Here is a 461,373-nt window from a genome sequence, read left to right as displayed (position 1 = left end):
TTTATGCGCTGATCTTTCTGGGATTAAGCGCTTACCAGATCAAGCTTTTGATTGCTTATCTCGATCGGTCGAATGAAAACATTGCTTCGTTCCTGGACTCCGTAAAGTTCGATGATCTCTCCTATTCATTTAAAACAGAAAGTGATGATCCTGCCGTGAAGCGATTGCACCAGGAATTGAACGGTGCTTTGATGAAACTTCGAAGCGCACGAAGTGAGAAGGATTCAGAATTTCTGTTCTTCAAAAACATTGTGATGCATGTGGGAATCGGGCTGATTGTTTTTAAAGAAGATGGTACGGTAGAGATTTTTAACAGTGCCGCACGTAAACTCCTAAAAACAAATCGCATTGATAACATCAGCGACCTGAAAGATGTAAGCGATACACTCGTAAATGTTTTTACAAAACTAAAAACCGGTGGACGCGAACTCGTGCGACAAAAGATCGGTGAAGAGATTGTACAATTATCGATCTATGCTATAGAACTCACCTTACGCGGAGAAAATGTAAAATTGATTTCAGTCCAAAACATACAGAGTGAATTGGAGGAAAAAGAAATGGAGGCATGGCAAAATCTTGTGCGTGTGCTTACACATGAGATCATGAACTCTGTTACGCCGATCTCTTCGCTCGCAGGTATAGTAGAAGAAGAGTTGAAGCCTCACATCCGGGAAGAGAACGGCATGCCATTAAGTAAAGACCAGCTGAGCGACATTCATCTTTCATTGCAAACTATAAGCAAGCGAAGCGAAGGCTTGATTCATTTCGTAAAGGAGTTCCGTAGCCTCACGGCTATACCGAAGCCACGCCCAATGCAAATTGAAGTGCGCCCGTTACTGGAAGAACTTACCATGCTTCATCGAAAAGATGTTACTGAAAAAAATATTCAGTTGGTGATATCTGTATATCCGGAAGACCTGACTATATCTGCGGATAAGAATATGATCGAGCAAGTGATCATCAACTTATTCAAGAATGCGATCCAGGCATTTGAAGATCAGGATACCAAGACGATTGAACTTCGCGCTTACCTGAATGACAAATCGCGGCCGGTTATTGCCGTACGTGACAACGGTACGGGTATTGATCCGGAGGCAGTGGAGAAAATATTCATTCCATTTTTCACCACTAAAAAAACAGGTTCCGGAATTGGTCTCAGCTTATCGCGACAGATCATGCGACAGCATCAGGGCACACTTAGCGTGAAGTCTACGGTAGGGAAAGGTACCGAGTTCTTCATGCGATTCTAAGCCCTTGTTAGTGTCACTTTCTTAGAAGCATTTTTTTGATTTCCAGTGGCTTACCTGAATATGAAAATGCGAATGTTAGAAGTATGATTTTTTTAATACATTTGCGAAACACAACTTCACGCTAATGCAAGACATTCCGCAGAAAGTCACTAAGATTCTAACAGAAAAACTCGGCATCGCAGCATCGGAAATTACACCTGAAGCTAACTTTGTAAAAGATCTTGGGATCGACTCGCTCGACTATGCAGAAATTGTGATGGAGTTTGAACAAACTTTTGATATCCGCATTCCGGATGATGACGCTGAAAAACTTCAAACCTACGGACAAGCTGTAAGCTATATACAGGATAAAGTAGATAAGAAGTAAGTCACCTCTTTTCAGATTCAAAATAACTACACAGTCGAGTTACATCTTTAGCCAACGCATGCGTGAAGGGCAGCTGTTGTGTTCTGTCTTTTATTTTCATCATGGTCCAGGCCGTTGGATTACCATCCCAGGTGATCACAAATTTTTCGGTGCCCCTTAACACCAAATCCATCTCATACAGTTCTTCTCCGGCTTTGTCATACATCCCGGTAAATTGAAGCAGGATATGATCTTTTTTCACTAACTCACCTTTTATGCACTCCATGCTATCGAGCCGCATGAGTAACTTTGTTTCTTTATTCCAGGCCTTGAACAATAACTTTCTCGGCAAGTAAAAATTCGTGTCCATAAAATTTGTAACGTTGAGCCGTGAACAGCGAAGGTAAGAAGGTATTATTTATAGTCAACAAGTATGCAGGCACCGGCTATCAGCCACAGGTGGAAGGCCGCATCGTTGACGCGTGTGTTAAAAACAATGTGGAGTGCACGGTTGAATTTACTCAGGCTCCCGGTCATGCTATAGAGTTGGCAGAGACTGCAAAGCAACAGGGCTTTGACTTTGTCGTTGCCGTGGGCGGCGATGGAACCATTAACGAAGTAGCACGTGGTGCTTTGAAAGCATCTATACCGATGGGTATAATTCCACGTGGCTCCGGCAATGGTCTTTCGCGACATCTTGGTATTCCGCTTACCGTGGGTCAGGCCGCATTGTCGTTGTTCGATAGCAGTATATTAAAAATGGATACATTCACGGTGAATGATAAGCTTTCGTTGAATGTTTCCGGCATTGGCTTCGATGGACATATCGCGAATCTGTTTGGAGGAAAAACGAAACGTGGATTGACCGGTTATGTAAAGCTTACGGTGGAAGAATTTTTTGCTTTCCAGGAATTTGACCTGGAGGTTTCCATTGATAACACAACGTTTGCCAGCCAGGCATTTATCATTGCTATAGCAAACTCATCTCAGTATGGTAACAACGCACGTATAGCTCCTGCTGCTTCTGTTTGCGATCAGCTTTTACATGTTACACTGGTTAAAAAAGTACCTGTATACCGGGTCGATTTCGTATATAGTATGTTTACCGGAGGCTTAGGTAAATCTTCATTCTGCGATATGCACGAAGCGAAATCAATAGTCATTAAAACTTCAAAGCCTATAGCATTTCATGTGGATGGTGAACCTTGCGGACACGACACTGAATTTAATATTTCGCTGATGCCTGCCGCTCTTCAGGTTTTAGTGCCGAACAAAACTCTTCAAAAAGGAACACTGTAAATACCGTTCGGTGGGTGACACCTCGCTTGCTATAGATTCGTTTAATTACTCTACGATTAAAACCTGTATCCCATGAAAAAAATTCTATCAATTATCCTGAGCCTGGCAATGGGCTTCACTGCATTTGCCCAAAGTATTTCCGTACCACCAAGCGGAGACAATCAAAAGTCAAGCGTAACACAATGGATAGGTCCGGTCTCCGTAACCATTAACTATAGCAGTCCCAACGTACATGGCCCTGGTGGCGAAGACCGCAAAGGACATATATGGGGAGAACTTGTTCATTATGGTTTCATCGATCAAGGCTATGGTTCTTCGAAGGCTGCACCATGGCGTGCGGGAGCCAATGAAAACACAACCATCACTTTTTCACATGATGTTAAGATTCAAGGTAAAGATTTAAAGGCGGGTACATATGGATTATTTCTGGATGTTGAGAAGGATGGTCCGTGGCATTGGATCTTCTCAACGAATTCTGCACGCTGGGGAAGTTACTATTACGATCCGAAAGAAGATGCGCTTCGTGTTGAGACATCTCCTGAAGATTCGGAGTATACCGAGTACCTGACCTATAGCTTTGCTGCCAGAGAGGCAAACAACACCGTTGCCTATTTACAGTGGGAGAATAAGCGTATACCTTTTAAAGTCGAAGTTGCCAATGTTAATCAGCTCTATGTAGATAAAATCCGTGGCGAATTGATGGGTAACCGCATGGGCTTTGATTACCAGCCGTGGATGGATGCAGCACAGTTCTGTGCGCAGAATAAGATCAACCTGGAAGAAGCTCTTACGTGGGCAGACAATGCCATCAGCGGGCAATTTATAGGACGTGAAGATTTCGCTTCGTTACAAACCAAGGCACTGGTCCTATATGCTTTATCGCGCGATGCAGAGGCGGATGCCGTTATGAATAAAGCGATCAAACATCCTACAGCGAATGTTCCGGAAGTACATCAATATGGAAGATCATTACTCGCTGCAGGAAAAACACAAAAAGCGATGGAGGTATTCAAGATCAACCGACAGCTTCATCCGAATGATACGTTCACTACGTATGTAGGACTCGCCCGTGGATACGCTGCTGTAGGAGATAAGAAAAGTGCAATTAAAAACTGGGAGACCGCGATTAAAAATATACCTGAAAATCAAAAAGGATTTTTACCGCAGTACGAAGCGGAAGTGAAGAAATTAAAAGGAGGAGCTTAGTGCTCCTTCTTTTTTCGCAAAAGTTTTATCGAGCTTGAGGCTAAACATAAACGTTGTGCCCTTCCCTTCTTCACTTCTCACACTAATAGTGCCTTCATTATGTTCGATGAATTCTTTAATAAGAAGTAATCCTATACCTACACCTTTTTCCTGGTTTGTGCCCAGCTTGGTAAAGTGCGTTTCAGCATTGAAAAGCTTTACTATATCTGCTGACCGAATCCCTACACCGGAGTCTGAAACTGAAATCTCCATTGTATCGTCCTGTATACGTTGAGAGATCGTAACCAGTCCACGTTGCGAATTAAACTTTATAGCATTCGACAACAGGTTTCGAAAAATCATACGAAGATGGTTCTTATCGACCAGTATATATTGACCGCTTTCCAACTCATTTATGATCGTAACATCTTTACTTCTCGCAGTCTCGTCATATAGCGCGATGATATCGTCCGCAATCTGTTTTACCGATACAGATTCTTTGTTGACCTGCAGTCCCTTCAATTGAGATTGTGCCCAGTATAGCAGGTTCTCGAGGTTCTCTTGCACAGAGTCAAGATTTTGTTTTAACGTATTGGAAGCATATTGAAATTCCTCTTGTGATATCCCCGCATCAACAACGAGATTCATCAAGCCTCTCAGACTCGCCAACGGGCCGCGTAAATCATGACTGATGATCGAGAACAATTTATCCTTCGTATCATTCATGTTGCTTAACTGCAATGCCTGCTTTGCGATCTCGCGATTCTTCTCCGCTAATTTATCGTGCGCCCGTTTTTTGATCTGGTTATTATATATCAATACGAGCACGATAAATAACACCAGCGTAAGACAACCGAACGAAAAGTAAATCCATACGCGTTGGTTGTTGATCTCTTTTTGTTTGAGCTCAGCATCTTTGGTGAGCAATTCAATTTGTGTTCCTTTTATTTCTGAATCAAAACGGGTTTGTTGCAGCGCGAGGTATTCGCTATTCTTCTGATTATATAATGAATCGTGAATCTCCTGGTACGCAGTCTGATACTCCAACGCTTTCTGGTGATTCTTCTTTTTCACAAATGCATTTGCGATAAGCTTGTAGGTACTTTCAAGCTCATCTTTATAGCCATACTTTTTAGCCAACGTTACATTCTCAAAAAAGAAATGCAGCGCTTTATCCGGTTCATTCCGCTCCAAGTATAGATTTCCAATCCTGCGAAGAACTGAAGATTCGTGATACGTTTTGCCATCGCTACGGGCAAGCTCCAGAGCCAGGCTGAATTTCAACATAGCACTGCTGAAATCTTTTTTATAGGCATCTATATCTCCGAGTACACGCAACACTGCACTCTTGGTATATTTATCTCCTACCTTGTTACTGAGTTCATACGCTCTCTTTGCATAGAATGTAGCAGAATCAAATTGATTATCGCGAAGATGTACGTACGCTATATTAGCCTGCAGGCGGGCAGCCGTTGCATGATCTCCTATTCTTTCATTGAGATCATAAGCACGTCTGAAATAATTATTCGCTTGTGTAAAAAGTTTTTGTTCAAAATATATAGCAGCAATGCTATTGATGCTACGCGCCATGATGGCTGTATCGTATTGCAGCTCACTGGTTTGAAGAGCGTCCACAGAAAGCTGAAATGCTTCCGAAAGATTTCCCAATCTATAGTATATCCAGCCGAGGTTTTCCTGAGCGGCTCCGAGACCGGCCTGATAGTTTATTTTTATCGCGAGTTCGTGTGCCTGTTGTGCATAGCGAAAAGCCTTTGTATTATTTCGCTCCCGCAGAATGGTCACCAATTGATTTAGAGCACGCACTCTGGCGCTGTCATCAGAAGTCGTCTTAATTATATTCTCCAGGCTATCAGCTTTCTGATATTGGCTTTGCGCCACCATCGGAAAAAGTAAGAAGAGAGTTAAGGTAACAGACCTTAAGCGCATAATGCAGTAAAGTATGTTGCAACTAAAGAATGTTAGGCGTCACTTTCCGGAAAAAAGCACGGAAAAACCTACATACGCCTTTTAGTCTATAAAATGTCAAAAAGATCAAAAAAAAACCGTTTCCATTCGGAAACGGCTTTTTATCATCCTATAGGATAGCACACGCTACTTTTTTGTAAAGGTTAGTCTGCAATCAAAGCCTCCAAAACAATCTGCGTTCGGATATCTGACATTGACCGTGAACTCGCTGTCATCCAGATCGTCATACAGCCCGGGACCAAAGTCTTCGATAGCCGAGGTCACAACATCCACGTTGCTTCCTCCTCCACATCCTAAACCAATGCTTTGCGTCTGAACAAACACTCTTCCGCAGGTCAGGTCAAACTTAAAACCTATCCCAGGAAAGACGTTATCAGGATCGATCGTCCACACACCCGTAAACGCGCGTTGCACAGGATTGCCCGCTACCGTAGAGAGCACAACTTCTCCTGCGAACAGATCGCAATCATCGGTAACAGTATATGTTCCGGTAAAAGGTGACGATACCGAGCACACCATTGGAAAATTCAGCTGCCCAGTATAGCTCGTTGTTCCACCGGAAGGGTAGAATGAATTTTCTGTGTTGATATAGGTCTTACCACCAAGCTCAAGTGTATCCGGATATACATTTCCATTCTCAAGCTCCACTACATTGTAGATGGTGAATACATCACCGCCTCCTAGTGTAGCAGGATCTATACCGGTAGCATTTGCGAACGATGAAAGCGGAATAGTAATCTTAGTCGTGCCATCATTTTTAATGGTAGCTCCATCGATCTCTGCCAGGTTAAAGCGCCAGGTCTTTGCATCGTTCAGAAACTGGTATAGCTCTACAATTACATTTACCTTCTTTATATTATCGGTTTCAGAGTACATGGTAAACGTAACGCTTGGATCTTCATCGGCGAGATTAAAAGATGTTGCACTGGGCACCATGCGGAAATTGAATCCCTCATCTGATTCATCCAATCCTAATTCTCCCTGTTCTTCGCAGGCAAAAAGAATTCCGAGGCTAAATAATAGTATTGAATATAGTGTCTTCTTCATGATCGTTTCTTTAAAGTTCATTCCATTACTTCATCCAGAATGGTTTGGCTTCATTGCTGGTTACTACTTTCTGAGCCGGTGCATTGCTATTCACAGCCAGGTTATTCGTTGGCCATGGAAACGCATACGGAAACTCTTTTGTACGAATCGTATAGTTAAGATTGTCAGTATTACCATCGTACAATTGAGGGAAGCCGGTTCTTCTATAGTCGGTATACATATCAACACCCCAGCCGAAACTCGCGATCCATTTTTGAGTAAGGATATGTTCCAGTTTACCATCATCATCAGCAGCGTCATAAGCAGCCAACACAGCGTTTACATAATTATCGCGCGCTGTTGTTGATATTACCGGAGCACCAACGTCAGTGGCAATCTCATTTACTTTGGCAAAGGCTGCGCGTATACCATCACGGAATGCTAACCGGGCATCACCTGTCGCGGCATTGGTAAGAAACAACTCTGCTTGTGTAAACTTTACTGCATAGTAATTCAACAGGCGTTGTGGTACTTGTGGATAGCCGTCAAAATTAGTTGCTCCCCCATCGCCATCATCATATTTACCACCCAGGGGGTACAGGCCGGCAACAGTTTGTGAACGTCCCTGACCATAACCTTCATTAGGATCTATATCTAACGAGAAAGCAAAAATAGAAACCATACCCGTACCTTGCAGTGCAGGTTGCTTGATCACAAACTCATCCGTGTTTGGATCTATATACCCGTAGCAATAGGTACAAGGATTTTCAGGTGAACTGGATGTGCTCACTTCTCCGATCTGATTGTAGAAGTAATATGGAATACGTGGATCTTTTACATCGATCTCTCCTCCGTAATCCGGATGGTTAAAGGTATTCAGGTTTGCCATCACTTCGTAGAAGTACGGGCTGATGTAATAGTTCGCTGTACCAGGCGACCATTCCTGTACATAGCCAGGGTTCCGGTTATCAGGCCCTACACTTGTGCCATACTCCATTTCGAAATCATCTGCTGCACTGCTGATGAAATTATCTTCTGCGATCAACGCGTCTACTTCAGCAGACACATCTTGTACGAGACGTACCTGGTTATATAGTTTAAGTTTTAACGAATTGATAAACTTAATCCAAAGTTCAGAATCACCTCCGTAGAAGAGATCTTCATCTCCCACTTCGAAAATGGATTCCTTCTCCAGGTTTGCCTTTGCTTCATCCAGCAGCGCAAAAAGTTGTGGATATATAGTTTCACCCTGATCATATTTAGGCAACAGATTTGCGGGTGCCTTGTGCGCTTCGGTAAAGGGTACATCTCCCCATACATCTACCATCAAGCTATAGGTATATGCTTTCATGGCTTGTGCCATACCTAGATATGGCCATGCTTCTTCCTCCGTTGCTTTCAGAATGATATTTTCATTATCCGCTAAAGCACGGGTATATAATACAAGCCAGGGCGATTGTACACCACTGTCTGTCCCTTGTAATCCATAGTCATTCTGATTACTGCGCTGCACAATCTGGTGCATATAGGAACTGGTGATCTGTGATAGTCCCCCGGTACTTGTTCCGAGTGAACCTGCCATATCCAGTTGAACTGATGGCAATAACAATTCAAGCGAAACGTCCAGCGGGTTACTGGGATCATCGTTTATATCCAGGAAATCTTTTTCGCAGCTCAACAAGGTGAGGCACGCGAAAGCAGCTATTATTTTATGAAATCTAAAACTCATAAGGTTGCTTTTTAATGATTAAAATGTTGCCCGGAGCGTTACAGCAAATCGTCTTGCGGAAGGCGTAGTGCTATATTCTATACCTTGTACATTTCGTGCACCGAACTGATTTGTTTCTGGGTCATAGTTCAGATCCTTTGGCATGTGTGGAGAGTAGTTCCAAAGGTTGCGTCCTGTAACACCGAGGCTTACAGCACCAAAGGGCGTGCGTTGCAAAAGTGATTTCGGAAATGCATACGTAATGGAAGCTTCGCGTAGCCTGTACGTTGTAGCATCAAATACAGACCATTCATCGGCAGCATTCACAGCAAACGTTTCACCGAAGAACAATGAGTTCACTTCGATCATCGTCTGGTTTGGAATTTTGTTGCCGGCATCATCGAGGTATGGTTGAAACGTTTCAGGGTCACCATATACACCTTTGAGGACGGCATTACCTTCACGATCCGCCTGGTATGCCAGCACACCACGACCTAATACCGAGTTGGCCGTTGTTGAAAAGAGATCTCCTCCCTCACGCAAATCCCATAGTGCAGATATAGTAAGTCCTCTGAATGAAATCGTGTTTGTTATACCGAGTATAAAATCAGGATTCGGATTACCAATTAACTCTGGATCAAGTTTGCGTATAAACTGTCCGTTGGATGGATCGATCAGTAAATTTCCTTCATCATCACGTACATCTACAGTACCCAGTAATTGTCCGTATTGCTCACCAGGTCGGTGAACAGATATAACAGAACCCGTGAAACCTGAGCCAAATTGTATTTCACTTACACCGTTACGAAGTTCTTTGATTGTATTCTTGTTTTTCGTGAATGATCCGAAGATCGTCCATGAAAGACCGTTGCTCAAACGTACTGGTGTTACTTCCAAACCTAACTCTATACCTTTGTTTGATACAGTACCGAAGTTTGTAAGCTGTGCTTGAAATCCTGTTTCTTCCGGAAGTGAAATCTGTGCAATCTGATCACTCGACTGCTTATCGTAGTATGTAAAGTTTATACCAGCACGATCATTCCAAAAGCGAAGATCAAAACCAGTTTCTATTTCTCTTGTTCTCTCCGGTTTAAGATTCGGATCAGAAAGCACTGCGCTCTGTCCTGCTGTAGGAATAGTAGCTCCACTAGCAGGTGTGAATGGACGACCCGCAGCATTGCCAGTAACATTATCATAATCATTTACAACATATACTGTACTGAGTAGATAAGGGCTGGTATCATTACCAACATTGGCCCAGCCTCCGCGAATCTTGATTGAGTTTATAAAATTAGATTCAAGTCCAAGTGCTTCATTTAAAATGATGGAAGCATTTGCCGCGGGATAGAAGAAGCTTCTGTTTTGTATCGGTAATGTTGATGACCAATCGTTACGACCAGTCAGTGTAAGGAAAGCCCAATCTTTATAGCCTACACTTACGTCACCGTAGAATCCATATAGTCTTCTGCGCGAATAACTTCCTCCATTCGGCGTTACATCGTTCGTGTTATCTATATCATCTATATTAAACACAACATACCCAACGCCATTTACAGATTGTGATTGACTGGTGCGTTGGTTTACGTTCCATCCAACGAGCGCACGAATATTTATATTCTCCCCTATATCTTTCGTGGCAGTAGCGATCAGATCGGAGTTGATTTCATCTGTCGTTACGTTTAACTCGGTAATGGTACCCAATGGACTACCCGCACCGTTGGGGCGCTGAAATTCCATTTGACGTTGTGAGAATGCATTCATACCAATTCGATATGAAACATTCAACCAATCTTTTATATCATAGGAAGCATTGAAGGAAGCAACAAAGCGATCTACCTTTCCGCGGATACCAGAATTTTTCACTGACCAATATGGATTGTTTACCTGGTCTCTTCCCACCATGAACTCGCTTCCATTATCTACCGGATTTTCATAGGGCTGACCTTGCACATCCCAGTTACGTCCGAAATATAGCGTACGACCAAAAGCAGAAGGATCACCTGACGTAGCACTTGGTGCACCGCTCAACACACCATTTTGCAGAGAGCGTGTATACGCCAGGTTGGCGCCAACGATCAATCCATTCGCTAATGTAGTTTTACCACCCAGACTAAAATTATGTCTTAAAAATTCTGTCTCTGGTACAAAGCCTTTTTGTTGTAACTGTGATAATGTTACAGATACCGCTGACTTTTCATTCCCACCAGAAATGGAAATAGAATTTTCGGCAATGCGACCTGTCTCAAAAAAATCTTTTACGTTATTCGGATAAGCTCTATAGGGAACCTTCTTTCCATCAAAATTACTCATCCCGTTTCTTCCCGAATACCAGTGTTGTATAGAATCAAGTGAAGCGTACGGGCGTGCTCCTATAAAAGGCGCACCCCATGACCCGTTTGCTTGTGCATATGAAAAATTAGAACCTGTTCCATATGTATTCTGATAATTAGGAAGGTTGGCAATTTTCTCAATGCCATACGTTCCGCTATAGGTAACTTCAAGTCCCTTCTTGGATGCAGATGCTGAGCCGGATTTTGTGGTGATAACAATTACACCATTGGCAGCGCGTGCACCATACAACGCAGCAGCTGTTGCTCCTTTCAAGATAGACATTGATTTGATGTCGTTAGGATCAAGATCAGAGATACGGCTTGAGAACGCTCCACCAGATGTAAGTCCACCGGTGTTCAGGTTCGTTCCTTCTGTTGTAACATAGTCGTTGTTATAGGGTATACCATCCACTACAAACAAGGGCTGATTGTTATTCAGCATGGAAGAGTTACCACGAATTGTAATACGTGTAGAACTCCCGGGTGCACCGCTGGATGATATAATATTTACACCGGGTACTTTACCCGTAAGCGCACGTAGCGGATCGGGTTCTGATACCTGTTGTACTTTATTACCACTTACTGTCTCAACAGAATAACCGAGTGCTTTTTTCTCACGCTCTATACCTACAGCGGTTACTACTACTTCACCAAGTTGTGTAATGTCCTGTGCCATCGGAACATCGATCGTAGTACGCTGTCCAATTTCAACTTCTTGTGAAATTAATCCGATGAATGAAAAAATCAATGTGCCTCCTGCAGCAGGTACGCTCAAGGTATATCCTCCGTTAGCGTCTGTTACAGTACCCGTAGCAGTACCTTTAACCACTACATTCACACCAGGCAGCGGTGATCCATCTTCCTGGGCTGTTACCTTTCCGGTAACAGTTCGCTCTTGTGCCCATGCGACAGTAATGTGCAACAGACAACAGAAGCATGCTAGTAAAATCTTCCTCATACAAGTTGGGTTTGTTATAAAAATTAACTCCACCCCAAAAAACACAAACGGTAGTCAGGGATGTTATACCAAAAATCTCAAAAGCAAATCCCAAAAAAATGACGGACGAATCGGTATATTCAGAAGGTATATATACCGTACGGTGGGTTATATAAAATAGTAAATCGTCTCACGACATATATAAACGCCGTGATTGCGAGTGATATATATACCGACAAAACGTAAAGCACGTGTATATAGAACATGTATAGCTGTTCAGACATAGATCGAATCACCGCACGCAGCAATCCGCGATCGTTGAGTTTGACAATACAGGCTCTCTGTATTCTAAGAAAAGATTATAAGGGGTTGTCCGAAAAAATCATAAAGCAGATTAAGTTCTCTTACTCTATAGGACAAAAAAAAGCCCCTCCGTCTGAGGGGCCAATCCTTCTGAAATTTTTTTCATTAACCTAAACTTATGAAGAAATTTCTACTTGTATGAGGAAGGATTCTGCCGTAAAGTTTAAATGTTGCACATTAAATTCTATCACCCAATACGGTTGATTTTATATTATGTTTCAATCACAACAAATAAAAAGTCCGATGTGCTAAAACACATCGGACTTTTAACGCGTCATGCCCCATTACTATCCCCCATTATGAAGGTGATGTTATGGCTATATCAATTTTTCAAGGTTAGCTTTTGCGATCGCTTCTGATTTACTATTGACTTGCAACTTCGAGTAAATATTCTTGATGTGCGTTTTTGCAGTCTCTTTGGAAATAAACAACTCCTCAGAAATCTGAGTATATGTTTTACCTTCTGATATGAGTTGAAGGATTTCAGTTTCGCGCTTCGTAAGCGGAGAATTTGGATTAACGTGAAAATTATCGATGACCATACGTGCTATACGGCTGCTCATAGGGGCGCCACCTTTTACAATTTCTTCCAATGCTGAAAGTAACTCCATATAGTTAGCACTCTTTGTTATATAGCCGGAAGCTCCGGCCTTGAGTGCCTCAAACACCAACTCGCTATCTTCATAAACGGTAACCATCACGATGTCGGTATGCGGACTCTTGTCTTTAATTATTTTCGATCCCTGAATACCATTCATTCCCGGCAACTCTATATCCATCAATACGATCTCCGGTTTGTCACGATTCAGATTATCAATGGCATCTTCACAGCTGCCATACGCATTTACTACCATGAACTTCTGCGAACTGTTCACGATGAGATTAAAGCTGTTGCGTATTTCCTGATCGTCCTCTACGATCATGACACGCTTCTTAAAGGGCAAGGCCATATTTGAGCGTTTTAGTTAGTTTGAAGTTTAAGGTAATTTTCGTTCCGTGATGTTTCACACTGGTTATACGTAAAACACCATGAACTCTATCGGCCCTTTCACGAATATTTTGAAGACCATTCGATTTTTCTATGTCACCGGTCAAAAAACCTATACCATCGTCTTCAAAACTCATTTCAAAACCATCGGGTTCACTGCGCTTTAACATCAACGCCACATTTTTAGCTTCCGAATATTTAAAGGCATTGGTCATCGCTTCTTTGAAAATCAGATTTGCCTCACGACTGAAACCATACGGAAGCTTGATTTTATCTTTCACTTCATTGAAAGCTCTGAACTGAATATTTTTCTCTTCAAAAAGTTTTTCACCAAAATCACGGATGTGTAAAAAGAGTTTGGACAGTTCATCATTCACAGGATCTATCGACCAGATAAAATCGCGCGTACCTGTATATAGATACTTGGCAGAATCTTCCACCTTGGTATATAGATCGCTGCTGCCATTACCCGTACCGTTGCCGTTCAGCTTCAGCAGGCTGATGTAGTTAATGATCCGTGTAAGCTGGTTTCCCATCTCATCATGAAAGTCACGGGCGATTTCTTTACGAAGCGTTTCCTGCTCCTTCACGCGAATGCGTTCCATCATTAACATCTTGTTAACTTTTTGCCGCACGCGCAGATATAGTATCAACGTGATTATACCGGCTATGAGAATAATCAAGCCGACTATAAACGCTGCGGTTTGGTAAAACGGTGTCTTTATGGAAAACGAATACGCAATCTTTTTATAACTCCAGCTTCCTTGTTTATCTGTACTCATTACATGAAATACATAGTTACCGGGTGGCAGGTTGCTATAGGTTACTTCGGACATCGAGGAAGGCTGCGACCATTTCTTATCAAAGTTCTCCATATAGTATTTAAACTTCACCGATTTAGGGTAACGCTTATCAACACGGTTAAAGTAAAATGTAATATGATTTTTATCGGGAGGAAGCTTCGGGTCTACCGGAATTTTAAAAAAGCCATTGACTGTGTCAGCATATAAGCGCGGATCGTATTCACCATAAAATACCTGGATATCCGTAAGGTGAAGATCAAACGATCGGCTGGGGTCATCACTCAGGTCATTAAACTCATACAAGCCATCTACCAATCCGAAGTATTTACTCTCGGGTGTGAGTTGAAAAGCATTCAGATTTGTTTCTACACCGGTAAGACCGTTGTCGTAGCCATAGTATAGATTCTCCTCCATCTCAAGTTTGCGATCGAGCTTTACGCGGTTAATACCTTTTTCGGTACCAATCCAGAGATTGTGCTTTTCATCTTCTGCAGCAAAGTATATAAAGTCAGATGCGAGTCCTTCCTGCGTAGTAATAAATTTTGAAGCACGACTCTTCGGATTATAAATTATTACACCGGCTCCACCTGTGCCCAATGTTAACAAGGAATCCTGGTAAGGAAGGATACTTATAATTGATGTATTCCGAAGCCCGCGTACCTGCACCAACTCTATCTTTCCATCGCGAATAGTCTGAACATTCAAATCGGTTGCCAGGAACAACGTTTTGTATCTTTTGGAGTAATGCAGATGCCAGATGCCATTGTTCAGTAGCCCATTCGTTGTATTATAATTATGAAACGACTTACCATCGTAACGTGAAAGTCCGTTCGCAGTACCCACCCACATCACCCCTTGCTCATCGAACTCAATAGCCGAAACCAGGTTTCCTGCCAAGCCCTTTTCACGGGTATACCAAACGAATACATTTCTCGCTTCATCATACCGTCCTAATCCATAGTTCGTACCAACCCAGATGGTGCCGTCAGGCCCTTCTTTTACTACACCTATATTATTACGATAGGATTCATGTGCATCCACGAAGGAAGTAATCTTCCCATCCTTAATTCTCCAAAGCCCTTTGTTTAAAGTACCAAGCCATTTGGCTCCTTTCCGATCGCTCAGGATGGCCATTACACCCCGAAGCTTTTCAGAGCTGCAACGATTAAAATCTTGTATGAAGTATTTATATAGTCCACGCCCGTCAGAAGCAAACCATACATTCCCTTCAGAGTCTTTCACTACCTGAAGAACACTAACATCCTTTAATATAGTGTCACGTTTAGTTTCATTGGCGTGAACCGTTTCCCGGAACAGATTTGCACCATCGCGCGTCCAGAAAACATTTTCCTTCTCATCGTATGAAAGAATCATGTGCTTGATAGGCAGGGATAACGGTTCGATCTTTTTTTCTTTATAGTTTACAATCGAATATCCTTCTGAAGTGCGAAGTGCTATATTCCCTTTATATATAAATGGAAAGTATATCTTACCAAACTTCTCATCCGGTTCAAATGAAAAAGTTTCTTTTAACGTCTTGATCCGAAATGACCCATCGTCCATAATAAAACATTGCACACCATCCGGTGTTTGCAACGATCGCCATATCTGCTTCTCTCCTTTTAATGCTGGTTTACCCCATGAGTATAGGGAGTCATGGTGTATTTTACCGGTCGCACCATCGCTGGATATAAAAAAGATAGAATCACCATGCTCGAATACTCTGCGGTACATAGCGTTTGGTGTCCTCCTATTTTGAAAGCGCTTAAACGTATGGCCATTAAACCGTGTAATACCATGCGCATGAAGGATCCATAAATTCTGATCGTGATCGAATAAAAGTGAGGATATATTATTGGAGAATAATCCGTCTTTGGTAGTATATACTTTGAACTCTTTCCCGTCAAACCGGGCCAACCCACCACCTTGTGTAGCAATCCAAAGATAGCCGTTATCATCTTCTACTACGGATGTTACCTGTGACTGAGGCAGACCATCCACTGCGGTATAATTTCGCGTTGTGTATAGGAAATTCTGAGCCACACCTGCTTCTGCGAAAAAGAGGAGAACAAGGCTCAAAAAAATATGCGGTCTCATACAAATATTCGTACAAAGAACGCCCATCTGAAATAAACTCCTGTCACGCATAGTTCGGTATTTAACTTTTTATCCGGCCGTTCACAAAATATTCTAACCGGCTGCAACCCTGCCATCCTAAATTAGGTCTTAGCAAGGTAACCCATGAAACCATGATCAAAAACTATTTTCTTATTGCCATTCGCAGTCTCCGCAAGCATTTGTCGTATTCTGCTATTAACATATTCGGACTGAGCCTGGGATTGGCCACTTGCATTTTGTTGGTAACATGGATTCGACATGAACTAAGCTACGATAAGTTCCATGAAAAGGCTGACCGCATTTACAGGGCTTCCCTGGAATATAGTTTCGGTGGTCATACTTCCAAAACTTCTGTTTCACCCACCGCTTTGCTTCCCGCTGCACAAAAGAATTTTGCCGAAGTTGAAAGTGGCGTGCGACTCTATAATCCATCTGCTTCCAATGGATTTGTCATCCGCCAGGATGATAAGCTTTTTCAGGAAAGAAAATTTTATTATGCCGACAGTACATTCTTCAAGGTATTTTCATTCTCTCTGGTAAAGGGTAATCCTGACAAAGCTTTAACAGAACCAAACTCTGTTGTATTAACGAGATCGATGGCCAAAAAATATTTCGACAGCGAAGATGTTATGGGCAAAACCATCGAGGTGGGTAACAAAGGAGACTATACCATCACGGGGCTGGTGGAGGATGCACCGTCCAACACATTATTACAATTCGACTTTATCGGTTCATTCTCATCACTTGCAGCATCCAAAGAAACAAGCTGGTGGAGTGCCAATTATGAAACCTATATGTTGCTGACACCAGGCGCTGATGTCTCTGCATTGACTCATAAAACAAATGAATTGGTAAAACAAGAAGTCGCCTCGGAGCTAACAAATCCCGGTGATTATGTAAAGTATAACTTTTACCCTGTAGGAGATGTATACCTGAAGTCAGGCATGGCCAGCGACATTCAATATGTATATATATTCGGCTCCATTGCTTTACTGGTGCTGATTATAGCTTGTATCAACTATATCAACCTGGCTACTGCACGTGCTGCAGATCGCGCAAAAGAAGTTGGTATTCGCAAGGTAGTGGGAGCGTTGCGTAATCAACTATTTATGCAATTCATTAGCGAATCCGCTATTCTGACTTTTATCGCATTAATCTTTTCTTTCCTACTGGCAAAAATAGCACTGCCTCTTTTCAATCAAGTTACAGGCAAACAATTTGACTCCGGTACATTTATCAATTTAGAATTTATACTCTCGTCAATTATAGCATCGGTCGTTATTGCCCTGCTGGCAGGCGCCTACCCTGCCTTTGCTATTACCGCATTTAAACCCGTAAGTATATTGAAAGGTAATTTTAAAACTTCGGGCAAAGGTATATGGTTACGCCAAAGTCTGGTAGTGGTCCAATTCAGTATATCCATTATACTAATCGTTGGGACGATCGTAGTGTTGCAGCAACTCTCATTTATACAGAATAAAAAACTAGGCTATAGCAAAGAGAATGTAGTGATCATGTTGCTGGATGCAAAAACAGCTGCGGTATATAACGAATTTAGAACAGAGATTCTTCGCAGTGGCATTGCTTCGCATGTAGCACGCGCTATAGAATCTCCTACAAAGATTGATGGTGGCTATTCGGTTATGTTGCCCGGTGCCGCGAATGAAATCGGCATGATCGTTACTGCCAATGCAGTTGATCCTGATTTTATACCGGCCCTGAATATAAAACTTGTAGCCGGTAGAAATTTCACGGAGAATGACTATATAAAAATGAGAACCGATACCATCACTTCATTTGTTTTGAATGAATCGGCTATACGTGATTTAGGACTAGCAGTTGAAACAGCAGTCGGCACAACGATCGATATGAATGGTCGTCATGGCGAAATTGTAGGCGTTTCGGAAGACTTTCACTTTGCTCCGCTCAAGCAAAAAATTGAACCGCTCGTTCTCTTTACAGAAGAATATCAGTTTAGTACCATCTTCATAAAACTGAAAGAAGGAAACACCACAGAGTTGCTTGCAAAATTAAAATCGATCTGCAATACGGTTACACCACACAGACCGTTCGACTATACTTTTCTGGATGAAGAGTATGCTGCCATGTATAAAAATGAAGAGCGCATGAGCCAGATCAGCACCACGTTTGCCACCTTAACAATTCTTATCGCATGCCTTGGGTTGTTTGGACTGGTATCATTTTCTGCTGCGCAGAAAACAAAAGAGATTGGCATCCGAAAAGTCTTGGGTGCTACTGCTTCAAGCATAGTGTTGCTCATCACAAAAGATTTTACGAGACTGGTTCTTATTTCCATCATGATCGCATTACCATTGGCGTACTGGATCATGTATCAATGGCTGAATGATTTTGCCTATAAAACTGAAATTGGTGTGTGGCCCTTGTTACTGGCAGCAGGTCTTTCAATTGTTATTGCCTTTGGAACCGCCAGCTTCCAGGCAATAAAAGCTGCGCTGATCAACCCTGTGGATACTTTGCGAAGCGAATAATGCTTGAAATCCATCATTGATAAGTCTATGGACCATAGTGTGATATCGCTATAGTTCATAGACTATATGCAGTGTCTCCGCGTTATTATTTTCAATGACTTGTGACTTTGCATAATCCTTCGGATTATAGTACTGTAGTTGCAGCGCATGACAGAAGCCGAGATACAACACGAGTACGCAATCCTGGAGCGGGCGAAGCGGAATCCCAACGCCTTCGGAGAGCTTTATGAAAAATACTTCGACCGCATTTTTAACTTTATATATCGCCAGACCGATGATGAAGAGTTAACGGATGATCTCTGTTCGCAAACCTTTCTCAGTGCTTTAAAAAATATAGGTCGTTATGAATTTAGGGGCGTACCCTTTTCGGCATGGCTATATAAGATTGCGAGCAACGAAGTAAATAAATATTACCGCAAAAAGAAGAATGACAAAGTATTCAGTATTGAAGAAATACGGGTACGGGAATTGTTCGAGCAGGAGAATGAAGGTTGGGACGAAGAGGTACTGGAAAAATTACTCGAGTATTTTAAGGAGTTGCCAACGGACATGCTACAGGTATTGGAATTGCGTTTTTTCGAAGACAAGGATTTTAAAGAGATCGCTTTTATCCTGGACATTACGGAAAGTGGAGCGAAGATGCGTACATACCGGGCATTAGACAGACTACGAAAAAATTTTAACCTACGGATCAAGTACGATGTCAAGGAATGAAATACGATTGAGGCGTACGATAAGTCCCGGGCAGATAGCACGGCACCGGAACTATAAAAAGCTCATGGCCCGACATTCGCGTTACATTAAAATGAAACGCTCTATCATTGCATTGGTATATGTACTTATACTGGTGTTGATGATCTTGCTATATATGCTGGTGAAGCGTGCCGAAACACAAAAGCAAATGAAGAACGGTAATGCCAGAACATTACTAGAAACAGGAAGTGATACAGTGGTAAATAATCCTGTTCCTATACTGAGGAGATTGCTCACAAAAATAAAAAAGTCATAGAGTAGCACTTGCTTCTCTATGACTTTTCTGACATTAAAATCTTCCGAACTTCAATGTCACGTTGTACGACAGGTCACTCAGATCACTATCCGACAATCCTTTTCCTTCACTTCCAAATGCTGCACGATAACTAACCCCCGGGCTGAAGCGCATCCATTTGAAGAGATTTACTTCTGCTTGAATACCAGGCTCTACTACCGTAAACCAATTTGTATCATGCGATTCATCATCCCAGTCATGATCAAAATCATCGTCCCAATCATCATCATCCCAATCATGACGATCATACTGAAGCGTGAAACCAGCTCCGGAGAAAAGGTGAAATGCAACGTGAAAAGTTTTATTCGATCCAAGTATATATTCCGATACCAAACCAAATTGTCCATATTGATACGTTAAATCCTGATCAGGCACAGCCCTGAACTCAACCGGTACCGGAATATCATTTGTAGAAGCAGCCCCACCGAATCCGATCATAAACTTTTGATTTATATATACTCCACCGTATACTCCCGCGAGGTTTGCATACTTGCCGCGAATGGTAGTAAACTGATTTGTAATAGCGCCATAGCCGCCTATCCGGCCATTACCGTTGCCTTTAAAAACGGTTTGTATATCCTGTGCATGCGTAAAACTTGCAAAGAACAACAACACCATTGTCATACTTGTAAGGTTCTTTTTCATAATCATTTTGCGTTTTAATGCTCTTATGACAATGCAGATAATCTTTACCCCCATGCCCCTTTAAAAATATTTTTTCAATGTTGATCCATTTAAAAATCCGTATTGACCGACATTCTCCATTGTAATCCGGTCATGTAGGGATTACCAACATCCTTCCCTATTCATAATCAAAAAGCTAACTTGAAGAAAACTTGAACACTTATGCAGAGAGCACTCTTTATCATCTTTACATTCTTTACTATACATGTCCATGCACAGAATTTAAAATCCGGTGGGGTGTTAAAACCGGAGCAGGCATTGATGGACATTCGTCATTATACCATTGCTCTGGATGTAGACCCCGAACAACAAAGCATCGATGGATATACCGAGATCAGTCTCATTACATCTCAGGCAACCAATGTATTATTATTTGACCTGGTACACTTACTTACGGTGAAAAAAGTATGGGTGAATAAAAAAGAGCAACCCTTCACACAAGCCGATGATTTAATTCGCATCACTCCTGCATCCGCTGTTGCTGCAGGAAAAGTGACGGTTAAAATTCAATATGGAGGGAAGCCTGGCATTGCTGAACGCGCTCCCTGGATCGGTGGCTTTCAATGGGCTAAAGATTCACTGGGCAATCCATGGGTTGCTATAACGTGCCAGAGTGAAGGCGCAAAAATATACTATCCTTGCAAAGACCATCCCAGCGATGAACCGAACGAAGGCGCGGATCTGATCATTACTGTTCCGAAAGGACTATATGTAGCCGGACCTGGTTTACTAAAAAAGGTTTTCACGAAGGGATCTAAAAGTACATACCATTGGAAAACGAGTTACACCATCAACAATTATAGTATAGTCTTTAATATAGGAAAGTATACGATAGCATCGCGGGAGTATACGACTATAAATGGAAACAAAGTACCGATGCAGTTCTATGTATTGGAAGAACACGCGCATCGTGCCAAGCATCTGCTGGATATTTTTGAACAGAGCGTTCGTGTACAGGAAAAATACTTCGGTGAATATCCATGGGTGAAGGAGAAGCTGGCGATCTGTGAAACACCGCATTTAGGAATGGAACACCAGACGCTGAACGCGTATGGAAATAAATTCAGGTATGCGAAAGTTGGCGGTAAAGATTTCGACTGGTTACTGCATCATGAACTGGGCCATGAGTGGTGGGGTAATAAGGTTACCGGTATTGACTGGGCCGATATGTGGATACAGGAAGGTATCTGCACGTTCGGAGATCATTTATATACCCGTGAACTGGAAGGTGAAGAAGCGTATAAAAAGCGTATGCAGCAAACTGCGCGCAGTACACAAAATCAAAAAGCGGTTGTACAAGGCAATAACCTCGACACCGATGTAGTATACCATGGAGACATCTATGGTAAAGGGGCATTCTTCATGCACACCATCCGGTATGTAATCGGTGACAGTATATTCTTTCCTACCTTAAAAAAACTGGCTACCGATCCGCAGTATACGTACAACAACCTGGTAAGCACAGCAAATGTAGAACAACTCTTCAGCAAAGCTTCCGGTCAAGATCTCAAACCATTATTCGACCTATATCTATATACAACGGATAAACTTGATGTGCTTGTCAAACAAACAGCCGACAATAAATACAAAATCCAGTTATTAAATTTTAATACATCCTTACCACTTGAAGTAAAAACAGATGCCGGCACAAAACGAATTACACTGAATAAAGAAGGAATAATTCTGAATAGTACTTCGGTACCTGTAATCGATTCGGATGGATATTATTTAAAACGCGTGATCTACGAATAAGCGATTTATATATGTAACCCGCTACAAACACACCTGGCTATGAGAGAAGACATCAACATCAATTCATCTGGAGCAGAGCAAAATACATTTGACGCGATCGTGATTGGTTCTGGAATTTCCGGAGGATGGGCAGCCAAGGAACTATGTGAGCATGGACTGAAAACATTGGTACTTGAACGTGGGCGAAATATAGTACATAACAAAGATTATCCTACAGCAACAAAAAACCCGTGGGAGTTTACACATCGCGGACGTGTAACGCAGGAGTATCGCCAGAACAATCCATTGATCAGTAAGGCTGCAGGCTTTGGAGAAGATACCGCACATTTTTTTATACAAGACAAAGATCATCCCTATATACAAGAGAAACCTTTCGATTGGATTCGCGGATACCAGGTAGGCGGTAAATCTATTATCTGGGGACGAGCTTGTCAGCGGTGGAGTCAACATGAATTTACGGCCCCTGCTAAATTCGGATATGGCATTGCGTGGCCTATCGGGTATACAGATATAGCACCCTGGTACTCACACGTTGAAAAATTTATTGGCGTATGCGGTAATTCGGATGGTATAGAAGCGATGCCTGATGGAGAGTTTCTTCCGCCTTTCGATTTGAATTGTGTTGAATCTCATGTTCAGCAAAAAATAAAGAAGCATTATCCCGATCGCTTTTTAGTGCAGGCGCGTTGGGCACACATTACTCAGCCACAGCCAATTCATCTTGAGCAAGGGCGCGGAAAATGCCAGGCGCGAAACCTGTGCATGCGAGGTTGTCCTTTCGGAGGATACTTTAGTTCTGTCTCGTCAACATTACCGTGGGCGCAGAACACAGGCAACTTAACGGTACAACCAGACGCTGTTGTGCATTCTATACTATATGACGAACGTAAAGGTAAGGCACATGGTGTGCGCGTGATTGATGCCCATACACACAAAGCCACCGAATACTTCGCGAAAATCATTTTCGTAAATGCTTCGGCTCTAAATACAAATCTTATTTTACTAAACTCGACTTCCAATCGTTTCCCTACCGGACTGGGCAACGACAATGGTCTTCTTGGTAAATATATAGCCTTTCATAACTATCGTGCATCGGTGAGTGCTGCCATCGATGGGTTTGATGATCAATATTACTATGGTCGCAACCCGACTGAACCCATCCTGGCAAACTATAGGAACCTTGGCAAGCAAGACACTGATTATATAGGAGGATTTACAACGTTTATGGGCGCATACCGCACCCGTGGTAAAATGGATGTAACGGAGGCCGCCTGTGGAGTAGATTTAAAAGAAGCCGTGGCATCGCCCGGTGACTGGCGAACCTATATGTATATGCAGGGCGAAACTATTCCCAAAGAAAAAAATCATGTACGGCTTAGTGAAACTGAAAAAGATCAGTGGGGCATTCCCCTACTGGTTACGTCCGTGGACTATGACGACAATGATGAGAAAATGATAAAAGATTTTCTCACTCAAAGTTCGGAGATGCTTGAAAAATCGGGATGTACAAAAATAGATCAGTACGACACGAAACAGGCACCCGGACTTGATATACACGAGATGGGCGGTTGCCGCATGGGACACGACCCGAAGACTTCGTTATTGAATAAGTGGAATCAGTTACACGCATGCTCAAATGTATTTGTAACGGATGGCGCGTGCATGACAAGTACAGGTAATCAAAGTCCATCTATACTCTATATGGCATTAACAGCGCGCGCAGTAAAGTATGCAGTAGAGGAACTGAAGAAGCGGAATCTATAGCATGTCGTGTTTGTACAATTAATCCGGGCATCACGGCTATACTTTAGGATCTTAAACACATTACAGCCATGATAGATCTTGAAACAGCACGAAAGCTCGCATTATCACTTCCTGAAACCGAGGAGCATGATCATTGGGGGCGTCCCTCCTTTCGTGTAAAGAAAAAAATATTTCTTACGCTATGGCCTGCCGAGAAACGCGCTGTTGTGAAGCTGGCGCTTGTGGATCAGTCTGTATTTTGTGATTACAACGCAAATGTATTTTATCCGGTTAAAGGCGCCTGGGGCAAACAAGGCTGGACCTGTATCGAACTATCAAAAGTAAGAAAGTCGATGTTTACCGATGCCCTGAATCTATCCTGGAAACAGAGCGCCCCGAAGAAATTGAAAGAAAGTATATTTCCGAATGAATAACGTATATCATATATACCCTATATCCGGTCGTGACACAAACTACGCTACACCGCTCCTCACTCGGTAGCTTGGCGTGATGATTACTTTGCCTATCTTCGTTTTCAACAACGAATCAAAGTATGTCAATCATCAAAAAAATAAAATCAACCATAGGTTTATTACAACAGCTTGACCTTGATAAAATCGGAAAGCTTTCTGAAAAGGTTGACCTTAATAAAATGGTCGGCCTCGTTAGCAGTATGAAAGGTGAAGACCTTCAGAAACTGATGAAGTTTATGGAAGGCGGAAAAAAGAAACATGAGTTTCCGGAAATAGATGGAGACTTTTACGATCTGCATCAATGGCTTTCACCGGAGGAGCGCGCTATACAATTAAAGGTGCGGGAGTTTATGCAAGTGCATATCAAACCCATTGCCAATGAGTATTGGCTGAAAGATGAATTTCCTCATCACATTATACCGGAGATGGCCAAGCTTAACATCTGCGGACTTACGTATCATGGCTACGGTTGTCCGGGTATGTCAAGTTTATTAGAAGGCTTTCTGGCGATGGAGATGGCACGGGTGGATTGTTCAACATCAACATTCTTTGGCGTACAGAGTGGGCTGGCCATGGGCTCTATATACTATTGCGGAAGCGAAGAACAAAAACAGCAATGGCTTCCGCGCATGCAGAAGATGGAATTGATTGGAGCGTTTGGATTAACAGAACCGGAAGTAGGATCGGCTGCCGCTGGAGGATTGACGTGTACGTGCGAGCGTGTAGGCGATACGTGGGTTTTGAATGGCCAGAAGAAATGGATCGGTAACGCGACCTTTGCAGATCTTGTAGTGATCTGGGCGCGAGATATAGCCGACAATTCTGTGAAAGGTTTTATAGTTGAAAAAGGTACGAAAGGATTTCAGGCAGACAAGATCAAAGGCAAGATGGCGCTTCGCATTGTACAGAACGCATTGATTACACTTACCAATTGTGAGGTACACGAAAGTAATCGCCTGCAACAGGCGAATTCATTTAAAGACACTGCACAGGTTCTTCGCATGACGCGGGCAGGTGTTGCGTGGCAAGCGGTAGGATGTGCCCGTGGTGCCTACGAAAGTGCATTGCGCTATACGAACGAACGCAAACAGTTTGGCCGCACCATCAGCAGCTTTCAAATGGTACAAGACCTTCTCGTTGAAATGTTAAGCAACCTGACGGCGATGCAAACTATGGTCTGCAGACTTTCACAATTGCAGGACGCTGGTAAACTTACCGATGAACAAGCTTCGCTCGCCAAAGTATTTTGCTCACTGCATACACGAGATATAGTGAGCCACGCACGCGAGCTATTTGGCGGCAATGGAATTCTGATTGAATATGACATCGCCCGCTTCGTGGCAGATGCAGAAGCTATATATTCGTATGAAGGCACCAAAGAGATCAACACGCTGATTGTCGGACGCGCAATCACCGGGCAGAGCGCTTTTGTATGATGAGTATATATTCGTTAAAGCAATGTTTTTAACCAACCCCTATATTTCTATGAATACAACTTTAATGTTAATGATGTGTTTCTTTGGCTTTGCAGCCTGGGCACAAACTTCTGATGAGAAAGATATAGCCACTACCGTTGAGTTCCTGCGCAAAGCGATGATCGATGGCGATCGAGCATCTCTCGAAAAGATCACGGCCCCTGAATTAAGTTATGGGCATTCCAATGGTAAGCTTGAAGACAAGAGTGCTTTTGTAGAAGCCTTCGTAAGTGGCAAATCAGATTTTGTAACCATTACGCTTACAGATCAAACGATCAGGATTATTGGCACAACCGCCCTTGTTCGCCATACGCTGACAGGAGAAACCAATGACAGCGGCAAGCCTGGTTCGGTAAAACTCGGTGTACTGCTGGTATGGCAAAAACAAAATGGCGAGTGGAAATTAATCGGCAGACAAGCCTATAAATTACCACAGTAAATCTTGTTACCGGCTATACCCTCATTCCCCATGACAACCAGAAGAAAATTTATACAACACGCAACTGCGCTGGCAACAGCTGCGGCTGTAACTCCTTCATTTTTACTCAGACCAAAGTATAAACTGGGTCTTCAACTCTATACACTTCGTGAACCCATGGCCAAAGATCTGCGTGGCACGCTGAAAAAGATAGCAGCGCTGGGTTATGAAGAAGTCGAAACATATGGCTTTAACTATGGAGGTAATAAATACTATTGGGGACTCGAACCTAAAGTTGCCAAACAGCTTTTGAATGATAGCAACCTGACGACTTCGACAGGGCATTATGATCTCAATAAATTTATGAATACTCCGGTAGAAGATCTGAACCGTTACGTTGACCAATGCATTGAAGGCGCACATGCTTTAAAGCAAGAGTATATAACATGGCCATGGCTCGATCCGGAGTCAAGAACTATCGAAAAATTCAAAATCCTTTCTGAGAAGCTAAACCTCATTGGTGAAACTATAAAGAAAGCTAATCTCCAGCTTGCGTATCACAATCATGATTTTGAATTTATTGATCAGCAAGGACAGATTGGATACAACATCATTTTACAGGAGACTGATCCTTCATTGGTAAAAATGCAAATGGATCTATACTGGGTTATGCATTCGTCTCCGTTAAAACCACATGACTGGTTTAAAAAACGTCCGGGACGATTCGTTATGTGGCATATTAAAGACATGGATAAAGTGAATAGGAACCTGCATACCGAAGTGGGTAACGGCACTATTGACTTCAAGACTATATTTGCAGATGATTCGCTCGCTGGCTTACAGCACATCTTCGTTGAACAAGGGAACAACCTGATGGCAGACCCTTTTCAAAGTGTAGCAAACAGCGCTGCGTATGTAAAGAAAGAGCTTTTAAAATAATTTGATATTCAGAAGGGTATAGAGGATGATCTATACCTTCTTCTGAGCATTTGTTTCTTTGATCAGTCTGACAGACATAAATCCAAGTACTCCGATCACGAGTATAATGGCAACCCAGATAACACGCTTGTCCTTAAAAAATGTAGGCGACTCTTCGGTCTTGGTTACTTCCAAAATGCGTTTTACATTCTGCACCTTCAATACTGCCGGCTGATATGAAATGCTATCCTTAAAAAAAGCGAGGTCATACGAAGGGGCCTGTAAAGCTTCATCACCAAATTGCATGGTATATGTATCGCCTTTCTTTAACCATGCCGCCAGGTAACGATTCAGCTGGTATACCTTTATATCTGCTATCGCCAAAGAAGGATTATCGCGGTTATCTACTACCAGCATCAGCTCTTCTGTTTTTAGCATTGGCAATTGAATAATAGAAGAATGTGCTGAACTCACCTCAAATGAAGTTACCAGATCATAAAAGTCCTTCTTTCCTTTTTTCGTAGTTCGTGTTTGGCGTTGGTATACTTCAACGTTTCGCAAAAAATACGGTGTACCGGTCATTGTAAGTTCAAGTTTATCCAATAACCGAAGCGTGTCATACCGAAGGTATATATAGCTTTTCTTCTCCTTCGCGCTATCCGCGCTTACTAAACTTCGTATGGGAACTTCCGTATAGGCACCACCGGATGTAAGCACATCGTAATATCCGGCCTTAAGTATATTTAAGGGAGCATTTGTAGAATCATTAATGCGCAGTTGATAATAGGCGTAGTTACTCAGTGGAAAGTTTACGACTTTCATATCGGCAGCTTCACTGCTGTTATCTATAGACTGCAAGTAAAACTGCTCTTTGATAACAAACCAGTTCTTCTGATCATCACTCCCCGAAAGTGTAGCTTCCTTCGTTACTTCTGCATTGCGAATCAAAAGATTTATATTGTTGATCGAAGTCTTATCGGGGTTTTGCAAAATCAATGTCGTACAGCAATTTGGCTGCTGCGTTTTCTCCACGATGGTATACGCTTTGAATTGTGCCTGCTGATAGGAAGGCTGCTCTTCCTGCAACACATACGGCACTTCCTTTTTATTTGCATCATACAAGCGAATATTACTAAACTGCTGATTTGAATATGGTGCTATCTCCGGGGAGAGTAATATCCTGTAAAAGCCATCAGCCTCTACGTTGGGTAGCGATGCTTCCGCACGAAATTGTTGCGCCTGCATGCTGAAGCTGCCCAGACACACTATACCAACAACTATACCTATATATCGTTTCATGCTTCTTCTTCTTTTTGTGTATTATCCAAGACAGGCTCGTCTACCAATAGTAGTTTCTTTAATCGCTGATACATAAACGACACTACGAGTAGCAAAACGCCAAGCGATATAAACGCTGCGATCTTTCCACCTTCTGAGATGCCGCGGATGTCCACGATGAATAGCTTCAATAAAGTCACCAATAAAAGCGACAATGAAATAATACGCAGATGTTTCTTTTTGGTCTTTAAGCCTATTGCAATGAGCAGGAACGATGCTATACCCCAAAGGATCGGGAACCCGATCTTATGGTTCTGAGTAATGATGTGGTACATGGAATCAGGATTTGAATATCCGATCAACAACACCGTGTGATCCAACTCTGCACTGGCAAGGAATATAAAGAACATAATGTAAAACCAGGAATAAGCATTATGTGTCTTCTCATTAAAATCCTTAAGCTGCCGTACGCGTCTTAACGTTATGATTGAAATTAAAAGCACAAGGGCTATATATACATAATGAAAAGCAAAACCCGTAATGCTTGCGAATCCCTGCAGGTAATTATTTCGGGCTGTCAAGGTTTCTCCATGATAGAAAAATAGAAATGATGCGATTGCCACCACACCCCATCCGGCAAAGAATTGGCGGAATTGATTTGGTAGAATCAGCTTCTTCTCTGCCAATAACAATCCTGTTATGAAAAGCATATTATAGCTTCCTATAACAATCAGGACGGCTGAAAAATCATCTATATACTTGGGAAGCTGATATTGCAATTCAAAAAACTGTGATGCATACAAGAGAATGATCCCTCCGATTGACAAAATCAGCCTATACGGCTGAACGTATTCCAAATATTCTGAGGTTTCAAACCTGAGGAAGTAAATCGTACCGGCAATAGAGGCCAATACAACCAGACCGGTGATATAGGCTTTGTTAACGATGACAGCGAGGTCACTCATACCACCAAAGTATAGCTGTTCCCAATCCATTAACAGACTAATTATCATCAGGGCCATTACCACCAGCGAAGCCAGCTTCATCAACCGGATACCCGACTTCTGTGATAGCCATAATAATAGCACAGCTTCCGCTGCCCAGAATAAAGTTATATAGTTTCCTTCAAGTTGAACCGGAGCTGCCAGACTTATAAACGTGAGCACTAAACCTATCAACAGGAAAACGAGGTTACGATCAACGCGCTCGTTTTTATAGAGTGTATAGGCAAAGATGAAATTAAATATACCCAGAGCAGCGGTAAACAAACCCTTGAAGTCTGATCCTGCATCACCATCCAGAATAATCATCCCTGCTGCGTAGTAACAAAATGTATTACTAAGAAGAAGCGTTATCTCAATCGACTTGAAGGCAGTCTTATTACGAATGTTGTTAATGATGTTCATCATAAAGAACACCAGATAAAACAACGTAGCAAAGATGATCGCACCTTGCATCATGGGAACGTTATTGCCTTCGTATTTGGCAGCAAGCCATGAACCAAACAATATAAGTGTAAATATATAGGCGATGATGTTAACGAGATTCCACTTCTTATAGTAAGCGAGTACCAGCATTCCTACATCCAGGATTAGTATATAGGTAAAAAGTACTATATAATTTCCTTCACCCGTGCTCACCATGAAAGGCGATGCAAAACCGCCCAATATAGCCAGTACAGCAAGCTCTATTCTGTTGTATGCAAGCGACAAGACAATAGCAAAACCGGTTATTACAACCATTAGCACAAAAGCTGCTGTCTGTGTGAATAAATTATATTCATGAAATGCAATACCTATTGTGAGATATAGTATGGCTATACCACCGCCTACCAGTACCGAACTGAAAGCAGCAAACGCTTTGCGCATATAGTGTGCTACGCCAATCAGAATTCCTCCACACGCTATACCAATGAATACACGACCAATCTCGTTAATCCAATCCTGATCAATTGCATACTTCACAAAGAAACCGATACCAAGCACCAGGATACCAATCCCTATTTTATTTGCCAGGTTCTCACCAATGAATTTTTCAAGATCGGGATTACGCTCAAAGAAGCCAGGCTTGCGTGGAGCGGGTGGTATATATGGTCTTTTCGTTTCCGCTTTTGCTGCCTCTACAACGGGATAGTCTATTATTTCAACCGGAGTTTGTATCACTTCAGGTTCCGCGATGGGGACTTCTTCAATCTGTACTTTCTCAATTACAATTTCCTTCTTCTCCTCAACCACCGGTATAATAACCGGTATGGCCTGTTCAATCGGTTTTTCCGGAGCGACAGACTTTTCTTCAGTCTTTATAACTGGAGTTTGCTCGATCGTTCTCGATTGTAATTTAACCAGGTCGCGCGCCAGGTGATCCATTTTTTGTTGAAGAACCTGTAACTGAGAAGAAAAACTATTCTTCACACTGATCAGCAAGATCAGCGTGATCAACAGGATCAAGAAAACTAAGAACAATAGGAATTCCATGTTCGACAGGGTAAGTAGGTTAGCGTGATAAGATTTAACGAATTCACAACAGTTTCGTAAGCTTCAATAGAGCAAGCTAAATATTCTTGACCATTGAAGTCAATTCAAAGATAACTAAAAAAGAAAAAGGCCATTTCAGATTACTGAAATGGCCTTTAAAGGAATGAATTATGCTTATTTCTTATGCTTTGTTACGAATGTAAGCACAGGGCGCTTGGAGTGGCTCACAACATCTTCAGCAATACTTCCTGCCAAAACGTGTGCAAAACCAGTACGGCCGTGTGTTGCCATTGCGATCAGGTCTGCATTAATGCTGTCGGCAAAGTACACGATACCTTCTTCTTCGCTGATATCATTGAATACGTTGATCGTATAATTCTTCAACTGAAGTTTCTTCGCGAAGCTTTCCATATACTTCTTCACTACAACATCGCGCTGAAAGTTAGAAGGAGTATTGATACGCACCAGGTGAATGGTAGAATCATAAACCTGTTGTGTCCTTCTTACGATGCGTGAGAATATTTCTTCATCCTTATCCATGGATGTTGCATATACAATATTCTTAAATTCTTTGCTGGCTGGTTTGTTGTGTACCGTTAACACTGGGCAATTTGAATGGCGTACAACTTTTTCGGTATTCGACCCGATGATCATTTGCTCCAGCGCTGAGCGGCCGGAAGTTCCCATTACAACAAGATCCACTTTATTCTCTACGATGATTGAGTTCATGCCATGAAACGGAGTTCCAATTCTAAGCTTCTGGCGCACCTTCAAACCATTGAATCTGGCATCAGTAGCAAATTTCTCCATTTGCTTCTTCGCCTTCTCGATCAGTTTTGCTGTAAATATCTTATCCTCCCAGTCACCACCGTAGCTTGCTTCTCCTTCAATGTTAATTGAGCCTTCAGTAGCTTCTTCAATTACGTGAAGTAAAGTGATCTCACCACCAGAACGTCTGGCAATGTCGGCAGCTACCTCCGCTGCAATGGTAGCAGGTTTGGAAAAGTCGGTCGGAACAAGAATTTTTTTCATAAGGATAGTTTACGTTAATCGTTTGCAATAAGGTAAAAGTAGCGATTTCGATTAAAATACAAAATGTATAATATCAGCATTCAGATGGGGGATAAGTCATATGATATGTTGTCGATATTATATATAGATACTATCCTATATCAACAGGCTATAAATAAAAAGGCCCTCCCTGAACGGGAAGGCCTTTATACGGTTAATGAATTTTCTTATTTCTTAGAAGCGAACAGTTTTAGTGTTACCTGCTTTGTCAGTTACTTCGAATGTCAGGGAACCTGTTACATTCTTCACTGTATAAAGCTGAGCAAAGTTACCTTCGATAGATTTGTTTTCACTGTGAACAAGATTGTTAGCAGCATCATAAATCTTAACGTTGATTTGCTCGTTTCCAGTTGATGATACAGATACCAAGAATTTGCCGTTTTCATTAGCTAATCTTGAGATGTGTACATTTTTAGGAGTTGCGCTTACTGGTTTATAGTTTACCTTCTCAGTTCTTTTACCAGTTGCATCGATCAACTCGATTGTATACTCACCAGCCTGAAGACCTGTGAAGTTCAATGGGCAGATAAAACCATCTGTACCAGTGAATGTTTCGGTAAATACTATTTCAGACTTAGTGTTATAAATATTCAATTTAATTTTTCCAGCGTTTTCAGCTTTGTAAATAACTTTGAATACTTCTGCACCTTTTACAGGTACTACAGCCAAACCTTTGTTGTTAGGCTCTTCCTTTCCAAGAGCCGCCACAGTTGCACTTACTACTACGAGTGCTGCAATGAAAAGTGATCTAGTTTTCATAATCGCTATTGTTTTGTTTTTGTTTACTGATACAAATGTAACGCGAGAGTATAACATAAGGCCGAGTGTTGTAAGGAAACATTTTATTTAACTATAAATAACGTTTGCGGAATTTTCAGAGGAGAATTCAATCAAAAAACATAATGAAGCTATACTGCAAACGCTATCAGAAGAATTTATTTTAATACAACGTTTGCGCTACAGGTCTTTATAGCGTCTTTTAAAGCAAAAGAAGGTATCCTATAGCCAGGATACCTTCTTCCATCTTATTCTAAAAGACGCTACGTTTCTAAAATGTTATTCGCTAATACGAGAGAACTTTGATATTTCCTTCTTTATCTGTGACCTGAAACGAAAAATTACCCTTGAGTTTATTCAAATTATATACTTTGGCAAAGTCGTGAGCGGTCTCCAGCAATTCCTGGTAAATCAATTGATTCTTCTCGCTATAAATCTTAATCGTAAGTACATCATATGCTTTATTTGGAACAGCGAGTATAAATTTATTATCAGAACCGGCTATACGCGTCAGGTGGGCAAGCTTTTCAATCGGCTTAATGCCATGCAATATAGTTTGTGTCTGTCGCTGCGTACCATCCCAAAGCTCAAGTATATATTCACCGTATTCCAACTGCTCAAAATTATAGGGCCGCATAAAGCCATCGGTTTTACGAATCGTCTCTGTATATACAAGCTGCTTTCTGGAGTTGAAAATAGAAACCTTTACATCCAATGACTTTACACCTTTATAGTATACATGAAAGCTTGTTCCTTTTTTCATGATGCCAACACCGCTGGCGGGTGATGGATTCTCAGGGTCGTGCGCGAATACTACGCTGCTCATAATTAACAGCGCTGCTAAAACTAACAAGTTCTTTTTCATAAGGGTCTTTATTTATATATACCCGTAAGACGACCTGCTATATCATTATGTTGCAGCGCAAACGTTAAATATTGTTAACGTTTGTAACCCAAAGGGTAACATTCAAGAAATGTAAAAATTGCGTCTCAAACGGAAATACCGTGAGAAGGATTCAAGAATATAAAATATAGATTGAAAAAGAATTTTAATTCAGATGGTAAACATCCTTGCTCTTCTCTTCACTGCTGAGTAAGTGTAACTGATAGCGGATTCGCGTTAACAGAAACTGGTCGATCTTTCCATCAGCCAACTGCAGGAATTTATAGCGGTCGTTTAGATCGAGACTCAGCTCGCAGGCCACCTGGTATATAGAGAAAGGAGTGGCGTGGTTATTAATATTACGACTCTTTAAGTATTCAAGAAACAACTCGTACAACGGCAGCGCTGGCATACGTGCGAGGTCAACGCTCTGAAACTTCACATCGCCTCCCGGGTACATCTTGGTTTTATAGGTACGTGCGAGCTTCTCCATAATGAATACATCTTCACACTTCACTATAATATCAGACTCGCCACCAGGATAGCGTTTAATAATACTTTCCACGCGCATAAGCGATCCGATACTGGCGAGATTCATCTCATGACTGAAATAGATCCCGAAGGTTATATCATCCGTTTCTGCGTCTTGTAAAAGTTGTTTATAGCGCGGTTCAAAAATATGGAGAGGTACCAGTTCGCCTGGTATTGGCAGGATCGCCAGTGGAAATATTGGAATGTGAACGGTCTCACCCATATCAGTAAAACAAATCTTTCAGCAATTAGTTAATATTCTATTAAATATTGTGGATTAACACCGAAACGCTCCTGGAGTTTTTTATAGCCTGGCAAAAAACTCAGATTTATTATAAAAGAGAATCCAGCAACCTTGGCACCAACACTTTCTATTAACTCCCCGGCAGCACTTGCTGTACCACCTGTAGCAAGTAAGTCATCTTGTACTAAAACCTGCCAGCCCGGTTGAATAGCATCTTCATGCATTTCGATACAGGCGGTGCCGTATTCGAGATCATACTCCCTTCTCCTTACTTTATAGGGAAGCTTGCCTGCTTTACGAATAGGTATAAATCTGCAGTTCAACTCGTGTGCGAGAATAGAGCCGAATATAAATCCGCGCGCTTCCACGGCAGCAATGGCATCGATCTTCTGCGATTGAAAATCATTCTTTAATTGACGTGCAATCTCATGCATCAATGATGGATCGGCTAACACTGGAGTGATGTCTTTGAAAACAATTCCAGGCTTAGGATAATCCTGAACATCCCGGATAGCGTGTTTGATCTTCTCAGAAAGCTGCATGTATTGTATTTTTAAAAGATCAAAAGTAAAACTCCCGCGCAACAGTCCAACTATAAAGTGGTGTAAGGCTAAGGTTTATTTCAAGCCATCGCTTTTTTAAAGGCTGCCGGTAAGAAGTCAATGACATCTGACGCAATAAGCGATATCATACCTTTCTCACGGGCAGCAAGATCTCCTGCGAGGCCGTGAAGATAAACACCGGTAACAGCAGCATCTACGGAAGAGTAACCTTGTGCGAGTAAACCAGTCAGAATTCCCGTAAGTACATCTCCTGTTCCGCCAGTAGCCATACCGGGATTACCCGTTGAATTAAAATATACCATGCCATCAGGCGATGCGATGGATGTATAGGCTCCTTTTAAAACGACAACAGATTTTAATTGTTTCGCAAGCGCCTTTTGTTTTTCGAGGCGATCGAAATCATCCGACCACTTTCCTACTAATCTTTCAAATTCCTTTGGATGGGGAGTAAGTATACTTCCCGGAGAAACAGTACGAAGTAATTCGCGATTGGCAGATAGTATATTTAATCCATCTGCATCAATAACCATTGGCTTTCTGAAATCTTCCAATAGTTTACCAAACGCTTTTATGGTAAGTGCATCCTGACCCAGACCAGGCCCTACCCCTACCGTTGTATATTTATCGAGCGAAGGAAGCGTTGTTAAAAAATGCTCGTGTGCATCAACATCCACCATCGCTTCAATAAGCGAAGTTTGCACGATACTATATCCACATTGAGGAATATGCAGCGTAAGCAAGCCCACGCCTGCATGGAGCAACGCCCTGCCTGACAACACCGCAGCCCCTATCTTTCCATAACTACCTGCAATCAGCAAAGCATGACCGTACGTGCCTTTGTGATCGAATTTAGAACGGGGCTTTAATATTCTGCGGATATACTTCGAGGTAAGGTAAAAATGAGAAGATGATATTTCTTTAATGAATGCTTTACTAAGCCCTATATCTACCAGGCACCACTCTCCTACAGAGGCATGATTAGCAGGTAAAAAAAAGGCGAGTTTTGGCAATTGAAAAGAGATCGTGAAGTCTGCCTTAAAAATTTCTCCCTGTGACAGTTTATCCGTCTGCAATCCTGAGGGTATATCTACTGCTATGCGGATCACATCCGCCTGATTCATTTGTTGAATGATGGCTGCCTGTATTCCTTCCGCAGGGCGCGAAAGACCTGAACCGAAAATAGCATCGATTACTATATCATATCTACTGAACAAATCACTGTCGGTTGACGCTATCTCTATTACTTCCACCTTGCCTTTGAGTCTTTCAAGATTTGTTTTAAAATCTTCTGTGTCCGTGCCCCCACGAATCAATAACACACTTACCGGATAGCCCCACATTTTCAACAGCCGTGCTATACCTAATCCATCGCCACCGTTATTTCCAGTACCACATACAATCGCGACCTTTTGCGTTTCGTCAAACCGCTCTGTGAACCAACCTACAAAAGCACGACAGGCGCGCTCCATGAGATCAATGGAAGATATAGGTTCATGTTGAATAGTGTAGGCATCCAGTGCGCGTATTTGTTGTGCTGAAAGTATCTTGATCATGTCTGAAACTCTTTTACTGTTGCTTGCTAAGCTTAAAAAATATTTGCAGAGTATTGATTACCGATCTACCTCTCCCATTACAACATCAATCGATCCTATAATTGCAATCAGGTCCGCCACAAGAATTCCCTTCGAGATCTCCGGTAGCACCGAAAGATTTACAAAGCTGCACGAACGACACTTGCACCGGAAAGGTATATCACTGCGTCCATCCGCGCGAAAGAAAAAACCGAGCTCTCCCTTTGGTATCTCACCACGTATATAGAAGTCTTGCGCTTTAGGTCTGATCTTCTTGGGCACAAGCGCCTGTGGATCAAAGTCACGTGTGCGTGTATGCTCTCCGGTAAGTTTATCCAGACATTGCTCTACAATCTTTAGCGACTCGTACAACTCCAGGTAGCGCACATAAGTTCTATCCCAGCAGTCGCCAACCTGTCCCATCTTGCCCTCTCCTATAGGTATATCAAAATCCAATTCAGGGTATACTGAATATCCATCGACTCTCCGCAGATCGAAACGTAACCCGGAGGCACGAAGTATAGGCCCGGTTACACCGGCATTCACGGCAAGGTCAAGCGGCAGTACTCCTACATTCGCAGTACGGTCAATAAAAATCTTATTCGAGATCAGAACCGTTTCAAGTTCTTTCAATTTAGGCTTTATATATTTTACAAATTCACGACAACGATCTTCAAAGCCAACCGGTACATCATAAAACAATCCACCGATCCATATATAGTTATAAAGCAGGCGCGCACCAGACGCCCATTCCAGTAATCGTAAAATATGCTCGCGATCCCGCATGAGCCAGAAGAAGGGCGAAAAGGCCCCTATATCCATTCCATAGGTACCGATCGCTATAAAATGTGAAGCGATACGATTCAACTCAGCCATCAATACACGGACATACTCTACACGCTTCGGTATCTGATTTTCGATTCCCAACATCCGTTCAACACCCATCGCATATATATGTTCATTGCTCATGGCAGCAACATAATCGAGGCGATCAACAAAAGGTATCACCTGATTGTATGGAAGATTTTCGGCATGCTTTTCAAAACAACGGTGCAGGTACCCGATGTGGGGAACAACCTCATTCACGATCTCACCATCCATCAATACCTCCAGGCGTAACACACCATGTGTAGACGGATGTTGTGGCCCGAGGTTGATAATCATCTCCTCCGACCGAAGGTTCTCCGGCTTTAATTTATTCGGCTCCGAGCGTGCTAAATTTCCTTCCCTATATTTATACTGTACCCGATCTGTTGGCATGGCTATATTTTTTAAAGTTTCAAAGTTGTAAGCTCAGCATTGAGCTATAACTATCAACTTCCATTTTCTATTTAATACTCGATTTTGATGTCACGATAGTATTCCTGGTGCTTGTAATCTTTTCGCAAGGGATATCCTTCCCAGTCGGCCGGCATTAATATTCTACGCAAGTCCGGATGATTTGTAAATACGATACCATACATATCAAACACTTCGCGCTCCATCCAGTCCGCAGATTTCCAGATGTGCGTTACTGAATCAATGACAGAATTCTCACGTGGCATAATAACTTTCACCATCAGGTGAAAATTATAGGGAATGGAGTATAAATTATAAACCACTTCCATCGTGCCGGCTTGTGGGCCATTATCTATACCAGTAATACAGGAAAGCATATCAAAGTATGTGGATGTATTCTGATGAAGCACCTGCAGCACTTCAGTCAGTTTTGTCTTATCCACTATAATTGCATGGGGAGTACTGGCGCGATCGATCTTAATCTGATCAGCCGTGACTATATCCGAAAGCAAGGAAACAATTTCATCAATCGTCATAGGAAAATTATTATACGAACCGATCCACGATCTGTTCAGTAATCAAAATTAAATTATTTGAATCGAATGTGAGTTACTTATAGTGATATAGTTTTCACACTGCTGTATGCACCGGCAAGCAATCTCATAATTATTTTTCCAGCAATAGCTTGTTGTATTATAAAACCCGCTTACCTTTGCACAGCATTTCACCTCCATTATGTTTTATTTAACGAGGGCGAAAATTATGTTGGTACTTAGATTACATATCCCCAAATAACAGCCACGGTAAGTATTTTACCGGATCGGGCCAGGCATTTTCAAGCCAAAATTTAATAACAAAAATTCAGGCATAGTTTGTCAGGAGTAGCGTGTGTTCGCTTTACACTTTGGTGTATCGTTCAACACAATTATACTTTATTGCGCTGCAGTAAAGGAATATACCTCTTGCCTATACTTTGCCCTATGTAAACTTTTATGGGCAAACATAAGATCAATATAAAAGACCTTCAGGTCATCAGCTTTTCAACGGACGTTGCAAGAAGTCTCGCCTTAAACATTATGAACAGGCACTTCAAGCATACACCGAATGAAGAGAAATTAAAATTAATAGCCGATGTACTCGAGCACCCGCAGCTGTATACACAGCACGCAACGCTCAGTATACTGGCACACAAACTTCTGAATATAACCAGCACTATAAATATAGGGCAAGCGTATGATTTGGAAGATGATGCCAAACATTTCGATGTATTTGGCAATAAGCATATCGAGGGAAATGCGATCCGGCAAATGGAAGTTGCCATGCGATTACCGATTGCAGTAAAAGGTGCTCTGATGCCTGACGCGCATCAGGGATATGGTCTGCCCATTGGTGGTGTATTAGCAACACACAACGCTGTGATTCCATATGGTGTAGGGATGGATATTGGTTGTCGCATGGCGCTCAGCATTCTGGATCTACCCGGGAGTTATACCGAGCATCGTGCGTATGAATTGAAGAAAGCTCTGCAAAAAGACACGCACTTCGGTAATGAAGGCGGACTGGAGCAATCGCAGGAGCACGACATTCTCGACCATCCGGATTTCCAGAAAACAGATCTACTGAAACGTCTGCATGGTAAAGCTGTGAGACAACTCGGCAGTTCGGGTTCAGGAAATCATTTCGTGGAGTTCGGTATAGTTGAACTTCATGAAGGCAATACACTTGATCTTCCTTCTAGCCGATATGCAGCTATACTCTCTCACTCCGGCTCGCGAAGCTTGGGTGCGAACATCGCTCAACATTATACAAATATAGCGATGGATCACTGCAAACTTCCGCGTGAAGCAAAACAGCTTGCATGGCTCACAATGGACAGCGCTGAAGGTGAAGAGTATTGGCTCTCGATGAATCTTGCGGGAGAATATGCGAAGGCATGTCACGAGCGCATTCATCACAACTTGGTCAGAACTCTGGAAGTAAAAGTTCTTAAGACGATTGACAACCATCACAACTTTGCGTGGAAGGAACACCTCGCGGATGGCAAAGAGTATATTGTCCACAGAAAGGGTGCCACACCGGCAGCGCAAGGTATATATGGTGTGATTCCCGGAAGCATGATCGCTCCCGGATTTATAGTTCGGGGTTTAGGAAACGAAGCTTCGCTAAATTCAGCAGCGCATGGCGCAGGCAGAAAGATGTCCCGACAAAAAGCAAAAGACTCTACTACGATGGGCAGCATGAAAAAATTGCTGCAATCAGAAAAAGTACTACTCCTGGGAGGCAGTCCTGAAGAAGCACCCGGTGCGTATAAAGACATCGAGGCAATTATGAACAGCCAGCATACGCTGGTAAACATTGAAGGTAAATTTCATCCGAAGATTGTTCGGATGGCGAAAGATTAAGGTTATGGAAACATTGTATAAACACATTGGATTACTAGAAAAGAAAAAACGAATCGAGGCGATCACGGTTCAATTGAAGGAACGCTTTATTGGATTGGACAATGTCATTGACGAGATCATGTCTTTAATGATGCCGTGGTATCTTTTTCCGGAAGCGCAGCTTAGACCTACCGTTATAAATTTATGGGGGCTAACCGGATCCGGCAAAACTGCATTGGTACAAGGCATTATAGAACTGCTTGAACATCGTAAACTATATACTCACATTGACATGGGTGAATTCGAGTCAGACTCTGCTGCGTGGATTAAAAATATATTCACAGACGATCTTGATTTCTTTCATCAAAAACCAGCGATCATTTGCCTGGATGAATTCCAGTTTGCCAGAACACTGGACACAAACCAGAGTGAACTTGGCAAGGACAAACTTCGTGTGGTATGGGATTTACTGGACTCTGGGAAGATCAATTACATTCCCAGGAATAGTACGTATTACTTGTTCCGTGCAGACTCGTGTATCAAAAAGTTGGATAAAGCCGCCAAGGCCGGGGTTGTGATCGAGCAGGGCGAAATTGTAGCCGGAGAAGAAATATTCGTAAAGCTTTTTGAAACATTTTACTTCGATCAGTATGATCGCTACAATGAGCCTTTAGATAAATCATATTTTTTATCAAAGGATTTCGTTGAAGGTATATATGGCTTGTTTGATTATGACGAGTTCTCCAAAGACTATATCCGTCAGCGTATAAAAACATCTTCCTTGGAAGAGTTGAGAATATTTATACTCGAAGGGATGAAAACACGCCCTGCCACGAAGGAGCTTGATATGTCGCAGTCACTCATCTTTGTCCTGGGAAACCTGGATGAAGCGTATCCAATGAGCCATAGTATGAATCCGGACATAAGTGCTGATGATTTTTATCAGGCTACTACACACATCAGCATTGCTACTATAAAAAGTGCTTTGCGAAAAAGATTCAGGAGCGAGCAGATTGCACGATTGGGGAACAATCACATCATCTATAAGTCGTTTAAGAATGCTCACTTTCGGGAATTGATAGAACGCGAGTTGGCACGGGTAGGAAAATTCGTTCATACAACGTTTGGATGGTGTGTTGATTTTGATTCTTCGGTGGTTGATATAGTATATGCTGAAGGAGTGTTTCCATCACAAGGTACACGTCCTGTATTTACCACTATAAAAAACCTGGTTGAATCCAGGATCAGTAAAATTGTAATGGAGATCGTTGACAAAAACCTGACTGCCGGCACTATTCATTGGTACTATGCCGAAGAATATTATTTATTTGAGATCTGCGATGTGAATGGCAAGTATATACATTCGTTTCTCGATGTGGTTAACCTAAAAATCGACAACCTGCGGAAGACCACCAGCAAGAGTACACAAGCTCATACCGGTATACATGAAGCAGGGCACGCAATTCTTGCCGCTCTCACGTTGCGCATCATCCCATCCGTTGTAGTCTCTAAAACTGCTTCCGATGATGGTGAAGGATTTTGCATGATCAACTTCCCGGACGGCCCTATGACAAAGGACACCATCCGGAAAGATATAATTCTGACCTTGGGTGGATATGCAGCGGAGAAGCTGATCTTCGGTGAGGAGCATACATCTTCCGGTGTACAGCATGATATTGAAAATGCTACCGAGCTTGCTAATCGGGCGGTGCGTAAATACGCGATGGGAAGTGATCCGATCTATATTACACAGCCATACTCAAACAATAACGACAGCTTTTATCATAGCGAAAAGTATTCGCAGGAGGCTATACGTGTCATCAAAGAGTGCCTGCAGGAAGCTGAGCGAATATTGCGTAAAGACAAACTCCTGTTGCTAAAGATGGGGTCCTACCTTACTACACATTCACGCATGGACGAAGGTATGATCGCGGACTTCATCAAACGCTATAGCACGGAAGAATGGGTGCGTACAGAAGGTTTCATCCAAAAAGACGAATACTATACCTTTGATAATACATTGGAGTTGCAGATCAAAGAACTGGAGCTACCTTCCACAAAGTATCTGGAGGTTGAAATGATATAGTCAATACAAGGCAAAGAAATCACAGCACGCTGGCGTTTCTTTGCCTTTTTTATTACATCTCATTAATCCGCTCGGGGTATATATTAATTTTAATAACTTTAACATTCAATTACCGAATCATGCAAGGAGAATATAGAACGGCAAAGGGCTGGAGGGTCTTCATATATATATCCGCTCCGATATTAATTACAGCTTTTATTGTCACGGGTATTATGCCCTTCACATTTGAAGGCTACGATGCAACCGTAACTATCGTATTAGTCGTATTCTCCTTGAGTATGATAGCCCTTTTTTCCTACGGGCTTATCGATACCATTAAAGGGAAATTTGTGATTAAACAAGATCACCTGTTGTCGGTCACTGTGTTCGGATCTAGAGCATTGAAGTTCGATGGAATCAGAGGATATAGAGTAGATCAGAACTATATTCACATTATCCCGATAGACGCGCACCAAAAGAAACTTAAGGTAAGTACCTATACAGAAAAATCACAACAAATAACAGACTGGCTTTCGACAAGATACCCGGAACTCGATACGCTGGAAGCACTAGAAGAAGAAAAAAATATACTGGATGACTTCTCTTTTGGAATATCGAAACAAGCCAGAGAATACAAATTAGGTGAAGCAAAGCGAATCGCAAAGATCACCAACGCAACAGGCTTTATCTTATTTCTGTGGATAACATTCTATCCTTTGCCCTATTCAGTCGCCATATCTCTGGGCATAGTTTATCCTATGCTTGTCATGGTGACCCTATATCTATACCGGGGACTCTTGAGAATGGATGAACGTAAAAATAGCGCATACCCTTCTGTTGTGTCCGGCTTCCTAATGGCAGGACTGGGTCTGTCGCTCCGAGCGTTGATGGATTTTAATATCCTGGAATACAAACAGCTTTGGATAACCGCCGGCATAGTCGCAGGATTGCTATTTATCCTGATTATTGCATTAACTAAATTACCAGAATTCAAAACCTGGGAGGATTACTTTGCGATACCTACCATCATCATCGTGGCAAGTTCATACAGCTTCGGAGCCTATACACTTGCAAACTGTACGTATGACGAATCAATACCTTTATACTATAACAGTGAAATTCTGGATAAAGAAATGACTTCAGGAAAAACCACTTCTTACTATTTCACCGTAGTCTCCTGGCATGGAACAAATGAAATCAAAAAGATAAAAGTTAGCGCAGATGAATATAGCAGCGCGAATGCAGGTGATCACATTACCATTTATGAAAAAGAAGGTCTTTTCAAGACACCATGGTATTTTGTGATGCTTCAGGAATAGATATACCATCCTATCCATAGAACCCCGAGAATCTCATTGTAACTTCTTTAAGAATTTTTCGTTTGCAACGCACAAGTGTCCTATATTTGTGCACTATAAAATTGTTTCACCCTTAACCAGAGGGACTTTAAAAATGCTCGTCTTGTAATACTATATTATCGCAAAAAGACTCCTTAATCACAAGGAGATGAAACAGTACTGCGATCACTCAAACTTAACCTGATATAATTGACTCTTGAGGATTCTGTCTTCAATGCTCCGCTATATACAGGATAATCACTTTCATTTTCTTTACTTTTAATTACAAGACGTATGAGTATTTCCAAAAAATATGGAAGAACCTATCATTATCCCTTTTCGCCTGGCACAACCAGCGATGACCGCATTCACCATGACTATTGGGTAGATGTAAGCAGAATAAAATCAATTGTCCATACAGAAAAACTGGATGGAGAAAACAATTGCCTGAGTCGCTATGGCGTTTTTGCAAGGTCGCACGCTGCTTCCACGGTATCACCGTGGACACAAGCGATTCGTGAGCGTTGGGAGTTGATAAAAAATGACCTTGGTGACATCGAAATATTTGGCGAGAACCTTTACGCGGTTCATTCGATCGAGTATAGGAAACTCGAACATCATTACTACGTGTTCGCTATTCGGGTTCAGGATGTGTGGCTTAGCTGGGAAGAAGTGAAATTCTATGCAACCTTGTTTGATTTTCCTACCGTGCCTGAATTAAAAATAGTGAAGCCGGATAGTGAAGCTGTTTTCCGTCATGATGTAGTCAGCTTTACGAAGCAAGTCAGTGTATTAGACTCGATCGATATACTCACAGAGAAATCATGTACTTGCGAAGGTATAGTCAGCCGAAATGCAGATGAATACCCCGTGGAAGATTTCAAACATCACGTCTTAAAGTATGTCCGTAAAGGACATGTAAAAACGGATGAACATTGGACACGCCATTGGCGAAGAGCAAAGCTGCAGTGGGAATATCCACAAGTATAATTTTTAACTATTTGATTTATGAATTGGTCATTATCTAAAAATAAAGAATGGAGTCATCTTGAACAGCAATTCGATTGGGTTGCTGCCATGCGTGACGTCCCTCAGGATTCGCTATACCATGCGGAGGGAAATGTATCTGTACATACCCAAATGGTTTTGCAAGCATTAACAACCGATACTGCTTTTCAAAAACTGACAGAAGAAGAACGGGAGTTACTCTGGACAGCCGCATTACTTCATGATGTAGAGAAACGATCAACCACGGTAACGGAAGTGAATGGCAGGATCTCATCGCATGGTCATGCACGCAAGGGAGAGCTTACCGCACGCAGAGTTTTATACGAACACGGTATACCTTTTAAAGAACGGGAATATATAGCGGCCTTGGTTCGCTATCACGGACTTCCGCTTTGGATAATGGAGAAAAGAAATTCAGTAAAATCATTACTGGAAGCATCACTCCGAACAGACATGAAATTACTTTCATTGTTAGCCCGGGCAGATGTACGCGGAAGAGTTTGTGCAGATCAACGGAAACTCCTTGATCGCGTTGATTTTTTTGATGCTTACTGTGAAGAACAATCATGCTGGCATGAACCGAGAGTCTTTGCTACTGATAATGCAAAGTTTACGTACTTCCATAAGGAAGATGCGCATCCAGACTATATACCGTTTGATGACTTGAGAAGTACCGTTGTTATGCTTTGCGGATTACCCGGCATGGGTAAAGATCTGTATATAAAAAAGCATTACAGCAATTTGCCGATGCTGAGCCTTGATGCTATACGCAGAGCGCATAAACTAAAACCAGACGATGCATCTGCAACAGGCTGGGCTGTTCAGCTGGCAAAGGAACAAGCACGCGAGTTTCTTCGTAAAGGTGAATCCTTTGTATGGAATGCCACGAACATAACGCGCCAGATGCGGACGCAATGGATCGATCTGTTTGTGGCTTATAAAGCTCGCATTAAGCTTATATACATTGAAGTGCCCTACCATGAGTGGCTGAAGCAAAACAACGATCGCGAGTATGCAGTGCCTCAATCTGCCATGTTCCGGTTACTTCAAAAGCTGGAAGTTCCTTCAATTTATGAAGCGCACGAAGTTGTATATCATGTATAGGTCAAGTAAAGAAAAAGGCTTCACGGAATACCGGAAGCCTTTTTCATATATAGTACACAACGACTTATTCGGAACTCAACCAGAACCAATGAATCCACGAATAGTGTATTTATAGAAGGGTAATGCATGAGGCTCGAACTCATAAACACAAAATCCACAATTTTGCCGCTGATCCAGTTTGCGTTACATCACCATAATGTCGGAGTGTCTGATGCTACCGAATCACTCCGAAGTTGTAGGGTAACCTGGATTCGAACCAGGGGCCTCCTGCTTCCAATGCAGGCGAGGATGACCAGACTCCTCCATTACCCTATATAGTATATCTAATAAAAAAGCCTCCGTGGTCGGGAGGCTTTTATGATTGTTAATGCTATAGCTTTGCATTACCTGTCATCAGACATATAGTCTGGGCCTTCCAATTTTATCGGGACGATGCGGGTGATACGGATTATATACTCTCATATGATACAGTGTTTTAACTATACGTTCTTCTTAGCATTTTGTTACCTATCAGGTAACATTATTTAAAACAAAATATTGTGGCGCGAAGGGCTTTAACCTCGATCTTTCCATAGCAGTGGTTTATCGCTACGAAACGCATTTATCAGCGACTATGCTATCACGCCACCGGCATCATATACCAGATATCAAAGATTTACTTCTCCATCCGATGTACCTGCCCTATGTGGAGATTCCTGGTAACGCTCCAGGTCCTTAGCTTTTTCAGAACTATGCTTCTACTCAGTTAGCTTAATCTCCGTTCAATCTGAACACTTACTATTTATACATAGCATTGATATACTATATAATTGTCCAGCCACACGGTAACGATCCGTGTTCTTCCCGTTAAAAGCGGGAAGCATCACCTTAATGCTTTGGCTGGATATACTTATCTCCAGCTTCCTTGTTTGATTCCATACGTTTAATAATTTATACCTATACTAATAATGTCGAGGTGGAAGGGATCGAACCCTCATGTACCAATTATGGTTTCGACACGATATAAGCGTGAGCCGATACACCTCGTTTTTCAAAAACTCACCCGGCTGGAATTGAACCAGCCACAAGAACTCCTTTTCGGATTTCTCCGCCTCCCAGGGACATGCGGGTGTTATTACGCAATCCGGCAGATCATTTACACGCGCGTGTAAACTCTTGCACTATATATAGCACAACTGCCGGATATTTGCGGATATAGATGGGCATGATCCACCGACCCAGGCGTTAACAGCGCCTTGCTCTACCAACTGAGCTATATATCCTCTGAAAAAGCAATAAAAAAACCCCGGGAGATTGTCCCGGGGTTCACTTTGATACTCTGATTATATATTTCTATATATAGTCAAATCCGCCCGGGGAAATCCAAAAATTCTTCTTCGGCATAAAGCGTATGCTATGCTGGTTTGAAGAATTTGAATAAAATATATTTATACCGGGTTTCATTTTGTTCTTGTCTAATTGTAATGCAAATATAGAATAACTTTTCATATGTTACCCAGTGGGTAACAATATTTTTTTACTTTTGCATCCCTCAACTATAACACGTTGAATTTTTCATGATCGTATCGATTCGTCATAGTACATTAAAAAGTCTCTTCGAGAAAGGAACAGCTCCTGGTATATCCGGAGAGTTGAAAGACTCTTTATTACTATGGCTTTCCGTGATCCACGCCGCAAATGATCCGCGCGATCTTTCAATCAACAATGTCAGTACCTTGGAAGAAGACACTGCAGGGTATCGCCTTGCAATACCAGGCATCGGAACATTTTCGTTTCGCTTTGTTGACGGAGAGATACGACAATTAAATTTTAAGAAGGAACCAAACTAAGTATCTATGTCACGCATGCACAGCCCCGCTCACCCCGGCCAGATCCTTGAAGAGCTATATATAAAGCCTCATCAACTGGCCATCACGGAAGTGGCGGGAGCGCTGGGTATTGCGCGGAAAAATCTCTATGCTATATTAAAAGGAGACTATGCTATATCTGTAGAAATGGCCTTTAAGCTCAGCAAAGCCTTCGACACCACTCCGGAATTCTGGCTACAGGCACAACTCCACTTTGATCTGGCAAAAGGATATAAAGAATCCGCAAGCATGAAAATAAAAAGCCTTATTCCGAAATCTACCAAAAACATTAAATAGAATTTATCTCCTGTTTCTCCGCCCATTGTAATCCGCCGGGCAACTCTGCAGTATTAAATTCAAGATGTATAACTCTCCGGTGCCTCTGACTAGTCGCCTTGGATGAAGAATGAAGCAGTAAGGGCTTCATGATCTGTATACCGCACGCTTCTACATCACATATATAAGGAATACTGTTCTGTGATATCAGGTTTATTTCATCATCCGAAAGTTTCTTGTTATGCGAACCCGGTATAACTTTTAACGCACCATTCGTTTCATCGGTATCATCCAGGTGTATCCGAATTGTAAATGTACTCTTGAGAATTTCTTCCGGAGGACAAACGCCATGCACGCCGAACTTTTTCGTCCAGCCTGTAAATCCATCCTGTTCAATCTTCGTACTCACATTTATAGTTAGATCCTGATGCCAGGTAACGTACCAATTGGAATCTGGTGTTTTATCAAAGTAAATAGCTTTGGTTAAGAATAAGTCGGGATTAATTTTGTCTATAATCTGCAGCAGGTTCGCATTGAAGATTATTCCTTTTAATTCAGGAATTTCCTGCAAAAGATTACGGATTGCATGCGTATCCTCAGGAAGATCTTTGATTTTAAAATAACTCGAAATTTGTCCTCTTAGAGTAGTAATTTCTTTTTTACTATATACATGACGCAAAATCATAAAGCCTTTATGCGTCAGCTTTCCGATGCTGCTTTGCAGAGAAGCATTGCTGAATTCGTATTGATATAGATCCAGTGCACGCGCAAATATATCTTTAATTCTTCGCTTCAATCTTTCAGGGGCAAGCACCTTTACACGTTCACCGAATCCCAGTATTTCTCTTTCCAATTCGAAATTTAGCTGAACACGTAACGAAATAATAACACCATCCTTTAACGTCTCTACAACTTCCTGCGAATGGTGCAAGGGTTTGGTAAGTATATAAGGAGCCGTTTCCAGATCAGCTTGCAACAAAACTTTTTCCACCGGTCCGTTCGGATTTACGGTCACGCCAACAACATCATGAAGAAAGTTGGGCAAATTAAAATCGTCCTTGGAAACATACCGAACATCGCATTCGCCAATGCTGACTATGCGATCAAGCGCTAAGGTAAGTATAGGTGTGTTCTTTTTCTTTACGCCTATCACAAACCAACGGTTCCTATACTCCTTTAAATAATAAGGATGAAAGTGAAATGTACTGGAAGCTCTCGCTTTAAATGATTGGTAACAAAGTTCCAGCGCACACTTCTTGATGATGGCTTGATATAGTGTGTCGATATACTCAAGTCCCCTCAGATTATCATTCTTTTCAAAATCGATAACCGGCTCCTGGTTTGTTTTGGCAGCATATATTTTATTTTCAAGGCGTTGCACCATACCGCTTAATTCCTGAAAGTGACTGAATCCTTTAAATTGACGAAGGATCTCTACCACTTCCGTGAGTTTACCCAAATCCTGATCCGTCAGTGGAATATTGGTTATCGAGTAATCCGGATCTTCGTAACGATAATATTTTTTCTCTTCTACAACTATAGGAGCATTATATCCCAGTTTATCGCTGCGCATCATCTGGATATCCATCTGTACCGTACGCTTGCTGACACCTTTATCTATACCTTCATATTCATATAGAGTATCCGAGCAAGCCTCCACAAGGTCTTCCAAAGTCCAGCGTCTGTACCTGTTCTTCAGGCAATTATCTATTGTTCTATAGCGGATAAGCGCGTTACGGTTGACAGGCATTGTAAAAATTTTCAGAAAAAACGGAAAAAAAATTCACTACGCAAAAAGGCTGCGTAGTAGCCCTGCTATTTTGAATCGTTAATTAAATGTAAGGGTTATGAGATTCAATGTGTTCCGCAAAGCAAAAAAGGCTGTAACAAACTACGAAGACGCAAAAGCATTTACGATGGATGTGCGCACAGATTTATATAGCGCGGTGGTTACAACGTCCCTTAGCGATAAGTTTTATGAGTCTGCTGATAATCGTGTGGATCGTATCCGCGCATTGATTGCTAAAAACGATCCGGCATTTGTAGCCCAGCTTGCTATCTATACCCGTTCTAAAATGTATATGCGTAGCATGCCGTTGGTATTGGCCGTAGAGCTTGCAAAGATTCCATCTACGAATGGAGTAGTCCGCAATGCAGTTAAAGGTGTAGTACAACGTGCCGATGAGATCATGGAGTTGCTGGCATACTATCAAGTGGCGAACCAACGCACGGGGACAAAAAAATTGAATAAGCTTTCGAAGCAGATTCAGCATGGACTTTCTGATGCATTCAATCGGTTCGATGAATACCAATTTGCTAAATACAATCGGGCAGCCGAAATAAAGTTGAAAGATGCGTTGTTTCTGGTTCACCCAAAAGCAGCGAACGAAATACAGCAAGGTATATTTGATAAGATTGCTAAAGATATACTCGAGATTCCATATACCTGGGAGACAACGTTATCGGCACTGGGACAAAAAAAATTCGCGAATGAGCTTGAAAAACAAAATGCTTTCAGGACTACGTGGGAACAATTGATCTTCAGTAAAAAGTTAGGCTATATGGCCTTGCTTCGTAACCTACGAAATATTCTGGAGGCCGGAGTTTCTGTTGAAGCTATAGATCATGTATGCGCAACTTTGTCCAATGGCCATGCCGTTGCTCAAGCGAAACAGTTACCATTCCGGTTCCTGGCTGCATACCGTGAAGTAAAAGTTCTGCAATCAGAGTTCGTTCCAAAAGTACTTGATGCCTTGGAGCTGGCTGTTGAACATAGCGCTATAAATATACGTGGATTTAAAAGCAATACTTCTGTAGTTATAGCGTGTGATGTATCCGGCTCTATGCAAAAGTCTATTTCTGCCAAAAGCAAAATAATGAACTATGATATAGGACTGATGTTGGGCATGCTGTTACAGTCACGTTGTGAACGCGTGCAAGCCGGTATATTTGGCGATACCTGGAAAATTATTCATGTATCCCGAAGAAATATACTCGCTAATGTTCAGGAGTTTTACGAACGTGAAGGTGAAGTGGGCTATGCTACCAATGGATACCTGGTATTGAAAGATTTGATAAACCGGGGTCAGGTGGTGGATAAGATCATGATGTTCACCGATTGCCAATTGTGGAACAGCAACGTCGTTGATCATGTACCGCAGCATAGCATTACTTCTTTATGGATGCAGTACAAAAAGCTTGCTCCAGCCGCACGGTTGTATTTGTTCGATCTGGCAGGCTATGGTAATACACCCATCGATATTCGTAATGATGATGTATACCTGATTGCAGGATGGTCTGATAAAATTTTCGATGTGTTAAAAGCATTGGAAGATGGCGAGAGTGCCCTCGCTGAAATTGAAAAAATAGAATTGTAAAAAGCTGCCCTCCCCTTCTGATGTGAAGGGGAGGTTAAAAAGAAATTAAACAAACGAGGATGTCGTAGAAGCGGGTTACTTCGCTCCGCATGATGGGGAGGAATCACACATCCGTCCAGTACGGAAAAGTTTTCCGGGTTCGAATCCCGGGCAGCACGCCCCTATACTTGCTTCGCCTTTACTCCTTGATTTTTAAGATATGAGAGATGCCGTAGAATGGAAATTCTTCGCGGTGACCATTGGTTCGAATCCAATATCTGATTCTATCAGATTGAATCCATACGAACATCGCTCTTTCATAAAAAAGGTGCCGTACATGAGAGTTACTTCGACTGTAAATCTAAAAGCCTCTCGTGGTCTTTTTGCCCTTTAAAATATCTTGATGAAAAACCAGTGCCGCTGATTGCGGCACTTCTATTTTTCCAGCTGAGGATGTGTTGTTCCTTCTCCCTAACAGGATATATAAGAACGCTAAAAAAATACTGACGATTCTGTTTACTTGAATCTCGGTTGATTTCTTTTGGATGTAATAATTTACACGCAAAATAATCCCGGTTCGAATAGAAATTTTTAACCTACGTGTTGATTTTACTGATTGAAGGTTTTGCGTTCTCCATATTGAAGCTTGTTATAGTGCTTCAATTTCTTTTTACCATTCGAAGTTCTGTACGCAGGTTTATCAGAATGACACGCTGAAAGAGCGATGGCCATAACAATTATTGCAGCAAGGATTTTTTTCATGAGTTATCACGTTTTTTCCAATACACAAAGGTATCAATCAATTGTGTTATTTAGTAATTGGCTTGACGCTTCCAGAAGATATTCCCGATTGCCCGCGTATTTTAACTTCGCTTTAGCTAAAAAGGACAAAGAACCTTTATTGCGACGCTGAATATTACAAGGTAAATAAACTTGAAAGTGACTATAAATACACTTTCCTACCTCCATACACGGGCACGATTTCACGATGCGTAGTCTTTAATGAATGCAGGAAGATCGAATCTCATATCCTGATAAGGGATTATGAAAAAATCAGATAAAAAATTTACTACGCAGAAAGATTGCGCACTCACTATTCACCTTTGTTTCAACAAATGAATAATCAAATGAACTTAACAGGAAACGACCTCAAAACTATAGGCTTTACGCAAGGTAAAGCCATTGGCTTTGCGTTAGACATCATCAAAAAAGAATACGCGGCATTAAAGCAGGAAGATCAATTGATTCTCTTAAGACAAGTATTAGAAAATCCTTCGGCTTTTATTGACGATGAAAAACTTTCACCCATCGTGAAAGAGTTGTTGAAACCAGCAGATGATACCATCGCCCTGGAAGAATCTGGGAAGTCGTATAAGATATATGGTGCAGAAGCCATCGAAGAAGGGGCATTAAACCAGATGGCTATAGCAATGCGTCTGCCCGTTACGGTTGCAGGTGCTTTAATGCCGGATGCACATCAAGGTTATGGCTTACCGATTGGTGGCGTGTTGGCCACCAAGAATGCCGTTATACCGTATGGCGTAGGCGTTGATATAGGATGCAGAATGTGCATGACGATATATGATTTACCTCCTGCTATACTTGAAGAAAAGAAAGATGAGTTCAAGAAAATGCTTGTGAATAATACCAAGTTTGGAACAGCAACTTTCAAGAAGCCTAAAGATCACGAAGTCCTTGAGCGTACAGAATTCAAAGAGCTCAGCATCGTACGCCAGATGAAAGACCGTGCGTGGCAACAGATCGGTTCATCCGGTGGAGGAAATCACTTTGTTGAATTTGGTATCGTTGAGATTTTAAGTCCGGTGAATGAATTCAATTTGCCGGTAGGGGAATATATAGCGTTACTCTCACATTCCGGGTCGCGCGGACTTGGTGCAAATATAGCGCGCCACTATACGCAAATCGCCATGGACAATTGTAAACTTCCGCAAGAAGCGAAACACCTCGCGTGGCTGGACCTGGATACTGAAGCCGGGCAAGAGTACTGGCTTGCCATGAACCTTGCCGGTGACTATGCATCCGCATGTCATCACCAGATTCATGAGCGTATGGCCATCGGGTTGCGTGAAACACCTTTAGCGATGATTGAGAATCACCACAACTTTGCGTGGAAGGAAAAAGATATACTTGGTAACGACATCATCGTTCACCGTAAGGGAGCAACGCCTGCGGGTGAAGGTGTGCTGGGTATAATTCCGGGTTCGATGGCTTCGCCTGGATTTATAGTACGTGGTAAAGGCCTGGCTGCTTCAATTAACTCAGCATCACATGGTGCAGGAAGATTGATGTCGCGAACAAAAGCAAAGCAGACAATTTTACCAGGTCATGTAAACAAAGTGCTAACACAAGCAGGTGTTGAATTAATCGGCTCCGGCCTTGACGAAGCACCGATGGCTTATAAAGATATCCACCAAGTAATGGAGCATCAAAAAGATCTTGTAGAGGTACTCGGATCCTTCATGCCTAAGATTGTACGAATGTGTGGTGACGAGAGATTTAAGGAGGTGGATTAAACCTATATTTATTCAGGCTTCAGGTTATTATACTTGAAGCCTGATTACATTTTCATAATTATATACTGAAGTGATTTCATGAAAAGTATTATTCTACAGAAACTTGATGAACTGAAGCGTATCCATCAAATAAAAATTCTTTTTGCCTGCGAATCTGGCAGCAGGGGTTGGGGCTTCGCCTCAACTGACAGCGACTACGATGTCCGTTTTATTTACGTTCACTTTCAAGATTTCTATTTAGGTATTGATGAGCAACGTGATGTCATTGAATTGCCCATCAATGATCTTTTGGATATCAATGGATGGGAACTTCGTAAAGCGCTTCGCCTTTTCAGAAAATCGAATGGACCACTTTACGAGTGGCTTCAATCCCCAATCATATATAGGGCTGATGATATATTTCTGTCATCGATCAGACTATTGTTTCCGGAGTACTTTTCTCCGAGAGCTTTGATGCATCATTATTTGAGTATGACGAAAACTGTTTTTGACACCGAACTCAGTGGCGCAGAGATTCGTCTTAAGAAATATTTTTACGCACTTCGTCCAATTTTGGCCTGCCGGTGGATTGCCGATAAAAAGGAGGTTCCTCCTATGGAATTTGGCACACTTCGAAAATATCTGGACGGAGACCTTACGAGTATAGTTGATGATCTTTTAAAACAAAAAGAGCAAGTAGACGAAAAATTTACAATTAAACCCATTGAGGAGCTTCACCAGTTTATCCGTGATCAGATTGCTTATTGCGAAAATCTTGTCCCTGACAAAGTGCCTCCTATAGGTAAATCCGATTCATTAAATAGACTCTTTAGAAATTATATACAATGACTCTTCAGCAATTACATAACGAACCATCGTCTCTTCTGTTGAAGTGTATCAGTGGCAGCCAGGCTTACGGACTAGCCTTACCGCATTCTGATACAGATATAAAGGGAGTCTTCATTTTGCCGATAAAAGAATTTTACGGGCTTCAATACACCGATCAGATCAACAACGAAACGAACGATGAAGTCTATCTTGAATTAAAAAAATTCATTGATCTGCTAACGAAGAACAACCCGAACATTCTTGAACTATTGAACACTCCACAGGATTGTATTCTCTTGAAACATCCTGCAATGGAGTATATTAATGCTGATATATTTCTATCGCGACTTTGCAATCAGAGCTTTGCGGGGTATGCTTATGCACAGATAAAAAAAGCACGTGGCTTAAACAAAAAGATACTCAACCCCATAGACAAACAGCGTAAATCTATACTAGACTTCTGCTATGTCATTCAAGGTCAGCGATCCATATCATTACAACAATGGCTTACACATAATCACTATTTGCAAGAAGATTGCGGCTTAGTGCGCATCGATCACATGCGCGATTTACATGCTATATATCATGCATCTCAATTCAAAGAATCTATCCTCTTACATGGAATCTATTCAGGTGAAGAAGCGCAGGATGTTTCCTTGAGTTCTTTCCCGAAGGATATAGCACCGGTTGCTGTCATGAGCTTCAATAAAGATGGTTACTCTATATATTGCCGCGAGTATAAGGAGTATTGGGATTGGGTTGAAAAACGAAATGAAGAACGCTATAGCAACACAATTAGCCATGGCAAAAATTATGATTCTAAAAATATGATGCACGTGTTCCGGCTATTGAACATGGCTGAAGAAATTGCACAGTATAAACAAGTAAACGTAAGACGGCAGGAACGTGATTGGTTACTACGTGTACGTGCAGGAGAATTTCTGTATGAAGATTTATTGAAGCAAGCTGAAGAAAAAATAGCACTGGTTGATAGCCTGTTTAAAACATCTGACTTACCCGATGCACCTGATCAAAAAATTGCAGAGGATCTCCTCGTCAAGATACGGGAAGTGTGTTATCGGTAATCGCCACGGGTTGGTTCTCCATCAACTTCTCAATAGCCGTAGGTGCCATTAAGCTCTCGTTTCGAATTTTCTCCTGGAGTTTTAAAAAACCTCCAATGAGAGCTTCGGGTCTCGGTGGGCAACCCGGTACATATACATCTACAGGAACGATGCGATCAACACCTTTTACTACATGATAACCATGCTGCCAGTATGGGCCTCCACAATTTGAACACGAGCCCATCGAGATCACATAGCGAGGCTCAGCCATTTGTTCATATAGTCGTTTGATACGATCGGCCATCTTGAATGTTACCGTTCCGGCAACGATCATTACATCAGCCTGCCGCGGTGATGACCGTGGCGCCATACCAAAGCGATCCATATCATATACAGTTGTGCCCGTGCTCATGAATTCAATAGCACAGCATGCTATACCAAACGTCATGGGAAACATGGAAGACAACCGCGCCCAGTTGAGCAGATCATCCAACCGTGTTACAATCACACCACCTTGTTCAAATCGCTGATCCAGTAATCCCTTCATCTTCAAAAATTATAGAGACGTTTGATTGTCGTTGTGTCTCGATTTATACTTTGTATTGATGGCATCGTATAATTCCTTTGGAACTACCGATTTTACTTCAGTAGGACGCGGATCAGGCTTTACCCAATCCAGGTGGCCATTTACCCAGGCATACGCCAATCCAAGTGCCAGTACGAAAATAAAGATTACCATCTCTATCAATGAAAACCATCCCCACGCACCGTTAGTTTCCGCGATCAGTTTCTCGTTGGCAAAAATTGTTGCCCATGGAAAAAGAAAAACGATCTCCACTTCGAACAACAAGAATATCAGTGCTACAATATAAAAACGGATGTTGAACTGCGTCCATGCAGCCGTAATAGGTTCTTCCCCACTCTCATAGGTTGCGAGCTTCTCAGGATTCGGGCGATTCGGACGAACCACTCTGGACAAAAGAAATGTGCCCAGTATAAATACAATACCGCCTATAATGAACAATAGTACTTCTCCGAAAGCTGAAAGATATTGTTGGTCCATAATTTATGAAACCAAATATATAACAAGAAGTTAATTCTTTCTGCTTTTGTTGAATAGAGTGATCAGGAGAATGCATCAGCAGTTCTCCTGATAGTTCTTCATTAATATCTGACGTTACTATTTCCAGGCAGCGATGATCACACCCATCACTGTAAGTGCTACAATGCTGTATCCGGCATTAATCAAAAACAGTGTGAATGATTTTCTTTCGAAGAGGTAATGTGTGCCCACAAAGGTTGCAACCCAGCCAAAGCCTGCCAGAAAACCCCACAAGGCGCCCATCTCAGGTTTATCTTCGGGTCCCATAAACATGGCAAGGTTAACCGCTGCAATCAATCCAAGTAAAAATGCCAGTCCAAAAATCTTTACCATGTTTGCATTCTTCATGCTCTCTTCTGTAAATCCGTTTTCACGCATCCATGCTTTACCAAAGACTGCAGGTGAATACCAGATGCCTCCGATTACAAAGGTTGAAACGGCTGCTGCGAGAATAGCCCAGTAATTAATGTCCATATTCTAATTATTTAGGTAGGTGGTTAGTTATATAAAGAAATATAGGGTGATGCGTTATAATAGATATATTACAATTACAGTCTTCCTTGATTCAATGTACTGCATTAATCGTTTTGTTTTATACTTACCCTTCAGAACATTGAACTACGCTCTGAAATTGTGAACTTTATACACGCAAAACCGAAATGAATTACTGAAGCGGCACTTCCATGACCTCAACCGGAAAAGATATACATCCTGATGAATCCGAATTACCGGAGGTGGAGTTGAACGATAAAACGATTCGGCTCATTGGCATCCCTTTCTTCGGAATTGTGATCCCTAACGTTACGGGAATCTTCGGAGATCTCACTTACCGTGATGGTAAATACTGGGCAGGCTATATCTTTTTCATTTTACTTGCTGCGATAATCTGGCAGGGAAATCGTTACCTGATGTTTCGGACACGCAAGCGGTTTACGTGGTTCGACAAGCCCATTGAAAAGCTCATACTGCTTTTCATGAATAACATTTTCTATACCACACCGCTTACCATTGCGTGGATTTGTATGTGGTATCGGTGGGCTGGTTTTGATTTTATACATTGGGATACCATCCTCATAGTTGCCCTTGTAAATGTTATCTGTGTATTGTTCGTGATACATGTATATGAAACGGTGTTCATGGTAAAGGAGCAACAAAGCGAACAGGTAAAAAACGCCGAGTTATCGCGCGCTAAAGCGGAAGCCGAGTTGGAAGCCTTGAAGAATCAAATCGATCCGCACTTCATGTTCAACTCGCTGAACAGCCTTTCGTATCTGATCAGTACAGATACATCGAAAGCAATATTATTCACGGAGAACCTGGCGGATGTATACCGGTATATATTAGCACAAAAAGAAAGAACACTGGTTCTCCTCGAAGATGAATTCAATTTTATGGAGAAATACGCAGCACTTTTAAAACTTCGTTTTGGACAAGCATTGGACATCCAAAAAAGCTTTAATGGCACAACGACTAAAGAATATCTTATCCCTCCTATATCAGCATTCGTAGCACTCGAGAATGCGGTAAAACACAATGAAATCTCTGAACGCGATCCTCTGCTGGTTTCACTTTCCATTACGAATGGTATATTAACGATCAGCAATAAGATTCAACCCAAGCGCAGCATTCAACATTCATCAAAAATTGGTCTTAAGAATCTGGATGAACGCTTCAAGATTATTACCGGGAAAGGTATATATACCAGGAATGAAAATGGAAAATTCAATGTCGCGCTCCCACTTATACCTTTATCAAACTAAATTTAGTACTGCAAGCATTTACCACCATGAACGTTATTATTATTGAAGATGAACTCCTCGCCAAGGCAAAACTGGAAGCCATGTTGATTTCATTGGATAAATCTATATCTATACTGGCGAAACTTAGCAGTGTAAAAGACTCCATTCAGTGGCTATCACAAAACCCCTCACCCGATCTTGCTTTTGTTGACATTCAGCTTTCCGATGATCACTCTTTCGAAATCTTCAGACGATATCCTGTAAAGTTTCCGGTAATTTTTACTACTGCGTATGATAAATATCTGCTGGAAAGTTTCGAATTCAATTCTATTGATTATTTACTGAAGCCTATTACTGAAGAAAAGTTAAAACGTTCGCTGGAGAAAATAGCAACGCTACGTACACACTTTCTCCATGAAAATATTTTGAAACTCATTCAACCTATACCTGCTCCCACTCGAAACAGAATTATAGCAAAGAAAGGAACTGAGTTTGTGGCATTGGATATCGGTGAAGTCGCGTACTTCTATACCGAGCATAAAATTGTATTTGCAAAAGACTTCAGCGGACGTCAATTGATCCTCGATAAAAACCTGGCAGAGTTGGAAGCTGATGTTGATCCTAAAAGCTTTTTCAGGCTCAATCGTAAATATATAGCCAATCTTAAATCGATCGAACGGTTTAAACCGGATAACGGGAAGATCAGAGTTTTTCTAAATCCCGAAATGAAGGAAGAAGTATATGTGAGCAAGGAGACTGCGCCTGAATTCAGACTTTGGATTGAAGGACGCTAGAAGAAAACGTTATTGTTAGTTGTTACATTCCGTTACGAATATCAAAGCCCACACGAAGTGATTTCAATATATACTTTGCAGCATCCACAATCAGCAACGCAAAAGCACACTACGAATAACGACTATATTAACTAACGCGTAGTTTCAACTTCTTACCGAGCTCTTCAACAGAAGCTTTGAAGTTTGGATCTGTTTTCATCATGTCTTCTACAGATTCCAGTGCGTGAATCACTGTACTGTGATCACGGCCTCCAAAATTTTCTCCGATCAACGCCAGGGTAAGTTGTGTATAGCGCTTGCAGAAATACATGGCTACCTGCCGGGGAATTACGATCTCGCGTTTTTTTACTTTGCCTTTCATGGCATCGAGATCGACTTTAAAATATTCTGAAACAGTCTTCTGAATAAAATCAACGCTAACGTCAGACTGAATTTCTTTAATTATATTCTTGAGAACTTCTTTTGCCAGCTCGAGGTCTATTTCTTTTTTCAACAACGTAGCGTGGAAGATCAGCGAGTTCAACACACCTTCCATATCGCGAAGGTTGGTATCAACACTATACGCTAGGTATTCAGACACTTCGGTTGGAATCTGAATGCCATCCGCCAGCATTTTACGATTGATGATGGCCAGCTTCGTTTCAAAATCAGGTTCCTGTAAATCTGCTGTCAATCCCCACTTGAAGCGTGACAGTAATCTTTCCTGGAAACCTTTCATATCACGTGGCGGACAATCACTGGTCATGATGATCTGCTTGCCCGACTGGTGTAATTGATTAAAGATATGGAAGAACATCTCCTGCGTCTTTTCACGACCGGCAAGAAACTGCACATCATCCAATATCAATAAGTCAACCTGGAGATAAAAGTTTTGAAACTCTTGTACTTTATGATTTTGCAGTGCGTTCAGGAACTGCGTTGTAAAATCATTCTGATCGATATACAACACTACCTTGCTGGGCATGTTGTTCTTGATATCATTACCAATAGCCTGCACGAGGTGAGTTTTACCAACACCCACACCTCCGTAAAGCATCAAAGGGTTAAACGAAGTAACGCCTGGCTTTTTAGCAACCGCCAAACCTGCAGAGCGCGCAAGGCGATTACAATCTCCTTCTACAAAGTTATCGAAGGTATAGGTTGTGTTTAACCGGGAGTTAACCGTTTGAGGGTTAAGTGCTTTATAGGTAAATGGAGAATAATCGTCAGAACCAAAAGCATTTCCATTAACAGCGCTTCTTCTGTTACCGGCTCCGTTTACCGGATAACTTACCGATACAGGTGGTGTTTGCTTATCACCGCTATCAACAACAACGGAATACTCCAGCCGTCCCGTTGGACCGAGTACCGTGTGAATTGCTTTTTTGAGCACGGGAACATAATTATCTTCCAGCCACTCGTAAAAAAACTGAGAAGGCACCTGAATAGTGAGCACATCGCCATCCACACGAAGAGGGGCGATTGGTTTGAACCACGTATTGAAGTTCTCTTCGCCTACATTCTCGCGAATTACTTCAAGACAATCGTTCCATACTGTACCACTTGTGACTTCCATTTAAGCTCTGAATTTGTTAGGATTTTCAGTTTCCTTTTAGAGAAAGGGAGACAAAGATGTAAAAAAAGAGCTTAAGAAAACAAGTCGCGTTCTCCTTGATTTTTCAGAAAAAAATGTGCTTCCAAAAATATTAAAATTAAAACGCAAGAGGTTGGTAAAAACTTAAGTAAAATTGGGTTGAATTGCTTTAAATATGGCTGAAAAAAAATTCCGTGATTTATTACAGGAAATTTTTCCTCAAACTAAAAATGAAGATTGGCAACGGGCAGCTTCACTCGAGAATGAAGGGAAAGACGTTAGCGCACTATCCTGGACAAATGCTAATGGTTTGATATTCAAGCCATATTATGATTCCAGCAATACACCCTCCACTGCTTTCAGTCTTTCTCCATCGTGTACCTTGTTTGCCGGGCCACGTTACTGGTTAAATTCTCCCAGCATCCGTGTAACCAATGTAGCGACAGCCAATACGTCGGCATTACAATATTTATCGCAGGGCGCAGATGGCGTTGTATTTGATCTCTCCGATCATTCAACTATTGATTTCAATGCGCTTTTACAAGGAATAGATTGGCCGTACTGTTCGGTTTCATATATACTGAACAGTGAGCAACTTGTTACACACCTTTCAGAGTATATATCGAAAAGAGGTTTCCTAACGGATTCACTGACCGGAAATATATTCTTGAAGAATCAACCAACAAACTATAAAGCTGTCTCAGCTTTATTTTCTTCTCAGAAAAAAATTCGCCCATTCGGAGTAATTCTTTCCACCGAGACGCCTGTTGAGGAAATCACGCGTGCTCTTCTGGAAGGTGTAAAAATTCTTGATACGCTAAAAGGTGAAGGTATACATAACTCCACTGCTGTCCATCAAATTGCTTTCTCTATACCTATAGGTAAAAATTTTCTACAGGAGATAGCCAAGCTAAAAACGCTTCGTTTCTTGTGGCATCGCGTCATACAAATATTATCTATTCGCGATTTCAGTGCTTCCGACCTGCACATTCACGCACGCTCCGAAGTATTTACCGAGGAACGTTTTCAGCCGCACGGCAACATGTTGAAAGGAACATCTGTTGCGATGAGTGCTGTGCTTGGAGGCTGTGACTCGCTTACAATTCATGCCGAAGATGAAAACAATTCCATGATGAGCAGGATCAGTCGCAACGTATCCACTATACTGCGCGAAGAATCGCACCTCGATAAAGTAAGTGATGCATTTGCCGGTGCCTATATATTGGAAGATATGGTACACGCTTTCGCGGAAGCAGCCTGGAAGAATTTTACTACACACAGTAAACATATACCCGATCAATCGCCCTTTGGAAAAGAACCCGAACCAACCAAGCGAACCAATGAAGGATGGATCAGTCCTGAAAAAATAGAAGTAAAACCATCCTATACTAAAGTTGATACAGAACACCTTACACATATAGGGTATACCGCCGGTATACCTCCTTACCTGCGCGGACCGTATGCTTCGATGTATACTATCAAACCGTGGACAATCCGTCAGTATGCAGGCTTCTCTACAGCAACGGAGTCGAACGCTTTTTACCGCAGAAATTTAGCAGCAGGTCAACGCGGTCTCTCGGTAGCTTTTGATCTTGCAACACATCGTGGTTATGATTCTGACCACGCCCGTGTAACAGGCGATGTTGGTAAAGCAGGAGTTGCTATCGATTCGGTATTGGACATGAAGATCTTATTCGACCAGATTCCGCTTGATAAAATGTCCGTATCGATGACGATGAATGGTGCCGTGTTACCAATCATGGCATTCTATATTGTTGCCGCAGAAGAACAAGGTGTAAAGCCACAACAGCTCAGTGGTACGATTCAAAATGATATTTTAAAAGAGTTCATGGTGAGGAATACCTATATATACCCTCCCGCACCTTCCATGAAAATTGTCGCGGATATATTTGAATATACTTCCAAGCACATGCCGAAGTTCAATTCCATCAGCATCAGCGGGTATCACATGCACGAAGCCGGGGCTCCTGCACATATAGAATTAGCCTATACCATTGCAGATGGATTAGAGTATATCCGTACCGGTTTAAAAGCAGGTATAGCGATCGATGACTTCGCACCACGTCTCTCCTTCTTCTGGGGAATTGGTATGAACTTCTTTATGGAGATTGCCAAGATGCGTGCCGGCAGATTGCTCTGGTCGTATGTAGTGAAGCAATTCAATCCTAAAAATCCAAAGTCAATGGCATTGCGAACACATTGCCAGACTTCAGGCTGGAGCTTGACAGAGCAAGATCCATATAACAATGTAACGCGTACCTATATAGAAGCATTGGCTGCTATAGTAGGCGGAACGCAGTCATTGCACACCAACTCTCTTGATGAGGCAATTGCATTACCAACAGACTTCTCTGCACGCATTGCACGCAACACACAACTCTTCATTGAAAAAGAAACCGATGTAACAAAAGTAGTAGACCCTGCAGGAGGATCATACTATATAGAGAGCCTGACAGCAGAACTTGCTGAAAAGGCCTGGGAGCTTATTGAAGAAGTTGAAGCGTTAGGTGGCATGACGAAAGCGATCGAGAGTGGTATACCGAAGATGCGCATCGAACAAGCCGCGGCTGCCAAGCAAGCGCGCATTGATTCAGGCCGGGATGTAATTGTTGGCGTCAATAAATTCCAGACCGATGAGAAAGCTATACTTGATATTTTAGAAGTAGATAATACAGCGGTGCGCAATGAACAAGTGGCTCGTCTGCAAACATTACGTGCAGAACGTAATGCAGAAGACGTAGAAGCTGCGTTACAAGCGCTGACACGCAGTGCCGAAAGTGGAACCGGAAATTTACTTGAACTTGCTGTAGACGCGGCTCGCAAGCGCGCAACGTTGGGAGAAATATCTTCAGCGTTAGAAAAAGTATTCGGAAGATATAAAGCTACCATCCGGTCTATCTCAGGAGTATATTCAGGAGAAATGAAAAGTCAGAAAGAATTTGAAGAAGCTCGTGCCCTCTCCGATCACTTTGCTGAACTGGACGGAAGACGGCCACGTATACTCGTGGCCAAGATGGGCCAGGATGGTCACGATCGTGGCGCGAAAGTAATTGCAACAAGCTTTGCCGATCTCGGCTTTGATGTTGATATAGGGCCTCTTTTTCAAACACCGGACGAAGTGGCCATGCAAGCCGCAGAAAATGATGTACATATAGTAGGTGCATCCAGCCTTGCCGGTGGACACAAGACACTTGTACCTGAACTTATAGAGGCTCTGAAGAAAATTGGCAGACCTGATATTATGGTTGTTGCAGGAGGAGTGATTCCCCAACAGGACTATGACTATCTATATAAATCCGGGGTGTCATTTATTTTCGGTCCCGGCACTGTAATTACAGAAGCTGCAAAAGAAATCCTCAAAAAGCTTATTGATCAATAATATATAGCAGGTTAGCAAAACATCTTGTTAACCGACTTTTTAGTTAAGAGTCTGTGAATAAAAAAGTCAACCTGTTTACTCTGCTCATATTCGTTACATCTTGTACTGAAAAAGTGACAAAGGATATTTTTGATCCAGACATAACAGATTTTGTATTTTATAAGCTACTAACCGTAGCTACAGTTGTTATTGGAGGAGTACTTTTCGTTGTGTTTAGAACAGGCTTGTTCGTTGTCAGCAAAATTTCCAACCAAAAAACTATAAATGACATCATTAAGAATCCACTAAAGGCAGAGGAATATTCACTATCACTTGATATGCCTTACAACAAAACCCCTAACTTAACTGCAGATGGATTTAACCTCGTATTAAACTATATCCGAAGCTTAACTACGTTGGGCAACTACAGAATAATACACACTTGCTTATTAGACAATAATCGCATTCTAATATTCACTGAACTCGCTTTTATCGACTATGATATAGGCATAACAGGGCAACCTGATGATATCCGTAAAAAAGCATATCACAATTTCCTAATAAGATATCATATCGAACAGAAAGAACTCATGGTATATTCCGATCTTTATTCTAATACAATCGAGAAATTTCAAAAAGAGGAATTCCTTAAAAATTTATTTAATTCCACCTATTAAATTAATGTACAGTAGCAACGTCATTTTATATACCTATATATTGCATCCATTCGCAGTAACCTTATCCGTTGTTAATTACATATTGAATATCACGCAAAGAAGGTAAAATAAAAAGGGTCTCGCTGATCCTTAAAGGGTTTTAACCTGTCATGAACAGCGCGACCTGTAAGCAAAAAGTGCTATTTCTTATCCTTCGTATCTTTTTTATCATCCTTCGTAAAATCGATGGACGTTGAATTCACACAATACCGTTGTCCTGTCAAGGTAGGACCATCGTCAAATAAATGTCCGAGGTGAGAACCACAGCGTGCACATACAATTTCAGTCCTAACCATACCGTGTGAGCGATCCACCACCTTCTTGATTTTTCCACCTTCAATTTCCTTGTCAAAACTTGGCCACCCACACTCCGAATCGAATTTCATATCGGATGTAAAAAGTTCGTTACCGCATGCCGCACACACATACATACCGTTGTCTTTGTGTAGATAGTATTTCCCGGTAAATGGACGATCCGTTCCTTTCTCACGAAGAACAGAATATTGCTCTGGCGTAAGCATGGCTTTCCATTCTTCTTCAGTGCGATTGATCACTTTGTTTGTATCCGCTGACATTTTGGCTTTCTCTTTTTTCTGCTTCTCCGAAGGCTGGCTATTTCCAGTACAGGAATAAAGCTGAAAGGCAACCAGGACGACTAAAATGACTTTATGCATAGTTCAATTTTTCTGTATATATACGCTAAACAGGAATCAAACGGATTTGGTTTAATTCGTTTTGTCCGCTCAGCGACATTCCTTATAACCGTACCGGTACTTTGCTAGTGAGATTCATGTTCGCAGGCTAGTCCTTTGTTTTCAAACTCGATGGTTACATGATGAATGTTTATCTTCTTCAATTCATCTTTTATTTTCGATTTCACCATCTCCAGCGCCTGTGGTTCCATGGGCTGTTTCAGTACAGCGTGGGTTGTAAGTATATTATACTGACCATCCATCGTCCAGATGTGAAGATCGTGTGTACTATCAATCTCCGTGAAGTTTTTAAAAGCGTCCTTTACTTTCTCTTCGGATACAGCATGCGGAACTCCCTGCAGTATAATTTGAAATGCTCCGCGCATGTTCCGGTATACATTTACCAGGATGATAATCGCGATCAAAACAGAGAGTAATGGATCTATAATAGGAGCATCGAAATATTTCATAACAATACTACCGATCAATACCGCTGCCCAGCCCAACACATCTTCGAGAAAATGAAGCGATATAACTTTTTCATTTATGGATTCGCCTTTTTTCAGGCGCAGCATCGCGGCACCATTTACAAGAATACCAAATACAGCAAAGATCATCATGCCGGTGGTGTCGGGTTGCTCGGGAGCAAACAACCTTCCGAAAGCTTCTTTCAGAATCAGTACCGAACCAACGATGAGTATAATGGAATTAATAAAAGCCCCTACAAGCGAAAATCGTTGATAGCCGTAGGTATATATAGCATCACGCTTTTGCTTTGACTTGCGCTCGAAATACCACGCTGTGCCTAGTGAAAGACTATCGCCCAGATCATGCAATGCATCGGAAAGAATGGCCACCGAGTTGGTGTAGAAGCCTCCGATTAATTCAAGTATAGCAAAACCTGTATTCAGCCAAAATGCGACCCGTATATTTCCACCGTGATGATGGTGATGACCGTGCCCGTGATGGTGATTATGATCGTGATCGTGATGATCGTGCATGTTTCTGATCTGTTTAAAAACGCTTCAATTTCTGCACAAAGGGCCTGCAACAGGAGTGCATAAACATTATTTTTTCAATGAAGCGATGCGTTTTTTTCTCCCATACTTATGTGAGCCTGAAAATCCAACTGATTTTAGTAGCTTAGATGTCCAATTGTATAAATGTCTGTAGTTATGAAGAAAACCGGGATCTTAGTGCTGGCGTTGATTTTAGCCATCACATTCAAGCCTGTATTCAGTCAAAATAAAAAATTCGATAAGTCTCTCCAGAAAATCGACTCCTACTTTGCCAGCGGAAGCCTTTCAAAAGCAAACAGTTCCCTGCAAAAGTTAAAAAAATCTGTTACCACGAAAATGGGCCAGCAGAACGCTTATATGCCTGGACTATACTTGCGCGAAGCGCGTATCAGTCTGGCCCTGGGTGTATTAGCGGGATTCGATAACGCACTCACCAACGCACTGACTAGCAGTCAGGCGATGTACGGCGATAACAGCACCAGTTATGCAAATACATTGATTGACGTTGCCGAGATTTATAACGACTACGGCAACTATCGCATCAGTCGTGAGTATCTGGCAAAAGCGAAAGATCTTCTTTCCAAAACAAACCAGATGACCGATGCACTGAACGGAAAAATTGCGCTGGCAGAAGCGGAAGCCATGATCGGACAAGGATTCTGTAACGATGCACTCAGCATCCTGGAAAGTGTTGACAAATATTTTATTTCACGTGCAATTGAAAAAGAGTCTATCTCCGATGGCACATCTATTAAGACGCAACGTGTGCCCATTGAAGAAATTCCACAACGCTACAATGATTACGCACGACTCCTGAACCTGCGCCTGAAAGCCTATACTAAAAAGGGAAGGATCTCTATTATTGGTGGTGATACTGAAACAGCAGACAATGCTTACTCTGCGGTTCGCTCGTGGCTGAAAGGTAAATCAAGATTCCTCGGAGAGACCAGTCTGGCAGAAGTAGAAGCACGCTATATTTTCGCTAAGGCCTTGGAGGAAAATGGTACACGTCACGAAAATGATCTTGATTTCGATAATATACTCAGCGACCTGAAGAAGAAGGTCAACCCTACTAATTCCATTGCGCATGATATATACCTGGATTACCTCGAAGTACTTTTAAAAAGAGATAACCGCGCACGGTATCTGAATACAAAACTGGAATACGAAAAGGTTCTTGATAAATCTTTTCCCAAGACCAGCATTCATCGTGAAAATGAACAGGCGGTTGAGTTCACTTCGAAAATGAGCCGTGACAAAACGAAGAACCTGGAAGCACAGGCCCTGGATGTATTAAAGAAATTACCAAAGAACTATATAACGTCTGCCCGTACAGTTGAATTCCTGTATGACGTATCACTTCGCGAAAAGCGTTATACCGCTGCTGAAAGCTACCTCAACCAGCTAACCGAAATCAAGAAAGAACTATATGGAGAAAATTCTCCGGAGTATCATCTCGCCAAAATATACCTAGCCGATTTTTACCTGGACTATACCAACAAAATTGATGAAGCCGGTAAAATATATAAGGAAAGTTACTTCGGCATCGTAGAGAAACAGATTGGTGAGCAGCACAAGAATTTACTCAACATCCTCAACCACATTGCAACCTGGTATGAACTTACCGATCAGTATGACCTCGCCCTGAAAACATTGAACGATGCCTCTGATAAAGCGATTCTGAAATATAGTAATGAAGATCCCGAGTACGGAAAAGAACTTGATCGCATTGCTGGCCTCGCCTTAAAAATTGGTAAATATGAAAAGGCGGAAGCCGATATCACCAAGGCTTTAAAAATTCTGGAAGAGTATCGCAAAGATGAAACCCGCACGGAAGATTATGTTCATGCTATAGATACACAGGCGAAGCTCTATGGTATAAAAGGGATGTTTGATGAAGCCGAGGCAAACCTCGATCGCTCCAGCCGACTTATCGCCAAAGCCAAAGGTGAAGTGGCGAGTGAATTGTCAACAGGCGAAGAACTTACAGCCCTCTTCATTCAACTCGGTGGTTTCTTTGAGGCTGATAATCTTCTTAAAATACAAATTCCGGAATACGAAAAACTATACGGCAAAAATTCATTGCGCCTCATTGAGCCGCTGGTGAACAAGGGAAGAATCCTTCTGGCGAAAGGAGACTATACCGAAGCCGAACGAACGGCTCAACGCGCCAACCAGATCGCAGTAAAGACGTATGGTGAGATGTCTACTAAAACCGCTCCTACTCAAAAATTACTCAGCGATATATACTATACGCTTGGTGATTATGATAAAGCACAGGATAATGTTGTGAAAGCCATCAACAGCCAGGAGAAACAGTTTGGCCGTAACCACATTGAAGTAGCAAAATCAATTTCACAGCTTGCGTTGATCAAATTTTACAAAGGCGATAATCGTAAAGAAGTGGAGAAACTGATGATCGAGTCGCGTGACATCATGGCGAGTAAGCTTGGCAAGGAAAACCCACAATACGCCGAAATTCTTAAAAATGTAGCAGTGCTCTATATCTCCGAGAAAAAGTTTGATATAGCCTTCAACTCCCTTACGGTAGCCGAAAATATCTGGCGAATGAAGACGGGAAAGAAGAACAACATCAACACCGCCAGCATCTATACCCTTACGGGTGATGTATACTATCAACAAAAGAACTATAAAAAGGCGGAAGAGTTCTATACCAAATCGAAAGATCTGTACGAACAGTTTTTCAGTTCCTCGCATCCGGAATATGTAAAAGTACTTTCGAAGCTCAGCAAGGTATACTATATGCAGAAGGATTATAAGCGTTCCAAGAAGCTTATCGAAGAAGCGTTAACGGACTATGAACTATTCATCAAGGATTTCTTCCCCGCTTTGAGTGAACGTGAAAAAGCCAAGTACTGGAACACGATCAAAGGCGATTTTGAATTCTACAACACACTTGCTTTCAGCAATCTTGAGGACTTCAGAGATTTGTCGGGGAAAGTATATAACTACCAGCTTCTCACCAAAGCGTTACTATTGAGTTCATCTATCAAAATCCGTGAACGGATTTTAAACAGTACCGATGAGCAATTGAAATCACAGTATAGCACGTGGCTTCAAAAGAAAGAACAACTTACACTCGCGTTATCGTTAAGTCCTGCGCAATTACTGGAAAATCAAATTGATCCATCTGCTTTACAGCAGGAAGTTGAGCGCCTTGAAAAAGATCTGAGTCAGAAGTCGGAACTATTCGGACAATCATTCGATAACAAGCGCATTTCATTCGAGGATGTGAAAAAAGTTTTGAAGCCGAACGATGTTGCTATCGAGATGGTACGTTATCGGTATTTCAATCATACGCTTACCGATTCTGTGATCTATGCAGCGCTATACATCAAGAAAGATTTTTCGAGACCGAAAGTGATCATGCTGAAGGATGGAAAGAAAATGGAGACTCGTTTCTTCAAATTCTACCGCAACGCCATCACCGGGAAAATACCGGACACATATTCATACAATGTATTCTGGGAACCTATCGTTAAAGAAATCGGGCAAGTGGCTACTGTATATCTTTCAGCAGACGGTGTTTACAACCAAATCAACCTGGAATCTATACCTACACCGGATGGAAGGTATATCATAGACAACTCGAACATTGTGTTGGTAAGCAACACAAAAGATCTATACCTGCGCAATATAAAAACACGCGCGTCTACATCTGAGAATACAGCGACTATGTTTGGTAACCCAACGTTTTACATGACGGCATCTTCGGATCAGAATATAGCTCCGCTGCCGGGTACAGAGAAGGAAGTAACGCAAGTACAATTCATGTTAAAACAAAAAGGCTGGCTCACGGCAGAGTATGTGGAAAAACTTGCTTCGGAAGAGAAGATTAAAGAGATGAGCAGTCCGAAGATTTTTCACATTGCCACACATGGTTTTTACCGCCCTACGATTCAAGCTTCCGCGGAACAACAAATAGAAGGTAACGAAGCGATGATGGCGCAGAATCCATTGATGCGTACTGGACTTTTATTAAAGGGCGCAGGCGACCTGATGGACAAGACAAGCTATAACTTTAACATGGAGAATGGTATACTTACTGCTTATGAAGCGATGAGCTTAAACCTGGACAAGACTGACCTTGTTGTGTTGAGCGCTTGTGAGACAGGACTTGGTGATCTGGAAGCGGGCGAAGGTGTTTATGGTTTACAACGTGCGTTCCTGGTAGCAGGTGCCAAAGTTTTAATTATGAGTATGTTTAAAGTTGATGATGAAGCTACACAGCAGCTCATGCTAAAATTTTATCAGAAGTGGCTTAATTCCGGAAACTTGCGCCAGAGTTTTATTGACGCTAAAAAAGAACTTCGCACCGATTATCCCGAACCGATCTATTGGGGAGCGTTTATGATGATCGGCTTGGATTGACCTATATATAATATCGCGAAACACTATAAAAAGAGCCCTGTGTATCTCATTTACAGGGCTCTTTCATTTTCTATAAACTCACAGATTACGACAGCTAATACAGTCGTTGAATATAGATATATAGTCTATTCTATGTTCTATCAGGAGAGGAATATATACTAATTCACTTCCTAAACCTTAAAAATGTTCCCATCGGGAGATCTTTACCTTGCTTTGACTTCAGAAAGAATTCTCCGTATTCAGCATCGGTAGTATCAAAATGTGTTTTGGCTACATTTAGTCCTACAATAGGCGACAAACCAACGGCATACATGCTTAGTATAAAGAAGAAGTTTTTCTTCTCAAGTAGTTTGCTGCTCATCTCAATGAGTTCATTCAACTGCTCCTGCAGTGTCCACTTCTCTCCTTCTGGTCCGCGACCATAGGGCGGTGGATCCATAATTATACCATTGTATGTATTACCTCGCTTTACTTCGCGCCTTACAAATTTGAATGCATCTTCATATACCCACCGGATATCATTCAAATTATTAAGCTGCATATTTTGGTTGGCCCAGTTTATACCCGGGCGACTTGCATCGCAGTGAATCACTTCTGCTCCTGCTGTGCGGGCTACCACGGAAGCAGCCCCCGTATAGGCAAATAAATTCAGCACACGAGGCTTGGCTATATTCCACCCGGTTATCGTATCATAAATAAAATTCCAGTTATTCCCTTGCTCCGGAAAAATACCAACGTGTCCAAAATTAGTAAGCGCAAGCCGAAGTGTGAGGTTGAGGTCATTGTATTTATACAGCACATTCCAACTCTCGGGCATACCTTGTGGTCGCGACCATCCACCTTTTACATCTTCTGAAAAACGGTAATTATCTTTTTGCTCACGTACAAATTTAGCATCAGCCAATTTTTTCCATTCCTGCTCGCCAAGTGACCTGCTCCAGATAGCCTGAGGCTCAGGGCGAATCAATGTATACTTACCGAAGCGCTCGAGTTTTTCAAAATCTCCTGAATCGATCAACTCGTAGTCTTTCCAGGAAGAAGGATGTAATAGTTTCATAAAGGGCATAAAACTAAGGCTTAATGCTTAAAGCTGAAAGTAGAAAGCTGCGCTTCATACGTAAAGCTTTAAGCCGTGAGGTTAAATGCTTTTTGCTTTAGCATTCCATTGCTAGTTTTGTTGCATGCACTTTCTGATTACCAGTACGCAAAACCCGAAGATCAAAAATCTGATTGCTCTTGAAAAACCACGTGAGCGAAGAAAGCAATGTCTCTTTATCATTGAAGGAAAAAAAGAAATCGGGCTGGCACTGGAGGCCGGGTATAAAATCGGGAATCTCTTTTTCTGCGAAGACATTATCAGTATGCAGGAAGTGAAGTCTTTCGCGCAAGCAGATCAGCTGCTTATACCGGTATCGAAAGAAGTATTTGAGAAAATTGCCGTGCGCGAAGGCACGGGTGGTCTTATCGCGGTAGCAGAACAAAAGACTCATCGGCTGGATCAACTCACACTAAAAAAAAATCCATTACTCCTCATTGTTGAAGCCGTGGAAAAACCCGGTAACCTCGGAGCTCTCTTACGAACTGCTGATGCAGCCGGTGTGGATGCTGTAATTATATGCGACCCGCAGACAGATTTTTATAATCCCAATGTGATTCGATCCAGCGTAGGCTGCGTCTTTACAACCCAACTTGCCTCGGCAACTTCGGACGAAACGATCGGGTGGCTCAAGAAGAATAATGTATCTATATACTGCACATACCTCCAGGCTTCCAAGCCCTATCACCTCACAGACTTTACAAAACCAAGTGCTATCGTGATGGGCACAGAAGCAACCGGTCTCTCCGATACCTGGGTACGAAATGCTGATGCCAATATTATCATCCCTATGCAGGGAAAAATCGACTCCATGAACGTGTCCACAGCTGCTGCTGTGGTCATTTTTGAGGCTAAAAGGCAACGCGGGTTCTCGTAAGTATTTTTGCGTGTTTATACTGATAGCTACCCAAAATGCAGTAAATTCGTAGTTGAGTCGATACCCATTGATGGAGAATTTACCGCTTCCTCATAATTACATTCATGATGAAAAATTTCTAAATGCCCTGGCAGGTGCTTATCGCTTGCAGGAAGCTATCATCAATGCAACGGATCTGGCTATCATCTCTACAAATCCCGAAGGTGTCATTACAAGCTTCAATCAGGCCGCTGAAAAATTATTGGGATTTGCTTCCGAAGAAATGATCGGTAAACAAACTCCCGTGTTGTTTCATGATCCCGATGAGATTGTACTGAGAGCCAAAAAATTATCGGAAGAACTCAACGAAAATATAATGCCGGGCTTTGAAGTTTTTGCTACAAAGGCCCGCATGCGAAAAACAACCGACTACCAGGAGTGGACCTATATTAACAAAAACGGCAACCGTTTTCCAGTGTTGCTTTCTATATCTTGTTTACGCGATGATAAAGATGTGCTTATCGGATATGCGGGTATCGCCACAGATATAACAGAGCAAAAAAAGATAGAAGCGAAAATCCGTTCATCTGAGATGCATTTACAAGCGCTTCTCAATTCAATTGACGATATCGTATTTGAAGTTAACCGTCATGGAATTTTCACAAACCTTTGGACCAGGCGTGATGATCTGCTGTTGATGGAGAGACGTGAAAATTATATAGGGCTCACATTGACAGAAGTCTTGCCTGAATCATTGGCGCTTCTATACCAGGAGACGATCGCAACGGTTTTTAAAACGAAGACTTCTCAATATATAGAGTATGCATTGCCATCATCAGAGCGGTGGAGTGCTGCAAAGATTTCGTTTATAGATCATGAGCAGGTAATTATACTCGTACGCGACATTACGCATCAGAAACAAACTGAATTTTTACTTCGCGAGAGTGAAAAAAAATTCAGGTTGGTGGCGGAGAATATGCCGGGTGCAATTTACCTGTGCCGTAATGACGAAAACTATCCGATGGTTTACCTGAATGAAAAGGTAAAGGATATCACAGGCTTTGCGGCTGAGGACTTTATAGCCGAAAAAGTTAGTTTCATAAATCTATACCATCCAGACGATGTACACTATATCTTCAAAACGATCAACGAATCGTTAGCAGATCAAAAAAGCTTCGAGCTCGAATACAGAATTATTCATCGTTCGGGAGAAGTCCGGTGGATCAAAGAAGTTGGAGCCGGAATTTTTGAAGATCAAAAACTGGTAATGATCGAAGGTGTTATTACCGATATTACAATTCAAAAGAAAGCAGAGATAGAACTTCAAAAAGTAGCAGAAGAAAATTACAGGCTGTTCAACAACGCTGTAAACTTGAGTGCTATAGCAACGTTCGATGGATATTTCAAGAAAGTAAATCCGGCATGGACACACCTGCTGGGATGGTCTGAGGAAGAATTAAAGTCAACGCCCTTTTCTGAATTCATTCATCCCGATGATCTGGCCAGTACAGAACACGCGGTAAAGTATATAACTACTGGCAATAATCTTTCAACGTTCGAAAATCGTTACCGATGCAAGGATGGTTCATACCGTTGGTTGCTCTGGGGATCGGGCAGTGATTCCAAGAATAAATTTATATATGCATCCGCGATTGATATTACTGAGCGTAAAAAATCCGAAGAGGAATTATTACTCTCAAAACAAAACCTGGAAACCATAGCGCTTCACTTGCAGGAACAAAATCGACAGTTGGATGAATTCGCGCACATCATCTCTCATAACCTGCGTTCTCCGGTAGGGAATATAAAAGCGCTTATAAATTTCGTAAACGAAAAAAGTACGATTGACGACTATAAGATCATTTTCGACAAAATAAAAAATGTCGCCAGCAATCTCGGTGAAACCATGAATGAACTCATGGAGACACTGAAGGTGAAGAATGACAGGGAAATAGAAAAAACAGAAATTCGTTTTAAAGATATACTCGACAAAATTATACAGTCGCTCGAAGGTGAGTTGATTCAATGCACGGCAGACATCACGTATGACTTCAACCATGCGCCAAGAATATATTATCCGAAAACATATCTTGAAAGTATACTTCAAAATTTGTTATCAAACGCAGTGAAGTACCGCGCTACAAACCGGCACCTGCGCCTCCATATATCCTCCGCTATCGTCAATGAAAAAACAGAACTACGCGTGAGCGACAATGGACTGGGCATTGACCTGGAAAGGTTCGGAGAAAAACTCTTTGGACTCCATAAAACATTTCATGATAATAAAGAAGCGCGTGGTGTTGGTCTGTTTTTAACAAAGACACAGGTTGAAGCGATGGGTGGTTCCATTACCGTTGAAAGTGAAGTTGATAAAGGAACTACATTTACGATCACTTTCTGAAGTAACCAGATCGTTTCCTTTTGCATGTTTATACGTTGATTTATTCAATCGATATTTACAGTATATTCGTTTTTTCACCACGTTATTATGAGTACCATTACACTTGAATCTCCGGCAGCGAACGATGCTTCTTCAGCATCAGTCGCCAAAAGCTCTGTCCCATTCTATCTATATGCTACGGTGCTTTCGTCCCTGAGCATTATTATAGGTTTAATCTGGGATATATCCTGGCACATGAGCATTGGCCGTGACGGCTTGTTCTCTGCGCCTCACCTCGCTATATATCTGGGCGGTGTTACAGCCGGTATATTTTCAGGATACCGCGTATTGAAAATCACATTCGCAGGATCGCCCTTTGAACGCGGCAAGGCTATAAAGTTCTGGGGTATATTTTATGGATCGCTGGGCAACCTGTTTTGCATCTGGGGCGCTATAGCAATGCTTACCTCCGCTCCTTTCGATGACTGGTGGCACAACACCTATGGACTGGATGTAACGATCCTATCGCCTCCTCACACGGTGCTCTTGCTCGGTATGATTACGATACAATTCGGAGCGATCATCAGCGTGCTTGCCTATCAGAATCTGAATACCGAACATGTCCAACAAGATAACATTACGCACAAAGGCTTTACGATACTCTTTGCATTATCGGGCGGTTTTGTACTCACGATGATCTTTACCATTGGGTCCGAATATCTTTCGCGCCACGATATGCATGGCGTACTTTTCTACAAGGTAGCATCTATACTCTTCCCGTTGTTCCTGGTGGCTTTCTCAGTTGCAGCCAAATCGAAATGGGGCGCTACACAATCGGCCGTGGTATATACTATATTGCTAATGGTGATGAACTGGATTCTCCCTTTGTTCCCTGCAACGCCACGGCTAGGGCCTGTTCTGAATCCGATCACTTCTTTTCAACCCTTCGAATTTCCACTTCTCATTTTAATACCAGCAATCGTAATCGACCTGATCACGCACCGAATGCAACACCTAAACCGGTGGCTTCGCGTGCTGCTCTATGGCGTTAGCTTCCTTGTTATTTTCGCTGCTGCGCAATGGCCATTCGCCAACGTTCTGATGGCATCGGAAGGCCACTGGTTCTTTGGCACATCGAAATGGTATTTCGGTACAGACCCTACCTGGGTATACCGTTATGCTTTTGGTGACTGGATGGTCTCTACAGGACTCGACCTTGTAAAAGGCTTAGCCATTGCGTTGCTCATTGCTATACTCTCTTCCCATATAGGTTTATCGTGGGGAAACTGGATGAAAAAAATTATGCGTTAACATCTATACCCGGTCATGAAAAAAATTCTCTTTGTTATACTATTAAGTTGTCTGCCCTCTCTTATCGATGCTCATATAGGCAGTCCGGGGGTAACCTTCGAAGGAAAAGCAGGTGCTTATCCGGTAATGATACTCATCACTCCTCCAGATGTAATTCCGGGCACGGCTACTATTGATATATATACCCAGACTACCGGTATACAATTTATTGGTGGTAAACCGGTCTATTGGTTTGCAGGAGATGAAGGCACTCCAACAGCAGATGAAATTCTTCCGGTAGAAGGTGAGCCTGGCCACTTTCGTGGGATCGTCTGGCTCATGAGTGCCGGTACATCTGGCATCGAAATAGAAATCAATGGCAATACGGGAAATGGAAAAGTGATCGTACCCGTAATGGCAGTGTCAACAGCTCAAAAAGAAATGCCCGCTTCACTGGGATGGCTCTTGCTGGGCTTATGTACACTATTGGTTATACTGATGATCACAATCATTGGCGCGAGTGTCAGTGATGGACTGGTTAAGCCTGCGGAAAGTATATCTCAAAAAGTTGTACGGAAGCGCTGGGTTGGTGTGGGTATAAGTACTGTTCTGTTGATCCTGATTCTATGGGGCGGAAAGAACTGGTGGGACAGCTGGTCTAACCGCTATAAACGATTTACCTATAAACCACTTCGGGCAACTTCGCTGATAAACTATACGCCACAAAAAACTACGCTTGAATTCAAGATTGACACCACGAAGCTTCCTACGCTATACTATACGCGCAGATTATCGTATGTTATGCCTGACCATGGTAAATTGATGCACATGTTCCTGGTGCGTGCCGGAAGTATGGATGTATTCGCGCATCTCCATCCACAGCGAAAAGACTCTGCTACCTATATAACGGAACTGCCTCCTCTTCCACAAGGGAAATACCTGGTATTTGCAGACATCACGCGTCTCACAGGCTTCTCAGAAACTATACCCGATACAATCGAGATCGAATCGCCATCACCAATGGTTTTGACTTCTCTTGATACCTCCGTCTTGAACCGCGATGATACTTACTTCAGCACGAATCCGGTTATGAAAGAATCGGATAATCCATCACTAACCGACAATATAGTTGTATGTGGAAAGCCCGGTATAAAAACAACTTTACCCGATGGGTCAACCGCGATCTGGGAACATCAGCCAAACACTTCATTTTCCGCAGGCAAACTATATGAGTTAACGTTTACCATTCAGGATGAGCACGGGAAACCCGCTATACTGGAGCCGTATTTAGGAATGCAAGGCCACGCGGTTGTTATGAAAGATGATGGCAGCACCTATATTCACTTGCATCCAGTAGGAAATTACTCCATGGCGTCTCAACAAACTATAGTAACACGTTTTGAAAAAGAGACAGGCCCGGTACAATGGGAAAAGATATCCAGACCGGAAGTATTTATGGATAGTATAGATCAGGTAATAGCAGCACTTGATGGTATGAGTGAAGAGGAAAGAAATAAAACGCTGATGGGAACAATGTATCATGCCGCGGAAGACACTACGCACATGGAGCATACCACAGTAAAATTTCCATACGCGTTTCCATCGGCCGGTAATTATCGTATTTGGATACAAATGAAACGCAACGGTAAAATATTGAATAGTGCCTTTGACGCGATTGTAGAATAAAAAATGCGCTACGATTTGAAAAATATATAGTAATTATCCTGCTATATATTACAAACCGTAGCGCATTACTCAATGCTATTCTTTATTCGTCTCGTAATGCTTTTACTGGATTTGCAGACGCTGCACGAAGAACGTGATACCCAACCGTGATGAGTGTGATAGCAAAGGCTAATAAAGCGGATGCCATAAATGTGAGCCACTCACCTGCCAGCTCTATCCGGTAAGCAAATTTCTGAAGCCAGCTGTTGGTAAAGTACCACGCCATTGGGAAAGCGATGATCATACCGATGCCGACAAGCAGGAAAAACTCCTTCGACACCAACACGACTAAACTATTTACACTGGCGCCTATAACTTTCCGTACACCAATTTCTTTATAACGTTGTTGCGTTGTAAAGGCAGCAAGTCCTAACAGCCCAAGACAAGCAATGGTAATTGTCAGCGCTGAGAAAGCAGTAAAGATCTGACTTCTCTTTTCGTCTGATTTATACTGTGAGTTAAAATCTTGATCCAGGAACTGATATTCAAACGGAAGACCAGGATTTACTTCGCGCCATATACTCTCAATGGAGGCCAATGATTCCTTCACATCGCCTTCTTTTGTTTTTACAAACAGGTAGCCATTGCGTGTGCTTAATAAAATCATCAGGGGTTCAATCGCATCATACAATGAATTCTGGTTATAGTCTTTCACAACGCCTACAACTCTTTTTTCAATATCGGTATTGTTGGGTCCATTGCCTTTGAAAACAAATTTCTTACCAATCGGATCTTTCCATGCCATGCGTCTTACCATCGCTTCGTTTACCAATACCGCATACGTTGTATCCGAAACTATATCTCTGGAAAAATCACGTCCCTGAACAATCGTCATGCCCAACGTTTTTACATAATCAAAATCAGCACCATATAGATCCACACCACGCTCGGAGAGCTTGCCCTCATTATCCTCTACCTGCAGTAATAACTTTCCTATACCTTGTCCGGGAGAAGAATTAGCAGTTCCGGCCCAAGCAACACCATTGGCTTGTCGCATACGTTCCGCCAACACGGGGGCTTTCCTTTCCTGCTCTTCACTTGAAAGTGCAACGCGCACTACACGTTCTTTACTAAAACCAAGATCTTTATTCCGCATATACTGTAACTGATCAAACACGACCAGTGTACTAATCAACATAAAAATCGAAATTGAGAACTGCACCACTACCAATGATTTCCGGAAGAAAGCGTTACCGCCTTTTGCTGAGAGCTTTCCTTTCAGAACATTAACCGGATTAAAACCTGATAAGTAAAAAGCCGGGTAGCTTCCACCGATCACACCTACAAAAATTACAATGCCCAGTAAAGTCAATATAACCGGAGCCTGCAACACATATCCAAACGGAAGTTGCTTATTGGACAGTTCATTGAAGGCCGGCAGCAAAGCATAGATCAGAATAAGACTCGTCACAAGGGCAATCAATGCGATTACCACGGACTCTGTAATAAACTGTGCGATCAACTGTGTTCGTTGGGAGCCCATTACTTTACGAATGCCTACTTCTTTTGCACGATTTGTAGAACGAGCCGTTGCGAGATTCATATAGTTGATCGATGCAATAACGAGCATGAGCACAGCGACTGCACCGAAGATATAGATATAGGATATATCCCCGCCTTCTTCGGCTTCATCCTGAATTTTCGAGTATAAATGAATATCCGTGATACGTTGAAGTTCGTATTTGATGGTGATGCTATACTGCGCAAATATTGGATCTACCTTTTCTTTAATAATCTTATTCAGACTGGCATACATCTTATCGAGATTATAACCTTCAGGGAGTTGTATATAGGTATATACTCCAAAATTTCCCCAGCTGGGGTTTTGCTGCGGTCGTGTACTCTTGGAAATCAGCGCATCGAAAATAAAATGAGAGTTTAAGGGAACATCTTCCAGTACGGCCGTCACCTTAAATGTTTCGCCCTGTTGGTTCTGAAATGACTGTCCCACGGCATTATCAGTCGCGAAATATTTTTGAGCAATTTTCTTCGTCAGTACAATAGAGAACGGCTCATCCAATGCTGTATTGGCATCGCCTGACAAAACCTTGTAACTGAACATATCAAAGGTTGTGGAGTCTGCTAGAAAAAAGCGCTCTTCATAAAATTCCTTATCACCATTTTTATAAAGATTTCGCCCTGTACCAAAAAAGCGAACAGCATTTTTTACTTCCGGATAATTATCGCGCAATTCATCTGCTAGCGGTATCTGTGCTACGGCCCACGTAAATGCGTTATCGGGTTCTTTGATATTGGATATAACCCTATAAATATTTGGAGCGTTGGTGTGGTAGCGATCATAACTCAACTCGTCCAGAATATACAGCAGTAAGAACATGCTGCAGGTTATACCGATGGTGAGGCCGAGGATATTAATGGCGCTATACGATTTATCCTTTCGGATATTACGCAGGGCAATGGTAAACAGGTTTTTCAGCATAGGCTTGAGATAAATATATACTACTCCGATGATATGTACTCCTGAAAAGTTCTAACGGAATACCAGGCCGAATGTTAGTATTGTTTGAATGTTGTCTTGTTACCACGCCTGAAATTTCCAGGCATGTAAACTACCATTCGCTCCACTCCGAAGCAATCCCTTTACCTTCGCCATATTTCTCAGGATTTAACCCAGCGGCTATCGCGATCTGATCGAAGAGTGCATAGAGATGTTTACTTTCGCTGGTCTCAATTAAACTACCATCATTTTCCTCGTTGAGAATATTCAGTAATTCGACCGCCTCTTCAAATAATCCTATCTTCTCTTCTTCCGGGGCTGTTTCTTCGAGGCTTATTAACTTCTCAATCAGATTATCCAGAATAATCTTTGCACGATCACAATTTTCATCGGTATATTGATCGAGTCCGCTGTTATAGGCTTCATACCATTCATCGAACGGATAATTTATTTTGGTGCCTTCGAGTTTCTCTGAGTACGTCATTTTTTCAAATTGCAAAAGGTAATAAAATCAAAATTTTCATTTGATCAAATCTCATAAACGTTATACTTCTTAAGAAAGTATAATATCACCTGGAGCGCTGCATCTAACAATGACATATCCTATAAAAACAAAAAAAGCCACTATGGATAAGCGGCTTAATGACAAATACACAGGGCATTCTAAACTGATGTATACAAATTGGTGACATTATCTTGAGCCTACCACCATTTGTAAATTCATTCAATCAACAGGCTCCCACAATTCGATTTTATTGCCTTCAGGATCCAGGATCCATCCAAACTTCCCATAGGGGAATTCTTGCATTTCACCTATAACTGTTACACCTTCTTCTTTTAAAACCCTTAAAAGCTCGGCTAGATTTTCAACACGATAGTTGAACATATAGGGTTTATCGCTTGGTGAAAAATAAGTAGTATCATTTTTAAATGGGCTCCAGATAGTTTGTGCCGGTTCTTTTGCCTCCGGCTTTTCAATGTCTGTCCACTTAAACACCTCTTGTATACCCAAATGTGCGGCATACCACTCTTTCATCTTCTTTGGATCTTCCGACTTAAAAAAGATTCCCCCAATTCCTGTTACTCTTTTCATATGTATAGTTTAAATGGTTAAGATGGATTAGCTGACAGAAACTTCTTATTGCGCAGCAGTGCTGCGCTTATAAGAGTAATGAGGAGACCTACTGGTAAAATTTCAACAAGCGTGACACCAAACCGTACGATTGGATTCTTATACTGTTCGTTAAATTTTTCCATTTCCGTTCGCATCTCTATAATTTCTGCTTCGCTCGCACCTTCTTCTTTCATTTTTGCCAGGTAGTGTTGGGTATACTTATCCATGAAGTCGGATGCCGCTATATTATAATAGACCTCCCACGAAAGTGCATAGACCACAGACGCAATCAGTGCTATCAATATGCCCACTTTAAATGCCTGTCCAAAACTTATAGAGCCTTTTAAATACTGATCCCGGTAGGACTTTATTCCGACAAACACCAACGACAGTGCCACCACCATTGAGGTGTACCCAACGACTGTACCGTTCTCATAATTTAAAATTCCTTTCTCTAACAAAGGCTGCGTAATGACTAGCATGGCTGAAACAATCACTCCAGCAATGAGTCCGTTGATAATAACTATTCTTTTCATAAGCGTTTAATTTTCATCAAATCAATACCTAAGCAGCGAAAAACCCTTCACCCGAAAGTATGATTTGCATCTATATCCTTTGTTTCACCTGAAAGTACCAGCTTTTTTAATTATCAGCGGCCTCAGATAGGATGATTACGGAAGCAACCTCAATTGCTTCGCGCGTTCTATAGCTTGCGTCCGTCTTTTAGCTTCCAGTTTTATAAAGAGATTGGAAGTATGAGTCTTAATCGTATTGAGCGACACAAAAAGTTTATCTGCAATCTCCTGGTTCGAGTGGCCTTTTGCCATCAGTTCTAACACCTCGTACTCGCGCTTACTGATTCCCTTTTGCTGCAGGATTTGTTCATCCAATTGAAAAATAGTATTGGGAGAAGATGCTGGCACTGATATGGTGATTACTTTTTTGCGTGTGAGTTTCAATCCCAGCCAGATGCCTACCGTTGTGAAGAGTATAGCGATTACCCCTAAATAAAACTCAAGCGACAAGTCGCGAACAATGTAACGGTACTCTAAAAACTTCAACAGAAATACCAGGATTGCCAACGCCAACCCATACCAGATGATAATCCTTTTCACGTTTGCTAAAATACTGAATTGCATGGATTGACAAATGTTGCTGGGAAGAAAATCGGATCGGTGCTTGGAAGGATACTTCACAATACCGCCATCGCTCACAACTATATATTACCACTATTCACAACCTGCAGGCTATCCTGCCCATCCATCCCGATCAAGGCTTCGATACTGAATCGCTTCGGCTAAATGCTCAACCTTGATTTCTTCGGAGGCAGCAAGATCAGCCACTGTGCGTGATACTTTTAGAATTCTGTCGTATGCACGTGCAGAAAGCCCGAGACGTTCCATCGCAGTTTTCAATAATGCTTTACCGGCTTCGTTCACAGCACATACTTCTTTTACCATGTTGGATGGCATCATCGCATTGCAGTATATATACTCCTGTTGCTTGAAACGGTTTGCCTGTATATTTCTTGCCTGCACTACGCGTTCACGTATCTCATCACTCGTTTCAGTTTTTCGGTTTGCTGTCATTTCGTCAAAACTTACAGGCACTACTTCTACATGCAAATCGATGCGATCTAACAACGGGCCGCTGATCTTACTTAAGTAACGGTGTACAATGCCGGGGCCACACACGCATTCTTTTTCGGGGTGATTGAAGTAGCCACACGGACAAGGGTTCATGCTCGCGACTAGCATAAAGTTGGCAGGGTAATCTATAGATACTTTCGCACGTGATATAGTCACTCTTCTCTCCTCCATCGGCTGGCGCATAACTTCAAGAACGGTACGTTTGAATTCAGGAAGTTCATCGAGAAATAAAACACCATTGTTGGAGAGTGATATCTCTCCCGGCTGCGGATTTCCTCCGCCACCAACCAATGCTACATCTGAAATTGTATGATGTGGACTTCGAAACGGACGCGCGGTTATCAGCGCAGCATCGCGACCAAGCTTACCGGCAACTGAATGTATCTTCGTTGTTTCAAGTGCTTCATTCAATGTCAACGGAGGAAGTATAGTAGGCAAACGCTTTGCTAACATTGTTTTACCCGCACCGGGTGGTCCGATCATGATCACGTTGTGCCCACCGGCAGCAGCAATCTCAAGAGCACGCTTAATATTTTCTTGTCCCTGTACATCTTTAAAATCAGTATCGTAATGATTGACCTTTGATGCAAACACTTCGCGTGTATCGACATATACCGGTTCGATGGAAATTTTACCTTCCAGAAAATCAACAGCTTCTTTTAATGTATTTACGGGAAGAATTTCCAGGTCATTTACAATGGCGGCTTCACGTGCATTGTCCGCTGGGAGTATAAATCCTTTGAATTTTTCTTTGCGTGCCTGAATGGCAATGGGTAATACACCTTTAATCGGACGAAGTTTTCCATCCAGCGCAAGCTCGCCCATAATTATATACTCACCGAGCTTTTCCGTTGTAATCTGCGCAGAAGCTTTGAGTATACATACTGCTATAGAGAGATCGTACGCAGAGCCTTCTTTCCGAATATCAGCCGGTGCAAGATTGACAACGGTTTTATTACGCGGCATAAAATACGATGCGCTTTTCAGAGCAGATTCTATACGATGCTGACTTTCTTTTATAGCATTATCCGGAAGTCCGCTCATAAAGAAACGTACTCCTTGTCCAACACTTACTTCAACCATAATGGTGCGTGCATCCACACCGTGTACTGCTCCGCCAAATGTTTTAGCAACCATGGCGAAGAGAATTAAGTAAGATTAGTGCTGAGAAGGTGTCTGCGGAGTTTGCCGTGCTGCTTCCTGAAGATCGAAAAGTTTTGCTTTGAGCATGTTGAGCTCGTGTGTGAGGGCTTCTTTTTCTTTTTTTGAATCGCGATTGATAATCCATGACCAAGTAACGTCTGCTAATAAAAGAATTAATCCAAACAACGTAATCCACTTAAACGAAGGGACCCAGCTTACCATGCTGAAAAGAAGGTTTGTGTTATTATCCAAGGCAACAGTGAAAATGAAGGCTCCTAAATGAAAGGCTGCAAATACAATGTAAAAGATAATTCTGTTCTTACTCATGTGAGTCACCGTTAAGTCGTAACGTACTGTTATACTGTTGTCCTACTAAAGGTAAATGATTTTTCTGAAATTCGTTATACGCGCTGTATATCTTTCAACTTTCTGTAAAGACCATCGCGCTGAATCAGTTCATCATGACGCCCGCGTTCCAGTATCTGACCGTTTTGAATGACGATGATCTCGTCTGCGTGTTGTATTGTACTGAGACGATGCGCTATGACTATAGACGTACGGTTCTGCATCAACTTATTCAAGGCATCCTGTACGAGACGTTCTGATTCAGAATCAAGTGCAGACGTGGCCTCATCTAAAATCAATATCGGAGGATTCTTTAATACTGCTCGCGCAATACTTAACCGCTGACGTTGCCCTCCCGATAACTTAGAGCCACGTTCACCAATCAATGTCTGATACCCATTCTCGGTTTGCATGATGAACTCATGTGCATTCGCAATTTTCGCTGCATTGATAACATCTTCCTCTAGCATGTTCTCCATACCAAAGGCAATGTTATTAAAGATAGTATCATTAAAGAGTATAGATTCCTGTGTCACTACGCCCATTTGTTTTCGCAGCGATTCAAGTTCATAATCTTTCAATGAAATTCCATCCAGCAATACCTCTCCTTCAGTAGGATCATAAAATCTCGGAACAAGATCGGCTAATGTAGATTTCCCTCCTCCCGAAGGTCCAACCAATGCTATTGTTTTTCCTTTCTCAATGGTGAGATTAACATTTTTAAGAACTCGTTCCGTATCATACGCGAAGCTGACATTTTTGAATTCGATCTTCGTAGTAAAAGTCTCAATGTGAATGGCATCCGGTTTATTCTGAATAGCAGATGGTGTATCAACCGTTGTGAATATACGTTGCGCTGAAACAATACCTTTCTGGAGTGAAGTTATTCCATTGGAGAAGTTCTTCGCAGGCTGTATCATCGAAGCATAAAAAGTAAGAAACAGAATAAACGCAGAAGGGGTTAGCTCATCACTGCCTGATAACACCCATTGCCCGCCATAGTAAAGTATAAATGCTACTACGACTACACCCAAAAACTCTGAGAGCGGTGAAGCAAGTTCGTTCTTCCGTGATATAGATAAGTTTACCTTACGGTGAAAAGAGGTTTCATCTTTAATTTTATTTAACAAGAAGTTGCGTGCGTTAAAGGCGTTGATAACGCGCATACCACTGAATGTTTCATCCAGTATATTAACAATACGTCCCATCGTCTCCTGACTCTGTACGGCTCTTTTCTTTAACTGCTTAATAATAGTAGAGATAACACCACCGGTCAATGGCAAAACAACCAGTGTAAAGAGTGTTAACTTAAAAGATATACTAAAGAGAACACCTATATAAATGATTAGCGTAATGGGTTCTTTAATTGCCTTAAAAGCATTTACAACGGTGTTCTCCATTTCACCAACATCGTTGGTGAATCTTGAGATAAGATCTCCTTTGCGTTGATCGTTGAAGAAACCAATATGAAGAAGTGATACTTTTTCGAAAATATGTACGCGTATATTTCGAACAACATCTGCCTTTACACGAGACGCTACCATGCGCTCCATATACCTGAAAAGGTTTGACAGGAAAACAAATCCCACAATAAAAAGACAGACGTACATCAATGTAGTTTGTGGACCTTGTTCCTTAATGACATCGGAGAAATAATACATGATCGCTTGCCTGCCGTAGTCAATGGAAAGGGAAAATTCCGGCAATTGCTTTACGGCAACATTTACCTTCTGAATAAATAATATATCCAGCATAGGTTGAAGCAATCCGAGATATACTGCGCTGAAGACGGAAGCCAGTGTAGAGTATATCAGAAATTTAGCAAGCTGCGAACGTATACCGGGTGCATATCGAAGAATGCGAAAGAATATTTTCATTTTTTAATTATAAGTAAGTATTGAAGTGTGCTTATACAAGCCTGCATCTGATATCATTATCCATTGCACACTTCATGTTTTTAAAATTCGTAAAGCCGTTGCGGAATATTCCATCGCAAAGCTACGGAAGTTATTGATGTGTTATTGTTGTAAAATTTAAGCACACTATCACTCTTTCTTACAACGACATTAAAATCAATAAATACATTGTGTTTGAAATGCCATGAGGCTGAAAAACTTCCGTAGACGATATCATTTTTAAAACCTTGACCGATTTTGTTACCAAAATTCTGTTCACGTTGTGTATTAGGTTTTAACAGATCACTCCCCCAATCGTACTTCGGTGACTGTGCTGTTGATGATCCCCAATCATAATCGGTAGAGTCACGGCCGACACTCATAACAAAAAGCTTGGCTGTGATATTTAAACGCGGTACTGGCTGATACCGAATCATACCAATCGCTTCGTTGAAATTCGCTCCCAGCGGGTGGGCTATGGGTTGCTGGTAATGAGTATAGTTAGCATACTGTGTGTTATGGGAATACGTAAACGGCCGGGCGAGATTTATCTCTCCTTGCAAATCCAGGTTAGGCACGCCAAAAGCATCTATATATTTACCACCTGCCTGCACGGCAAATTTGTTTGCCCACCAACCATTGCCTGCTTTAATATTATCCAGCACAAATTCGTCCAATACAAACTGACCATAGAACGATAATTTCTTAACAGCATTCCATTTGAAATCCATACCCAGAATAACATTATCACTACTTCCGTTTTGTTGTTCTATAGCGCGGAAGAAAATGATCGGATTCAGATATGCCCATTCAAATTTACCTGCACCTGTTGTATCATCCGGACTAAAAATTACGGACTCGAAGAGGCCTATATTTAGCTTCTTCCCTATATTAAGACTGAGGTGGTGGAACGTTACAAACTTATCAGGATAACCTTTATTCATCGAGCGACTACCTCCTAACGATGCATTTACATCGGCAGTCATTTCACTGATTGAATATGTATAGTTGAGTTTCCATACCTTTATGTTAGCCTTGAAGAATGAAGCGGGCGCAGCGTTATCGGAAAAGATAAGCGAGCGCATACCGTTACCAATAAAGAAGCGATCGTATCCCATCTGAAGACTTATACTCTTGGTAGCATCCACAGTTATATAGCCGCGCGCCTGAAGAAAGTCAACGCCTTTACCTGTTTTATATTCTTTCCAGAAACCTTCATGCGGTATCACGGGATTCAATGCCATCTGTTCCCATACATACGAAGGAAGTATCATTTGATTATCCGTGAGGTAAGTATAAAATCCAACCTTGCGATCAATCATACCACGCACTTCAACGCCACGTGTGTTAATGAAGAGACGATCATCTCTTCGCGAATCTTTCCCTAACCCAAGGTATAGCACCGGGTTTACATGCAAATCAAAATCGGGAGCATCCACATGAAAGAAATCTGATTTCTTCCGATAAAATCTCTTTAGAAAAGGACGCTTGCTATCACTGGTCTCGGCACGCGACCACTCCCAGCTATCATTTCTCAGATAATCATAATTGAATTTATCAGCCCTTGATTGAAATCCCTCTAAAGCATTTACAGTATCCACAAAGTCAATAATCGCTGAACGTTTATACGGTTTTACAGACGTAAAGAACTGAGGAAGTATTTTACCGGCCTTTACTTCGTACCGATCGATCCAGTAATAATAATCTTCATTCAGCGGAGCATAGGAACTCTGGGCCTGCGAGGAAATTGTGAAGACAGAAAATAAAAGCAGCAGTAAAATTATTCGCATAGGGCAATTATAATTGCGCAAGATAAATCTTCTGATTTGATAGCAACGGTTTGGGATTCATTAAAATGCTTTGGCTCTATTTAAAATGCATTTCTTTGCTGAAATTTTAAAGATCCGAGTTTCGTCCGAACCCGTATTCATGACGAAGAAAATGCATAAAATCGCATCCGTAAATCCATTCTGCCAGGCGATGAAACGAATTTTATAAGCACCGCTTGTAAATAAAAAAGCAGTGCTTATCTTTGCAGTCCTTTTAGAGGAATAACGCAAGAATTTATATGAAAAAAGGCATTCATCCAGAGTACAAAGACGTGGTTTTCTGGGATACATCCAGCGATCATAAGTTTCTTACCAGATCTACTCAGGCTCCTAAGGAGACCATTAAGTGGGAAGACGGTAAAGAATACCCCGTAATCAAAGTCGAAGTAAGCTCTGCTTCGCATCCTTTCTTCACTGGCAAAAAGCTGTTCATGGATACAGCCGGACGCGTGGAGAAATTCAAAAACAAGTATCAGAAGAAAGCATAATAACTTCTTCTTTTTAATGGAGAGAGAAGAAAAGCCCTTGGAGACAAGGGCTTTTTTTATTGTCCGATATTTTTAAAACCTAAAGGGGGTAGTCAATCTACTTCTCTTTTTTCTTGTTCAGCTTTTAAGTAAAGCCTTACCGATACATTTATAAAAAATATTCGAAAATGTGCCCGCGCACAGCGAAACGCACATTTTTCATTCATTGCAGCATAGGTTTCGAATCCTATTTTTGAGAGATGAATGTTATTTTGTTTGATGATCCTGTTATTCGCACAGCACTTTTTCCTTTCACGTACACCCGGCCAGTAGCGGATATCCGCGTAGGAATCTTAACAATCCGCGAGAAATGGGAACGGTGGCTAAACACCAAAGCCTCTTTCAAGACGGATGGATATCTGCAAAAGAAATTTCAGGTACACTCTACAAAAGATAATCTGCTGATCAACGGAGCAATTTGTCCCGATGAAAATTTAGCAGCCACGGTAAGGGCATTGCCGCCTCATTACTTTCTTACAAAAGATTCATTGTTGATTGCAGCATCACAACCAAAGGGTGAGATGAGTGCTTCCAATACCATTGAATATACTCATCCGCTCACGATCATCGACAAGTCGTGGAAGATCTTCAAAGAGAACGCAGCGCAGTTAAAAATCGATTTTAAATTGATTACGTCCGAAAGAAAATCCGCGGTCATTGACGATAAGCACACAATAGTATATGGCGCCCCTGAAGATATATTTATTGAAGAAGGAGTATATATACGATCGGCTATACTGAATGCTGAATCAGGACCGATATACCTGGGCAAGAACAGTATCGTTCAGGAGGGAGCAATCATCCGCGGATCATTTGCCTTATGTGAAGGTGCTCATATTAACATGGGCGCAAAAATTCGTGGCGATGTAACGGTTGGTCCGTACTCGAAGGTAGGCGGAGAAGTAAGCACTTCCGTGATTTTCGGTTACAGCAATAAGGCGCACGATGGTTTTCTGGGCTGCTCTGTTCTTGGAGAATGGTGCAACCTCGGGGCCGATACAAACACATCGAATCTCAAAAACAACTACGACCATGTAAAGCTTTGGGATCATTCCTCACAAAGCTTTCAGAATACGGGGCTACAATTTTGTGGATTGATGATGGGCGATCATAGCAAATGCAGCATCAACACCATGTTTAACACGGGAACGGTAGTGGACGTTGCTTCCAATGTTTTTGGGCATGGCTTCCCTCCTAACTATATACCATCGTTTGCATGGGGTGGAGCTTCGGGTTTTGAAACGTATAAACTTCAAAAGGCGATTGAAACCGCAGAACGTGTAATGGGAAGAAGAAATGTTATCTTTTCAGATATGGATAAAGAGATTCTCTCGCATATCTTTGAGACCTCCGCGCAAAGCCGCGAGTGGGAAAAGAATTAACATGAAGTTTGCTGACATTCCAGGATTATCTGACGTAAAAAAATTACTCATTGATGCTGTAAAAGCGAATCATACAGCGCACGCTCAACTTTTTGTAGGTGCCGAAGGTGCATTGAACTTACCGCTGGCATTGGCGTATGCTACCTATCTGCATTGTGAAAATAAAGGAGACGATTCTTGCGGAACGTGTGCTGCCTGTTCTAAAAATGCAAAGTTCATTCACCCCGATACGCACTTTGTATTTCCGCTTAGCAATGTTAAAAATGATAAAGATGAGGATCGCTTTAAAGCTGAGATTCTAAAAAACTGGCGAGCATTTTTATTGGAGCAACCGTATGGAACGCTGGACGACTGGACGAACTATTACGGTGGTGAAGATAAGCTAGCACTTATATCGCGGGAAGAAAGTCGTGAGATCATTAAAACGCTTTCGCTGAAGCCATTTGAAAGTCCACATAAAGTGATGATCATCTGGCAACCCGAGCTGATGCATTCCGCAGCAGCGAACGGTATACTAAAGATACTGGAAGAACCACCACCAAAGACATATTTTATACTGGTAACAAATGCTGCCGACAGACTTTTGTCTACGATTATTTCGCGTACGCAGATCGTAACGGTTCCGTTATTACATGACGAAGAAGTACAAGCACAACTCATCGAAAAGAATAAAGTTGATGCGCGCAAAGCAGAAAAAATAGCACAGCTTTCGGAAGGAAACCTCAACCAGGCGATTAAACTTATCGATAGCGAAGAAGACGATAACACCCAACGTTTTATAGAGTGGATGCGTGCATGCTTTAAGAAAAGTTACGGCACACTCGTAACGATGGCCGATGAATATCATTCACTGGATAAGCTCAACCAGCGAAACCTGATCAGCTATAGTATAAATATGATGCGCGAGTCGTTGTTGAATTTTTCAGGAGCGAAGGACATGAATCGCACACGTGGCGATGAATTGAAATTCGTACAGGATTTCAGTAAAGTATTAACGCTGGATAAAGTTGAAAAATCATTTAAGTTATTGAACGATGCCATTTATCACCTGGAACGGAATGGCAGCGCCAAGATGATTTTCCTTGATCTCTCGTTAAAATTATCGAAGACGCTTAACCCTTAAACAGTCTGCAATGCTGTATATATACATGTATAGCGAGCTGATTTCGAACGTATATTTTCACACTAACATCAACACCAATGCCTCATTCCAAACTCATTCGCATCGGTACCCGCGGAAGCAAGCTGGCTCTTTGGCAAGCAGAATATATTGCCAGTCTGATAAAACCTTCCGGGTATTCGACCGAGATCATACCGATTGATACACGTGGTGATAAAATCCTGGATGTATCGATCGCAAAGATTGGCAGCAAAGGTGTATTCACAGAAGAGATAGAAGCAAAATTGCTGGACGGTTCTATTGATATAGCTGTACACAGCGCAAAAGATCTTTCTTCAGATATTCCCGATGAACTGGAAATCATCGCGTTCACCGAGCGCGAACTTGTTAATGATGTCGTTGTCAGCACCAACAAAAACATCAACATTACCGCTGACACGTTGAAGATTGGTACTTCGTCTACCCGTAGGGTTGCGTTCCTGAAACATTTTTATCCCAACGTTGAGGCCGTCTCCATCCGCGGAAATCTTCAGACTCGCATCTCTAAAATGCAGGCCGGAGAATGTGATGCTTTGCTGCTTGCGTACGCGGGTGTTCATCGCATGGGATACGATGATATGATCGTGGATAAGATCGCCACCAGTTATTTTGTGCCGGCCGTTGGCCAGGGAACCATTGCTATAGAATGTCATAAGAAATTACCATTCGACAAGAAGGAAATTCTTTCACGTTGGGTAAATCACCCCGCTACAGAAGTATGTCTTCATGCAGAGCGTGCATTCCTGAAAACATTGCATGGTGGTTGCAGCATTCCTTCTTTTGGCTATGCTCATATAGAAGGTAATTCCATTTCATTGAAGGCCGGAATTATATCGCTGGATGGCCAGCGCGTGATCAAAGTAAAACGCACTTCCTCATTTGAAGAAGTAAAGGAACTGGGAGAAACCGTTGCCAATGAAGTATTGAACATTGGCGGTGAACAGATTTTGAAAGAAATCAGACAACAACTATAAGTATATAGATATACCGAATGAATAGCTATGAATAAGTCGATCTCTATTATCGCATTGATCTGCATTGTTATTTCCAGTTGTGCACAGGAAAAAGATTATGTCGTTACGATTAAAACCAAATATGGTGACATGGTAGCGATACTCTATGATGAGACACCCAAGCACAAGCAAAACTTCATCAAGCTTGCACAACAGCATTATTTTGATAGTCTTCTTTTTCACCGTATCATCGAAGGATTCATGATTCAAGGTGGTGATCCTGAATCAAAGAAAGCAGGATCACAACAAATGCTGGGTCGCGGTGGTCCGGGATATACTATAGATGCCGAGATCAACCCGAAATATTTCCATGAAAAGGGATCGCTATCCGCAGCACGCCTTGGCAATGAACAAAATCCAGCGAAAGCTTCCAGCGGAAGTCAGTTTTATATAGTACAAGGATCAAAATCCTCAGAAGATGAAATCAAGATTGATCCGGAAAAATACAATCAGGCCATGCAGCAGTTCTTTCAAAATCCAGCGAACCAGCCTGCTTATGATTCAATTGCAAAATTCTACCAGAGCGGTGATATGAAAGGTGCTCAAGCCTTCATCATGAAACTAAAACCACGGGTAGAAAAGCAAACTGGTATAAAAACAGAAAAAGAAGTATCGCCTGAAAAATTAAAGGCATACTCTACCGTTGGAGGAACACCTCAACTCGATGGTGAGTATACGGTTTTCGGAAAAGTAATTAAAGGGCTTGAGGTAATCGACACGATTGCTACGCGACAAAAAGATCAGTTTGATCGTCCTGTAGAAGATATACGCATGACGGTTACCGTTGAGGAAGTGTCAAAAAAGAAAATCACTAAACTGTACGGATATCAATATCCACTGAAACCAAAGACCAAAAAATAGTTTCTCTCGTCATAAACCCTTTCTATACTATATATGAAGATTCTTGTTACAGGCTCAAACGGACTGCTGGGCCAAAAGCTTACTGAACTTTTAGAGAACGATCCATCGGTTACACTCATTGCCACGGCACGGGGTAAATCTGTTCTTCCCATTACAAAAGGTGAATACCACAGCCTGGATATAACGGATGCCAACGCCGTTGACCAGGTGTTCGCATCAACAAAGCCAGACGTAGTGATCAACACGGCTGCAATGACACAGGTCGATCAATGTGAAACCGAGCGTGAGGCCTGCTGGACTGCCAATGTTACTTCCGTTGAGAATCTTGTGAACGCGTGCGCAAAGAACAATACGCATTTAGTGCATGTATCAACGGACTTCATATTTGATGGGACACGAGGCCCGCTTGATGAGAATGAAAAACCCAACCCGGTAAATTACTACGGAGAAAGTAAACTGGCAGCGGAAGAAGTAGTGCTGAAAAGTAAAATTGGATGGTCTATACTTCGCACCGTACTGGTATATGGTATTACGAATGACATGAGCCGGTCAAATATAGTGCTGTGGGTAAAAAATAGTCTGGAGCAAGGTAAAAAGATCCAGGTTGTAAACGACCAGTGGCGTACACCAACACTGGCAGAAGACCTGGCAGCAGGTTGTTTCCTCGCAGCCAGGAAGAAGGCCAAAGGAGTATATAATATATCTGGTAAAGATTTTCTTACACCGTATGATATCGCCATCGCTACCGCTGATTATTTCAAGCTTGACAAATCGCTGATCAGCCTTACGGATTCAACAAAATTTACGCAGCCGGCTAAACGTCCTCCGAGAACCGGGTTTATCATCGATAAAGCGAGAACTGATCTCGGCTACGAGCCACGTTCTTTTGCTGAGGGACTTGCTGTTTTAGAATCGCAGCTGTAAACAAATGAAAAAAGCCATGAACAACTCATGGCTTTTTTCATTTGAAGATCTTGTGGAGCTTACTGTGTTTGTTTCTTTTGATGCACAGCAAAGTAATATATAGGAATCCCGATCAGCGTGATGATTAATCCCGGCCATGTAAATGCTGGTTTATAGTAAATCAGCAATGAACAGAACGTAACACCCATAACGATATATATCAATGGCAATATAGGGTATCCAAACGCTTTGTAAGGTCTTGGCAAATCCGGGCGTTTCTTTCTGAGAATAAATATACCAACGATGGTAAGCATGTAGAACAACACTACTACAAACGACACCATATCCAGTAAGTCACCATATTTACCGCTCAAGCACCAGAGGCTCGCCAGTATACATTGCACCCATAATGATTGCTGCGGTACGGCAAATTTATTCAGTTGACCTGCCTGTTTAAAAAACAAACCATCTTTTGCCATCGTATAGTAAACACGCGCGCCTGCCAGGATCAATCCGTTGTTGCAACCAAACGTTGATACCATGATCATCAACGCAATGATAACTGTACCTATATTTCCGAAGATGGCATGAGACGCTGCAACGGCAACACGATCTTTTTCAGCGTATGCTATTTCATGTAGCGGAAGCACTGCAGTATACATGATGTTCGCAGTCACATAAATGATCGTTACAATCAACGTCCCCAGAAATAAACTCAGCCCTATATTGCGCTGCGGATTCTTGATCTCTCCGGCAATGAACGTCACGTTATTCCACGCATCGCTGCTAAAGATAGACCCCACCATCGCTGCTGCTATAGCTCCAACGGCGGCAATAGTAGTATAGGTTTCTATACTGCCATCCGTATTTAACTTATGAAGATCCCAGGCGTTCGTCCAGTTGGCTGTCCATACATCTCCCTTCATCATGATCAATCCAAAAGCAATAAGACCAAACAAGCTCAATAGTTTGGCTACTGTGAATGTGGTTTGAATTGCCTTTCCACCTTCTACCCCTTTGGTATTTATATAGGTAAGTAATATAATAATGACAATGGAAAGGATCTGGGCCGGTGAGATATGTGTGAACCCCAAATCAAGCAATACTATATCTTCGCTTACAGCAGGAATTAGATAGGCGGTAAACTTCGAAAAGGCCACACCTACCGCTGCAATGGTACCGGTTTGTATAACAGCAAAAAAACTCCAGCCGTACAAGAAAGCAACGAGTGGGTTATACGCTTCTTTCAGATACACATATTGGCCACCGGCTTTTGGAAACATACCACTGAGCTCGCCATAACTTACAGCAGCAGTAATGGTCATGAAGCCAGTGATCAACCATACAGCGATCAACCATCCTGAACCACCAACGTTTCGCAGGATGTCTGCTCCTACAATAAAAATCCCTGAACCGATCATGGAGCCCGCTACGATCATCGTGGCATCCCATAAGCCCAGCACCGGCTTAAACTTTGTTTCACTCATGTGTATCTTCCTCTAAATATTTTGGGAAGATAAGTATTTCAAACAAAAACGAAATACCTTTGGCGTAATCCTATAGCGTGAATTCATGACACAACTAATTGCAACTGTTTTAGGCCGACTTCGCATTGTAGCCTTTCTGGAAGGAATATCATTTCTCGTATTACTGGGCATTGCCATGCCGCTGAAATATATGGCCTCCAACCCGGAACCTGTACGCATTGTAGGCATGGCCCATGGTGTACTCTTTATTGCGTATATAGTGTTGCTTGTGCAAACCAAGTTCACCTATAACTGGACTTACTGGCGATCTTTCCTTGCCTTTATCGCATCGCTTGTTCCGTTCGGAACATTCTATGCTGACAAGAAGTTATTCAGAGAAGATTAGTGTAAAGACCAGGCAGGTCTAGTCTTTACGCTCACCCCAGGTTTCGCAGAAGTTTGTGCGGGTATTGTTATATAAATCGCGAACGGTATAGTTCAGGCTTAAATCCATTCCGTGCATGGTACCTACGCCTTCAATCTCATAGTCGTCAACCACCTGAAAGGGTATCGTTACCTTGTCTCCTGACATATAAGCGTGTACCTGGATGTCTGCTCCGTAGAAATTATCAAGATATAGCACATTTCCAGTCGTACCATATTTAGTAACGTGTAGAGTATAGTATGTATAGTCATTGAATGTTTCGCTGAACTCTTCCATGCTATAGTAACCTACTACTTTGTCGCGCTCATCATAGCGAGGTTCTATAATATTAACCTGACATGAGGCAAGGGCAACCAACAATGAAACCGCAACCAATAAACGTTTCATAACTTTAAGTTTTATACTGTTGATATTGCAAGTTTAAGGCCAACCTTAAGAACCGCGTCCTATTCATTCTAATCGAACGAATCACTGTATATAACTACGGTGCGGTGTTATTTTCACACCTTTAAAATCACGAGCCATTACGCTTATATTTGTGACTAGCTATGAATCACCTGCGTATTATTTTTATGGGCACACCCGAGTTTGCGGTGCCCAGTCTTGAAATTTTGATTGAGAATAGGGCTACCGTTGTAGCAGTCGTTACCGCACCCGACAAACCTCAAGGCAGAGGACAAAAAATTGTATACTCGCCTGTGAAGGAATGCGCGATGAAGTACAACATTCCCGTATTACAACCAACAAATTTAAAGTCGCCAGAGTTTTTAGAAGAGCTGAAAAGTTATCAGGCAAATCTTCAAATCGTAGTTGCCTTCAGAATGTTACCTGAGGTGGTATGGGCTATGCCTTCATTCGGAACTTTTAATTTGCACGCTTCGCTTCTTCCCCAATACCGTGGAGCGGCCCCTATAAATTGGGCGATTATCAATGGTGAAAAAGAAACAGGCGTAACAACGTTTTTTCTGAAACATGAGATTGATACCGGAAGTATAATTCACCAGGAGAAGGAACCTATTCACGATGACGATACCGTTGGTACATTGTATGAGCGGATGATGGCCAAAGGTGCAAGGCTCGTGTTAAAAACTGTACAGAGTATAGAAGCGAATGATTTCCCATCTATACCTCAACCTGCCGATGTAGAAATTAAACATGCTCCCAAAATATTTAAGGAAACGTGTCAGATCGATTGGCGAAAGACAAGTGAAGAGATCCGGAATTTTGTAAGAGGATTAAGTCCATACCCAAGCGCCTGGGGAGTGATTAACCAAAAAACGTTTAAGATCTTCAAAGTATCGCTCACGGATAAAAAGAATCACGAAAGTGCAGCCGGTACTATTGACACTGACAATAAAAATTATCTTTACATACGGACTTCGGATGGTTGGATTGCTATTGATGAACTTCAACCGGAAGGAAAAAGAAGAATGAACATTCAGGATTTTTTCAGAGGGAACAAACTATAAATTGACTTTCATTCGGACTATGAAAATATCACTCATTGCTGCACACGCTCAAAATAGAGTTATAGGAAAGAACAACGATTTGCCGTGGCATCTTCCAGATGATATGAAATTTTTCATGACCACTACACAAGGTCATTACTGCATCATGGGCCGAAAAAATTACGATTCTATTCCTGCGAAATTCAAACCTCTGCCCAAGCGAACCAACATTGTAGTAACACGCCAACAAGATTTCCAGGCACCTGGCTGCATTGTTGTAAATGCTATAGAAGATGGATTAGCGCTTGCGCGGAAGAATGAAGAGACAGAAGTTTTTATCATTGGAGGAGCCGAGATCTATAAAACTTCACTATCTTCAGCAGACCGGCTATACCTTACGGAAATACAAGCTGTCATTGATGGTGATGTATACTTCCCTGAATTCAAAAAAGAAGAATGGAAAGAGGTCTCCCGTCAACATCATCCTGCTGATCAGCGGCATATATATGCTTTTGATTTCGTGGTTTACGAAAGACGCTAACGAAAGATATACTTCCTGATATCAGGCTACTTCTTCGCCTGGCTTGGTTTTCCAACGCTCGTGCATCCACACCCACTGCTCGGGATGCTCGCGGATCTGCTGCTCTATAAATCCCGTAAGGATCTGTGTATTGTAGACCATGTCGGCTTCATCGTCTCCGGTAACGGTAATGGGTATTTCAGGAAGTATATACATGTGTTGCTTCCAGTCTTTACCAAGATATATATAGGTTGGTACTACTATAGCACCGGTCTTCATCGCCAGTACAGTCGCTCCCACAGGTGTTGCTGCAGGCTTGCCAAAGAAATTCACAAAACGACTTTTAACTTTTGTATCCTGATCGATCAGCAAGGCTACAGAGCCACCCGACTTAAGAATTTTGAGCATTCTGAATGTTTCCCGGCCACGTTCAATAGGAATCGCTCCATGCTTGTTCCTGTATTCCCACAACAAATTATTCAAGCGTTCATCCTTCAACGGTGTTCCGATAATATTCGGGTTCAATCCGCGTAGTGCCATCGTTGTTACCTGGAGGTCGAACGCTCCCAAATGACAGGTGAGAAAAATTATACCTTTTCCCTTCTGGCGGGCTGCTTCATAATTTTCAAATCCATATACTACCAAAAACTTTTGCAGATCTTCCCAGGTGTTTACAGAACCTGAGGCACGCAAAATATCGCCAGCGTTTTTGCCCAGGTATTCAAAAGTTTTACGCGATAGCCTTTTTATCTCTTCAGCACTCTTCTCTTTTTTAAAGGCCAACGTTAAATGTCGGTGTGTGAGCTTGCGGGTATGGGAAGCAAAAACATACGCCACTTTACCAAGGAAGCCACAAAACTTCAACCAGGCAACGCGTGGCATGCGGTTGGAAATAAAAATCAGGAACTGAACAAACCGGTAAACGATCGTATACCGTATCTTTCTGCGTATTTTCTTGGCTCCATGCATGTGGCGCGAAGATAAGCGTTAATAAGTTTATTTGTAAACTCCACAAAAAAGCATCATTCCAGGATATGAAAACCTTATACATAGTACGGCATGCGAAATCGAGTTGGGCTAACCCATCGCAGGATGATTTTGAGCGCCCGTTAAACGATCGTGGTAAGAATGATGCGCCTCGCATGGGCAAACGACTCAAGGAAAAAGAAGTACACCCAGACTTGATTGTAAGCAGTTCTGCCAAGCGTGCTTATTCTACCGCCAAGCGAATTGCCAAGGTATTGAACTATCCCAAAGATAAAATCAAGGCCTTAAAATCATTATACCATGCGGATGAAGAAAGTATGCTTGCTGTGATACAGGATATCAAAGACAAACATAACGTGGTGATGCTTTTTGGTCACAACCCCGGCCTTACCGAGTTTGTGAATTCATTTCAAAATATAGAGCTTGACATTGATAATATACCTACCTGTGGTGTCATCGCATTTCAGCTGAACATTGACTCCTGGAAGGATGCGTCCTGGGGAAAGGGCAAGATGTTGTTTTTCGATTATCCGAAAAATCAAAAAGACTAAGTATATATAGGGGCTAGTTTATCAGGGCTTTGGGCAAATCCCAGATGCGTTTCTTCAAGAATCCGATCTCTCCGAAACGATAACCTATCAACATTTTAAAAGTTGTATTGGAGCTGAGAAGTTGTGTGTCTTCAAATCTTGCAGAGCGTCCCTGTGCTATAAAACTAAATCCACCGAAGACACGGTCCCCGTTATACCCGAGTCCTATACGGGCAGCGGCATACGCGTTGAACTTTATATCATTTTTTTCTACACCATCTTCACGAAGCGACTCCAGCCAGTTATGTGCTGGGCCAACCGCGAGTGTACCATTGAGAAAAAATCCCTTATAGATCAAGCTATAGGTATAGCCGGGTGCTATACCGAGTGTTGTTACTTTGAAAGATTTTATTTGGGATGCTGTTCCGAACCTGCCGCTATAGTCTTCACCCAGAATGGCAGAATCGCCAGCGGCCTTAAAACTACTCAATGAACCAAAGATGAGGAATGAACCTGCACTTCGTAATTGCTGATCGATAAAATTATAGGTTGACCGGAACGAAAACTTTTTGTTGTTGAATGTATAGTTTACACTCACGCCATTGTTATGAGTCTCTATATCGCGGCGATGCGGGTAGGGTTGATTAGCCGCAATCTTTACAGAAGGATCATCCGCGTAAAAGCCATCATAGTTTTGAAAGTAAGCATCGATGCCCCACTTTCTTCCAATGATATTGAGTTGAAGATCGCTGGCATCCGATTCACCATAAATGCGCCTGTTGGTTTCGTCCTGAGGGAGCGCGAACGTTACTTCAATCGCCAGCTCGAACAAATACATGCCGAGGCCAAAGCTATAGGGCTTGTTGGAACGGTACGTCACGGAAGTTTTTGAATCTTTCTCGCGTTGTATCTCAAATCCAAGCCTGCGCTGCTTTAACACCGGCCACAGAAAAAAATGATTCGGAAATGTCTTTATATACTTCGACCGAACGGAATCATACCCCGGCTCATTTGCAGCGGTAACTGAAATTTCATCCTGCGCAAACGCAGGTATAGTCGATGCTATAGTAAAAAATAAAAGCGCGACCAACCCGTATTTCATCAGAGAATATATTCGCTCAGGTCCTTGTTCTTTATTAAGTCGGCCATTTTTTCGCGCACCATATCAGCCGTTATAATAATCCGTGCATTCGGTCCGATCTTGTCTGGTACATCGAATAAAAATTCATTCAGCAGTTTACTCATTACTGTGTGCAATCTGCGGGCCCCTATATTTTCAACATCTGCATTAATCGTAAAGGCTGTGTTGGCGATTTCATCGATAGCATCGTCTGCAAAAGATATCTCTACATTTTCAGCTTCGAATAATGCCTGGTATTGTTTGGTGAGTGCATTCTTCGGTGCTTTCAATATCTGAATGAAATCATCTTTTGTAAGATTGCTCAACTCAACACGAATCGGGAAACGTCCTTGTAATTCAGGTATCAGATCAGAAGGTTTTGAAATATGGAATGCTCCTGCTGCGATGAAAAGTACGTGATCTGTTTTTATAACACCATGCTTTGTATTCACGGTGCTTCCTTCCACGATCGGAAGAAGATCACGCTGTACACCTTCGCGACTCACATCAGGACCACTTCCGCCTTTGCGGGAACCAGAAGCAATCTTATCGATCTCATCGATGAATATAATGCCTGCATTCTCTGCACGATGTATAGCCTCCTCTTTCACTTCATCCATATCGATGAGCTTAGCGGCTTCTTCATCCAATAATATTCTACGTGCTTCGGCTACCGTTACTTTGCGTTTCTTGCTCTTCTTCGGCATCATTCCGTTCAGCATCTCCTGCAAATTCATCATGGATACTTCGTCCATCATGCCTGCTCCTACCATGCCTACATTTGAACCACCACCGCCTTTGATGTTGATGTCGATCTTACGATCTTCCATTTCACCATTGCGTATTTTTTCACGGAAGTGATTGCGTGTACGTTCATTCAGTTCTACATCACTGGTTGGAACCTCCGATTGATTTTCAGTTTGTGAAAATCCTGTTGAACGCGTAGAGCTCTGCTGACGCAACGGTGGTATCAGCGCATCGAGTATAACATCTTCTACTGCTTGTGCAGCTTTCTCTTTTACTTCTTCTTTCTTACGAGCTTTCACCATGTTTACAGATTGCTCTACAAGGTCACGCACCATGCTTTCTACATCGCGTCCTACATATCCTACCTCTGTAAATTTGGAAGCTTCTACTTTTACAAACGGAGCATCAGCAAGTTTTGCAAGTCTTCTGGCAATCTCTGTTTTACCTACACCCGTTGCTCCGATCATAAGTATATTGTTGGGAACAATCTCCGCCTGTATCTCTGCACGCGTACTCATCCTTCTCCAACGGTTACGCAAGGCAATCGCTACATTTCGTTTCGCCTCTTTCTGCCCGATAATATATTTATCAAGTTCTTCTACGATCTGCCTGGGTGTTAAATATTTTTCGTCCATCATAATTTTATCCTCTCCTCAACATTCGATTTATATTCGATGATAGTGTTAATCCATAGCCTGCTTTACCGGCTACATATCCACTTCTGCTAAAAACAAATTCAAATGATTTAATACGTGCCGAAAAACCTACGGATATTCCAGCTCCGCCTCCACCATTTTCAAGTTTCAATTCCTGATGCGCAAGGTAATTATAGCCCACCAGTATATTTACATTCCGATGAATCAATACCTCTGCACCAAAGTTAATGCGCCTCAGTACTTTATCCAATCCTCCGGGTTCGTCCTGCCCGCTGGCAGCATCATAATAGGTAACATTTTTTTTTGCCAGGTTATATGCTGTAAGTGAAAAACGTAAAGGCATGTGCTCGGGCTTAAAGGTCGCTCCCAACTGAACATCAAATGGAAGTTCGGAGTTACTGGTTTCGGAATATTCCGAAAAAACTATTCCCATATTTTTCACAACCAGTCCTATACGCAAATCTTGATTTGGATGAACAAATATTCCGCCAAGATCAATCATCGCTGCACTGGCGCGATAACCGGCAATATTGGAAAAGACCATCTTAACATTTGCCCCGAATCTGAAATTTCTTACCTGATGACTTTTACCAATGACCAGTGCCGTCTCGCCTGATTTATAGGTTCCGAGTTCTGCGCCTGAAGCATCGTACCCTTGCATGGTTCCATAACTCAAATGCTGAATACCAAATGCAAGCGTACCTACTTTGTTAAACCGGTGTGCATAGGACAAGGTTGACTGCCCTACATCTGCTACATAAAACTGATACGTTGCTGATGCAAAGCCTGCCAATGTATCGGACACCAATGCAGGATTCGAGTAGAAGAAATTTATATCGCGGTCGCTGAGCGATGTATTTATACCACCCAGTGCGGCAAGCCTGGCGTTGTTGGCGACATTTAGAAATTCAAAAGATTTTTGTCCACCCGTTTGAGCAAACGATGCTATGCATGAGAAAATGAATATTACCGGGAGTAATTGCTTCAACACGAAAAGCGTTTAATCTGCAATATCGTAAAACATGCCGGCATTTTTAAACCCTTCACTTTACTTGGTAAACTTCATCGGGTATTCGGCTGTGATCTCGCCTTCTGAAATTTTTCGCAGCTTGTCTTTCAGTAAAGACTTTTGCCGGGGTGTAAGGTAATCGAGGTATAGGATGCCTTCGATGTGATCGTACTCGTGTTGGATCATTCGTGCTGTAATACCACTGAATGTTTTACGCTGCGGCTGAAACTGCCGGTCTACATATTCTATCGTGATGCTCCACGGCCGTTCAACATCGCGTGCTATTGCCGGTATACTTAAACAACCTTCTTCATCTATCCAGGTATCTTCCGAATATTCAGCTATGCGGGCGTTGATAAATGTTTCATGTATACCGGTGTCTCCATCGTAGAAGTATTCACGATCTTCTTCAGCCATGGATTCGTATGTAAGCTTGCTGTCGACCAGAAACACCCGCACCGGAACGTTAACCTGTGGAGCTGCGAGTCCACAGCCATCGGCACCATATAGTGTCTCCCACATGTTTGTAATCAGCGCTTCAAGTTCAGGATCGTGTTGTTCGACCTCTATACATTTCTGCCGCAGCACATCATGACCGTATGAAACAATCGAAAGTATCACGTTACGCGTTCACAGCTTTTTGATCAGAGAAAACAAATTTCATAGGATCTTTCACCTTCTCTTTCATCAACGCGACTTTCAACACTTCATCTACTGTACTCACATAATGAAATGTCAAGCCTTTGATATAGTGCTTTTCAATTTCATCAATGTCACGTTTATTCTTAGCGCTCAGTATAAGCTCCTTTATACCACTGCGCTTGGCAGCAAGTATTTTTTCTTTTATACCACCTACCGGCAATACTTTACCACGCAACGTAATCTCACCGGTCATCGCCAGCTTTGCTTTTACTTTACGTTGAGTATAAATAGACGCCAGGGATGTAAACATCGTGATGCCTGCGGAGGGTCCATCTTTTGGAACTGCACCTGCCGGTACATGTATATGCAGATCGTACTGCTGGAACAATCGGTGGTCGATCTCCATAGACTCTGCATTTGATTTCAGGTATGATAGCGCAGCCATCGCTGACTCTTTCATAACATCTCCCAATTGTCCGGAGATGGTAAGTATACCTTTACCTCTGCTCAGGCTTGATTCAACGAACAGGATTTCTCCTCCTACCTGTGTCCACGCCAACCCGGTTACTACACCTGCTATATCATTTCCCTGGTATAGCTCTTCATCGAAGATCTCTGCGCCCAGTACTTTACGAACTGTTTCTTCCGTAATTACTTTATCAAACTCCTCCTCCATCGCCACGGACTTGGCAATGTTTCGCACGAGCGTTCCGATTTTGCGTTCAAGACTTCGAACACCGGATTCGCGTGTATACGAGTTCACCGTTTTGATCACAGCGTCTTTGGAGAATTTCACATCTGAGTTTTTCAGACCATGCTCCTTCAACTGTTTTGGAATAAGATGCTTGATCGCTATCTCTACCTTTTCTTCCAATGTATAGCCTGTTACTTCAATGATCTCCATACGATCGCGCAACGCTGGATGTATAGTATCAAGCGAGTTGGCGGTAGCAATGAAGAGCACCTTGGACAGATCGTAATCTACTTCCAGATAGTTATCACCAAATGTATTGTTCTGCTCAGGATCCAATACTTCCAGCAATGCAGAAGAAGGATCGCCACGGAAATCAGATTTCACTTTATCAATCTCATCGAGTATAAATACAGGATTGGACGATTGTGATTTTTTTATATTCTGCAAGATCTTACCTGGCATAGCGCCCACATACGTCTTACGGTGTCCGCGAATCTCAGCTTCATCGTGCACACCGCCTAAAGACATACGAACATACTTGCGCTGCAATGCTTTTGCTATAGAACGACCGAGTGATGTTTTACCAACACCGGGAGGTCCGTACAGGCAAAGTATAGGACCTTTCATGTCCTTCTTCAATTTCAGTACAGCAAGATATTCCAGGATACGTGTCTTTACTTTCTCAAGACCAAAGTGATCCTGATCGAGTATTTTCTTGGCGCGCTTCAAATCGAAATCATCGGTAGTATAATCTTCCCAGGGAAGATCAAGCATGAACTCCACATAGTTCATCGCTACCGGATATTCGGCTGCCATCGGGTTGATGCGCAGAAGTTTATCCAGCTCTTTATTAAAATGTTCTGCAGCTTGCTTCGACCACTTTTTAGTTTCAGCACGCTTGCGGAATTTTTCTACTTCTTTATCAGGACCATCATATCCTAATTCATCCTGCAATACTTTTATCTGCTGGCGTAAAAAGTAATCACGCTGCTGTTGATCTATATCTGTATGTACTTTCTTCTGGATCTCATGTTTGATCTCCAGCATCTGTATATCTTTCAACATATACTGAAGCAACAATGTACCGCGCTCCGTAATGTTTTGAGTCTCGAGTATTTTCTGTTTGTCACTCACCTCAGCGTTGAGGTTGGAAGAAAGAAAATGTACCAGGAACGACATGCTGGAAATATTATCCAGTGCTACCTGTGCTTCTTGTGGTAATTCAGGATTGAGCTTTAATATTTTAGATGCAGCATCTTTCAAAGATTGCACGAGTGCTTTCGCTTCCTTACCATTTACATTCAACACAGGCTCAGGTTGTAATTCAATCTTTGCTGTGAGGAACGGTTCTTCCTGTACGAAATCTTTTATAGTAAAGCGATTCTTCCCCTGTATAATAATGGTAGTGTTACCATCGGGAAGCACCAGCATCTTGATGATCTTGGCTACTGTACCGGTTCTATATAGTTCTTCAATGGTAGGCTCTTCAGCTTGTGAATTCTTCTGAGCCACTACACCTATAATTCTATTTCCCTGGTAAGCTTTTTTAACAAGCTTGATGGACTTTTGTCTGCCTACAGTTATAGGTATAACAACGCCTGGAAATAGCACCGTGTTTTTGATAGGAAGAATAGAAAGTTCTTCCGGCAAATCTTCGGGCTTGAGGTCTGTGTCTTGTTCGGGATTTATCAGTTGAATAAGATCGTCTGAATCTTCCTGAACGAGTTGTATCGGTAATGCTTTGAACATGCTTCGTTTATAAAAATGCCAAACTGACACGCACTTCGTATCAGCGATGGTTGTATATCAGGTTCGCCTAAAGGACAATAGTAATGCCAAGAGAGTTGTAAAAGAAGTAAATTTGTATCAACTTTAACGGTTGGCGTGAATTTTTTACCAAACAAAGGTTCTGTGAAAACCTACTTTTTGATCTTTATTACAGCCTTTTGGCTGTTGCTTCACGTTCCGCTCCTGGCCCAAAAGCCCAAACAGAAATTCAAAAAGGGCGGAATCGTGGAATTGAATGATAGCCTGACAAGCTACAGTCAATCTGACATCTTTGACTTTCCAAACCTCAATAAGGTACTTTACTATAAAGATGCAGCGAAGTTGGGAAGAATAAAAGCACTTGCTGCTACTGGTGACTACGAACAACAGTATAGCGAGTTAAAAGTGTATGTAAAAAATTTCGGTGTTGATAATTTTTCACATGACATTCAATTGCTCTGGGATTTCGCGAAACTCTCTGAAAAACTTGGACCTCCCGGTGAAGCTGTGCTGCTATATAAGCTGGTGTTGAAACATTACAAGCAGAGTATAGATGAGCAGCAAGTAAAGCGTGAATTCGATACGCTTACAAAAAATCAAAAAGATCTATATGTTCCGTTGAAACAATATTATGAGCTCGTTGCATTTCGAAAAGAAATCGATACGCTTCGTCCTCCGCAAGGTGTGTTGCTGAACATGGGCTATGGTGTAAATTCAGAGAAAGAAGATTACGGTCCAACCATCGGTAACGTTGATAATGTTTTACTGTTTACATCGAAACGGAATTCTAAAATTGATCCGCTTAACAAGACCTACAATGAAGATCTGTTTTATACTATAAAGCAGGAACAGGATACTGTATGGGGATTTGCAGAAGACTTTAAAACCATCAACACACGTTACAACGAAGGTTCAGCCAGTCTGAGTAAAGATGGAAAGCATCTTTACTTTGCACGTTGCAACTCTCCTGACTCGTATGGCAATTGTGATATCTTTGTATCGGATTTGCGCAGCGACAGCACCTGGGGAACACCTCGTAACTTAGGGGCCAACATCAATACAACATCGTGGGACTCACAACCTTCACTTTCACATTCCGGTGATACACTATATTTCTCCTCTGATCGCATCGGTGGCTTTGGATACTCTGATATATACTTTTCCGTAAAGGACCCGAAGGGCAATTGGCGCAAAGCGCAAAATATAGGGCCGATTATTAACACGCGTGCCTTTGAAGTGAGTCCGTTTTATCATCATAAATTCAAGGTGCTATATTTCAGTTCAAACGGACAACCGCTCAACTTTGGAGATTTTGATATCTATAAATCCTATAGCCAGGGCAATACATGGGGCGAACCAAAGAACATCGGACCGTTGGTTAACAGCGTGGGAAGTGAATACTACTTTACGATCGATTCACAATCCAATCGTCTTTACTATGCACACTCCGCAGAAGACGACCTGAAGAACCTCGATCTATATTCCTTTCCGGTTCCTATGGAAGCTCAACCTGAAGCGATTGTAAACCTGAAAGGAAAGCTCATCAACTCCGAAACGAAGAAACCATTCAGAGGTATAGTATCTGTTATCGACCTTGATAAAGGTGTTGAAGTTGCTCCCAAGTTTTTAAGAGAAGATGGCTCGTTCGATTTTAGATTGATCAACAAACGAAATTACCTGCTTATTATACAGGGTGATGATTTCTTCCGCATCGAACAGATCTTCTATATGGAAGGAGACCGCGAGATGAACCTGGAGACAGAGCCGATCGAAAGCAAGATGGCATTCAAGTCACTGGAATTTGAAAACGGTAAAGCGGATATTCTTACCACGATGCATGATGACTTGAACAAGATTGCAAACTTTCTGATCGATCATCCCCAGTTAGCATTAAGTATATCTGGTCATACCGATTCGCAAGGAAATGAAATGTCGAACCTGAAGCTTTCACAGGCACGCGCCGATGCAATCAAGGCATATCTTATATATCAGTATAAAATAGATACCAAACGAATTGAAGCCCATGGCTTCGGAAGTTCAAAACCGATTGTAGAAGAGAAGACCGATGAAGATCGTGGTTTAAACCGAAGAGTAGAGTTCGAGATCAGGAAGTTTGAATAACGAAACAATAATTCGCACCATCAGCATTACAAACTGATTCAACGCTCACATTCATCCCAAGATATACAGTATAATAGAAAAGGTCGCTTCGTGAAGCGACCTTTTCTATTGGCATCGATTAAGATGTATACCTATATCTTCTTAGAAGAGCTTGATAATATCATTTGCAAAGATGAATACCATCAGTGCTAACAGAAATACCATCCCTACTTTTTGAGCAGCTTCAAGGAATTTATCAGAAGGTTTTCTGCGTGATATTATTTCGTATGACAGGAACATTACGTGTCCTCCATCCAATGCCGGAATCGGGAGTAAATTCATAAACGCAAGTACCAATGAAAGTACACCGGTGAGTGACCAGAAGCGTTGCCAGTTCCACTCTGCACCATATGCCTGCATAATCCCGATAGGACCTGATAAAGATTCTTTGGGAGAAAGAACTCCGGTGATCACTTTACCAAAAGCTCTTACTTGCGTTTTCAGCGTTTGAAATGCGCGGTCTGTTCCCAATGGTATAGATTCAATAAATCCATACTCAATGTTTACTTCAGCGCTCTTCAGGTAACTTTCAGGCTCCATAGGAATGAAACCAATGGCTGCTCTTCCCTTGAAGTTTTCTTTAAAGGAAAGTAATGTTCCTGCACGCATTACTTTGAATGTAATGGTATCACGTTTAACAGCTTCATATTTGATATACTCATATACCTGGTCCATATAGGTAAAGTGTATACCATTTATCTCTGTAATAACATCTCCTTTTTGCAAGCCTACTTTACCTGCTATAGAGTCTTTTGCTACTTCGCCAATTACGGGAGGAATGCGATAGCCTATAAAATTACGGGCACTATCCTTTTTATTGAATTTCTGAATGAAGTCTGCAGGTATACTAATATCCACTAACTGACCATCACGCTCAACGGTATAGTATGCGTTATCCGTCAGCAGGGTTTGTGGTCTCATGATATCATCGAAATACTTAAATTCCTTTCCGTTGATCTTCACGATCTTATCACCGGTTTTCAGACCGAGGCGTTTACCAATCGGCCGTGCTTCGATACCACCAAGTTTGTTGATCTCGCTGTTTAAAAGATACGTATCACCAAATGCAAATGTGATACCTATAAAAATGATAATCCCAACAATGACGTTTACAAATATACCACCGAGCATTACGATGAGGCGTTGCCATGCTGGCTTAGAACGAAACTCCCAGGGTTGAGGAGGCATTTTCATCGCTTCGCTATCAAGCGATTCATCGATCATACCAGAGATCTTCACGTAGCCTCCCAATGGTATTGCACTAATTGCATATTCAGTATCACCTTTTCTAAAAGACCAAAGTTTCGGAGGGAAGCCAATTGAAAATTGCTCAACCCGCATTCCGAAATATTTTGCCGCTAACAAGTGCCCCATTTCGTGCACCGCCACCAAGAAAGACAAGCTCAACAGAAGCTGAGCTAACATAATCATCCAATCCATTCGTTATCCGTTAATTGTTATCATTTACGTAATAATCACGTGTGCGTGTGTTATGATAAAACCTTGTGTTAAATGGACTTTATCATTTCTTGTGCTCTTGCCCGTGTCTCTTTGTCAGTGTTCACGTAATCTTCGTATGAAGGGTTTAGCACATAATCGATTTTCATGAGGCATCGTTCAACAATATCCGATATTTCAAGGAAGCCTACGGAGTCCTTCAAAAACCCGGCCACTGCCACTTCGTTCGCTGCATTCAGCACACATGGCATGTTCCCTCCTTTTCCCAACGCTTCAAATGCCAGTGCAAGATTACGAAAAGTTTCTGTATCAGGCTTTTCAAACGTCAAAGACGGATAGTTCATGAAATCAAAACGCGGAAAATCAGATTTTAATCTCTCCGGAAAACTCATTGCAAATTGGATGGGCAACTTCATATCGGGCAATCCTAACTGAGCTTTCAATGAGCCATCTTCAAATTGGACAAGGGAATGTATGATGGATTGCGGATGGACCACAACCTCAACTTGTTCTGTTTTCAATCCGAATAACCATTTCGCTTCGATCACTTCCAATCCTTTGTTCATGAGCGTTGCCGAATCGATGGTAACTTTTGCACCCATTGTCCAATTGGGATGTTTCAATGCCTGCGCTTTCGTTACTTGGATTAATTCTTCTTTCCGTTTTCCCCGGAAGGGCCCGCCACTGGCTGTCAGAATAATCTTCTCGATTTTATTATGAAACTCCCCCACTATACATTGAAATATGGCAGAGTGTTCAGAATCTACGGGGTATATATTTACGCCTTTTTCGCGTGCAAGCCTGGTGATCAGATCACCTGCTACAACCAGCGTTTCTTTATTTGCAAGCGCTATAGTCTTGCCTGCTTCAATTGCTTTTATAGTGGGACGAAGACCTGAATAACCCACCAATGCTGTGAGGACAAGATCGATGGTATCCATTTGCACAACATCGGCTAATGCTTTTTCTCCGGCATATACTTTAATATCCTCATTCGCCAAAGCTTCTTTAACCTGCAGGTAGTGTTCATCATTGGCGATAACAACAACGTTCGGTTTGAATTTACGGGCTTGTTCAATCAGCAACGCTGCATTATTCTGCGCTGTTAACACTTCTACTTCGAACGCATCGGGGTGTGCTGAAATAACTTCTAATGCCTGCGTACCGATAGAACCCGTGGAACCAAGTATAGCAATGTTCTTTTTGTTACCCAATGTAATTGGCGATTAGTGAATATGATTTGTTATGATCCGGATCAAGCTGAATTCTTCGTTAAAATACCTTGAATGATGATACGTAGTTGAAGAACAAACTCAAGTCGCAATACATCATTTTTTGCATCTGCACGTTTGGGTAAAAATAAGAAATTAGTTTGGTATACCCCCTCCTTCGTTACTGGGAATTAAACTCCTGCAATACATCCGCAATCTTTCGATCATTTGATAATCGTGGTACTTTGTTCTGTCCTCCAAGTTTGCCTTGCGATTTCATATAGTCTATGAAAGCATTACGTTTCAGACTTTTAATGATAAGCGTTTGAAGAATATTTCCCGAAATTAAGTCGTCATAATAAACATTGAGTTGACGCATTTGTTTATCAAGCTCCAATGAAAAAGCCTGCAGGTCGTGTGGAGTTTTCGCGAATTCAATGAGCCACTGATGGTGTGGCATTCCTTCCTTCGGGGCAACGTTTGGAGCCACCGTAAATTCAATCAGTTCAACCTCCGGAAATTTTTCCATCGTAAACTTCATAGCCTTCTCTACTTCTTCTCCAATCACGTGTTCTCCAAAGGCGGAAATGAAATGCTTGATTCTGCCGGAGACAATTATTTTATAGGGATCTTTCGAAATAAACTTTACAGTATCACCAATTGAATATCCCCATAGCCCTGCATTGCTGTTGATGATGAGTGCATAATTTTTTCCCAACTCTACTTCTTCTATACTAAGCCTGCGTGGGTTATCATTAAAGTATTCATCGGCAGGAATAAACTCGTAGAAGATACCGCTGTTGAGTAGCAATAATAAACCTGGCTCAGTCTGTGAATTCTGATACGCTATAAATCCTTCCGATGCCGGGTATGTCTCAATCGAATCTACTTTTTTACCAATAGAATCGAACAACTTTGCGCGGTACGGCTCGAAGTTCACGCCACCATATACAAACAACGAAAAGTTGGGAAATATATCTTTCACCTTTTTGCCGGTGCGTGCCTGTAAACGATCAAAATACATTTGCGCCCACGGAGGTATACCCGAGATCAACGTCATGTTTGCTTTTAACGTCTCATCAACGATGCGCTCAAGTTTCTCTTCCCAGTCGTCAATGCAGTTGGTTTTATAGCTTGGCTTCTGATTGGTGCGCAAGTATGCGGGCACCTGGTGATTGGCGATACCAGAAAGCCTGCCAACTTTTATACCGGCCTTCTCTTCCAGTTCAGGACTCCCCGAAAGAAAGATGAGACCGCCATCTAAAAAAGATGCATTACCAGTTTCATGTACATAGCTCAACACAGCATTACGCGAACTATTAAAATGATAGGATACAGATTCCTTTGTGATGGGAATATATTTCGTGCCCGATGTAGTGCCGGAAGTTTTTGCCAGGTATAGTGGTTTGTCTTTCCACAAAACATCTGCTTCACCTTTCACTACCCGATCAAAATACGGCTTTAATAATTCATAATCGCGAACAGGAACACGCTTCTTAAAATCCTCGTACGTGCGGATCGATGCAAAATCATGATCCTTACCAAACGCTGTAGATTTACTCTGCGCTATCAGGTCGAGCAATGTCTGCAGTTGGTACTTCCCCGGTTGGAGAGACCATTGTCTGGTTTGAGAGTCAATATATGCGGCAAAAGGTTTTGCCAAAAAAGAGCGGATTCCCATAGTCCACAAAACTAATAAAATCAGTCAATCGTGAATCGGATAGCTTCTGACAAAGCGCACGTTTTCCGATTCTTTACATGCACAAAATGTCAGCGTAACCTGAAAATTTAACCTTGCGATAAAAGATGGAAGTATTAAAAAACTAAACTTCTTTTATTCTTTTGAAGTTATTCAAGTCAATTTTCAACTTTTCAGTAGATCTTTTCGTCTATCTGGAATGATTAATGCTTTTCAAAATGCTTATGAAGAATACAATTAAGATAATCGTTCTTGCCTTTTTGGCGGGCTTTGGTGGCTCGTATACTTTTTATCGTTTGGTTGTGAAGCCTGAAATTGCTGACAGTCAAAATGAAACGCAGTTTACAACGGTGCATTACGACTCCACAGTTCCTAACGCTTCACCCAACAACGCTGTAACACAAGGCACCTCTTCAACACTGGCTGCCGTTGATTTCAGTGACGCTGCCGCGAAGGCTACGCAAAGTGTTGTATATATCAACAGCATCTCGCAAGGAGTGTCCTATTCGTATTGGGACTGGTTCTTTGGTGAAGGCGGTGGTGGCAGTGGCCGCACACAAGTGAGTAGTGGTTCCGGTGTGATCTTTACAACGGATGGTTATATTGTCACGAACAATCACGTGGTGGAAACCGCTGAACGCATCGAGGTAAATTACAACAAGCAGGTATATCCTGCCGAACTCGTTGGTACAGATCCTTCTACTGATCTGGCCGTTATAAAAATCAAAGCAACAAATCTTCCGGCTATAACTTTGGGAAGTTCCAAGAATGTACAGGTTGGTGAATGGGTGATTGCCGTGGGAAATCCATATTCACTTTCATCGACTGTTACAGCAGGGATTGTAAGTGCTAAAGGAAGACGCATTGGTATACTGGAAGATAAATTTCCCATTGAATCATTTATTCAAACTGATGCTGCTATCAACCCGGGTAACTCGGGTGGTGCGTTGGTAAATAAAGCGGGTGAACTGGTAGGTATAAACTCTGCTATTCTTTCGAGAACAGGTTCCTATACCGGGTATGCATTTGCTATACCGACCGACATTGCTAAAAAAGTTTTCAATGACCTTGTGAAATATGGCTTGTCTCAAAAAGCTTTCTTTGGAGGAAGCGTTGTTGAGTATGATTACGAACACGCCAAGAAGTATGATCTGCCTACAGACGTTAAAAATTACAATGGTGTTCTTCTTGAACAACTGGATCGGGATGGCCCAGCGTTTCAGGCTGGTCTTAAACTCGGTGATGTTATCACGAAGATCAATGATGTTTCTGTCAATACACAAAGTGAGTTTGAAGAAGAGCTAAGCTATCATAATCCAGGTGATAAAATTACATTCACGTATTCACGTGATGGTAAAGCAAATACAGTGTCGTTAACACTGATCAACCAGAATGGTACTACCGAGATTATCAAACGTAAAATTCTGACGGACTCGAATCTCGGTGCGCAAATGGAAGGAACGCGCTACGGTGTAAAAGTATTCAAGATTAAAGACAGCAGTGTACTGAAGCAGATCGGTTTACCCGAAAACTTTACGATCGTAGCGATTAACCGCCAGCGTGTAAAAGACCCTGAAGAGATCAGTGAATTCTTCGCGAAGTTTAAAGGTCGGGGGTATATCTATGGTGTGAACAGCTCCAAGCAACAAGTGGAGATTCCATTTGTGATCCGGTAACGTTCATACTGCGTTTACAAGCCTTACAAAGTATATATACTAAAAGTGCCTGGTAATTTACCAGGCACTTTTATTTTTAGGATGTATATCTGGATGCATATAGACTTACTCTAAAGGTCTCTTCTTGATCATCCCACCCTTGATATCATTTACGCTATTCTCCACAACAAATGCATCCGGATCTATTTTAGCAATTTCCATTTTCAATTTCTGAAGTTCAAGACGCGTTATCACGGAGAAGATCACGTCCTGATCTTTCGTGCGATGTCCTGTTTTGCCATAACCGCTCTTGCCTTTCAGAATCGTTACACCTCTGCCCATCTTTTCAGTGATGGCATCCTTTATCTCTACGCTTTTTTCTGACACGATCATCACACTGGTATATTCTTCAATGCCGTGCACGACAAAGTCTACAGTCTTTGAAGCAATGAGGTAAGTAAGTATAGCATATAGAGCTGTCTCCATGTTTATCAACCATGCAGCTACAGAAAATATAGCGATGTTGAAAATAAGAATAATATCACCAACGGTTAATGGCGTATTCCGGCTTACGTAAATGGCGAGCACTTCTGTTCCATCAATTACACTGCCCCCTCTTATCGATAAACCTATACCGCACCCGAGAAAGAAACCACCAAAAACTGCGATCAATAACTTATCATCTGTGATAGACCGGAATTCAAAAAAAGAAAGACAAAGTGCGAGCGCTGTAATCGCGATGAGTGTTTTCAACGCAAACAACTTCGAGATCTGCTTATACCCTACTATAATAAAAGGTATGTTAATAATCACCACCAGATAAGCAAGGTCTATATCTGTGAGTACATTGGTAAGAAGAGAAATCCCCATTACGCCACCATCCAGAAAGTCATTTGGCAACAGAAATCCTTTTAGTCCGAAAGCAGCAGAGAGAACACCAAGCGAAATAAAGACCGTATCCTTGATGCCACGAATAATGGTAATTTTCTTTACCCTGATTTTTTTTAATTCGATGAGTCGTTGCTGCGATGACATTCCATCAAGTTATAAAAAAGAAGCCGTCCCTAAAAGTAGGAACGGCTTCCATAAAGTGATTTTATTTTACTGAAGTATTAATTTTTACTCACACCCGGTTCACGTTTCAGGAACTCATCATATAGTTCTGTCTGACGGCTTACCATCGGAATTTTCCATCCGTCAATAAATACCTGTTTGATCGTTGTCTTTGTCTCAAACGGATCGCCATCACTTATGAAGAGTGTAGCATCTTTACCAACTTCAATCGAACCAACACGATCTGCTACTCCGAAAATTTCCGCTGGTGCAATGGTAACAGCCTTTAAAGCTTCTTCGCGACCTAAGCCATATGCAGCAGCAAACGCAGCATGGTATGGAAGATTACGAACATTGCCGCGAGCCTCTTGTGTACAGATAGCAACCTTTACACCTGCCTTACGCAAGAGCCCTGGATTAGCATATGCTTTATCGTACCGATCATAATCGCGTGAAGGTAAATCCTGAACCGGACCAACGATCACCGGTATATTTGCCTTTGCTACCTCACTGGCTACACGCCAGCCTTCCAGTACACCTACCAGTATAGCTTTTTTTACTTTCTTATCCTTCACCCACTGTAATGCGTTCAGTATATCTTTAGCAGCGTTCGCCTGTATAAGCAATGCGCGCTCCCCACGGATCACCGGAAGCAAAGCTTGCATCTCCGGATAATAGGTAACACCTTTTGACTTTGATGCTGAATCAATCTTGTGGTATTCAATTGCACGGTCCCACGCTTCATTCAGCTTGCTCAGTTTTTTATCGTAATCCTTTTTCAGATCTTCATCCGATCTGCGATCAAAGAATCCTCTTCTGCCAACATCTGGAAATGATAGCACCACCCCTTCAAAACCTGCAAACATTTGATCCGGAGTATATCCGTGAAGATCGATTAACGCAGCGGTACCGGAGACGAGACTTCCCTGAGGAGATGCCAGCACAGTTGTTACACCACTGATGCGTGTTACGGGAATCAATGCAGAGTTCGGATTTACTGCCGTGATTGCGCGTACCTGTGGAATGATATCTCCCACTTCTTCGAAATCACGCGTACGCGGATCAGATGCTACTTCACTCAAACCAAGTTGTGTAAAGCTATCGATCATGCCCGGGTAAATCCATTGACCTTTGCAATCTATAACCTGCGCTCCGGCCGGAATCGCTACCGATGTACCAACAGCCGTAATTTTTCCATTGCTGATTACCACCGTACCGTTTTGAATAACACCTTTCGTTATGGTTTCAATGCTGGCGTTCGTCAGCGCGAAAGTTCCATATATAGCTTTCGGAGATTGTGCATACAATGATTCTGCGACTGCACAAGCAAGAATCACGAGTATACTTACTTTGAAATATAGTTTTCGTTTCATGGCTGCTGTGCTTAGTTAATGTTGAATATAGTTTCAAAATCAGACTCCGCTCCTTCCATGCAATGCTCGTGTTCATGGTTGCGGTCGGTAAAAGCTGTTAGCTCGATCTCTTGTTTTGGATCGACATAGAGGCGAACATCATCCGGATCTTTTTCGCGATCAAAACGTACGATACCATCTACGATCGTAACCACCGGTATAGTATAGCTGGACAATGGATGACTTTTAAAGATCGCTATATCTGCTTCCTTTCCAACTTCGATTGAACCTACTCGGCTATCAATACCCAATTGTTTTGCCGGGTTGATGGTGATCAATGCGAGTGCTTCTTCATCGGTTAATGCTCCATACTTTTGAGTTTTGGCAGCCTCGTGGTATAAATGGCGCATCAACTCTCCATCATCTGAATTGATTGATGTGGTTACACCGTTCTTGGTAAGTATAGCGGCGTTGTATGCTGTGGAGTAATATACTTCAAATTTATAGGACCACCAGTCGGAGAACACCGAAGCCATGGCTCCCTGCGCTGCCAACTCAGGCGCTACTTTGAAACCTTCGTTCACGTGTTGAAAAACAATCTTCTTAATTCCAAAATCCTTGCAAACTTTCAGCATCATATATATCTCGTCTGCACGATAGCTGTGGCAATGGATTATGATGTTACCTTTCAGAATCTCGCCCAAGGTCTCAAGCCGGTAGCTATATTCCGGTGGTGCACCCCGAAATCCTTTCTGTGATTTTGATTTGGTATAGGCATCCCAACTTGCTGTATATTCTTTCGCCTTCGAGAAGGCTTCACGCATTACAAACTCAACGCCCATACGCGTGCGCGGAACAATGTTGTTACCTCCACCATGTACCCGTGTTGGATTTTCCCCCAAAGCAAATTTGATAGTACGTGGTGCACCTTCCATACGCAATGCTTCCGGATCTTTTACACCGTAGCGCAATTTCAGGGTTTCACATTGTCCACCAATTGCATTGGCAGAACCATGCATAGCATGTATAGTGGTTACACCACCAGCCAGCGCGCGGTATAGGGAAATTTCCGATGGATTGATTACATCGCCTACAAACACTTCTGCCGTAACGGGACTGGTTGCTTCGTTAATATCATCTATACCCTGATGCGAGTGCGCATCGATAATACCAGGCATTACGAATAATCCGGAGGCATCTACTACTTTATACCCTGCCGGTGTTGCTATATTTTTACCCAACTGCGTGATCTTGCCATCTTTTACCAGCACATCTGTATTTTGCAGTGTACCTTTTGTTATCGTGAGAACCGTTGCGTTCTTGATCAGTATATTTCCGCGTTCTTGTGCCAGCGTAACATTTACAGCCAGCACCATGATTAATAGTATCTTCTTCATACTTGCTGTATCTTAAAGTTTAGGCTGAGTTTTTTTCTTTCCCTCCACCGGAAGGCTTTCATTCTGACCAAAAGTAGCGTTGCCTTTGAAGGTTGTTCCTTCCACTACAGCATCTACTGTAATTTTTATCGTGTTGTTACTCTCGGTCATGGTAAACGTAAACTTCAGCTTGTTACCAACCAGTGTGATTTCATCAAAGTTGATAGCCTGCGGAAAACGACTGCCCGAAATCTTACCGGTATATTTATCGCCTTCTTTCTTAATCGTGATAACGGATTCGCTTTTTCCCTGTGGTGTATCCGCGGTAATGTCCCACTCTCCATCTATAGAAACCTTGGCGTCCGTCTTCGCTTCCGGAGTTTCAGATTTATAGAGTATACCTTCTACAAATACATACTTCACTTTCGATTTCTCGTCGAAGTACGGTTTCCTACTGATCACAAGGTTTGCAATTTTACCAGCATCGATAGAACCCAGCCGATCGCTTAGTCCCAGAAGTTGAGCCGGTGTTGTTGTCAATGCTGCCAATGCCTGATCTTCTGTTAATCCCGCTTTTATAATTCTTCTGATATTCCCTTGTATATCTTTTGTCTTTGCAGACAAGGTTGAAAAACCAAACGGTATACCTGCCTGCTGAAACGTAAGTGCCTGCCCTATATACTTTGCTATAAATTCAGCTTTACGTTTATCAAGGCTTTGTTTCTCTTCATCCGTCATGCTTTTAGGAGCATCTTTTTTATCGTCCTTCTTCTCTTCTTTTTTCTCCTCCGGTAAATCCAGACTCAGAAAAACTTTTGCTCCCGATGTTTTCAGTTTGCCGGCAGCATCCCATCCTTCTTTCACCTCTGCCACTACCAATGAGAATCCAAGGTCTTTTTGAAGATTCAGAATACGATGTATATCCCATACTTTTTCAGCTTTGAATAAAACGGGGACACGTTTATCAATTACCGGATAGAACGGCTCAAGTAAACGATTTGTAGCAGGGCGCTCAAGACCTGAACGATTCGCTGCATATACTGCACTATAATTCTTTTCGAGTGATGCCTGTCTATAGAGCTCACGCCACTTTGCAATTACGGCCATCGTGGTAGCCGGGTACATTCGTTCTGCAGGTGTCAACTCAGAATAGAAAGCTGATTGCGATATCAATACCATATCATCGGCAGATTTACCGGAGAGCTGAACGATCGCGCCACTTCCAGGAAGCATGCCGCCATAAGGGACTACGTGTGCTGTAGTAAAGCCTATAGCACGAAGTTCTTCAATTGACTTTTCAGATGTGCTCAGAAAATTACGAACATCGACTTGAGGAGTTATACCAGCCCGGTCGGGAGGAGGATTGCCAGGATCTTTAACGCGATCTCTATTCTCTTCATGCGGCTTGGTAACACCAACACGCGAGAGTCCATCGATAAATCCGGCATATACATACATGCTATCAGACTTGATGACAATCGCTTCCGCAGGTATAGGTATATCTTTGCCTACGGCTTTAATCAATCCGTCTTTGATCACAACAACACCCTTATCGACTTTTCTGCCGGGGCCTTGGATAATTGTAATATCAGTAAGTGCATAGGTTCGCGTAACGGGTCTAAGATCACGTTCCTCCTGTGCATGAAGCAGCCAGGGCGCGAATAGCAAACTTAACAGCAGATATACTCTGCCCGAAGAGTAGCAATTCTTCATTTAGTTCAGATTTTGGTACGTAGCAAGAAAAGACGTTTTCGTCTCAAGATCAAACCGCTCAAGGAAAAATGGATTGTGCGCAGCAACAGCTTAAAGTCAGATGCTTTAAAGTAGAAAATTTAGCATGAAGGAATTTTTATCTGAAGAGTCCGAAGATGGAGCAATCGTTAACGTTAAAATAGAAGTTTACTTTACCCTACACGTTTTGCTTTATAGCCTTCCTTCTGGAGGATCAGTACTACTTTGTCGCGGGCATCGCCCTGGATGAGAATTTCACCGTCCTTCGAAGAACCACCTACACCACATTTGGTCTTAATTACTTTGGTGAGTGATTCAAGATCAGCTGCACTTCCAACAAAACCTGTAACCAGTGTAACCTGTTTACCAGCCCGGCCGCTTTTGTCTAACTGTACTTTGAGATTTTGCTGTTGAGCAGGAAGTGTCTGCGCTTCTTCATTTTGCTGATAGGCATATTCATATTCGGAAGAGGTTGAATACACAATGCCATCGCGTTTTTTCCAATCGTTCTTTTTACTCATAGCTCACAAAATTAAATATAAATTTATGATCAACAGTATACCCGAGACTATACAGGCGTTAAAATGGTATTCCACATCTTTGCGCCTCAAAATTCCGGTTAAGGCTACCACAAATAAAATTCCCGGAAAGAGTGCGATCCCTCCATATACATATCCGAGCGACCTTGAGTAATCACCGTTCACGATAGACATCACAGTTCTATATATCAATGTTTCTTTATACTCCAGCACATTTCCTACTTCTATGGAGCCGCCATCAAGACCATATAGCTTTATCTTCTTACCTGATTCCATAATTAATACCGTATGACTATAACCGCCCCGTCTTCCCGTCACGTTGTAGCCCTTAACAATCTTTTCCTGTTTTGTTTGATAGGGCAAAATATAGTCTAGTGCAAAAAGAATAGTAACCACCAACCCAGCCCAGCAAAGCCACTTTACATAGGGCAGATAATTTTGCATGAGTTCGCGCATGCGCTGCCGCTCACTTTTCTGATATACCGGTGGACGTTTTCTTCTATAGGCAGGGTCGCGATGACGTGGCGGTGGCGGTGTAGATGGTTGCTCGTAACCTACCTCAACAAAAGGATTTTGTCTTCGTAAATCGTATTGTATCTTTTTCTGTGGATCGCTCAATACATCATACGCTTCATTGATCTCTTTGAAGAGTACTTCTGCTTGCGGATCCGGATTCTTATCAGGATGATACCGTACTGCCAGCATACGATACGCCCGCTTGATATCTGCGGCATGCGCAGAATATTGTACACCCAATATTTGGTAATAATCTTTCATCGGTCCTTTACTCTAAAAACAAATTTCAATCCCGACCAAATGTCGTCTACTGCACAAACCTTAACATCTACGAGTCCTTCTTTTAAACCATACTCACGAATTATATTTTCATCCAGATCAGTAACAACTTTCGAAGATTTTTTAGGCCATGATATCCAAAGCATCCCATCCTTCTTCAAATGTTTTTTACTTCGTGTAAATTCCCTTTCGAACACCTTTCGTTCTTTTACAAAAAGATGAATGAAGTCGAGTTCGCCTGTGAGGTTATCTTTAAACGTAACATTCTCCGGAAGAGGGCCCAGCCATTCTATATATGCATCGGGTGGGTGGCCCACAAAAATACTACAACAGGCTTTGATGCCGAGTTTCTTTATGAGTGGTGTTCCTGAGTAGCCTGCCATATATACTTAAGGAAAATATAAGTATATCATTGATCAAAAAAAACACAAACAAAAAAGCCACCGGTAAGGTGGCCTTTACAAGTGACTGATCGATATTAGTTATTACCGAGTTTTTCCATTTCCTTATCAAACGTTTCTTTGAACTTCTCGTAATCATAGTCGATTTTAAGACGTTCATCTTTTGAAAGACGTTCGTTGTATGTTGCTACCAATTCATCAGCAGAAAGTTCTATAGCGATATACGTTTTATAGTTACCATCTTCGGTCTTCATCAGTTTTTCGCAGATGGTTTTAAGACCTGTTAATTTCTGATCTACGATCTCGCGGTTCAATTGTTCGAAACGTTCTTCAACCTGTTCCTTGTTGTTCATCTCACGTGAGTTCGTATAGTTGTCCGTAACAGCCTTTACCGTAGTCTGAATGCTGGCGGCCAGTTCAGCACGTGCGTTGGCAAGTGCCTTCTTTTTAGAAGTAACCTGGTCCATGCTTTCGCCTATGGAGTTGGCGCGGAAAAATTTATTGGTTGTAAAGAAATCAGAACCGGAACAAGGAACAACAACTTCTTTCTCACCGGAGGGAGCTTTTTTGTCTTTACCACCTTTACAGCTAACCATAAATGCTCCACCTAGAGCGATCAGCATAAGGACAGAATAAGTAATTTTTTTCATATCAATTGAAATTTAGTGACAAGTTATAGTACGCAAATCAAATACCAAATTGTAAATGAGCCTTAATAATTAAGTGCCCTATTGAAGAACCGTATTCAACAACTCGTTCATTCTTTCTTTTTCGAGGGTTTCCATGGATTTGTTATAGGCATCGATGCTCGATTTATCATAATCGAGGCCGTAGCCTTTGACCCTGTCGAGTGTTCCGGCATAGATCTCCTTCCCTTCTTTCACCGCAGTTACTTTAATAATACTGGTCAGGTAGGTAATATAAATGCTTCCGGAAACCGATCCTTTTTCTGAATCTGCTTTTACATCAAACCAGAGATCGGCCAACCGCTTGTCTTCTGTAAATTCAAAGCCGTTGTTGGCAAGCAGGTTTCTGAGTTTATTGCTGATCTGGAAGTTCGATTTATTCTGTCCGAAACTTTTTTCATCCGCAGTCATGAAAACAACCGGACGCTGCACTTTTAACGTTACCTGCGCACGCGGCACATTGAGTGTAGCCGCAATGAGTTTATAGATAGGCGATCCGCTTGTTCCACTCAGGGCATCTATATCTACCTTTATACCTACAGTTTGCTCAAGTTCCTTTGAACTGATTTTGTTCATCAGGATTTTAATTTGTCCCTTCTCATCTGTTTTATAGTTCGGGTATACATCGCCTGCGCCTTTTTCAAAGGCTGCATATAGGGGAAGATTTATAGCGGGCTTATTTAAATCTTTATAGGAAGCTTTCGCGATAACGGTTTGTGTACTCTGATTGATCCTGCGATTCAATTCTATCGTGGAAGGATCAACGCGCAGGTTTATTTTATCCAATACACTTTGTATCGATGCATATATTTCATTGACGAGCAAAACTTCTTTGCCATCGATCGTTACGCGGATGGCTTCACCTAAATATTTTTCAATGCTGCGAAACGCCTGAAAGTAGTAGCTAACGGATTGAAGCCGTTCTCTATCTTTCTCGGCTTGTCGTGCTTTTTGAAGATAATCGGTAGCAAGCAACGTAGCATTTCTTTTCTGTTCTTCTTTTATCTGGCGATAGCGCGCGATCGAAAGGCGATAGTATACCCAATAATTCGTGGCATCTTCCCAGGCATCTACCAGTTCAAATTCTTCAATCTCATCGGCCGTGGTGGTCTTGATGATCTGCTCGTATTGTTCGGTAAATTTTTTATCAGCTTCAAACTGGCTTAACACGGAAGTACTGGAAACATTGACTTTGATATCTGAAACAAGATCGTCCAGCGCACTTTTTTTGGCAGCCTGGATATAATTGTTTGTGCCATCTTTTTTACTCTGACCGATGCCCGTATAGTAGCCTTCCTGAGCAGAGGCAGTTCGAAGCCAGGCAGGCTTCAAGGACTCAGGGTCAGGTGGCTGAACCTTTGGGCTGCAGGCAGATACAAAGAGGAGTAGCGTAAAAAGTCGTTTCACAAAATAACCTTAAGCAGTTGAGCGTTTGAGCTATTGCCACATCCGTGCCAATTTCTCGTCCGGACAAATCTACACGGGAAAGGGCACCTAAATGTTGAGCGAACGCTATTTTTTTTAATTTTATATAAATCTTAAAGATGATATGAAAAAGGTGATCGGCGGAATTCTGTTGACTGCGAGCTTGATGGCTTGCCAGGACAATGAAAGCAGTACTGGTGATAAAGATTTTACTGGCAACGAAACTGTTTACGCACTCGCCGCAGGGTCAGAGTATGATATAGATGGCACGGTGACATTAAAAGAAAAGACAGACGGAAGCACACTTGTGTTGGTTGCTCTTTCGGGGACGGAAGGCACTATCGAGCATCCGGTACATATTCACCTTGGAAATATTTCAGCACCGGGTGCAGATGTATATGCATCGCTTAACCCGGTTATTGGAAATGTAGGCACAAGCGAAACCGTTTTGACCAAAGTCGCTGATGAATCCACTATCACCTATAAACAACTGACTGCGCTGGATGCGTGTATGAAGATACATCTGGCTGCATCAGGAGAAAGTAAAGATATAATTCTGGCAGGTGCTAATATAGGTGTAAATGCTTCGAAGGATGCTTCAGGAAGACTAAGTTTCGGAGTATGCAAAAGTGAATAATTAATTCAAGGTATATAATGTAAAAAGCCGCGCTGATTTTCAGTGCGGCTTTTTTGTTTATAGCTTTTATAAGAAATATAGATCAGGCATTAATTACATCGTGCAACTGATCGTTTTTATTCCGAAGATCAATCCCTCCTTCCAGAAAAGATTTAAGACTGGCGAGATAGAATGTCCAGCCCTGCATACAGCCCAGATGAAAGTCTACTTTTCCTTTTTCAGTAAGCGGTATATCAGACTGCGTTAATTCGCAAAGTGTTTCGCCTTTTTCAGTCTTGATATGAATGGTTACAATACATCCACCGGAAAACGTAAACCGGAACAAATCTTTTCCATTTGCTTCGAGTACTTCCCTGCACTCAACGGATTCATCTCCATATCCAAACCAAAGCCATTTATAGGTATCGCCAGCTTCTACATTACTTCTCCGATCGCGCAAAGTCTTATCAGGTTTTGTAAACTCTGCCAACCGCAGAAACCAACTCTCCAAACCTTGCTGGGTGGTCCAGCTATTGTAAATTGATTGAACATCGGCTTTAATGCTTACACGTTTTGTGAATTTACTCCAATCATATTCCATAAATAACTCTAGTTTATAGCTAATGTATCCCGTTCGCTTCTAAAGATACTATATATCTTCATTTTACCCAGATTGTATTAATCTCTTAGAACGTTCATTGACCCGATTATATCCTATGGCTAAACTTCCTCGAGCACATGAAGCGCCTTCGCTAATTTTTGTTGCAGTTCGAAAGGCACCGGAACAAAATCAGAAAAGCGTTGTATAAAACTTGCGCGTCCTTGAGAAAGCGAACGCAAGGTGGTGGAGTATTTATCGAGTTCAGCTAAAGGCACTTTTGCTTTGATCACCTGGTGATTTCCGCGATTATCCATTCCCATAATAAATGCTCTGCGTGTTTGCAGATCGCCCATCACTTCGCCCATTACTTCTTCGGGTATCATGATGTCCACATCATATATAGGTTCGAGCAGTTGGGGCTCTGCTTTCATAAATGCATCTTTAAAAGCCATCATGCCTGCGATCTTAAAAGATATATCATTTGAGTCTACCGGATGCATTTTGCCATCGAACACCATCACGCATACATCTCGCACGTACGAGCCAGTGATCGGTCCTTCTTCCATCTTCTGCATTACACCTTTCAGAATAGAAGGTATAAACCGCGTATCAATCACTCCTCCTACAATACAATTATAGAATACGAGTTTACCACCCCACTCAAGGTCTATTACTTCTTTGCCTCGCACAGTATATTCAGTGGGCTCGGGCATTCCTTCTATATAGGGCTCTATCTTCAAATGTACTTCGCCAAACTGGCCCGCACCACCGGATTGTTTTTTATGACGGTAGCTGGCCGTTGCACTTTTACGAATCGTCTCACGATAGGATATACGCGGACTTTCAAAATTAATATGCAGCTTATATACATTTTCTAAAAACCATTTACATACTGCTAGGTGCAATTCTCCCTGTGCGTATATAATCAGTTGCCGAAGTTCCTTTGCGTATTCAACTTGAATAGTAGGATCCTCCTGATGAATTTTTTGTAATACTTCACCGATCTTCTCATCGTCATTTTTACTGAGGGCAATAACAGCCGTACGAATACGTGGCTCCGGAAATTCAATGGGCTCTATCGTTACATCAAAACCTTTTGCATGCAGTGTCTGATTGCTGAAGGTATCTTTCAATTTTAAGGTGGCTCCTATATCTCCGGCTATAAATTTATCGACTGGTGTCCTGATCTTTCCATCCATAATAAAAAGTTGATGAATGCGTTCTGTTGCACCGGTTTGACTATTGATAAGTTCGGATGTTGTGGTCACTTCTCCGGATATAACTTTGAAGAAAGTGAGTTTACCGAGATTAGGTTCTATATGTGATTTAAATACAAACAACGCGGTGGGCTTTGAAGGATCAAAAGGTATTTCTTTTCCTTCTATTGTTACTTCCGGTTTTGCTTCGCGCGGTGAAGGTGCTACATTATCCATGAAGCCCATCATCCTTCCGCTGCCCATGTTGCGTTTAGCCGACATAACAAATACAGGAAATATATCATGATGAATCATGCCGAGCTTCAAGCCTTCACGCATTTCATCTTCATCGAGTGTACCTTTCTCAAAATATTTCTCCATCAGCTTCTCATCGTTCTCTGCTGCTTTCTCCACCAATGCATTATGCAGCGCTATAGCTTTTTCTTTTTCTGAATCCGGTATAGGTAACTTCTGCGGCTTTCCTCCTTCCGGAGGAAATTTATACATGACCATCCTCAGTAAATCAATGATAGCATTGAAGCTCTCGCCTTGATTTACGGGATATTGCATTTGTGTTACTGCATTGCCAAACCGATCGCGTAAGCTGGCCAGTGTTGCATCAAAATCTGCTTTGGGATGATCCGTCTGGTTAACAGCAAAGATGGTTGGTTTCTGAAAGCGATCTATATAGTTCCAGATTAGTTCTGTACCTACCTCCACTCCATGTTGCGCATTTACTACCAGTACACACGTATCGGCTACTCGCACAGAAGATACGATCTCTCCTATGAAATCATCGAACCCGGGTGTATCGATAATATTGATTTTATAGTCATGCCACTCGGTATGAAGTGTGGTGGCAAATACAGAGTTACCTCGCTCTTGTTCAATTTCATGATAATCAGAAACTGTGTTTCTGCCTTCAATAGAACCCCTCCGGTGTACAATACCAGCTTCGTAGATCATGTCTTCGGCCAGCATGGTTTTGCCGGCCTTGGGCGCCCCCAACAGAACTATGTTCTTGAGGTGCTTCTCGTCATAAACTTTTATCATGGCTGTATGATTTTAGGTGGAAGATCGCGCAGGAATATTGATGCGTTTGTGTACGCGTTGTGAATGCAACTCCCATGAAGTCTTTCATAGGCGGGCGATTTAACTTGAAACAAAAGGAAGGAACGTGAAATGAAGTTACTGTAAAAAGCGGAATGATGAAAGTGGTTGAACTTTTAATCCGGCACAAGTCACAGGGTTATCTGTGAACGCTGCTGATAACAGTTAACCGATCATCGGCAACAGATAACGATAAAGTTGTAACAGATACAGTATAACACTTACCTTGTAGCGCTTAAATAACAAACAACTTCATGAAAAAAGTACTCCTCGCACTTGCATTGATAGCCCTCGTCATGCAAAGTCACGCACAGTCATTTGAAGGGATCATCAAATGGACCATTACAATGAACATTACTGATCCCAAGACAAAAGCTCAAATGGAAGAGGCTCAGAAAAAATTAAGTGATCCGGCTAATCAGGCAAAGATCAAAGAGATGGAAGCCAAGATGGAAGATCCTCAATTCAAAGCCTTGATGGAATCCAATCCGCAAATGAAAACACAGATGGAAACGATGATGAAGATGATGAAGGGTGGCGACCTTTCTTCACTGGTGCCAAAAGGGTCTACAGCAAAAGTTAAAAACGGAAATACACTTTTCTCCATGGATGGCGGCTTTATGTCTAATTACGAAGTGTTGTCGCTCAAGGATAAAAACGAATCGTACCAGCTTGACCGGAAGAGTAAAACATACACTGTTTTTCGTCACAATGAAGATCAGGTTAAAGAAGATGCCGAAAAGGATGTGAAAGTTACCAAGACGTCTGAGACAAAAAAGATACTGGGATATACTTGCACAAAGTATATTGTAGACTATACAATCGAAGGCCAGAAAACTCAACAAATCCTTTGGGCTACTACCGATATACCAGGCTTGGACATGAAGAAGCTTGCACATCAGCAGGTTAGCAAATCCCAGAAGATATACTATGATAAAATTGATGGTATACCCTTACGAATAGAAATGTTCATGCAGCAAGGCAATATGATTATGGAAACTACCGAAATCAAAAAACAATCCCTGGCTGCTTCAGATTTTGTTGTGCCTTCAGACTTTAAGGAAGTAGCACTTCCGTATGGTGGAAAACAGTAAGAAAACATTGCACAAGTATATAGATCGGGGTTGCTGCAATTTCCAATACACTGTAATAAAAAAGGCCAGCAGAATCTGCTGGCCTTTCACTTTTTAAATTCGAATTTTAATATCCCAACACCTTTAACATACTTTCACTGGTCTGCTGACCTGCGAAAAGTTTTGTTGTGATCTCACCGTCTTCATTACGATCGATGAGCACATGTTGTGGTGCAGGCACCAGGCAATGTTGAATACCTCCGTATCCTCCAAGAGATTCCTGGTAAGCACCCGTATGGAAGAAGCCTATATATAGTGGCTCTTCATCGTTGATCATTGGCAAGAAAACTTCTCCGGTGTGAGCTTCGGAGTTATAGTAATCCATACTATCACAGGTCAATCCGCCCATATTTACTTTATGGTATGGATCATCCCATTTATTAATGGCCAGTAAAACGTACTTCTGATTTAAGCCCCATGCGTCCGGAAGGTGTGTAATGAATGATCCATCGATCATATACCACAGCTCTTTATCGTTCTGCAGTTTCTGGTCAATCACATTATATAACACTGCGCCACTCTCTCCTACTGTATAGCTTCCAAACTCCGTAAAGATATTCGGAACCGGAACGTTATTCTTATCACAGATCCATTTGATATTTTCTACGATCTGTTCGATCATATACTTGTAATCGTAATGAAATGTAAGCGATGTCTTGATCGGGAATCCACCACCAATATCTATTGAATCAAGTGTTGGGCAGATTTTTTTAAGGTCGCAATATTTAAAAACAAAACGACTCAGTTCACTCCAGTAATAAGCAGTGTCTTTGATACCAGTGTTAATGAAAAAATGCAACATCTTCAATGAAGCCTTGCTGCTCTTTTCAATGTTCTCACGATAGAAAGGAATGATGTCGCTATAGCGGATGCCTAACCTGGAAGTATAGAATTCAAATTTAGGTTCTTCATCTGCGGCTACCCGTATTCCTACACGGTATGGATTCTTAACGTTCTTCTCGTATTCTTCGAACTCTCCCATCTCATCGAGTATCGGAATACAGTTGTGAAAACCATCGTTCAGAAGTTCGGAGATATACTTTGTATACAGCGGCATTTTAAAGCCGTTGCAAAGAATGTATGTATCTTTTGAGACTTTACCTTTATCGTAAAGGGAACGCACGATGGGTATATCAAACGCGGAAGATGTCTCCACGTGTACGTCTTCATTTTTCAACGCCTCTTCCAACACAAAAGAGAAATGCGATGACTTGGTACAATAGCAATATGTATACTTACCGTTGTACTTGAATTTTTCCAGTGCGTTGTTAAATATTGCCTGTACCGATCGGATGTTCTCGCTTATGCGTGGAAGATAGGTCAGCTTGAGGGGTGTACCATATTGCTTGATGATGTCCATAAGAGGCACATCATTGAATAACAATTCGTGGTCGCGGACCTTAAATTCTTTCTGAGGAAACTCAAAGGTTTGTTCAATCAGCTCGCGGTAGCTCTTCATTTATACCGTTATCGGGTTAATAGTTAAAATCGTCTTGATACGTAAAACGCATGGTCGTTAAACAAATGTGCTCAAGCCCCTTGTGATCATTTTATTGTTATCACATACAAACTGGCATACACGATTGACAGGTAACGGTTAACGATTATCGTCTTCCAACAAAGGGTGCAATATTGGGATAATTTTGCCATCTTTGCAATAACTCAGACAGAACGTATGGTTAATCATTTTCCTTGTTCGTTTTTCGCGATCGCGCTTCCTAAGGCGCCCGGGTTGCCCGACTTCTAAAGGCGCTCAGGAGGGTATTTTTTTATCATTTTCTGATTAACTAATAAATTCACAAAACCATAATACTATTGCCGTGAAAGAGCTAAAAATCATTGAAGTGAAGTCCGAAATCGGTGCCGGAACACGTGGTGCCAGCCTGGGGGTAGAAGCAATGAAGATTGCCAGCTTAGACCTTAACTCCGATTTTTTTAAACAATACGAGTCCATTGAAGTTGAAAATGTAAACGAATTATTATTCGATGGCGCCAAGCATTCCTATGCTAAATTTATTGATGGCGTGATGATCATGGAAGAGCGCGTTTGCCTCGAAGTATATGAAACCATTTTTGATGAATTTTTTCCACTCCTGATATCCGGAGATCATAGTACTTCCTACGGAACGATCTCGGGTATAAAAAAGGCGCATCCAAAGGCAAGACTTGGTGTGATCTGGATCGATGCACATGCGGATATTCATACTCCCTTTACAACGCCTTCCGGCAACATGCACGGCATGGCGCTGGCAATGGCCTGTGGCCTTGATAACTTTGAATGCAAAGTAAACGATCCGCGTGGTGAGACACTGGAATACTGGGAGCAACTTAAAAATGTTGGTATGCCCGGCCCCAAGATCTATCCTGAAGATATAGTATATATAGCTGTGCGCGATCTTGAAAAGCCTGAGAACTATCTTCTCAACAAGTACAACATCAACTTTATTGAAACAGAAGATGTGAAGAAGTTTGGTCCTGCTGTTATTGCTAAAAAGGCATTAGAGATGCTTGACCATTGCGATATGATTTATGTTTCGTTTGATGTGGACAGTATCGATAGCCGGGTCTCTACCGGAACAGGAACACCCGTACCAAACGGCTTGACCGTTGAAGAAGCGAAAATTCTAAACTCAGAACTTGGTAAAGATCCAAAGGTATGTGCATGGGAAATCGCTGAAGTGAACCCTACTCTTGATACCGAAAACAGAATGGCTGAAAGTGCTTTCGAGATATTGGAAGCAACCGCTAAATCAATTGTTAACAGACCTGTGCTGGCTGAATAGAATTTGATTAATATATATTAACTGTGGCAGCACAGAGGTTATTATTCATGTAGTCATTCTCGTTTCAATTTAAAGTGGCATGAAATTACTTTTGAAAAAAATATACAATTTCATACCATTTAAATTGACACTTTTTTCGGCATTAAGATTACTCTGGAAACCTCCCGCATCGATATATCAACACTTACATTTCACTGGTGTCTTTAATGTAGTTGTCGAAGAGGCGAAGAGTTTCAAGATAAAGCATTACGGATACCAAATAGAAAATGAAATCTTTTGGGAAGGCCTTACAAGTGGATGGGAAAAGGAATCTATTAATCTCTGGATAAAACTCTGCAAGGATGCCGAAGTAATATTTGACCTCGGAGCAAATACAGGTGTATATTCATTAATCGCAAAAACTCTGAACCCTAATTCTAAAGTGTATGCCTTTGAACCGGTTGAAAGAGTTTTTAAAAAGTTTCAAGAGAACATTTCGTTAAATCAATTTGATATAGTGTCCGTTGAGAAAGCTGTTTCCAATTCGAATGGAACTGCAACCATATATGACACTGCGAGCGAGCACATCTATTCTGTCACTGTGAACAAAAATCTTGCATCAAGCGACACGCACGTTATTGAAACAAAGATCAATACTGTCACTTTGAATTCATTCTTTAAAGAGAATAACATAACAAAAGCGGACCTATTTAAAATAGACGTAGAAACACACGAACCTGAAGTGCTGGAAGGATTTTCTGATTATCTCTTCCAATGCAGACCTACTATATTAATTGAAATACTAACGGATGAGGTTGGAGAAAAAATAGATACTATATTCAAAGGATCGGGTTACCTATACTTTAATATCAACGAGAATGGTGGCATTCGTCAAGTCGATAAAATCACAAAAAGCGATTACTACAACTACCTGTTATGTAGCCAGGCTATAGCATCAAAATTAGGACTTCTGCAGTAAGGTAAATCAATTACTTCTTCGGCTCCAGCAACGCAATATACTCTTCGATTGTTGTCATGATGTTGCTTCGAATAATCGGGTCCGTCAGGAATTTTGGAATCCCGATAGGCCTTGAAAGAATTCTGTACGTAACCTTAACTCTATTCTGACTGATCTGCTCAAGCTTCCAGCTTCCGGATAACTGCATTCGCGTAACACCTTTCCGTACGGGCGCCAAAACATCATCTACTTTAGATTGAAAGTTCAACATTAAAACCCCAGGGCTGGGAGCAGACAAGGTATATACGAGCAAATGATCCTGATCACTTACGGGCCAGGGGATATCATGATAGGAATATTCAAACCAGAATGTTGTATCGGGCTGCTTATATACCTCGAATTCACTCACATGACTCTGCCACTGCATGATCCGCTTCTCATCCTGAATCAAACGAAGACCGGCATAGATCGTATTGTTGAAAAAGAATTCGCCTTTAACTTCCCGCGCTTTCACCGGAGGGTTGGCGTTGGGGAGATTAATCCACCTTTCATAAATAGAAATCGTTCCGTCTTTCTTTACCAGTTCAAACTCCTCTTTTTCGGTCTGAGCATGAACGTGAAAGCCAGTCAAACTAAAAAATAACCAAACACAAATTCTCATAGATACATCATTACTGCAGTAAAGTCGGCCCAAAATACAATCACTCTACATTCTTTCATAACGATAAGTTTATGGCGACCCGCATAAAAAAATAAGCGAACTTCTATGATTTTCTTAATTTCGCCTCTGAATTCGAATAAACACAGTCATGAGCCAAAACAGACCGATTTCCTCTTTCATTGAAAAGCATTACCTGCACTTTAACGCTGCTGCATTAGTAGATGCTGCGAAAGGTTATAAGAAGCACCTTGCCGATGGAAAAAAAATGATGGTAACACTAGCCGGTGCGATGAGTACAGGCGAGTTGGGTATCAGTTTTTCTGAAATGATCCGCCAGGACAAAGTGCATATCATTTCATGTACTGGCGCCAACCTCGAAGAAGATATCATGAATCTGGTAGCGCACTCGCACTACAGAAGGATTCCGAACTATCGTGATCTTACTCCTGAACAGGAATGGGATCTGTTACAAAATCATTTGAACCGTGTAACCGATACTTGTATTCCAGAAGAAGAAGCGTTCAGAAGATTACAGAAACATCTTTACAAAGTATGGAAAGATGCTGAAGATAGCGGTGAGCGTTTATTTCCACATGAGTTCATGTTCCGTTTATTGAACAGTGGAGATCTGAAACAATATTATGAGATCGATCCTAAAAATTCGTGGATGATCGCTGCCGCGGAAAAGAATTTACCGATGGTGGTACCGGGATGGGAAGACTCTACGATGGGAAATATATTTGCTTCTTACTGCGTAACAGGAGAATTGAAAGCCTCCACCATGAAGTCGGGTATAGAGTATATGGTTTGGTTAGCCGACTGGTATACAAAACAATCCGGCAATGAAGGTATAGGCTTCTTTCAAATTGGTGGCGGTATAGCAGGTGACTTCCCTATTTGCGTTGTGCCGATGTTACACCAGGATCTCGAACGTGATAACGTTCCGTTCTGGAGTTACTTCTGCCAGATCAGCGACTCAACAACGAGCTATGGTTCATACTCAGGCGCTGTTCCAAATGAAAAAATTACCTGGGGAAAACTCAGCATTGATACACCGAAATATATCATCGAATCAGATGCTACCATTGTAGCTCCGCTGGTCTTCGCATATATATTGGAGTGGTAATAAATTAAAGTCAATAGAAAGTATATATAGTAGCAAGACATAAGACTGAACGTCTGACGTCTTGCTACTTTTGTCTTACGTCTGTCCATTATGAATCTCGATCACTTACTTCGTTCCGAAATCCAGAAAGCAGTTACATCTGTTTTTAGCCAATCGGTAGACACTTTACAATTACAACCTACCAACGCAGAGTTTGAAGGCTCCCACACGCTGGTATGTTTTCCGCTGACTAAAATTTCACGTAAAGGTCCTGAAGAAACCGCCAAGCTGGTAGGCGAATACCTGGTTACAAATTCAGGTATCGTTAGTAAGTATAATGTCGTGAAAGGATTTCTGAATCTGTCATTAAACGATAGCATCTGGATTGAAGTGCTCCATACTATAGTTTCCAATCCTGATTATGGTCAGTTGCCCGCAAACGGACAAGAGGTCATGATCGAGTACTCTTCGCCGAACACCAACAAGCCTCTTCACTTAGGACATCTACGAAATAACTTTCTGGGCTATAGCGTAAGTGAAATCTATAAAGCGAGTGGCTATACTGTACACAAAGTTCAGATCATTAACGATCGTGGTATACATATCTGCAAATCGATGGCTGCCTGGAAACTGTTTGGAAACGGAGAGACACCACAGACCAGTGGTCTAAAAGGCGACCACTTGGTGGGTAAATACTATGTGATTTTCGATAAAACCTATAAAGCACAAATCAGCGATCTGATAGCAAGCGGACTAAGTGAAGAGGAAGCGGGCAAGCAAGCACCCATCATGCAACTGGCATCAGAGATGCTGCGCCAATGGGAACAAAAAGATCCGGCTACTATAGAGCTCTGGAAGACGATGAACGGTTGGGTATATACCGGCTTCGATGCTACGTATAAACGAATGGGTGTTGATTTTGAAAAACTATACTACGAATCGGACACGTATCTGCTCGGTAAAGAAATAGTATTGCAAGGTGTAGAGAAGGGTATATTCTTTAAAAAAGATGACGGCTCTATCTGGGTTGACCTTACTTCCGATGGACTGGATCAAAAAGTATTGCTGCGCTCGGATGGCACTTCGGTATATATGACGCAGGATATAGGCACCGCTATACTTCGCTTTAAAGACTTCCCTAAAATTTCAGGACAAGTATATACTGTGGGAAATGAACAAGAGTATCACTTCAAAGTGCTATTCCTGATTTTGAATAAACTGGGCTACGACTGGGCAAAACATTGCTTCCATTTATCCTATGGCATGGTTGATCTTCCTACCGGGAAAATGAAATCACGCGAAGGTACAGTGGTCGATGCCGATGAATTGATGGAAGATATGCACCAGGAGGCTGAGCGTCAAACACGTGAGCATGGAAAACTGGAAGGTGTAAGTGACGAAGACGCACACATGTTGTTCGAGATGATCGGGCTTGGTGCACTGAAATTCTTCTTACTGAAAGTCGATCCCAAGAAAAGAATGTTGTTTGATCCCAGTGAATCTATACAACTGCAAGGATTCACCGGACCATTCATTCAATATACACATGCCCGTATCAAAGCTATACTGCGAAAGGCAGAGAGTTTAGATATACATGTTAGTGCGAGCGATCTGAAAGCAGTAACATCGCTGGAACCTGCAGAGCGCGATGGTTTATACCTGATCAGTTCTTTTGAAAATAAAATAAAGGAAGCAGCAAAGGATTATTCTCCTGCTGTTATCGCGAACTATGCATTTGAATTGGCAAAAGCTTATAATCAATTCTATCAAAGTATACCAATCTTCAATGAAGAGAATCCAGCTAAACTGAGATTCAGAGTAGCATTCTCCTATGCGGTAGCGAACATTATAAAACGCTCTATGAAGTTACTGGGCATTGAGGTACCTGAGCGGATGTAGATGAGAAATTAAGATTGGAGGATTTAAGTATTCTGTAACACTAAAATCCTCCAATCATTTATCGCATCAGTTTTCAAATTCAAATCTTCTGATTCAATCTTCTCCCCGTTGTTAAAGGTAACTTAGCCAGGTATAGCTATGTGTGCTTTTATATCGATTATACCATTTACATACCGGGTATAATACTACTACAACGCTTATCCATACAAAATATACCCAACCGAGGGAATAGCCAAAGCCGATCGGAATTCCTCCAAAACTCGAACCGAAATGAAAATCTACTTCCGATAAGGATTTATCGGCGATGATCATATAGCAGATCAACGATATGGCGTGGATCAGGTAGAAATGCAAAATGTAATAGAAGAGCGGAACGCGTCCAAATACGAGGGCAGGTTTTAAAACCTTGAGCTCTTTATTTTCCATCCACGACAAAATAATCAATATCGGACCAAGCGTCATCAAAGTATAGATCAGAGATACCGGGTACTTGGTAACGTTTATAAAACTCATTACTGTAAACAGCGCATTCTTTTGAACGCTCCAGGGTGCAGGGTCTCCATACAGGTTTATATATCTCAACACGAAGAATAATACAAGCGAAGATATACCAGCCACCAGCAGACGTTGTTTTCTTGCTTGCGGATCGAAATCTTTGGTATACCATTTCCCGACAGCATATCCTACTAACATAATTCCCAGCCAGGGTATCAAAGGATAAAATGCAAACAGCAGATGTTTTTCGTCTAACGCTAATGTACCGGTCTGATTGAGTATAGCCCACGCTGCGTATCCTGTATCGCCAGGCTCCAATTGAAATTTATCAAATATATTATGACCAAATACCAGGATAAGCCCAAGTATACCCACTATAATTTCGGGCAGGTAAATTAACATTGCCAGCACAATCATCGAGGCTCCGAGAACCCAGATCACCTGCATGATTATAAAATCATAATACAAATTGAAAAGGATTCCGAAACGCATCACTGTAAATTCCAGGAAGATGAGCCATAGCCCACGCGTTAGCAGGAAGTTGAATAGCTCTGATTTTGTTTTGCGTTGAAGGCTGATGCGTGCTGCTACCCCTGAAAGAAATACAAATGCAGGAGCGCAAAAATGTGTGATCAAACGCGTAAAGAATAATATAGGATTTGTTTTATCTAAATCAGTAGGTTGAAAGACATTGGCGTCAGCATGAAAAAAATCGCGTGTATGGTCGAGCGCCATGATGATCATGATCATACCTCTCATCAGATCAATGGAAGATATCCGGGGCTTCTCGGTCAAAACACCGTTCACAGTAGTGGTGGTCATAAGTAATCGGTTTAAGAATGATTCTTATACGATAACTCAAGATACAAGTTCGTTTTATCTTATTTTCACCTGGAACAAATAAGTTTACAACTACAACCATGAAGGGTATATCTATAAAACAAAAAAGCCACCTCGTAAAAGGTAGCTCTCCTGGCTGAATTGAACATCCATTTTATCTTACGCCACTTTCGTCAACTCGATGTTCATATGAAGCTTAACATCCTCTCCTACTACCATACCACCTGCTTCTGTTAATGCATTCCATGTCAAACCAAAGTCTTTGCGGTTTACTTTACCATTCAGTTCGAAACCTGCTTTCACATTTCCCCAAGGATCTTTAGCAACACCACCGAAGTCAACATCAAGTGATACTGCTTTGCTTACACCACGGATTGTCAATTCACCATTCAGTTTGTAATCGCTTCCGATTTTATCCAACACGCCACTGAAAGAAATTGTAGCATGCTGTGCTGCTGAAAAGAAATCATCACTCTTCAAGTGTCCGTCACGATCAGCTTGATTTGTATCAATGCTATCTACATCAATGCTAAGCGTTACCGCGGCATTGTTAAAGTCATCGCTTTCGCTAACCACTTCACCTGAAAATTTCTTGAACGATCCTGTTACTGTTGAAATCACTAGGTGCTTTACTTTAAATTGTACTTCGCTATGGGTTGTATCAATGGCCCATTTTGTCTGTGTCGCTGTTGCCATAATATTATTTGTTTTCTGTTTTTGTAAATGATGTTACAAATGTATACCCGGCAACCACTACAAGAGGTTGAACTAGGTTAAGAAAGAATGGGAAGTATATTGAACTAGGTTAAGATTAACCGATATGCATATGTTCTCTGCGATCTGATGCTGTTGTTACGATCAACCGCTAACCTTTCTCCATGAGGCGTCTTCGTACTTTACTGAGAAACTCGGGCGTGATGCCGAGATAGGAAGCGATGTATTTTAGTGGAACATATTGCTCAAGTGAAGGATATTTTTCACGGAATGAAATATAGCGTTCATCGGCTGCAGCAGAGTGACCTTGAATGATGCGATGCAAGTGTGTCACTAATGCATTCTGATATAGTATACGGAAATAGCGTTCCAGGCGTGGATATTTTGCGAGCAATTCTTCCTGACTATGTTTCGATAACAACAGTACTTCCGAATCTGCCAGTGCGCGTGTGCTATAGATGGATGGAATACCTTTTGTTATACTATGCAAATCTCCTGTCCACCACCGGGCAGTTGCAAATTGTGCTACATGATCAACGGCATCCTTATCCGTAAAGTACGTCATCAGGCAACCGGATTGCACATATATATAATACCGCGTCACCTCCCCGCCACGCTCTACAAAATCGCCCTGACGCACGGTGAGAGGAAGGCAAATCGAACTGATGAATTGTTTCTCCTCCTCAGTCAGCTGAACGGTTTCGTTGATGTGTGCAATAAACGATGATGCTGTATTCATAGAAAGTAAAAATACATTCGATAACTGTAAATCAGGTTTAAAATATAAAACATTCAGGCATTTTGTTTCGTGTAAGGATGAGTGCTTTTTAAAAGCTCAAATTGATGAGGCGTATTTCTAATAATTTCTGAAGGTCTGAGGAGAATGAGAATTTCAAAGATTTGGCCACGTAAGCCGTTTCTAATAATCGCATCTATAGTTGCTTCATCAATCTTTTTCGCTGAGGTTTCTGCTCAGGAAAAAATCGATAGTCTGAAAGCACTATTAAAAAATGACCGGCAGGATACCACACGTGTAAATCTACTGATCGATCTCGCCCGGGAATTGTATCGCTCCGGGAATTTCCTCACATCGCTGCAAACAGCAAGAGAAGCTCGCGCACTCGGCAACCAACCTCAACTTTCAAAAAGGTATTGGCAATGCCTGGCTGGTATCCGGCTACGCTTATATCCGGAAAAGTGAATATGACAGCGCTTTGTACGAATTCGCGCAGGCGAAAAAAATATTTGAAAGTATCTCCTACACCATTGGACTGGCGCGTACACATAATTTTATCGGACAAGCGTATGAACTTAAATCTGACTATGATGAAGCACTTCGAAACTATACAACATCGCTCGCGCTTTTTAAAACTACAAGTGAACAGGAAGGCCTCGCTTCCATCCTGAACAGTATCGGTATAAATTACTATTACCGCGGCAGTTATGAAATAGCATTGGACTATTATTTTCAATCGCTTAAGATCAGTGAAGCTATTCATAACAACAGGCTGATTGGATCAACCCTGAACAACATGGGTGTAGTATATCAAGGACTGGAGCAGCCTAAAGAGGCACTACATTATTATCAGCGATATCTTGAACACATGCAACGCTCCGGAAGCAAAGCTACCATTGCATTTGCCATGACAAACGTAGGCGGTATACTTACCGTGTTGAAACGTTACCACGAAGCGCGCGAATATCTGGAGAAGGCATTGAAGGTGCAGGAAGAAATCAACGAACGGAGAGGGCTTGTTTTGTCTTTATGTTTTCTGGGAGATATATACGTTGCGGAAAAAAAGACGGTGCAGGCAGAGAAAAATTACAAGCGTGCTCTACAGATCGCTACGGAAATTGAAGACCAGGAGATTGCGTTAAATGCCATCGGGAATTTAAGCCTGCTATATATAGGGGAACATAGATTTTCGGAAGCCGACCTTTACCTCGCTCGCTTAAAACAATCAGCAGAAACACTGGGTACTAAAATGTGGCTTGAAAAAAATTACCTGATCCAGTCACGGCTTGATTCTGCACGTGGAAACTATAAAGATGCATACCTCTCCTATAAGCGTTACGCTTTTTTAAAAGACAGTCTCTTCGATCAGCGTAAAAGTCAACAGGTAACGGTTGTGCGTGGACTATACGAAGCTGAAAAAAAAGATAAAGAGATTCAGTTGTTGAATGATGCCAGAAAAATGCAAGCACTGAAGCATACAAATGATCAGAAACTTTTTCTCTTCGCCATCAGCATTTTTATACTTACGGTTGGCGGCATGCTCTATTGGCTTCGACACAAAATGAAAACGGAAAGTCTTTTACTGCAACAGAAAGAGGAGATCTCGAAAGCCAATGAAGAAATGCAGGCATTGCTTGAAAAGATTGAGCAACAGAACCAGGTGCTTGCAGCCAAGAATGAGAGCCTGGAAGATCTACATCTTGAAAAAGATGGAATGATCGGAATTGTTGCGCATGATCTTCGCAGTCCGCTAAATAAAGTAGTAGGTCTGGCAAGCATCATTGAATTAACGGGACCGCTGAATGCAGAACAGAAAGATATACTTTGCAGAATACGCAACGTGTGTGATGACGGCAATGCGTTGATCCGCGATCTCATGGAGATCAATAAGATCGAAGATCCCAGCCAGGAAATTCACGTTGAGAAAGTCGATGTTAAAAATTTTATCGAAGAGGCCATCACCAACTATACTGTACCCTTAAGACAAAAACAACTGGCATTAACGTGCATGTATCAACTTCAGCCAGATGAGTATATTTCAATAGACCCGGTATATCTATCCAGAATATTGGACAACCTCCTGACCAATGCTATTAAATTCTCACCACCGGGAAAGCATATTTCGATCCATGTAAATTCAGCAAACGAGTTTTGTATAATCACCATTCAGGATCAGGGACCCGGCTTCCATCCAAATGACTTGCCCCACTTGTTCAAGAAGTTTAAAAAACTTTCAGCACAGCCTACTGCGGGGGAGAGTTCTACAGGGTTAGGGCTTTCGATTGTAAAGGCTTTGGTGATGAAAGCCGGAGGCAATATTGAAGTAGAAAGTGAATGGGGAAAAGGTGCCCGCTTCAAACTCAAATTTCCAATTGTCACCGCGGACACAGTTGCGTAATTTTGTGCATGGATTTGCAGCGTTTCAAAAATCTTTCACAGCAGCGCGGAAATGATAACAAGAAGTTTCTTCAGGGCATGAAGAAAAAGGATCCGCGTAAAGTGGATGATGCGTTTCATGAAACGCATGAAGAAGTTTTTGAAGAGATCGATTGCCTCACCTGTGCCAACTGCTGCAAGACAACAAGTCCTATTTTTTATCAGAACGACATCGAGCGTGTAGCGAAATCACTGCGTATGAAACCCGGTGACTTCATTGAAAAGTATTTGCGCATTGATGAAGATCGTGACTATGTTTTAAAATCATCTCCTTGTCCTTTTCTGGATTCCGAGAATTACTGCATGGTATATGAAGACCGCCCGAAAGCATGCCGCGAATATCCGCATACCGATCGCAAGAAAATGGTACAGATCATGGAGCTTACGTATAAGAATACCCAGGTTTGTCCTGCCGTTTTAGAAATAGTTGAGCGTCTTAAGAAAGTTTTCTGATCTTTTTTCGTTTTAGCATCTGATGTCTTTTAGATACTTTCGATGCGCAAATCAAACACCATCATGAAACGGATTTTTTTATTCCTGTTAAGTTTATCGGTATTTACTATATCTCATGCCCAGTTGCGTCTCCCTTCCCTGTTTGACGATCACATGGTATTGCAGCAACAATCGCCTGCACCCATTTGGGGATGGGCACATCCATCGCAGGACATTGTAATCAATGTAAGCTGGGATACCACTACAATTAAAACCAAAGCTGATAACACCACCTATTGGAGCACAACTATATTTACTCCGCCCGCAGGAGGCCCATATACTATTACTATCAAAGCGGGAGGAGAAGTAAGAACATTACAGGATGTTTTGATTGGAGAAGTGTGGCTTTGCTCCGGCCAATCGAATATGGAGTGGAGTATGGAATCATCAGGCGATGGTAAAGAAATGATCAGCCAGGTTAACGATCCTAAGATCCGTCTCTTTCACGTTAGTAAATCAGCGGCTTCTTTTCCGCAGGTGCATGGTGAAGGTAAATGGAAAGCGTGTAATCCCGAGGGAGTAAAATATTTCAGTGCTGTGGGATATTTCTTTGGCAAGAAACTTAATCAGAATCTAAATGTACCGATCGGTTTAATTAACGTAAGCTGGGGAGGAACGCCTGCCGAAACGTGGGTTCCCGAAGGACGTATACTTGCAGACCCTGCCTTGAAAGCGTCTGCCGAAAAACAAATCGATGATCGTCCGTGGTGTCCGTCACGACCTGGTGTGGTATATAATTCCATGATCAATCCCATCGTTCCGTTTCGTATTGCCGGTACGTTGTGGTACCAAGGTGAGAGCAACACAGGAGCACCTGAAACATACAAGCATCTTATGGAAACAATGGTGACCGAGTGGAGAAGAGTATTCCTGACTGAATTTCCTTTCTACTTTGTACAGATTGCTCCCTATAGCGGTTACGGTGATGAGAGTGGTGTATTGCTCCGTGAACAGCAGGTAGAGATGTTACAAATTCCCAAGAGTGGTATCGTTGTCATCTCAGATCTTGTAGACAATGTAAAAGATATACATCCTAAGTATAAAAAGCCTGTAGGCGAACGATTGGCTAATCTTGCACTGGCGCAAACCTATGGCCAGAAAAATATAGGATATCAGAGCCCGGTATATAAGTCTTTCAAGATCGAAAAAGGCAGAATCAGAATATCATTTGATTATGCAACGAATGGCTTGATGTCTAAAGGTGGTGAGCCTACTGAATTTCAGATTGCCGGTGCCGACAATAAATTCTATCCTGCCAAAGCTAAGATCGATGGTAATACTGTAGTCGTATCTGCGAAAGAAGTAAAGACCCCGGTAGCGGTTCGTTTTGCATGGAGCAATGCCGCGATGCCAAATTTGTTTAGCAAAGAAGGTCTTCCTGTGCCCAGTTTCCATACGGATAAATAACTGCGAAGCTATACGCTTCGCGTATACTATATATACACTTTGAAACAAGAAATGCCAGTGGAGATTCTCCACTGGCATTTTATATTGATCTGAATTCTCAGTTTTAATTATGCTACCTGCGCTGCAAGTTTCTGAGCCAGTACAGATTTAGGTACGGCACCAACTTGTTTGTCAACGATCTGACCACCTTTAAATACGAGCAATGTTGGGATGCTTCGAACACCGAAACGTGCTGTAACAGCCGGATTTTCGTCAACATTAAGTTTGCCGATAACAGCTTTGCCATCGTAATCGCCTGCCAGTTCTTCTACTACCGGGCCGATCATTTTACAAGGACCACACCATTCTGCCCAGAAATCAACCAGTACAGGTTTATCAGAGTTGATGATCTGATCAAAGTTGGCATCAGTGAGTTCAATTGCTTTTCCCATTTCGTTTATAAAGTTTAAATTTTTAAGTTCTTTTTTAATATATGGTTAATAGCCAAACACAAAGGTAATCTTATTAGTTCAAGGTTCAAGATTCTAAAGTTGACACTAAAAATTCACATTTCTATCAGACCTAAAAATCCTTACTCTTTACTTTAGAACACAACCTCCACGTCTAATTCACCAGCCTTCTTCATTTTTTTAACCATGTCGTTGATCGGGTTCACCCGGAATCTTCTTGACATTACATCCAGGTATATGTTCTCCTGTTCATCACGAATCTTCAAGTACAAAGGCGTATTACCTGAAAACTCCTGGCATACATCTTCTATCTTACCGATCAGATCTTTCGTGATCTCCTTTGCATTTACTTTTAACTGAACACCTTTGCTGCGCTTGATACCGATCTCGTTCAACAAGTCAATGTTTCTTATTTTAAACTCAACATTTTGTTGTCCCCACGAATTCTTTACAACAGAGCCTTCTATAAATAAGAACCAGCCTGTGTTCATAAAGTTTTTAAACTTCAGGTAATCTTCACCGAAGAGCATAAACGCATGGTTGCCGTTGTAATCCTCCACCGTAAATTTACCGAAAGGCTTACCGGTCTTCGTAGTCCGGTGTTCAACACTTGATACTATACCACCAAGTTTTACTTCTCGACCCAGCAGCGGTTCGAGCTCCGTGAGTTGGTTACAAGATACGGTACAGAATTTCTCTATCTCGAATTTAAAATTGTCCAACGGGTGGCCTGATATATAGATACCGACCACTTCTTTTTCAAGATTCAACTTTTCAATTTCACTGAACGGCTCAACAAAATCTACTTTCGGTTTCGGCATTACAGTACCCGAACTTCCACCGAATAAACTTGCCTGCGCACTTTGTTCTTCCTGTTGTGTTTTCGTTGCAAACTTCATTGCTTTTTCCAGCAAGTTGATCTCGCCATCTTTAGCAAATACATATTGCCTGCGGTGAATTCCCTGGAAGCAATCGAACGCTCCCGACAATGCGAGGCATTCAAATGTTTTCTTATTGACCGAGCGTTGATTGACGCGCTTGGCAAATTCAAATATATCTTCAAACGGTCCACGTGCTTCACGTTCGTGTATGATTGCTTCTACGGCAGATTCACCTGCACCTTTTATAGCACCAAGACCAAAACGAATTTCACCATCTTTATTTACCTCGAAGAATACACCCGATTCATTTACGTGTGGCCCGAGTACACGAATGCCTAAACTTCTACATTCTTCTATGTGGAATGTCACACTCTCTAAATTGTTCTGTGAGTGTGTTAATACTGCGGCCATATACTCTGCCGGATAATTTGCTTTCAGGTACGCTGTATGATAAGCAACCAGCGAATAACAGGTTGAGTGAGATTTGTTGAATGCATATTGTGCGAAAGCTTCCCAGTCGGTCCAGATCTTTTCACATATCTCTTTACCATGACCGCGTTGAGCACACCCCTGGATGAATTTATCTTTCATCTTATCGAGTACCGCTTTCTGCTTTTTACCCATCGCCTTCCGCAGTACATCGGCATCACCTTTACTAAAGCCGGCAAGTTTCTGCGAGAGCAACATCACCTGCTCCTGGTATACGGTGATACCGTATGTCTCCTTCAGGTATTCCTCCATCTCCGGTAAATCGTACTTGATCGGTTCACGACCATGTTTACGATTGACGAAGGCAGGTATATATTCCATTGGCCCCGGACGATACAAGGCGTTCATTGCAATGAGATCTTCAAATTTATCGGGCTTTAGCTGACGCAGATATTTCTGCATCCCCACACTTTCAAACTGGAACGTTCCCGCTGTTTCACCCCGCTGAAAAAGTTGATAGGTCTTTACATCATCCAGTGGAATGGTATCGACATCGATCACTATACCTTTACTCTTCTTTACATTTTTGATAGCCGAGTTGATCACCGATAATGTAGTCAGCCCCAGGAAGTCCATCTTCAAAAGACCTGCACTTTCCACCACGCTGTTATCGAACTGCGTCACCAACATATCGGAATCTTTCGCTACCGACATTGGCACGAACTTCGTCAGGTCATCGGGAGTAATAATTACGCCACAAGCATGTGTACCTGTACTTCGAACTGAACCCTCCAATACTACAGCTTGCCGCAGTACATCTGCACGCAAGTCTGTTCCTTTCTTTATATCGGCGAGTTCTTTTACTTCTTCAAACGCAGAGTCGAGTGATGTTCCCGGCTTTTCAGGAATCATCTTCGCCAGCAAATTTGAATCTGCCAATGGCAACTCCATCACACGCGCACAATCGCGTATGGAAGATTTAGCAGCCATCGTACCGTACGTGATGATCTGCGCTACCTGGCTCTTGCCATATTTATCAATCACATATTTTAATACGCGATCACGACCTTCATCGTCAAAGTCAATATCAATATCGGGAAGTGATACACGATCCGGATTCAGAAAACGCTCGAACAGTAGATCGTATTTGATCGGATCAACGTTGGTGATACCAATACAATATGCTACCGCAGATCCCGCTGCAGAACCACGACCAGGGCCAACGGATACACCCATCTCACGTGCCTTCGAAGTGAAGTCTTGCACGATCAGGAAATATCCAGGGTAACCTGTCTTCTGAATAGTCTCCAATTCGAAATCAAGACGCTCCTGTATCTCTGTGGTGATCTCGGTATATTTTTTCCGAGCGCCCTCATACGTGAGATGCTTCAGGTATTCATCTTCAGTGTTGAACTCTTTGGGTATATCAAATTTCGGAAGCAGTACATTCCGATCGAGTTTATAGCTTTCAATCTTATCAAGAATCTCGCTGATGGTTTCAATCGCGTCAGGCAGATCCCTGAAGATCGACTTCATTTCATCCTGCGATTTGAAATAGTATTCTGTATTGGACAATCCATACCGGTGACCACGTCCATAACCAATAGGCGTAGATTTGAATTCGCCTTCTTTTATACACAACAAAACATCGTGCGCGTTGGCTTCTTCTTTATCCAGGTAGTATGATTCGTTTGCTGCGAAATACTTTACGCTATATTTCTCTGCAAAGCGTAACAGCACTTCGCTCACGTGATCTTCTTCCGGTATACCGTGTCGGTTTAGTTCTATATAAAAATCCTCACCGAACAGATTATGCCACCATTTAAAAGCTTCCTCAGCCTGCTTCTCTCCTACGTTCAGTATAAGATGTGGTATTTCACTGGAAAGATTTCCAGTAACTGCTATAAGATCTTGTTTATACTCTTCGATCAGCGCTTTATCAATCCGTGGATATATACCATATAGCCCTTCTATAAAACCCAATGAACTTAACTTGGCCAGGTTATGGTATCCATTTTTATTTTTGGCAATCAGCAGCTGGTTATAGCGCTTATCAGGATTGTCCTTTGTAAACTTTAACTTCTTGCGTTCTTCCGCTATATAAAATTCACAACCGAGAATCGGCTTTAATTCATGGCTCAACGCTTCACGCACAAACTTGAACGCTCCGTACATGTTGCCCATGTCTGTAAGAGCAACCGCTGGCATGTTCAACGCTTTGGCTTTTGCCACCATGGATTTAATATCCGGTGTTGCCTGCAGTACCGAGTATTGTGAGTGAGCATGTAAATGAACGAAAGGCTTATCGATTAGAACAGCCTTGTCATCACCCAGAGTATAAGTAGAATCTTTTCTCTTTTCCTTCTTTGCAAAGTTAGCCGCATCGAGGTTCGGCTCTTCATATACTATATCTTCAACTGATGTACCATCGAAAGGCTTTACTACTTTTTGTTTGATCAACCCGAAGTAACATCGCGCAGTAGCCGCCACATCGTATGCTGCATCGTGCGCATCACCAAAACCTTTTCCGAAAAGTTTTTCATGAAGCTCAACCAGGCGCGGCATCTTTAGTCTTCCTCCTATACCTCCGGTCATCTGACAGAACTCGGTGGAAGATATACCTGTATCGACTCTATCGAGGTTTGTAAATTGCTCTGGTGCGAGGCTCTTACGAATAAATTCAGCACCTATAATGTTGATATCAAATTCTATATTATGTCCTACCAACAAAGACGTCTTCGATAAATCCTGAATGAACGTACTCAGTACGGCAAATAAATCCTGGCCTTCCTCCATAGCTCGTTTGGTGGAGATTCCGTGGATCTGTTCAGCCTTATAGGGAATATTAAATCCGTCAGGCTTTACTATATAATTATGATTTGAAATGAGTTTGCCTTTGCCATCATGCAGCTGCCAGGCGATCTGAACCAGCCGGGGCCAGTTGTCGAGGTCAGTGATAGGCGCGGTCTTATTATGCGGAATACCTGTGGTCTCCGTATCGAATATCAAATACATCAGCGGATCTGAGTTAGTGGTCGTTCAATCACAAAATTACTTTTTATGAAGTACTTTTTCGCTCCTAAAAGTTTCTTCCGTGAAGAATATTCTACTTAAAAAATCCTGTATTGGGAAATCGATTTCTTGAATTTAACCCTATCTAAAAAGCTTATTCCTCTAAATAAAGGCTTAACGACTTGTTTATCAACAACCTAATTTTCGGGCCTGATTGTTGGCTATTTGGTGCGAATATTTATCGAATCCCTATGGATAGCTTATGGAAGCTTATAAGACGGTTTGTGCGCAAAGAATGGTTTCTGCTGTTGGCAGTAGTCGTTATCGCGTTAATAATTCTAATGTTCGAACTGCTTCTCTAGATCAACACATCTCTCTAAAATTTCTATTTAGAATTTCTATAAAGTATAGTTAGTCTTGGTGAAATAGGCTTTGCAGAGTATTTTTCGCAAAAATTCTGAAAAGTCAATTATGAATTGGTTCACCAAGCTTCTGACCAGCACACTGGGCAGAAAACTATTCATGGCCTTAACAGGTCTGTTTCTTATTCTTTTTCTTGTCATTCACTTAATTGGAAATCTTCAATTATTAAAGGAAGATGAGGGGCACGCTTTTAACGTCTACGCGAAGTTCATGACTTCGAACCCGTTGATTAAAACGGTTTCCTATGTAAACTACGCCTGCATTATCCTTCACGTTATCTGGGCATTACTCCTTACGCGAAAGAACTACGCAGCGCGTGGTGTAGAAAGATATGCAGTTAGTAAAAACTCTTCACCCTGGACTTCCCGTAACATGGGTATACTGGGTACGTTGATCCTGATCTTCCTGGTGATACACTTGCAAGGCTTCTGGTATCAAATGCATTGGGGGGGTATACCAACCAAAAATTACGATGGCGAAGATGTGAAAGATCTGTTTGCCACAGTTGATTTCGCTTATACACAACCGTTGTGGGTTATTATCTATGTGGTTAGCATGGTGGCGCTGGCCTTTCACTTATGGCATGGCTTCGCGAGTGCATTTCAAACACTTGGCGTAAACCATCTGAAGTATAATCCTGTTATTAGCTTTGTCGGAAAAGCATTCGCGATCATTGTTCCCGCACTCTTCGCACTCATTCCGATCTGGATGTATCTTCATTAATCAAGTATCACGAATTAAATTAAGCGCAAACAGCGTATGAAATTAGATTCCAAAATTCCGGAAGGTCCTTTAGCTGAGAAGTGGACGAAACACAAGTTCAATCTGAAGCTTGTAAATCCTTCTAATAAAAGAAAGTATGATGTGATTGTAGTAGGTACCGGTCTTGCCGGAGCATCTGCTGCTGCATCGCTGGCCGAACTTGGCTATAATGTGAAAGCATTCTGTTTCCAGGATAGCCCTCGCAGAGCGCATAGTATAGCTGCACAAGGTGGTATAAATGCCGCCAAGAATTATCAGAATGACGGTGATAGTGTTTACCGTCTTTTTTACGATACTATAAAAGGTGGTGACTACCGCGCACGCGAAGGTAATGTTCACCGTCTTGCAGAAGTCAGTGTAAACATCATTGACCAATGCGTAGCACAAGGTGTACCGTTCGCACGTGAATATGGCGGACTTCTTGCAAACCGTTCTTTCGGTGGTGCACAGGTATCGCGTACATTCTATGCACGCGGGCAAACCGGACAACAACTTTTGCTGGGTGCTTACTCTGCTCTTAACCGCCAGATCTCGAACGGTAAAGTAAAGATGTATACCCGCACCGAGATGCTGGATGTAGTACTGGTTGACGGACAAGCAAAAGGTATTGTTGTACGCGATCTCGTTACCGGAAAAATTGAAGCGCATAGTGCACACGCTGTATTGTTGTGTACCGGTGGCTATGGTAACGTGTTTTATCTTTCAACAAATGCTAAAGGTTCCAACGTAACGGCTGCATGGAGAGCACACAAGAAAGGTGCTTTGTTTGGCAACCCTTGCTATACACAAATTCACCCTACATGTATTCCTGTATCCGGTGACCATCAGTCTAAACTTACGTTGATGTCTGAGTCATTGCGTAACGATGGTAGAGTGTGGGTGCCTAAAGTTGCCAAGCCAGGACTTAAGGCTAAAGATGCAGCGAGCATTCCGGAAGCAGACAGAGATTATTTCCTCGAACGTAAATATCCCTCTTTTGGTAACCTTGTACCACGCGATGTGGCATCACGCAATGCAAAGTATATGTGTGATGAAGGAAGAGGTGTAGGCCCTACAGGACTTGCTGTATTCCTTGACTTCGCGGATGCTATCAAGCGTGACGGAAGAAAAACAATTGAAGCGAAGTATGGTAACCTGTTCGATATGTACAAGCAGATCACAGGCGATAATCCTTACGAAGTACCGATGATGATATACCCTGCGGTTCACTATACTATGGGTGGCCTTTGGGTTGACTATAATTTGATGACCTCTGTTCCTGGTCTATATGCATTGGGCGAAGCAAACTTCTCGGATCATGGTGCGAACCGTCTTGGCGCGAGTGCCTTGATGCAAGGTCTTGCCGATGGATACTTCGTGATTCCATATACTATAGGTGATTACCTCGCAGGTACATCATCTGCAAAAATCAGTACCGATCGTCCTGAATTTAAAGAAGCCATTGATAAAGCTACCAGTACCATCAACAAACTGCTGAGTATAAAAGGCAAGAAAACAGTTGATCACCTGCATCGTGATCTTGGTCATATCATGTGGGAGTATTGCGGCATGTCGCGCAATGCAGAAGGTTTGAAAATAGCGAAAGGAAAAATCCAGGCTTTGAAAGCAGAGTTCTGGGAAAATGTAAATGTACTGGGAGGTTCAGATGAATTAAACCAGGAGTTAGAAAAAGCTCTTCGTGTAGCAGATTTTATCGAGCTTGGTGAATTGATGGTAGACGATGCTTTGAACCGTGGTGAATCATGTGGTGGCCACTTCCGTGAAGAATCACAAACTCCGGATGGAGAAGCACAACGCAAAGACGATGAATTTGCTTATGTATCAGCATGGGAGTATAAAGGAGAAGGCCAACCTGAAGTACTGCATAAAGAAGAGTTGAAGTTCGAAAATGTTAAACTGACTCAACGGAGTTACAAGTAATATGAAGATTACGCTCAAAATCTGGAGACAAAAAAATAACGCTACAAAGGGCTCCTTTAAAACATATCAGTTAGATCATGTTTCTCCTGACATGTCGTTTCTGGAAATGCTTGATGTATTGAATGGCGATCTCATCAGCAAAGGAGAAGAATCAGTAGCATTCGATCATGATTGTCGTGAAGGTATATGTGGCGCTTGCAGCCTATATATCAACGGACGACCACATGGTCCTCAACAAACTACAACGTGTCAGCTACACATGCGCTCGTTCCAGGATGGCGATAGCATTGTGATTGAACCTTGGAGAGCGAAAGCTTTTCCAGTGATCCGCGATCTCGTAGTAGATCGTGCAGCGTTTGATCGCATACAACAATCCGGAGGTTATGTATCGGTTAACACCGGTGGTGTACCCGATGGTAACGAAATACCAATTCCTAAAAAAGTAGCAGATGAAGCTATGGATGCCGCGGCTTGTATTGGTTGTGGTGCGTGTGTTGCAGCCTGCAAAAATGCTTCAGCCATGTTATTCGTGAGTGCTAAAGTTTCTCAACTAGCCTTGTTGCCACAAGGTAAACCTGAGCGTAAAGAGCGTGTAGAAAGAATGGTAGCTCAAATGGACTCCGAAGGCTTTGGAGCATGTACCAATACAGGTGCTTGCGAAGCTGAATGTCCGAAAGGCATCAGCCTCACAAACATTGCGCGAATGAACCGTGAGTATTTCGCTGCTTCCCTGAGCTCTTATGAAATTGTATCAAAAGGCGGAGGAGATTAAACCGCAATAATTGAATTGGATAAATAAAAAACCCTGACTTGAACGTCAGGGTTTTTTATTTCTTAAAAATTGAGTGTTTGCGCTTACACTAATTCGAAAATCGATTGTTTAGATTTTTAGTTTTTATAGATTTGCCAGTAACCAAAGGAAAACCGTGAGTAATGCTATCGTCATAATTCCTACCTATAAGGAACGGGAGAACATTCGTTCGATCATCGATACGGTTTTCAGTCTGCCAAAAGAATTTCACATCCTGATCGTTGACGATAATTCTCCGGATGGAACAGCTCAGATCGTTGAAGAGTTACAAGAAGACTATAATACTCCGGGAAATAAAAAACTTCATCTCTTAAAACGGCCCGGTAAACTTGGCTTGGGTACTGCCTATATCACCGGGTTTAAGTTTGCTTTAGAGAAGGGTTACGATTACATCCTGGAGATGGACGCAGACTTTTCACACGATCCGAAAGATCTGGTACACCTATATCTTTCATGTGCAGAATTTGGAAGTGATGTTTCAATAGGCTCGCGCTATGCTACAGGTGTAAATGTAGTAAACTGGCCTATGGGCCGCGTGCTTCTCTCCTACTTTGCCAGCAGCTACGTTCGCCTCATCACCAGTATACCGGTGCATGATACAACAGCAGGCTTTGTATGCTATAGCCGAAAAGTATTAGAAACCATAGCGCTGGATCAGATCAAGTTTGTAGGCTATGCTTTCCAGATTGAAATGAAATTTATAGCCTGGAAATTTGGCTTTACCTTAAAAGAGGTGCCTATCATTTTTACAGATCGAACACGCGGCGAATCCAAAATGTCGCCCGGTATATTTAAAGAAGCTTTCTTTGGAGTTTTGCAGATGACCATCCAAAGCTGGTTTAAGAAATATATACCTGCCCAGTCATAAAAAATGGTTGATCCATTTCCGAATCAACCACTTTGTCAAACTCTTTTGCTGAAGTTATTCTTCTAAACCCACAAAAGTGATTGGGCCTACGTGCGACTTCACCAACTCCAAATCCGGCTCAGTGATTTCGGCTTCATAGCCATCTTCTTTTAACATGTTGAGAATGTCTTCCGCAGCTTCACGTTGTTTGTAGATGTGATAATCTTCTCTTGCAAAAACAGGATAACGACCGAGTTTCTGCTCACGATCAACAAAGTTAAAACCACATAAAAACAACTTGCTGTTTGCGTGTTGAATGCGATACAGTGGCATTTGCGGATACTTCTGCAACCACTCTACAACTTCTTCACGTGTACCTTGTACAATTTCCGTCAGCTTAAAAATTCGCATCACTTCACCTTGGTTGGGCTTATCCAACATACGCAGGTCGAAGTTGTGAACATAAGCAGACAGGCCAACACATCCGCACAATACCATGAGCGGATTTTGGGCATCGCCGTGCAACCGCACATCGAGGTTTTTAGCATTAAAAAATGCCTGAAGCCTGCGGTTTCGTTTCTGGATTGTTGAAGTCAGGTCAGGCCTGACAGGATTTTTGAATTTTAATTGCATGACATTAAAACATTTCTGTATAAGGTGGGCTCCTTACTTTAACAAAAGTAGAAAATTATTTGAAGTTTAAACGATTATTAACATTGATTAACATTAGTCAAAACGAATAGCCTTTATAGGACTAACACGCGTAATAACCATGGTTGGTACTAATAACACCACTGTAACGACTAAAAACGTGGTGAGGTTTAACAGCCCTACGATTTCCCAATGCCAGCTAATGGGCACAACGCTCATGTAATAATCGTGTGGATTCAATTTAATAAATTTGAACTGATATTGCAGATAACAAAGCCCAAGACCAATCGCATTGCCAAGCATTAGTCCTTTCAGAATCAGGCTTATACCCTGGTATACGAAAATTGAACGGATCAGTTTATCACCTCCACCCAACGCTTTTAACATTCCGATCATCTGTGTTCGCTCCATCACCAGGATTAACACGATGGAAATCATATTCACGCAAACCACGGTAAGTATAATGCCAAGCAGAATGTTTACCTGTCTGCTTAAAAGATTCAGCCACTCAAATACTTGTTGATAGCGATCGCTTACACGCTCAATGTTTAAATCAAAATCCATGGCCTGACCAATAGCCATCCCTGCATCATCGATACGGTCAACGTCTTTCGTGAAAATTTCCAGACCTCCTGCCAGGCTATCAGACCAATCATTCAGTCGTTGAATCAAACGTATATCTCCTATAATTACTTTGCTATCAAAATACTCGGAGAGATTCGTTTCATAGATACCGGTAACTTTCAACTTCCTGAACCGTGGCGGGTTCTGAAAAAAATGTACGATGATATTATCTCCAGTCTTGATGTTGAGCTTGTCGGAAATAATCTTGCTGATCACAACCTGATTCGCATAACCCGAATCCTGAAACTGTATAAACTTACCTTCCAGTAAATTTTCCTCGAAAGATTTAACATCAAAGCTTTTACCAACACCTTTCATCACAACTCCCAACACTTCAGTATCCGTTTTTACAAGACCGGCTTTGTGTGAGAACTCCTGCACATGACGCACATTCGGATATTTATCAGGATGCTTATATACATCAATGCCATACTTCATCGGCTGCTCGTCCGTTGAGTTATTCATTGTGAACCGTGTCACAACGAGGTGGCCACTGAAACTATAGATCTTGTTCTTTACAGTCTCCTGAAAACCTTTCATGATCAGGAATGAAACAATAGCAGCACCCAACCCAATACCAATACTGAAGATAGCAATCTTGTGGATGGTAGATGAGAAGCCTTGTTTTTGTTCGCGGCTTATTCTTTTGGATATGAAATACGAAAGGTTCAAGTTCTTCTTACTAACTTTTCAGCGCAATGATTCGATGCAAAATAGGATTTGAAAAGCCCATAATCAAATGCACTTTATGAATCCCTGATTCGATCATGCAACAACTCGTATGAAAGTAAAAATAGTATTCCTCTTCTTGTTGATCGGCTTTGCATGCCGCAGTCCAAAGACTATCACTACTCCACCAGCGCAAGAGCCTGTTACGCAACAGCCACCACCGGAGACTAAGGCAGCACCAAAACTTGTTTTAGGTGCCGAACAACTTGATATACTACTCAGCAAACTTCAGCGTAGCCGTGTTGCGCTTGTGGTAAATCAAACTTCCATCGTGGGTAAAACACATCTGGCAGATACTTTGAAAAGTCTGGGTGTAAACCTGGTAAAGATCTTTGGTCCTGAGCACGGTTTTCGCGGAGCGGCTGCGGATGGTGAATACGTGAAGGATGCTGCTGACAGTAAAACCGGCTTACGTGTAGTTTCACTCTATGGAAAGAACTATAAACCTACACCGGAACAACTCAGTGATGTAGATATAGTCGTATTCGACATCCAGGATGTAGGCACGAGGTTCTATACCTATATCAGCACCATGCATTATATGATGGAAGCCTGTGCGGAACAAAAGAAGAAAATGATCATCCTCGATCGCCCGAATCCTAACGCATATATAGATGGTCCAATCAATTTATATCCGCTCAAATCATTGGTAGCAATGCACGCCATACCGATCACGCATGGACTAACCGTTGGTGAGTTGGCAAAAATGATTAACGGCGAAGGATGGCTTGCAAACCATATCCAATGCGAAATAGAAATTATACCCTTAAAAAACTGGAAGCACACGGATGATTATTCACTACCCGTAAGGCCGTCTCCGAATCTTCCGAACGACCAGGCGATCAGACTATATCCTTCTATATGCTTATTTGAAGGAACGGTAATCAGTGTTGGCCGCGGAACGCAGATACCGTTTCAGATATTAGGGAATCCTGAACTCAAGGGCATGCCGTTTCAATTTACACCAGTCAGTATACCAGGCATGTCAACAACACCGCCTCTTGAAAATAAACTTTGCTATGGACTTGATCTCCGGAATGCACCGATTGTAAAAAGAATCGACCTGAGTTATGTGATCAAGCTATACAAAGCATATCCTGATAAGGAGAAATTCTTTGTACCATACTTTGATACGTTGGCAGGCACAACTGTGCTGAAGCAACAAATTAAAGACGGTCTCACAGAAGACCAGATTCGCGAGACGTGGAAACCTGGACTGGAGGAGTATAAAAAGAAAAGAGAGAAATATCTTCTCTATCCTTAATGACCACAACATAAACTATATATACCGATCTGGAATCCGTGCTATGACCAAGGCTGAAAAAGTAAAGGATATTCTTTCTATACTCGACCATCATTTTCCTGACCCTGAGGTTCCGCTTTATCACAAAGATGCCTATACGTTATTAATCTCGGTGCTGTTATCAGCACAGTGTACGGATGAGCGTGTGAACAAAACAACACCGACACTTTTCAAGCGGGCTGATAATCCTTTTGATATGATCAAGATGTCACAGGAAGAAATCCAGGATATCATAAGACCTTGTGGTCTTTCTCCTATGAAATCGAAAGGTATATATGGCCTTTCAAAAATCCTGATCGATAAGTATAACGGCGAAGTGCCCAATACTTTCGAAGCACTGGAAGAGTTGCCGGCCGTAGGACACAAAACAGCATCGGTGGTTATGACACAGTGGTTTGGATTACCCGCATTTCCTGTAGACACACACATTCATCGCCTGGCGTATCGGTGGGCATTAACGAATGGAAAAAGTGTAGAGCAAACCGAGCATGATCTTAAGCGTTTGATTCCTGAAGAGAAATGGAACAAAGCACATTTGCAATTTATATACTTCGGAAGAAAATTCTGTCCGGCTCGCGGACATATCTGGACGGACTGCCCTATATGTTCAAAGTATATGCGCAAAGAACTTAGAGACTAATTAGCTATAGACGTCAGCTATATAGAAAAATACATTCCCGGCATTCGGGCTAATTACAACAAGAGATAATTACACCAAAACTCAAAAGAACAAGGCGTTACCCGAAAAGAATGACTATGTATAGCCTATACTTAGCCTAGTATACCACATTACCCGGTAGCCATAAATCATGTAAGTTCTCTCTTCTTTCTTATCAAAGTAAAGGAAACTTAATTCATATCATTGCGCACGTATATGCATAGTATACTATACAAGTTCACCTGACCGAATTGAAACCAACCTTATGAAAAAATTTACTTTATCAATCCTGATGCTAGTGGCTATTACAGCAAGCTCCTACGCACAGGACAAACGTGTAGCATTAGTTACCTTCTTTGGTGACAAGAAAATTGGTGGCACTGGTATGTCCACGTTAGGCGAATCATTAATGAAAGACCCTGCTTTTAATCTTCAGCCTCTCGTTGAAAAGGCATATGCACGTTTTGTAAACGAGTTTGCCAAAGATTTCCCCTTTAAACTTATTGATGCCAAAGAGATCAGCAGTAACACCGAGTATCAGAACTACAAGTCTGTAATGCTCATGGACACTGCGAGTGGTTTTAATAAATCGATGGGCATTCAGTATGCTGTTATACCCGGAATGATTTGGGCGTACGGTGACAAGCAAGGCTTGTTAAGCGAAGAGAAACAAGACCCTTGCAATCTTGCCAAGATTTTTCCTGATGCCGATGCGATTTTGTTTGTTACGATGGACTATGAATTTGAGTCACGCGCCATGGGTATGATGGCCGGAGCCGTTGCATATCTGAACATGTTCCTTTATGATAAGAAGTGTGATAAAGTATTCCGGATCCGCGAAAGAGGTGTATCGAAAGGAAAAGTACCTGCTGCCCTTGGTGTTCCCATTATGAACGTTAAAAAGATACAACCACTCTGCGAAGATGCAACTGAAGCATTATTCGAAGAGCTTAAGGGTAAGCTTGGTAAGATCGTTAAGAAATCTGCGAAATTCTAAGAGCTAAATATAGTTAATAAAGAAAACCGCACTGGGATAACTACCCGGTGCGGTTTTTCTTTTAATCAAGAAAGAGATTTTTTATACATCGTAAAAAACAGGAACGGAAGAAATCCAAAGCTGAATACAGCGGCACCTGATAGCAGCAAGATGTCTGCTCCTTGCAGATGAAATAATTTAAATACAACGGACAAACCTGTAGCTAATGCACTAACTATACCCAAGACGATCCTTAGTTTATCGGACCATCCGGCCTGTATATTTACTTTAAAATAACTCGTTACCACCAATGGCAGAAATATGAGTGCAAAGGTGAGGAAACCATACGTTACCAATTGGTCGCCTCCTGGCATATGTAAAATTTTAAACGTTAGCCCTATACTCATACTGCTGGTAGAAACAAGACCGATTCCATACATAACTTTTTTCATGGTGATTATTTTAGAGTTTAATAAAACGAGTGTCTCCTGTTCAAGTTCCGCGAGTCCTTCCGGAGCCAGTTGCTGAATAGCTTCTGTGAGCGCAGCATCAAGTGTAACTTTCTCTTCCATTTTCTTCTCTACTTCACAACACAAATGATCAAGCACATCATCCTGTAAAGAGGTAATCTCTATGCCACTACGCCTGATGCGATTACGTATATACTCAACCTGTTCGTCTGACAGTTTCATGCTGTTTTAATTTGAGGAAACACAATCTTGTTGAGTGTGATCATGAAATCTTTCAGCTCTTCCAGGTAAGCAATCTTTTCCTTCTGCCCTTTTTTAGTCAGGTAATAATATTTGCGAATGCGCTTCCCTATATATTCCTCTTTAAAAGAGAGTAGTCCATCAGCAGTCATTTTCTGAAGGGCCGGATAGAGCGAGCCATCTTTCAAATGAATTTTTCCACCGGTCAGTTCTTTCACATGCAGTGAAATTTCATACCCGTACATCTTTTCATTTTCAGCCAGCAATTTTAAAATAATGGCTGTAAGCGTGCCTTTTAGCAGTTCTTTCGAATACATAGATTAAATATACATAGAATTATGATGTATCAAAACAAGATGCTAATTAAAAATCAACGGTTGTACTTGCCTCTAGCGAACTATTGATTGGGCAAAAAAATATTAGAAGCATACAGATTGAATGAATAACTCAGTAATTCAGGCTAGACATAGCTTGATATAAGTATAAAAAACAAATGCCGGACGTGGTTAACGTCCGGCATTGCCTTGCGCGGGGTTTGCTAAATTAAATACAGGCAAACAAAAAATTCGCGCTACTACACTTTAAAAAATTGGCACCCGGAACCGGCAAAAAATATTTACAACCAACAACCACTACGAATGGAGTAAATGACCTGTCATTACCGGAGTGCCATATCTTACATCAGATATATACTTTGGCAGTATATACCTTCCTTAATCTACATTATCATGTAAAAATTTATTATTACCGAGAATGTTATTATCATCATTCAGATTATACTTTGAAATGAAGGGCTCTGATGAATGTGGAACATCCTGCATCTTTACACCTCTGCGCAAGTATGCCGGCAATGCCCATTTCTCATTGAACTCTTCTTTCGTCATCTCTGATTTACGAGCCTGCTTTATTTTCTCCTGACGCTCTCTTGCCTGTTGTTGAAGGCGTTGCTTCGTTGTACGCAACTCCATCATGCCATCATCATTGATGACCTGATCGCCATACTGAACAGAATTTACATCAAAGTCATCGTCTTTGAAAAGCGCATCGTCCTCATCTTCATTTATGCGTGAAGACGGCTGCTCGATTTTGTTGAACGGACCACTGAACGTTACTTCGCGTTCCTGTGGCTTGTCTTCACCTTTATCTTGCTTGGGCTCAGGTCTTGTTTTCAATTCCAGGTCTTTCTTCTCATTGATAGAAGTATCAGCGCCATTGAAAAGCCATCCTTGTGAACGATCGAGGTCATGTACTTTCTTTACATCATCCTGTTTCTTCACAGCGATTTTAGATTCGCTTTGAAATCCGGTAGCAATAACCGTTACACGAATTCTGTCACCCAGGTCAGGATCAACACCGTGACCAAAGATCATCTCTGCTTCTTCACCGGCTTGCTCCTGTATATATTCTGTGATCTCTGACAGTTCATCCATCTGCAGTTCTGCTTCCACACCAGAGATGATGGAAAGAAGAATTTTCTTGGCGCCCATAATGTTACGGCTGTCAAGCAACGGAGAGGATAGAGCACCTTCAGCAGCTTTCTTCGCGCGGCTGTCTCCGCGTGTTTCAACAGAGCCCATTACGGCAGCACCTGCATTGAGCATAACCGTGCGCACATCCTGGAAGTCTACGTTTACGTAGCCTGCAAGCGTGATAATCTCTGCTATACCTTTGGCTGCAGTGGTTAATATATTATCGGCTTGCGCGAAAGCCTGATTGATGGAAAGATTTCCATAGATCTCGCGCAGCTTATCATTCAAAATTACAAGTACTGTATCGCAGTTCTGACGAAGAGCTTCTATACCCAACTCAGCTTGCGTGGTTTTCTTTTTACCTTCGAATCCGAAAGGAGCTGTAACGATACCGACTGTAAGGATGTCCATATCCTTAGCGATCTTGGCAATCACCGGAGCAGCACCTGTACCCGTTCCTCCGCCCATACCGGCCGTTACAAAAACCATTTTAGTACCGTTCAGCATCTCGCGTATCTGTTCTTTACTTTCGAGTGCTGCATTCTTACCAACTTCCGGATTCGCGCCACAACCTAAACCTTCTGTAAGGTTTGTGCCGATCTGAAGTTTACTAGGGACAGGGCTTCCATTCAGCGCCTGGTTATCCGTGTTACACACAATAAACTCAACATCTTTGATGCCTTGCTTATACATGTGATTTACAGCATTGCTTCCGCCACCGCCTACACCTATCACTTTAATGATCGATCGGGTAAGGCTATGTTTCGGAACTTCAAATTTGTAGGATCCTGTTTCGAACATGATTATAAACTTTTAGTGGTTGTTTCTTTTTTTACATTAGGATCAGCATTCAAAAATATATACTATATCTATATATTCAACGCTAAATTTCCGATCCTCCTCTAATATTCGTTCTTTCCGTCTAAGTCATCGATCAACAAACTTTTTGTCTTATTCAAAATGTCGTTGAAAAAACTTTTCGATGATACGGGCTTCTTCGGTTTCACAGCAGCTGCATTTTTTACTGCTATTACTTCACGCGCTTCCTTATAACGATCTTCACGTTCGTCAAGGGATCTGAATCCTGCGAGTACCAACCCTACTGCCGTAGCATACATAGGGCTTTTCATCGCTTCAATTTTACTCTTGCCAAGATGTTCGTTAGGATAACCGATCCGGGTATCCATACCTGTCATATACTCTACCAATTGCTTGAGGTTTGCTAATTGCGCTCCTCCACCGGTGATCACGATTCCGCCAGCCAATCTATTCTCAAAACCTGAACTTATAATTTCTGCATGTGCCATTTCAATAATCTCTTCCATGCGTGCTTCGATAATGTTGGAAAGATTCTTTACAGAGATTTCTTTCGCTGCACGATTACGGATGCCGGGAATTGAAACGATTTCATTTGGACTTGCCTCTTCTGCTATAGCTTTACCGAAACGGGTTTTCAGTTGCTCTGCCTGCTGAGGCAACACCATCAACCCTTGCTTGATATCATTCGTGATAATGTTACCACCGAATGGAATCACAGCTGTATGCCGAATAATGTTATCATAAAATATAGCGATGTCTGTTGTACCACCACCAATGTCGATGAGGCAAACTCCCGCTTCTTTTTCTTCATCGTTTAACACGGCCAGGCTAGACGCCAATGGCTCCAGGATAAGGTCATCGATTTCAAGCCCTGTTCTGCGAACACATTTATTAATGTTGTTGATCGCGTTGGTCTGCGCGGTGATGATGTGAAAATCAGCTTCCAACCGAACGCCCGACATACCTACTGGTTCTTTGATTCCTTCTTCGTAATCAACCATATAGTCTTGTGGCATCACGTGGATGATCTGGCTTCCCGGAGGAACAACCATGCGATACATATCCTGCGTGAGACGTTCTACATCTGCTATTGTAATTTCATCTTCCTTAGACGTACGTGTTATACCACCATGTTGAATGAAGCTGCGGATGTGCTGACCGGCTATACCAACGTTTACCACACCTATATCTATACCCGCCTGGTCACCTGCATCTTTAATTGCTTTCTCAATCGCATATACAGTCTTATCGATATTAAAAACAATGCCTTTCACCACGCCTTCAGACTCAGCTTTACCCATACCGAGAACCTCCAGCTTTCCGAACTCATTCTTACGACCGACAATAGCACAGATCTTTGTTGTGCCGATGTCGAGCCCTACTACTATTTTTTCGTTTCCCATGGTTGTAAACTTTTTTTATAGTGGTTGTTTGTATTCTTGTTTTATGCTCACATATAGTGTTACCTATATATGATTTTCGTTTCCTATTCCGCTACAATCTGTCCTTCGTATTCCAGATTTACACGCTTATATTTATTCCAGCCCATTCTCGGAAGAATTTCTTTATAGAAGATCTTCAACTTACTGAACTTCACCTCCAGGTTATCCGGCTTACCGAACTCAATGCGTTCATCGCCTACCTGTGAAAACATCGTGATCCTTGCTTTACTATCGATGTCCAGTTGTGCGATCTGTGCACTCCAGAATTCATCGTCACGAATAGCTTTGATCAACTCCATCAGCTGCGCTCCCTCTTCCGTTTCGTCTACGGTCTTCTGCTTCAGCAGTTGTCGTATATAGCCTCCGCTGATTAAAACAACACGCGATGTAAACTTATCTGACACCGGCATCACTCTTCCATCTTCTGCTATATATCCATCCGGGCCATCGTTGCGTACAATGCGCGCGATCGGCCTGCGCAGTTCTACGCTCACTACCACATTTCCCTTCAGGTCACTATATAACTGAGCATCCCGTATAAACGGCTCTGCTTTCACCCGCTTCTCTATATCCTTCAGATTTACCGAAGTCATCTCGGCACCTTTCAGGTTTTGCTGATTAAGCTGCATCAGATCCATCACATCAGCTTCGTCCAGGAAATGATTTTCATGAACGTTGTCTATTTTGACAGATATATCTTTAATGGAGACCTCACCTCTTCTGCGCTCTGTAAAAGCAATGATCGCCAGTATAACGAGTATAGCAGCACCAATCTTTATTTCACGCTTCAGGTTAAACTTAAACTTCATACTTCCTCAACACCAATTCTTTTATAGGCTCTATAAATGTATCTATATCACCCGCTCCTACTGTTACTATTATATCGAGGTCGCTTTGTTCAAGCTTCGCCATCAAATCACTTTTATTGCATCGTACTTTCACGGGACTTGTTACATCCTTGAAGAGCATATCCGAATCTACACCGGGAATCGGAAGTTCGCGAGCTGGGTATATATCCATCAGGAAGAGTTCGTCTGCGAGGCTTAAGCTTTTTGAAAAGCCCTCTGCAAAATCACGCGTCCGCGAAAATAAATGCGGCTGGAATATAACCGTAAGCTTGCGCCTTGGGTACATGGACTTCATGGACTTCAGGAACGCTTCAATCTCTGTAGGGTGATGCGCGTAGTCATCTACATATACTACCTTCTTACCCTTTACAACAAATTCAAATCTGCGCTTCACACCGGTGAAAGACTCCAACGCTTTTTTGATAGTAGCACTGTTCACACCACACAGGTGTGCAGCTACTGAAGCAGCAATAGCGTTTTCAATGTTATGAAAACCGGGGACACCAAGCCTGATCGACTCAACCTTGCCAAATCCATGGAGGTCGAACTCAAAAAATCCACTCTTAGCGGTAATGCTGCTGGCAAAAAATTGCCCCCGGCTCATGCTATATATATTTTTAGTGACGTGATCTACATCGTCTGCAAGTAATTCTGCTATAGACTCGTGTATGATCAGTGAACCACCTTTATTAATCTGCTTTATATAATCTTTGAACGAGGTGATCAAACTTTCGTGATCACCATATATATCCAGGTGATCTGCATCAGCGGATGTAATCACCGCGATCTCCGGAAACAACCGCAGGAACGAACGATCAAATTCATCGGCCTCTACCACAACCAGCGTCTCTGCATTTACTTCACCCTGCATCACGAGATTGGAATTATAGTTGGTTGTTATACCTCCGAGGAAGCCCACCATGTTTTTTCCAGCAGTCTTCAGTATGTGCGCTACCATAGATGACGTAGTCGTCTTACCATGTGTACCGGCAACGCCAATCGTTTTATACCCTTTCGTGATCAGTCCTAATACTTCTGAGCGTTTGAGAATCGTATAGTCATTCGCTTTCAGGTAAGCATGTTCCTGGTGATCTTTCGGTATAGCCGGAGTAAACACTACCAGTGTTTTATCTTTATGCTGTATTACTTCCGATGGAATGAGATCTACGTTATCATCGTAGTGGATCTTCATACCTTCCTGCTCCAGGGCTACGGTAAGCTTGGTGGAAGTACGGTCGTATCCGGATACTTTCAATCCTTTCTTCATGAACCAACGCGCGAGCGCGCTCATGCCGATGCCTCCTATACCAAGAAAATAAACGTTATCGTATTGTTCTATCTTCACTTACTTCGCTTCGATTAATTTTTCAATTTCATTCACTATATCTTCGGTAGCATGTGGCTTTGCCAGTGTTGCTATATTTAACCGAAGCTTTTCCGCACGGCTTTCGTCAAACAAAAGTTTCAGTGCTTCTTCAACCAGTCGTGTATTGGCCTCCTTGTCAGGGATCAGTAACGCTGCATCTTTTGCCACTAATGCCATCGCATTTTTTGTTTGATGGTCTTCGGCTACATTTGGAGAGGGCACCAGTATACATGCTTTTTTCGCGATGCATAATTCTGAAACAGCCAGCGCTCCGGAGCGTGATATCACAACATCAGCGGCAGCGTACGCCAAGTCCATCTCTTTGACAAAGTCCTGAACGCGGATCTTACGCAAATCAAACTCGCCAAGTTTCTCCTTATATATATCAAAGTATCCTTTACCGGTTTGCCATATCACCTGAATTCTGGCATCAGCGATCTTCTCTATTCCTGAAAAGATACTTTCGTTAATGGTTCTTGCACCCAGACTTCCGCCAATGATGAGCAACGTTTTAACATTACCATCGAAACCGAAGTGACTCAGTCCTTTCTCACGCTTCGTCTCTGCACTCAGTATATCTTTACGAACAGGGTTCCCGGTAAAAACAATTTTCGCTTTTGGAAAATATTTGTCCATCCCCTCGTATGCTACACATACTTTACTCACTTTATCTGCTACCTGCTTGTTTGCAAGACCGGCAAATGAATTCTGCTCCTGGATAACAGAAGGTATATTAAAACGTGTCGCTGCAATCATGATCGGCCCGCTCGCATATCCTCCCGTGCCTACTACTGCGTGCGGCTTAAATTTCTTCACTATACTTCTCGCGCGCAGAAAACTGGTGATCAACTTGACTGGGAACAACAGGTTTGACAACGTCAGCTTCCGTTGTAAGCCGCTGATCCATAGACCTACTATTTTATAGCCTGCCTCCGGAACACGCGTCATCTCCATTTTTCCTTGTGCACCCACAAACAGAATCTCTGCATCCGGATGACGTTCACGGAATGTATTCGCAATCGCCACCGCCGGGAAGATATGCCCTCCTGTTCCGCCTCCGCTAATAATCAGTCGATATGGTTGTGATTTTTTCAATTATATATCTATACCTCTATATACACTTATGCTGCTTTTGCCGTTGCTACGTTCTTTGCTTCTTTTGGCTCTTTCTCTTTTACTTCATCAGTTTGTTGCTGCCAGTTCTGATCTAACTCGCCACGGCTTACACTCAACACTATTCCAATAGACAATCCGGTAAACACCATGGATGTACCCCCCATGGAAATCAACGGTAACGGCTGACCGGTTATAGGTCCGAGTCCCACCACAACGCCCATATTTACCATGGCCTGACAGACGAGATCGAAACATAGCCCCGCAGAAAGTAATCCTCCGAAAGCGCGTTCACTATTATAGGATGCCTTCATCCCTCGATGGAGCAGCAGTAGATATAGGGCGAGCACTATAATTCCGCCCATCATTCCATATTCTTCAATCACAATAGCGTACACAAAATCTGAATACGGATGTGGAAGTATATTTCGTTGATCGCTGTTACCAGGTCCTTTGCCTACAATCCCTCCCGTTGCTACAGCAATGCGTGCATGCTTTGCCTGGAAAGGAAGTTCTGTCCCATTGATAAAGTTTGTAATCCTGTTTTTCGCAGTCTCACCGCGACTACCAAACTTAATAGCGAGTGCTCCGAAGAGAAGTCCTACAAAGATCAGCATCGCCAGATACTTGGTGGGTACACGACCAATGAACATGATGAGCATACACGTGATCAACAACAACACTGCAGTTGACAAGTTGGTAAGTGCAATCAATCCACAGATCACTCCACACCAGAACAGTATAGGAATGAGTGATTCTTTAATATCATCTATATTCTGTTGACGCTTGGACAACATACTTGCCAGGTTTACGATCAATGCCAAGCTGGCAAAATCGGAAGGTTGAAATGAACCTACGATCGGAACCTGGATCCAGCGTGCTGCATCATTTAAAGTAACACCGTTTGTAAACGTATATATCAACAACGGAATGCTGATCCACAATGCAAACTTCGAAATCTTAGAGTAGTAGCGATAATCAATTTTATGAGCAAACCACATGGCAGCCAAGCCGGCAAGTACAGTGAACGTATGTTTTATCAAAATATACTCCGGGCTCCGTGCGTGTTTGTATGCAAGCGTACCAATAGAGCTATATACTACCAGCACACTGATCATTGACAATGCAAAGACTACTGCCCAGATAACTTTATCACCCTGCAGATTTTTGTCGGCCCACTCTTTTACTTTAACCATACTATGCCTCCACTTCTTTCTTTAAGTCTAGTACTGCTTTTCTAAACTGATCTCCACGGTCTTCGTAATTTTTAAAGAGATCGAAACTTGCACATGCCGGGGAGAGAAGAACTACATCGCCTGCCTGCGCCACCTCAAGTGCTATATGTACCAACTCGGTAACACTTTGCGTTTCTTTTATCGTTGGAACTACATCACCAAAAGCTTTCTTCAGTTTATCGTTCTCTTTACCGAGGCAGATAAGCGCGCGAGCCTTCTTACGAACTTCTTCTTTTATGATGTTATAGTCATTTCCTTTATCTACACCACCTGCAATCCACACCAACGGTTTGCTATAGCTTCCCAATGCATATACCACTGAATCTACATTGGTAGCCTTTGAATCATTTACAAACTCAACACCTTTAATGGTCGCTATAGATTCAAGGCGATGAGGCGCATTCTTGAAAGTTTTGAGTCCTTCGAGAATTGCATCCAGCTTTACACCGGCCAGGTATACTGCGGACACTGCTGCCATTGTGTTAATCAGGTTGTGTGGCCCTTTCAACGTGGTTTGTGATTGAGACAGTGCGAAATTTTCCGCGAGGCTGAACTGCATTTTCTCGCCATCAAAGTATGCCTTTGTCTTCGCATCGTTTTTCAACGAAACCTTGATCTGTGAAGGCAAAATAGTCCGCTTCTCAATCTCTGATTGTATAGTTGCATCGTCAGCATAGTATATAAAATGCAGCTTTGCATCCATGCTTTGAATCAACCGAAACTTGGAATCTATATACTTCTGCATCGTATACTCATAGCGATCAAGGTGATCGGGAGTAATATTCAACAGTATACCGATCTCAGGCTTGAATGTTTTCGTACCATCCAATTGAAAGCTGCTTACTTCAAGTACATACCAGTCAAACCTGGTTTCTGCAACTTGCCTGGCAAGACTAAACCCAACGTTACCGGCTAAGGCAACGCTATAGCCTGCACTCTTCAGTAAATGATATACCAGCAGCGTTGTTGTTGTCTTCCCGTTTGTTCCAGTGATGGCGATAATCTTGCCATCGATATAGCGGGAAGCAAATTCGATCTCATCGATAACCGGGATGTTTGCAGCCTTGATCTTTTTAATGATCTCTGCTTTATCCGGTATGCCGGGACTTTTTACAACAAGCTGCGCATTGAGTATAGCTGCTTCCGTATGTGTACTTTCTTCAAATGAAATTCCGTTCGTCTGAAGATCTGTTTTATATTTCTCCTTGATGGGTCCCTGGTCCGAAACAAAAACGTCATAGCCCTTCTGCTTCGCGAGCAATGCTGCTCCCGTTCCGCTTTCGCCTCCACCCAATATGACTATCCGCTCGCTCATCGATCTATCTCAATTTCAATGTTGCCAAGGTTACAATCGCTAATAATATACCTGCAATCCAGAAGCGTGTTACAATTTTCGCTTCGTGAATATTTTTCTTTTGGTAATGGTGATGTAAAGGAGACATTAAAAATATTCTTCTTCCTTCACCGTATTTCTTCTTCGTATACTTGAAATAGGACACCTGTAAAATCACAGAAAGATTTTCAATCAGGAAAATTCCACAGAGTATAGGAATTAATAATTCTTTTCTCACGGCTAATGCCAGCACAGCGATAACGCCTCCCAATGTTAAACTTCCAGTATCGCCCATGAACACTTGTGCCGGGTATGCATTATACCAAAGGAAGCCAAGGCATGCGCCTACAAACGCTGTACAGAAAATTACAAGTTCTGCCAAGTTGGGTATATACATGATGTTTAAGTAACTACTGAAATCTATACGACCAGACAAGTATGCAAGGATCGCCAGCGTAAGCCCTATAATTCCGGATGTTCCCGCCGCAAGTCCATCTATACCATCCGTTATGTTTGCTCCGTTCGATACGGCCGTGATAATAACGATCACCACAAGCACATATATAATCCAGGTATATTTCTCCGGAACAAATGGTAAGATCTTACCATAATCCAGTTCGTTATTCTTCAGGAAAGGAACGGTCGTCTTTGTTGACTTTACATCTTTGAACTCAATCTTGGAATCAGGGTCTTGCTGATAATCCTGAACCTCAATGCTTGCCAAGGATGCCGGACTTACTTCACGTACCACAACGTACTCATTGAAATATAGCGTAAGGCCCACAATCAATCCCAAACCCACTTGTCCTACAATTTTAAAACGTCCCGCAAGTCCTTCTTTGTTCTTACGGAACACCTTGATATAGTCATCCAGAAATCCGATAATACCCAGCCAGCACGTTGCAATCACCAACAGCACTACATATACATTATCCAGCCTTGCCAACAGCACCGTTGGAATAAGAATGGCTGCGATGATGATCAATCCACCCATTGTAGGTGTGCCCTTTTTCTGTATCTGTCCTTCGAGACCAAGGTCGCGTATGTCTTCGCCTACTTGTTTTTTACGCAAATAATTGATCAGATTCTTCCCGAATGTAATGGTGATCAGGAGAGAAAGGAATGCTGCCATTCCTGCGCGGAATGATATATACTGGAATACACCGGCTCCCGGTATATCCATCGAATTCAAATAATCAAACAAATAGTACAGCATCTCTAATCAACTAAGTTTATATGTACTGATGTATCATTCATACTATAGCGGGTATCAATTGCTAAAAAGTTTAAGCATTCGTTCCACTACTTTTCTATCATCAAAAGGATGTTTAACGCCTTTGATTTCCTGATAGTCTTCATGACCCTTTCCCGCGATCAACACGATGTCATGTTCCTTTGCCATCATGCATGCAGTTTTAATTGCTTCCTCGCGGTCGGCCATCACCAGTGTCTTACGCGTCTCCGAAGGTGTTACGCCAGTCTGCATCTCGCGAATGATCTCCATCGGATCTTCATCACGCGGATTATCTGAAGTCAACACTACTTTATCACTTAAGCGACACGCGATAGACGCCATCAAGGGCCGCTTGGTTTTATCACGATTGCCACCACAACCTACAACGGTTATCACTTGCTCGTTGCCCGTACGGAATTGTGCGATGGTCTCCAATACATTTTTCAAAGCATCCGGTGTATGCGCATAGTCAACGATGGCTATTACTTTCGAGCCGGGCATCACAAGTTCAAATCTTCCCGGAGCACCTGGCAGTGATGAAAGTTTCGTCAATACATCATCAGCATCTTCGCCTAACAATACAGCAGCTCCATATACTCCTAATAAATTGTAAGCATTGAAATCACCGATCATCTTAAACCAAACATTCTTCCCTCCGATTTCGATTTCAAGTCCTTCAATAGAATTCGTGATGATCTTTCCTTTGAAATCAACCATCTTCTTCAACCCGAAAGTATATTTAGTGCCTTTCGTATTCTGAAGCATCACCATGCCGCGCTTGTCATCTGCATTCACCAATGCAAAAGCATCACCAGGCAGATCATCAAAGAATTTCTTCTTTGCCTTTATATAGTTCTCAAATGTTTTATGATAGTCGAGATGATCGTGTGTAATGTTTGTGAAAATTGCTCCTACAAACTTTAACCCTGCTATACGTTCCTGATCTACGGCATGCGAGCTTACTTCCATGAACACATGCGTACATCCTTGTTCAACCATCTTGTTTAACAGATCATTCAGTTGAATAGGATCCGGTGTAGTATGTGTTGATGGAATTACAGTGCTGCCGATTCTGTTTTCCACTGTAGAAATTAATCCAACAGCATAGCCAAGCTTTGTAAAGAGCTGGTATAGCAACGTTGCAGTAGTAGTCTTACCATTGGTACCGGTAACACCGGTCAACTTTAATTTACCGGATGGATTGGTATAAAAATTAGATGCGATTTGTCCAAGCGCCTGTGCGCTATCCTTTACGGTGACATACGTTACCGCTTCATCAATCATGCCGGGTAATTTTTCACACACAACGGAGGCGGCACCCGCCCGCACTGCTGTATCTATATAATCATGCCCGTCAGAAAGTGTACCTCTTACTGCCACAAATAGAGAACCTGGCTTTACTTTACGCGAGTCAAAGCATATACCCGCAACCTCCGCACTCATGTTGCCATAACTGGAAGTAAGGGAAACTTTATATAGTATATCTTTTAGTTCAGCCACGTCTGCTTTATCCTCTAAAAACTTATCAACATTTTTATTAACAATTCCACATTTATACTCTAATTCAATCGAATATAGATTCTCTCACCGCTGCGTGCGTATGCCCCAGCCGTTATAGACTGTTCCTGCACTCTTCCTTTACCTTCGTAAAAAACATTCAATCCGGATTTTTCCAACAGGTAAATAGCATCCCGAAAAGTCATACCTTTAACATCCGGTACAACACCTTTCCCCTCCGTATTTTTTTTCCAGTTAACACCATTACCCGCACGTGTAGAACGTACCCATTCGTGCTCAGTAAGCGAGTGATTGGATATACCCAACTCATTGCAAAGCATGGTTAACTCCTGCTGATTTCCTGCCCGTATTACCGGAAGTACATCTGTCTTCGTGAACTTTTTAATGTCCATAGGATTGTGCAGGTTAATATCACGTGCATATATATTATCAGCAATTTCCTTAAACACGGGCGCTGCCACACTACTTCCATACTGATACCAGCCGCGCGGATTTTTAATCAATACGATCGCACTATATTTAGGAGCATGAGCCGGAAAGTATCCTACAAAAGATGTGATATACTTTTTGGTATACCGTCCTTTGTCCAATATCTGTGCTGTTCCTGTTTTACCTGCAATTCTATAGTGTGTACCTTTTATATTCTTAGCCGTTCCGTTTTCTACTACACCCTCCAGCAAAAGTCTTAACTGATCCAATGTCTCACCAGAACATATACTATTATTGAGTACTTCTACTTCAAATTTCTTCTCCTCTTCATCTGCGTGCTTTATCGCGCGCACAATAACAGGCTTAATCATTTTACCATCGTTTGCCACAGCGTTATAGAGTGCCAGCGTATGCAATGGAGTTATTTCAAAACCGTACCCGTATGCCATCCAGGGTAAACTGATACCGCTCCATCCTTTTTGCCCGGGGCGTTTTATTTTAGGAATCGGTTCACCAGCGATTTGTATACCCAATGGTTTGGACAGATGAAGGTGATCAACATAGTCTACAAATTTCTGCGGACGCAATCCGAAATGTTTATCAACCAACTTCGCCATCGCCACGTTGGAAGAACGCTCGAATGCTTCCTTGATCGTTACCGTTCCAAGCCCTTCATCTTCATGATCACGAACTGTCTTGTTATAAAATGTATACTCACCATTCCCTACATTTATACTATCACTCAATTCAATGTTCGTATCCTCCAACAATGCCATCATGGTAACAAGCTTGAATGTAGATCCAGGCTCAAACAATCCTGCTGCTGCATAATTGAATTTCTCATAGAAGCCACCATGGCCATCGCTGCTCAGGTTAGATATAGCTTTGATCTCACCAGTCTTTACTTCCATTACGGCTACCAGCCCATCGCCTGCATCGTGTTGCACCATTGCTTTGTGTAAAGCAGTTTCAGCAACATCCTGTAGGTTGATATCGAGTGTTGTTTGCAGATCAAGACCATCTACTGCTTTTACATTGTTAGCATCATAAACAGGTTTCCAGATTCCACCAGAGATTTTCTGATAGTATGCATATCCATCCTGTCCTCCGAGATCTTTATTGAAGCTGAATTCCAGCCCGGCACCTTTATCATTCTCATTGATAAAACCAATGGTTCTGCGACTGAGGTTGGAGAAAGGATGATAACGCACATCTACCTTCTCAAATATAGCACCACCCCGAAGTCTTCCTTCACGGAAGATCGGCCATTGCATCATGGTCTTTTTATCCTGGTAATCAATACGCTTTCTATTGAGGATGATGTATTGCTTGTGCGACTTGCGTGCATCGATCAGCATTTGCTTGTAATCGCGCTTCGATTTGTCTTTAAAAAATCTGGAGAGATTGTATGCAAGTGAATCAACACCTTTATTAAATACTTCTTCTTTTGGAAGAGAAGCATCGAAGGCAATTTTATAGAATGGTAATGATGTAGCCAGAAGACTTCCGTTATCGGAGTATATATTTCCGCGTGTGGCCTTTACGCGCTTATAGTCGAATGAAATACGCTCGCCCATCTTCGCCCACTTCTCCCCCTGTACAAACTGAATATGTCCTGTCTTCACTACCACTGCGATAGCAAACAGGACAACGAACAGAAATGCAATCCGCGCTCTTAATAATATGGACTTCTTAATATTCACCCTCTTCTACAACTATTTTATATGGTGGTTTAAAACTTTCTTTTAACCCAAACTCTTTTACTTTCTTTGCTACTTCTGATTGTTTGCTGGCAAACATCAGGTCTGATTTCAACGTGGTATAGTCTGCACGCAAGTCTTCAACTTCTGCTTGTATAGCACTGATGTCGCGCACTGTCTTTTCAGAATAATGCGTGTTGCTGATGTATAGTATACCGAGCATCAACGCAAAAAGTATCTTCGGCAGATACTGAACCGGAAATCCTTCTTCGAAATAACTTTCAAGTTTCAAACGCTTTTCAATCGCCGAAAACATGCCGCTGCCAGTAGGAGTACTCGCACGTGTGGTTGCTTCCGGTTTGTCAGGTTTGATCTTGAATTTGTTTTCCATTCCGTATCCGTTATTCCCGTTTGTCAGTTAATTGTTACCAGTTATAACTTTTCTGCTACTCTAAGTTTCGCGCTACGCGCGCGCTTGTTTTCGCCGATTTCCTTCTCTGACGCTTCAATCGGCTTGCGATTGATTGCCTGAAAAGGCTTGATCTCATTACCATAAAAGTCTTTGTCTACTTCACCAAAGACTTTTCCTTTGTTGATGTAGTTCTTTACCATTCTGTCTTCGAGTGAGTGATACGACATCACCACAAGACGGCCACCGGTTTCGATCACTTCGCCACATTGGTGCAAAAAATTTTCGAGTGCCTTCATCTCAGCATTCACTTCGATGCGTAACGCCTGAAACACCTGGGCGAAATATTTATTCTCCTTTCCGCGCGGAGCAATACTTTGCAGTGCTGCTTTTAAATCTTCCGTGCGGACGAAGGGTTGGCTGACGCGTTGTTGTGTAATTAGTCTGGCAGCGGTCCTTGCATTCTTCAACTCACCGTACATGCCGAAGAGTTTATGCAACTGATCTTCCGGATATTCATTCAGCACCCTGGCTGCTGTCAGCGATATAGTTTGATCCATTCGCATGTCCAGCGGCCCATCAAAGCGTGTTGAAAAACCGCGCTCTGCAGAATCTATCTGGTGAGATGAAATTCCAAGATCAGCAAGTATACCATTGACCTTTACCACTCCATTCAACTTCAAATACTTTTTCATGTGCATGAAGTTGGCCTGACAAAATGTAAAAGAACTACTTGTTATTTTTTCAGCTTCGCGCTTCGCATCCTCATCCTGATCAAAAGCGATCAACCGACCATCTTTGATATACTTGAGAATCTCTGCGCTATGCCCGCCACCTCCAAAGGTTACGTCTATATATATACCATTCGGCGCTATTGCTAAATTTTCAATGCACTCTGCCAGCATCACGGGCCTGTGATAATCACTGGCTGCTGGCTGCTGGTTGTTGGATTCAGGCATCTAAATTTATTTTATTAATAAGCCACTGATCATTCGCTGTTCTCGCAACACCTCTATCAATGTCTTTGAATAACTATATATATACTTACAACTGTCAGCGGCCTGAGCCAGTGACTTTAATTTTGATTGCACAACTTTAGGTTAAATGACAGCTTGCAGTAAACTACCGCGTCATCAGGCACCTAAATATTTCTGCGCCAACTCCGACAACTCACTTGGATCTTGAATCAGGTGCTTCTCGTATAAAGTCGGGTTCCACACTTCTACTTTGTTTCCCATCCCTACCAGGATTACATCCTTGTCGATTTGGGCGTGTGCGAGATATTTCTTGGGAATCAGAATTCGGCCGTTGTTATCCATTTCGACCTCTGTTGTTCCTGCGAAAAAACTGCGCTGCAGTGGTACCGCTTCTTTATTAAACTCATTCAACCCCGAAATTTTCGAGAAGACCTTGTTGAACTCCACCATCGGGTAGATTATGAGGCATGGATCGAGCGACTTACGGATCATAAGCACATTGCCTTCAGTTTCAGGCAATTGGGCTTTGATCCGCGCAGGCAGCACCAGGCGGCCCTTCGCATCAAGTTTACTCTCATATTCACTGGTGAAGAAAGTCATAGACTGTAGTGGTTGCCTTTTTCTCCTAAGCAAACATAGGTAATTTTCAACCACTTTCAACCACTTTCCCCCACTTTTTTCCATTTTAGTCGAAAAAAGCACATTTATAACCCCCGAAAAGCCATTTTCCGCAGTCGATGGAAAATTATCACTCGATACAAATGTTGGAATCCAGTGTTTATTGAAGGATTTGAAAACGAGGTGGGAGATTGTGGGATATTTGCTACAACACCGTGAATGTGCTGAGGACCTGAAAATAAAAAAGCCACGTGAAAGAATTCACGTGGCCCACCTAATCTAACCCCTCTTTTCTCTACCTAAACCTGTAGTTTCTCTTAGCGATTATTTTTCTCGTATTGCATTCTAGCGACACCTTTCGATATCGTCCACGAAGGATAACCGGTCATCGTAACATCTCCTGTTCTCTGTGGAGAACGTCTGGCGATTACCTGTTGAATTCCTTTCGATACATTCGAGGCAAGATCTCCCGTAGTGATTTTAGCCGGAACGAATTTGATATCTTTATACTGCATCCGCTGAACATCTTTTGAGATTGTCCAGTAAGGATAACTGTCGCTTTTACTTTGATCTTGTGCATTGCCATGCAATGCTATAATCGTTAACAATACAATTACCAATCCTAATTTTTTCATAACCGTTTGCATTTTGTTCTTATGCAATTGTACGGACGAGGAGACCCAATCGGTATTAGGATTAACTTACAAAGGAATTAGAATGTTGTTAGGAATTAGAATGATGTTAGAATGTATATTTATCGAAGTATAATTTTTGCGTCCATGGATAAAAAACGTTTATATGCTTACTTATGAAATTATTAATCGTTGAAGACGAAACAAAAGTCGCGGAAGTATTAAAGCGTGGACTAACCGAGGCAGGCTATGAAGCCGATGTAGCATTTGATGGGCAGATCGGTTTGCGGCTCGCCAAAACCGGAAGCTATGACCTGGTGCTGCTCGATATAAATCTGCCTTTATTAAACGGGCTGGAACTCTGCAAACAACTTCGCGAGACGGATGAGGTCACACCCGTGCTGATGCTCACAGCACTGGGTATGAGCGATGATATAGTGGCAGGCCTCGATGCAGGTGCTGACGATTACCTGCCCAAACCATTCCGCTTCAATGAACTATATGCGAGGATCAAGGCGCTTACCAGGAGGAAAAAGATATATACTGCTGCAGCACACAATGGTCAATCCGTTCATGAAGATAAATTTACTTTAGCCGATCTTGAAATTGATTTTGATGCACGTGAAGTAAAACGTTCCGGTAAAGTTATACAGCTTACGGCCAAAGAATATGCATTGCTTGAATACCTCGCAAGAAACGCAGGCAAGGTTCGGTCGCGGTTAGAGATTGCCGAATCGGTGTGGGGGTTGAACTTTGAAACCGGCACCAATTTTATAGATGTATATATTAACTACGTTCGTAATAAAGTAGACAAACCTTTTAATCCTAAATTAATACATACCGTAACGGGATTTGGCTATATATTAAAACTTCCGGAAGCGTGAAAATCCGGCAACGACTCGCCCTGCGCTTCATGTTTGTAAGTGCCCTGATTACAGGCACTATTCTCATTATCATATATTTTTTTACGAGGGGCTTTGTACATGCCGATTTCATTGACCGGCTTACACAGCAGTCCAGTCTCGAGGTATTGCATTATGCTTCACCACAGGTTCGCGATGTTATGCCTTCCGGAACTTTTAATCTCGTAAACCCTTCAATCTCTATTTTTTCTGAAAGCGGTACATTACTGCACCGGCAAGGCGACTTTCATATACCCGACACATGGGTAACGTTTTTAAAGACAAATGATTTGTTCAATGCTGAACGAGGTGAGTATTCCACCGTGGGAAGAAAGCATGTTATCAATGGAAATTTATACCTCATCTTTGTATCGGATAAAGATCTTCCGGGTGAACGTGAATTAAATTTCCTATTGCGAGCGATTATAGCAGGATGGATTATAAGCTTAGTTCTCTCCTACCTCACCGGACTATATTTCTCAGGCAATGCACTTCAGCCCATGAAGCATGTTGTGAACGAAGTGAATCAAATCACACAAGATAATCTCGGCTATCGCCTGAAGATGGACAAAGATGCTGCTTCCGTTGACGAGATCGATGAATTGATCCTTACATTCAATGCACTGCTTACGCGAATTGAACGAGCATTTATCACACAAAAACGTTTTGTACAAAACGCATCACATGAATTAAAAACTCCACTCACCGCGATCATGGCAGAAGTTGAACTTGCACTGGCACGCGATCGGTCGATGGAAGAGTACAGACGTACTTTACACGTAGTCCTACAGGAGACAGAGCGTCTGGCGAGTACAACGCAGGAGCTACTGCTGCTGGCAAGACTGGAAGAACGCGCGCACAAAACAGAATTGGATTCGGTGGATGTCATTGAAGTTCTGGATCGCACACTGGCTTCTTTCAGCTTACACCATCCGGAACGTGAAGTAGTAAAGGAAGGGAAGACTTCGGCAGTATATATCCAGGGGAATGCACAGCTTTTACAAACCGCTTTCCTGAATATACTCGACAATGCCTATAAATATTCCAACGACAAAATAAAGATTACACTCACCAGCAAACCAAAAGAAATCGCCATAACGATTCGTGATTTCGGTATAGGAATCCCCAGTAGTGAACTGAACCAGGTTCGCTCTCCGCTTTACCGAGGCTCGAATGCAAGTACCATTCCCGGTGCAGGCCTTGGCCTCTCACTTGTCGATAGAATCATCTCCGTTAACAACGGGCAATTTGAAATCTATAGCGAAGAAGGTAAAGGCACTGCCTGTGTTATTAAACTTCCGGTGATATAGTATACTTCACTTCCAGTATATAACTACTCTGTCCGCAAGGTATCTGCAGGATTTGAAACTGCCGAGCGAATGGAGCGATAGCTTACTGTAAGCAATGAGATTATCAAGGTAGATGCAAGGCCCAACGCAAACATCCACCAACGGATCGGTGTTCGGTATGCAAACCCCGATAGCCATTCATGCATACAATACCACGCCAATGGTGCTGCTACAGCAAAAGCGATCACAATCAGTTTGATAAATTCTTTCGAGAATAACATTACTATGCTGCCGATAGATGCTCCCAGTACCTTGCGTATACCAACTTCTTTCAACTTCTGATTCGCCATAAACGAGATCAATCCATATAGTCCTAAGCATCCAATGAAAATTGAAATGCCTGCAAAGATTTTAAACAAGGTGAAAGTACGTTCATCCTGTCGGTAAAGTCCAGCTAATTTTTCATCGAGGAATTCATACTCAAAATAATACTCGGGAAATACTTCAGACCATTGCTTTTCAATAAATCCAATGGCCTCTTTAAAATCAGATGCATTCACTTTTATACCCAGATCATAATAGAAGTATGGAAAATTCACAAATACAACGGGCTTTATTGTATTATGAAGTGAAGAGGCATGAAAATCTTCTACAACACCCACCACTTCTGCATCAATTCTACTGACACCAGTTGTTATATTCTTCCCAAGGATATCTTCCGGAGTGTTAAATCCCAAACGCTTCATAGCAGATTCATTGATGATATATACATGCTTTTGTTCTTCTTCAGGCAATGTCATGTCTGCAAGTTTTTCATCTGTCTCATTAAACCATCTGCCTGCCTTCAATTTTATGCCATAGGTATCCAGGTAATGCCAGTCAACCGGTTTCACACCAATGTCATACATTTCTGCCGGGCCTTTTTCAGAGAGAAAATAATTTGTACCGAAATTATTATCCGATGTGGGAGCTCCCAATGAGAACGAAAAATTTTCAATCGAACGATTACTTTCCAACCTGGTACGAAGCGATTCCATCAAATCCTTTTTGATATCCGGAACAGGAACGTTGATCACCGCTTCCTTATCAAATCCCAATGGCTTATTCTTAAAGTAGCGCATCTGCGCAGCGATTACCAATGTGCCTATAATGAGTACCTGTGCGATCATAAACTGAAACACCACCAATACTTTTCGAACGCCAGCACCAGAGCTTCCTTGTGCAGATATTTTATTTTTCAATACAACAGCAGGGTTATAACCAGACAAAATCATAGCGGGATAAAACCCGGAAAGAAATGTTACGAATACAATCAGTCCCAACAAGAATAATAACAGCAACGGATTTGACAACAGGTTAAGATCAAGTTGTCGTTCAAGAAAATCGTTTATCCAAGGCAATAACCATTCGGTGATGCAGAGGGAAATCAACACCGCTATAATGGTTAGCAAAAATGTTTCACCCAGAAAATATACCGTAAGTTGTCCGCGTTTGGCACCCAGGGTTTTTCGTATCCCGATCTCCTTGGATTTGCGTATAGCCAGTGCGGTAGCCAGGTTAATAAAATTTATACACGCTATAAACAGTATAAATGCTCCGAGTATACTCATAATCAGCAGATCGCTATAGGAAGCATTTGATACAGTTCCCGGATTCTCGGTATAGTTTTCATCGAAATGTATATTGCTGAGTGGCTGAAGCCCATACATCTTTCGTTCAGAATCCTCCTTCGAATGATACTTGGCAACGAATGGGCCAAAGCGTCTGTCCAGTTCACCTTCAGATATATTTTCCGGAAGTACAAGGTAAGCAAATCCAGCAGCCGTCATTTCCCACCCATCAATATTCATTCCTCCTAAAAAATCCTTGGAGAAAGATGGCATCGAAACGATCATTGAAAAATTCATATGCGATGTGGCCGGAGGATCTTGTATAACACCAACAACCTCAACGTCCAACATGTTATTAATCTTCATGGTGAGATGTTCGCGTCCTTTCAGAATTTTATCGGCCAATGATTTGGTCAGGAATACTTTTCCAGGTTGACCAAGCTCCTGCTTCGGGTTACCAGACAGTACTTTAAAATCGAAGACGTCAAAGAAGAGCGAATCGGTGAAAACTATGTTTTCAACTTTCACTTTCTCATCACCGATCTTCAGCAGCATTTCGTCCTGGTAATGCAGCTGTGTGATGAAGGGTATATCTGAAAAATCATTTCGAAATGCTTTTACAAATGGATACGGTGTGGTTGCATTCATGCTTTCCCCTGAAGAATTTTTGGCATCCTGTACAACCCTATAGATGCGATTATAGCGTGAATGAAACCTATCAAAACTCAGATCATACGTAACCAAAAGAAAAATGATGATGCAGGCCGTGATGCCAATCGTAAGGCCGAGTATATTAATAAGCGTGTAGTTCTTATTTCGTAGAAAGTTTCTGAACGTAAGTACCAGGTAGTTTTTGATCATGAGTTTACCAATTTATACAGAGCTGGTATCCAAAGAAAGTGCCAACCATCTATATACCTGATTTTCAATCAATAACATTAAAATTCATAGCCATCCATATTTTTAACGTGTATCACTTTCGATACACCAGCATGTTTGCATCTGATACAATTCATACTTTTACAAAAACACTAATTCCGTCCGTAATGCTCTCTGCCAAGGTACTGATAATTGATGACGACCGCGATATACTCGAAACAGCGCGCATGTTTTTAAAACAGGAGTTCGCGCTGATACACATTGAAGATACCCCCGAAAAAATTCCTGCGTTGCTCAAGGCCACCGAATATGATGTTATACTCCTGGACATGAATTTTAAAAAAGGCGTGAATGATGGTGAAGAGGGTTTTTATTGGTTGAACCAGATTTTGAAGATTGATTCCAACGCAGTGGTTATATTGATCACGGCATATGGCGAAGTAGATATAGCCGTAAAGGCAATTAAAAATGGCGCTACTGATTTTGTGCTGAAGCCGTGGAAAAATCAAAAACTGATGGCTACGATTCTGGCAGCACTGCAACTGCGTAAATCGAAAAAGGAAGTTGAGAAGCTAAAGGAAACACAAGAGAAACTGAGCGATGATCTGAACAATCGTTACACGGATTTCATTGGTGAATCGCCTGCTATAGCACGTGTGCATGAATTGATAGACCGGGTCGCGACTGCAGATGCCGATGTATTGATACTGGGAGAAAACGGAACCGGAAAGGAACTTGTAGCGCGTGCTATACATCACAAGTCGTTGCGTAAAAATAATGTATTCATCAATGTTGACTTGGGAGCGATTAGCGAAACGTTATTTGAAAGCGAGCTCTTTGGACATGTGAAGGGCGCCTTCACGGATGCTAAACAAGATAAGGCGGGCCGCTTCGAGCTTGCCTCCGGAGGAACGTTGTTCCTGGATGAAATCGGCAATCTTTCGCTGCCCTTGCAATCAAAATTACTTACGGTATTACAACATCGCAGCGTACAACGGGTGGGCTCGGCGAAACCCATACCGGTAGACTTTCGTCTGGTCTGCGCTACCAACATGCCGCTACACGAAATGGTGTTCGAAAAAAAATTCCGTCAGGATCTTCTTTATCGTATCAACACAGTAGAGATCCGCGTTCCTTCGCTGCGCGAACGCATTGAAGATATACCCTTGCTTGCAGAACATTTCCTGTCGCGCTATAGCCAGAAGTATAAACGTCCGGGAATGAAACTTGATAAAGCCGTGATAACGAAATTAAAAAAGTATCATTGGCCAGGTAACATCCGCGAGCTGCAACATGCTATAGAACGTGCTGTTATTTTAAATGAAGGGAAAATAATTGAATCCGCGGAGTTATTGATCAGCGGTGTTATCCATACTCCACGAAAAGAAGTTCAGCCACAAACGCTGGATGAGATGGAGAAGCAATTCATCGTACAATCTTTACAGGATAACCAGGGAAATGTAAGCAATACCGCACGAGCGCTTGGTTTAACCCGAACGGCTTTATACCGCAGAATGAAACGCCATGGAATATAGTATATTATATACTGCAAGAATATGATTTTGAAACGCTTCAATCTTTTGGTAACGATTAGGATTGTACTGTTGGTCGCCAACACGTTGCTATTCTCATGGGTTGTGCAACAGCGTGAAATGTTTTTCAACCAGATCACGCTGGCCATTATATTCATTTTGCAGATCGCAGAGCTAATCCGGTTTGTCAATCACACAAACCGCGAACTGTCGCGCTTTTTTCTTGCTATCAAGCATGCTGATTTTACCATTACCTTTCAACAGGCTCACTTGGGAAAATCGTTTCGAGAACTCGAGGGGAACATGCAATCTATACTGCAAGCTTACAAACAGGTAAAGATCGAGAAGGAAGCGCAATATCAGTTTCTGCAAATGCTGGTAAAACAATTGCCGATCGGTATAATATCACTGGCAGAGGAAGAGATCGTATTGATGAATGCCACTGCAGAACGATTGCTCCGCATTGAAGGATTCAAAAACTGGAACCTGTTGAAATTAAGAAACCCGGTTCTTACAGATGAATTGGACTCGCTGGGAGATCATGGCAGAAAACTAATCGAAATCAGAATTGGTCACGACACTTCGCATTTGGCCGTTGAGGTCAGTACATCCTATATACTAAACAAGTCCTATAGATTTATCACCATCCAGGATATACAAACGGAGATAGAACAAAAAGAAATTGAAGCCTGGCATAAACTCATTCGCATTCTCACGCATGAGATCATGAACTCCGTTACACCGGTATCATCACTCACGGAAACCATGCAGAGTATGCTTACCGACCGGAACGGGCAGTTGAAAGGTATAGATGATATCACCGCGGAAACCCTGGGCGACATTCGCTTCTCATTGGACACCATTCAGAAACGAAGCGAGGGATTACTGGACTTTGTTGAGAAATATAGGGCGCTCACGCGGGTACCTAAACCCAATATAAATCCTGTACATATAAAACCATTTTTAAAAACAGTGGTAAACCTGATGGAACCCGAAGTGTTGCGACAGAACATTTCGCTCCAGTGGCAAATCGATGATGAAAATTTACAAGTCAATCTTGACCGGAATCTGATTGAGCAGGTAATCATCAACCTGATCACCAACAGTATATATGCATTGCAAACTGTAACGGAAAAGAAAATCATTCTGCATGCGTATAGAGCGGATCATCAGGTTATCATGGAAGTTACTGACAATGGTATAGGTATACGTGATAAAGAAATGCAGGATATCTTCATTCCGTTCTTCTCCACCAAAAAAGAAGGCTCCGGCATTGGTTTGAGTCTTTCGAAGCAGATTATGAGCTTGCACAAAGGCAGTATAAAAGTGACTTCGATTCCTCACACAAAAACATCTTTCCTTTTGATCTTCAGGGATAAATAGCTCCAACCTTTTACTCATGTGTAGTGTCTAATCCATACAAACCCAATTAATCACTATATGAAACTTCACTATTTAATAATAGCACTGTTTGCTCTTTCTTTCAGTGCATGTTCGGATGACGATAAAGAATGTGACTGCGGGAACCCTTCCGATTCATATCTACCACTCAGAATCGGAAACTACTGGGAATTTGAATCTCTGCCCGAGCCCAGTAAAATGTATATGCGTACGGAAGTAACTCGCACGGCAGACCTTGATGGACGCACTTATTATGAGCTGATTTCAACGTCACAAGTAGAGGACGAAAATACTAACTATCGGGATACTACATACTATAGAGTTGATAGCAGAGGATATGTATATACCCGGAAAAAGAATGTAGCCACGGAAATTAATATCATGAGACTTTTCGGAAACAACGGAGATCAGTGGACATCCGAAACATCGTATGATGAAGAGGCTGTAATTACACTTTCCCTCGTTGACGATTTGGCTATCGGTGAAAAAAATATTGATGATTGCAAGGCTTATTCTTTTGATATCGAGCAGTGGGCAGATGAAGAATATACCATTTACCTGGCGCCCGGAATTGGCTTTGTTAAAAATTTCAGCGGATGGGGCCTTGGCAGCCAATTGACCAAAGCTTCCGTTAACGGAAAAGTATATACATTCTAACAAACACTAGCAACTATATATCTGTGACGGAGTAACTTTTCTGTCACAGATATATTTTTATTCAATACCTCTCAGACTTAGCGGTCATTTATTCTTTTTGTAACGGCAGGCTGTCGGGTCGGACTTTACATAGTAATCTTTATAGTTAAGCGCTTTGGGATCCATACATCCCTTTAGTGGAAGCAATTCCACTTTTCTGAAATCTATAGGTTGTCCTTCACTTTGCAAGGCTATATATCCTTCGCTTAGCAGTTTCCCTTCCTTCCAGACAGCAGGATCGTAATTGTTTACAACGCCAGCAGCAACCTGTGGCTTGGTATATTGCATCACCGTGTCGCCATTGATAATATGCTTTACCAGCGAATCACCTAACACAATAAGTTCAGCACGTACCCATTGATCGCCATCATATGTTTTGGATGTAGAATTGATACAGTGCCGTTCATCAAGCTTACCGTCATACACCACGATTGTCCCCGGTGAACACATGTTGCCCGTTGTACGTGGCTTGCCATCCCCTAAGCCCCCCAGAAATTGCATCTCTATAGATATAGGCCAATCCTGTTCCTTTGGCATGGTGCGTGGGTCCTGCGAGTGAAACATTACTCCGCTGTTACGCAATGTATAATCAGGAGCACCTTTTTGGAGATCACCAACAAAACGATACTCTACTATGAGGTGATAATAAGAATAAGGTTGCTTATAGTATAGATGCCCGAACTGATCATTGAAGTCACCATATTGGTCGTAGCGTACTTGTATAGCACCATCTTTCACGCGGAACGTATTGCCAAAATTTACATTTACATCATGATGATGAATCTTAACAATCCAATCGCGGGTATCGCGATCATTAAAGAGTTTTATCCATTCCTTTTTGGACGATTGCTTTCCGGATGATGAATTAGATTTAGATTTAGATTGTGCCCCGACTTCTATGGTGATGAAGACGAGTAAAAGCAGTGATAATGTATACTGGAGTTTGGTCATATGTAAAAATTATGCACAGGCAATATAAACATACTATTGCTGATAATTATAAACAAAAATGAGGCAGTGATTCCACAAATACTACAAAAAATCGCATGACACAAGGCAAAAACGCATGGCACAGCAATTTATACATAGTTGGCAAGGGTAGAGTAGGTTAGGTTTACAGGCCCGGATGATGCTAGTCATACCGGGCCTGTTTTTATTTACAGCGGCTCAAATTCTCCAACACTATACTGGTCGTAGTTCTATCTTTACTATCAATTAATCTCAAGACAATTACTTATTAATCAAACAGCCCCTTTGGCTTTTTCACTTTCCATTGTTCAGATTCAGGGAGTATACTCTGGAATGTTTTAGCGTTCACCACCGCATGACCTTCAGCCGTATTGTTAAAATAAATATATACATCTCTTACATTCTGAAATGCGTCTACGGTTTTATAAATGTGATTCAGTGATGCTTCATCATAGGGTGAGTAGTATAATTTAGGAATACCATGGAATCGGTAGTATACCACGGGAGAGGTATAGTACACATCTTCAGGCAGCCCCGGATAACTGATACCACAGAAGCATACCTGGTGATGTTTCAACGCCTGCAATACATCGTTTCTCCACCAGCTTGCATGGCGAAACTCCAATACATTCGTAAAGGCACTGTTTAATGTAGTCAATATTAATTCAAGATTCGTCTCACTGTATTGAAACGCAGGGTGCATCTGAAATAATAAACTGCCAAGTTTATTTCCCAGACCCTCTCCTACAGTTTCGTAAAAGCGTTGTGTTTCTTCTGCTGCGTTTTTAAATCTCTTATAGTGCGTAATGAGGCGAGGGGCTTTCACTGCAAACCGGAAATCAGCAGGACTCCTGCTATACCACCCTTTCAAATCACTAACAATGGGAAAGCGATAGAAGGTAACATTCAACTCAACCGTGTTGAACGATTCACAGTAATACTCAAACCACTTTCGCTGCGGTATATTTTTAGGATAAAAAATCCCCTTCCATTCTTTGTACGAAAACCCAGAGCAACCGATCCAGTACTTCATACCTCATCCCTAAATTTAAAGACTCCCTAATCTATTCGTTAGGGTTTGAACTTTAAAATTCTATAGGGCTCTGTTGGGCTTTCTATATTCAATTGTGATACACTTACATATAGCGAACCATCAGCAGCGACCGCAAAAGAATCCGGCCACTTAAAATCTTTTCCTCTGGCTACGATGCGTGTTGTAGTACCATCGTAAACACGAATTGCATTTTCTTCGATCGAAGCAAGGTATAGATTGCCTTCCTTATCGAAGATCATTCCATCGGATGGAGGAAATTTACCAAGGTTCTCAACCTCTACATCCAACTTACCCGAATAAAAATCAGGGTATATCAATAAGGAAGTTTCAACCCGGTATAAACTATTTCCGGTAAGAGGGCGCCAGTATAGATATAGTCCATCGGGGCTTAATGCTAATCCATCTGCATGTACCACCGGATATTCACCATCAGCAGTACGATATTCTTCGCCATCAATTTTCAGAACAAGGTCTTCAGATTTCGTGCTGCTATTGTTACCGAGTAATCGCCATGATTTGCCGGAGTCAAGGTCTACCACAATTATAGCGCCTTCGTTAGAATCCGTTATATACCCGATCTCACGCTGTGCATCTATACGTATATCATTGAGATAACTATTTGGCTTTACAACAGAATCACCAAATACAATAACATTGGCGATTCGATCAGTCTTCAAATCAATTTGTACAAGCTTCGCTCCGCCCTTTACAACACCGCTATACCGATCGTCACGTTTAGGATTAGCAGCATCGAGAACCCACAGATAATCATTCGCATCAACGAACACAGATTGCACACAAATGAAATGCTCTTCAGGATTCATACCGGGTGTCCATGTATTCCAATTTGCATCCGGATAAGGTAATGCCTTTGTTGGATTGGTAATGTCAACGACCGAGGTAGAATGGTCTAAAGACCAGTTGGGATAATTGGCGAATAATCTCATCTGTTCTGTACGCAATTGCTGCGAAACCGCTACACCCGTCCATTGCCTGGGAGAGTTTGCAACCACTGTAACTTGCGATTCACCAACCGTAGTTGTCTCATCGCCTGTACCTTTCACACTTACTTCGCTGCAGGCCGCTATAAGCAGCACTATTAGGCAGGATAAAACTCGTACTAACCATCGATCGGTATTCATAACTCATAGACATTATTTTATACTATTCTTAAAAGAAAAAACAATGCCTGTAACTTTTTCCGTTTTTTTTACATCCCGAAAACGTTGACATAATTATTGCGACAACCTTTCCTCTACCTTATTAGTTAATACTTTTATAAGTTTACGCAACGTCTAATATATCATGACAAATAAGAGTAATTCCCAGAATACAGATTGTGATGTAGTATTGATTGGTGCCGGAATTATGAGCGCCACGCTTGGTGTTTTATTAAAAGAACTGGAGCCAAACCTCACCATAGAAATTTACGAACGATTGGATGTTGCTGCAGCCGAGAGTTCAGATGCATGGAATAATGCAGGTACAGGTCACTCCGCTTTCTGTGAACTAAATTACACACCAGAACGCGAAGACGGATCTATTGATATATCGAAAGCTATAAAGATTGCTGAGTCGTTTGAGATCTCGAAACAATTCTGGTCATACCTGATCCAGAAGAATCATATACAATTACCCGAGACATTTATCACTCCTATACCACACATGAGTTTTGTGTGGGGCGAGGATAATGTTAACTACTTAAGAAAGCGTTACGAAGCGCTGTTGACCAATCCTTTATTTAAGGGAATGCTTTACACGGAAGATCCAAAGCATCTTGAGCAATGGATACCATTGATCATGCAAGGACGTGATCAACAACAAAAAGTTGCTGCCACGCGAATGGATCAGGGGACGGATGTAAACTTCGGAGCACTTACCCGCAGTATGTTTAGCATGTTGCAGGAGATGGATGGTGTTACCATGCATTTCAATCATGAAGTAAAAGATCTTAAAAAAGAAGACAACGGTTCATGGCGCATTAAAGTAAAGAATCGCTCTACCGGTGATAAAAGAAAGATCCGTGCAAAATTTGTATTTATAGGTGCTGGTGGTGGATCACTCCGATTGTTGGAGAAATCAGATATACCGGAAGGACGCGGCTTCGGAGGTTTCCCGGTAAGTGGCCAGTGGCTGAAATGCACAAACCAGGAAGTTATTGAACAGCACCAGGCGAAAGTATATGGTAAAGCCTCTGTAGGTTCTCCTCCCATGTCAGTGCCGCATCTTGACACACGTGTAATCAATGGTCAGCGCGCATTACTCTTCGGGCCGTATGCTGGTTTCTCAACCAAGTTTTTGAAAGAAGGATCTTATTTCGATCTCATCAAAACTATACAGCACGATAATATTATACCGATGCTTGCAGCAGGTATAGATAATATTCCACTTACAAAATACCTTATCAACCAGGTACGTCAAACTCCCGAAGATCGCCTTGAAGCATTGAAGGAATTTTATCCCGAGGCGAAAATGGAAGATTGGGAATTGGAAGTTGCAGGACAACGCGTACAGGTGATCAAGAAAGATAAAGAGCACGTTGGCGTTCTTGAGTTTGGAACGGAAGTGGTAAGTGCTGCTGATGGAAGTATCGCTGCATTATTGGGTGCATCTCCCGGAGCGTCTACCGCAGTGTCTATCATGCTCACATTATTGCAACGCTGCTTTGGTGATAAGATTAATAGTGAGCAGTGGAAAGCAAAGATTACACAGATGATTCCGTCTTACGGGCTTACGATGGCCGACAATCCTGAGCTCCTCCAGGAAACAAGAGCTCTAACAAACGAAGTTTTAGGGTTGAACACTATTCACGCATAAAAGATATAGGTTGATTACGCTTGCCATGCAGGTGTAATCAACCTATATCTATACTTCTCATAGCCCTTTCAACACAGCGCTATTTTTTCTTCTTTTCCCAATTCTCTTGCATATCCTGGTAAGCATCCTTGCTAACCGTTGATTTTTTCTTTGGTCGCGATACACCTTTTTTCTTGCGTGCATTAATATTATTCGCCAGTGATTTTTTTACGCCCAGCTTATTCTTCTTTGTTGTTGCCATAACCCGATTCTTTTTCTTAGCGGGTCAATATTATTGTTCCTGACTACTCTGTTTAATCTTCCTGCAGTATTTATACAGCGATCCATCCGCATGGTTAAACACACACACTGATTGATATATATTCTGTAGACGTTGTTACCAACCTGAAAGTACAACTGCCCCAAAAGCAATGATGACGGGCACGATTATTTCGTCCCTTACGGGATATATATAAATTCCTCCAATCCATACCCTTATGACAATTCTTGCAAACAACATTGCTATCGATTACCTGAAAGCTGGCGATGGCGACATCACACTTTTATTCGTACATGGCTCTTTTATAAATAAAGATTACTGGCGTGAACAACTTGAATATTTCAAAACGAATTATTCCGTAATCGCTGTTGACCTGGCAGGACATGGTAAATCCGGAACCGACAGAGACCACTGGACGATAGAAGAATTTGGTAAAGATGTAGCCGGAGTCATCGATGCATTAAAGCTTGAGAACGTTATTCTGATCGGCCATTCGATGGGCTCTGATATAATTCTGGAAACAGCTGCTATACGGAGAAATGCAGTGATTGGTATCGTGGTCATCGATGCTTTGAAAAATGCAGGCACTGAAATCCCTGAGCTGCTACAACAGGCCGATGCTATACTTGAAAACCTGAACACGAATTTCGCAGATACGGTGGAAGGATATGCGCGGCAGGGTTTATACTCTCCGGATACAGATCCCAAAATTATACATACCGTTGTTCATGATTATAGAAGTGCATATCAACCGATGGCTGTCGGCACCATTGCCGATCTCTTCCGATATGCACCCCGCGAACGTGCGCTATTACAAAGCCTGGATTTAAAAGTATATCTTATAAATGTAGACTATATACCAACCAATGAAGAGTTGCTGAGTAAATATGCTCGGTCTGGATATGAGCTACACATTATCCACGGCACAAGCCATTTCCCTATGCTGGAAGAATCACAGGTACTGAATGAAGCATTGGAAAAAGCAATCGACAAAATCAGCCAGGAATTAATTCTGGAGCAAGCCGCCCGAAATCAATAGTACAAATTTTACGACATTATTCTTTTAAGTGACGATTGGCTTTTCGCATAACCATCCGGAGATTTAATTGTTTCTAAATAAGAATGTATGTTTGGGTGAAGAACTATGAAAGTACTTTTGGTTGAAGATGAGCCCGGTGTTGTCTCTTTCATCCGTAGAGGATTGATTGAAGCAGGTCATGAAGTTTCCGTTGCCATGGACGGTGTTACGGCTTGGCAAATGATACAGATGAATATTCCGGATATCATTATCCTGGACATTATGTTGCCTTCCATGAATGGTATCGAACTGTGCCGCAAAATCAGAAGTCAACAAATTCAAGCACCCATCATTATGCTCACAGCGCTGGGCACATCGGAAAATATAGTTACCGGACTGGACTCGGGCGCGGACGACTATATGATAAAGCCTTTTAAATTCTCAGAGCTTCTGGCAAGGATAAGTGCCGTTACACGAAGAGTTTCCGGACATTCCACGCAAGGTGATATTATCACCATCGATGATTTACTGATCGATACACGCGGCAAAATTGTTAAGCGTGGTGAAGAGCGGATCAACCTTACTGCAAAAGAATATAACTTATTGGAATTTCTCGCACGCAATAAAGGCCGCGTCTTTTCACGTGCTGAAATACTGGAACGCGTATGGGATATAAATTTCGATATGAATACCAATGTTGTTGATGTATATATCAATTACCTGCGCAGAAAAGTAGACAAGCAGCGCGACAAAAAACTCATTCAGACCGTGGTGGGTATTGGCTATGTGTTACGCGATGAATATGCATAAAGTACAACATCCCCTTTCTAATCCACTCATCGTAGTACGCACGGTTGCATCATGACCATCCGCACAAAAATAGCATTGGTATTCACACTGATGACAGCCACGGTTCTGCTGCTCCTGAGTATATTTGTTTATCTGCTTTCGCTTCAGCATGCTCATGGCAATTTTTTTACGCGATTAAAAGTAAGAGCATCCCTTGCCGCAGAAACTCGTTTTGGAGTAGACGAAATACACAGCGTTGTAAAAGGAATCCGCGAACGTCACCTGCAAAGACTTCCCCAGGAGCATGAATATTTTTTTCCGAATGATTCGTTGTTGTCGCAGCATATACAGGATTCTATTCCGGAGATACCTCCTTCCTTTATACAAGAGGTAAAGCAAAATGATTTCGCAGAATATAACCGCGGCTTCCTTCACTTTTCAGGTATAGTATATACTTCTCAAAAAGGTAAAAACGTTGTAATAGCTTCCGCCTATGACGAGAATGCTGAAAATCATATTACCTTCCTGCGCAATCTTTTAATGATTGGTTTTTTGTCGAGCTGTTTACTGGTGTTTGCCTTGGGAAGAATATTTTCCACACGAATCATGCACCCTATATCTGCCGTCATCTCCAAAGTACACGACATTACAACGACCAACCTGAGTGAGCGCGTGCAAGGTGGTAACGGCAACGATGAACTTTCAGAAATAGCGAATACATTTAATTCCATGCTCGACCGGCTTGAGACAACCTTCGAGCTTCAGCGTAACTTCATCAGCAATGCATCGCATGAGTTGCGCACACCGCTTACATCCATTCTCGGTGAGGCCGAAATCATTCTGCAAACAAAACGCACCACAGAAGACTATATTAAGTCCATTACCACGATGCAGCAAGAGGCTCACAAACTTGAAGAAGTCACTTCAAGTCTGCTAAGACTTTCGCAGATCAGTTATGAAGGAAAGAAACAAAAAATAGAGCCGTTGCAGATGGATGAACTGCTCATGAGTATAAAGATAGACTTCGATAAAAGAATGCCCGACAACCATGTTAAAATTATGGTGCAGCAGTCGGAAGAAAATCCGAATGTATATACACTCATGTGTTCCGATGTATGGATGGAACTTGCCCTAACGAACATCATTCAAAACAGTATAAAGTACTCTGACAATAAAGAAGTGCTCGTGACTTTGTCGTATACCGATACCGAGTTCTTCATAAATATATCCGACTATGGGATAGGCATTCCCGAGCAAGATCAGAAACATATCTTTGAGCCGTTCTTCCGTGCAAGCAATACCTTTAATTATACAGGATATGGAATCGGGCTACCGCTCGCAGCGCGTATCATCCGATTGCATAGCGGCAAACTGAAAATATACTCCCGCACCAATGAAGGAACCAAAGTCTTCATTCAATTTCCTCAGTACAAGAGATTAAAATCTGATTAAAGAAATTCTTATCACCTTTTAATTCCAGCTTAAAAGCCCGCTAATAGCCGTGCCGTTCTTTTACATCAGAGAACAAAACAAGCACGACTATGAAAAATATATTCATCCTTACACAGTTTGAAGCTGATACCCTGCAGGCAATGAAACTTGCAGCCTATATGAGCGAAAATAAAGGCAACATAATTTTAGTGACTTGTTCGGAAATTTCGGACTCAATCACAGAGCTATTGTTCCTGTCGGCCAAGGATCACATCGACTTAAACAAGCGACAGGATGTGTTAGACAAGTGGTCGGTGTATAAAGCAGAAACGAATATAGCCACCACCCTGCGTGAGCATCATCAGTTTGGTATATCACGGCCCGTCATTCAAAAATTACTGGAGAGCTTTCAGGTCGATGTTGTCATTGCGCCACTTTCCATTCAGCAAAGCAAGCAGTATATACATAAGTTATTTCTGAAGCTGTTACACAACAGTAACTGTCCGCTGCTGTTGTTGCCGGAGAAGGATCAGACCAGTGAGATTATACAGCGGGCGCTGTTTCTTGACGCGAATGGCAAATCCCTTGCTCCATCACTTCAACAGCTGCCGTTTCATGTCATTCACCAATCGATGATTAAAGAGTATGAAAATCAATCACTGAATGTTCTGGTTGATCAATTGCGTGTCGACCTCATTGTGCAACCCAAACGGAGTAATGAAGTGGCGGAGAAAAACGCAGACGTCACAAACCTGGGGCTGCCCGTGCTTACCATCTAAGTAGCATATAACCATAGTTCCATTCAGTTACCTTCACTATATACTATATATTTATGTTACTTAAGAAGCATATACCGTGGACCTATATTCTGGGGAAGATCAAATATGAGATTGCAGCCGTTGCGATCTATGCTATAGCGTTCGGGTTATGGCACGAAGATCTAAACCTGCATCGCATTACAATTCCACTTAGCATTCCCGCCATCATTGGTACAATCATCTCGTTGCTGCTTGCGTTCCGCTCCAACCAGGCGTATGACCGTTGGTGGGAAGCACGCATCATCTGGGGATCGATCGTTAATGATTCCAGAACGTTGATCCGTCAAATGCAGTCGTTCATTAATGACCCTGAGTTTTCGGTAACAGTCAGCAAATTCACAGACAACTTTACCAAACGGCAAATCTTCTGGAATTATAGTTTGGGACAAATGTTGCGGAATCAAAATCCGCTGACGCGTGCTGAAGAATATCTTTCTCAGGAAGATCTTGCGTTTGTAAAGAATCATGTGCACATACCTAACGCGTTGCTGTTGCTGCATGCACGTGACCTCAAGTATCTTTTGGAAGAAGGACTACTGAATCCATTTCAACAGGTTGAACTTGATAAAACCCTTACACGCTTGTGTGATGCGATGGGAAAATGTGAGCGTATAAAAAATACTGTTTTCCCAACAACGTATAGTCTATATATAAACTTTGCACTATACCTGTTCATTCTGCTGGTGCCGTTCGGGCTTACCGAACATCATGGCAGTATCCTGGTTTCACTGGTAATCCTGATCTCGGCCGCATTTTTATTCATCGAAAAAATGGCCATTCACTTACAGGATCCATTTGAAAATAAAGCTACTGATACACCCATGACATCGCTTGCCCGCACTATAGAAAGAGACCTTCGTGAAATGATTCGTGATTACGAATACGCACATGCAAACAGCAAACCCAAAGTGCTGGATGGTCATTTTTATGTTCTCTGAAATCAGATGCTGTTAAAACGTATAGAGGTTACTGGTATAGTTCCAGTAACCTTCTGCGTTGATAGCTAACCGTCTCTTTCATCTTTGCCAGTTTACCTTTCACGTGGCTCAATCTTAATCGTGTTCGGTAAAGTTGTTCATTCTTTCGTTTCAGTTTTTCCTGAAGTATAGCAACCACTTGCAGCAGATGTTCTTTATCAAGTTCCGACAGGTTTTCCATTTTCATTTCCGGTTTGGATTAAAATGAAATTGTTTTGTCCATGAAATTTATGCTCATGCTATACCGGTTCAATAAGTCTGAGCCTAATATACCCGCTAATCTGATCTGCTCATCGCGTTGAAGTATAGAGGCAAACTCCCGCATATCTTTACTCCGGAAGCCATGGTATTTAATGGCGGTACTACCGATCTCGAGTATACATGTGTTTACGTGTCCTATATTGGATGTGCCGTTAAAACTCATCACCTCGGTCATGGCCTGTACATCGTAGTTCACCACCGAAAAACCAAAATGGGCTGCCTCCGATTCATTGAGTATAGATACAGAGGCGCCTGTGTCAATAATAAAAAAAGCGTTTTTGCCATTGAGCTTCGCTTTCACTACCGGTATCCTGCCCACCGTATAAAAATTAACCGATTGAACAGGGGACTCTGTTTTCATCAAAGGAACAGGCGCGCATGAACATACTATCAACACGAGTATACCAATAGGCATGCACGTATGGTATAGATTCTGTAGAGGTATAGCTTTGTAAATCATATACCAAAGGAGATCACTTTATAAATACGATGCTGGTTTATTAGATTACCAGCAGGCGCAGACGATACTTGTCTTGAGTAATCATATCTATAGCTTTTGTCATACGGTACCTGCTATTAGTAAGGTACAGACGTTGTTTGTCTAAAAAGCCTCATCCATTCCTGAAAAAATAACGTATTTCAATGTATGCCCTTCCATGATGAACCTTGGGAAAAGAGAAATCCGATCGAGGTTTCCGTAAGCCCGGCCTTGTTACTGCAAAGCCGTATTACTGCGCACGCCATCTTTTGGCTCTGCCTGATTGTATATGAAGGACTCATCGCAGGCATGGTCGATGATCTGTATCTTCAACGTGTCACTACTTCCTTCATCGAGCTTCCGGTGAAGATGGCTGCAACGTACTTCACGCTATATATACTTATTGATATGCTTTTAGTACATAAGAAATATAGCCTCTTCCTGTCTTTGCTTTTTCTTTCCATGATTTTCTTTGGAATTCTGGCACGTATCGTGGCTTATTACACGATATACCCGATGTACTATCCCATGGCTACAAACGTTCCCCTATTCTTTCTGCCTAAAATACTCATCACTATCTTTAGTATATATTCACTGGTAGCCATTGTTGCTTCATTTCACCTGATCAAGCATTGGTATAATCACCAGCAGGCCTCACAACGTCTTCATCAAACTGCACAGCAATTGGAAAAAGAAAAACTGGCAGCAGAACTCAAGCTCTTGAAATCGCAGATCAACCCGCACTTTCTTTTTAACACACTAAACAATTTATATGCATTAACCTTGCAGCATTCACATAAAGCACCTGAGATGGTTTACAAGCTCTCGCAGCTTATGAACTATATGCTATACGACAGCAACCAGATGGAGGTGTCACTTCAAAAAGAAATACAATACATCCAGAACTATATAGACCTTGAGAAGGTGCGGTATGATACGCGGCTTGATGTTTCACTAAATGTATACGATGTGCCCGATACCATTCACATTGCTCCCTTGCTGATCTTGCCATTCGTTGAAAACAGTTTCAAACATGGTGTAAGCAATCAACTTTCAGGTGGATGGATCCGTATTGATATACTGATACAAGAGAATACACTTGTATTGAAAGTCGAAAATAGTAAAAACATTTTTCCGCCAGAAGATAAGCCTGTATCTGGAATAGGTTTGAAGAATGTACGCAAACGTCTTGATCTCATTTATGCCGATTGCCATTCGCTCCAGTTGCTGGATGAGGATGAGACATACCTGGTGATCCTGAAGATAACTATTCCGGGAATCTGTATGCGAAAGAGACCCTATATAACGGACCAATATATACCAGCATGATTAAATGTTTGATCGTTGATGATGAGCCCCTCGCCCGGCAATTGCTGGAGTCGTATGTATCAAAAATAAATGGACTTAGCCTTGTCAAGAGCTGCGGGAACGCCATTGAAGCTTTTACCATATTGCAGCAAAAGCATATAGACTTGATATTTCTGGATATCCAAATGCCTCAGATCACGGGCATTGACTTACTCAGATCGCTTAAAGATCGGCCGCGTGTAGTGCTCACCACTGCCTATCGCGATTATGCATTTGATGCGTATGACCTGGATGTAGTCGATTACCTGTTGAAGCCTGTTTCTTTTGAGCGTTTTTTGCGCGGCATCAGCAAAGTATACCAACTGAAACATCCTCTGGATGAATGCATACAGGATGCCTCACCACTCGTTAAATCATTTGAAGATGCCTATATATATTTTCGTGAAGACCGCGAAATGATCAAAGTATATCTGAATGAAATCCTATACATTGAAAGTCTCCGCGATTACGTGCGCGTAAAAACAACACAAAAACAAATCATTACCTACCAAAAAATAAGTTACCTCGAACAAAAGTTACCGGAAGGAAGGTTTGTCCGCATCCATCGGTCTTTCATTATTCCTGTTGATAAAGTCTCATCGTTTACATCTACCACAGCCCGGGTCGGAACCATGGATATTCCCATTGGTCGAAACTTTAAAAATGAAGCCATGAAGATTTTAACTAAAAACAACGTGCTTCTTTAAAATTCCAACCTCATAATTGCGTTCATTAATACGATTGCATTGCTAATCGCTGAAAATCAGGCTCGTATTGCTTTCATAGTGACCGACAACATCGTATCTTATCTAAACAGACGTGCAGGATTTAAAATATTGATGATTTGTCTTTACTAATTATATTAGTTTTAATAGCATTGTATCGCTAATCTAGTTAGACACAAAAACCCCCTCAACCTTTATTTTTTAGACTATGCAAAACTCCGTTAATGTAACCTCCTCCACCGAGTGGACTGAAGAAAACATCGTTGATCTGGTTCGTAAAATTCGAAATGACCTTATTAAGGATTTTTTGGATGAACGTTTCCTGAAAGACTATATATCGAATAAATATGCCGTGAAAGAACTGTCGGCTGTAAAGATTGAATTCATTAAACGTGAGCTGAAAGATTTTCTGATTGCACCGGTGAATAAACCGCATTACAAATCAATTGTAGATCAGATCAAAGAAACAAACTCAGCATCACTCTCAGAAGGAAAGGAAGAACTCTTTTATAATGAGGTCGACCTGATCCTGAAAAAGTATATTTACTAAGACTGATCTTCTAAGTATAAGTCTCCCTAAGTATAAATTATAATTAAACCCAGTGAGAACCAGGTGATCATTTCGATTAGCCACTCGACTTTACTTATTTTCTTACTCGATTCCATACTCGTAAAAGTTTGATCTGCTTAGGATCCTAACATTTATATGCCAGTTCCCCGGGATTAAAAACAGCCATTATTTTACGATATCTTTAGAAAATATGAGGCGTGATTTGGACAACCTCACCAAATCACGCCTTGATTTGACGTAAAGCCTGCTCACTTGCTTTCAGGATTTTATCAATCTCAACATTATTTATAGCGTTGGATATAAACATGGCTTCATACTGGGATGGCGCCAGGTAAATTCCCTGCGACAACATCGATTGGAAGTATATAGCAAACTTTTGGGTATCGGATGTTTTTGCCGTATCGAAATCAATAACGTTGGCATCAGTGAAGAACAGTGTAAACATGGAGCCTACCTGGTTAATTGTAAACTTCTGCCCCGCTTTTGCTATTTGATCCCGTAAACCTTCAACCAGCTTCGTTGTGGTTTGGTTGATTTGATTATATACTGCTGGATTTGATTTGAGGTATTTCAGCATGGCCAATCCTGCAGCCATCGCCAATGGATTTCCGGAAAGCGTACCCGCCTGGTATATAGGACCTAATGGAGAAACATAGTCCATAATTTCTTTCTTACCACCATACGCACCTACCGGCAATCCTCCGCCTATAATTTTGCCCAGCGTAGTCATGTCGGCTTTCACATTATATAGTTCTTGCGCACCACCCAACGCCAGTCGGAAACCCGTCATCACCTCATCAAAGATCAATACGATGCTATGTTTATCACATAGCGTACGCAGTCCTTGCAAATATCCAGGCTGGGGCACAACACACCCCATGTTACCCACCACCGGTTCAAGAATGATCGCGGCTATCTCGTTCTTATTTTCATCGATGATCTTTTCAACAGCAGATATACTATTGAACGGAGCGATCAGTGTATCCTTGGCTGTACCTTTTGTAACGCCAGGGCTATCGGGAGTTCCGAATGTCATGGCTCCACTTCCGGCTGCAATCAAAAAAGAGTCTCCATGACCATGATAACATCCTTCCATCTTTATGATCTTGTCACGACCGGTATATCCGCGTGCTACACGAATAGCAGACATAGTCGCTTCCGTGCCAGAGTTTACCATTCTGACTTTTTCAACCGAAGGCACAATGGAACAAATCAACTCGGCCATTTCAACTTCACGTGCAGTTGGCGCACCAAACGAAGGTGAATTCACCAACGCTATTTTCACAGCCTCCTCTACTACAGGATGAGCATGACCTAAAATCATCGGCCCCCAGGAATTGATCAGGTCTATATATTCCTGATCGTCTTCATCGTACAAGTAAGCACCTTTCGCACGCTTCATAAAAAGAGGGTTCCCTCCTACTGCACGAAACGCACGCACAGGAGAATTTACGCCTCCAGGAATATATTCTTTTGCTTTTTCAAAAAGTGATTTGCTCTTATCGTTAGACATAAGATCTGATGTTAGATATATCTAATATATACTTTGGAATTACAGACGTAAATCCTATCGCTTATCTACCAAAACCGCTCCGCCATTTTTGAAGCGAATGAATGGTATCAATTGATTGTCGCGGCTGAATTGATAGTTAAATCCTTGTGTGAGGTAGCCGTTGATGGCTTTCTCTTTATTCATACCATCCTGAAAGTATGCACCGTTTTTCTTTAACTGATTTCCGGTAAAGAGCATAAACTCATATCCCATCTTTGAATATAGCGAAGGTGTACGTCCGTGAACCTTGATGAATTTACGAATAAAGGCAGCAAGATGAGGATTGTTCGGGAGCGATATATTCGGCGCTATAAAGGCAACCGGAAGTGCACTATATTTATCAAGTTCCAATGCGGTTTGCTCAAGCCAGTCTTCAGAACCCAATACCGTTACTGTATCTCCGCGCGTATCCACGGCACCCAATACTTTGGTATATATCAACGCATCATCCGAGGCTACAAATACGCCTCCGAGGCTATCTTTACGAAGCGTGAATTGCTTGGCATATTTATACTCATCGTACTCGGTAGCGGTAGCCAGTGTACTTACGATTTTAGGAAGAGTCTCTTTTGTGATTCGATGCGAGCCCAATACTTTCAAACCTTTTTCACGGGCCTTGTCAACGAATGTAGCCGCGAGTAATGAATCTCTGCGCGAAGTACCATAGAATACAATACAGTTTTTCTTGCGCGCATGCGAAGCCATAAACTCACCCGACTTCTTGCCCATCGTTTCAATGGAGGGCTGGTATAGGAAAGCATACGGATTTGTTCCGATTACATCGCTGTTGTTGGAGAAGGGATTGAATACATTGATCTTGTTCTCAAGTGAAAAATCCTGGATGGGCTTATTCTCTTCGGGGAAGAAAGGACCAACGAGTAAATCAGAATTCTTTAATTCGTCAGTCTTTAACAGTGTCTTGATTTTCTCTACACTTCGGTCTGTATCATAGGCACGCAGGCTGATCTTGATATTCTGTTTTGCCAATGTATCGGCAGCGAGTTTCATGCCTTCATAAAAATCGAGCACGATCTGATTGCGCTTACGGCCCGGAGTCGGGTCCAACGTATTTACCATGAATGGCAATAGTACCGATACCGCATAGGTATCTTTATATATAGTCTTGGGAGTTTCAGGAAAATAATCGGAACGCTTCAGGTTATATTGCGTGATCATCGACTCCAGCATGGTACGACTATCTTTATTAGCCATGTCTTTTGCAAGTGCACCGACAAGCGCCTTACCTATAATTTCATCTTTGGGATATTCTTCACGCATCATCTTCAGCGTTTCAATATCGGTGATGGGCATGAGCGCTTTTGTTTTCAAGGCGTTGATCTCTTTCTCCATCTTTTTATCCTTGATGGAAGAAAGGATCTTAAGTCCCTGGAAATAATCTTTACCGTCCAGGTATATCTTACCCAACCAGAAGTTTACTTCATCCATTTTATCCCAGTTAGGATGCAGCGATTTCAATTGGTTGAACATGTCTTTCGCTACAGCCATATACCCTTGATTGTGCGCAGCGAGAGCATAGTAAAAAGAAGCGTATTCAGAATACTGATTGTTTGCCGCGTATGGAATCAACGGCTTGAAACCTTCCATCGCGAGGTTGTATTTCCCTTCACGGAAAAGTTGCTTCGCATTGAAGAATTGCTGATTATAATTAACCTGCGCAAATACAGTAACCGGGATTAAAAACGCCAGACAAACAATTAGCTTTTTATGAATCATGCTTTTTTTCTTCTTTTAAAGTATAGTACAGGAATAAACATCGATACAGGTATATATTTCAACTGAATGAGACACTAACCTGGATACAAAACTTATTCCCACTCAATGGTAGCCGGTGGCTTCGAGCTGATGTCGTATACTACACGGTTAACACCTTTAACTTTATTGATGATATCGCTGGATACATTCGCCAGGAACTCATACGGTAAATGTGCCCAGTCGGCAGTCATCCCATCGGTACTGGTTACAGCACGAAGACTCACCACGCGTTCATAGGTTCTTTCATCTCCCATTACTCCTACCGATTGTACCGGCAGCAACATGGCTCCGGCTTGCCATACTTTATCGTATAGCCCATGTTCTCTTAATCCGCCTATAAAAATGCTATCAACTTCCTGTAGTATTCTCACTTTATCAGCAGTGATATCGCCGAGTATACGAATGCCAAGACCCGGGCCCGGAAATGGATGACGCCCTAGAATTGCAGGATCTATACCTAATGTTTTTCCTACAACACGTACTTCGTCTTTGAAAAGCGTATTCAACGGCTCCACCACTTTCAGTTTCATCTTTGCAGGCAGACCGCCTACATTATGATGCGACTTAATGGTAACAGAAGGACCTTTCACGGAAACCGATTCAATGATATCGGGATATATAGTTCCTTGTCCGAGCCACTTCACGTCCTGAATGAGGTGAGACTCTTCATCGAATACATCAATAAATGTTTTACCAATCGCTTTGCGTTTGTCTTCCGGATCGGTAAGATCTTTTAATGCTGTATAGAATTTATCTTTTGCATCAACACCTTTAATGTTAAGGCCCATATGCTTGTAAGAATCCAGTACTTGCGCAAATTCATCTTTCCGGAGTAGTCCGTTATCAACAAAAATGCAATGGAGATTTTTTCCGATTGCTTTATGAACAAGTATAGCAGCCACGGTGGAGTCAACACCACCGGAAAGTGCCATCACGACTTTATCATTGCCTAATTTTTTTGTCAGATCAGCAACAGTCGCTTCTACAAATTGATCGGGGGTCCAATCCTGAGCACACTTACAGATGTGTACTACAAAATTACGGAGCAGTTCCTTGCCTTGTATAGTATGTGTTACCTCCGGGTGAAACTGGATCCCGTAGACTTGTGTGCCTTTTACTTTATAGGCCGCTACCTTCACAGAAGGTGTAGCCGCTATAATTTCAAATGTATCTGGTACGGAAGCAATCGTGTCGGCATGGGACATCCATACCTGGCCATCAATAGCGATCTCTTTCAGTAATTCGTTGTGATGATCTACCGTAGTCAGTTTTGCGCGACCATATTCGCGGGCGTGAGATGGCAATACTTGCCCTCCGCTTTTATGCGCGATGAGCTGCGCACCGTAACAAACCCCGAGTACCGGCAGGTTTCCGAACTGTTTAATATCAACATCCGGTGAACCCTGATCGCGGACGGAGCATGGGCTTCCCGAAAGGATAATGCCTTTAATGTCAGGCGTGATGGTTGGAATTTTGTTAAAAGGGTGGATTTCGCAGTAAACATTGAGCTCGCGAACTCTGCGGGCGATTAATTGTGTGTACTGAGAACCGAAATCTAAAATCAGTATCTGTTGCGACATGGTGCAAAGATAACCCGAGATTTTTTCGGTGGAAGAAGGAAATCGAATAAAGCGTGAAAAGCTGTCTACTTTTACGTTATCCGGTTGCCGACTGTAGTAACAAGCTTCAGCCTGTCAGTTGTTTTTAGCATCTATACAGGCTGAAGCCGGTTGAAATCCTGAAATGAATCAATACCGATTCATCACGATCAGACCGATTTGGAAACCAATCGATGAGAAACGGTCGTAGTTGTAGCTCTCGCTTTTATTTGTTGAGTAATCGTAATGGACAGCAGCCATGGCACCGAGCCCGCGGTTTCTTGTAAACTTCACCAGGATGCCAGCTTCCGGTCTCGCCAGAAAGCCCCACTTCCGTTCACTATTCGAATATATATTATAGTACTGAACGTATTCATTGTTGTTTGCACCAACACCAAGGCCAGCATATGGAAATACCCGTTCGCCTTCGCCCAGCGGAAAGTAATATTGAGCACTTACAGTTACACCATATTGGTAAATATAGTTGAAGTAGTCGGTGGTGATTGCTCCGCCTTTACCCTCAAAAGTTTCCGTTGGCTTATGTGTATTGAAGCTTGTCCAATTCGCGTCAATGCCTAATGAAAGACGACTGCCCTCGGTGATGAACGCCCTATACCCTATACGTCCACCCCGTGCACTGGTACCATCAACCCACTCGGTGTTAGTAAGCGGTTTGTTTACATCCAGCGCGAGATAGAAGTAATTGTTCTGTGCCTGCAATGCCTGCACTGTGAAAAGCGAAATTATAATCAGCAGGTATTTCATGGCTGTGACAAGTTTAAGTAAGATGATTGCTTGAATGCCTGGTTAACGGCATCAACAGATTGATCCAGTTGATTCACAGCATTAAACAAGTCGCCCATATAGGCATTCCAGATTACTTTATACTTCTTGTTCGCTGCTGCGTTTTTGAGGTCAACGAACTCCACCACGAGTGAGCCGGTGTTATAGGCATACGTCTGTACATAAGGATAGTAATAGTACCCACCATAACCATAGTATCCGGAATACGAATAGTTTGGATAAATAACCTGTTGAAAAAGATTCAAATCTTTTACAGCATATACATTTACCCCTATATCCGGACTTTCATTAAAGCCTACCCGATTATACCCCAGGGCTTCCATATTGTCTTCCACGGTTTGCAATACTTTGCGTGGCAATTCATACTGAGGCGATGTACGGATCGAGTCATTAGCATCGGTGTTGGACACAAAACCGATGGTATCGGTAGGTAATGAATAAGTAAGATACGAACTGAAGTTGGCGGTGGTGTCATAATTTGTAGTGACAACCATCTGATCCAGCAAGTCATACTGCTCTGGTTCCGGATGACACGACCAGAGTGCCATCACGATCAATACACTTCCCAATAAATGTCTCATGAGCGTTTGGTTTTTGAAAATAAAACACGACTGGAATGATCTAAATTATCATTCCCTCAGGGATTAGACACCGGAAGAATACAATTGGTTTAAACAGGATCAGCTCAAAATTTGGCCGATGCCAAACAGCAGCACAAACACCAATGTAGAGAGCGCCATTTGTTTGAGGTATGGATCAAGCTCGTGAGACGGTTTACGACTTACGGCCAAACCATTTTTGATAAAAAGCGGAGCACTTGCCAGGAAAAGAAATTGCCAGAATGATGTATAGGTAAGCACGCAATATAGCACAGCACAAAGCAAGCCCATGATGAGCAGGAACCAATGGTATATAATTGCTTTCTCTTTACCAATGCGAACCGGGATTGAGAATTTTCCTGCTTTGAAATCAGATTCTATATCACGGATGTTGTTAACATTCAGCACTGCAATAGAAAACAGACCACAACTTAATGCGGGCAACAACTGGTATACGGTGAGTTGTTTTGTAAACAGGTAATACGAACCCATCACCCCTACCAGCCCGAAGAATATCAAAACCGAAAAATCTCCTAGACCTATATATCCGTAAGGTTTCCTGCCCACCGTATAGGCAATGGCCGCTATGATGCTCAGTACACCCAGACCGAAAAAGAAAAAGATGGCACTCCAGTTAACACCAAATGAAACGAGGAGAAGAGATATACCGCTGATCAAACAAAGTATAACAAATATAATGACGGCCGTACGCATTTGCTGCGCAGAGATAGCACCACTTTGCACAGCACGCGAAGGCCCCTTACGCTCCACGCTGTCAGCACCATGAATAGAGTCGCCATAATCATTGGCAAGGTTGGAGAGCACTTGCAGGAAAATGGTTGTGGATACACAGAGAAGAAAAATATTCCATTGAAATGCACCGGCAGCAGAAGCGAGAAAACCTCCCATAGCAATACAGGAGAGTGCCAACGGCAATGTGCGTAACCGGAATGCTTGGAGCCAGACTTTTGTATTCATGCAGACACAAAAGTATACTTTCGGCTTTTCAGTGACCTATAATTAAGGCAACTATTTTTCCGGAAACGCCTATAATTATTGGATGATCTTGCTAACGATCTGATCATCCAGCGGTTTTACTTTCGATCCGAAAAACCCTACTACATTTCCGTTTTCATCGATCACGTATTTGCAGAAGTTCCAGGAGGGAGCATGACCAGATTTCGCTTCAAGCCACTGGTATAGCGGATGTTGATCGTTGCCCTTCACAGAGATCTTTTCAAACATCTGGAATGCTACGCCATAATTCTTTTGACAAAAAGAAGCAATCTCTTCGTTGCTACCCGGCTCCTGCCATAAAAAATTATTCGCAGGAAAACCCAACACCACTACTTTATTACCATACTGTTCATGCAGTTTTTCAAGATCAGCGTACTGCGGGGTATATCCACACTTGGAAGCAGTATTTACGATCAGCAATTTCTTGCCTCTATATTGATTGAAGTCTATATCCTGCCCGTCAAGCGATTTCATTTTGAAATCATAGATCGAACCACTGGCTTGCTTCGGCTTGCCACCGGATATAAGTTTTGAAGAAAGAAACGCCACTAATCCCATCGTACCTGCGATTATAAGAGTTGCCTTAATTAATCTCATCTACTATAGCTTTATCCAACGGATTTACCTTTGATGAAAAGAACTTCACCGTACCATCAGCCTTTACAAGATACTTACAGAAATTCCAGGAAGGCTCACTTCCGGTCTTTTCCTGTAGCCACTTGTATAATGCATGCTGGTCACTGCCTTTCACAGAGATCTTTTCAAACATCTGAAATTTTACCCCGTAATTCTTTTGACAGAACGATGCTATATCTTTATTCGAGCCTGGTTCCTGTGATCCAAAATTATTAGCAGGGAAACCAAGTATAGTTACTTTATCGCCATACTGCTCGTGAAGTTTTTCAAGGTCAGCGTACTGAGGAGTGTATCCGCATTGAGACGCTACATTGACGATCAACAGATTCTTACCTTTATACTTTGAGAAATCGATCGTTTCGCCATCAATTGAATTCAACTTTAGATCATAGATAGAAGTGATGGATGAAATGGTCATAAGCAAGGATAGTATGAGAGCTTTCATAGTTGTTCTTTATTGAGAAACAAACTTATGGCTTTTTTGTTCAAAACGTCAATTATAAAGATACATATATACTTGCTGAAGCCGACCCCAACCGTGTCAGTACTGACACCTCTTTAAATAGCATAGCCGAAGATTTAGTATACGAACTTGATTTTTACCAGATAAAACCGGCAACACCCGTTCGTGTATCCAAATCTTCGGCTGCGGAAGTTAATGGCGCTCTATTGATACGCTGTGTTCTGTCCAAGATTTAAATTCAATTCACGCTCCGTCTGCGGTATCGGGAACAGGTAACGCCCCTCGTCCGGCACGGTCATCATCTCGGTAAGCGCCAACCCGGTGCGGGCATAGTCATACCAGGCTTCGCCCTCAAACATCAGCTCGAGTCTCTTTTCACGTTGCACAACCGTTATAAAACCTTGGAGATCAAATGTACCTTCATCCGGTGTCTCCAGTCCTGCACGATCTCGTATAGCTTTATAGTACTGATACGGTTCTCCTGCCGGCGAATTGCTAACGCGTGCTTGTGCCTCTGCGTAGATGAGGTATATTTCGGAGAGACGTATCACGGGTACATTTTGCGTAGCCGGATTGTAGTTACGGTATTTACCTATATAATAACGGCCATTCTGAAAGTTTAATGTGAAGTCTCTGCGCGTATCACCATCTTCAAAGAATTTATATACTGTATCTTTCGCGAAGAACAACGCAGATCCCGTAGGATTACTTACGGTCGCCAACGGATTGGTTGCCTGTGCATCGAATTGCAATTCAAATATAGCTTCCTGACTATTCTCCGTTAGCCATATAGAGGCATAATCGCTGGTGAGCGTATCGCCTTTACTGATCACCTCTTTTGCAAAGGTAGCAGCTTGCGGATAATCGCCCTGGTATAGATATACTTTAGAAAGCAACGCTTTCGCTGCATACTGTGTGGCCCTGCCTTTGGTCTGGTCCAATGAACTATACGACGCTGGTAAACTTACGGCATCGTTCAGGTCTGCTATAATCTGAGCATATACCTGGCTTGCAGCCGTACGCGACACTTGCAAATCGCTGAGCGATGTAGAAGAAGCTGTAGGAGTTGTAATGAGCGGAACGTCTCCCCAGCTTCTTACGAGATTAAAGTATACCAATGCACGAATAAATTTAGCTTCACGAACGAATTGCGACTTCTTCTCTTCAGATATAGCACCGGTCATTTGCGGAACACTGGCGATAACATTGTTGGCAGCATTGATAGAAGAATACGAAGCTGTCCAGATGTTGAGCACCCATGGATTATCGATACGGATATCGTTCTGTTCGAAGTTTACAAACTCCGGGTAATTATATACATTTTGTACATGACCCGCGGCAAACTCAGGAATAATGATCATCGACTGACCGTAGTACGTGGATGATTCCAATGATCTATAGATCGCACGAACGGCTGACTCGGCACTGGCTTCATCAGTGAAGTATTCTTCTGCTGCAATCTGATCGATCGGTGTTTTATCGAGGAAGTCATCGCAGGCAAAAACGGATGCTCCGGCTACCAGTATGACTATATAGTGAATGATTGTTTTCATGTTATATACGCTCTATGATTCTTAAAAAGTTAGATTTATACCCCCGGTAAAGATGCGTGGCTGCGGATAACTTCCATAGTCAAATCCATATACCAGTCCCGTGTTAGCTCCTCCGGGAGAGGAACTTACTTCAGGATCATATCCACGATAGTTGGTGAATACATGTGCATTCTGGACAGTAGCATATATGCGCAGGCTTTTCAATTTCAGCTTCTCCAATACCGATGTTGGTAAAGTATAGCCGAGTGTGATGTTACGAATGCGGAAGAATGAACCGTCCTCTACAAAGCGATCCGACACAGTAGCATTGTCCAGATCTGCAGGCGTTGGTCGCGGTACGTCCGTTACATCGCCTGGATTTCTCCAGCGCCTGTTCCAATCAGCGGAACCGTTATTACTATCACCGCTTCCTGAAAGAATCGTGAAGAGATTATAGTTGAATATATCATTACCATAAGAGTATTGTCCCATGATGCTGAGATCAAAACCTTTGTATGAAAATGTATTCGTGATGCCTCCGAAGAAATCAGGATTCGGGTCACCAATGATTCTTTTATCAGAAGCAAAATCAGGAGCCCCAACTGATCCATCCGCTTTCGCAAAATCGATCATACCGGTTTGCGGATTTACACCTACCATCTTCCATCCGTAAAAAGATCCGATCGGTAAGCCTTCACGCGCAACGTTCAGGTTACCCAACCCACCATATATATCTCCTTCAGGAAGGGATACAACTTTATTACGATTGAAAGTCATGTTCAAAGATGTAGTCCAACGGAAATTCTCACCCACAAAATTTCGGGTTGTCAGTTCGAATTCAAATCCTTTATTCTGGATCTCCCCTATATTCTTGAATGCGCTCTGGAAACCTGATGAACGTGGAGTTTGTACACTAATCAGAAGATCGCTTGTATTCTTTATATAGTAGTCTGCAAGAATAGAAATCCGGTCATCGAAGAAACCAAGATCAAGGCCTACGTCAAACTGCTCCGTAGTTTCCCAGCCGAGGTTCGGATCTCCCAGGGATGACGGATAGAAACCCGGTGTATTCAGATAGTTACTGCCGGCAGAGTATAAAGTATAGCTGGCATAATTCGGAATATTCTGATTACCCGTTACACCCCAACTCGCACGCAGCTTCACATTGCTTACCGATTTAACATCTTTAAGAAAAGACTCCTGCGAGATACGCCACGCAGCAGCAAACGATGGGAATGTACCATAGCGGTTGTTCGAGCCAAAGCGTGATGAACCATCGACACGTAAATTTGCAGTTAATAAATATCGGTTCTTGAAACCATAATTTACACGTGCAAAGTATGAGGCAATCGCCCACTCCTGTACCGTTGCATTGGCTCCCGAGAGCGTTCCTCCTGCAGAGATGACTGGAATATCGTTGCTCGCAAAGTTACTTCTGCGCGCTTCCACGAAAGTATATTTAGATTCCTGGAAAGATATACCACCCAATAAATTCAATGAATGCTCTCCAAAGGTCTTATCGTATGTTAATGTATTTTCATTAATCCAGAGCTGATCTCTTGTACTGCGTGTTGCTCCTATACCTCCCTGACTTACAAATGATTTTATTCCTTTGGGCGGCATAAAGAAGTTCTCATCGATATAGCTCATATCTATACCCCACGTAGTTTTGAAGATGAGTCCTTTCGTGATCTCGTAATCAGCAGAAATATTACCCAGGATACGGAACGTCTCAGCTCTGTTTACGGGCAGTGTTAACATCGCCACCGGATTCTCACGTGCGCTGTTCACCGGATCATATGCAAACGTTCCATCGGCATTATATACCGGAACGTTCGGGGGTGTTACGATACCATTTTTAGTAGAACCTTCTTTGGAGTTCTCTTCCTGTACGCGGTTATTCAAAGCACGCGTCAGGTTTATATTGGTAGAAAGCCTGAGGCGTTCACTTTGTTTATAGTCGAGATTCACACGGCCACTGATGCGGCTGAAATCAGAATTTAAAATTATACCTTCCTGATCGTAATATCCGATGGATGTATAGTACTGCGTTTTATCAGAACCTCCTGATGCTGCAAGTTCATAGTTTTGCATCGGGGCTGTGCGAAAGATTTCATCTTGCCAATCGGTGTTAACATCTGTACGCAAAACACTTTCCGGTACTGTCGTTCCTTTATACTTATAAAAATCCTGCATGTACGATATATACTCGGTGGTATTCATCAGGTCGTACTTTCTTTCCTTAGGCATTTCAGAAACGCCCGCATAAGCATTCACGCTGATATTGGTTTCATTGGGGCGACCACGTTTTGTAGTGATCAGCACTACGCCATTCGCAGCGCGTGCACCATATATAGCTGAAGATGCTGCATCTTTCAGGATCTCAACAGATTCAATATCACTTGGATTTATAGAGGCCAGTATATTTATACCTTGTGTACCTCCTCCGAAGTTAAAATCACTTGCGCCAACAAAATTGGTATTGCTGTTTACGGGTATACCATCGACTACATATAATGGATCGGAACTGGCGTTGATAGATGTTGTGCCGCGTACACGAATATTCACACCTCCACCCGGGCTACCGGAACGTTGCGTTACCTGCACGCCACCCGCTTTACCTTGAATGGCCTGCGTTACACTTGGCAGCGGATCTTTATCAAGCATTTCAGATCCTATAGTAGAAACTGAACTGGTAAGTGTAGCACGATCGATCGTTCCATACCCGATCACAACCACTTCTTTTAATACCTGCCCACCCTCTTCGCTCAACGTGACGTCCAGAGCGCGCTTGTTGTTTACAGGAATTTCTTTTGTCTTAAGACCTACAAATGAGAAGACCAGGATATCACTCGGTGAACTAACTCCTATAGTATATTTCCCTTGCGCGTCTGTAACTGTCCCGATAGTTGTATTCTTTACCAGGACACTTACACCCGGCAACGCTGTGCTGTCATCTCCGATAACGGTACCACTCACCTTGAACTTATCAACGCCTGTGGTATCGGATGCTACGGATGTACTATCGGTGGCAACTGCAGTTGAATCCTGCGCAACGGAGGTGCTATCGGTTGGTGCAGTTTCCTGTGCCGCCGCGGTATCCTGTCGCAACAAAATATTGACGGCTTCGCGTCCGTTTACAGAGGCTATTACCCCGACATATCCTTCGCGTGAAAAAACAAGTGTATCCGTGGAAGATGCAAGCGCCAGTTGATAGCGACCCGTTGAATCGGTTACTGTGCTTCTCTCCGTATTTTGAATCAGAACTTTTACTCCCGGAAGAGGAAGTGTATCGTTTGCAGAGGCAACAAGACCTTTTACCTGAAGACTATCCGATGGAAGATTTTGAGCCTTTCCATGCACCATGATAATCAGACATAGGACACTAACGTAAAGAATTTTATTCATACTCCTACTTTGCTTTTATGATTTTACGCGTTGCATCATAAAGCATAGTACCACGTTGCAAAAAAATTAACCTATTTGTATTGGTATATATTAAAAAATCCTTTAAAACAATTACTGTCAACTGTTTTTTCGTGTTCTAACTTTTTTAAAACTGGTTTTAAAAGTGCTAAATATAGTGAGGCATTCTTCTACACAAGTGTGGTCTATTTGCAACGTTTGGGCCAGACAACAATCTACAATGAAGCATATATAGGACACTCGCGCACAAAGTGAGTACGTGATTGATCAAAGAATAATTGTACCTTTATAGCCTACTCATTAACCTGTTAAACACCTTGGTCCCACTTGCGTTCCCTGTTAAAAGAATACTTGTCATCCTGATCGCCACACTGGCCTTGTCACTCCAGGGATGTACACCTGAGAATCAAAAACCTTTACAGCACGTTCATCAATACTTTGAGAGCATCCGAAACAATGAAGCTTTGCTTACGGCTTTCTTTTCGGAAATGCCGAAAGGTGGCGACCTCCATAATCATTTCTCCGGCTCGGTATATGCCGAAACATATTGGAATTATCTGCTGCGAAAAAATCCATGGTTTGATACCGTGTCGCTTGTGTTTGAATACGACAGTATTAAGCGGATCAATAAAAAAGGAGATTACAAACGTTTTATATCGTTGCCAGAGTTGATACGCAAGAACAAACTTCCGGATATGAAGCAGCGTATACTCCAGGTGTGGTCTGTAAAAGATTACGTTGATTCAGAGATCCCTTCGCATAAACATTTTTTTGATTCGTTTGGGAAACTACCGTCCGGTGGATGGAATGAGACAGGCATTGGCTTACAAGAGTTGCAAAACCGGGCACTGCGCGAAAATGTACAATACCTGGAGCTTATGATCAAAGGTGTCCCATCGGATATAATGCCCGAGAATGCCGATCGCTATACTTCACTTCTTAAATTAAAGGAATATACAGATACGGTGGCGCTTCGTCCGGTACTGGACTCCCTTACTCAAGCATTCAGGAAAAAGCAGCTTTCAAAAGACGTTGTGAATTTTAACAGTATACTTCTGTCTGTTCACAACAAGTTTGTACCCGATAACAACGCAGTCACTATACGCTACCAGACGTATGTGAACCGGAGAGCCGAGCCTGTAAAATTCTTCAGAGACCTGCTGCTCGCATTTGAGTCCGCACAAACCAGTCCGCTGGTGGGTGGCATAAACATCTTATCACCGGAGCACGGCGATGTGTCCATGCGTGATTACAAGTTACACATGTATATGTTCCGGTACTGCAGCCAACTTTTTCCAGAGGTAAAATATTCCATGCATGCCGGTGAGCTTACGCTTGGGCTTGTTAAACCCGAAGACCTGACCTTTCACATCCATGATGCTATCTATATAGCGGGGGCTAATCGTATTGGCCACGGTGTAGATATGGCATACGAAACTGATGCCCTGACGTTACTCCAGTATATGCATGATAAAAAAATAGCTATCGAGATCAACCTCTTTAGCAATGAATTTATTTTGAAAGTAAAAGACGACAAGCATCCCATCACGCTCTATAAAAATGGGAATGTACCGATTGTTATTTCAACGGATGACGCGGGCATTTTACGAAGCAACCTGGTTCACCAATATGTATTGCTGGCGAAGCGGTATCCACAAATTTCGTATGCCGATATCCGGACTTTTATCCTAAACAGTATAGAGTATAGCTTTATTAAAGACCAGGCGTTAAAAGATGCCCTATATACCTCTGTCAAAACAAAGTTAGAATCGTTCGAAGAAAAGATCATAAAAAACACCAGGCTTCATTCCACGAAAGTGTAATACAAAAACGATCATGAATAACAGCTCCGCTATACAAGACCTGCTCAACGCTCTGCTCCTGCTTCCGGAGTATGCGTTGTGGCTTCTCTTCCTGATGGAGAATATTGTTATTACAGCCTCTGTTCTGGTAATTGGATCAGCCTTGCAAAGGAAGTACGCCAAAGTTCCGGTGAAACCCTATACCTATACTTCACGTGAGTGGCTGCTGTGTGCAGTTACTAATATATTGAATACAATAATAACCTATGCCGGGTTCTGGCTTTGGAAAAACGGATTCATTATAATTGAGATGAACGCGTCTCTATATATAATATCAGATTTCATCATTCTTTTCCTCGCCATGGATCTGCTGATGTATATATTTCATTACATGATTCACAAAACGTTTTTATACAAAGCGATGCATGGCTTGCATCACCAGGCGGTGGATCCAAAGCCAATCGATCTTTTTATACTGCACCCAATAGAAACGATCTGCTTCGGAAGTCTGTGGCTTATATTACTACTGGTATATCCTTTTAGTATCCATGCGATCATTCTATACCTCACGATAAATGTACTCTTTGGAATGCTTGGGCATCTTGGACTTGAGCCGCTACCAGACAGATTCCGTAGCAATGCTTTCCTGAAACATCTCGGCACCTCCACGTTTCATCACCAACATCATCGGGATGTACAGTATAACTTCGGATTTTATACTACACTGTGGGATCGTCTTTTCGGGACGCTGCAGCGTTCCGATTAAATATATACTTATTATCCCTGGTACGGCCCCTTCGTTTCACCCCACCCCCATGCAGGCATAGGTTCATCGGCCTTCACCGGGTTCTCTGCTATATTTGAATTGATAACGGCAATGCGACTGCCCCACTCAAGATATCCGACGAAGGAAGATCGAAACTCAGGATCATCGGGCAACCCGACTTCATCGGCTGTTTCCAGTAACAATGCGATCCATCGCTTTCGTTGTACATCACTAAGATTTTTACTTATATGATGTCCTACCATTGTCGCGTGACTTCCGCTATCATTTTTACTATATAGCTCAGGACCACCAAAAACTTCTGAAACAAAGTGCGCTACATGTGTTGCATGCTTTGGCGACATATTCTTGAAGACTTGTGATAGCATTTCATCGTCCGCTACCTTCCGATAAAACGTTGTGAATAATTTCTCGAATGCTTCGCGGCCACCGGCCCATTCAAAAAGTGTTGGAACAGGTTTGTTCAGCTTTTCTTCCATGTTGTCGTTGTGCTTTGGTAATGCTTCATTTCTTCGATGGCATTGTAAAATGGTCTTACCAAATTAAAAAAAGATTTGAACTCCTGACTATTCCTGAATTTCTGAAGATGATCATCCATGGACGTCCAATGAATCCTTACAATATAATGTTGTGGTTCTTCAACACCATGAATGATTTCGTAGCCGGAACAATATGGAGATGCTTTTAAAAACTCTCCTGCTTTTGCATAGGCTGTTTCAAAATTCGCTTTCTGGTCAGCAGAAATTTTATACCGGATAATTTCGATTGATTCATCTTTCGTCATGCCATTACTGTTTTGTGAAAATGAGTTCCAACTGATCATTGTCAACGCGAGGATGCATAATATTTTCATAGCTTTGTTTTTAGCAAATGTGTCGCGTACGATTTCAGAAGTCAATACCTTACCAATAAGTAAGCCCATTTATGATACAACTTCATGAGAGAACATATACCTGTCCGGTAGACGTAACGTTGGGTCTGGTAGGCGGAAAATGGAAAATCCTTATTCTTTCACACCTTCATCAATTCCATCGTAAAGGGTTTAGCGAGATCCGGAATAATTTACCAGGAGTCTCTGAAAAAATGTTGATGCAACAACTGAAAGAACTCCAGCGCGACAACCTGATCGACAAAGAAGTGCTTTCTCAAAAACCATATAGGGTAGAATATTTCCTTACAGATCAAGGCAAAACATTATCGCCTATGTTTGATTTCATGAGTACCTGGGGAATCGATTATCTCAAAAAAAATAATATAGATTATCTGAAGGATCAGAGCCTGTATAAATAATTATAACATCTATACCTTAAAACCGCCAGGTGATCTCCGGGACCACCACAAAACTTCTGGTTAGCCCATCCGGACGTACATCACGAACAATGAATGGTATACCCGCAGAAAGACCCATCGATAGCTGCTCCGTTATTTTCCATGTTGCCATGCCGGTAACATTTAACGTTACACCCGCTGAACCTTGAATGGCAATCGGGTTATCACTTACACCGGCATCTATATAGGTATCTTCTCCAAGGTGATATATACCCAGGGCACCACCCGTAACCGACAATCGCTTTGTTACCGGAAGTCGATAAGAGACACGTAACAAAACATCGCCTTTGCGATCAAAATGTCTTGAAGGCGGATACTGGTGAGCATCAGCACTGTTCCAGGAGGCAGGCAGAAAATTATTTTGGTTAGTGCCTGATATAGGCTGTTGCCAACCGGCAGCAAATTGCCAGGTGTCATTGGTTATTGAGCCCCCTGCAATCACGTCAATTGTACCTAAACTACTTTGATATTGCATCGGCAAAGATTTACCTTCAGCATTCAGGTTTCCTGTATTCAAAGGCAGTTTCATTCCCAGTGAAAATGAAGTCCGCCAACTGGATTTTGCCGTGAGTATATATGTACCGGATAGAAAAACATCGCCGAACCCGGTGGCCTCTCCTAAATTTCCTGAAGCATAATTTGCAGTAAGCTTTGCTTGCGCGGACCACTTTGCAGAAAACTGATGGTCGTATTGTATAGCGGGTGTAAATACAAAAACATTTTCATCTCCGGTGCCAACCGGAAGAAATATACTCAGCCGCTGCTGCTGCAGGGTCGTATCTGCGGATTGCTGTTTCAGATTACCAATAGAACAAAACCCTGCATCGCTACATCCTTGTGCAAGACTAGTCTGCATCGACATTACAGATATACTGAAACAGAAAGCATACTTTAAAACGAACCGCATGGGCCTATACCTCTGTTTTGTTTTTTGTATTATTTCTTTTTGCTCATCGAAACCCAATTTTCATTGGACTTCTTAATCAAGGCTTCTTCATCTTTTAGCCAAGGTTCGAGGGAGTTAAATTTATTCCCGCTAAGGGCATGCGAAGAATTATAGAATAAGTATAGTTTACCATTCGTAATCTTGAATGTTTCAGGATTGATGTTTACTTTCTTCTTTTGTGCACCAACGGCCAACGCACAATATCCATCATACTGCGGCAAATACCGGGTGGGTTGTTTTATAAAGGCTTCCTGATTTTCAATGGTAGAGAAATAATAAATCACTGCGTTATGTGTAGTCTTTATCTTCGGATCACCAGGCGTTGCTTTACCCGACACGAAGTATGCGACTACATCATAACCTCCAATGGCGACCTTATCTTTACCGATAGGGTTCACCTGGCTATATGCAGAAGAACCCGAAAACAGGGATAAAAAAGCAATCGCTACCGTGACGGAAATGAGTTTCATATAAAAGAATTAAGAGTACGTTCGGTTGTAATGTAGTCGAAATATCATCAATCGTGTACCGTGCAGTTGTCATTTACCCGACATACAAATGGATAATCATTAAGTATAACATGAAATTTGAATCGTGTTTGTACCTACTTTTCCACGTTTTCGCCTTTACCTGGTACTACTCAGATTACATATAAATCGGTAGCGCTTCCTGTATCAGTATAACACCCGAAGAAAGGGAAGCAGGCACAAAAGTTTTAGCAATACTATATTCACAAATAGAATATACAAGCTTTCAGGTGTAAATTATAGCACATCAATCTCGGTTAATTCTTATAGTATGAGTAACGCACCAAAAAAAATTGTAGTAGTTGGCGGAGGGTTTGCCGGCCTTAATTTCATTAAACGCCTGGCGAATGATATGCGGTTTCAGATCACGCTGGTTGATAACAATAATTATCATTTTTTTCCACCATTGCTATACCAGGTCGGAATGGCTTTCATTGAACCGTCCAACATCAGCTATCCATTCCGCAGAATGTTTCAGCAAAAGAAAAATCTCCGCTTTCATTTGGGATGTCTTGTACGAATTAATACTGCCGAGAATACCATTGAGACGGAACGCGATATACTACCATACGATTATCTTGTGTTGGCGTTAGGTACGGAAACGAATTACTTCGGTATGGAGAACGTGAAGAAAAATTCGTGGACACTCAAAACGATCAACGATGCCACCAATCTGCGAAACCATTTACTGCTGAACATGGAGAAAGCAGTAAAGACTGTTGATCTGGCAGAACGCAAAAAACTTCTCAACGTAGTCATTGCCGGTGGCGGACCTACCGGTGTAGAGGTGGCGGGTATGCTGGCGGAAATGGCACACAAGATCGGCCCGAAAGAATACCCTGAAATAACAGGAGGAAGTTTTCCTATATACCTGATTGAAGCTGGTAAAGTATTGCTCGGACCGATGAGTATCAAGGCACAGGAAGAAGCAACAGCTGTCTTGAAAAAATTAGGGATCATTGTGAAACTCAATACTGCTGTTAAAGATTATGTTGACGGAAAAGTGATGCTAAGCAATGGAGAGGTTCTGGAGACAAACGCTTTGATATGGACCAGTGGTGTTATAGGCCGGGAAGTAAGAGGACTTCCTGCTGAAATATTTGGCAGAGGCCGGAGAATCATGGTTGATGAATATTGTAAAGTAAAGGGCACACAAAATATATTTGCTGTTGGCGATATAGCCCTTCACACACTCGACAAAAAATTTCCGGCTGGTCATCCACAACTCGCACAGGTAGCGATACAACAGGGAAAACTGCTGGCGGAAAATTTCGTCAGGCTATATGAAAACAATTCACCGAAAGCCTTCCTGTATAAAGATCGCGGTAGCATGGCCATCATTTCGAAATACAAAGCGGTAGCGGACCTGCCAAATGCATTTGTGAAAGGATTTTTTGCCTGGGTGGTGTGGCTATTTATACACTTGATCCCTATTGCCGGATTCAGAAATAAAGTAAAGCTTGCCTTTAGCTGGACGTGGTCGTTCATCACAGATGACCCAACCCTGCGACTCATTATCCGTCCCAGACCTGAAGAATTCACAGACCGCGAAAACAAAAAAGATAAAAATATTTACCAGGAGAATCTGGTGGAACGGTAGGCACATATGTACATCAAACTAATTATATACATCACAGATTGTGGCTGAGTTTCTATTTGTATTTTACTTGCTACAATAATATTACATCTTGTGCATCATCTATAGTATAGGAAGATACCTCTGTATATATATTTGTATTTCTTCTTGCTTACTTAATCACAATGGAATGAGTCCTAAAAATATCAGGGTAATGATAACAGGTGTTACGGGCATGGTGGGCGAAGGAGTCCTTCATAACTGTTTACATCATCCCGATGTAACACACGTGTTGGTGATTACCAGGAAGCCGTCCGGAGTGTTACACCCCAAATTAAAAGAAATTATTCACAACGATTTCTACGACCTCTCCCCGATCCGGCATGACCTGGCAGGGTATAACGCCTGCTTCTTTTGCCTTGGTGTTTCTTCGGTGGGAATGAAAGAAGCAGATTATTTTAAATTGACGTATACACTTACCATGCACGTAGCCTCCACGCTGAATGCATTAAATCCTGACATGACGTTCTGCTATATCTCCGGAGCGGGCACTGACAGCAGCGAGAAAGGGCGAAGCATGTGGGCACGTGTAAAAGGAAAAACAGAAAACGACCTGATGAAACTTCCTTTCAGGAAAGTATATGCATTTCGTCCCGGTTTCATCAAGCCAATGAAAGGTCTGACAAGAACACACGCCTTGTATAAATATATAAACTGGATGTTCCCGATAGGTCGCGCCCTATATCCTGCCGGATTTTGCACACTGGAGGAGCTTGCCCAGGCGATGATCAACATTTCAAAACAGGATTATACCAAAAAGGTAATTGAAGGCAAAGACATTATAAAACTGGCAGCGGTTGGATAGTGGTGCTATATATTTAGTTCGGTCCGAATTCCGCGAGAGGTCGCTAACCAAGTTATAAAAATCACGTTTAGATAGCATAAACGTAACCCATCATGCAAAACATAAAGATAGCCTCAGCACAATTCGAAAACAGGAGTGATGACAAAGTATATAACCTGTCGGTGATTGACCGCCTTTCACACCAGGCGGCTTTACAGGGCGCACAAATGATTGCCTTTCATGAATGCTCTATTACCGGCTATACCTTTGCAAGACATCTCTCTAAAGAACAAATGCTTGACCTGGCCGAATATATACCCGAGGGAAAAAGTGTAGCTGCATTAACGGATCTCTCCCGAAAAAACAACATCACTATTCTTGCCGGCTTGTTTGAAAAAGACAGCAATGACAATTTATACAAAGCCTATGTCTGTGTGAATCAAAATGGTTTGGTAGCAAAATTCAGGAAGCTGCATCCGTTTATCAATCCACATTTAACACCAGGCGATCAATATTGTGTTTTCGAATTATATGGATGGAAGTTCGGCATCCTCATTTGCTATGATAACAACATCATTGAAAACGTGAGGGCAACGACCTTGCTAGGCGCCAATGTGATTTTTATGCCTCATGTTACCATGTGTACACCTTCTACCAGACCAGGCGCAGGCTTCGTTGACCCTGCTCTTTGGAAAAACCGTGAAGCCGATCCTACTTCTTTACGACTTGAGTTCGACAGCATGAAAGGAAGAGGCTGGCTCATGAAATGGTTGCCTGCGAGAGCGTACGACAATGCGATCTATGCTATATTTTCTAATCCCATTGGCATGGATGACGACCAACTAAAAAATGGTTGCTCGATGATCATCGATCCTTTCGGAGATATACTGGCAGAGTGTCGCACCCTCGGTGATGATTTTGTTATTGCAACGCTCACGCCTGAAAAGCTCACGCAAGCTGGCGGACAACGGTATATCAAAGCAAGGCGTCCGGATCTTTACAAAGATATTCTCGGACAAGATCATCACTCCGAGCAAAAAGTGGTTTGGCTCGAAATGAAATAAAGAACGTTCTCTCACACGACTTGACAGTAAAACAGAGAATTATCAGGAGGATGTGTCTGAACATTTTTTCGGTATCAAGCTTTGCTTATTTTTGCAGCACTTGATATCCATGGCTCCGTATTTCAATGGATAGAATTTCAGATTCCGATTCTGAAGATGCAGGTTCGATTCCTGCCGGGGCCACAAAAATAAACTGATTATCAACTAGTTAGTATTTTGTTGTGGCAATGTTGTGGCAATTTTATGATTATCTCCTTACCTTGGGATTGATAATCAGTTGCCTTTATGTACCAGTACACGCAAGTCCAATTTGTAAAACGGAAAGACTATTATGATGTAATAGTCTATTATTCTCGTAATGGAGAGAAGTTTAGGCCCTCCACGGGTGTCAAAGTTCTCCACAAGCACCTCACGGCAAAGGGTTCTATTTCATCCGCACATCCTGATCTGGAGAATGATCTTAAAAGAATTAAAGAGGTTCAGGATAAAGTGGAACAGCTTGTTTCAAATTATAAGAATAAGTATGAAGAGAAGCCACCAGTTTCCTGGCTTGAAAAAGAATTCGATAAGCCTATTCAGGATACGCGGAAAGACCTGCAAAATATACTTGGATACTGGCAGCTATACATAGAGGATAAAAAGCTTGTGGTTCGAAATGAGAAGACCATTGGACGAATCAATAATGTAAAGCATACCCTTACCAAGTTTCAGGAAAAGAAAAACCATGCACTTACCTTTGACGTGCTTGATCAAAAATTCTTCAATGATCTTGTTGACTACATGATTAGTGAACATGAACATTCTCGCGGTAAGCAACAAAGTAACGAAGAGTCTGGAATCATACCCATAATAGGCCTGAACAACGACACTACCATTAAAAGACTAAAGGATTTTACCGAATATTTAAAGTACTGTGTTTTGGAACAAGACGTAAGTATAAATCTTGAAAAAGTTAAAAAGTATATCAAGCTGGCCAAACATAAACTGGAAGTAAGGCCCATGAGTAAAAGCCAGAAATGGGAGCTCACATTTACCATTGATGAAATTCAGTTTGCAGTAAATCTGGATTATCATCAACCTGAGTATTGGCAGGCGTTAAGCGCGAATCAAAAAAAGTACCTTGATATATTTATCTTCATGTGCTTGCAAGGCACAGCCCCTATTGATACGAAAGATATTAAGAGAAGTGACATAAAGAACGGAAAGATAGTTAAGGAGAGAAGTAAATCAGGTAATGAGTTTAAAGTAGAATTAGACCCAATTTCTGAGAAAATACTTGAACGTTATGATTACGAACTGAATTTTACCGAGCAAGCGGCCAACGATGAATTGAAGAAAATATTTGTTACTGTTTTAGAGTACTATAGGAAGTATTACGAAGAAACTAATGATGACATCTATGAAATAATCTGTACTCAAAAAATAAAGAAAGGTGATCAGGAATTTTTTAAGATTCAGCACAAAGGACTGTTTGTCGAGCTAATGACCGGACGAAGATCATTCCTTACTAACCTGGGAGAGAAAGCAGATCAGCTTGGATTAAAGGCAGCGATGGATAAAGCCGGTCACACCGTTGTCTCCACTACATTGGGCTATATACACGATAGACAACAAGTAAAAAAGTCAAAGGACAGTTTGTTTGGCATTCATAAGTTAGAAAAGAGTAAAGGTTAATTATAGATGGATTGATTTTTTTTACAAAGCCAGATAGAAATATACTTTGAGTATTCCATTCAAATGGATGGGAAAATATATTCTATATTTTCCCAAAAATATCCAAGCCAATACCTAATGCGATGCCCCAATAAGCTTTCTTGTTGTAATTCCATTGTTTGACATTGTCGGTTAATCCAAAATCAATGCCATAAAATACACCGGCCTGTATACCACGTATGTTTGTTGTTATTCCTGGAGCGATGAAGAAAGCCAAGCCATCTTCTTCATTTTTTATAGGTTCCTCCGAAAGGCTTGTGGAAGTCTCATTTAATGTCACTTTCGAAAAACCTGCGCCTATTCCAAATGACAATCCCTTTACATTTTTCTTTGCTTCAATTCTTCGATTGCGGAATGTCTCCCAGTTGAAATTATAGGAGAATGAAACCCCGGCTTTAAGATCAGTAGTTACCTTACTGTCAATGGTGTCGTTTAATGATTTTCTTATAGCGAATGGAATCGTAATGGCAGACCACTTCCAGTAGGTTCGCCATAGCCGGACATAACTATTTGGTTGGATTTTAATATAGCATGTAGCGTTTAGCGCTGTATTATCGCAATCTGAGAAAGTCCAAGGATCTAAATATAGCTTGTCAGGAGCGTCATTGGTGTGTTTAACTTCACCAGCTTTCCATCTGTTGCCGGGTATACGCACAACTACTTCCTCATTGACCAATATAATTGAGTCTTTAATCAATTGTCGTTGTACGGTGATGTTTCCTATGGTTTCAGTTATCGTACTTCCCCTTTTAACTGTCACTCTTTTTGTTTGTCGTGTATAGTAGACGGTATCCTGATTTTTACGGTATGATCTTATGTGGTATACATTTGTTCCAATCTCTTGCTGTGCCATTGCCGGTAATGCTATGAGTAGCAGGAACACTGTTGAGAGGACATGTTTTCTTGTTATTGTGTTCATATAATTTTTGGTTAGGATAAAATACTATAACAACTCATCACATAGTGAGTATAAAACAACAATATCCTAACCTGGCTAACTGGTTTACTTTTCAGTAACTGAATGGGCAATGTGAATATAGGGAATATTTTAAATAATGAACAACGGTAAAGTCTATTTATTTATCAAACCTGAAACAGTGGAAAATGAGAAATGCTGGGGATTGCCACTTTCTGATAAGTAGTAGTAATTTTTATCCACACGAGCCGACCAGTCATAATTATTAGTTTTCATATTTTAAAATTGAATTTCTTCCTTTTGTTCTTTAATTGAAATTCTCGAACAGCTTCCTTACTGATTCGTTTGATTCCGCCAATAGCTGTTGTTTGAAGTCCATCTAAAACCCAATTTGAAATTGTTCGAACACTTACCCGGTATATATTTGCAATCTCTTGTTTAGTATAGTATATACTGTTTTCTATTGCCGGACTGCCAATTAGAAAGTTCTGTTTAACAAATAGAGACAATGAAAGTATATGATTTTGCAATGAACCAATGAGTCCATCCAACTCTTGTAATGCAATCTTTGAATCAGCCTTCCTTGTTAGGAAGTTCTTTATGTATTGTTCGAATACGGGTAGACTTAACCATTTGGTTGATTGAAGTAATTCTTCGATTCTATTCAGCTCTTTCTGTTCCATCGTGTATCTTTTTACTTTCAAGTTTTTCTTTTGGTATTGAACAGCACCGGCCCCAGATTCTCGGTGATCTTTTCGAGTGAACGACCACAAACATATCCACCCACACCAAGCTCCATCAAATCCCAGATATGTGCGTCTAAAACTGGTGGCGTGATATTAAAGAACGGAACCAACACGTAGTTTGAAAAGATTATAAACATGCACATGCACATAAGCATTGGACGCCAGTTCCGTTGTAACCAGCTTTCCCCTTTTGTTTCGCTTTGTACAATCGCAGATTTACTTTCGAGTAGTTTACCTTCGTAGTCAATACAAGCTCCTTCCATTTTCATCAGAAGCTCTTTATACTTTAATTGTAGCTCCAGTTTTTCATCGGACTTATCGATTCGATCAATCGCATTGCCGATAGAGTCTACTGTTTCCTTTACACCGGCACCGAGAATTTTTGACAAAAATCCTCCCAAGCCCGGCCCTTTGCCTGCTGCATTTGTTTCCATAGATATATAGTTTGTTAAGAGTGTTTCTTTCTGTTTAGTAATGACTTTCACCCGTAGTCATTGAATCGTTAATTAGTGGATATGCCTTTGGTTCAATGCTCGGTTGTTGAGGCTCGCTCCATTGCATACCAAACTGCTCAAAGAAATTTAGTACACTCTTAGGTGCATATCGGTTCTTGGTTACAGTGACTGTACCTTTGTTTACTTCGCCAACAACTTCCGCTAAATGTTCCCAATCTTTACCACCCCTGAAATCACCTGCCTTCGTGCTTTGAAGAATGAAGATGAAAGCTTTATTGGGATGCTCTTTTCGGATAGCCTGGTATTCACCAATCTTTAGTTTAAGATCATTGACTGAATCCAGAATAATAAAGTCGTACATGGACAAATCCGGATCATTCAGATTCTCAGCAAAGTGCAACCTTGACGGACGAGGGTTCAAAAACTCGTTTACCTTCTGTGTCATGGTGGGTGAAGCAAATTCTTCAGAAGACACATATAGTACATTTCCGAAAGTCTCAGCCAGATATTGTGCGAACTTCAATAGCAGTATAGTCTTTCCGTTGTGGGGCCCACCGTGTAACATCATGGTAAAGTTCTTGCCGAGGTTACCAAACAAGGATAGCCAGAAGGAAGTGAAGCGTAACAAGTCAAGTTTGCGCGTTGCCATTTCCTCAGCAGTGAGTACTCCGCTGAGTCCCCGGTTATGCGAGCAGGTTCCTTTACCGCGAGAATCTGAAAAAGTTTTCTTTTTGCATTCCTGTAGTATTCCTTTCTTTTTAAGTTTTAGTGCCTGAGGTCGTTTCATGCGGTATATACTTCCAAGTTCTTTTTTACAGGTACACGATTTTACTATTCCTGCCAGCCCGTTGAGTTCCGATTTGGTGATAGTGAACGTTTCATTATTCTTGCTCTTTCGCAACGTGCTATATATAGCTTTGACTTTATCCGCATAGGGGTCATCGTCTATGATTTTACTATCGAGTGCTTTCTCAATTTGACGAACGAATCTTTCGCGTAAGCTATCGTCCATAGGTTTACCCTGCATACCTATATATCGTTTGATGATATTTAGAGAGGGATAAACTGTTTCTCCGCCTGCAATGGCTACAAATTTGATCAGTTCATCTTCGCTAATCTTCATGCCCGTGTCTCCTTTCATTTTCTTATATATGGTAATTAGTCTTTCCTGTATAAGTTCGATTTGCGCTGCAAAGGGAGACGTTTTACGGATGATCTTTTGAACAATAGATCGCTGCAAAGATTTAATCAAAGAAAGGATACTCTGCGGTGATTTTACTTTGTTATGTAGACCTACAAACCGTTTAATGAATTTAACTTCCTCGCTTATGCGTGCTACATTTTTTGCATATGGTTTCTCCTTTTGCACTTTGCGTTCTTTCTTCTTAGCTTTTTTTTCTTTGTGCGCCTTTGGTTTGGCAGGTCCTTTACTCGCAGGCTTCGGCATTAGTGTTCCTATAAAATCCTCTACTTTCCGAAAGTATAAATCAATAATCCTTTGTATCGTTTCGCTGCCCCTATAGTTGTCCCAAGACGTTCCGTTGCCGGTAACTCTCTCCACATATTCATGTCCCTTTAATAATGTTTCTGGCAACGTATTAATGCCAATGCTTTCTATTTTTGAAAAGTAATTATTCGCGTTTATCATTATGCTGCAAAGTTTAATAGTTCTAATTCAAGCTCTAATGCCAACGCTTCAAGCTCCAGTGTATCTATAGTTATAGATTTATTCTTCGGTTGAATAGCAGTTCCAGGTTTTTGCTGTGCCTGTACCATACGTTTTGGTATATCATTTCTGATGAGTTCATATTGTGTCGGTTTAAGTGAAAGGCTATCGTTTAATTTCTCTTGCAGGACTTCAACGAACCGATCAATTCTATCTACTTCCAGTAAGGCTGTCATTTTATCCGACACTTTCTCAAAGTTGTTTTTATTGACAAGCATGAGTATATCTGAATCGAGATATACATTACCACCTTTGGAACGGGCAGCCGCAACCATAATCTTGAAATGTCCACTTGTTCTCAGGATGGATACACCATTGCTTGTAGTGATGGCTGCACCAGTTATCAAAGAGCGAATGACCTTAATCGCCCTGAACAACGGAACAATGGTCTCTTGCTTTTTACCTTCCTCTGTTTTCCAATATTCCGGCAGAAGTATACCTTTTTTTGTTTCGCCATTGCTAGTGGTATAGTTGACAAGCTTCCCTCTATATTCACTGAATGCCTGAAGCACATTTCCCGTAACAATGTGACGGATTTTTCTATTCACCGTACTTTCCTTTATAGCGCCTTCCCACATGTCAAGCAGATCCGTGTAGTCAGGTTGTGCTATAGTACTACTCGCTCCAATGATTCCATGAATGACTTGGCTGTTGCTGGCAGGTACGACCATATACTTATTGCCATTAGCCAGTGCAAACCGCATGCGTAATGAGCTTGGCGCATAAGGATTCAGTCTTTTTTTGTCGATCATAAAACCAAGAAATATACCGGGTACAGTTCCTGCACCATTGTCAAAAGTGTTTACCGGGTAATTCAGTAATCGCCCAACAAAAAAGGATTTCATGATCCTCTCAATCAAAAACCCACGATTGGTATATAGTTTCTTAATTCTATCCTGTGAATCTATCCGAGCTTTTTCCACTTCTTTTGCCCGGCTGGCAACGGCCTGATCATAGGCATCCTGTCCGTCCTTCTGTAGTATTTTTTGAAGCTTCTTCTCGTTGGGTATTTCTGCATTGAGCTTATCATACTGTGAGACATTATCAAGTAGCTCCCGGTTAATCTCTACTTCTTGAAATGCTTTGTGTTCAGCAATCATTTCCTGCTGTAGCGTTTTCGCATCGTTACCCTGAAGTGAATCCGTTAAAAGTTTATCAATTTCTGTTTTTGTGAATGGTTTCTTTAATACGTTGGCCATGACTGTTTCCAATATACTATCATCACCAAATGCACTATAGCCACCTTTGCCCACGATCACAGGACGTAATGATATAGTCTCAGCCTGTAGGTCCATCGCTTCTACTTCCAGATCATACTCTCCCGATTGTTTCAGGTAGTCCACATGCTCACTATATCTTTCAGATATTTCGATATAGAATTTTTGCTGCATCTCCGTGGATAATACTGCTACGCGTCCTGATACTTTATGGGCAGCATCTTCCTTATCACCAGATTCAAGCGGATAGTTAAGAAGCCCGTTGATTTCAGGATTTTCATTCAGGTATTCTTCTACTACCTTGTCACCATATTTATTCAAGAAATCCGGTACGTCCAGAATTTTGGTCGAGGACTTCTGATTGGAGGTCGTGTTAGCATCCAGTGATTTTAATTTTTTCTGGAGCATCATCATCAAGCGCTTTTCTGCCGGTATAGCAGAGTTCACGTAATCATATATAGGTTTATGCAACTGTCCCGTGCGATTGATTCTACCGCGTTTCTGTACCTCTGTGCTTATGTCAAGTTCAGGCTGTAATACAATCATCACCCGTTGCTTTACTTTTTCCTTAGTTACTTTGGGTGTAACAATGGCATGTGCTGAAGCACCGGTTGAGCCGGACTGATTGATAAGCAATACATCTACTTCGTTGTTATTAAACTTTCGAAAAGCATCGTTGGTATTTTCTCGTTTGCGTGAAAGTACTAGCCCTGTGAAGCTTTTTTTCTGTGAGGGTATATATGGCTTTAGATCACTCTCAGCCACAGTCACGAACATGTCTTCTTCTTCAAGTTCTACCTCGTACTCGAAATCATAACTTCTTGAGTTATCCCGTCCCGGTATGACACTTCCTATCTTTGAAATGAATTTAATGAAGCCAACTTTTCCGGTTGAGGTTTGAATTACTTTATCCCCGTGGGTGTAATTAGATTTTCCTCCGGCTATACCGAGGCTATCATTTTCATGCGCTGCGCTGAATTGAATTTTGTATTTTCTGCCCGTGACTTCCGCAACGGTATATCCTGCGGTTTGAATTTTCTCAATGATAATATCAATGGGAGATATAGATATACCGGTTGAAGCCTCCCGGATGCGTTCACTGATCCGTTGATACTCTTGCTGCGCTTCCGCTGAAAATGTGGTAATATCAAAAGTCTCAAATACTCTTCGTCCATCTACGTCTGTTACAGTATAGCGAAGTACACCTTCCAATCCTTTTTGCAACACGATGGAAAAATCAGCCAGGATAACATCGCCATCCGATACAGGTGTACCATTCTCATTTTCCATCTGCTCAATAAAGCTTCCCATCGTAGAGGCAAAAGCAATGACAGGTTTCTTGCCTTCCTTGAGTCTTGCTATTGCCCTTTCGGCTACTGATTCTGCCTTGATCGAGAATAACATTTGATTGATAACGTTGAAGACCTTGGAGAAATACGGAAGGTTATCTACTCCGGCCTGTGAAGTTCCTTCACGAACCTCTACCTGCTTTCCCTCGGCTACGGCAAGGTCATCCATTTCTTCAACCTGCTTATCGACATAATTAGTTTGGAAGCTGATAATGTCGCGAACAATCTCGGTGATGTTATCGGCAATGGCTTTATGTTCCGCCTCCTTTTCATCAAGCGTTATATAGTTTACTTCTACTCCTTCAAAAGACCTTTCTCTGCGGATCATCTGGCCTTCGGCTACAAGCTGGCTAGCCAGTACCTCCTGTAAGGCTACGCCACCTATAGTTATAGCCTCAATTAATCCTTCACGACTAAGACTGGCATCACGTATAGAAGTCTTCATCGCATATAGCGGCATGTTGTCCGGACGTTTTGCAAAGGTTGCCGAGAGAAATACTACACCGCGGGTATGTTCAATAGCCGATTGCATAAAAGTGCCGGTGTTACCAGAGCCGGACGAATTGTGCGCTTCATCCATAATGATAATATTCTCCCTTGCTATAGCTTTTAAAAAATTCGGTTTGACAGGTTTACTGTCTGGAGAATTGAACTGTGAATAGGTAGCAACAACAAAATCATAGTTTGCCGGCACACGTTCACGCATAAAGATCTGGTTCTGTTCTGCGGGCGCTAATGCTTGATATACTACATTTCCTTCTTCATCCTTTATATCTGTTTTGCCTTCACGTCCATTGACAATGAACGGTACAAGATGTGCTGATCCGATCGCTGAAAGGTCGCGGTATATATCTGAAAACAGGTTTGCTTTCTCGGTTATGAAAATTGGTTGTACACCTTGCTCAACACCATATCGGACGATGGACGCAGCGATGCGACCTTTTCCGATACCGGTTTGATCACCTATAATCATGCCTTGCCCGCGTTCTTCGATGTTATAGATCGCCATTGCTACAGCATCGATCTGTTCTGCGGATAAAGCTTTGCAAAGCTCTGTCTTGGTCTTATAGTTTAACCTTTCGCGAACGTATTCATCCATATCGCCACCGACAGCTTCTTTTATTCTTTTCAGCGCAGCATGCGTTTCATAGCCCATTGAATCCGGCACAACCGTATCGAGTACAAAACAACTTTCAGAAGCAGGTGTATACGGCATGCCTAGTTCTGAGCCATTAACATCTGTATACCCCACTACCCAATCTATATAGGCGCGTGCAGTTTCAATGGTATTCGTCTCCGGTATAAATCGCCTGCTTCCGCTTGTTGAACTGGTATTCACATGAGCAACTGCAAAAAGAGAATGGTGCCGCGGATTATGAACATAGATAAGCGAGTCTCTTTCCTTTACCCTGCGAACAATATTATATCCTTTATACTCTTGAATGATCCAATACTGCTGACCGAGTATAACGATAACCTTGTGGTTAGCGGTGCTTCCTAAGTCATCGCCTGTTAATAGCGCTTCTAGTTCGCGCGCTTCTGCTTCTAAATCATTCATGCGAATTAATTTTCTTGGTTCTACCTGCTCTATTACTCGCTCATAGAGCGCTTCAAAAGAATCGACAACTTTATCACGCTCTTTATCAGCAATAGGAGCGGCTCCCGTGGGAATTGCCTTACGTCCATTAATAAGTATAAGACGAGTATTAAAAGATGTCCCTTGCCTTGAGTATAGCTCGCGTCCGTTGATGTTGAGTAAATCAGACACATGGTAGCGGCTATAGATATAGTTAAAGAAGAAACGCCACTCGCCCTTCTGAAATCTTCCCTTTTTGTCGTAACGGTTATGCCCTCCTATAATGATGGCAGCCTTACCATTATCTTTCATGGTATCAAGGGCACGTAACGCCATCAGGTGATCCAGTGTCTTTATCCGGAATCCTTCATAGTTTACTTCTGCGTGAATACCAAACGGAGGATTGGTAATTACCGAATCAAATTTCTTTTCAAATCCCTTAAAGGGTAATGTGGCGTCTTGATTTAAAACTTCACTATATCCCTGATCTAGCAAATTTGATCTTCGTATAGGATCAATTTCGTTTACAGTTACCCTTGACGGGTGTGCAGCGACCGTTAATAATCCGTTTCCGGCAGAAGGTTCAAAGACAGATATAGCTTCATTCGCATTTACAAATATGCCTGCAAGAAAAGATATAGGTGCCGGTGTACTATATTGTTGTAGCAGCACACTCTGGCTGGTTCGATGGGATAGCGTTACTTGACTCTCGTATAGTTTTACAATGCTCCAGTATTTTTCTTCAACAGATTCTTGAGATTGCGCTATACTTCGAGCTTTCAGTACTATGGCCAGTTCGGTATACTCCTTTACATGCGTCTTATCGTCGATGCCGTAAGAGGCCGCTATCTTTTCAATAGAGGTTTTTGTATCCCGGACACCTGTACGAAGATTCTCCCATACATGGCGAATAAATTTGCCCTTATCGTTTTCTGCTGTTAGCATAGTTTTATGAAATGCCTATATCAACTATATATGTCGATAAGGTTCATTAAATAGTTAGAGCGTTGAAATCATTTCCTTTCCTTACGATTCGGTTATTACTGTCTTTTTTACGAACTGGAACAGGTTCAGGATAAATTACTTCAACATTGGCAGGAGGACAGTATTCTTCAAAAATGATCAAGAGTTGTTTTACAGTATAGGTGTGACCTATCTTTTTACCGATTTTTTGTTGAAAGGGTTTAAGGTGTGTTCTAAGGATTTTCTCTGTTAGCTCGTAAAGTGCTGCCAGTGTTTTAAAAGTACAAGGTTGAATAATCCAGTTTTTCATATTTAGATGTTTAGTGTTTTTTCTTTTTTCGAAAGGTATAGCATTGCTATAGCGCAAGTACCGAGATATGGCCACAAAGTATAAAAGTTGACCACAAAAGATTTTTCGAACCACAAAGTCGTTATTTGGTCACAAAGTCATGATCTGGCCACAAAGTCATGAATTGGCCACATTTTTATTGCAGCGATGCATATATATATATACCTTAAAGTATAAATATATTTGTATGCTATATGTTCGAAATAATTATAGGTTAATCTGAGCCTATAGATAGTAGTGCTTGGGGTATATAACGCGAAAATGGGTTGGCGGCCCGATGTTATCAAATAATAGAAGTATCTGTTGTACCCGCCAGAAATAGCCGAAGCGCTTTCCGATAATAGATTCGTAGTGTTTAATTTGTCTTGCCATAGCCTTGCGGTCTAAGCCGTACAAAGCTGCCAGTTCCTTTGTTGTTGCTGCTTTCAGCGTCCAGGTTTTCATGTAGTTTACATTTAAGTCAGATTTCAGGAGAGGGTGTGAAATGACCAAATGGGACTCAGAAAAATGTGGGAGAAATACTTTTTCGTGAGTATAGAAACGGGGTTGTTGTAATTGTTATGTAAATATAGGGTATATATATACCCAACCGCTGGCCTTGTTAATACCAATACTTACATTGGAATGGTAAGATAGTGCTGTGATCGGTAATTGATCTTTTTTAGAACCATAGCCCACAATACTTGATGCATAAGAAGGATTATTAAGAAATTTTATGAATAGTGTAAGAAGCCCGAAATGGAGTCACATTAAGTGTTTTACTGGTGTCCTAATCAGATGTTCTGCATGCAGAAGGTGGTAGTTTTATACTACGCAGGTAGTATAAAACTACCATGTCCGTAGTATAAATGTACCATGTCGATGACTTGGACACCAAAGCATCTTTTTAGCATGTTACCTTGAGTTAATATTTGCAGTTTTTTTGGATAGGCATTACACCTACGGGGAAAACTTACATTTATACACGGCAATTTAGAGGGGGAAGCCATAAACAAAGCCTTAAAAAAAGTAGATGCAGGGTTAAAAAAAGATGCCGGACAGTAGAAGCAAGATAAAAATCGAAGTTTGAAGTTCCCGGCAGGTAGAAAAAGAGACGTGTTGTACATAATAAACATTTATTTCGCGTAGAATAACCTACAGTTCCATTTCTAATTAAAATTGATAGCCAGGAGGTTTGCAGCAACATTCATTTTTTTGCATAGATTTGAGTTATCTGAATGGCAAAATCAGGCATCACTAAACAAGTAAACTGATTTTCTATGCCAATGCCACGAGACATTAAATACGTCTTCCGTATTTCTGCTCTTCATTATCTACATCGCTATTTGAGGATGGTTTTCACACAAGATGAAATTGAAGCTATGCACAAGACAATGTGGGCGGAGTATAAAAAGAATCCCAAAGCTACTTCTCAAGAAAATTTCATGCTGGAATGGGGGGAAACAGTATGGCAGCCCGAAATGAATCGGAGGCTAAATCGTCCAGCAGATCATCCTACTTTTGAAAAGTTGCTTCGTGTTGCATTCAAGGATGAACTTGAAAGGGCAAGTCATACAAAAAGACATATCTAATTCTTAAATAACAAATATGGTGGTACCACTTAACACAACCTTAGAGCAGAGGTGCCTTACCTTTCGTCATTTTTTTCAGTTTTAATGACGAGCCGAGGAGAATAATGGCTAAGTTGATGAAAGCATTATTGCTTTAAGTGGGAGATTAATTATGACGATAATGTCTATGTATATATCATGCGATGCATGATATATACATAGACAAAACAGTTGCAGTTACACATTTGCACCTTTTTCTGCATTGAGTACAAATCAAATCATTGAACTAAATACATTCGAATGAATCAAAAAGACAGAAGCAAACCGGAGAGCTTAATCAAATTTATTGAGAACGCCACTGCGGAGAACTTTATAAAAGAGTATGCTGCTATGATTAACCTTAAAAAGCGTTATGAGACTAATATTCAGCTTGTCTTTGAGATTGAAGAAAAAGCATCAACAGAAGAACTTAAGTCTCATGCAAGGCGATTAGCACACGTCTATTTCGTGTCCATTTTAGAAATGTTTTTAAAAGAACTAATCTATGCAATTTACCACTGGAACATTAAAGGAAGAGACGAACTGTTAGAAAAGCAATCCTATAATTTGGCCGAAGCGTTTGAAGTATTTAAGGAAAGAGAACTGGTATCCAAAGAGATTACCAAGGAATACCTTATAGCGCATTTTAATTCCTTTCAAAGCTTACAACAAATCGAGTTTGTCTTTGATAGACTCACGGGCAAAAAATTCTTTAATGCAATATCCAATTATTCAAAAAACACAAACAGTGGAAATAAAGACGTTGATATAAGTCGCACCTTGATTGATTTCTTCGCGGTAAGAAATAAAATTGTTCATGAGTGCAACATCGAGCCATATTCAATTGATAAAATGAAGACCAATGCAAAATTCATTTATAATCTACTTATAGACATTAGCAATTACTGCGAGAGCACAGATCACAACTATAAAGGGTAAACAAGAATTGAAAATGACTTATAGTTCCGATTTGATATTTTCGCTGTACTTCATTTTTAAGACGCCCCTTAAGAAAAATAGATAATGAGACTATTCAACTTTTTGTTTGGAGAAACTAAAAAGGAATCTAAAGTCCATATTGACGATAAAGGATACTTTCGCTTTAAGAATAGCAACAGGCTAGTTCATCGTTGGGTTGCTGAAAAGACACTAGGCAGAAAATTACGGGCAGCGGAAGTTGTACACCATATTAATCGAAATAAGCGCGACAATTCGCCAGAAAATCTTCAGGTATTTTCAAACCAAGAGGAGCATGATGCTCAACATAAAAAAGACGCCAAAAATTACGGTTGGCTTTATAGCTTAACGGGTAAGCGCAAGCGTTGGACACTGTATTATATTTTCTTTGGATGGAGAGAATAAAGCAAATTCGCTGACGAAATTCTCCTAGCAAACTTTATTGACATTGGATAAACTAGAATCGGTATTATATACATCCGTCTTTAAGAAGATATGTCCTGTCTGAATACGCTGTTATGTTTAACCGGTGTGATATAATCACCGTAGCCATTCGTTTCTTGAGTCCCAGCAGCAAATCTATTATGAACTTCTCAGTCTTGCTGTCCATTGAAGCCATGCCTTCATCAATGAGAAGCAGTTTAGGAATTTGCACGAGTGCTCTCGCAAAAGCGAGGATTTGTTTCTGTCCACCAGAAAGATTTATACCATCTTCACCAATAAGTGTTGAATACCCCTGTGGTAACGAGCGAAAGAACTTATCGAAGCCATACTCTACGCAGAATTGAATAGCCGATGAAGCTTTATCCGGATCGGTACTTAATGCTATATTATACAAAAGAGTACCGTTAAATATTTTTACTTCCTGTGGTACTACGGCAGTATGACTACGCCATGTCGGAATCGGGATTTGATTAAGTAAAATCCCACTTACAGTGATTGTTCCTCTTTCTGGCTTATAGAATCTTTGAAGGATTTGCAAGATGGTGCTTTTGCCACCACCACTCTCACCGGTGATTGTAATAATTTCACCTTGCCGAACATGAAAGGATATATCTTTTAATAGCTGTTCTCTCCCGGTGAATCGAAATGCAATGTTTCTGGCTTCAATGGAGAGGCTAAGAGCGTTTAGAGGATGATCTTCATCGCGTGGTTTGTTTTCGTCAAACTCTTTTTGATTGGAGGTTATATCATTCATTCGATCCAGTGCGGCAAGCGCCTCCTGTATCTGTATGTTGCCAAGTAAAATCCGAGTCACCAGTGGACTTATGTTGACGGCCACAGCAAGAGTCGCTACCAGCTCTCCGGTCTTTAGCTCGTTATTCAAAACCAGCCATGCGGCTGTTCCAAGCATGCATGTGATAAACAAAACTCCCAGAGAGTCGGCAATGAATATGTAGCGGTTATGAGTTTGGCCAAGTCTAAATATAGAATCTTGAAGTAAAGTATATATCCGTTTGTTGAGATTTGAAAACCATCCTTCGCCTGAAGTGTTTTTAATCGTTGTAATACCCTGAATGCTGTCAATATAGTTTGCTTCTGCCTGACCGTAGTTCGACATAACTGCTCTTTGAGATGCTGCTATCGTATTATTGAAATGAAGGAGCACTATGCTATATATGGGAAGAAACAATAGTATAACAACTGCGAAAACAACTGAATAGCTTGATAAAAGTATAATGGATGCAAATAAGATCAATACAGAAATGGTGATGCTTCCCGTGATCGCTTGAAGTGTTGATTGAATTTTGCTTGTATCGTTCATTCTCGATATAAGCTCTCCGGTCTTTGCTGAATCAAAAAATATTTTCGGTAGCCTTATGAGTGAGCTATAGAAATGATCAATGATACGGATACTAAAATCTTTACTTTGTTTAACTACAAACAGACCACGCAGATAGTTAAGACTGGTTTTACAAAACAGTAATACGATCAGAAGCACTAAACTGATAACTATTTTTTGCATGTTATGCGCTGGCAGAAAATCATCGATAAGTCGCTGAGAAAATATAGCAGAAGATAAATCAAGTGTAGCAGTGATAACACCGATAGCTAGTGTTATATACAGAAGCGGTAAATCTTGTTTAATCAGTGATTGTAGAAGTTGAAGTTTACCAGTCACTTCCTGTTTTTTATTGAAACATTCCGTTGGTTGAAGTGTCAACAGGGTCTTTTCCTTCCATACATTTTCAAGCTCGTCTTTCGAGTAGGTAGTAATTCCGGTTGCAGGATCGCCAATAACAATATGCTCCTCTTTAAATCCATAGTATATGAGATAGTGTGGCTGATTTTCTTTTGTCAGTACACTTAGTATAGCAGGATGCTGGAGGGATTTCAAATCATCAACGCTGCCTGCCTCAAGACCTTCGGCATCAAAACCAAGCGTTGTTGCCGCCTGATATAGACCAAGCATCGTAGTCCCCGTGTGGAGTGTCCCGCTTTCCAATCTGATTTTGCTAGGACTCGCTTCACCACCATGAAATTTTATAATAGAGCACAAGCAGGCAACGCCACAATCATTTTGCCCTTGTTGGCGTAAAAACGTACTCTTGATATGTTTGAGGTTCATTGAAAGATCAGAGCATTATAAGTTTTCAAGAATCAATTCCGCTTTAGCTTCGCCCTTGAGATGACTTGTCAATTGGAGATTTTTATAGATATATATTTCGGGATACGCCACCGTTCCAAAATGTTTGTACAGGTCATCCGATGAAACGTGATAACATTTGAAATGACCGAGGTTGTCTAGTTTAAAATCGCTGGCAAAGGCGTTAATTACTTCCAGGGGTTCTGTCGAAATCAAAGCGACCGCAGTTTCTTTGAAAAGAACATGATGTTCACTTATATCTTTTATTTCAGCTTGACAGTGTTCACAGGTGGAATTAAAAAGTATAAGTACTGTAGTGCCATTGCATAAAGCTGTTGAACTGGTTTGACTACCGTCACTTTCAATTAAGGGAAAGTCTTCAAGGCTTTGTCTAAGACTTTCAACCTCTGATTCGTGGCTGATCTTTTGTATCAGGATAGAAAGCAAGAATACAATGATACCAGATAGTGACAGTAGAGCGAATTTCTTTAATGTAGTTCTTGTCATGAATAGCTGATGAGTAAAAACAACGTGAATAAAATCCAGATCAGTAAAGCGACACCATACGTTTGAAAAACAAGCGTTGCAGAATCACTATACTTCATTTCAAGATCATTGGAAATTCCTTTTGCCAGTATCAGGATATAGGCCAGTTGAATAATGTTAACGAAGCCTAATGGGTATTTAATCCAAAATGCAAGGAAGCCGTGAGGAAAAATGGAGGCTGCGGTATAGGAAGGAAACTCTAAAACGTTATCCAGTGAGTAATTCTGATCGAAGAAGGTGAACCAGAATAAACGTGCTGCGGGAATAAGGAGAAACACAAATTCGCTTTTCAAAGCAACCTCAAAGAGCGTACTGAATTTAACAGTGAGATTGCGAAAAAAAAAGCCTATATAAATACAAGCAGCCATCAAGAATAATTTGAGAGCGTAAACTACAGGCCCGAAAGAGTATATAATCCATTCGAATTTCTTCTGGCTATTGAGTAGTTCATGTATCCTTTCTTCTGAGAGTGTGTCGATGAGAGCATAATAGTAAACGTCTTCTGTTAGAATTAATCTATTGATGCCAAAGGATAATAAAAAATTTAAGAAAACGAGTATGCCAAAGAGTACTAACGAGTTCATTGAATAGTGATAGCTAAGGTTTAGTGGATGCAATGGTTTTTTTTGGCAAAAACCCTTGTGGTGCAAAGGCTTTTCCCTCGTCAAAGAAATTTAGGTATAGGAGTTTGGGTGTTTTCAATCCTTCGTAGCTGACTTCATATATTTCTAACACGCCAACGTTTTGGTAGGCAGCATCACTATTTGCTGTTTTAAAAAAGCAACAACTTTTTACCCGTTCATACAAAACCTGCTCTCCTTGTGGCCCTGTTAGTGAGTTAAGGTATTTTTCCGGATAGGTTACAGATACATATTGATTTCTAACTCCCAATGTAATGGGCGCTTCGGGAGTATAGCCATATTTCGAACTTTTAGAAACTCCTTCCAGAACCAGAATAGAATCTATTTCTGGAATAGACTCAAGCGTGTTCTTTTGTTTCGTTGTCCAATGTAGTTTTTCACTTTTGCAGCTTGCGATGACAACTATTAAAATTATCAGTATTGAACTATTGACCTTTCTTATAGGAAAATCCGTGTGGTGCCAGTAACTCTTTTGTTTCGTCATATAGATTAATATATAGGGTAACAGATTGCGTTTGTGCATGCACAGTATAGGACACGCTATATTTTTCAAGCATTCCATACTTGCCATTAAACTCATGCATCGGATAATTAAGAATTAAATTCTTTGTTTTGAAAGGGCAACATGGTTTTAAGCGTTTGTATGAAATGCTTTCTCCATTTGGCCCTGTTAGCGCATTGAGATATTTTTCGACACTTTTCGCAGCTTCATTTATATCCTGCAATCCCAACATTACTGGCTTTTGCTCAGTTGTGCCGAAAGCAAAATCGCTTGATATACCTGATAGCTGAAGCGTAGAATCGTTCAGCAAAGCATATTGTGAAACTGAATTCCTTTGCTTGGAATAGCTGATCATTTTCTTTTGACAATGTGAAAAGATCAAAAGCGTTATAGCGCAAAGCAAAAACCTAGTTGCTGTTCTTCCTGAATTGCTCATCAAGTGTGTTCCCCCTTTCAATGTCTTTTTTTATAGAAGGTTCCAGTGGACGCTGTACGACTATATTATAGTTCTTCCAGAATGCTTCGTTGTATTTCCATTCCTTGCTGTATAGATCAATATTTCCTTTTTGTCTTTCTTTCCTCTGGAAAGCCTTTGCTTTACTCTTTTCAGTTATTATTTCATTGGTAACAAACAAAGACTCATTGAAGAAGTGACCTTCCACTTTTCCTTTTTTCTTGGCTTTGTCAAACTTGTCTTCGTTTAGCTCAAACCGAAAAGATTTTCGATGGAGCAGGCTTAGATACATTTTACCCTGATAGTCTTTATACTTTATCAGCGTTTGGTGCATGAAGGTTTGACCGGGCAAGGCGAAGGGGTGACCTGGTTCAAGGTTTAATTCAAATTTCATTTCCAGAATCGCAAAATCCTTTTTTCGGATATATATATGCCCGGTTGATCCCTGATAGTCTGATTCGCTTGTTGGTCTAATACCTATACAAAGGATTTCTTGTGAATCTTCCAGTCCTACACTATCGAGCGTAAAAATGACTTCCTTAAAGAACTCTTCGTTCAAGGGAGCATTTGATATAAAGAAATACTTCTCTGTATTATTCCGTATATAATCATTGGAGAATAAAGACTCATGCTGACCGTTTAGCCCGTTAACGGGTTGTATATAATTCATGATTGTCATTTTCCAATCCATGTCGCGAAAGTCATCGCTCTTTCTGATCTCACGCACTTTAAATTGCATTTCACCAGATGAATAACCTTTATCAAATACGTCTACGGCAGCCTCTACCAGTCGGTCGTATGTATAGTCTGATCTAATTACTTCGCGGTAAAACCCTTGCAGAATAGATTTGTTACCATCTAGGTTGTTTTTTAATTTATCAATACTTTTTCTAACGATAGATAATGCGGTATCAGAAGTGATCTCAACCACATCAAGTAGATATACTTTGCTATGCAGAAGCACTTTCAGTGAATCGCTAATGTCATTTAACTTATAGACAGGTATAACAGTATTCGCAAAGCCAATGCTAGAGAATTTTAATGAGTCGTCCTGAGCAGATATAAATTGTATTTGAAACTCTCCTGATGCATTTGAGTAACTTCCTATTGAAGGATCAGAAGTGAGACTAATATTTACAAAAGGAATCGCCAAGCCATCCTCATTTAGGGTTTTGCCTGTTAGATTGATTAAATTCCTTGTTTGACTAATTGACTCGTTTTTTGAGAGCAGGAATAAAAACGTAGCTAGTATAAATATCCTCATAGAAGTGCATTCTGAATTTATATGGTTACAGCCTTAATAAATAAGGACTGTAACCATTAAGGATAACTATTAGCAGTATTTCATGTATAAATTGCCATATCCGATCATACCTGTAATGAGCATCTTCTCAAGTAAGTTGGAACAAGTCTTATCGTCCATTTTACCTACCCCACCTTCAATTTTAGCCATTTTTTCAAGTGATAACTTTTTCATAAGAATTTAATGATTTAAGAATTTTGATTACAATAACTCAGCACTGGCCAGTAGCCTTGTAATAAAAGTATGGTGCTTGATGTAAGAAACCAAGAATATAATTTGAAATATATATACTTTTTTTGTATCTGTTCCGCATTCTGGAACAGTATATATTAGGTAAGGATGCTATATACGTAGAGTCTTGTCAGTATAAATACGGATATAGCCGGAACAGCAACATATATATTTATATCTAACGGAGTGACTACAGGATAATTTTAAATGTAAGGTCGATTAGGCTTTTTGCTGTTTTTTACTTTTTAAGAAGTTCAAACCTAATTATTCGGGTCGGAATCCAATACGAGTAGTACTTTTTTACTATTTCTCCTGTCTGTAGTATAGAAAGTCAACTTGGCGAATTTTATTTCAGCATTCCTATTATACTTGAATCGGATTTCAAAAGAAGACCCCCCAACTAATTGCTGTATGCTAACCTATTTCCGATTGTGTGATTGCCTATGAGTAGATTTTACCGTGTTAGCATATTTTCTGTCTTCTGTTTTACATTTGTTTCTTCTGCGTTTGCTCAAAATCTGGAGGAGATCGGTAAGGCTAACCCCATTAAGATAACGGGTGGTGTTTCGCTCAACCAAATTTTCTATACAGCTAAAGGCATTGATAACAGACGCGATCCCTATACATACTTTGCATCCGGCAACGTAAACTTCTCTTTATATGGATGGAGCGTTCCGTTAAGTTTTAGCCTGTCTAATCAAAATACATCCTTTCAGCAACCTTTCAATCAATATAGTTTACATCCAACCTATAAGTGGATAACTGCACATGCGGGGTATATCAGTATGTCATATTCACCCTATACAGTGAATGGTCATATATTTTTAGGTGGCGCTGTAGATTTAGCCCCGGAAGGGAATTGGAAATTTAGCGCACTATATGGTAGGTTTCTGAAAGCCGTACAACCGGAATCCGATACAGCCGGTATAATAACAAATACACCTGCCTTCAAACGGATGGGCTATGGACTGAAAAGCAGCTATAGCAAAAACGGAAACTTTGTTGATCTGATTATATTTCATGCAAGAGATGAAGTCGGCTCTATAGCCCCTCTTCCGGATAGTCTCGGTATTCTTCCAGAGGAAAACCTCGTGGTCAGTCTGGGCGCAGGTAAAACCTTCTTCGAACATTTTGTATTGAAAGGTGAGCTTGCTTCCAGCGCATTGTCACGGGATATACGCGCAGAAGAAGGAGAGCACACGCATCCATTGGCGAATATGAGCTTTTTATATACTCCTCGTTTATCATCATCGTATTACAAAGCTTTCAAGACTTCGCTAACCTATCAACAGGATGCGTATAGTTTTGGCGTTGGTTATGAGCGCATAGATCCTCAGTACCGAACGCTTGGTGCGTATTACTTTAATAATGATTTGGAGAGCATTACTGCCAATGGAGCTGCCGCTTTATGGCAGGGGAAAATGAATGTAGCGGTAAGTGCCGGCACACAACGCGACAACCTCGATAAGAGCAAAGTAAGTACCATGCGTAGAATGGTGGGTTCGTTAAACGTTAATTATATACCCAACCAGAAACTGAACCTATCTGCATCATACTCGAATTTTCAAACCTATACCAATATCAGGTCTCAGTTTGTCAACATCAATCAGCTTACACCTTACGATAACCTGGATACACTCAACTATACTCAAATCTCGCAGAACATCACAGCCACCGCTACTTATGCTCTGAGTAATTCAAAGGAACGCAGACAAAGTATAAGCCTGAATGCTAATGTGCAAGATGCAGCAGACAAGCAAGGCGAAGTAACACAAAATTCAGGAAGTCAATTTTATAATCTCAATGCTGGCTATATGTATAATATGGTTCCGCAGAATCTTACGGTGTCGGTAGCTTTTAATGGTAACCTGAATGAAAGCCCTTCAATTTCAACAAAAACATTGGGGCCGACTGCATCGGTAAGCAAATCTTTCTTTGATCGTAAGCTCCGTGCAACGCTGTCATCATCCTATAATAATACCTATACAAACTCACAACGTGTGAGTACTATTTTGAACGGAAGAATAAACGGAAGTTATACAATACAAAAGAAACACAATTTGAATTTAAGTCTGGTAGCGGTGAATCGTGAAAGTAAAAGCGAAAGTTCTGCAAATTCTTTTACAGAATTTACCGGGACACTCGGATATAGTTATGCCTTTGGAATGAAATGAGAATGACACTGAAATTAGTTATTAAAATATCGGCCCTTATATTGTTCGTGGTAACCTGCGCCTTTAACGTGTATGCGCAGAGCTATCCCGTACAAGTTACCGTATCGTTGAAGCCTCCTTATAGTGCATTTCTCACGGATTACTCCGAACCAGGATCACAAAAGTTTACGGCCTCGTTTTTACTCAGGGATTTAAACGTTACTGACTACAAAGGAAAACTTCGACTTACTATTGAAGGTGTAGGTATAACAATCCGCACGAAAGCGAATTACGTTCCACTCAGTCCCATTACACTATATGGAGGTGAATCGCTTACATTGTTTGGTGAAGATTTAGAAGAATACTTCAATCCTAACAATCTTGACTTTGCCGGTATATCTCGAAGCCAATATGAAAAAGGCGCTAAACTTCCTGAAGGTGTATATCGCTTTACGCTGGAAATGCTCGACTATAATCGTAGTACGCTTGTAAGTAATAAAGGTACGGCTGTAGCATGGGTAATTCTAAATGATCCTCCTTTACTTAACCTTCCTCGTAACGACACCAAGGCTAAAATCATTGATCCGACAAATATTGCCTTTACGTGGACTCCGCGCCATACCGGATCACCTAACTCTGCTTTTACTACAGAATATATTTTCAAGTTGGTAGAGATTTGGCCAGCTACACGAAATCCCTATGATGCCTTTCTTAGTCAGCAGCCGCTATATGAGATCACTACTTCATCAACACAAATTATATATGGCCCTGCCGAACCTGCTCTAATACCGGGACGAAAATACGCATGGCAGGTACAGGCTAAGGATATAGAGGATAGAGACCTTTTTAAGAATCAGGGAAAAAGCGAGGTATATGTATTCCAGTTTGGTGATGAATTAGGAACGCCAGAGAACTTTCGTCAGGATGGTGGTAATTCTTCAGTGATTAACCTTCGTTGGGAACCAGCACAAAATGGAGCGGCACCGCAGCAATATAGAGTTCGTTATAAAAAGAAGAATGACAAAGACAGAGGTGTTTGGTATGAAAGCGTAACGGATCAGCTTTGGATAGCTATACCTTCTTTGCAATCTGATACTGAATATGAAATGCAGATTCGGGCGGAAGCAAAGCCTCAATATAGCGAGTATTCTACCTTGCAAACTATACGTACGGATGAAGAAACTACTGATTCGTATTCGTGTGGAACAGATGGAGTTATTCAACCTTCAACCAATACCAATCCTTTATTTGCATTAGCTCCAGGTGAGGTAATCACATGCCGCAATTTCAAGCTACTCATCATTGACGTAAAAGGCTCCGGTGGAAACTATACAGGCACAGGTTGGCTCAAAGTACCTTGGTTCAACGGTGCAGGTATACTCTCGAATTTCTCCGGACAAGTAAATACTGATCGTGAATTGGTCGTGGGTGGATTTGAATCGGTATACAATCAGGGAAGCCCCGCTGCAAAAGCTATAGATGAAGCTCATAAGATTGGTGAAGAACCAAGGAAGACACCCAACACAAAAGACAATACTACAGCGAAACCAGATTATACGGTACCAGGCACTATAAAAAGTATATCTGTAAATGATGATGGCAAGATCGTAGTAGTTGATACAGAAGGAAACGAATCAACGTACAATCAGAAGAAGGAAGAGAAGACTGGTAAAGTAAAAGCTACTGTTATAGCTGATTCGGCTGGCAACAGCTATACCGTTGGGGAAGATGGGAAAGTGACAAAGAATGCAGGAAGTACAACCCAATCAGGAAGTAATAATCCAGTTGTGTCACTTTCTGTTAAAGATAAAATTGTTGTCTCAATACTTGGGCAGTTCAAAGAGGAAATGGCCGCTTGGCTGAGAAACAATGGTAAGGGTGGAGATATAGATGAAGATGTTTTACTCGCATCGGAACTACCGGTCTGTTTCAAAAGAGATGCGGGCCAGATTCGTTATATAATGGATGAGATTATTCCTTATTACGAGGAACATCCACCAGAATTGGTAGAGAAAATTGAAACAGAAAAAACAAACAAAGAATTATTTGACAAAATCTCCAAGCGCTTCAACAATGTAAATGACGTAGACTGGAGTAAGCTACCATCGGATGAACAAGAAGATTCACGCAATGTCACAGGCATTGCGTTAGTAGATAGAATTGCGCCGTTGGTTGAGTTTTACGAACAAGCAGCCCCGCTACTTGATCAGGATGGATATAAAGAAGCTATTGCAAAACTCAAGGCCATCTATAATTTTTTTAAAACCTGTAATAACGAAGGTTGGGAAAGTTACGAAGGTGAAGGTATAATTCCTTATTGCTTTTGGAGAGATCAAAATGTTCCTTCCTCTGAGTACTATAGCAACGCGGACTTACCATTTTTGTCAGGTCTAGTTGATGGTGGTTATCGTGAGGCAGAGGGCTTGTATCATTTACCTCAATTAATTAGAGATATAAGCAAGATTCCTTCTAAGGTTCTTTATGCCTATACCGCTGCATATATACAATGTAGTCCTGGAAATTTGGTAGCAAATGCTGAACAACTTGATTACGTACTAAGGCAGTTGGCCGAAAATGAAAAGGGTACAGGAATACTAGACGGCCTTGTTAACCGAGCTGACAACTGGTGGAATGACTACGAAGGACAAAAAGAAGAGTTACTGGAGTATTTCACCAAATGTGAAAATGCAAAGGAATTAAGGGACGAGATTGAACAACTCTATGCAATAGCCACCAACTGGGAAGAGATAAAAAAACTCTCTGGACAGGTATTACAACATCTGAATGATTATTGGAATACACTCGAAACAACAAATAATGTTGGACGATATGAACGCGGCAGGCTTGTTGTTCCAGTCGTAAGCACAGTCATGACTTTGGGGCCGGTAGTGGTATCGAAGATTGATAAAATAAAAAACTTACTCAAAACCCTTCGCACGACATCTGAAGACAATTGGCATAAAATAGCACAAGGAATAGGCAAAGCTTTAGGTAAATCAGTCACTAAAACACTTTCCTATTCGAAACTGAGTGTAAATCTAACTTCCTTCCCTGTGAAGGCAATGAACGATGACTATATAGATGTGATCGTTCACTTTAGCAATGGCAAATTCAAAACAATTATAGAACAAGGTGGTTCATTCGTTGAAAAATCAATTGAAGTTGAACAACTGGCAAATACACTTAATCAAATTCCAGGTGACAAATCTATACGTCTACTTTCTTGTAACGATATAGCTACAGCACAAGAGTTGTCGAAACAAATTCCAACTAAAACTTTATATGCGAGTGATGGTTGGGTAGACCTATTTGATGATGGAATAGTGAAGTCAGAGTACAAGTTTAAAAAACTGTTGAATGGTGATGAGGTTGCCGAGGTCAGTATGGACGGTGTCTCCAAGAGCACTAAAAAGATTAGGTTGGGTAATGCTGTTGCTTCAGAAGTCAAAATTCCTGCCGACCTTGTAAATAAATTATCTCAAGAAGGCGCTAATAAATTAACAGCATGGGTAAGTAAAAATAAAATAAAGTATAAAGGGTTAATTAATAATGAAGCGGCGACTAGTATTATCAATGATTTGAATAGTAAGTTAAATAATCATACTATTCTAGAAGTAATAGAAGATACGCAGGGCCGATTACTTGTAAGAACAGAGACAAAAATTTATGGATTGCATGATAATGTTAAAAAACAGTATGATATATATGAATACTCTAGACCATATCGCAAGTCTGATTATCCTTTGAGTGCAAATAGGCTCACACCTGATTTCTCAACAACAAATAGCATGTTCCCCATCTCAGGGAATCAAAGAAATATTGTTAGAATTAAAATGACGGGTAGAAGATCGGGAGCCAGTGGTGACTTTATAGAAGCGAGCAAAAAAGCAGGCATGGGGAGCATTGAGAAACCTATAGATGTAAACGGTGTGCAATACACTTGGCACCATTTAGATGATTTTGATCCATTAACGGGAGAGTGTACAATGCAGTTAGTACGAACAGCAGACCATATTAAATCTCTACCTCACACTGGTTCTGTAAATCAATATGAAAAATACAACGATGTGACATACAAATAATAATATGAAACTACTACAGATTAATGAAAAAGGGCCAGATGTTACTGGCGAGGAGTTTGACAAATTTGAGAAAATAGTAGAGGCCAAATTACCTGAAGACTTTAAACTTTTTTTGGAAAAGCAAAACCCGAAAAGAACGATTGAAAGATCAATTGTTAAAGGTGACAATCAGTATACTGTCTTCAATTGGCTGCCACTGTCTGAAAGTGACGAACTTTCATTGGCAAGTACATTTGAATGGACTAAAGACTTACTTGAAGGAAAATATCTAGCTTTTGCCCTTGATGCAGGTGATTGGCTATTTGTAATATCTATAAATCAAAATGACTATGGTCAAATATTCTTTTGTAGACCTGATCAAGAGTTAAGCGAGATCATTAAGCTGGCGGATTCGTTTGAGGAGTTTATTATTGCGTTGCAGCCCTATGACGAAAATAAATAATATATTCTCGTGAGTTGGTATTGTGAATAGTATATATATGAAATTTCTGACACTACTTGTTTTGTTACAGCCATGCGTGATTTTTTACTCCTATGGACAAGAAGTCAATTTAAAAGTAAGACAGGCAACCGATGAAGTGTGTCTGTGTATGGAAAAGACGAGGACTAAGGATGAAGAGCGTGAGTGTTTAAAGAAATTCTCGTCTTCAATAATAGACGTCTCACTTTCAAACGAAGATACCCTATATATTAAGGGAGTATTTAAAAACAAGTGTGGTATTGGAAAAGATAGTAAGTGCTCATTTTTAAATGAGTCAGATTTGGCTGGCTATAAGCTAAAGAAAGCTTCGGTATCAATATATACTATTGAGTGGCAAGCTGGAGATAGTACTAATGGCAATGTTGTGAGCCTTATGGAATCAAGATCGGATTTTAAGACGAAACAAGAAGCATTGGATAACATTAAGAAAATTTGGGGAAGTGCTGATAGCAACGGTGATGTAGTGTTTTCAAAGAAGGATGGCGTGTTCACTGACATTCGGGTGTATTATACGGAATGGATTGATAACGCGGCTCTATACCAAATCTTAGTTCAAAAGAATAATACTTTAGAAACTGTAACACTTACGATGAAGCAAGACGATAGAAGTATAGTAATGAAAATTTTGGACAAGGTGCTTTCAAAAATGAAGACGGATTGTAAGTAAATTATACGTCTTCATTAAACGATACAATAGAGTTGCAATATATGGAGGAAAGAATATCGGTTAGGCGTCTTCAAGGTTAAGGTTAGTAAAAATTAGCAAGCAATAATAAAACCCTATTTAATAAAAGGAAATTTTACAAGTATAGTTCATGTTTTACAGAAAGGTTTTAGTGTTGGTTGTATTAGTGCTGAGTGCTATATATACCATTGGTAGTCCGTTGCCGCCAGCGGATACCTCACAGGTTAAGAGTATATTAAAGTCGTTAGAGTTAAAAGCGCTTGCTTCAAACATGCGTTCTTTTAATCAGCTCACTGTACCGCAGGGTAATACCACTGACCCAATAATAATTCCTACTCAAGTATTTGAAGATTCTACTGAATACCATCGTGCTAAGGCGTTGGAGTATCAGGAGGAAGTAACTCGAAAGCAATCTTTCATTACTACGCTTACGGATGTAGCCGGTCTTGAGCTTCCCGTTGCTTTACCTAGTGGCAACGGTGATCTGAACTATAACATCATAATAAGCCGTATGCGCGTTGATCCGCGCGGTGCCTATATAGAAGCGTATGTAGTACTCGAACTTCCACAGACAGGTGATAAGATAGCGTTCAGAGGCACCGATATACATATATCCAACGAAGGTGGGCTCGTTGGTGATGGCCGCCTCGAACTCATCGGTAGTTATCATTTAAGGCTGAACGAGAAGACACTTCTTACTTTACTTGGCAAAGGAAATACGTATGTAGAGTTCGGTTGTGATGGTTTTAAAAGCATGAGTATAGAAGCGCAGGTAGAGTTCTCGCGTGATCTATTTGTGCCGGAAGATGCGGATGGAAAAGTCAAACCTGCACCTGAACGTGTAGCAACGAAATTTCTGGTGAGTGCCAGAAACTGGAATGACTTATTGATAGGTGTAAACTTCCCTTCGTTTCAGGTAACGAGTCTTCCGGGCGTAGGCTTCAATGTAACCAATGCATTTCTTGACTTCAGTGATCTGGCTAATCCTCCCGGCATCATGTTTCCGAAAGGCTATACCTCTGCGTTTACAGCTACCGGAAACGAAAAATTATGGCAAGGATTCTATTTGAAAAATACAGAAATACGACTACCGAAATCATTCAAGGAAAATGGCAATGACAGGCGTTTAACATTCGGTGCAGAAGACTTGATCATTGACGAACAGGGATTGACCGGTGAAGTCTTCGTTGGAAATTTACTGACTGCCGGAGATATGAGCGGCTGGTCATATACTATAGATAAGCTGGGATTGGAGTTTGTCACCAACCAGGTTAAAGGCTTTGAGCTTGTCGGTAGGCTTTCTGTCCCGGTTATCAAATCGAAAGAAGGAAAGACAACACAGTTTGGATATATAGCACAGCGTGGAAGTGATGGTAATTATCTGTTTTCGGTAACCGTTGATTCCGAACTAAAATTCCCGTTGCTTTTTGCTGATCTGAATCTATATAAAGGTTCATCGGTGATTGTAAGAGAGGGCACTGATGAAAAAGGGAATAGTAAATTTTATCCTACCGTTATACTCAATGGACATCTCGGTATAAAGACGGTAAGTAGCGGGCCGAAGGCGAGTTTCACTGGAATAGGATTTCAGGGTTTGCGTATCAGTACAGAGGCACCCCACTTCGATATACAGGCGGTAAGTTTTGGTAAAGAAGGTGCACAGCAGTCAGCCTCTAAATATCCGCTTGTCATCAACAACATTTCACTTCGTAAAGATGGCTCGAACAAAATCGGTATAGGCTTCGATGTAACCATCAACATCGGAGGTAGTTCTTCCGATGAAGGTTTTGGTGGAACAGCCGGACTTGTTGTATGGGGTAAACGCGAAATCATAGAAGTTAAAAATGCGGAAGGCGCTGTTACCGGTACAGACGAAAGCAACTGGAAATTTGATAAAGTCGAAATCACCGGTATCGGTGTGCGTTTCGAAAAGGCAGGTGTAATCAAAATAGCCGGAGAGATACGGTTCTTTGAAGATGACCCTATATATGGCGATGGCTTCAAAGGTTCAATCTCCGGTAAAATTTCGATGATCACATTGAAAGTTGAAGCCTTGTTTGGGAAGACTCCCGAATTCCGTTACTGGTATGCCGATGGGTTAGTAGAATTTACAAATGGTATACCGCTGTTCCCCGGTTTCTCTGCCTATGGTTTTGGTGGTGGCTTCTATTCAAAAATGAAGCAGAGCACAGATGGCAACGGTAGCCCTATTGGCAGAAACGCGTCTGGTATAGTATATGTGCCGGATGAGAATACAATAGGTATAAAAGCACTGGTGAAGTTTGGTGCCACACCGAGTCGGGCACCTTACAACGGGGACGTTGGACTGGAAGTCGCACTCAATCGGCACGGTGGTATAAATTCCATTACGTTCACAGGAAATATAGTGATCATGTCGCCTGCCTTGCCGGGAGGTCTTGAAAAGATAAAAGAGCAGGCTATGGCTGTAGCCGGAGATAGTAAAGCTGCCAGTAAATTGCTTGCGCTCATCCAGGGACAAGTATCGGCTAATGTAAAAATCCTCTTTGACAATGTGAATGATGTACTCCATGCAAATATGGAGATGTATATAAATGTAGTAGGCGGTGTTATCAAAGGTATAGGGCCAAACAACCGAGCCGGTTGGGCCGTAATGCACTTCGCGAAAGATGAATGGTATGTATTGGTAGGTACACCAAACGACCCTGTAGGTATAGAACTTCTGTGGATGCTCAAAATGAAGAGCTACTTCATGGTAGGTAAAAACCTTCCGGGCAGTCCGCCACCACCGCGTCAGGTATCGGAGATATTGGGTATAGATGCTTCCGATCTTGACTATATGCGTGATCTGAACGCAGCCGAATCAGGTTTCGGTTTTGCATTCGGAATGGATTTCAGTTTTGATACCGGCAATCTTAAATTCCTGATGTTCTACGGAAGATTCGCTGCCGGTATAGGTACGGACTTCATGATCAAGAAGTATGCGAAGGAATATCATTGTGTTGGCTCCGATGAAACAATCGGTATCAATGGCTGGTTTGCCAACGGTCAGGCGTATGCCTATATCCAAGGGAAGATCGGTATAAAAGTAAAACTACGTTTCTATAAAGGTAACTATGATATACTGAGTATAGGCGCTGCCGCTATACTTCAAACCAAAGGCCCGAATCCTTTCTGGATGCGTGGTATAGTAGGAGGTCATTATAAAATATTAGGTGGTCTTGTTAAAGGTAATTGCAAGTTTGAATTTGAAATCGGTAAACAATGTACCGTTGTTGGTAACAGCAATCCGCTGGAAGATGTAGACATGATTGCGGGTGTAACACCGGCAAAAGATGAAAAAGGTGTGGATGTATTCAATGCACCACAGGCAGCTTTTAATATACCCATTGGTGAAGTATTTGAAATTACCGATCTGGAAAACCGCAAGCGTAGTTTCCGAGGCAAGCTGGTTGAGTTCTCGGTAAAAGATGGTACTAATGTTATTCAGGGTACAACACGGTGGAATGAAGACAATGACGTTGTTGTGCTTGATCCGGGAGATGTATTGCCTGGGAAAAAAGAGTTGAAGGTAATCGTAAAGATCACGTTTGAAGAAAAGGTTAATGGTGTATGGAAGACGGTACAGTTTGAAGGTAAAGATGTTGAGGAGAACGTAGAGACAACCTTCACAACAGGTGAAGCACCAGACTATATCCCGTCCTCGAATGTCAGTATATCGTATCCGCTGAAGGGACAATATAATTTCTATCCCAAAGAATATAATCAGGGTTTTATCCAATTGAAGAAAGGACAACCGGAACTGTTTACACCGGGTGCAGAGTGGTCGCAGAAACTTCACTTCACGGATGGTGATGCGCAAAGCTATGTAGAGACAGATGTGAGCTATAACGTTGCTGAAAAGAAAGTATACTTTACGATACCGGGAGGAATACAAACCGGCAAACTATACCACATGGAGATCCTGAACATTCCTTTGCAAAATCAGGTACTCGATGCCAACGTAACAAAAGTTGAAACCGAGCTTGCCGGAAGTGATGGACAATCAACGGTTACCACCAATAACATAGAGGGTAATCTGACACTGCGCGATGCCAAGACAATCTATACACTGACGTTGCGTACGAGTCAGTATAATACATTCAGTGAGAAAATGGCCGGTATAAAGCAGGCTCAAACCATGCGTGAGCAACTTCCTGAAGCAGGCGTCTTCCAATTGATTGCTCACCTGAATACACCGGAATGGCTGGACGAATACGAAGCAAACGGAGGAGATGGATTTGCAAATCTTGTACAGGGAGAAGCCATACTGGAGAATACAAATTGGTATAATAAGTATGTATACCCACTGGTATACGAAGGTTATCCGTTACGCGGCAATATGACGATTACCAACCGTGATGCGTCATTACTCGGTGTTCCACCAGTTCGCTCGGTATATATCGAACAGGCATCCTATTATCCTGTCCTGACAGAAAAGACCACAGAAGTTACAAACATCACTACAACGGGAGATTTGAAGTACGATGTAATGCGTCCGATGGTGGGTGATTATAGAGATATACAGCATCAGGTTGCCAACTATGTAGTGGATCACCCTGAGCGTGTAACGACACGATTCGGGACGCTTTTGACAAGTGGCTTTCCCTTTATCAAGTATGGTAAATATAGCGTCAGATTTAAATATGTTATACCCGGTGTGAACAAGGTTAGCAGTACGTTCGATATGGAGATGTTTAACGCTATACCGGACTAGACCAGTGAAGAGAAGAAGTATCATGAAGAAGATAGTATTTATAGCGATAGCAGGGCTGGCAGTTGTTTCGGGGCATGCTCAAAATGTAGTGAAGAAGTCTGCTGAAACCATTCAGGTGATTGCACGACCTTCTGCTGATTCAGTTGCTTTACGATGGGCACCTATTGGAACAGAGCAATGGTCGAAGGCCAACCGGAACGGATATACCATCGAACGATTTACACTGGTGCGTAATGGTAAAGTGGTTCAACCGGTAGAGCGTAAGCAGGTAGTAACTTCCATGAAGCCTTTACCGGAAGAACAATGGGAAAAGTTTATTGGTAACAAGTATGGTCTTGTAGCGGCACAGGCGCTCTATGGAGAAACCTTTGAAATGAATATCGATCCGGGTGATGTAATGCAGATTGTAAACAAAGCCAAGGAGAATGAGCAACGCTATTCCATCGCGATGTTTTGTGCCGACATGTCGCCTGCCGTGGCAAGGGCACTCGCTTTATATTGGAACGATAAACAAGTTGAGAAGAACGTAAAGTATTTATACCGCATCAGTGTATATGCAGGCACCGACACATTGAAGGGAAGCGTTTTTGTGAATACGGCTGATAAATATACCCTGCCTTCGGTCAGCGGTGTCACTGCTGAAAGTAAAAGCAATGTGGTAACACTACGCTGGAAGCACGCCGACTATGAGAGCTTTTATACAACGTATTCCCTTGAACGCTCTGAAGATGGGAAGTCTTTTATTCAAGTGACAGATATACCGGGTGTAACACTGAGCAAGCAAGGACAGGAGAGTAAATATCAATATGCAGTCGATACCGTTGCTTCGCTTGATAAAACTTATAGCTACCGTGTGCGTGGTATTACACCGTTTGGAGAGTATGGGCCTGTATCAAATATAGTTCAGATCAAAGGGAATAAAACTACAACCTCCAGTGTATTCATTACTTCGGCACTTAGCCTGGATAACAAAAGTATTGATGTGCAATGGGAGTTTCCTGTAGCCGAGAATGATGCATTAAAAGGATTTGAAGTAACCCGCGCACCGAAGGCTTCCGGTCCATACAAGACCATTCATAAAAGTATACTTCCGACTGCTGCAAGAGCATTCAAAGACACAAACCCGCAGCAATCCAATTACTATAAAATAAAAGCGAAGACGCAGGACGGAACTGAAATCAATTCCATGCCTTATCTGGCGATGCTTGTTGATAGTATACCACCTGCTATACCAGTGGGCATGCAAGGTAAGGTAGATGAATTTGGCAACGTACGTATTAGCTGGAAGCGCAACCTGGATGCTGATATACTTGGTTATCGCGTTTACAGAGCTTATTACCAAAGTGAGGAATTTGCGCTCATGACAGGTGAGGTATTAAAAGACACTACGTTTACTGATCGGGTAGAACTGAAAAGCCTGAATGAAAAGATTCACTATCAGATCATGGCCATTGACAGAAATCAGAATCACTCTGCACTGTCAGCAATACTAAGCCTTGCACTTCCTGATAAAGTACCACCGGTGTCACCGGTATGGTTGCCTATAAAGTCAACAAAGGAAGGTGTTGTACTTACATGGGAGCCAAGTGGTAGTCAGGATGTAGTGAGGTATGAAGTATACCGGAAAGGCGATCAGGGACAATGGATACGACTTGTAACAAAGCCAAGTACAAATGATTCGACCTATACCTATACCGATCAGAGTTTAAGTAACAACACTACTCAATACTATACAGTTGTAGCCGTAGATGAAGCTAACCTAGAATCACCTCCAACACCGGCTGTGTCAGGTTTTAAACTGCCCGGTCTAAAACCTGAGGTCACCATAAATCCTGCGGTAGTAGATCGTGAGGGTAGAAAGATTACGTTGACATGGTCGTATGATGACAGCAATGCTATATCATACAGGGTATATAGAAAAATCAATGATGGAGACGTAATGCTATACCGAACAGCAAAGGAAAAACAATTCGTTGATGTGGGAATGAACGCAGGCACTAAATACATCTATAGCATTATGGTCGTGTTTAAGGATGGTAGTCATTCGAAATTGAGTAAGGAAGTTGAAATAGTTTTTTAGAGCATTGAAAGTTTAACTATGAAGATGAAATTTTACTTGACAATATTACTTTGTGTATTAGGGTTTTACTCGTTTTCGCAAACCACGTCCTATTACATACTCATGAACTATCTTCCTAACACCGGGAACGCAAGTTGTGGAAATCTTTATAATAAACACACGCGCATGCGGGCTACCATCAGTTCATCAGACGGCAGTAACCCTGTTGCTTTTACGGCTGATGTTTTGGCTAACACAAAGGTGAATCTGCCAACTTCTTTGAATGGGTATAAAATAACAGGTAATATAGAAACGGAAACTGGCGGGGTGTGGACATCCTGTACTTCGTTTACTTACTCAGGAACGGCATCATTGGGTTCAAATAATTCATTGCCGTTGTGGGGAAGTTTTATCTATTGTTGGTCGCCCGTAGAAAAGCAATCATTCGCTATATCGGGCGGTGATTATGGTGATTACCTTACCATTTCGAAAATTAAATATACCAATCCACCATCTACATGGCTGGTTAGTATGAATAGTATTGATTGGGTAACCCTCACTATGCCTGCTCCTAAAAATGGATATATACCTGAAACCGGCTCTGTGGGACCTTACTATTTAATAGACAGAGACATGCTTAGAAATGTACTAGGCTCAACCTTTTATGGCAAGCCGATTTACTTTCGTTCAAAATATTCAAATGACTGTTTTAGTAATAATACATCTGATCCTACAACAAGTCCTTTCGTTTTTGCATTGAAGCCAACGGTTACATTGACTTCTTATGAGGATGCCAGGTGTAAAGGAGAATCCTCAGGCACAGCCACACTAAATATACAGCATCCCGATGTTGATCGTTTTATTATTACCTGTAAAAATCTGGATAACTCTGCTTACGATTTTCAGATACCGGCAGCATCTCGGGGTGATAATGTTGTTTCAGGACTGCGAGCTGGCAGCTGGCAATTTATTGTTGAAAATAATAACTCTGTTAACGCAAGTGACTATGGAGCCGCTTATGAAACCTTCAACCATACAGTACGCGAACCTGCATTACCGCTTAGGGCCTCAACGGTTTCCAAGAAATATGGAAGCTTTGATGTAAGCTGTAATGGAGGCTCTAATGGGGAGATTACAGCATCGGCCATAGGTGGAAACGGTACGTATACCTACACGTGGTCACATGATGCAGCGTTGACATCAGCCACAGCTTCAGGACTAAAAGCCGGAACCTATACGGTTACCGCAACGGACTATAAAGGCTGTGTCAACAGCACTTCGATTACACTGCTTGAACCAACCAAACTCACAGCATCGCTAACGTCTACCGGAGGCAAAGGAGCATACCAAGTGAGTTGCTGGGATAAAAGCGATGGAGCATTGCTCGCTTCTGGTAGTGGTGGAGCTTCAGGCTATACCTATACATGGTCAACAGGAGCTACAGGCAATACTATATCCGGACTATCGGTTAACAGCTATACTGTTACCGTAAAAGATGCAAATACTTGTACGGCCCAATCATCGGTAACACTAACCGCTCCACCCAAGATTGATTTTTCAATCAATGAACTGGCATCGCTTACCTGTCCAAATGATCATACGGCTATATTGGAAGCAAAACCTGTAGCATCAACAATTATTGGCACAGCGCATTACGACTGGTCTACAGGTGAAACAATTTCTACTATAGAGGATAAAGGAGCAGGAACGTATTCGGTTAAAGTCTCCGATGATCAGGGATGTAGTACCACGAAATCTAAAACACTTGTTGATCCGCCTGCTAATACAGTTTCTATATCGCCTCTATCAAACTATAACGGAAGCTATATTAAATGTAATGGTGATAGCAATGGTTCGCTGGCCGCTATTGTGAAAGATGAAAACAACAATACGATTACGGCACAGAATTATTCATGGACAGTGGGCTCCACAACGGTTGGTGATGGAGCAACTCTTTCTTCGGTAAGTGATTTGAATGAAGGGCAGTATAAAGTTGTTATCACCTATCGTAATCAATGTAAGGCAGAAGCAACATACTTTCTTTCTGACCCGGAACCGGTTACTGTAGCGGTGTCCACTGCAAGTAATTACAACGGACAGCCTATCAGTTGCTATAACATGACGGATGGAAAACTTCATGCTATTGCTTCCGGAGGGACAGGAACACTGACATTCTCATGGAACACAGGCGCAACCGGTTCCTTGCTTACGAATATAGGAGCAGGTTTCTATACTGTTACGATAAAGGATGTTAATGGCTGTATAGGCACACAAACACAGCAGCTTCAGAATCCAGAACCCGTGCAGGCGGTAATAACTGATGTGTCAGATTATTCGGGCTACGGCATCTCTTGTTACGGATCAAGTGACGGGTATATATTAGCAGAAGGAACCGGAGGCACGGGTGTATATACTTATAGCTGGTCTAACGGAAACACATCTATGTCTATTAATAAACTGGTGGCCGATGTTTACACCGTTACGGTTTCTGATAATAATGCCTGTAAGCAATCGATTAGTCAGACGATCACTTCGCCACCTACTCTTTCATTATCAGTTGCCAATCAGAAAAATGTTTCGTGCTTTGACGGAAACGATGGTGCGATAGAATTAAAATCATCAGGGGGCGTTGGCAACTATACCTATTCGAATGATAGCAAAACAACATGGCAAGCAGGAAATACTTTTAACAGTCTGAAACAAGGAAGTTATACGATCTATTTGCAGGACGCGAATGGCTGCGAAAAAAATATAGCTGCAACACTTACGCAGCCAACCAAGATCAGTATTTCATTCACCAATATACAACCGGCATTTTGTAGCAATCCTACTGGTACGGCAACGGCTGTGGTAACGGGAGGTACTACAGGATACACCTATAGCTGGCAAGACTCAAAGTCTAGTGAGGTGGATACGGATGCAATTTTGTCAAATGTAAAGAGTGGGATTTATACACTAGTTGTTCAGGATAAGAATGCCTGTCCGATGACCAATAGTGTCGCCATAACCAGTAATGATGGTGCTAAGTCAACGTATACCGCTACTGCTGCCAAGTGTTTTGATTCATTTGATGGTAGTGCATCAATTGTAATAACAGAAGGCGATGGACCTTTTGTTACTGAATGGCCGGATGGCCAAAGTTCTTTGCAAGGTATAAATCTTGGCAAAGGAACGTATAATGTACTCATCACGGATAGCCATAACTGCACCGTAGTGCAGGCAGTAGATATACCGGCTCCCGATGCGCTTCAACTGGCAGTGAAAAGTGCGACAATCCCAACCTGCAATGGAGTATGTGATGGACAACTGACATTGGAAGCAACGGGTGGCGTTGGAGGATATATATACGAATGGAACAACAAAGCAGGTGAAGCACAGCCACAGCTTTGTGCGGCAGTTTATCCGGTGGTATTGAAAGATGCCAATGGATGTATACTGACGCAAGATGTAGAATTGAAACATCCCGACCCTATACAAATAACAGTGGTCAGTGCAACATTGCCAACTTGTAAGGATGGATGTGATGGTTCGTTGGAAGTAACTGCCAATGGCGGTAATGGTGGCTATAATTATATATGGTCGGTTGGCGGTAACTCAGCCATCAAAACGAATCTGTGCCCCGGTGTTTATACTGTTTCCGTAGAGGATGCGAAAGGCTGCAAAGGAGAAAATACTGTTACCCTGAATAATACTCCTGAATTGCTGCTCAACCTCGGTGGTGGCGTTACGCTTTGTGTTGGACAAAGATATACTCTTGATGCAGGTGCCGGATGGAATAGCATTGCCTGGGGAAGCAGCGCAGGATTGTCTAGTGTGGATCAGAAGGTAACGGTAAACGAAGCAGGGCGATACTGGGTAGAAGTACTAAGCGATAAAGGATGTGTAGCACAAGATACATTCCTGCTTGAAACATCGTATGATCTACTGAAAGCTGCCTTCCTGATGCAAAGTCAGGCTGCCGTTGGCGATACCGTTGTAATGATTGATGTATCGTGGCCACTGCCGGAAACTATAGAATGGAATTATCCGCTCGAAATGACCAAGCTATTGGATAATGGAGATGTAGTATATGGACAGTATAAAAACACAGGTGTTTATGAAGTAACACTTGGCTCGCATCTCGGAGAATGCTACGACCAAATCAGTAAGACCATTACCATTATTGAAGGTGAGGAAGATACTGAAGGTGGAAGACTTGGCTATGAAGAATCTGTAAAGCAGTTTACACTATATCCCAATCCAAATAATGGCTCTTTTCATGTTGGCGTAGAATTGATTCGTGAAATGCCGATTACCGTTAGTGTGTGGCATTCGCCTACAGGTATACTGATCAAACAAGTTCAGAAGAGTGGTGATAAGCAATATGAGATATACTTTGATTTAAAGCCTTTAACTTCTGGGACTTATGTACTTCGGTTGGATTATGAAAATGGAAAGAAGTATATACGGTTTGTAGTGAATTAGTATATGAAGAAGATAGCCTATACACCTGAATTACTGGCTCAACTGGCCGTGATAAAAAAGACGGCAACTCAACTATCGCGACTGGAGGAAGATAAACCTAACGAACAACTGATTGCTGAGATTGACGTGGTAAAAGATATACTAGATATGACCAAACAGCTAGTCCAGAACCATTTTGTTAAATAAATAGCTATAATATAAATATAGCACTTGCTGCATGGTTTTGATTAACTTAGGCTTACCTGTAATTTCTGTTCGAACACTATGCCCCTAACTTTAAATTGGAAAAAATGATCAATTTATATATCGATACTTGCTGTTTTGTTGACCTACTGACGGAGAAGAGAGCCGTTCGGTTGATCGACAATCTGCAATTTTGGGTTTCCAATGAACGCATCAAATTGTTTACACACGAGGTTATACTAAAAGAATGGGAGGTGCATAAAGAAAAGCAGCGACAAAATTTTAAGATTTCGCAACATACAAGGTATAAGCAAGCTCGGGAGGTTATGCGTGAGGTAAACTTTTATGTGCCCGAGGATTTACAACCAACAACTGATTCTATTGATAGGGTGATCAATAGAATCGATAGTTTACTTATGAGCGCTCACATTTTTAAAACCGCTGATTCGATAAAGATAAAGTGTGCTGATCGTTCAGTTGAGAGAAAGGCACCATTCCACAACAAGGTTTACAGTACAAAAGATGCATACATTATATTCTCTGCTATTGAGCATTTTGTAACTATAAATGAGTCATTTACTTTCGTATCAGCAAATACAAGTGACTTTGGCGACCCTGATAATATTGATCGCAAAATTCATCCTCAAATTATAGCGGATTATCCTGGAATTGGTCTTGATTACTATTCAAACTTAGGGCAAGCAACAACTTATTTTCTGACGAAGATTGATATTTCATTTGTATCTGAAGAAGTATCTGATTCTAGTAATCAAACTGATAGACAGCGAATTCTTATTGATAGAGAGAAGCCAATAATTGACCAGTTATTAGAATACTTGAATTTCATGCATCAGGATATTGAGTTTGTACCACCGCGCATCTTGATGGAGCATTACCCATTTATAGGCAATAATGGAATTGTATACTACTCGGTTTTCAATTTAAAGACTAGCAACAAACTTTTGGTTGATGAACTGTCCAAAGTTAAGTTTTCAGAAGATGGCAGGTTGCTTGAAAACTTACAAGAGGAGTTTCCCGATATAGAGGAAGCTGATAAGAAGGTGAAGGAGATTTTTAAATATTTGACACGTGATCTAATATTTTACCTTTCCTATACAAGTGGTACTAAGAAAGTTCCCGTTCGATATTTTGACGAAAATGAGTGTCATTGTCCTATTTGCGAATTTCGAGGTCTAAATTTTGTTAAAGCATTTGCACAACTTAATGTAGAACCTAAAAATATAGGCGAATCTACAACCCTTGCGTATGCTCATTATCGAATAGGGAATTATTTTTTAGCGGCTAATATATCAGAGCTTGCCCTCAATGTAGCGCGTGAAAAGAATTTAGCAACAACTGATTTTATCCTTAACTACAATCTTTCCAAATTAAGTATATTCCTTGCTAACAACTATTTAAGGAACAAAGAAATACAATCTCTTGCAGAGAGATTATCAAAGACTGATCTCTTGTTTATTTCTCGTAAATGCGATAGACCAAATAACAAAGAGTTATTGGATTATATTCGAGGCATTACCTTCTATACAGAAGCAAAGGAGAAGATTTTTGAACTTCATTATAAGATTCTTGAACAATACTATGAGAGTCTACGGGGTGCTTGGAGTTCGAACTCTTATGTATGGACGTTGAAAAGTCACTACGTAGAGATATTAAGTTTCATCAATGACAATCGGATTATATACGATCGCTTTAATGAATTTTATCTTCTTTCAGATCGAGTATTCGAAGCAATGTTAGCATCGCACGCCATTAGTGATGAGAGTGGAAGTAAGTTAGATGCATTTGATGAATGGACCATGCACCAAATGATACTTTATGGTAGTGCAGACAAACTCAATAAGTATTTTTCTCGATATAGAATAAAAGAAATACGTTATGACAGAGGGAAACATCGCATCACCTTCTTAGGTTTATTGGATAATCTACTTACCGACCAATCGAGCCTTCGAGAGTCTTTCTCGAAACATTGTGAGAAAGACAATAGGGCATTTTGGGATTATTATGAAAGGATATTTTGCAACGCAATTGTTTTATTCTCGAAGGTTGCTCTGGATAACGATTTAAAAAACGAAATATGTGCAAGGATCGTAAAGTTTCTTGCTGATGAGGACTTCATTCATGAAATAAATACGAGATATATACCTATACTCTTAAATCGAGTTGGGAAATGCATTAAAACAGATACGTTGATCAGTTTCTTTTGGGTAACCTTGAGAAAACAAAAGTATACAAATGAATCATGCATAGAGCAGATTTGTGAGTTGTTGAATTCAAGAAATGAAAAGTTAAAGCTATCGACAAGTGAGTTTAATGAAGTAGTTGGCTCTTTAGTTAAGCGAGATGCTCAACAAAATGTAATATCTGTTGTGGAGAAGTCTTTGCTAGTCGTTTATACTTCGATCGAAAGTGAGTTTTTTAAAGAAGCCATTAGAGAAATTGTACAGGTATATTTAAGTAAGAAGTTTAATTTTAGGCTGTTTTACTTTGCCTCAATCTTTGATGTAATCAAATTTGAATCCATTGATTTCAATGTAATTTTAAAAAGTGCTATTCCGCATGATGGTCGAAAGGAAATTAAATACATCTTCGGCAGACGTGGTGATAGATACGAAGATATTAATGATTTGATAAATCTATGTTTTAAAAATAAGGTAGATACCTCATCTTCTACCTATGAACCGATAAGGAATCTAGGTGAATACTACAGGTGGTTACTTAACATGGATAGTTTTGATTACTCGAAATTTGAGCCAGAATGGATTGGTGAGTACCAAACTAAATTTTATTTTAAACAAATTGCCAATTCTGTAAGGACAAAGGAATTTCTTGAATCCTTTTTATCTAATAATTCTAACGAGGAAATTGAAAAGCTTTACTATTCTATTTTTATAAGAAGGAAGTGGGAAAAATAAATTGTTGGAGTTTCACAGTTCGCATTGCAGAAGATTAAGTCCTAAAAATTTTCCTTTTAAATTGGACTTAATTGGGTACAGATAACTCTTGCATTGTTAATGAGCTATATTTAATCTGAGGCAGTTAAATTCCCGGACGTATGTGCTTCGGTTGATTATGAGAATGGGAAGAAGTATATACGGTTTGTGGGCTATTGAGGTATGTGGTGCTCCAAAGGGGGAATTCTCGATAGTGAGTTTTTACTTTGCGCTTTTCAAGGCTACTTATTTGTTAGTCGATTGTGTATCACTTCGTCTATGTTTCTTGCTTCTCAAATCACTTACCTTCCAAAGTTCATAATGTAACTGATAAAGAATCTTGAATGCTAAACTTCCATTTTTCATTATCTCAGTCCACGGAGTGCCAAACTTCCATTTGATATGAAACCACCCCAAATTCATGTCATAATTTCTTTGGTGCGATTCGAGATCCAAATTGTTGATCTCATGTAAAAAATAGTTTCTTAGAAGTCTGAATAAATTGCTTTTCTTATTATTAAAATACTGTGTTTCTTTAGAACCCATGACGGCATTCTCTACAAAACTAAAGTCTCCATAATTCGAAAGTTCTAATACTGAGCGCCAGAATCCGTCATTCATATTTTTAAAATTTTCCGGATATGAAATATAGGATTGCAAGTATATAACTTCTCTGTCAATGCCGAATTCAAATGTGTGATTGGTCTTTTTGGATTCAAGGATTAAGGTTTGTCCATAAGCATTCATATAAAATTTTGAGTTATCCCAAGTATCTTTGAATTTATTATATTCAAAAAATGGTCTTGCTAAACTCATTAGTAAATTATTTGTCCCATAGATTATTTTAATACCCTCGTCCTCCGAAAAGTCGCCTGGATTAAATGTAAGCCTTAGGTAGGATTGAAACAGTGAGTCTAATTCGTTCCTACTTGTCGAATGTTTTTTTACTAGCTCTTCTATGTCCATAATATAGTTGCGACATTGGTATTGTATGACATTCGCATTTTGTTAGCAACAGTTTGTTGGTCCCTATGTCATTTTCACTCTTTATATTTGATAAACCCAATGTTCTGTTCTTTTAACGTGTTTTGATATTTATCGTCAGGACATAACACGTAATAACTTCCAGGTAAATACTCTTTATAGTGCCTAATTTGTCTAATCAACTCTCCCAAAGAGGCTATCTCAGTTTTCGCTTCAACATAGACTACGCTTTGCTGATGTTGAAAATCGATTTCTATTTTTCCCTTAATATCACTTAACCATTTGTCCCCGTGTCGCTCATCTGCAAAGCCCCCAGCATAAGGGTGATGAATTTGAAAATGTATGGCCATGTCGAGGAAGCCTACCGTATACTTTGAACTGTTGCTGTTGGGGTTGTTTGAATGGGTTGTTACAGGTAACTCCCAAACCTTTGAAATTATCGAAACCTTTGGTCGTGGCGGCAAGGACTCAAATGATGTCCAAGATTCGAGGTAGTTAACTTTACTCTTTTCTCTCTCCAGGTCTTCAAGAATTTGAATTTCCTTTTCTTTTGTTAAAGCGTCAAATGGCGATTTTGAATCTTTTGCGTTTTCTATTCTTTTCTCTAATGACTTAATGATCTCTCGTCGGTCTTCGATTACCTTGTCTTTCTTAGTAATCGCATATTTTAAGAGGTCATTATAGTCTACATCAGTCAGATGTTTAAAAAATATATCATTAAAAATACTCTCAGCATTTTTATCCAGCCATAACATCATGTCATCATGCTTTGGTTTTTTTAAGTCCTCATCTTGAAAACCCAATTTCTGTTGTAGTGTATTTGGTTTCTTAGTTTTCATCTGCCCAAAATGTTTTTAGTATCGTAGAAGATTAATTAATTTATTCTTTAAAGTAATTATTCGCTCCAATGTCTTTATCAATCGCAGTTTGTTTTCATTATGCCGTTGTACTTCTTTACGAATACTTTTTCTCCAGCCCAATAGCATTAAAAGGATTGCTATAGGAAATATAAACGTTGCTATAATTATTGCTGCAAGCGCCATAGACTTAAAGTAAATAAAAAGTAACAACCAATCAATAAGAAAGCATGAATGTCACCGAATAGTCTAAAAAGCTTTTCATCATACTTCATAAAAGTCCATGTACAAAGAAATACAGTACTTCCGAGAAATAACAGTAGAACTGTTGCCACCAGGAATGTATAGTCGTCCGTCTTTACTTCAGAAAAGACGGATTCGTAGAAATAATAAAGCCCCATACCAAAGTAAAATATACCTTCATAAAAGGATGTTATTGTGCTGGACGGCCCTTTAGAAATTGAACATTCCATTATTAAAATTGTGATACCTAACCAGCCTAGCCACGAAAGTATTGGCTTTACCGTTCTATTTGCAATGATCTTTCTAAAAAAATCTGTTAAGAACACGATCTGGAAAAGACTGAGTATTGTGTATACCCACCAATTAGATATACTGTTAATTCGAAGTATATATGCTAGTATTTCGGCAACTAACCATATTGCGAGAAGATAAATAATGTGCTTACAAGCTACAGGTAAACGCTTATATAGTATCAAACCAGCAATAAGCGGTAGCACCACTGAAAAGGATGCCACCGCCACAAGATCAACTATCATTGATCTTTTCCGCAATAAGGCGGGCAAGGTTGGCCCTTGTTCGCGGCTGTTTCGTAAAGAATTACAGATGTTTCACTGAGGCCAACAGCCATAACAGTATTCGTGTCATCATCATACTCTCCCATATATATAGCTACTTTATCAGTGGCAGGGTTGTCGAGGATATGCTTAAAAATTTCTTTGTCAAAAATCACAGCTTGTGTTTTACCTGGATTTTTGTCGTCAAATTTCTTGCGCATTTTTTGAAATTCCTGCTTTGAAATTGAATTACCTGGTTTGTCCTTTTCCATTATGTTCGTTTTAAAGTTTGAATGAATAATTCGAGTTTAGTATATATCTCTTCGCGATTGTAAAATTCATATATGCCTAAAGCATCTATGGAATCTTCTGATCGATTAATCAATAGAGCTTGCTCAGTGAAATCGATGGCCATCATTAAATCAGGATTGGAGACACTACTTACATCACGAAGCATTCTTTTAATAAGAGAATGACTCAGTGGATACAAGTGAATAAGCCTTGAGTCCTTTGCATTGGCTTTATTAAACTGTTCTTGAAGGAATTTGAAAAAGAGATCAACATCCGAAGGACGACTGTCCAGAAAACGAGCCTTGATTGCTTCAAGGCGATCAATGTAATTACCCATAAAACGACTTTACCAATGACACTTTCAGTCAACTTGATTGATACAACTAATTAACAATTTGCTTATTTCAGTTTAGATAACATGGGCTCCTAAATAAACTGAAATATGTTCAACCAATATAATGCTTTATTTTTAGTTTGATTCTTCAGCTTTTGATTTTATTTCCGCTTTCAGGCGTGCAATTTCAGCTCGTAACTCTAAGATCAATTCACTTTTTGTTTGTACCAATTCTTCCAGTTTATCGACTAGCTTCTGAAGTTCAATTGGTCTGGCCTTATCTACATCATTCTTAGGTATAACGGGCATGGTATTCTCTTCCACGATCTTAGGGCCGTATCCTAAAAGAATAAAAACCGGGTTGCCATGAAACTCAAAAAATACCTTTGAAAGAAGCTCAATTGTAATGTCGCGCTTGCCTTTACGTATCTGACTTAATGACTGGGGTAGATAATCAAGACGATGGCAAAACTCTTTCATGTTCTCCACGCGGCCAAGTTCAATGAGTTCGTCCATGACCTCTATGAATCGTCTTGAAACTATATTTTGTTGAAAAGGCTTCGCCACTTGTTATTTAATTATTTGCGCATTATAATTGCTTACTTGTAAGCAAAATAGTTAGCGTGTTCCATTGTATGGAACACTAAATGTATGAAAAGTTTAGAGACAATAACAAACGAGGCTTCTCCTAAGGACTACTATGTTGTTGCCCAGATTGCTGATTGTTCTCCTAAAAATGTGAAGATGGTAATTCAGGGCAAGCGGGGAGACAACTTTAACATCCAATTAATTTTTTCCGGTCTGCTGGATGCAAAGGCAGAACTAGAGAGAAAGTACCGAAAAAGTAAGAAACAGAAGATAGATTGAGGGGGAGCCCACGGATGCGCGGGAGGTATAGCTGCTGAGCTTGCTTCCCGTTGCATCTATGAATCATTGAGTAAAGTTATTATGAATAGAACATATATATCGATATGTGATTATAAGAATGATCAACATCTTATTAATGTACTTGAACTATATTCTATCCAGCCCACTATAATTCGGCTACAGGTTTTAAAAACAATACTTGTTTTTTCTGATGATGAGTTTACCGGTAATGATATTCTGACCGAGCTTCAGAAGGTATATCCTGAATTTCAAAACCATACACTTTTTTCAGCTTTAATAGCTTTTAGTCGCAAAGGACTTATTGCAAAGAGACCTGAGCGAAAGAACAAACCGGGAAGGCCGAGTCTAGTGTTTTCAGTGCCGCTACTTGTTTTGAGTCTATTTGGAAAATAACAAGGTATTAAGGAATTAAAACGTTTCGTTGTAATGGATATGAAAGTTGTTTGGAATGAATGGTATGCTACGTTGACAGCAATGCAGTTTTCCACCTGTATGGTTTTGTTTGTATATGCCCATACTCACGGAAATAAAAGCACACAGGCGAAAAAACTTATCATGCTATATCTGGCCTTGCAATGGTCAATGTGGCTGCTTATCAATCTTAGTTTTATACATGTAATAGAGATTGACAAGACAATTTGGGAGAGTATTGAATCATTAACGAGGTTGGTATTCCTAATAGTGTTTTACTATATGGAAGCACCAAAGGCTAGATGTATACCTACTTTAATTATATTGTTTCCGCTTCTTGTGTTATTGTCCTTTTTTATCATCTGGAATGCCAACGACTTTAGTATAAATTTCGCCCTACGGGTATTATCTGGCGGTATTGGGTTGGCATTGAGTTTAATATTTATAAAACACTTGCATCGGGAATTAGCTGTAATTAGCCTAAAGGGTTATTACTTATTCTGGATTAATACTGCTTTTTTTCTTCGTAGCGGAGGAATAATTTGGTTTGCCCTGCTTGTGGGTTTATTTACACCTACCAGAACCATTGATGCCACATTTTTGGATATTTTTTTTAGTGTTCTGGGTGTAGGAGAATATTTAGTTTTATTATTGGGCATCGTAAAACTTAAATCAAAAAGGCGCTATACATAGTCATGAGCAACATTGTCATTGACGAGGTTTATTACCTCGATAGAAAAATTCCTGTTAAAGTTCTGAAAGCTTTAAATCGTTCGCGAACCGTTTTTAAGGTAGAAACACCACAAGGTTCGATTGAAACCGTTGAAGCTGATCGTTTACATATTGAACCCAACCTGCTTGATTTAGTTCTACAAAAGAATTAATATTTTATAACAGCCAGTAAACGCATGCATAATAAACGTATTTGTACTTTTGCCATGCTTACAACAGGTAGGCAGGTTAGAAGGCCGATAAGTCCAGACGGGATTTATCGGCCTTTGTTATTTATTTCAATAGAGTGACTGTCCTACTCGCTATCTGCTACCGAATTTATATAGTATTTCCCCTCATGCTTCGGATACGCTGGGTCCGATCCATGCCAAAAATCCATTCTTACATTATTGAAAATCTCCATTACCACTTCTGAATGCTCTGCATGTGTTTTAAGCATATTTATAACTCTCATTGTATAGTCGAAAAAATCTTCTGGTGTAGCATCTGTTATAGCCTGTTCTACATTGTCTATATCTGGCAATATATCTCTGTACTTATCAAATGTATCGGCTAGCTTTTTAAATATAGTGTTAAAGACATAGTCAGGGGATAATTGGCTTTGATGATCCATAACAGTGAAGTTTGTACAAAGATACGATGTTCCACGGTGAACATGTGACCATATTATACCTTTGTGGCCATATCATTCCTTTGTGGCCAAATAAATACTTTGTGGTCTAAAAAATCTATTGTGGTCAACTTTCATCCATTGTGACCATATCTCGGTACTCGCGCTTGGGAGCTCTCGTATGTTTACATCATGAACACAACGACAACAAATTATCATGCAGGAAGTAATTGGATTGCATTTCTGTTTGGCGCAGTCTTCAATGTGTTGCCGCACATTGATCTCACCTTTCTTATAGACTATATATTACAAGCTATAGTCGGAGGTTTAATCTGCTTGGGCTTCAAAATACTTGGCGATATACTCAGTCCACTCTGGCTAAAGCAAAAACAGAAGGTGCGCAATTTTACACGCGCTCGCAAAATCCGAATATCCAAACGCAGAAGTCATGATAAAGGGTAGACATATAGTATATGGTGCTGGCGCACTGGCCACACTATACGGAGTGAGTTACTTTCTAAAGCTCAGCCGATTCTCACAGGAATTAGAAACCGTGACAAAAGCATCGATTCATAAAGTAACGCTGCAAGGTATAGAGTTACAAGTTGACGTAACACTGAAGAATCCAAGCGGAGGAAGCGTACGAGTAAAACAACCTTTTGTGAAGATGATATATAACGACAATACACTGGCATCATCACAAATGCAAAATGTAGATATAGAAGTTCCAAAATTCAGTGAAGTAATCATGGAGCCTATAAAGATAAATATAGGATTTATGACACTGGCCACGAAAGTGCCGGCACTGCTAAAGGAGTATAGGGATAAAGGGCAGATAAGCTTGCTCGTAAAAACGATCACGACTATCAACGATAAACTGCCCTATACAAAAACGGACAACATCACATTGGGTAGCGGCAAGAAGGCTTGAATGTAAGAGGGGAATGATTAGAGGGGACAAAGGTAAAGAGGAATGGAGTCGAACGAGAGAAGAAGGATAAAGAGTGGACGGGAGTTCGACCACCTCTTTCCCAAGCCAACGGGTAAAGATCATCGGGTAAAGAAAAGTGCGGATGTAAAAGATACGCTAAATCTCATTCGGCAGACTGTACCTATGACACTGTGGCAAACCGAAAGTATAGCGAAAGAGCTAAAGGGAAAAACCCTTCGCGACACGTGCGAAAATATATGGCATTTTGTATATGATCATATACGGTATAAAAGAGATAAAGATGGAGTTGAACAGATACGCAGCCCAAGGCGAACATGGTATGAACGCGACACGGGTGTTGACTGCGACTGCTATAGCGAGTTTATCAGTTCTATACTTCTCAATCTTGGTATACCACATTCGTTCCGAATCACCAAGTACCCGAAAGAACCTCCCGAGGCACCAACGTGGCAGCATATATACCCGATTGTTGCGGCCACCGGAAACTTGAGAGGAACACTATCGGGACGCGATGACTATATCGTGATGGACTGTGTGAAAGACGCCTTTGATGATGAACAACCATTTTTAGAATGTAAAGACTACGATATGAGATTGGACTATTTGGACGGCATTGATGATAACGACAATGCTACAGAGCAAGAGGATTATTCAGAGGTCGAAATGGAACTCATGGGGCCTGGTTACCGGGAGCCGGAGACCGTTGATCTGGCAGATATAGCCTCGGTATATGATGGCGAAGAAATGGGTAACATTTTTAAGAAGATTGGCAAAGCTGTAAAGAAAGTAGCCGATGTACACAAGAAGATCATTACCAAGAGTATAAACGTTCAGAAAAACATTGTAAAAAAAGTAGCTGAAGGACATAAGAAAGTTTTAAAAGCGGTAGCCAAGAAAGGCGTACACTTTATAAACCGGTTTACCAATCCGGGTACCATACTTCTTCGGAACGGATTTCTGCTGGGCGTGAAGCTAAATATATTCAACATCGGAGGACGAGTGCGATACGCCTATCTGACGGATGCTCAGGCAATGGAACGTGGTATCAATATGGACACACTCGCTAAGGTTCGTAAAATCAAGGACAAAGCAGAAAAGATATACTACGATGCGGGTGGCAATAAAAGCAACTTCAAGAAGGCAGTTTTAAAGGGCAAGGGTAACAAGAAGCACAACCCTGTACCACTCAATGGTCTTGGAGGATTTGATGATACTATATATGCGGATGAGCAGGAGTATCGCATTCTTCACGGGGACGGTAATAATTTAAACGGCCTTGGTGAAATAGCAACCGGTGCTGCTATAGTAGCCGCGCTCGGTGTACTGAAGGCAGTTGCCGGTGCCTTTAAAAGCGTAAAGGGAATGTTTAAGAAAGGCGGATCGGAAGAAGCAAGTTTCCAAAGTGAAACCGACAACGCTGCAAGTGTAGATGAAGCGAAATCTCAAGGAACTATAGCGGAAAGTGAAGATGAAGTAAGAACGGATGATGATGGAGGTGAAGTATCACCCTCGGCGGATGACAACTTCTCCTGGATAACCGATGCTGCCTCTACGGTATCAAAGGCCGCTACAGCAGTTACTCCTTTAATACAAGCCGCGCGATCAGGCGCACAAACACAAGATCAAAATGAAACAACTAATCAAGGAGAAGATACTGCCAGCTATTATACGCCTGCTGGAACAGCAGTACCAGATTTATATACCGCCCCCGGAGGGAATTCAACTGGCATTGAAAAGACAACTCAAAATCTTCCGGCTGTTAAGCCAACGAACGAAAAAGGTATTGTACAGAAGACTACTGCCTGGATTAAAGACAACCCTGGCAAATCAGTAGCGATCGGAGCTGCTATAGCAGGAAGTGGCTATTTGCTCGTGCGTTCACTGGGGGAAAAGAAATATACTTCCAGTCAAGGTATGAGTGGTATACCACATCAACGTAAAAAGTCCAAGCACAAAAAGAAGCGGAGCGCTAAAAAGCGAAGCAAGATCAAAGCACACACAACAGCACAGAAAATAAAATTCACAAAACTCTTATGACAATGAGAAGGAAAAAGCAAAAGCGCAAAAGTAGAAGGAGCAGAAAGCAGGGAGGTTTGCAAGGTATAACGCAAAGCGTTAGTGGCAGCAAACTGTGGGGCACTACAAAGGAAGGAGTATTTCAGATAGTTGCAGCATTTGGAGGCGTCATATTGGGAGCGGCAGTCGGTAAACATTCGCTCTTGCTCGGTATACCTGTGACGGTGGCCGGTCGCTATATCAATAACGATTATATAGCAGCAGCCGGTCTGGGCATGACGGTGAGCAATGGATTTCAGAATGCTACGAAACCTCTATCTGGCGCCGATGGTGTTGATGGCTTTGACATGAAGCAAATCGCACAAGATGCCAAGGATAGAGTTGGTAAATTCTTCGACAACTTCAAGGAGAAGCTATATATACCGGCTACTGATGCAAGTAGTGGCGAAGCAACCAATGGTTTGGGCGAGGGTGATAACGTAAGGTACTTCGTTAATCCCATGAATGCGAAGGAACTCGATCTCTCTGAATTGGACAGGATTGAACAACAGGTCATCGCCATGAATAAGGGCACAAGCGGACTCGATGATATAGACCGCGAGTTTTAAGAATGATAATCACGCACTAATAAAGAAGCACACACATACATTTTTTAACAATAACAATTTTAAACAAAAGAATATGCTAGGAGCATTAGGACAACTCATGGAGAGTGAGTACACGAATCCCGCAGAGTTGCTGGGATTGAATGGAGAAATGGATGAGGCGTTAATGGGATATCTGAATGCCCTCAATCCGGTGGCACGCGCACGTGCTGTGAGTAAACTTACCAAACGTCATATACCTTCACAGGGGTCACGTGCAGAGTTTGAGAAATTCTTTGTTGAGTTGCCCAAGCACATCAAGGAACAATTAGGAGAAGGTAAACTTCGTCTGGCCGATCACCTGATATATAGTATCAAGCCGGTAAAGGGCGCCAAGACAATCAAGATGTTTGAAAGTCAGGATGTGAAGGAAGTAGGCTTACGTAACATCAGCAATGCGAAGCTTCCCAAGAACATGGCCCTACTGGTATCCGGTATAATCCTGATGCAAGGCAAAGCAGCCTCACAGGATTCAGAGGCAATCAAAGTAACAAGCTTTGATACTATAGATAGTGTTCCAGCTTTTGCCAACGGAGAGTTTAAACTCAAAGCCAACAAGAAACAACTGGTGAGTGATACTTCGAACCGCAGTTTTATCACTGATGGATTCTCACAAGTACCGAAAGGGTTTTACAAGCTTGCCAACCCACGCCTCATTCAGGATGATATTGATATTGAGTTTGAGATTGAACTTGGTACAGTATCTGGAGTCGATCCGAATGCGGTGATCTATATAGGGCTTGTTGGAACGGCAACTATACCTTAGCCGATATGCGGTTCGTACAGAGAATGTTCTCATTCCTGGTGGAGACTGAGGGACAATTGGTGAGCAAGAAGTTTGATCTGGACAAGAACGTAAAGATTGTGCATGGCATTTTATTTAGTTCAAACAGAAAGAGCTTGTTGTTTCACCGCGGTTCCCAACGTGTCGAGATCAGTGGTGAAGAAGTAATCGCCGAAAATTTTGAAAGCTGTCTTTTCATGAGTGGTCTAGCCGTAGCTCCCAACGAAAAGTTCAAAACATTTGGTGAGCAGGAAGGTAAGCAGGCAGACAACGGAATACCAGCCGGTAATGGAGAGGTAAAGATTCAGTATAAAGATACTGCTAACCCGGATGCCGAGTTTGCTCCCTACCAGGTGAATATGTATCTGCAATGTGAAATGAAATAAAATAAGGTTATGATCGTAACACAAATAAAGCGCAAAACAGTCGTGACAATGGTCAGTATCCAGAAGCAGGAAAGATTCAGACCTATAGACATCCGTATACCATCGAACGCTGTGAGTATTACTGGAGTGCTCGTTACATGTTCAGCAAATTGGAGTAACTGCGGAACGGTGACCTTACAAGCGGGTGATGGCACGGATATATTTCATAAAGCATATATAGGCGGGTACACTACAGATATATCAGACGATGCCATCATGGGGCTAAAAGATTTATCTTTTCATAAACCCTGGATCACTGGTAGAGTCCCAGAACTTCAACAAACAGATATAGCCGGAGATAATGTATTTATCCGTGCATGGTTTAAGGGTGCCGATTTTCAAGCACCCTTTACCATCCGCATATACTTGCAGTATGAAGGCGCTGAAGAGTTTGTAGGGATAGAGCCAACACGCCCTCGTAATGAAGAGAATGAGCCGAAATCATTCATTCTATGACGGAAAGTTATATACTTCATTATGCACCGCTGCGCGTAAAAGAGCTCGGATATACCCGGCACATGCTGCGCTATCGCGACCTGGTGATTGATGGAGAGAATATAGTAAATATACCGGCATACAATGAGTTGTTCTTCATCGTGGATGATCCGCCCGGACTCATAGTTGAATCCGACTATGGTATGTACGATTCCACAGATGATCCTCTGCCTGATAACGTGCATGAACATCGCGGAGAAATCACCATACATAATCCGGGTACGGGCAAACGGAAGATAAAATTCATACAGGTAATTATCGTGAGCTAAAGAGAATTGAAAGAAGTATGGCATTGATAGCAAAAGAGAAATACGATCAGCGAAAGGTTGATCGGCTGGGTGAGCATATCCGAACCTACTTTGAGAAAGGTAAACCAATCGAGTTTGAAATCGTGGTTGATAGTTTCAAGGTAGTACGAAGAACAAGTGACATAGACATGTTCAATATGTATGAAAGCTACGTGGATGGTCACACAAAGTGTATAGAGTTCATTCTCTTTGCCGGTAGCAGCAATAACAACGACAAGCACATTTTCATGCTTAGTGACGATGGAAAATCTTCACTCGATGGAATTGATATAGAGCAACAGATTCAATCGGGAGTTGATAAGCGACTACGTGAAAAGGAGTTTGAAGATCTTCGCGAAGAGAATAAAGAACTTCATGACGAAGTAAAGGAACTTGAAAGGGAAATTGAGAAGCTTGAAAAAGAAAAGCAAGCGCTGGAAGCCAGCAGGTCTCCGCTAAGTGGTGTTATAGGCGAGATCGGTTCAAGCGTTGTCGAAAACTTGATCAAGCGTAATCCGCAGATTGTGTCCCGTATACCGGGAGCAGAGGCGCTCGCAGGATTACTCGATACAAAGCCCGTTGTCACAGAAGATATAGAGCATACGGAAGTCAGCTTTAAACCAAAAGATCAAAGTCAGGCTCAAGATCATTCAGCGATACAGTTAAGTGAAGAACAGCACAATGCGCTTCTGTTTGTGGAAGGGATCAAATCACAATTTAACAAAGACGAGTATGACAAGGTCAGTCTGATTGTTCAATTACTTGCCACAGACAAATCTCGATTGGATGTGATAATAGAATTGCTAAAACATTAAGAAAATAAATTATGAAATATTCATTTGAGATAAGTATAGATGCACAAAGTCAGGAAGAAGCAATTACAAAATTACAGGCAGCTTCAACACTCATGCAAAAACTCAAGGTGACCGAGATTGCTAAACTGGCTGAAGTTGTGAAGAACGAACCTGCGAAGACTGCACTGGCTAAGAAAGCATTAGGTCTGTAAACTTTCAAAATATATAGTATATGGAAACTTCAGACGCAGAAAAAATCCAGAACCTCAAGACGGTAGTGATATACTCCACACTTGGTGTAGGGACGGCTACAGGTTTATTCTTGCTGGGGCGTCACTTCTATAAAAAGTCACAGGCCAACCGTTCCGAGAAACATAGTCTGGAGGAAGGTGATCCGGCTACATACGCCAAACAGTTGAAAATGGCATTTGATAATGACAACTATCTGAGTTGGGGAACTGATGAGGAAGCCATAACAAAAGTCTTTCAGGAACTTCCTTCGAAGAGAATGTTTGAGCGGGTACAGAAAGAATACTTTCGAATGTATAGCAGGAGTCTGAATGCAGACCTGGAGGAGGAACTGAGCAGTGAAGAGTATAACAATCTTATTCGCTTACTAAACGCAAAGAAGTAAAATCATGAAGAGGAGAAAGGGATTGAGGGGAACGGATCGTAACAAAAGCAGTAAAGCTCGAAAAAGTATACGTCCGGGTAAGATCTTTATATATGCGCTGGCATTGGCTGCGCTTGGCGGTGGTGGTTATTTACTCTATAGTCGTGCAAGGAAGAAGAAGTCAATAAGCAATTTTTCGAGTGATGCTACCGATTTAATCAGCTATGAAACTCCGGTTACGGATACAACGACTTCTGCAGCCTCTTCAACAAAAGCGAAGGCTTCCACACGGTCAAAGAGTAATGATGACTTCCCTTTGAAGAAAGGTAGTCGCGGTACGCGCGTCACAGTGCTTCAGCAGGCGCTGATAAAAAATGGTGCTGCGATCAAAGCCGATGGAAAGTTCGGGCCAGCAACACTGGCGGCATTGAAGGCTGCCGGCTATAGCGATAGTATAGATGAGTCATCCTTTGCAAACATTACTGGTCAAGCCCCCTCCTCACTATTAATTGTATTCAATCCAGGCGAGCTCGCAAGGAAGCTTTTCAATGCTGCCAACCTGGGTAAAGATCAAGAAGTGGTTTCGATGCTTCAGCAAATCAAAACAGTAAGCGAATATTCAACAGTGAATGAATACTATAAGAAACTCAGTATTGTATCGAAGACCATAGTTACACACTTACTGGACTATGCTTTCAAATTGGATGCGGCAGCGCAAATGCTCATCAAAAAAGAGTTCACACGTATTGGTCTTAAAGTAAATGATTCGGGTGTATGGAGTCTGCAAGGGATACAGCTATATAAAGATCTCATGACGATTCGACAGACCATTGTGATTGATGCAATGAACAACCGTATACCCGTGAGCAGGAATACTATTCTGGGAGATGAAGTAAAAATCGAAAATGGTATGACCTGGTTCCGGTCAGTAGACCGAAGTATACTACGGGTTCCTACACAGGATGTGAAATATAGCACGTCCTAAAAATCACTAACAATCGAAAAATAAAGAGGATTGCAAAACAAGGTTTTGCATAACGGGCGAAGTATGTCCTCGCGCGAAGGAAAAAGTCAACACAATTAATCAATTAACAACATGGCAAGTTTTGAAGGGTTTGCAAGCAAGGTCTTGCATTTGGAAGGTGGGTTTGTTAATCATCCGGCAGATAAAGGAGGGCCAACTAAATATGGTGTCATTCTTTCAACATGGAAACAGTATGGATATGACAAAGATAAGGATGGCGATATAGATGCTGACGACATTAAGCTACTAAGTGAAGGTGACGCAAAATTTATAGCAAAGAAAGTATTCTGGGATTTCTTTCAAGCTGATTTTATACTCAATCAGTCTGTAGCGGAATTCATTGTGGATTGGGGGTATAATTCCGGAAGGGTACTCGTGGCAAAGAAACTTCAAAAGCTATTAGATGTAACTGTTGATGGTCTTATAGGCATTCAAAGCTTAAAGACGATCAATGTTATACCGCAGCAGAATTTATTTGAAGCGTTGAAAACAACGCGAAGAAATTTTATAGATGCAATCGTCAAAGAGAGACCAGACCAATCAGTTTTCTATAAAGGTTGGATCAATCGCATAAATTCTTTTCGGTTTGCTGACTAAGCGTACGCTTGCTCCGGGTTTAATGTATGCTTCATAGGACATACTATAAATCCGGAGATTCTGTACGAAGTCATAGACTTTGGTAGTGTCGATGATGAACAAGAAGAAATCAGAAAATTCTTCAATGTCCTGCGAGATGATAGCAAGATGCCAAGTGACATCGGGATGCCGCAGCAAATCTTTAGTATAGATTTTAAAAATAGAAGTCATCAGAGTAGTGGTTTTAGGTAACTCAATATACAATGCTTTCGCGAATAATATCAATCCTGAGAAGTCGGGAATATGAAATTTACGTTAAGCCGTATCAGCTAAATATAGTTGGCTTGCGGAGTAAGAACACCAATGCGAATAGCTTCGATGATGAAATACATGTGTTCTATAAAACCGAAAACGGAAAATGGAATTATCATACTTATAACACAACCACCGACCCTGGTACATTCTGGCTTAACAATCCCTCTTACGAAAAAGGCACTGCTATATTGGCAGAAGGTCAGTATAAAAACGCCTATGCTATAGGATTACACAGAGGGCTTTATAAAGCACTCAAACAAGTGAAAGCTGTAACCGTTGTTCGCGATTACGACCGTGATGCATTACTTGATTTTAACAATGGAACTGAAGAAAGCGGAATCTTTGGTATCAATATACACCGGGCTGAAAGCTCTGGATCGACTAAGTATATTAATAAATATTCAGCCGGTTGTCAGGTATTCCAGAATGCATCTGATTTTGATGAGTTCATGCAGCTATGTGAACAACATAGATTACGCTATGCAAATTCCTTTACTTATACATTGATAGATTTCAGGGCTGTGAGGCGCATTACATGGAAACGTGTTATAACGGCTTCTACTGCCATCGCTGCAATAGCCCTTGGATGGATCACTAAAAATATACTCTACAATGAGCGCGCCTAAGCCACCTTTTCATTCTACCACAGAAGAACTGCTATATAATATACTTCTAAAGTTACCAGACGTGACATACCTGACTGCAAATGATGTTAACTCTATCGCCAAGCTGAATGCTTTGATTCTGGATGGAGATATACCTTCAGAGCAGTCCACTACGAGTGCTGTCGAATCGATCAGAGGAAATGTACCAGAGGCGGGCAACACACTTGCAAAGTTATATAGCATCATTCAGGGATTAGGAAATCTTAAAAGTGAAGACATTGATACGCTGGCTGAGTTAAACGCAATCCTGAAGGATGCTGACCTTGCGACTTTTGCCGACCTTGAAGAGACACTGGTTGGTATAAATGATGGCGTACCGTTAGAAGGAAGTACACTTCGAAAGCTATATGAGCTTATCAATACCAAACAGAACAAGTTTGGATCAACGTTTCCGGGTACATACTTTGTATCACCCACCGGTAATAACCAAACCGGTGTAAAAGGTGATTTCTCAAAGCCCTTTACACCTGCGGGTGCGTTGGGTTTAGCGGTTGCCGGAGAAACGATAACATTCCTGCCGGGAAGCTATGTCATCAATTCAAGTATAGCCCGTAATGGTGTCACATATACAACGCTGGGTGGCAAGGCAACCATTACTGTAAACCAATTGAATGCAGTGGTATATAATTTTGATGCTCTGCCGGAGTCTCCACAGAATGTTACTATAGCGGGGGACTTTGATTATATCATTCAGAATGGAGGCACCGTGTTTAATTTCAAGGCAGGCAATACGCTTCGTAGCTATGTTGTGCGGTGGGCGAATGCCTTTCAATCCGATGGCGTCTTCATGAAAATGCCAACGGTGTTTTCAACCGGTATATTTGAAGGTAACATTGATATTGATACAACTTCAAGCAAGGTGGCGATTGAATGTCGCACCACGGCAGCAACGTCAGGAGCCGGAGTGATGAACCTGCGGATCACTAATAAATCACTGACCACCTACGCTATCAAACCATGGTTCATAGGATTCTTGTTTAATATATCTTATACAGCAACCAACTATGGTTTATTTTCTCAGCCGCTTAATGCAGGATCGGATAACAATGTATTTGTATTGAATATAAAACAGACAGATGTATGTGTAACATACCTGAGTTCCGGAGAGTATAGCGGGTCAATGACTGGTGGGCAAATCAATTTATTCTCAGGGAGCATAAATATGAATGCCCGGCTTACCAATTGTATTCTATATGCCTCACCACAGACATCATCGCATGTCACAGCACTAGCCAATAACGTGGTTATAATAAATGATCAAGTAACAGTTTTGGAACTTCACGGCACCTGGAGAAGCTGTGGCTATAGTCGAACGACTTCCAGTCTCTGTATTTTAGCAGGACAGTTTTATAATTTACAATTCAATACCTCCGTAGGTATACTCAAGATCAGCGGGTATGTAAGGCTTGTAGACACAACCACAGTTACTGTAAATGCCAATGAATATCTTGAAGTCAGCGGCAAGCTTGTTGGTAAAGCGTTGCAAGTTATTCAGCTAAGCCAAGGTTCGCCAGTGGTCATCTCTGGCTACATTAAGCAACTAGAACAGTTTGCACCGGCTATTAAGTCTGCTGGTGGTGGATATACTCATTTACTCATCTTGAAAGGAGCCATTATAGAATCGGGCTCTTCGTCACCTGATGGCATTAGGGTTGATGCTCCCGATGGTATACAACTAAAGCTTTATGGCAAGAGTTATAGCAATAAGCCTATGAGTGGCACAGGTGTAGTAACTTATCTGGTAGGAGCTTCGGATGATCTTGTAGTGGATACGGATATTAGCGTGATTGATTCATAATAAAGCTTATGTAAATAGACGCTGTAGCAATAGCAATTCCACCGGTGCCAGTTTTACCTTCCTTCTGCTCAATCTTTAGTTGTCAGTTTTGTCTGTATCATAGGACTGCAATTTTATCACGGGCACTCCTCTTAATAATTATTTTTAGCTTGCTAACGTTCTCTGCCGGTAAGGTTGTAATCGCTAGTAAAAGCCATTCGTTAGATTGCTGGATAGCTCGTGTTTGAATCATCAATGGCCTGATTACTGTAGCAATCAATTCAGTTTTCGACAAACTGTCCTGCACCCAAAGGGTCAGCTTAACCTGATTGTCTGAAAATTCATAGTTCCCCTTAACCATAAAGAGAGGGAGGTAAGATATAACTTTAGGTCAGTAAATGATGATACGAAAAACATAAAAATCTCACGTCCTGTTTCTTCACTCGCCTGGGACAAAACTTTCCTTTTATTTTTTCCGGTTTTTTAGTTTCCTTTTGATTTTTTTTACCGATGAATGCTGATACTCGAAAATGCCGGTATTGCCAGTTCGCGTATAGCGGAGGAGCGAAAGAGCATGTTTTTCCGAAAGGGCTAGGCGGTCCGAATATATTCATGGACAACGTGTGCGAGAACTGTAACCGAAAATTCTCGCACTATGAGCGCGAGTTGATGCGCGATTCGCCTGTGGCGTTTATGCGGAGTGTAGAGGGCATTGAAGGGTATAAGCGTTCGCACGTTCCAGCAGGAGCATTTTTAGCTCCAATCCTGTTGACATTTGATGACCAAAGCAAAATTGTTTACGAGGTCGGTCAGCGATACCCGTTGGAGAATTTCATCAGGCCACAGATGATATTGATTAAGGGAGGTTTTTACATCGAGGGAGACAAGCGTGAAGGTCTTGAAATGCTCGGCAAGAAATTCGCACAGTGGAAAAGAGATGTTAGAATCATCGCTCTAAAAATCAGGAAGAACGACACAGTATCACTTCAATGGATCGAATTTGTCGACAACGGTTCTAACTATGAAACCGTTGTACAATCCTCAAACACGAAGAGTAAAGACATTATCAAAATTGATATATTGACCGATACGCATGACTTATTCCGTTATCTCTCACCACGACTATTTCTCAACGATCTCGGCGAGCTTTGGGTCAGGGCAAGAGATTTGGACGATGCAGTTTCATTCCTGATCAAACTCATGAATTATACAAGAGTTCGTGTGGCTCTGAGCAGCTACCCGAAGACATTCACTAATCCCTTGATCTATGTCGGACAAAATTTCAACAATCTCCAGTTTTCTCAATGCCTGGTGAAAATTGGGATCAATTGTTTGATGTACTACTACCCTGCATTTAAAGATGATGAATCAATGAACGAATGCATCTCGTTCGTAATGACAGGAAACGGTAAGATCGAACTAAAGGGTGAAGAGAAGGACAATATCAAGGATTTTGGGGAAGGAACGCACAGCCTGTTTTTCCAACAGACAAGTTATGGAATGAATGTAAGGATCGCTTTTTTCAACGGTACAGGTGGAGCGTTCACTTTCGATGTAGTTGGTCTAAAAATCTTGATGCCCGGTGAATTCAATCGGCTCGTGGTAGATTATAAGTCACACACAATGGAGTTTCAGGATCGAATTAAATTCCTGTCATCATTTGACCAAAAAAAATAGACTAACTGCTCTGTTCTAAACATAACTATCAACTGTAAATCAATCTACCATGAAAACTGATGTTATCTGCGATACAAATATTTGGTACTATTTGGGTGATGGAACAATTGACCCAAACAGTCTGAAAGATTACTCGTTAATCGCCACGTTCTATAATTTCGAGGAGTTGATAACCACACCAAACAATCTAACAAATTTTCAACAAGTTCGTCGCGCTGCAAAGGCGATTGTGAACTACTCAAGCAAACAATATTTAGAGAATGCTTTTTTATATCTCGCAAACCAGATTACACCCAATTATGAGGACACTAAGTACGGTTACAATCTAGGCATTAGAAATTGGGCAGAAATAAGGCGAATGGCCGCACTTGACGATTCTTTCCAACTTACCCCAGAATTAAAAGCAGAGTATGAAAAGAATGCAATCAATAGAGGTAAACAGGGGCAACAAGTCGCGCAGATTGAGAACGATTTTGTAACAAATGTAAAAGCCCATTCAAAGAAGGTGTGGAAGACTAATTCCAGCAAATACTTTAAAGAGAGGTTTAAAGGCATTCTTCTGGAATTGAATGATTACCTAAAAATGTTTAGTGATGGTCGTATTGAAATGCAAGGCAAGCACATTAAACAGGTTGAACTTTTTCTTACTGCCTTTTTGCAATTTTCAAAAAATACAGAAGTAGCAAAATGGGTCGTCAAACCAAATGATGCCTATGATTTGTATAATTTGATCTATGTAAAGCCAGGTAGCAAATATTTCACAAGAGAAAATCGTTGGAAGAATTTAATAGCGGAAGCAGGTCTTGATCATTATTTACTTCATGCCTGATGACTTAGGTGATCACTATATCGCTTGCTTGTACGAAGCATTTCAACCTGCAAGAATGGTTTACCTCGACACGAACTATTGGATTAGATTAAGAGACGCTGAAATTCAATTTGAGTTAGCTACTTATTAGTAGCTTTTGTCGATCCTCGTTTCTTTTTGGAAAGCTTCTTCTTCTTGGAACGCTTCGTCGAAAACTTTAATTGAATCGCACCATCAATGAATTGGAACAATGCGTCGAACTGCTGGATAACGTAAGGAAGGAATGTGAGCTCCAGCACCAGTTCACCATCGCGCACGGTGATGTGACTTTTTAAAATTGCCATAAACTTTTCTTCACTTTTCCGTGCCGTTTCATCCGCTGAAAGCTGACCATCACTATGAATGATCATGTTTCTGAGCTTGTTGATCTGGTAAATCTTATTCCACCTGTTGTCGCTCTTGTCAATTTTTAGACCGACGATCAACTGCATGTATGAAAAGGACCTATGGATTCCATTTCCTGCAATGTCTTCCAGACGTGCAGGATGTGAAATCTCATCTTTCAATTTGTTAGCAAGTTTGTCCAGTTCATGTTCCAGAAACGCATACAAAGTAAGAAAAGCGGACTTTCGCTGAAGGTTTGGAAAGTGAGAGGTAAATAGCTTGTCCAAGTCCCAACCCATATCGTCCAGACCTTCATAATGCGTAACGCTCTGCCCAATTTTTTCCTCTTCGCTAAATACTATAAAGTCTTCTTTCTTATTGTTCTTGAAATGTTCAGTGCTGGCGTCTATTTGCTGCTCCGTTCTCTTGACAAAAAATGTCAAAAGTTGTAGTGTGTGAATCGAATCGAGTTTGTACCAATGCCATGGCGCGCTTAATCTCATAGATCAAGAGAGTTTAACTTTTTAATAAGGCCAAAGTTCCTTTGTCTGAAAATCCTCGACGAATTGGACAAGGGACTTACATCGCGGATTTAAAAAGAACAAGTTTAAGGGTGTCGGATAGTAGGTTATAAATGTCGATTTCAAATCGTGCAAATTGCAAGGTATTTGAATGTGGTGCTCGGCTTCAAAATAACTTTTTATAAAAGATAAATTATTATTTATCCATGCTATTTTCTTTTCGAAAATAGGCACGTAAGCATCGTCCCCTTCAAGAAACGCGCTTTTAACCTGACGAATCCCTCTTGCGTCAAATCCGGTCTCAAAAAATTTGAACTCAAAAATAGCGAGGCACTTTGTTGCAGCATGGTATCCGAGGTAGTCGATTTCACCACATTCAAACTTGATGTCTGGAAATTTGTTGAATGTTTTGTCCTTGATTGAACGACCGCTGAACCCAAGTTTTTCAAGTTGCGCGATTACGGAACGTTCAAACCATTTACCTGCATTGCGCGCGATTTCACTAATCGCATCAGTTAAAGGCTTGTGTTTCCACCCATGAGGTGTCTTGTTAAATGCAAGTTCACTATCCAGAAGAGTGAGGTAGTCCTCCACTTTTTTATGTGACCACATAATAACTGTTCTTCCCTTGCTTTGGAATTCCAGAAAAGGTCTTTTATTGATTCGATTGTATTGCCGCGAATTCCATACCTGTCTCGGGATCGACTTGTCTAAAATCAGGTTGTTTATTACGGCATTCACCGACTCAAAGGGAAAACCGTAGTAGGCGGCGAGGTTAGTGAGTAGATGATCCTTTAAGCACATGGGCGCCTTCTTATGGCTTTCAATTTTTTCCATGTTTGCCGGAGCAGCAGTAACCAAAGCCTGAAATTCAGTGTAGGTAATTCCAAATACCTTACAGAAAGGCTCATTCAAAACTTTGGCATGATACTGATGATCGAATGGATCAAAAGATTTCTCCAAATACTGCTCACGTAACGTAACCTCTTTGCGATTCTGTCGATGATAGTCGGCCATCAAATCGTGATTTAGGTCATCGACGACATGCTCAAAATACGGATCTTCCCCAACTGCATTTATCTTGATTGATGTGGCATTAGGAGCAACCATAAAAGTATGGTTGCTGACATTGGCATATTCGACACATTTTTCGGCACACAATAGAACGTTTTCAAAATCCGGAATTTGCGTTTGCCACAAACCGGATACTTTGTCCGTTTCACCAATCTCTGCAAGCTTCTCGCAAATCAGATCAAGAGATTGTTGGATTTTAGGCCCCGTTTCCTGCCAGTAGTTTGAATCATCATCGGCAAGCTCACCCAGTTTAAAGGCGCGTGAGGCTTTTCCTGCTTCTTCATTCTGGAACAGGATTTCACCAACCCATCTGCTGGTAGCGATATTAGGAAGGAGCCGATTCAACCCTTCTTCATAAAATTCAAATATGAATTTTAGTATCTCATTGCAAATCGTTGTACCAGCGTAGAAGCCAGGGGCATACTTCTGCCTCAAATGGTCTTCCATTTTCTTTTGCATATCTACGCGTGTTTGCGGAGCAGGCCGTACAATGCGAGCTTGACCAACCACTATGTATGTCAACGAATGTTTGAAGAAAATTTCCATTTACAGCAATTATCTACAGAGTGCCTCCATTCGAAAGGTAGAGCAGTATTGTTCTGGTACGCCAAGCCTCATTAAACGTTCTTTAAATATCTGTTGATCTTCCGGTCTATGGTAGGAAACTGCCCATTCAATACTTTTGCTCGGAATTGACTCAAATATTTTTCTAAAGTATTGCATATCCACTTCCGAAAGAGAATGGCCTAAAATCATTACTCGATCAATTTGGCCTAAATCGAGAAAGAAAGACCTATTATCGTCGATCACTTGGGATGTCTTCTTAAAAGACTTGGTGAAGTAACTTAATAGCGCACTTTTGCCACTTTCGTATGAGTAGTCATATTGATCCGATATTTGTTCTCGCCATTCATGGAGTTGCTCATCAGTTAAACCTTTGGGAGGTTCTGGCTCTGCTACGTGGTGTTGAAAATTGTTGGGATCAATGCCGTGACCGAGGATCAACGTTGCGTCGGAATTTACTGCCTTGTTGTGAATGTACAGAATGGATTTTTCGGGAATGCCGTAGTACCGCTCCAATGTGTTCGTGTAGTTGAAGCTGAAGTATAACCCGTCTTTATTTAGCTTGAATTTTCGATCATCAATGACATCGGGAAACTCCACTGCAAGAATGAATTTTTTGAACTCTATAAAAAGATTCTTAGTAAGATCATTTACAATCTCCTCCATTATTATTTGATAACTATGCCAATCACTATCTCTGAAATCATCGCTTGCTATGTTGGGCAGATAGTCGGTATTGTCCTCCAAAACAGTATCAAAATCCAGATCGGCTAATGCTTTTTCGAATTCTGACCACAGGGGGTCATAATGGCTTTGCTGATCATCTTTGTCAAGATTGGGCAAACCATAGTATTCGACCAGATAGTTGTAGATGGTCGAGTATCCATCCTGAAGGAAGAAAGCGAATGACTGGTAACTGGTACTCAGGCCATGATACCGATCAAATCCATTTCCAATTACATACAAGGTTTTCATAAGGGGGCAAGATGCCAAAAATGTGACTAATCCAGGTTAGGGACAAGTTACTGACGATTTCCGATAAAAAGAGTAATGCGCTTCGATCAAGCCGAAATGTCGGTTTCTTTCTCGTGCATTGGTAACTTCGAGCCGAACCCTGGATAAAAATATGAAAATGCCACCCCGAATAACGACCGTTACCCGCCAGCAAATCGCTGATGAAATGAATATCGGAAAACTCTGGTATCACGGTAATCTCGATGAACCCGATTTTCTTACCCGGTTATTTGACCTTAAAGGACTTCGCTCAAACGATCCGCGATATGACAATGCATACGAAGACATACGGAAGCACATGGTACTTAATGCCGACTGGCCAAATGATTGGATTTATACCGACCCAAGAATCAACCTGTTGTACTGCGGCGATGAACTCTACTTAAAATTTCTTTCCCTGACTATTAATCCAGCAATACGCACCAATTCAGGCGATGTAGCTAAGCTGCTCGAAATTTACAATCGACATTTGCACCAACATGGTTACGAGATCATTCAAACGAGCGAGATTTCTGGAAGACCTATTTTTACTGGCAGACAAAAGCTTATTGGTCAGGCCAGCCTTGCATTAAAGACGGTGGAGATTAGGAAGTATCTTAATACCGATTACGTCAGTGCAAAGATCAGTACGATGACTGAAGCGGTTTATAAGGATACAGATTTAGCAATAGGCACTGCTAAGGAATTGCTTGAAACGACGTGTAAGTCGATTTTAAAACAAAAGGGAGTTGCCATAAACAAAGATTGGACATTGCCACAACTACTTAACAATACGACATCTGCGTTGGACTTTAAACCGAAGGAAGCGGACAATCCTAATACGGCGGAGAAGGCGATTAGGCAGATACTCGGTGGAATATCAACTATTGTTCATGGTGTCGCGGAGTTAAGAAACGGCTATGGAACAGGTCATGGAAAGGATGCGAATTTTAAAGGACTGGAAGTGAAATATGCAAAACTGTGCGTGAGCGTTGTATCTGAGATTGTAATTCTCTTCTTGGCAACGCAGGGCGAAACAACCGAACTTGTCGAAACTGTAGCTGATGACCTTCCATTTTAGCATTTAACAAACTTAATCAGGAACGATATGTCGAAACAAGGCAATTATAAAAGCAGATTTATCAGGTGGCAAGGTGTCTTGCGCGAACATTTAACATTCACAAATAACATGATATTGGTGACTGGTATTGGGATAATCGCTTCGCTTGTGGCCCTATTGGACTCTAAAGACTTTATTCCGACTTCATGTCAAAAAATATTCTTTACAGGAGGGATGTTGTTCGATTTTATATCTGTGACTTTTGGAATGGCTGTCGCAGCAAGTCGGTTACAAGACTTTCGTGAAACACTTAGGAAAATTAAAAGTAAGGGATTGGAACAATCCAGGAACACGGACTTTTATGGTAATCGAACCTGGTGGCTCTTTTATCTACAATTTGGCTTTTTCGCGGGTGGTGCTATTCTGTTAACAATAGCGTTTGGTATGATTTATCAGACAAAATTATTTTAAGGGACAAGAGAAACATAAATCTGCAAATCTCATTAGCTCACTGAGCAGTTTGCAATCCACTTTGTGCGTAACAAAAGGTAGCTTTGAGGAGCGCGGAAAAGTCGATCGAGTTTTTAAAAAAAATCAAGGAATGTTATTGCCATTATCTCTGGGGTCTTATAACCCAATATAAAGAATGAGCATCTAGGTATGGGTGATTTTGAGGATATTCCTTAACCAGTACCCATCTCACCCTATCCCTGAAAGTCTTTGCGATTTTTACCTGGTCGTCAAGCCAAGTGCAGGTAGTAGAATCGACTTGGTCGATAATAGCACCATTCCAATTGACTCCATCCAGTGAGGCATTGAAAAATTTAGAATCAAATAGTATTGCATTACTAAAATCAGAACCTTGAAGTTGAGCTTCACTGAAGTCAGCTTGATTAAGTTGTGTGTACAGAAATTTAGAGTTAACCGAGCCGGAAAAACTCCCCCCAATTATTGAAGCCCTTGTAAAGTCCGATTCATCAATGTTCGTATTTACAAAAGATGCTTGCCACAAATAAGCGGCTCTGAAATCGCTGCTTCTTAAATTCAATCCGTCAAACACAGCGTTTCTTAAATTAGCACCGCTTAAATAAGCTGATGAGAAATCTGGCCCCAAGTCAGCCAGCTCGTTAAAATTGGCAATATTGGAATTGCTTAAGGCAATCAGTAATTGCCCTCTTTCAGGGCTGAGAGGTTTGTGTATTAATAATGGCTCTGAGCCATCATCAATGTCAAAAAATAATCCTTGAAACCAATTCATAAAATTCCTGGATTTTACATTTTTAGTTTTAATTGAATCCCATTGATAGTTCGAATAAAATCCATTGGTAGAAAATGCATCTTCGTTAGGCATAACGATAAATTGATATGGTCGAAAGGAGCGACTGAGCGCTACTATTCTACCTAGTATGGATTTAGGGACACGAACTTTTCCGTCTTTCTCGGGTTTGATATCGTCTATTTTATTGCTTATGCTGCTCAACTCGGTGACTAAAATTGCTCGTCGTGAGGCTTCAGCTAGCTGATTTTGTAGATCGATTTTTTTGTTCTGCTTATTTAATAAATTGTTAGCTTGTAGAGCGAGTAATAGCCCTAGTATGGCAATAACACTGACCCCTGCCGATGCAACAGTTTGCGGAGAAAAGAGTCTCCAAAGTAGCGCGGAATAAGTTGCCTTCCTTCTAGGGTCATCATCATTGTATTTGGATCGTTTGAAAAAGAAATTATATAGAATGGGCACAAGCCTATGATCTTGAGCCATCATGTCAGCTTCGATTTGCTTCAGCTTATTGTCTAATTCAGTGATTCGTTTTTCTTGCTCATTTGGAACGACTTCCTGCTCATCAGAGATAATTTCAGGCATAATGTGTATGGTTAAGGAAAGGTCTTGCTTAAGGCAGTTGGTTATAAGCAAAAAGCCCATCACATATCCTATTTGGACAGGTGATGGGCTCATCATGTACAAGTTATAAAACCCAGACCTTCTAAGCAATCGAAAGACGAGAAATTTGCGACCACGTGTTGACAAGATTATACACTTTAAAACCGAAGGAGATGTCAGGTTTTGTTGTTGATTGTTGTAATGATCTGATTTACAGTATGTAAAAGCTGTGATGAGTTCGACAATCTGTCCGTAAGGTCTACTAGGCGGGATTGTATCTGATTCCTGATGCTATCTCTTTTTTATTCCTTTACAACTAACTGGCTTCCAGTATGATAATTTGATAACTTTTAGTGAACAGTGGGTTCGAACCTCTGAAATTTTATAAATTAGTTTTTTCTGAGAAGATCGAACCCGCGACTTTTTGAATGAATTAGGATAAAAATTCTAGTGGCAATTCTAGTGGCAAAATGGTGGCAATAGCATGTTAAATTCAATTTTGTGGCATTTTTGTGGCAAAATTGAGAGGAAATGACAGGAAAGCTTTCTTCGTCATTATAGGTGAGAAAGAGAGAGTTAAGGAATGCGCAAGAAATACCCGGAAAGAGTTTGCAACCCTGCCGGGGCTACGAGTAAAAAAGCCTTCAAATTATTGAAATTCGAAGGCTTTTTTTGTTGGACCTAACGGGATGATCGAAACCGTTCTTTAATTTTTATTCAATATTCATTTTACATAAAGTTGTCGCATGCAGCAAAACCCAACTCAATATTTAATGATATAGTCGTTTCTGATTTTACCAAGTCAACGGTTAACTATCAGGGACTGAAATTTTGTGCCCGGAGTCATTAACGGTCGAATGACATAAATCAACGCTTAATAAATTTCAAGATATTAGTCTCGTTTTTATGGATAATTTTCACAAAATAAATACCTGACTGGAAGTTGCTTATATCAAGAGGGATTTTCTCTGTTGCTGTAGTGGTAATGATGAAAAGATCCCTGCCAAACATATCATGGACTGAAATAGTAACTGTTGAATTGGTGAATTCAGCCAAATTGATTACAACGACTCTATCCGCTGGATTTGGATAGATGACTGATATGTCCAATGTACTCTCTTCAATTCCTGTAACAGCCGAAATTTCAAGATTTTTTGTGACACTAGCTTCGTAATATATTGAGGTGGACTGCGCTGTTGCAGTAATATTGGTGTTACCTCCGGACTTGATTCGTATCATGTTGCCATTTATCAAATCAACCACAGAATAATTGTCGATTGAGTAAGTTATCGGTATTCCAGAATCAGATCTTGCATCTAGAGCAAAATCTGGATCTCCATATTGCTTAGATGGCAAATCGAATATTATACTTTGCTGAAGCTTTTTAACTTCTAAGTTTTGGATAACAGGTGTAGCAACATCAAAAATATCATCCCCTCCCTGTTTCGCTGTAATCTGGACAGTGCCTGCCTTTTTTATAGTTGCTCTGTCGCCACTGATTGAAATTACTGACTCATCTGATGTGAAATAGGCAAGAGGTAACCCCGAGGAAGAAGAACCCACAAGATCAAAAGGAGGATCAGTCACCAATTTTTGGGATGCCAAGGTAAAGCTGATGTCTTGAGGGACTTTTATTATTGTAAGACTTCGAGATACAGGCAGAGCAGGATTAAAACTATCATTACCAACTTGCTTTGCTGTGATTTGAACGACACCTGGATTTTTGGGTGTAAGGACATCTCCAGAAATAGATGCGATAGAATTGTCAGAAACCTCATACGTTACGGGCAATGTAGAAGAAGCTACTGCCCCTAACTTGAAAGGTGCAGCAAGAAGAGTTTTTGGAGTTTGGATTGAAAATTCTATAGTTTGATCCTTTTTTAAAGGAAGCAAAAAATCTGCCTGGTAAATGGATTGGCTGGCAAAGGAGGGACCGTTGGCGCCAATAAATATTTTTTTGTTTTTGGAAATATAAAGCTTATTAATTAGCCTAGCATCGCCTATTTGCCCTAGGTTTTCCCAACAACCACCACCATTTACTGTACGGAATAATAACCCAGGTTGCCAACAGGTAGCAAAACCATTTTGGTCATCAATGAAAGTTATTTGAGACGGTACCAAACCAGCTACCCTGTCATCCAAGGCTATATTTAGTTGGGAATCTAACTTCCAGGACTTGCCTCCATCCATCGTTTTCCAAATGTATGCTCCGCCTCCCGCATATCCCGTAGTATCATCAACAAATGAAATGTCAACTTTGTCGGTATTGGATTCTAAAGCCGAAATCGTATCGGGATAAACTGCATTTTGCCAGGTTATCCCATTATCACTATACAAAAAAATTACATTATAATTGTTGTATCCGGTGGCGACACATCGGCCTGATGGAAAGCATTTGATTTTAAGTATCTGTCCTCGCTGGCTATACACCTCTGTCCATGTTTTGCCCCCATCTACTGTCCGTAAAATCGTACCAGATTCTCCAGTGAAAGAAAAAGATGCGATATATCCAACATCAGCGTTTAAAAATTCAATATCATGAACGCCTCTGACATCGAGTTGTCCAGCAGTTTTGCCGCCATCTGTCGTCTTATATAGGTCAACTGATCCAAAATAACCCACGTCCTCAGAAAGGAACTCCACATCTCCATAGCTTCCGGTGCTAAATGTTGTCATGTGAAAAGTTTTTGACCAATTCATTCCGCCATCTGTTGTTTTGTAAAGGTCCTGCTGTCCCAACGCATAGCCTATATTTTCATCTGCCATTTGAATCCCTGCGATCCATCCGGGGGTATCTATATTCATTTTCTTAAAATCAAAGCGAGTCACCGGGGGACTTCGAAATATCACAAGGGTGTCTCTTGAAACACATGATCCATAAGAGGCTGAAAACACATACTCTATTGTATTTAAATTTGTTGCTACTGGAGTTAGGATATTTGGATTGCTAAGCCCCGTGCTGGGTGTCCAGTTAAAATTGCTGCCCCAGACACCCCCCGTGGCAACAAGTCGAATGGGTTCATTGGAGCACGCATGAACATCGCTTCCGGCATTTGCTTTGACTTCTATGATACCAACATCAATTGTTTTAGTAAGTGTGTCTGACGCCAGCCCGTTACTGCATACCAGTGATAAAGTTGAAGAAGTACTAGTTGTAAATCTTGCAGAATCCAGTGCCTTCGTGCTTACGAGTTGATCTTTTATTAGCCATTGATAACTATAGTTGTCGCGCGTATTGGTCGCTGTAAAAATCAAAGATGAAGCATTACAATACTGTTTTTGTATAAGATCAAAACTGACAATTGGAACGGACACACCGCCAAAGTTATCCGTTTTGAATGCATCCCCGTAACTGCTTAGAGCCAAACCTTTGCCATCTGGATTGATCGCGATGGTGTTTATGGTCGTTCCTTGGGTTTCTTTAAAAATCTCCCAGCTGACTCCTCCATCCGTTGAAATATAGACTCCGTTATCTGTTCCGAGATAGATGTTTTGCGGGCTCAAAACAAACATCGCATTAATCTGGCTGTAGGGAAATGTAAAGTGAGTCCACGTATCACCACCATTTGAAGATTTACTAATCTTGGTACCGGATGCTGCGATAAGATTTTTATCATCGATAACCTTAAGATCAACAAGCTGACTGCCATTCAACTTTGTTCCCGTTATTGACTGCCCATCAAAGCCTTGAATAAAATTTTGGGAAACTATGTATCCTTGATTGACAGCCGTCATCTTTATCCCGGTGTTGTTGTTTTCTGCAATGGGATTGACGTTTGTCCAAGTATTACCTCCATCGGTCGTTTTAATCACGATCTTGTTTCTACCAACAGCATAGCCATTCAGCTTGTCAATAAATTCCACATCATTTATCTCACGCAACGGGGTACCATTATTGTTTACATAGGTTATTGTCCATGTCTCCCCTCCGTTAAAGGTTTTCATTGTAATAGCTGAATTCCCGCCAATGTCACCAACTCCAACTCCCTCCTTCGAGTTAAAAAAGTTTATATCATTCAGAGTTACGTACCCTTCAAGATTATGCTTAATCCAAGTATTTCCTGCGTCAAATGTTCCATATAAGCCATTAGCACCTGAAACGTAGAATGTATCTGCCGCCACATGGATAGATTTATAAATGACAGTCTCATCAAAAAGCTGAAATTTTTCCCATTGTGCTACCGCAATTTGAGGTAACGATATGATTAACGATAAAAGGATACATAATCTGTAAGTTTTTTGAATTTGCTGTTTACTTTTCACGGGGCTCTAAATAATTTCTTGTATCTAATCCAAGTGGGCATCAGCCAACTTTGTCTGCTTACTTGTCTGGCATAATGGCGAGCGAATTATCCATCCACGAAGCCGAGCCAACCCAATTGTTTGCCAACAATTGGCTAAACGACATACGCATATATTCCTTTTGTCACTACACGTTTCCAGGCGTTCGTTGCCAACTTGGTTTGCGTTCAATATCCGTGAAATCTCAGGCATCTCAAAATTGAATGTTTAACATTTCAACCGGACTCTTGATGTGTCTTTTTAGAATTCGTGTTGATCTTGCGCGTAAAGTTCTGTGGTCAAGTCTGAATACGAAGCAAGTCATGGGATCGATGTTTTTACATCGTAACAATCTGATTAACAGTATGTAATGATTTTAAAGAGTTCGACAATCTGTCCGTAAGGACTACATACGTAAAAATTTTAAGCCCTCAAGTTATTGAAATTCGAAGGCTTTTTTTTGGGCCTAACGGGATTATCGAACCTCTGCTTCAGGCAGACGCGGCTATTCGCGATCTTAGGGCACACAATACTAAGGCGGTACACGCTTCCTAGCACGAAAAAGTATCTCCAGAACTTAATGAACGCTGTATTCGAGGCCAGTGGTGTGAGAGGCACATTCTACGAGAATTACTAAGACTAAGAGGGTCCATTGACTTTTCATTCTGCGATTCATTTAGCGCATGAGCTACAACGTTGGTGCATATGACGTTGCCGGATCTAGGAGGCCTTAGCACTGTAGGAATGCTAAGGCCTAGTCGCCCAATCTGTCCCACGTTGTTAAGAAACAAAACTACGAACTACACAGAACCCCCCGGCAATGGCATATGCACTTTGTTAGCGGCTGGCCTATTCAAACTCCTCTTTGTCTTTTAAAATTCGCTTATTATACAAATCGTCCCAGTTGTCAAAAAATTGAGTTGTCGGCCATTGGTCGTCAGAAAGTCGTTTAAGGACCCATGTCAGATGGACAACTGCAAATTTCTCGTTGTCAACAAGGAATAATACATCATCGTTGTCTTGTCTTCTCGCCAAAGTCTTTGTTGTCCTGCCGTAAAGAATATGAGTTTTGCTGATCTCGCTTTCTAGCTGGACGGTCAAACCAATGTCTGTCCAATACCATGGTGGCGGTAACTCTATTGACTTATCCACGTCCTTCATTTTGAATAGGCTTGCCGCTAACGCTTGTGTATATGCAGTTTAAATTTTTAAAATAATTAATCAAATTCATATACACTTTGTTGGCAGTAGTTGCACCTTCCAGAATGTCTATCATAGTCCACTGTCCAATTTTGATAACCAGTCACTATACTTTGATTTGTATTGCTCTCTAGCTTGTTTGTCCTTAAGTATCAAATCAACCCCTCCATCATACGGAACTATTACGGTGTCATTGTCAACCGACATGAAAAATACTCTCACCGAATCTTGAGCAATGTCGCGAAGGATATTGTTAAACTTGCTTGGTGACCAAACTGAGTTGCAGAACATAGGTCTAAAAACTTGTCCATTGTCATACTCGTCAGGCCACAATTTATATAAGTCGATATTGTCAAGTTTATTGAATGAAAGTCCTTTGATCGAATCAACATCGTCAATTGGATGAAGTTCAGTATGTCCTTCAAAATGAAAATCACCAGTGACAAGAAATATCTTTGCCCCATCACCAAGGATGTCAGTGATAATGGCGTTTTGTCGACTTAAAACTATTGTCCATTCGTCTTCATTGTTGGGATACCGCTTTGAGTCGGGCAAACTATGAATTCGAAACCATCTGTCCGGGTAGTCATGGCGAAATGTGTATGAAATCGGTACTGAGTCCGGATACCTTTTTGTCCAAATGTTATTGAAATCCTCTTTTGTCATTGGTGCAATTACCGCCAACAATTGGCTATACGACATACGCATATATTTTGGGATTATATACGTATCCCTTTTATCACTACACGTTTTCAGGCGTTCGTTGCCAACTTGGTTGCGCTCAATATCCGTGAAATCTCAGGCATCTCAAAATTGAATGTTTAACTTTTCGGCCGGCCTCTTGATGTCTTTTAGAATTCGTGTGGAGACCTGCTCGTAAAGTTCCATTGTCTTGGGAGAGCTATGTCCCAGCAGAGTCTGAATATACCGCAAGTCAATATCATTTCGAGTAGGTAGATGGCAAAACGAATGCCTCAATGTGTGGGGAGGTGCCTGCTTTGAAATCTTTGCTTGTGCAAGGTTGCGCTACAAAATATTCTGAACGCTTTTTGCCGCTATATTGGCCGCCGGCTTGATCTACTTTCTGAGCTTTTTATCGAACCAAAAGAACTTAGAATTTGATTGAATTTTCAAGAATAAGGTTAGATACTGGTATCCTTAGGTCTACTCACAGGGAAAGATCAATGAACCATGTTGATCTTTCATTTTTTTTATCTCCCAATTCTATTGAAAATGAATCGGTTAGCTTCACAGCTTCATTGACTTTCTTGGCCCGATAATGCTCAATTTTCCGATCAAACGCTGCCGGCATGGCTTATAGCTCTTGCGCTCATTTCTTGTCCTCTGTCAACTCAATCTTTCTACCGTCCAAGTCCTCAATAATTGCAACATATCCCCATTCGGTCATGGTGGGGGTCCTTAATTATTTTACCTCCAGCGCTTTTCAATTTTAGAATTAAGTCGTTTAAGTTGTCCACCGTAAAGCCTAACCTTAATGTGTCGTCAGATTTCTCTTTGTCTTTCGGTAAAGGGTAAATTTCAAAGACAATGTTGTCTAATGTTGCAGTGTAATGTAGCGGACCTGTTCCATGTCTATGATTTTCAAATACCACACCTATTTTTTCCGTAGAAGTCTGCTAGGTCTTTAATACAACTAAATTTATTCTCATTCTGTCCTAAAATGAATGCACGCTAACATTTGGCTATTGGGCGTTGTGGCAAACCAAAATAATGAAATTAGATATCAACCGTGCTGCCATGAATTATAGCTTGTGTTGTGCGCAGTTTGTTTATCTGATCATTATGTTTCCGAAGTTCTTTCCGTTAGTCATTTGTCGATCGGTATTTGGTCTATACCGTGTCCGTTCGTCATTGATTAAATCAAGAATCTCTTGCCTGGAATCAGCCGTTATTGTATCAACTTTTGTTTCAATCTTTAGATAATCAATTCTCAAATCATATGGTTTGATTTTTGAACCAAACATCATTGTCGTAAAAGTTGAAAGCAGTACGAATGAACTGTCTGTTGGCAGGCTTATAACTAAGCTGTCACCAAGTTGTCCAGTTGGGTAATTGTGAATATTGTTCTTGTCAAATTCTTCAATTTTGGGTTTCACTATTACTGTTGCATTGCCACCCGAAACGTTCGTCAATGTCAATACTTTAAGACCTTCGCAGCCTGTTAGTAAAATCAAAATCAGTATAAAATATAATCGCATTGTCGTCTTGAAGAAATTGCGGATACACGTTGTTATAGGTCGTGCGCGGTTCGGTCTACTTTTAATCTTATACATGTCCAAGTGGTAGCTGAATCACCAAGTATTAATTCGTCTTGCGAAATACTTTCTATCTCGTGTTCCCATCTATCAATCTTTGGTCGTTGTCCACAGGATGTGAACAGAATCACCATCAAAATACAAATAACTAGTCGGTGTTTTGCAATCCAAAGCATATCTATAGTCAAATTTATGGCAATAACGCTCGGCTATAAACGTATGCGTTTAAATAGCTATATCCCCGTCCCACGTTGCTACCGAAATTGAACAGCACACACTTTACTAGCCTACAATACAGTATATGTTTTATGGCCGTTACTGTGGGATTACTTTTTTTATTCGGTCAACCATTTCGTATCCAATGTAATCCTTTAGTATTGGAAACTTTGGTCGTCTGTAATACTCATTCCAATAACTAATCATTCGACTCTCCGTCTGCTGCCAATACTTAGGATTCTCCCTTGCAAATCTTTGATAGTTGTGAATGTTTTTGTCGTTGATATGTTTGTCCAATACCACCAAGATTTCCAATACATACTCGCCGAGAAGCTGCAGAGTAAAGGGTATTATCCAATTGTCATTCTTGTCAAGAAGTTTTCTCAGCCGATTTTCTCTCAACTGCCCATCATGATGTCTTAAGTAAATGCAGTTTAATATTGTTTTTTGGGTGTCATTCAGTTTTGTTTCGTCTTCTTTATTAGGTTCATTGAAATATAATCTGTAAGGAATATTTAAAATCTCATTGTCAAGTTAAACTGTTAAAAAGGTCGGATGAATCAAATTGTCAGCTCTATAGATTTGTCCGTTAGAAAGCTTAACGTCATTTGCACCAAAGGGTAAAATATCTAAAACTTTCTTCACGTCAAGCTATTAAAGTCTGAGGAAAACAGTTTTGAAGTCTGTCCCTGTATTCTGTAAAGTTTTCTTTTTTAGTCGCCTTAATCATTATCCAAAGTGACTTATAGGTTGTATTAGCGGCAGTTAAAGTACCACTCTGGAAATCCATAGTATTCGAAGCAATTTTCTTCTTCTTTTCTCATTGTCCAGTAAATGGGGATTTTCCCTGGCTTAAACATAAGAACTCCATCGTCTTGTCGGTAATAACTTAAATCAATTATGTATTTTTTGCCATTATCCTTGATTGTAACATATTTCTCATTTTTGATTGTGTCTATAATTGTAACTTCGTTTTGAATCAACACAGGTTTGATGCCTTCAGTGTAATAACCATACAAGTCATAAAGGCGATATATCTCACTCCGATCTCCCCAGTGTTTCATTTTAAATACCTTCATTAAGGTATCGTAATTCTCTCTCTCATATTTGTGAACCAGTCCAACTCGGTCTAGCAATACTATAGCAACGGGAAAATCGATGGTGATATTTGTTTGAATGTCTTGCTCTGTCGACTCGACTAAGAAGGGGTCAATTGAACAAAAGGAGCATGTATCAGGAGAAATACTTTTTTCGAAAGAGTCAGATTCCGCATTTGAAATGTCTTTTTCTGTTTGCTTAGGTGAACAACCTAAGCAAGAAATGAAAATGATTGTTATAAATATTTTTGACATGGGTGCGTTCGACTATTGTCCAAAGTTGAATCGCCTACAACGCATTTATATAAAACGTGCCGGCACACCAAAATAATAAATTACCATCAACCGCGCTGGCTTGTTTTATATATACTTTGTTGTGTGTAGTGAATTTAACCCACTCATTCTTCAATGAAATAAGTCATATACTCAGTCCCATTTATTTTCATGAACGACTCAAGACAATCCTGAGATAAACAACATGATCGTGACAACTCTCTTCATAAAACTCATTACGCACAACGTTCATGTATAAGAAGTGGTGCTAAGCAAAACTAAGAAAAATATCCCTTCTTATCAGCGCCATACAGCATATGATTTTATAGACATTGTTAGCGGCTGGCTTTCTTCAGCCTCTCGTTTAGTATGTGCTTTATTTTTCCTGTCCCAATCGTTGTTGGTCCTTCCATAAATTTAAACTCCATTCCTTCAGTCAACTTATTTTCAAAATACTCAACAGCAATAATCTTTATCTCCGCGTCAACAGTGTCCCCTGGAAAAACTAATTTCCTGTCAATGAATGTTTGCTGTCCGGAGGTCTGCATTTCGTCGAAGTCAAACTTAACCTGAGGTCTGTAGCCAGACACAGCAGCAGTCTTTCGTCCCCCTTGCTCCTTGGTTCTGTATGTTAATGTTGCAATGAAGTCAGCTTGTTTCGTTTCCATTTTTCTCAAAATGCAATAGCCTTCTTGTTTAGTACCTATTTCTCAGTCTTACAAGTCCACAAAACTACATGTTCATCCTCGGCTTATATATTTTTTGATATATAAAGACTATAAAAAATACCAAGAGCCAAAAGTAAAATGAACCAAAAACGAAATACATCAAAGTAAACATCAATGGCCTTACAAAAAATAACGCCCAATCAGAAAGACTTGAAATATACTTGGTAAACACCCAGTCGTCAATAACAATATAGATATGAAAACCAATAAAGTATATTATTGAAGCATACTTATAATACTTTAGCACAGTTTTCAGTGATGACTTCATTTGGATCTTATACACTTAACATTTGCCTCGAAGATGAATCCATGCAACTAGTGTTCACTATCAAGATGCATGAAATTTCACATATCTCAAAATTGAATATTTAACTTTTCGACCGGACTCTTAACATCCTGGTGCAGAACCTATGACCGAGCAATTTATAGTAACTCTCAAAAAACGCAGAATTAACGTCCTATTTAACCAGGCGGGTACAGGGTATATTTAATGGTATATACTCTGATTATGAAGAGATGAGTTTTGATCTCGCCTTTATTGAGACTCTTCATCATCTACATGAGTGACAGCCAGAATAGCTCCGAACGGATCCTTCAACATTGCATATATATAGTTGCCATCGGCATCAAAAGCTTCCTTGACTATTGCTCCACCCAATTCTTTACACTTCTCAACACTTTCTTTTATGTCTCGCACATTGATGTAAACAATCCATTGTGGCGGAATGCCTGCATTTACTCCTTTCGCCTCACAAACCCCACCGGCCCAATTACCACCTGAATCTTTCATAACATAATCAGCATAGCCATGATTGTCTCCCATTTTTAATTCTTTGGGAGACCATCCAATTACCTGAGCATAAAAATCCTTCAGATGGCTTGCATTAGATACTGTCAGATCTGCTGACACGATCGAACCTATATAGTACTTTCTTTTTACTTGCTTGTCCATAGTCAGTATTCAACCTTGTAGTGTATAGCAATCTCACCCATAGTAAACCGCGTTGAAGCCAGACATTTCAATTTTATTGCTTTTTCTATACCCTTAAAAAGTGGAATGCCATTTCCCAAAACAACAGGATATAGAATGATCCAACATTCGTCAATCAAATTCAGCTTCATTAATGCCTGGCAAATGGATGGACTGCCGAACAGCAATATATCTTTACCCGTTTTATTCTTAATCCGAGTAATGCCGTCCTCTATATTCTTCGATAAGATTACAGTGTTATCATTTTTCTTTTCACTTAACGTGTTTGACAGCACGATCTTTTCAGCGCTATTATACCAGTGCGAATACTTTACTACACTTGCAGAGACGTCTGGGCTCTGATGTGCTGTCGGCCAATAACTGTCCAGCATTTCATACGACACTCGGCCAGCTAAAACTGCGTCTGCCTTATCCGTGAGATTGCAAATAAAATCAAGGTTCTCCGGACTCTGAACCAACTCATCAAAGTCACCATTTTCTCCTGCTACAAATTGGTCGAGCGAAGTGTGGACAACTGATATCAGTTTTCTCATGTTAAGATTTAATATAGTTTATTGACATATATAAAGAAACGCTTGCCTGGCAATTTAAAATTGCCAGGCAAGCGCATCTCATTAAATTGTTTTAAACTCCGTTCAGGATTATTTTAAACTGAAAAAGAATTTTCTCAACTCACCAGCAAATGACTCTGGCACTTCCAGTGCAGCGAAGTGACCTCCGTCTTTCATCTTGGTATAGCTTACAACATTCACAAATCGTTCAGCCCATTCTTTTGGAAATTGTGCCTCCCTCGGAAAGACGGAAACACCAGCAGGTACATTCGTTTTCTTTAAAGGTGCTGATCCACTCCATTGGGCCACAGCATCCTCTTTATACATTCTCATAGATGTTGCTATAGTTTGTGTGAACCAGTAGATCATAATATTTGTCAACATCTCGTCCCTTCCTCCAAAAGCACTCTCCAGAATTTCAGGGTTGGCACCAGCTGCACCGAAGCTCAATATCCATGCGGCCAAACCCACGGGAGATTCATTTAACCCATACGCCAGTGACTGTGGCTTTGTAGCTTGCACCATTGCGTAGGCACCTTCGCTATACCACCATTGCTGCACAAATTGAGCGAACTGTTTTTCATCTTCACTCATTGTGCTTGGATCTTCCTGCCCCATTGGATAACCTAAATCTGTAAAGTGAACTCCAGCCACGGCATCAGGATATTTTGATGCCAAAGCTTTGGTTACACCCATGCCGACATCACCACCAGCCGCGTAAAATTTTTGATAACCTAGATTTTCGGTCATCAACTTTTTCCATAGGTCAGCAACTGTTTCGGTTGTCACCGATTTTTTCTCTGAAAATCCGAATCCAGGAATAGAAGGTATAATCAAATCAAAACTCTGGTCACCTGTTGTAAGGAGCGGAATAATTTTATGAAAACGATAATAGCTATCGGGCCATCCGTGCGTAAGTATGAGTGGCTTACTGTTCTTGCTGCTCCCTTTTATATACTGGAAATGAATTTTGATACCATCTACCTCGGCAATGTATTGAGGGTACTTATTAAGTGCCACCTCTTGTTTTCTCCAGTCGTAGGATGTTGTCCAATAGTTGACCAGTTTCTTCATATATACTTCGCTTGTGCCATAGGACCATTCAGATCCCGGTGCTTCACCCGGCCAGCGAGTGTTTTTCAAACGAGCCGTCAGATCAGTTAGATCGGACTGAGAGATACTAACTTTAAATTCTGTCACGTTTTTCATAGTGTTAGTCTTAATGGATTGAGAATAGGAAAAGTCTATACTTGCAATAATCAAGAGCAAGATCATTGTAGTGAATTTCATTTGTCTTTAGTTTTTTGAATGTCAGTAAAATCGCCGACACTTTTTTGAGTGCCTTGAATTCAAAAAACAGCAATTACCTAAAAGAAGTATAGAATAATTCCGACATCCTCACTCCGCCAGGAGTGATCCACTTTCTTTGATAAGCTCATCTTTACTATACAACGACATTGGCGTTAGACCAGAAAGTTGTTTAAACTCTCTGTTAAAGTGTGACTGATCTGCATACCCTAATTCATAGGCCAGACTGGAAAGTGATTGATAATCGCCATGTTGAATTTTGTTAAGAGCCCTTTCAAAACGTACGACTCTTCTATAATAGGAAGGTGTAAATCCAATGGAATGCAAAAATTTTCGTTCAAACTGGCGTTCACTTATTCCATAGTCTTTGAGTTGACGACCATAGTTAGCGCAGGGAGACAGATGTAAAAAATTTATGACTCGGCAATCTATAGCCTTTACTACATTAAGTCTTTTCAGCAAGTATTTATCCAAGAGCGAAATGCGTGCTCGTGTCTGCCGCGCATCTACGATTTTTTCAACCAGTTCCCGCGGAAAAAAATGTTGTAAATCTAATACTGCATCGATCGTCTCATGACCGTCAATTCCAAATAACGCTTTTATACTGTGTGGAAAAAACGACACCGCTATATGCGAGTATATTGACTCCATTTGAAAGAGCGCAGGTTTTGATGTGATGCCTTTTAAACTTGCGGAATATATCGAATCATACTGAGGGCAATGAAGCGCATTCTTCCCGTTCAAACATTGAATTACAATGCGCGGAAACCGGTCGGCCATCACTTGCAGATTTAACATTGACCCACTGCATGATTGAATATCCAACGACCAATAATACCTCACATAGGGTCTTAAGGCTGGGTGCGGCTGATATAGTTGTTGGGATGTCATGCTCTAATTACTATATAACTAGCTTTATTCTCCGAGATTAGGACTCCCCTATAGTGTCTCTGATATAGAAATTTTGACCGCGAAAATTTCATTCAATTCGGGGAAGTTTACTAGCTGAGTCTAACGAAGCTTGCTTAAAATTGTTTTTGGTATAGGTACCGCATAGCACTTTGCATCATATAACTGCATTTCATTAATTTCCGCCATGGTAAAAGACCGTGAACGACTGAATGCCGAATGGGAAAAATTCAGACATCTCTTTAAACGTGAGGAAATGCCCGCCAAAACAATTCTATTGGAAGAAGGCCAGACTTCAGAAAGAATGTTTTATATAGAAAAAGGTTGTGTAAGGCTATCGTTCAACAAGGATGGAAAGGATATAACTTTTCAGTTTTTCTTTGAAGGGGAAGGTGTCTCGTCTGCCGAGAGTTTTCGGAACGATGAGCCGAGTTTATTTTCAATTGAGACGCTTGAACCCTGTATACTTCATACATTAAATAAAAAAGATTATTTTAATATTATAGAAAGCTCACCGCTTATAAAGCAGGAACTGGAGCAACAGATCTTTCAAAGATTGATGTATTATCAAAAGCTGTTTCTTTCAAGAATTAAAAACAGTCCCGAGGAAAGGTATAACGAGTTACTAAAGCAAAGTCCTCATATACTGCAACGCGTACCTCAACACTATATAGCATCCTTTTTAGGAATTACTTCCGTGTCGTTAAGCAGAATAAGAAACAGAAGATAGTATTTATTAACAATTGTTATCGCTCCACGGAGGCATCTCAAGCCAACTTTGTCTTAAACAAAACCCAAAAGCGATGAAACAATTTAAAATTCAAATTTCTGAGAATGAAATCAACGATCTGAAAGAAAGACTTACAAAAACACGTTGGCCCAATGAAATGATTAACGAAGGATGGAAGAAAGGTGCACCGATAGATTATTTAAAAAAGCTGGCAAATTACTGGCTGACTAAATTTGATTGGAAAAAACAGGAAGCGCTGATCAACAAGTATCCTCAGTTCATCACTGAAATTGATGGCCAGAACATTCACTTCCTTCATATAAAATCCAGCAACGCTAATGCTACGCCACTCATGTTGATTCACGGATGGCCGGGCTCCTTTGCAGACTTCATCAACGTAATTGAACCACTTACTAATCCAGGCAAGGAGAATGCCGTCAGCTTTCATTTAGTTATACCTTCTATACCAGGCTTTGGTTTTTCAACTCCCGTGAAAGAGAAGGGATGGAATATGTTTCGCATTGCAGCAGCCTTCAGCACGTTAATGGAACAATTAGGCTATACGAAGTTCGCGGTTCATGGTGGTGATATGGGTGCAGGTATAACCAGCATCATGTCAGCGGTGGCAGCACATAAACTTATCGGAACGCATGTGAACACTGACTTCTACTCGGTAGCAGGCCTGGGTATGTTTCCATCGGATACTTCGTTTTTATCAGAGGAAGAAAAACCAAGACTGGAGCGCATGAAAGAGTATAAAAAGAATGGCACTGCATATCTTGAAATACAATCAACACGACCGCAGACAGTAGCCTATGCGTTGTCTGATAGTCCGGTGGCACAACTGGGTTGGATGATTGAAAAGTATAAAGAGTGGACTGACGAAGAAAAAGAATTACCGGAAGACGCAATCCCTATAGATCAGATTCTCACAAATGTATCCCTATATTGGTTCAATAAGATTGGCGCCTCGAGTGCTGAGATACTATATGAAAACATGAGCATGGCTTTTAACTGGGGAGCTGACAATGGTGGCACGCAAGGTGCCAACCAATGGACACCGCCAAAAGTGCCGGCCGCCATGACCGTGTTTGCCAAGAATGCAGATAAATCACTCTTTAAAAAACTGATGTCTTTTACAGGTGAACCTGATCACTATATCTTTCATGACAAAGGTGGTCATTTCCCTGCGATGGAAGTTCCGGATTTGTTCGTGAACGACCTCAGAGAAGTTTTTACTCAACACACAGCGTAGTATGAAGGTAAAAGAATTGATAGAGTTACGATTGGCAAATCAAGGATTAACATCTGCGGAGTTTAACACTTGCGCAGATGTTGTCTCTCATTTCGGTGCCATGCAGTCGCAGGATTACCTGATGGCAAAATGGGCCGTTGGCATGCGTATGCAAAATCCTTCCGATTCAGATATAGAGATGAGTATAAATGCAGGCGAAATCATCCGAACGCATATACTCAGACCTACATGGCATTTTGTTCATGCCAAAGATATCCGCTGGATGATGGAATTATCTGCGCCAAACGTGAAGAAGGCAACGCAGTATATTGACAAGCAAGTCGGCCTTACGGATAGCGTCTTTAAAAAAGCATGGAAGATAATAGAGGCTGAATTGGATAACAATGATAACCTTTCAAAAGAAGATTTAACGGATCGGCTTGCCAAAAAGAAAATCAAGATAAAAGGTTTACTGGCAACGCAGATATTAATACGAGCCGAGTTGGAAATGCGCATATGCAATGGTGAAAGAAAGGAAAATAAAGTTACCTATACGCTCTTCGATAGAAGGGTTCCATCTTCAGAGAATATATCTCGGAAGGATGCGCTCGTAAAACTCGCATCTGTATATTTCAAGTCGAGGGGTCCTGCTACCGCAAAAGATTTTGCGTGGTGGAGTGGTTTGAACATGGCAGATGCGACATTCGGAATATCAGGATTAGGTTCTGACCTCAAGAGCACATCCGTGGACGGACTAAATTATTTATATTTCGAAAACACACAGCATCAAAAGAAGAAAGTAACAGCGCTACTCCCCTCTTATGACGAATATATGGTTGGCTATACTGAAGGCAGAGATATAGCATTCCCCGCTGACACCGACAAATCGTTTTTAGGCAATGGTATATTCAAGCCACTAGTGCTATTCAACAACGCTATAGCAGGCATCTGGAAAAAAGTAAAAAAGGAGCCCTTTGTCGAAATTCAATTTATAGACGATAACAAAAAGTATAGCGGCTTAAACTCAAAAATAGAATCACTAACATCATTCTTACAGAAATAAGAAAGTATCTTTTATGAAGTGGCTATAATAGCCACCAGTTCATTCACCAAATCAGAAGCCTCCACGGTTGAATCGTTCGATGCTATAATAATGATCGTGTCCGATTCCGGAAAATGAAATGCTACTGCTGAAAAAATCTCGTTGCCTCCATCGTGCCAATATACCTTGCCTAATGGGCTATCATCAACAACCCATCCATAGCTATAGTAGCTTGACGCTGAACCTTCGCGCACGTAGGGAGTCAGGTACTTTGTTAATGCATTATTATCAAACACCTTCTTCTCGTTTAGTGCTATTATCCAGGTATACATTTCCTCCACGGTAGTAAGTATACCTCCGTTGGCACGAAGGTGCCATGCAGGACCGTCTTCCAGCCACGGCTTCTCCGTTGGCTTGCCGTCAAAGTCGCCATTCATATAGCCTACCGCTACTCGATCCTGAAAAGAATTATCCTTAAGCAAATTATACCCCGTTGCCTTCATACCTGCGGGATTGAACAAATTCGTTTTCAAAAATGATTCGTACGATTGTCCACTTACGTCTTCAATGATGATACCCAACAAGCTATAGCCTGCATTTGAGTATTCATAACTTTTACCCGGCTCAAACTGCAATTCAGATTCAAACGCCAGCTCCAGAAATTCATCTTTACCTACCAGATCATAATCATCTCCCAGTCCATCCTCAAAACCTGCGGAGTGTGTTAGTAATTGATGTATCGTGATATCCGTCTTGTCTTCGGGAACGTCCTCGAAAAAATCTGCGAGTGTTTGCTCTACCGTTAATAGTCCTAATGTTTCTGCTTTCACAATGGCAGCACCGGTAAATTGTTTTGTAAGCGAGCCGAAATCAAATATAGTTTCGGTCGTATTGACTATCTGTTTCTGTTTATCAGAAAATGCATACCCGTTACGAATCAACATATCTCCTTTGTGAGCGATCAGTACACTTCCTGAAAAACCCTGTTGTTCATAATGCTGCATTCTGTCTTCGAGCTTCTCGCGAAGGGAGGGCGACTCATCGTCCTTGCAGCTTATTATACCTATGGCAAAAAAGAGTATCAATATTTTATTTATCCTGATCATAGCAGCATGTTTTTGTTATACTAATGTTTGATTGTGTAAAGCGAAAAGCTATAGCCCGAAAACGTACCGAGGCCGTTCGTGATGTTTGTTGCTATCTGCACGGGTTCCGTAAGACTACCGTCCTCTTCCAATTCCCGCTGAAAATCAGATGTGCGTAAATATTCGTAGTACTCCTGCGGTATAGACTTCAACACAAATTTTATATTCTGATCCTTATTGAGATTGATCAGCGTAGGGATTATGAAAAATTTGAGTGTGACAGATTCTCCATCGAAACCTTCATCACTGAAGTATATATACTTTAATCCATCAATTTCACCAGGACCATTACCGATCTCAACATCGGTGTTGCCGCTGGTGTTCACTTTCAGTTCTTCAACCAATACTTCATTCAGATTTCCTGTCAGATCATCCGCTGTACATCCGCTGCTACAGTTCTGCACCAGCACTTCGAGTGAATAGAAATTAGTTGCTTCGCGCGGATCATCAAGAACGATCTCAGCAGGATATCCATACTGACCCGAGTTGATATACTTAATCTCACTTGACATTTGTGCACGCGCTATACTCACAGGTTCCGGGATGTGACTGGTAGCTGAAAAAATCTGCTCACCCTGTGTTGTCTCAAAACTATAGTTATTCTCCACCGAGGGAACAACGTTGCTCACGTATACACCTTGCGCATTGGCAGTAACTTCCTCCACGAACTCACCGTTCTCCAGCAATCTTATTTTCAGGTCTTTATTTCGTTGAATCGTTTCAGTTTGTAGTATCGGTATAGTATTGAATACATCGATCTTCAATGGACTTCCCGGTGTGAAGAAAGAGTATACTACCAAGCCTGACCCGTTATCCGGAAGCCGAGGATCAACGGTAGTTTCGCATGAAAGCAAAATGATCGAAAGTATAAATACCACGTTACGCATGTCTCTAGAATTTAAATTGATAACTGATGTGTGGGATCACTGGAAAAATAGCGAGTTGTCTGAATTTTTTATTGAGACGGTCCTCATCATCCAGCTCTATATACATAGGGTTGAGTCGGTTATAGGTATTATATACTCCGAATACCCATTTCCTTTCTCCCCACCGTTTTGCCTTCTTAAAGCTGATGCTCAGGTCGAGCCGGTGATAATCTTTCATTCGCGATGAATTTCTGCCCGGATAATGCTTCACAAAATCTTCATAGCCCGGCTCATTCGAATTCCAGGTAGCTTTCGGGTACGTGGAGGTTGGCAGTGTTACCGCATTGCCTGTATTATATACCCATACTGCACCAAAGTCTATTCGATCATTTATAGCCAAATTATATACTATGGAAACATTGTGTCTTCTATCGTAGCGGTAAGGGAAAGACTTTCCAAAATTCAGGTTATCAAATTCCCGGGTTGACTTTGACCAGGTATAGGCAATCCACCCGGTAGAGCGGCCGGACTTTTTCTGAATAAAAAGCTCGGCTCCATAACTTTTACCCGAACCGAACTCAACCTTGTTTTCCCATTCACTATCAATATCAAGAAAGCCCGCGCCATCTTTATACTCAATCAGGTTGTCCATCCATTTGTAGTAGCCTTCAACCGAAATTTCAAAATGCTTATATACTGATGACACTCCTAACGCTACCTGGTCAGACAATTGTGGTTTAACCCGTTCGGTCGAAGGCACCCACAAATCTGTTGGCAACCCGATGCCGGAGTTCACGAGCAGATGTATATATTGTGCCATGCGGGCGTAAGATGCCTTTACCGAAAGCGCGTGGCCAAGCCGTTGATTGATGGTAAAACGCGGCTGCCACGATGTATAGGTTTTTGACCCTGCTCGTGCTGCAGAGTAATGAACTCCTATATTTGCCCGCGTTGTACGCGAGAGTGTCACTTCATCTTCTGCATATATATACATTTCGCCAAGGTTGATTTCCGGAGAGCCGAAGGTGGTATCCGCTTGGATATGTGATCGAAAATTTGAGACACCTGGACGCAACGTATGGTAAACGACATTCGCACCGAACTTGATGAGGTGATCATTGTTCAGAAAATAATCGAAGTCCATTTTTAAACCCACATCGCTGATATTGGAGTGATATTGATTATTTCTGGAGATATCAGGAGTATCATCCGAATATTGGTAATGTACTTTCCTGTCCAGTTCGAATTGATAGCGTGTATAGGTAGCCGTAAGGTTGCTGAAAAGCTGATCGGTATACTTATGATTCCACCGGAAGGCAGACGTTACGTTTCCCCACTTGATTTCCGCATACTCATCTTCTTTCATGTCTACCTCATCGATACTGTAGTCATCATATAGTCTGTCTTTACCCGAATAGAAGCTTAGGTATATACGGTCGCGTGGTGATAGTATGTGATTTACTTTTGCATTCAAATCCCAGAAGCTCGCGCCCATAATCCGCTCACTGTCGGCCAGCTTCGCGAAGGGTACGGTAAGCGCATCTATATACGTGCGTCTTGCAGACAACATGAACGATGTTTTGCCTTTTTTAATCGGACCGTTTACCGTGACGCGCGAAGCAACCAACCCGATGGCACCTTCGCCTTCAATCTCATGAAGATTGCCTTCTTTCATTTGAATATCTACGATAGACGATAGTCTGCCACCGTAGCGCGCAGGGAAACCACCTTTGATTAACTCAACACTATTGATAGCATCGGCGTTGAAGACAGAGAAAAATCCGAAGAGATGATTGGCGTTATATACCGGTACACCATCCAACAGAATCAGGTTTTGGTCAGGCCCGCCTCCGCGCACCTGGAAACCCGCTGTACCTTCTGAAGCAGCCTGCACACCCGGCAACAGTTGCAGTGTTTTGAGTATATCTGTCTCGCCCATAAACACCGGTATTTTTTTAATCTTGTCGGGTGAAAGTCTTATCGTACTGATTTCAGGCAATTCGCGTATATCATTACCAGATATAAGTACCTCTTCCAGTACGCTCTCTTCTTTCGGAAGCGCAATCAATAATTCACCTCCGGCATTTTTTATACTCAGCTTGTTATAGGTATATCCTACAAAGCTTACAGCAATCGAATCACCGGATGTATCCAGGCTAAAGAACCCAAATGTATTGGCAGCAACGCCTTTGCCGCTGGCAAGGTCAATCACATTCGCGCCCACCAGACTTTCTCCTGACTCTGCATCGCGAACAAAACCGGTTATCTTTTTTGTTGCCTTATTGCGCTTTCTGAAAATCAGCAGATTGCCTTTGCGTACCACTTCAATTCCATAGGGAGCAAGCCATTGTTGCAAGTGCTTCGGATCATTGAGATTTACTCCTTCATTCACTGTAAGGGTAACATTGGCGAGTTTCTCCGGATACGCAAACTTGAATTGGGTATGCGTTTCGAGGTAAGTGACGAGATCGCGAAAGCGTTCTATTTTTACATTACTCTGCGAATAAACAACTGACGTCACCAACAGCATACAAACAAAAACCAAACCGCTAGCAACCTTTACCATAGATATATACTTTATGGGAGTCGTTTTTCCATTCAACACCAAGTGTTTCTTTAATGATAACCAGTATATCATCGATTGTTTCGTATTCAATTTTTGCAGAGAGTGTACACGATGCTACCGATGGAGAAACCTCTACCGTTTTGTTGAAGAGCTTCGAGAGTATAGCAGCCACTTTCTGAAGCGATTTATCTTTCAAGACTAATGTACCCGAATACCAGGCGAAGTCATTGGCATCCCATTCCTCCACAGACAACTTACCGGCTGAAGAAATTATACCTTTCTCTCCCGCTTTTAAATTCAGAAACTGATTGCCCGCATGCAGACGTACTATACCGGAGCACACGGTAACTTCAGCAAACTTCTTTTTATAGTTTATATTGAACGATGTACCCACCACCATCACTTCATACTCTCCTATGGTGATCACAAACGGTTTTGATTTATCCTTTTGTACGTTGAAGAATGCTTCGCCTTGCAACGATACATGCCTGCTTTCTTTACCAAAATCATCGGCCAGTTCCAGCGTGCTTTTATAGTTCAGTGTTACCGATGAGCCATCAGACAAACCTATGTTTAGTTTTTCATGATCACTCGTTTTATAGCCACTATTCATAGTGCTCCATACCACTATACCTATAATAACCAGCACCGATGCAGCTGCTGCCCAATAGAAATTATGTGCGATACTTTTTTTACGCGTATCGCCTTCCACCGTCAGGAGTATTTCTTTCCAGGATGTTTCTTTCTCTTCCTCGGAAATGAAATTTTTCAGAGGTATTTCCATTTCATGTATTTTTCTTTCGAAGTCTATATCTTCCTTATCTGCAGCCATAACTGTTATAAATTTTTATTCACCGATTCTAAAAACAATACTTTATGAGGAGCGAGTTTTTCCTTGAGCTTTTGCAAGCCTGTACTGATATGCTTCTCTACAGTCTTCACCGATACATTCAGCGTTTCCGCGATCTCTTCGTATGTAAGACCGTCCTGTTTGCTGAGCACAAACACCTCACGACATTTATCGGGCAAACCAAGAATAGCAGACTCCAACAAATACTTCGGAAAATGCGAATCGTGTATAGGATCACTTTCATGAACCGGTGAATCCGGCACCACACTCACAAATTTTTTATTGTCGCGTAACCAGGTAATCGATTTGTTCTTTATTGCATGAAATGCGAATGCTTCAAATGAATTGATATGACGAAGCTTCTGATCCTTCCACATATCGGCAAAGAAATTCTGAACAATGTCTTTCGACTGCTCCTTGTCTTTGGTAATGGTATATGCATATTTTACCAGCGGGATAAAATGGCATTCGAACAATCTTCTGAAATCGGCTATACTTTCCATAAGGTCAAACACAAGACTCTTTAACATGGCGCCCCCCTACCTTTTTTGAAAAATATTTTTACTCACGCACAACACCTCCAAAGAGCAAACCAGGGCCTTCTAAGATATTAAAAGAGGAACAAGATCAAAGAGGAAACTACTGCTGATTTATCCAAATTATATATCTTCATATCCATGACAGCTGACGATAACATTGAAGACCAACTTGATAATATTGAAGATCTCATTCGTTTCCTGGAAAAGGAGAAGGACCGTTTAAAGAAATGTGTTGAGACAGCCGCTGAGCAATGGGAATTTTCGGAAGCGAAGGCCTTTGCAAAGGCACATGGTCATATTGTTGGCAGATTACACACACTTAAGAATTTAAGAGATCCCGGGTTCGATGAACGTGCACACTACTATCGAAAGTTGGTTTTTCTCGAAGAACAATTAAAGAAATATACCAATGCGCCACAACTCGTCGGACATCTTACAGAAGAGATAAAAAAAACAAATGAGGCACTCGATAAACTCGAGGGCTCAAAATATACTCTCCTTGATACGCAGTATATAGATGATGCAATTTTTCTACTGCTGGGTGGCTCGATTGAAAGTTTCAAATTGCACCTTAATAAAAGTGAATCTCTAATTTTGGATTTCACGTGCAAAAACAATCTGCTTCAAATCGGATTGTCCTATAAAAAAGGTTCGCTTTTTCCCTCTATGAAGAAGAGGCTTCGCAGAATTGGATTTTCGAAAGTTGATGAATTAAGAAGATTTGTCCGAAGTGTTGACGTCAGTAATTTAAAGGATGCCCAAAAGATTAAACAACTTCTCGCTGTAGTGGTATTTGATGTATTTGGTCGGAGCTGGTTCGACAATCCCGCGGAGTTAGAAATTAATCACAAGCCAGATACTCCTCCCAATACAGACTTTAAATAATATCAATCATAAGGAGTCGTCAACACTACTCACCTTTTTTCTCACTTTTTAACTTAAGTGAAAATCTGTTATTCCATTTCTGTGAAGCTTTGCTCAAAAAAAATAAAAATGGGATTATCAAATTTAGGCATATTTCATACCGTAATCGGTATTGTTGCCATTGGTGCAGCGTTGGTGTCGTATGTAAAGTATGGAAAAATCAATTTTGCCGGTAAGAGCGGACTCACCTATCTCTACGGAACCATTGTCGCATCCCTCACAGCTTTAGGCTTAAGCAGAACGGGAGGTTTTAATCCGGGTCATGTGTTCTCATTGCTCATCTTTGCATTGGTGCTGGCAGGCTATTTTCTTCACGCTAAAAGAAAAGGAAACACACGAGCACGATACTTTGAGATCTTCTGGTTGTCGTTCAGCTTTTTTCTTTCCCTGGTGCCTACGGTAAATGAAACGTTTACGCGCGTGCCAATAGGGAGTCCGTTGGCGAAAGGACCAACCGATCCGATAATTGCCGTTACTTTGCTTTCTTTGTTTATATTGTTCGTGGCCGGCGTGGTTTATCAAATTGTACAACAAAGAAAAATAAACCGGTCTACGCAAACAGTATAAAGGCAAGAGCCGGTTTGATATATATTATAAACCTATAGCAGACACAGCATGGACACAAAAGATAAAGCTTTAGTCCAATACCTGAAACAATTCGCATCCCTCACCGACGATGACATTGGCAAGAGCCTTCCATTCTGGCGAGCGCAAAAAATAAAGAAAGGCGATTTCTTTAATATGCAGAGCATGGTTTGCAGCGATCTCGGCCTCGTGGTAAAAGGTATATTTCGTATCTACTACCGCGATGACGAGAAGCAGGAAGAAAAGAATCTTTTCTTTTTTTCCGAGAATCAGTTCGTGGTGTCGTTCAGAAGCTTTATCACACGCAATCCATGCTGGTACTTTATAGAAGCCCTGGAGGATTCCGAAATTATATCGATATCGTATGACAATCTGAATGCGCTATATGAAGCGCATTCAGGCTGGAGTAAATTTGGACGATTGCTGGCAGAACAATTTTTCTCCTATGCCCAAACACGCACCGAGCAATTCGTTTTCTTCTCGCATGAAGAACGGTATATCAAACTACTGGAGGAACATCCTAACATTATCGCGCGGATTCCTGCGTATCATATCTCCTCCTATCTCGGCATTACCAATCCGTCACTCAGCCGAATAAGAAAACGTATCGGAAAGTGAGTGAATATATATTGATTGCACCTCGATGGTTTGTACGGAATTTTAGCAATTGGTGTCTCTACAAATTATATACACCTTGTAGAGACACCAATATATTTCACAAGAAACAGATCTTTCCTTTATTTCCTCATAGCCATTTACTCACTTCTCAAAGATTTTACAGGATTCATCACCGCAGATTTAATTGCCTGGTAACTAATGGTGAACACCGCTACAGATAATGCAATAAATCCTGCCAGAACAAAAATCCACGGGCTAATCTCCATCCGGTAAGCAAAACCTTCGAGCCATCGATGCATCGCGTACCACGACAGCGGTGTGGCAATGAAGATCGAAATGATCACGAGTAGAATGAAGTCCTTTGAGAGAAGACCAACTATATTTCGGACGTCAGCACCCAATACTTTTCGAATCCCTATTTCCTTGGTGCGTTGCTCGGCGGTATAGGTTGCCAAACCTAATAATCCGAGACACGCGATAAAGATCGCCAAGCCTGAGAATGTTGTAAACAATCTTTTGAACATCACGTCAGATTGATATTGTTTATTGAAGTCATCGTCAAGGAAGCTATATAAGAATGGACGATGGGGCGCAATTTCTTTCCACACCTCGCCCACAGCTTTGATCGTCTCCTGGATATTATCGGTCTTAACTTTCAATGACATATATCGACATGCATAGGGCACCAACGGCATCGTTAAAGGTTCGATATTTCTATGCAGGGAAGCAAAATTGAAATCTTTAACAACGCCAATAACAACTCCGGATCGCCCCCATTGCGCAAACTTTTTACCGACTGCTTCCGCTGGATTGCTATAGCCATACTGTCTTGCTGCGGCTTCATTGATAATTATAGCCTGACTGGAATCCGTTGGATGTTCACGCGAATAATTTCTTCCGGCTATCAATTTTAAATTGAAGTGGCTGACAAAATCCATCCCCACCTGGAAGATTGGCTGTCCCATCATTTCCATATCTCCCTTAGGGGTTTCCAATTCAGTGCCTGCATGTGGGTAATAACTGCCGGGTACACTTCTGGAAAAACCTACCGACAATACGGAAGGATTATTTTCAAGTATATCTTTCAATACTTCTGATTTTTTATTCACTTCCTCATCATAATTATAGTCTAGCACCAGCATCTGTTCCTTGTCAAATCCAAGATCTTTGTCAAGCACGTGATTCATCTGAAAATACACGATGATCGTTCCGGCAATCAATGCAATAGAAAGTGTGAATTGAAAAACAACAAGCGCCCTGCGCAGATTTATACCTCCGGCACTCGACCGTACCATACCCTTCATAATCATGATCGGATTAAAACCAGACAGCACTAATGCTGGATAAGAACCGGCTGCAAGTCCAACAACGAGCATCAAAGCCACAAACAATGATATAGTTTGCCACGTGATGAAACGCTCAATGTTTAATTCTTTTCCTGTGAGCGCGCTCATATTGGGTAGTGCGATCATAACAAGAATGGCTGCAATCAATCCGGAGAGCAGCACAATCATAACTGATTCGCCTAAAAATTGAGAGACGAGACTGCTGCGGTATGCTCCAACTGATTTTCTGATACCGACTTCTTTACCACGTTCCATCGACCTCGCAGTAGACAGATTCATAAAATTGATCATAGCAATGACCAGTATAAATAAGCCGATAACGGAGAACACATAAATATTAGGCAGGCTACCAGTTTCTCCGGGCTGTCGTTCAGCCTTTGTTCGCAGGTATACATCCTTTAAAGGTTCTATCTCAATAAAATATCGTGAGTCCGGCCATGCTTTATGTCTCGACAGAAAATCCGGGATTTTTTTCTTGAATGCTGCTTCATCAAATTGTTCACCGACAAGAAAGTAAGTATAGAAATCAACGTATCCCCACTCTCCGAAGATTTCCGGAAGAGAATTCCTGAAAGTACTGAGTGAAAGCAGTGCATTGAAACGAAAGTGAGAATTCGATGGTATATCTGCGACAATGCCTGTTACCGTATAGTCTCCACGATTAGATCTTCCTGGTGACTCGCTACCTTTTAAAACTTTTCCAATCGGATCTTCGTCACCAAAATATTTTTTAGCAGTGCTTTCTGTTAGCACAATGTTATACGGTGCTGCGAGTGCCGTCTTCGGGTTTCCCTTTAGCAATTTCCAACTGAATACATCGAAGGCTGCTGAATCCATAAAGAACACACCATCCTCCTGGTATACTTTCTCTCCGTACGTAAGCAAAATATCTGACCTGCCTGAAAATTGAACCACCTTTTCGATTTCCGGGAAATCACTTTTCAATGCAGGACCAATGGGTGCATTGCCCCATACCCAGAATGGACCTGAACCAGCTTCCGTAGGTTTACCGGGTACAGACTCACCATGAATGACACGGAAGATGCGTTCTCTTTTTGTATGATAGTTGTCATACGACAACTCATCCTGAACAAACATAAAGATCAAGATGCAGCAGGCAATGCCCAGTCCAAGTCCAAAAATATTGATGAAAGAATACGCTTTCTTTTTGACGAGATTCCTCCAGGCGATTTTAAAATAATTCTTATACATGGCGAATTGGTTGAAGGTGGGAATGGTCTTAAAATGTTTTATTAATGTAGGCCTTAGTAGCTTCAACATGTCCCAGGTATATATGCGCCTGGCTTTAGCAAGTGATAATTGCTCGACATTGGTAAGAAAAATTTCTTCCATGTCTCCTTCGATCTCCTCGAGGTATTCTTCTTTCACAAAGAACCTCAACAGCCTGAGTGGCCAGTCCGGTGGGCGGGCGTCCATCTGATGACTCATATCACCTTCAATTGAGGAGTAAGTTTTGGAATTGCATCCCAAAGTCCTGCTCTTATTTCTTTCATTTCTGCCAACACTTTGTGAGCGTAGGAAGTAGTGGTATATATTCGTTTTCGCTTACCACCACGTTTCAATGTAGTCTCTCCAAATTCAGAAGTGAGAAATCCTTTTTCTTCCATTCGCTTCAGAGCCGACTGGATCGAGCCGACACTTAATTTTTCCTTGATTCGCAATTCCAACTCACGTTTAATCTCTACACCATAGGCATCTGCTTGCAAAGCCGCTACTGTTAGCAAGACAAGCTCTTCGAACTCACCTAGTTTTGTCTTCTTCATTTGATATTAGTCTGAATTGCAGTAAATATAAAAAAGATATTCGTCTGAATTGCAGTTTATATCGATTTAATAAAAATTTGGCGTTTTTTAGTGCACAGACTATGCACCATTACTTTCTTAAACTAAAAGCATTCTCATTCAAGTAACCGAACCGACTCCTTGCGTAAAGCTTTTCAGCGTTCGCTGTCAAGAGGATGCATGTGCCTGGCTATTAATCTCCAGGAACCGAATTGCTTTTGCCATTGATGAGTATACCCTATCGTGTGTAACGAAGCCAGATTTGATCCATTGATTGGTGTTAGAACCTCTTGTCCTGTTGCGTAGACAGAGCCGTCACTTGCCATCCATATCATCTTAATTTCTCGAGAAACGTGTGCAATAGACCTATAAAATTCAGGTTGAATGATGGCAGTTGTCCAAATTCGCTGTAATGCAATTGTATCCATTTTGTAAAATGCCTTGCACTCGACACTTTCGATTAGAGCAATTTCCTTTTGAAATTCCAAATGCTCAGGATTAGCTGCAAAGGAAATATTTATAATTTGCCCGAACAATGTATTCGTAATGGCAAGGAAAGCAAATACAACGATAATTTTCCTCATAGAAGTTTATATAGTAACTCCAACTACATATAGTTATTATGCATTCTTAAATTTATTTATCATTCTACATTAACATCCGGCTGTTGTCTCACGAACAAAAACTCAATTGAAAATAAGAATCACAACTCGTGATCACTTCAGTAACTTCTCGTGAGGGATAATCTTCCCAATACCATATCAAAAAAAAAATGCAGGGATCACCCTGCATCTTTACACTGTTGTTACTCTTGCTCAGCGTTATATTCTCATTGAGAATCTTCGCTTGATTCCTGTGTGCTCTCTTCCGCACTTGCATTATCGGAGCTATCTTTTGAGCCTGCTGATGGCTTCACTTTCTTAACAGACTTGTCGACAATTTTTTCAAGTGCACCAATCGCTTCCTGAACAGGCTTTAACTTAACCATCAACTCTGCCTCTTCTTCTTTTAACTTTCGTAGTGCATCAATAACTGGGTTCTCTTTCGCAATGCTTTCCTTAGCCATAAAAATTCGTTTTGTTTTATTGTAAATGTTCCCTGTTCCAAAAGCATGAAAGGCTTTGCTTACTTCCTGGAAACCGGGCCGCTAAAATACAATCAAAATTGTTACGAGATTTCCATAATCTCCATCTGCACTATTCAAAAAGTTAGAGTAATACTTGATTTACAGCCGATATTTATTTGGCGATAAAAGCCTTAGCCCTTTGTCCCCCATCTAAAAAATATTTTTTTCTCTATTCCTGCAACCTTCCCGAAAAACCCGAGTATTTGTTACTAGATCGTAGAACATATGGCTATCTAATTGCATATTTGTTCTACAATTTAGTATCAAATGATAGAAACAAGACTTGGCGAATTTGAAGAAGTGATTCTGCTATTGGTTGGAATCCTGGGTGATGACGCTTACGCATTTAAAATGGCGGATGAGTTCGAATCACAGACGGGCCGACCTGTATCCATCGGAGCTGTGCATTCTACGCTCGATAGGCTGGAAGGAAAAGGCTTTCTGACATCAAAGATGGGCAACGCTACCGCTGAGCGCGGAGGAAGAAGAAAGCGAATCTTTACCATAACAGCACTGGGCAAACGTGTACTCAAAGAATCCATGGACTTCAAAGTATCGCTTTGGAAACAATACCCGGCTTTTGCCGGAAAATTCAATTACGGCTTTTAGCTGATAACAATTTGAAACAACCTGAACTCATACCGCCTCGCCTTGCCAACCGACTGTTGCAGTGCTTTCTGCGCGATGATTTGTGCGAGGAAGTGACTGGTGACCTGGAAGAAAAATTCTATGCAACGGCAAAGAGTATATCTCCGTTCAGGGCCCGGCTTAACTACTGGTACCAGGTACTGCACTATATACGCCCTTTTGCTATACGCAAACCATCCAGAACAAACTCAAACCATTACGATATGTTCAGAAATTATTTCAAAGTAAGTTTCCGAAACCTCATGTCTAACAAGGGGTATTCTATTATAAATATAGGTGGCCTCGCAGTAGGTATGGTAGTGGCTATGCTCATTGGGCTATGGATCTATGACGAACTTTCTTACGATCGATACCATGAGAACTACGACCAGGTTGTACAGATTATGCAGCATCAAACTTTTAACGGTGTAAAGGGAACACAGATTGCTATACCAATACCACTGGAAACAGCGATTCGCGAAGAGTATGGAAGCGATTTTAAATATATAGCTATAGGAAGATGGACCGATGAGCATGTGCTAAGCCGTGGTGATGTAAAGATCTCGAAGGAGGGCAACTTTTTCCAGGGTGACTTCCCTGAAATATTATCGCTGAAAATGCTGCAGGGAACACGCAGCGCATTCAAAGATCCGAGTGCTGTACTCCTATCAAAATCGACAGCAGACGCACTCTTCGGTAACGATGATGCACTGAATCAAAACATTATACTCGACAGCGATCAGGATGTTAAAGTCGTTGGTATATATGAAGATCTTCCCGCCAATACAACGCACACCGATCTGAAGTTTATCGCCAACTGGGAACTTGTCAAAGCTCATAGTCCATGGATCACTCATGCTGCCACACAGTGGGGCAATAATTCTTTTCAGCTCTTTGCACAGCTAGCACCTGGAGCAGACTTGCAAGTAGTTGCAGAAAAGATCAAGAAAACAAAGTATAATCACGCAGAAGATGAGCGACCGTTTAGTCCGGAGATTTTTCTGCAGCCCATGCGCAACTGGCATCTTCACTCCGAATGGAAAGAAGGTAAATTAAGCGGTGGTCGTATTCAACTGGTATGGCTCTTTGGCATCATCGGTATATTTGTATTGCTATTGGCATGTATAAACTTCATGAATCTGAGCACAGCGCGCTCGGAAAAACGTGCCAAGGAAGTAGGCATCCGCATGACCATCGGGTCTATGCGACAACAATTGATCAGTCAGTTTCTGAGTGAATCATTTCTGGTGGTATTCTTATCCTTTATAGTAGCTGCTATTATCGTAGCAGTAGCCCTACCGTGGTTTAATACGCTGGCCGATAAAAAGATTACTATAGATTGGCTAAACCCTATATTCTGGATGGTGAGTTTCGCTTTTATAGTTGTCACAAGTCTACTGGCAGGCTCATATCCAGCGCTATATTTGTCATCATTCCAGCCGGTAAAGGTACTGAAAGGGACTTTCAAGACAGGAAGGCTTGCCTCTCTGCCACGCAAGGTGTTGGTAGTGATTCAATTTACGGTATCCATCACGCTCATCATCGGGACAATTATAGTATATAAGCAGATTCAGTTCACGAAGAACAGACCGGTGGGGTATAATCGTGAAGGATTGGTGATGATCCAGATGAAGACCCCGGAGTTTGCCGGGAAGTTCGATGTACTGCGGAACGAACTGAAAAACACAGGAGCAATAGAAGAAATATCGCAATCCTCTAGTCCGATGACGGCAATCTGGTCTAACAACGGAGGCTTTGACTGGAAGGGTAAAGATCCGGATTTTCAAACCGATTTTGGTACTATATATATAACGCATGAGTATGGCAAAACCATCGGGTGGAAAATAAAAGAGGGAAGAGATATGTCACGGGAGTTTTCAACCGATTCATCTGCCATCATACTCAATGAAGCTGCAGTAAAATTCATGAATGTAAAAAATCCTGTAGGCATGGAGATTTCCTGGGATGATCAAAAGTTTACAGTTATAGGCGTTGTTGAAGACATGATTGTACAATCACCTTACAATCCTGTAAAGCAATCCGTATATATGTTGCAGTACAACAACGTTGAATGGATAAACCTGCGTCTGAACCCGGAGAAAAGTGCAGCGGAATGTATGGCGTTGATCGAACCGGTTTTCAAACGAAATATACCTTCAGCACCTTTTGACTATAAATTTGTCGATAAAGCCTATGGCTCGAAATTCGCTGCCGAGGAGCGCATTGGTAAATTGACCACTGTATTTTCAGTACTCGCTATCATCATTAGCTGCCTGGGTATATTTGGTCTCGCTTCTTTTGTTGCTGAGCAGCGCACGAAGGAAATTGGCGTACGAAAAGTATTGGGCGCATCGGTGCTGAGTTTATGGAGAATGTTATCGAAAGATTTTATTGTGCTCGTAATCATCTCCTGCTTGCTCGCCATTCCCATTGCTTGCTATTTCCTACTTCAATGGCTGGACAGCTATAAATATCATACAGAAATCTCGTGGTGGATACCAGCAGTGGCCGGTATAGGAGCACTTGCCATTACACTGGCAACCGTAAGTTACCAGGCTATACGCGCAGCACTGATGAGTCCTTCAAAAAGCTTGAAGTCAGAGTAAAAATTTAAAGTCTTGTAAAGCACCACTGTTTAAAACAGTGGTGTTTTTTTTATCTACTAACACCAGCCGTTGGAATGCGCGCTCCATTCTTTTCTTGCATATATCATTGATTATAGATTACTGACTATTAAATTACTAGTCAAAATGGGATGTAAGAATTTGACCTGCGAAAAACATGAGCCTGAACAATAATAATGAAACGAAGAGTAAAAATTTAGCATCATCCATATTCTTCAGGTTTATTTTTCTTTACCTGATACTATACATTCTCCCGTTTCCATTCAGTTTAATTCCCTTCTCAGAATATATAACAACTCCTCTGCATAACGTTTTTGTTAAGCTTCTGGATGCTGCCGGTCCGCTGCTTTTGAAGCAATATTACAACCCGCTACACGGCCCTACAGGAAGCGGAGACACTTCATTAAAATATACGGAGGCTTTCATGCTCGTTATTTTTGCTGGTATAGGGTCAATCATATGGACGCTCATCCTAAAAAAAGAAGAGTACTATGCTAAACTGTCAGCTATACTCGAAGTATTGGTTCGATACTACCTTGCTGCGACTTTGTTCGGCTATGGATTCAGTAAAGTAATCCCGCTGCAGTTCTCATTACCAAATGCACAACGGATGAATACAACATACGGTGAGTCGTCCCTTATGGGACTTGCCTGGACATTCATGGGTTCTTCCCCCGGATATACAATCCTTTCCGGATGTATAGAGGTGGCTGCCGGTATATTTCTCTTATTTCACCGCACAAGATTGTTGGGAGCTATTGTTTCGGTAGTTGTATTTATAAACGTTTTTGCGCTAAATATATTCTACAATATACCTGTAAAGCTATTTTCGCTCCACCTGTTACTGGTGTCCGTATTGATACTGGCGATGAACGCGAAGAGACTTCTGGGTTTCTTCTTCCTCAATAGCACTATCGCTGCAGAGGAACCTCAAATCCATTTTAAAAATACAGGCAGATCTAAAATTATTTACTATACCCTGAACGTGCTTTTGATATGCATCTTGATTCTTCCACCGCTCGTGGGTTCAATTGGACAACAACAAAATAGACAAGCGCAAAATTTATCGCGATCCGGAACAATCATGGGTGAATATACGATTTCACATTTTTCGCTCAATGGAGATACTGTATCATCTACAGATACAAATACAAGACGTTGGAAGTCATTAAAAATTAGTGGAAATATACTTAACGTTACTCATATGGATGGGTTTATAATTCCCTGGTATTGCTCTGTTTTAAATGGCTCACATAAGATCAGGCTTTCCTCAAAGGACCTGACCACTACAGGTGAGTTCGACTTCAAGACCGAAGGCAAGACATTACACCTGTCAGGGTATATGAATCAGGACACCTTGAATATAGTGGCACACAAAACTTCCGACAACCCATACTTATTGTTAGAGGACAGATTTCAGTGGATAAGTGAAGAACCTTTCTATCGTTAAATCGTTGGTCATTATTCCAGAAATGCAATCCGACAAAATTTACACGAAAGCGGTTATCATTAACGCACCTGTCGCAAAGGTATGGTATACCTTAACGGATCCATCGTGCATGAAAAAATGGATGCATGACGATACTATACATATACTAACCGATTGGAAGGTTGGAAGTCCGATGGTTATAGAAGGAATTTTACATGGACTACATTTCGAGAATAAAGGAACAGTTCTAGAGTTTAACACGGAGAGGAGTCTGCAATATAGTCATCTGAGCTCACTATCGGAGCTTCCGGATGAACTCCAAAATTATTCGGTAGTTGCGTTTGATTTAATCCCAACCGATCACCAAACTACCTTGACGTTAACGTTGAGTAATTTTCCAACCGAAACCATATACAAACACCTGGAGCTATATTGGAATGCTACCTTGCAGGTATTGAAGGAACTGGCAGAGAAGCACTAAAATCCCTGAAAGAAATTCCCAGTCGATCTTACCAAACCTGTCGTCAATCTACATGTGCATTTGGTATACATGGGCTTGTAGGCTGTCAATATCATTGACCTAAATTCTAGACAATACGTACTTTGATTTAGAACCTTCAATGTATCCATGGAAAATAAAAAAAGGCAATCCATAAACCGAAGAGACTTTCTTAAAACAACCACACTTGCCGGCGGTGGACTCATCCTTTCTTTTTCCATGGTTTGGGGGGCAAGAAAAATATCATCACGACCAAATCAACCTGCTTCATTGCATGCATTTCTCCGCATCGGAGAAGATGATAGTATATATATAATTCTGTCAAAAGTAGAAATGGGACAGGGTATCTGGACAACATTGCCCATGCTGATCGCCGAAGAACTGGATTGCGACTGGCGTAAAATTAAAGTACAACACCGTCCTTCCGGAAAAGGGAGTGACTTTGCTGAATCTATATATGTACAGTCTACAGGAGGATCGGATTCAACACGTTCGGAATTTGATCGCTATCGACTGGTGGGTGCAACGGCACGTGCCATGCTTGTGCAAGCGGCTTCCCGTAAGTTTGGTGTACTTCCTGAAATCTGCAGAACAGAAAAGGGCTTTGTTATCGCAGGTAACAGGCGCGCAAGTTATGGAGAATTGGCAATTGCAGCTTCCGCACTCGCTATACCTTCTGTTAAACTTCGCGAACCTAAAGAATGGAAGTATATAGGCAAATCACAAAAGCGACTGGATAGTCCTGAAAAAATTAACGGGCAAGCTATATATGGAATCGACATTCAGTTTCCTGGGTTGCTCACAGCGGTAGTCGCTCATGCACCCGTATTTGGCGGAAAGGTTATATCGTTTGACTCCACCCGGGCAAAAGCAATAAAAGGCGTTCGCGATGTTATGCAGATCCCTACCGGTATAGCGGTTCTTGCCGACAATTTTTGGCTTGCCAAGCTTGGCCGCGAGGCCTTGCAAGTCGAATGGAACCTTGATAAAAATAAAGGAGTGGACAGCAATACTCAGATAGAAGAATATAGGGAGCTATCCAAAACACAGGGTATACCTGTACAGCAAAAAGGAGATATAGTAGATGCTGCATCAACGTCCGACATAATCGAGGCGGAATATATATTTCCATACCTGGCGCACGCACCGATGGAGCCGTTAAATTGTACCGTAAAAATTCAGGGCGACTCGTGTGAGGTGTGGACGGGCACTCAATCACCACTCCCCCATCAAGCGGAAGTAGCGCGATTCCTGGGATTGAATCCGGAGCAGGTAATTTTCAATACACCTTTTCTCGGAGGAAGTTTTGGCAGACGCGGCTCGTTTGATGCCGACTGGATAATGGAAGCCGTGCACATCGCCAAAGCAAGTGGTCGCTTTATTAAATTGGTTTGGTCCCGGGAGGATGATATACAGGGGGGATATTACCGCCCGGTATATTTGCACCGGGTATATATAGGGATCGGAAGTAATCATATTCCGTTAGCCTGGCAGCACTGTATTGTCGGGCAATCACTTTTCAAGAACACTCCGCTGGAGAAAGACATCGCTCCGAACGAAATCGATTATAGTTCGGTAGATGGCGTGAATGGTTCACCATACTTTGATAGTATACCCAATCTTTCCATTGAACTACACACCACTACCTGTAACGTGCCCGTTTTACCATTGCGCTCCGTTGGAAATACGCATACTGGTTTCGTGATGGAGACGTTAATCGATGAACTCGCTGCAAAAGTAGGAAAAGACCCTGTTGAATACAGACATATACTATTAAAAAATCATCCGCGACACCTGGCAGCCCTTAACCTCGCCGCTGAAAAATCAGGATGGAACAATCCTTTGCCTGCAGGTATATATCGGGGTATAGCCGTACACGCAGCCATGGGCAGTTATGTATCGCAAGTTGTTGAACTAAACATAAAGGATGGAAAAATACATCTCCGCCGTATCGTGTGTGCCATTGACTGTGGCTTGGCAGTGAACCCGGATGGCGTACGCGCGCAAATGGAAAGCGGTATAGTATATGGACTCACGGCTGCGCTCTACGGAGAAATAACGCTGGAGAAAGGACGCGTGAAGCAACGCAATTTTAATGATTATCGCATGCTTCGTACCCATGAAACACCTTCGATAGAAGTCTATATTGTACCCAGTACAGAACGCATGGGCGGAGCTGGCGAACCGGGTGTACCTCCTATAGCTCCCGCACTTGCCAACGCATTGTATGCAGCTACCGGCAAACGCATTCGCAGGTTACCGATCAGAGCAGAGGATTGGAGTAAATAAACTTGTACCTATTCACTATTACCAAATGCAGCGATTGCATTTACTTTTTCCAAAGCCGGTCGTTTACTACCCGATCAATAACTTCATCGTGATAGCTGCGGCTAATCGGTATACGAAATGACTGCATGACGATTTCATTATTTTCAATGGACTCTATTTTAGGAATGGACACTATATATGATTTGTGTACGCGGATAAATTGCTGACCGTCCAACTTCTCCTCAATACTTTTCAGATACAACAACGTCATGTATTTACCTTTGGTGGTATAGATGGTGATGTAATTCTGCATCGCCTGTATATAGAGAATATCATTAAAGTAAATCCGTTCGTATTTATAGTCACATTTGATAAAAAAATAATCTGCAGTTAAAACGATTTTATCCGAAATCTCGGACACGGCAGGTCTGGAGAGAAGCTGATGATAATCTTTAGCTTTGGTAACGGCTTTAAAAAAGCGACTGAACGTAATTGGTTTAACCAGATAATCCAACACATCGAGTTGAAATCCTTCCAGCGCATAACTCGGATAAGCTGTGGTAATGATAACCATGGGTGGGTTTTGAACCATCTTTAGAAACTCTATACCGCTGATGATGGGCATTTGTATATCCAGGAAGATTAAATCTATAGCTTGCTCATCCAGCAATCGCGTCAGATCAACAGGATTACTGCCTGTTCCCGCAAGGGTCAAAAAATCAACTTCCTGTATATAGTTTGTAATGCACTCGCGGGCCAGCGGTTCGTCATCAATCGCTACACATTTTAACATCATGTTATATACTTTAAAAACGAAATTAATTCTCTCTACCGGACTGGCATTGGTACTGGCTCCGAAGCCTTTTGTTTGTGGAGATCCAGCCGGAGCGTTACCTCAAACTGTTCACTATCTTTTTGTATTTGCAATTCATGCCCTTCCGGATAAATCAAATCGAGTCTTCGCTTTACATTTTTAAGTCCTATACCACTATACGCCATAAGCTCAGAAGAATTATTGATCACTGAAATGCTATTCGTGATAGTAAAGTATAATTGCTGTTTATCAAAACGAAGATTCATCCGGATCCAGTTCGTCTGGTCTTTCCGTTGTGATACATGCTTAAAAGCATTCTCGATAAACGGCATCAGTACAAAGGGCGCAATACTCAGATCACCAGAATACGGCTGCTCGAATTGAATCGTTAACTTAAAGTTACCATCATCTTGTCGCAGCTTCTCCAACTCAATAAAATTCTCCAGGTAAGTCAACTCTTGCTCCAACGGAATTTGCTGTTCGTTACATTCATATAGCTGGTAACGCAGTAAGTCAGAAAATTTAGCGAGCGACTCAGAAGCCATCACCGGGTTCTTATGAATTAAAACAAAAATTGAATTTATAGTATTGAAAAGAAAATGAGGATTGAACTGAGACTTCAGAAATTTCAATTCAGTCTCCAACTTTTCTTTCTCCAATGATTGTTCTCTTCTCCGGGCCTTGATCCAGTTCTTGGTTAACTTCACACTCATCCCCAACGTCATACTGGCAACTGTAGAAGGGAACGTGTTCATCTGAAAAAAGAAAGCGTAATTCTCAGGATCAACGTTATATAGTTCTTTCAACGTATAACCAGACAACCAGGCGCTCACATAATATCCAGGAACAATAAGTATAGCCGTGCAAAGCATCGTTAGTACCAGTAAACCTATATACTGAACATAACGCCCTTTCTCAAGAAATCGAGGTATAAGAAAATACAAATTGAAGTATACACCTATTGCCTGAAAGACTACATAAAAGAAAAATTTTACAGAGTATGGAGAGTATAAAATGTTATTGGCTGTTTGCGAGAAACTGCCGATGGTGAGCGTCCACCACATGACATGGTAGGTAAACCAAAAGGGTAAGTGATAAAGCTTATACTTCCAAAACCAGTTATACCTTGATTGCTTGATAACCGGGAAAACGCTTACGTCATTGAGCTTTCGGAAATCGCCCATCAGAGACTTCACCATACCTTAAGGTATGAAAAAATCCAGTGCGAGTTACCATCCTGAATATGACCGGCAACAAATAATTGATCAACGCAGTGTTAAGATTGCTGAATGCACAACGGCTCTTGCCGGAATGTCGCTCCAGCTATATAGTATGAATATGGCCCATCGGGTCGCAAACGAAGAATCAGGAATTCAAAAAAAATAAGATATATTGATTCGTAAAACCTGACACGAAATGAGTAAGCATTCAAAGATCACGAAATTAACCAGCATGAACGATGGTGATTATGGTATATGGAGAAGAAGAGAATTTATCTCTACTGTCACAAAGGCGATCAGCGCCTCAGCACTCTTCATGGCACCTGTTACAGGATTCACCCGCCCTATAGATCAGCCCTCACCTCCACTCACGGTGCAACAGGTAATTGACTTGATCCTAAAAGAAATACCACGCTTGCCAATTTCAGGAACGGTGGACACATTAAAATCCGGAATTCCAGATCAACTGGTAACGGGTATAGTAACAACAAGTTTTGCAACGATACCCGTCATTGAAAAAGCAATCGCGCTGAACGCTAACTTCATCATTGCACATGAGCCCACGTTCTACAATCACCGTGACGATACCGACTGGCTGGAGAAAGACGAAGTATATCAGTATAAATATAGCCTGCTAAAAAAACACAACATTGCCGTTTGGCGCTTTCATGATTATTGGCATTCTCATCGTCCGGATGGCGTGCAAATGGGTGTACTCACAACCTTGGGTTGGGAAAAATATGCAGACCCGGAAGAACTTCACGTGATCAACCTTCCACCTACATCACTTCAACAAATTGTAACGCATGTAAAATCAAAACTCGGTATACACACCGTGCGCGTAATGGGCAACCCTGCACAGGAATGCAAGCGCATTTTATTATTACCAGGAGCACCGGGTGGACGAAGGCAAATTGATGCACTGCAACAAGTGAAACCGGATGTATTGATTGGTGGAGAACTGAGTGAATGGGAAACCAGTGAGTATATGCGCGACTTGCAATCTATAGGTATAAAGCGATCTCTTATTGTTTTGGGGCATGCTGTGAGCGAAGAGCCCGGTATGCAGTGGCTGGTGCCCTGGCTGCAACCAAAAGTTCCGGGCCTCACCATTACACATGTGCCGGCCCGAAACCCTTTTACGTTTATGTAAAAGTATATCTATACTATAGCCATCTGAAAATCTAAATGGCTATATACTTTATTAAGCTTCTTCCTGTTGAAGTTCGAGTTGGTTGATCGCAATCAGGTTGACATCAAACTTTTGCACGATCATGCGCATGATGGGGTCATTCTTGATTTTCTTTATAATGCGATCTGTCTGATCTTCATTATAGCCCATCACCATCTGGTCTACCAGGTGAAGATGTTTTACTGCATAGAAGAATCCTGCTATAACATACGGCCCAAAGGGTGTTTGCGGTATATCGAATGAACTTCCGGTGATATTAAAAACTGTATTGGGCAAGTAATCTCCGGTATGTTGAATGTTTTTATGACGCATATAGTAGTTCGCTGCCAACAACCGTGACGACATACGCGGATCGCTCATACAAAGCAACCCTGCAAGCGGTTTTTGTTTTGCCGACTGATTGATCAGCATCTCTTTTGCACTCCTGTCATTTTGAGTATGCTTGCGTATTTCGGTTTGCACGGTATCCCAGTACGGAACAGACGGATCACCGTCATCCACGCGGATCAGTGAATGTATAGCGTAGTCCATGATACCACAAGTAATCTGTATACGAAGCATTTTCAATTCCGGGTCGACCGCTATAGCTTTCTCCAACACCGTACGCTGATGACGCGGATGTGTGCGAAGTAAATCTATACTCTTGATCCAGTCGCCTGCGAGATAGCCATCGTATGCATAATATTCCTGTAGCAGGTATTTAATCTTTGTGTCGTTGTCAACTACCACAGCACGACCTTTGATGGTGATCACCGGTTTTTCTTCCACAATCATCTGCTCAATCTCGATGCCCACACCGGAAGCACCCAGCATACCGCAGTTCAACGGAGAACCTTCCACTATCTTAAGGTCATGAACGTGACTGATATAGTGATCATTGGAATCTTCGGTAAGGTGACCATGCGTCTGTATATGTATATAATAGCTGATCGGCAACAACGGGTCTGATGCTCGCTGCGCCTGCTCGATCGTCCGTTTGATATCCATTACTATATCGGGCGTTACAAAGGAGCCTGCTGCACGGATAACGTGCAGCTCCACCTCGATGCTCATATCGCGGAATTCCGCTGTAACCTTATCAATCGCATCCAATTGTACCTGGCTCAGGTCACGTGCGTCTGCACAACCAATAAGAATATGTACTTGCTTTTCTGTCATGAAATATAAATGAATTAATTATTGCTTATAAATTATCAATCATCAAAATGTATTACCGTATAACGCTGTCAGATCATTTATGTTTGATCTCAATCAGGTCGGTCATGACCCTGAAAGCTTCTGCTAAATAAATATCTTTTCTGAGATTTCTAATCCAGGTGGCGTTAAACTTATTGCTATAGTCATCGACCACCATCCGTTGCTGATCTAAAGAACTGTTGATAACCTCATAATTTCCGGCCCGCTGGTCCAGCAATTTTTCCAATGCCGCATAGCGTGCTTCATGATCTTTATTTTCCTTACTGAAGAACTCCCAAGACAACAGTAAAGGCTGATTCTTCTTTTTCAATTCATCTGTAAGCCATTGAAGACTTTTTACAACGTGTTGAAATGATTCTGTACTCCGGATGCGTGTCTCACTGTTTCGTTTTATAGTGCGCAACGGCAATGCCGACAAAGGTCTATAGCTTGCTTTGCGGGGAAGAGAATCGTTGGGTAATGCGAATGGCAAATCGGATTCACGGATCATCAGCGCATCGAGCATATCCGGAAGCAAAACATCTGGACGTATACCTTTACCCTGCACCGCTTTTCCGGTAACGCGGTATATCTTATCGGTAGTGATGCTGGCATATCCTTGTCCCTGGAGTGTTTGCAATGACGGTGCTCCCTGAGCAGAATCCAATGGAAAGAAATTCTGTGCAGTCGCTTTTCCAAACGTGCGGCTCCCAACAATCACAGCACGATTATAGTCCTGTAAAACAGCTGCGAGAAATTCTGAAGCTGATGCACTCTGGCCGTTCACCATCAGTATCAGCGGCCCATCGTAAATCGTTCCGCGAGTCATATCTTTTAGTATAATCGCATTCGGATCTTTGCCCTTCAAAAATCCCAGTGGGCCTTCATCAATAAAAATTCCAGCCATCGCTGCAGCCTCTTGTAAGGAACCTCCTCCGTTATAGCGTACATCTATAATAAGCCCATCTATGTTTTCCTTTTTCAGTTTGATAATTTCCTTCGCTACATCTTCCGCACAGTGTGTGCCCTCGCTGTCATCGCCCCATTGTGTATAAAAATCAGGAAGCGATATATAGCCTATAGTATACTTGTCTTTGAGTAAATAGCTTCTGGCATAATTCTCTTCCAGCGAGATTTTTTCTTTTCGAAGCGTAACGGAAGTCGTGAGGCCGCTGGGCTTGCGCACCGTAAATTTCATTGACTGATGATTGTTATCGGCCAGTATTTCATTTGCTTCTTCCAATGATATACCCGTTACATCGATAGGCTCCTGCCCTTCCCATGTAAGATTGATCAGTACATCTGAAGTTTGGAGTTCACCCGACTTCCACGCAGAGCCACCCGGAGCCAATGCCGTTATGAACACATCGCCACGTTCGTTCTCATCGAGGGTTACACCAAAATAATATCCTTCCGTGCTAAGTGATGACAAAAAATTCTCCATGCCCGTGATCGGCATATAGGTTGTATGCGGATCGAATACAGATGCTATACATTGAAAGTACGCAGCCGTTATATAGGCGTCAAAACCGGAAGGATGATTCAGTACTCTTTTAATGGAACGGAGTTCGTACGATTTTACACGAAGGCGTACTTCGGGTTCATAGCGGGCAAAGAGATCTGCGTCACTTTCGTTATAGCCTTTTTGTCGATCGGTGAGCCTGTCTAGTATCTGATACTTCAGCCAGCGCTTCCATCGCACAATGCGTTCGGGTTCATCGTATGCCCAGTGCGTTGTGTCATACTCAAGGTATTCATTCGTGGTACTAACCAATGGTGCATTCGTTTGTTTTATCACAATCTCCTCCGTATTCAACAAACATTTCTGATACAGTGGTATAATTTCATTTAGAAAATTCCAGCCATCACCATTCAGCTCATCATCTAAAAGTGTTTTATACTTTACCAGTGATTTTAAATCGGCCTCGCTGAAAATTAGTTTATCCGGATCAATCGTTTCAAGAAAGACCTTGAACACATCAGCGGAGAATTTATCATTGATGGCGCGTGGTTGCAAATGTTGCTCTTGCAATATGCGGGTGAGTAACCGTGCTTCTTTTCCAGGATCAGGCGATCGCTGGGCATATATATCTGTCAGCGAACAAAGCGTAAAAAACAAGAATGAAAACCAGCGCATGATTTCAGAAAGATCAAGAAATAATGACTCCTATCAAATACCATATTTAGCGTCTAAAAAAATACTCTGCCCAATTATTAGTTCAAATGAAGATTTTTAAGTTATTTCAGCGGGATTGTAACCTGGGTTGATGAAGACATGCTTGATTTTTTAATAAAAACGAATACTCCGGAGGGCAGAGCGGAAGCATCACGAGTCATTGCCTTCCGTTACTACCTGCTCGCTGTCATTTTGTTTTTCGTATTCAGTATATGCTTTGAATTAATATTTGACTTCAGAAGTATATCCCTTCCTTACCTGGTCGTTCTTGCAGTAGCCCCTGCGTTGCTTCTCGCATTATCAATCAAAAAGGTGAGCCACAAACTCCTCGTGGTGATCAACGTTTTATTTTTACTGCTTGTCAATCAGGCACAGATCCTTTCCGATCCTACATTCTTTCATACCTGGGTTTTCTGGATCGGTCTTATTCCGTTATTACTCACCATGTTTACACGGTCATTCGAAACAATGTCGCTTACTTTTATTGTAATAGCGTTCATGGTGGCGAATGGAATCTACGTAAACACACATATAGGTTCCTATGATGTAACGATCTCTCCTGCTCAGTTTACAGCGGGCGGTGTACTCTTCACACTCATCACGGCAACGGTAGCCATACTGTTCAGCTATACACAGCATGCTATTAACAAACGACTGGTAAATCAGAACCTCACGCTTCAGTTGATGACGGTCGAGATCGAGGAACAAAACAAAATGCTGAAAGATCAGAATGAAGAGATCACCTCCATCAACAACCGGCTTGAAGAAGCTAATTTTCTATTGGAGGAACGTGTTGCAAAGCGAACACAGGAACTTGAAAATCATAATCAGCGACTTGCCGAATATGCTTTCATCAACTCTCATTTGCTACGGGGTCCCCTGTGTAGTATATTAGGATTGATCAATCTGTTGAATAAAACTTCGTTATCAGAAAATGAAAAAGAAATTCTCCGGCATCTGAAAGAATCCAGTCACAACCTCGATGACGTTGTCAGCAAGATCAGCAAAGCACTTACCGATGGCCCGGAGCTTGACCGTGAATTGATCCGGAAGCTGAAAGACTAACTATATTTTGATGGACCGCCACCACAAAGAAATTCTCAAAGCCATTCAGGTAAACGCTGGCCAGGGAACCGAGCATACGTTTCTGGATAGTTACCTTGGCAATGCACATCCCCGCTATGCCATCAGCGCTCCAGTGTTACGAACCATTGCCAAAGAATGGATGCGCAGCCATCGCGACTTACCCGTGGATGCATTTGCTAAACTTCTCACGAGTCTGATTGGAGGTAAATCTTCTACCGAGAAATGGATGGCCGGTATGTTACTCGATTACTCCACACAAGACCAACGAACCTTTGATCCTAAACTATTCGACCAGTGGCTCGATCATTTAATTGGCTGGGCAGAAGTTGATGCCGTTTGCACGGGAACCTATACCTCTACAGAGATCTCTCGTAACTGGAAAAAATGGGCCTCGTTACTTTCCAAATTTTCAAAGAGTAAAAACATTCAGAAGCGCAGGGCATCACTCGTATTACTTTGCTCTCCATTGAGCAAGCATGCCGATGAAAGACTAGCCGCTATAGCAATCGAGAATATAGATCGGTTAAAAGCTGAAAAAGAAATACTGATCACCAAAGCTATATCGTGGCTTCTGAGAAGCATGGTGAAGCATCATCGAAAATTAGTAGAAGACTATATCTACGAGTATAAAAATACACTTCCACGTATAGCAGTACGCGAAACACAAGTGAAGCTAAGTACCGGAAGAAAAACAAAAGCAAAAGATTAAGTCAGTCATGAACCACGACTGACTTAATCTAAAGTCTATTTCGTAAACTCTATAACATCTGCGGTCAGAATCACTTTATTGATTACCACAGCAGGAATAAAACCGGGATATATACTGGTTTTATAGTCTACAGAGATATTAGCAAGCACTTGTGTAGGAGTAAGATTAGCTTTTGCAATAAGATCTTTTTTCGCTTCTGCTACTAAAGCCTCTTTCTTCAACCCACCGAAGCCAAGCACCAACTTGGTTTGCGCACTGCCGGTTGCAGTACTCACTACACGAAAGTTAGCTTGATTCAACGAAACATTACTGGTAAGTGTACCCACATGAGCAGCACAACTGGAGAGCAACACCATGGCCGCTACTACCATCAACTGGTTAATTTTCATATACTTTGTTTTATGGTTTGTTAAGACTCTGTTTTAACATTCATTGTATTCAACAAGACCACCTGCAAAGTGTTTTGATTTCTTCGTTTATTTTTTTCCAGCGATAAGAAATAAGAAAAAAGAACATGGTTAAGTCAGCCTCAAAAAAATGCATGAGATACCTCTCCCGCTACGCCGCAGGTTCCTGCAGATATAGACTGCTGGGTGTATAACCTTAATTGCCTATACATTGTTTAAAACAAAAAACCCTTTGAAAAAGGGTTTCTAAGGTCAATGATTGAAGAAGCGCAAACAGAGAGCACTATTTATCGGACCTTGCCTCAAGGCCCCAGTTTGTAAAACCAGTTTTATCAGTGTAGTGCTGTTGTAAAAGGAGAACAACATTTTCGATAATGCTTTTCACATCGCGTTCTTCCCTTCCTAATGTATTATGCTTGCCTAAAAGAAAATCGCGTTCAGCAAATGCTTCACGCATCAAGCGCTCGTATTTAAGACCTTGGTCATGTCGTGATTTAGCAGAGCTGATCCGGTAGTTGAGATCTGCAATGAGCTGTGGTTTCACCGGGCTCTGCGGTCCTTCCTGCGAATGTTGTTGTATTATTTTTTCAGCGAGGTAGATCAATGCTTCAGCTTGTTCCGGAATAGTAAAAGATTCATGTGCTTGTGCTGTGGAGTATTGTTCGTTACCATCCATAAACAATCATATTAGTAGTTGTCATTTGCATCAACCTCTGCAGATTCGATGTATACTTTTAAAGTACGGGTATCTGTAAATATATCAAGCAGCCTTCTCCGGTAATCAATCGTTCTGCCTGGTCTTACCGATTCGTTGATCACAAGCTTTGTAGTTTTTACATTTCCACCCGGCTGTGAATACGTAACACTAAGCACTATATTTTTAAAGGCTGCCAGCGATGCCGAGTTCGTAATCTTCCCCTCTATAACAGATTGATTGATCTGATTTTTTCGCCAGCTATAGCTCGTTGTAAGATGAAGAGCACTGTTGCGCTTTTCATTTTCGTATTGTGGATTATTCAATTTACGCCACGCTGCAAATTGCATGTTGTGGCTTTTTGATTTTGTAATTGTTTTTTGTTGATGACGGAAGGTTGCCTGTTCACGTGGTGTCAACATGATAGATTCATCTGCTTTAACATTACGTGCTGCGAAATGTACTTTACCTTCTGCAACGGTAAGGGTAGTGGTGCTGTCTTCCGCTTTTATGTTAAAGGAAGTACCCAACACTACGGTGGAAGTAGCGTTGGTGGTCACTTCAAAAGGATGGGCAGTATCCGGACGCACCTGGAAATACCCCTCACCTTCAAGTACTATACTTCGCTTCCCTGTAAAATTTCCAGAGTATAGAATGCGGCTGTTTGTATTCAGCCACACCCGGCTGCTGTCCGGTAAATATAGTGTCATCACTTCATTGCCGGATGCAATCACATTTTCATCTCCTTGCTTAACTGATATATAGGCGTAAACGGCTATCGCGGTGAATGCTATACTGGCAGCAATCTTCCATGCCATTGATCCTGTAAAAAGAGATACAACTTTATTCTTCTCTTGACGCTCCGCCTCTATGTGTGACTGTAGCTTTACCAACTCTTCTTCCGTTGCCGGATCGTTCAATTGAAGTTTTAATCCGGAACTCTCCCATACCTTGCGCGCTTCCTCCAAAAGGAAGCGGTTACTATCCGAACTTTGGAGCCAGGATTCGAAAGCCTTTTTATCCGCTTCCGAAAGATCACCTGACAAGTACGCAGATATTCTTTCCCAATGTTGGTTGTCGATAGTCATAGAGAGGGTCTATTTTTTATATTATACCTTCACCTCTTTGCACGTGCTGTTGGTTTTAGGCGTATGCTTAACATACGTGGCACATGTATAGGATGAGCAGGCAGATAATGTAACAAGTACAAAAAGGATCAAGCCAATGACAGTTCTCATACGTACAGGGATTAAAGTGTTATAAATTTCATTCTTATACCCCTATAGCACATAACCCCGGGTCTTACCCCCAAAAGATTTAAAAAAAAATTAACGCATCATCAAAGCATAGAGCCCCATGCCAATGGCCGCCAGCAACGCCAGGAATTCCGGTGAAAGAAACGGTTTCAGTTCATTTCTGAGCTTTTCCAATGCAATGCCCATTTGGTTTTCCACGGTCTTGATCGATAGTCCCAGTGTATCAGCAATTTCCTGATACTTAAGTCCTTCATGGCGACTCAGTATATAGATCGCCTTGCATTTTGGTGGAAGCTTATCGATCGCCTGCCGGGCACGAATCTCAAGCTCCTTATATTCTACACGTTCGGTTCCCGGAAAAGTCTGTAGTATACCAAGCCCACTATAATCCTCTAAGGGTAATACGCGTTTATGCGAGCGTACATAGTTATAGGCGGTATGGGCGGTTGCCTTGAATAAGTAATGCTTGATCTGATCCCCAAAGGTGAGTTTTTCCCGATTGCCCCATAATTTTATAAAAACTTCTTGCACAATATCTTTGGCAGCGTCCTTGTCGACTACAATATTATAGGCAAGATCGCACAAGCTTTTATGATGCAGCCGAAACAAGTGTCCAAAATCATCCTGAGGAAGTTTCTCCATGGAAGTGAATAATCTTTAAAGCTCAACAAAGTAAACATAGGAAAATTCCGCGTAGCTAGGCTGCAACGCACTGTCCAATGAAAATATTTTTCAATTGCATTTGGGGGTGAAGCGGGAAATGTGTGCTTTACTAGAAATCACCGGGAGCACAAAGATGAAACAAGTGCTGAAGCATGCTCTGCTGGTTTTAACATTAAACATTTAATCAAGTACTGAACCATGAAAGAACAAATCCGCAGAATGTCCTGGATTTTTATGCTGTTGCTCGTTTTATCAAGCGCATGCAAAACCGTTATAGTCAACAATAATAAAAAAGTCCCGCCCGGCCAAATGAAAAAAGCCACCGGAAGTAAGTCAGCAAAACCATACGCTCCCGGACAACAGAAAAAAGGAAAGCACTAGGCTTGGAGATTCGTACCAATGATGTAGTACCATCGGTTGGTATATATATTGGAAGAAGTACATCCAAAGGTATTTTCACTTTTTGGATGTACTTCTTTTTATTCATGCCGTAACGAATCTACCGGGTTGGTAAGTGCCGCTTTCATGATCTGTACACTCACTGCCAGGAACGCGAGAAAAGTTACAACACAAACCGGCAAAATAAACAGCCACCAGCTTATCGCTGCCTTGTAAGCAAAATTCTCCAGCCAGAGGTTGAGTATATAATACGAAAGCGGTAGTCCTATAGCGCTGGCGATCATCAAGAGCTTGATATAGTCTTTCGAGAAAAGCATAATAATATTCTCTACCGATGCACCCAGAACTTTACGCACGCCAATTTCTTTGATGCGTACCGTGATCGTATAAGAGACTAATCCAAACAAACCAAGACAAGATATAGCAATGGAGAAGAATGCGAATACAGTGAAGATCTTGCTGAACTGTGCATCTGCTTTATACTGATTGTTCACATGCGAATCCAAGAACGAATATGCAAATGGGTTTTCAGGATATACCGTCTTCCATTGTTGTTCCAAATCCTGAATGATCTGATCCAAAGCCAATGCATTAGCCGGTGAAAGGCGTACCGATATATATAGTGCTCCGGAAGTAGAGTTGCGTAGAAGCATCGGTTCAAAATTTGTCTTCAATGACTTGTGATGATAGTTCTCGATCACACCTACTACTTCGCGTATTCTTCCCTGGTAATTTACTTTCTTGCCTACAATATCATCCGGATTGCTATATCCGAAATGTTCGGCAGCCTTCCGGTTGATCAGCATCAAACTATCCTTCCGGGAAACAGCCGTTGCAAAAGGTATATTTCTTCCCGCGATCAGCTTCATATCAAACACCTTTATAAAGTCTTCATCTATTCTGAAAGACAAAAACGAAAGCCTCTGCTCCTGTTTATCCTGCAACCGAATGGAGCCATGCGAATCTAAATCATTGGAGAGCTTACCGGGAAGCGCAGAAGAAATCGTTACATGTTCAACCCCTGGATATTTAAGTGCCTGTTGTTTAAAAAACTGATAGCGGTTAAAAAATATAGAGTCATTTGTAACGGTACTCGGTGCATTGATGATTAACGTTTTGTCGGTATTGAATCCCAAGTCTTTGGTTCGTAGAAAATGCATTTGATTCATGATGATCACAGTGCCGGTGATCAGTCCCACCGACATGACAAACTGAAATACCACCAGACTTTGTCTCAACCCGGATTTACCACGGGCTATACTTCCCGAAGAGGATTTAAGAATGTGCAATGGTCTGAACGATGAAAGGATAATCGCTGGATATAGCCCGGACATGACACTTCCTATTATATAAAGAACTGCCAGTATCTTTACAAACCCCATATCTCTGATAATGGAAAACTCAAGCGGTTTTTCAAGTAACGCGCTTACGAATGGGAGGCTGATCTGCACGATACCAATGGCGAGTATAAAAGCGATCAGGTTAATATAGAACGACTCAAAAAGAAATTGAACCATTACTTCGTTGCGACTCGCACCACTCACCTTGCGCATGCTCACCTCTTTGCCGCGTCCCTCGCCTCGTGCCGTAGACAGATTTATATAGTTGACCCAAGCAATGACTAAAATGATAATAGCAATTGCCGTTAAAAACTTTACAGCTTGTGCGCTTCCGTTAGGTTCCAGTTCAAATGAATGATTGGAATATAGATGTATACTTTCAAGTGGCTGTATCAACATCTTTTTATTGGTCTCTTTGCCCATGTATTTCGTTACAAAGCCAGGCATCTTCGCTTGCAATGCGTCCGGATTTGTATTGGGTCTGAGGCAGATATAGGTATAGAAGTCATTCCAGCCCCAGTTTTTCTCAAAGTCATTATGGCGCGCATACTCGGCCAATGAAATAAGAATGTTCCCTTGAAAGTGAGAGTTACCCGGAATGTTTTCCATAATACCGGTAACCTTCATAACATTACCATTATTGACCCGGATCATTTCATTTAGTGGACTGCGTTTCCACTGATCCATTTTTCCAAAGTAGCGTTCTGCACTTGTGCGTGAGAGTATAATAGAAGCTGGTTCTGCTAAAGCTGTTTTCGGATCACCTTCCAGGAGTTTAAAATCGAAGACGCTAAAAAAGGAAGAGTCTGCATAATATACTTTCTGTTCTTCGAATGCCTTTTCGTTATACTGCAGCACTACACGACCATATTCCGGAGATATACAGGTAGCACCTGTTACTTCCGGAAAATCATTTTTCAATGCTTCCGCTGCGGGCGCATAATTGGCTACATCCGTACTTGGCGCTTGCCCCGGATCATGAAACTCAATGATAACCCTATATATATCTTTACTTTTGGAATGGAAGCGATCATAGCTATTTTCATACTTGACATACTCCAGAATGATGATACACATTGCTAACCCTGCTGACAAACCCAGGATATTGATGATGGAATAGGTCTTGTTCCGAATCAGGCTTCGATAAATGACTTTGAAGTAATTACGAATCATACAGCTCGAATTTCCTTGCAACATACAAATTACCAACCAAGGTTGATGTTGCGTCTACAGCCTCCATTCCATGATTTTCAACAGCTCTGGAGAGAACAGATGTTCATCAGCGAATAAACATGTCCGATAAAGAACGACTATGCCACAACCAAGATTCCTAAGATTTTTCTGTGATTGATGTTAAAACGTCTTCCGCGATAGTTATAACCTATAGTCTGTGATTACACATCTCAGCTTCCCTCTCACCGAAAGTATATAGGCGTTAAAACAAACGCTGAAGTTTATTCTTGTATTCGGGATTTTCGTCAATTATAAAATCAACACACACTACATCTTCTCAACGCCCCAAGCCTCTGAAAATCAATTGCAAGATTAGCATTGAAGTAGTGTGGACGTACAATGAAAAAATCATGTAGAGTTGAAGGCGTATCACATGCAACGTTTTTAAAAACACATCCGCTTACATTTAATAACGTTTGCATTGAAATAAAATTTCACCACACAAGCGTTTAACCAATAATTTTCCTAAACCCAAATATATACTGTATGAAACGATAAACTATACCGCAATGGAATTGAGTGTTACTACAGTAAATGTATATACTTCATTCCGCTCCTTGTTCATGTTGGCACGCTGATCTTATTCATATATAGTAATCGAAGACTATAGCGATTACTGTCACCATAAATCATTTATCTGATATGAAAAATGTATACACAAGAATCGTCTGCGTTATCGCAGTTGTTTTATTGAGTTCAGTGGCGGCTCTGTCGCAATTCAAAGTAGTGGGATATTTTCCGTCATGGGCGGGTAACGTAAGTGACATTCAGTTCAGCAAACTCACCCACATCAACTATGCGTTCGTACTTCCTACAGCAACGGGTGGGCTGCAGGCCGTTGAAAATCCTTCAAAGCTTCAAAGTCTGGTTTCAAGTAGCCATGCAAATGGCGTAAAAGTTCTCATCGCTGTAGGCGGCTGGAACGATGGCAATGATAGCGGCTTTGAAAGCCTTGCGGCCAATCCAACGTATCGTACAAACTTTGTAAACAACCTGATCAACTTTGTTAATCAGTATAGTTTGGATGGCGTAGATATAGATTGGGAATATCCGGATGGCGGTGCTTCTTCCAATAATTACTCTTCGCTCATGCAGCAGTTAAGCACAGCCCTTCATAACAATGGTAAATTACTTACGGCTGCAGTGGTGGCAACGGGTGGTTCCAGCATTCAAAGCAATGTATTTGGCTATGTAGATTTTCTAAACCTGATGGCGTACGATGGTGGCGGCTCCAATCACTCCACGTACGACTATGCTGTACAATCCTTAAACTATTGGAAAGGACGAGGTCTTCCTTCAGCCAAAGCTATACTGGGTGTACCGTTCTATGGAAGGTCGTCCAGCGAGTATGTTGCATACAACACGCTACTAAGCCGAGGTGCCAGCGCCAATGCTGATTCGTTTCAGGGCATTGGTTACAACGGTATCCCTACCATAAAAGGTAAAACCAACCTGGCATTCGATCAGGGAGGCGGCATCATGATCTGGGAACTTTCGCAGGATGTTACCAACAGCAATTCTTTGTTGACAGCCATTGATCAGGTTGTTGATCAGCGTAACGGTGGTAATCCTCCTGGCAACACTGCTCCCATCGGCCAGACTATAACCTTGCGTGGCTTTAACAATTTATTTGTGAGCAGCGAAAATGGCACAGCACCCATGTGGTGTAATCGCACCACAGCACAAGCATGGGAACAATTTACAGTAGTGGATGCCGGTGGCGGCAAAGTTGCGTTGCGCAGCATGAGTAAGTATATATCTTCCGAAAATGGAGCAGCCCCTATAACCTGCAACCGTACTACAATTGGTGATTGGGAAAAATTCGATTGGGTGTTGACGGCTGATGGCAAGGTTGGTTTTCGGGGTAACAACGGACTTTTCATTTCTTCCGAGAATGGCGCGAATGCGATGACCTGTACGCGCACCAGTCTGGGCGGATGGGAAGCATTCAGTTTTGTATCGGTAAGTGGAGCACGCATCGCAGCCCCGGAAACTAAAGATATACCGGAAGAGCTTGCTCCAGGAAAAGACGGCATCGCGCTATATCCCAATCCATCCACAGCAGTGATCAACATTGAAGTCGCCAAGCCATCGCAGGTGGTGATCCGTGATTTCAACAGCGGACGCATTGTATATACCGGATCTATAGTCACTGCTATACAGGTAAACAATTTACCACCTGGACTATATACCGCCACGATCACTGACCACGACCAATCGCGCGTAAAGAAGATCGTGATCAAACCTTAATCAACCATCAACCAAATGTCATTTTAAATTCCATCAATATGAAAATTTCAACGTTAGTCTTCGTTGCTGCAGGTGTACTCATGTGTATACATAGCAGCGCGCAAACCTGGCAGCTAGAATGGTCTGATGAATTTACCAACAGTATAAGTCCTGCCTGGGGATTCGACATTGGCAATGGTACCAATGGTTGGGGAAACAACGAGCTTGAATACTACCGGAGAGAAAATGCCACGATTGAAAACGGTCAACTGGTGATTACTGCAAAACAGGAAAGCTTTGGAGGCTATAATTATACTTCATCGAAATTAACTACCGGCTCTACCGGCTATAACTGGAAATATGGTCGCATTGAAGCACGCATTCAGTTGCCCGCTTTTCAAGGTTCATGGCCTGCCTTCTGGATGCTGGGAACAAATATAGGAACGGTAGGATGGCCGGCTTGTGGTGAGATCGACATCATGGAACAAGTGAACACCAACAACACCACACATGGCACTATACATTGGGATAACAACGGCTATACATCGTATGGTGGTTCGGTTAATACTGCTGTTACAGGCTACCATGTATATGCTATAGAGTGGGATGCCAGCGCCATCAAATGGTTTGTAGACGGTGTGCAATTTCATGAAGCGAATATTCTGAACGGCATAAATGGCACTGCAGAATTTCACAATAATTTTTTCCTGATCCTGAATCTGGCGGTAGGTGGAAACTGGCCAGGCTTTACTGTGAACAATAGTGCGTTGCCTGCTAAGATGTATGTGGACTACGTACGAGTATATAAGCGCTCAACAACATCTACAACGGCACCGATCGGTAGTACGATATGGCTTCGGGGGAATAACAATAGTTATGTGAGTTCGGAAAACGGAACGGTTCCGATGATGTGCAACCGGACGTCCGTGCAAGGCTGGGAACAATTTACGGTGGTAGATGCCGGTGGTGGAAAGATCGCATTGCGCAGCATGAACAAATATGTTTCTTCCGAAAACGGAACAGCATCGATCACGTGCAACCGAACTACTATTGGCGATTGGGAAAAATTTGATTGGATACCTACAGCCGATGGAAAGGTTGGCTTACGCGGAAACAATGGCCGGTATATATCTTCGGAGAACGGTGTTAACCCGATGACCTGCACGCGTACAGCTATATCCGGATGGGAAGCCTTTAGTTTTGGTACCGGTGCAGGCGCACGAATGGAAGCCGCTTCAAGTGAAGAAATACAAGAGGCGATTGAAAACGAGAATGCACTCACTGTATTTCCAAATCCTTCCACGGGTACATTTACAATAAAAGTATCACAGCCATCTACGGTAAGCATTACCAGTGCATCCGGATTACAGATCCTTCGGTCGGAAGTACAGGATATACTCCCGGTTGCAAAAATACCCTCTGGCATTTATATCATCAGAATGAGCAATTCCAAACGGGTTATTACCAAAAAAGTAGTAGTAGAATAAGTTGCAGAATTTGTACTATACCAGGAGGCATGCTCGTGTCTCCTGGTATATATCCACGTTAGGTTTCATCAAGACGGCTAAAGGCCTGAAGTCAAAGTGGTTAACGCATCGTAATATTCCTCAACGCTCCCAGGCGCATCTGGAAAATATAGCATAGGCTCGATTAACTCGAGTTCCATCAAGATAAATTTACCGTTGATCATAACGCCATCTACACGTGCATGCAGGCACCCCGTTGCAAACCTGTCTACAAAAGACTTCGCTTTTTCTATTTCGTCTGCCGATGGATTTTGCAGATGTATTGTTCCACCAAAACCAAGCTGCACTCTAAACTCTCCCACCTGTGGTTTCTTCAGTACGCAATGACTGAAGTTACCTCCGAAGAAAAGATATGAAAGTTCACCTTCGTGAATCTGTTCAACAAACGGCTGTACAATAAATGATTCTTCACGCGTAAGCACATTGATACTATTGGTCTGCTCGGCTATATTATCCTCTGTTACGATGAAGGTATGTTTTGAGCCCGCACTGACGCACGGCTTCACGATCAACTGCTTTGTTTTGAAAGTGGCGAACAAACCACTCAGATTGTGTTGTTTTCCTGACTCAAGGAATATAGAAGGGATCACATCGAATCCCTCATCCTCCATTTGTTGGAGATAATGTTTATCGCTGTTCCAGCGAATGATTTCGTATGGATTCAGAATCCGGATACCAAGATCATGTATACCGGAAAGCCATTGCATGAAACGTCCGTAGTGATAATGATAATCCCAAGGCGATTTTATGATCACCAGATTAAAATCCTTCCAATTGATCTTATCATCGGCCCAGTATACACGCTGAACATCCCAATGCTTTGCCTGCAGAAAGTCAAGCAGCATTTTATCTTCCTGTAACCCGTAACCAATCTGTTTCTCTGCACGCTCGCAGATACATGCTACTTTAAATTGACTCATCCTGTTTCTATAATTCTACTTTCCTCAAAGTAATTTTAAAATAGGATTTCAAAACAGAATCACTTTTTAAAAGTTTGATGGTATCAATTTCCTATACCATCATCGGAAGTATTCCCGGCAGACTATAATTTCAAAATCTGCTCGGCATGTTGTTTCGTATCAACCTTATCGATGATGCTGGTGATCACACCTTTTTCATCAATCAAAAAGGTAGTACGCGCAGTGCCAAAGTATTTTTGTCCATCGCGTTCCTTCTCCACCCATACACCATACTTTTGATTAATCGATTTATCGGTGTCTGCCACGAGTGGAAACGGCAAACTATATTTCGTTTGAAATTCTTTATGCGAATTTACATCGTCTGTGCTTACCCCTATCGTTGTGTAACCCGACTTCAGTAACGAATCATGATTATCGCGCAGGTTGCAAGCTTCTTGCGTGCAGCCAGGTGTCTGATCTTTCGGATAAAAATATAGAATTACTTTCTTGCCCTTATAATCGTGCAAGGATATGGTTTTTCCATCCTGGTCTTTGGCTGTAAAATCGGGAGCCTTGTCACCAATTTTAAGAGCAGATTGCGCTTGTGTACTCATAGTAAAAAGAAGACTTAAAAGTGATAGAAGAAGAAAACGTGTTTTCATATTAGAGGGATTAATTGAGAGCGTACGAAGTTAATCAAAATAAAGATGATTTTCCGTTACAGCATTCATGAAGGATTTGTGAATTTATCAATAGCTATAGTCTTGAGGCGCTACATCAGATTCAGAGTTTTAGGCAAGATATATTAACGTGTTAGAACAACGTAATCCTGAAGTATAGCTTGCAAAAATCTCCGTTCGTCAGGGTATATATTTTCCACAGCCAGTACTTGCTTGATTCTTTCTGCCAGCAGGTGTATAGCTTCCTCGTGCGCATCGTTATCAAATTTGCGATGGCGATCAAGTGTTTTCTTGATTACCAGTACATCTTCCTCCTGTAACTGTTTAGCTTGTGGATATTCAGGTTTGTAGGAATCTTTAGAGTGGATCGCCAGAAGATCATTGAGTCTGAGATCCATCTTTGCCGCGAGTTTAACAACAGCAGTGTTGGCAACGATATCGCCAATGCGTTGTGCTTTAGGTGACGACACCACGAGTATAGAAGCAATGCCGCCAAGTGAAAAGTAAATATCGATCATCCGGAAAACCCAACGCGCAGCATAATCTGAAAATGTAGCCTGTCCACCAGCGGTTTTAATTACCTGTATCCGCATGGCCATCTTCCCTAAACTCTGTCCTTTATTCCATACCTCAAACGCGAGCGAATAGAAGAGAAAAACACACGACACAAAAAACATATATACACCGGCAGCAGTATCGGTGAGTCCTAAAATACCCATGCCAATGGTTGACAAAATGGTGATAGCAACGGCAATACAAATCAAGTCGAGAAAAAAAGCGAGGCCTCTGTCTCTTAAATCCGCCAACTCGTATTCCAACACTACATTCTGTGTAGTTTTAATTTCTATGTTCTTCATTTTGTGATCTTAAAACAATATTTTCACCCATTCATGAAAGAAACTCGTTTCATCGCTCAAAATAAGGAAAAGTGGCTCGAATCCGAAACGCTTCTCACCAGTCCTGTTAAAGATCCTGAAAAACTTAGCAATCTCTTTACACAAGTTGTTGACGACCTTTCTTTTTCACGAACGTATTATAAAAATCGATCTGTACGGGTCTACCTCAATAAAATTGCACGCGAATACTTTTCCATCATTTACAATCTGCGCAAGGAAAAGAAAAATCACTTTAAATTATTCTGGCTGGATGAGCTCCCTCAAATTATACTCTACTGCAAAAAACAGCTTCTCATCTCCTTTATAGTCTTTGTACTGGCTTCGTGCATCGGTGTATTTTCCTCGTATAAAGATCCCCAATTCGCGACCACTATTCTCGGTGAAAGTTATGTAGCCATGACCAAGGAGAATATCGAGAAAGGTGATCCGATGGCAGTATATAAAAAAGGACACCAGGTAGATATGTTTCTTGGCATTACGCTAAACAATCTGATGGTTGCCTTTCGAACCTATGTATTCGGTATATTTCTGGCTATAGGTTCATTAGCAATTCTGCTCTACAACGGTATCATGGTAGGATGCTTCCAGTTCTTTTTCATCGAGCGTGGCCTGCTCGCAGAGTCAGCACTCACTATATGGCTGCATGGCACATTGGAAATCTCGTCCATTATACTGGCGGGCGGTGCAGGATTAACGCTGGGCAGTGGATTAGTTTTTCCGGGTACATACTCACGACTGCAATCCTTCCAGATCTCTGCCATGCGTTCACTCAAACTCATGTTGGGTATATCTCCTATTTTTGTATTGGCGGCCATCATCGAAAGCTTTCTCACGCGCTATACAGAAGTGCCCGATGCCGTACGACTCATTCTTATACTCCTATCAGCGCTTCTTATCATTGGCTATTTTGTAATATATCCATGGCGTAAATCAAAAAGAGGCTTTGAAATTCCATTAATAGAGGTTCGCCTCCCTCCTACTCTGCGCGAAGCTATATATTACGATCGCATTAAAAATAACGCTGAAATCTTAAAAGACGCTTTTCTCTTTTATACGCGGAATGCCAACAAGCTTTTGTCTTGGATTCTTGTGATTACGCTGGCCATGACAACAGCCGATTTCGTCCTGGAAGGTCAGATCACTTTCGGCCTATATATAGATCAATGGTGGCAAAACATAGTAGCAGACATGTTCTACGCTCTGAAAACTCCGTCATCTATTTTTATTTTGATCAATACCCTCGGCACTTCACTCATTCTCTATAGAATTTTAATGATTGCTGATGCCGAATCAAAAAAGGCAAAACCAAAATTGGTTTGGACGACCCTGATCAAGACGATCTTGATCACGAGCTTGATTTATACCGCGATTTACCTGGGCGAGTGGGGAATCCTTTTCCTTTTCCTGAGCTATGGAATGTTCCTGCTATATACCTTCAGTCAACTTACAGAACAGAGCAACCTGCTCGATGCGTTTGCTCAAACGTGGACTTTAATCCGGACAAATTTTGGTCAGGTAATGGGTCTGCAGTTGATCCTGATGCTCATGTCATTTTCTTTTCTGCTCGTTCTTTCAGCACCGCTGATCTATATGTATACCACCATTCTCCAATGGAACTTTGCGGAGACCGATGTCTGGTCAAGAGGTATCGTACATTTCATTGAGTTGTTCATCAAAACATTTGCATTCAATCTGATTATACCCATCCTGGCAGCAAGCGTAGTGTATCTATACTTCTCATTAAAAGAAACGGATAGTGCTGAATCACTCAAAAAAGCAATCGCCATGGTAGGAAGCAAATTCTCAAAAACCAGCAAGCGATGAAGTATATAATTCCGCTATTGGTCATACTGCTGTTTTCTCTTCCAGCGCTGCATGCGCAGGATACTGACTCGGTAACCTATTCTGATCAGCAAACCGATGCCGAATACGCGCAAGAGGAAGCTGGCGAACAAAGTTATGATGAAGAAGAAACAACCGAGCATACTTTCGTAGCCCCCGATGAACTGACGCAGACAAAAAACTACAGTAAAGAAAAACTGGATGTAAAGAAGTTCGATCAGAAAAAATGGAAAGAAGTAGTTGGTTCCACCGATTACGATGAAAAACCAAAAAAGAAGAAAAAAGAAAAAACAGAAGAAGAGTCTGAAGACTCTCCGGAACAAGATTCAAGTGACTCCTCCATTACACCATGGGGCGGTGAAATACTGAAGATCGTTGCTTATGCTGCCATTATTGCATTCGTGATCTTTATAATATACTTCGTCACTAAAAATGCTTCTATCGGAAAGTCTAACAGAAAAATAATACAAGAAGAAGATACGGTAACCACGGTTGAAAATATTCAGGACCTCGATGTTCAGTCATTGTTACAGAAGACTATAGCAGAAGGTAATTTACGATTGGCGGTACGGCTATATTTTCTGGGACTTCTTAAAAAATTAAACGAAGGCGGAATTATCCGATGGAAAAAAGATAAGACCAACCGGGAGTATCTCACCGAACTCTATATCAAGCAATACTATTTTGAAGAAGTAAAAAGACTTACTCTTGCCTACGAACAAGTCTGGTATGGAGAACATAGACTGTCGTCCGAATTATATCAAAAACTCTTTGCCGAATTCGAAACGCTGGATCAAAAATTAAATTCACCGAAAGCATCGTGAAGAAAAGTCAGACCACTACCATTTTACTTTTTTCGGTGCTCGGTGTAATCCTGCTCCTCTATTTCTTTTTCAGCGGCAGCGAAGAAAAAAAATACCAATGGTACGAAAGCTATAAAGCAAACAGCAATCAACCGTACGGTACCAGCTTCATCAAACAATTATTGCAGAGCTATAGGCCTGGCAAAAGTTTTATATACAACGACAAGAAGCCGTTGCACGAAGTACTCGACAGCCTTGGCAACAAACAGACCGACTATGTCTTTATAGGGCAAAGCCTTCACCTGAACAAAGAAGATGCTGAGGCACTTCTTAAATTCATTGAAAATGGGAATGATGCTTTTATAGCGTGCATTGAGATTCCTGAAAATATAGCCGGTATATATTTCAATGAATGCGAGCGCGACATCACGCTTGAGCAGCGCGAAGCAGGTTCCGTTACGTTGAACTTTTATAATGAAAATATCCATACGGAATATGGCTATAATTATTCCTATCGTTTTGGTGGCAAAGATCACAACTACTACTGGAATGCCTTCAGCGAATTCCTCTTCTGTGATTCGGCTAAATCGATAGTGCCACTTGGCTACCAGGATCCGGATCACGTTAACTTCCTGAAATTTCAACACGGCAAGGGTACTATATATTTACACAGCAACCCGTTGGTATTCACGAACTATTTTATATCCAAACCCATAAAAGCAGACTATGCATCCAGTGTATTCGCGCACCTGCATGGAAAATATATACTGTGGGATGAGTACAGTAAAGTGGAGTTTACCGGAAACAACAATCCGGAGATTAGTCCGCTATACTATATACTGGAACAACCGGCTTTAAAATATGCCTGGTGGATGATGCTGGGATGCGTGATACTCTATGTATTCTTCGGTGCCAAGCGAACACAACGTGTGATTCCGGTACTCGAAGCAAAAACAAACACATCGCTTGAATTCGTAAAGTTGATCTCCGCGCTTCATTATCAAAATGAAAACCACCTGGATATAGCGCGCAAAAAAATGAAGTACTTCCAGTATTTTATCCGTGCTAAATATAGCATCCATACACAGATGCCTGTGGCAGAACAGATTAAACGGCTCGCAGAAAAATCAAAAGTTGATGCCCACGATATACAGATCATCTTTGATCAATACAACGTTATCGAACGCAATTCGCAGTATAACACAGCCGTAGATAAACTGGTAAACTTGTATAACGCAATCGAAAAATTTTATAAACACTGTAAATAATTTACAGATACACTATGGAAGAAAACATTGAATTTGAAAGCACGTTGCAACCTGAGATCGACCAGCTGAACGAACGGGTTATGCGCATCAAGCAAGAGATTGGTAAAGCTGTTGTCGGGCAGGAAACCACCATCGATTTATTGCTGGCTGGTATATTTACCGGTGGTCATATTTTGTTGGAAGGTGTACCTGGCATTGCCAAAACACTCACCGCTAAACTTGTCGCAAAGTCTTTGTCGGTAAGCTTCTCGCGCATTCAGTTCACACCTGACCTGATGCCTACGGATGTGACGGGTACTTCTGTTTTCAACATGAAGACTTCCGAATTTAATTTTAACAAAGGTCCGGTATTCGCGAATCTGGTATTGATCGATGAGATTAACCGTGCTCCGGCTAAAACACAGTCTTCACTTTTCGAAGTGATGGAAGAAAAACAAATTACCATTGATGGCACTACGTATCCAATGGATTTTCCTTTCCTGGTGATAGCAACACAAAATCCGATTGAGCAGGAAGGAACATACCGGCTGCCCGAAGCACAACTTGATCGTTTTTTATTCCGCATCAAATTAAAATATCCTACGCTGGAACAGGAAGTAGATATACTTAAAAAATTCAAAGATGATTTTAGTCAGAAGGTATTGGACACGATTCAATCGGTTATATCAAAACAGGAATTAAAGCATTGCCAGGAATTGATTGAAAAGATTCACATCAAAGATGAAATTATACTCTATATAGCGAGACTTATTGACAATACGCGAAACAATGGCGACCTGATGCTGGGCGCATCACCCCGTGCGTCTTTATCGATTATGCGTGCTGCAAAAGCTATAGCCGCCATGAACGGTCGTGACTTCGTTACTCCGGATGATGTGAAGTTTGTGGCGTACCCGGTATTGAATCACCGTATCATCCTGACTGCTGAACGCGAGATGGAAGGCATTGAAGCTGAAGATATCATTAAAGAAATAACCGAACGAGTAGAAGTACCACGCTAATGAGTTTTATCAGAAACCTGTTTCTTACCAATCGCTTCTTTTACATCGCTGCCGCCCTCACCGGTGCTATGATGCTTGCCTATGCATTTCCTTTTTTGTTTGCCGTTGTAAAAACAGGCTGTATACTCTTTGCTGTTCTGTGCATCATCGACACCATACTCTTGTATAACAAAAGCGTGGTGGTTTCAGTTGAGCGGGATATACCTTCGGTATTATCGCTGGGTGACAACAATACCATAACACTGTCGCTGCTAAATAAGTCACGCATCAAACTTATCATCGAACTCATTGATGAACTCCCGGAGCAATTTCAGATCAGGAACTTCATGCTGCAGCACACGTTGTTTCCGGATCAGCCTTATCAAAAAACATATTCATTAAGACCCGTTACCCGGGGAGAGTATATCTTTGGAAAGGTGCATCTATACCTGACTACAAACCTGGGATTGGTGAAGAGACGGATCAGCTCCGCACTGGAAGCAAGCGTACCGGTATATCCATCGATCATCCAGATGAAGAAGTACGAATTGAAAACGTTCGCCCGAACGGCTACCGAGTATGGTGTAAAGAAGGTAAGACGCATCGGACACAGCTATGAGTTCGAGCACATCCGACAGTATATACGCGGTGATGATTACCGAAGTATCAACTGGAAGGCTACGGGCCGCAGAGCGCACCTGATGATCAACCAGTATGAAGATGAGAAATCGCAGCAGGTATACTGCATCATCGACAAGAGTCGCGTTATGCACATGCCCTTTCACGGGTTAAGCCTGTTTGACTATGCCGTGAATGCTTCTCTGGTTATTTCTAATATTGTATTAGGAAAACAGGACAAGGCTGGACTGATTACCTTCGCAGAAACTCCCAAAGCCCTTGTAAAAGCAGAACGAAGTAAAACACAACTTAGAAAAATTCTCGACACGCTATATAAAGAAAAGGAAGGCGCTGTAGAAGCGAACTACGAAAGTATGTATATGACGGTTCGGAATTTCGTAAATGGAAGGAGCTTATTATTCTTATATACAAACTTTGAAAGTACATATGCTTTACAACGCGTATTACCACAATTACGAAAGCTGAATGACCAGCATTTACTGGTGGTGATATTTTTTGAGAACACTGAAATTACCACGCGCACGTCTGAAGGTGTAGAAACGCTGGAAGATATCTATACGCAGGTAACGGCAGAACAATATATACTTACAAAGGCACAGCTTGTTCAACAACTGAAGCAACACGGCATCATGAGTATATTAACAAAACCGGAAAATCTGACGGTAACAACTATTAATAAATACCTTGAATTGAAATCGAGAGGAATGATCTGATCGTACAGTTACTAAGCCGCCAGTCAGATCATTCACTATGTATAGCCTATGCGTAATAAACGTATGTATTGGCGAGCTTGTCATGGATACCCTGTTTATTACTATCCCAGCCAACCATCATAAAACCAATGCAAAAGAAAAGTTGTGACACAAATTTACCGAAAGATCTGCCTAGCGCATTGGCAAACGATAATTTTTCCCCTTGCGATTTACCAACTTTTATACGAACAGCTTGCTTTCCAAAAGTAGCTTGCTTACCAGAGCTTTCCAGTATACTAAAATAAAGTATAATGATAGCCCAAAATACAATTACAAAAAGCACACCTTCTCCGGCATCGCCTAACACCAATACAGATACAATTGAAATGACAAACATCAGAATAACAAGATCAATCAGCAAGGCACAGGTACGTATCCAAAAACCAGCAAATTTTAAGTGTCGCTCTGCATCAGCGGGTGCATCGAGTATTTGATCTATCGGCTCCATAAGTTGTTTTGATTAGGTGCTACAAGGTAAAAATAATTCAACACTGTATAGCACAACAATCTATATTCGGGCTCGGATTAGCACCTGTTAAACTTAGCTTCATGACCTTCAAACCACTGATGTTTGCCGGCACGGCATCAAACGTTGGTAAAAGTATACTTACCACTGCTTTCTGTCGCATCTTTAAACAAGATGGATTTAATCCTGCTCCCTTCAAGGCGCAAAATATGTCATTGAACAGCTATGCTACTCCGGAGGGGCTTGAAATAGGAAGAGCACAGGCAACACAAGCTGAAGCAGCCGGTATACCTTGCCATACCGATATGAATCCGGTATTGCTCAAGCCCACCGGAAATTTATCATCTCAAGTGATTTTGCATGGTAAGCCTATCGGGAATCAATCGGCTTATGACTATTTTAAAAAAGAAGGCAAGGATGCACTCTTCGAAGAAGTAAAGAAATCTTTTTCACGACTTGCTTCACAATATAACCCTGTTGTAATGGAAGGCGCAGGAAGTATAACGGAATTAAATCTGAAAGATAAAGATATAGTCAACATGCGGATGGCACTCCATGCAAACGCAGCCGTTATACTAGTCGCTGATATAGATCGGGGTGGAATCTTTGCCAGCCTGTATGGCTCGGTTAAACTACTCCCTGAACATGAGCGCAAATTGATCAAAGGAATTATCGTTAATAAATTCAGAGGTGACACACGACTTTTCGATAGTGGCATAAAAATATTGGAAGAGATTACGGAAGTACCCGTTCTTGGAGTCGTTCCTTATTTCGATACTATTGATATTGATGATGAAGACTCCGTGGGTCTCGAGGTAAAAAACAGCAGGCCTGCCGTTGGCAAACTTAACGTTTGTGTGATCCGCCTTCCCCGGATTTCCAACTTTACCGATTTCAATGTTATTGAAAATCAGAAAGGAGTAAATTTATTTTACTCGATGGAACCCGATTTCGTAAAGCAAGCCGACATCATTATTATTCCAGGAAGTAAAAATACAATTCAGGATCTGCAAGCTATATATGACCATGGTCTTGATGAAGTGATCTATACCGCTCACCGAGGTAAGAAAACAATAATCGGTATATGTGGCGGGTATCAAATGTTGGGTGCGGAAATACACGACCCGTTGCAAATCGAATCTGAGCAACAGTATAGCAAGGGATTGGGGCTTTTGCCTGTTATAACGACATTGGCACAAACCAAGCAAACCTTTCAAAAACAGTTTTATTATAGGGAAAACATGACGGAGCCTTGCAAGGGTTACGAAATCCACATGGGTGTTACGCACGCTATACAGGAAGAAAACCCGGTAAGTGTAATGGAAGATGGAACTATGGACGGCTACTATTTAAACGATCATTGCTGGGGAAGCTATATTCATGGTATATTTGATAATCCATCGGTACTGAAATCGTTGTTCAAAAATTACAATATTGAAATCCCATCTATACCACCACAGGCCTATAAAGAAAAGCAATACGATCTATTGGCAGACTGGGTTCGAAAAGCCGTGGATGTAAACCGAATCTATACTATTATACAAGCACAATGATTTACGGACACGGAGACGATCTATATAAGTTTCAGGATAAGATCATTGCCAACTTCAGTTCGAACGTCTGGTATAAAGGGCCAGACCCACAGGTGTTGGATGCTATACAACGGTCAATTCCATTCGTAAAAAATTACCCGGAACCCAACGGTGATAGTCTCTGTAAAAAACTGGCATCTATATACTCGCTGAATGCGAACAATTTTATTATCACGAATGGTGCAGCCGAAGCTTTCTATATGATCGCACAAGCGTTTCGCCAAACCACTGCGACTATTTTTACGCCTACCTTTTCGGAATACGAAGACGCAGCGAACGTCAACGATATTCAATGCTCTTTCATTCCTTTCGAGGATCTGAAAAACGATCTGAAGATCCGTACGAAGATTGCTTTTATATGCAATCCCAATAATCCAACAGGACAACAATTTGAAAGCGGCTTCTTGCTAGATTTAATGAAGACAAATACGGATACTCTCTTTATCGTGGACGAAGCCTACGCTGACTTCACGGTCAGCCGACAGAGTATTCTTCCCTATATTTATAGCATCCCAAATTTTTTGATTGTACATTCCTTCACGAAAACGTTTGGCATTCCAGGGCTACGAATCGGTTTTATAGCCGGACAACCTGAGCAAGTTGAAGCTATAGCACGTTTCAAAATTCCCTGGGCGGTGAATGCAATCGCATTACATACAATGGAATTTGTAGCAGATAACTATAAACAGTTAAAGCCATCTATGGCACCCTTGTTAACCGAATGCCTGTGGTTTCGAGAAGAGATCAACAAAATTGGAGGCTTTGAAGCGATGCAATCTTCAACCACCTATTTTCTAACAAAGATGGCGAACGGAAGTGCATCAGCACTAAAGGAATATCTCATTAACTATAACGGGTGCCTGATTCGCGATGCTTCCAACTTTCGTGGACTCAATCATCAGTACTTCCGACTTGCCACGCTCGACAGAGAGAAGAATATACTTTTATTAAACGGCCTTCGCGCATGGAAAGCATATACCGGTTCGTAGCTCCTTTAATCATTGGCTATATATTAGATTTGTTATTGGGTGATCCTGAAAAGATGCCTCACCCGGTAAGACTATTCGGTAATCTGATCAACGCAGGCGAAAAAAAATTAAATACAAGGAATTATCGTTTCCTAAAGGGACTCTTTTTATCCATTGCACTGATCGGCTCTACTTACCTGACATTTTTTCTCGCAGAAAAATTCATCTTCTCCTTGAATGACTATATACACATCGCATGCACATCATTGTTTGTATACTTTGGTATCGCAAATCGCTGTCTCATAGACGAAGGAAGGAATGTATTTAAAAAATTAAAGGTCGATCTGCCAACAGCCAGAACACAGCTCTCGCGGATTGTAGGGCGTGAAACAAAAAACCTGAGCGACCAACAAATCAAGACTGCTGTTTTCGAAACCATGTCGGAAAATCTTTCGGATGGTGTTATCGCACCACTCTTCTATTATGCCATTGGTGGTGTACCCGCGATGATGGCCTATAAAATGATCAACACGCTTGACTCGATGATCGCATATCGCAGTCCACGATATGAGCAGTTCGGAAAATTTGCAGCACGCCTGGATGATGTGGCGAATTATATACCGGCCCGATTAACAGCGTTATTCATAAGTCTGGTGACACTTAGCAAGCGTGCTATATACTTTACGTTTGTATATGGTCGTCTACATAAAAGCCCGAATGCCGGCTACCCTGAAGCAGCGCTCGCTGGCGCATTGGATTGTCGCTTTGGCGGCAACAATTATTATCACGGAATATTAGTGGAAAAACCTTATATCGGAACAAACCCCAGGAATATTGAAGACCGGGAGATCAACACTGTAATCTATATAAATCATGCCGTTACATTCCTGAGTGCTGCAATAATAGTCTTATTGAACTTTGTATTGATGTAGACCCACATCACTTTTAGCACCTATATCTGAAAAATCTCTTCGATAAAAGAGATTTTATCGCCCCAATAAAAATGCATATACGATGCAATAACGTTTTTGTAGCGATATACCTTCATCTTCACAGGTTCATCTTTTGCATTGCGTATATCACCGATGGCGGCTATAGGGAATTTAGTTCTAAGTGCTGAATAGTGAAATTCATGCCCACAATATATCTCATTATTAAGGGCAAATTTCCGATACCCTAAAGTTAATACCCGTTCAGCCATTGACGTCTGCAAATCAAGAACCCCACTCATATCATAAGGTTTGCCGGAGGAATCGATAATGGCGTTGCCGAGATACATTATTCCACCGCACTCCGCCAATACCTTCCCACCATTATCGCAATAGACTGCCAGTGATTGTTTCATGGATATATTTGCCGATAGCCGATCCAGAAATAATTCAGGATAACCGCCAGCCAGGTATAGTATATCAGCTTCCGGTATAGATGAATCTTCCAGCGGGCTAAAAAACACCACATCATACCTCCGATTCAATACTTCAATATTCTCATGATAGGTAAATGTAAATGCCGCGTCATGCGCGATGGCGATTTTGAGCCGCGACCTCTCCGTATGTACAGGTGCACTCTGCCTAGACGAACCTCTATCCGTTACGAGGCATGTCTCAGTTATAGTATCCAGTGAAACAGTCTTGCTTATGTGCGCTGCGATTTTCTGAATGATAGCATCACCATTACTTTCAAGTGTGAGACCAAGGTGCCGTGAGGGAATTTTTATTTCGTCACTACCGGGTACAAATCCAAAACACGGAACACCAACATCCGCAGCAGAATCTTTCAAAAAATTATAATGCGAAATGGTGTTGACGTGATTAAAAATAACACCAGCGATCTTAATTCTCGGATCAAAATTTTTAAACCCGTATAGTATAGGAGCCACGGAATATGCACTTGCTTTCGTCGGAAGTACTAATATGACCGGAACATCCAGGAGTATAGCAATTTCCGCACTGCTTCCCTGCATTCTGTCCGATCCATCAAACAATCCCATCACACCCTCTATGATGGATACATCTGCTGTATCGCTATAGCGTTGGTATAAATCCTTTACATGATCAGGGCTCATCATGAATGTATCCAGGTTGATTGCAGGACGTTGAGCCGCTTGCGACAGGAATTTAGTATCGATATAATCCGGACCACATTTAAAAACCTGCACGGTCATTCCTTTCTCCTTAAACAATTTTATAAGGCCCAGCGTTACCGTTGTCTTACCGGAATTACTGGACGGCGCAGAAACTAAAAAATGATATTTCATGTAAAGCAAAGATAGAGCGAACGGTGGTATACACTCTAAAAGAAATCGATAAAGTTTATTATTAAATGTTTATATATAGTATCGGCATGTTACCTTGCGCTATATTTTATAGTGAAGGCATTAGGCAATTTAAAGTATGTAATTACCGGTGGACCGGGAAGCGGCAAAACGAGCATCATTGATACGTTGTCAAAAATGGGCTATAAAACTTTTGACGAAGTCTCACGAAAATTAATCAGACAGCAATCGCTTCTGAAAGATGGTGCATTTCCCTGGAAGAACATGAAAAACTTTGCCGACCTCGCGTTGCTTGATATGGAAAAACAATTCCTGCAAGCTCAGCATGAAAGCAGTCTGACTTTTTTTGATCGTGGTATACCAGACATTTCAGGCTACCTGCGTTTTACCGGTATACCAGTAAGCGCAACAATCTCTGACGCATCCAACCTATACCGCTATGCCTCCCATGTTTTCATTTGCCCACCCTGGCCGGAGATCTATACAAATGATCCGGAACGCCCTCAAACACCTCAGAACGCTATTGATCTATACCATTGCATTTATACTGCTTACAAATCGCTTAGCTATATTCTTACCGAAGTTCCGAAAGGTACGCTTGCTGAACGTGTTGAATTCATTCTAAATACAACGAAAGCACACCATCCTGCTTTAATCCATTGAATCACGAATCATCTTATGAAACGACATATAAAATTCATTGCATCGAACAACGTAAAAGCATTTTATATCCTTGCAATCCTGTTAACAAGTATCAGCTGTAATAAACCACAAGACGAGACCGATAAATCCCACTCTGAAATCAATATTCGTTACGCAGAAAGGTTTGTTGTAGAAACCAATGGCAACGAAATTGCAGCAACGGTAAAATTAGAAGCAGGCCAGGAGCAGCAGTATATATTTCATAAGAAAGATAGTATACAGGAAAAATCCAGTATAACCGCATCCAATATAGAAGTACCTCTTGAAAAGGTGGTCTGTCTCGCTTCCCCTCACATTTGCCTTATTAATAGTCTGCAAGAAACCGACAAGATCATTGGACTTGAAGATTACAAGAGTGTATATAATCCAGCTATACTTGATAAAGTAAGGTCCGGGCAAATTCATGAGGTTGGTAATTATGATCAACTCAACCTGGAGTTACTGGTAAATATTCATCCTGATGCAATCTTTGAATCCGTTAGTAGTATGTCGGGCAGGAATGCCGGACAACTGGAGAATCTTGCATTAAGAACCATCGCTATACCTGCACATTTTGAAACCCATCCTTTGGGTCGCCTTGAGTGGATCAAGTTTTTTGCATTGTTCTTTGATAAACGGCAATATGCTGATTCACTCTTTACGGCTATTGAATCTTCTTATCTGCATACATCACAGTTGACGCGATCTGCCGCGCATAAGCCTACCGTTGTAGCCGGATATTTCAGCAAGGGAGTGTGGGTAGCGCCAGGCGGAAAAAGCTACTTTGCACAACTTCTGAAAGATGCCGGGGCAGACTATATCTGGAAAGATGATTCTACCTCCGGCAACATCAAACTCAACTATGAACAGTTGCTCAGCAAGGGACTCGAGGCTGATTACTTCATAAACATTCAAATGATTTTCAAAGAACGCGAGCAGGTACTAAACGAAATGCCTGAGATCAGGTCTTTCAAAAGTATCCGCAATAATAATTTCTATATGAATAACGCCATGGTAAATGCTTTTGGTAAAAACAATTACTGGGAGCAAGGATTTGTAGAACCACAGGTTATCTTAAAGGATCTCGGAAGAATTTTTCATCCGGAACTTTTTCCGGATCATACACCAGTATACTTTAAATAAGATATCTCCGTTTGGCTCAAGCAAATCTATCTGATAAATTCATCTGCATTTAGTTAAAGAGACTCCTGATTATACCTGCTCCTCTTTTCGTTTACGCTTATACAAGAATAATTGCCAGCGTTCTTCTTCAATTCCTTTGGAGGCCATTTCTGCCCGTGAAAGTGTAAAGAACAAATCTGACAAGCGATTAATATAGGATGCTATATATTCTTCCACGCAAGCGGGATCTTCTTTGCTTAACGTTACCAGTCTACGCTCGGCACGCCTGATTTGCGTTCGCACAACATGACACAACGCAGAGATTTCATTCCCACCCGGTAGTAAAAAATAATCGGATGGCTCAGTCATCTCGCCCTCAAGTTGATCGATCCACGCTTCACAAAACGAAGCGCCATCAACAGGCTTCGGATTTGTATTTACTTTACTTGAATCCGATGGACGTGCAAGGTGTGACATCATGTCCATCAGGTCTTTCTGAATCTTGTGCAGATTCGCTTGCCAGTCATGTGATGGCTCGAGTTTGGAGCGCAACAATCCTAACGTTGAATTAGCTTCATCTATAGCACCGTTGCATTCAATACGTGCACTGTCTTTACTCTCTCGTTTTCCACCGAATACTCCGGTTTGTCCGTGATCGCCTTTTCGTGTGTAGATTTTCATTGTGTTATTAATCGTTATGGATAATCGTAAATCTTATTGATAGTCAAGTATACTTTCAGGTGAAAACAAATTCCAGGGAGTTATATATAGTAATAATCCCAATGGTGATCGAAAAGACACCTACTAGTAAATTAATGATCTTCAGAACAGATGCGCTTTCTGATGCAAACTTATTCAGCGAGAACGTAAAAAAGTATCCATAGGCTGACATAGAGAAAATGACTCCTATACTTTGCAAAATAATGATCCATACTGCTGTGGAAGAATCTTTTGCTGCGAGGGTTAGTGCAACCGTGCAAGCGCCTCCGGTACCTGCAAGGCCATGAATCATTCCCACCCAGAACGATCGGCTGAACCTGGGAGCTATAGGCTTGGGAGCTATCGTTGCGTGCCTGAAGTTTCTGTGGATTGCTACTATTCCGAGCCAGATCATTAAGGGGCCGATTAACCATTCAACTTTACTGGCAACTTCAAGGGATATAGTAGATTTCAACAAAAGAACAAGTACTGCAAAGAGTATCAGACTAAGCGAATGTCCAAGTGCCCAGTGCGATGATCGCCAGATCAGCTTCCACCGCTGGAGTGCACTTTTATTTTGTTCACTCGCCAAAACTGAAACAGCGGCCATGTGATCAGGCTCAAAAGAATGCTGCACACCTAATAACAACGAATCAATAAGCAGGTAGTTAATCATCTATACTATATTTATTATCACGTCTCATTACTCTTCCATTAACCTTATTTTATTATTCAGTTTATCACTTCGCTCTAGCTTTAATTACTCTTCCATGATAATGTATATATCACGGAGCTTGCGAACGGTATTCTCGGATGGAGTTTGCCACATACCACGTTGTATAGCTTCGAGCAAGCGCTCACTCATGTCGCGCAATGCCAGGGGATTTGCCTTCTCAATGAAAGCGCGGGTATCTTCATTAAACAGATATGCTTGAGCGATCTCTTCATACATAAAATCCTCTACGAGGTCGGTAGTGGCATCGTACGCAAACATATAGTCGAGCGTAGCAGCCATTTCGAAAGCTCCTTTATAGCCATGACGCTTCACACCTTCAATCCATTTTGGATTTATAACGCGTGACCTGAATACTTTCAACAACTCTTGTTTCAGTGATTTTATCTTTGGGTTATCCGGACGGGCATGATCGCCAAAGTATATAGCCGGCTGTTCGCCACGTTCTTGCTGCACAGCGTTGGCTAGTCCACCCTGAAACTGGTAATAATCATCAGAGTCCAGTATATCATGCTCACGATTGTCCTGGTTCTGTACAACGGCCTGTATATGCGCCAATTGATTTCTGAATGTATGTGTAGCTGAAACACCGCGTGCCTGTTTACCATACGCATAACTGCTCCAGGCTATATATGCTTCAGCCAGATCCCCTTTACTATCCCACGCCTGCTCATCAATTAGCGCCTGCAACCCGGCACCATAAGCACCGGGCTTCGATCCGAATACACGAAACGATGCCATCTGTTGCGCCTGTTCAGAGGTATATCCCTGTGCTAACCATTGCTCGCGATCTTTTCTGATTCGCTTTCGAATAAAATTCTCTTCGTCTGTTTCGTCCAGTGAAGCTATCTTTTCTACCACGGCATTGTATAATGAAATTATATCCGGAAATGCATCTCTGAAAAATCCGGAGATACGAAGCATAACATCAATGCGAGGTCTGCCCAATTGAAAAAGAGGAATCACCTGAAAATCAGTGACACGCCTGTTTACATTCTGCCAGACAGGTCTTACGCCCATCAGCGCCATAGCTTGCGCTATATCATCACCCCCCGTTCGCATAGTAGAAGTTCCCCATACCGATAATGCTATACTTTCGGGATACTCACCATGTTCCTGCATATACCGTTGCACCAATGCCGCTACGCTTTTCGCTCCCACCTGGTATGCTGCTTCCGTTGGAATCGTGCGCACGTCAATAGAATAAAAGTTTTTCCCGGTAGGAAGAATGTCCAGACGACCGCGGGTTGGAGCGCCTGATCCGCCAGCAGGTATATATTTACCGGATAGCCCGTTTAGCAAATGATCAATTTCATACGTAGTAGCCTGTAGCTTTTTAAGTGTATCACTCAAAATATAGTCAATCACAGCAAATGTCTGCGGAAACTGCGACACGATGGTATCATCTTGTATACTATTATTATTGTATAACTCAAGGCTGAGCGACAATAATTCCTTGGCCTTTACTTCCAGTGCCTCTACTACATCGCCATTCGTGCGACACGCGATATTAAAGATTGATTGATTAAACGGAGTGGCGTATTCAACTTGCAACGGATCGATTCCTATACCTATATCTCTGGCCAAAGCCTGGGTAATTCCAATACGATTAGCCGAAGGAAGACGGTGTAGCGCGATGATCAAGTCCAGTAGTTGATTACCTTCCGGGACCCTTCCGAAAATATGAAGGCCATCCCGAATTTGCGCTTCTTTGATTTCACATAAATACCCATCAAGCTTTACCAGTAACTCGTCCAGGTTATCAGAATCAATTTCAAGATCTTTTTTTAACTGGTGTTCGTTCACAAGTTTTTCAATATTACTCCGAAGTATAGCAGCGCGCTTTACATCGGCATGAACCGCTTCGTAATATTCATCAATTAAATTCTCAAGCTGCATGAGCACACCGTAGGTTTCAGCACGTGTCATGGGTGGAATAAGATGATCGATAATCACTGTCTGTGTACGCCTCTTGGCCTGCGAACCTTCACCCGGGTCATTTATAATGAATGGATAAAACTGAGGTATAGCTCCGAATACAGCAGCCGGAAAACAACTGGTGTCGCTAAGCGCCAGGCTTTTCCCGGGAAGCCATTCAAGGTTTCCGTGTTTCCCGATGTGTACAATTGCATCCGATTTGAATATACATTGTGTCCACCAGTAAAAAGCAAAGTAATAATACGGTGGCGGCAGATCGGGTGAATGATATGCGTTATGAACATCGATATGATATCCGCGCGAAGGTTGTATACTAACAAATACATTTCCAGAATATATACCCGGTATAGCAAAGCCCTCGCCATCGAAATATGGATCATCTGTTACATCGCCCCACTGACTCGCAATCTTTATCCGCAATTCTTCTGATAGCTGGTTATAGAACTGGTTAAAAGAATCAAGCGAAAGCGAAACCTGGTAAGGTCTCGTATAGCGTGAACCGAGTTCATTGGTAATGCGCGAACCGATCACCTGCATAAGCTCTTCCGCATCCTGAGGGAATGCATCACCGATACTGTACCCTTCGCCATATAACGCCTTTACAATTTCAATGGTACTTTGTGGAGTATCCAACCCCACACCATTAGCAAGCCGACTGTCTTTGTTGGGATAGTTTGGTAGAATGAGCGCTATTTTCTTTTCCGCGTTTTTCTTTTGCTGCAGTGTAATCCAATTACTCGCAAACCGGGCGACAAACTTGCAGCCCGGTATATAAGCATTATAATATACCGTACTTGAGTCCGTTAAGACATCCTTATCGTTTGCTTTTTTAAAAGATATAGGCTTGGTAATGATTCTGCCATCCAGTTCAGGCAATGCTACATTCATCGCGATATCGGTTGGTGAGAGACCAAAGCTTCCCTCCTTCCATGCCTGATAAGTTGATGCTGCATGAATCGCCTGGATCACCGGTACATTTATCCTTGCATAGATAAAGTCTGAGGAATCCACTTCCTGAAATTGCTTGATTGAAAAGCCTGTCGTCTTGATGATTACACCAAGTCTGTTTTTCTTCAATGCATCCAACACTGAAAACAATTCATTCACCTGGTATATTTCACGCAAGCTGGTAACAAAGACTATAACAGACGCTATATTTCGTTCTTTCAATTCATATACAAGCTGAAGAACTGGCCCGAGGTTATTGGAAAGATAATGGGCACGGTACACGATGATGACAGCCTCAGCTTCTTTCGCAGTTTCGTGCTCTGTATTAATTATACCATCAGCAGGATGGAATATAAAAATCTCCGGGGCAGACAACGGTTCGTCTACTGCAAAATTTAAATTAAAGAACTTATTAAACAATAGTTTCAATACGGAACTACTATTTTTCACATCTATCACTAGAAAATATTTCCAAAGCTGATGAAAGAACGTTGTATCAATGGAGGAACATTGTATAAGTTCAGGATCCATAGAATCATGTCCCGGAAGGAAAATAACAGGAACCTTGTGATCTCTATTTATAGTTATAATCTGCTCTACAAGATATCCGAAGTAACTTTTTCCACCAAGGATACGCACCACGATCAGCTTTGCTTTTGCCAATACTTCCTCGCTATAGGTATCAATCGTAAGCTCCTGCCTGAAATTCGCGAGGTTGGATAATCGTATAGATGGAATTGCGGAATTCTGTATGTATATCTTTTTATAGGCTTCGGAAAATGCCGCGAGTTCGGTATCGCTGGCAGACAGGAATATAATATCACCCGGACTTTGATCCACATATACCACCCCGTCCTGATTCGGACTCCATCCTCCGGGAATAGCAGATATGAGGTGCATTGTTTCAGGTTAAAGTTATACGCTTATAAATTCTACAGAGCGGTTACGGATTGATTTAGAAATCGCTCCACCGTTGCATTTACAGCATCCTCCGACAACTCATGTCCAATCACAACAAGTTTCGTAGCGCGCGCTTCATCAGGTCGCCAATGTCTGTCGAAGTGTTTTTCAAAGCGATCGCCCACCCCCTGAATGATCATACGCATAGATTTACCGTGAACGTTAATGAATCCTTTAATACGGTATATTTCAAACTCCCGGATCAATTGCAAAAGCGCTGTCTCCAATTGCTCAGGTGTATGCGCCTGCTGTATCGTTATTACCAGCGAAGTAAAACCATCATCATGTTCATGATCTACACCGAGGGCATGTTCTGCTTCGTGATGCGAGTATCGTGAATCCAGATCATCTTCAGAAGCCGCAAGGACACCCAATAGTATATTTGTATCTACTATACCTTTCGCAGCAGGAATGATTTTTATCGTATCGTTGCGCAAATTCTTCCTGATGATTTCCCGAATACCCTCATATGTACTCTCTGCTACCAGGTCACGCTTGGAGATGATCACCAGGTCGGCACAATTAAGTTGATCTTCGAAGAGCTCTTCGATTGGTGTCTCATGATCAAGTGAATCATCGGCCTCGCGTTGTGCCTGCACTTTTTCACGATCACATATTTCACCGGTTGCTTGCCCTACAGCATCCACGACCGTGATCACGGCATCTACCGTTACATGCGCTTTCAAATCAGGCCAGTTAACTGCGCGGATCAATGGCTTAGGCAGCGCAAGTCCGGAGGTCTCAATAACGATATGATCCAACTGATCTTTACGCTCCATAAGCCGAAGCATCACGGGTAAAAATTCTTCCTGCACGGTACAACACAGGCAACCGTTGGTAAGCTCGAGTATATCTTCCTCTGCACATCCACAATCCGATGATTTCAATAACTCTCCATCGACACCAACTTCGCCAAATTCATTTACAATTACAGCAATCCGTTTTCCTTCCGGATTTTTCAATATATGATGTAGCAGTGTAGTCTTTCCGGATCCAAGAAATCCGGTAATGATTGTGATTGGAAGTTTTTTATTCATAAAGCGTATCGTTAAGATGTATAGTTTATGTGAATTAAAAATGCAGTATATACTTCAGCATATAGTTTCTGCCCATCATGTTGTAACCGCGTTTCTCATAATAGTTTTCATCGGTGAGGTTTCCGATCATCAGGGCTACCTCACTATTTTTCTTCTTAACGCTTACGGACCAATCCAGCACCATAAAGGCGGGGTATTGAATGTCTGCATAGTTACCAGCACCGTATGCATTGTCAGCGCTCAGGTAATACGACCAGTCGGTATCGTATCTTCTGCCAACATACCTTCCTGAGAATCGTGTTGATAACCATTTCAAGTTATCATAACTCACTCCATAATTGAGTGTGAAATCAGCTACGTTATGCATTGCTAATGTAAGCGGCGAGGGCTGAAGGTATATTTCACGAATCTCCTCTGCCTTCAATATATATACACCACTGGCAAATAATTTCAAAGAGTGGCTTTTTTCCATTGCAATACCAAGGTCATACGAAAGATCGAATTCAATACCCGTAAGCGCTGTTCCTTTGGCATTCGTATAAGAATTCCTGTTTCGTATCGCTGCACCTGATTCCGCTACTTGCGCTGGATACTGCGTAATACTCGATATTACATTGTTTTCGAAATTGGTATGGAAATATGTAACATCTGCCGTGATGCCAGACTTGTTATTTATATACCGGATACCGGCATCCACCGTGGCACTTTGTTGATTCTTCAGATCTGCATTGCCAATCCAAACATCTACCGTATCAACGCCATCTTTTTTATTCTTGTCCACTTTCGTTTCGCTATACCCGGCTATTTCAAAAACACTTACAGTAGTAAAACCTGTTCCAAACGTTGCATGTAAAGAAACATTCGGAAGTATAGTATAGTTGACACCCGCACTTGGATTTACAACATTGCTCGCTTTAGACCTGGCCGCGAAAAGATTTGTACCAATCACGTCATATTGTATATTCTCGTACCGCACACCGGCGGTCACATTCAGGCGATTATCTGCAAAATTCAATTCACCCTGCGCATAAGCACCGGTGTTTGCCTGATCGAAATTCGGACTACGCGCAGATACATTCCTTGCTATACCCAAATCGTTATAGGAGAGATTCTCTTGTTCAACGCGTGTATAATCCACCCCTATGGTTACAAAATGGTCCTTAATCTGCTGACGCGCCATCCATTGTCCTCCGATCCACGTCAACTGATTATGTGCGCTTATATATTCTGATCGAACCGTAGTGCTGTCATTAACGGATACGTTGTAATTGGTAACTTGCTCTCTTGCAGTAAAGAACTTCGCGGTCATTTCCGTTGTACTCGTAACCTTCCCTTTAGCAATAACATCACTGCTATACCGGTCTATATCTTTCATTCCTGGACTAAGGCTTCCGTCCTCTATATCTCCCGGTGTATTTACATTCTTCGCATAGAACCGATCGCCTTTTGCGTCTATCCGCCATTTGTCATTTATAGTATATCCCAATCGTGCAGATGCAGTGTAGTTGCTATAGCTTGTATTCGGTCGTGTATCGCCATCACCACGGGTATCCTCTACAGCTATATCTTGTTTACCGGTTTCTGTCCACAGGATGCGATTGGCATGTTTCAAGTCAAAGGCGTCCCTTAAAAGATTATTCCTTCCGAGCTTAAAATCCTTTGATTGACTATAGCTGTTGAAGCTGGCATCAAAATCAAGTTTACTGATAATATTGCCTCCCAAAGAAAATCCGCCTTGCGTAATTCCAAAACTTCCTATACCTGCGAAGGCTCTTCCTTTCAATTCGCCATTTGTTTTCTTTGTGATAATATTGACTACACCTCCCATCGCTTGCGAACCATAGAGTGCAGATGCAGGACCTTTCAATACTTCTATGCGCTCGACATTATTCATATCGATCGTAGCAAGGTTGGTTGCTCCGGCCGGACGACCATCAATCAATAGAAGCGTACGCTGATTGATTCCGGAAAACTGGGGACGAAATCCTCTGATCCCTATACCGGATAACAAACCCGGATATTGAATTACATCTACGCCAGCAGTTTTCTTTAACAAGTCGGTAAGATCTGTAGCAACCGTTTTATCAATATCCTCTCTCCCGATCACTTTGATTTTCTGCGGAACACTCTCAATAAATCTGTCAGCGCGTGTAGCGGTAATGACAACTTCGCTGAGTTGCTCAAGACCGGCTATCATTGTTATATCTATAGTGCCACCGGCAGCCACGCTTACTTCCTGGCTTTTATAGCCTTGATGCGAAAATACCAGAACAGCACCATGCGCTGATATACTCATCGTATAGTATCCTGCATCATTTGATGTCGTTCCAGTTGCAATACCTTTCTGCACTATATTTACCACCGGCAAGGGATTGCCCGACTCATCCTTCACAATGCCTTTTACAACTAAATTATGCTGTGCTAAAATCAAACCAGGCATTCCTACCGTTATAAAAAGTGACCAGTAGATAGCGCGATAAAAAAATATCATATATATAATTAACTGATTAATAATTCTATTTTATACTTCCAACTGTTAACCGCTTATGTTAATATAGTTGTCAACTACATGATTCCAGAAGTTGCCTTCACCATTCCATTCAATATTTAGAAAGACTCCATTCCTGGAATTCGCTATGTACAGACCACGTGTACTCTCGCTACTTCGCTGATACATCTTAATCCTGCTTACTTTCAAAAGAAAAAACTCAGACTCTCTGGCCGCAGCCATAATTACTTCGATCTTCTCAGCATCATTATTACCGGCAACTGTAGCTTTTCCGTCCGCATAGTAGATACTGAATTCCTCAGAGCGTAACAATTGGTCATAATGATATATAGTAAGCTGCGAACGGTATACCTGAAAAATCTCTTTCAACAACGGATAGACGTTGTGTTCCCAAGGGTAAATAGCAGCCCCGTAAATCTCACCTATACTTTCATCTTGATGAACAGAAAATTCTTGGCGCGTTTTCGGTTCGATATCACGTACAGGAAACATCTTTGTCCAGCCTTTGCTGAACAGAAGATTATAATCGAGATCCCCTTTTTGTTTGAGTTTGATGTTAACAAACTCGCCCATCGTCTCGGTTGTCATTCGTTTATACCATGAACCTTGCGGATCCACAAACAATACGGGAGCATTTTCACATTGTCCGAGACAAAGTGTTTTTACCGTATGCGTAATCTCGTGCAAGCCTGCCATTTTTATAGCACAACGCAGCTCACGCACACTTTCTTCAGCACCATTCTTTTTACACGTGGAGCCATTGCATATAAAAACTGTATTGGTAACTTTTGTCAGGTCTTTTCCCATGTATAGTATATGCGTTAGCAAATTATAATCATACTTTTTCAACGGCATTCTCCTGGTGAAGAAATCTATCTCTTAAATATTCAATAACATTTTCGATGGTATTGAATCGAATAGCATTACCCTCGGATTCAAACATCCAGCAATAATCATCGTGGTGCTCTTGAATATATAGTATAGTCGCAGACGATTCTGTTATATAAAACCCCTCGCGTTCCAATGCTCTGTGTGTCCAGAAATATAGTGTGCCGTCACCTTTGAGTTGTATTCTCTTGTTATCCTCGAGAGTATTTACTTTGAACGTTCCTGTCTCGCGACAAAAATCAAAGCCACTTTTACGAAATGCTTTTTCAAATGTCCCATTGAGAATCAAGTCTTCAGGTGTTCCCGTTATCAAAGATTGATTTGGCATCATGAGCCATATTCTATCGGCAGTTTGTAGCGCCAGATCAAGCTCATGTGTAGAAAGCAAAATTGCTTTTTTAGTTTGACGCGCCATTCTTCGTAATAGGCGTATTATTTCCACACGATTAGGCAGGTCCAAGTGTGCCGTTGGTTCATCCAGTATAATCAGCGGTGTATCTTGTATCAGCGCACGCGTGATCATTACTTTCTGTCGCTCACCATCACTTAACTGATGAATCTGCTTGTCGAGGTATTTTTCGATACCGGTTGCACGAATGGCTTCCTTAATAATTACTTTATCGTGTTTACGAAGCGTCCCAAACCAATCAGCATACGGATATCGCCCCAGCGTCAACACAGTATATACATTCAGGTTACCGGCTTGCACATTCTCCGCTAATACAAGACTAAGTTTTTGCGCCAGCGTTGCTTTCTGGATGGTATTGATATCAACACCTCCTATATATACCTTTCCCTCCAGGGGATTTTGAATACCCGCCAATGTTCGAATGAGTGTACTCTTGCCAGCACCGTTAGACCCTAAGAGACAAACAAATTGTCCGGGCTTCAAAGTGAACTCCAACGCACTGCCTACGGGCGTGACTTTCCCTTTAGCTTTATAACCTATTGAAAGATTCTGCGCACGGAGTATATCAGGTGCATCCTTTACAGATGCATTGCGCATCACCGAAGTATAGGATATCGTATTTTCCGTATACATCTTAGCTGAAAGAGGATCGTATATTCTTCTGTTTCAGAATTACCCACATCACGACAGGCGAGCCAATGATTGCCGTGACAGCATTAATCGGCAATACTGAATGATGCCCAGGTAACTGTGCCACAATATCACACACCAACATGATCGTGGCTCCCAAAAGGCAACAGGAAGGAACCAACACGCGATGATCGGAAGTATTTAAAACTGCTCTGCAGAGGTGCGGCACTGCTATACCTATAAATCCGATCGGCCCACAAAAACCTGTGATCGCTCCGGCCAGAAGGCTTGTCGAAATGATGATGAGTATCTTCACCACCTTTAAGTTCAATCCCATGCTGGCGGCATAGCTTTCACCCAGCAATAAAAGATTCAAAAATTTAGAAGATATAAAGGCAAGTGCTATACCCATCAGAATCACGATGGATAGTATATTTAATTGTGCACTCGACACACCTCCCAGACTTCCGAAAGTCCACATGAGGTAATCCTGAATTTGTTCGGGCTCACTGAAGTACTGCCATATACTTACAACCGCGATAATGAGATTCGATAACATTAGTCCGACAATCAGAAGTATAACATTATCCCGGATGCGTAATGATAGTCCGATGACCATCAACAGTACAATGGCGGAACCTATGGCTGCAGCCAATATAATTAACCAGCTCCCTCCTATACCAAGCTGACGAATGGCAACGTTGCTGGTTACGTGCCCTGTGCCCAGCATTAATATAGCGACACCGAAACTCGCGCCCGATGTAACACCGAGTACAGATGGTCCTGCCAACGGGTTTCTAAAAAGCGTTTGCATCTGCAATCCGCTTACGGATAGCGCTGATCCTGCAAGTATAGCGGTGAGCGCTTTCGGTATCCGTATGTTCTGCACGATCGTAAGCCATGCTATATTTTCAGAACCCTGGCCGGTTAATATCTTTATAACTTCAGTAACGGGTATAGTTACTGAGCCGAGGACCAGATCAAGCACCAGGAAAAACAATACAGAAAAAATCATCGCGACTATCCACGAAAACTTTGGGGTTAAAGCAGGAAGCTCAAGGTCATCGAAGGGTATAGATTTAGTGATCTCTGCCATACTATTGCGTCTTTTGGTAACAGAAGAGTCTATAGTCTGACGAAGTGATCCCTGGTTCTAAATAATCATATACTCTGGATGCGTTTTGGGGTCTCGGTAAAACGTGAAGGATTTTATAGGAATGAAGGTATATTAGATCGAATCCGATTGCAAAACCAACGGTAAGGTTGGATGAAAATCGATTATACAGAATTTCCGTTAACGCATTTTCTTTGCGCTGAGGCATGCATGCATAGAGCCATGCAAGAATGATGATGCCTGTAAACAGGCACACTGAAGGTACAGTAGTGCTGTGATGATATAGTCTTTCCATGCTACTATTGCCTTTCACCCGAAAGCATTAAGTTGTTAGCTATGGCAGGTCTTCTGACTCTCCCGGCTCAGGCGCCTTCCCATCTTTACTCTGATCTCCAGAATTTCGACAGTGGCATTGTTGCCTGAACACAGCCATTGAATAAATCAACAGCAGGATTACAGCAGCGGGTACTGTTCCGGATTTTCACCGGATTCCCTTTTAATGCAAGTATCTAGTATCAATACTTGCAACCGTAACTGCGACAAATGTATAATAATTTCTGAGAAAAAAATGGACAGACAATATTTATCACAAAACAACGAAGTGAAAGGGCTACAAAACTATGTGCAGATTGTGATTATACTATATAAGGAGTTACGGATTGATTTCCGCGAACTTAACATGAAGTTTATCGGCCAGTTCCCGTGCTTTTCTTAACTGCACAAAACCTCGCTCTGTGTTCACAACCTTTGTATAGTGTAACGATTTCAGGTACCGTTTATAAAAATCAACAGCCTCTACAAATGGATCTTGCGAGGAGTTCATGGCGCAATTGAGCTTTCCGTCTGTGAAAATATATAATTGACGTTGTATACTCTTCGCCGCTATATTTTGACGAACATGGTAATAGACTTTATTAAAACCGGCCGTAAGGTTAGTTTGGCCACCCGTAGGAAAATGTTCCAACGCATGTATAAACTCTTCTCCGTCTGTCGTGCCGGGTTGAAAGATTTCGGCTTCGCCCTTGCAAAGCGCTATCCCTATAAATGAAATTTTCTTTCCCCTATTACTCTTTAATGTATAGTTTATTAAACCTTTCGTATACCGGATCTGATCATCCTTCGCCATTGAGCCACTTGAATCCACCAGGAAGTATACCTCAAGCTTTGCCTTGGAGTTATCAGGAGTATAAACAATTTCGAAGTTGCCTCGCGCTGTATAATGCTTCACCGTGTCAAAAATATTTATTCTTCGCGCTGCTATATTCGTTGCAGGTTGCTGAATCTTAAAAGCACTTGCTTCGATGGCCTTTCCTTTCGCTACAGCATCAATGGTATTCTTTTTAAAGAATTTCAAAGCTTTGTCTGCAGGCAAAGCGCCGAGTTGCTTTTCCGCAGGGCGATCATTACCACCTTTATCAGAACCATTGCTGTCACCGTTTCTGCCACCGCCTGTATTATTCTCGTTAGAATTTTTAGAAGATGGCGATTGATTCTTCGAGCGATGTTTTAGAACGAATGGCGCAACTATATCTATATGCTGTATTGAAAGCATAGTTTCTCCGGACAATGCTGCATAGGCCCTTCCAGCTTTCACCAGTAAAATGTCTGCTCGCAAACCTTCTACCTGATGTTGTATACACAATGCGGAAGCATACTCAAATACGGATTCAGGTATATCTATAGTATGCAGCATTTTTCTTGCTTCCTGTAACCGCTGCCGAATTTCTTGTTGCTCATCGCTCCATTCTTTCAGTATTTTTTCGGGAGCAAGATCAAATTCTATTCTTCGTTGCGTGATTGTTTTTCGGATCGCCAGATCATGCGGCGTGCTCACTTCAACACACAAGCCAAAGCGATCAAGCAACTGCGGCCTTAACTCTCCTTCTTCCGGATTCATAGTGCCGATCAGGCAAAATTCACTATCCTGCCATACTGAAAGCCCTTCGCGCTCCAAATGATAGCCGCCAGTTGCAGCAGCGTCGAGTAATATATCTGTCAGATAATCGTTTAGAAGATTTACTTCATCAATATATAGGATGCCCTGGTGTGCCTGTGCCAACAGTCCTTTTTGCAATACTTGCTTTTTATCGTTGATCAGTTTTTCAAGATCAACGGATCCTAACACGCGATCTTCCGATGCACCGATGGGTAAATTTACAAAACTGAAATCAGGCTCTATAGTCTTCATCAACTGACTCAATGAGCGCACCGTTGTCGTTTTACCTGTCCCTTTATCGCCTAGCACGAGTAGTCCGCCTATACTTTTATCTACCATTAACAACTCGATGGCTAACTTGAATTCTGATTGAGCCGCAATGGCAGCATACGGAAACGTTACACTATTATTCATACTTTAATACTTATTAATCAGTGCTGATCAAAAGCAAAAGTGAATTAAATTAGCAAGAAAAGAAAGCAAGGGATTCAACGTGATGCACGTAACTCAAAATATAGGTATATAAACTTAGTACTATGATCCTGGCGTTGGACACGCATTACCGTAATGAAAAAGCAAAGACTATCTGCATCGGATTCAACGATTGGATGGATGAAATGCCAATAGAAATCTTTTGTGAGGAGCTGGATGTTGAAGCCGGTGCTTTTTATAAAAGAGAGTTACCGTGTATCATCAGGTATCCTGCAAAAGGCAGACCTTGATAAAACGGAAGTGATTATAATTGATGGATATGTTATTCTGGATGATACCGGGAAACCCGGACTCGGTGGACATCTATATGAATTCCTAAAGCGAAAGATCCCTGTGATCGGGGTTGCTAAAACAAACTTCGCCAACAATGCACGCCATAAACGCGAAGTATATCGCGGAGAAAGCGTCAGACCTTTGTATGTAACAACATTGGGAATGGATCTTGACCTTGCTTGCGGCTATATCAAAAACATGCATGGTGTTTTCCGGATTCCTACGATGTTAAAAAAACTCGATACGTTAACAAAAGAATAAGTTCTTGTTACCTACTCAGTCCGTTGTGCCGACAGGCTCACTCTTCTAAATTAATAACCAGGGAACCAATTTCCTGTTCTTTGAAAGTATAGTTACGTTTATACTTTCCACTGCGGTTATCAGCCGTCAGCTTGCACGAAAGCACCTCGTCATCAACAACGTATTCTTTAAAGAGTACGTTATGATACATCATCCACTATGGTTAGTTTTGATAACGCTCATAAACAAATTCCTGAATGATAATCCAGAATCAAAAGTCGCTGTTTAGTATTCCGCCTGAAATAACATTTCTCAATTGCGCTACCATGTCACCTCTGCTAAAAAGTGCACATGATGCTGGCGTTTACGCGCTGGAAAAACGGAGTCACCCATGGGAAATTAAAGTCGATGACTGGTTCAATCCTGCGGAAGAATTACGAAGCTTGTTCGCCAAAATAATCCAGACAGATACAGAAAATATAGCACTGATTCCATCGGCCAGTTATGGAATAGCGATTGCTGCACAAAATATACCTTTGCGTGCTGACCAGAAAATTATATTGCTGGATCAACAGTATCCATCTAATGTATATGCCTGGCGGCAGCTTTCATATAGTACGCAAGCGGAAATTATCACCGTTAAAAAGAAAGCCGACCAACACTGGACGGATGCTATCCTTGAACAAATCAATGAGACTACCGGGCTTGTAGCAATACCAAATTGTCATTGGACCGATGGAAGTCTTATTGACCTTGAAGTAATCAGCAAAAAAGTAAAAGCCGTGAATGCAAAACTGGTTATTGATGCAAGTCAATCGGCTGGTGCGTATCCATTAAACATTCAAACTATACAGCCTGACTTTCTAGTTACCGTAGGGTATAAATGGTTGATGGGGCCTTATGGATTAGGCTATTTATATGCGGCACCCGAGTATTGCCTTACAGGAAAACCAATTGAATACTCGTGGCTGAATAAAAAGAACAGCGAAGATTTTACACGTCTGGTTGATTACCAGGATGAATATAAAACAGGAGCGCGAAGATTTGATGCGGGTGAATTTCCGAACTTTATACATATATCTATGGCTATTGCAGCGCTGTCTCAAATTCTGTCGTGGGGTGTTGAGAATATACATGAAACGATTTCTGTATTGACGTCCCGAATCGAAAGTCTCGCGTTACAAAACGGACTCACGGTACCATCCGGAAGTATACGTGTGGGACACATGATCGGCGTTGGATTCTCTTATGCTGAAATACCTGCGCTCAGCAAAAGGCTTGCCGATGCCCAGGTATATGTGAGTTTCAGAGGAGAAAAAATGAGAATAGCTCCTCACCTCTACAATGACACTGCTGCTATAGATCGACTCTTCGAAATCATTAATAGCCGTTAATAATCACACACCGCCTCCATAAAAAGAACAGTGGCTATGTTTGCAGAAGATTAAATTGTATTTCATGGAAAAGCGTTCTGCTCACAATTTATATTTATTTTCGAACCACATTTATGAATTATAGTATTCCTCAACTTAGAACTGTTAATGTAACGCGCTACGTTACACCGCTGCGTGAAGGGGGCTCTATGCCTGCCATTGCTGAAGCGGACGACCAGTTTTTATACGTGTTGAAATTTCGTGGTGCAGGGCAAGGAAAAAAGGCACTCATTGCTGAGCTTATCGGAGGAGAAATTGCACGTGCTCTTGGTCTTAACATTCCTGAAATTGTATTTGCAAATCTTGATATAGCCTTTGGTCGTATTGAAGGTGATGAAGAGATTCAGGATCTTCTTAAAGCGAGCGTAGGACTTAATCTTGCGTTACACTATCTCTCGGGTTCCGTTGCTTTTGATCCGCTTGTAACAAAGGTTGACTCCAAACTTGCTTCACAAATTGTATGGCTGGACAGTTTGTTATTGAATGTAGATCGTACTGCCCGCAATACAAATATGCTGTGGTGGCATAAAGCGTTATGGCTTATCGATCATGGTGCTGCACTATATTTCCATCACTCGTGGAGTGATTGGGATCAACCTAAAAAACAATTCGTCAATATCAAAGACCATGTATTACTATCATCAGCTTCGGAGCTTGAAAGCGTTGACACAGAATTTCGTCCTATACTTAGCCATGAACGCATCCGTTCGATTGTCGATTTGATTCCGGAAGAGTGGCTTGCAGGTGAATCTGCTTTTGAATCAACCGATCAACATCGTCAAGCCTATGTCCAATTTTTAGTGACACGAGTTGCTCATTCAGATTTTTTTGTAAAAGAAGCACAACATGCAAGAGAGTCACTTATTTGAATACGCTGTCATTCGAGTTGTACCCAGAGTAGAACGTGAAGAATTCCTCAACGTTGGTGTCATTCTGTTTTGTTCGAAGCAAAAATTTCTGAAAGCAACATTGGAGTTGAATGAAGCACGGCTGAAAGCTCTTTGCCATACTATAGATATAGCAGAGCTTCAAGAGTATATAAATTCCTTTATCAGAATATGCGAAGGTGGCGCACAGGGAGGGCCAATCGGCAAACTATCTATGGCGGAACGTTTTCGCTGGCTCACCGCCACGCGGAGCACTGTTATACAAACCTCTAAAGTACACCCAGGCTTGTGTGGCGATGCTACTGAAACGCTCGGACGGCTATATAAGGAATTGGTTCTTTAAAGGAATCCACAGAATGCCTATATAATTAAGCATGCCTAATCGGAAGCCGAATAAGCGTTCAAACTTATACATAGAAATATTCTTAAACTGATCTAAAAATCGCCTTTGTAAGACATCACACGAGTGAAATCTAATAATTTGGTTGATTTCATAACCAACCGAAACATTTTTTGATACATTTGTTACGATTAAAACTATGTATGCAGAAGAGGCTTGATCCCTCCTGATTCTTCTGTTACTCCCACTGCTATTTTGTTTCAACATTTTAAATTGTTTTAAACACATATGGTGTGGGTTAATCGTATTGCCTTGGTGTTACTCTGTATCTGCTTTGCCAAGGATTGCATTTCACAATCGGATATTCGTGCGGAATCCGGAGTGCTCGATGCACGTCACTGGAATTTTCAAAAACGATTACCACTTACGGGCTATTGGACATTTCACGAAGGCGAATTGCTTTTACCTGAACAGATTGACTCCGTTCGGGGAACGAGTCATTTTTTTCCAGCCATCTGGAAAGATGATTCCGAAAACAAACAGCGCACCGAATATGGTACGTATTCCCTCAAAATACTTCTCCCTGACTCTATAATAAATATGGGTCTTGAAATCCCGCAGATGTATAATAGCTATACATGTTGGGTAAATGGAATAAAAGTAGCTTCCGCTGGAGCTGTTGGTAAAACTGAAAAAGAAGCAAAACCAAAATGGTTTCATCAAACCGTAACATTCTCAACGCACGCAAAGGATACACTGGTCGTGGTTCTTCATATTTCAAATTTTCATCACCATAAAGGTGGCAGTAAAGATCCTATTCAGTTAGGGTCTTCAGAAGGTATATCTAAACACCTCTCACGGGCAGTGGCCACCAACGTAATTGAAGCAATTATACTATTCCTTGCCGGAAGCGCTTTTCTCATAGTATATATTTTTAGGAAGAAGAAAGTTATACTCTTCTTTTCATTGCTTAGCCTTACCTGGGCAGTACGTTGTGTTTTCTCAAATCTTTATCCGGTGGTTGTATTTTACCCCGACATCAATTGGCAATTCCTGGTAAAGACTGAGTACTTAACGTTATACCTGGCCGTAATCTGGGCGATGCTTTTTCTACATCACCTGTTGGATAAATTAAGTAATCCACTTATTACCTATACCATTGTTGCTTTGAATAGCCTGTTCGTTATCTATACACTTTTTGCACCGGTCATTATATTTTCACAATGGCTGTCGCTCTACCTGGCGGTGGCGGGAATTGTTATTATATACGGTGGCTACCTGATCATCCGGGCTCTGCTTGCGGAATATATAGGCTCATGGCTTCTAACAGGAAGTATACTAACGGGAGTAATTATATTCGGATATGATATGCTCGCATACAACACAACGTTTGGATACAATTATATCTTTCTGAGTACGGGGTACCTGGTAATCTTCTTACTGACGGCAATTGCGCTCCTATTCCATCTGGGCATTTTAAAAAGTCAGCTTAAAAGAACGGATGTACTCACATATGACGATTTCTTTAAGAAGCCTTAGACATATATATCGTACATATAGTACCAGGTGATACAATAGTAAAGAGCCTGACTTAGAATTAAAGCACAATTTTCTCTTATGCTAAGTCGGGCTCTGAATCAAGATCTATATACTTATCACTCAAGCGTTATGGCTATACATTGTAGATGCTACATAACTGCTCGTAACACAAACGTGTCCGTAATCCGAAAACAGATCAATAATCAGTATCCAATCCGAGACGATCTTTCAACTCCCTGAGAATTGGATTCTTCTCAATCAGATAGTCGAATTTTTCGCGATTGGTATAGATTACTTTCCGCACATCTTCCACTTCTTTCAGCTCCCCGTAAATCTGAATCGAGTTATTCTTCAATTTCTCTCTGACGAAGGTTGAGAGTTCGATCCGAAGACCATTCAGCATCATTTCCTGTACGCTGTTGTGAAGATGTACCGTCACCACATTGTCTTTCAGATCGTAAGGTTGTGTAAGGAGATGATATTCTGCCTGGAATTTTTTACGGAGCTCTGCGAACTCATTCCAAACCGCTTGAAGTTGCTCTGGTGTAAAAGGCTCATCGGGATCTACCTTTGCCTGGTTAGCGTCCGTTTGTTCTTTCTTCGGCTCTACCTTTAAAAGATCGGTGAGCTTTACTGTTGTTTTGGGAGCGGTTTTAAACCTGGACTTTTCTGAGAAATCCGGTTTCATTGAAAATGTTGCCGGGCCGGGAGCTTCTTCTGCCGCAGGTATACTCTCCGGAGCTGATGCCGCGGATGTTGCTGGTGCAACGGAGGTTGGCGTTGGTGATTTTACTTCTTCTGCAACAGGCTCTGCGTCTGTTTCAGTCTCTACACTAATTTTTTTTTTAACCCTGCCGCATCGGCAAGTCCATTGGCAAGACTGAGTTGGTCGGATTTCAATACGCTTCCTACATGCGCCATCTTCATCAGCGCAAGCTCAACTGAAAGGCGTTGATTCTTGCTTCCCTTATAATGTATATCACACTGATTGGCGATGTTAAGCCATGTAAGCAGCAGTGAAGGAGGGCACGTTTGTGCCTGTTGTATATATTTCTTTTTAACACTATCCGGAACTTCCATCAACTGTACGGTGCGCGCATCTTGTGATACGAGCAGGTTCCGGAGGTGTTCACTAAGTCCTACGATAAAATTATGTCCATCAAAACCTTTGCGCAAAATTTCGTCCAACACTAACAAAGGCTGCGTATGATTTTGAGACAGCAATGCGTCAATCACCTGGAAGTAATAATCATAGTCCAGGATATGAAGATTGCTCAACACATTTTTGAACATCACTCCTTTACCCGAGGAGTATGTCACCATCAAATCGAAAATTGAAAGGGCATCACGAAGTGCACCGTCTGCTTTCTGACTGATGAGGTGGAGTGCTTCATCTTCTGCCGGTATACCTTCGTGCTGCGCAATCTTTTTTAAATGATTGGCAATGTCACTAATCTGGATCCGGTTAAAATCAAAAATCTGGCAACGTGAAAGAATCGTTGGAATAACTTTATGTTTTTCCGTTGTAGCCAGAATAAAAATAGCGTATGAAGGAGGCTCTTCCAGTGTCTTCAGAAAAGCATTGAAGGCAGCATTCGAAAGCATGTGCACCTCATCTATAATATAGACTTTGAATTTTCCGAACTGTGGTGGATAGCGAACCTGGTCGATCAGGTTTCGGATATCTTCAACCGAGTTGTTAGACGCGGCATCAAGCTCGAAAATATTGAGTGAATTATTTTCAGTTCTTTCTTCAAAACCATTGATCAGGCGGGCAACGATACGCGCGCAGGTTGTTTTCCCCACACCACGCGGTCCGCAGAACAAAAGGGCCTGAGCAAGTTTATTGTTATCGATAGCATTTTTGAGCGTAGTGGTAATGTGCTCTTGCCCAACCACTTCGTCAAACCCAGTAGGGCGATATTTACGTGCCGATACAACAAAGTTTTCCATGCGAGGGCGCAAGATAAAATTGAAATGACAATTAGCAATGAACAATTGCAATTGTAACGCTCAATTAAATGAATTTAGAGTCAGAACTTTTTTCGTTTTATATTTGTAAATTCTTTGCCAACTAAAATTGGACATTGTTCTTTGAAACACGTGCATTGGTCATCCATGTTCTTGTTTAAAAAAATCGGGGCCGACCGGTTTTGACAGGATGTTTGAGGTCGTATAGAAGCATGCAGGCTCATAGGATGAGAGCCTTGAAAGATAGTCCTGAATCATACTTGGCGAGTCTAACTACGCCATGGCTGCTTAATTTAGCGATTCGCTAAGTTACGCCTCGTCCCGATAAGATCGGGAAAGCCATCATCGCTCAGCACTGTCGTTTTGCAGGTGCTGGTTAGCGGTGTCGTTATGCAGAACTGCTCCGCGCGATGTTGCTAAGCGCGGCTAAGACACAGTAACTAAGGTGTAGTTTGGCTGTTGCCTGCCTTGCTACTCCCGACAATTAAAGTCAACTAAGCATGTAGAAGGTATGAGTTCTTCTTCTCTGGACCAGAGTTCGATTCTCTGCGGCTCCACTGGTACACAAATCAAAGGAATACAAAAGCCCGAATCCGTAATGAATTCGGGCTTTTTTGTTTTAGATCACCCTCAAATCATACCCATCCGTAGGTGGCAAATTCGGTGCACTTTTCAAGTACACCAATGCGTTTGCCGAATTTGACCTTTATCAATTGATAATCAAGTAGTTCGATATATGAACATCTTGATTATCTCTAGACAAAAAAGGATTTTAAAACTTAAACGGATGGTATATGGCAAGCATTAAAGTTCTATTCTACTTAAGAAAGTCAAAGACTAATCGCTTCGGATCAGATCCGATCTATATGCGAGTAACAGTCAGCGGAGATCGTTTTGAAACAGCTACTTCCTATACAGTAGACCCAGCTAAATGGTCTCAAAAAAGCTGTCGAGTTATTAGCAACAACAAAGAGGCAAAAGAGTTAAACAACTTACTGGATGCGTTACGCGCCAAAGTGTATGATATCCAAAAGACACTGCTTCTAACGAATCAAGAAATAACAAAAGATGTGTTTGGCAAACTATGGTTCGGTGTCAAAGAGCCATCAAAAATGCTACTGGGTATATTTAAGGAACACAACGAACAGATAAAAGCACTAATCAACATACAGTATTCGTTAGCCACCTATAAAAAGTATCTAACAACGTTTGATCATACTGCTAATTTTATTCGTGAACTATATAACAAAACAGATATAGCTATCGAAGATATCAAGTATAAGTTCATAACAGACTTTGAATTTTGGCTTAAAACAAAAAAGAAGTGCAACCAAAACAGCACCGTAAAGTATCTTACAAACTTCAAAAAGATCATTCATATATGTACTAAAAATGGATGGCTTCTCCGCAATCCATTCGCTGCTCATAAGATGATAAAAGAGGACACTCAACGTCCCTACCTGACAAGCGCAGAGCTTGATATACTACATGCAAAAGATTTTTCAAGTGAAAGACTACGTCAGGTACGAGATATATTTCTATTCAGCTGCTATACCGGCCTTGCATATATCGACACGCAAAAGTTGACCTATAACGAAATTGTTACAGGCATAGACGGTGAAAAGTGGATTATCACTACGCGACAAAAAACGGAGGCGGCATCACGTATACCACTACTACCAACTGCCATGGCTATTTTAGCCAAGTATAAAGGCCATCCCGCATGTATAGTCAAAAATAGAGCACTCCCTATATTAAGTAATCAAAAGATGAATGAGTATCTGCATGAGATTGCAACAATATGCAGTATAAATAAAAAAATGACCTATCACACAGCGAGACATACGTTTGCCACTACAGTGACACTCACGAACGGTGTACCGATTGAAACTGTTAGTAAAATGCTTGGTCACCGAAATCTGAAGACGACACAACACTATGCAAAAATTGTAGATATTAAAATCAGTGAAGACATGAAAGCACTTAAATACCGTATGCAGCGGGAGGTTTAAATGATTTATATAGGATACGCCATACAATAACTAAGGAAAAATCGAAGATGGCCAATGACCTCATAGTAGTTACCCTGAAAAAAGTGACAAACTTAGTGGTGTCATTGATTATGTTACAAAGAAATTATTTTGAATCAATTCTAATTTGTCTGATATTTGGGCAAAGTATGGTAACTTCATGTTACTAAATCAATACCTAACCTACCTATGATTAAAAGAGTAGTAACCTGCCTTTGTTTTCTAGCGATTACGTTTTATTCAAACATGTTGTATTGCCAAGCAACTTTTAGCCAAGTTGATTACGACCGTAGTGTTTCGTTTCCATCTCCTACAGCTGCTTCTTTGGGTAAATTTGGATTTATACCGATAAGTTTTTCCTCCGGTACGGTAAATATTTCATTGCCTGTATGGTCAATACAAGAACGGGGTGTTCAGGCAGACATATCACTTAACTATAATAATAACGGGTTACGGGTTGCTGAAGAAGCTAGTTGGGTTGGTTTTGGATGGTCGCTGACTGCCAATGCTACTATTTCTCGAATAATACGTGGAAACCCAGATTTAGAAGGATCGGTATTGCAAAATAACAATGGAGGAAAAACGTATGATCAAATTGGAAGTCAGCAAGGCATTGACAATTTGACTGCCAATCGAATTACTGAGGGATTTTATGATGGGGAACCCGATCTTTTTTCGTTTAACCTTGGAAATTTCTCGGGTAAGTTTGTAATGTCCCAAGGAAACGCAGTTCAACTATCATATCAAAATATATCAATTAAAAGAGTTGGAGATAATTTTGTAATAACCACAGATGATGGTGTTAAATACGAATTTGCAAAACGCGAAATAACAGTTCTCAACAACGCCGCGGAGACGTATAATTATCCGCCATATGTCTCTACCTGGCTTTTAACTTCTATTACGTCCGCCAACGGTAGTGAAGTCATTGAATATATTTATGGAGAACAGCCCGAGATTATTCAATCTGCGTCCAATTTTTCGATACAGCATACCTTTGACGGTAATCCCCCACCCTATACAGATGGATGTTTAAATAAGAGCAATAATATATCAAACAGCGGTTTAACAACGGTAACTTCCTGGCGTTTGGAAAAAATAAGAAGTAGGACGACAGAAGTGTTATTTATACCGCAGCAACAAGATCGACTTGATCTATATGGCTCTTCTAAGGCTCTATCTGAAATACATATCATTGACAGATATAGTAGCGAAATTATTCGAAAATTTAAGTTTAACTACGACTATTTTGGCAATCAGGCGGACAAGAATAGTGCCCGCCTAAAGTTAAAAAGTTTTATACAAACAGGCATTAATGGTATAGTAAAAAAGCCACATTACTTTGATTACTACGAAGGTACATTTCCTAGTAAAATTGGTTTTGAACAAGATCATTGGGGCTATTATAACGCAAGTGGAAACCAATCACTGATACCGCATATCTACGAATGGCAAAATTATGGTTATGCAATCAGAGAGCCGAATGAGACCGCATCAAGAACGGGAATGCTAAAAAAAATAATTTACCCGACCAAAGGTTTCTCAGTCTTTACTTACCAACAAAATCAATATTTATCAGGTAGTCAATCAGTGGCAGGTCCCGGATTAAGAGTAACACAAATTGAAGATTTTGATGGAAGGTTATCTTCATTTAGAAGATATCAATACGATGAGCCAATTTTCTATGGGGAGCCATTTTATGTCAAATATTACACACTTAATAATTGTGTGTGCCAGCCAATACCAGAAGGGGGCTGCATGTGGAATATGGTGTCATGTAGCCATTACGTCATTAGCGGGGCCAACAACTCACTGTTTGCCGGACTCTCTGGTTTTGCATTGGCTTATCGCAAAGTGGTAGAGATAGCTGGTTTATCGAATCAGGTAGGCAGCACAGAGTATATATATGAGGCTAGTGATCAATATTATTTAGATCGAGATATCCGGTTGAAAGCGACTTTGGTGAAAAACAAAGATGGCGACATTGTTAAATCAACTGTTAACGAGTATCAGGTTGTTAATGATCGGTTATTATATGCGTTTAGACCAGAGCTGACACATAGAAAGGTACAATGTGAATTTTTTGGTGAAACGCCTAGAGATCCTTTGTATGACTATATTTTAAATGATTACAACGTTGATGCCATGTACGCCATTTTTTCCCGTTGGGTATATTTAAAGAGGACAACGAATACAGATTATGATTTAAATGGTGAAGAGATATCAACAAACTATAGCGAGTATACCTATGGCAGTGCTAGTCACCGCTACTATACTCGAATTGAGCATACTCAATCTGACGGCGATAAGCTAATAGAGTTTTTTAAGTACCCATTGGATTATGTACTTACTTCAGATTTTGGTAGCGACTCATACTACAATGCACTTAAAAGGCTGGTCTTACAGAATAACGTTAGATCCATAGTAGAATATCAAAGTATTAGAAAAACGTATTCCGGACTCGAATCAGTTATTGCCGCTAAGCTGTTGTTATATCGGGAGTTTATCGAGGCGCAAAATATTCAGGTTGCGGACGTATATAGTATGGAATCGACGGTTCCACAGCCCGTATCCCAGTCTTACACGTCAGGAAACACGTTTGTATTTAGCAATTTACCTTACACAAAAATATTAAGTTACGACTACGACGCTCTTGGTAACTTACTGTCCAAGCAAACCGCACACGAAGTGACCTCCTATTTATGGGGCTATAACAATACTCTTCCTATTTTGGAGGTTAAAGGTGTTCCATATAGTATATTATATAACGCATATTCTGAGAGTGGGCAGAGTCTCACAGCGCTACGGAATCACCCTACGGTATCAAAATTTCCAATCACCACATTTACACACAAACCACTTGTTGGCATCTCTGTAATTACCGATCCCAATCTTAAAACAAATTCTTATACGTATGATGAGCTTGGGCGATTGGAAGTATTGACTGACGCCGATAATAATATCGTTCAGACTTATAACTATAATTTCAAGAGCAATTTTAAATAAGTTTTATGTACAGGTATATATATGTTATATGCATATTTTTTTGTTGGCAAAACTTGTATGCACAGACAGAACTATCCGGTTTTTGGTTAGTGGACTTTCAGAAAACCATCGATATGATGTCGGAAGGCAATAGGAAGGAATATGATTCACTTCGAGAGGAACAAAGAAATCGTTTATTTGAAAATTTTTCAACAAGAACATTTTTATTTAAAGACTCAGGAGCAGTCGAGATAAGTTGGATTGCTAGTGGTAACAAGGGATCTGTGGCCGGAAGTTGGATATTAAAGGGTAGTGAATTGTCAATTATCTATGCGAAGGGATATAAAAGTGTGTATTCGATTCAGACAATGGAGGAGGATTCTTTGATTTTGACGATGAAAACTTCACCCGGAATTTTTACGAAATTATTCTTAAGCAGAGGTAAATAGGTTATGGTGAGAATGAAACTACTTTTAATAGCGTTTTGGATTCTTCCTTTCCGCCTGTATAGTCAAAATTTAACTGTTATTATTAATGGGCCAACGAGCGCCAATGTGAATCAAACCTTGACCTATCAGGCGCAGTTCAAAAATAGTAGTGGAAATGTAGTTAATCCTCCATCGGGAGGCACAGTTTATTGGGGAGTTTCCAAGGGCAATCTTGTTTCGCAAAATGATTTATTTGGTCAAATTCAATGGACCACTGGCGGCACTGGGTATATATGGTTCGAATATATTACCGCTGATAATTATTACTCCGGTGAGGTGGCCGTTCAAATTGCTATGCCTGCGTTGCCTGACCCAAATGCCAATTATCAAATTGTAAATAGTTGTGGTAGCTCAACCGTTACTCTAACCAACGCTCCGCCAGCCGGTGCCAATTACGAGTGGTGGTGGCAAACTTCTGCAACAGGCACCAGTCTGTCATACGGCAATGGTACTAGTATAACACTTACCAGTACAGTTGATCTCTATCTAAGAAGTCGTTCTAAAACGACACCGTATACGTGGGGAACAGGATATCAGCGTATAGGATTGATTGACGTTGGTTCGTCAGTCCCAACGAATCCAACAATTGCCAACAACGCATCTGTTTTCTCCGGTGGCTCTGCGACAATATCCGTTGGCGACGTTCCTGGAGCAACAAGTTATCGCTGGTACACGTCGTCTAATATCATCTTGCCAGGACAAACGAGTCGGCAATTAACGGTTACAGATATTACAGAGAACAAGCTTTTTTATGTTTCTGCCATGAAGGGCGTTTGTGAAAGTAGCGCAAAAATAGCTGTTTCGGTGAATGTCATTGCCCTCCCTGTAATTGCAATACAAAATAGCCAATCGGCGAAATTGGAGGCGAATGGGTCAATCACTTTGGTGGTTTTAGGACAATATGATAGTTATGCGTGGCAAAACGACGAAGGTGATATTATTGGAACAAATCCCACATACAATTCAAATATTGTTGGGAACTACCGCGTAGTTGTTTCCAAATCGGGAGTCGTGGGGACCGGAATGTCAAATTCAATCTATGTATGGTCAGGTTTTATTAGTGTAGATGCTAACTATGTATTAGGCAATAGCATTAAACACGCTGGAGTGATTTCAAAAGCAGAAGTGAATTCGTTGTCAGTTACATCTGATTTAATTCAAACAGTTCAATATGTAGATGGTCTTGGTAGGCCATATCAAACGATAAAAACCAAGCATTCTACAAGCGGTAAAGATTTGGTACAGCCATATAGTTATGATGAGTATAATAGAGAGGTATATATATACCTTCCCTATACCTCGTCGTCCGACTATGGGCAGTTAAAGTCAGATGTGCTCAATGCAAATGGTCAGCCAGGAGAAGCGATGAATAATTTTTACACAACAGATCCACTCGTCGCAAATACCAATCATCCGTTTTCCAAAACAGTGTTTGAGTCCAGTCCTCTTAGTCGCGTAATGAAGGTGGGACTTCCGGGCAGCGACTGGCAGCCAACAAATGAAAATGACCATACTACAAAAAATTCTTTTACGGGGAACCTTGAACGAGAAGTAATATTATTTCAGTTTGATCTCGGTAATAATGTTTTAAAATATATTGAAAATGAGAGCTATAAGTATTACCAAAAGAATAAGCTAAACGTCACGACCACATATGATGAGAATAATCACGAAGTTATAGTATATAAAGATGCAAATGATCTCACGGTTCTTAAAAAATCATATATACAGGGGACTGGCACTTCGAGAATGTATGCGCTTACGTACTATGTTTATGACGACTTTGGAAATCTGCGTTTAGTATTGCAACCGGAATTATGTAGTAAACTCCATGATAATTATATCATTACTTCAAACGATCTCAGTACGTATGCTTTTCAGTACAAATATGATTCGAAGCAACGGTTAGTTGAAAAGAAATGTCCATCTACTGAATGGGTTTATTTGGTGTACGACAAAAAAAATCGTGTTGTGCTTACACAGGACGGCAACCAACGTATAAATAAACAATGGACATTTACCAAATATGATGAATTAAACCGCCCGATAGCTACCGGCATAAAAGATACTACAACTGTACTTACTCAGGCTGCTATGCAACAAGGGGTAATTAATCACTACGCAAAGGCATGGACGCGCTATTACGAGACGTATATCGGTAATGTAACGGGCAATGTTCATGGCTACAGCAATAAGTCATATCCTATATTTACATCTAATACATCACCTGACGTCAATCAATATCTTACAATAACCTATTATGATGACTACACATATAAGTCGTATATAGGCGCAAACTATGACTATATAGACGAAGGACTTACAGAAACGGCTAGTGGATATATCTATCGGCAGCCTCAAGCTGCTTTTGGCGGTGTGATTGGGCAGGTTACAGGGACGCGCGTGCGAGTATTGGACAGTCATATAGCAAGCAGTTCGATAACATGGTTGAATTCCGTAAACTACTATGACGATAGGTATAGGCTTACACAGGCTATATCCGACAATTATAAAAGCGGCCGTGATCGAATAAGTAATGTTTACGACTTTACTGGTAAAGTACTCAAGAGCAAGCTTACTCATACCCGCATAACCTGGAAAGACATGGTGGCGGCCAGGAGAATGGGGAACCGTATTGATAAAACGGACTTAGATGGTTGGACTTCTGGCGGTGCGTCTGTTGAAATACTTCCTGCTAATACGGATGGTTGGATGGAATTCACGACTTCAGCTACCAACAAAGCTTTAATGATAGGGCTGTCAGAAACAAATGCAAATGCAAACTGGGGCACCATTAAGTACGCTTTATACCTGACAAACACAGCCAAAGTTGAAGTTCGGGAAAGTGGCTCGGCAAACCTGCTTACGATTTCGCCTACGTATGCTGCTGGCGACTTGTTTAGGATAGAAAGAAAAGATGGTAAGATTAAATTTTATCGTAATGGAGCCCCTCTTACGGAGCGTGCAGCTACTACTAATGCTTTGCTGATTGACTTTTCCATTTACAATAACCGTGGTGCTATCTGTAATTTACGATCATCATTCGGAAACTTTACACCTTATGAAATAACGCGCAGGTTTGAATACGACCATGCAGGGCGATTAACGCACACGTGGCACCAGATCGGTTCACAGCAGCAGATACTCGTAAGTAAAAATGAGTATAATGAATTAGGACAACTGATCGACAAAAAACTGCATAGTACAAATCGTGATGCTACTGATGCGAAGCAATCTGTAGACTATCGTTATAACATTCGTGGTTGGCTGACGTCAATTAACAATGCTGAACTGAATAATGATGGTATAACCAATGATGACGGCAGCGATTACTTCGGGCTGAACCTTGCTTATAATGAAGCGCTGGGTACTGGGAATGAAGAAATTAAATCAGGTCTGGATAATTCACTAGTCTCTTCGTATGCATTCAATGGTAATGCGAATGATGATGCTCCGAACGGAATTAATGGTGTGGTGACTGCAGCCACTTTAACAACAGATTCACAAGGTAATAGCAACGAGGCATATAGTTTTGGTGCCGGTGCTTATATTGAAATGCCGAACTCACTCACCAAACATTCTTTCATTCAGAACACTGGTAAGTTTACTATATCTGCTTTTATAAAAATTGGCGATCTGAATGCAAGAAATGTAATTGTGGGTAATACTGCTACTTCGGTATCAAAAGGTTTTACGTTTATGTATGAGACTTACGGTGGAGGATATGGCGATCATCAACTCCGTTTTATTACGACCATAGGTACCAATTCTGTTTCTTTTACTGCGTTGGGAGGAGTGCGTACGATTAATGACAACAATTGGCATCATGTAGCGGTTGTTGGGGATGGGCATAGTATACGATTCTATGTGGATGGTGTGCAAGACGGTGCAACAACCCCCATAACTATATTTTCGACCGGAGCTGCCTCGGCCACTACTTTGATCGGTAGGACACGCATACAAGGTGGTGTTTTAAGTATGGTAGGTTCTATTGATGAAGTCAAAATATTAAGTGCCCCTGCAACACAGTCAGAAATATATACGTTTGCCAGTCGCGTAGAACTAAATACTATACAAGATGGCAGACAGTATAACGGTAATATTTCAGCCATGAAGTGGAGTGTGAATCAAGGGCTGAGTGAAACAAAAGAAATGGCCTATAATTTTAAGTATGATCCACTTAACCGCTTAGAGTCTGCAACAAACCTTCAATCTGCATCTTTAGGTGTGTGGAACCCGGGTAAGTTTCATGAAGGAGAGCTTACATACGACTTGAACGGAAACATAAAAACACTTACCCGTTACAATGAAAAGAACGCTATGGATATACTTTCGTACACCTATACATCTGGCGCAAACAGTAGTAATCAGTTATTGAAAGTTGTAGATATAGGGGATAAGTATAAAGGTTTTATAGATGGTACGAATACCGACAATGACTATACCTATGACGCCAACGGTAACATGACGGTCGATAAAAACAAAGGTGTCATAGCCATAGCGTATAACGTGTTAAACCTTCCAACAACTGTAACAAGAGGAGTAAATACTGCTAACTATATCTATGATGCAACGGGTCGCAAGTTGGCGGAAGTAACCTATTTCCTTAATTCGACTAAGCAAACGGACTATGCTGGTGAATTTCAGTATGTAAATGATGTATTGCAATTTGTTCAGCATGAGGAAGGACGAATTGTACTTGCGACTGAAAAAAATATATACACGAACGATGGTGCGGATTTAAATAGTGTGACAACGGCGAATGGGACTACACTTTCGCCCGTTACGCAAGCAAGCAACCAGAATTATATTAAAGTAGCAAGTAACGGTACGACTACCCGTGGTGCTACATTAGGAGGTATACTACCTGTACAGCCTGGTGAGCGATATCGCATACGGGCAAAAGGCTATCGTGTTGGTAGCAACAATGTTTACCTGCTTGCGCGAACAAATCTTGGTAACATCCTTTGGGGTGCTTATTGGATGGGTTCTCAATTGTCAAGTACATCGTCCACTGAGTCATGGGTTGAAGAAACTATCACTATACCTGTAGGTGCGACCCAACTTGAAGCCGGTTTATACTGGAGTGTTGCTGCTTCAACTGACTATTTTTTAGTGAATGATTTTGAGATAACGAAGTTAGGCGAAAATGTAGCCCCTGAATATCAATACAATTTGAAGGATCATCTTGGTAATGTTCGTTTAACTTTCACAACAAAAGTCGAAGCAGATATATACACTGCAACGTTCGAAGATGATACTCAAAACACTGAGACTAATAATTTTGAAAATTACAGCAGAGTCTCATCCGATATGTTTGATCATACAGATGCAGGAACTGTATACTCCAAGGCACAGATGCTTAATGGTGGTTCAGGTTCACAGGTTGGTCTTGCGAAGACATTGTCTGTAATGCCAGGTGATATTATTAAAGCAGAGGTATATGCAAAATATTTAGGAGCTGAAGGTGGACCAGTTGATCTCACCACATTTGGTGCAGCATTGTTATCAGCATTTAATTTATCAGCTCCTTTAGCAGGTGAAACAGGAACCGCAAGAGCAGCCTTACAAGATTATGGTACTTTCATCGGTGGTAATGGCAATCCTGGTAATGAGAATTGGCCGAAAGGATGGCTGAATGTTTTAGTGTTCGACCGCAATCATAACTTAATTGACTTGGCGTTTGAGCAACTTTCTTCCGCGTATGTCCAAGAGGTGGGTTCGGCTGCCAAAGCCCCGCATCAGCTTTTGAGTAAAGAGGTAGTCATCAGCGAGCCTGGATATGTCTACGTTTACATATCAAATGAGGGTAGCATTGGTCAGGAAATTTACTTCGATGATTTTAAATTAACACATACTAAGTCTTCTGTAATTCAATCAGATGACTATTACCCATTTGGCCTTGCTTTTAATTCGATGAACCGAGAAAATGGTCTAATAAATGCTTATAATTTTAGTGGTAAAGAGCAACAAGATGAGCTTGGATTAGGGTGGCTGGACTATGGTGCACGTATGTACATGCCAGATTTGGGCAGATGGGGTGCGGTTGACCCCGTAGCTGAAACTATGGAAAGCTTTAGCCCGTTCGGATTTGCATACAATAATCCTGTAACTCTCGTCGATATAATGGGACTAGCCCCTGTTTATAACTGGGATACTGGTGAATATGAGGATGTTGGGAAAAACGGGAAAAAGAAGAAAATTACTGCAGATCAGGCTTTAAAGTCGGTTAACAGAGATAAGGGAAACAACGTCATTATATTTAGACAATGGGACCAAAATAAAGGAGGAGATAAGGCTATGGATGATATGCTTGAAGCTGCTTTGGAGACAGAAGCGTCGATCATTACAGCCAATAACTCCAAGGAAGCAGCAGACAAACTTGAAGGATTAGTTTCACGAACAGGAAAGAAAATAAACACCTTGACTTTTGCCGGTCATGGGAATGAAGACTTAGCTATGACGTTCCTTGGCAACACAGCATACTCAGGTGATGACACGGGATTGACCAAAGTAAAAAATGATGCGAACTTGGCTAGGATTGGTGCATTGCTAGGCAAGGATAGTCAAGTGATTTTGTTTAACTGTCATGCAGGTGGGATAGGTAATGGCGGTGTTGAACTGTGTAAGGAAATGGCGCTTAAGATGAAGACAACAGTGATTGGAAATCAAAGTTGGGGATGGGCAACACCTACTATGTTTGAGGGGGCTTATCAAAAATATTCAGGTAATCCGTTGATACATCCGGATGATAGAGCAAATTGCGGGCGACATCCGAATGCCGTGGAAGGCAATGGTAAGTTTACGAAGGTAACGGTGAAAAATGGCGTGTCTAAAATAACAACTGTCTACGATCTTAGGTATACAAAGTCTGGCGGTGTCGAATACTCTGCTACTCCATCTAAAACTCCATAAAATGTTTAATAGGATTTTCCTAGTGTTTTTTATACTTCCTTTGTTGGCGGAAACGAGCTGCCAATCACAAAGCAATATGCCCACGTTTTTTAGGGACATTAATCTTTTTACACTCAAGGGAAAAGATGAAATTTTGTATAACGACCTGAAATATCCCTATATCCAAATCGACTCCATCAACGAACAGAAAAAGAAGATTACTTATTTTTATAATAAAGATTTAAGACGAGAAGATTTATACACTCAGAATGAACTGGGATGGGTTAAGCTAATTTCGTTCAATGATGGCTTGGTGGATAATTTACGATACGAGATTGTTTCGGGGAATGGTATAGTGCTGTCTCTCGGGTATGTCAAGAATCCAGCATCCGGTGCTGATCCTGCGCTGGGAATTGAAGGAACCGATCCTGTATTACAAAGCTGTTCTATATTACGGGGATCAACATTGAATCATTATGTATTTTCAATGAATGCAAATATCCATTTACCGATTACTAATAAGGTTGAACAGATTCCTTTGAAACGCGCTACTCGAGTAAGAACCGAGAAGTTTAATGTGAGCAAAGGTGTGTTGACAATCGAAGCAGAGCAATTGTCTAGAAAGAAAGATCAACTCGAATTGGAATCCATTCAAAAGCAATGCTTCTATGTAGGAAATCTGCCTTTCAGTTGGTGTTATACACATTATCCGAATCTAGAAAATGTCGATTGTGAGTAGCTCTCATCTATGCCGGCACAGGCTAGGTAAGGTTAAAGGTTGCAATCCAAAAGGGAAGTGCCCGACCTTTGTTTTGATAACGAGAGGCCAGGTCGTTACTAAATAAAGTCGTCATAAGATGTTCGCAGGTGCTTCTTCGCTATACCTATATATTTATCAACCACGATTTTCTTGATGTTCATTTTTTGGGCAATGTCCTCGTTGGAAAGATTCGAAGTTTCATAGCCATGCCAATTCTCTCTGGCAAACCTGCGAGGCCTTTATCAATGATTTTTTGAAACAGGCTTGGTTCGTTTTCAAAGCCCTCTATACTATCGTATATATCTTCAAATAACTTATAGTGCTCTTCGTATTTTCTTTTTACAAGAGAGTGCTGGAAATACCGAATGACTTTATACTTTATCATTCTAAAAGGTATGACTCCACTGCGGTAACATTGGTCAATTTTTCACGCCGTGCCCAAATCGAAACGAAAACCTCCTGAACGATTTGTTCACAGTCTTCTTTCAGTGGTATATTCTTCCGGGCGTAACTATATAACTTAGTAGCATATCGACTATAGATGGTCTGGAAAGCCGCCTCACTGCCCTCGATCAAAACGCGCCATCAGTTCCATATGCATTAACTGCACTAGCAGGAAAATGCAATCAAAATAAATGGCTCTGAAAATTTCTCTGATCATTTCAGCACAAATAATTCCGCTCTGTATAACGTACTAATCCAACGCTTAGAAATCTAGGCAATCCTTCTCAAGGCAGTTCCATTTTTTTTCTTCACCAAGTGGGTAACCGCTTGTGAATTTTTGATCTCTGTCTTTTCAACCTTGCCTAAAAAAGTAATCAGTATTCTGACAGAATTGTGAACATCTGATTTTACGGTGTTGCACATTGAAAATCCTTTTGTCGGTCTGTCATGATCAGGCAGAATGAAATTGCTATGCCAAAATATTTCAAAAAGTAAAAATGGACAGGTACGAAAAACTTACTCACTTCATCGAACGCATTGTCTTGGACACAAGACTTAAACCGGTTCATATTTCATTATTCATTGCGTTGTGTCACGGCTGGATTGCGAGCAAATTTCAACGGTCGTATAGGATTACGAGACGCTTGCTCATGAACGCATCGCGCATACGATCAAGAGCCACATATCATAAAACCATGAAAGAATTGCAGTCATTCGGTTATCTGAAATACAACCCTTCCTATCATCCTTTTAAAGCAAGTGAAGTTGAGATTCTTGATGACGGATTAAACGCGACTAATGATGAACCATAAATTATCATTCACGCAGGCAAAGCAAATTGCTATCGTTGACTACCTGGCAGGGTTGGGATTTGATGCTGCCAAAGTACGAGGTGATGACCATTGGTATCATTCACCATTTCGTGATGAGCGTACGCCTTCCTTTAAAGTCAATAGGAAACGAAATGTGTGGTACGATCACGGCACCGGTGAAGGAGGAACTATCCTCGATCTCGGAGCAAAACTCAATCAATGCACACTATCTGAATTTCTTGAAAAGCTATCAGCCGAGAACTATGATTTCTCCTTTCATCGCCAACCCAATACACATAAGCCGGAAAACAGATTGGAAGTTTTAGCAGTGAATGAAATTAGCAGTCCCGATCTACTTTACTATCTGCGAACTCGGGGAATTTCAAAAAACCTGGTAAGAACGTATTGCAAGGAAGTAGATTTCCGGATTGGCGAACGTGGGTATAAGGCAATAGGATTTCCCAATCAATCCAACGCTTATGAACTCCGTAATAGTTGGTTCAAAGGCTCGTCATCACCAAAAGACATTTCCCTCATTAATAATAACTCTTGTAGCATTTCCGTACTGGAAGGTTTCATTGATTTTCTATCCCTGATGCAACTTGACCATAAGGAAACACGGGACTTGATTCACGGGAATGACTTCTTAATCCTGAACTCTCTAAGTCTTCTGGGTCGCAGCATACCGCTCCTTCAATCTTATAAGACCGTCAATATCTTTTTGGACAATGACCTTGCCGCGAAAGAGGCAAAGCACCACCTGAGCGGTATTCACTTTTATGATGCCTCACTATTGTACAACGACTTCAAGGATTTGAACGAGTACCTGATTGCCATGCAGAAATTAAAGGAAGATCAAATACCCCAGATGAAGTCCAAGAGAATGAGAAGGTAGAACGCAAAATCGAAAACTCACAAAAAATCAAATCTTATGAAAAAGAAAGTTTATTTTATCACTCAAGCTAAAGGAGGCTCTGGTAAATCCTTGCTTGCGTTCATGCTTGCTGAAAAATATCCAGAAGCAATCGTCCTTGACCTGGATGACGCCACTACTACAAGTTCCAAGCAACTTGCTTATCGAAATCCTACCATGGTCCCATTTCTTGATCCCACAACAAAACGGATTGACCGGGGCATATTCATGGAGTTATTTCAAAGTATTGCCACAGCAGATCGCGAACTATTCATAGCGGATCTGGGAGCAAGTGTATCCGAGCAGTTACCCAAGTTCTTTGTCCTTAATCGCCTGGAGGCAACCCTGAAATTGCTGCATGATAATTACATCCACATTCAGCTTGTCTGCGTGATCGGAGGCGCTAATATTTTCAACGCCACCATGTCTTACCTGGTTGAACTGGTCGAATCAACTCACGCGACAATCGAAATAACAGTTGCTCATAATGGTATGTATCCGTGTTCTCCCACCCAGCAAGAATCGCTAATACAATATGTCGAAAGGAATAAACTCACACTTATTCCTTTTGATCTGGCAGAGGACAAAAGTGAAAGAGCAATGCGAAATATCGAGAATGTATTGAAGGATGGACAAGGCTTGTCAAACGTCAGTCCATTCATATCGGTGTATTTCAATGAGTCCATCAGAGAATTAAAGCTGTAAGACTATGACGATGACCGATAAGGAAAGGCTTGAGTTAAGAACGTACTGTGCATCGCTGTTAAAACAGTACGGCTTCCAGTTTAACACCACCGATCCGGTGCTGCCAGCGATTTACATCATCCACAGAGAGATGCAGCAGTGCAATGAAACCAATAGAATGATCGCGCAGCGAATTGACGAAGCTACATCGCGGATAAGACCGAAAGTATTTCACTTCAATCGTGAAGGCGAAGCCTGGAAGTTTCAACTGGCGATTGCAATGAAGTGGATACTATGTGGTGGGTTGATCATGGTAGCAATTTCCATTGGGATATGGTACTGGTCAATTTTCAGTGATGTTGACCGGGCTCAAACCATAATCAACACACATGACAATCTCAGTCAAATGGCAGCTCATGCTAAAAGGAATCGTGACGGTTCTTACTTCATCGATTTATCTGAGGCGCGCGGTGATTCAGTCCAGCATTTTCGTGAGTATGTGAGAATCGACAAAAAGACCATTCGGATATTTCTGGGGCGAGATTAACGATGGAAAAGAAACTCATCATACGATTTTTGAATGAGAAGAGACGCGGTGCCTACAACGTACTGGTAGAATTTTACGCTTCCCAGATTTTCTACTTAAGCAAAACGATGGCATTGACCCTAATTGAGGAGGACTTGGAAAAGGAGGGCTCACCTATAAAGCTGAGTTACTTCAGCCTCGCACGGGCGATGTCAAGATATAAAAAGAAGCACCCAAAACTTTCAATGAGTGGCACAAACCCGGCCTCAGCATTCAAGGACGCGCATGAGTTAAAAGAAGGTCAATCAAGTCCAATCATGATCAACCTTCCGCCAAAGAAATGAACAACATTGTAAAGGATCGTCAACCACGTTCAAGTGTGGTAAAACAAAACACCAGTAAGTACAGCTTACGTCAACAGTTCCCTACGAGCTTGCCTGTACGGAGCAAGCAATGTTTTCGCTACGCTGAAAACGGCTTGCCCCTTTGGGGAAGTAAAACCGTGATCACTTCGTTTGCTTCTTTATAGTATAAATATATAGTTCTATGGCACGACCAGCATTAAGTGAAGATAAGAAACGTGTTGTTCAGGTAAACATCCGGCTCACGCAAAATGAGTATGATCAGGTGAATACATTTGCCCAGAGTGCCGGGCTTTCACCTGCCAACTGGATACGCTATAAAATATTCACCGGTAAATTTCCGCAAGCCAAAGCATCGCCACTCGATGCCGCTATATTCAGGGAGTTACAACGCATCGGTATAAACGTTAACCAGGTTGCCCATAAATTCAATAGTAATGAATTCCCGTCTGAGCTCCGGCCGGTAGTCCAAGAGCTTTCAGATCTGCTAAAGTATACCATTAAAATTCTTGTCCATGACCGCGGATCTGGTGAAGGGTAAAAGCTTTCGGGGAGCGCTCCTGTATAACCTGGAGAAAGTGCGGACGAAGGGAGCTAAAGTGCTCGATACGAATTTTAGTAGTGTCGAGGAAAATGCCATAATGAAAGAAATATTCCTGGTGCGTATGCTACGCCCCGGTTTAAGTAGATACTTTTATCACACTTCGCTAAACTTCCCTCCTGACGAGAATCTTTCAGACCAGAAATTAACAGCGATTGCAAAAGACTTTTTGCATGAAAGCGGATTCACCCAACATCAGTATATACTTTTTCGACATCATGATGCGGAGCACCCGCATATACATCTGTTAGTCAATCGAATTGGCTTTGACGGAAGTGTAGTATCGGATAGCAATGATTATGCAAAAGCAGAGCAGATCCTTCGCCAGCTCGAGGTGAAGCATGGACTTCGCCAAGTGCCTTCCAGTAAATATACCAAGGAGCGAGCAGTCACTCATGATGAATTAGAAATGATGAAACGTACGAAAGTGCCTTCCGTAAAAGCAAAATTACAGGTTCAATTAAAAGACATCCTCAAGCAGAAACTTACGACCGATCAATTTATAGTAGCTCTCGAAAAACGCGGAATTAACGTTCTGTTTAACCAGGCTACCACGGGTTATATCAGTGGTATATCTTTTGGCTATCAAGGCATGCTATTCAAAGGCGGAAGTTTAGGTAATGACTATAAATGGTCAAGTTTAAAAAATAGTATCAATTACGATTTGGAAAGAGATCGTGAAAGTATAATGCAAGCAAATGCTCGGACAAGGAGTCTTCCTTTTAAGAATAACGACACACAACGAAAATCAGAATATACTTCGGGGGAGGCAACTTCAAAGAGCACTACTGAAATTAATCTAACCGGGCAATTGGCAGTACCACCTTCAATTAATGCACCACCATTGTCTGCTACAACAAAATCTACAAATAGACAGCTCACACTCGGGCAAGTATATAAAATCACACATGCAAACGATCACAAATCAAATGACATAGCAGAAGGATTAAAAGAAACGATCTGGAACGGATTGATCAATTCTACAAACATTAGCTCAGAGCATAGCAATAATGGCAACGCTGGAATATCTACGGATAGCTATCACGGAAGACGAAGACGTAAGAAGCGCAAGCGCGGGTATTAGACCTCCACTATAAGCTACATCTAATCCTGTACCTGTTACCCTCACCATGCAAGATAAATTTTGATTAGAACCCGTCAAGGGTATATAAACAGCGCAGGCGCCGATGCCTCGCGCTGCTGCCTTGACAGAACCTAATCAAAATCCGGATGGGCATTTGGATCTTCGGCAAGTATTTTAGAATAAAGCGTATTGAACGCCTTGAACAGACGTGCCCCAAGAAGGTGATCTTGAACAATCTCGCTTGACGCCTTGCCACCTGTATCTATGAGATTGAAATCAGCGGTAAAATGGTTAGTAGCATCGATGACCACCTTGACATTCCAGTTTGTGATTTTTGAAAGCGCACTAACTTGGCTGAAGGGCAATGCCAACAATATTATGTCAGCTTTTACAATTTCTTTCTTTGCTGGCTGCTTTCACCCCGTCTCCTAATTGCCCGATCGTTTCCTTCAATGAACTAGGGTCTTTACTGTTACTAAGCTTTACCGGGAAGCCGCTCTTCAAAAGATGACTTGCTACCGCTTTGCCAATGTTACCGGCTCCAATGATCCAATTGTCTTTTTCATTTTCTTAAATGTTAGTCATTTCTTCTCCCTATTTAAATTAGTCCTCTCGCCCTTTACTGTCGATCAGGCTAATGCGCTTGTGACGTCACCCGGGAATGATTACAAAATACGCCATTACAGTATACATTTTGAGGTGCTTTCCAAATGTATACTGGTTTCCTTTGGAGAGGAAAAGCGATCGAAAACCCTTAACTTCGTACAAGTCGTGGGATAACGTTCCGCCCGAATTTTTGACCGTTAACCAAATCTGATGTCTAAAATCGTAAATCAAACTCACACCACCGGCGATAAAGGAGTCGCGGCATTTCATACTTACTGCGCTCACCACAACCCGCATATTCTTTGGAAACCTGAGACGGTTAATGATTTCGGAGTAGACGGAGAAGTTGAGCTAACCAGCATAAGAAGCGATGGGAAATTAGAAGCAACGGGAGAGATATTGAAGATTCAAATAAAGTCCACGCTAAAAGGAAGTTACATCCATAAGGAAACTGAAGATTCATTTGAATTTCGGGCGAGGAACGAAGACGTAGAGTATTGGAGAAAGCATCGACTCGATGTGATTTTAGTAATTTACGATGACCGCAATGAGTTGCTTTATGCCAAAAAAATTGAACCCATCGATGAAGGGTATTATATAAAGAGTATTCCAATAGAAATAAGCAAGAAGGATAATTTATTGGTCAAAGGCGAATACAAGTTTTTAGAACGGTTTTCGGCCGGATTTAAACAACGTCTTCGATTCGATATAAAAGAGACCCTTAGCAGTAACTTATTTAAGTTCGGCAAGCTGCCTAAATACGTATATCAATACGAACCAAAATTGAAATCAGTGAAGGAGATATTTGATACAATCCCTCCACGAGAACGCCCAGTATTATTGTTAAAAGGAAATAAGGTTTACACTTTTTATGACGTATCAGCTATGTATCCAAATTTTAAAGACCAGGCTGTACATTATGAGTCAAAGAGACCATTGGCTGTTAAATCATTGATTAAAGATGTTGACGAAAGGCGTCTCGTTAGTGAACTGCTTAATTTGGAATTTAGGCAATTATGTTTCGAAAAGAAGATATTCTTCAATCGTCAGTATCAACGTTACTATTTCGGCTTAGCCAATACTAGCTTCAAAGAGCGAACAGAGTATTATGACGGACGCGCAAGACGTCGGGACACTCATCGTACAGTAGTTGCGTACCGTGAATATGGACCATACAAATTTTACCGACACTTTGCATTTGAGACAAAACCGCTTTTTACAGATGATGCCGTCTACCTAATTATTAATCCACAGTATCTTTTTACTTCCGATGCGAAAAACCCTCTTGAAGATAAGGAGGCAATCACAAAGTTGACTAATTACCTCACAATTCGCGAAATGACTCAGCAAGTGTATAACCATGTGCATTTTATTTTCTCCTTTTTGTCTGGAGGAACAAACAAAATTGTCCTTAGCATCTACACTGGTTCAGAAATTGAGTTGATGAAGTATGAATCATTCACGGTTAACTTTGGAATCCCATTAGACAATAAAAAGCTCGATGAACCTGAAAGCAACTATGATGGGAGCAACCAACAAAACTTATTTCCATGAAATTTGAGCTTCTACCCGAACCAAAACTTGAGTTTGGTGATAATTTCATATGCGATGACCCCAAGAAAGGTATTTCAATCGGCGGGTTCTATTCCACGACAAATCAAACTCATCGGTCCGAAGTTCGAGTCTCCATTATTGGAAGTAAACGAAATATTGAATCCCTGCAAGACTGGCTTGGTAAGTTGTCTGAGTTTATTGAGGCGTCAGGTGAATCAAGCACCGATGCCAATGAAGCAACGATTGAAGACGGCGAAGTGGTAAGTCTCGATGGGTCAGATAATGACGCTGACCTGGCAAAAATTGCCGATTTATTTGAAGATTACCCAGCCCAAGAGGCCATTGCAGCTGAGTTCACCATTAATAAAAGGTTGAACCCTGACTTCATTGGATTCAACAAGCAATCACGATTCCAATCCGAATTTTTAAATGACCAGTTAAATAATGTTGAAATCAAACAAGAGCTGATTGACGGAATCTTAGCGTCAAAAACATTAACCCTTCTCGAGAAGTCCAACGAGGTAATCAATCTGTACTCTATGATGTTTTCAAAGCATTTGGAAAACCTAAATACGAAGCCCGATATTTGCCTAATTATTATTCCCTCAAACCTTAAGAAAATTCATTCGGTCAGCGCAGGCAAATACAGTATCAATTTTCGAAGAAAGCTAAAGGCAACGCTACTCACTCTTGGCGGTGATATTCCGGTGCAGTTAATCTTAGAGGACACTTTAACGCAGAAAAAAAAACTCCAGGATATGTCCATGATCGCCTGGAATTTCACGACTGCACAATATTATAAAACTGATTCTATTCCATGGGCTTTAACCGACATTGATAAGGATACTTGTTTTGTTGGCATTAGTTTTCATAGTGTGCTATCCGATACCGAAAATTTAAAACGATCAAGTATCACACAAGCTTTTAACAGAGAAGGAAAAGGCCTGATTTTCGTTGGGAAACAATTTGTCTGGGATACCAATCAAATGAAGGTGCGGGCACCCCATTTGAATCATGACTATGCGCGTGATTTAATAAAATCCGTTATTGAGACATATGTCAAACAAAATCGAGGGCTTAAACCAAGACGGGTGGTTGTTCACAAGACTACTGACTTTTGGAACTCAACGATCAACAAGGATTATGCGGAAGTAGAGGGTATTAAAGATGGTATCAGGTCTGCCTTAGGTGAAGAAGTTGAGATCGATTTGGTCACCATTAAAAATTCTGAGATCAAGCTATTCAGAACAACTGGAAAATACCCTGTTGCGCGCGGAACATTGTTTGAAATTGATGCTACAGAGGGTGTCTTGTTTACCACTGGGTATATACCTCATTTTGAAACATTTCCTGGTGTCCATATGCCGCTTGGAAAATCGATCCAAATTTTCGAAGGTGAATCTACGTTGCGTAATGTATGTAAAGAAATTCTTGCGTTGACTAAAATGAATTTCAATAACTGCAATTATTACGACAGCCTACCGATCACGTTGCGCTTTTCTCAGAAAGTCGGCGAAATCATTCAATATCTCCCCGATGATTTCGAGCCACCCTCAAAATACTATTTTTATATGTAACAAAAATGGATATTGTCCAACGAAACTAATTACCCGCTCAAGTCAAACAGGTTGCAAGAGGAAGGAAGCATTGAAATCGCTCCTCCCTGTTGGAAAATACCAAATAGATTTTTATATTTATTTCATAGAGCCCATCTATTCTTTTTGCGGTCAAACGCAACGAGTAGATGGGCTTTGCTGTGTTTAATGGTATGAACCGAAGCAACTAGAATTGCTTCCGTGGTCTCTGCTCGCGCAATACGAGGATGTGTTTAATGTGGGATCGAATTAGCAAGGCCTATCTAAACTGTTATCAACTTCCCCTTTATAATGAAGCCCCTTTCAAGGAGAGATTTTATCAAAAAATCTTCGCTAACAACCCTCGGCCTTGCACCCGTGATTAATGCACTATCCCAAATCCTTAATGTTCCTCCGCCCCTGACTCATGTTTTTGTCAAGTACGGGTATAGACTGACGCTTTGGCGAAGTCTTTTGAACCTTGACTTCTACTTTGTCAATTTTAAAAAGGCAGGAAATTCTTTGGTTGCAACCTACGACCAACCGGAGCCTTACATGATTGTAAAACTTCCCCAACAACATATCGCGGAACAAAGCGTCAATACGAGTGATGTTCAGCCAATACCAACATGGACAGCGCAAACATTTATAGCGGGTTATAGTTATCTGGTCTTTCGCGTCATGTTCTACGAGAAGAACGAAGTAACGATTGATCTGAATGAAAAAGAGCTATTGAACTGGAACAGCTCCAAATTCCAACTGGTGATCAAACCCAAATTCGACGAGTCAATTTTCGCCAACCGAATTCAACCTAAGGAAGGCGAACACTTCCTAGAGAATTCGTATCCCATGGGCTACATCCCAACCTACGAACATGGCTACAATCCTGACTACGTTCCAAAAATGGATGGCGATCCAATCACTGCCATCGAAGCGCCCTGGCGCCTTGTGATTAGCCCGCGACTGCCCGACCAAAATAGATTTCGTTTCAATTGGGAATTCTCCAATACTCTTGCAAAAAATAATCACACCGAACTATGGTTAGCTACCCTTACAATTGTTCCTCTACCTGAAATAAAAACAAAAAAGAAATCGCCGCCAGTTAGCGGGGAAAACCAAGCCGAAACCGACTTGGACGAAGTCTTTCAGAAAATGGACGTGATGTTTATTGGCTCACCTGATCACCCGCATTATTCTCCAGAAGTCGGTGCCCTTTCTCATTTTTTGCCCACAGCCAAGAACAGGCAGCATCTTGTATCCCTCTACATCACACATAAATTGTTGGCACGCGCAGACAAATTAGCATTCTCTTCTTTAGGTATATCGACATTTCTAGATTTCAAGAATACAAAAGTCAATGGCACTAGTCAGCTACCAGATAGTCAAAAGATAGACCTTTATACATATAAACACCTTATCTCTTTTGGCCGCGATGAAGAAGTCGAAGTAAGCAGGGTAATCCTTGAAAAAGAGACAGGATTAAAAATGCTTTTAATCAAGACGACGAAACGTAGAACAACCGACGGATTGTCTTTTCTCGATTATAGAGAATACGTTATGCCACTTGAGATTGAAAAGGACTATCAACATCACGTCGACTCCTTAGAAACTTCGAAGTTCAATGGGCCATTTCGAAAGGTCCGTTTTCTAGAAACCGACCCCAAGCGGATTATCCCACTAGACAATTGCTTCTATGAAACGCCACCGGGTGGCACAAATGCAAATGCTAATATCGTCAAGATAGACTGCGAGTGGGAGGGCGTTTTCTATCCGCACTTTTTGGACCGACAAACCAACAATGAAACACCACTTACCTTCCAGTTCGAGGTAACCGATTGGCACGAACAGAAGCACAAAGTCAGAAAATCAATTCAAGCCATTACCTGCGGTATTGAACAAAGATTTCCCAACCCTAATGTTGCTCTGGCCCCAGGCGAGCTGGATATAGAAATCATTAATAAATTCTTTGACAGCGGAACCGATGACTATGAAAAAGTAATCGGTAAGATCAACTCGAGCTTCAACGAGACACTTGTGTTAGTAACCAATTTGTCGGAGGCAGACAAATTCAAATACACCATGAGCGAACAGCTCAAGAGCTTGAAAGACGTTTGCTTGCGAGGGGTAAGTCAACTCCAGGAAAAACTTTTCAGCAACTTGGTCGAATTCGAAAACATCTTCACATCAGCGCAGGATAAATTTTTGAAGCTGCTCGAACAGCATAAGGACGAATTCAAAAAATATGTCACACAAGAAAGTGGAAACGCCGACGATGGAATTCGGAACCTTGAGTCGCAGAAAGCGGATCTTGAAACAAAGCTGAATACAACCATTAAGGGAACCTTCAATGATTTACTACGATTCAATCTAGAGTACAAGCAGGCAAAAGAAAAACTGACGACCGACATTTCAGATGTCCGAACAGAAGTGTCTAAGTTCCCCAGGAACGTTCCAGTTGTTGTAAAGAAAGCAATCAATCAGGCGTTGACCAATCTCGAGCCAATTCTAACTCGCTTGACAGCTATTTCGCGACGCATTTCGACGGCGGCAACCGCTGAAGCCATAAACAATTATATGCAAGGAGGAGCGCAACTACTGCTAACGGAAATCGATAACATATATAAAACTGAAACAGCAGCTGAATTAGAAACTCAAAAAAGTGCGCTTGAATTACTTTTGACTCCAACAGAGCTTAAGAAATTCACCGAAAGTCTTAATTCAATCTCCTCGCGAGCTGCTCTGCCAACGCAGTGGCAGTCAGAAATAAAATCCAAATACGACAATTTTTTAGCGGCTGAAACCCAAATCCGGTCGGATCTTTCAAAAATAGAGATTTCACTTCGCGATCTGCGCGGTCAAATTGCCCAAGGTGCTCAGGCCTCCCTCGCCCTTTACTATAAGTTGCTAGAAGAATTTCAGGAAACTAGCGAGTGTATATTGAGCAAATGCAGAATCCTACGCGCCAAGATTGCTGATCCAAAAAAAGAACTAATGGATCCCGCATTCATAGTAAAATTGAAATCTTTTCTGGAGGAAGGAACGTCACTTAGCATTGGATACAATGAAATCAAAATTGAACTGGACGAAATCGTTCAAAAGTTCAATCCCTATTTCCAAAATCCAATGGCCAAAATTTTTGTCGACGAACTTGAACTGCTCCGCGCAAAAATTGTAAACAGTTTTTTAGACGCATCCTTTGGATTCGTGAGACCATTCGTCACAGTTGAAATGCCGCCCAATCTCCGTGAAGCTTATGATAATGTGTTAAACTTTGTCACCTCCGTCGACACTGCCATCAATGAAAATGCACTCAACATCAAGAATGCAATCCTTACTTATCGATCCAAGATCGGTTATGCGATCAATCAAATTGATGACGAGGTCGACGACTTCATTAACGAGGAATTGTCGGCCTTGGAAACCGATTTCATAGTCTTGAGTGGCGTCTTAAAAGAAAAATCGATTCCCATTATAGTAGGTGGCATCGAATTGCAAAAGAAGGTTATTGATTTTTTTCATCAGTATGCAAGTATCCCAGAACTTAAGCAAGCCTCCGTATACATTCCGGCTGTCTGCAAACTTGTCAACGAAGAAGTAGCGGTAGGAATTAACTATGCAAAGGATTATGTGACTAACCAGGTCGATCTTTACAAGCTCGAAACTAAAAAGAATGTATCTCGAGTATTCGCTGAAATCAAAGATTCATCGAGAGCGAAAATCGAGGGCAAAATAAGAAACATCTCCGAAGAGCTGGGTGGGATAATAAACCCGGAGTTGCCTACTGAGTTGCTATCCTACTTACGCGATCCCAAGAAAATTGCCGACGAACTCATCCCCCCGGACGCAAAGGATGCTCTGAAAGATGCTATGCGTGGACTCGAACAAATTAAAAATGATGTTAAGCAGGCTCGCGACGCATTGAAGAATGTCGAACATTTGGCCAGAGAAAAAGCGGAAGAACTGGAGAAGGAATATCGTGACAAACTTAAAACATACAAAGATAAGGTACGATCCCTGCCATTAGTTGACGACTTGGTACTAATTGGGCAGCAGGCTAAGGAGCAATGGAACGACATCCGTTCATTTAGTCCAGAAACATATTTTAAATCGCTTGAGGCAAAACTTTTCGGAAGCATAACCCTCAAAGACATTCTCGGATTGGATTTCGAATTACCAAGACTCTCACCCTCCAAAGATGCCATCACCTATAATTTTATAACAAAGAAGCTTAAAAGTAAGGACTTTGGATTATTCGCTTTCACCACCGACACAGCAACCCAACTCCAGGTTTATTTGAATAAAAACATTAAAGACCGATCGTATGAGTCGTTCGTAAAACTGACTGCTTTTCGCTTGGCAATAAAACTGGCGTCGGAGCCCATCCTGTCAATAAAGTTTAAAGAATTTGAGATCAAGTCGAATCCGTCCAATCCTAAAAAGGTAAATGTTAAGATCGATAGCGTCTCCTTCGGGGGACCCTTAGATTTTTTTGCAGCGCTAGCCGAAAAAATCAAAATGCCAGGGAGTGGGCTTAGAATTCTTCCGTCATTCAATCAGCTCGAAGTAGGGTATGCTTTTCCAATTCCCGGAATATCCTCGCCCGCTTTCAATTTTACAAATATGTCGTTTGATGTCGCTGTTAGAATCCCGTATGCCAATGCGACGTCAGTCAAAGCAATGCTGTTCGACGTCGGAATAAATCGTGCTAATAATAAGTTTCTAATTTCCGCTGGCATATTCGGCGGACGCGGGCATTTCACGATGACGGCTTCTCCGCATAGCTTAGAGAAAATAGATGCTGCCATCGAATTCGGTGGCTACATCGGGATAAACTTAGGTATAGCTTCGGGATATGTATTTCTCTTCGCAGGTATTCGCTTGATCTATGAACGCTCGGGTGATCTTACGCTAGTCGGTTATGTTATCTGCCAGGGGGGCGTAACTGTTTTCGGTTTCATCTCAATTTACCTGACTGTCGAGTTAGCGATGACCTATCGCCGTGTAGATGGTCAGGCTGCTTTGTACGGGTCTGCTTCACTTACGTACTCTATCAAGATCGGTTTCTTCAGAACATCTTTCGGCATTAGTTTCAGTAAGCAAATCATGGGCGCAAAAGGTGTGGCGCCACCGCAAGACAGCCAAGCTTCAATCTTGCAGATCAATTCAGAAAGCCCTTATGCATCGACCAAGGACGAACCCGCTGAGTATTTAATCATCGAAGACGATGATCCAGTCAAATCAACGACAGAAGTAGAACAAGAAAAGAGCAATTCATTTGCTACAACCTTCTCGCCCAAGCTATGGGAAGAATATTGCTGCACCTTTGACCTCCACCAATAAACCTCAACAACCCACATCATGGCCAAAAACACGACCATCATCTGCACGATTACCCCGAAGCGTGTCGACGAAACCCACGCATATTTTTCGGTTTTCCTTTCCCCACGACTACCACAAAATGGTATCCTGAAAGACTATTTTGAAATCGCGCGTTGGTACGATTTCATTGAATTTTTTAAATCCCATGCAAACCTCAAAGCATCCTTCTGTTGCATTTCCTACAATCAAGGAACCAGGGAATATCGAACGGTGGTCAAAGACAAAGATTACCTTGATATTGAATTTGACGGATCTATTCTCGAAAGTTTAAAAAAAGCACAGCCGACGGGTGCTACCCGTGGCGACTGTATGGATGATCTGCCAAAATCCTACCCGATCATCGACGACACGAAAGAGCTGTGGACGTGTTTATTTAACGACAATACACCCGTGCGTGGTTGGGAGTTCGATGAGGGCGCGCTAAAAGAAAAATCACTCCGAGTGTATAATTCCAAGACTCATGGAGCAGGTACAACATTCACGCAAGAACAATGTCTTCCAGAGGCACCTCCAATTCAAATTATTCCGGAAGTAAGCCACGCTACTGCGGAAGAGGATATTAGTGAGAATCGAATGGAGGAAGATGAGATTATCCTGCGTAACAAAGAGAATCAAGAATTTCATAAGAGGATGTCAATTTTAGCAACCTATCCTCATCTTCTCCGGGCAACTGGATGGATCTTGGACTTCAAAATAGCGCTCGGCCCAGATGGCTACTGTAAGGAAGATAACAAGTGCGACAACGAAGGTCCAGCGCTTTGTAAAAATAACCTAATCAAAATTACAGGAATAGATAACCTACCCAAAAATCTAGAAACCGATAAATGGAAGAACTTTATCGATGAGATCGACTTCAAAACCCCATGGACATATTTTCATTTCAATAAAGGCTCAAAACAATTCTCGATTAAATATTCCGAGATGCTTAGTCAGAACTATTTCATAGTTGAAAATGGATACATACACGCCGCTGGACCCATGGTTAATGGTAAACCCTTTTATGAAATCGTATCGGAGCAATTTAATCGCGCAAAAAGCCTAAAGAAAATGGCTAACCGTTTGCCAGACAACCCCGAAGTGACTACGCGCAATTATGCTGCACTCAGTGACTTGTTGAATCCGGCGCCTGCAATCGCTGACGATAACGGAACCTCAGAAGGACTCACCCTTCGACTTAAGAATCTCCTAGCGCCAAACGATCCTCCTGGTCAAGTCACAATTGATGAACAAAATAATAAACCTATTAAAATCAATACCTACGACAATGCTTCGTCCAACATAGATGACTACGTAATTTTTGGCCATCACCTTGACAGTGGTTATGTGATCGAAGTGAGTAACCTAGGGAAGAATAATTTCAAATCGCTGTCAGAGCGCATTGCCACATATACGGTAGACAGAAGTAAAAAAACCTCATCCGATAAACGCGAAACTATTCTCAAGGACTATAAAGATGAAGGCTGGATTAGCGAAGTTGCCGTTGCTGGTAAATCAGGAAAGTTATATATCAATGAAGAAATATGTCGATGGAATAACTGGAGCCTTGTTTGCCCGCAAATCGGCAATCATGTTCAAGATGAAAAAATAAAAGAAGGCTTTTGGGAATATAACGACCTTGAGCTAATCGATAACAGGCCCCCAGTAGGTTCACTATTGCCGCTACGCTTTGGTCGAGGTTACACATTTCGAATTCGGGTGGTCGACATCTGTGGTAACACTGTTAAAATGAAAACGGAGGGTAGTCATCCTGAACTGGACATTAATACGAAGAAACCATATAGACGTATTGAACGCGTAGGTCCGGTACAATTCTATTTCTGTGATAGGGCATACCATAAAGCAATAAAATTTGATTCTGAGAATCCCCGCGAGCACATATCAGAAGTTTATTGTATCAAGGATCGGTATTTAGGAGAAAGTGCAGACGTGATGATCATCCGGTCCAGTGGTGAAATGATGGATACCAAAATTATTGATACACGAACGACCCGCTATACACGTGCGACATCTGAACGCAGTATTTCACCGCCCCGAATATCGGTTCATTTTGCTGAAATCCATGGTGAGTTCGATTCGCTATTACACAACAAGCATTTACGCCGCGAAATATATACACGCGCTGCATACGAAGCGCCAAAGAATTATAAAATCGAACATTTTCAGATGGGCGACAAGATTCCATTTATAACAGATCCCGTGTACAGCAAAGTTCGAATGACGATGAAAATATTGAACAGGCTGGAAGATGGTGAGCTCGTTTGGGAGCCGGAATGTTATGGAGACGGGGCCGACCTTGGAACCGCTAGTGCCACGCTTGAATTTGAACCCAATTACCTTGATCAAACTTTCAAACGTATAGTGCTCGAATGCAAGGACAAATATTTGAATTCAATTCATCGACATCCAACAACTCACCCAGAATACGATGCGCATACCGTCAACGTAAACCTCAGGCCAGGTACGATCGGTGAAGTATCAATAACAGTTTCTGTCGATCACCTTAAGGATGCCTACAAGGACATTTTTTGCGACACTACAAACGCGCTGAAGACTATCAAAAAAATATTTGCTATACATGCAGTAAAAAGGCCGATTTTATATTGCCCCGATCTAAGGAAACTTAAACTACAAGTTCTTGACCGGTTACCCTTAACCAAAGTCGTTAATCCACATGCGTATCCTGGAATAGACATTTCGACACGGGGCGATAGAAAATATGAAGGCGACCTTAACGTCGACGTTCTTTTTAAAGTACCCGATGAAAGCGTAGTATTTCCTTTCTCTTCCTCTTCAGAAATTGTTCTAACCATGAAGTACACAGACTTCGTGATCAATCTTAATAGTGAAAAAGGTTATGACCCAGTTGAAATTATCAAAGTCAAAACTTTCAAAAATCTCAGGGAAGCAAATTTCGAAATTGCCAGAAATGAGCCCGTTCAAAGTCGCATAGTCACGCCGCCACCGCCGCTATCGCCTCTGAAGTATGGTGGGGAGCGAGTGAAATCATTTATGGAGAGCCCGCTGCTCGGCCAAGACCGTTGGTTATCTCATTCATTTAACGACACAAAGTTTCGAGAAGTCACCTACAAACTAGAGGGTCATTCCAGATTCAGGCAATTCTTCCCTGAAAAAGAAGATGCAGAACATTTCATTTATCGAAGGGAATTGGAGCAAAAACAGATTGTGAAGAACTCCAAAAAACTTAAAGCACCTGTCGTCCATTCCATTGTTCCGTTGCTCCATTGGAACCTTGAAAAGGGAAGCCCAAGTAGACTAACCCGTACCAACCAAAATTTTAGGATATATCTTGAAGGCTCTTGGTATGAATCTGGTGCCGAAGAAAAACTAGCAGTGATGTTTATTCCTGATGCCCTTACCATAGGTGAAGACCTCGAAGGATTCGTTTCATCAATTGGAAGGGACCCTGCATTTGAATCCAAGCCATCTGTAGGTTTGAAGAAAACGTTTTTCACGCAATCGGTTTTCACGCAAGTTGACGCACCCCTGCTAAATTTTGATCCTAGGAAAGAATCAGATATTGACACACGTCCTGGTGTAAAAGTAACAGCGGCACTCTTCGATGTCCACTTCGACTCAACCAAGAAACTGTTCTTCGCGGATCTAGAAATCAAAGCTAATCAAACCGATGACATGTACATGCCATTTTTGAAACTCGCGCTATGTAAATACCAGGAACATTCTATAACGCTAAAAGATCGTTACGATTTTAGATTTTCCAAGGTGGCCATGGCTCCACAAGTTCAGATATTCCCAGACCGCAGTATCATTTGGAACACGAAGGATGGAGCACTTACTGTAAGCGGTAAGTCTAAAAACATTCCGGCGAATCAATTCTATGTTAGAACTGTGCGACGAAACAAAGATTCCGTTACTCCCTTGATCCTGAACTTTGTTGCCCAAAGTACCGAACAAAATGTCCGGCCGGTAGATTTGATCAATGAAGCAATGGTAACCATCGTTCCTGATGGAGAAGATGCTATTTATCTCGAAGAGTACGAAACCTACCATGCACTCAACAAAGATGGAGAGGAATTCACCACCAACGAAAGTGATCCAGTGAATGATATTAGAAAGCGTCTGGTACTTACATGCAATCTCCTTGAAATGATCTAAAATAAAACACTAACCAATATGAAAAACCTAATTTTACTAGTATGCATTTTTGCATGCCATTTGGCTCAAGGTCAAAATGTGCAGTTTTCAAAGACATCGTATCACATCAACGAAAAAGTTGAGATAGCCGATGTGACAGACGTCGCCATTGATAACAATACGACAACCTCCAGCTCTCTTTTTAAAACGTTGACATTCACGATTCAAAAGCAAGCAGCACTCAATTTGTGCTGGGCTGCTGTCGCTTCCAGTGTTTCAAAATTTTACGATCCTTCCTCTACCTTCACACAGTGCAAACTTGCAAACCAAGCATTCAAAAGGGATGACTGTTGTACGGACCTAACAAAATGTGACGCTCCATTTTCTTTAGATGAACCCCTAAAATATACCGGGAATTTTGTAAGCATGCATGGAGGGGCACCTTCGTTTGATTTGATAAAGCAGCAGATAACAAATGGACGGTTAGTATGTGTAAGAATAGAATGGAGGTCTGGCGATGGGCATTTCGTTGTCATTCATGGGTTTCACGATAATGGAACGATCGACGTGCAAGACCCATGGCCCGAGCGAAATCCTGGTACAATAACTCTCTTAGAGCTTGAGTTGTTTTATAAAGATCTAGGGGCAATAACGGACTATTATCTAACCAAACCTCAATTCTAATCCTCACAGTATTCTCCAGATTCAACATCATCAATATTGTTTAAATACACGATGTTTGTGACAGGCGCGTCTGTTATCAGCTCGCCCTATCTTTTTTACTCTAAATGATTGCAAACTCGGGGTACTTTCTTGCTTTCTGATGAATCATGGTTATAATTTTAGTGGCTTATACGTTTCTTACTCATTTAGATTGAATGAAATTTTACATGGGCGTCACTGATAACAATTGGTTTAGATACCTGAGCCAAATCAATCCAGAGGATATCAACTTTTGGCAGCCTTAGTGGATCTGTAAGTTTTAAAGTACTAACTCCAGGAGCGCCTTTCCTTTTTAAACTCAAAAGTCCAATGAATGCTATCGCTGGAGTGGGATTCTTCTCAAGCCATACATTTTTGCCAATTAGTGTTGCGTGGGAAACTTTCGGTAATCGAAACGGATGTGAAACGTACTTCGAACTGAAGCAGATGATTATGAACTTATCGGAAGGATAAGTCTCATAATCCAACCATTGGCTGCTTGTCCTAACGAATCCTATATTTTTTAGCGAACAAGATTCATTTGATGTTGTAAGAAGCCATGATGACTTTGTTCTCTATATAAAGTCAAATGGCCTTCCCGACTTTATAAGCTTTGACAACGATCTTGGCTTGATGCAAACGAGGAAGTTGCTCCCGATGGCTATACATGCGCAAAGTGGCTCGTGCATGAGTCTGGTTTAGATCTGACAAATCTTCAGTTTTGGGTTCATTCAGCGAATCCGATCGCCGCAAGAACAAATACTAGATTTGTTGACCAATTATATTAACCATCTCACACAATAGTTACGACTCATTATCTAATTAAAGCGATATCGATCTCCTTAGGCTGCATTTTGATAGCATTAATATTTTTCTATATTTGTATAGAGCCCATCCCAGCATTCTTGATAAGGAATTCTGAGATGGGCTTTTTTCATAAATATTCGTACCGCACGCGTAAACTACACATTAGATGTATTCAAATTTTATACGAATAACTTTAATCCTTTTAGGCTTTTCCCCGATCCTATTCACGGCGTGGCTTATTAATGTTATTCATAACTGGAATTTTTTTGACATTTACTTCCACCTTAATTCACTTGCTGCTACGCTTGAAGGGCTTAAAGAGATTATTAAGAATCATTACCTTATTCTTGTTTTCATTATAATGGTCATTGTTTCTCGAAGTCTTATTAAAAATGCGACATCGACGCTAAGCGTTGGTGCATTTGATGTTAAACAAATTAAACCTGCTGACAGTAACTTCCTTACACTTCTTTTTAGCATCCTTCTCCCACTTTTCAAAATTCCGTTCAAAGGATTAAACGACATGATTTTCTTAACAGGGTTCTTTATTATTTCACTCATATATGCGTTGATCGTAAACGACTCTTACCATTTCAATTTAGTTTTTCGAGTCATCCTCGGGTATAGAAATTATGAAGTGCAGAGTAAAAAGGAGGTGACCTACCTTGTTCTATCAAAAACTATTCTAATCAACCAAAACCAGTTTACTCGATATGTAGCTTTAACAAATCATATGCTAATAAATGTCACCTAAGAAAACAACAACCCAAAAGACAGTTAATAATTTCTACGCAATTATTGATACCGGCGCTGTAAGAAGGATAAACCTGACTCAAGACGTATCAGCGTCGATCAAAGAAGTGTTTGTCTCGGCCGGTGTGCGATTAACTAATAGTGAGTTAGACGAGGTGAAGTTTGATGGTAACTACGTAATTGATGAAGGCGAAATACTTTATGTAAAAATGGACTTGAATGCCGCAGTGCTTGAAGTACTAAGTAATGGTATCGGAATTCCTGTCTTGAAATTGAAGACTGAGACAATAAAAACTCTTTTCTGGGTCGAGGACAAAATTTTCTACTTCCAAAATTTTGATAGCAGAAAATTATTAATAAACCGTAACATTATCGTGTATAACAATCAAACATATGACGCACTGAAAGAAGATGCATTTATTGTGGACAATGCCGTCCATGCGATATATGCGGATGGAAAATTCAAATTTCTATCCTATGCAAATGCAAATAAGATATTCAGTCTGTCAGAATTTTATGTTGAAGCGACGAATAGGGATTTGACAAAGTTTTCAACGCATGATAATATTTCGATTATCGATCAACAATGGTTTCTAGATCACTCGAATTCTGTCATTCGAAAGCAGGTGACCTTGTTACAAAAAAGTAAGATACTAGATGGTGCCAACACTAAAACAATAAAAAAGGACGCAAAAGAATTCAACTTGATGATTGAGCTTGACAAGAATAAGAAAATTATTTTTCCAAAAGATATTAAGCACTGCAAGGAAGTACTCGTTTTTCTAAACGAGCAGTTTTACGTTGGATTAATTACGGGGACTAAATATCGCACGAATTCGAAACGAACAATCTAACATTAACGCAAGAGACATCACCAGCTCGTTGGCGGAAAATCCGGAGCAACCTGCTCGAAATATAACTTCTTGATCATATCATCCTCACAAGCGAAAGCTATTACTCATTCACTGACGAGGGTTTGATCTAAACCTTCGGCCATACAAATTCCAGATTATACTTATCCTCAACAAGATTTTGGAATTCGTTCACGCGCTCCAACAATGAAAATGCTATGTGTGGAGGTAGCCGGTAGTTAAGCTTGTACCTCACATCAGAGTATGCCCTTCGTAAAAAGTCAAACATTAGCTGTTCGTCATTCGTGTTGCACGGAAATATGCTTTTTACTTGGGGAAGATAGCAGCCTATTAGGTCAATCAGTTTGGAAAGATTGTGGGTAGTCGGGCGGTATTTCAAATGTGCTTTGATTGAAGCGATACACATTTGCTCCATTGACTGGTGAAGAAGAAAAACTGCTACATCGTGAAGGTGACTGCCCAGCGCATCGGAGGCCATCGCCAGAAAATTTCCTGAGAGATCAAATGAACGCTTACATTCCTGGGCAAGTTTGCTTTGATCTACATCTGCATCAACTGTTTTGATTTTATCCATCTTAATAGGGCTATTCACTGCTAGGTACAAAACATGACCTTCGCGGAACACCCGACAAAAGAAAGGATGAAGTTGCTGTATTGCAGTAAGAACAGATCGTTCACTATGTGACAATACATTTACCGACAAACCATCTGGGAATTCATTCTTAACAAGATCGATGATCTCGTGATCTTTGTAGTGATTAGAGTTGGACTGTACTATCAGCAGGTCATAGTGATGATGTTCTGATGTTGTTGCCTGGAAGCAACTGGTATAATTCACTATCGAAAGAGTATGCCCGAAACACACTACAGCAACGGGAGATATTTCCCTTACGATTCCATCAATGATAGAACGGAATTCCGGTGTGGTGATGTCGGCCAGGCGCATACCTATTTTCTTTTTGTGGCCTTCGGTTTATTCAATGCGATAAGCTCGTTGTACATCTTTACAGCCTGCCTTTCGATGGCCCGAAATTCGGGTTGCATTTGCTTGCTGTGTTTGTCGAGAATTTTTGAATACTGGTTGTAGGTCTTATCGGTGCCATCATCAAGCTCAACATTTTTCAGGATGAGGTGATCGAGGTTGGGTTCAAAATCATAGGGGCCTAAACCGATATGCTCCAGGTCATCAAAGAACCTCCTGCACTTTAGCTGCTGTTCAATGAGGTAGATCGTTACCTGTTCATGACTGGCTAACCTCATCAGGGATATAATACTTTTTGACATGGCTACAGGATTTGATTCTATGAAACCTTGGCTTCCTTCTTAACAGCGTTGAGTTTTTTCCTTTGCTCAAGTAGTTCGTAGTACGCTTTCAAAGCTTGCTTCATGATGGAGTCATTATCAGCATCAATCTTCTTGCTCCTGCGTTCGATAATTTCATAATAGGCATCAAAGGTGGAATCCAATTCATCATCCATATCCAGGCTTCGCAGAATGAGCGTATCGAGGTGCGGCTGGAAGTAGCAGTCATCTAGGCCCATCTGCTGAAGGGTGTTGAAGAACTTGCGGCTTTTGAGCTCTTCTTTGATGAGAAATAATGTCAGTTGCAGATCATTCGGCAACTTTACAAGCGGATAAGGTGAGTTTATAAATTTCATACTATCAAGCATTTATGTTAAAAATGTACCCGTATAAATATGGGGGTAAAAATACCTAAATATTTCTATCTATTAATATTGGTATGTGAAAAAAGTTGATATCACAGAAAAGCAGCTTCAAGTGCTCCGATTGATTTCGGAGGGTCATAGTAGCGAAGAGATTGCTAAAAGTCTTGGAAATAGTAAGAAGACAATTGACGCAATTCGTATTGAAATGCTGAACAGATTTCAAGTAAGAAATGCAGCCCATTTGGTCGCTTATGGATTTAGAAAAAAGTGGCTTAAATGATTTACCTCTTAGTGCGGTTTCATATATTTAGAGCTCTCTCTACTAAGAGAGAATTCGTATGTACACAGCTCATTTCGGATCACTGCCTTTCCCTTCTAAATGTTCATCAAGATAGGAGTATATATATACCTTTAGAAAGATAGTTCACTTTTGTAACCTATACTTTCAAATGCGCTGTAAGTAAAATAGCCCTCTTCTCTAGTCTCGTGACTCCACTAAAGCTGAAAGGATAAGAATTACCTCTTGTTATTTAAGTATCTAAAAACTAATTTCATCGCAGAATTCAAGTTGTTACTACGCTTGAAATTAAAGGTGCGCAATTAGGTGCGTTGATTTTTATCGCTTCTGTTTTAACTGATAATCAATCTTTTACAAAAGATTTACAATCCCTGCCGGATGCGTATAAATTCTATTCGGTAGAAAAAATGCGCTTTCCAAAAAGATCAGAAGGATACTATCCTTTATAACAGCAGAATTCGAATAGAGAACATCCCGGTAAAAGCTTGCGAGTATATAGTAAACGGTAAGAGCGCTATCGAGTGGATTATGGAGCGTTACCAAGTAACGGATACACAAGGAAAGCGGCATAAAAACGACCCAAATGACTGGTTGCGTGAAGTAGAGAAGCCGACTTACATTCTGGATTTGTTGTTAAGCATCATCAATGTAAGTGTGCAGACGGTTGATATTGTGGCGGGATTGCCGAAGGTTAAGTTTGAATAGAGATTTTACAATTCTTATATGAGCTTGAAAAATATCGAAGCGTTTGGTGCATTCAAATCAGGACTAAACAATCCAAGAGAGCTTTCAAATGGTGATTTACTATTTGATTGCCGCGTCAAATTTGTTCTTGGAAATAAGGAATATGAAGAGGATCTCAAATGTAAGCTTGTCATGCAAGGTTATGATGGTGGGGACTGTCTCAATTGAGGAAGAGGGAAATGTGATAACGATTAATAGGTTTCACACTGAATTCAAAAACGAATTTGGAGATTTTGTTTTTGATCCAGTCACGAACACTTTATCAATTGAGAACAAGTCGCCTAAGTTGGGAAGGTATAAAGTTTTCTTCACTCAATTGTTGAGACGGTAGAATTGTCGGCAGGGTTTTTCGAAGTTTCAAGTTTTAGAACCTACTACACCACTTTCATCAGTATGGAACTCTTGTACTTATATGTTGATGCGTATCGAAATTTTAAAAGCGAAGGCTTTAACTTCAGTAATGAATTTCTATTCACAACTTCGATTGAAGATCAAGAAGTAAGCATCTCGGTAGACCAAAAGAAATTTGCTCTTCAGAATTTCTTTGTTAATAAGCACATCTTAAATGTCACGGCCATAATTGGCCAAAATGGAACTGGAAAATCTAACATACTGGAATTTATTAGAGATGAGCTTGCGTTTGGCCAGGGGATAAAGAGTCGATGTATTGTTGCAATCAAAGACCATGATGACAACAAAAATCCACTAAAAATATATTTTGTAAACGGATTGAAATTGCCACTGATTGATCGAACTAATGTTTTCAAGACGTTTGAAATTGATCATAATTCAGAGGAGTCAAAGCTTGGTACATTAAGTTTTTACCCGGACATCCGAGCCTTCTATAATTGTTCCGTGATTTATTACTCAAATATTTTTGATCTAAGGTATTCATCAAAGCTACAACCTCCACTCGAAGAAGCCGTGACGGAGGACACTGAAAACAGATTCAATAATATATCTACACTTGCAATTTTAGATAAGGACCATGAAAATTATGCTTCTGAATTCAAAGCCACCATTGACAAGACCGATGCATATAAGGTAAGGGAACTCGGTAGGAATATCCAATTCATTACGACCGAGAATCGATCACAACTAGACTTTAAACTTCCGAATGAATTAGTGGTGACGATCTTAGAGGAAGATAAAAATGTAATGAAGCGTGTCGAATCGAGCGCACAGCGCTTACTGGAATTCTTAGATAGTCAGGCAAGTGAGTTTTCGATTTCCAACGAATCAGGGCAAGTTTTTATCAACCGAATTTGTCGTGCCATTTTGTTCAATTATTTTAAGAATAATTTAGATTTTCCTCGCTTTCAATCCGAGGGCGAGTACTTAAGATCAATCGCTGGGAATAGCTTTATGGAATTCTTCTTCAATTTCTTCAGGGAGATTTTGAAGGATCGTGAAGGCGACAAAGCCTATACTTTTATACAGAGTTCCATTGATCTCGTTGACTTCTTGTTTAAGTACCTTGTTCGGAGACACACCGCATTCCATCCAACAGACGATGGAGGAGCCTTAGTTCTTAATGTTACCTTTGAGGGCAAAGACGACATCGGTAAATTCCTGAATCTATACATAAACGCACGTCCTTTTTCTGATTTTTTAACATTCTACTGGAGAGGATTAAGTTCGGGTGAGCAATCCATGCTCACCCTTTTTTCCCGATTTCACTCGCTCTCCGACAGTCAGGCCCCGCATAACTTAAGACTTAAGGATCACTTGCTCATATTAATCGATGAAGGAGATGTCTATTTTCATCCGGAGTGGCAAAGGAAGTATTTGGAGCTTTTGATTTCGTTTCTACCAAAGAACTTTGGCAAGAGGAAGATTCAATTAATCTTAACATCAAACACACCATATCTAGCTTCTGATCTACCAAAGTCAAACATTTTATTTCTTAGAAAGGACAAGCTCAATCAAGAAGACGGAGTTCAGTATCAAATTGCCCAGAACCCAGATAACGATAGAAAAGAAACATTTGCATCAAACATTCACACGTTACTTTCAAATAGCTTTTATCTAGAAAATGGCCTCGTTGGTAGCTTTGCAGAGAAAAAGATCAATGAAGTGATCGGTTTCATTAAGAATAAAAATCGGGACATCTCCAAGTTGCAGTCAATGAAAAACATAATTGAAATAATCGGAGAACCAGTCATCAAAAATCGTTTGAAAGAGCTATGGATAAGAGAGTTTGGTGTTGATGAGGAAATTGAAGAGTTAGAGAAGAAGATTAATGAATTGAAGCTTATGAAGAAAAAAAGGCCGAGTAAATGATAACAATTGGAAAGAGCCTAACTGAACTGGATAAACTTGCTAAGCAGCACTTCAGGCTATTGAAGGGTAATCCATTTAGTATCGAGAATGCTCTCGCAGCAAAGTTAGCTTCTGGACTGCCCCCAACGGAGATGGCCTTCTACAATGAAGTCCACATTAGACTCAGAGATATTATCACAAAAAAGCCCAGTGAATTAGAGAATCATCGAACTATTCTTTCACCCCTTTATGAGGCAATTCTTACGGCAAGAACAGTAGGTATACCGCCAAAGCAAGTGAAGGCTGTTCGAAAGATTCTTAATAGTGAGATAATGAGAATATTTGATTATGATAAATTTTCCAGAAGTAAGCATGCCTACGATTTAGCAGAAAAGTTAGGTGCAAATGTATGCTTATATTGTAATAGGCAGTACACATTCACGCTCAAAGGGAAAACGGACAAGACAAGACCACAATTCGATCATTTTTATGATAAAGGTACTAACCCTTACTTCGCTGTTTCTTTCTATAACCTAGTTCCCAGCTGTTCAATTTGCAATTCGAACCTTAAAGGATCAGATGTTTTTAATATAGCTGATAACTTCCATCCTTATATTGATAATTGTGATGATGTAATGAGTTTCAGAATTGATGTTACGGCTGTTGATTTCATACACGGAAAAAAGAAGAGTTTCAATATTCTTTTAGAAGAGGAAGACTCAACTGTTGACACGGTGCTTTATGGTAGAGCCCAAAAGAATGCGGAAACATTTCGAATTATTGATTTAAGTAATATGCACAAAGATTACGTTGTTGAATTAATCAGAAAGTCATATTACTATAATGAAGAGAAGTTGAGACAGCTTAAGGAGTTTGGAACAAAAGCAGGAAATCCTCTTTTTAGTTCAAATGAAGAAGTGCTTGAGTTTGTCATAGGTAACTACATCCGTCAAGACAAATTAGGTGATCGAGTATTAGCAAAACTGACCAAGGACATTGCGAAACAGTTGGGTTTATTTGATCTTTTAAAAAATTTGTAATTAATAATTGCGTTTGTGACGGCGCATTTGATTTCAAATATCAAGAATTAGGAAAGGTATGTTAAAGGATGTTTTGTGTGCAGACCTTGACGTAGTGTTCTGTGGAAGGGCGAGGCTTCGGCCAGTTTAGTAAACTATGGCCGGCAGAATCAAACCTTTGGTATAACCAAGATTTTTGTTTTGCCATCAACTTCAGGAAGTGCAAGAAAATATTGGAATGAGTCATACTGGTTTGATCTCAAGAATTTACTAGCGCACGGTATGTAGTTGTTAATGTTTAATTAGTCAGTGGTAAAGCAAAAATTATGATTTCGGAAATCAGCTTGTTGAGAAACATCGGACAGTTTGATTTCAATATCTCCAGGTCCAAGAATTCCTTTGACTAAACTCACATTATTCAATGCGGAAAATGGACGCGGAAAAACTACATTTTCTGCCATACTCCGGTCGCTAGCTCAGAATAACCCCACGCTAGTAATAAAACGTCAAAGGCTTGGCTCAAATAATCCTCCTCACGTTGTACTTCAGATTGGCAATCGATCTTATAACTTTCAAAACAATTCCTGGTCAGCTAGTTTTCAAGATGTCGCGGTGTTTGATGATAGTTTTGTTACTGAAAATGTTTGCTTAGGACTTGAGATTTCGAAGCAGAACAAGCAGAAGCTTCACGAACTCATTTTGGGTGCAAGCGGTATTGCCCTAAATAGTCAGTTACAAACTCATGTGGCAAGAATAGAAGAGCACAATCGCTCATTGAGGGAAAAGGAAGCGGCCATCCCGGCCTCCGCGCGTGGAAATTATTCAATAGATGCTTTCTGTGCGTTACAACCAATTCTGGATATTACATCTCGACAGCTGATGTGACAAAGCAACGTGAAGTGGCAGTTGCATTACGACCAGTCCTTGAAGCATACTTTAGGGTTGCATATTCAGAAGTATTTCCTCCAGGCACACTACTAGGCCCATTTCACGGCAGGTGTGTTACCGCGTTGTCAAATGGCTCGACTATATTAACTCAGGCCGACTTGACTGAGCTAGCTCGTCTAAAGGATTATTCCAACAAATTCCATCATGATACTAATCCAGCCTATGCTACTGAGCTAATCAATGATCAGGAGTTACTTGATCATTGCCTTCGTACTATTGCCTTTACTCGAAGGAATTGAGAGTACGTTTCAAATTCAAGCAATTCTCCCTATCTTCACCCCCACATTACGAATTGAACTAAGTGAATCTATTTGTAAAGGTGGGAATTCGGGAAAGAGAATACCTATCGGTTACAAAAAATTGACATCCAACGAGTAGGCGAAGAGTTCAGACTCCCTCCTCAATTCATTGATTAAATACCTTTACCCCTTCTCCTGCGCACTTTGCTAAGCTCTGTAATATCCGACTGATCGGTTTTACGATTGACAGTACGCTTATTTGCTATCAAATCATCGTAAGAAAGTATGCGAAGAGTAACGCCTCCGATGTCAATGATTTCAGCCTTCGAATTACAACTTAAAAATGAATCTAAGCCTTCCATTATGGGAAGAAAATCTGTATGAAAATCTTCATGAGGAATTTTTAAGAACGTTCGCTTCTTGTCAAAAATTAACTCCTTTAGATCCGTCGTATCAACTTGCAATTCGTCAAGCGCTTGAACAAGGTTATGGTAATTCTCAGCCGTTGGGTTATACCAAAAATCAAGATCTGCTTTCAGGTTCGGGTTCACCTGACCTATTCCAGAAGGGCGATTAAAGCCGTAGTGACTAACTGCTGCTCCACCGACCACAAGATACTCTACGTGGTGTGAGTTGAGAACGCTGCATACCTTGATAAGATATTGCTTTAACTCCTCACCGATCATTGTTTATTGTGTATTTAGAGATTTCTTCGCTGAACCTTTTTTTTCGGAATGAGAAAAAATGTTCATCAAAGCTTTTGAAGCAGCCTCACGTTTTTTTTTCGGAACAGCGGCCATTAGCTCTCTCTCTAGCGCCTCCTTTTCCTCGATTCTATGGTATACAATTGCTTTAATCATCAGACAATCAAACGAGCCATTTAGCTCAATAGTTTTTCAAATTTCGCGCTTTTAGGCGACAAATACAATCCACGCTTGCTTACCATGATTGCTGAAAGATGGCTTAGTATAGTTACTCGTTGACCAAATCCAAAATATCCTTAATGCTTGCTATATAGTCTTAAAAGCACTTGAACGATTCAAAAACAACCTATATATTTACCGTCATACGGTTTGGATCGATTTGATCCGATTTGAACAGGCGGAAATTCGATACCTATAGATATAGTATAACGAATATCCCTGAGAGCGAGAATGATATATAGTAAGTTTTGTTCTCTGCGGCTCCACACGATACAAAGAAAATATGAAAGCCCGAATCTGGATGGTTCGGGCTTTTTGTTTTCAGCTACTCTATCGGAAAGTATATCATCCAGGTATACCGATAAATCCCCATTGAAATACTATCTCAATACAGGATCGCAATCTTAGAAGTCGGCGATGCTCAATTGAACACTATGCGCATTTAGGATTTTCGAACCTTCAAATCCGCTAGCAAATTATTATACTTCATCTGTGCTATGAGAAGCGCCTCATAATAATACTTAACGTTCGCGCTAAGAAAGTTTAGCCGATTCCAAAACTCAATTCCTTTATCGGAAGGAACAGCAGCAAAATCAAAACGTTCAACATTATATTGAGAAATGAATGTATTTCTGAATAATTCAATATTAGATTGATACCGCGCATGCAAGTCACGAAGTTTCTGATTTACCTCTTCAACATCCTTGATTGATTTCAGTTTTCTCATATCGATCAATTTCATATCTCCACTAAATAACATAGATTGATATGTGGAAGTCGTTGGCTCGAATACATTATAGCAGAAGTAAGTGCAATAAATGTTAGCATTTGCTTTTTTATGGTTCATGACATATAGATCATTGAGTAATATTGTTAAGCTATCATGCTGAACTCCTACGACCTCGATGGCATCAATAATATTTGCACTGTCTTTTTTAACATCATTGCGTAGGTGATCTAATATTGTTGCCTGATATTTTTCTTCCTTCTTTTGCTCCGCCCAACTGCTTATAAAGAATGCTGACAAAACACTAAGAAATACCATAGTGGATTCTGTAATCAGATGGAGAATGCGGTCTTTCATAATAATTAAATTGTTTACATGAAATACAAATAAAGGGCTGCAGATTACCGCAGCCCCCTCTATGAATATATAGCCCTATTTATTAAACAACTTGATCACTTTACGACCGGATCTTGTTTTTACTTCCAGTAGGTATAATCCACTGGACATACTCTCTACCGGAAGATCAAGAGGTATAACAGAGGTGTCATCTGCCTGTAACTGTATTTCCTTAACGGTCTTTCCTGTGCTGCCTGATACTTTTAATACAATGGAACCACTTTGTGGATTCCTGAAATGAATAAAGGTAGTGCTGGCAATCGGATTCGGATAAGCATATACCGAGCTGTTACTATATAATTCGATCTCAGAAGCTATTTTCTCATTGTGATTACCACCAGCTATACGTGCACCTGCTCCTGATAATCTTACGATCTCTATACCATTTACCTGTGGATTATTGACGTTGCGCACAAATTCAAGATCAAGTGTACCATCGGTTACTGTAACATCGGCTTCACGCTTCAACGCAGCCATGCCGGCTTCTGCATATATATCTACATTGTCAAAGGCAAGCATACCTTCTGCGTTTACATCGAATATACGTTGTCCTGCTCCATTTACTGCACCGGTGCCGCCCTTCTCAGCAAAGAATAGTTTTACTTTGAACGATCCGTTGCCCGTAGGGAAATGCCAGATCATTGGCCCTACCGTTGTAGCATACCGGTTTCCACCAAATATATTGTTGGGTGCTCCTGTTGTATTTGTACCTGTCCAGGTATTGCTGCCAGTAGTATAAGTAGCGCGGGTTATATCCAGATAAGGAGAACGTCTGGTTGGATCCGTTCCCTCTTTATCCAGACCCCAGTTTAATTCCGGATCAGTAATTTCTAAACCTCCATTGTTGACACGGAATACTACAACAGGTTGCTGCTGCGCAGTTACGGTTACAACAGCGTCATCGTAAGATAAACCGCCACGTGTATCCGTTACGGTCAACCGGAAAGTATATATACCTTGCAAAAGCCCACTGGCGGATAGCGTTGCAGTAGTAACGTCACTTAGGGTTGCTCCCGCTGGCCCACTTACCTGCGTCCATATATAGGCGCCTATAGCATCATCTGCATCAGTAGCTGTACCATTTAATATTGTTGAGTTTGTCGGAAGTGTGATGAATTGATCTGCTCCTGCATTGACAACCGGAGGTTCGTTAACAAGTACTTGTACATCGTCTGACGCTGTTGCATTCAAATTATCTTTTACCGTGATGCGGAATATATAGTTACCAGCCACCAGATTCGATACAGTCAACGATGCTGTGGTTCCTCCTGACATGGTAACAGAAGGCCCACTTACTTTTTCCCAGAGATATTCCGTTATGGTGCCATCACCGTCGGTAGCGTTTGCCGTTAGGGTTGTTGAGTTAGCCGGCAAATGGATGTTTACATCTGCGCCTGCATTAACGGTGGGCAATGCATTCGTGGCTGTTACGGTTACCTGCACCTGATCAGTAGCGACAGCATTGTTATTGTCGGTTACCTTCACTTCAAATATATAGGTACCGAGCACGAGTTGTGAGAGATTAGCTATAGCCTTCGTAGAATTTGAAATCGTTACAGAAGGTCCGCTAACCTTACTCCAGAGATATGATTTTATAGAACCACCTGGATTCGGATCAGAAGCAGTAGCCGTTAACGTAGTAGTGTTAGCAGGAAGACTAACAACCTGGTCTGCTCCTGCATTCACTACCGGCAGTTGATTCACTACCAATGTAACATCATCATACGCATGTTGTCCTTTGTCATTTACGGCCAACAGAATGAACGCGTGCGTACCCGGCTGCAAATTCGATAGTTTTAAATTGGCCGTTGTGAAATCTTTGAAGTCCACAAGGGTAAGTGTACCTCCGTTTTTCTTATACCAGTAATAGGATGTAATGACATCTCCTGCATCGGGATCAGACGCAGTGGCGGTTAATGTAGTATAATTTAACGGCCAGGTTATAATCTGATCCGAACCACTAACAGTAGGCGGATTGTTTACGGTTGGCGTGTTCAGCGACAGAAACCATTCATATAGGTTTGGATTATATACCGAGTGGTCCGTGCGATAAGCGCGCTCATATGTTTTATTGTGGTCAGACCCAGGGTCGATTGTAAATATAGGGGCCGGGTCGGCTTTGAGCTTCACCATAGCATCCACCGGTATCTTACCATCAGACAAAGGAATCGCGGTGTCCTGATCGCCATGTATAGCCCATACGCGAATGTTGTTGGCTTCCGCTGCCGTACCATAGGATGAGCTTCCATTGGCAGCCACCGGTACCATGGCACTGAACAACGTTTCTCCTGCAGTCGTTTCATATCCCGCCGTCCAGCTTCCGCGACCGCCCATACTTAAGCCGGTAACATATAGTCTGTTCGGATCAATCTTATAGTGCGACTTCGCCCAGCGTGCAAAGGGTGCACCTACACCTACAAAATCCCATTGATTGGTTTGAGGTGAAAGAACAATAAAACATTCGTTTACTCCGCCAACTGTAAAGCACATGTCATGACCGTTCTTGATCATCTTTGGAGGACCATTTCCTACAAGCTTTTGCAAGTCGGCAGATGTACCCGTTCCCCTTTCTCCAGACCCATGCAGAAATATAATAGCAGGGTAAAGTTGTGGGGAGGTAGAGTCATAACCAGCCGGGAGATACTCCAGGTAGCCACCATTTGTCCATTGCTTTGGAACTTGCCGGCTGGAGGGCTGCGCAACCAGACGAACTGTGATAATACAAGTGAAAAGTAAAATGAGGGCGATCATTTTTTGATTCATACATCGAGGGGTTAAGTGTATATTAAGTTTAAAAGAATGTCTGCTATTCGGTGAGTATAACTAATTAACTGGGCTACGAAGATAAGATGATGACGATATTTTCAAAGATATATACCCTAAAAAAATTCCGTCATTTATCAGATATAGACTAAGTTACTATCAAAATATTTACATTTAGACAATAAATATTCTGATAGATGCTGCCTGGAAGACAAGAACTTGCTCTGCGTCATGCAAAGCTTTCTAATGAGAATTGATAGAGATTGCTTGCAATAAAAAAGACTATACACCAGATGCTCTATTGGCGGTTGAGGCCGAGATAAACAAACGCCAAATATCTGTTCAGGAGGTAAATCGATTCATTGGCAAAAGAAAGGCGAAGCAAGATATACTTTATAAGAATGTCGACACTCCTCTTACACTGTGGGAAAAGATATTGTTCTCTATGGCGTTGGTTCATGCCAGGATTTATCACCATAGCCATTAATTTGAACTATAGTGAGGATGGTTACAGCAGAAAGTTGCGTCAAAGTAAGTTCTTTCGTATAGCCGGCTTTATTTCATTTTTAACTATAGTCTTTTTATTGCTCATCTTCGACTTTGGTAATATCGCCACATTTACCCTCCTGGCTATATTCTTTTTAGTAAGCATCGTCATTGAAAAGGTTACACTCAGCAAGTAGGCTCACCATCTTTCGCACCAATTAGTGATTCGTTACACCAACTATATAACATTTGATTTTTTCATTTGGATAATCAGTTCAAAATCAAGTTTTATGTACAGCCCACATGTTTTAATCGACCTCACCGTGATATACTGTACTGGCTATAATCCAAACTAATTTCTGGCAACAATAGGATTTTCTGTGTAAGAACTCCATAGTTGATCTATACTTCTTCCGGTTTGTTGTTGCCAGATAGCATCCGTGTAAGTTGCTGTGCGCATAGCGCGGTCGAGAATCTTTACTATACCAGGCTTCACCTGTTTTTCCATCCATACCAGGAAGCGTGCCGTTACTCGATAACCATTGCTATAGTGCTGTCCTTCCATATAGGGTGGTAATGCCCATCCCCCACCCGCATTATCAACGCCGTTTACATACCGTACGTAATCAGCAATACCCTCGGTAATCCACCAGGGTCCTGCATCACCAGGATAATTCTGCACGATGTGCATGATCTCGTGCGTCACCACATCTATATCTCCCGGATGACTGCGGAACCACTGTGGATTATAGCGCACATGCGCACCCGAGGCTTCGGCTACTCCAGTATACGCTGTATCAATCTCAAATGTAATTTCCTTTACAGCGTGTGCATTATACCCCTTCACCAATACCGGATATACATCAAAAAACGTTTTGATCATCCGCTCTTTTACTTTCACATCGAACGCCTTATCGTAATTAACAAAAATTAATGTATAGCCACGTTTCTTTACAGTTTCCTTTTGTTGAGACAACACGTTATGCGGTGCCACACTGACTACAGCCAGCAGAAGATATACTAATGTTCTAACTTTCATTTACACAATCTGTTAAAATTTTAAAATACAAATTACTTGCAGGTACAGGCTTGTAAAAGAGCCTGCTATACGTTTCATTTAAATATGATAAGGCTTTACGGTCGCTTCTTGTTACACACACCGATCTCAGTAATGGCAGGTGCCTCGCTGAATTTATCCATTACCAAACAATTCGGTTGAATCGATTTTACCAATGAGTATATTTCATCAAACGGAACATCATCGTATGATATACGCGACCACGGAGCGTCCCATCCGTCAATGACAACGGCAGTAATATCACCGTAATGGGTAAGCAACTCGGTAAGCTGCTCTTTGATCATTTCAATGTGTCCGTCAATAATCTGCCCCGACCGAAGTCTGTAATGTGTATCGAGTATAGAGAAGTATAGCATTACTTTCAATCCACTCGCATGAAAGACATCGGAATACTCTTTTACCACATCACGCTTCAGCGGACTATTCATCACATTATACTCCGTGGTCTTTGTATCCCACAAGGCAAAACCGCTATGGTGTTTGGTTGTGATATAACCGTACGACACGTCATCCGTCTTTAGCGTTTTAACCCATCGATCGCAATTCAGTTTCTCGGAATTAATTATAGCAGGCGATACTTCCGGGTAGGCCCAGTCCAGATCCATAAACGTTACGATATATACACTATGGAAATATCTCAGAGAGTTTGGCGTTTAATGCTTCGCCACGAAGGTCACGTGCTATAATTTTTCCTTCGGGACTAATCAAAAAATTAGCAGGTATAGCACGCACGCCATATTGTATCGCCGCTGCATTGTGCCAGCCCTTCAGATCAGATACTTGTGTCCAGGGTAAATTATCTTTTTCAAGCGCCTTGCTCCAACGATCTTCCTTATCATCGAGGGACACACCAAGTATATTAAAACCTTTATCCTTGAATTTCGCATATTGCTCCCGCAGGTTTGGATTTTCTGCACGACAGGGACCACACCAGCTTGCCCAGAATTCCAACAGTACATATTTACCTGCATAGGAGGACAGCTTTACCGGATTACCTTTTATGTCATTCATGGTAAAGTCAACATAAGGCTTACCCACCTGTGTTACCTCAAGGTTGGCGATGTGCGCTACAATTTCTTTCGCCTTATCCGTTGCCTTAAGCTCATCGGAAAGTGCCGCATATAGTGTTGATGCTTCGCGATAATTAGACTCGTTGGTCCAGTATAGAAGTTCGCTCAACGCAGCATAGCTTTTGCTATACTCAGCGATAAACTGCTTGCGGATTGCACTTTCACTGCGATACAATTTATCAGCCTCGGCTGTGAGTTTCTCGGCTTCCTGCGTTTTGTTCGCTTTCTTTGCGGCTTCAGCCTGATCATATATAGCCATCGTTTTAACGCGGTGCTCAGCAATACGTTTATCAAGTATACTATAATCGCTTTGCACAGGTGACCCCGTGATTACAATTTTATCCGGTGCCTCAACATTTCCTGTAAACTTCATGTCTGAATTCTCCACGTAGAACACTTTCTGGAAGCGTACTTCTTTGGAGAAGATAATGCACATAGACGGTTCTGCTACTTTCCCACTGAACTGAAATGTACCATCTTTCAAGAGCAACGAGTCGCGATGCTCAACACCTTTATAGGAGTGATACATATATAGATATGAAGGCTTGAGTCCTTCCAGTTTACCATGGATCACGAAGCCACGCTCCTGTACATCAACGAGCGGATCATTGAAGAAGAACAGGGATGTGACAAATGCAAGAATAATTGATTTCATCTTTATCAGAATTACGTTGAAAATGATTTTATTTACTAGTAAGCAACGTGCGTATAGCTTTTACGGGTATAGCTTCACGCGACACCATTTGCAAATGCTGCGCAGTGTTATAGAGTGATCGCGTTGCCGATACAATACCGATCACGTTGCCTTTATTATCCAGCACAGGTCCCCCACTGGAGCCTTGCGAAAAATCGGCTGTAACCGAAATCTTGTCACCACCATCACGTTTATAAAGTCGCGATACGCTTCCGGTAGTAAAAGAATAATACATATTATGCGGATGTGCGATTATATTCACATCATCACCAGGTTGTGGCATATCACCCAGCGGTAATGCATATAGCTTCTTACCCTGTGTGTTGATTTTAAATATTGCTACGTCATCCTGAAGATTTGCTGCTAATACTTCAGTGATTGGATATACATTTCCTTCCGTGTCCATTACAACAACAGTAATGTCAGTATTTTCATCTGTAGCCTGTCCTCGGAATATATGATAGCTGGTTACAGCCAATCCACTTTCATCAATTACGAAACCCGTGGCAGCACGCAAGTGATCATTGGGACAATGTGAACATTTATACAACGTACCCACTACCAGCACGGCCTTTTTACACCGACTATAGATCGCAGCATCCGCCAACACTTTCCTGGAAGGCTTTACGAGTTTTGCCTTACATTCTGTTCGCGAAAGCTGTGAACCAAGTTGCTGCATGGAAACAATTTGCTGGCTATCAATAAGCTTTCGGCCTTCCGTTTCCAGACGGCTATAGATTGCCTCGTCTTCAATTGTACCTGCAGTAAATGCATAGGTGGTGGTTTGTGCCCACGTAGTCGGGCAATACGCCACCAGGGCCATCACCACTATACTTACAAATCCTCTTATCTCTTTTCTCACGTGCGCTAATTTTGATCAACGTTTACTATGTAGCCTAACCGTTGTACATCCCTAAAGGAAATGGGGATTATTTTTTCTGATGCTATACTATTAAAACATCCTGCGTGCGCAGTCGGCCGCAACACGCAGGAGTTAACCTAAACATCACCGTCTGATCACAACATCTACCGGGTTACCGGGGATACCTTGATAGCGTGTAATTACATTTCCATTTTTTCCTGTACTAACATCCAGGTAATACAAGTTGCCTTGTGTACCGGTAACCAATGTATCACCTGACGTAGTAAGTTTCACCATCGATACGTCTTTACCTTCGAAATCCGCTTCCATCGGTAAAAGCTCTTCGTTCACCGGATTATAGCGATATACTTTGTCGCCAGACGAAAAGTATATCAGCTGCAGCATTGAGCCAGCCCATTTGGTATTGGCAGTAATGAGGTCGCTTCCTTTGAACACGCGCCTGTAATTCGCAAAAAATGTATTGGGAGAGTTAAAGAAATTATACTCATATATCTTCCCTGTATTGTCTTTCAAATACGCCATACTCGAAGCACTGTTGAGGTATAGCATATGTACAAGCTCCAACCCTACATTGGCAGGATCGAATCCGGAACCGATGGGTATAACAACATAATCCGTTCCAAAGTAAGCACCATCATTGCTAAACCTAACAAAACGCTTCTTGGTGGTATCATATCCAATATAGTATTGGAATTCAACAAAGATAAAACTCGGTGCAAGAGTATAATCCCCGGCGGCTTCATTCCCATATTTACCATAAGCGCTTCCAGAAGGGTCGCTGTTGGTTGAGCCTCTGTAAAATTTACCGTTGATTACACCAGAAGTAACTCCGGATATACCGGTACGAAGACTGCCCATAGCAATGGAAGCGGGCTTATCATAAAAATTCTCGCTGATATAGGATGAACGAATAAATGTATTTACATCTACAATCACACCCGACTCCTGACCTTCACCGAACAACAACCAAAAATTTTTCAGGTTTGCATTCCCTGGCTGCCATCCGCGATTCACGGCTAATATTTGTAGCGGCTTACCGGGGAGTTTTTCGCTGTTGATTGCCTCATATAAGCGCGTAAGCAAAGTGTTATCCGGTTTGATAAAGGATATCTCAGAGACGCCACCTTCTTCACTGAGTATAACGGTACCCTTGGTGAACTCCGTTTTACCTTCCACCTGAAATGAATAATAATACTTCATTCCATTGGTATGATCAACAATCGTAAACAGGCCATTATATATACCCGGGCTCAGTGTAAATACTTCGTTTAACACCGGCCCTTGGTAGATAATCTCAAAGGGCGGGTATGGAAAGGAAATTTTCCATTGATACGTGAGCTCGTCAGTGTTCAACAGACTATGCTTCACAGTGGGTCTAATACGAAGTGTATCACCTACGAATGCGGTATAGATCGTATCCTCAAGCCCCGTAACCACCGGCTCCTCGGGCGGAGTATAATTATAGTTACCCAGATCTTTATAACACGCGGTTGCCAACAACAAACACGCCAGCACACTGCATATAATTGATATCCTTGTTTTCATTTTTCGCGAGAGGTTAATTTATGATGACGCGATCGTCATACTCATCAATAAAATAATACTTGCCATCAGCATCATACTTTTCAAGCGTATAGCGTACATCCGGTATATCAGATCTATAAAAATCATATATACCCTCACCCTTTTCTTCAAGTACGTAAGCCGGATTCTGGGCTACCCAGACGAATGGGTCGCGTAAAAATCTCCGTAGCTTATCGATGAGGAAGAGGTTGTAGGGTATGAGCGCATTGTTACCTTCATAGGAAGAAATAAGGTCTATATTTCCTACGGAGATAAGATACAACGCATGTTTTGCTCGCGTATAGTCACGCAGTTCACTTGACCACATGGGCCACCACACAGGCATTTCGAGGCGGTTTGAAAAAACGACTTTTGCTGTAATGAGGTGCGGGAACTCTACACCCAGTTCTTCTGTGGGAGTAAGCACCATGGTCGCTGCGACACTGCGATTCTCAAGTTCAGGATCCTCGTTGTATAGAATGAATGGAACCAGTGTTGATCCTGAATCAGCCGCTATTGTATAGGACGGTTGCAAGGGTTCGAAGTGAACGCCAGGCTGTGCGGTAGTGCGATCGCCAACAATCGCCATCGTAAAGTGACGCTCCTGATTGATACGTCTTCCCGAGATACGCACCGGCAGATATACTGTATCTACCTTGACACCCGGTGTAAATGCAAAGGTATAGATTACGCTGTCGCGCTCTTTTGTTTCAGGATCAAAATCAAAGTATACATTATCGGAAGATGTATATACATTGGCATGGTCTTCGGCACAGCCCGCGCACATGGCGGCTGCTATCCATGCAAAGAGTATTGTTCGTTTCATGATCGTATGCAGTTTACAGGCTATAATTATTCACGCTGACCAAATGCAATTTCATCATTCGGCATGGGTAACATAAAGATCTGGTTGCTGGCGGGTATAGATATACCACCCTGCCCCACGATATTCCGGTTAAGCCGTTTATACATGTAGAAGATCTGTCCTTCAGCAAAAAATTCCTTCCGGCATTCCTTCAGCAATTCATTTAGGAAGATGTCTCGCGAAGTTTCACCGTGTATCTCCTGACCTATACCACGGTTGTAACGCACCTTGTTAAAATAATTCCAGGCTGCTTCCGGATCCGTATCAAAGGCTGCTTCAGCCGCGATATAGTACATTTCACTGAGGCGCAACGCAGGGGCTACAAGTGGATGGCGGTTGTTGTCAGCACGTTTATACTTGTATATGTAGAAAACAGATGATCCTCCTGAGGACGTCTCACGCAACCATTGCTTATACCGGTAATCAACACTCCCTACACTTCCGGTTTCGAAGATTGCTCCGCCTTCCGATACTGTGCAGTTCAGCCGGGTTCTATCCTCACGGAAGCGATCCCTCAGATCGTCCTTGCGTTTGGCTATATCCCACGCGAACAACAACTCTTTATACATCACACGATCTTTATCTTCTTCTCGATCTGCATTAAAATCTTCCTTCTTCGTCCAGGGGAATTTATTGGAGTTAATAACTTCCAAAGCCTGTTCGAGTGCTTTGGGTTTATCATTCTTTGCAAGATATACCCGTGCCAGCGTTCCGCACACGGCATAATAATTCATACGATGCCTGCGATTATGCAGAAAGATTCGTCCTTCCTCTTCAGTATCCGTATTATCACCCGGATAACCTACGATATAGCTTTCCGTATTGATAGGATCCACATCACGCATTAGTTCTTTTGCAGCCAACAGATCGGCAATAGCATTGTTCAACACTTCGGTGCCTGAGGATTGAACCGTTACCGCATTGCTATAGGTTGTTACATACGGAATAACTTTTGCTTCCGGATCCACGCTATACGCAGGAGCAAACATGCGGTATATATCAAAGTGTAAATAAGCCCGCAATGCCAGTGCTTCACCTTTTATCAACTTGTAATCGCTTTCATAATGAAACAGGCTCTTCTTTTCATCTATATTCTCCAGCAACAGGTTGCAATTGGCAATGGCATTGTATAGCGCCAGCCACGTTCCATCCTTGCGGTTTATAAAGTACTGATCACCATAGTTAAAATTCATGGTCTGTTCATATTGATACTTCGCAGGATCATACGTGTCATTGTAATCGACAGCATCATAATTCTGCGCGAGCACATCCAGGAAACCGAATGTCACTTCATTTCCATAGCTATCGTTTTGTGTACCGCGCACATATATACCGACGAGCGCTTCCATAAAACCTTCCTGTGTACTGAAAAGTACATCTCTATCCACCTGTGACTGGGGCTGCACATCGAGGTAATCCGCGCAGGATGTTATCATTACAGCCACTACTGTCCATAGTATAATTTTCTTCATCATGGTAAATCAGAATCGTGATTGAATGGCAAAAGTTACGGTCCGTGCAAACGGGTAATCTATACCGCGTTCCATCTTTATACTTGACTTACGCCACACATCATTCGCGGTGAGTGAAAAGCGTAATGTCCGCATGTGCCATTTGTTTGTTATAGCACCTGGCACTTCATACGAGAGGTTGACCGATCGCAGCTCTACTGTATTTTCCTGTTGTACAAAACGCGACGATGCACGTGTCTGCTCCCAGTCCATAATATCTTTATACATCGCATGGTCACCGGGTTGTCTCCAGCGATCATTGAGTACGCGTACATCAACGTTGTAATGAGGATCTGCATTCTCTACTCGGTCGATCAACGTTTGATTGAATAAATCGCCACCGAATTTGGTATAGAAGTAAAAGCTGATAATAAAATTACCGTAGCCTATATCTGCGCCAAAATTTCCTTCAAGGTCAGGCGCAGTGCTTCCTACCGGCACAATGTCGCGAACGTTATAACCATAGGTAAGTGTCCCATCTTTTCGCTGGAAGATCTCTTTACCATTTTCAGGATCGATGCCCAACGATTGTACAGCATAAATAGTACTCAACGATTCACCTTCGCGGTAACGAAGTAACGGTACAGATTTATTATCACCTTCCTCCTGCTGTTTATCAATCTCATCATTATACTTCTTCAGCGACTCGGATATTTTTTTAATCGTATTGATGTTACGTGATCCGTTTCCAAAAATGTCCACGAACCATTTTTTACCACGAAGTATATTGGCGCGCATGTTAAATTCAAAACCGCGATTCTCCATTTGTCCGAGGTTCGATTTATAGGACACAAAGCCGAGTGAAGGTGGCACAACGATATCGGCCACCAGGTCGTCTGTTAACCGGTAGTAGTACCGTGGTGAGAAGTATACACGGTTCTGAAATAAATTTGTCTCTATACCGATATCATAGTTTTGCGTGCGCTGCCAGCGCAGATCTTCGTTACCATACGCTTTCACAACAGCCCCTACACCACTGGAGTACCAGTCCTGGTAATATTCATACGTTGTACTAGCGAGGTACGAATCAAATGATACTTCACCGGTAAGCCCTGTACTGGCTCGGATCTTTAGCTGGTTAATTACTTTTGATCTGGCAAGAAATTTCTCCTTATGCAAATTCCATCCTATACCTACTGACCAGAACGGTGCATATTTATTATCGGGTCCAAACTTTGACGAACCATCAAGTCGTACCGATATATCTGCGAGATATTTATCTGCCATGGAGTAATTACCGCTAAAGAAGAAGCCGAGTAATTTCTCCTGCGAATACCAACCTACGGGATAATCATCATCTCTATAGGCATTGGCGAATCCTACATTATCAAAGCGGTCATTTGCAAAACCGATTGCGCGGAAGCCTTTAAAATCAGAAGAGTAATCGCGGATGTTTGTGCCGAGTGAAGCATTCACAAAATGTTTACGCAATGTTTTATGAAGGGACAACACCATGTTACCATCGTAGGTCAACTCGTTATTCGTTTTATACTGATACTCACCACGCTTTTTCAAGTCGTCACCACTGGTCCAGGTATAGTATTGATTGCTGAAAGGCGAGTTGAACATATCTTCACTGTTCAGCGTTTTGTTAAGACTGAGTTGTCCACGCAGGTCAAGTCCGGTCAGTATATTCCATGAAACTGAAAACGAGTTGATGATCTGTGTATAAGCGCTCTTGTTAAAGCTGTTGAGTGTAGCATTGTATGATGGGTTGAGCACAATTTCTGAAACAACCTTGCTGTTTCCTTCTTCACCGGGTTCTGTCTCACGCTTTTGCCATTGATCTATCTCCTGACTGATGTTACCATTCGCATCGCGTTTAGCATAGTATGGATTCATTCGCACAAAGTTTGAAAAACTTCCAAAGCGTGACTCCTGCGCATTTACCTGCGCGATAGAAAGTGTATTGTTAAAATGAAACTTACGAAGGTGATAACCCAGTGTTACATCGAGACCGGCACGTTCTCTTTCTGATCCGATCATAACACCTTTCATAGTTTGATAACGTGCCGTAACGTTGTAGAGCAATACATCCGATCCACCTTCTACACCCACAGAAGCGTTGTGTCCTATAGAAGTCTCAACCGGTTCTGACAACCAATATGAATTTACACCACTGACTACACTTTTCCTCCGGTCGTAATAGCGTTGATCGTGTTGATCCTGTGTATAGGTATTGTTATAGTCGCGGGTTGCATCGTATACACCAGCCAATAATTCATAATCCAGTTTTTGCTCCGCATTGAGTACATCATATACCGAGAGATCCGGATTGTTGGTGGTTAACTCGTAGTTAAATGAGAATTGCAGTTTACCTTCTTCCGGTTTCTTCAGTGTAATAATTACCACACCATTTGCTGCACGTGATCCATATATAGCGGTGGCTGCTGCATCTTTTAAAATGGTAATGGAGGCGACACGATTAATATCGAGGTCATATATATTCTGAATACCTACTTCAAAGCCATTGAGTATAAAGGTAGGGTTGTTCGGATTGTTCAGATTTCTGCGACTTACCAGGTTGTCGTTCGTGGTTGCTCCTGTAGAAGGTAAACCTGTTTCACCTCGCACTGTTATATCGGGTAACTTATTCGGGTCCGAACCAAATTGATTGTCTACCTCTACGCGGAAAGAAGGATCGTAAGCCTGTATACTTTTGAAGAGGTTCATGGGATTTACTTTCTTCAAGTCTTCACCGCTTACAGTAATGGCCGTACCAGTAAAACTTTCCTTACGTATTTCCTGATAACCGTTGACAACAACTTCGCCAAGCGCAGTAACATCTTCGAGCAGCTTCACTTGTATATCGGTCTTGCTACTGATCGGAACTTCCTGCGGCTGATATCCTACAAATGAAAATATAAGGGATCCTTCTTTGTGTTCATCCGGTAACGACAGCACAAAAGCACCATCCCGGTCAGAGGTTGTACCAATGGTTGTACCCTTTAGCAGGATATTGACACCAGGCATACCTTCACCACGCTGATCGGTAACTTTACCTTGCAACGTGAAGGCTACCCAACGCTCCGCATTGCCACCCGAAGGAGCCCGCTTCTCTTTTGTTTTCTCTTCCTTGCTATTATCGTATAGTAAGATCTGTCCGCTGATCTCTTTGAATTTGATTTCAGCCTGACGAAATAAATCTTCCAGTATGTTTTCAACGGTTTCATTTTCTACATGCAGAGATGCTTTCTGCTCGACTGGCACAGCGGTAGAACTATATACGAATTTAATACCAGCCTTTTCATGAATGATATCAAGAATCTCCCGGATCTCTGTCTCATCTGTTGAAACCGAAATTCGCTGATCGAGTATCTGGGCTGCCACCGGATTTACACATGCTATATATAGTATCAAGACGGCTGTTACCGGCTGCACAATAAGGGTCCGCACTGCTGTTTTCAGTGAAACAACAAGTCGCTGTTTTTTCATACCTTTAAAAGTTTTGTATTGAGAACTCCTATTTCTGGAACAAAACACTACCGTATGGTAGGCGAAACTGGCAATGCTCTTACATCATCAGCTTTCACTTTTAAATCAAGTATCGTGGTAAAAATTCTTCTGCATAGTATATGGGGTTTAGGATCTAGGTGGTCACAGTCAGGGTATACAATCTCCGCCAGAGATTGCAATAGTGGTATCTTGTATAGTATAATTTGCTCCAACCGAGCGACAGACTAACTCCAGCATTCCGTAAAGGTCCTGCCCTTGCAAGTCTCCGGTAAATTTACAAGTCGCTGCAACTGCTGAATTCTTCACTTGTATTTTAATGGCATAGGTATATTCTATAGCCTGCAGCACATCCGCCATGGATGCTTCCTTAAGATTGAGGATATAGCGCTCGGCTGTAACTTCTTCGGATTTTACTACCACTGGATTTTGCACAAGGGCTACCCGAAGTTTACCTGTCTCAAGCTGATATATAGCGCGGTGGTTGGGTGTTAATGTTACAGATTGTGATCCGGAAAACATACCGGAGATTAATGGCTTGTTATCTTTGTTCTGCGTTACGATTACTTTTCCGGTTAGCACCGATACTTCACTTTCATTACCAGCACCTGATTTTATAATAAAGCTTGTTCCCACTACACGTGTTACAATGTTATTGCTGAAAACCAGAAAGGGTCGTGTCTTATCTTTTGTTACGTCAAAAAACGCTTCTCCAGTTAATACAACTTCACGTGTACCAGTGGCAAACTGAGCAGGATAGGTAAGGGTTGCCTGAGGTTGCAATACAACGGTACTGCTATCCGGCAATACCACTGTAAGCGGTGTTGTGCCGGTGTTTTCCTTTCGGACAATGGATGGAGCTTGTTCGGTTAAGAAAGATGGAGCTTCAGACGGCAGTGTAATGATATACCCTGCTATCACCGCTATACCTATAAATGATGCAGCACATGCCAATGCCGTCCACAGCTTGCGCGATTTTTTTTGTTGTACTTCTTTACGTTGACGTACCTGCTCTTCGATAGCAGCCCATTGCCGCGCATCGATCGCTGATAATTCGCCTTCCGTGATGGCAGGCAACTCATGATCATCCAGGATGCCGTACCATTGTTCTACTATACGCTTTTCTTCTTCGGTACAGGTACCCTGCTGGTAGCGCTCCAGCAAACGATAAAACGCTTCTTTACTCATGCAACGGTTTAAGTTGGTGTACCCTATATGTAAAGGAGCGGACATCAACCCCTAATGAGACAATCAAAAAAATTAACATTTTTTTAACAAGTGGAAGAAATGTGCCCGAATAGAAAGTGTGGACACTGTTAAGAGAAACCTCTATAGGGAAAGAAACTGTGTAGTGAGGATCATTGTGATCAGGTAATCTTTCAGATAAACCTTCATCCACTTCAATGATTGTGTAATGTGATATTCAACAGCTTTCTCGGATATATTCAAATCACGTGAAATCTCTTTTACAGAGCGATTTTCAAAGCGGCTGAGCTTGAATACCTGTTGTGTTTTTTGAGGAAGCAGGGAGACACCTTTGTCAATGGCGTCCGACAGATCAGCCTGCATCGTCATCTGCTCGGTAGATGAAACAGATGCCTGCGCAGTAACGTGCAGGTGCTTTATATACTTCTCGTGTACGATCTGCGATTTATAGTAATTGATAATGCTATACTTTATGGCACCAAAGAGCCAAGGCTGCAGATTGAGAATCGTGCTCTCCTTCCTTTTCTCCCAAAGGCTTAGAAACAGATTTTGTGTAAGCTCTTCTGCGACTTCACGGCTCTTTATTTTTCGATAGGCAACCATGAACACTTCACGCCAATATCGTCTATATACTTCGCGAAAAGCAAGCTCGTCCTCCTCTTGTTTCATGAGGACGATGAGTTGCTCATCGGATGTTAACGTGTAGTTCATTTATATAACACTGACTTTAAATTTATACAAAAAAGAATCAGATGAAAAAATATTTATTCAGACGGCACAAAAATCTACTGCACCGTAAACGTTTCCCACGTATCATTTTTTGGTGAGCAAAACCATTGTAACGTTTACGGAAAAAATAAAAGCCACAAATTTTATCGGACAGCTCCTCCGGTCAACACACCTCAAGAATGGCTGGATACTCCCCCGCTTTTGGAAACATTCCCAATGATATATATGTAGGGCGATATACGAGTTGATAAATGCGCTGTATCAATTTTAGCGCTGATTAACCCTACAAATATGAAACATATTCATTACTTTCACGTTTGTAGAATTTATAATATGAAAGGAACTCATATCGGAGAACTGGAAGAACTCGTGCTATTAATGGTTGGCATTCTGTATCCCGAAGCTTACGGTGTAGCCGTGATGGACGAACTCGAAAAGCAGGCGGGACGTAGTCTCAACATCAGTGCTATACATGCCGTACTCACACGTCTGGAGGAAAAGGGATTGTTGAAATCTAAAATGAGCTCTCCTACTGAAGAACGTGGTGGACGAAGAAAAAGAATTTTCGTTCTTACGGCTGCCGGCAAGCGCTCGCTTGAGGAAACAAATGAACTTCGTAATCAGCTTTTCAATCGCATCCCGCCACTGGCACTTCAATTCAGACTGATATAAATGAAAGAGCATCCACCTAAATGGGCTGACCGATTTTTGGAATGGTATTGCCATCCGGAATTACTGGAGGAGATACAAGGGGATGCTTATGAGCTTTTTTATAGAATCACTAAACAGAACAAGCTGAAAGCTAAACTATATTTCATCTGGAATGTACTTCGCTTCTTTCGCTTGAAGAATATACGGAGGCGCAGTAAAAACTATTATTCAAACATCATCACCATTTCTATGTTGAAAAATTACTTCAAAACCGGATGGCGTAATCTCATGCATAAAAAAGCATTCTCGCTGATCAATATATTTGGACTTGCCATTGGATTGACTTCATTTCTTCTCATTGCATCATTTGTATATGATGAGTTGAGTTACGATAAATATGCTGCCCGGTATAAGAATATCTATCGCGTAGGCTTACGGTTTGAGCAGAATGGTGGCGTTGATGATTATCCGCATGTAGATGTCGCTGTTGCTGCGGGTATGAAAAGCACATTTCCGGAAATTATAGAAAGCGCTCGCATGACCGGACTCCTTACAGACTATATCAAGCATGAAGGCTCCAGCATTAAAGAAGAAGCTCTTGTACTTGCTGATTCGAATATTCTGAAGATGTTCTCTATTCCACTTCTGGAAGGTAACGTAAACAATGCTTTAACAGAACCTAATAGTATTGTAATCTCTAAAGCTTTCGCGAAAAAGTATTTTGGTGACAAGTCTCCAATGGGAGAAATGCTAACGTTCAACAGAAATGGTCTGCTAAAGGTTACAGGTATATTTGATAAAATCCCCGAGCATTCGCATTTCCATTCAAACGCATTTATAAGTCTTACTACCGGTCCATCTACAACGAGAAGACAAACCTGGAGCAACGTTGGGTATTATAGTTACCTTCTATTGAATGAGCATGCTGATGCAGCGCGACTGGAAGCTAAATTTCCGTCACTGGTTGAAAAGTATGTAGTTCCCGAAGTACAGGAAGATATGGGAATAAGTTTTGCGGAAGCACAGAAGTCTGTTAACTCCTGGAAGTTTTACCTGATGCCTATCTCCCAAATTCATTTATACTCGCACACAAAATATGAAATGGAACCCAATGGGGACATCAACAATGTATATATATTCGGGGGTCTTGCTATATTTATCCTGCTACTCGCCTGCGTCAACTTCATGAATCTGTCTACAGCGAGTTCTGCAAAACGGTCGAAAGAAATTGGTATGCGCAAAGTATTGGGCTCATATAGGAATCAATTAGTCGTGCAATTTCTTGTCGAGTCCATGATCCTTGCCATGATCGCACTGACGTTCGCGCTGCTCTTCGTATTCGCCCTGCTCCCTATATTTAATCAGCTTACCGGAAAGCATATATACATTACGTTCTTTCTGTCGCCACAGATCTTTACAATCATACTTGCATTAGGAGTTATCGTTGGAATTATGGCCGGTATATACCCTGCCGTTTTTCTTTCGTCCTTCCCGACACTGCGCGTATTGAAGAGTAGCTCGACCGGAGGACCCAGACGTGGCGGCCTTCGAAGCACGCTGGTAGTTTTTCAATTCACTATATCTACAGCGTTGATCATTGCTACCATTATCGCCTATCAACAATTGCACTTTATGCAAAATATTAAAATAGGGTACGATAAAGAGCAGATACTGGTTATTGAAAATGCTGGTGCTCTACAAAAAAATCAGATCGTATTTAAGGAAAAACTGAAACAAGATCACCGTGTAGTAAACACGAGTAACGCGACCATTCCCATTGGAAATGCGTCTTCTTTTGGCGGGACTGAAATTGCTGCTAAAGAAAGTATAGCGTCCAATATTCATACACATGTTTTTACAATGGACTATGACTATATACAAACGCTGGGGCTTGAGATTTTGGTCGGGAGAAATTTCTCCTCTGAATTTCCAAGCGATTCTCTTGGAACCAATGTTGTCATAAATGAAACCGCTATGCGTGATCTTGGCTGGAATAAACAAAATGTCATCGGCAGTACGATTGTACGATCTGCGCAGGTTCAATACCAGGTAATCGGTGTAGTGAAAGATTTTCATTATACATCTGCAAAAGACAAGATCGCTCCGCTGGTGATTGTATATCGTGGTTTCTCGCAGGCCACGTTGGTAAAGGTTAAGACTGCCGAATTAACAAGTTTTATTCGTGACCTTAGCCAACAATGGAAAGCATTTAACGTGGACGTTCCTTTCAATTACTATTTTTTGGATGAACGCTTCAACAGTCTCTATAAAGCAGAGCAAACTACGGAGCAAATCTTCATGGTGTTCATGGTCATCGCTGTATTGATTGCAAGTCTCGGGTTATATGGGCTGAGTACATATTCAGCAGAACAAAGAACAAAAGAGATTGGTATCCGAAAAGTTTTAGGTTCAAGTGTAAAGCAAATCGTATTTCTGCAGTCAAAAGAATTTTTAATCCTGGTACTGATTGCTATTGTTGTGGCCGCTCCGCTTTCGTGGTATACTATGAATCAATGGCTGCAGAACTTTGGATATCGTATCGAAATAAACATTTGGGTTATATTGCTTGCAGGTGTAGCTGCGCTGGTCATCGCATTATTAACCGTAAGTTTCCAGGCATTGAAAGCGGCTGTAAGTAATCCCGTAAAGAGTTTGAGGGGAGAGTAAGAAGTATATATAGTGAATTAAACTCATTTGTACAGCCACCGAAAATTAGATCACTATATAACCTAAAATAATAGAATACAAGGCTATCCTCACATCTTCCGATGACTCACCATGAGTGTATTCAGACGATCTGCATTCAGAGGCTTTGAAAGAAAATCAATGACGGGCTTATACGTTCGTGATTTAGCTATATCGCTGATATCAATAGACGAGGTCAACATAATAACCTGAACCTTCTCCTGCACCGCAGCAGGTAATTTCATGAATTCGTCCAGAAACTCCCAGCCATCCAACTCCGGCATATTTATATCCAGGAAAATAAAATCAGGAAGCTGCGATGGTTCAGACTCAGCCCATTGCTTTAATCGATCCAATGCTACCCCTGCATGCATGTAGGAGCTCACCTTCAGAGACGGGTAAGTCAAAGCAATGATTTTCCTGTTGATCATATTAATAACAGCGTCATCATCTATTAAGAAGATGTGATTAATCGATGGCACTCCTTTCATTGTCGACAGGTAAATATACTGTGAATGTACTTCCTTCATGAAGTCGGCTTACGACCTCTACCCTTCCTCCGAGCGATTCTACCTGATTCTTCACCATGCACAATCCAATACCTTTTCCGGGAATAGCACTTGACGTGAAACGTTTATATAGCCCGAAAATTTTCTCTCCATTTTTCACCAGGTCTATACCCATACCATTATCGGCCACAGCCAAATAAATACCATTTTCATATGTACGGGTATATATATGAAGCTTAAACGGAATATCATGCCTCCTGTATTTGAACGCGTTAGATACCAGATTATACAGCACACTGTGAATATAGCTTCTTACACTGACCATTCCTTGCGCTTCGTTAAAATCCACGATCAGTTCAACATTACTTTGTTTTACATCATCTTCCAATGCCTGCAGTATTAATTGCAATTCATGATCGAAAGAAATATACTCCTGTTTTTTCTCAACATTACGGGCAGATACTATATCACTGATGTCTTTCACAACCTCGTCAAGGTTTTTGGCGGCATCTGCGATCCTATCTACTATCATTTGGTTCTCACTGGGGTCTGCATTAAAGATACTGGCTAACCCCATTATTTTAGCAATTGGATCGCGTAAGTTATGCGACACAACATACGAAAATTGTTGGAGGTCATTGTTGCGCATCTGCAGCCGATCTATAGTAGACTGTAATCGTGTATTTAAATTTCTAATATCCCGTTCTGCATTTACACGCTTCGTAATGTCAATCCCCATCCCGATCAGATAAACATCATTTTCAAAATACGCGACATTACCATTGAAGTAATATGTGATCTTCTCTTTTCTCTTGGTGTAGAATTGCGCCTCTACATCCGCTTTTCCTTTTTCAAAAACAGAATCAATGCGTTCTTTAAGGAGTTTTTTATCATCACCTTGAAAAAAATCAAGTGGATGCATCCTGCTGATCTCGGCACCAGAATAGCCCGATACAATTTCAAAACTCCTGTTCCAACGTAAGAATTTCCGATCCTTATCGTATAGATAAAAAATACCGGGAAGACTATTGATGATTGCATCGGAAAGGTTTTTCTCCATGGTCAGTTGCCGGGTTCGTTCATCCGCCAGTCTGCTTAGTCTTTCTGGCTGCGCTGCTATATACCACGCGAACAGTCCTACTATACATGCGAGCGTAAAACCAAATACGGATAAAATCATGGCATGGAATACGGCTTCACTTCTATTGGCTAACCCTACATACAATCGCCACTCTGTATTGGGAATTTCCACTGTTACGAAATCCTCTTTATCAAACTTGCTGTTAGCTGGTATAAAAAATTCTTCGCTGCCATCCGTTGAATGTACGCGTGCGAGCTGGTATAAAAAATCGCGATCGCGACTTGGGCTAATATCTGTAGTATTTAAAAAATTTGATAACCGAATAAGCACCGCGGAAAAACCCCAGAACTTTCCATCTACAAATATAGGCTGTCGGCCGATCACAGCTATTCCTCCTTGCTTTAGCCTTACCGGGCCCGCAAAGAAAAAACTATGTGTGCGAATTGCTTTTACTGCACCGCTGTGCCGAATGGTATCGCTTAATATATCATAGCCGATAGCAGCCTCGTTGCCGTCTATCGGAAATACATTTGTAATTACTCCACCGCGAAGCAACTCAATAGCGTCTACGAGTGGATTGATCTTTATTAATTTTTCAGCCAGACTATCGAAGTTATTGGGAACTCCATATTCTTCGATTATAAAAGCCAGCGTCTGCGTGCAGGAAAGACTATTGCTTAATGTTACGTGAAGCCGCTCTTTTTTTCCGTTAGCACGGCTAAGGAGCCGGCTCATCTCTTCATGGCGGGCTGATTGATACCAGAAATATGATAGTAACTGCGTCAGGATCGCCAAAACGAGAAACATGCCTATACCAATAAAGACCGGTTTCCTTAATTCGTGGGTTCGCATGTAGCATCCTTTGACGTACTATAAATCTATGATTCTATCTCTGAAATCTGAAATCAATGTTCGTTAAGACAGCAGTACATTACGATAAGCCCGCGTACTAAAAGAAAGCAGTTGAGATAAATTTCTTCAGCAGTTAAACAAGATAGACAAAACAACATGCAAAAACAATCCTGGATTTAAGATGTTTTACTTGCATGGTGTACTATACATCTAACGGGAGATCGTTTGGATCAATTATTATCCAAATATTACACATCCTCGTTTATCAATACATGAGTACATTTAGCGCATGCTTTTGTATGCAGCGATCATAGAAGCTGAGAAACTGATTGCCGGTAACCTGAACGTTGACATGGACAATACCAAAGTCATTCTTCCTTTTGAAACTGCTTTAGGCGCCTGACGAATTCAACAGCAGACGAAACGATCATCTTAAAAAATATTCAGCGCTTGAAAAAAATGCCTGACGGAATGACCGCTAACGATCTTATACTTACCTTAAAAATTAAGCGCTATAGCAACGTACCGATACATCACCCCTTTCTTCGAGTCGCTATAGCGCCATGTCTTATATTGAAATAAAGAACTTCAATACTATATATATTTAATGTGCAGAGCCGACATCCAGTGCTTCGCCCTTTTTAATCCTTGCCATAAATACCAATGGCAAGATCACGGCACAGATTACCCCGATCATCATGAAACCTTCACCGTACGCTATAATAGAAGATTGCGTGGATAAAGAGCGCTCCATAATACTCATCGCCATTTGCTGCGCTTGTTGACTCGAGTTGCCTTGCTCTATAAGTTGTGTGGTGAGCATTTGCAATCGCTCATTGGATTCCGGATTATATATAGATAGATTACCCATCAGGTCAACCCGGTGCGCTACAATTCTTCGGGCAACGTACGTGTTGATCAACGCCAGGCCTACTGATCCTCCTAATAATTGAAGCATATTGGAAAGACCTGAAGCCTGCCCTATATCTTTTCCTTTCAGGCCTGCCAGCGTAAGGCTTGCTGCCGGAACGAAGATGAATCCAAATCCCAAACCTCGTACAAGTTGTGGCCAAAAGAAATCCCACTCTCCTGCTGCCGGAGTTGCCAGCATATAGGTGATGTATTCATAGGCAATCACCATGGCAAAACCAAAAATAAGCAGTGCTTTAGGACTTATACCTTTTTTAATAAGAGCACCGTTAACGCCCATGAGCATGCCGGTTAAAAAAGCTGATGGCAGAATGAGCAATCCCGTTCGGGTCGCGTTCCATCCGAGAAATCCCTGAACAAAAACAGGGTATAGGAATATAGAGCAATATATACTCAAGCCAAAAGCAAACCGCAATGCAGAGCCTACTGCTACATTTCTAAATCGCAATACGCGCAAATCTACTACCGGGTTTTTAGCTTTTAGTTCACGCAGTATGAATAGACAAATTCCTCCTATAGCCAGAATAGAAAAGATGACAATGAACAAGCTCGAGAACCAATCTTTTCTTTCACCTTCTTCCAATACCATTTGCAAACTGCCAATCCCTACTACCAGTGCGAGAATGCCCCAGTAATCGATCTTGCCTTTCATTTCAGTTTTCGTGCCCTTTATATATTTCCAGGAAAGTATAGCGGCAGCAATGCCGATCGGTATATTAACATAGAAGATCCAGTGCCACGAATAATTATCGGTGAGGTATCCACCCAAAACTGGCCCTAATGTAGGCCCCATTACAATGCCTGCTCCAAATATACCATTGGCCTTGTTCAGTTCATCGGGAGGGAATGTTTCTACCAACACCGTTTGTGCCGTTGCCAGCAAAGCTCCGCCCCCTATACCCTGAACAAAACGCCATGCGATCAACATCCATATAGACCCTGAGAACCCGCACATGAATGAGGCAATCGTAAACAATAAAACAGAAGCCGTGAAGTAATTCTTGCGGCCAAATATATCACCGAGAAATCCCGTTAAGGGTATAATGATAATATTCGAGATCGCATAGGCTGTAATTACCCAGGCAGTTTCTTCTACGGTAGCGCCCAGGTTTCCGGCAATCTGACGTGTGGCTACATTTACTATTGAGGTATCAATCAATTCCATGATGGCACAAGTGATCACCGTAATAGTGATCAGCCATTTTCGCGCGCCCACTTCATAAGTAGGCTGGTCGATCGCTATAGCACTCATTCCTTCGTAGACACATTTACATATACACTCATCCCTGCGCGCAGTGGATATCGTGTGCTTTTGTTTTCAGACATGGTGATCTTTACAGGCACACGTTGTGTAACTTTCACAAAATTACCTGTAGCATTGTCGGCTGGTAAAAAAGAAAATCTTGCACCTGTAGCTTGCGAAAGTGATTCTACTTTCCCCGTGAAAGTCGTATCCGGATAGGCATCCACATCCACTTCAACATCTTGTCCCGGTCTTATATTTTCCAATTGCGTCTCTTTAAAATTAGCCACAACCCAAATCTTTTTATTGTTGGCAATAGCCATAAGCGCTTGTCCAATCGAAACAACTTGCCCAACCTGTACATTCTTCTTTGATACAATTCCATCTGCTGGCGATACAACGGTACAATAGGACAGTTGCAGGTTTGCGGCATCCAAGGTTGCCTGTGCTTGCTTAACAGCGAGCCCCGCGAAGGATATATTTTCATTGTTACTCGATAGCTGATTGCGTGTATTTGCAATCTGATATTTACTGGCATCGATTTGTTTTAGTAAAGCATCACGCTGTCCTATAGCAGCCTGCACCCTGGCTTCTGCTTCAACCTTGTCTGCATTTACCTGATCGAACTGTTGTTGGGTGGCAGAATTATTTTTTAAAAGCCGTTCGTAGCGTTCATAATTTTTCACAGCTACTGCGAGTCGTGCTTGTGCAGACTCAATGGCTGCATTCGCGGAAGCCAGATTGGCTGACACGGCTTTGGAATTTGCTGTCGCGTTGGATATATCTACATGACTGGACGTCTTATTTATACCGGCTACTTTTAAATTCTGCGTTGCCTGTAGCAAACTTATCTCAGCTTGTTCAACGGCAATTTTATACGTGGCGTCATCCAGTATAACAAGCGTATCGCCTTTCTTCACGAGTTGATTATCGGCAACACGAATATCGACTACGGAAGCATTAACCTTCGGGATCACCGGGCTTATATCCGTTTCAAGCTGTGCATTATCAGTGCCCTCACTGGAACAGTTTACCATCAGAAGTGAGGAGAGACAAACGAGGACGAGAGTATATATAGTTTTCATGAATTTGTTACGTATAATTTAATTATTGTGCGGTTTCACCGGTTGATTTGATTAGCTTCCTATAGGCAAGCTCTGCATTTGCTTTTGCTGTAGTGAGGCTCAATTGCGCTTCAAGAAGTTTGAAATTTGCATCCAGGAAATCGGCTGGCGTGGTAGTTTGTGCATCAAGTTTATTTTGTTCAACGTTAAAATTTTCGGTTGCCTGTTGTATCTCCGTTTGCACAAGAGACATCTTATCAAGTGTCTTTTTATACTCCAGGTAATTTGCATTTACTTCGATCTTGATATTCTCAAGCTGTTGATCAAATCTATGATCGACTTGTAAAGCACTCATGCGGGTTTCTTTCACCCGAACGGGATTCGTATAAAAGGAAGAGATTTTCCAGGTTAAACTTGCACCTACATACGCAGAGTATATAAACTTATCTTCGCTTGGAATAACACGTTGATTGGGATTATCATAACTATACGATCCGGTTAAATTTATGGTTGGAAAATAATCGGCACGCATCGCCTTGATTCTATAGGTGGCAGCGTCACTATGAAACTTCAGACTGCGCACTTCTTGTCTTTTTGATAAAGCTGCTTCTATATAGGTTTGCAACGGACCTATAGCAACGAGCGATTGAAGATAGTCGTCCGGAATTTCAATGGAGGTAGCAGGATCAATGCCTGTCTTTAAGCATAAATTATAGTTCAGGTTTCCCACAAGGCTTGCTATATCTGCCAGGCTTGAGCGCAGATTGGTAATTGACAAATCGATTTTTAAAACATCATTTGCCAACGCAATGCCTTCCTGGCGGAATATATCCTGGTCTGCACGCTTCTTTGTAAGCACCTCTATATTTGCCATTATAATCTTGGCAGATGCCGTTGCATTATATAGATTAAACCAGATGTCGGTGACGAGCTGATCCAATGCCAATACATTCGCTTCATAATCTGATTTGGCAGCTTCTGCTTCATATTTTAAAGCATGCCTGGTATAGGTTGTTTTTCCTCCGTTAAACAATAATTGTGTTAACACAACGGAGTTATAGGACTGATTTAATATTTGGGGATTAAGTGTAAAGGAAACATCCGGAGACAGGTTTATAGAAAATGGAGTTATGTTATCACTTAAACGTCTATAGCTGGCATTCAATACAATCTGCGGCAATACATCTGTACGGTTTTGAGAGATGTGATTTTCTGCAAGCTTATATTGTATACTGTCTGCATGGAGTTGATTGCTATGCTTTCGTGCAAGCAAAAGCGCCTCCTGCAGCGTCATTCGTTTTGTTTCCTGCGCAAAGCCCAGCACGGGCAGCAGCAGGAAGAGAAATAGTATCAATACTGATCTTTCAAACATTTTTATGATTGTTAAATAAGGGAGTAGGTGTTCCTGTATAAAAAAACCGGCTTTTATATTGGAGCGCTCAAAAGTAAACATTGTTTACCATTTTAGTCAACAATGTTTACTAAAATATTTTTTCTAAATTGCGATATGAAAATTGATGATCAGCTAAAGGAATTTGAAAACAACAAAGACCGAAATTGGCAACGGTTGATATATGTATTAAGAAGACATCTGGATCTGTGGTCACCTAAACATGTTAAGCCGCAATGGGGTCAAATGAAGGTGTCCTATTGGCCCGTGATCTGTAATATTTCCGCGAAAGGCAGTACCGCTATGGACATTGCCCGCGAATCTATGGTTGTGAAACAATCCGTGAGTCGCACGATCAAGGAGCTGGAGGAAAAAGGGATGATCATGAGCAAGACCAGTAAAGATGATAAGAGAATCGAATATTTATACCTGACGCCGAGTGGCAAACAACTAATCGCGGATGCTAACAACCAGGTATTTAGTTTAATGGAAACCTATAAGGATCTTGTTGGTGAGAAGAATCTTGAAACTACAATTGATGTATTAAACAAGATCATTAAATATCACGAAGGTTTAATGACTCAGGACGATACGCTGGAAGAGTAAAAGCACTTGAAGGCAGTACTTGCTGGTTTTCTTTGCACTCCTTAGTATAATGGTTAGTATATTCGTTGTGTTTCCCAATGCGTTATAATCAGCAAAGATCCGCTCATGAAACTCCTGCATTCCAATCGTCTTTTTGTTTTCTTCGCACTCTTTCTAATCGGTTGCGCATCCCGCAACCCTACATTACCTGCTGGCGATTACCTTGGGTTGCTACGCTTCCCGGATATCACGTATCGCCTATATATCAACTCAACCAACACAGAATTCGTGTTGATGAATGCCACTCTCAAGGCTGGGCGTTTTTCTCTCGATACTATATATTTTAAAAATGATTCTCTGTATTTTAGGTTAGGTGAATACTACTCGGAATATAAAGGACATTATGATCGTACAAGCCACCGCATTACCGGGCAATGGACTGCGGAAGATACTACAGCATATATACTCGACTTTTTCCCTATAAAAGCTGACACCTTATCCGGACTGCATCCGCGAACAAGTATATATAATTATAAACCACCTGTGCAGGTAGCGGATGGCATTTTAACGAACTCGTTAGCAAGCCAGCAGATCACAAAAGCTCCGCTTGATAAACTGATGCAACGTATTACCCGGGGCCGCTATACAGACATCCACAGCATACTCATTGCCCGTCACGACAGTCTGGTACTGGAAGAATACTTTTATCGATTCGATCATAACTATATATACAACATTCAGTCTGCTACAAAAAGTATTGTGTCAGCACTTACCGGGATTGCTATTGCCCGAAATGAAATAAAAAGTGTACAAGAAACGCTGTGTGCCTCCTTACCAGCGTATAAAGAATTAGCATGCAATGATCAGAATAAAGAGATTACGCTACAACAATTGCTTACGATGAGTACGGGTATACCCTGGGACGAACAAACGTATGACTACATCGATGCACGCAATAGTGCAGCGATTGCTGCCAATGAGAAAGATCAGTTTATATACTTGTTATCATTACCGCGCGTAAAATCTGCGTCACCGGTATTCGCTTACAACTCGCTCAATCATACACTCATGAATGCTGTACTTCGCAATGCCACAAAATTGGAAAACAAGCAAGAACTCACAGATCGTTTATTAAAACCGCTGGGTATAGAAAACAGTTATATAGGGGAACCAACACCTATGGGTGCTATCGGTGACATCGGCTTGCGCCCACGTGATATGCTGAAGTTTGGCTTGCTATATATACATGAAGGTCGGTGGAATCAGCAACAGCTCATCCCCGCACAGTGGGTGAAGGAATCTACGACTCCTAAAATTCACCCGACATCAACATTGGGCTATGGATATTTCTGGTGGACACGAAACTTTCGTTGGAAAGAAAAAACGGTAGCATCTTTTTTCGCCTGGGGATATGGCGGACAGTATATCATTGTGATTCCAGAAGTTGACCTGGTGGTTGTAATGTCCGGTAGCCATTGGGGTACCGATCCGGAAAGTCAGATGGTTGACATCGTAGAGGAAGTTCTATCTGCAGTAGAGCCGTAAGACTACAAACATAGGACAGGAAATCTGCTATACCGCAACCGAATAAAGGCGCAATATACCCTCCAGGATGTCGCAACCGCACCTCCTTGTCACGGGGTTATCAAAGTATATTTGTCTTCATCAAAAGAAAATGTTATGCAAAAAATAACGCCATGTCTATGGTTCGACAGCAATGCTGAAGAGGCCATGAATTTTTATTTATCAATATTTAAAGATTCAAAATTTCTTTCCATAACGCGCTATGGAGATTTAGGACCCGGGCCTAAAGGATCTGTCCTCACGGCGAGATTTACTATTCACGGTCAGGAGTTTTTAGTTTTAAATGGCGGGCCGAAATTCACTTTCTCGGAAGCCATATCGTTTATCATTGCTTGCGAAACACAGCAGGAAATAGATGAGTATTGGGAAAAGCTTTCAGCAGGAGGAGAAGAGCAACGGTGTGGTTGGTTAAAAGACAAATATGGTTTATCGTGGCAGATCGTTCCCAGCATACTATACGACCTGATACAAGACAGCGAATCTGAAAAATCGAAACGAGTAAGTAAGGCTATTTATCAAATGGTAAAGCTTGATATAAATACATTGATGGAAGCCTATCAGGGTTAAGGCATAGCGATTTAAAAATTCAGGAGTATGCAAATTTATACGTATATGAAAACGGAAACATCATCGCCTGCAAAAAACGTAGAGGAGTATATATACTCGCAGCCGGAAGCTATCCGGATTTTGTTGGAAAAATTGCGCAGTGCCATCAAAGCGGCAGCACCGAAAGCAGAGGAAGTTATCAGCTATCAGATTCCAAGCTATAAATATAATGGAGCGCTCGTTCACTTTGCCGCATTCGAAAAGCATTGCTCCTTCATCGTGGTTAATAAAAATATTTTGAAAATCTTTGAAAAAGAATTACGATCTTATAAGACTTCTGGAACGACCATTCACTTTACCCCGGAGAATCCAATACCAGCAGCACTTGTCCAAAAAATTGTAAAAATAAGGATCAAAGAGAATGAAAAAAGAGTCGCAACCAAAACTTCCCCGAAAGGGAAACAGCAAACTAAATCTTCCATTAAAAGCAAGTAAGAAAAAACCTGCTGCCACTCGCCTTGCTGCTGCTGCAGATATACCTGTTCGCCTTGAAGCGAAACACTTTATTGAAAAGTTAAAACAACATCGTTCGGAAGAGGAGCTTGAAAAGATTCAACGCTATTTTAAATCCGGTCAGGGTGAGTATGCTGAAGGCGATATATTTATAGGTGTACGCATGGGACAGGTCTTTACGCTCGCCAAAGAATTTATGGAAATGCCGCTTGATGAAGTTGAGAAGTTACTTGAAAGTCCGATTCATGAAGTACGTACAGGTGCAGTGAGCATCATGGATTTTCAGGCACGCAAAAAGAATATACCCGAGAGCAAGATGAAGGAGTTGTTTAACCTATATATTAACCGACACGACAGAATTAATAACTGGGACCTCGTGGACAGGTCTGCGCCCTATGTTGTTGGTGGTTACTTATTCAATAAACCACGTGCTATTTTATACAAGCTCGCTCGCTCTAAAAATGTCTGGGAGCGCAGAACCGCGATCGTCAGCACTTATTATTTCATTCGGAAAGGTGATGTGGCGGATACATTTAAAATTGCAGAGATGCTGTTAAAAGATAAACACGATCTGATCCACAAAGCCACAGGAGGCTGGTTGCGCGAGGCGGGCAAAAAGGATCGAGTGAAACTGATAAGTTTTTTGGATAAATATGCAGGCACGATGCCACGCACTGCATTGCGGTATGCTATCGAACACTTTGACAAAAAACAACGCGATCATTACCTGGCACGATAGATAGCCAGTATATATACTATAACATAACTGTAAACGTAGTTCCCTGTCCAAGAACCGATGACAGTGTAATGGTACCATCAAGTTTTTCAACCGTTTCCTTTACGAGATAAAGACCGAGTCCAGAACCTGTCGAGCGGGTCGTTCCCCTATAGAACATTGAAAATACTTTAGACTGCTGCGTTTCATCGATCCCTTCTCCGTTGTCTGCAATAACCAGCTTCAGGTGTGATGATTCAATCCATGCCTGTATGAGAACATACGGATCATCTTTGGTTTGATCGCTATATTTAAATGCATTCGAGATCAGGTTATTTAAAACAATAGAAAGTCGCATAGGATCAGTCTCAATTTTCAGTTCAGGCTCTATATCGATCTTTACGCGCACACGTCCGGCAGCTTCCATATACCGTACATCGAAGAGCGCCTTCTCTACATATTCACGCAGGTTAATTTCCTTTCGTTCAATTTCCAGTTTGGCATTTTTTGAATATTGGCTGATGTTGCCTAATACGTTTTCAAGCTTTTCCACCCGGTCGCGCATCATGGTGTGATAGGTATGCAACTCGTTTGGACTAGATGAACGTTCGCAAAGATTGATAAGTCCTTGAATAGAATTAAGTGGTGCACGCAGATCGTGTGAAGTACTATATATAAACCGATCGAGTTCTTCGTTGGTCTTGGTGAGAATCAAGTTCTTTTCAAGAATTTGTTTTTCACGGTTCTCCAATGATGCCTCCACCGAATGGTTAATCCTTACCAGGAAATATACCGCCAGCACAGAGAAAAAATACGCTATAACCAGGTTATTATCATAAGCACGCTGAAGGTATGCCGGATCTATAGGGCGATTTGAAACGATACTGAATTCAGTAAAGCGTGCGATCAGGTAAAGACTTCCGGACAATGCTAAAAATACAGCCGTACTCTTTTTCTCTTTTGCATCAAAGAAGACAAGTGCAGTTAAACTACTTATAATAAAAAACAGGAATGCTGAAGGTACCGGTGGCTCGCGTGAGGAAAACGCAAACACTATAAAATTCATGATGAGTAATAGTATACACTTTGCCAGCCAGTGTCTGCCGGTTTTATTTACCCATAAAGCAATCAGCAGCACTACAATGAAAATATAGTATAGGAATACGGAAGGGTTATAACTACGAACGTAATTGATTACGATATAATATATCGAAGTAGCCAGCGAGACAAGAGCACTGTATCCGGCAAGAACAGCACGCCTATAATCGGACAATGATTTCTCACCCCGATCACCGACAAGCCAGAATTCAAGTTTTTTGAACATAGACATATTAGCAGCCTGTTCTGATTGTATACTTGGTTGCCGGTATGTCCATAAAAATGGCAGACTGTCGCTGGTGTTATCTTCAGACAGGCCGGGCTTCCGCTGGCACAACTAATAAGGCTGCGTACCTTTTGTAATATACAAAAAACTCGTGCCTGTTTGCCTTCTTCGAAAAATCTACTTTGGAGCCGATCCTGGTTTTGCATCGCTATACTATTTTAAAGCCATAGACCCATTTTATATGATGGAAAGATTTTTAATCAAAACATAAACCCTTTGAAGATGTGATTGCCTACTTTTGCCTCCTCAATTCCTGAGATTAAGCTCGTATAGTATGAAGAAAATAATCATCAGCGTGTTTACGCTTTTTATAGCATTCACAGCATCGGCACAACATGATCATAGCGCAGCTTCTGCGCCCGCGGATACGCTCAAGAAGAGCATTCCAAGAGAAGTACATGCACAGGTTGGCGCGGCACACCTGATGTTACATTATCATGCACCTGCTGTGAGAGGCCGGCTGATCTGGGGTGGACTGGTCCCATATGGTGAAGTATGGGTAACGGGAGCACACTCGGCTACATCCTGGGAATTCAATAAAGCTATAGTAGTAGGTAATACTACTATAGCGGCAGGTAAATATGCCGTGTTCACTATACCCGGAAAAGAAAAATGGACGGTCATCATAAACCGAAACTGGAATCAACACCTGGCCGATGATTACAGTGCTAAAGATGATGTGGCGCGAATTGATGTCACTCCGCAAACTACAGCAGCACTGCAGGAACGGCTTCAGTATTCCATTACATCGCAATCAAATTCCAATGGTGTACTTTCAATCCGTTGGGAAAAACTAAAATTAGATATCCCATTTCAGGTGCGGTAAATATATAGCATTAAACTCTGTTGAAATAAAATCCACACAAGTACATATAGTATAGAATTGCGGATTACTACAGTATCGCGATAGTTATAGCTTCCGGTTATTCATCGTCTTCAACAAACAATCCCCAGCCATCGCCTTCTTTGGGAGATTTATGGAAAGTCTTGATCCACTCACGGAACAGCAATCTAAAGGCTTCAATTTCCTTTCGCAGTAAGCGAAGGTATTCTTCGGGAAGTACTTCTTCAAAAATCAATGACGCAGTTTGTGTCTGCAGGCTGCGTGCGTGAATCTTTACAACGGTGGCGTTCTCCATCTTCATGATGAAATCATTCATCGCCTCTGCACTGGCAATCTTTTCAGGAATGACAATGGAATCTTCAAGCATAACATTACTGTGAATCATTCGTATTTCCTCATCATCTATAGAGTCGATAATACGTCTTGTCAATTCACAAATTTCTTCTGCCTTCTGAAAAATTGGTAACGCTTCCACACGTCTCCTTTCTTTTTCCGGATCGTAGTCAGCATCATCCATTTCCTCATCATCGTCATTCCACATGATTCGCGCTTGTTAGTATAGTATTAAAGTTATGAATTATTTGATGCATCCACTGATTGTAGTGCTCTATACTCTTTAAAATATACCGCCCCGCTTTCGCGAACTTCTTCGAGGAGTGCTTCCGAAGAGCATTCCAAAAACACCACGTACAAGTTCTTTTCCTACTTGCTTCGCGATGGGTGACGTCATAACTTCTTCTAACGTAGATTTCTCCTGTTTGCGAGATGTTGTGCTGCGCTTCGGTTTTGACTCCTCCTCCTTTTCACTCTCTTCTTCGGCTTGCTTTATGCGCTCGCTTAGTATCTCAAACGCACTTTGCGGATCGACTGCATCTTTATACTTTTTATATACTTCAGAATTATCAAGTACATTTTTATACTCTTGCTCACTTAACGGTTCCATGGAAGAAGCCGGTGGCAGCAAATGTGTTACTACTGTTTCGGTAGGAATTCCCTTTTCATTCAATACTGTAATAAAGGCTTGCCCGGTTCCGAGTTGTGTAAACTGCTGTTCCATTTCATAAAACTCAGACTTGGGAAATGTCTTTATAGTTTCCTTCAGAGCCTTTACATCATTGGGAGTGAATGCACGAATAACATGATGGATTCTATTTCCCAACTGTGCCAATACGGATGCTGGTATATCTTGTGTTAATTGTGTACAGAAGAAAACGCCAACACCTTTCGAACGGATCAACCGAATTACCTGGTCAATCTGATCCATGAAAGCTTTGGGAGCATCTTTAAATAACAAGTGTGCCTCATCTAAAAAGAAAATCAATTTCGGTTTATCAAGATCACCGGCCTCTGGCATTTGCTGATAAATCTCAGCGAGCAACGCAAGCATAAACGTAGAGAATATAGCAGGCTGCGATTGTATATCTGACACATTCAATATACTGATAACACCACGTCCATCTACTTTCTCAAAGAGGTCATCAATATCAAAGGAAGTCTCCCCAAATATCTGATCAACACCCTGCTGCTCCAGCGAAACTATCTTTCTCAGAATTGTACTCGCTGTTGCCGATGAGATCTTCCCGTAGTCACTTTTTATTTCTGCAGCTCCCGCCCCTTCTGTCAGGTAATTCAAAACTTTTTTCAGGTCATTGAAATCAACAATCGGAAGATTTTTATCATCGGCATACTTGAAGAGTATATTTAGTACGCCTGCCTGTGTATCATTCAACTCTAAAATTTTCGTCAGCAATGCAGGGCCAAATTCCGTAACGGTAGCGCGCATCTGTGCACCCAGCTTTCCACTCAGAGAGTATATTTCAACAGGTAAACTATTTGGTATATAGTTTACACCCAACGCTTGAGCACGCTCTGTTATTTTACTATTCACCACGCCCTCTTTTGCTATACCTGAGAGATCACCTTTCATGTCAGGCATAAATACAGGTACACCTGCCGCAGAGAGTTGTTCCGCCAATACCTGAAGTGTTCGCGTTTTACCGGAACCTGTTGCTCCGGTTACCAAGCCATGACGATTCATCATACGCATCGGCAGACTAACTTTTGCTTCTGCTATAATTTCATTTTGATATACACCTGCTCCCAGGTAAATGGATGGAAGATTAGTGGTATATGATTTCTGAATGGCTTCTCTGAATTTTTCTACTGACATAGCTCTGTAATTAAAAGACGTTCTCCTATACGCTTAAGCCGGCTTTATAGTTATGCAATTTATAATTATAGCTGAACGGAAATAAAAGAGGCTCGATTTTTTCGAGCCCCTCTTTTTTCATTCAACTGATTTATTTTTTATCCTCATAATTCTGGAAACTATACGAGAATCCAAAATTAAATAGCTGACTTACCTGTGCACCACTATCCTGATCGTAATCATATAGTAAAATACCGCCCAGGCTTACGGTGATGAACCTATTTACTTTTGAGCTGAACATAAGATCAAGACGATGATCTATAGTCTTGAACTCAAGCGTTTCATAATTAGCATACATCAGGTAACGCCACTTCAGGTTTACATTGGTGAAGATGTCTTTATCGAATTCAGCGAGCATCTGAAATGCAAGCCATTCCAAACGCGTAGTCTTTGTTGAGTCAACACCGTATGGTTCAGGGCCAACAGTTTGTGTAAAGCGCCTTGGATCCTGTACAATAGTTAGTCTTGGAGCGAATGGAGACAGACGTACTTTGAAGTAATCCGTAGGATGAAATTCAGCACCCCACGCAGAAGTAATGAATGCTGGTGCTAAGATGTCGGAGATGAGTAACTCTTGCTCTGTACCGGTAGCATCATCTTCATATTTATACCCTTTGGTAAACTGAGAGAGAAAGTTGAGGGATGTGAAGAGATCCCAGTTTTTATTTAGCTTATAGCCATACTTCGTATCGAGGTAAATACGATCATTCGTCTTACGAAAGCCTTGTCCGGCGTTCTTAACAAATCCATATAGTAAATCAATTTCAGAGTCCCAACTGGAGTTGTTTTTTACGTAAGCAAACTTGTAGTTGAGTTGTGAATTAAAACCAATAGAATTAATACCACCGGCCTTCCAGTTAGAAGAGAAAGAGGCTTGATTAAAATTCAAACCAAACGTAAACTTCTTTTGCCAATTAGAAAGAGTATCAGGCTTTACAATCTGAGCCTGCGCAAGGGATCCTGACAATAAAATTAAAGCAACAACAACAATGGAGGTGATCTTTTCCTTCATACACATGGGTTAAGTTCGAAATTAAATACTTAGAACTTAAAAACCCAAACAACGAAAACTAGATGTTGTTAAGCTTTATTTCATCCAACGCTACTTCTGTAAGAGGTTTGGTGATGAATTTGATAACGTGATTGTTGTTAACGATTTTATCAATGTCGCGCTTATTATCCGAGCTTGAAAGAATAATAACTTTGCATTTGTTACGAACGAGTTCATTGAATTTTTCGAATTCATATAAGAATACGAAGCCATCTACAATCGGCATATTGATGTCGAGGAAGATCAGGCTTGGGAGATTTTCAGGAACATTTTGATTCTCGCGCAGATAGTCCAATGCTGCCTTTCCGGAACCTTTAACTTCAACGCGTTTGGCGAACCTCGTAATTTCAATGATACGCTTACTGATAAAGTTATCAGTATCATTATCATCTACAAGCATTACTAGGTCGATAGCTTTAATGTCTGTTTGCATTCAATAGTCAATAATTCAGTCCACACATCCGATTTCACGAACTACAAAAATATCCTTTTTTAGAATATTTGGGAACGTGGTTGATAAATTCCGAATGAGAAGTAATAAATAGAAAGAAAAAAAGTAAAAAAGCTTACTTGCTCTGCTTCACCTTCAGTTTTTCACCCACCGATAAAGTGAAATCTTTCTTGTTATTCCATTCCATCAATTCCTTAATAGTTACACCATACTGGCGTGCTATGCTATAAAGTGTATCCGTAGTCTTAACCTGATGTTCAATTTCTAAAGTTTTATCTGCTGTTACAACATTATTTTCAACGGGCTGACTTTCAGAAAGCTTCAACACCTGCCCTGGCTTAATACTTTCCTGCAGATTAAGATTATTGGCGCTCACTAAATCCATTACTCCTAAATTATACTGCCGCGCTATAGCATAAAGCGTTTCTCCGGGTAACACTTTGTGAGTCTCGGGCCGTGTTGTTACTGCAACTTCAGGCACTTGTTGCACAACCGTGTCCATTACGGGGATTACCACTTCTTTTACTTGTAAGGTTTTAGATGAATCCAGCGGTTCCTGAGTTTTTACGATGTTAACAGGCTCTGGAGTAACAGTTATGGGCTTGGCAATAACCGGTGTTGCAACAGCGGTTGCTTCTGTTTCCGATGGATTAACACTCCATGCAAATGTTTGAGAGTTGTCTATCTGTACTACTTGCGTTGGCGCTACTGTCTTATCCGAGTTCTTCGGTTTACGTGCCGACAACCACATAGTCATTCCCGGCTTTATATCATTATCCGAATTGATGCGATTATAGTGCTTGAGCTTCTTCATTTGTATGCCATACTGCTGACTTATACTCCACAAGCTTTCACCATTGGCCACAGTGTGATACGCTGTCGCTGCGCGTGCACGTTTTTTACCCAACAGATAAAATTGTCCTTCATGCAAATTCTCGCTAATCGAAAGATCATTCCATTTCAAAAACGATGACAGTTCAACTCCTGAACGAGCAGCAAGCTGTGATACACTCTCTCCTGCTTTCGCTTCGATAGCCGTTATACCATTGATTTTTTTACGTGCATCTTTTTTATTTGAAGCCACCGTTGACTCACCAACTTTCTTAGCACTTGCTTCGCCCGCTTTCGCGATTACTGTCTCCGGTAATTTTATATCCGAAGCATTTCCTTT

Annotated in this window: 390 protein-coding genes, 3 tRNA genes, 1 other RNA gene, 2 pseudogenes and 1 riboswitch (2 of these 397 running past the window's edge); of the genes and pseudogenes, 187 read left to right on the top strand and 209 right to left on the bottom strand. The window is 41.5% G+C overall.

Features of this window, described 5'->3' with window-relative positions; translation table 11 throughout:
• Both B5Y40_RS05275 and B5Y40_RS05270 read left to right on the top strand, forming a co-directional pair.
• Positions 1–1,250, top strand: the 3' portion of a protein-coding gene (locus B5Y40_RS05275; RefSeq protein ID WP_079685639.1) for a sensor histidine kinase. Its footprint begins 100 nt before the window's first position; the window shows 1,250 of its 1,350 coding nt (coding positions 101–1,350); its start codon lies beyond the left edge, outside the window; its stop codon occupies positions 1,248–1,250.
• A 124-nt stretch (positions 1,251–1,374) separates the two neighbouring features.
• On the top strand, positions 1,375–1,617 hold the full coding sequence (locus B5Y40_RS05270) for an acyl carrier protein (protein ID WP_079685638.1): 243 nt from the start codon (positions 1,375–1,377) through the stop codon (positions 1,615–1,617).
• A gap of 1 nt (position 1,618) precedes the next feature.
• Here B5Y40_RS05270 and B5Y40_RS05265 read toward each other — a convergent pair whose 3' ends face one another.
• On the bottom strand, positions 1,619–1,966 hold the full coding sequence (locus B5Y40_RS05265; RefSeq protein ID WP_079685637.1) for a YopX family protein: 348 nt from the start codon (positions 1,964–1,966) through the stop codon (positions 1,619–1,621).
• A gap of 20 nt (positions 1,967–1,986) precedes the next feature.
• On the opposite strand from B5Y40_RS05265, the gene B5Y40_RS05260 reads away from it, so the two are divergent.
• On the top strand, positions 1,987–2,895 hold the full coding sequence (locus tag B5Y40_RS05260; protein ID WP_079685636.1) for a diacylglycerol/lipid kinase family protein: 909 nt from the start codon (positions 1,987–1,989) through the stop codon (positions 2,893–2,895).
• Positions 2,896–2,967: 72 nt separating this feature from the next.
• Positions 2,968–4,101 (top strand): DUF2911 domain-containing protein, encoded by a 1,134-nt coding sequence (locus tag B5Y40_RS05255; protein ID WP_079685635.1) that lies wholly within the window; start codon positions 2,968–2,970, stop codon positions 4,099–4,101.
• Here the strand turns inward: B5Y40_RS05255 and B5Y40_RS05250 are convergent.
• From B5Y40_RS05250 to B5Y40_RS05225, 6 genes are all read right to left on the bottom strand, one after another.
• Positions 4,084–6,027, bottom strand: coding sequence for a tetratricopeptide repeat-containing sensor histidine kinase (locus B5Y40_RS05250; protein ID WP_079685634.1), 1,944 nt, complete (start codon positions 6,025–6,027; stop codon positions 4,084–4,086). The two genes, B5Y40_RS05255 and B5Y40_RS05250, sit on opposite strands and share 18 nt — an antisense overlap.
• Positions 6,028–6,192: 165 nt before the next feature.
• Positions 6,193–7,113: a hypothetical protein gene (locus B5Y40_RS05245; RefSeq protein ID WP_079685633.1), complete on the bottom strand. Its 921-nt coding sequence runs from the start codon at positions 7,111–7,113 to the stop codon at positions 6,193–6,195.
• A gap of 25 nt (positions 7,114–7,138) precedes the next feature.
• Positions 7,139–8,821 (bottom strand): SusD/RagB family nutrient-binding outer membrane lipoprotein, encoded by a 1,683-nt coding sequence (locus B5Y40_RS05240; protein WP_079685632.1) that lies wholly within the window; start codon positions 8,819–8,821, stop codon positions 7,139–7,141.
• Positions 8,822–8,839: 18 nt separating this feature from the next.
• Complete coding sequence (locus tag B5Y40_RS05235; RefSeq protein WP_079685631.1) at positions 8,840–12,088, bottom strand: SusC/RagA family TonB-linked outer membrane protein; 3,249 nt, start codon at positions 12,086–12,088, stop codon at positions 8,840–8,842.
• A gap of 659 nt (positions 12,089–12,747) precedes the next feature.
• Positions 12,748–13,380 carry a response regulator transcription factor gene (locus tag B5Y40_RS05230; RefSeq protein WP_079685630.1) on the bottom strand — a complete coding sequence of 211 codons (633 nt, stop codon included), beginning with the start codon at positions 13,378–13,380 and terminating at the stop codon, positions 12,748–12,750.
• Complete coding sequence (locus B5Y40_RS05225) at positions 13,364–16,318, bottom strand: ligand-binding sensor domain-containing protein (RefSeq protein WP_159453611.1); 2,955 nt, start codon at positions 16,316–16,318, stop codon at positions 13,364–13,366. Before B5Y40_RS05225 ends, B5Y40_RS05230 begins: the two co-directional genes overlap by 17 nt.
• A gap of 152 nt (positions 16,319–16,470) precedes the next feature.
• On the opposite strand from B5Y40_RS05225, the gene B5Y40_RS05220 reads away from it, so the two are divergent.
• The 3 genes from B5Y40_RS05220 to B5Y40_RS05210 all read left to right on the top strand — a co-directional run bounded on the left by B5Y40_RS05220 (position 16,471) and on the right by B5Y40_RS05210 (position 19,858).
• Positions 16,471–18,849, top strand: coding sequence for an ABC transporter permease (locus tag B5Y40_RS05220; protein WP_079685628.1), 2,379 nt, complete (start codon positions 16,471–16,473; stop codon positions 18,847–18,849).
• A gap of 147 nt (positions 18,850–18,996) precedes the next feature.
• Positions 18,997–19,563, top strand: coding sequence for an RNA polymerase sigma factor (locus B5Y40_RS05215; RefSeq protein WP_143785617.1), 567 nt, complete (start codon positions 18,997–18,999; stop codon positions 19,561–19,563).
• Between the two features lie 64 nt (positions 19,564–19,627).
• Complete coding sequence (locus B5Y40_RS05210) at positions 19,628–19,858, top strand: hypothetical protein (RefSeq protein WP_159453610.1); 231 nt, start codon at positions 19,628–19,630, stop codon at positions 19,856–19,858.
• 33 nt (positions 19,859–19,891) lie between these two features.
• Here B5Y40_RS05210 and B5Y40_RS05205 read toward each other — a convergent pair whose 3' ends face one another.
• The gene (locus tag B5Y40_RS05205; protein WP_079687090.1) at positions 19,892–20,542 is read right to left on the bottom strand and encodes a hypothetical protein; all 651 of its coding nucleotides are present in this window, start codon (positions 20,540–20,542) and stop codon (positions 19,892–19,894) included.
• 201 nt (positions 20,543–20,743) lie between these two features.
• Here B5Y40_RS05205 and B5Y40_RS05200 point away from each other — a divergent pair, with 201 nt between their 5' ends.
• From B5Y40_RS05200 to B5Y40_RS05175, 6 genes are all read left to right on the top strand, one after another.
• A complete protein-coding gene (locus B5Y40_RS05200) occupies positions 20,744–22,333 on the top strand; it encodes a M1 family metallopeptidase (RefSeq protein WP_079685625.1) in 1,590 nt (529 codons plus the stop codon).
• A gap of 39 nt (positions 22,334–22,372) precedes the next feature.
• On the top strand, positions 22,373–24,097 hold the full coding sequence (locus tag B5Y40_RS05195) for a GMC oxidoreductase (protein ID WP_079685624.1): 1,725 nt from the start codon (positions 22,373–22,375) through the stop codon (positions 24,095–24,097).
• A 68-nt stretch (positions 24,098–24,165) separates the two neighbouring features.
• Entirely contained in the window at positions 24,166–24,510 is a 345-nt protein-coding gene (locus B5Y40_RS05190) for an MmcQ/YjbR family DNA-binding protein (RefSeq protein WP_079685623.1), read from the top strand.
• Positions 24,511–24,629: 119 nt separating this feature from the next.
• On the top strand, positions 24,630–25,985 hold the full coding sequence (locus tag B5Y40_RS05185) for an acyl-CoA dehydrogenase family protein (protein WP_079685622.1): 1,356 nt from the start codon (positions 24,630–24,632) through the stop codon (positions 25,983–25,985).
• A gap of 49 nt (positions 25,986–26,034) precedes the next feature.
• A complete protein-coding gene (locus B5Y40_RS05180; RefSeq protein WP_143785615.1) occupies positions 26,035–26,463 on the top strand; it encodes a nuclear transport factor 2 family protein in 429 nt (142 codons plus the stop codon).
• Between the two features lie 30 nt (positions 26,464–26,493).
• The gene (locus B5Y40_RS05175) at positions 26,494–27,381 is read left to right on the top strand and encodes a sugar phosphate isomerase/epimerase family protein (protein WP_143785614.1); all 888 of its coding nucleotides are present in this window, start codon (positions 26,494–26,496) and stop codon (positions 27,379–27,381) included.
• Between the two features lie 30 nt (positions 27,382–27,411).
• Here the strand turns inward: B5Y40_RS05175 and B5Y40_RS05170 are convergent, their stop codons facing one another.
• From B5Y40_RS05170 to B5Y40_RS05125, 10 genes are all read right to left on the bottom strand, one after another.
• Entirely contained in the window at positions 27,412–28,659 is a 1,248-nt protein-coding gene (locus B5Y40_RS05170; protein ID WP_079685621.1) for a DUF3999 family protein, read from the bottom strand.
• Positions 28,656–31,112, bottom strand: a complete 2,457-nt coding sequence (locus B5Y40_RS05165; protein ID WP_079685620.1) for a DUF2339 domain-containing protein — start codon at positions 31,110–31,112, stop codon at positions 28,656–28,658. The genes B5Y40_RS05170 and B5Y40_RS05165 overlap by 4 nt, the downstream gene beginning before the upstream one ends.
• A gap of 174 nt (positions 31,113–31,286) precedes the next feature.
• Positions 31,287–32,144, bottom strand: a complete 858-nt coding sequence (locus tag B5Y40_RS05160) for a universal stress protein (protein ID WP_079685619.1) — start codon at positions 32,142–32,144, stop codon at positions 31,287–31,289.
• Positions 32,145–32,357: 213 nt separating this feature from the next.
• Entirely contained in the window at positions 32,358–32,942 is a 585-nt protein-coding gene (locus B5Y40_RS05155; protein ID WP_079685618.1) for a hypothetical protein, read from the bottom strand.
• 304 nt (positions 32,943–33,246) lie between these two features.
• Entirely contained in the window at positions 33,247–33,825 is a 579-nt protein-coding gene (locus B5Y40_RS05150) for a hypothetical protein (RefSeq protein WP_079685617.1), read from the bottom strand.
• A 184-nt stretch (positions 33,826–34,009) separates the two neighbouring features.
• Positions 34,010–34,597, bottom strand: a complete 588-nt coding sequence (locus B5Y40_RS05145; RefSeq protein ID WP_079685616.1) for an LON peptidase substrate-binding domain-containing protein — start codon at positions 34,595–34,597, stop codon at positions 34,010–34,012.
• Positions 34,598–34,626: 29 nt separating this feature from the next.
• Positions 34,627–35,160 (bottom strand): adenine phosphoribosyltransferase, encoded by a 534-nt coding sequence (locus B5Y40_RS05140; protein WP_079685615.1) that lies wholly within the window; start codon positions 35,158–35,160, stop codon positions 34,627–34,629.
• 80 nt (positions 35,161–35,240) lie between these two features.
• On the bottom strand, positions 35,241–36,734 hold the full coding sequence (locus tag B5Y40_RS05135; protein WP_245840474.1) for an NAD(P)H-hydrate dehydratase: 1,494 nt from the start codon (positions 36,732–36,734) through the stop codon (positions 35,241–35,243).
• A 57-nt stretch (positions 36,735–36,791) separates the two neighbouring features.
• Positions 36,792–38,012, bottom strand: a complete 1,221-nt coding sequence (locus B5Y40_RS05130) for an NADH-quinone oxidoreductase subunit D (protein WP_079685614.1) — start codon at positions 38,010–38,012, stop codon at positions 36,792–36,794.
• Between the two features lie 71 nt (positions 38,013–38,083).
• On the bottom strand, positions 38,084–38,566 hold the full coding sequence (locus tag B5Y40_RS05125) for an NADH-quinone oxidoreductase subunit C (protein WP_079685613.1): 483 nt from the start codon (positions 38,564–38,566) through the stop codon (positions 38,084–38,086).
• A gap of 456 nt (positions 38,567–39,022) precedes the next feature.
• Between B5Y40_RS05125 and B5Y40_RS05120 the strand changes: the two genes are divergently transcribed.
• The 5 genes from B5Y40_RS05120 (at position 39,023) to B5Y40_RS05100 (ending at position 45,925) form a co-directional block, all read left to right on the top strand.
• Complete coding sequence (locus B5Y40_RS05120; protein ID WP_079685612.1) at positions 39,023–40,432, top strand: RtcB family protein; 1,410 nt, start codon at positions 39,023–39,025, stop codon at positions 40,430–40,432.
• Between the two features lie 4 nt (positions 40,433–40,436).
• Positions 40,437–42,497, top strand: coding sequence for a M41 family metallopeptidase (locus B5Y40_RS05115; protein ID WP_079685611.1), 2,061 nt, complete (start codon positions 40,437–40,439; stop codon positions 42,495–42,497).
• A 278-nt stretch (positions 42,498–42,775) separates the two neighbouring features.
• Positions 42,776–43,795: a hypothetical protein gene (locus B5Y40_RS05110; protein ID WP_143785613.1), complete on the top strand. Its 1,020-nt coding sequence runs from the start codon at positions 42,776–42,778 to the stop codon at positions 43,793–43,795.
• A gap of 312 nt (positions 43,796–44,107) precedes the next feature.
• The gene (locus B5Y40_RS05105) at positions 44,108–44,803 is read left to right on the top strand and encodes an RNA ligase family protein (RefSeq protein ID WP_079685609.1); all 696 of its coding nucleotides are present in this window, start codon (positions 44,108–44,110) and stop codon (positions 44,801–44,803) included.
• A gap of 18 nt (positions 44,804–44,821) precedes the next feature.
• On the top strand, positions 44,822–45,925 hold the full coding sequence (locus B5Y40_RS05100) for an AAA family ATPase (RefSeq protein ID WP_079685608.1): 1,104 nt from the start codon (positions 44,822–44,824) through the stop codon (positions 45,923–45,925).
• A 236-nt stretch (positions 45,926–46,161) separates the two neighbouring features.
• Here B5Y40_RS05100 and B5Y40_RS05095 read toward each other — a convergent pair.
• A tRNA-Pro gene (locus B5Y40_RS05095) sits at positions 46,162–46,237 on the bottom strand.
• A gap of 877 nt (positions 46,238–47,114) precedes the next feature.
• Positions 47,115–47,187, bottom strand: a tRNA-Asn gene (locus B5Y40_RS05090).
• A 294-nt stretch (positions 47,188–47,481) separates the two neighbouring features.
• Here B5Y40_RS05090 and B5Y40_RS05085 point away from each other — a divergent pair.
• Positions 47,482–47,754, top strand: a complete 273-nt coding sequence (locus B5Y40_RS05085) for a hypothetical protein (protein WP_079685607.1) — start codon at positions 47,482–47,484, stop codon at positions 47,752–47,754.
• Positions 47,755–47,760: 6 nt separating this feature from the next.
• Positions 47,761–48,069: a HigA family addiction module antitoxin gene (locus tag B5Y40_RS05080; RefSeq protein WP_079685606.1), complete on the top strand. Its 309-nt coding sequence runs from the start codon at positions 47,761–47,763 to the stop codon at positions 48,067–48,069.
• On the opposite strand, the gene B5Y40_RS05075 is transcribed toward B5Y40_RS05080, so the two are convergent.
• Complete coding sequence (locus tag B5Y40_RS05075; RefSeq protein WP_079685605.1) at positions 48,062–49,798, bottom strand: WYL domain-containing protein; 1,737 nt, start codon at positions 49,796–49,798, stop codon at positions 48,062–48,064. The two genes, B5Y40_RS05080 and B5Y40_RS05075, sit on opposite strands and share 8 nt — an antisense overlap.
• Positions 49,799–49,895: 97 nt before the next feature.
• Here B5Y40_RS05075 and B5Y40_RS05070 point away from each other — a divergent pair, with 97 nt between their 5' ends.
• Positions 49,896–51,425, top strand: a complete 1,530-nt coding sequence (locus B5Y40_RS05070; RefSeq protein ID WP_079685604.1) for a TROVE domain-containing protein — start codon at positions 49,896–49,898, stop codon at positions 51,423–51,425.
• Between the two features lie 588 nt (positions 51,426–52,013).
• Here B5Y40_RS05070 and B5Y40_RS29530 read toward each other — a convergent pair.
• Positions 52,014–52,166: a putative periplasmic lipoprotein gene (locus B5Y40_RS29530; RefSeq protein ID WP_159453609.1), complete on the bottom strand. Its 153-nt coding sequence runs from the start codon at positions 52,164–52,166 to the stop codon at positions 52,014–52,016.
• Between the two features lie 365 nt (positions 52,167–52,531).
• Between B5Y40_RS29530 and B5Y40_RS05065 the strand changes: the two genes are divergently transcribed.
• The 3 genes from B5Y40_RS05065 (at position 52,532) to B5Y40_RS05055 (ending at position 55,830) form a co-directional block, all read left to right on the top strand.
• Positions 52,532–53,938 carry an RtcB family protein gene (locus tag B5Y40_RS05065; protein WP_245840473.1) on the top strand — a complete coding sequence of 469 codons (1,407 nt, stop codon included), beginning with the start codon at positions 52,532–52,534 and terminating at the stop codon, positions 53,936–53,938.
• Positions 53,939–54,016: 78 nt separating this feature from the next.
• Positions 54,017–54,766, top strand: a complete 750-nt coding sequence (locus B5Y40_RS05060) for a nucleotidyltransferase domain-containing protein (protein WP_079685602.1) — start codon at positions 54,017–54,019, stop codon at positions 54,764–54,766.
• Positions 54,763–55,830 carry a DNA polymerase beta superfamily protein gene (locus B5Y40_RS05055; protein ID WP_079685601.1) on the top strand — a complete coding sequence of 356 codons (1,068 nt, stop codon included), beginning with the start codon at positions 54,763–54,765 and terminating at the stop codon, positions 55,828–55,830. Before B5Y40_RS05060 ends, B5Y40_RS05055 begins: the two co-directional genes overlap by 4 nt.
• Here the strand turns inward: B5Y40_RS05055 and B5Y40_RS05050 are convergent.
• The 3 genes from B5Y40_RS05050 to B5Y40_RS05040 form a co-directional block, all read right to left on the bottom strand.
• Positions 55,802–56,356 (bottom strand): NADH-quinone oxidoreductase subunit B, encoded by a 555-nt coding sequence (locus B5Y40_RS05050; RefSeq protein WP_079685600.1) that lies wholly within the window; start codon positions 56,354–56,356, stop codon positions 55,802–55,804. The two genes, B5Y40_RS05055 and B5Y40_RS05050, sit on opposite strands and share 29 nt — an antisense overlap.
• Positions 56,357–56,365: 9 nt before the next feature.
• Complete coding sequence (locus B5Y40_RS05045) at positions 56,366–56,872, bottom strand: NADH-quinone oxidoreductase subunit A (RefSeq protein WP_079685599.1); 507 nt, start codon at positions 56,870–56,872, stop codon at positions 56,366–56,368.
• A gap of 117 nt (positions 56,873–56,989) precedes the next feature.
• Complete coding sequence (locus B5Y40_RS05040; RefSeq protein ID WP_079685598.1) at positions 56,990–57,385, bottom strand: DUF1761 domain-containing protein; 396 nt, start codon at positions 57,383–57,385, stop codon at positions 56,990–56,992.
• Between the two features lie 209 nt (positions 57,386–57,594).
• Between B5Y40_RS05040 and B5Y40_RS05035 the strand changes: the two genes are divergently transcribed.
• Positions 57,595–58,671, top strand: coding sequence for a sensor histidine kinase (locus tag B5Y40_RS05035; protein ID WP_079685597.1), 1,077 nt, complete (start codon positions 57,595–57,597; stop codon positions 58,669–58,671).
• 26 nt (positions 58,672–58,697) lie between these two features.
• Positions 58,698–59,444 carry a LytR/AlgR family response regulator transcription factor gene (locus B5Y40_RS05030; RefSeq protein ID WP_079685596.1) on the top strand — a complete coding sequence of 249 codons (747 nt, stop codon included), beginning with the start codon at positions 58,698–58,700 and terminating at the stop codon, positions 59,442–59,444.
• A 127-nt stretch (positions 59,445–59,571) separates the two neighbouring features.
• Here the strand turns inward: B5Y40_RS05030 and dnaA are convergent, their stop codons facing one another.
• Complete coding sequence (gene dnaA, locus B5Y40_RS05025) at positions 59,572–60,999, bottom strand: chromosomal replication initiator protein DnaA (RefSeq protein ID WP_079685595.1); 1,428 nt, start codon at positions 60,997–60,999, stop codon at positions 59,572–59,574.
• A 193-nt stretch (positions 61,000–61,192) separates the two neighbouring features.
• Between dnaA and B5Y40_RS30165 the strand changes: the two are divergent.
• The 3 genes and pseudogenes from B5Y40_RS30165 to B5Y40_RS05015 all read left to right on the top strand — a co-directional run.
• Positions 61,193–62,278, top strand: a pseudogene (locus B5Y40_RS30165) (methylmalonyl-CoA mutase family protein); the annotation flags it as partial.
• Positions 62,279–62,305: 27 nt separating this feature from the next.
• Positions 62,306–64,417 (top strand): methylmalonyl-CoA mutase, encoded by a 2,112-nt coding sequence (scpA, locus tag B5Y40_RS05020; protein ID WP_262497179.1) that lies wholly within the window; start codon positions 62,306–62,308, stop codon positions 64,415–64,417.
• Positions 64,418–64,470: 53 nt separating this feature from the next.
• On the top strand, positions 64,471–65,073 hold the full coding sequence (locus tag B5Y40_RS05015; protein ID WP_079685594.1) for a hypothetical protein: 603 nt from the start codon (positions 64,471–64,473) through the stop codon (positions 65,071–65,073).
• A 179-nt stretch (positions 65,074–65,252) separates the two neighbouring features.
• Here B5Y40_RS05015 and msrB read toward each other — a convergent pair whose 3' ends face one another.
• Complete coding sequence (gene msrB, locus B5Y40_RS05010; protein ID WP_079685593.1) at positions 65,253–65,786, bottom strand: peptide-methionine (R)-S-oxide reductase MsrB; 534 nt, start codon at positions 65,784–65,786, stop codon at positions 65,253–65,255.
• A 104-nt stretch (positions 65,787–65,890) separates the two neighbouring features.
• Positions 65,891–66,805, bottom strand: a complete 915-nt coding sequence (locus B5Y40_RS05005) for a cation diffusion facilitator family transporter (RefSeq protein WP_079685592.1) — start codon at positions 66,803–66,805, stop codon at positions 65,891–65,893.
• A gap of 174 nt (positions 66,806–66,979) precedes the next feature.
• Here B5Y40_RS05005 and B5Y40_RS05000 point away from each other — a divergent pair, with 174 nt between their 5' ends.
• Positions 66,980–71,215, top strand: a complete 4,236-nt coding sequence (locus B5Y40_RS05000) for a CHAT domain-containing protein (RefSeq protein ID WP_159453608.1) — start codon at positions 66,980–66,982, stop codon at positions 71,213–71,215.
• 163 nt (positions 71,216–71,378) lie between these two features.
• Here B5Y40_RS05000 and B5Y40_RS04995 read toward each other — a convergent pair whose 3' ends face one another.
• Positions 71,379–72,272 carry a class I SAM-dependent methyltransferase gene (locus tag B5Y40_RS04995; protein ID WP_079687085.1) on the bottom strand — a complete coding sequence of 298 codons (894 nt, stop codon included), beginning with the start codon at positions 72,270–72,272 and terminating at the stop codon, positions 71,379–71,381.
• A gap of 124 nt (positions 72,273–72,396) precedes the next feature.
• Between B5Y40_RS04995 and B5Y40_RS04990 the strand changes: the two genes are divergently transcribed.
• The 4 genes from B5Y40_RS04990 to B5Y40_RS04975 all read left to right on the top strand — a co-directional run bounded on the left by B5Y40_RS04990 (position 72,397) and on the right by B5Y40_RS04975 (position 78,523).
• A complete protein-coding gene (locus B5Y40_RS04990; RefSeq protein WP_143785611.1) occupies positions 72,397–73,188 on the top strand; it encodes a TrmH family RNA methyltransferase in 792 nt (263 codons plus the stop codon).
• 70 nt (positions 73,189–73,258) lie between these two features.
• Positions 73,259–75,568 (top strand): PAS domain-containing protein, encoded by a 2,310-nt coding sequence (locus tag B5Y40_RS04985; RefSeq protein WP_079685590.1) that lies wholly within the window; start codon positions 73,259–73,261, stop codon positions 75,566–75,568.
• Between the two features lie 87 nt (positions 75,569–75,655).
• A complete protein-coding gene (locus tag B5Y40_RS04980) occupies positions 75,656–76,858 on the top strand; it encodes a hypothetical protein (RefSeq protein ID WP_079685589.1) in 1,203 nt (400 codons plus the stop codon).
• Between the two features lie 15 nt (positions 76,859–76,873).
• A complete protein-coding gene (locus B5Y40_RS04975; protein ID WP_079685588.1) occupies positions 76,874–78,523 on the top strand; it encodes a hypothetical protein in 1,650 nt (549 codons plus the stop codon).
• Positions 78,524–78,605: 82 nt separating this feature from the next.
• Here the strand turns inward: B5Y40_RS04975 and B5Y40_RS04970 are convergent, their stop codons facing one another.
• The 9 genes from B5Y40_RS04970 to B5Y40_RS04930 form a co-directional block, all read right to left on the bottom strand.
• On the bottom strand, positions 78,606–81,002 hold the full coding sequence (locus tag B5Y40_RS04970; RefSeq protein WP_079685587.1) for an ABC transporter permease: 2,397 nt from the start codon (positions 81,000–81,002) through the stop codon (positions 78,606–78,608).
• Between the two features lie 130 nt (positions 81,003–81,132).
• Complete coding sequence (locus tag B5Y40_RS04965) at positions 81,133–81,504, bottom strand: hypothetical protein (protein ID WP_079685586.1); 372 nt, start codon at positions 81,502–81,504, stop codon at positions 81,133–81,135.
• A 240-nt stretch (positions 81,505–81,744) separates the two neighbouring features.
• A complete protein-coding gene (locus B5Y40_RS04960) occupies positions 81,745–82,113 on the bottom strand; it encodes a VOC family protein (RefSeq protein WP_079685585.1) in 369 nt (122 codons plus the stop codon).
• A gap of 17 nt (positions 82,114–82,130) precedes the next feature.
• Positions 82,131–82,670, bottom strand: a complete 540-nt coding sequence (locus tag B5Y40_RS04955; RefSeq protein ID WP_079685584.1) for a DUF4199 domain-containing protein — start codon at positions 82,668–82,670, stop codon at positions 82,131–82,133.
• A 135-nt stretch (positions 82,671–82,805) separates the two neighbouring features.
• Positions 82,806–83,249, bottom strand: a complete 444-nt coding sequence (locus B5Y40_RS04950) for a helix-turn-helix transcriptional regulator (RefSeq protein ID WP_245840472.1) — start codon at positions 83,247–83,249, stop codon at positions 82,806–82,808.
• A gap of 132 nt (positions 83,250–83,381) precedes the next feature.
• Positions 83,382–84,920 (bottom strand): YifB family Mg chelatase-like AAA ATPase, encoded by a 1,539-nt coding sequence (locus tag B5Y40_RS04945; protein ID WP_079685582.1) that lies wholly within the window; start codon positions 84,918–84,920, stop codon positions 83,382–83,384.
• 21 nt (positions 84,921–84,941) lie between these two features.
• Positions 84,942–85,253: a hypothetical protein gene (locus B5Y40_RS04940; protein WP_079685581.1), complete on the bottom strand. Its 312-nt coding sequence runs from the start codon at positions 85,251–85,253 to the stop codon at positions 84,942–84,944.
• Between the two features lie 74 nt (positions 85,254–85,327).
• Positions 85,328–87,148, bottom strand: a complete 1,821-nt coding sequence (locus tag B5Y40_RS04935) for an ABC transporter ATP-binding protein (RefSeq protein WP_079685580.1) — start codon at positions 87,146–87,148, stop codon at positions 85,328–85,330.
• A gap of 80 nt (positions 87,149–87,228) precedes the next feature.
• Complete coding sequence (locus B5Y40_RS04930; RefSeq protein ID WP_079685579.1) at positions 87,229–88,956, bottom strand: capsule assembly Wzi family protein; 1,728 nt, start codon at positions 88,954–88,956, stop codon at positions 87,229–87,231.
• A gap of 278 nt (positions 88,957–89,234) precedes the next feature.
• Between B5Y40_RS04930 and B5Y40_RS04925 the strand changes: the two genes are divergently transcribed.
• The 6 genes from B5Y40_RS04925 (at position 89,235) to B5Y40_RS04900 (ending at position 94,861) form a co-directional block, all read left to right on the top strand.
• Positions 89,235–89,483, top strand: coding sequence for a type B 50S ribosomal protein L31 (locus B5Y40_RS04925; RefSeq protein WP_079685578.1), 249 nt, complete (start codon positions 89,235–89,237; stop codon positions 89,481–89,483).
• A 239-nt stretch (positions 89,484–89,722) separates the two neighbouring features.
• A complete protein-coding gene (locus B5Y40_RS04920) occupies positions 89,723–90,904 on the top strand; it encodes a GlmU family protein (protein WP_079685577.1) in 1,182 nt (393 codons plus the stop codon).
• A 1-nt stretch (position 90,905) separates the two neighbouring features.
• The gene (locus B5Y40_RS04915) at positions 90,906–92,027 is read left to right on the top strand and encodes a DNA polymerase III subunit (protein ID WP_079685576.1); all 1,122 of its coding nucleotides are present in this window, start codon (positions 90,906–90,908) and stop codon (positions 92,025–92,027) included.
• 77 nt (positions 92,028–92,104) lie between these two features.
• Positions 92,105–93,037, top strand: coding sequence for a hydroxymethylbilane synthase (gene hemC, locus B5Y40_RS04910; RefSeq protein WP_079685575.1), 933 nt, complete (start codon positions 92,105–92,107; stop codon positions 93,035–93,037).
• 27 nt (positions 93,038–93,064) lie between these two features.
• Positions 93,065–93,937 (top strand): peptidylprolyl isomerase, encoded by an 873-nt coding sequence (locus B5Y40_RS04905; protein WP_079685574.1) that lies wholly within the window; start codon positions 93,065–93,067, stop codon positions 93,935–93,937.
• 33 nt (positions 93,938–93,970) lie between these two features.
• Positions 93,971–94,861, top strand: coding sequence for an SDR family oxidoreductase (locus B5Y40_RS04900; RefSeq protein WP_079685573.1), 891 nt, complete (start codon positions 93,971–93,973; stop codon positions 94,859–94,861).
• A 59-nt stretch (positions 94,862–94,920) separates the two neighbouring features.
• Here the strand turns inward: B5Y40_RS04900 and B5Y40_RS04895 are convergent, their stop codons facing one another.
• Positions 94,921–96,327, bottom strand: coding sequence for an APC family permease (locus tag B5Y40_RS04895; protein ID WP_079685572.1), 1,407 nt, complete (start codon positions 96,325–96,327; stop codon positions 94,921–94,923).
• A gap of 85 nt (positions 96,328–96,412) precedes the next feature.
• Here B5Y40_RS04895 and B5Y40_RS04890 point away from each other — a divergent pair, with 85 nt between their 5' ends.
• Entirely contained in the window at positions 96,413–96,712 is a 300-nt protein-coding gene (locus B5Y40_RS04890) for a DUF3817 domain-containing protein (RefSeq protein WP_079685571.1), read from the top strand.
• 18 nt (positions 96,713–96,730) lie between these two features.
• Here B5Y40_RS04890 and B5Y40_RS04885 read toward each other — a convergent pair whose 3' ends face one another.
• Complete coding sequence (locus B5Y40_RS04885) at positions 96,731–97,138, bottom strand: hypothetical protein (protein ID WP_079685570.1); 408 nt, start codon at positions 97,136–97,138, stop codon at positions 96,731–96,733.
• A 161-nt stretch (positions 97,139–97,299) separates the two neighbouring features.
• On the opposite strand from B5Y40_RS04885, the gene fmt reads away from it, so the two are divergent.
• Positions 97,300–98,220 (top strand): methionyl-tRNA formyltransferase, encoded by a 921-nt coding sequence (fmt, locus tag B5Y40_RS04880; protein WP_079685569.1) that lies wholly within the window; start codon positions 97,300–97,302, stop codon positions 98,218–98,220.
• Between the two features lie 19 nt (positions 98,221–98,239).
• Positions 98,240–98,740, top strand: coding sequence for a dihydrofolate reductase (locus tag B5Y40_RS04875; RefSeq protein WP_079685568.1), 501 nt, complete (start codon positions 98,240–98,242; stop codon positions 98,738–98,740).
• Between the two features lie 21 nt (positions 98,741–98,761).
• Here the strand turns inward: B5Y40_RS04875 and B5Y40_RS04870 are convergent, their stop codons facing one another.
• Positions 98,762–99,688: a lysophospholipid acyltransferase family protein gene (locus B5Y40_RS04870; RefSeq protein ID WP_079685567.1), complete on the bottom strand. Its 927-nt coding sequence runs from the start codon at positions 99,686–99,688 to the stop codon at positions 98,762–98,764.
• A gap of 65 nt (positions 99,689–99,753) precedes the next feature.
• On the opposite strand from B5Y40_RS04870, the gene B5Y40_RS04865 reads away from it, so the two are divergent.
• Entirely contained in the window at positions 99,754–100,257 is a 504-nt protein-coding gene (locus B5Y40_RS04865) for a SixA phosphatase family protein (protein ID WP_079685566.1), read from the top strand.
• A gap of 13 nt (positions 100,258–100,270) precedes the next feature.
• On the opposite strand, the gene B5Y40_RS04860 is transcribed toward B5Y40_RS04865, so the two are convergent.
• The 5 genes from B5Y40_RS04860 to lon are packed head-to-tail and all read right to left on the bottom strand — an operon-like array spanning position 100,271 to position 106,853.
• Positions 100,271–101,338, bottom strand: coding sequence for a DUF4421 family protein (locus B5Y40_RS04860; RefSeq protein WP_079685565.1), 1,068 nt, complete (start codon positions 101,336–101,338; stop codon positions 100,271–100,273).
• The gene (gene hslU, locus B5Y40_RS04855) at positions 101,338–102,741 is read right to left on the bottom strand and encodes an ATP-dependent protease ATPase subunit HslU (RefSeq protein WP_079685564.1); all 1,404 of its coding nucleotides are present in this window, start codon (positions 102,739–102,741) and stop codon (positions 101,338–101,340) included. The genes B5Y40_RS04860 and hslU overlap by 1 nt, the downstream gene beginning before the upstream one ends.
• Positions 102,742–102,745: 4 nt before the next feature.
• A complete protein-coding gene (porQ, locus tag B5Y40_RS04850) occupies positions 102,746–103,750 on the bottom strand; it encodes a type IX secretion system protein PorQ (RefSeq protein ID WP_079685563.1) in 1,005 nt (334 codons plus the stop codon).
• Positions 103,751–103,807: 57 nt separating this feature from the next.
• On the bottom strand, positions 103,808–104,389 hold the full coding sequence (gene def, locus B5Y40_RS04845) for a peptide deformylase (protein ID WP_079685562.1): 582 nt from the start codon (positions 104,387–104,389) through the stop codon (positions 103,808–103,810).
• A gap of 1 nt (position 104,390) precedes the next feature.
• Positions 104,391–106,853, bottom strand: a complete 2,463-nt coding sequence (lon, locus tag B5Y40_RS04840; RefSeq protein ID WP_079685561.1) for an endopeptidase La — start codon at positions 106,851–106,853, stop codon at positions 104,391–104,393.
• A 162-nt stretch (positions 106,854–107,015) separates the two neighbouring features.
• Here lon and B5Y40_RS04835 point away from each other — a divergent pair, with 162 nt between their 5' ends.
• On the top strand, positions 107,016–108,992 hold the full coding sequence (locus tag B5Y40_RS04835; RefSeq protein WP_079687083.1) for an OmpA family protein: 1,977 nt from the start codon (positions 107,016–107,018) through the stop codon (positions 108,990–108,992).
• 141 nt (positions 108,993–109,133) lie between these two features.
• Here the strand turns inward: B5Y40_RS04835 and rseP are convergent, their stop codons facing one another.
• The 3 genes from rseP to B5Y40_RS04820 form a co-directional block, all read right to left on the bottom strand.
• Complete coding sequence (rseP, locus tag B5Y40_RS04830; protein ID WP_079685560.1) at positions 109,134–110,471, bottom strand: RIP metalloprotease RseP; 1,338 nt, start codon at positions 110,469–110,471, stop codon at positions 109,134–109,136.
• Positions 110,472–110,539: 68 nt separating this feature from the next.
• On the bottom strand, positions 110,540–111,703 hold the full coding sequence (locus B5Y40_RS04825; RefSeq protein ID WP_185145718.1) for a 1-deoxy-D-xylulose-5-phosphate reductoisomerase: 1,164 nt from the start codon (positions 111,701–111,703) through the stop codon (positions 110,540–110,542).
• A 178-nt stretch (positions 111,704–111,881) separates the two neighbouring features.
• Positions 111,882–113,381, bottom strand: a complete 1,500-nt coding sequence (locus B5Y40_RS04820) for a GH3 auxin-responsive promoter family protein (RefSeq protein WP_079685558.1) — start codon at positions 113,379–113,381, stop codon at positions 111,882–111,884.
• Between the two features lie 242 nt (positions 113,382–113,623).
• Here B5Y40_RS04820 and B5Y40_RS04815 point away from each other — a divergent pair, with 242 nt between their 5' ends.
• Positions 113,624–115,075: a S1C family serine protease gene (locus B5Y40_RS04815; protein ID WP_079687082.1), complete on the top strand. Its 1,452-nt coding sequence runs from the start codon at positions 113,624–113,626 to the stop codon at positions 115,073–115,075.
• A 105-nt stretch (positions 115,076–115,180) separates the two neighbouring features.
• Here B5Y40_RS04815 and B5Y40_RS04810 read toward each other — a convergent pair whose 3' ends face one another.
• The 9 genes and pseudogenes from B5Y40_RS04810 to B5Y40_RS04770 all read right to left on the bottom strand — a co-directional run bounded on the left by B5Y40_RS04810 (position 115,181) and on the right by B5Y40_RS04770 (position 124,394).
• Positions 115,181–116,089 carry a YitT family protein gene (locus B5Y40_RS04810; protein WP_079685557.1) on the bottom strand — a complete coding sequence of 303 codons (909 nt, stop codon included), beginning with the start codon at positions 116,087–116,089 and terminating at the stop codon, positions 115,181–115,183.
• A 77-nt stretch (positions 116,090–116,166) separates the two neighbouring features.
• Positions 116,167–117,480, bottom strand: a complete 1,314-nt coding sequence (locus tag B5Y40_RS04805) for an amidohydrolase family protein (RefSeq protein ID WP_079685556.1) — start codon at positions 117,478–117,480, stop codon at positions 116,167–116,169.
• Between the two features lie 11 nt (positions 117,481–117,491).
• A complete protein-coding gene (locus tag B5Y40_RS04800; RefSeq protein WP_079685555.1) occupies positions 117,492–118,856 on the bottom strand; it encodes an amidohydrolase in 1,365 nt (454 codons plus the stop codon).
• Between the two features lie 12 nt (positions 118,857–118,868).
• Positions 118,869–120,548, bottom strand: coding sequence for an amidohydrolase family protein (locus tag B5Y40_RS04795; RefSeq protein WP_079685554.1), 1,680 nt, complete (start codon positions 120,546–120,548; stop codon positions 118,869–118,871).
• Between the two features lie 191 nt (positions 120,549–120,739).
• Positions 120,740–121,087, bottom strand: a complete 348-nt coding sequence (locus tag B5Y40_RS04790) for a translation initiation factor (protein ID WP_079685553.1) — start codon at positions 121,085–121,087, stop codon at positions 120,740–120,742.
• A 603-nt stretch (positions 121,088–121,690) separates the two neighbouring features.
• Positions 121,691–121,882 (bottom strand): annotated as a pseudogene (locus tag B5Y40_RS29885) (DnaJ domain-containing protein); the annotation flags it as partial.
• The gene (locus B5Y40_RS04780; protein WP_079685551.1) at positions 121,879–122,283 is read right to left on the bottom strand and encodes a DUF3052 domain-containing protein; all 405 of its coding nucleotides are present in this window, start codon (positions 122,281–122,283) and stop codon (positions 121,879–121,881) included. The gene B5Y40_RS04780 and the pseudogene B5Y40_RS29885, both read right to left, overlap by 4 nt.
• Before the next feature lie 95 nt (positions 122,284–122,378).
• Positions 122,379–122,951, bottom strand: coding sequence for an LPP20 family lipoprotein (locus tag B5Y40_RS04775; RefSeq protein WP_079685550.1), 573 nt, complete (start codon positions 122,949–122,951; stop codon positions 122,379–122,381).
• 78 nt (positions 122,952–123,029) lie between these two features.
• On the bottom strand, positions 123,030–124,394 hold the full coding sequence (locus B5Y40_RS04770; protein WP_079685549.1) for an LPP20 family lipoprotein: 1,365 nt from the start codon (positions 124,392–124,394) through the stop codon (positions 123,030–123,032).
• A gap of 142 nt (positions 124,395–124,536) precedes the next feature.
• Between B5Y40_RS04770 and B5Y40_RS04765 the strand changes: the two genes are divergently transcribed.
• Complete coding sequence (locus B5Y40_RS04765; RefSeq protein ID WP_079685548.1) at positions 124,537–125,049, top strand: hypothetical protein; 513 nt, start codon at positions 124,537–124,539, stop codon at positions 125,047–125,049.
• An 82-nt stretch (positions 125,050–125,131) separates the two neighbouring features.
• On the opposite strand, the gene B5Y40_RS04760 is transcribed toward B5Y40_RS04765, so the two are convergent.
• Together B5Y40_RS04760 and B5Y40_RS04755 are read right to left on the bottom strand one after the other, a co-directional pair.
• The gene (locus B5Y40_RS04760; RefSeq protein ID WP_079685547.1) at positions 125,132–125,629 is read right to left on the bottom strand and encodes an SRPBCC family protein; all 498 of its coding nucleotides are present in this window, start codon (positions 125,627–125,629) and stop codon (positions 125,132–125,134) included.
• Positions 125,630–125,748: 119 nt separating this feature from the next.
• A complete protein-coding gene (locus tag B5Y40_RS04755; protein WP_245840471.1) occupies positions 125,749–127,878 on the bottom strand; it encodes an elongation factor G in 2,130 nt (709 codons plus the stop codon).
• Between the two features lie 311 nt (positions 127,879–128,189).
• Here B5Y40_RS04755 and B5Y40_RS04750 point away from each other — a divergent pair, with 311 nt between their 5' ends.
• The gene (locus B5Y40_RS04750) at positions 128,190–129,029 is read left to right on the top strand and encodes a DUF4412 domain-containing protein (RefSeq protein WP_079685546.1); all 840 of its coding nucleotides are present in this window, start codon (positions 128,190–128,192) and stop codon (positions 129,027–129,029) included.
• A gap of 106 nt (positions 129,030–129,135) precedes the next feature.
• Here B5Y40_RS04750 and B5Y40_RS04745 read toward each other — a convergent pair whose 3' ends face one another.
• Complete coding sequence (locus tag B5Y40_RS04745) at positions 129,136–130,527, bottom strand: type III PLP-dependent enzyme domain-containing protein (protein WP_079685545.1); 1,392 nt, start codon at positions 130,525–130,527, stop codon at positions 129,136–129,138.
• Between the two features lie 361 nt (positions 130,528–130,888).
• Here B5Y40_RS04745 and B5Y40_RS04740 point away from each other — a divergent pair, with 361 nt between their 5' ends.
• Together B5Y40_RS04740 and B5Y40_RS04735 are read left to right on the top strand one after the other, a co-directional pair.
• Positions 130,889–131,851, top strand: coding sequence for an arginase (locus B5Y40_RS04740; RefSeq protein WP_079685544.1), 963 nt, complete (start codon positions 130,889–130,891; stop codon positions 131,849–131,851).
• A 79-nt stretch (positions 131,852–131,930) separates the two neighbouring features.
• Complete coding sequence (locus B5Y40_RS04735) at positions 131,931–132,809, top strand: FkbM family methyltransferase (RefSeq protein ID WP_079685543.1); 879 nt, start codon at positions 131,931–131,933, stop codon at positions 132,807–132,809.
• A gap of 10 nt (positions 132,810–132,819) precedes the next feature.
• Here B5Y40_RS04735 and B5Y40_RS04730 read toward each other — a convergent pair whose 3' ends face one another.
• The gene (locus B5Y40_RS04730; protein ID WP_079685542.1) at positions 132,820–133,449 is read right to left on the bottom strand and encodes an SRPBCC family protein; all 630 of its coding nucleotides are present in this window, start codon (positions 133,447–133,449) and stop codon (positions 132,820–132,822) included.
• A 148-nt stretch (positions 133,450–133,597) separates the two neighbouring features.
• Between B5Y40_RS04730 and B5Y40_RS04725 the strand changes: the two genes are divergently transcribed.
• Positions 133,598–134,575: a deoxyhypusine synthase family protein gene (locus tag B5Y40_RS04725; protein ID WP_079685541.1), complete on the top strand. Its 978-nt coding sequence runs from the start codon at positions 133,598–133,600 to the stop codon at positions 134,573–134,575.
• A 90-nt stretch (positions 134,576–134,665) separates the two neighbouring features.
• Positions 134,666–136,453 carry an arginine--tRNA ligase gene (gene argS / locus B5Y40_RS04720; RefSeq protein ID WP_079685540.1) on the top strand — a complete coding sequence of 596 codons (1,788 nt, stop codon included), beginning with the start codon at positions 134,666–134,668 and terminating at the stop codon, positions 136,451–136,453.
• 111 nt (positions 136,454–136,564) lie between these two features.
• Here argS and B5Y40_RS04715 read toward each other — a convergent pair whose 3' ends face one another.
• The 3 genes from B5Y40_RS04715 to B5Y40_RS04705 all read right to left on the bottom strand — a co-directional run bounded on the left by B5Y40_RS04715 (position 136,565) and on the right by B5Y40_RS04705 (position 139,241).
• Positions 136,565–137,770, bottom strand: coding sequence for an acetyltransferase domain-containing protein (locus tag B5Y40_RS04715; RefSeq protein ID WP_079685539.1), 1,206 nt, complete (start codon positions 137,768–137,770; stop codon positions 136,565–136,567).
• A 177-nt stretch (positions 137,771–137,947) separates the two neighbouring features.
• A complete protein-coding gene (locus B5Y40_RS04710; RefSeq protein ID WP_079685538.1) occupies positions 137,948–138,484 on the bottom strand; it encodes a YceI family protein in 537 nt (178 codons plus the stop codon).
• A gap of 169 nt (positions 138,485–138,653) precedes the next feature.
• Positions 138,654–139,241: a Crp/Fnr family transcriptional regulator gene (locus B5Y40_RS04705; protein WP_079685537.1), complete on the bottom strand. Its 588-nt coding sequence runs from the start codon at positions 139,239–139,241 to the stop codon at positions 138,654–138,656.
• A gap of 144 nt (positions 139,242–139,385) precedes the next feature.
• On the opposite strand from B5Y40_RS04705, the gene B5Y40_RS04700 reads away from it, so the two are divergent.
• From B5Y40_RS04700 to B5Y40_RS04685, 4 genes are all read left to right on the top strand, one after another.
• Positions 139,386–139,703 carry a hypothetical protein gene (locus B5Y40_RS04700; protein WP_079685536.1) on the top strand — a complete coding sequence of 106 codons (318 nt, stop codon included), beginning with the start codon at positions 139,386–139,388 and terminating at the stop codon, positions 139,701–139,703.
• 13 nt (positions 139,704–139,716) lie between these two features.
• Positions 139,717–141,636, top strand: a complete 1,920-nt coding sequence (locus tag B5Y40_RS04695) for a tetratricopeptide repeat-containing sensor histidine kinase (RefSeq protein ID WP_079685535.1) — start codon at positions 139,717–139,719, stop codon at positions 141,634–141,636.
• 8 nt (positions 141,637–141,644) lie between these two features.
• A complete protein-coding gene (locus tag B5Y40_RS04690) occupies positions 141,645–142,127 on the top strand; it encodes a YkgJ family cysteine cluster protein (RefSeq protein ID WP_079685534.1) in 483 nt (160 codons plus the stop codon).
• Positions 142,128–142,190: 63 nt separating this feature from the next.
• Positions 142,191–143,573: a sialate O-acetylesterase gene (locus B5Y40_RS04685; RefSeq protein WP_079687080.1), complete on the top strand. Its 1,383-nt coding sequence runs from the start codon at positions 142,191–142,193 to the stop codon at positions 143,571–143,573.
• A 107-nt stretch (positions 143,574–143,680) separates the two neighbouring features.
• On the opposite strand, the gene trxA is transcribed toward B5Y40_RS04685, so the two are convergent.
• Entirely contained in the window at positions 143,681–144,004 is a 324-nt protein-coding gene (gene trxA / locus B5Y40_RS04680; protein WP_079685533.1) for a thioredoxin, read from the bottom strand.
• A 152-nt stretch (positions 144,005–144,156) separates the two neighbouring features.
• Complete coding sequence (dnaE, locus tag B5Y40_RS04675; protein WP_079685532.1) at positions 144,157–148,347, bottom strand: DNA polymerase III subunit alpha; 4,191 nt, start codon at positions 148,345–148,347, stop codon at positions 144,157–144,159.
• Positions 148,348–148,815: 468 nt separating this feature from the next.
• On the opposite strand from dnaE, the gene B5Y40_RS04670 reads away from it, so the two are divergent.
• The 4 genes from B5Y40_RS04670 to B5Y40_RS04655 all read left to right on the top strand — a co-directional run bounded on the left by B5Y40_RS04670 (position 148,816) and on the right by B5Y40_RS04655 (position 153,128).
• The gene (locus B5Y40_RS04670; protein ID WP_079685531.1) at positions 148,816–149,490 is read left to right on the top strand and encodes a succinate dehydrogenase cytochrome b subunit; all 675 of its coding nucleotides are present in this window, start codon (positions 148,816–148,818) and stop codon (positions 149,488–149,490) included.
• A 36-nt stretch (positions 149,491–149,526) separates the two neighbouring features.
• Complete coding sequence (locus B5Y40_RS04665) at positions 149,527–151,449, top strand: fumarate reductase/succinate dehydrogenase flavoprotein subunit (protein WP_079685530.1); 1,923 nt, start codon at positions 149,527–149,529, stop codon at positions 151,447–151,449.
• 1 nt (position 151,450) lies between these two features.
• Complete coding sequence (locus tag B5Y40_RS04660) at positions 151,451–152,221, top strand: succinate dehydrogenase/fumarate reductase iron-sulfur subunit (protein ID WP_079685529.1); 771 nt, start codon at positions 151,451–151,453, stop codon at positions 152,219–152,221.
• Between the two features lie 154 nt (positions 152,222–152,375).
• Positions 152,376–153,128: a polyprenol monophosphomannose synthase gene (locus B5Y40_RS04655; protein ID WP_079685528.1), complete on the top strand. Its 753-nt coding sequence runs from the start codon at positions 152,376–152,378 to the stop codon at positions 153,126–153,128.
• Positions 153,129–153,182: 54 nt separating this feature from the next.
• On the opposite strand, the gene B5Y40_RS04650 is transcribed toward B5Y40_RS04655, so the two are convergent.
• Both B5Y40_RS04650 and B5Y40_RS04645 read right to left on the bottom strand, forming a co-directional pair.
• A complete protein-coding gene (locus B5Y40_RS04650) occupies positions 153,183–153,740 on the bottom strand; it encodes a hypothetical protein (RefSeq protein WP_079685527.1) in 558 nt (185 codons plus the stop codon).
• Between the two features lie 93 nt (positions 153,741–153,833).
• Positions 153,834–155,054 (bottom strand): ABC transporter permease, encoded by a 1,221-nt coding sequence (locus tag B5Y40_RS04645; protein WP_245840470.1) that lies wholly within the window; start codon positions 155,052–155,054, stop codon positions 153,834–153,836.
• A gap of 109 nt (positions 155,055–155,163) precedes the next feature.
• On the opposite strand from B5Y40_RS04645, the gene B5Y40_RS04640 reads away from it, so the two are divergent.
• From B5Y40_RS04640 to B5Y40_RS04630, 3 genes are all read left to right on the top strand, one after another.
• Positions 155,164–156,375 (top strand): exo-beta-N-acetylmuramidase NamZ family protein, encoded by a 1,212-nt coding sequence (locus B5Y40_RS04640; RefSeq protein ID WP_079685526.1) that lies wholly within the window; start codon positions 155,164–155,166, stop codon positions 156,373–156,375.
• Between the two features lie 43 nt (positions 156,376–156,418).
• Entirely contained in the window at positions 156,419–157,054 is a 636-nt protein-coding gene (gene nth / locus B5Y40_RS04635) for an endonuclease III (RefSeq protein ID WP_079685525.1), read from the top strand.
• A gap of 283 nt (positions 157,055–157,337) precedes the next feature.
• A complete protein-coding gene (locus B5Y40_RS04630) occupies positions 157,338–158,069 on the top strand; it encodes a hypothetical protein (RefSeq protein WP_079685524.1) in 732 nt (243 codons plus the stop codon).
• A 65-nt stretch (positions 158,070–158,134) separates the two neighbouring features.
• Here B5Y40_RS04630 and B5Y40_RS04625 read toward each other — a convergent pair whose 3' ends face one another.
• From B5Y40_RS04625 to B5Y40_RS04550, 16 genes are all read right to left on the bottom strand, one after another.
• Entirely contained in the window at positions 158,135–158,740 is a 606-nt protein-coding gene (locus tag B5Y40_RS04625) for a hypothetical protein (RefSeq protein ID WP_079685523.1), read from the bottom strand.
• A complete protein-coding gene (locus B5Y40_RS04620) occupies positions 158,737–159,075 on the bottom strand; it encodes a PadR family transcriptional regulator (protein WP_079685522.1) in 339 nt (112 codons plus the stop codon). The genes B5Y40_RS04625 and B5Y40_RS04620 overlap by 4 nt, the downstream gene beginning before the upstream one ends.
• Positions 159,076–159,471: 396 nt before the next feature.
• Positions 159,472–161,028, bottom strand: a complete 1,557-nt coding sequence (gene ftsZ, locus B5Y40_RS04615) for a cell division protein FtsZ (RefSeq protein ID WP_079685521.1) — start codon at positions 161,026–161,028, stop codon at positions 159,472–159,474.
• 101 nt (positions 161,029–161,129) lie between these two features.
• Positions 161,130–162,449 (bottom strand): cell division protein FtsA, encoded by a 1,320-nt coding sequence (gene ftsA, locus B5Y40_RS04610; protein WP_079685520.1) that lies wholly within the window; start codon positions 162,447–162,449, stop codon positions 161,130–161,132.
• 83 nt (positions 162,450–162,532) lie between these two features.
• On the bottom strand, positions 162,533–163,297 hold the full coding sequence (locus B5Y40_RS04605; protein ID WP_079685519.1) for a cell division protein FtsQ/DivIB: 765 nt from the start codon (positions 163,295–163,297) through the stop codon (positions 162,533–162,535).
• On the bottom strand, positions 163,287–164,681 hold the full coding sequence (gene murC / locus B5Y40_RS04600; RefSeq protein WP_079685518.1) for a UDP-N-acetylmuramate--L-alanine ligase: 1,395 nt from the start codon (positions 164,679–164,681) through the stop codon (positions 163,287–163,289). The genes B5Y40_RS04605 and murC overlap by 11 nt, the downstream gene beginning before the upstream one ends.
• Entirely contained in the window at positions 164,682–165,797 is a 1,116-nt protein-coding gene (murG, locus tag B5Y40_RS04595) for an undecaprenyldiphospho-muramoylpentapeptide beta-N-acetylglucosaminyltransferase (RefSeq protein WP_079685517.1), read from the bottom strand.
• 26 nt (positions 165,798–165,823) lie between these two features.
• A complete protein-coding gene (locus B5Y40_RS04590; protein ID WP_079685516.1) occupies positions 165,824–167,011 on the bottom strand; it encodes an FtsW/RodA/SpoVE family cell cycle protein in 1,188 nt (395 codons plus the stop codon).
• A gap of 1 nt (position 167,012) precedes the next feature.
• The gene (murD, locus tag B5Y40_RS04585) at positions 167,013–168,365 is read right to left on the bottom strand and encodes a UDP-N-acetylmuramoyl-L-alanine--D-glutamate ligase (protein WP_079685515.1); all 1,353 of its coding nucleotides are present in this window, start codon (positions 168,363–168,365) and stop codon (positions 167,013–167,015) included.
• A 4-nt stretch (positions 168,366–168,369) separates the two neighbouring features.
• Complete coding sequence (gene mraY, locus B5Y40_RS04580; protein ID WP_079685514.1) at positions 168,370–169,599, bottom strand: phospho-N-acetylmuramoyl-pentapeptide-transferase; 1,230 nt, start codon at positions 169,597–169,599, stop codon at positions 168,370–168,372.
• Positions 169,600–169,653: 54 nt separating this feature from the next.
• The gene (locus tag B5Y40_RS04575) at positions 169,654–171,117 is read right to left on the bottom strand and encodes a UDP-N-acetylmuramoyl-L-alanyl-D-glutamate--2,6-diaminopimelate ligase (protein WP_079685513.1); all 1,464 of its coding nucleotides are present in this window, start codon (positions 171,115–171,117) and stop codon (positions 169,654–169,656) included.
• Between the two features lie 59 nt (positions 171,118–171,176).
• Positions 171,177–173,267: a penicillin-binding protein gene (locus B5Y40_RS04570; RefSeq protein ID WP_079685512.1), complete on the bottom strand. Its 2,091-nt coding sequence runs from the start codon at positions 173,265–173,267 to the stop codon at positions 171,177–171,179.
• Positions 173,257–173,655 carry an FtsL-like putative cell division protein gene (locus tag B5Y40_RS04565; RefSeq protein WP_221408870.1) on the bottom strand — a complete coding sequence of 133 codons (399 nt, stop codon included), beginning with the start codon at positions 173,653–173,655 and terminating at the stop codon, positions 173,257–173,259. The genes B5Y40_RS04570 and B5Y40_RS04565 overlap by 11 nt, the downstream gene beginning before the upstream one ends.
• A 41-nt stretch (positions 173,656–173,696) precedes the next feature.
• Entirely contained in the window at positions 173,697–174,632 is a 936-nt protein-coding gene (gene rsmH, locus B5Y40_RS04560; RefSeq protein WP_079685511.1) for a 16S rRNA (cytosine(1402)-N(4))-methyltransferase RsmH, read from the bottom strand.
• A 174-nt stretch (positions 174,633–174,806) separates the two neighbouring features.
• Positions 174,807–175,250 carry a division/cell wall cluster transcriptional repressor MraZ gene (gene mraZ / locus B5Y40_RS04555; protein ID WP_079687077.1) on the bottom strand — a complete coding sequence of 148 codons (444 nt, stop codon included), beginning with the start codon at positions 175,248–175,250 and terminating at the stop codon, positions 174,807–174,809.
• A gap of 335 nt (positions 175,251–175,585) precedes the next feature.
• Positions 175,586–175,903, bottom strand: a complete 318-nt coding sequence (locus tag B5Y40_RS04550; protein ID WP_143785610.1) for a hypothetical protein — start codon at positions 175,901–175,903, stop codon at positions 175,586–175,588.
• A 173-nt stretch (positions 175,904–176,076) separates the two neighbouring features.
• On the opposite strand from B5Y40_RS04550, the gene B5Y40_RS04545 reads away from it, so the two are divergent.
• Positions 176,077–176,784 (top strand): response regulator, encoded by a 708-nt coding sequence (locus tag B5Y40_RS04545; RefSeq protein ID WP_079685509.1) that lies wholly within the window; start codon positions 176,077–176,079, stop codon positions 176,782–176,784.
• Complete coding sequence (locus B5Y40_RS04540) at positions 176,781–178,112, top strand: sensor histidine kinase (RefSeq protein ID WP_079685508.1); 1,332 nt, start codon at positions 176,781–176,783, stop codon at positions 178,110–178,112. The genes B5Y40_RS04545 and B5Y40_RS04540 overlap by 4 nt, the downstream gene beginning before the upstream one ends.
• A gap of 23 nt (positions 178,113–178,135) precedes the next feature.
• On the opposite strand, the gene B5Y40_RS04535 is transcribed toward B5Y40_RS04540, so the two are convergent.
• Positions 178,136–180,562 (bottom strand): ABC transporter permease, encoded by a 2,427-nt coding sequence (locus tag B5Y40_RS04535; RefSeq protein WP_079685507.1) that lies wholly within the window; start codon positions 180,560–180,562, stop codon positions 178,136–178,138.
• Between the two features lie 185 nt (positions 180,563–180,747).
• Here B5Y40_RS04535 and B5Y40_RS04530 point away from each other — a divergent pair, with 185 nt between their 5' ends.
• The 3 genes from B5Y40_RS04530 to B5Y40_RS04520 are packed head-to-tail and all read left to right on the top strand — an operon-like array spanning position 180,748 to position 184,170.
• Positions 180,748–182,115 (top strand): sigma-54-dependent transcriptional regulator, encoded by a 1,368-nt coding sequence (locus tag B5Y40_RS04530; RefSeq protein WP_079687076.1) that lies wholly within the window; start codon positions 180,748–180,750, stop codon positions 182,113–182,115.
• Positions 182,116–182,136: 21 nt separating this feature from the next.
• Positions 182,137–183,495, top strand: a complete 1,359-nt coding sequence (locus B5Y40_RS04525; protein WP_079685506.1) for a sensor histidine kinase — start codon at positions 182,137–182,139, stop codon at positions 183,493–183,495.
• A gap of 57 nt (positions 183,496–183,552) precedes the next feature.
• Positions 183,553–184,170 (top strand): hypothetical protein, encoded by a 618-nt coding sequence (locus tag B5Y40_RS04520; protein ID WP_079685505.1) that lies wholly within the window; start codon positions 183,553–183,555, stop codon positions 184,168–184,170.
• Between the two features lie 84 nt (positions 184,171–184,254).
• On the opposite strand, the gene B5Y40_RS04515 is transcribed toward B5Y40_RS04520, so the two are convergent.
• The 3 genes from B5Y40_RS04515 to B5Y40_RS04505 form a co-directional block, all read right to left on the bottom strand.
• The gene (locus B5Y40_RS04515) at positions 184,255–185,160 is read right to left on the bottom strand and encodes a 3-keto-disaccharide hydrolase (RefSeq protein ID WP_079685504.1); all 906 of its coding nucleotides are present in this window, start codon (positions 185,158–185,160) and stop codon (positions 184,255–184,257) included.
• 286 nt (positions 185,161–185,446) lie between these two features.
• A complete protein-coding gene (locus B5Y40_RS04510) occupies positions 185,447–186,211 on the bottom strand; it encodes a DUF72 domain-containing protein (RefSeq protein ID WP_079685503.1) in 765 nt (254 codons plus the stop codon).
• A gap of 38 nt (positions 186,212–186,249) precedes the next feature.
• A complete protein-coding gene (locus tag B5Y40_RS04505; RefSeq protein WP_159453607.1) occupies positions 186,250–187,329 on the bottom strand; it encodes an L-dopachrome tautomerase-related protein in 1,080 nt (359 codons plus the stop codon).
• Between the two features lie 208 nt (positions 187,330–187,537).
• Between B5Y40_RS04505 and B5Y40_RS04500 the strand changes: the two genes are divergently transcribed.
• Positions 187,538–189,049, top strand: coding sequence for a malate:quinone oxidoreductase (locus B5Y40_RS04500; protein WP_079685501.1), 1,512 nt, complete (start codon positions 187,538–187,540; stop codon positions 189,047–189,049).
• Positions 189,050–189,128: 79 nt separating this feature from the next.
• Here B5Y40_RS04500 and B5Y40_RS29760 read toward each other — a convergent pair whose 3' ends face one another.
• Positions 189,129–189,290, bottom strand: a complete 162-nt coding sequence (locus tag B5Y40_RS29760; protein ID WP_185145717.1) for a hypothetical protein — start codon at positions 189,288–189,290, stop codon at positions 189,129–189,131.
• A 235-nt stretch (positions 189,291–189,525) separates the two neighbouring features.
• On the opposite strand from B5Y40_RS29760, the gene B5Y40_RS04495 reads away from it, so the two are divergent.
• The 5 genes from B5Y40_RS04495 to B5Y40_RS04475 all read left to right on the top strand — a co-directional run bounded on the left by B5Y40_RS04495 (position 189,526) and on the right by B5Y40_RS04475 (position 194,302).
• Positions 189,526–190,347 (top strand): alpha/beta fold hydrolase, encoded by an 822-nt coding sequence (locus tag B5Y40_RS04495; protein ID WP_079685500.1) that lies wholly within the window; start codon positions 189,526–189,528, stop codon positions 190,345–190,347.
• 105 nt (positions 190,348–190,452) lie between these two features.
• On the top strand, positions 190,453–191,136 hold the full coding sequence (locus B5Y40_RS04490) for a response regulator transcription factor (protein WP_079685499.1): 684 nt from the start codon (positions 190,453–190,455) through the stop codon (positions 191,134–191,136).
• 51 nt (positions 191,137–191,187) lie between these two features.
• Entirely contained in the window at positions 191,188–192,567 is a 1,380-nt protein-coding gene (locus tag B5Y40_RS04485) for a sensor histidine kinase (protein ID WP_079685498.1), read from the top strand.
• 89 nt (positions 192,568–192,656) lie between these two features.
• A complete protein-coding gene (locus B5Y40_RS04480) occupies positions 192,657–193,325 on the top strand; it encodes a hypothetical protein (protein ID WP_079685497.1) in 669 nt (222 codons plus the stop codon).
• 53 nt (positions 193,326–193,378) lie between these two features.
• Complete coding sequence (locus B5Y40_RS04475; protein ID WP_079685496.1) at positions 193,379–194,302, top strand: bestrophin family protein; 924 nt, start codon at positions 193,379–193,381, stop codon at positions 194,300–194,302.
• Positions 194,303–194,330: 28 nt separating this feature from the next.
• Here the strand turns inward: B5Y40_RS04475 and B5Y40_RS04470 are convergent, their stop codons facing one another.
• Both B5Y40_RS04470 and B5Y40_RS04465 read right to left on the bottom strand, forming a co-directional pair.
• Positions 194,331–194,522, bottom strand: a complete 192-nt coding sequence (locus B5Y40_RS04470) for a hypothetical protein (RefSeq protein WP_079685495.1) — start codon at positions 194,520–194,522, stop codon at positions 194,331–194,333.
• A gap of 18 nt (positions 194,523–194,540) precedes the next feature.
• Entirely contained in the window at positions 194,541–195,062 is a 522-nt protein-coding gene (locus tag B5Y40_RS04465; RefSeq protein WP_079685494.1) for a retropepsin-like aspartic protease family protein, read from the bottom strand.
• A gap of 186 nt (positions 195,063–195,248) precedes the next feature.
• Here B5Y40_RS04465 and B5Y40_RS04460 point away from each other — a divergent pair, with 186 nt between their 5' ends.
• The 3 genes from B5Y40_RS04460 (at position 195,249) to B5Y40_RS04450 (ending at position 197,702) form a co-directional block, all read left to right on the top strand.
• The gene (locus tag B5Y40_RS04460) at positions 195,249–196,409 is read left to right on the top strand and encodes a sensor histidine kinase (protein ID WP_079685493.1); all 1,161 of its coding nucleotides are present in this window, start codon (positions 195,249–195,251) and stop codon (positions 196,407–196,409) included.
• Positions 196,406–197,134, top strand: a complete 729-nt coding sequence (locus tag B5Y40_RS04455) for a LytR/AlgR family response regulator transcription factor (RefSeq protein ID WP_079685492.1) — start codon at positions 196,406–196,408, stop codon at positions 197,132–197,134. Before B5Y40_RS04460 ends, B5Y40_RS04455 begins: the two co-directional genes overlap by 4 nt.
• Positions 197,135–197,360: 226 nt before the next feature.
• Positions 197,361–197,702 carry a hypothetical protein gene (locus B5Y40_RS04450; protein WP_079685491.1) on the top strand — a complete coding sequence of 114 codons (342 nt, stop codon included), beginning with the start codon at positions 197,361–197,363 and terminating at the stop codon, positions 197,700–197,702.
• 241 nt (positions 197,703–197,943) lie between these two features.
• On the opposite strand, the gene hemL is transcribed toward B5Y40_RS04450, so the two are convergent.
• From hemL to B5Y40_RS04395, 10 genes are all read right to left on the bottom strand, one after another.
• Entirely contained in the window at positions 197,944–199,236 is a 1,293-nt protein-coding gene (gene hemL / locus B5Y40_RS04445; protein ID WP_079685490.1) for a glutamate-1-semialdehyde 2,1-aminomutase, read from the bottom strand.
• Positions 199,237–199,290: 54 nt separating this feature from the next.
• Positions 199,291–201,009 (bottom strand): ABC transporter substrate-binding protein, encoded by a 1,719-nt coding sequence (locus B5Y40_RS04440; protein WP_079685489.1) that lies wholly within the window; start codon positions 201,007–201,009, stop codon positions 199,291–199,293.
• Positions 201,010–201,101: 92 nt separating this feature from the next.
• Entirely contained in the window at positions 201,102–202,628 is a 1,527-nt protein-coding gene (gene guaA / locus B5Y40_RS04435) for a glutamine-hydrolyzing GMP synthase (RefSeq protein ID WP_079685488.1), read from the bottom strand.
• Positions 202,629–202,796: 168 nt separating this feature from the next.
• A complete protein-coding gene (locus B5Y40_RS04430) occupies positions 202,797–203,411 on the bottom strand; it encodes an outer membrane beta-barrel protein (protein ID WP_079685487.1) in 615 nt (204 codons plus the stop codon).
• Entirely contained in the window at positions 203,408–204,031 is a 624-nt protein-coding gene (locus B5Y40_RS04425) for a DUF4136 domain-containing protein (protein ID WP_079685486.1), read from the bottom strand. Before B5Y40_RS04425 ends, B5Y40_RS04430 begins: the two co-directional genes overlap by 4 nt.
• A gap of 99 nt (positions 204,032–204,130) precedes the next feature.
• Positions 204,131–205,027: a 1,4-dihydroxy-2-naphthoate polyprenyltransferase gene (locus B5Y40_RS04420; protein ID WP_079685485.1), complete on the bottom strand. Its 897-nt coding sequence runs from the start codon at positions 205,025–205,027 to the stop codon at positions 204,131–204,133.
• Positions 205,028–205,102: 75 nt separating this feature from the next.
• Positions 205,103–205,663, bottom strand: coding sequence for a glutathione peroxidase (locus B5Y40_RS04415; RefSeq protein WP_079685484.1), 561 nt, complete (start codon positions 205,661–205,663; stop codon positions 205,103–205,105).
• Positions 205,650–206,147, bottom strand: coding sequence for a glutathione peroxidase (locus B5Y40_RS04410; RefSeq protein WP_079685483.1), 498 nt, complete (start codon positions 206,145–206,147; stop codon positions 205,650–205,652). The genes B5Y40_RS04415 and B5Y40_RS04410 overlap by 14 nt, the downstream gene beginning before the upstream one ends.
• Positions 206,148–206,368: 221 nt before the next feature.
• Positions 206,369–207,718, bottom strand: a complete 1,350-nt coding sequence (locus tag B5Y40_RS04400) for a RagB/SusD family nutrient uptake outer membrane protein (RefSeq protein ID WP_079685481.1) — start codon at positions 207,716–207,718, stop codon at positions 206,369–206,371.
• A gap of 21 nt (positions 207,719–207,739) precedes the next feature.
• Complete coding sequence (locus B5Y40_RS04395; RefSeq protein ID WP_143785609.1) at positions 207,740–211,105, bottom strand: SusC/RagA family TonB-linked outer membrane protein; 3,366 nt, start codon at positions 211,103–211,105, stop codon at positions 207,740–207,742.
• A 335-nt stretch (positions 211,106–211,440) separates the two neighbouring features.
• Here B5Y40_RS04395 and B5Y40_RS04390 point away from each other — a divergent pair, with 335 nt between their 5' ends.
• Positions 211,441–212,946: an amidohydrolase family protein gene (locus B5Y40_RS04390; RefSeq protein ID WP_079685479.1), complete on the top strand. Its 1,506-nt coding sequence runs from the start codon at positions 211,441–211,443 to the stop codon at positions 212,944–212,946.
• A gap of 13 nt (positions 212,947–212,959) precedes the next feature.
• The gene (locus B5Y40_RS04385) at positions 212,960–213,691 is read left to right on the top strand and encodes a sterol desaturase family protein (RefSeq protein ID WP_079685478.1); all 732 of its coding nucleotides are present in this window, start codon (positions 212,960–212,962) and stop codon (positions 213,689–213,691) included.
• Positions 213,692–213,702: 11 nt separating this feature from the next.
• On the opposite strand, the gene B5Y40_RS04380 is transcribed toward B5Y40_RS04385, so the two are convergent.
• Positions 213,703–214,188, bottom strand: a complete 486-nt coding sequence (locus tag B5Y40_RS04380; RefSeq protein ID WP_079685477.1) for a group II truncated hemoglobin — start codon at positions 214,186–214,188, stop codon at positions 213,703–213,705.
• Positions 214,173–214,562, bottom strand: a complete 390-nt coding sequence (locus B5Y40_RS04375) for an antibiotic biosynthesis monooxygenase family protein (RefSeq protein ID WP_221408869.1) — start codon at positions 214,560–214,562, stop codon at positions 214,173–214,175. The genes B5Y40_RS04380 and B5Y40_RS04375 overlap by 16 nt, the downstream gene beginning before the upstream one ends.
• 71 nt (positions 214,563–214,633) lie before the next feature.
• Between B5Y40_RS04375 and B5Y40_RS04370 the strand changes: the two genes are divergently transcribed.
• Entirely contained in the window at positions 214,634–214,999 is a 366-nt protein-coding gene (locus B5Y40_RS04370) for a winged helix-turn-helix transcriptional regulator (RefSeq protein ID WP_079685476.1), read from the top strand.
• A 16-nt stretch (positions 215,000–215,015) separates the two neighbouring features.
• On the opposite strand, the gene B5Y40_RS04365 is transcribed toward B5Y40_RS04370, so the two are convergent.
• Both B5Y40_RS04365 and B5Y40_RS04360 read right to left on the bottom strand, forming a co-directional pair.
• Positions 215,016–215,945 (bottom strand): hypothetical protein, encoded by a 930-nt coding sequence (locus B5Y40_RS04365; RefSeq protein ID WP_143785608.1) that lies wholly within the window; start codon positions 215,943–215,945, stop codon positions 215,016–215,018.
• A gap of 29 nt (positions 215,946–215,974) precedes the next feature.
• Positions 215,975–216,454 (bottom strand): YHS domain-containing (seleno)protein, encoded by a 480-nt coding sequence (locus B5Y40_RS04360; RefSeq protein WP_079685474.1) that lies wholly within the window; start codon positions 216,452–216,454, stop codon positions 215,975–215,977.
• Between the two features lie 328 nt (positions 216,455–216,782).
• On the opposite strand from B5Y40_RS04360, the gene B5Y40_RS04355 reads away from it, so the two are divergent.
• From B5Y40_RS04355 to B5Y40_RS04335, 5 genes are all read left to right on the top strand, one after another.
• Entirely contained in the window at positions 216,783–218,111 is a 1,329-nt protein-coding gene (locus B5Y40_RS04355; RefSeq protein ID WP_079685473.1) for an NAD(P)/FAD-dependent oxidoreductase, read from the top strand.
• A gap of 166 nt (positions 218,112–218,277) precedes the next feature.
• Entirely contained in the window at positions 218,278–218,952 is a 675-nt protein-coding gene (locus tag B5Y40_RS04350) for a Rossmann-fold NAD(P)-binding domain-containing protein (RefSeq protein ID WP_079685472.1), read from the top strand.
• 92 nt (positions 218,953–219,044) lie between these two features.
• Entirely contained in the window at positions 219,045–219,995 is a 951-nt protein-coding gene (locus B5Y40_RS04345) for a nitrilase family protein (protein WP_079685471.1), read from the top strand.
• 111 nt (positions 219,996–220,106) lie between these two features.
• Positions 220,107–220,178 (top strand) — tRNA-Arg (locus tag B5Y40_RS04340).
• A gap of 102 nt (positions 220,179–220,280) precedes the next feature.
• The gene (locus B5Y40_RS04335; protein WP_079685470.1) at positions 220,281–221,669 is read left to right on the top strand and encodes a phage integrase SAM-like domain-containing protein; all 1,389 of its coding nucleotides are present in this window, start codon (positions 220,281–220,283) and stop codon (positions 221,667–221,669) included.
• Between the two features lie 82 nt (positions 221,670–221,751).
• On the opposite strand, the gene B5Y40_RS04330 is transcribed toward B5Y40_RS04335, so the two are convergent.
• The 7 genes from B5Y40_RS04330 to B5Y40_RS04300 form a co-directional block, all read right to left on the bottom strand.
• A complete protein-coding gene (locus tag B5Y40_RS04330) occupies positions 221,752–222,627 on the bottom strand; it encodes a hypothetical protein (protein WP_079685469.1) in 876 nt (291 codons plus the stop codon).
• Positions 222,628–222,896: 269 nt separating this feature from the next.
• Positions 222,897–223,307 carry a helix-turn-helix domain-containing protein gene (locus B5Y40_RS04325; RefSeq protein WP_079685468.1) on the bottom strand — a complete coding sequence of 137 codons (411 nt, stop codon included), beginning with the start codon at positions 223,305–223,307 and terminating at the stop codon, positions 222,897–222,899.
• 17 nt (positions 223,308–223,324) lie between these two features.
• On the bottom strand, positions 223,325–223,804 hold the full coding sequence (locus B5Y40_RS04320) for a 3TM-type holin (RefSeq protein WP_143785607.1): 480 nt from the start codon (positions 223,802–223,804) through the stop codon (positions 223,325–223,327).
• 34 nt (positions 223,805–223,838) lie between these two features.
• Entirely contained in the window at positions 223,839–225,473 is a 1,635-nt protein-coding gene (locus B5Y40_RS04315; protein WP_079685466.1) for an AAA family ATPase, read from the bottom strand.
• Positions 225,473–230,638: a strawberry notch-like NTP hydrolase domain-containing protein gene (locus B5Y40_RS04310; protein WP_079685465.1), complete on the bottom strand. Its 5,166-nt coding sequence runs from the start codon at positions 230,636–230,638 to the stop codon at positions 225,473–225,475. The genes B5Y40_RS04315 and B5Y40_RS04310 overlap by 1 nt, the downstream gene beginning before the upstream one ends.
• 46 nt (positions 230,639–230,684) lie before the next feature.
• The gene (locus B5Y40_RS04305; protein ID WP_143785606.1) at positions 230,685–230,966 is read right to left on the bottom strand and encodes a hypothetical protein; all 282 of its coding nucleotides are present in this window, start codon (positions 230,964–230,966) and stop codon (positions 230,685–230,687) included.
• Between the two features lie 264 nt (positions 230,967–231,230).
• Complete coding sequence (locus B5Y40_RS04300; protein ID WP_079685463.1) at positions 231,231–231,449, bottom strand: hypothetical protein; 219 nt, start codon at positions 231,447–231,449, stop codon at positions 231,231–231,233.
• A gap of 815 nt (positions 231,450–232,264) precedes the next feature.
• Here B5Y40_RS04300 and B5Y40_RS04295 point away from each other — a divergent pair.
• From B5Y40_RS04295 to B5Y40_RS04285, 3 genes are all read left to right on the top strand, one after another.
• Positions 232,265–232,576, top strand: a complete 312-nt coding sequence (locus B5Y40_RS04295; protein ID WP_143785605.1) for a hypothetical protein — start codon at positions 232,265–232,267, stop codon at positions 232,574–232,576.
• Positions 232,577–232,855: 279 nt separating this feature from the next.
• A complete protein-coding gene (locus tag B5Y40_RS04290; RefSeq protein ID WP_079685461.1) occupies positions 232,856–233,533 on the top strand; it encodes a hypothetical protein in 678 nt (225 codons plus the stop codon).
• A gap of 84 nt (positions 233,534–233,617) precedes the next feature.
• On the top strand, positions 233,618–233,956 hold the full coding sequence (locus B5Y40_RS04285) for an HNH endonuclease signature motif containing protein (RefSeq protein WP_079685460.1): 339 nt from the start codon (positions 233,618–233,620) through the stop codon (positions 233,954–233,956).
• A 64-nt stretch (positions 233,957–234,020) separates the two neighbouring features.
• Here B5Y40_RS04285 and B5Y40_RS04280 read toward each other — a convergent pair whose 3' ends face one another.
• The 6 genes from B5Y40_RS04280 to B5Y40_RS04255 form a co-directional block, all read right to left on the bottom strand.
• Entirely contained in the window at positions 234,021–236,120 is a 2,100-nt protein-coding gene (locus B5Y40_RS04280) for a peptidase domain-containing ABC transporter (protein WP_079685459.1), read from the bottom strand.
• Between the two features lie 15 nt (positions 236,121–236,135).
• Positions 236,136–236,645, bottom strand: a complete 510-nt coding sequence (locus tag B5Y40_RS04275) for a peroxiredoxin family protein (RefSeq protein ID WP_079685458.1) — start codon at positions 236,643–236,645, stop codon at positions 236,136–236,138.
• Positions 236,642–236,962, bottom strand: coding sequence for a hypothetical protein (locus B5Y40_RS29315; RefSeq protein ID WP_143785604.1), 321 nt, complete (start codon positions 236,960–236,962; stop codon positions 236,642–236,644). Before B5Y40_RS29315 ends, B5Y40_RS04275 begins: the two co-directional genes overlap by 4 nt.
• Positions 236,963–237,281: 319 nt before the next feature.
• Positions 237,282–237,809 (bottom strand): hypothetical protein, encoded by a 528-nt coding sequence (locus B5Y40_RS04265; RefSeq protein WP_079685456.1) that lies wholly within the window; start codon positions 237,807–237,809, stop codon positions 237,282–237,284.
• Positions 237,751–238,182 (bottom strand): hypothetical protein, encoded by a 432-nt coding sequence (locus B5Y40_RS04260; protein ID WP_079685455.1) that lies wholly within the window; start codon positions 238,180–238,182, stop codon positions 237,751–237,753. The genes B5Y40_RS04265 and B5Y40_RS04260 overlap by 59 nt, the downstream gene beginning before the upstream one ends.
• A gap of 52 nt (positions 238,183–238,234) precedes the next feature.
• Positions 238,235–239,545, bottom strand: coding sequence for a carboxypeptidase-like regulatory domain-containing protein (locus B5Y40_RS04255; RefSeq protein WP_079685454.1), 1,311 nt, complete (start codon positions 239,543–239,545; stop codon positions 238,235–238,237).
• Positions 239,546–240,258: 713 nt separating this feature from the next.
• Here B5Y40_RS04255 and B5Y40_RS04250 point away from each other — a divergent pair.
• The 9 genes from B5Y40_RS04250 (at position 240,259) to B5Y40_RS04210 (ending at position 261,590) form a co-directional block, all read left to right on the top strand.
• Positions 240,259–241,989 (top strand): porin family protein, encoded by a 1,731-nt coding sequence (locus B5Y40_RS04250; protein WP_079685453.1) that lies wholly within the window; start codon positions 240,259–240,261, stop codon positions 241,987–241,989.
• A gap of 2 nt (positions 241,990–241,991) precedes the next feature.
• Positions 241,992–246,050, top strand: a complete 4,059-nt coding sequence (locus B5Y40_RS04245; protein ID WP_159453606.1) for a fibronectin type III domain-containing protein — start codon at positions 241,992–241,994, stop codon at positions 246,048–246,050.
• 4 nt (positions 246,051–246,054) lie between these two features.
• The gene (locus B5Y40_RS04240; protein ID WP_079685451.1) at positions 246,055–246,492 is read left to right on the top strand and encodes an SMI1/KNR4 family protein; all 438 of its coding nucleotides are present in this window, start codon (positions 246,055–246,057) and stop codon (positions 246,490–246,492) included.
• 37 nt (positions 246,493–246,529) lie between these two features.
• Complete coding sequence (locus B5Y40_RS04235; protein ID WP_079685450.1) at positions 246,530–247,198, top strand: hypothetical protein; 669 nt, start codon at positions 246,530–246,532, stop codon at positions 247,196–247,198.
• Between the two features lie 148 nt (positions 247,199–247,346).
• Positions 247,347–251,951, top strand: coding sequence for a hypothetical protein (locus B5Y40_RS04230; protein ID WP_079685449.1), 4,605 nt, complete (start codon positions 247,347–247,349; stop codon positions 251,949–251,951).
• A gap of 22 nt (positions 251,952–251,973) precedes the next feature.
• A complete protein-coding gene (locus B5Y40_RS04225) occupies positions 251,974–254,031 on the top strand; it encodes a fibronectin type III domain-containing protein (protein ID WP_079685448.1) in 2,058 nt (685 codons plus the stop codon).
• A gap of 102 nt (positions 254,032–254,133) precedes the next feature.
• On the top strand, positions 254,134–258,474 hold the full coding sequence (locus B5Y40_RS04220; protein ID WP_221408868.1) for a T9SS type A sorting domain-containing protein: 4,341 nt from the start codon (positions 254,134–254,136) through the stop codon (positions 258,472–258,474).
• Between the two features lie 3 nt (positions 258,475–258,477).
• Entirely contained in the window at positions 258,478–258,660 is a 183-nt protein-coding gene (locus B5Y40_RS04215) for a hypothetical protein (protein ID WP_079685446.1), read from the top strand.
• Between the two features lie 104 nt (positions 258,661–258,764).
• On the top strand, positions 258,765–261,590 hold the full coding sequence (locus tag B5Y40_RS04210) for a PIN domain-containing protein (protein ID WP_079685445.1): 2,826 nt from the start codon (positions 258,765–258,767) through the stop codon (positions 261,588–261,590).
• A 264-nt stretch (positions 261,591–261,854) separates the two neighbouring features.
• Here the strand turns inward: B5Y40_RS04210 and B5Y40_RS04205 are convergent, their stop codons facing one another.
• The 6 genes from B5Y40_RS04205 to B5Y40_RS04175 all read right to left on the bottom strand — a co-directional run bounded on the left by B5Y40_RS04205 (position 261,855) and on the right by B5Y40_RS04175 (position 265,438).
• Entirely contained in the window at positions 261,855–262,574 is a 720-nt protein-coding gene (locus tag B5Y40_RS04205) for a hypothetical protein (protein WP_143785602.1), read from the bottom strand.
• A gap of 74 nt (positions 262,575–262,648) precedes the next feature.
• Entirely contained in the window at positions 262,649–263,431 is a 783-nt protein-coding gene (locus B5Y40_RS04200) for a hypothetical protein (RefSeq protein ID WP_079685443.1), read from the bottom strand.
• Between the two features lie 185 nt (positions 263,432–263,616).
• Positions 263,617–263,922, bottom strand: a complete 306-nt coding sequence (locus B5Y40_RS29310) for a hypothetical protein (protein WP_143785601.1) — start codon at positions 263,920–263,922, stop codon at positions 263,617–263,619.
• Positions 263,923–264,224: 302 nt separating this feature from the next.
• A complete protein-coding gene (locus B5Y40_RS04185; RefSeq protein ID WP_079685440.1) occupies positions 264,225–264,518 on the bottom strand; it encodes a hypothetical protein in 294 nt (97 codons plus the stop codon).
• Positions 264,518–264,874 (bottom strand): RasGAP domain-containing protein, encoded by a 357-nt coding sequence (locus B5Y40_RS04180; protein WP_079685439.1) that lies wholly within the window; start codon positions 264,872–264,874, stop codon positions 264,518–264,520. Before B5Y40_RS04180 ends, B5Y40_RS04185 begins: the two co-directional genes overlap by 1 nt.
• Before the next feature lie 132 nt (positions 264,875–265,006).
• On the bottom strand, positions 265,007–265,438 hold the full coding sequence (locus B5Y40_RS04175) for a hypothetical protein (RefSeq protein ID WP_143785600.1): 432 nt from the start codon (positions 265,436–265,438) through the stop codon (positions 265,007–265,009).
• An 84-nt stretch (positions 265,439–265,522) separates the two neighbouring features.
• Between B5Y40_RS04175 and B5Y40_RS04170 the strand changes: the two genes are divergently transcribed.
• The 3 genes from B5Y40_RS04170 (at position 265,523) to B5Y40_RS04155 (ending at position 267,054) form a co-directional block, all read left to right on the top strand.
• Positions 265,523–265,738: a hypothetical protein gene (locus B5Y40_RS04170; protein WP_079685437.1), complete on the top strand. Its 216-nt coding sequence runs from the start codon at positions 265,523–265,525 to the stop codon at positions 265,736–265,738.
• A gap of 447 nt (positions 265,739–266,185) precedes the next feature.
• Entirely contained in the window at positions 266,186–266,863 is a 678-nt protein-coding gene (locus B5Y40_RS04160; RefSeq protein WP_079685435.1) for a hypothetical protein, read from the top strand.
• A 2-nt stretch (positions 266,864–266,865) separates the two neighbouring features.
• Positions 266,866–267,054, top strand: a complete 189-nt coding sequence (locus B5Y40_RS04155) for a hypothetical protein (RefSeq protein WP_079685434.1) — start codon at positions 266,866–266,868, stop codon at positions 267,052–267,054.
• A 143-nt stretch (positions 267,055–267,197) separates the two neighbouring features.
• On the opposite strand, the gene B5Y40_RS04150 is transcribed toward B5Y40_RS04155, so the two are convergent.
• Entirely contained in the window at positions 267,198–267,515 is a 318-nt protein-coding gene (locus tag B5Y40_RS04150) for a hypothetical protein (RefSeq protein WP_079685433.1), read from the bottom strand.
• Between the two features lie 189 nt (positions 267,516–267,704).
• Between B5Y40_RS04150 and B5Y40_RS04145 the strand changes: the two genes are divergently transcribed.
• The 17 genes from B5Y40_RS04145 (at position 267,705) to B5Y40_RS04060 (ending at position 281,385) form a co-directional block, all read left to right on the top strand.
• Positions 267,705–267,974, top strand: a complete 270-nt coding sequence (locus tag B5Y40_RS04145) for a hypothetical protein (protein ID WP_079685432.1) — start codon at positions 267,705–267,707, stop codon at positions 267,972–267,974.
• Positions 267,961–268,443 carry a hypothetical protein gene (locus tag B5Y40_RS04140; RefSeq protein WP_079685431.1) on the top strand — a complete coding sequence of 161 codons (483 nt, stop codon included), beginning with the start codon at positions 267,961–267,963 and terminating at the stop codon, positions 268,441–268,443. The genes B5Y40_RS04145 and B5Y40_RS04140 overlap by 14 nt, the downstream gene beginning before the upstream one ends.
• A gap of 42 nt (positions 268,444–268,485) precedes the next feature.
• Complete coding sequence (locus B5Y40_RS04135; RefSeq protein ID WP_079685430.1) at positions 268,486–270,501, top strand: transglutaminase-like domain-containing protein; 2,016 nt, start codon at positions 268,486–268,488, stop codon at positions 270,499–270,501.
• A 2-nt stretch (positions 270,502–270,503) separates the two neighbouring features.
• Positions 270,504–271,088: a hypothetical protein gene (locus B5Y40_RS04130; protein ID WP_079685429.1), complete on the top strand. Its 585-nt coding sequence runs from the start codon at positions 270,504–270,506 to the stop codon at positions 271,086–271,088.
• A gap of 73 nt (positions 271,089–271,161) precedes the next feature.
• Complete coding sequence (locus B5Y40_RS04125; protein ID WP_079685428.1) at positions 271,162–271,890, top strand: hypothetical protein; 729 nt, start codon at positions 271,162–271,164, stop codon at positions 271,888–271,890.
• A gap of 5 nt (positions 271,891–271,895) precedes the next feature.
• A complete protein-coding gene (locus tag B5Y40_RS04120; protein WP_143785599.1) occupies positions 271,896–272,294 on the top strand; it encodes a hypothetical protein in 399 nt (132 codons plus the stop codon).
• A 48-nt stretch (positions 272,295–272,342) separates the two neighbouring features.
• Positions 272,343–272,789 (top strand): hypothetical protein, encoded by a 447-nt coding sequence (locus B5Y40_RS04115; protein WP_143785598.1) that lies wholly within the window; start codon positions 272,343–272,345, stop codon positions 272,787–272,789.
• Entirely contained in the window at positions 272,786–273,097 is a 312-nt protein-coding gene (locus B5Y40_RS04110) for a hypothetical protein (RefSeq protein WP_079685425.1), read from the top strand. The genes B5Y40_RS04115 and B5Y40_RS04110 overlap by 4 nt, the downstream gene beginning before the upstream one ends.
• A 17-nt stretch (positions 273,098–273,114) precedes the next feature.
• Positions 273,115–273,930, top strand: a complete 816-nt coding sequence (locus B5Y40_RS04105) for a cell division protein ZapB (RefSeq protein ID WP_079685424.1) — start codon at positions 273,115–273,117, stop codon at positions 273,928–273,930.
• 11 nt (positions 273,931–273,941) lie between these two features.
• Positions 273,942–274,121 carry a hypothetical protein gene (locus B5Y40_RS04100; protein ID WP_079685423.1) on the top strand — a complete coding sequence of 60 codons (180 nt, stop codon included), beginning with the start codon at positions 273,942–273,944 and terminating at the stop codon, positions 274,119–274,121.
• A gap of 20 nt (positions 274,122–274,141) precedes the next feature.
• Entirely contained in the window at positions 274,142–274,543 is a 402-nt protein-coding gene (locus B5Y40_RS04095; RefSeq protein WP_079685422.1) for a hypothetical protein, read from the top strand.
• A gap of 4 nt (positions 274,544–274,547) precedes the next feature.
• Positions 274,548–275,507 carry a peptidoglycan-binding domain-containing protein gene (locus tag B5Y40_RS04090; RefSeq protein WP_079685421.1) on the top strand — a complete coding sequence of 320 codons (960 nt, stop codon included), beginning with the start codon at positions 274,548–274,550 and terminating at the stop codon, positions 275,505–275,507.
• Positions 275,508–275,618: 111 nt separating this feature from the next.
• Positions 275,619–276,143, top strand: a complete 525-nt coding sequence (locus B5Y40_RS04085; protein WP_079685420.1) for a glycoside hydrolase family 108 protein — start codon at positions 275,619–275,621, stop codon at positions 276,141–276,143.
• A gap of 323 nt (positions 276,144–276,466) precedes the next feature.
• Positions 276,467–277,063: a hypothetical protein gene (locus B5Y40_RS04080; protein ID WP_245840469.1), complete on the top strand. Its 597-nt coding sequence runs from the start codon at positions 276,467–276,469 to the stop codon at positions 277,061–277,063.
• Complete coding sequence (locus B5Y40_RS04075; RefSeq protein WP_079685418.1) at positions 277,050–278,900, top strand: hypothetical protein; 1,851 nt, start codon at positions 277,050–277,052, stop codon at positions 278,898–278,900. Before B5Y40_RS04080 ends, B5Y40_RS04075 begins: the two co-directional genes overlap by 14 nt.
• 489 nt (positions 278,901–279,389) lie before the next feature.
• Positions 279,390–280,556, top strand: a complete 1,167-nt coding sequence (locus tag B5Y40_RS04065; protein ID WP_079685416.1) for a hypothetical protein — start codon at positions 279,390–279,392, stop codon at positions 280,554–280,556.
• A gap of 49 nt (positions 280,557–280,605) precedes the next feature.
• Positions 280,606–281,385 carry a hypothetical protein gene (locus B5Y40_RS04060; RefSeq protein WP_079685415.1) on the top strand — a complete coding sequence of 260 codons (780 nt, stop codon included), beginning with the start codon at positions 280,606–280,608 and terminating at the stop codon, positions 281,383–281,385.
• A 119-nt stretch (positions 281,386–281,504) separates the two neighbouring features.
• On the opposite strand, the gene B5Y40_RS04055 is transcribed toward B5Y40_RS04060, so the two are convergent.
• The 3 genes from B5Y40_RS04055 to B5Y40_RS04045 form a co-directional block, all read right to left on the bottom strand.
• Entirely contained in the window at positions 281,505–282,251 is a 747-nt protein-coding gene (locus B5Y40_RS04055) for a hypothetical protein (RefSeq protein WP_079685414.1), read from the bottom strand.
• Between the two features lie 21 nt (positions 282,252–282,272).
• Positions 282,273–283,802 carry a hypothetical protein gene (locus B5Y40_RS04050; RefSeq protein WP_143785597.1) on the bottom strand — a complete coding sequence of 510 codons (1,530 nt, stop codon included), beginning with the start codon at positions 283,800–283,802 and terminating at the stop codon, positions 282,273–282,275.
• Positions 283,803–283,898: 96 nt separating this feature from the next.
• Positions 283,899–284,882, bottom strand: coding sequence for a bacteriophage abortive infection AbiH family protein (locus B5Y40_RS04045; RefSeq protein WP_079685412.1), 984 nt, complete (start codon positions 284,880–284,882; stop codon positions 283,899–283,901).
• A 151-nt stretch (positions 284,883–285,033) separates the two neighbouring features.
• Between B5Y40_RS04045 and B5Y40_RS04040 the strand changes: the two genes are divergently transcribed.
• On the top strand, positions 285,034–285,981 hold the full coding sequence (locus B5Y40_RS04040) for an abortive infection family protein (RefSeq protein WP_079685411.1): 948 nt from the start codon (positions 285,034–285,036) through the stop codon (positions 285,979–285,981).
• Between the two features lie 27 nt (positions 285,982–286,008).
• On the top strand, positions 286,009–286,431 hold the full coding sequence (locus tag B5Y40_RS04035; RefSeq protein WP_079685410.1) for a hypothetical protein: 423 nt from the start codon (positions 286,009–286,011) through the stop codon (positions 286,429–286,431).
• Positions 286,432–286,573: 142 nt separating this feature from the next.
• On the opposite strand, the gene B5Y40_RS04030 is transcribed toward B5Y40_RS04035, so the two are convergent.
• The 13 genes from B5Y40_RS04030 to B5Y40_RS03960 form a co-directional block, all read right to left on the bottom strand.
• A complete protein-coding gene (locus tag B5Y40_RS04030; RefSeq protein WP_159453604.1) occupies positions 286,574–287,821 on the bottom strand; it encodes a pentapeptide repeat-containing protein in 1,248 nt (415 codons plus the stop codon).
• Between the two features lie 885 nt (positions 287,822–288,706).
• Entirely contained in the window at positions 288,707–292,102 is a 3,396-nt protein-coding gene (locus tag B5Y40_RS04025) for a T9SS type A sorting domain-containing protein (protein WP_079685408.1), read from the bottom strand.
• An 867-nt stretch (positions 292,103–292,969) separates the two neighbouring features.
• Complete coding sequence (locus tag B5Y40_RS29525; protein ID WP_159453603.1) at positions 292,970–293,272, bottom strand: hypothetical protein; 303 nt, start codon at positions 293,270–293,272, stop codon at positions 292,970–292,972.
• 120 nt (positions 293,273–293,392) lie between these two features.
• Positions 293,393–294,022 carry a DUF3885 domain-containing protein gene (locus B5Y40_RS04015; RefSeq protein WP_143785595.1) on the bottom strand — a complete coding sequence of 210 codons (630 nt, stop codon included), beginning with the start codon at positions 294,020–294,022 and terminating at the stop codon, positions 293,393–293,395.
• A 105-nt stretch (positions 294,023–294,127) separates the two neighbouring features.
• Complete coding sequence (locus B5Y40_RS30095) at positions 294,128–294,325, bottom strand: tyrosine-type recombinase/integrase (protein WP_079685405.1); 198 nt, start codon at positions 294,323–294,325, stop codon at positions 294,128–294,130.
• 163 nt (positions 294,326–294,488) lie between these two features.
• Positions 294,489–294,632 (bottom strand): hypothetical protein, encoded by a 144-nt coding sequence (locus B5Y40_RS29520; protein ID WP_159453601.1) that lies wholly within the window; start codon positions 294,630–294,632, stop codon positions 294,489–294,491.
• Positions 294,633–295,110: 478 nt separating this feature from the next.
• Entirely contained in the window at positions 295,111–295,515 is a 405-nt protein-coding gene (locus B5Y40_RS04000) for a hypothetical protein (protein WP_143785594.1), read from the bottom strand.
• A 1,052-nt stretch (positions 295,516–296,567) separates the two neighbouring features.
• Positions 296,568–297,164 (bottom strand): hypothetical protein, encoded by a 597-nt coding sequence (locus tag B5Y40_RS03990; RefSeq protein WP_079685402.1) that lies wholly within the window; start codon positions 297,162–297,164, stop codon positions 296,568–296,570.
• Positions 297,165–297,517: 353 nt separating this feature from the next.
• Positions 297,518–297,850 carry an EF-Tu C-terminal domain-related protein gene (locus B5Y40_RS03985; RefSeq protein WP_079685401.1) on the bottom strand — a complete coding sequence of 111 codons (333 nt, stop codon included), beginning with the start codon at positions 297,848–297,850 and terminating at the stop codon, positions 297,518–297,520.
• 595 nt (positions 297,851–298,445) lie between these two features.
• Complete coding sequence (locus B5Y40_RS03975; protein WP_079685399.1) at positions 298,446–298,862, bottom strand: VOC family protein; 417 nt, start codon at positions 298,860–298,862, stop codon at positions 298,446–298,448.
• A 2-nt stretch (positions 298,863–298,864) separates the two neighbouring features.
• Positions 298,865–299,434: a dihydrofolate reductase family protein gene (locus tag B5Y40_RS03970; protein WP_079685398.1), complete on the bottom strand. Its 570-nt coding sequence runs from the start codon at positions 299,432–299,434 to the stop codon at positions 298,865–298,867.
• 108 nt (positions 299,435–299,542) lie between these two features.
• Entirely contained in the window at positions 299,543–300,661 is a 1,119-nt protein-coding gene (locus B5Y40_RS03965) for an epoxide hydrolase family protein (RefSeq protein WP_079687074.1), read from the bottom strand.
• 189 nt (positions 300,662–300,850) lie between these two features.
• Positions 300,851–301,651: a helix-turn-helix domain-containing protein gene (locus B5Y40_RS03960; protein WP_079685397.1), complete on the bottom strand. Its 801-nt coding sequence runs from the start codon at positions 301,649–301,651 to the stop codon at positions 300,851–300,853.
• A 205-nt stretch (positions 301,652–301,856) separates the two neighbouring features.
• Between B5Y40_RS03960 and B5Y40_RS03955 the strand changes: the two genes are divergently transcribed.
• From B5Y40_RS03955 to B5Y40_RS03945, 3 genes are all read left to right on the top strand, one after another.
• Positions 301,857–302,399: a Crp/Fnr family transcriptional regulator gene (locus B5Y40_RS03955; protein ID WP_079685396.1), complete on the top strand. Its 543-nt coding sequence runs from the start codon at positions 301,857–301,859 to the stop codon at positions 302,397–302,399.
• A gap of 73 nt (positions 302,400–302,472) precedes the next feature.
• Positions 302,473–303,654, top strand: coding sequence for an epoxide hydrolase family protein (locus tag B5Y40_RS03950; protein WP_079685395.1), 1,182 nt, complete (start codon positions 302,473–302,475; stop codon positions 303,652–303,654).
• A gap of 1 nt (position 303,655) precedes the next feature.
• Entirely contained in the window at positions 303,656–304,696 is a 1,041-nt protein-coding gene (locus tag B5Y40_RS03945; protein ID WP_079685394.1) for a winged helix DNA-binding domain-containing protein, read from the top strand.
• A gap of 11 nt (positions 304,697–304,707) precedes the next feature.
• Here B5Y40_RS03945 and B5Y40_RS03940 read toward each other — a convergent pair whose 3' ends face one another.
• Genes B5Y40_RS03940 through B5Y40_RS03920 form a run of 5 tightly spaced genes read right to left on the bottom strand, consistent with a single transcriptional unit; the run spans position 304,708 to position 310,632 of the window.
• Positions 304,708–305,781 carry a serine hydrolase domain-containing protein gene (locus tag B5Y40_RS03940; protein ID WP_079685393.1) on the bottom strand — a complete coding sequence of 358 codons (1,074 nt, stop codon included), beginning with the start codon at positions 305,779–305,781 and terminating at the stop codon, positions 304,708–304,710.
• 20 nt (positions 305,782–305,801) lie between these two features.
• Entirely contained in the window at positions 305,802–306,707 is a 906-nt protein-coding gene (locus tag B5Y40_RS03935; protein ID WP_079685392.1) for a DUF4249 domain-containing protein, read from the bottom strand.
• Between the two features lie 4 nt (positions 306,708–306,711).
• The gene (locus B5Y40_RS03930; protein ID WP_159453599.1) at positions 306,712–309,252 is read right to left on the bottom strand and encodes a TonB-dependent receptor; all 2,541 of its coding nucleotides are present in this window, start codon (positions 309,250–309,252) and stop codon (positions 306,712–306,714) included.
• The gene (locus tag B5Y40_RS03925; RefSeq protein ID WP_079685390.1) at positions 309,236–310,084 is read right to left on the bottom strand and encodes a FecR family protein; all 849 of its coding nucleotides are present in this window, start codon (positions 310,082–310,084) and stop codon (positions 309,236–309,238) included. Before B5Y40_RS03925 ends, B5Y40_RS03930 begins: the two co-directional genes overlap by 17 nt.
• 5 nt (positions 310,085–310,089) lie before the next feature.
• Positions 310,090–310,632 (bottom strand): RNA polymerase sigma factor, encoded by a 543-nt coding sequence (locus B5Y40_RS03920; protein ID WP_079685389.1) that lies wholly within the window; start codon positions 310,630–310,632, stop codon positions 310,090–310,092.
• 147 nt (positions 310,633–310,779) lie between these two features.
• Here B5Y40_RS03920 and B5Y40_RS03915 point away from each other — a divergent pair, with 147 nt between their 5' ends.
• From B5Y40_RS03915 to B5Y40_RS03905, 3 genes are all read left to right on the top strand, one after another.
• The gene (locus tag B5Y40_RS03915; protein WP_079685388.1) at positions 310,780–311,526 is read left to right on the top strand and encodes a hypothetical protein; all 747 of its coding nucleotides are present in this window, start codon (positions 310,780–310,782) and stop codon (positions 311,524–311,526) included.
• Between the two features lie 108 nt (positions 311,527–311,634).
• Positions 311,635–312,132 carry a hypothetical protein gene (locus B5Y40_RS03910; protein ID WP_079685387.1) on the top strand — a complete coding sequence of 166 codons (498 nt, stop codon included), beginning with the start codon at positions 311,635–311,637 and terminating at the stop codon, positions 312,130–312,132.
• Positions 312,133–312,180: 48 nt separating this feature from the next.
• Positions 312,181–312,768, top strand: a complete 588-nt coding sequence (locus B5Y40_RS03905) for a Crp/Fnr family transcriptional regulator (protein WP_079685386.1) — start codon at positions 312,181–312,183, stop codon at positions 312,766–312,768.
• Between the two features lie 137 nt (positions 312,769–312,905).
• Here B5Y40_RS03905 and B5Y40_RS03900 read toward each other — a convergent pair whose 3' ends face one another.
• The 4 genes from B5Y40_RS03900 to B5Y40_RS03885 form a co-directional block, all read right to left on the bottom strand.
• A complete protein-coding gene (locus tag B5Y40_RS03900; RefSeq protein WP_245840468.1) occupies positions 312,906–315,563 on the bottom strand; it encodes an ABC transporter permease in 2,658 nt (885 codons plus the stop codon).
• Complete coding sequence (locus B5Y40_RS03895) at positions 315,560–315,898, bottom strand: PadR family transcriptional regulator (RefSeq protein WP_079685385.1); 339 nt, start codon at positions 315,896–315,898, stop codon at positions 315,560–315,562. The genes B5Y40_RS03900 and B5Y40_RS03895 overlap by 4 nt, the downstream gene beginning before the upstream one ends.
• Before the next feature lie 173 nt (positions 315,899–316,071).
• Positions 316,072–316,500 carry a hypothetical protein gene (locus B5Y40_RS03890; RefSeq protein WP_079685384.1) on the bottom strand — a complete coding sequence of 143 codons (429 nt, stop codon included), beginning with the start codon at positions 316,498–316,500 and terminating at the stop codon, positions 316,072–316,074.
• A gap of 245 nt (positions 316,501–316,745) precedes the next feature.
• A complete protein-coding gene (locus B5Y40_RS03885) occupies positions 316,746–316,982 on the bottom strand; it encodes a hypothetical protein (protein ID WP_079685383.1) in 237 nt (78 codons plus the stop codon).
• A gap of 327 nt (positions 316,983–317,309) precedes the next feature.
• Between B5Y40_RS03885 and B5Y40_RS03880 the strand changes: the two genes are divergently transcribed.
• The 5 genes from B5Y40_RS03880 (at position 317,310) to B5Y40_RS03860 (ending at position 324,510) form a co-directional block, all read left to right on the top strand.
• The gene (locus B5Y40_RS03880) at positions 317,310–317,651 is read left to right on the top strand and encodes a PadR family transcriptional regulator (RefSeq protein ID WP_079685382.1); all 342 of its coding nucleotides are present in this window, start codon (positions 317,310–317,312) and stop codon (positions 317,649–317,651) included.
• Positions 317,652–317,662: 11 nt separating this feature from the next.
• Positions 317,663–320,275 (top strand): ABC transporter permease, encoded by a 2,613-nt coding sequence (locus tag B5Y40_RS03875; RefSeq protein ID WP_221408866.1) that lies wholly within the window; start codon positions 317,663–317,665, stop codon positions 320,273–320,275.
• Between the two features lie 175 nt (positions 320,276–320,450).
• Positions 320,451–321,743, top strand: a complete 1,293-nt coding sequence (locus B5Y40_RS03870; protein ID WP_079685381.1) for a hypothetical protein — start codon at positions 320,451–320,453, stop codon at positions 321,741–321,743.
• A 22-nt stretch (positions 321,744–321,765) separates the two neighbouring features.
• A complete protein-coding gene (locus B5Y40_RS03865) occupies positions 321,766–322,203 on the top strand; it encodes an SRPBCC family protein (protein ID WP_079685380.1) in 438 nt (145 codons plus the stop codon).
• 147 nt (positions 322,204–322,350) lie between these two features.
• Positions 322,351–324,510 (top strand): xanthine dehydrogenase family protein molybdopterin-binding subunit, encoded by a 2,160-nt coding sequence (locus tag B5Y40_RS03860; RefSeq protein WP_079685379.1) that lies wholly within the window; start codon positions 322,351–322,353, stop codon positions 324,508–324,510.
• 40 nt (positions 324,511–324,550) lie between these two features.
• Here the strand turns inward: B5Y40_RS03860 and B5Y40_RS03855 are convergent, their stop codons facing one another.
• Positions 324,551–325,285 (bottom strand): LytR/AlgR family response regulator transcription factor, encoded by a 735-nt coding sequence (locus B5Y40_RS03855; RefSeq protein WP_245840467.1) that lies wholly within the window; start codon positions 325,283–325,285, stop codon positions 324,551–324,553.
• Between the two features lie 32 nt (positions 325,286–325,317).
• Entirely contained in the window at positions 325,318–326,502 is a 1,185-nt protein-coding gene (locus B5Y40_RS03850) for a sensor histidine kinase (RefSeq protein ID WP_245840466.1), read from the bottom strand.
• Between the two features lie 10 nt (positions 326,503–326,512).
• Between B5Y40_RS03850 and B5Y40_RS29515 the strand changes: the two genes are divergently transcribed.
• On the top strand, positions 326,513–326,689 hold the full coding sequence (locus B5Y40_RS29515; protein ID WP_159453598.1) for a hypothetical protein: 177 nt from the start codon (positions 326,513–326,515) through the stop codon (positions 326,687–326,689).
• 30 nt (positions 326,690–326,719) lie between these two features.
• Positions 326,720–327,676, top strand: a complete 957-nt coding sequence (locus tag B5Y40_RS03845) for a Nif3-like dinuclear metal center hexameric protein (protein ID WP_245840465.1) — start codon at positions 326,720–326,722, stop codon at positions 327,674–327,676.
• A 51-nt stretch (positions 327,677–327,727) separates the two neighbouring features.
• On the opposite strand, the gene B5Y40_RS03840 is transcribed toward B5Y40_RS03845, so the two are convergent.
• Positions 327,728–328,873, bottom strand: a complete 1,146-nt coding sequence (locus tag B5Y40_RS03840) for a hypothetical protein (protein ID WP_079685376.1) — start codon at positions 328,871–328,873, stop codon at positions 327,728–327,730.
• 73 nt (positions 328,874–328,946) lie between these two features.
• The gene (locus B5Y40_RS03835; RefSeq protein ID WP_079685375.1) at positions 328,947–331,028 is read right to left on the bottom strand and encodes a carboxy terminal-processing peptidase; all 2,082 of its coding nucleotides are present in this window, start codon (positions 331,026–331,028) and stop codon (positions 328,947–328,949) included.
• Between the two features lie 138 nt (positions 331,029–331,166).
• Here B5Y40_RS03835 and B5Y40_RS03830 point away from each other — a divergent pair, with 138 nt between their 5' ends.
• Both B5Y40_RS03830 and B5Y40_RS03825 read left to right on the top strand, forming a co-directional pair.
• Positions 331,167–332,132 carry a coiled-coil domain-containing protein gene (locus B5Y40_RS03830; protein WP_079685374.1) on the top strand — a complete coding sequence of 322 codons (966 nt, stop codon included), beginning with the start codon at positions 331,167–331,169 and terminating at the stop codon, positions 332,130–332,132.
• Positions 332,133–332,142: 10 nt separating this feature from the next.
• Complete coding sequence (locus B5Y40_RS03825; RefSeq protein ID WP_079685373.1) at positions 332,143–332,862, top strand: DNA alkylation repair protein; 720 nt, start codon at positions 332,143–332,145, stop codon at positions 332,860–332,862.
• Positions 332,863–332,897: 35 nt separating this feature from the next.
• Here B5Y40_RS03825 and B5Y40_RS03820 read toward each other — a convergent pair whose 3' ends face one another.
• The 4 genes from B5Y40_RS03820 to B5Y40_RS03805 form a co-directional block, all read right to left on the bottom strand.
• Entirely contained in the window at positions 332,898–333,251 is a 354-nt protein-coding gene (locus tag B5Y40_RS03820; protein ID WP_079685372.1) for a DUF6567 family protein, read from the bottom strand.
• 301 nt (positions 333,252–333,552) lie between these two features.
• Positions 333,553–333,945, bottom strand: coding sequence for a hypothetical protein (locus B5Y40_RS03815; protein ID WP_079685371.1), 393 nt, complete (start codon positions 333,943–333,945; stop codon positions 333,553–333,555).
• Between the two features lie 11 nt (positions 333,946–333,956).
• Entirely contained in the window at positions 333,957–335,051 is a 1,095-nt protein-coding gene (locus B5Y40_RS03810; RefSeq protein ID WP_079685370.1) for a FecR domain-containing protein, read from the bottom strand.
• 240 nt (positions 335,052–335,291) lie between these two features.
• On the bottom strand, positions 335,292–335,861 hold the full coding sequence (locus tag B5Y40_RS03805; RefSeq protein ID WP_079685369.1) for an RNA polymerase sigma-70 factor: 570 nt from the start codon (positions 335,859–335,861) through the stop codon (positions 335,292–335,294).
• 219 nt (positions 335,862–336,080) lie between these two features.
• Between B5Y40_RS03805 and B5Y40_RS29810 the strand changes: the two genes are divergently transcribed.
• The gene (locus tag B5Y40_RS29810) at positions 336,081–336,263 is read left to right on the top strand and encodes a hypothetical protein (protein ID WP_079685368.1); all 183 of its coding nucleotides are present in this window, start codon (positions 336,081–336,083) and stop codon (positions 336,261–336,263) included.
• Positions 336,264–336,361: 98 nt separating this feature from the next.
• Here the strand turns inward: B5Y40_RS29810 and B5Y40_RS03795 are convergent, their stop codons facing one another.
• Entirely contained in the window at positions 336,362–338,794 is a 2,433-nt protein-coding gene (locus B5Y40_RS03795; RefSeq protein ID WP_159453597.1) for an ABC transporter permease, read from the bottom strand.
• 702 nt (positions 338,795–339,496) lie between these two features.
• Here B5Y40_RS03795 and B5Y40_RS03790 point away from each other — a divergent pair.
• Both B5Y40_RS03790 and B5Y40_RS03785 read left to right on the top strand, forming a co-directional pair.
• On the top strand, positions 339,497–341,104 hold the full coding sequence (locus B5Y40_RS03790) for a glycosyl hydrolase family 18 protein (RefSeq protein WP_079685366.1): 1,608 nt from the start codon (positions 339,497–339,499) through the stop codon (positions 341,102–341,104).
• A 38-nt stretch (positions 341,105–341,142) separates the two neighbouring features.
• The gene (locus tag B5Y40_RS03785; RefSeq protein WP_079685365.1) at positions 341,143–342,570 is read left to right on the top strand and encodes a family 16 glycosylhydrolase; all 1,428 of its coding nucleotides are present in this window, start codon (positions 341,143–341,145) and stop codon (positions 342,568–342,570) included.
• A gap of 77 nt (positions 342,571–342,647) precedes the next feature.
• Here B5Y40_RS03785 and B5Y40_RS03780 read toward each other — a convergent pair whose 3' ends face one another.
• From B5Y40_RS03780 to B5Y40_RS03770, 3 genes are all read right to left on the bottom strand, one after another.
• The gene (locus B5Y40_RS03780; RefSeq protein WP_079685364.1) at positions 342,648–343,529 is read right to left on the bottom strand and encodes an ATP-grasp domain-containing protein; all 882 of its coding nucleotides are present in this window, start codon (positions 343,527–343,529) and stop codon (positions 342,648–342,650) included.
• A 122-nt stretch (positions 343,530–343,651) separates the two neighbouring features.
• Positions 343,652–344,122, bottom strand: coding sequence for a thioredoxin-dependent thiol peroxidase (gene bcp, locus B5Y40_RS03775; RefSeq protein ID WP_079685363.1), 471 nt, complete (start codon positions 344,120–344,122; stop codon positions 343,652–343,654).
• A 191-nt stretch (positions 344,123–344,313) separates the two neighbouring features.
• Entirely contained in the window at positions 344,314–345,045 is a 732-nt protein-coding gene (locus tag B5Y40_RS03770) for an RDD family protein (protein ID WP_079685362.1), read from the bottom strand.
• A 33-nt stretch (positions 345,046–345,078) separates the two neighbouring features.
• On the opposite strand from B5Y40_RS03770, the gene B5Y40_RS03765 reads away from it, so the two are divergent.
• The 5 genes from B5Y40_RS03765 to B5Y40_RS03745 are packed head-to-tail and all read left to right on the top strand — an operon-like array spanning position 345,079 to position 351,329.
• Positions 345,079–346,908, top strand: coding sequence for a stage II sporulation protein M (locus B5Y40_RS03765; RefSeq protein ID WP_079685361.1), 1,830 nt, complete (start codon positions 345,079–345,081; stop codon positions 346,906–346,908).
• Positions 346,905–347,750, top strand: a complete 846-nt coding sequence (locus tag B5Y40_RS03760; RefSeq protein WP_079685360.1) for a DUF4129 domain-containing protein — start codon at positions 346,905–346,907, stop codon at positions 347,748–347,750. The genes B5Y40_RS03765 and B5Y40_RS03760 overlap by 4 nt, the downstream gene beginning before the upstream one ends.
• The gene (locus B5Y40_RS03755; protein ID WP_079685359.1) at positions 347,747–348,997 is read left to right on the top strand and encodes a DUF4350 domain-containing protein; all 1,251 of its coding nucleotides are present in this window, start codon (positions 347,747–347,749) and stop codon (positions 348,995–348,997) included. Before B5Y40_RS03760 ends, B5Y40_RS03755 begins: the two co-directional genes overlap by 4 nt.
• A 14-nt stretch (positions 348,998–349,011) precedes the next feature.
• Positions 349,012–349,998, top strand: a complete 987-nt coding sequence (locus B5Y40_RS03750; protein ID WP_079685358.1) for an AAA family ATPase — start codon at positions 349,012–349,014, stop codon at positions 349,996–349,998.
• Complete coding sequence (locus B5Y40_RS03745; protein WP_079685357.1) at positions 349,998–351,329, top strand: DUF58 domain-containing protein; 1,332 nt, start codon at positions 349,998–350,000, stop codon at positions 351,327–351,329. The genes B5Y40_RS03750 and B5Y40_RS03745 overlap by 1 nt, the downstream gene beginning before the upstream one ends.
• Positions 351,330–351,375: 46 nt before the next feature.
• Here B5Y40_RS03745 and B5Y40_RS03740 read toward each other — a convergent pair whose 3' ends face one another.
• Positions 351,376–351,816: an RDD family protein gene (locus tag B5Y40_RS03740; RefSeq protein ID WP_079685356.1), complete on the bottom strand. Its 441-nt coding sequence runs from the start codon at positions 351,814–351,816 to the stop codon at positions 351,376–351,378.
• A gap of 101 nt (positions 351,817–351,917) precedes the next feature.
• On the opposite strand from B5Y40_RS03740, the gene B5Y40_RS03735 reads away from it, so the two are divergent.
• From B5Y40_RS03735 to cbiB, 3 genes are read left to right on the top strand one after another with little or no spacing between them, the layout of a single operon-like run.
• On the top strand, positions 351,918–353,387 hold the full coding sequence (locus B5Y40_RS03735) for a cobyric acid synthase (protein WP_221408865.1): 1,470 nt from the start codon (positions 351,918–351,920) through the stop codon (positions 353,385–353,387).
• Entirely contained in the window at positions 353,384–354,415 is a 1,032-nt protein-coding gene (locus tag B5Y40_RS03730) for a pyridoxal phosphate-dependent aminotransferase (RefSeq protein ID WP_079685355.1), read from the top strand. The genes B5Y40_RS03735 and B5Y40_RS03730 overlap by 4 nt, the downstream gene beginning before the upstream one ends.
• Positions 354,391–355,326, top strand: a complete 936-nt coding sequence (gene cbiB, locus B5Y40_RS03725) for an adenosylcobinamide-phosphate synthase CbiB (protein WP_079685354.1) — start codon at positions 354,391–354,393, stop codon at positions 355,324–355,326. The genes B5Y40_RS03730 and cbiB overlap by 25 nt, the downstream gene beginning before the upstream one ends.
• A 20-nt stretch (positions 355,327–355,346) precedes the next feature.
• Here the strand turns inward: cbiB and B5Y40_RS03720 are convergent, their stop codons facing one another.
• Positions 355,347–356,651: a cobyrinic acid a,c-diamide synthase CobB gene (locus B5Y40_RS03720; RefSeq protein WP_079685353.1), complete on the bottom strand. Its 1,305-nt coding sequence runs from the start codon at positions 356,649–356,651 to the stop codon at positions 355,347–355,349.
• A 111-nt stretch (positions 356,652–356,762) separates the two neighbouring features.
• Between B5Y40_RS03720 and B5Y40_RS03715 the strand changes: the two genes are divergently transcribed.
• Complete coding sequence (locus B5Y40_RS03715; RefSeq protein WP_159453596.1) at positions 356,763–357,332, top strand: AAA family ATPase; 570 nt, start codon at positions 356,763–356,765, stop codon at positions 357,330–357,332.
• Between the two features lie 15 nt (positions 357,333–357,347).
• On the top strand, positions 357,348–358,493 hold the full coding sequence (locus tag B5Y40_RS03710; RefSeq protein ID WP_079685351.1) for an ABC transporter substrate-binding protein: 1,146 nt from the start codon (positions 357,348–357,350) through the stop codon (positions 358,491–358,493).
• 69 nt (positions 358,494–358,562) lie between these two features.
• Here the strand turns inward: B5Y40_RS03710 and B5Y40_RS03705 are convergent, their stop codons facing one another.
• From B5Y40_RS03705 to B5Y40_RS03665, 10 genes are all read right to left on the bottom strand, one after another.
• Positions 358,563–359,153: a cob(I)yrinic acid a,c-diamide adenosyltransferase gene (locus B5Y40_RS03705; protein ID WP_079685350.1), complete on the bottom strand. Its 591-nt coding sequence runs from the start codon at positions 359,151–359,153 to the stop codon at positions 358,563–358,565.
• Positions 359,154–359,208: 55 nt separating this feature from the next.
• Positions 359,209–359,847 carry a hypothetical protein gene (locus B5Y40_RS03700; protein ID WP_079685349.1) on the bottom strand — a complete coding sequence of 213 codons (639 nt, stop codon included), beginning with the start codon at positions 359,845–359,847 and terminating at the stop codon, positions 359,209–359,211.
• Between the two features lie 84 nt (positions 359,848–359,931).
• Positions 359,932–363,690 carry a cobaltochelatase subunit CobN gene (gene cobN / locus B5Y40_RS03695; RefSeq protein WP_079685348.1) on the bottom strand — a complete coding sequence of 1,253 codons (3,759 nt, stop codon included), beginning with the start codon at positions 363,688–363,690 and terminating at the stop codon, positions 359,932–359,934.
• A gap of 32 nt (positions 363,691–363,722) precedes the next feature.
• Positions 363,723–364,787, bottom strand: a complete 1,065-nt coding sequence (gene cobW, locus B5Y40_RS03690) for a cobalamin biosynthesis protein CobW (RefSeq protein ID WP_079685347.1) — start codon at positions 364,785–364,787, stop codon at positions 363,723–363,725.
• Positions 364,788–364,821: 34 nt separating this feature from the next.
• Complete coding sequence (locus B5Y40_RS03685; RefSeq protein WP_079685346.1) at positions 364,822–367,278, bottom strand: TonB-dependent receptor; 2,457 nt, start codon at positions 367,276–367,278, stop codon at positions 364,822–364,824.
• A gap of 45 nt (positions 367,279–367,323) precedes the next feature.
• The gene (locus B5Y40_RS03680; protein ID WP_159453595.1) at positions 367,324–368,103 is read right to left on the bottom strand and encodes a (2Fe-2S) ferredoxin domain-containing protein; all 780 of its coding nucleotides are present in this window, start codon (positions 368,101–368,103) and stop codon (positions 367,324–367,326) included.
• Between the two features lie 28 nt (positions 368,104–368,131).
• Positions 368,132–369,226 (bottom strand): ABC transporter ATP-binding protein, encoded by a 1,095-nt coding sequence (locus B5Y40_RS03675; RefSeq protein WP_143785592.1) that lies wholly within the window; start codon positions 369,224–369,226, stop codon positions 368,132–368,134.
• Between the two features lies 1 nt (position 369,227).
• A complete protein-coding gene (locus tag B5Y40_RS03670) occupies positions 369,228–370,319 on the bottom strand; it encodes an iron ABC transporter permease (RefSeq protein WP_079685344.1) in 1,092 nt (363 codons plus the stop codon).
• 1 nt (position 370,320) lies between these two features.
• Positions 370,321–370,632 carry a hypothetical protein gene (locus tag B5Y40_RS29300; protein ID WP_143785591.1) on the bottom strand — a complete coding sequence of 104 codons (312 nt, stop codon included), beginning with the start codon at positions 370,630–370,632 and terminating at the stop codon, positions 370,321–370,323.
• 26 nt (positions 370,633–370,658) lie between these two features.
• A riboswitch (cobalamin riboswitch) is annotated at positions 370,659–370,885 on the bottom strand.
• Positions 370,886–370,989: 104 nt separating this feature from the next.
• Positions 370,990–372,687 carry an AAA family ATPase gene (locus B5Y40_RS03665; protein WP_079685343.1) on the bottom strand — a complete coding sequence of 566 codons (1,698 nt, stop codon included), beginning with the start codon at positions 372,685–372,687 and terminating at the stop codon, positions 370,990–370,992.
• A 222-nt stretch (positions 372,688–372,909) separates the two neighbouring features.
• Between B5Y40_RS03665 and B5Y40_RS03660 the strand changes: the two genes are divergently transcribed.
• Positions 372,910–373,299: an endonuclease V gene (locus B5Y40_RS03660; RefSeq protein WP_245840464.1), complete on the top strand. Its 390-nt coding sequence runs from the start codon at positions 372,910–372,912 to the stop codon at positions 373,297–373,299.
• 37 nt (positions 373,300–373,336) lie between these two features.
• Here B5Y40_RS03660 and B5Y40_RS29510 read toward each other — a convergent pair whose 3' ends face one another.
• The gene (locus B5Y40_RS29510; protein ID WP_159453594.1) at positions 373,337–373,492 is read right to left on the bottom strand and encodes a hypothetical protein; all 156 of its coding nucleotides are present in this window, start codon (positions 373,490–373,492) and stop codon (positions 373,337–373,339) included.
• Between the two features lie 43 nt (positions 373,493–373,535).
• Between B5Y40_RS29510 and B5Y40_RS03655 the strand changes: the two genes are divergently transcribed.
• The 4 genes from B5Y40_RS03655 to B5Y40_RS03635 all read left to right on the top strand — a co-directional run bounded on the left by B5Y40_RS03655 (position 373,536) and on the right by B5Y40_RS03635 (position 377,477).
• Positions 373,536–374,672 (top strand): aminotransferase class V-fold PLP-dependent enzyme, encoded by a 1,137-nt coding sequence (locus B5Y40_RS03655; RefSeq protein WP_079685342.1) that lies wholly within the window; start codon positions 373,536–373,538, stop codon positions 374,670–374,672.
• Positions 374,673–374,785: 113 nt separating this feature from the next.
• Positions 374,786–375,580, top strand: coding sequence for a HipA family kinase (locus B5Y40_RS03650; protein WP_079685341.1), 795 nt, complete (start codon positions 374,786–374,788; stop codon positions 375,578–375,580).
• Complete coding sequence (locus tag B5Y40_RS03645; protein ID WP_079685340.1) at positions 375,558–375,941, top strand: DUF3037 domain-containing protein; 384 nt, start codon at positions 375,558–375,560, stop codon at positions 375,939–375,941. Before B5Y40_RS03650 ends, B5Y40_RS03645 begins: the two co-directional genes overlap by 23 nt.
• A 312-nt stretch (positions 375,942–376,253) precedes the next feature.
• Positions 376,254–377,477: a 7TM-DISM domain-containing protein gene (locus B5Y40_RS03635; protein ID WP_245840534.1), complete on the top strand. Its 1,224-nt coding sequence runs from the start codon at positions 376,254–376,256 to the stop codon at positions 377,475–377,477.
• 196 nt (positions 377,478–377,673) lie between these two features.
• Here B5Y40_RS03635 and B5Y40_RS03630 read toward each other — a convergent pair whose 3' ends face one another.
• Together B5Y40_RS03630 and dnaX are read right to left on the bottom strand one after the other, a co-directional pair.
• Positions 377,674–378,165, bottom strand: a complete 492-nt coding sequence (locus tag B5Y40_RS03630) for a hypothetical protein (RefSeq protein WP_079685337.1) — start codon at positions 378,163–378,165, stop codon at positions 377,674–377,676.
• Between the two features lie 140 nt (positions 378,166–378,305).
• Entirely contained in the window at positions 378,306–379,430 is a 1,125-nt protein-coding gene (gene dnaX, locus B5Y40_RS03625; protein ID WP_079685336.1) for a DNA polymerase III subunit gamma/tau, read from the bottom strand.
• 186 nt (positions 379,431–379,616) lie between these two features.
• Between dnaX and ssrA the strand changes: the two genes are divergently transcribed.
• From ssrA to B5Y40_RS03595, 5 genes are all read left to right on the top strand, one after another.
• Positions 379,617–380,008: a transfer-messenger RNA gene (gene ssrA, locus B5Y40_RS03620) on the top strand.
• Between the two features lie 234 nt (positions 380,009–380,242).
• On the top strand, positions 380,243–381,460 hold the full coding sequence (locus B5Y40_RS03615; RefSeq protein WP_079685335.1) for a site-specific integrase: 1,218 nt from the start codon (positions 380,243–380,245) through the stop codon (positions 381,458–381,460).
• A 207-nt stretch (positions 381,461–381,667) separates the two neighbouring features.
• Entirely contained in the window at positions 381,668–384,484 is a 2,817-nt protein-coding gene (locus B5Y40_RS03610; protein WP_143785590.1) for an RHS repeat domain-containing protein, read from the top strand.
• Between the two features lie 440 nt (positions 384,485–384,924).
• Positions 384,925–391,866, top strand: a complete 6,942-nt coding sequence (locus B5Y40_RS03600; protein ID WP_159453593.1) for a DUF6443 domain-containing protein — start codon at positions 384,925–384,927, stop codon at positions 391,864–391,866.
• Between the two features lie 76 nt (positions 391,867–391,942).
• Positions 391,943–392,584 carry a hypothetical protein gene (locus B5Y40_RS03595; protein ID WP_079685331.1) on the top strand — a complete coding sequence of 214 codons (642 nt, stop codon included), beginning with the start codon at positions 391,943–391,945 and terminating at the stop codon, positions 392,582–392,584.
• 178 nt (positions 392,585–392,762) lie between these two features.
• On the opposite strand, the gene B5Y40_RS03590 is transcribed toward B5Y40_RS03595, so the two are convergent.
• Both B5Y40_RS03590 and B5Y40_RS30090 read right to left on the bottom strand, forming a co-directional pair.
• Positions 392,763–392,990 (bottom strand): hypothetical protein, encoded by a 228-nt coding sequence (locus tag B5Y40_RS03590; protein ID WP_079685330.1) that lies wholly within the window; start codon positions 392,988–392,990, stop codon positions 392,763–392,765.
• A complete protein-coding gene (locus B5Y40_RS30090; protein ID WP_079685329.1) occupies positions 392,987–393,181 on the bottom strand; it encodes a sigma factor in 195 nt (64 codons plus the stop codon). The genes B5Y40_RS03590 and B5Y40_RS30090 overlap by 4 nt, the downstream gene beginning before the upstream one ends.
• A gap of 365 nt (positions 393,182–393,546) precedes the next feature.
• Here B5Y40_RS30090 and B5Y40_RS03580 point away from each other — a divergent pair, with 365 nt between their 5' ends.
• The 7 genes from B5Y40_RS03580 to B5Y40_RS03550 all read left to right on the top strand — a co-directional run bounded on the left by B5Y40_RS03580 (position 393,547) and on the right by B5Y40_RS03550 (position 398,031).
• Positions 393,547–393,861, top strand: a complete 315-nt coding sequence (locus tag B5Y40_RS03580) for a hypothetical protein (protein WP_079685328.1) — start codon at positions 393,547–393,549, stop codon at positions 393,859–393,861.
• Positions 393,848–394,756 carry a toprim domain-containing protein gene (locus tag B5Y40_RS03575; RefSeq protein WP_079685327.1) on the top strand — a complete coding sequence of 303 codons (909 nt, stop codon included), beginning with the start codon at positions 393,848–393,850 and terminating at the stop codon, positions 394,754–394,756. Before B5Y40_RS03580 ends, B5Y40_RS03575 begins: the two co-directional genes overlap by 14 nt.
• Before the next feature lie 36 nt (positions 394,757–394,792).
• Positions 394,793–395,479, top strand: coding sequence for a P-loop NTPase family protein (locus B5Y40_RS03570; protein WP_079685326.1), 687 nt, complete (start codon positions 394,793–394,795; stop codon positions 395,477–395,479).
• Between the two features lie 4 nt (positions 395,480–395,483).
• Positions 395,484–396,005, top strand: a complete 522-nt coding sequence (locus B5Y40_RS03565; RefSeq protein WP_143785589.1) for a hypothetical protein — start codon at positions 395,484–395,486, stop codon at positions 396,003–396,005.
• A 2-nt stretch (positions 396,006–396,007) separates the two neighbouring features.
• Entirely contained in the window at positions 396,008–396,328 is a 321-nt protein-coding gene (locus B5Y40_RS03560; protein WP_079685324.1) for a hypothetical protein, read from the top strand.
• Between the two features lie 202 nt (positions 396,329–396,530).
• Positions 396,531–396,887 (top strand): plasmid mobilization protein, encoded by a 357-nt coding sequence (locus tag B5Y40_RS03555; RefSeq protein ID WP_079685323.1) that lies wholly within the window; start codon positions 396,531–396,533, stop codon positions 396,885–396,887.
• Positions 396,862–398,031 carry a relaxase/mobilization nuclease domain-containing protein gene (locus B5Y40_RS03550; protein ID WP_079685322.1) on the top strand — a complete coding sequence of 390 codons (1,170 nt, stop codon included), beginning with the start codon at positions 396,862–396,864 and terminating at the stop codon, positions 398,029–398,031. The genes B5Y40_RS03555 and B5Y40_RS03550 overlap by 26 nt, the downstream gene beginning before the upstream one ends.
• 131 nt (positions 398,032–398,162) lie before the next feature.
• Here B5Y40_RS03550 and B5Y40_RS03545 read toward each other — a convergent pair whose 3' ends face one another.
• Positions 398,163–398,402, bottom strand: a complete 240-nt coding sequence (locus B5Y40_RS03545) for an NAD(P)-binding domain-containing protein (protein ID WP_079685321.1) — start codon at positions 398,400–398,402, stop codon at positions 398,163–398,165.
• A gap of 10 nt (positions 398,403–398,412) precedes the next feature.
• On the bottom strand, positions 398,413–398,577 hold the full coding sequence (locus B5Y40_RS30085) for an NAD(P)-binding domain-containing protein (protein ID WP_394333185.1): 165 nt from the start codon (positions 398,575–398,577) through the stop codon (positions 398,413–398,415).
• A gap of 270 nt (positions 398,578–398,847) precedes the next feature.
• Between B5Y40_RS30085 and B5Y40_RS03535 the strand changes: the two genes are divergently transcribed.
• From B5Y40_RS03535 to B5Y40_RS03500, 8 genes are all read left to right on the top strand, one after another.
• Positions 398,848–400,191 carry a DUF4365 domain-containing protein gene (locus B5Y40_RS03535; protein WP_079685319.1) on the top strand — a complete coding sequence of 448 codons (1,344 nt, stop codon included), beginning with the start codon at positions 398,848–398,850 and terminating at the stop codon, positions 400,189–400,191.
• Positions 400,188–401,768, top strand: a complete 1,581-nt coding sequence (locus tag B5Y40_RS03530; protein ID WP_079685318.1) for an argonaute/piwi family protein — start codon at positions 400,188–400,190, stop codon at positions 401,766–401,768. The genes B5Y40_RS03535 and B5Y40_RS03530 overlap by 4 nt, the downstream gene beginning before the upstream one ends.
• 309 nt (positions 401,769–402,077) lie before the next feature.
• Positions 402,078–407,105, top strand: coding sequence for a rhoptry family protein (locus tag B5Y40_RS03525; RefSeq protein ID WP_079685317.1), 5,028 nt, complete (start codon positions 402,078–402,080; stop codon positions 407,103–407,105).
• 18 nt (positions 407,106–407,123) lie between these two features.
• Complete coding sequence (locus B5Y40_RS03520) at positions 407,124–411,278, top strand: hypothetical protein (RefSeq protein WP_079685316.1); 4,155 nt, start codon at positions 407,124–407,126, stop codon at positions 411,276–411,278.
• Between the two features lie 18 nt (positions 411,279–411,296).
• Complete coding sequence (locus B5Y40_RS03515; RefSeq protein WP_079685315.1) at positions 411,297–411,941, top strand: papain-like cysteine protease family protein; 645 nt, start codon at positions 411,297–411,299, stop codon at positions 411,939–411,941.
• Between the two features lie 348 nt (positions 411,942–412,289).
• Positions 412,290–412,433 (top strand): hypothetical protein, encoded by a 144-nt coding sequence (locus tag B5Y40_RS29805; protein ID WP_221408863.1) that lies wholly within the window; start codon positions 412,290–412,292, stop codon positions 412,431–412,433.
• A 209-nt stretch (positions 412,434–412,642) separates the two neighbouring features.
• Complete coding sequence (locus B5Y40_RS30080; protein WP_394333174.1) at positions 412,643–412,747, top strand: hypothetical protein; 105 nt, start codon at positions 412,643–412,645, stop codon at positions 412,745–412,747.
• 762 nt (positions 412,748–413,509) lie between these two features.
• Positions 413,510–414,373, top strand: coding sequence for a hypothetical protein (locus tag B5Y40_RS03500; protein ID WP_079685313.1), 864 nt, complete (start codon positions 413,510–413,512; stop codon positions 414,371–414,373).
• A 127-nt stretch (positions 414,374–414,500) separates the two neighbouring features.
• On the opposite strand, the gene B5Y40_RS03495 is transcribed toward B5Y40_RS03500, so the two are convergent.
• From B5Y40_RS03495 to B5Y40_RS03485, 3 genes are read right to left on the bottom strand one after another with little or no spacing between them, the layout of a single operon-like run.
• Positions 414,501–415,337 (bottom strand): HEPN domain-containing protein, encoded by an 837-nt coding sequence (locus tag B5Y40_RS03495; protein ID WP_079685312.1) that lies wholly within the window; start codon positions 415,335–415,337, stop codon positions 414,501–414,503.
• A 2-nt stretch (positions 415,338–415,339) separates the two neighbouring features.
• Positions 415,340–415,675 carry a hypothetical protein gene (locus tag B5Y40_RS03490; RefSeq protein WP_079685311.1) on the bottom strand — a complete coding sequence of 112 codons (336 nt, stop codon included), beginning with the start codon at positions 415,673–415,675 and terminating at the stop codon, positions 415,340–415,342.
• Positions 415,676–415,692: 17 nt separating this feature from the next.
• Positions 415,693–416,049, bottom strand: coding sequence for a hypothetical protein (locus tag B5Y40_RS03485; RefSeq protein WP_143785588.1), 357 nt, complete (start codon positions 416,047–416,049; stop codon positions 415,693–415,695).
• Positions 416,050–416,134: 85 nt separating this feature from the next.
• Between B5Y40_RS03485 and B5Y40_RS03480 the strand changes: the two genes are divergently transcribed.
• The 6 genes from B5Y40_RS03480 to B5Y40_RS03455 all read left to right on the top strand — a co-directional run bounded on the left by B5Y40_RS03480 (position 416,135) and on the right by B5Y40_RS03455 (position 421,266).
• Complete coding sequence (locus B5Y40_RS03480) at positions 416,135–416,338, top strand: response regulator transcription factor (RefSeq protein ID WP_079685309.1); 204 nt, start codon at positions 416,135–416,137, stop codon at positions 416,336–416,338.
• A 456-nt stretch (positions 416,339–416,794) separates the two neighbouring features.
• Positions 416,795–417,061, top strand: a complete 267-nt coding sequence (locus B5Y40_RS03475; protein WP_221408926.1) for a type ISP restriction/modification enzyme — start codon at positions 416,795–416,797, stop codon at positions 417,059–417,061.
• A gap of 18 nt (positions 417,062–417,079) precedes the next feature.
• Positions 417,080–417,268, top strand: a complete 189-nt coding sequence (locus tag B5Y40_RS03470; RefSeq protein ID WP_079685308.1) for a hypothetical protein — start codon at positions 417,080–417,082, stop codon at positions 417,266–417,268.
• Between the two features lie 225 nt (positions 417,269–417,493).
• Positions 417,494–419,383, top strand: coding sequence for an AAA family ATPase (locus B5Y40_RS03465; protein WP_079685307.1), 1,890 nt, complete (start codon positions 417,494–417,496; stop codon positions 419,381–419,383).
• A complete protein-coding gene (locus B5Y40_RS03460) occupies positions 419,380–420,402 on the top strand; it encodes a hypothetical protein (protein WP_079685306.1) in 1,023 nt (340 codons plus the stop codon). The genes B5Y40_RS03465 and B5Y40_RS03460 overlap by 4 nt, the downstream gene beginning before the upstream one ends.
• A gap of 345 nt (positions 420,403–420,747) precedes the next feature.
• Positions 420,748–421,266 carry a hypothetical protein gene (locus tag B5Y40_RS03455; RefSeq protein ID WP_143785587.1) on the top strand — a complete coding sequence of 173 codons (519 nt, stop codon included), beginning with the start codon at positions 420,748–420,750 and terminating at the stop codon, positions 421,264–421,266.
• 475 nt (positions 421,267–421,741) lie between these two features.
• Here B5Y40_RS03455 and B5Y40_RS03450 read toward each other — a convergent pair whose 3' ends face one another.
• The 3 genes from B5Y40_RS03450 to B5Y40_RS03440 all read right to left on the bottom strand — a co-directional run bounded on the left by B5Y40_RS03450 (position 421,742) and on the right by B5Y40_RS03440 (position 426,377).
• A complete protein-coding gene (locus B5Y40_RS03450; protein ID WP_079685304.1) occupies positions 421,742–422,254 on the bottom strand; it encodes a nucleotidyltransferase in 513 nt (170 codons plus the stop codon).
• A 679-nt stretch (positions 422,255–422,933) separates the two neighbouring features.
• A complete protein-coding gene (locus tag B5Y40_RS03445; RefSeq protein ID WP_079685303.1) occupies positions 422,934–423,575 on the bottom strand; it encodes a hypothetical protein in 642 nt (213 codons plus the stop codon).
• A 75-nt stretch (positions 423,576–423,650) separates the two neighbouring features.
• Positions 423,651–426,377 (bottom strand): PKD domain-containing protein, encoded by a 2,727-nt coding sequence (locus B5Y40_RS03440; RefSeq protein WP_079685302.1) that lies wholly within the window; start codon positions 426,375–426,377, stop codon positions 423,651–423,653.
• Between the two features lie 458 nt (positions 426,378–426,835).
• Between B5Y40_RS03440 and B5Y40_RS29290 the strand changes: the two genes are divergently transcribed.
• Positions 426,836–427,060, top strand: a complete 225-nt coding sequence (locus B5Y40_RS29290) for a hypothetical protein (protein WP_143785586.1) — start codon at positions 426,836–426,838, stop codon at positions 427,058–427,060.
• Between the two features lie 155 nt (positions 427,061–427,215).
• Here B5Y40_RS29290 and B5Y40_RS03430 read toward each other — a convergent pair whose 3' ends face one another.
• The 10 genes from B5Y40_RS03430 to B5Y40_RS03385 form a co-directional block, all read right to left on the bottom strand.
• A complete protein-coding gene (locus tag B5Y40_RS03430) occupies positions 427,216–427,902 on the bottom strand; it encodes a basic secretory protein-like protein (protein WP_079685300.1) in 687 nt (228 codons plus the stop codon).
• 95 nt (positions 427,903–427,997) lie between these two features.
• A complete protein-coding gene (locus B5Y40_RS03425) occupies positions 427,998–428,546 on the bottom strand; it encodes an alpha-L-fucosidase (RefSeq protein ID WP_079685299.1) in 549 nt (182 codons plus the stop codon).
• Between the two features lie 19 nt (positions 428,547–428,565).
• Positions 428,566–429,666, bottom strand: a complete 1,101-nt coding sequence (locus tag B5Y40_RS03420) for a TlpA disulfide reductase family protein (protein WP_079685298.1) — start codon at positions 429,664–429,666, stop codon at positions 428,566–428,568.
• Positions 429,667–429,694: 28 nt separating this feature from the next.
• Positions 429,695–430,567 (bottom strand): S1 family peptidase, encoded by an 873-nt coding sequence (locus tag B5Y40_RS03415; protein WP_143785585.1) that lies wholly within the window; start codon positions 430,565–430,567, stop codon positions 429,695–429,697.
• 144 nt (positions 430,568–430,711) lie between these two features.
• Entirely contained in the window at positions 430,712–432,133 is a 1,422-nt protein-coding gene (locus tag B5Y40_RS03410) for a PKD-like family lipoprotein (protein WP_079685296.1), read from the bottom strand.
• A gap of 13 nt (positions 432,134–432,146) precedes the next feature.
• Positions 432,147–432,977, bottom strand: a complete 831-nt coding sequence (locus tag B5Y40_RS03405) for a DUF4843 domain-containing protein (RefSeq protein ID WP_079685295.1) — start codon at positions 432,975–432,977, stop codon at positions 432,147–432,149.
• 26 nt (positions 432,978–433,003) lie between these two features.
• Positions 433,004–434,491 (bottom strand): RagB/SusD family nutrient uptake outer membrane protein, encoded by a 1,488-nt coding sequence (locus B5Y40_RS03400; RefSeq protein ID WP_079685294.1) that lies wholly within the window; start codon positions 434,489–434,491, stop codon positions 433,004–433,006.
• A gap of 6 nt (positions 434,492–434,497) precedes the next feature.
• Complete coding sequence (locus B5Y40_RS03395) at positions 434,498–437,962, bottom strand: SusC/RagA family TonB-linked outer membrane protein (RefSeq protein WP_079685293.1); 3,465 nt, start codon at positions 437,960–437,962, stop codon at positions 434,498–434,500.
• A 168-nt stretch (positions 437,963–438,130) separates the two neighbouring features.
• Positions 438,131–439,168 (bottom strand): FecR family protein, encoded by a 1,038-nt coding sequence (locus tag B5Y40_RS03390; RefSeq protein ID WP_159453592.1) that lies wholly within the window; start codon positions 439,166–439,168, stop codon positions 438,131–438,133.
• A gap of 141 nt (positions 439,169–439,309) precedes the next feature.
• A complete protein-coding gene (locus tag B5Y40_RS03385) occupies positions 439,310–439,897 on the bottom strand; it encodes an RNA polymerase sigma factor (RefSeq protein WP_079685291.1) in 588 nt (195 codons plus the stop codon).
• Positions 439,898–440,248: 351 nt separating this feature from the next.
• Between B5Y40_RS03385 and B5Y40_RS03380 the strand changes: the two genes are divergently transcribed.
• Both B5Y40_RS03380 and B5Y40_RS03375 read left to right on the top strand, forming a co-directional pair.
• The gene (locus B5Y40_RS03380; protein ID WP_079685290.1) at positions 440,249–440,587 is read left to right on the top strand and encodes a PadR family transcriptional regulator; all 339 of its coding nucleotides are present in this window, start codon (positions 440,249–440,251) and stop codon (positions 440,585–440,587) included.
• Positions 440,588–443,233, top strand: a complete 2,646-nt coding sequence (locus B5Y40_RS03375) for an FtsX-like permease family protein (protein ID WP_221408862.1) — start codon at positions 440,588–440,590, stop codon at positions 443,231–443,233.
• A gap of 89 nt (positions 443,234–443,322) precedes the next feature.
• Here the strand turns inward: B5Y40_RS03375 and B5Y40_RS03370 are convergent, their stop codons facing one another.
• The 5 genes from B5Y40_RS03370 to B5Y40_RS03350 form a co-directional block, all read right to left on the bottom strand.
• Positions 443,323–443,742, bottom strand: coding sequence for a response regulator (locus tag B5Y40_RS03370; RefSeq protein ID WP_159453591.1), 420 nt, complete (start codon positions 443,740–443,742; stop codon positions 443,323–443,325).
• Positions 443,720–445,693, bottom strand: a complete 1,974-nt coding sequence (locus tag B5Y40_RS03365; protein WP_079685288.1) for an ATP-binding protein — start codon at positions 445,691–445,693, stop codon at positions 443,720–443,722. Before B5Y40_RS03365 ends, B5Y40_RS03370 begins: the two co-directional genes overlap by 23 nt.
• 604 nt (positions 445,694–446,297) lie before the next feature.
• On the bottom strand, positions 446,298–447,875 hold the full coding sequence (locus tag B5Y40_RS03360; RefSeq protein ID WP_079685287.1) for a DHA2 family efflux MFS transporter permease subunit: 1,578 nt from the start codon (positions 447,873–447,875) through the stop codon (positions 446,298–446,300).
• Complete coding sequence (locus B5Y40_RS03355; RefSeq protein ID WP_079685286.1) at positions 447,872–448,951, bottom strand: HlyD family secretion protein; 1,080 nt, start codon at positions 448,949–448,951, stop codon at positions 447,872–447,874. Before B5Y40_RS03355 ends, B5Y40_RS03360 begins: the two co-directional genes overlap by 4 nt.
• Positions 448,952–448,973: 22 nt before the next feature.
• The gene (locus B5Y40_RS03350; RefSeq protein WP_159453590.1) at positions 448,974–450,302 is read right to left on the bottom strand and encodes a TolC family protein; all 1,329 of its coding nucleotides are present in this window, start codon (positions 450,300–450,302) and stop codon (positions 448,974–448,976) included.
• 135 nt (positions 450,303–450,437) lie between these two features.
• Here B5Y40_RS03350 and B5Y40_RS03345 point away from each other — a divergent pair, with 135 nt between their 5' ends.
• The 5 genes from B5Y40_RS03345 to B5Y40_RS03325 all read left to right on the top strand — a co-directional run bounded on the left by B5Y40_RS03345 (position 450,438) and on the right by B5Y40_RS03325 (position 454,287).
• Positions 450,438–450,926 (top strand): MarR family winged helix-turn-helix transcriptional regulator, encoded by a 489-nt coding sequence (locus B5Y40_RS03345; RefSeq protein ID WP_159453589.1) that lies wholly within the window; start codon positions 450,438–450,440, stop codon positions 450,924–450,926.
• A 105-nt stretch (positions 450,927–451,031) separates the two neighbouring features.
• Positions 451,032–452,450, top strand: a complete 1,419-nt coding sequence (locus tag B5Y40_RS03340) for a serine hydrolase domain-containing protein (RefSeq protein ID WP_079685283.1) — start codon at positions 451,032–451,034, stop codon at positions 452,448–452,450.
• A 135-nt stretch (positions 452,451–452,585) separates the two neighbouring features.
• Positions 452,586–453,056 carry a VOC family protein gene (locus tag B5Y40_RS03335; RefSeq protein WP_079685282.1) on the top strand — a complete coding sequence of 157 codons (471 nt, stop codon included), beginning with the start codon at positions 452,586–452,588 and terminating at the stop codon, positions 453,054–453,056.
• A 45-nt stretch (positions 453,057–453,101) separates the two neighbouring features.
• Complete coding sequence (locus B5Y40_RS03330) at positions 453,102–453,530, top strand: iron chaperone (protein ID WP_079687067.1); 429 nt, start codon at positions 453,102–453,104, stop codon at positions 453,528–453,530.
• Positions 453,457–454,287: a DNA alkylation repair protein gene (locus B5Y40_RS03325; protein WP_079685281.1), complete on the top strand. Its 831-nt coding sequence runs from the start codon at positions 453,457–453,459 to the stop codon at positions 454,285–454,287. Before B5Y40_RS03330 ends, B5Y40_RS03325 begins: the two co-directional genes overlap by 74 nt.
• 16 nt (positions 454,288–454,303) lie before the next feature.
• On the opposite strand, the gene B5Y40_RS03320 is transcribed toward B5Y40_RS03325, so the two are convergent.
• Positions 454,304–455,593 carry a sensor histidine kinase gene (locus tag B5Y40_RS03320; protein ID WP_079685280.1) on the bottom strand — a complete coding sequence of 430 codons (1,290 nt, stop codon included), beginning with the start codon at positions 455,591–455,593 and terminating at the stop codon, positions 454,304–454,306.
• 328 nt (positions 455,594–455,921) lie between these two features.
• Between B5Y40_RS03320 and B5Y40_RS03315 the strand changes: the two genes are divergently transcribed.
• Positions 455,922–456,473, top strand: coding sequence for a DUF2911 domain-containing protein (locus B5Y40_RS03315; protein ID WP_079685279.1), 552 nt, complete (start codon positions 455,922–455,924; stop codon positions 456,471–456,473).
• Between the two features lie 97 nt (positions 456,474–456,570).
• Here B5Y40_RS03315 and B5Y40_RS03310 read toward each other — a convergent pair whose 3' ends face one another.
• The 5 genes from B5Y40_RS03310 to B5Y40_RS30055 form a co-directional block, all read right to left on the bottom strand.
• Positions 456,571–457,032, bottom strand: coding sequence for a hypothetical protein (locus B5Y40_RS03310; protein ID WP_079685278.1), 462 nt, complete (start codon positions 457,030–457,032; stop codon positions 456,571–456,573).
• A gap of 75 nt (positions 457,033–457,107) precedes the next feature.
• Entirely contained in the window at positions 457,108–458,661 is a 1,554-nt protein-coding gene (locus tag B5Y40_RS03305) for a helicase HerA-like domain-containing protein (protein ID WP_079685277.1), read from the bottom strand.
• Between the two features lie 130 nt (positions 458,662–458,791).
• Positions 458,792–459,712 (bottom strand): DUF3078 domain-containing protein, encoded by a 921-nt coding sequence (locus tag B5Y40_RS03300; RefSeq protein WP_079685276.1) that lies wholly within the window; start codon positions 459,710–459,712, stop codon positions 458,792–458,794.
• Between the two features lie 58 nt (positions 459,713–459,770).
• Positions 459,771–460,184 carry a response regulator gene (locus B5Y40_RS03295; RefSeq protein WP_245840463.1) on the bottom strand — a complete coding sequence of 138 codons (414 nt, stop codon included), beginning with the start codon at positions 460,182–460,184 and terminating at the stop codon, positions 459,771–459,773.
• A gap of 133 nt (positions 460,185–460,317) precedes the next feature.
• Positions 460,318–461,373 carry the 3' portion of a LysM peptidoglycan-binding domain-containing protein gene (locus tag B5Y40_RS30055; RefSeq protein WP_079685275.1) on the bottom strand. The gene runs 789 nt beyond the window's last position, so 1,056 of the gene's 1,845 nt are visible here — the last part of the coding sequence; its start codon lies off the right edge, out of view; it ends in the stop codon at positions 460,318–460,320.

It is taken from the genome of Ohtaekwangia koreensis (genome assembly GCF_900167975.1).
In the GTDB taxonomy this organism is placed as follows: Bacteria; Bacteroidota; Bacteroidia; order Cytophagales; family Cyclobacteriaceae; genus Ohtaekwangia; species Ohtaekwangia koreensis.
The sequence above is the reverse complement of the archived record's forward strand: the minus strand, read 5'-3'. Positions and strand labels throughout refer to the sequence as shown.

Bases quoted from the DNA above. Each gene is read 5' to 3' on its own strand.
- B5Y40_RS04905 (WP_079685574.1), top strand. From the start codon at position 93,065: ATGAATAAGTCGATCTCTATTATCGCATTGATCTGCATTGTTATTTCC.
- B5Y40_RS04685 (WP_079687080.1), top strand. From the start codon at position 142,191: ATGAAACGGATTTTTTTATTCCTGTTAAGTTTATCGGTATTTACTATA.
- B5Y40_RS03315 (WP_079685279.1), top strand. From the start codon at position 455,922: ATGAAGAAAATAATCATCAGCGTGTTTACGCTTTTTATAGCATTCACA.
- B5Y40_RS04395 (WP_143785609.1), bottom strand. From the start codon at position 211,105: ATGAATAAAATTCTTTACGTTAGTGTCCTATGTCTGATTATCATGGTG.
- murD (WP_079685515.1), bottom strand. From the start codon at position 168,365: ATGAGCGAGCGGATAGTCATATTGGGTGGAGGCGAAAGCGGAACGGGA.
- B5Y40_RS03935 (WP_079685392.1), bottom strand. From the start codon at position 306,707: ATGCGTAACGTGGTATTTATACTTTCGATCATTTTGCTTTCATGCGAA.
- B5Y40_RS04960 (WP_079685585.1), bottom strand. From the start codon at position 82,113: ATGAAAAGAGTAACAGGAATTGGGGGAATCTTTTTTAAGTCGGAAGAT.
- B5Y40_RS29760 (WP_185145717.1), bottom strand. From the start codon at position 189,290: ATGGCAACAACAAAGAAGAATAAGCTGGGCGTAAAAAAATCACTGGCG.
- B5Y40_RS03990 (WP_079685402.1), bottom strand. From the start codon at position 297,164: ATGTCAAAAATATTTATAACAATCATTTTCATTTCTTGCTTAGGTTGT.
- B5Y40_RS04380 (WP_079685477.1), bottom strand. From the start codon at position 214,188: ATGGAAGAAAAGCTGAACAAACCTGTTCCAACACTTTTTGAATGGGCC.
- B5Y40_RS03595 (WP_079685331.1), top strand. From the start codon at position 391,943: ATGCCCACGTTTTTTAGGGACATTAATCTTTTTACACTCAAGGGAAAA.
- B5Y40_RS04375 (WP_221408869.1), bottom strand. From the start codon at position 214,562: ATGAAAATATTATGCATCCTCGCGTTGACAATGATCAGTTGGAACTCA.
- B5Y40_RS05175 (WP_143785614.1), top strand. From the start codon at position 26,494: ATGACAACCAGAAGAAAATTTATACAACACGCAACTGCGCTGGCAACA.
- B5Y40_RS04925 (WP_079685578.1), top strand. From the start codon at position 89,235: ATGAAAAAAGGCATTCATCCAGAGTACAAAGACGTGGTTTTCTGGGAT.
- lon (WP_079685561.1), bottom strand. From the start codon at position 106,853: ATGTTCAAAGCATTACCGATACAACTCGTTCAGGAAGATTCAGACGAT.
- B5Y40_RS05115 (WP_079685611.1), top strand. From the start codon at position 40,437: ATGGAAACATTGTATAAACACATTGGATTACTAGAAAAGAAAAAACGA.
- B5Y40_RS03310 (WP_079685278.1), bottom strand. From the start codon at position 457,032: ATGTGGAATGACGATGATGAGGAAATGGATGATGCTGACTACGATCCG.
- B5Y40_RS03830 (WP_079685374.1), top strand. From the start codon at position 331,167: ATGCTTGATTTTTTAATAAAAACGAATACTCCGGAGGGCAGAGCGGAA.
- B5Y40_RS04915 (WP_079685576.1), top strand. From the start codon at position 90,906: ATGAAGTTTGCTGACATTCCAGGATTATCTGACGTAAAAAAATTACTC.
- B5Y40_RS04900 (WP_079685573.1), top strand. From the start codon at position 93,971: ATGAAGATTCTTGTTACAGGCTCAAACGGACTGCTGGGCCAAAAGCTT.
- B5Y40_RS04220 (WP_221408868.1), top strand. From the start codon at position 254,134: ATGAACTATCTTCCTAACACCGGGAACGCAAGTTGTGGAAATCTTTAT.
- B5Y40_RS03710 (WP_079685351.1), top strand. From the start codon at position 357,348: ATGAAACGACATATAAAATTCATTGCATCGAACAACGTAAAAGCATTT.
- B5Y40_RS05205 (WP_079687090.1), bottom strand. From the start codon at position 20,542: ATGAAAAAGAACCTTACAAGTATGACAATGGTGTTGTTGTTCTTTGCA.
- B5Y40_RS04355 (WP_079685473.1), top strand. From the start codon at position 216,783: ATGAGTAACGCACCAAAAAAAATTGTAGTAGTTGGCGGAGGGTTTGCC.
- B5Y40_RS05160 (WP_079685619.1), bottom strand. From the start codon at position 32,144: ATGAAAAAAATTCTTGTTCCGACCGACTTTTCCAAACCTGCTACCATT.
- B5Y40_RS04075 (WP_079685418.1), top strand. From the start codon at position 277,050: ATGAGCGCGCCTAAGCCACCTTTTCATTCTACCACAGAAGAACTGCTA.
- B5Y40_RS04335 (WP_079685470.1), top strand. From the start codon at position 220,281: ATGTACCAGTACACGCAAGTCCAATTTGTAAAACGGAAAGACTATTAT.
- B5Y40_RS03590 (WP_079685330.1), bottom strand. From the start codon at position 392,990: ATGATAAAGTATAAAGTCATTCGGTATTTCCAGCACTCTCTTGTAAAA.
- B5Y40_RS03630 (WP_079685337.1), bottom strand. From the start codon at position 378,165: ATGAAACCGGATTTCTCAGAAAAGTCCAGGTTTAAAACCGCTCCCAAA.
- B5Y40_RS03615 (WP_079685335.1), top strand. From the start codon at position 380,243: ATGGCAAGCATTAAAGTTCTATTCTACTTAAGAAAGTCAAAGACTAAT.
- B5Y40_RS04875 (WP_079685568.1), top strand. From the start codon at position 98,240: ATGAAAATATCACTCATTGCTGCACACGCTCAAAATAGAGTTATAGGA.
- B5Y40_RS05035 (WP_079685597.1), top strand. From the start codon at position 57,595: ATGACCTCAACCGGAAAAGATATACATCCTGATGAATCCGAATTACCG.
- nth (WP_079685525.1), top strand. From the start codon at position 156,419: ATGACCAAGGCTGAAAAAGTAAAGGATATTCTTTCTATACTCGACCAT.
- B5Y40_RS04590 (WP_079685516.1), bottom strand. From the start codon at position 167,011: ATGGTTAAAGTAAAAGAGTGGGCCGACAAAAATCTGCAGGGTGATAAA.
- B5Y40_RS04045 (WP_079685412.1), bottom strand. From the start codon at position 284,882: ATGAAAACCTTGTATGTAATTGGAAATGGATTTGATCGGTATCATGGC.
- B5Y40_RS05060 (WP_079685602.1), top strand. From the start codon at position 54,017: ATGAAAAGTATTATTCTACAGAAACTTGATGAACTGAAGCGTATCCAT.
- B5Y40_RS03570 (WP_079685326.1), top strand. From the start codon at position 394,793: ATGAAAAAGAAAGTTTATTTTATCACTCAAGCTAAAGGAGGCTCTGGT.
- B5Y40_RS29530 (WP_159453609.1), bottom strand. From the start codon at position 52,166: ATGAAAAAAATCCTTGCTGCAATAATTGTTATGGCCATCGCTCTTTCA.
- B5Y40_RS04420 (WP_079685485.1), bottom strand. From the start codon at position 205,027: ATGAATACAAAAGTCTGGCTCCAAGCATTCCGGTTACGCACATTGCCG.
- B5Y40_RS04640 (WP_079685526.1), top strand. From the start codon at position 155,164: ATGAAAGTAAAAATAGTATTCCTCTTCTTGTTGATCGGCTTTGCATGC.
- B5Y40_RS05155 (WP_079685618.1), bottom strand. From the start codon at position 32,942: ATGAAAACTAGATCACTTTTCATTGCAGCACTCGTAGTAGTAAGTGCA.
- B5Y40_RS03965 (WP_079687074.1), bottom strand. From the start codon at position 300,661: ATGAAAAACGTGACAGAATTTAAAGTTAGTATCTCTCAGTCCGATCTA.
- B5Y40_RS05065 (WP_245840473.1), top strand. From the start codon at position 52,532: ATGAACTTAACAGGAAACGACCTCAAAACTATAGGCTTTACGCAAGGT.
- B5Y40_RS29515 (WP_159453598.1), top strand. From the start codon at position 326,513: ATGAAAAAATCCAGTGCGAGTTACCATCCTGAATATGACCGGCAACAA.
- B5Y40_RS03760 (WP_079685360.1), top strand. From the start codon at position 346,905: ATGAAGTATATAATTCCGCTATTGGTCATACTGCTGTTTTCTCTTCCA.
- B5Y40_RS03365 (WP_079685288.1), bottom strand. From the start codon at position 445,693: ATGCGAACCCACGAATTAAGGAAACCGGTCTTTATTGGTATAGGCATG.
- B5Y40_RS04155 (WP_079685434.1), top strand. From the start codon at position 266,866: ATGAGCAACATTGTCATTGACGAGGTTTATTACCTCGATAGAAAAATT.
- B5Y40_RS03470 (WP_079685308.1), top strand. From the start codon at position 417,080: ATGAGCTTGAAAAATATCGAAGCGTTTGGTGCATTCAAATCAGGACTA.
- B5Y40_RS05135 (WP_245840474.1), bottom strand. From the start codon at position 36,734: ATGATCAAGATACTTTCAGCACAACAAATACGCGCACTGGATGCCTAC.
- B5Y40_RS05080 (WP_079685606.1), top strand. From the start codon at position 47,761: ATGTCACGCATGCACAGCCCCGCTCACCCCGGCCAGATCCTTGAAGAG.
- B5Y40_RS04160 (WP_079685435.1), top strand. From the start codon at position 266,186: ATGGATATGAAAGTTGTTTGGAATGAATGGTATGCTACGTTGACAGCA.
- B5Y40_RS04055 (WP_079685414.1), bottom strand. From the start codon at position 282,251: ATGAGATTAAGCGCGCCATGGCATTGGTACAAACTCGATTCGATTCAC.
- B5Y40_RS03785 (WP_079685365.1), top strand. From the start codon at position 341,143: ATGAAAATTTCAACGTTAGTCTTCGTTGCTGCAGGTGTACTCATGTGT.
- B5Y40_RS04495 (WP_079685500.1), top strand. From the start codon at position 189,526: ATGACAATTCTTGCAAACAACATTGCTATCGATTACCTGAAAGCTGGC.
- B5Y40_RS29520 (WP_159453601.1), bottom strand. From the start codon at position 294,632: ATGCCGGCAGCGTTTGATCGGAAAATTGAGCATTATCGGGCCAAGAAA.
- B5Y40_RS04520 (WP_079685505.1), top strand. From the start codon at position 183,553: ATGAAACTTCACTATTTAATAATAGCACTGTTTGCTCTTTCTTTCAGT.
- B5Y40_RS29810 (WP_079685368.1), top strand. From the start codon at position 336,081: ATGAAAGAACAAATCCGCAGAATGTCCTGGATTTTTATGCTGTTGCTC.
- B5Y40_RS04795 (WP_079685554.1), bottom strand. From the start codon at position 120,548: ATGAAGAATTGCTACTCTTCGGGCAGAGTATATCTGCTGTTAAGTTTG.
- B5Y40_RS03735 (WP_221408865.1), top strand. From the start codon at position 351,918: ATGACCTTCAAACCACTGATGTTTGCCGGCACGGCATCAAACGTTGGT.
- B5Y40_RS04975 (WP_079685588.1), top strand. From the start codon at position 76,874: ATGAAAAAAATTCTCTTTGTTATACTATTAAGTTGTCTGCCCTCTCTT.
- B5Y40_RS04885 (WP_079685570.1), bottom strand. From the start codon at position 97,138: ATGAAACGTTTATTGGTTGCGGTTTCATTGTTGGTTGCCCTTGCCTCA.
- B5Y40_RS05250 (WP_079685634.1), bottom strand. From the start codon at position 6,027: ATGCGCTTAAGGTCTGTTACCTTAACTCTCTTCTTACTTTTTCCGATG.
- B5Y40_RS03515 (WP_079685315.1), top strand. From the start codon at position 411,297: ATGAAAAACCTAATTTTACTAGTATGCATTTTTGCATGCCATTTGGCT.
- B5Y40_RS03425 (WP_079685299.1), bottom strand. From the start codon at position 428,546: ATGGATCTGGACTGGGCCTACCCGGAAGTATCGCCTGCTATAATTAAT.
- mraY (WP_079685514.1), bottom strand. From the start codon at position 169,599: ATGCTGTACTATTTGTTTGATTATTTGAATTCGATGGATATACCGGGA.
- B5Y40_RS04235 (WP_079685450.1), top strand. From the start codon at position 246,530: ATGAAATTTCTGACACTACTTGTTTTGTTACAGCCATGCGTGATTTTT.
- B5Y40_RS03720 (WP_079685353.1), bottom strand. From the start codon at position 356,651: ATGAAATATCATTTTTTAGTTTCTGCGCCGTCCAGTAATTCCGGTAAG.
- B5Y40_RS05055 (WP_079685601.1), top strand. From the start codon at position 54,763: ATGACTCTTCAGCAATTACATAACGAACCATCGTCTCTTCTGTTGAAG.
- B5Y40_RS04935 (WP_079685580.1), bottom strand. From the start codon at position 87,148: ATGAAAATATTCTTTCGCATTCTTCGATATGCACCCGGTATACGTTCG.
- B5Y40_RS04980 (WP_079685589.1), top strand. From the start codon at position 75,656: ATGAGTACCATTACACTTGAATCTCCGGCAGCGAACGATGCTTCTTCA.
- B5Y40_RS04305 (WP_143785606.1), bottom strand. From the start codon at position 230,966: ATGAAAAACTGGATTATTCAACCTTGTACTTTTAAAACACTGGCAGCA.
- B5Y40_RS03320 (WP_079685280.1), bottom strand. From the start codon at position 455,593: ATGTCTATGTTCAAAAAACTTGAATTCTGGCTTGTCGGTGATCGGGGT.
- B5Y40_RS04200 (WP_079685443.1), bottom strand. From the start codon at position 263,431: ATGAAAACTAAGAAACCAAATACACTACAACAGAAATTGGGTTTTCAA.
- B5Y40_RS04715 (WP_079685539.1), bottom strand. From the start codon at position 137,770: ATGACCACCACTACTGTGAACGGTGTTTTGACCGAGAAGCCCCGGATA.
- B5Y40_RS04500 (WP_079685501.1), top strand. From the start codon at position 187,538: ATGACAAATAAGAGTAATTCCCAGAATACAGATTGTGATGTAGTATTG.
- B5Y40_RS04040 (WP_079685411.1), top strand. From the start codon at position 285,034: ATGAAAATGCCACCCCGAATAACGACCGTTACCCGCCAGCAAATCGCT.
- B5Y40_RS29510 (WP_159453594.1), bottom strand. From the start codon at position 373,492: ATGATGTATCATAACGTACTCTTTAAAGAATACGTTGTTGATGACGAG.
- B5Y40_RS04455 (WP_079685492.1), top strand. From the start codon at position 196,406: ATGATTAAATGTTTGATCGTTGATGATGAGCCCCTCGCCCGGCAATTG.
- B5Y40_RS04790 (WP_079685553.1), bottom strand. From the start codon at position 121,087: ATGAGTAAAAAGAACGATTGGAAAAAACGCGATGGCATTGTGTATTCA.
- B5Y40_RS03410 (WP_079685296.1), bottom strand. From the start codon at position 432,133: ATGAAAACAAGGATATCAATTATATGCAGTGTGCTGGCGTGTTTGTTG.
- B5Y40_RS03835 (WP_079685375.1), bottom strand. From the start codon at position 331,028: ATGCGCTGGTTTTCATTCTTGTTTTTTACGCTTTGTTCGCTGACAGAT.
- B5Y40_RS03495 (WP_079685312.1), bottom strand. From the start codon at position 415,337: ATGCGCCTGGCCGACATCACCACACCGGAATTCCGTTCTATCATTGAT.
- B5Y40_RS04295 (WP_143785605.1), top strand. From the start codon at position 232,265: ATGCCAATGCCACGAGACATTAAATACGTCTTCCGTATTTCTGCTCTT.
- B5Y40_RS03375 (WP_221408862.1), top strand. From the start codon at position 440,588: ATGAAAGAGCATCCACCTAAATGGGCTGACCGATTTTTGGAATGGTAT.
- B5Y40_RS05245 (WP_079685633.1), bottom strand. From the start codon at position 7,113: ATGAAGAAGACACTATATTCAATACTATTATTTAGCCTCGGAATTCTT.
- B5Y40_RS03370 (WP_159453591.1), bottom strand. From the start codon at position 443,742: ATGAAAGGAGTGCCATCGATTAATCACATCTTCTTAATAGATGATGAC.
- B5Y40_RS03445 (WP_079685303.1), bottom strand. From the start codon at position 423,575: ATGAAAGACCGCATTCTCCATCTGATTACAGAATCCACTATGGTATTT.
- B5Y40_RS04920 (WP_079685577.1), top strand. From the start codon at position 89,723: ATGAATGTTATTTTGTTTGATGATCCTGTTATTCGCACAGCACTTTTT.
- B5Y40_RS03855 (WP_245840467.1), bottom strand. From the start codon at position 325,285: ATGATGTTAAAATGTGTAGCGATTGATGACGAACCGCTGGCCCGCGAG.
- B5Y40_RS03400 (WP_079685294.1), bottom strand. From the start codon at position 434,491: ATGATGAAGAAAATTATACTATGGACAGTAGTGGCTGTAATGATAACA.
- B5Y40_RS03870 (WP_079685381.1), top strand. From the start codon at position 320,451: ATGAGCCTGAACAATAATAATGAAACGAAGAGTAAAAATTTAGCATCA.
- dnaA (WP_079685595.1), bottom strand. From the start codon at position 60,999: ATGGAAGTCACAAGTGGTACAGTATGGAACGATTGTCTTGAAGTAATT.
- B5Y40_RS03465 (WP_079685307.1), top strand. From the start codon at position 417,494: ATGGAACTCTTGTACTTATATGTTGATGCGTATCGAAATTTTAAAAGC.
- B5Y40_RS03700 (WP_079685349.1), bottom strand. From the start codon at position 359,847: ATGATTAACTACCTGCTTATTGATTCGTTGTTATTAGGTGTGCAGCAT.
- B5Y40_RS04630 (WP_079685524.1), top strand. From the start codon at position 157,338: ATGAAAAAATTTACTTTATCAATCCTGATGCTAGTGGCTATTACAGCA.
- B5Y40_RS03650 (WP_079685341.1), top strand. From the start codon at position 374,786: ATGAATTATAGTATTCCTCAACTTAGAACTGTTAATGTAACGCGCTAC.
- B5Y40_RS05150 (WP_079685617.1), bottom strand. From the start codon at position 33,825: ATGAAAAAGAACTTGTTAGTTTTAGCAGCGCTGTTAATTATGAGCAGC.
- B5Y40_RS04460 (WP_079685493.1), top strand. From the start codon at position 195,249: ATGCCCTTCCATGATGAACCTTGGGAAAAGAGAAATCCGATCGAGGTT.
- B5Y40_RS03815 (WP_079685371.1), bottom strand. From the start codon at position 333,945: ATGGATGGTAACGAACAATACTCCACAGCACAAGCACATGAATCTTTT.
- B5Y40_RS03810 (WP_079685370.1), bottom strand. From the start codon at position 335,051: ATGACTATCGACAACCAACATTGGGAAAGAATATCTGCGTACTTGTCA.
- rsmH (WP_079685511.1), bottom strand. From the start codon at position 174,632: ATGCCTGAATCCAACAACCAGCAGCCAGCAGCCAGTGATTATCACAGG.
- B5Y40_RS04470 (WP_079685495.1), bottom strand. From the start codon at position 194,522: ATGGAAAACCTGTCGGAACTTGATAAAGAACATCTGCTGCAAGTGGTT.
- B5Y40_RS04515 (WP_079685504.1), bottom strand. From the start codon at position 185,160: ATGACCAAACTCCAGTATACATTATCACTGCTTTTACTCGTCTTCATC.
- fmt (WP_079685569.1), top strand. From the start codon at position 97,300: ATGAATCACCTGCGTATTATTTTTATGGGCACACCCGAGTTTGCGGTG.
- B5Y40_RS05210 (WP_159453610.1), top strand. From the start codon at position 19,628: ATGGCCCGACATTCGCGTTACATTAAAATGAAACGCTCTATCATTGCA.
- B5Y40_RS05075 (WP_079685605.1), bottom strand. From the start codon at position 49,798: ATGCCTGTCAACCGTAACGCGCTTATCCGCTATAGAACAATAGATAAT.
- B5Y40_RS04705 (WP_079685537.1), bottom strand. From the start codon at position 139,241: ATGAATACAGCATCATCGTTTATTGCACACATCAACGAAACCGTTCAG.
- B5Y40_RS04135 (WP_079685430.1), top strand. From the start codon at position 268,486: ATGGAGTCGAACGAGAGAAGAAGGATAAAGAGTGGACGGGAGTTCGAC.
- B5Y40_RS04985 (WP_079685590.1), top strand. From the start codon at position 73,259: ATGGAGAATTTACCGCTTCCTCATAATTACATTCATGATGAAAAATTT.
- B5Y40_RS29300 (WP_143785591.1), bottom strand. From the start codon at position 370,632: ATGGAAAGACTATATCATCACAGCACTACTGTACCTTCAGTGTGCCTG.
- B5Y40_RS04510 (WP_079685503.1), bottom strand. From the start codon at position 186,211: ATGAAGTACTGGATCGGTTGCTCTGGGTTTTCGTACAAAGAATGGAAG.
- B5Y40_RS04965 (WP_079685586.1), bottom strand. From the start codon at position 81,504: ATGACGTACTCAGAGAAACTCGAAGGCACCAAAATAAATTATCCGTTC.
- B5Y40_RS04525 (WP_079685506.1), top strand. From the start codon at position 182,137: ATGATTTTGAAACGCTTCAATCTTTTGGTAACGATTAGGATTGTACTG.
- B5Y40_RS04440 (WP_079685489.1), bottom strand. From the start codon at position 201,009: ATGATTCATAAAAAGCTAATTGTTTGTCTGGCGTTTTTAATCCCGGTT.
- B5Y40_RS04320 (WP_143785607.1), bottom strand. From the start codon at position 223,804: ATGGAAACAAATGCAGCAGGCAAAGGGCCGGGCTTGGGAGGATTTTTG.
- B5Y40_RS03805 (WP_079685369.1), bottom strand. From the start codon at position 335,861: ATGGAGAAACTTCCTCAGGATGATTTTGGACACTTGTTTCGGCTGCAT.
- B5Y40_RS03825 (WP_079685373.1), top strand. From the start codon at position 332,143: ATGGACCGCCACCACAAAGAAATTCTCAAAGCCATTCAGGTAAACGCT.
- B5Y40_RS04060 (WP_079685415.1), top strand. From the start codon at position 280,606: ATGAAAACTGATGTTATCTGCGATACAAATATTTGGTACTATTTGGGT.
- B5Y40_RS03745 (WP_079685357.1), top strand. From the start codon at position 349,998: ATGAGTTTTATCAGAAACCTGTTTCTTACCAATCGCTTCTTTTACATC.
- B5Y40_RS03780 (WP_079685364.1), bottom strand. From the start codon at position 343,529: ATGAGTCAATTTAAAGTAGCATGTATCTGCGAGCGTGCAGAGAAACAG.
- B5Y40_RS05220 (WP_079685628.1), top strand. From the start codon at position 16,471: ATGATCAAAAACTATTTTCTTATTGCCATTCGCAGTCTCCGCAAGCAT.
- B5Y40_RS03385 (WP_079685291.1), bottom strand. From the start codon at position 439,897: ATGAACTACACGTTAACATCCGATGAGCAACTCATCGTCCTCATGAAA.
- msrB (WP_079685593.1), bottom strand. From the start codon at position 65,786: ATGCATAAAGTCATTTTAGTCGTCCTGGTTGCCTTTCAGCTTTATTCC.
- B5Y40_RS03930 (WP_159453599.1), bottom strand. From the start codon at position 309,252: ATGGTAAAGGTTGCTAGCGGTTTGGTTTTTGTTTGTATGCTGTTGGTG.
- B5Y40_RS03380 (WP_079685290.1), top strand. From the start codon at position 440,249: ATGAAAGGAACTCATATCGGAGAACTGGAAGAACTCGTGCTATTAATG.
- B5Y40_RS04090 (WP_079685421.1), top strand. From the start codon at position 274,548: ATGAAGAGGAGAAAGGGATTGAGGGGAACGGATCGTAACAAAAGCAGT.
- B5Y40_RS03975 (WP_079685399.1), bottom strand. From the start codon at position 298,862: ATGGACAAGCAAGTAAAAAGAAAGTACTATATAGGTTCGATCGTGTCA.
- B5Y40_RS04730 (WP_079685542.1), bottom strand. From the start codon at position 133,449: ATGAGAATTTGTGTTTGGTTATTTTTTAGTTTGACTGGCTTTCACGTT.
- hemL (WP_079685490.1), bottom strand. From the start codon at position 199,236: ATGTCTAACGATAAGAGCAAATCACTTTTTGAAAAAGCAAAAGAATAT.
- B5Y40_RS05255 (WP_079685635.1), top strand. From the start codon at position 2,968: ATGAAAAAAATTCTATCAATTATCCTGAGCCTGGCAATGGGCTTCACT.
- B5Y40_RS03555 (WP_079685323.1), top strand. From the start codon at position 396,531: ATGGCACGACCAGCATTAAGTGAAGATAAGAAACGTGTTGTTCAGGTA.
- B5Y40_RS05215 (WP_143785617.1), top strand. From the start codon at position 18,997: ATGACAGAAGCCGAGATACAACACGAGTACGCAATCCTGGAGCGGGCG.
- B5Y40_RS03820 (WP_079685372.1), bottom strand. From the start codon at position 333,251: ATGAAAATTAACCAGTTGATGGTAGTAGCGGCCATGGTGTTGCTCTCC.
- B5Y40_RS04660 (WP_079685529.1), top strand. From the start codon at position 151,451: ATGAAGATTACGCTCAAAATCTGGAGACAAAAAAATAACGCTACAAAG.
- B5Y40_RS03490 (WP_079685311.1), bottom strand. From the start codon at position 415,675: ATGTCAAAAAGTATTATATCCCTGATGAGGTTAGCCAGTCATGAACAG.
- B5Y40_RS05050 (WP_079685600.1), bottom strand. From the start codon at position 56,356: ATGAAGGGATTACTGGATCAGCGATTTGAACAAGGTGGTGTGATTGTA.
- B5Y40_RS04310 (WP_079685465.1), bottom strand. From the start codon at position 230,638: ATGCTAACAGCAGAAAACGATAAGGGCAAATTTATTCGCCATGTATGG.
- B5Y40_RS04870 (WP_079685567.1), bottom strand. From the start codon at position 99,688: ATGCATGGAGCCAAGAAAATACGCAGAAAGATACGGTATACGATCGTT.
- B5Y40_RS04170 (WP_079685437.1), top strand. From the start codon at position 265,523: ATGAAAAGTTTAGAGACAATAACAAACGAGGCTTCTCCTAAGGACTAC.
- B5Y40_RS04665 (WP_079685530.1), top strand. From the start codon at position 149,527: ATGAAATTAGATTCCAAAATTCCGGAAGGTCCTTTAGCTGAGAAGTGG.
- B5Y40_RS05045 (WP_079685599.1), bottom strand. From the start codon at position 56,872: ATGGACCAACAATATCTTTCAGCTTTCGGAGAAGTACTATTGTTCATT.
- B5Y40_RS04400 (WP_079685481.1), bottom strand. From the start codon at position 207,718: ATGAAAACAATCATTCACTATATAGTCATACTGGTAGCCGGAGCATCC.
- B5Y40_RS05170 (WP_079685621.1), bottom strand. From the start codon at position 28,659: ATGAAACGATATATAGGTATAGTTGTTGGTATAGTGTGTCTGGGCAGC.
- B5Y40_RS04065 (WP_079685416.1), top strand. From the start codon at position 279,390: ATGAATGCTGATACTCGAAAATGCCGGTATTGCCAGTTCGCGTATAGC.
- B5Y40_RS04140 (WP_079685431.1), top strand. From the start codon at position 267,961: ATGATAAAGGGTAGACATATAGTATATGGTGCTGGCGCACTGGCCACA.
- hslU (WP_079685564.1), bottom strand. From the start codon at position 102,741: ATGATGGACGAAAAATATTTAACACCCAGGCAGATCGTAGAAGAACTT.
- B5Y40_RS04290 (WP_079685461.1), top strand. From the start codon at position 232,856: ATGAATCAAAAAGACAGAAGCAAACCGGAGAGCTTAATCAAATTTATT.
- B5Y40_RS03750 (WP_079685358.1), top strand. From the start codon at position 349,012: ATGGAAGAAAACATTGAATTTGAAAGCACGTTGCAACCTGAGATCGAC.
- B5Y40_RS04035 (WP_079685410.1), top strand. From the start codon at position 286,009: ATGTCGAAACAAGGCAATTATAAAAGCAGATTTATCAGGTGGCAAGGT.
- B5Y40_RS05195 (WP_079685624.1), top strand. From the start codon at position 22,373: ATGAGAGAAGACATCAACATCAATTCATCTGGAGCAGAGCAAAATACA.
- B5Y40_RS05200 (WP_079685625.1), top strand. From the start codon at position 20,744: ATGCAGAGAGCACTCTTTATCATCTTTACATTCTTTACTATACATGTC.
- B5Y40_RS05000 (WP_159453608.1), top strand. From the start codon at position 66,980: ATGAAGAAAACCGGGATCTTAGTGCTGGCGTTGATTTTAGCCATCACA.
- B5Y40_RS04095 (WP_079685422.1), top strand. From the start codon at position 274,142: ATGGAAACTTCAGACGCAGAAAAAATCCAGAACCTCAAGACGGTAGTG.
- B5Y40_RS05120 (WP_079685612.1), top strand. From the start codon at position 39,023: ATGGGCAAACATAAGATCAATATAAAAGACCTTCAGGTCATCAGCTTT.
- B5Y40_RS03305 (WP_079685277.1), bottom strand. From the start codon at position 458,661: ATGTCAGTAGAAAAATTCAGAGAAGCCATTCAGAAATCATATACCACT.
- B5Y40_RS04180 (WP_079685439.1), bottom strand. From the start codon at position 264,874: ATGGGTAATTACATTGATCGCCTTGAAGCAATCAAGGCTCGTTTTCTG.
- B5Y40_RS05240 (WP_079685632.1), bottom strand. From the start codon at position 8,821: ATGAGTTTTAGATTTCATAAAATAATAGCTGCTTTCGCGTGCCTCACC.
- B5Y40_RS04150 (WP_079685433.1), bottom strand. From the start codon at position 267,515: ATGGATCATCAAAGCCAATTATCCCCTGACTATGTCTTTAACACTATA.
- B5Y40_RS03905 (WP_079685386.1), top strand. From the start codon at position 312,181: ATGGACACAAAAGATAAAGCTTTAGTCCAATACCTGAAACAATTCGCA.
- bcp (WP_079685363.1), bottom strand. From the start codon at position 344,122: ATGAGTACACAAGCGCAATCTGCTCTTAAAATTGGTGACAAGGCTCCC.
- B5Y40_RS03925 (WP_079685390.1), bottom strand. From the start codon at position 310,084: ATGGCTGCAGATAAGGAAGATATAGACTTCGAAAGAAAAATACATGAA.
- B5Y40_RS03460 (WP_079685306.1), top strand. From the start codon at position 419,380: ATGATAACAATTGGAAAGAGCCTAACTGAACTGGATAAACTTGCTAAG.
- B5Y40_RS04535 (WP_079685507.1), bottom strand. From the start codon at position 180,562: ATGATCAAAAACTACCTGGTACTTACGTTCAGAAACTTTCTACGAAAT.
- trxA (WP_079685533.1), bottom strand. From the start codon at position 144,004: ATGGGAAAAGCAATTGAACTCACTGATGCCAACTTTGATCAGATCATC.
- B5Y40_RS03525 (WP_079685317.1), top strand. From the start codon at position 402,078: ATGAAGCCCCTTTCAAGGAGAGATTTTATCAAAAAATCTTCGCTAACA.
- B5Y40_RS04410 (WP_079685483.1), bottom strand. From the start codon at position 206,147: ATGAAAGCTCTCATACTATCCTTGCTTATGACCATTTCATCCATCACT.
- B5Y40_RS03790 (WP_079685366.1), top strand. From the start codon at position 339,497: ATGAAAAATGTATACACAAGAATCGTCTGCGTTATCGCAGTTGTTTTA.
- B5Y40_RS03890 (WP_079685384.1), bottom strand. From the start codon at position 316,500: ATGAGGAAAATTATCGTTGTATTTGCTTTCCTTGCCATTACGAATACA.
- B5Y40_RS04930 (WP_079685579.1), bottom strand. From the start codon at position 88,956: ATGCGAATAATTTTACTGCTGCTTTTATTTTCTGTCTTCACAATTTCC.
- B5Y40_RS04760 (WP_079685547.1), bottom strand. From the start codon at position 125,629: ATGGAATATGATTGGAGTAAATTCACAAAACGTGTAAGCATTAAAGCC.
- B5Y40_RS03950 (WP_079685395.1), top strand. From the start codon at position 302,473: ATGAAACAATTTAAAATTCAAATTTCTGAGAATGAAATCAACGATCTG.
- B5Y40_RS04425 (WP_079685486.1), bottom strand. From the start codon at position 204,031: ATGAGACATTTATTGGGAAGTGTATTGATCGTGATGGCACTCTGGTCG.
- B5Y40_RS03420 (WP_079685298.1), bottom strand. From the start codon at position 429,666: ATGAAATCAATTATTCTTGCATTTGTCACATCCCTGTTCTTCTTCAAT.
- B5Y40_RS04185 (WP_079685440.1), bottom strand. From the start codon at position 264,518: ATGGAAAAGGACAAACCAGGTAATTCAATTTCAAAGCAGGAATTTCAA.
- dnaE (WP_079685532.1), bottom strand. From the start codon at position 148,347: ATGTATTTGATATTCGATACGGAGACCACAGGTATTCCGCATAATAAG.
- B5Y40_RS04030 (WP_159453604.1), bottom strand. From the start codon at position 287,821: ATGCCTGAAATTATCTCTGATGAGCAGGAAGTCGTTCCAAATGAGCAA.
- B5Y40_RS03675 (WP_143785592.1), bottom strand. From the start codon at position 369,226: ATGTATACGGAAAATACGATATCCTATACTTCGGTGATGCGCAATGCA.
- B5Y40_RS05030 (WP_079685596.1), top strand. From the start codon at position 58,698: ATGAACGTTATTATTATTGAAGATGAACTCCTCGCCAAGGCAAAACTG.
- B5Y40_RS03955 (WP_079685396.1), top strand. From the start codon at position 301,857: ATGGTAAAAGACCGTGAACGACTGAATGCCGAATGGGAAAAATTCAGA.
- B5Y40_RS04285 (WP_079685460.1), top strand. From the start codon at position 233,618: ATGAGACTATTCAACTTTTTGTTTGGAGAAACTAAAAAGGAATCTAAA.
- B5Y40_RS03900 (WP_245840468.1), bottom strand. From the start codon at position 315,563: ATGAGTCATCAGATGGACGCCCGCCCACCGGACTGGCCACTCAGGCTG.
- B5Y40_RS04115 (WP_143785598.1), top strand. From the start codon at position 272,343: ATGGTCAGTATCCAGAAGCAGGAAAGATTCAGACCTATAGACATCCGT.
- B5Y40_RS04800 (WP_079685555.1), bottom strand. From the start codon at position 118,856: ATGAAGAAGATACTATTAATCATGGTGCTGGCTGTAAATGTTACGCTG.
- B5Y40_RS03300 (WP_079685276.1), bottom strand. From the start codon at position 459,712: ATGAAGGAAAAGATCACCTCCATTGTTGTTGTTGCTTTAATTTTATTG.
- B5Y40_RS03500 (WP_079685313.1), top strand. From the start codon at position 413,510: ATGTCACCTAAGAAAACAACAACCCAAAAGACAGTTAATAATTTCTAC.
- B5Y40_RS04315 (WP_079685466.1), bottom strand. From the start codon at position 225,473: ATGATAAACGCGAATAATTACTTTTCAAAAATAGAAAGCATTGGCATT.
- B5Y40_RS04205 (WP_143785602.1), bottom strand. From the start codon at position 262,574: ATGGACATAGAAGAGCTAGTAAAAAAACATTCGACAAGTAGGAACGAA.
- B5Y40_RS03845 (WP_245840465.1), top strand. From the start codon at position 326,720: ATGAGTAAGCATTCAAAGATCACGAAATTAACCAGCATGAACGATGGT.
- B5Y40_RS03730 (WP_079685355.1), top strand. From the start codon at position 353,384: ATGATTTACGGACACGGAGACGATCTATATAAGTTTCAGGATAAGATC.
- B5Y40_RS04330 (WP_079685469.1), bottom strand. From the start codon at position 222,627: ATGAACACAATAACAAGAAAACATGTCCTCTCAACAGTGTTCCTGCTA.
- B5Y40_RS03840 (WP_079685376.1), bottom strand. From the start codon at position 328,873: ATGACAGAAAAGCAAGTACATATTCTTATTGGTTGTGCAGACGCACGT.
- B5Y40_RS03535 (WP_079685319.1), top strand. From the start codon at position 398,848: ATGTCTAAAATCGTAAATCAAACTCACACCACCGGCGATAAAGGAGTC.
- B5Y40_RS04565 (WP_221408870.1), bottom strand. From the start codon at position 173,655: ATGGAAAACAAATTCAAGATCAAACCTGACAAACCGGAAGCAACCACA.
- B5Y40_RS03350 (WP_159453590.1), bottom strand. From the start codon at position 450,302: ATGTTTGAAAGATCAGTATTGATACTATTTCTCTTCCTGCTGCTGCCC.
- ftsA (WP_079685520.1), bottom strand. From the start codon at position 162,449: ATGGGAAACGAAAAAATAGTAGTAGGGCTCGACATCGGCACAACAAAG.
- B5Y40_RS04820 (WP_079685558.1), bottom strand. From the start codon at position 113,381: ATGGGAATCCGCTCTTTTTTGGCAAAACCTTTTGCCGCATATATTGAC.
- B5Y40_RS04050 (WP_143785597.1), bottom strand. From the start codon at position 283,802: ATGCAAAAGAAAATGGAAGACCATTTGAGGCAGAAGTATGCCCCTGGC.
- B5Y40_RS04385 (WP_079685478.1), top strand. From the start codon at position 212,960: ATGAATAACAGCTCCGCTATACAAGACCTGCTCAACGCTCTGCTCCTG.
- B5Y40_RS03770 (WP_079685362.1), bottom strand. From the start codon at position 345,045: ATGAAGAACATAGAAATTAAAACTACACAGAATGTAGTGTTGGAATAC.
- hemC (WP_079685575.1), top strand. From the start codon at position 92,105: ATGCCTCATTCCAAACTCATTCGCATCGGTACCCGCGGAAGCAAGCTG.
- B5Y40_RS04815 (WP_079687082.1), top strand. From the start codon at position 113,624: ATGAAGAATACAATTAAGATAATCGTTCTTGCCTTTTTGGCGGGCTTT.
- B5Y40_RS04865 (WP_079685566.1), top strand. From the start codon at position 99,754: ATGAAAACCTTATACATAGTACGGCATGCGAAATCGAGTTGGGCTAAC.
- B5Y40_RS03985 (WP_079685401.1), bottom strand. From the start codon at position 297,850: ATGGAAACGAAACAAGCTGACTTCATTGCAACATTAACATACAGAACC.
- B5Y40_RS03395 (WP_079685293.1), bottom strand. From the start codon at position 437,962: ATGAAAAAACAGCGACTTGTTGTTTCACTGAAAACAGCAGTGCGGACC.
- B5Y40_RS03885 (WP_079685383.1), bottom strand. From the start codon at position 316,982: ATGGCTAAGGAAAGCATTGCGAAAGAGAACCCAGTTATTGATGCACTA.
- B5Y40_RS04145 (WP_079685432.1), top strand. From the start codon at position 267,705: ATGAACACAACGACAACAAATTATCATGCAGGAAGTAATTGGATTGCA.
- B5Y40_RS04955 (WP_079685584.1), bottom strand. From the start codon at position 82,670: ATGAAAAGAATAGTTATTATCAACGGACTCATTGCTGGAGTGATTGTT.
- cbiB (WP_079685354.1), top strand. From the start codon at position 354,391: ATGGAAAGCATATACCGGTTCGTAGCTCCTTTAATCATTGGCTATATA.
- B5Y40_RS03335 (WP_079685282.1), top strand. From the start codon at position 452,586: ATGCAAAAAATAACGCCATGTCTATGGTTCGACAGCAATGCTGAAGAG.
- B5Y40_RS03740 (WP_079685356.1), bottom strand. From the start codon at position 351,816: ATGGAGCCGATAGATCAAATACTCGATGCACCCGCTGATGCAGAGCGA.
- B5Y40_RS04085 (WP_079685420.1), top strand. From the start codon at position 275,619: ATGGCAAGTTTTGAAGGGTTTGCAAGCAAGGTCTTGCATTTGGAAGGT.
- B5Y40_RS03915 (WP_079685388.1), top strand. From the start codon at position 310,780: ATGACAGCTGACGATAACATTGAAGACCAACTTGATAATATTGAAGAT.
- B5Y40_RS29310 (WP_143785601.1), bottom strand. From the start codon at position 263,922: ATGGAATGTTCAATTTCTAAAGGGCCGTCCAGCACAATAACATCCTTT.
- B5Y40_RS03645 (WP_079685340.1), top strand. From the start codon at position 375,558: ATGCAAGAGAGTCACTTATTTGAATACGCTGTCATTCGAGTTGTACCC.
- B5Y40_RS04280 (WP_079685459.1), bottom strand. From the start codon at position 236,120: ATGAACCTCAAACATATCAAGAGTACGTTTTTACGCCAACAAGGGCAA.
- B5Y40_RS04105 (WP_079685424.1), top strand. From the start codon at position 273,115: ATGGCATTGATAGCAAAAGAGAAATACGATCAGCGAAAGGTTGATCGG.
- dnaX (WP_079685336.1), bottom strand. From the start codon at position 379,430: ATGGAAAACTTTGTTGTATCGGCACGTAAATATCGCCCTACTGGGTTT.
- B5Y40_RS03960 (WP_079685397.1), bottom strand. From the start codon at position 301,651: ATGACATCCCAACAACTATATCAGCCGCACCCAGCCTTAAGACCCTAT.
- B5Y40_RS03565 (WP_143785589.1), top strand. From the start codon at position 395,484: ATGACGATGACCGATAAGGAAAGGCTTGAGTTAAGAACGTACTGTGCA.
- B5Y40_RS05180 (WP_143785615.1), top strand. From the start codon at position 26,035: ATGAATACAACTTTAATGTTAATGATGTGTTTCTTTGGCTTTGCAGCC.
- B5Y40_RS03355 (WP_079685286.1), bottom strand. From the start codon at position 448,951: ATGAAAACTATATATACTCTCGTCCTCGTTTGTCTCTCCTCACTTCTG.
- B5Y40_RS04750 (WP_079685546.1), top strand. From the start codon at position 128,190: ATGAAAAAAGTACTCCTCGCACTTGCATTGATAGCCCTCGTCATGCAA.
- B5Y40_RS04755 (WP_245840471.1), bottom strand. From the start codon at position 127,878: ATGATAAAAGTTTATGACGAGAAGCACCTCAAGAACATAGTTCTGTTG.
- B5Y40_RS04530 (WP_079687076.1), top strand. From the start codon at position 180,748: ATGCTCTCTGCCAAGGTACTGATAATTGATGACGACCGCGATATACTC.
- cobW (WP_079685347.1), bottom strand. From the start codon at position 364,787: ATGAATAAAAAACTTCCAATCACAATCATTACCGGATTTCTTGGATCC.
- B5Y40_RS04210 (WP_079685445.1), top strand. From the start codon at position 258,765: ATGATCAATTTATATATCGATACTTGCTGTTTTGTTGACCTACTGACG.
- B5Y40_RS05225 (WP_159453611.1), bottom strand. From the start codon at position 16,318: ATGAGACCGCATATTTTTTTGAGCCTTGTTCTCCTCTTTTTCGCAGAA.
- B5Y40_RS03390 (WP_159453592.1), bottom strand. From the start codon at position 439,168: ATGAGTAAAGAAGCGTTTTATCGTTTGCTGGAGCGCTACCAGCAGGGT.
- B5Y40_RS03970 (WP_079685398.1), bottom strand. From the start codon at position 299,434: ATGAGAAAACTGATATCAGTTGTCCACACTTCGCTCGACCAATTTGTA.
- B5Y40_RS05265 (WP_079685637.1), bottom strand. From the start codon at position 1,966: ATGGACACGAATTTTTACTTGCCGAGAAAGTTATTGTTCAAGGCCTGG.
- B5Y40_RS03440 (WP_079685302.1), bottom strand. From the start codon at position 426,377: ATGAATCAAAAAATGATCGCCCTCATTTTACTTTTCACTTGTATTATC.
- B5Y40_RS04625 (WP_079685523.1), bottom strand. From the start codon at position 158,740: ATGAAACTGTCAGACGAACAGGTTGAGTATATACGTAATCGCATCAGG.
- B5Y40_RS04475 (WP_079685496.1), top strand. From the start codon at position 193,379: ATGTTACTTAAGAAGCATATACCGTGGACCTATATTCTGGGGAAGATC.
- rseP (WP_079685560.1), bottom strand. From the start codon at position 110,471: ATGGATTGGATGATTATGTTAGCTCAGCTTCTGTTGAGCTTGTCTTTC.
- B5Y40_RS03685 (WP_079685346.1), bottom strand. From the start codon at position 367,278: ATGATATTTTTTTATCGCGCTATCTACTGGTCACTTTTTATAACGGTA.
- cobN (WP_079685348.1), bottom strand. From the start codon at position 363,690: ATGCACCTCATATCTGCTATTCCCGGAGGATGGAGTCCGAATCAGGAC.
- B5Y40_RS03665 (WP_079685343.1), bottom strand. From the start codon at position 372,687: ATGAATAATAGTGTAACGTTTCCGTATGCTGCCATTGCGGCTCAATCA.
- B5Y40_RS04775 (WP_079685550.1), bottom strand. From the start codon at position 122,951: ATGAAAAAAATTACTTATTCTGTCCTTATGCTGATCGCTCTAGGTGGA.
- B5Y40_RS04810 (WP_079685557.1), bottom strand. From the start codon at position 116,089: ATGTCATCGCAGCAACGACTCATCGAATTAAAAAAAATCAGGGTAAAG.
- argS (WP_079685540.1), top strand. From the start codon at position 134,666: ATGAATCTCGATCACTTACTTCGTTCCGAAATCCAGAAAGCAGTTACA.
- B5Y40_RS04895 (WP_079685572.1), bottom strand. From the start codon at position 96,327: ATGAGTGAAACAAAGTTTAAGCCGGTGCTGGGCTTATGGGATGCCACG.
- B5Y40_RS04550 (WP_143785610.1), bottom strand. From the start codon at position 175,903: ATGAAAAAATTAGGATTGGTAATTGTATTGTTAACGATTATAGCATTG.
- B5Y40_RS03895 (WP_079685385.1), bottom strand. From the start codon at position 315,898: ATGAAGAAGACAAAACTAGGTGAGTTCGAAGAGCTTGTCTTGCTAACA.
- B5Y40_RS04275 (WP_079685458.1), bottom strand. From the start codon at position 236,645: ATGACAAGAACTACATTAAAGAAATTCGCTCTACTGTCACTATCTGGT.
- B5Y40_RS04620 (WP_079685522.1), bottom strand. From the start codon at position 159,075: ATGTATTCGAAAGAACTGCTAAAAGGCACGCTTACAGCCATTATTTTA.
- B5Y40_RS04545 (WP_079685509.1), top strand. From the start codon at position 176,077: ATGAAATTATTAATCGTTGAAGACGAAACAAAAGTCGCGGAAGTATTA.
- B5Y40_RS04125 (WP_079685428.1), top strand. From the start codon at position 271,162: ATGCTAGGAGCATTAGGACAACTCATGGAGAGTGAGTACACGAATCCC.
- B5Y40_RS03430 (WP_079685300.1), bottom strand. From the start codon at position 427,902: ATGAAAGTTAGAACATTAGTATATCTTCTGCTGGCTGTAGTCAGTGTG.
- B5Y40_RS04780 (WP_079685551.1), bottom strand. From the start codon at position 122,283: ATGGCAGGCTACTCAGGAACACCACTCATAAAGAAACTCGGCATCAAA.
- B5Y40_RS03330 (WP_079687067.1), top strand. From the start codon at position 453,102: ATGAAAACGGAAACATCATCGCCTGCAAAAAACGTAGAGGAGTATATA.
- B5Y40_RS04300 (WP_079685463.1), bottom strand. From the start codon at position 231,449: ATGAAAACCTGGACGCTGAAAGCAGCAACAACAAAGGAACTGGCAGCT.
- B5Y40_RS04670 (WP_079685531.1), top strand. From the start codon at position 148,816: ATGAATTGGTTCACCAAGCTTCTGACCAGCACACTGGGCAGAAAACTA.
- B5Y40_RS04345 (WP_079685471.1), top strand. From the start codon at position 219,045: ATGCAAAACATAAAGATAGCCTCAGCACAATTCGAAAACAGGAGTGAT.
- B5Y40_RS03765 (WP_079685361.1), top strand. From the start codon at position 345,079: ATGAAAGAAACTCGTTTCATCGCTCAAAATAAGGAAAAGTGGCTCGAA.
- B5Y40_RS05125 (WP_079685613.1), bottom strand. From the start codon at position 38,566: ATGACGATTGATGAAATTGTTTCCTTGCTTTCGGATATAGTCACGGCT.
- B5Y40_RS04250 (WP_079685453.1), top strand. From the start codon at position 240,259: ATGAGTAGATTTTACCGTGTTAGCATATTTTCTGTCTTCTGTTTTACA.
- B5Y40_RS03340 (WP_079685283.1), top strand. From the start codon at position 451,032: ATGAAACTCCTGCATTCCAATCGTCTTTTTGTTTTCTTCGCACTCTTT.
- B5Y40_RS04735 (WP_079685543.1), top strand. From the start codon at position 131,931: ATGAAATTACTTTTGAAAAAAATATACAATTTCATACCATTTAAATTG.
- B5Y40_RS05190 (WP_079685623.1), top strand. From the start codon at position 24,166: ATGATAGATCTTGAAACAGCACGAAAGCTCGCATTATCACTTCCTGAA.
- B5Y40_RS04945 (WP_079685582.1), bottom strand. From the start codon at position 84,920: ATGGTTGCTAAAACATTTGGCGGAGCAGTACACGGTGTGGATGCACGC.
- B5Y40_RS03345 (WP_159453589.1), top strand. From the start codon at position 450,438: ATGAAAATTGATGATCAGCTAAAGGAATTTGAAAACAACAAAGACCGA.
- B5Y40_RS04365 (WP_143785608.1), bottom strand. From the start codon at position 215,945: ATGCGGTTCGTTTTAAAGTATGCTTTCTGTTTCAGTATATCTGTAATG.
- mraZ (WP_079687077.1), bottom strand. From the start codon at position 175,250: ATGACTTTCTTCACCAGTGAATATGAGAGTAAACTTGATGCGAAGGGC.
- B5Y40_RS03450 (WP_079685304.1), bottom strand. From the start codon at position 422,254: ATGATCGGTGAGGAGTTAAAGCAATATCTTATCAAGGTATGCAGCGTT.
- B5Y40_RS03530 (WP_079685318.1), top strand. From the start codon at position 400,188: ATGAAATTTGAGCTTCTACCCGAACCAAAACTTGAGTTTGGTGATAAT.
- B5Y40_RS04120 (WP_143785599.1), top strand. From the start codon at position 271,896: ATGCGGTTCGTACAGAGAATGTTCTCATTCCTGGTGGAGACTGAGGGA.
- B5Y40_RS03680 (WP_159453595.1), bottom strand. From the start codon at position 368,103: ATGGGAAAAGACCTGACAAAAGTTACCAATACAGTTTTTATATGCAAT.
- B5Y40_RS03560 (WP_079685324.1), top strand. From the start codon at position 396,008: ATGGAAAAGAAACTCATCATACGATTTTTGAATGAGAAGAGACGCGGT.
- B5Y40_RS03865 (WP_079685380.1), top strand. From the start codon at position 321,766: ATGCAATCCGACAAAATTTACACGAAAGCGGTTATCATTAACGCACCT.
- B5Y40_RS04370 (WP_079685476.1), top strand. From the start codon at position 214,634: ATGATACAACTTCATGAGAGAACATATACCTGTCCGGTAGACGTAACG.
- B5Y40_RS04430 (WP_079685487.1), bottom strand. From the start codon at position 203,411: ATGAAATACCTGCTGATTATAATTTCGCTTTTCACAGTGCAGGCATTG.
- B5Y40_RS05040 (WP_079685598.1), bottom strand. From the start codon at position 57,385: ATGGACATTAATTACTGGGCTATTCTCGCAGCAGCCGTTTCAACCTTT.
- B5Y40_RS03485 (WP_143785588.1), bottom strand. From the start codon at position 416,049: ATGAAATTTATAAACTCACCTTATCCGCTTGTAAAGTTGCCGAATGAT.
- B5Y40_RS04650 (WP_079685527.1), bottom strand. From the start codon at position 153,740: ATGCAATTAAAATTCAAAAATCCTGTCAGGCCTGACCTGACTTCAACA.
- B5Y40_RS04485 (WP_079685498.1), top strand. From the start codon at position 191,188: ATGACCATCCGCACAAAAATAGCATTGGTATTCACACTGATGACAGCC.
- B5Y40_RS04325 (WP_079685468.1), bottom strand. From the start codon at position 223,307: ATGGAACAGAAAGAGCTGAATAGAATCGAAGAATTACTTCAATCAACC.
- B5Y40_RS04890 (WP_079685571.1), top strand. From the start codon at position 96,413: ATGACACAACTAATTGCAACTGTTTTAGGCCGACTTCGCATTGTAGCC.
- B5Y40_RS03575 (WP_079685327.1), top strand. From the start codon at position 393,848: ATGATGAACCATAAATTATCATTCACGCAGGCAAAGCAAATTGCTATC.
- B5Y40_RS04360 (WP_079685474.1), bottom strand. From the start codon at position 216,454: ATGAAACTCATTTCCGTCACGGTAGCGATTGCTTTTTTATCCCTGTTT.
- B5Y40_RS05230 (WP_079685630.1), bottom strand. From the start codon at position 13,380: ATGGCCTTGCCCTTTAAGAAGCGTGTCATGATCGTAGAGGACGATCAG.
- B5Y40_RS04450 (WP_079685491.1), top strand. From the start codon at position 197,361: ATGCAAAACTCCGTTAATGTAACCTCCTCCACCGAGTGGACTGAAGAA.
- B5Y40_RS05100 (WP_079685608.1), top strand. From the start codon at position 44,822: ATGAATTGGTCATTATCTAAAAATAAAGAATGGAGTCATCTTGAACAG.
- B5Y40_RS03880 (WP_079685382.1), top strand. From the start codon at position 317,310: ATGATAGAAACAAGACTTGGCGAATTTGAAGAAGTGATTCTGCTATTG.
- B5Y40_RS03550 (WP_079685322.1), top strand. From the start codon at position 396,862: ATGACCGCGGATCTGGTGAAGGGTAAAAGCTTTCGGGGAGCGCTCCTG.
- B5Y40_RS04230 (WP_079685449.1), top strand. From the start codon at position 247,347: ATGTTTTACAGAAAGGTTTTAGTGTTGGTTGTATTAGTGCTGAGTGCT.
- B5Y40_RS04605 (WP_079685519.1), bottom strand. From the start codon at position 163,297: ATGAAGTTTAAGTTTAACCTGAAGCGTGAAATAAAGATTGGTGCTGCT.
- B5Y40_RS03670 (WP_079685344.1), bottom strand. From the start codon at position 370,319: ATGGCAGAGATCACTAAATCTATACCCTTCGATGACCTTGAGCTTCCT.
- B5Y40_RS04245 (WP_159453606.1), top strand. From the start codon at position 241,992: ATGACACTGAAATTAGTTATTAAAATATCGGCCCTTATATTGTTCGTG.
- B5Y40_RS29805 (WP_221408863.1), top strand. From the start codon at position 412,290: ATGAATGCTATCGCTGGAGTGGGATTCTTCTCAAGCCATACATTTTTG.
- B5Y40_RS04265 (WP_079685456.1), bottom strand. From the start codon at position 237,809: ATGACGAAACAAAAGAGTTACTGGCACCACACGGATTTTCCTATAAGA.
- B5Y40_RS03600 (WP_159453593.1), top strand. From the start codon at position 384,925: ATGAAACTACTTTTAATAGCGTTTTGGATTCTTCCTTTCCGCCTGTAT.
- B5Y40_RS04710 (WP_079685538.1), bottom strand. From the start codon at position 138,484: ATGGCAACAGCGACACAGACAAAATGGGCCATTGATACAACCCATAGC.
- B5Y40_RS03325 (WP_079685281.1), top strand. From the start codon at position 453,457: ATGAAAAAAGAGTCGCAACCAAAACTTCCCCGAAAGGGAAACAGCAAA.
- B5Y40_RS03850 (WP_245840466.1), bottom strand. From the start codon at position 326,502: ATGGTGAAGTCTCTGATGGGCGATTTCCGAAAGCTCAATGACGTAAGC.
- B5Y40_RS04690 (WP_079685534.1), top strand. From the start codon at position 141,645: ATGGATTTGCAGCGTTTCAAAAATCTTTCACAGCAGCGCGGAAATGAT.
- B5Y40_RS05105 (WP_079685609.1), top strand. From the start codon at position 44,108: ATGAGTATTTCCAAAAAATATGGAAGAACCTATCATTATCCCTTTTCG.
- B5Y40_RS04255 (WP_079685454.1), bottom strand. From the start codon at position 239,545: ATGAGGATATTTATACTAGCTACGTTTTTATTCCTGCTCTCAAAAAAC.
- B5Y40_RS05185 (WP_079685622.1), top strand. From the start codon at position 24,630: ATGTCAATCATCAAAAAAATAAAATCAACCATAGGTTTATTACAACAG.
- B5Y40_RS04490 (WP_079685499.1), top strand. From the start codon at position 190,453: ATGAAAGTACTTTTGGTTGAAGATGAGCCCGGTGTTGTCTCTTTCATC.
- B5Y40_RS04995 (WP_079687085.1), bottom strand. From the start codon at position 72,272: ATGAAACTATTACATCCTTCTTCCTGGAAAGACTACGAGTTGATCGAT.
- B5Y40_RS04130 (WP_079685429.1), top strand. From the start codon at position 270,504: ATGAGAAGGAAAAAGCAAAAGCGCAAAAGTAGAAGGAGCAGAAAGCAG.
- B5Y40_RS03520 (WP_079685316.1), top strand. From the start codon at position 407,124: ATGGCCAAAAACACGACCATCATCTGCACGATTACCCCGAAGCGTGTC.
- B5Y40_RS05145 (WP_079685616.1), bottom strand. From the start codon at position 34,597: ATGGGTGAGACCGTTCACATTCCAATATTTCCACTGGCGATCCTGCCA.
- B5Y40_RS04480 (WP_079685497.1), top strand. From the start codon at position 192,657: ATGAAAAATATATTCATCCTTACACAGTTTGAAGCTGATACCCTGCAG.
- B5Y40_RS04465 (WP_079685494.1), bottom strand. From the start codon at position 195,062: ATGATTTACAAAGCTATACCTCTACAGAATCTATACCATACGTGCATG.
- B5Y40_RS04990 (WP_143785611.1), top strand. From the start codon at position 72,397: ATGCACTTTCTGATTACCAGTACGCAAAACCCGAAGATCAAAAATCTG.
- B5Y40_RS04700 (WP_079685536.1), top strand. From the start codon at position 139,386: ATGAGAATTTCAAAGATTTGGCCACGTAAGCCGTTTCTAATAATCGCA.
- B5Y40_RS04940 (WP_079685581.1), bottom strand. From the start codon at position 85,253: ATGAGTAAGAACAGAATTATCTTTTACATTGTATTTGCAGCCTTTCAT.
- B5Y40_RS03610 (WP_143785590.1), top strand. From the start codon at position 381,668: ATGATTAAAAGAGTAGTAACCTGCCTTTGTTTTCTAGCGATTACGTTT.
- B5Y40_RS05140 (WP_079685615.1), bottom strand. From the start codon at position 35,160: ATGCAGCTTTCTGAGAAGATCAAACACGCTATCCGGGATGTTCAGGAT.
- B5Y40_RS03405 (WP_079685295.1), bottom strand. From the start codon at position 432,977: ATGAAACGAACAATACTCTTTGCATGGATAGCAGCCGCCATGTGCGCG.
- B5Y40_RS03795 (WP_159453597.1), bottom strand. From the start codon at position 338,794: ATGATTCGTAATTACTTCAAAGTCATTTATCGAAGCCTGATTCGGAAC.
- B5Y40_RS03295 (WP_245840463.1), bottom strand. From the start codon at position 460,184: ATGCAAACAGACATTAAAGCTATCGACCTAGTAATGCTTGTAGATGAT.
- B5Y40_RS04100 (WP_079685423.1), top strand. From the start codon at position 273,942: ATGAAATATTCATTTGAGATAAGTATAGATGCACAAAGTCAGGAAGAA.
- B5Y40_RS04215 (WP_079685446.1), top strand. From the start codon at position 258,478: ATGAAGAAGATAGCCTATACACCTGAATTACTGGCTCAACTGGCCGTG.
- ftsZ (WP_079685521.1), bottom strand. From the start codon at position 161,028: ATGTTCGAAACAGGATCCTACAAATTTGAAGTTCCGAAACATAGCCTT.
- B5Y40_RS05110 (WP_143785613.1), top strand. From the start codon at position 42,776: ATGATAGCCCTTTTTTCCTACGGGCTTATCGATACCATTAAAGGGAAA.
- B5Y40_RS03910 (WP_079685387.1), top strand. From the start codon at position 311,635: ATGGGATTATCAAATTTAGGCATATTTCATACCGTAATCGGTATTGTT.
- B5Y40_RS04350 (WP_079685472.1), top strand. From the start codon at position 218,278: ATGAGTCCTAAAAATATCAGGGTAATGATAACAGGTGTTACGGGCATG.
- B5Y40_RS04860 (WP_079685565.1), bottom strand. From the start codon at position 101,338: ATGAAATACGGGTTGGTCGCGCTTTTATTTTTTACTATAGCATCGACT.
- B5Y40_RS05235 (WP_079685631.1), bottom strand. From the start codon at position 12,088: ATGAGGAAGATTTTACTAGCATGCTTCTGTTGTCTGTTGCACATTACT.
- B5Y40_RS04725 (WP_079685541.1), top strand. From the start codon at position 133,598: ATGAGCCAAAACAGACCGATTTCCTCTTTCATTGAAAAGCATTACCTG.
- B5Y40_RS03705 (WP_079685350.1), bottom strand. From the start codon at position 359,153: ATGAAAATCTACACACGAAAAGGCGATCACGGACAAACCGGAGTATTC.
- B5Y40_RS03360 (WP_079685287.1), bottom strand. From the start codon at position 447,875: ATGAGTGCTATAGCGATCGACCAGCCTACTTATGAAGTGGGCGCGCGA.
- B5Y40_RS05130 (WP_079685614.1), bottom strand. From the start codon at position 38,012: ATGCCAACAGATCGGGTACAGTATAAATATAGGGAAGGAAATTTAGCA.
- B5Y40_RS03920 (WP_079685389.1), bottom strand. From the start codon at position 310,632: ATGTTAAAGAGTCTTGTGTTTGACCTTATGGAAAGTATAGCCGATTTC.
- B5Y40_RS05005 (WP_079685592.1), bottom strand. From the start codon at position 66,805: ATGCACGATCATCACGATCACGATCATAATCACCATCACGGGCACGGT.
- B5Y40_RS03945 (WP_079685394.1), top strand. From the start codon at position 303,656: ATGAAGGTAAAAGAATTGATAGAGTTACGATTGGCAAATCAAGGATTA.
- B5Y40_RS05165 (WP_079685620.1), bottom strand. From the start codon at position 31,112: ATGGAATTCCTATTGTTCTTAGTTTTCTTGATCCTGTTGATCACGCTG.
- B5Y40_RS05070 (WP_079685604.1), top strand. From the start codon at position 49,896: ATGAGATTCAATGTGTTCCGCAAAGCAAAAAAGGCTGTAACAAACTAC.
- B5Y40_RS03860 (WP_079685379.1), top strand. From the start codon at position 322,351: ATGGAAAATAAAAAAAGGCAATCCATAAACCGAAGAGACTTTCTTAAA.
- guaA (WP_079685488.1), bottom strand. From the start codon at position 202,628: ATGTCGCAACAGATACTGATTTTAGATTTCGGTTCTCAGTACACACAA.
- B5Y40_RS04225 (WP_079685448.1), top strand. From the start codon at position 251,974: ATGAAGAAGATAGTATTTATAGCGATAGCAGGGCTGGCAGTTGTTTCG.
- B5Y40_RS03655 (WP_079685342.1), top strand. From the start codon at position 373,536: ATGATAATCCAGAATCAAAAGTCGCTGTTTAGTATTCCGCCTGAAATA.
- B5Y40_RS03580 (WP_079685328.1), top strand. From the start codon at position 393,547: ATGGACAGGTACGAAAAACTTACTCACTTCATCGAACGCATTGTCTTG.
- B5Y40_RS04260 (WP_079685455.1), bottom strand. From the start codon at position 238,182: ATGATCAGCTATTCCAAGCAAAGGAATTCAGTTTCACAATATGCTTTG.
- B5Y40_RS05085 (WP_079685607.1), top strand. From the start codon at position 47,482: ATGATCGTATCGATTCGTCATAGTACATTAAAAAGTCTCTTCGAGAAA.
- B5Y40_RS04110 (WP_079685425.1), top strand. From the start codon at position 272,786: ATGACGGAAAGTTATATACTTCATTATGCACCGCTGCGCGTAAAAGAG.
- B5Y40_RS04240 (WP_079685451.1), top strand. From the start codon at position 246,055: ATGAAACTACTACAGATTAATGAAAAAGGGCCAGATGTTACTGGCGAG.
- B5Y40_RS04970 (WP_079685587.1), bottom strand. From the start codon at position 81,002: ATGCTGAAAAACCTGTTTACCATTGCCCTGCGTAATATCCGAAAGGAT.
- B5Y40_RS04765 (WP_079685548.1), top strand. From the start codon at position 124,537: ATGAAAAAGGTGATCGGCGGAATTCTGTTGACTGCGAGCTTGATGGCT.
- B5Y40_RS04415 (WP_079685484.1), bottom strand. From the start codon at position 205,663: ATGAGATTAATTAAGGCAACTCTTATAATCGCAGGTACGATGGGATTA.
- B5Y40_RS29290 (WP_143785586.1), top strand. From the start codon at position 426,836: ATGCCAGGATTTATCACCATAGCCATTAATTTGAACTATAGTGAGGAT.
- B5Y40_RS05270 (WP_079685638.1), top strand. From the start codon at position 1,375: ATGCAAGACATTCCGCAGAAAGTCACTAAGATTCTAACAGAAAAACTC.
- B5Y40_RS04805 (WP_079685556.1), bottom strand. From the start codon at position 117,480: ATGAAACGAAAACTATATTTCAAAGTAAGTATACTCGTGATTCTTGCT.
- B5Y40_RS03940 (WP_079685393.1), bottom strand. From the start codon at position 305,781: ATGATCAGGATAAATAAAATATTGATACTCTTTTTTGCCATAGGTATA.
- B5Y40_RS04745 (WP_079685545.1), bottom strand. From the start codon at position 130,527: ATGAAGAGCTACCGCGAGCTGATTGAACAAACCTTTGAGTTTCCTCAG.
- B5Y40_RS04015 (WP_143785595.1), bottom strand. From the start codon at position 294,022: ATGTCGTATAGCCAATTGTTGGCGGTAATTGCACCAATGACAAAAGAG.